We start from the raw sequence: 461,373 nt of genomic DNA, 5'->3' as shown, positions 1-461,373 counted from the left end.
CGGTGATCGCCGCGGCCGACGCGCTCGGCTTCACGGCTTCGGCCGTTTCCCAGCAGATCAAGAAGCTTGAGCGAGCCCTTGACGCCCCGGTGCTCGAACGTCAGGGCCGGGGCGTTCGCCTGACCGAGCGCGGCCGCCTGCTGGTCGCGGAGGGCGGCCCGCTGCTGCGCGAGCTGGAACGGGTGACAACGCTTGTCGAGTCCCCCGTGCTGGCCAAGCGCAGGCTGAGGGTCATCGCGTTCTCCACGGCGATGCGCGGGCTGGTCGCCCCGGCGCTGGCCCTCTACCAAGCCAGCGGGGCCCGGCACGCACCGCTGGAAACCCAGCTGCGCAGCGTCGAGCCGGAGGCCGCGGTGCAACAGATCGCGCAAGGGGATGCCGACCTGGCAGTGGTGCACAACTGGAGTTCGATCCCGCTGGCCACTCCCGCGGGCGTGCGCGCCCAGCCCCTCGGCTTCGACGAGGCAGACGTCGTGCTCCCGGCGAACCACCGGCTGGCCTCCCAACCCGCCCTCGACCGCGGCGAGCTCGTCGACGAGCCCTGGGCGGCAACCCCGGCCGGGGCCATCTGCCACGAGGCGCTCATGCGGCTCTTCGCGGACCTGGGCGTGGTGCCGCGCGTGGTGGCCGAGGACCCGGAGTTCGCGACGCTCGTTGCACTGGCCTCCGCCGGGGTGGCGGTTGCACTGGTCCCCCGGCTTGGCCGCGGCCCGCTGGATGCCTCGGTGGTGGCCCGCCCGCTGCGCGACGTGCCGCAACGGCGCATCATCCAGGTGATCTGCCGCGATTCAATGGCCAACTCGCCGGCCGTCACCGAGCTCACCGGGCTCCTGCGCGACGTGTTCGACCGGACCGAGGGCCTGGTCGGCGGGCAGGAAGCCGGCGGGCCGGGCACGGTTCAGCAGGTTTAGCGCGGCACCACGAAGTTGGTCACCCGCATGTCGCGGCCGTCGATCTCGGCCCACGGCTTTTCCGTTTCCATGACCGTGAGGCCCAGCGTCGGGTAGTTCATGGCGAGCTCGTAGACGGCTTCCTCGTCCGAGTCGACGCTTGCCAGCCGCATGGCCAGCTCCTGCAGGACCGGCTGGTGTCCGATCACCATGAGCGTGGTGACGGTTTCCGGCGTTTCGTTGATGATCGCGCAAAGCCTTGCGGCCGAGGCGCCGTAGACGCGTGAATCCAGGTACGGGGTCGGGGCCTTGTCGCCCAGCTCGGAGATCACCCAGGCGCAGGTCGAGCGCGTGCGCAGGGCGTCGGAGGTGACGATGAAGTCCGGCACCACGTCGTTCTCGCGCAGCCAGGCACCGGCCGCCGGCGCCTCGCGGTTTCCGCGCGCGGCCAGCGGACGGTCGTGGTCTCCCACGCCCATGGGGTAGTCGCTCTTGGCGTGGCGCAGCAACACGAGGCGTTTCAGGTGGTGGTCACTCATGTACCCAGCTTAGGCCGGTTAAACGCCGTTGGGGGCGTCGCATCAACGGATGCGACGCCCCCAACGGGATGGAACCTGGAACTAGATGGTGTATTCCGGGGCGGCCCAGACGACGACCTCGGGGTGCTCGTAGAAGCGGTAGCCCTGGCCGCGCACGGTGCGCACGGTGTTGGCAAGGCGGCCCAGCTTCGAGCGCAGGCGACGGATGTGCACGTCGATGGTGCGCTCGTTGGGGACCTCTTCGGCGTTGCGCCACAGGTTGGTAAGCAGCTCGTCGCGGCCCACGGTGCGGGTGCCGTTTTCAACGAGGTAGTTCAGCAGCTCGAATTCCTTGAACGTGAGGTTCAGGGTCTCGCCGTCGAGGTGGACCTCGCGGCGGGACAGGTCGATCAGCACGCCGGAGGGGCGCGGTGCTGCCGGACGGGCGTCGGCGCGCGGGCGTCGGTTGACCGTGGGGTCACCCAGCGCGTGGCGGACGACGTCAATGTTCTCGCCCTGGGCGCTGGCCGGGGCCAGTGCAACGGCCGCGTGGGTCTGCGCCTCCGGGGAGAGCGTGGCCAGGAAGGCGCGAACCTGGGTGGCCAGCTTGCCCAGGGAGGTTCCCTGCGCCTGCGCCACCGATTCGTCCAGGCCGACGTACAGCACGAAGCCGCGGGCGGTGGTGTCGTTGGCTACAGGCTGCGGACCCGGGGTGCCGTTCGGGGCAACGATCGGGGTTGGAGCGGTCATCGGTCGAGTCTCATGGGCAGCTGGCACCGCATGGAGCTGGCGATAGCCGGCCGGGGCGTAGCCGCCGGGAGTCGTCGTGCGCTGCGCTGCTGCGGCGCGGGACTGGGCGTTGCGGATGGAGACATGGACGTATCCGGACGTAACCGACATGCTGCTTTACCTCTAACTCGTGTGAATGCCACGGAATGGCGCGAATGCTTAGGTGTCCCCAAACCGCCGGTGCGGAATCGGGACCGATGCGAGTTTCACTGAGCGTCGAAATAGGTTCGACACTCAGCTGGGCATTCGACAACAGCACTGGAGGTGAGTGATCACCACGCCTCCGCGGAGGCCCTGGGTTGCTGTTGCTGCGCTATTCACAATGTTCAGTTTCCTCGTAATAAACGGAACCCGCAAGTAACAAACTTCGATTCCGTCCACATGTTGAGACAAACCGTACCGAAAGTGACCATCATCACATTGCACAGATATGCAATAGCTAAGCCGTACACGGCACGGTATGCCCGGTCTTTTACAAATTCATGTGCAGAGTGATCAATCAAGCGTATAACCCTGCAATCGTGGGCAGTCTTACACCCGGAAAAGAATCCATACAACGGGCAATTCAACCGCCCGGTTTAGAAACGCCGCGCACGCCCCGTACGGCAGGCAATAAGCTGTAGTCGACACGGTTCACAGGCCGCTCACAGAGTCATCACAGTCGCGACCTACACCCCGGATGGAGAGTAGAAACATGCCAGCCTCACGCTTTTCTCCCACCCAGTTGCCCCGCCTCACCCACCCGGACGGAACCCCCATCCGCGTCCTGGTGGTTGACGACGAACCATCGCTTGCCGAACTGGTCTCCATGGGCACACGCATGCTCGGCTGGGAAGCAACAGTTGCCCACGACGGGCCAAGCGCCGTCGAAGCGGCACGCGCCTCCACCCCGGACGTCTTGGTGCTGGACTGGATGCTGCCCGGTTTCGAGGGCCCGGAGGTTCTGCGCAAGGTCCGCATGTTCCTTCCCGAGGTGCCGGTGCTCTTCCTGACCGCCAAGGATGCCGTCGAGGACCGCATCGAGGGGCTCGGCATCGGGGCCGACGACTACGTGGCAAAGCCCTTCAGCCTCGAGGAAGTCCTGCTGCGGCTGCACAAGCTGGTTGAACGCTCCGGCGCCAGCGCCGCCGACACCGCCGAACTCGTCGTGGGCGACCTGGTGCTCAACACCGATTCGCACGACGTCACCCGTGCCGGTGTTCCCATCAGCCTGACCGCCACGGAATTCGACCTGCTTTCCTACCTGATGCTCAATGCGCGCCGGGTGGTTTCCAAAGCCCAGATCCTGGACAACGTGTGGCACTACGACTTCGGCGGCCAGGCCAACATCGTGGAGCTGTACATCTCGTACCTCCGCAAGAAGATCGAGGCCGACTGGCCCCCGATGATCCACACGGTGCGCGGCGCCGGATACATGCTTAAGCCCGCACAATGAGCAACCACGCACGGCCCCGCCTGACGCAGCCGGCGGAACCCGCACCGGAGAAGGATTCCGTCGGCCTCCCGGCCGCAGGCACTACCGAGGCTCCTCCTGCTGCTCCGGCCGATCCCCCGACGTTGCCCAGCACCGCGTCCGCACCCGACGAGACCGGCAAGGATCTCCCCCGTGCGAATCCGCAGGGGGTGCACCCACTGTCCGGGCGCTTCGGCCACCTCACGCTGCAGCGCCAGCTCTTGTTGGCTCTCATTGGATCCCTCGCGATGATTTGCGCGGTGATCGGCCTGCTCATCAACGCCGGCATGCGCCAGACCCTGTCCAGCCAACTCAACGAACAGCTCAACAACGCGGCCGACCGTGCCCAGGCTTACTCCCGCTCGCAGGGCCACCCGGCGAATCCGGCGCCCCTTTTTGCGCCCGGCCAGGCCTCTGGAACCCTCAACGCCAAAATCGTCTCCGGCTACCTGTTCGCCGCCGGCGTGCTGGACGAGAAAACCGGCGAGCGCAAGGACCTCGTTGACGCGGACACGCTACCGCTTTCCCAGCTCGTGGTCGGCGCGCCTCCCGTTGTCAGGCACCTGAGCATCGGCGACTACCTGCTGACTGCCCAGCTCGATCCGGCAAACGGCGGCGTCCTGATCACCGGCCTCCCCTTGGAGCCAAACGAACGAACCATCGCATCCCTGACGTGGCTGACCGTGATCATCTCGGTTGCCGGGTTGGCCGCCACCGGGCTGATCGGCTCGATCATCATCCGCCGCTCGATGGCCCCGCTCAAGCGCGTCTCCGCCGTGGCTTCCTCGGTGGCCAATGCCGAACTCGATTCCGGCACAGTGGCCCTGGAAGTGCGGGTAGCGCCGGAGGACTCCATTCCCGGCACCGAATCCGGCGATGTCGGCAACGCGCTCAACGCACTGCTGGACAATGTGGCAACCGCCTTTGCCGCCCGCGAACAGTCGGAGGAACAGATGCGCCAGTTCGTGGCTGACGCTTCCCACGAGTTGCGCACCCCGCTCTCGGCCATCCGCGGCTACACCGAGCTGATCAGCGCAACCGAGCATTTCAGCGAGGACGGCCAGCGCTCGCTGAACCGCGTGCTGGAGCAAAGCACCAGAATGAGCTCGCTGGTTGAGAACCTGTTGCTGCTGGCCCGACTGGATGAGAAACACCAGCTCAAGAAGGCTCCGGTGAACCTGGGTCAGCTGGCTTCGGAGATCACCGAGGACTTCCGCATCACCACCCCCGACCACCACTGGGTCACCCGGGTGCCGGAAACCCCGGTCGTGGTCTCGGCCGACGCCAGCTCGCTGCGCAGGGTCATCACCAATCTGCTGGCCAACGCCCGCAAGCACACCTCGGCGGGAAACACCGTCACGGTGGCACTGGACATCGACTCCGCCGCCCATGAGGCAGTGCTTCAGGTCGAGGACACCGGGGAGGGCATCGACGCAGCGTTCCTGCCCCACGTCTTCAAGCGCTTCACCCGCGCCGATTCCGCACGGTCCGGGGCAGACGGCACCACCGGACTGGGCCTGCCCATCGCGCAAGCCATTGCGGAGGCCCACGGCGGCACCATTTCCGTTGCTTCGAAGCCCGGCCAGACGGTCTTCACCGTACGTCTGCCATTACCCTCCGAAGTTCCGCCCAAGCCAGCGAAATCCACCAAGCCGTCCAAGTCCTAGCCTCCGCCGGGCGCAGGTAAATCGCGGGATACGCCGCTGTGGGAACTAGAATCCGGTCATGCCCGTAATTTTCCTGCCGATGACCCCGGCCGATACCGAGGACGTCATAGCGTTCCTCACCTCAAACAGGTTTCCTTTCCATGTCCAGGCTGCGCCAGAAGCCCAATCCGTGCGGTCTGGCGTCGAAAATGGCAGGTTCTGGAATGCGGACACCCAGGGGTACTGGGTTCTCGTGGATGGCCAGCGCCTCGGCATCGTCGCGCTTGAGGATCTGCAGGAAAGCTCCCCGCTGTTCGACCTGCGCCTGGCTGAAACGCATCGCGGTAAGGGCCTTGGTGTGGAAGTCGTCCGTGGGCTCTGCGATCTCGTCTTCACCACGATGCCCGGTGTCCTGCGCTTTGAGGGGCAAACCCGCGAAGACAACGTAGCGATGCGCAAGACCTTCTTGCGGTGCGGTTTCCTCAAGGAAGCCCATTACCGTCTGGGATGGCCGACCGAAGACGGTGGGCATGTCGCCTCCACTGCCTACGCGATCCTGCGCCAAGACTGGCAGCACGGAACCGTGACCACGTTCGACTGGGAAGAGATCGACATCCAACCGTCCTGATCCTGCATCCGGCTTAAACACCGTGGCGCCCGTTCCCACCCCCAGCTCGGGGAATCAGGAACGGACGCCACGGTCCAAAAACTGCGGGGCTAGTGTGCCACGCCGTACAGGCGGTCGCCGGCGTCGCCGAGGCCCGGAACGATGTAGGAGTTCTCGTCCAGCTTCTCGTCCAGGGAAGCGAGCACCAGATGCACCTTGTCGTTGTCGCCGTAGGCTTCCTCCAGGCGGGCCAGGCCCTCCGGGGCGGCGATCAGGCAGATGCACGTGACATCCTCAGCACCGCGGTCGAAGAGGAACTTGATCGACTCGATCAGCGTGCCGCCGGTGGCAAGCATCGGGTCGAGTACGAACACCTGGCGGCCGGTCAGGTCCGACGGGAGGCGCTCGGCGTAGGTGATGATGTCGAGGGTTTCCTCGTTGCGGGCCATGCCCAGGAAGCCGACCTCCGCGGTCGGAACCAGACGGGTCATTCCCTCGAGCATGCCCAGGCCGGCGCGCAGGATCGGCACCACCAACGGGGTCGGCTTGGCGAAGGCGATGCCCGTGGTCACTGCCACCGGGGTCTCGATCTGGACCTGGACGGTCTTGACCTCGCGCGTTGCCTCATAGGCCAGCAGGGTCACCAACTCGTCGGTCAGCTGCCGGAATACCGGCGACGGGGTGTTCTTGTCTCGAAGGACCGATACCTTATGGGCCACCAACGGGTGGTCAATTACCTGTACGCGCATGAAGCAAAATCTACCAGTCTGATCTGGGAAAAATCCTGTTTTCACCGCTCCAATCGCCGTGATTCCCGCCATTGACCGCCACGTCGGCCGAGCGGACAATGGGCACCAGACCGGGCCGGTCATGACCCGGACAAAACCCGAAGCAGGCATCATGGACACCACCCACCCGCTTCCGGCATCCGCACTGCGGTCGCTGTCGGCATCACTGCACGGCATGCTCATCACCGGTGCCGACCCCGAATACGGCGAGGCCCGTAGCGTTTGGAACGCCATGATCGACAGGCACCCCATCCTCGTGGTCCGCGCCGCCGACGTCGCGGACGTCTGTCTCGCGCTGGCCTTCGCACGGGACCATCGGCTGCCGTTGGCGATCCGTGCCGGCGGGCACAACGTGGCCGGCTTCGGCACCGTCGAGCACGGGCTGGTGCTGGACCTGCGCGCCCTCAACACCGTGCACGTGGACCCCGCTGGGCAACAGGTGAGGACCGGCGGCGGCACGCTGCTCGGCGAACTCGACCGGGCAACAAGCGTCCACGGGCTCGCGGTTCCCGTCGGCGTCATATCGCAGACCGGCGTGGCAGGGCTGTGCCTCGGAGGCGGCCTCGGATGGCTCACCCGGCCCCACGGGCTTACCGTGGACAACCTCCTCGCTGCCGACCTTGTCACGGCCGAGGGCGAAGTGCTCCACACCGATGCCTCCACCAACCCCGAGCTGCTCTGGGGGCTCACCGGCGGGGGCGGCAACTTCGGCGTCGTCACCGACTTCACGTTCAAGGCCCACCCGCTGCCGGAAACCCTCTACTCCGGGAACCTGATTTACCGGGTGGAGCACTGGAAACAGGCACTTCGCGCTCTGCGTGATTGGGCGCTGGCGCTGCCCGACCCGATGACCGTCATCGTCAGCGTGCTGGTGCCGCCCGCCGACTGGGACCTGGGCACCAAGAGCATCCTCGTCGTCGGGTTCCTCTGGGCCGACCCCGACCATGCTGCCGGTGTAGCCTGCGTGGAGGATTTCACCGCCAAGGCGCCCCCGGATGAGCAGGAGGTCTCTCCCGCGTCATGGCCCGCATGGCAATCGTCCATGGACGCGCTGTTCCCCAAAGGCGTGCGCGCCTACTGGAAGAACTCCGCGTTCGACGCCCTGTCCGACGATGCCATCGAGGTGCTCGTCGCCCACGCAACGCAACTCGACTGGCCTGGCACGGCCTTCGACATCCACGTCATGGGCGGCGCCATGGGCCGGGTCCCCCTCGGCGCCACGGCTTTTCCGGACCGGTCCTCCCCGTTCTGGCTCAACATCTACGGGTTCTGGAACGACTCGAACCGAGACGCCCACCATGTGGCCTTCATCCGCGGGTTCCACCGCGAGATGCAACGCTTCTCCAGCGGCGGGGAATACACGAATTTTTCGAGCAGCGACGATCACTTTCCCCGCGGGTTCGACGCACTGGGCGTGTTCGGCGAGGAAAAGCTTGCCCGGCTCACGGCGCTCAAGGACCGCTACGACCCGAACAACCTCCTGCGCTTGAACCACAACATCGTCCCGCCCCGCGCGGAGGGGTGAAACCACCCTCATCCAAGTACCGGCGCTCCAACCCTTGGGTGCCTGCTCCCGGCGGGCTGCGCTTCGGCGTGCGGCCAAACTAGACTTGGCCGAGTGATTCCTGAACTACCCAGCCACCGCGACCTCATGGGCCTGGCCCTGGACGAGGCGCGTGCCGCCCTCGCCACCGGAGACGTCCCCATTGGCGCCCTCATCCTGGGCCCCGACGGGCAGGTCCTTGCCACCGGACGCAACGAGCGCGAGGCCCACGGGGATCCCACCGCCCATGCGGAAGTGATCGCGATCCGCGCCGCCGCCGATGCACTGCGTGCCGCGGGAAACGACGATGGCTGGCGGCTCGAGGACTGCACGCTGGTTGTCACTCTGGAGCCCTGTGCCATGTGCGCCGGGGCGATCGTGCTCGCCCGCATCCCCAAGGTCATCTTCGGCGCCTGGGACGAGAAAGCCGGTGCTGTCGGCTCGGTGTTCGACATCCTGCGCGAGCCGCGGCTCAACCACTGGGTCGAGGTCTACCCCGGTGTTCGGGAAGAAGAATGCGCCAAGCTACTTACTGATTTCTTTCGCGCCAAGCGGTAGGCCCGAGCCGGCCCGGCAAGTAGTGATCAGCCCGCCGGCAGCCGATTCGGCTCAACCTCGACGGCCAGGTACCTGAACTGCCCAAGCCCCTCGACGGGCGGGGCATAGTCGTCCCATCGCAGGTCGTAGTTCCCTTGCAGGGTCCGCGTCTTGTCGTGATCGATCCGGCCCGCCCAGGCCCGGATGTCATTCAGCGTCGTGCCCTCGTGCAGCCGGAATTCCTGATCCTGGCTTGCCTGGCCCGTCCGCGCGGACTCACTCCACAGCGCCCGCGCGTTGGAAATCAGAAGCGCCAGGCCGTTGCCTGCTGGACTTGCCTGACAGAACCTTTCAAGGCGGGAAATGTCGTGTACGAACCCATGGCGGAGCAAGTCGTCCGCGCCCTGCCCGCGGAGGTTGAATTCCTCGCCTCTGAGATCCTTCCCTTGCCCCGCAGTCGGATAGAACTTGAACTCGACTGCTGTGCTCCCTGCATGCGTGAAACAGAGCATGTCCAGGACTTCCCTGGCCTCACCGACGCCCTGTTGCCTCATCTCCATGCGGACCTTTACCCGTGGATCAAGCTTCCATATCGCTCGACCGAATGCGTGCTGCAAGTCGCCTTCGGAATGAAACACCTGACGTTCCTCGGACAGCTGCCGCATCACGGACTGCAAGGGAATTCTTCCTGCAATCAACATATTTCAGGCCCCTATTCGGTTACCGGGCTATGCACCCTGAGAGCTCATTTACTCCGCAACTTATCCAAAGCGGCGATGTTCTTCAAGCGTGACTTTGGCGAATCCAAGCTAAACGACCTGAAGTCCCCCAAGTCCTCTCCGATCCATGCCTGAACCTCGGCAATGCGTTTCAGAACCTTCTCGCTCGCCGGCTCGAACGTCCACCATGCGATTCGTTCATTTTCCGGATCGTATTGCCACAATCCGATGATTCTTCCGCGGTCCACGATCGGATGGTCGGACAAATCGGCTGCCAAGGCGGATCCGCCCATCCCCGTGACGGCGGCCCGACCCACGGCGTCGAAAGCGTCGATCGAGTTCCGGCGAAGCAGCATCAGGGAATCCGACCCGGCCAGCAATTGCACATCTTCATCGGCTGGCACTTTGAACGCGGCCATCAAGGACACGTCTTCCGGCATCATCCACAGCATTTCGTCGCCGGCGGTCTTCACCTCAACCGCATCGATCGCGTCCAGCGCGGCCTTGGTCTGCGCAACGGTAAACGCCGTAAACCAACGGATCTGTCCCGTCGTCGCCCCTCCGGTCCATCCCAGGAATCTCTCCACCATCCGCGACCGCACCACATCGTCGCTCTCCCCCGTGGCCGGAAGCTCCCACGCCACGTACGAGTAGCGCTGTTGGTCCAAGCGGCCGTTCACCGGGACCCGTCGGATTCGTCCGTCCGCCTGCAGCAACCCCAGCGCCGCGGGCAAGGTCGTTGTGGCGCCCTTCTTCTTGCCTTCCTCACCCATGTTGCGAACCTGGTCACCCAGCACGTCCTTGAGCTCGCGAGGGTCCATCGGCGGCTCACCGGACGCCTTGGCACGCTGCAGGACTTCCATCACGGAGTCGGCCAGCCGTTCAATTTCTTCCCGGTCGACTCCCAAACGCAGGAGAACCTTCACTGCGGCTTCCGCAGACGCTCCGCCCAGCTGCAATCCCCATGCGAAATCGGCAGCAGGCAAAACGTAGGTACACCCGCGTGCCGTGGGCAATTCATGGATTTCCTGCGTAGCCACCAACCGATCGGCGGCTTCCCTCCTGATGCCGGCCCTGGCAAAGAGCGTCAGGTAGGTATTGGCGCCGCCAATGGAACGGGCCCACCCCACACGATCCAGCACGCTTGCGGCATCCGATCCCGTGAGCGTTCCGTCAAGACCCTGTCGGTGCCACGACCACGCGCGGAGGAACTCCGGTGTGAGCTGTGCGACGGGAATTTGCGGTATTTCGGTCATCGGCATCATGGCTACATTCTGCCCCGAAGACCCCTCGTTTTTGTTGTACGCCATTCTTCCGATAGAGTGTTCAGGTCTGGTGACGTGTCCGAGCGGCCGAAGGTGCAACACTCGAAATGTTGTGTACGGTAACCCCGTACCGAGGGTTCAAATCCCTCCGTCACCGCCAGTTTGAAGGGTTCCAACTCCGCAATGAGTTGGAACCCTTCAGTCGTTTAAGCGTCAGATTCAGCAACGGGCCCTGAATCCGGGTCACCTTTCAAGACTTGGTAGTGAAGATGCGCGACCCCATTCGGGAAAGCGCGCTGACCCAACAGGGCCAGATTCAATCGAATGTCATGCGGCAAGGCTCGTTTGCCTCCTCCGACAACCACCGGAGACACGAAGAAATGAATCTCGTCGACCAGCCCGGATTTCAGTGCCTGACCGGCAAGTTCTGCGCCACCCACGGAGAGGTCGGCGGTGGCCTCGGTTTTCATTCTTTCGACTGCTAGCGGATCAAAGGTCGATTCAATCCTCGTTCGCTTGCTGCCAGCTTCCCGCAAGGTTCTGGAGTAGACGATTTTCTCCGCATCGTGCCAAATCGTGGCGTAGTCTTCGATGAACGGCGGCAGGTCCTTTTGCCCGTAGAGCGGCTCCCAGAAGGTCATGACCTCGTAGAGCTTCCGGCCCATCAGTTGCGTTCGGATACCCCGTTCGAGGTCGTTGATAAAGGAATGAACCTCAGAGTCGGGCATACTCCAATCGAAGTTGCCCTCGGCATCGGCTATGTAGCCGTCAAGCGAGGTGATCGCAGTGTAAAAGAGCTTGGCCATGGGACCTTCTTCGTTTGGGTCGGGTCAACAATTACTCAAAGATCGAGGCACACCCCGGGCCGTCAGGGGTTCCTTGGCAGTTTTCTGCGACAAGTACTTTCTTGGTTCGCCAAACGCTCATGGTCATCGATGCGCTCGGCACATTGGCCACTCCTGGGATTGGGGTCCATGGCCCACCTTCGGTGGAAAACTCTCCACGGAATCTCGTCGTGAGATCCACTCCAAAGTCACCGGTTTCCTTATAGACATGGCTGGATGATGTCGGCGCATCAAATCCGCGATTAGATTGCGGTTCGCCGGGGAAGTTCAGGGTGCGGGATGAACCGTCGCCGTAAGACCACGAATACGAAGTCGGGATGGCGCGCACTCGCACATCTTGGTCAAAGATCACGATGTCGAAATTCTGGTTTTCTGAATCTGCATACATGTGCGCGTGGCCATTTCGAAGGGAAAAACTATCAGGCTGACTAATGATCGTCGAAGCCAAAATCGGAAGCTCGCGGAATCGTTCTGGGGTTACTTTCGCAATATCTTGCTCGGCGCCTGGAATGTCGATAGCCGGTTCGACTGTGCAGTATGAACTCGTTCCTACCAATTGACCTTTGCGTGGCCCATTAATCGCATAAATCATGCGAATGAGCGGGTAGCTCCCGTCACTACATGGAGGATCTGGGTTTGCATCGCATCCGAGATAGCCCATTAGTCCAGGCTCACATTGGCGGTAGTACTCGACTTTGTATCGTAATTTCGGACCGTACGAAACTTGCTTTGATTTCGACGGAGTGTGGAAGTAGCTAGGGCCAGGTACCTGAATCTGTTGTCCACATTGCGATTCATATGTATGCCCACTGTTTCCTCCGAAGTACATCTCGTCAGCGCACGGAGGAACGTCAGCAATTGCAGGTTTCACGCTGCTTTGCATTAGTGATGCTGCAATAAATAACAGCGCCAAAGCCGTCGTAAGGCGAGTCACGTCCGCTATTTCCCGTCTGGATCGATGAATTCGACGTCCGCGACTTTCCATCCATCAGCAAAGATCATTTGAAGCGTCCCCGCCGCTGGGTTCGTCAGAGCCGGAATTTTCCCCTGCAGCTCACCCGACGGAAGATAGATAAGAGTTTTATCGCGTAAGAACGTAAATCCCGAAACTCCGCCGCTATCAACCTCTTTGGCAAAGTTAACTTTCAGCGTAGTCTTACCGCCTACATGCCAGCTTCCTTTGCCGCGATTCCTATCGCCAGGGTCGATTAACTGCTTGGCACACAGGTAACACGAATGCTCGGTTACGGACTTGATTGGTTTCGTATCGTAGGTCAACACCGTGTAATCGACTAGCTCGAAGTAGTACTTCGTGAATGCAACGATGCCTTCCTCTGATTTCTTCTTTGCAGCTTCCGGCATTTTCGGAACGGGCCAGTTCTGCGCTGGCCCCTTCGAACTTGCCGGAACCGGTTTTGGAGTTGGTTTGGCAGTCGGAGTAGACGATGTGCTCGGCGTGCTGATCGATGCTGTCGGCGGTGAACTGGATGGTTCGGCAGGGCCTGCCGAAGCTGTGCAGCCAGCTGTTCCCATCACGAATGCACCCGCGCATAAGGCGATGATGACGCTTTTGGTTTTGCCAATCATGCCGGGCCTACAATTCACGTCGGAGTCATTTGATCGACATCCTAGACCCGAACCGAACACCGCGGGAATGCTTATCCACAAGCAGATTTGCCGCGTGCTGAAATCTTGGGTCGACTAGTGATTCACTCAGCAATTAGAAGACTATTGATCAACTAGGCGGTTCTTCCGTTGGCCAGCCATTCCTCGAACAGGGTCGGGTCTTTCGCTACACCGATTCCCGGCAGCAGCCCGCCGTTCAAGACCTTGATTCCTGGCACCGGGACGGGAATCACCCGGGGATGTGGTCCGCCGTTGTGGACCACGGCATTGTTGCGTGCGACCAACCGCGCCAATTTCGCCAGGTCTCGAGGCTCGGGCCCCGCCAGTTCAACGCCGGCAGGGGCATCGACGCCCAGTTCCACAACGGAAACAACCAATCGCGCGACGGCATCGGCGGCCACGGGTTGGCTCATCATGCGCGGCACCACCGCAATCGGACCGACACGCATCTGGTCGATGAGTGTCTCCGCAAGTTCAAACCACTGTGTTGTGCGGACGATCGTGGTTGGGATCCGGGCGTTTTGGTATCGTGCTTCCTGCGCAGCCTTGCCGCGGTAGTAGCCCATGCGCCTGTTGATTTCGGGGTTGCGCGCGTTCACGATCGACACGCACACGAGATGCGCCACGCGGGCGTCCTCGGCTGCCCGGATCACGTTTCGGGCGGTCGTCTCGTAGAAATCGACGCAGACGCCGGCCTTCATAGAGACGATGTTCAGGCAATCGACCACCGCGTCGGCACCCGCGAACGAGTCTGCCAACCCGGTTCCGGCGTACGCGTCGATACCCGTTGACCGACTGGCCGCAACGACCTCATGCCCCGCGAGTTCCAGAAGTCGGACGACGCGGGCACCCATCGTTCCATTTCCGCCAAGCACAACGACCTTCATGCCCTGAGACTACCCGTGAGCCAAGCCCGATTCGAGGGCAACGGCCGCTTTTGTCGTTGACGGCCAGCCGGGTAGGCCGGAAGGTATATCTAGAGCACGATCCAGTGCGCGAATCGGCGGTTCCTCAGCACCACAAAATGATGCAACACCATGACGACCGCCGCCCAGGCGCCGCCGACCAGCAACCCTTCAAGAACGTCCGTCAGCCAATGGTGCCCCAGGTAGATTCGGCTCCACCCGACGCCCAAGACGAAGGCCCCCAGGGCAACCAGACTCAAGATGCGGGCGAGGCGGCTTCGCAGGACCAGGAAAAGCAGGTAGCCGACGACCCCGAGAATCGCGGTGGCATTCAGCGTGTGGCCGCTGGGGAAGGCATACGATCCGGGCACGGGCTCGACGGCATGGGCCAGCGGCGGGCGCGCGCGGGCGGTCAGGTTCTTCAGCAGCACGGTCAGCGCAACCGAGCCGGCCGCGGTGATCCCGATCAGCAGAACCGGCCAGTAGCTGCAGGTCCGCCAGCACAGCAGCCCGGCGGCAACGAGCGCGATCGCCGTCATGCCCCAGGTGTCGCCGAGCGTCGAAAAGGACCACGCAGCATTCGTGGCGAAAGGTGTTCGGTGCGCGACCATCCACTCAAGCGTCGGAACGTCCCAAGTCCCCAGGCCTTCGCCCATCCGCGCCGAAACCCACAGGCGCCGGGCAACGCCGAAGAGACCCAGCACCACGGCAAGGACAAGGAAGATGACGGAACCGGCGCTTGGAGCACGTCCGGATCCGCGGCGTCTGTGGGCGTTCATGCTTATCAGCGTATCTTCCGGACCTGTCGCCGGCCCGAAGCTCGCTGGGAGGACGCCCGGATACGGCGGCGGGCGGTGCATGCGGGAAGATGGATGCATGACAATCCGCGTGCTGGCCATCGGCAAGAAACACGAGTCCTGGGTGACCGAGGGCATCGACCGCTACGAGAAGCGCATGAAAAAGCCCTTCGACGTGAAGTGGCAGCTGCTGCCTCATTCCTCCCGCGAGGGCGACGCCGCGCGCACCGAGGAATCCGAGCGCATCCTGGCCAAGGTCGACGCGAAGGACTTCCTGATCCTGCTCGACGAGCGCGGCAAGAACATCGACTCCCCCGCGCTGGCCAAGACGCTGCAGCGCCCGCTGGACACCTCGCGCAACATCACCGTGGTGATCGGCGGGGCCTACGGCGTCGACGACTCGGTGCACAACCGCGCCGACTTCATCTGGAGCCTGTCCAAGCTGGTCTTCCCGCACCAGCTGGTGCGCCTGATCCTCACCGAGCAGCTCTACCGGGCCCAGGAAATCGCCGGCGGCGGCAAGTACCACCACGTCTAAACGAACACGTCAGTGACGCCGCGGGGCATTTTGGCGGCGCTGGCGCTTAAGCTGGGAACCGATGGCCAAGCAACCTGATCCGCGAGCGGTCCTCGACCGGTTCACGCCCGCCACGCGGGCCTGGTTCGAGGGAGCCTTTGCCGCGCCGACGCCCGCCCAGATCGGCGCGTGGGACGCGATTTCCACCGGGCGGCACGCCCTGGTCATCGCCCCGACGGGATCGGGCAAGACGCTCTCCGCGTTCCTCTGGGCGCTGGATTCCTTTGCGCGCGCCGCCACCGAAATCACGGCGCCCGCGCTGCCCGGGCTGGAGGTCGGCGGCCAGACCGAGACCCGCCCGAAAGCCAGCGGCACCCATTCCGCCGGAACCAGGGTGCTCTACATTTCACCGCTGAAGGCCTTGGGCGTCGACGTCGAGCGCAACCTGCGCGCCCCGCTGGTGGGCATCAAGGCCACCGCCGCGCACCTGGGGCTCGCGGTGCCGCAGGTGTCCGTGGGCGTGCGTTCCGGCGACACCCCGGCCAACGAGCGCCGCAAGCTGGTCACCAACCCGCCGGACATCCTGATCACCACCCCCGAGTCGCTCTACCTGATGCTGACCTCACGGGCCAGGGAATCGCTGGCCGGAGTGCACACCGTGATCCTCGACGAGGTGCATGCGGTGGCGGGCACCAAGCGCGGGGCGCACCTGGCGCTGTCCCTGGAGCGGCTGGACGCGCTGCTGGCCGCCCCGGTGCAGCGCATCGGGCTCTCGGCGACCGTGGAACCGCGCGAGGAGGTGGCGCGCTTTGTGGGCGGCGGCGCCCCGGTGTCCGTGATCGCCCCGCCGATCACCAAGACCTGGGACCTGAGCGTGCGGGTTCCCGTGGAGGACATGACGGACCTGCCGGCAGCGGCGGCCGCGCACGACCTGGGCCCGGGTTCCGGGCTGGCCCCGCAGGCGAGCATCTGGCCGCACGTCGAGGAACAGATCGTCGACCTGATCGAGGCGAACCGCTCGACGATCGTGTTCGCGAACTCGCGCAGGCTGGCCGAGCGGCTGACCGGCAGGCTGAACGAGATCCACGAATCCCGCGTGACGGGTGTCGACGCCGAATCCGGCTTTGCCCCGAACGGGATCGGCTCCACCGGCGCGGAGATGACCGCGGGAACCCCGGCCAAGCGCATCCAGCCGGGCAGCGGCATGCCCGCCGCGATGATGGCGCAGGCCGGCATGGTCTCCGGGGCCGGTGACGCCGAGGGCGGTGGAATTGTCCCGCTGGCCCGGGCCCACCACGGGTCGGTCTCCAAGGAGACCCGCGCCCAGATCGAGGACGACCTGAAGACCGGCGTGCTGCGCGCCGTGGTGGCCACCAGCTCCCTGGAACTGGGCATCGACATGGGGCTGGTGGACCTGGTGGTGCAGGTCGAGTCGCCGCCCTCGGTCGCCTCCGGGCTGCAGCGCGTGGGCCGCGCCGGGCACCAGGTCGGCGAGACCTCGATCGGCACCTTCTTCCCCAAGCACCGCGCCGACCTGCTCTCCACCGCGCTGACCGTCTCCCGCATGCGGAAGGGGAAGATCGAGAAGCTGCACATCCCCGCCAACCCGCTGGACGTGCTGGCCCAGCAGACGCTGGCCGCCTGCGCGCTGGAGGACCTGGACGTGGAGGCCTGGTTCGACACCGTGCGCCGGGCCGCCCCCTACGCCTCGCTGCCGCGCGCCGCGTTCACCGCGACGCTGGAGATGCTCGCCGGCAAGTACCCGTCCGACGAATTTGCCCAGCTGCGCCCGCGCATCGTCTGGGACCGGGACACCGGCACGCTCACCGGGCGCCCCGGCGCCCAGCGCCTGGCCGTCATCAGCGGCGGCACCATCCCGGACCGCGGGCTCTTCGGCGTGTACCTGGTGGGCTCGGAGGAGAACTCCGGGGCCAAGGGCGGGCGCCGGGTGGGCGAGCTCGACGAGGAAATGGTCTACGAGTCCCGGGTCGGGGACGTGTTTGCGCTCGGGGCCACCAGCTGGAAGATCGAGGACATCACCCACGACCGGGTGCTGGTCTCCCCCGCGTTCGGCCAGCCGGGCAAGCTGCCGTTCTGGAAGGGCGACACCCAGGGCCGGCCCGTGGAGCTCGGCGCGGCGCTGGGCAGGTTCACCGCCGAGCTGGTGAAGCTGCCCCGGCCGGAGGCCTTCGGGCGGCTCGGCGCGATCGGGCTTGACGACTTCGCCGCCGGCAACCTGCTGAACTACCTGGACGCGCAGGCGGAGGCGACCTCCGTGGTGCCCGGCGACAAGACCATGGTGGTCGAGCGCTTCGTCGACGAGCTCGGCGACTGGCGCGTCATCCTGCACTCCCCCTTCGGCCTGCCGGTGCACGCACCCTGGGCGCTGGCCGTCGGTGCCCGGCTGCACGAACGCTACGGGCTGGACGGCTCCGCGATGGCTGCCGACGACGGGATCGTGCTGCGCGTTCCGGCCATGGACGACGAGCCGCCGGGGGCCGAGCTCTTCGCGTTCGAGCCCGACGAGATCGAGGACCTGGTCACCGCGCAGGTGGGCAACTCCGCGCTCTTCGCCTCCCGCTTCCGCGAATGCGCGGCCCGCGCCCTGCTGCTGCCGCGCACCAATCCCGCCAAGCGCACCCCGCTGTGGCAGCAGCGCCAACGCAGCGCGCAGCTGCTGGACGTCGCCCGCAAGTACCCGGATTTCCCGATCATCCTGGAGACCGTCCGCGAGTGCCTCAACGACGTCTACGACCTGCCGTCGCTGAAGAACCTGCTGGGGCTCATGGGCTCGCGCGGCATCTCCGTGCGCGAGGTGCAGACCCGGCTGCCCTCGCCCTTCGCCCAATCGCTGCTCTTCGGCTACGTGGCGCAGTTCCTCTACGAGGGGGATTCGCCGCTGGCCGAGCGCCGCGCCGCCGCCCTGAGCCTGGATCCGGCGCTGCTGAACGAGCTGCTGGGCCGCACCGAGCTGCGCGAGCTGCTGGACGCGCAGGTCATCCTGCGCACCGAGGCCGAGCTGCAGCGCCTGGCCCCCGGCCGGCAGCTGGCCGGGATGGAGGGCGCGGCGGACCTGCTGCGCATGCTCGGCCCGCTGGGCCTCGAGGCCGTCGCCGCCCGCCTGCGCGACGAGACCGGGCCCGATGGGACGGGGCACGACCGGGCCGAGCCGGATTCCGACGCCGCCAGCCAGGCCCATCTGTCCCTGGTAGAAACGCACTTGCAGGCCCTGGTCCGCGCCAACCGGGCGCTGGAGGTGCGGCTCGGCGGCGGCACCGTCTTCGCCGCCATCGAGGACGCACCGCGGCTGCGCGACGGCCTGGGCGTGCCCCTGCCGCACGGGGTGCCGCTGGCCTTCATCGACCCCGTCGAGGACCCGGTCGGCGACCTCGTTTCACGCTTCGCCCGGACCCACGGGCCCTTCACCGCGGCGGATGTCGCGACCTCGCTGGGGCTGGGCGTCGCCGTGGCCAAGGCCGCGCTGGACCGGCTGGTGGCCGAGAACCGGGTCATGACCGGGGCGTTCAGGCCCGCCGAGCTGCTGGCGGAGGACGCCGCCGGCTTCCGTTCCACGCAGCTCGAGTACTGCGAGTCCGGCGTGCTGCGGATGATCCGCAGCCGCTCGCTCGCGGCCCTGCGCGCCGAGGTCGAGCCCGTCGACCAGCCGACGTTCGCCAGGTTCCTGCCGGCCTGGCAGGGCATCGGCCAGGGGCTTTCCGGCGTAGACGGGGTGCTGGCCGTGGTCGAGCAGCTGGCCGGGGTGCCCGTCCCGGCGTCCGCCGTCGAATCCTTCGTGCTGCCGGTGCGCGTGCGCAACTACGCCCCGGGCATGCTCGACGAGCTGATGAGCGCCGGCGAGGTGCTGGTCTCCGGGGCCGGGGCGCTGGCCGGAACCGACGGCTGGGTCGCGCTGCACACCGCGGAAAACGCGCCGCTGAGCCTGCCGCAGCCGGACCGCGAACACCTCGGGGCGCTCGCCCGCAGGCTGCTGGTGGTGCTGGATGCCGGCGGGGCCTACTTTGTGCCGCAGCTGGCCCGGCTGGTGGCCGCGGTGCCGGATCCCGCGGCCGCCGCTTCCGACGGCGGTCTTGTCGCGGCCGGAACCGAGCCGCGCACGGATGAAGTTCTCGAGGCCCTGTGGGAGCTGTTCTGGGCTGGCGCAGTCTCCCCCGACACGCTCGCGCCGATCCGTGGGCTGCTCTCCGGTGGCAAGTCCGCCCACCGGGCACCTGCGCTGGCGCCTCGGGCACGCACGGCACGGCTCGGGCGGATGGCCATGCTGCGGCAGGGGCACGCCGGGTTCGAGGCCCCGGGCACCGGCGATACCTCCGTCATGCGCCTGCAGGGGCGCGAGCTGGGCCCTCGTTCCGGGTTCGGCAGTGTCCCGGAGTCGGGCACCGGCCGCTGGGCGGCGCTGCCGCACCCCGTCGGGGACCCGACCATCAGGGCGCACGCGAGCGCCGAGTTCCTGCTCGAACGCTACGGCGTGGTGACGCGGGGATCGGCCGCCGCCGAATCCGTGCCCGGCGGCTTCGGCCAGCTCTACCGGGTGCTCGGCCGGCTGGAGGAGGCCGGCCATGCCCGCCGGGGCTACTTCGTTGAAAGGCTCGGGGCCGCGCAGTTCTCCACCTCCCCGACGATCGACAGGCTGCGCACCTTCGTGCGCGATGCGGGGACGGAGGCTTCCCCGCCCTCGGCCTTGGCCCTGGCGGCCACCGACCCGGCCAACCCCTACGGTGCCGCACTGGCCTGGCCGCAGGCGCCCGGAGGACACCGCCCGGGGCGCAAGGCCGGGGCCATCGTGGTGTTGCTGGACGGTCGTTTGGCCCTGTACGTGGAGCGCGGAGGCAAGACCGTACTCGATTTCCAGGGGGCCGTCACTGCGGAAAACATGCTCGACGCCGCGGCCGTCGAGCTCGTTGCGGCCCTGCGCCGGGCCGGCATCGAGAAACTTGCGATTCTCAAGGTCAACGGCGAACCGGTCTCCGAGTCACCCTGGGCCGCCGCGTTACGCCGCGCTGGGTTCTATTCCACCCCAAGTGGTTTGCGCTTTAGAAGCTAACTTCCGGTGAATTTCCCCCACCCGTGGGAATCTCGGGCTAGTCTAGTGACCAGGGTCACTCGACTATGGGGGTCGGGTGCCCGACTAGGCGATTGGTGGTAAAGACAATGCCCGAAGGGGATACGGTTTTTCGCACGGCACGTCGATTGGAAGCCGCGCTGGCCGGCAGGCGGTTGAGTGTGAGCGACTTCCGGGTTCCGGAACACGCGACACTCTCCATAGTGGACTGGATGGTCGAGTCCGTGGTTTCACGAGGCAAGCATCTACTCATCCGCGTCAGGCCGCCGGCAAAGGTCGCGGCACCGCCGCTGAGCATCCACTCGCACCTGCTCATGGACGGGCACTGGGATGTCTACGCAACCGGCGAGCGCTGGCGCACCCCCGCATTCAAGGCCCGCGCGGTGCTTGGGAATCAGGCCTTCACCGCGGTCGGCTTCGACCTGGGGTTCCTGCACGTGCTGCGAACCGCCGACGAGGTCGAGGTCATCGGACACCTCGGACCCGACCCGCTGGGCCACTCGTGGGATCCGGAGGAGGCGGTGCGCCGCCTGTTGAGCAACCCCGAGCGGCCCATCGGCCTGGCATTGCTGGACCAACGGCTGATCAGCGGACTGGGCAACATCTACCGCTCGGAACTGCTCTTCGTCACGCGGGTGCACCCGCGGACCCCGGTGGGCGCGGTTGAGGACCTGGGCCACCTGGTGGACATCGCCCACCGGCTGCTGCACGCCAACAAGGACCGTGCCCGCCGGGTGACAACCGGCACCGACGGCATGAACCCCTACTGGGTGTACGACAGGGAGGGCCTTCCATGCATGCGCTGCGGCGGCTTGCTGCACAAGGATTCGCTCGCCGAATCCCCGCGCAGTGCCGAACGTGACGTGTATTTCTGCCCGGACTGCCAGAACGTCTACATTCCAACGAGTGAAACAGCGCATTAACGCATCACAGGTCCGTGGAGGACGTGGCCCGGCGGCTCCGATGCAGGCCCGGGCTGCGTTGGCCCGCGGCCGGACCCCTCGGCGGAAGCATGACACACTGGATTCCATGGCCATGCTCTCCCCCCTGCCCGTGCGCAACGGCGTCAACGCAACCCGGCTCCGCATCCCCTCCGCGGGGGACTGGGAGACGGTCTGCGACTACATGCTGCACCGGTTCGGGCACGTGGACGAGGCCGGCATCGTGCGCCGTTTCGAAACCGGCGAGGTGGTGGGCCTGGGCGGGGTGCCGCTTGAGCTGTCCACACCACTGGGCGCGCACGAATTCATTTGGTACTACCGGAACCTTCCCGTCGAGGAGGAAATCCCGTTCACCGAGTCGGTGCTGCACCACGACGAGCACCTGCTGGTCATCGACAAGCCACACTTCCTGCCCACCACCCCCGGCGGGCGCTTCATCCAGCAATCCGCGCTGGTTCGCCTGCGCAACCGGGTGGGCAACCCGGACTTGATACCCATGCACCGGCTAGACCGGGCGACCGCCGGCGTGCTGCTCTTCTCCACCAACCCGGACACCCGCGGCGACTACCAGACCCTCTTCGAGCGCCGCGAAATCTCCAAGACCTACGAGGCCGTCAGTGCCCTGGAGGACGTGGACGGACGCCCGGCGGGCGAGGTCATGGGCGTCGGCGGGCTCGGCGGGCGCGCGGAGGACCGCAGCGGCAACTTCGTCCCCGGTGCCGCGGGCCCGGGCAACAGCCTCCTGGATTCCGCGGGGCTTGAGGCTGCGCTGGAAAACCTTCCGCTGGTCTACCGGAACCGCATGAGCAAGATCAAGGGCCAGTTGCGCTCACTGGTTGAAGCCGGGGAACCGAACGCCGAATCGCTGGTCGAGCTGCTGGGCGTCGGGTCCTCCGCCGGCAACTTCGAGGGGCTGAAGGTCGCGAAGTTCCGGTTGAGCCCGCACTCGGGGAAGACCCACCAGCTGCGCGTGCACCTTGCGGCGCTGGGTCTGGGCATCCTGAACGACCCGTTCTACCCGACACTGCTGGACCTGGCGCCGGATGACTACACCCGGCCGCTGCAGCTGCTGGCCCGATCCATCTCCTTTGTCGATCCGATCAGCGGGGAACCCGTCACCTACACCTCCCGGCTTGAGCTCTCCGAGTCCCCGACGGCGCAGGCTCCGGGTGCGCCCGGGGTGGACCTGGGCTAGGGCCGGGCCCTGGGATGCCCGCCGGCATGGAATCAGCACTCGGGGATCTGCTTGATTCCTTGCTGGCCGGCGGTGAATTCTTCTACCCGGTGCTTTTCATCCTGGTGGCCATCGACGCACTGGTCCCCCCGATTCCCAGCGAGGTGCTGGCCATGGGCACCGGACCGATGGCCGAGGCGGGGCTGCTGAATCCGGTGACAGCTATTGCCGTCACCGCCGGCGCCTGTTTCGCCGGGGATGTTGCACTCTATGCGCTGTTCAAACACGGCGGGCGGTTCCTGACGCGCTACAGGTGGGGCCGCTGGCTGCACCGGAACATGACACGCCTGATGCTCAAGCTCGGAACCGGTGGCACCTACGCGTCGTTGCTGGGCATGCGGTTCCTGCCCGGCGGGCGCAGCGCCTCCATGGCGGCGGCCGGAATCGCCCGCATTACATGGCGTGTTTTTGCGCCCCTGGCGGCGGTCGGAGCCGTTCTGTGGGCGATCTGGATGCTGCTGCTGGGACGTCTGAGTGCCAATGTCACGGGATTTCCTGTCTGGGGTTCCACCATCGTGGGCATGATTTTCGGTACGCTGGTCGGAATCGTACTGGCCGGGGCGCTGGCCATGTATAGGCGACGAAGGGGCTGAACATGAGCACATCGGACACCCACACCACGGCCGCGTCCGCGGCCCTGGCCCGTCTTCGAAACGCCGCGTCCGAATCCGAAAACGGGTCGACGGACCCCGGCATCGCCGACGGTTCCGGGCTGGCTACAGCTGCCAAGGCCTCGCCGGCGCAACATGCTCCTGCGGTACCGCCTGCACCCAGCACCAACCTGCCGCCCACGGAGCAAGTCTCGGAGCGCATCGGCCACCCCGTACCGCGCCACCACGAGAAAGATCCGCAGGACCTCGACGAACTCCTGCACCCCGCACACCCGCAACCCCGCTCAGGGTCGCCCTTCAGGCACATGGACGGGGAAGCCGGGTCCGGCGCCGATCCAGCTGCCCCGAAAAAAGCCACGGCCCGGGCGGCAGCAATCCCGCCCAAGCCATCCACCGCCCCAAAACCTCCTGCCGCCCCGCTTGGCACCGCTGCCCCTTCGATGCCCGCCACCCCGGCCGGCGCGAGCGAGCCGGCGGCGGTTTCCGGAGGTTTCCCGACGGTCAACAACTGGCTGGATTCCCTGCCGGAACCCGAGTGGCAGCGGATCGGCGACAAGATCTACGCATCCCCCGCACGGTTCAAGGCCAGGCTTGTACGGGCAAGGGCCGAACGCGCGCGGGCGGTCGAGGCGCGCGAACGGACCAGGCTGATGGACGCCGCCCATGCAGAGGCCCTGGCCGAGGCAGCCCAACGCGCCGAAGCCGAACATGCAGCCCGTTTCCGAGCCGAGCAGGAACTCGCCGAACGGCAGCTCCTCGAGGAGGAACGCCAAGAGCGGCTCCTGGAGCAACATCGGCTTGAACAACAGCGTCTGGAACAGCAGCGCGTCGCCCCGATCCCGGACCCCAACACGATGGCGCTGCCCGCCGCGGCACAGCCGGCGCCAACCCGGGTGCCGGCGAGCGCCGACGAGCTTGCCGCCTTGGTGGCCAGCGCCAAGGCGGCAATCGACCGACAACAGGCCCTTGCCGAACCCCTCTACGTCGCCCCGTACACCCTGCCCGACACCGCTCCCGACCCGGAAGCCACGGCACAGGACAAGATCCGGCGCACGCTCTTCACGATTGCCGCCGCCATCATGGTCGTTGCCTCGATCCTCGGCACTGGAGCACTGGTGTCCGGGTCGGTTACCGGCCACGACACACTGCTGTCACTGGCCCCCGTTGCCTACACCTTGGTGCCGGTGATTTCTTTCTGGGCGCTGGCGGCATCGTTGTTTGCGTGGCATCCCTCCCAGATCTCCGCGGTGCGCCAGCGCGCCGTGGGCCGCACCTTCCCGACGGCACTGGCCGCTTCCGCGCTTTGGCTGGTGTCGGTGAACGCGGGATCCCTTTTCCTTGCCTTCGGCGCGGCGACCCTGACCGCGGGGTTGTTGCTGGTGACGGTGCGTGAACTGAACAGCCACACGGCCCGGAACACCACGGAACGCATGCTCACCGACGCCCCCGCGGGCCTGATGGCCGGCTTCTTCCTGGTGGTCTCCGCCGCGGCGTTTGCCGAGCTCTTGCACTCCTGGAACGTGTTCGTGTTCCCGGACGTCTTTGCCAGTCTGATCGTGCTCGGCCTGGGCTATGTCGCCATAGGCATGTCCCGGACCGAACGCGGGCGCATCGAACTGGCCGCGGGCTTCGCCTGGGGCATGCTCTGGCTGCTGGCGCCCCGGCTGGTCGGCCCCGACCGGTCCGTCTGGGTTGCGGTGTTGGCCGCCGTGGCGGGATTCGTGGTGCTCGTGGCCACGGAAAACCGCCGCTACCAGATCAACCATGCCGAGCGCCGGGCGGCCCGCGGCAAACGCACGGTGTACTGAAGCCCAGGAGCTCCAAGGCACGGCGCCTAGCGCCGCAGCACCACCCAGCGGCCCTTGACCCGGCGCAACACCACGAGCTTTTCGCTCACGGCAACGCCCTCCACCGCCGCGCGCATCAGCGCCGCGGATTCGATGCCGCGGGCGTCGGGTTGCCCGTCGTCCTCCACCGTGTAGCGCACGGTGATGCGCGGGACCCCGGCGATCACATCGAGTTGGTTCGCATCCACGTGGTGGCGTTCGGCCAGCGCCGCCACGGCCGTGTCCATGACGGCTTCCGGGGCATGTCCCGGGCGCAGGCCCATGATGTTCAGTTGTGCACGGTATGAAGGCATGTCACCCAGCCTAATGCGTGGGGCCGGCCCGGGACCGGATCGCCAAAGGTGGCAGACTGGATCCATGAGTGCACCAACAGATTTCGCCCTGTGGCGACGCATGCGCAACGAGGGACTGGCCGTTGAATTCGGCTGGTTGACCCTGAGCAGCTACCAGTGGCTGCCCGGCACGCCCGGGCACCTGGATTTGCTGCCCGGCCTCTGGAGCGCAGACGCCGACGGCGCCCGTGCCGTGTTTGCCCCCGGGGACGGTGTCACCGACACCGACGGACTGCCGCTGTCCGGCACGCAGGAGAAGCAGCTGGACGAGGACGAGTCGATCCACTTCGTGCGCGTCGGCGACGTCCTGGTCGAACTCGGCGTGCGCGACGGGCGGTACATGGTCCGCACCCGCAACCGCAGCCACCCCACGCTGCGCGAGTTCACCGGCGTGCCGGTCTTTGAGTACGACCCGGCGTTCCGCGTAGGGGGTCGCTTCACCGCGTTCGATTCCCCGCGTACGGTGCCGATCGGCAGCTTCCGCGAGGATGCGAACTTCACCGCCGAGCTGGTGGGCGAGGTTGAATTCGAGCTGGCCGGGCGGACCCACCGCCTTGCGGCGACCCAAAACGACAACGGTTCGCTGGTGCTGACCTTTGGCGATGCCACCAACGGCGTGAGCACCGCCGGCTGGCGCTTTGTCGGCGTCCCGGCCCCGGCTGCGGATGGTTCCGTCACCATCGATTTCAACCGCACCCTGAACTACCCGATGGCATTCTCGCCGTACGCCGTGTGCCCGGCGCCCGCCGCGGGAAACCGCCTGGACGTCCCGGTCACCGCAGGGGAACAGCTGCCGAAGTAACTGTTTTCGGTCGGATCCGCGGAGGGCCTGCGGCGTGATCGCCGCAGGCCCTCCGCCGTCGAACCGTCGTCCTACTTCGGCCCCATGCGGATGGCGCCATCGAGCCGGATGGTTTCGCCGTTGAGCATTTGGTTGGCCACGATGTGGGAAACCAGTGCCGCGTACTCCTCGGGCTTGCCCAAGCGGGCCGGATGCGGCACCTGTGCGCCGAGCGAGGCCTGTGCCTCGGCGGAAAGCGAGGCCATCATCGGGGTCTCGAAGATGCCCGGGGCGATGGTCATGACGCGGATGTAATGGCGGGCCAGTTCGCGGGCCAGCGGAAGCGTCATCGCGGCGACCGCACCCTTGGAAGCGGAGTACGCGGGCTGGCCGATCTGGCCGTCAAAGGCGGCAACCGAGGCGGTGTTGATGATGACTCCTCGCTCCGGCGTGCCCGTGGCGGCATCGGTGACGGTGTCCTGGGACGCCATCGCCTCGGCTGCAAGCCGGACCACGTTGAAGGTGCCGGTCAGGTTGATCGCGATGACCTTCTCGAAGTTCGCGAGCGGCAGCACGCCCTCGCGCCCCAGCACCTTGCCCGGGGTGGCGACGCCGGCACAGTTGACGACCACGCGCAGCGGGCCGAATTCCAGTGCCGCCGCGATGGCCGCGCGGACGTCGTCCTCGTTGGTGACGTCCGCCGCCACGAAGCGGGCCCGCTCCCCCAACGCCGCAGCGGTTTCCGCACCCTTGGATGAGGGGAGATCCAGCAACACCACCGATGCCCCCGCAGCGTGGAGGGCGCGGGCTGTTGCGGCACCCAGGCCGGAAGCCCCACCGGTGACAAGCGCTACGGAATCGGTGATCTGCATGAATCCTCCATCGTGAAAGTGTTCCGGCTCGGTGCCGGCCGGTGTCCCGGCGCATCCTTTTGAGTTAGCGGGTGTTAACTCATGCCAGCGTAGACCGGGAACGGCCGGGGCAAAAGGGTCTTGAATCCCGGGTGGACCGGCCGGAGCCGGTCCCGGGGAGCTCCATGAACACCCATGGGGAAAACGGATAGGCAAGCCCTCGGTCGAGAATCTAGAAGATACCTTGGCCTGCATCCAGCTTGGCAATGAATTCAGCGATTTTCCTCCGCCTGGTTTCCTCGCGTTTGACGGTGTGAAGCCGGTAGTAGATCGCGAAGCGTTCGCTGCCGCCCAGGGTTGCCAGCTTTTCCTGTGCAGCGGGATGCCCTTCCAGCGCCGCCACAAAGTCCTCGGGCAATTGAGCGTCCTTTTGCCCCGAGTAGGCACTGTCCCAGCGGCCGTCGGCCTTGGCGGCCTCCACGGCTGCGATTCCCGGGGACGCCATGAGTCCCGCATCGGTCAGCCGGGCGATGGTCTCCACGTTCTTGGCCGACCATTTGCTCTTAGTGGTTCGAGGCGTGAACCTGTTGCTGAAGCTTTCCTCGTCGCGGCTGTTGCGTCGACCGTCGATCCAGCCGAAACACAGCGCCTGGTCGACGGCCTGCGCGTAGGTCAGCTCGGTGACGCTGCCGCCCTTCTTGTGGAGCACCAGCTGCACGCCGGGGTGTGAAGCATGGTTCTCGTTCAGCCAGGACCGCCACGCGTCCTCGTCTGGTACCAGGAGTTCTTCAAGATCTATCGCCATGGAAACCATCCCATCACACCGCGGGCCCGGAACGGCGGGAACGCCACTTCAAACCTTGGCAGGCGATCCCGGGCCGTGTTGCTAGCATCCCAAGTAAGGCAACGAACCAGGATCATTCCGTTCCTTGGTTTCGGAACCCGCATTTGTCGCGAAAAACCCCGCCGATTTCCTGGAGGAACACCAATGTTGCGTGTCAGGCCGATTCTGCACACACCCCACACCACCGAATGGGCCGCGCTGTTCACCGCACTGGGTCTTGGTGAAATCCGGGTCGCGGGCAACGATCTTTCCACCGGTCTTGGCATTCCCGGGGGCCGGTGTTTTGCCGCGGGTTCCGGGCGCATCCTGCTATCCGAGTCGGACACGTTCGGAATCCAGCTGGGATTCGAGGTGCGTGACGTCCAGAAATTTGCGCAGTGGACCATCAGTGACGGAACACCGGTGCTCCTGCGAGCGGAAGGGGCCGATGGCGGTGCGGTGGAAGTTGCGGAAATCGTTGCGCCCGACGGGGTCTCCTTCGGCGCCCGCCCGGTCGACCCCTCGATCACCGCCGGAACGCCGGAGGCACCCGGCCTGCAGCAGCACGGCTTGGCCGTCGTGGCGCGCTGGGGCACGCCCGATGCCCCCGGGGCAATTTCCACGCTGGCAAACATCGGCGCTAAACCCGAGGCCGACGAAACCGGGGGCCGAGCGAGGTACCGGGCCAAGCATGGCGGCTACGTAGAGGTCCGCGAAAACCACGAGCCCGCGGTCGATTTCCTCCTCGAATGCACGGGTGCCGTTTCGGTCGTGGAAGAACGGCTGGTCCAGGCCGGATACGACGTGCTGGTCCTCGACCAGGGCCCGCACGCGGGCCTTTCGGTGCGCCATCCCGACTCCGGGCGGCTGCAGGTCACCTGCACTGGCGCCCCGGGGAATAGCGTTCCCGGCGAACCGGTTGGATCCTGACATGAGCAAGCTTTTTGCCCGGGCAACCCTGGGCACTCCGGACGGAACCGGACTGGAACTGCGCAACCGCGCGGTACTGGCACCGATGTGCCAGTACTCGATCACCAAGCGCGACGGGGTGCCGCATGCATGGCAGATGACCCACCTGGGGGCCAGGGCAGCCGGCGGGTTCGGGCTGGTGTACACCGAGGCCACGGCAGTCACCGCGCAGGGGCGCATCAGCGACCAGGACACCGGCATCTGGAACGACGAACAGGCCGCAGCGTGGGCGCCGATCGTCGAATTCATCCACAGCCAGGGGGCCGCCGCCGGGATCCAGCTGGCCCATGCGGGAGGCAAGGCCTCCACCTACGCCTGGCTGCCGGGCCACACGGCCGCAGGGCAACGCGGGAACCTGCGTCCCCGGGACGGAGGCTGGGAAACCATCGGCCCGTCCGCCACGGACGTGCTGGGGCTGGCCCCGGCGACGGCCATGACGCAGGAGCAGATCGACGCGTCGGTCGCGGACTGGGCCTCCGCCGCCCGTCTGGCGGACGCCGCGGGGTTCGACGTCGTGCAGATCCACGCGGCCCACGGCTACCTGATCCACCAGTTCCTCTCCCCCTTGACCAACACGCGTACGGACTCCTACGGCGGCGGCTACGACAACCGGACGCGCTACGCACGCGAGGTTATCGCCGCGGTGCGCGAGGCGTGGCCGGCACACAAGCCGCTGGCGATCAGGCTGTCCGGCGATGACTGGGTCGAGGGAGGCTGGCGCATCGCCGACACGACACGTTTCGCCGCCGAGGTCTACGAGTTGGGCGTCACCGCCTTCGACCTCTCCAGCGCCGGGATCGGCGCCTATCACGGGCCCAGCGGACCGGGCTTCCAGGTGTCGCTGGCCGCGGCGGTCAAGGCCGCAGTGCCCGGCGCGTTCGTCACAGCGGTCGGCATGATCACCGAACCGGCCCAGGCCGAACAGGTCCTGGTGACGGGGGCGGCCGACGGGGTGTCGATCGGCCGGGCGGCGTTGAAGAACCCGAACTGGCCGGCGATCGCGGCCGCCGAACTCGGCGAACCGCACGAGAACATCCCGTTCCCCGCCCAGTACTGGCGCGCCAACTGGTAGCCGGCCGCTGGTAACGGGCCCGGCCCGCCGACCCAAAAACGTCCGGGCGCGCACCCCCTGTGGAGTGCGCGCCCGGACGTTTTGGTGCGTTGGGTGCCTGCTAGCCGTTCAGGTCCTTGCCCGCGGATTCGGGCAGCTTGTAGGCGGTGACGGCGCTGGTCAACAGCAGGACCATGGCGTAGATCGAGAAGGCCATGGCGCCGGCCGGCCCGAACCAGGCGGCGAAGCCTGCCTGCAGGAAGGCCGCGGTGCCGCCGAAGGCCGCGACGCAGATGGCGTACGGGATGGCCACGCCGACGGTGCGGATCGCGGTCGGGAACAGCTCGGCGTAGACGGCCGGGACGATCGAGGCGGATGCGGCGATGAAGATGAGCATGACCGACATCGAGATGAACAGTTGCCAGGCCTCGCCGCGTACGAACGACGCCATCGGGATCTGCAGGGCGGCGGCGCCGACGCAGGAGATGATCAGGACCGGGCGGCGGCCGATGCGGTCGGAAAGCTTGCCCCAGAACGGCAGCGCGATCATGAAGACGATGTTCGCGGCGACGCCGGTCCACAGCGCCGCGGCCGGATCCATCTTCAGGGTGGAGATGGCGTAGGCGGGGGTGGAGATCGACCAGATGTAGTAGACCACGGTCAGGCCGACGGTCAGGCCGATGACCTGCAACGCCTTGCGCCAGTTGGAGACGATCTGCGAGAACACCGAGGGGCCGCGGGTGCCCAGCTCGGCCTTGGCGGCCTTCTGCTCCTCGAACTGCTTGGTCTCCTTCAGGCGCGAACGCATGATCAGGGTGTACAGGCCCATCAGGGCGCCGATGGCGAACGGGATGCGCCAGCCGAAGCCCGCCATCTGTTCCTTGCTCAGCGTCATGGTCAGGATGGCGCCGAGCAGGGTGCCGACGACGATGCCTGCGGTGCCGGAGAAGTAGATCAGCGTGGAGTACAGGCCGCGCTTGGGGGCCGGTGCCATCTCGGCCAGGTAGGTCTGTGCGCTGGGCATCTCGCCGCCGTGCGCCAGGCCCTGCAGCAGGCGGGCCACCAGCAGGATCAGCGAGGCGGCCGCGCCGATGGACTCGTACGTCGGGGTGATGGCGATGATCAGCGAGCCCACCGAGGCCAGTGCCACCGCGAAGGTCATGGCGGCCTTGCGGCCGACCTTGTCACCGATCAGGCCGAAGACCAGTCCTCCGAAGGGGCGCGCCACGAAACCGACCGCGAAGATCGCCATGGTGGCCAGGAACGCCGAGGTCGCATCCGCCTTGGAGAAGAGCTGGCCGGAGATGAAGGAGGCGAACGTTGCGTAGATGGCCCAGTCGAACCATTCCACGGCGTTGCCGGCCCCGATGCCCATCAGGGTCTTGGCCTTGGATTGCGGGCGTCCGCCGTGCGGGCCGGCGGGAAGCGTGTCGGACTCGGTGGCCGGGGAGGTTTTCTCGGTGATGCTCATGGTGTCTGGTTCCTTCGGTGCGGGCGTGGGAGACATGGGCGCGGGTTAGTTTGCCGCGGATGCACGAAGTGCTTGAAGCCGGCTGACGGCCAGGTGCGTGTAGAGCGCGGTGCCGCTGGAGAGCACCGAGTCATCGAACCTGGCATAGGGCGAGTGGTTGTACTCGGCCGTGGCCAGGTCGGCGCCGGGGGTCAGCGCGGAGAGGAAGAGGAAGGAACCCGGAACCTCGTTCAGGACGCGGGAGAAGTCCTCGCTGCCGGCCAGCGGATCGCGCATGGCCTTGTAGCCGGTTGCATCAAAGAGTTCCTCGACCACGTTGCGTGCGAAGAGCGTCTCCGACTCGTTGTTGATGGTGGTGGGGTACTCCGTCTGGTAGTTGACGGTGACCTCGAGGCCGTGGGCCCGGGCGATGCTCTGCAGCAGCTGCGGAACCGAGGACTGGAGCTTCTCGTGGGCCTCGTTGCTGAAGGAGCGGATGGTCGCCTCGAAGTATGCGGTGTCCGGGATGATGTTGCGCACCGTGCCGGCACGCAGCACGCCCACGGAGATGACCACCGGGTCGAAGATGTTGAACTGCCGGGTGACCATGGTCTGCAGTGCGGTGACCATTTCCGCGGCGGCGGTGACCGGGTCCTTGGCGGCGAAGGGGGCCGAGCCATGCCCGCCGGCGCCGTGCACCGTGACGAACAGGCCGTCGCTGGCGCTCATGATCGGGCCGCTCTTGGCGGTGAACACGCCGGTTTCCTCCATGGCACTCATGACGTGCAGGCCGAAGGCGGCATCGACCTTCTTGCCCGAGGCCTCCAGCACGCCTTCGCGCACCATGTACGAGGCGCCGTCGTAGCCCTCCTCGCCGGGCTGGAACATCAGGACGACGTCCCCGGCCAGCGATTCGCGGCGTTCGGCCAACAGCGTTGCGGCACCGGCAAGCATGGAGGTGTGCAGGTCGTGCCCGCAGCCGTGCATGGTGTCGCCGGTCTGCGAGGCGTACTCGACGCCCGACTTTTCCTGCAGCGGCAATCCGTCCATGTCGCCGCGCAACAGCACCGCGGGGCGCTCGCCGACCGGAAGGTCGGCCGCGGCGCCGCCGCGCAGGACGGCGGTGACCGAGGTCAGGTCCTTGCCCAGGCTGATTTCGTAACCCAGCGGCTCCAGCCATTCCAGCACCCGTTCCTGGGTGCCGGGCAGCTGCAGCCCAACCTCGGGCGCCCGGTGCAGCGCGTGGCGCAGCGCCGTGATCTCCGGCGCCAGCTCCTGCGCGTCCTGGAGGATTGAGGTTGATGAGTTGCTCATGCCGGGGTCACTTCCTGTAGTTCGGTGATTTCGATTCATATTTCGTGATCCGTATCACTTTCGATAGTGAGGCATGTGCAGGATGATGGGATAAAATTCGATAAAAATTGCGCGAAGCATGCCAAAAACCGCGATCTTGTGCACGCGACTCTGGGAGCTGAATGTGGAATTACCCGTCGAAGACCTTCAACTGGTCCATGCGCTCCAGATCGCGCCGCGCGCCAGCTGGGCAGAGTTGGGTGCCGTACTGGGCCGACACCCCGCCACGGTCTCCGCGCGGTGGAACAAATTGCGCGAGGACCGCATGGCCTGGGTGCTGGGCCACCTGGGCGGGTTTCCCGAACAGCATTGCACCGCCTTTGTCGAGGTGCTGGTGAACCCGGAACTCATCGAGCAGGCCACCATAGACCTCTGCGCCATTTCGCAGGTGCTCACGGTTGACGATGCGAGCAGCACAGCCGATTTCCGACTCACCTGCCTCGCCGCAGACTGGCTCACCATGGCCCGTGAGGTGTTGCCGCAGATCCGCAATGCCACCGGGGTCCAGCGCATCAAGGTGTCGCTGTGCACCAGGCTCTTCGCCACGGGCAACATCTGGCGACTGGACGTGCTCTCCCCCGCGCAAAAGGCATCCCTGCAAAGGCTTAGCCAGCCTCCCACGGCCCAGCCGACCATCATCCCGGATACGTTCTGGCCGATGCTGCACGTGCTGATGCGTGACGGGCGCGCCACCGCCACGGAAATCGCCCAGGCCACCGGCCAGCACCCATCCACGACCGGCCGCGCGTTGAAGACGGCGCTGGAAACGGGCATGGTGACGCTGCGCTGCGAACTGGCCAGCCACTACACCGGCTACCCGCTGACCGTCCAGTGGTTCGCCCGTGTTCCTGCGGGTTCCGAGGACGCGGTGGCGGCATTCCTGACGGAGCATCGCACGCTGCGCCTGTGCGCCTCGACTACCGGGGCCGCGAACTTCACCTTCACGATGCAGCTGCGCACGCCCGCCGACGTCGCCGACATCGAAGCCCGGCTTGCGGCCCGCGTGCCCGGGGTTGTCATCGTCGAATCGTGCGTCGGCGTCCGCTCGTTCAAGCGCATGGGATGGATGCTGGATTCGGAGGGACGGCCGACCGGCGAGGTCGTCGTCTGACCGGCCCGGCGCCAGCGGCCCGGATTGGGACTTAACGCACCGATGCCCCCGGCCGGCGACGGTCAGGGGCATCGGGGCAGGCGGCAGGCGCCCAGATTTGGCTAGTGTGCGTGCGCCTTCTCGGAGAGTTCCTCGGCGGGGGCCTTGGACAAGAACGTTGCAACGACAACCATGCCGACAGCGCAGATCGCGGCGACGGTGAAGCCCGCGGAGAACCCGGAGATCTGTGCGGAGATCGGGTCGGTCCCGCCCGCGGCACCCGCGGAAATACGCGAGGCCAGCACGCCGACCAGCAGCGCGGTGCCCGCGGCGCCGCCCAGCTGCTGGAGGGTGCTGAGCACGGCCGAACCGTGCGAGTGCAGCGAGTGCGGCAACGGGTTCAGCGCGGTGGTGAACGCCGGGGTGAAGATCAGCGCGAGGGACAGCGACATGGTCAGGTGCAGGCCGATGATCACGGGGATCGGGGTCTCGGCGCCGAGCAGGCGTGAGTACCCGAAGAGCACCAGTGCCAGGATGACGGAGCCGGGGATGACCAGCGGGCGCGGTCCGACCTTGTCATAGGCGCGTCCCACGAACGGGGCCAGCAGGCCCATGAGCAGGCCGCCGGGCAGCAGCATCAGGCCGGTGGCCAGCGTGTCCAGGCCGCGCACGTTCTGCAGGTACATCGGCAGCAGGATGATGACGCCGAACAGCGCCACCATGGCCAGCACCATCAACACCAGCGAGAGCGTGAACGGGCGGTAGGTGAACGGGCGCATGTCCAGCAGCGCGTGGTCCTTGCGCTGCAGCTTCAGCTGCAGCATCACGAACGTCACCAGCGCCAGCACCGCAACCACCAACACGGCCAGCGTCGTTGCGTCGAGGCCGCTGGAGGAAAGCTTGCTCAGCCCGTAGACCAGGCCGCCGAAGGCCGGGACGGAAAGGAGGATCGAGGGGATCGACAACGGCGTGCCAGAGGCCTCGGCGTTCTTGTTCAGGCGCGGGGCACCGATGATCAGGGCGGCGATCGCGATCGGCGCGACGATCAGGAACATGAAGCGCCAGTTCAGGAACTGCAGGATCAACCCGGAGATCGTCGGGCCGATGGCCGGGGCCACGGAGATCACGATCGACACGTTGCCCATGATCACGCCGCGGCGGTGGGCCGGCACCAGGTCAAGGATGGTGGTCATCAGCAGCGGCATCATGATCGCGGTGCCGGAAGCCTGGATCACGCGGGCACCGAGCAGCATTCCGAAGCTCGGGGACGCCGCGGCAAGCAGGGTGCCGGCGGAGAACAGCCCCATGGCCAGCAGGAAAACCCCGCGGGTGCTGAAGCGTTGCAGCAGGAAACCGGTGGCCGGGATGACAACGGCCATGGTGAGCATGAAGATCGTGGCCAGCCACTGGATGGCGTCCTCGCTGACCTTGAATTCGTGCATCAGCACGGGCAAGGCCACGTTCATGATCGTCTCGTTGAGGATCACGATGAAGGCGGAAATGATCAGCACCGTAATGGTGGCCAGGTCCTTGGGATTGAGCCGGGTATTGGTCTCGGTCACGAAGTGTGGCCTCTTCCATGAAGTGTTTGGTTTTTGGTGAACATCTGAGTCTAGCGTTCGAGACCGCCATTTCATTCCCGGGGAAGGGTTAACTCTTGGCACCCCGCTGGACAACACGGCGACTCCAAGATCGCCATTGCGCCACCCATGCGCCAAGATGGAGAACATGAACGTACGCACTCCGGATCCATACCCCGGCTGGTTGTCAGACGAAGACCTCTATGAGGCTCGTGCCCGCCTACCGATGCTCTACGTCGAGGCGATCCCGGTCCGGCTGGATCCCCTCGGCTACGTCACCGAAATCGGCCTGCTGCTGACCGCGGATCCGGAGGGCCGGATGCTGCGCACCTTCGTCTCTGGCCGGGTCGTGTACCGCGAGACGATTCGCGCGGCGCTCATCCGCCACATCGAAAAGGACCTGGGTCCGATGGCCATGCCGCAGCTGCCGCCAAGCCCCGCCCCCTTCACCGTTGCCGAGTACTTCCCGTCCCCCTCGGAGACCGGACTGACCGACGAGCGCCAGCATGCCGTGGCGATGGCCTACATCGTGCCGATGCGCGGCGAATGCTCGCCGCGCCAGGACGCGCTCGAGCTGACCTGGCTGACCCCGGAAGAAGCGCTGAGCCCGAACATCCAGGAAGAGTTCGCCGGCGGCCGCGGGAACCTGGTGCGCCAGGCCCTCGCCCACGTGGGCTACATCCGCTAGACATCCGGCTTCGCTGTGCGGCGCCTGTACCAGGTGCCGCACAGCGAACCCAGCAGCACCACCGCGATGCCAACGACGGCGCCGATCACGGTCTCCAGCACGCGGTCGTACAACAGCTTGGTGCTCAGCCCCGTGCCGATCGAGGCTCCCATCAGGGCCAGCGGGGTCACGAAGATCTGGGCAATGAAGTAGTTCCGGGCGATGAACAGCTCGGCGCACACCTGCAGCAACCCGATCAGGACCAGCAGCACCCACACCGGCGGCTGGAACGCGATGATGGCGGCCATCAGCACAATGCCCGTGAGCGTGCCGAGCACGCGGTGGATTCCCCTGCGTACCCGGTGCCGGGTGGTGTGCCCGACCAGCGGCACCACCGCGGCGACCATGGCCCAATAGCTGTGCCCGGTGAGGAGCGTCGGCGCCAGCAGGTTGGCGATGCTGCCGGCCAAACCCGCGGCAATCACATAGAAGAATGCCTCCCACCAGATGGCCGTGCGCACGCTCTTGGACAGGGTCGGCAGGCGCGTGCGCACTCCCCAGCCCTTGGAACCGGGAAACAGGATGCCGGAAAAACCGATCACGATGGCCAGAAGCACCGCAACCAGCGCGGCGCCCAAAGACTGGGCCACCGGCGGCTGGGTTGGCATCGAGGCGATCGCGGCGAAGGCGAAGATATGGAAGAGCGACCCGCCGGGGCGCAGTTGCAGCAGGCCGGCGGCCACCGCACAGACGCCGGAGACCACCGTGGTCAGCGCGACGATCGTCCATGCCCCGCGCCCCGGATCCGCATGGTCCACCAGGTAGGTGGAGCACAGCGCTGCCAGCAGGATCACGGCGAGGAACAGCGCTCCCGCCTTGGACTGGGCAACCAGCCGGTTCGCGTAGCCCGGCACGCGGCCATAGACGCCGGTGAAGGCGCCGAAGACCACGAACGGCACCAGGTCCAGCCGGCCCATCGCCAGCAGCGCCAAGAGCGGGACGAACACGCCGATGCCCGTGCGCAGTGCAATCCAATGGTCGTCCCGTGCCGGGCCTAGCGTCAGCAGTCCCCCGAATTTTTCGCTCATCTGGGCAACTCCGCTTCCATTCACCGGCTCACATGGATCCGCTTCCATTTTCCGATTTCCAACGGTACGCCCGGAACCGGGAATCTCCGCACGACTGTGACCCGGCAGATGCTGTGGAGTGAGCCAACGCACCAGCTGGTTTCCCGGTTCCATCGAAGTCAAACACCGTCCGGCAAAAGTTCCGGATGCATCTGCCTGGCGGCTTGGCTTCGGTCAGTGGTAGGCATTGTCCACACGCCCGTCCGCGCTAGACTCAATCAACCTTCCGACGTCTGGTTTCGGTCAGGGAAACAACCGCTTGGGGGTGCGCGGTGGGATACAAGCTTCAAAAGGCAGACTTCTTTTCCGAGTCCGCGGTGTACGGGCTGGTCGTCGTTTCGACCATGCTCCTCGTCACCAACCGATACGAGGCCACCTCGCACGAGGTCTTCGTCAAGGTCCTGGGGACGGTCGTGGTCTTCTGGCTCGCGCATGCCTTCTCCATGGCGGTCTCCCGTATGGGTATGGTGGCCGACACCAAGTCCCCTTTCAGGGAGTCCCTCCGTTATGCCTCCGTCCATTCCCTGGGCCTGCTCATTGCCGCGGTGGTTCCGTTGGCGATAGTGCTGCTGGGCGTGGTGGACCTGATCAGTGACGACACAGCCGTGTGGATCGCGCTCTGGGTGGATGCGGCCCTGCTGGGACTTCTCGGCTTTTTCGCATCTGCCGCATGGACCCGCAAGACGTCGCTGCGTCTCAGGGTGGGGACCGGGACGGCTTTGCTGGGCGTGTGCATCGTCTTGCTCAAGGCATTCATTCACTAGGGCCGCCCACAGCCGCGTGCACCGGGCGGCCGGAACGCGGCGGAAGGCACGGAGGATCAAGTGGCTTGGACACAACGTACGGCAACTGCGGCGCTGGTCGCCGTGGCACTCACCGGGTGTTCCGCCAGCTCAGATCGCGGCGAATCGATACCGGATTCCTGCGACGGAGGAGGGGGCGTTGCCACACCCAAAACGGCGATGGAGATCCTGCTTGTAGCCGCAAGCCAGTCCGATGCCGCCTTGGCGTGCACCGTGACCACGGGCACCCCGGAGGGCAAGGACCTGGGGCGGGAGCTTGAGAAGCTGCGCATCGCGGCCCGCGAGCAGGGAATCACCGCGGAAAACGTCCGGATGGTGAAGATCGGGGAAGTCGAGCTGGAGACCGGAAGCTATACGCTAAGCGGCGGACCGGTCAACGATCTTGAACCACTGACCTTCCAGATCATCCAGCTGAAGGACACCGGCTACCGCGTCTTTTTCCCCGTCCCTGAGAAGTTTGACCTGTGAGGCCTGTTTGCCGCGATCCGCCGACGCCCCGCTGAATCGATTGTGCGGCAGCGAACGACGCATGCAAAAGGCCTGAACAACCGACGGTGAGCCACCGCACGTCCGGTTTTTCCGCCTATCGCCTGAGCATGCGGCACACTAGATAGGTGCCCCACGATTCATTTGACCCCACAGCGTCCCATCCACGCCAGACCGATTTCTCCTTCGAGGTCGGGACCCGGCTGACCAACCCCGACGGCTCGAAGGCGCTCGGGCGCACCGGTGTCATCAAGACCCCGCACGGTGAGATCAAGACCCCCGCATTCATTGCCGTGGGCACCAAGGCCACGGTCAAGGCGATCCTTCCGGAAGCCGTCGCTGAGCTCGGCGCCCAGGCCGTGCTCGCCAACGCCTACCACCTGTACCTGCAGCCGGGTTCCGACCTGCTCGACGCCGCCGGCGGCCTGGGCAAGTTCATGAACTGGTCCGGCCCCACCTTCACCGACTCGGGCGGATTCCAGGTCATGAGCCTGGGCTCGGGCTTCAAGAAGGTCATCGACATGAACCTGGTGGACCAGTCCGGGCCGGACGACGCGGTCGCCCCGGGCAAGGAACGCCTGGCAAACGTGGACGAGGACGGGGTCTGGTTCAAGAGCCACCTCGACGGCACCAAGCACCGCTTCTCCCCCGAGATCTCCATGAAGGTCCAGCACGAGATCGGCGCGGACATCATGTTCGCGTTCGACGAGCTGACCACCCTGCAGAACTCCCGCGGCTACCAGGTCGAATCCCTCGAACGCACCCGCCGATGGGCCGAGCGCTGCGTCCGCGAGCACTTCAACCTCACCGACGACCGCGTCGGCAAGGAATACCAGGCGCTCTTCGGCGTCATCCAGGGCGCCCAGTACGAGGACCTGCGCCGCAAGGCCTGCCAGGACCTCGGCGCCATGGCCTTCGACGGCTTCGGCATCGGCGGCGCGCTGGAGAAGGAAAACCTGGGCACCATCGTGGGCTGGTGCGCCGAGGAACTTCCGGAAAACAAGCCGCGCCACCTGCTGGGCATTTCCGAGCCCGACGACATCTTCACGGCCATCGAAAACGGTGCTGACACCTTCGACTGCGTCTCCCCCACCCGGGTGGCCCGCAACTCGGCGTTCTACACCCCGCACGGCCGCTTCAACCTCTCGGGCAGCCGCTACAAGCGGGACTTCACCCCGCTCTCCGAGGACTGCGGCTGCTACACCTGCCAGAACTACACCCGCGCCTACATCCAGCACATGTTCAAGTCGAAGGAGATCCTCAGCCACACGCTGATCTCCATCCACAACGAACACTTTGTGGTGAAGATGGTCGACGACGCGCGCCAGGCCATCGAGGACGGCACCTTCCACGAGATGAAGGCCGACGTCATGACCCAGTACTACGCCGGCAAGCCGGACCCGCAGGGCCTCCCGGTTCTGGTCACCACGGCTTAACCGCCTCACGAGGGCAGGGGATGCCGCGTCGGCAAACCGACGCGGCATCCCCTGCCCTCGTATCTTGATGCGGCTCCCGGTCCGGGCAAGCGTGGCTTGCTACTGCACCGGCGAACGCGTCGCCTCAGTCAGCGGGCGCGCGGACGATCCCGCCAGGCCGCCGTGGACCACAGCGCCGCCGCAACCAGCAAGGGTTGAAAGAACAGCCGGACCAGGCGTTTGGTGTCGGTGTCCAGGCCGAACGCCTCACGGGCGTGCACCCACTGCGCAATGTTGCCCGGAAACACGGCAATGAAGAACAAGGCAACCACCCAGCCCACGGGGATGCGCCGTTTGGCCAGCAGGATCAACGCCGCTCCCAGGGAAATTTCAATGATTCCGGAGGCCACAACCACCGCGTCGCCGTTGAGCGGGACAAAGGCAGGTACTTGCGCCAGGAATTCTTCCCGGGCAAAGGTCAGGTGGCCGATCCCGGCCCCGACGAGGAGCCCGCCCATGGCGATTCGAGCGCCCGAGCGCCCGCGTGAGGTCGGCGCCTGGGCTTGAAGGAACCGGGCAAGGAACCCTTTGGACGGATCAGTCATCTGATACGAGCACCGTGACTTCGATGTTGCCGCGGGTGGCGTTCGAGTATGGGCAGACAAGGTGCGCAGCATCGGCGAGTTCCTGGGCCTCTTCGTGCGGCATGTCCGGAATGACCACTTCGAGCACGACCGCCAACTGGTAGCCTCCCTCTCCGTTGCTTCCGATCGTGACGCGTCCACCCACACTCGAGTTCTCGACCTTGGTTTTCCGGCTGCGGGCAACTGCGTGCAGCGCCGAGTGGAAGCATGCGGCGAATCCCGCGGCGAACAGCTGCTCGGGGTTGGTTCCGGTGCCCGATCCACCCAACTCCCTGGGAGGCGTCATGGCGAGATCGATGCTTCCGTCCGAGGTTGCGACGCGGCCCTCGCGACCCTGGCCGGTGGAGAGCGCTTCGGCTGTGTAGATGGCGTTCATGATTTGTTCCTTTCGAGGGTCGTGAATGCGGCCCATGTTCTTGATGGTGAAACGCTGCGGGAGTTTGCCCGCGCCCGATATCTAGCTGTTGCCCTTGCCGAGTTGGCTCATCGCTGCTGTGAGCTTTTGCAAGGTGTCGATGAGCTCTCGGGCCGATGCCGCGTCCGGAAGGCCCGTGGCGCACGCAATGCTCATGGGGACGTGCCCCAGTTCCTTTCGGAGCTCACTGGCCCGCTGGGTCGGCACGATAGTGACCACCCGGTTGTCTTCATGGACTCGCTTGCGTTCGATCAGGAGTTTCGCCTCCATGCGTCGAAGCAGTGGCGAAAGGGTTCCCGAATCAAGCTGAAGCAGCTCACCAAGCTCGTTCACCGATTTGTCCCCTTCCGACCAGAGGACCACCAGGACCAGATACTGGGGATAGGTCAAGCCCCACGGAGCCAACAACTCCGCGTATGCCCTCGTGGTGGCACGCGTGGCCGAGTACAACGAGAAGCAGACCATTTCATCGACAATTGACATGCTTAACATGGTTGCACACAACTCGGTTGTGCACAACATATATTCTCGAAGTCGCTGTCTTCTCGATGCGCGCGACATCGCACACCTCACGATTTAGAAGGGAAAATTCAAACCGCAGCCAGTTCTCGACCCGCATGAAGCGCGTGGGTGTCCGGTGGCGATCTTCGCCCACGCATTGGCCACGGCACCTGCATCCCAGGCGTCGGAGACCGTCGATCCGCCGTGGTCAGGGCCGGCAATCCGGACCCGCGGGAACCCTAATCCCCTGATGCGGAGGGACGGCGCCGAAGCACCAGGTACAGCCCCAGTGCCACGCAAACAAGGTAGGTAAGGCCCACCGCGATCCATCCCGCGGCGAACCCGCCGGGCGAGCCGATCAGGGCGCCCATGCCAAGCGGCCCGATCGTGAACCCGCCAAACAACCCCGCCGACACCCACCCCGTGGCCGAGCTCATCGAGGCCGCCGGGACACTGCGCAGCAGGCTGGCCATCAGTACCACGGAGACCCCCAGGGCCGAGGCGCCGTGCAACGCGACGGCCAGCCACAGCAGCGGGGCGTAGCCCGTCGCCCCTGCGGCCAGGAACGTCCCGGCACCACAGGTGGCCATGATGGCCAGGAGCAACAGCAGCTTGGGCGCGGAAACCCCTCGACTCATCATCCGGCCCCAGCCCACCCGGGCGCTGACCCCGATGGCTCCGGCCGCGGCGGCGGTGAGCCCGCCAAGCACCAGTGAGAAGCCCAGTTCGCGCACGGCAAAGAGTGGCAGGTACACGTTTGTCGCCTGCACTCCCACGCCGTTCACGAACCCGAAGATGGCCAGGGCAAAAACAACAAAGCGGGTGCTCGGCGCCGGTCTCGAGGATGCGCCCGCGTCAACCCGTTGGGTCGGGCGGGTTTCGACGGGCAACAGCGGATATGTGGAGATCACCCGGACGGCGACGACTCCCAGCAGTGCGGCAACCAGGGCGCCGACCGCACTGGCCCCGTGCCAGCCGATCCACGCGGCCAGTACCGGGAAAGCGAGGCTTGCCACCAATTGGCTGGCCTGCACGCCGGACTGCTTCACCCCGGTCCACCCGATCCGGTAGTCGACCGGCACGCGTTCGGCCAGGATCCTGTTTGTCACCCCGTTGGGAAATGACTGGGCGAATCCCGCAACGGCCGAGGCCACCAGCAACAGAACGTATCCGCCGGGGATCGCCGCAAACACCATGGCCAGTGCGGCAAGGCCAAACACCACCAGCAAGAGGGTCTTGTCCGGTTGCCCGTCGGTGAACCTGGCAAAGACCGCATTTCCGATCGCGGCACACGCAAAGCACACGGTGGCCAGAAGCCCGAACTGCGCTTCACTGATGCCCAATTCGGAAATGACGAGGTCGCTCGTGGCGCTCAAACCGTAGCTCAGGAGCGGGGCGATACCCACCGCCGACAGAAGGATCGCCAAGAGGCTCAGTGGCGGGCGCTCGGCGCGGGTCTCCATGGCGGTCCTTCCGGATCAAGCAGGATGGGAGCCCGGGGCAATCCCGGACCGCTCTCCAGTTTTGCACGGGTGGCCCGAAGCCCGGCGGTCGGTGTCGCCTGTATGAACCGGTAGGCTCCCGCAGCCGCCTAGGAGATCCGCCCATCGAGGCCATGGGCCTTGGAGTTCACCGAAACAGAAGTTCCGACACCCCAAGCGATGGCCGCCACCACTGCGGCGATCACCAGTAGCGTGGGCGGCAGCGGATTTAGGAAGAGCCCCGCGACCAGTGCGATCACGGCAACAACCATGACATCGTAGCCGTAGGCGAAGTGCTGGATCATGGGACCCGTTGCCTGGCCCAGTGCCGCCAGCAACATCACCGAGCCCCAATCCAGAGCCGGCCGGTACGCCAGGCGCACTGCCCCGGCGGCCAACCCCGCGCCGGCAAGTGCACCCAAGACAAGCAGCATCACCAGCGAAGCCGCCTCGGCGGAAACTGCCCAGGCAAGGAACGCCGCAAGGACAATGCCCCAGGGAACCAACAACATGGCTGCCACCGCCGCATGGGCCTGCCGCATGGCGCTGCGTCCCAACGGAATGATCGATTCGAGCGACGGCACGTCGGCTGCCTGGGCGGCCGCCGTGGAGGCAGCCTTCGCCGCCACGCATGAACCGACGACCACTAGGGTTCCCAGGACCAGCGGATGGCCGCCCTGTACGGCAAAGATTCCGGCTGCGGGAACTCCCCACCCTGCCAGGAGCCCCCGCCAGACCTTCGGTGCGCGCAGCAAGACCAAGGCTTCGGCCCGGACCAGCGCCGAATACGGGCCGCGCGCGCGGGATGCCGGAAGCATGCGTGAAAAGGCATCTCCTCCGCGGCGGCGGATGCGCTCCTGTCGGGCAACGCTACGGCGGGTTTCGCCGCCACCCGCCTGATCGATTGCGACCGACAGGGATTTGTCATCCAAAAGTGCCAGGGCTGCACCTGCATACGCACTTGCGGCGCCCCGGGAAACCAATTCACGGCTTGGAATGCGTTGCAGGTGCCGTCGCGACCCCTTGAATGTCCCAGCAACGACAGCCAACATGAGCACTGGAATCCACCACGCACCATCCTGCGCGGCCGCGGGAACGGTGGATGGCAGCACCGCCCAGAATCCTGCCATGGAGCCGGTTCCGGTGAGGCGCAACAGCACATCGGCAGCGTACGCGATGACAACCGCCATGCAGGCTGTGTTCAGCGCGATGCGGAAGTGCCGTCCCCAGCCTCGGGTTTGCGCCAAGACCGCCAGCAATGAAAGCAACACAAAGAGCAGGCCCAGGCTGAGCGCGCCCAGCAGCACCCCTGCGAAGTTTCCTCGCGAGAGACCGCCCAGCACCGTGCCGTATCCGATCGGCAGCCACAAGAGCATGCCGTAGATGCAGGTGGCAACCAGGCGTTGGCGCAGCAGCCGTGCAAGGAAAGGCATCCGATCCACCGGCAGGCTTAGCCACCAATACCCCTGCGCCCGGTCCACCGCGACCGGTCCCAGCCGGGAAATCAGCGAAAGCGCCGCGAGCAGTCCCAGCATTACGAGCGCGGACGCGGCGGATTCACCGGGGACCACACCGATTCCGTTGCGGATGACACCGTTTTGGACGTCTTCCCTCAGAGAAGCGGAAAATGCGTGTGCAATGCCTGCCGCGTAGGCGAAGGCAATAGCGGCGGCGAGCAGAGAAATGTATGCATCCCCCATGCGTTCCCAGAAGTTCTCCCGGCGAACCTTCTTTTCCGCGACGCGATTGCGTTTCCACGGGTCGAAGTCGACTGGCAGGTTGCCGGGCACGGCAAGGGGTTCGCTGCCGGACGTGGCGATGAGGTCAGGCATGTGCGATCGCCGCCGCACCTTCGGCGACGGTGGATGGAACGATGCTCCCGTCGGAAATCACCAGGACGGAGTCGGCCACCGTCGAGAGGAATTCTGCGTCGTGGGTAACCACCAGCAGCGCGGTCCCTGCGTCCACCCGCCGGCGAAGACGTGAGGCCAACGCGGCACGCATCGTCGGGTCCAGGCGCTGTTCCGGTTCATCGAGAACCAGAAGCTGGCAGGGCCGCAACAAGGCGGCGGCCAGGAGCAGTCGCCGTCGTTGGCCTGAGGAAAGGCGTTGCGGAAGTTCGGTTCTGGCAGCAGCAAGGTTAAAGAACTCGAGCTCCCTGTCAACCGCGGCCTGCGGGTCGACCACGGAGTGTCCGCCGGCGATGAGTTGCAGGTGTTCCTCGACGCTGAGTGAGGGGAAGAAGGCGTCCTCGTCGAGGACCACCGAGACTGCTTTGCGATAGATGAAACTGGAATCGTCGGTGAACGAACCCAGGATGAACGATTCTCCGCTCACCGGCTCCTGATAGCCAACGAGGGTTCGCAGCAGCGTTGATTTTCCGGCAGCGTTGAAGCCGACGATGCCCAACGACTGGCCCGGCTCGACCAACAAGTCGATGGGTCCGCACACGTCCTGATGGCCGTATCCAGCTACGAGGCCGGTGGCCCTGAGCAGGTCTCGCGAGGTGCTGTCCATGATTCGACGGTACCCGCAGGTCACAATCGAACCCTTCAGCACTTTGGATGATTTTCTTCGTTTCCATCCTGCGTTAAGGCGGCAACGCAAAGGGCGGCAGCGTTAAGGCGGCAACGCAAAGGGCGGCAGCCCGCTCACCAGTGCTGTGAGTGCGCTGCCGCCCGAACGGGTTCCCTGCCGCCTTATGCGGTTGCGGGCTCCTGCTCCGCCAGCGAGTAGCTTGGCTCGCGGCGCTTGAACCACCGGATGACGAATGCGGTCACGGGAACAAACGCGAATTCCACTGCCGTCTTGTAGAGGAATCCGACCAGCACGTAGTTGATGAACGTGGGTGCGTCGGCGATCCCGATGACTGATGCCGCGATGGAGCAGAAGATCAGGGTGTCGGCGAACTCGCCCACGCCCGTCGAGCCCATCAACCGGCCGACGAGGCCGCGTTCGCCGAATCGCTCCTTCATTTTGACCAGGACCAGGGAATTCAACGTCTGGCCCACCAGGAAGCCCAGCAGCGAGGCCAAGACGATGAGCCAGATCGGGCCGAGCGTGCGCTCAAGCGCTTCCTGCCCGTCGTACCACTCGGCCGCCGGCAGCTCGATCATGATCCAGAAGCAGAGCGTGGAGAATGCCGCCAGCACGAAGGTCGTGATGATCGCCCGGCGTGCGATCTTGAATCCGTAGACCTCGGAGATGACGTCACCCAGGATGTAGGCCAGCGGGAAGAGGAAGAACCCGCCGTCGGTGACGATCGGGCCAAAGGTGACGCCCTTGGCCGCACCGATGTTGGAAAGTATGACAACCACCGCCATCAAGGCCAGCACGGTGGAGAAGTAGGGGCTTCCTGCTGCCGCGAAAACAGCGCGCGAAGCCTTTGGACGTTGTGAAAGTGAGGCGGAGATTTCGCCCATGGTTATACCCAATCGAAGAAGTGGTTCGCCAAGTCACTCCCGGGCAGCATTCTTCCCGCGATTCGAACAGGTTTCGGCGGGTCGATTGCGGGCCACTGTGGAGCACTCGCTGTATTAGCACTTGAGGTTCAAGTATCCCACGGCGTTTTTCCGGGTCAATTGCGCTTTTCCGACCGCTGCACGCAATTTTGGTCACGCTTACCCCGCCAAAGTGTGACCTGCGCCACGAAATCCGCATATTGAACATGTTCAAAAACGACTATGATGGTCTGCATGCCTAATGAATCAAGGGGTCACGTGGCGCACCAAACCGCAAAGGGCGCCGAAACTCGCCAATTGTTGCTAAACACCGCCCTCCGACTCTTCGCTGAAGACGGCTTTTCCGGAACCACGATGCGCGCCATTGCAAGGGAATCGGGCCTTTCGCTGGGAAACGCCTACTACTACTTTGATTCCAAGGATGAGATCGTCCACGAGCTCTATCGGGGCCTTGCCGAACAGCATCGAGCGGCCACCTGGCCGCTGTTGGTCGAAGGCAATAACCTTGAGACAAATGTGCGCCTGGCCCTGGAAAAGAACCTCGAAATCCTGGCTCCGTTTCACGAGTTTGGACCTTCGTTTATTCGCACGGCGTTTTCCGGGCCGCAGGGGGATCCCGGCGACATCCACCGGGCGCAGGAGCTCGGCTTGTGGCGCCAGGTCGTCACTGCCTCCAGGCCGCTGCCGCCGCTGGCCATCAGGCAGGACCTTCCCCAATTGCTGTGGCTTATCCAGCGCGGCATTTTCCTCTTCTGGGCCCACGACTCTTCCCCCGGCGCAAAACGAAGCTTCAGGCTCGTGAAAAACGTGGCGCCGGTGGTCGCCAGGTTGACGGTCCTGTCCCGCATGCCGGTGGTCCGGACGATCCTCGACGACGTCCTTTCGCTGGTGCGAACGGCGAACTGACTCCGGAGACCCCACCCAGCGGCAACAGCATCGAGACCTGAAGGCGTGGTCACGTCTCTCCACGCCTTCAGGCATGAGGCGTAGAGTCGAACTTGAAGTCAGGCGAGGGAAACCACAATCCGGCTCAACGCGATGCGGTTCGTCTCATCACCTTCACTGGCTTCCAGGTTTCAGCAGATACATGAGGAGACAACAAATGCCATCCGAACCCAAGAATCTTCCAAGCTGGGTCCGCGAGCTTGCGCCGCTCAAGGATCGCACCATCACCAACGACTACTCCTCCGAGCTGCACAGCGTCGGCACCGCAAACGGCGACTTCGAGGTGCTGCGCTGGTGGCCGGCCCGAGACGAGGTGCCTTCCCTCAACAATCTGATGTCGGAACGGGCTCAGGGGCGCGCCGCGCAGCTGACTTTACTTGGAACGCCCGATGAAACCGTCGTCGGCGAGCTGGCAACCCATGGGTGGAGCGTCAAGGGACACCATGTCCTTTTGGCTGCAACCACCGATGACGTGGAACAAGTGGCAAGCCTCCCGGAGACTGCCACGCTTTTCGAGGCGCCCATGGACGACTACGACGTCGTGGAAATTGCGGATTTCGATGCACCGGCGGGACGCGGTCGCATCCGCTTTGCCGAGGGCTTCGCACTGTTGAGTGAGCCCGAAATCATGTCCGCCAGCAATGCCGAACAATTCCGCTCCGCAATCATCGCCAATCTGGCAGCTTCGGCCTCGAGGCAGGGCCTGCCATGGCTGTTCATGGTCGCGGAAGCCGACAATTCCGCGGGAACCCGTGGCCTTCGCGGCCCTGGCTGGTCAAACGCAACCTTGATCACCACCTTTACGCGCAACTAAACCCATTTTCCCTCCCGGAAACCCTCGGCACGGACTTCACCGAACTCCACCGAGGCCTTTGATATGCCCCGGGCAAGGTGAGGCCCTCAACCTGGCATGTCGGCCTGGAACTGCGCGCAGGCACCGCGGGCATCGTCGACCTCTCCGATGAAGGCGGCGCCCTCCAACCGCCCTAAACTAGAAAACATGACTTCTGCCTCCAACGGGATTCGTCCCGCCATTACTTTGACCATCGCAGGCTCCGAGGCCACCGGCGGCGCCGGTGCGCAGGCCGACCTCAAGACCTTCCAGGAATTGGGCACCTACGGCATCACCGCCTTGACGTGCATCGTGTCATTCGATCCGAAGGACAACTGGAACCACCGCTTCGTTCCGGTGGAAACCCAGGTCATCGCCGACCAGCTCGAGGCAATCCAGACCTGCTACGCAGAGGACCTCAAGACAGTAAAGCTCGGCATGATGGGCTCCCCCGCCACCATCAACACCGTGGCCGCAGCCCTGCGCAACCAGGAATGGGACAACATCGTTTTGGATCCCGTACTGATCTGCAAGGGCCAGGAACCCGGCCACGCGCTGGACACCGATGAAGCGCTCAAGGCCAACCTGCTGCCGCTGGCAACCTTCGTCACCCCCAACCACTTCGAGGCGGAATCGCTCTCGGGCATCACCATCAACAACGTTGACGACCTGACCGCCGCGGCAAAGAAGATCCACGAGCTCTCGGGGGCCGCAGTCCTGGCCAAGGGCGGCGTCCGCCTGTCCGGCAGCGAAGCAGTGGATGTCTACTACGACGGCGAAACCCTGGAGGTGCTCTCCGCACCCAAGGTCGGCGAAGTTGCCGTATCGGGCGCCGGTTGCTCGCTTGCAGCGGCAATCACCGCCGAACTGGCCAAGGGCGCAACCCCGCTTGAGGCTGCACGCAATGCCAAGGCGTTTGTCACCGAAGGCATCAAGAACCGTGTTTCCTCGGCGGCGCCGTTCGACGCCCTGTGGCAGGGTGGCGCGCGCTAGACCCCAGCCATAACCTGCAACCCAGCAGGCTAAACCGCGGCATCCAAACGGTGGCCTCATTCATTGAATGAGGCCACCGTTTGGCATTCCCCCAACACGCGATGTCGCATGCGGATTTGCCCTCGCGTTCGGCGCCCTTGCCCGGTACCGCACACGAGGGCAGCCCCGCGCTGAAGACCCGTTCCCCCAAGGAACACGTCTTCGCAGCAGACATTACTAATCAAGCCCGACGTTTTGATCATCGGTCCCGTCAAACGGAGGACCGCATGTGTACAAAAGTACATATTTTGACACGTTCTCAAACAACTCCTTGAGATATGGGCTGGCTCACATAGTATTTCGCTTGTGACTTGCACGCTCTTTGGCTGCACATCCCACTCATCACTCCCACTGAATTCAAGGAGAACTATGATCAACCCGCGTCGCGCCAAACTCGCGCGGACGATCTTGGCTTCGGCCACCGGGCTAGCCCTGGCCGTCACCATGTCAGTCCCGTCCCTTGCGACACCACCCGTCGTTGACCCGCCTCCGGGCGGTGACGCCCCTTCGCTTGGCGGTCTTGCATCCAAAGACCTGAAATCCCTCAAGGTCGCGGGATCCTTGAAGAAGGCTCAGGGGGACGTTTCGGTCTTCGTCCAGTTCGAAGGCGAAGGCGCCTTCGCAGCCACCCAGCCCGCGGCTGCCGCGGCCTCCGGAAGCGCGCTGGTCAAGGACCCTGCCAAGGTCAAGAAGATCCGCGACGGAATCAAGGCCCAGGGCAGGACGGCGGCCAAGGCGGCCGACGCAAAGGTCATCTACACGACCACCAACGCGATTCCCGGCGTGGCGCTGCATGGCGACGCCGATGCGTTGCGTGCATTGTCCGCGCGCAGCGACGTCAAGAAGATCACGGCGATCGTTCCCAAGACCCCGGACAACAAGAACTCTGATCTTGACACCAAGGTCGTCGAGGCATGGAGCGCCCTGAAGCAGACGGGCAAGGGCGTGACCATTGCCGTGCTCGACACGGGCATCGACTACACCCACGCATCATTCGGCGGTCCCGGCACCCTCGAGGCATACGAAGAGGCACAGTCCTCCACCTCGTTGCCGGCCAAGGACTCCGGGCTCTACGACACCGACAAGTTCATTGGCGGATGGGACCTCGTCGGCGACGACTACAACGCCGACCCGCGTTCCCCGGGATACCAGCCGGTTCCCAAGCCGGACTCAAACCCGCTGGACTGCTCCTCCGCGGGACACGGCTCCCACGTGGCCGGCACGGCCGCCGGATATGGCGTCGACGGCGACGGCAGCACCTATGAAGGGGACTTCACCAAGCTCACCAGCGAGGACGTCTCCTCCATGCGCATCGGCCCGGGCAGCGCCCCCGAGGCCGCCCTGGTCGGCATCCGCGTCTTCGGTTGCGCAGGCTCCTCCGACGTGGTCGGCCAGGCTCTCGACTACGTGCTCGACCCCAACAACGACGGCAACTTCGATGACCGGGCCCAGATCATCAACATGTCACTGGGCTCCGACCAGTCCCCCGCAGACGACCCGGAAACCGACATCGTCAACGCGCTGGCCAAGCTCGGCATCCTCTCGGTCGTTTCCTCGGGCAATGCCGGGGACATCACCGACATCGGCGGGGCGCCGGGCAATGCCCGTTCCGCGCTCACCGTCGCCAACTCGGTGGGTTCCAAGGCCACCCTGGACGGCATCAGCATCGGCGCACCGTCCGACCTCGCTGGCGTTTCGGCAGGACAGTACTCCTCGAACTTCAAGTACGCCACCGCCGATCCGGCCAAGCTGACCGGCCAGGTCGTCATGGGCCCGACTGACAACCAGTTCGGTTGCAACGCGTTTGCCCCCGGTTCGCTGGCCGGCAAGTGGGTGTGGCTGAAGTGGAGCGAAAACCTTGCCTTCCCGTGCGGTTCCGCCGTCAGGTTCAACAACGCACAGGCCGCGGGCGCCACCGGTGTCATCCTCGACTCCGAGGTTTCGGTCTTCGAGGCCGGCATCGGCGGCAACGCGACCATCCCGGGCGCCCAGTTCACCCAGGAAAACTCGGATGCCTTGCGTCCGGCCGCCGAGGCCGGAACCTTGAGCGTCTCCCTTGATCCGGCAATGATCGGCACTGCCTCGGTCGATTCGGGCCTCGGCAACACGCTGAACTCGTCCTCCTCCCGCGGCGTCCACGGTTCCGAAGGAATCGTCAAGCCTGATGTCGCAGCCCCCGGCACCTCGATTGGTTCCGTCGGCGTCGGCAGCGGCAGCGGCGCATCCGTGAAGTCGGGAACCTCGATGGCAGCCCCGCACGCAGCGGGCATCGCCGCCCTGGTTGCGGCCAGCGGCAAGTACACCCCCTACCAGATCAAGTCGATCGTGATGAACACCGCCTCGGCCGACGTCTTGGCACCCAACGGCAAGGCCTACGGCCCCAACCGCGTGGGTTCGGGACGCGTCATCGCCTCGGCGGCGCTGGACACCCCCGCCTACGCCTTCGCCTCCGACGCCCCCGATCTGACCTCCGTGGTCTTCGGTGTCATCGAACTGGACAAGAAGAAGTACAAGGCTTCCAAGTCCATCACCGTGGTCAACAAGTCCTCCAAGACCCAGACCTACAACGTGAAGTACGTTCCCTCCACCGAGATCCCGGGTGCCAGCTACTCGTTGAGCGACCGAAGCGTGACGCTCAGGGCAGGCAAGAGCACCAAGGTCAAGGTCACCCTGAACATCGACGCCAGGAAGTACGCCAAGACCCTGGACCCGACAATGGACCGCACCCAGCTGGGTGTGCCGCGTGCCTGGGTGAGCGACGTTTCCGGCCGTGTGGAGCTGAGCGGTTCCTCGGTCCCGACCTTGCGCGTTCCGGTCCACGCGGCGCCCAAGCTGGCCTCCGACATGGAGGTCGATGACTCGATCGAGTTCAAGAAGGGCGCCACCACCGCCAAGGTTGAACTCGAAGGCGACGACATCCGTGCAGGCCAGGGCGACACCCAGGTGGTTTCGCTGGTTTCGGCCTTCGAATTCGGCGCTTCGTCCCCGCGCCAGGGCAAGATCCTTGACTCGACCCCGGGCGGACGCGAAATGGATCTGCAGTACGTTGGCGCGGCTTCCACGGCCCCGACCACCGGAGCCGCAGACGGCTTGCTGAACTTCGGCGTCAGCACCTGGGGCAACTGGGCGCACCTCGCCGGCGGCACCGAGGTCGACATCGAAATCGACACCAACGGCGACGGCGTGGCCGACTTCCTGACGTTCAACACCACCGCCGAGGACCTGGACCTGGACGTCGTTGCAACGTACGACATGCGCACCTTCAAGCAGGTCGACATGCAGCTGCTCAACGGCCTGCCGGGAAGCGTCGACAGCAACACGTTCGACACCAACGCCGCGACCTTCCCGGTATCGCTCAAGGCACTGGGCCTGAACGGGACCAGCGCGCCGATCAAGTACCGCGTGGCCACGTACTCGCAGTACAACACCGACGAGTCCGGCCAGAACGTGCCGGTGGACGGGACCAACTGGATCAGCTTTGATGCAATTGCCCCGACCCTGTCCTTCGCGGGAGCGGGCACCGTGTTCGCTGACCTGGACAACACCACGTTGACCGCACAATTGAAGGCCGGCACCAAGGCGACGCAGGCACTGTTCCTGCACCTCCACAATGCCACCGGAAACCTGAGCGGCAAGAACAAGAACGCCACGGGAGACCGTGCCGAGGTTGTGAAGGTGGAAATCAGCACCAAGAAATAGGTCCCCGGGGATCTAGCCGTACCGGGTGAAAACCCGCATCGGCGACCCGAATGCGGCGCGGCCGGATTCGCGGCGGAGTGATTTCCGCGGCGGAACCGCCCGCGCCGTTGGTGTTCCGCCCGGCGGTATCCGCAAAGCCGCGGCGCACCCGTAGGCTGGGGCGCATGGAAGAGTCGCGCGCGTTGGAGGATCTTCTCGCCCTGCTGCCCAGCGGGTCGGTCGCCGCCTACCGCGGCCCCGAGGAGCCGTTCGGGAACATCAGCCACAGCGGATCCACCGAACCCCTTCCGGTGTACAGCGTGACAAAGATGTTCATCGCCGCGGGCGTCCTGCGGGCCATGGACGCAGGTGTCCTGAAACTTTCCGATTCGTTGGCCTCGCGCCTCGAGGGTGCGCCGGCCGGGTGCACCATCCGCGAGGTCCTGCACCACACCGCGGGGCTGGGCAACTACACGGCCCACCCCGACTACGTCCGGGCCGTCGCCGAAGTGCCGGGAGAACCCTGGTCCTTGGACCGCATCGCCGCTGTCAGCGCCCCCGGATCGCGGGGCCGTTTCGAGTACAGCAATACCGGCTTTTGGTACTTGGGGGCCATGCTCGAACAGGTCTCGGGAATGGCACTGGGCCAATACCTTCACCGGGAGGTGTTCGAACCGGCGAACATGATGGACACCCGTTATCCCGAGCTTGAAACCTCGATCACGCCCAGCGGCTATTCCACGTTGTGGGCCGGCCCCGCGGGGGCATCGTTCTCCACGCCCGCCGACCTCCTGCGCTTCCAGCAGTTTGTCCTCGGCGTCGAATCCTATTGGTCGCCGCCGTTGGGCGCCGCGGCAACCGAGGAATTCTTCGCCTCGGTTCCGGTGCCGCCCCAGGATCCCTGGCGGGTTCCGCGCTACGGTGCCGGGGTCATGACGGATCCGGCCCTGGGAATCTGGGGGCACGGCGGCTCAGGTCCCGGGTACCGCAGCGCGGTCTTCAGCCGATTCGGCAACCGGGCTACTGCCGCAATAATCTGCCCTGGGGCCGGGTCATTCGAGGCAGAGGAAACACTGGTGAATCTTCTGGGACGGAGGGGAGTGAAGACGCTGACGTTCGCGCCGGATTGCGGCATGAAGTGGCCGTTCTGGGGCGAGGACCGGGTCTTGGAGCTGGAACCCTACGAATTGGGACTGAGTCAGGAACTGATCTCAAGGATCCGGACATGGATGGATGACTGGGACCGGCACTTCCACCATGAAAACGGGTGGGCCGATGAGGCCACCCGTGTGGCGTCGCGCCTCGAACGGCTAGCTATCCAGGATGCCATCCGGGCCGAAGCCGGCGACTACTTGGATGTTGTCGACGATGTCTTCTTCGACTAGCCGGCGGCCTTGGTTTTCAGGACCGTCAGTGCCGCCTGGTCGATTTGCTTGGCGAATTCCGGATCCTTCATGGCTTTCTTGGCCAAGGCGTCGGCCATTGTCGCGGTCTTGCCGGAGTCCACGCACAGCAGCATGGTGCCTCCCGCTTCGAAGAAGCGCAACGCACGCTCACCCAACCCCCACGGCGAAAGCTGGTTTGCCTCGCACACATCGTCGGACACGACGATGCCCTCGAACCCGAGGTCGCTTCGGAGCATGTCCCTCATGATGGTCTCGGAAAACGGGGCGATGTTCTCGGCGTCGATTTTGGAGTAGTACGCGTTCGAGACCATGACCCATTGGTTCCCCGCCTGGATGGCGTTCCGGAACGGCTGCAGGTAGTCGTCTTGGCGCGTCGTTTTCGTGTCGGTCACGTTGGAGGCGACATCGGTATTCTTGGTGACCCTCCCCAGTCCCGGAAAGTGCTTGACGACCGGATCCACGCCGGCCGCCAGCATGCCCTCGGAAAATGCCATGGACGAGGCCGAAACCGCTTGCGGGGTGAACCCGAATTGCCTGCCGAAGTGGCCAATGGGCCCGTTCGAGGGGGCGAACTCGGCGCTAGGAACGGTGTCGGCAACCGGTGCCAGGTTGACGTTGATGCCTGCGCCGGCCAATTCCTTGCCCCACGTCGTTGCCTTGGCCTTCAACTCGGAAGGGGCCCAGGTTCCCTGGACCTTGGCCGCGGGCATCGAATCGAACCCGCTGCCCTTGAGAACCTGGACGAGGCCACCTTCTTGGTCCGTGGCAACGTACGGGGCAACCGCAACGTCTTGGGACTTGGCAATTGTCTTTTTCACGCGGTCGACTTCAGCCTTGGTGGCCTCGAGGCCATCGGTGCTGCGGCCTTTCAGGAACACGTTTCCGAGGGAGTGTTCGGCGATGATGTCTCGGTCTTGCGCGCTGCTTCCGGTGGCCGGAAACCCCGTCATCAGGACTTGGCCGATTTTCTCCTCGAGGCTCATCCGCGCCAACAAGGCCTGCGCGTTGCCGGACTCCTGCGCGTTGCCGGACTCCTGCGTTTCGCCGGCGCCGGATTCCGACGCGGGCTTGCTGGATCCCGTTGGTGCGGGCGGCTGGCTTCCGGGCTCGGGAGCCAGGGTTTGTCCGGGCGTCGAAGCCGGGCTCGAAGCCTGTTCCGGGGGCGTGCTGGACGTGCAACCCGATATCAAGAGACACGGGATGGCCAACAACAGCATCACTCCGTATTTTTTTGAAACCGCCTTGCTCAAACTCATCACTGCCCGTCTTCCATTTGCGTCCGTCGTGTTCCAGACTGCCAGATATTTGGTTGGGGCGTTTCCCTTCTGATTGGGCCCAGGCCCTGACAGTCGAGCCTGTGGGCATTGCATTCGAAACTGTCAGCGTGTGCGTCTAGTCTTGGCACAACACGAGCGGAGGAAACGACATTGGTTGATAATTCCTTGGATTGCTTGGCCATAGGCCTTCGATCGATCACCATGGCCGCCAACCCGCAGACCCCCGCCACTCCTGCCGGCCCCGCTGCGCCACCCGACCCATGGACCATGCCCTCGCGTGGCATCGAGTGGTGCGATTGCGGGGAACATCACGACCTGGACAGGGACACCGTGTTGTCCTTCGCGGAGGACGTTGTCGAAGATCGCCAGTGGATGACCCACGACGAAGTCATCGACACTGCCATGGACCTGTGGAACTACATTGCCGTGTGCGAGTTTTTCCTGATGGCCATCCGCGCTTCGACGGTATCCGTCAACGGTGAACCCGCACCGCGGTATCCCTTCGAGCGCGGCCTGGAAATCGTCGCCTATTTCTCCAAGACCTGGCAGGGGTGCCCGGAAGAAATCTGCCGCACGGTTCGTGACCGCGAGGGCTAGGCCCTGACCACGGGCAGTTCGGCCCATTCGGTGGTGAATTTCGGCGACGAGTATTCACGCTTCATCGACCATTTCGGTTCCACGGCGAGCCCTCCCGAACCCAGTCCTATGGCCTTGTCGCCGAATTTCGCCTTGACCGCACCCAGCACATCGCCAACGTGTTTTTCGGAGACCTCGTCCTCGAAAATGCCGAAGGCTTCCTGTCCCGGGTCCGGCTGGAGACCGGAGAGCACGACCCCGCCGCGCACATAGGAAGCGCCTGGGAGCATGATGTCACGCATTGCCGCGCTTGCCAGCCGGGTGAGCAGGATGGGGTCCTGGGTCGGCCTGGGTAGTTTGAGCGTCACCGAAGGGAATGAGGCCTCGCCCGCGGCAAATCGGCTGGTTCCGGCCGTCACGGTGAGAAGCGTCGCCCACAACCCGTCGCCCATGAGGCGGGACGCGCCGCGTTGGGCGTAAATGGACATGACTTCCTGCATGGCATCCAGGGTGGTCACCGGGCTTGAGAACGACCGCGAATACATGATCTGTTGCTTGTCCGCGCGTTCCTCATGGTGGGCGATGCAGGGGGTGCCGTTGAGCTCGAGCACCGTGCGCTGCAGGACCACGGAGAACTTCTTGCGGATATCCGTGACATCGGCGCGCTTCAAGTCGGCGATGCTGGTGATGCCCAGGCCGGCCAGCTTGGTGCCCGTCTTTCCGCCCACTCCCCACAGATCCGTCACGGGAACCCTGGACTGGATCCGCTCGATCAGGTCCGGGTCCATGGAGTCCATCGAACAAACCCCGTTCAAGTGGGCGTTGTGTTTTGCCACGTGGTTGGCGAACTTGGCCAGCGTCTTGGTCGGGGCGACACCCACGCACACCGGCACTCCAACGCTGCGGCCCACGGTGGCCCGGATGCGTGTGGCCAGTTCCCCGAGTTGGTCCGGGGTTCCCTGCACCCCGAGGAACGACTCGTCGATGGAGTAGACCTCCTGCCAGGTGCCGAAGCGCGAGAGCACCTCCATGACGCGGGCGCTCATGTCGCCATAGAGCTCGTAATTGCTGGACCGGGCAACCATGCCGTGGCTGCGCATGAACTGCTTCACCTGGAAGAACGGCGCACCGGTGGTGATGCCCAGGTCCTTGGCTTCCTGCGAGCGCGCGACCACGCAACCGTCGTTGTTGGAAAGCACGACGACGGGACGCCCCACGAGTTTCGGGTCAAAGACGCGTTCGCAGGACACGTAGAAGTTGTTGACATCGATCAGCGCGATGCGTTCGGCGCTCACGGCTGCGGCGCTCCGGCGCCGGCCAGGGGCTTGAACGGGTTCTTCATCGGGCTGCTTCTTGATCGCGTGCGGGTATGCCTCCAGACTAGTCGACCGTCACCATGATTTGGTCGGTCGCGCGTTGGGGCGGCCGGCATCCGGACCGGCCGCCCAGTCCCTAGATGTTTTCGGCCACCGGCACCGCGAACTGCGCGTTGTAGAGCTCGAAGTACGCGCCCTGGGCCGCGAGCAGCTCCGTGTGGTTTCCCTGTTCGACGATCCGCCCGGCGTCCATGACCAGGATCAGGTCCGCGTCGCGGATCGTGGAGAGCCGGTGGGCGATCACGAAGCTGGTGCGGTCGCTGCGCAACGCCGCCATGGCCTTTTGCACCAGGACCTCGGTGCGGGTGTCGACCGAGCTCGTCGCCTCGTCCAGGATGAGCACGCTCGGCCTGGCCAGGAAGGCCCGGGCGATCGTGATCAGCTGTTTCTCGCCGGCGCTCACGTTCTCGGCCGCGTCCGTCAGCAACGTGTCGTAGCCGTCGGGCAGCGAGCGGACGAACCTGTCCACGTAGGTGGCGGTTGCCGCGTCGATGACCTCCTCCTCCGTGGCGTCCGGGCGCCCGTAGGCGATGTTCTCGCGGATCGTGCCGCTGAACAGCCAGGTGTCCTGCAGGACCATGCCCATCCTGCCGCGCAGGTCGTCCCTGGCCATCTGTGCGATGTCGACGCCGTCCAGGGTGATGCGGCCGGAATCGAGCTCGTAGAACCTCATCATGAGGTTCACCAGCGTCGTCTTGCCGGCGCCGGTGGGGCCCACGATCGCGATGGTGTGCCCGGGCCGCGCCGTGAGGGAGACGTTCTCGATCAGCGGCTTGTCCGGGGCGTAGCGGAAGCAGACGTCCTCGAAGACCAGCTTGCCGTCGGTGGCCCCGGGGCTCTGCGCCGGGTCGCTGTCCCGGGTCTGCTCGTCGGCCTCGAGGAGCTCGAAGACGCGCTCGGCGGAGGCGACGCCCGACTGGATCAGGTTGGCCATGCTGCCCAGCTGGGCCAGGGGCTGGGTGAACTGGCGGGAGTACTGCAGGAAGGCCTGCACGTCGCCCAGCCGCATCGAGCCGGTGGCCACCTGCATGCCGCCGACCACGGCAATGGCGACGTAGATGAGGTTCCCGACGAACATCATCGAGGGCTGGATGATGCCGGAGACGAACTGGGCGCCGAAGCTCGCGCGGTACAGCTCGCTGTTCTTGGCGTCGAACACCGCCCTGACCTCCCGCTGGCGGCCGAAGACCTTCACCAGCGAGTGCCCGGTGTAGTTCTCCTCGATGTCCGCGTTCAGCTCGCCGGTGTGTTTCCACTGGGCGACGAAGAGCTTCTGCGAGCGCTTGGCGACGACGGCCGTGATGAGGATGGTCAGCGGGATCGTCACCACCGCGATCACCGTCAGCAGCGGCGAGACGATGAGCATCATGGTGACCACGCCGACGACGGTGAGCAGCGAGGTCACCATCTGGCTGAAGGTCTGTTGCAGGCTTTGGGAGACGTTGTCGATGTCGTTGGTGACGCGGCTGAGCAGCTCGCCGCGCTGCATCCTGTCGTAGTAGCCAAGCGGCAGCCGGTTGATCTTCGCCTCGACGTCCTCGCGCAGGCTGTACATGGTGCGCTGGACGACCTCGTTGAGCACGTAGGCCTGCAGCCAGCCGAAGATCGAGGAGAGCATGTAGAGCGCCAGCACCACCAGCAGGATCCGGCCCAGGGCCTGCAGGTCGATCCCGATCCCCGGGGTCAGGTGCATGCCGCTGAGCAGGTCGGCCTCCGGGTTCCGCCCCGCCGCCCGCAGCCCCTCGATGACCTGCTCCTGGGTGGCCCCGGCGGGCAGCCGCTGGGAGATGGCGCCCTCGAAGATCAGGTTGGTTCCCTGGCCCAGCAGCTTGGGTCCCAGCACGCTGAACCCGACGCTCGCGATGCTCAGCAGGAGCATGCCGGCCAGGCCGAGCCGGTGCGGCTTCAGCCGCCCGGCCAGCTTCCGGGCCGAGGGCATGAAGTTCAGCGCCTTCTCCGCCGGCAGCGACGGCCCGAACCGGGGGCCGCGGCCTGGGCCGGGCATGGGCCGCGGGGGCGTGTTCCGGGTCTGCGAGTCGCTCATGCCGCTTCCTCCGCCGTGAGCTGGGATTCGACGATCTCGGCGTAGGTCTCCGAGGTCTTGAGCAGGTCGGCGTGGGTCCCGCGGCCCACGACCCTGCCGCGGTCGAGCACGATGATCTGGTCCGCGTCGATGATGGTCGCCACCCGCTGGGCCACGATGATCTTGGTGGCGCGGCTCCGGTGCTTCTTCAGCGCGATGCGCAGCCGGGCATCGGTGGCGCTGTCCAGCGCGGAGAACGAGTCGTCGAAGATGTAGATCTCCGGCTGCTTCACCAGGGCCCGGGCGATGGCCAGGCGCTGCCGCTGGCCGCCGGAGACGTTGGTGCCGCCCTGGGAGATCTTGGCCTCCAGCCCGCCCTCCATCTCCCGCACGAAGTCCCTGCCCTGGGCGATCCCCAGGGCCTCCCACAGCTCCTTGTCGGTGGCGTCCGGCTTGCCGTAGCGCAGGTTGCTGGCCACCGTCCCGGCGAACAGGTACGGCTTTTGCGGGACCAGCCCGATCCGGCTCCACAGCAGGTCCGGGTCCAGCCGGGCGACGTCGACCCCGTCCACCAGCACCGATCCGCCGGTCGCGTCGAAGAGCCGGGGCAGCAGGTTCACCAGCGTGGTCTTGCCCGCGCCGGTGCTGCCGATGATCGCGGTGGTCTGCCCCTCCCGCACGGTGAACTCGAGGTCCCGCAGCACGGGCTGCTCGGCCCCGGGATAGCAGAAGGTGACCTCCTTGAATTCGACGCTGCCCGTGCCCTCCAGGGTCGTCACCCCGTCCTCGGGCATCTTCACCGAGGACTCGGTGTCCAGCACCTCGCCGATGCGGTCGGCGCTCACCGCGGCGCGCGGCAGCATCACGCCCATGAACGTGGCCATCATGACGGCCATCAGGATCTGCAGCAGGTAGCTGAGGTAGGCGACCAGCGCGCCGACCTCCATGGCGCCGGATTCCACGCGCAGCCCGCCGAACCAGATCACCGCGACGCTCGAGACGTTCAGCACCATCATGACGATCGGGAACATCAGCGCAAAGAGCCGCCCGGCGCCGAGCGACACGTCCGTCAGTTCCGCGTTTGCCGTGGCGAACCGCTTGGTTTCCAGGTCCTCGCGCACGAAGGCGCGGATCACCCGGATGCCCGTGAGCTGCTCGCGCAGCACCTTGTTGACCACGTCGATCCGCTTCTGCATGAGGCGGAAGAGCGGGACCATGCGCGTGATGACCAGGCCGATCGAGACCAGCAGCACCGGGATGCTCACGGCCATCAGCCAGGAGAGCCCCGCGTCCTGCTGCATCGCCATGATGACGCCGCCGACCGCGAGGATGGGCGCCGAGACGAAGAGCGTGCAGGTCATCAGGACCACCATCTGGACCTGCTGCACGTCGTTGGTGGTGCGCGTGATCAGCGAGGGCGCGCCGAACTTGGAGACCTCGTGCTCGGAAAAGTCGCTGACCCGGTGGAAGATCGCCCCGCGCAGGTCCCGGCCCAGGGACATGGCGGTCTTGGCGCCGAAGTAGACGGCGGCGATCGCGCAGCCGATCTGCACCAGCGTGATGGCAAGCATGGTCCCGCCGACGGCCATGATGTGGCCGACGTCGCCCTTGGCCACGCCGTTGTCGATGATGTCCGCGACGAGGCTGGGCAGGTAGAGCGAGGCGATGGATTGCGCGCCCTGGAACAGCCCGACGGCCACCAGCCATTTCCAGTAGGGCTTCAAATGGCGGCGGAGAATTTGCAACAGCATAATTTTCCTAGTTCTCGGTTTCGGATGGTGGCCTTGTTTCGCGGGGAGGCGTTTGGAGCGGAGGCCGGGCGCCGGCGATCCCGTAGAGGACGATGCCGGCGAGCTCCTCGGCGCCGTAGGTCTCGCCCCCGTTGAGGCGGGGCAGCGACGAGGAGAAGGCAAGCATCCGCAGGACCTGCCACACGCGGTCGGGGTCGCAGTTGAGCCGACCCAGGTCGGGCTCCAGCAGCCCGTGGAAGACCCGAATGAAATCGTCCTGGGATTTGCTCGTCGACGGCTTCTGGTACTTGTCGAACATCGCCATGAACCGGAAGGCTTCGCGGAACCGCTCCTGCAGCAGCCCGAGGGCCCTGAGCACCTTGTCCTCGAGCGGCAGCGCCGGGTCGATCCCGCCCAGCTCGCGCAGCAACGGGGCCGGGTCCAGCTGCTTGTCGACGGCGGCCTGGATCAGCGAGGCCTTGTCCCCGAAGGCCTTGTAGACGGTCCCCTCGGAGATCCCCGCCGCCTCGGCGATCTGGCGGGAGGTCACGGCCGGGCCGAATTCCAGAAACAGCGGCATGACCGCCTCGACGATCATCGCCTTCCGTTCCCCGGGGGCCAGTGCGGCCGCCCGTGAGGGCCTCGTTCCGTGGATGGATCGTGGATCCGACATACACCGAAAGTAACTGAGTGAGCGCTCACTCACAATGGGCCGGCGACGGGAAAATCAGGCAATTTCCCGGCCGGCGTCCCGGACGAATCGCCGGCCCGGTTCCCCGCGACCGGATGCTCCGCGAGGGCCACGGTTCCGGCGTCCCCGTCCACGGTGACCATGTCCCCCGTGCGGATCCGGCGGGTCGCCACCCCGGTGCCCAGCACGGCGGGGATGCCGTATTCCCGGGCCACGATCGAGCTGTGGCTCAAGGGTCCCCCGACATCGGTGACCACGGCCGCGGCCATGGCAAAGAGCGGCGTCCAGGCCGGGGTCGTCATCCGGGCCACCAACACCTCCCCGGGCCGCATCGAGGCGAAGTCCTCCGGGCCGGCCAGCACCCGCGCCGGGGCGCGCACCGTCCCGAGGCTGGCCCCCACGCCCTTGATCATGTCCCCGGTCTGGGTCTGCAGGCCGGCGGGCATCATCCCGGCCAGCGCCCTGTCCGCCCAGCGGGCGACCGGAAGCATCTGCGGGGCATCGGCCCGGCGTTGGGCCTTCCACAGGGCCTTGCGCTCGGCCACCGCACCTGCCCGCACGGGGCCGGGCGCACCGGTGATCCGGACCGGCCCGTTCCCGTCCTCCGGGCCGGCCGGGGCAGGGTTGGCCAGCCCGAACCCGATGGCCGCCCGCAGCTCGGAACCACGCAGCCAGAAAACGCCCTCGGCCGCACCCACGACCCCGGCCGCCCTCAGCCGCTCCCCCAGTTCCAGCAGCATGGCCCGCAGCAGTGGCCAGGCCAGTCCGATGTCGGAGAGCGCGTCCTCGCGCATCGGCGCCGCCTTCTGCGCCCAGGCCAGCAGGCGCCCGAAGGTCCGTGCCCTGCGCCCCGCCAGGCGCCCGGTGATCCGTGCGGTGTTTTCCTCGCGGCGTTGCGCCGAATTGCTCTGGCGTTCGTGCGGGTTCCCTCCCTCGCCGCCCAGGTTGAATTTCAGGGTTTCCAGCAACTGGGCGGGGACATCGGCCGGCACCGGGGTGGCGAAGTCGAGGTTGTAGACCGCATGCCCGTAGCGGTGCAGGTGGGTCCGGAAGCGCTCCAGGAACTCGGCGTGGTCGGCTTCGGGCGCCGGCCCACCAGCGTGTGGCGCGCCAGGCTCCAGCACCTCGGTGGCGAGGGCCGCACTGTCCGTGGCCAGCAGGCGGTCGGCGAGCCCCGGGCGCTCGCGGGCCCATGCGGCGAGGTCGTACAGCGAGTACTCGGCCAAGATGGGTTCGCTGTCGAAGCCCAGCAGGAAGGTGTCGGCGGCCGGATCCCCGGGGGCCTTGACCAGCTTGTCGTAGAACGCCCGGAAGGCGATCTCGCTGGCCGCGGCCACCGGCACCACGGACTGGACGGCGGTGTAGTAGCGGGTTCCGGCATCGAGCAGTTCGACGGCCGCCGCCAGCAGCTCGTCCCCGGGCAGCGACTTCCAGTCCCGCCGCTCCCAGGCATCGATGACCGCGCGGTACGCGGGGTGGGACGCGTTTTTCCAGCCCTCCAGCCCCATCCCGGCCCGCGCACGGCCCAGCCTGGCCACGGCGACCGGGGACAGCGCGAACACACGCAGGAACCCGGAGTTCCGGTAATAGTAGTAGGCGTAGCCGTTGACCGTCGGCAACCCCACGTCGCCCTCGCGCATGACGTTCCGGCCGAAGGCCGTGGACATCAGTGCGCCCAGGGAGGCGGTCACCGAGGGGTCGATGAGGTCGGCGAAGAGCGGAGTCAGCGGGTCGGGCAGCTGTTCCACGATGCTGGCGCGGAAGTACAGGCCGTGCCGGTAGGGAAGCGGCCAGGTCTCGGGCACGGCGGCCCCGGGGTCGGGCAGCGCGGTGACGGGGCGGGCCTGGAGGATGCGGAACACACCACCGGACCTGGCCCACTCGATGTCCTGCGGGACCCCGAAGTGACGGGCGATCCTGAGCCCCAGGGTGGCCAGGCGTTGCGCCTCCCCGGTGTCGAGCACGGCCTTGTTGCGCAGGTCTTCGGGCACCGGTGTTTGGCCGGTGCGGGTCCCGGCGGTCACCGTCATGGTGTCCTTGGAGGCGACACTGCTGGAGAGCACCTTCAGGGTTCCGGCATCGACGACGACGTCGTCCGTGCTCACCAGGCCCCCAACCACCGATTCGCCCAGTCCCCAGGCCGCCCCGATGACGATCTCGCCCCGGTTGCCGGTGGCGGGGTTGGCGGTGAACATGACACCTGCGGCATCGGAGTCGACCATTTCCTGGATGACCACGGCCAGTGCGACGTCCCGCGGCGCGATGCCCGCCCGGGCCCGGTAGGAGATGGCCCGCTCTGTCCACAGCGAGGCCCAGCATTCGCGCACGGCGTCGAGCAGGTCATCGGCCCCGACGACGTTCAGGTAGGTTTCCTGCTGCCCGGCGAAGCTGGCTTCTGCCAGGTCCTCGGCGGTGGCGGAGGACCTGACCGCGACCGGCACGCCGGCCCCGGTTCCGGCACCCATGAGCCTGTAGGATTCGCGCAGTTCCCGGGCCATCTCCTCGGGGATCAGCCCGGCAGTGAACAGCGCGGCAATGGCGCGGGAGGCCTCTGCGCCTTCCTCCGGCGGGGCGGCGGCCAGCTCCAGGATCCGGTCCTCCAGCCGGTTGGCGGCAACGAACGCCCGGTATGCATCGGTGGTGAGCACGCAGCCGTTCGGCACGGGAAAACCGGCGGCGACAAGTTCTCCGAGGTTCGCGGCCTTCCCTCCGGCAAGGTCGATGTCGGTTGCCCCGATGGTGTCCAGTCCCCTGATGTAGCGCATCCCGCATGCCCCTTTCGCGTTCCTCCGGCGTGCCGCTGCCATCCCGTGCGGCTGCTTGTAGTCTTGCACCGGGCTTGCACCGGGGCTAGGCAAGGAGGACTGGATCCGGGGATTGCCTGGTTGCGTGCGAGGGGTCGCCGGGACGTGTCCGGGCATCGTGACGTGGGCATTGGCCGACCTGGTTCGGAGGGCGGCGCAGGCGGCGAGCTACGGCACCAGACCTGGCACGGCAAGGACCCGTTCGTAGTGCTCCACGGTCGGGAACGGCGAATAGAAATCGTGCAGCAGTGTGCGCCACTCCTGGTATTCGGCGGAGCCCCGAAAACCTTCCGTGTGGTCTTCCAGCGTTCGCCATTCAACCAGCAGCAGGTACGTGGACGGGCTTTCGATGGAGCGCGACAGCGTGAGGCACTGGAACCCGGGCATGGACGAGATGATCGATTTCGCCGTGCCGAAGGCAACCTCGAACTCGCCCTCCATTCCGGGCTTGACTGCGAGCAATGCGTGTTCAGTGATCATTCGGCAATTCTGCCCCGGCGTTGCGTCTGGCGGAAACCACAAGCGGAATCGCCGACGTGCGGTGGCATTTGGTGCGGGTCGGGGGCACCGCTCAGTAGGTGCGGTTCCGGATCGCCTCGAGCTGCTCGCGAACCCGGACAGGTTCGTCGGCGAGCGGGAAGTTCCCAAGGTCGAGCACGCCGTCCAGGTTCCCCCGCGGATCGGGCTGCAAGGCCGCGAACACCTGTCCCAGGTCGGACTGTGCAGGGCCTTTTCCGGCAACAAGTTCGAAGGTCTTGCGGGCCGCCGCCGGCGAGCTGAGGCTCGCGACCAGGACCTCAGCGATCTGCCGGCGGGCGATGACCCCGTCGCTGGCATCGCCGGCACGACGCCGGTCGCCCTGCAGCATGACGATACGGTGTTGGTCGGCATCGTTGTAGTCGAACCATCCCGGCCGGACGATGGTGTAGACGTTGCCGCTGGCACGCACGACCCGCTCCGCGCGCCGTTTCCAGTCGTGCGCGCCCGAGGCCCTGTTGTAGCCGCCGTCGTGGACGGTGACGCCGATTGCCGTCATCAGGGCGATGCGCACCGGGCGCCCGGCCAGGGCCAGGAGAACGTTGTGCACGCCGCCATAGTCGACGGCCTCCGTGACGCTCGGACCGCCGCCATGGGATCCGTGGGCAAAGACGACAGCGTCGGTTCCTTCAACGACCCCGGCCAGGGATTCGACGTCGGTCAGGTCGCCATTGGCCAGATCGGTGCCGGCGGGAAGCGCCGCGGCCCTCGCTTGGTCGCGCACGAGAGCGCGAACCTTGAAGCCATGTGCCAGCGCTTCCGAGACGACCAGCCTGCCGATGCTTCCCGTCGCCCCGACGACCAGGACGGTCCGGATGGGTTCAGACATGTTGTTTCCTTTCGCTGCTGGAAATATCGCGGGCCGAAGCCGGCGCGGGTCATGCCTCGGGAATCACGCGCCCGAATCCCTCGGACGTGATCATTTCGGGTTCGGGTCCACCGCGCACGCCCGTGTCGAGCGCATCGATGGCGGCGAGCTCGTCGGGCGCCAGCTCGAAGTCGAACACGTTGAAGTTCTCGGCAATGCGCTCCGGCCGCGTGGACTTCGGGATGGCCGAGCGCCCCTGCTGCAGGTGCCAGCGGAGCATGACCTGGGCGGCCGACTTGCCGTGCTTTTCCGCGATCCGGAACAGGGTCTCGTCCTGGAGGGTGCTCTTTTCGCCGTCCCGGTAGAACGTGATGCCGCCGATGGGCGACCACGCCTGGGTGAGGATGCCGTGGGCGTCATCGAAGGCAACGACGTCGCGTTGCTGGAAGTAGGGGTGCATCTCGATCTGGTTGACGGCTGGGACCACCTCCGTGGCCTCAAGCAAGCGCGTGAGGTGCTCGACCATGAAGTTGCTGACCCCGATGGCGCGGACCTTGCCGTCCGTGTACAGCTTCTCCAGCGCCTTGTATGCGGCGATGGTCCGCTCGAAGGACGTGGGAACCGCCTGGTGCAGGATCAGCAGGTCGATCTGCTCGATGCCCAGCTTCGCGGAGGACTTCTCGAAGGCATGAAGGGTTTCGTCGAACCCGTAATCGGTGACCCAGACCTTCGTCTCGACAAAGACGCCGTCGCGGGACACCCCCGATTCGCGGATTCCCTGCCCCACCTCGCGTTCGTTGAGATATGCGGCTGCGGTGTCGATGTGCCGGTATCCGATGCGCAGCGCTTCGGCCACGGCGGCAGTGGTCTCCTCTGGAGGTGTTTGGAAGACGCCGAGGCCCAGGGCGGGCATGGTGACACCGTTGTTCAAGATTAGGTTCGTGGTTGTCATGTCGGCAACGCTACGCGTTTGCCGGCGGAGGTGGGAGGCCCTGCTATTACCTGTTGTTCCGGACCCTCCCACGCGGGGCTGCGCGATCCGGCGTGATCGGTGGCTGCGCTGAGGCACCTTCAGCAAAGCAAGCCACGACGACCGTTACGACCAGCGTTTCCAATAGGCATCGGCTCCCTGCAGCCATCGGCGACGACGAATCCGCTCCCCCACCACGGGATAGCTATTCGCTTTTCCTGGCAAGTCCGTCGAATCTCCTGCATCCCCTCCATCGAAACTTAGGAAGATCATCAGTGCAATTGCGGGTATGGAGGCGAAGCTGATCAGCGTGAGGACCACCCCGTATTTTCGGCCGGGTGGTTGCAGGTTCCTTTGGCGTAGCCGGAAACCGCCAAGCCAGGTGCCGAGCGAGACTCCGCGGGCATAAAGCACAAAATTGCTTGTCAAGGTTGCCAGTATCAGGAGCACGGCAAGCGGGACCTGGTGTCCGGGCGCGAGAAAGAGCACGGCGATGGCAGGTGCCCAAACCAGAAGCGTATCGACAACAAGCGCGAAGATGAGTGACGGCCAGTTCACGACCTTCTCCTTGGGGATTTCCACAAGCCGATTCTTCCACGCGACTTCTGGCACACCGATAGACGCCGCAGCATCTCACGCCGGATGAAAACCCGGCCGTGTCGGAAGCTGGAGCTGGTCCCCTAAATTGGCTTGCCCCAGGGGTAGTCCACCCACGGCCCGAGGCCCTCCTCCGGGCATGCATTCTCCGCGCCTTTTCGTACGACATTCGCATCCGCAGGATAGCTCCCGCTTTGAAGGACACCACCCTGTTTGACGTCAGACTCTTCCCGCCCGTCGGCGAATCGTGCGTCGTACCGGAAACGGCGTATAGGGCGTTTGAGCCATCGGGACTGTGTCCAGTAGGCAGTGGCCCGGAAGGCGACCGGGAGTTGGGATTCCATGTCAACATCCTGTCAGTGCCGGATCATCCGCACCAAGGACGTCGCCGGCGACGAAGGTCTACCGATTACCGAAAAGCTCTTAATTGACGTGATGCAGGCACCGGGTGACAACGCCCCAGATGCTCGTTTCCTCAAGGATGGAACCGGCTTCGGCCGCCGATTCTTCGTCGCTGCAAAGCACCATGGACCCTTGGTGAAGGACCAGACGACGGATGACGAGATCGCCCTCCTGCACCGCGATGACGACGGACCCGTCCTTGGGAGTCAACGAACGGTCGACGATGACCTCGTCCCCGTGGGCGATGCCTGCCGAGGCCATGGAGTTCCCCGAGACGCGCATCAGAAATGTCGAGGTTCGGTCGCGAATCAGCAACCGGTTCAGGTCGATTCCGCCGTTGTAATAGTCGCGGGCCGGGGACGGAAATCCCATTGCCTCGACGGCACCGACTGGCCCTTGCGACTCGGGGCCGGGCGTGGGAGGTTGCGGCAGATTGATCCCGAACACCGCGCACACCTCCTAGAACAAAGATTCGGCCATCAGCCTAGCAGTGCGGGCACTGCGGCGTTATCCCTCGGAGTCAGCGCCGGGCGCTCTCCGTTGAGCTCAGGGGCTTCTCATCCGCCACGGCGCCGGTGCCGTTGGTCCTGCGGATCGCTGCACACAGCCACCAAACCATGAGCAGTGCGCCAACGAGCAACGTCCACACCCAGGACGGCACCACCGAGTCAAGCCATCGGCCCGAGTTTTCCAGGAACGAGATCCAGCTGGAAGGAAGCAGCTCGGGATTGGATGCCATGCCATTGGTGAAGATCATGAGCCAGCCCACCGCGATGGTCACCGCCCCGATGAGCAGCGAGGTGGTGTGGAATTCCAGCGGTCCGACGGAGAACCTGCGGCCGCGCATCCAGCGCACGGATCCGTGCCCGGTCTTGCGAATCAGCAAGGCGATGAGCAGGATCGGGATGACCATTCCCACCCCGTAAAGCCCCAGCAGCAGGCCACCGCGGGCGGGGCTTGCGGAGGTCAGCGCGAGCGTCAGGATGGCGCCGAGCACCGGCCCGGTGCAGAACCCCGCCACGCCGGAAACCGCGCCCAGCGCAAAGGTCCCGACCAATGATCCGGCCGCCGGCGCGGGCCTGCCACCCGGAATGAACCGGGAGAAATCGAACCCGCCGCCCAATGCGGTGACCAGACCCAAAACGATCAGCACCCATCCGGCTCCGGTCAGCAGGACACCGCGGTCGATGCTCAGCGTTCCACCCAGCCAGCCCAGACCCAGCCCCAACGGCACCAAGGTGATGAGCAGCCCGGCAAGAAAGACGGTTCCGAGGCTCAGCAGCTTTGCACGCGACGCGGCAATGTTGGCGAAGAAGGCAGGCAGCAGCAGTGCATTGCAGGGGCTGAACACCCCCAGCATTCCGCCGATGACGGCGTAGGCGAACCCGACTTCCATGCGCGTTGGACCTTCCGCTTAGCCGGCGAGCTCGGCGTCGATGGCCTGGACGAAGACCTCGAGCGGCTGGGCTCCGACGACCGGGGTTCCGTTGATGATGAACGTCGGGGTCCCCGTGACGCCAAGGTCTTTGGCCTCGTCGTGGTTCTTCTGGACCAGCGCGGAGGTTTCCTCGGACGCGGCATCGGCCACCAGTTGCTTGTGGTCCACGCCGATCTTCCCGGCGAGTTCCTTCACGCCGGCCGCAGAGAAGTCCGCATTCTTGGCGGTGGCCCCCTCGGCAAAGATAGCGTCGTGGAATTCCTGGTACTTGCCCTGTTTGCCTGCGGCAACGGCTAGTTCGGCGCTCTGGCGGGAGTTTTCGCCGAAGAACATGATGTCCCGGTACTCGATGCGGAGCTTGCCGGCGTCGACGTACTGCTGCACGATCGTGGGCAGGGAATCGGAGGCCCACTTGGCGCAGTAGCCGCACTGGAAATCCGAGTAGGTGACCATGGTGACGGGTGCGTCGATGGCGCCGACGGCGGTCGGGTCGTTGGCCTCACGGCGTTCGACGTTGATCTTCTGCTGCGCGGCCTCGGTGTTCGGCGCGCTTTCGGTGGCCTGCGCGGTGGGTGCCGGCACGGCGGCCACCGAGTCCCCCGGGGTGGGGATCTGCATCCCGATGATGATGCCGATCAGCAATGCCACGGGGATCGGCATGATCCAGAACCAGGGCAGCTTGGGCTTGGCCGGTGTTTGGGTTGCTTCTGACATGAGGGAGACGCAGGGTCCTTCCATCGGGGGCGTTCCTCACCGAGGTGTCAGGCTACGCAAGTATCCAGGCGCTCCAACGTCCGCGGCAGGGGTTTACCTAGAAACGTATCGGAGCCACGGACACAAGGTGAAATCGCGACCCGCGGATGCCCAGCGGAAACGGAGGCCCACCGGACGGCAGCCCGTTGGCACGGCCGTCGAATTCGGGTTCTTACAGGTCGGCCCTGATTTTGTGGATCACAGTCAAGCCGCGGCCCGTCTCTGCGTCGATGCCCGCCCGATCGTTTCGCGTCCCCAGATATTTGAAAGGGTGCCTCACGCCTTGGCGTTGGGGGCGCCGTCCGGCGCATGGTGGGAGCGGTAATGCAGGGCGCGAATCTGGTCGACAAGTTCCTCCGCCGGGCCGTCGACCACGATGCCCGGCACAACCACGCCCACGGGCAATGGCGCCACCGGCGCGGGCTCGATGCCCCATTCCCGCAGCCAGTCATCGAGCATGGCGCCCGAGGCGACAAACACGATCCTGCCCAGGCCCGCCCAGCCATGCGCCCCCGCACACATGGGGCAATGCTCCCCCGAGGTGTAGACGGTGCAGGCGGCTCGCTGCTCGGCGGTGAGGTTCCGGAACGCCCATTGCGCGATGGCCAGCTCCGGGTGGGCGGTGCCGTCCCCGGACACCACCTGGTTGTGGCCCTCGAACAACACCGTCCCGGCCTCGTCGACGAGGATCGATCCGAACGGCTCGTCCGCCGCTTCCAGCGCCTGCCCGGCCAATTCGATGCAGCGCCGCAGGTAATCCAAATCGATCTGGTTCATTCCCATCGCCCCATCATCCATCGACAATTGCCGGTTGACCAAGCAGTTCCTACGCCGGAAATGCCCGGGTGGATCCGCCGGAACCGTGTGCCCGCCGGGCGGCGAATGCGCGGACGGCACAATCGGCGTAGGCTCAGGGGTAGGGCGAAAGGTTAATAATGAGCCAATCCGAGTACTTTGAAGAACAGTTGAGCAAGGTGGAGGACGATTCCATCGCCGAACTCACTGCACTATGTCGCAAGTTGCAGGAACAGCAGCCCGGTTCGCGGGTCCCGCTGATCGATCCGATACACGACGTGGATGAGGCTCGGGTCATTTCCCTGCAAATCGCGCCGGGTCCCGGATCATCCTCGGGCTTCCTCTCCCTGCGCAACGACGATCCGACAGCCGCCCGACTTGCGTCGGTCTATGAGGCAGCCGGGCTGGAACCGCGCTACGGCATCCCGTGGAACGTGTTCCCGTGGGAACTGCCCGACGGCGGAACCAAGCTGACCCCGGACCAGGTCAAGGCCGGGATCCGCCCACTCAAGGAACTGATGCGCATTGCGTACCGGACCTCCGCGATCGTGGCGCACGGCACCGAGGCCAAGCGCCTGGTGCAGGCCTGGATCAAGGCAGGTGGCCAGCAGGTCATCAACCAGCGCGGCATCAAGATCTACGAGGTGCGTTCCACCGCGGACCGCGCATTCCTGGGATCGGCCGAAAAGCAGCAGGTCTGGTTCGATGAAATGGTCGCCGCCTACACCGACGCCATGGCGCGCGCCGGACTGCGACCCACCGAGAAGTGAAGGTCCTGATCCTCGGTGCCGGAGACCTCGGCACGGAGGCAGGGCTTCGCTTGGTCGCTGCCGGACACGAGGTGACAGCTTGGCGCCGACGCGCCGAGTTACTGCCAGCTTCCTTCATTGCGGTGTCCGCCGACCTGGGTGATTCCGAGCGGGCGCTTCCGGCCATCGACCCGGACACCGAACTGGTCATCTTCACCCCCGCGGCGCCCGAGCGCAGCCTCGAGGCGTACCGTCGCACCTATTTGTCGGCGGCGCAGCGCGTCATTTCGGCGCTGGAACGCGATCACGTACACCCCCGGCGCTTCCTCATGGTCTCGTCCACCGCCGTCTACGGCGATGCCGCCGGCGGCCTGGTCGACGAGGGCACCCCCATCGATCCGCGCACCGAAACCGCGCAGGTGCTTGCCGCAACCGAGGACCTGGTGCTGAAGCAGGCCGGGACGCCGATCGTCCTGCGCCTCGCCGGAATCTACGGGCCCGGCCGCAACCACCTGATCAACCAGGTCAGGGACGGCAAGGCACGCACGGCAGGACGCGTGGTGTGGACCAACAGGATCCACCGCGACGACGCCGCGGCCGCGATCGTGCATCTGGGAACCATGGAAAAGACCCCCGAACAGCTGTATCTTGGCGTCGACCATGAACCTGTGGATCTTGCCGACGTGCAGGGATTCCTGGCCGAGCGCATGGGCGTTGCGCCTCCTTCGGCGGGCGAAGCCGCGGTGAACCGCGGAGGGGACCGGCGGCTGTCCAACGAGCGGCTGCTGGCCAGCGGTTTCGAATTCGCATTCCCGACCTACCGCGAGGGCTACGCCGGCGTGCTGGCGGGCGAGGGCGTCCGGCATCCCTAGCCGCCGACACCCTCTGGGAACGCAAAGAGGTGCATTCCAACCGGGCTCCGGCCCGGCTGGAATGCACCTTCGTTTGGATCGCGGCTAGTTGTTGACGTAGCCGTTCGGGTTAAGCACGTACTTCGTTGCCGCTCCGGCATCGAACTCGGCGTAGCCGCGCGGCGCGTCAAGCAACGAGATCGCCTTGGCGTTGACCGCCTTGGCGATCTGGATCTTGTCGTGCAGGATCGCCATCATCAGCTGGCGGTTGTACTTCATGACCGGGCACTGGCCCGTCGTGAAGGACAGCGACTTGGCCCAACCCGTGCCGAGGCTCAACGACAGGCTGCCGCGCTTTGCGGCATCGTCGACGGCCCCCGGGTCGCCCGTGACATAAAGCCCCGGGATGCCCAGTGCGCCGCCCGCCGCGGTGACGTCCATCAGCGAGTTCAGCACCGTGGCCGGTGCTTCCTGGGCCCCCGTGCCGTGTCCGTGGCCGCGCGCCTCGAACCCGACGGCGTCGATGCCGCAGTCGACTTCCCGCACTCCGAGGAGCTGCTCGATCTGGTCCGCCGGATCGCCGTTGCCCACGTTGATGGTCTCGCAACCGAAGCTGCGGGCCTGGGCCAGGCGTTCCTCGTTCAGGTCGCCGACGATGACCACCGCGGCGCCCAACAGCTGGGCACCAGCTGCCGCGGCCAGTCCGACGGGGCCCGCACCTGCAACGTAGACCGTGGAACCCACGGTCACGCCGGCGCTCACGGCCCCGTGGAAGCCGGTGGGCAGGATGTCGGAAAGCATGGTCAGGTCCATGATCTTTTCCAACGCCTGGTCCCGGTCCGGGAACTTCAACAGGTTCCAGTCGGCGTACGGGACCAAAACGTACTCGGCCTGGCCTCCGACCCAACCGCCCATGTCCACGTACCCGTAGGCACTTCCGGGGCGATCCGGGTTGACGTTCAGGCAGATGCCCGTCTTTCTTTCCTTGCAGTTCCGGCAGCGGCCGCAGGAAATGTTAAAGGGAACCGAGCAGATGTCACCGACCTTGATGAACTCGACGTCCGGGCCGACCTCGATGACCTCGCCGGTGATTTCGTGCCCGAGGACCAGGTCCGAGGGCGCCGTGGTGCGACCGCGAACCATGTGCTGGTCCGAGCCGCAGATGTTGGTGGTGACAGTTCGCAGGATGACCCCGTGCGGGACCTTCCTGCCAATGTTGGCCGGGTTTACACCCGGTCCATCTTGTAGTTCGAAGGTGGGAAACGGGGTATCGATGACCTCGACGATTCCAGGCCCCTTGTACGCAACAGCTTTGTTACCTGACATGAGTTTTCCTTCCTGTGACCAAAAGGCCGGGGCAAGCGCCTCGACCTCCCGACAGGCTATCGACGAATATGGCGATTTGCCATAGTTAATCGCACCATATGTTGGTAATCGCAACTTTTAAGGAAAAGTTCGCACAAAAGATAACCCCGGCATCAGGTGCGGGGTGAATCCGCACCTGATGCCGGGGTTATCAGGAAACTCTGCTGGAGGCTAGAAACCCTTGCGCAGCGGGTTGAAGTGACGAGCCACTGCGGGCTTGTCTTTGCCCACGATGCCTGCGGCAAGCAGCTTGCCGGTCAGCGGGCCGAGGGCCACGCCCCACATGCCATGTCCGCCGCCGACGTGGACGCGCGGGGACTTGGTGGCACCGATCAGCGGCAGGCCGTCGGCGGTGCAGGGGCGTCCGCCAACCCACTCTTCCTTGCGGTTTTCCCAGTTGATGCCCTTGTAGACCGGGGTCGCCGCGGCCACGATGGCCTCGATGCGCTTGGGCTCCAGGGCGTGGTTCGCGTCGCGGAACTCCATGGTGCCGGCGATGCGGAAACGGTCCCCGAGCGGGGTGCAGGCCACGCGCTGGGTCGGGAAGTAGATCGGGTGGGTCGGCATGACCTCGGGCTGCACGGTGAACGAGTAGCCGCGGCCAGCCTGGACCACGATGTTCACGCCGAACTTCTTGGTCATGTCGTTCAGCCAGGCGCCGGTTGCCATCACCACGTGGTCGGCGGTGATCGAACGGCCCTCGGAACCGATGACGGTGACCGAGCTGCCGTTGTCGCGGATGTCGGTGACGTTGAACGCGCCAACGATATCGCCGCCGCGGGCGATGACCGACTCCGCCAGGGACTCCATGTACTTCGGCGGGTTCAGGAAGCGCTGGTTCTTGATCGCCACGCCGGCCGCAACACTGTCCGACAGGGTCGGTTCCATCGCACGCAGCTCGTCGCCGGTGAGCAGGTCAAACTCGACGTTGCCGCCGGTCTTGTGGATCATGTCGAATTCGTGGAGCAGGCCGTCGCGGTCCTTCAGCGACTTGAAGCCGGTGAGGAACGGGTTGGCAGGCTTGGTCTTCTCGACCACGCCGGGGCCCGCATTGGTGCCTTCGGCAATCTCGTCGAAGGCGTCCAGGCCGGTGGTGCCGATCTCCGAGTAGATCCGCATGGCTTCCTGCCACTTCTTCGGGGTGCTGTGCCAAGCGAAGCCCACCAAGAAGCGAAGCAGCTTCGGATCGGCCTTCAGCGGAATGTACAGCGGGGAGGCCGGATCGAACATCATCTTCAGGCCGTTGGTAAAGACCGCAGGCTCAGCGATCGGAAGGGTCAGCGCAGGGGTCAACCATCCGGCATTGCCCCATGAGGCACCGGAAGCGACGCCGCCGCGGTCAACGACCGTGACCTTGACGCCCTCTTCCTGCAGGTACCAGGCAGCCGAAAGGCCGACGAACCCGGCGCCGACGATTACAACATGCTCAGGCGTCGTTGCGCTGGCCATGATTCACACTCCGATTCAAGAAATCTTTAACAGTTGACCTCAACTTTGACGCTGAAATGCGCGTGAAGCAACGGCATTTCGCATTTCATCGGTGATGCAAGCCACAAAGAACCAGGGGTTGCATTAAGTGCGGTAGTTATGAAGATTTTCAGCATTTTATGCGGACGTGCTTCGAGTCGACCATACTTCAAGCCGCCGCGACCACTTTGGGTTTTCTTGTCCCTCGATTGCGCAGGCCTTTTCCGCAACAGCAGTGACGCTCCGGGGAAGCCGACATCCAAACGAAGCCTCCCGGGGACGACAACGGTAGTCCGCGGCATGGTCGGCCCGGGGTCGGGCGCAGCCCTTTGTCGTCGAGGCACTTGAATCCGGCAGGCGACGGGTGCAACAAAACAAGGCAAGCCTGTCGCCACAATCGCGGTTTCAGCTTTGAGGTGCGATCCTGCCTGTTTTGACGCGTCGCGTGGGCGGACCCACCTAGACTGTTTTCATGACTTCCGCTTTCCCGACGCTTGCTTCGAGCACCCTTATTGCCGAACTTGTGGGCGCGACGAGCATGGAGCGGGGATCGGAGTACGCCAGCACCGGCCGGGTCCTGGACACCACGTGGATACCGCCGATGAGCATCGTCCGCGGCAGCGTGGTCGGGTCCGGAAACAAGATCTACCGCACGGCGATCCACTCCCAGGTGCGCAACGGATACCTCTACCCCCAACACGGCATTTGCACCTGCCCGGTCGCAAACAACTGCAAGCACGCTGCGGCCGTCCTGCTGGCCTTCATGTGGGAAGAGTCCAACTTCGAAGAGGCCGACACCCGGGCGCCATGGGAACGCTCGCTGCTGGCGCTGATGGGCGCCGAGGAACCCGGCAGCGAAAAGAAGCAAACACGCACCCTCGGCGTGCAGCTTGAACTGCGCCCCAAGGCCAGCCCCCGCTACTATGCCAGCGCCGTCGAGAAGATCAATTCCGGGGAAATCCCGCACACCTCGAAGCTTGAACTCACGATGCGCCCGGTCCAGCTGAACGAAAAGGGCCGTTGGGTCTCCGGAAACCTCACCTGGCAGCACTTCAGGTACACCAGAAGCGGCGAGGTTCCGACGCTCCCGTTCGACAACGAGTACGACGCCATCCAGGTCGAGTGGTTTTGCACCCTGCTGCAGCTCAATTCCTTCGCGGCATGGAACGGCTCGCACCTGCTCACCAGCGACTTCCTGAGCCCGATGGTGTGGAACCACCTTGCCCAGGCGCCCGCGCTGGGCATCGAATTCCGCGCTCTGTCGGCCAAGTCGCTCGTCACGGTGCATGACGCGGTGAATGTCCGTGCCGACGTCGCCTCCGAAGGAAAGAAACTTCGGCTTCGGCCCCTTATCGACGAAACTCCTGCCGACTTCGACACCGACTTCGCCGGGACGATCTCGGACCACGGGGTCTATTGGTGGGACAGCGCCAGCACCCTCAAGAACGCCAACATCCACCTGGCACCCACCAAGGAACGCCTGTCCCCGCTCATCACCGGCCTGCTGCGCTCGGACAAGAAGATCACGATCCCCGCCAACGGGCGGGCGAATTTCGAGCGGGAATACCTGCCCAAGATCGCCAGGGCCACTCCCCTGGTCTCGTCGGACCACTCGATATCGGTTCCGGCCTCCGTGCTCCCCACGATGGTCCTGAAGCTCACGCACCTTGCCGGCGACGAGGGTCACGCCCGGAAGTCGAAGAAGGACAAGGTCGGCGCACCCGGCGTGAAGCTGTTATGGGGTTACGACTACGCGGGAACGTTCGTGCCCATGGGGCATTCGCCCGCCGGCTCCGTCGAACCCGACCGCAGGGCGGAGACTTCCCTGCAGCGCGGGGTCGCCGCGGCCTTGGCCGACTTCCCCGAGGCGTTCGCGGTGCTGTTCCCCGGCCCGAAACCCGCCGGGGAAACCGGTGCGAACACCACAGTCCTGACCGGTGTCCCGGCCGCCAGGTTCGTTTCGCTGGCCTTGCCGCTCCTCGAACGGCTTCCCTCCCTGGAGATCATCGTGGAGGGCACCGCCACCGAGTTCGAGGAACTCACCGCCGACCCGCTGATCACCGTTTCGGCCCAAAACACCGAAACCAACGACTGGTTCGATCTGGGCGTTGAGGTGCAGATCGACGGGAACAAGGTCCCCTTCACCGAGCTTTTCCAGGCGCTCGCGCACAACGAGAAGCACCTCATGCTGCCCAACGGGAAGTACTTCGAGCTCGACCGGCCGGAATACGAGCAACTTCGCCGGCTCATCGAGGAAGCCCGTTCGCTGTCCGATGCGCACGGTGAGGATACCGTCCGCATTTCGAAGCACCAGGCTTCCCTGTGGGAAGACCTGAAGGAACTGGCAACGAACGCCGAGGCCACCGCGGAATGGAAAACCTCCGCCGGGTCCCTGGCCAACATCTCCTCCGTCGAGCACGCCCCGGTGCCCGCGGGCATCGACGCCACCCTCCGCCCCTACCAACGCGAGGGGTTCGAGTGGCTCTCGTTCCTCTTCGACCACTCGCTCGGCGGCGTGCTGGCCGATGACATGGGCCTGGGAAAAACCCTGCAGACCCTTGCGCTGATCCAGCATGCCAAGGACCGCCACGACGCCTCGGCCGGCAAGATGCCCCCGTTCCTGGTTGTTGCGCCCACCTCCGTCGTTTCAAACTGGGCGGCCGAGGCCAAGCGTTTCGCCCCCGGCCTCAAAGCCGTCTACCTCACCGAGACCATCAAGCGCGGCGGCGTCCCGGTCCATGAAATTGCCGACCAGGTCGATATCGTCGTCACTTCCTACGGCTTGTTCCGCATCGACCAGGACGAGTACCGCCAGACCAAGTTCTCCGGGCTGGTCCTGGATGAAGCCCAGTTCGTGAAAAACCCCGCCACGCAAGCCGCCAAACAGGCCCGTGACTTCCCCACCAGCTTCAAGCTGGCCATCACCGGCACGCCGATGGAAAACAACCTTTCCGAGCTGTGGTCCATGTTCGCCATCGCCGCTCCGGGGCTTTTCGCAACGCTCAAGCGCTTCGACGAGACCTACCGCAAGCCCATCGAGAAGGATGGCGACGCCGAAGCCCTCACGCGTCTGCGCAGGCGCATCCGTCCGCTGATGCTTCGCCGGACCAAGGAACTGGTCGCCACCGACCTGCCCGAAAAACAGGAGCAGGTCCTGGAGCTGGAGCTCAGCCCCAAGCACCGAACCATCTACCAGCGCCACTTGCAGCGTGAACGGCAGAAGGTGCTGGGCATGCTCGAAGACATGGACAAGAACCGTTTTGCCGTGTTCTCGTCGCTCACCAAGCTGCGCCAGCTGTCGCTCGATGCGTCGTTGGTCGACGACCAATATCATTCGGTGCCCAGCAGCAAGCTCGAGGCCCTGCTGGAACAGCTCGAGGACCTCACTTCCGAGGGCCACAACGCGTTGGTCTTCAGCCAGTTCACCTCGTTCCTTGGCAAGGCGAGCACGATGCTCACCGAAGCCGGGATCGAACACGCCTACTTGGACGGTTCAACCACCAACCGCGGCAAGGTCATCGAGTCCTTCACCTCAGGCAAGGTCCAGGTGTTCCTGATTTCCCTCAAGGCCGGCGGCTTCGGGCTGAACCTCACGCAGGCCGACTACTGCTTCCTCATGGATCCGTGGTGGAACCCCGCCTCGGAGAACCAAGCCGTCGACCGCGCCCATCGCATTGGGCAGAAACGCAATGTCATGGTCTATCGCATGGTCTCCAAGAACACCATCGAGGAGAAGGTCATGGCGCTGAAGGAAAAGAAGGCCAAGCTCTTCACCGCGGTGCTGGACGACGACGCTGCGTTCGCCTCGGCGATCAGTGCCGATGACGTCCGCTCGCTCTTTGAGGAGTAACGCCACGCCAGCAACGTGTCCCGGCACAACGATGCGGCCGCCGGTCGCCACAATAGTCATTAGCATTCAGAACCCTGCCGATCCCGAGGAAGCCACGTCATGTCGAAATCCAAGTCCAAGTCCCCCGCTGCCAAGTCGCGTAGCGGACACCCGGCACGTCGCACCAGCGACGGGGCTTCCGTCTTCGAGCAGCCGGTCCGCAATGCCATGGCGCGATACGCCGCGCAGCTGCGTGCGTTCTTCAACGAACGCCACACCGCCGCCGATACCGAAGCCGGCATCGAAGGCCTGGTTACCCTGCTAACGGTGCACTCGCGCCTTCGCAACCAGGTGTCCGTGACTGAGCTGGAACACGATGCCTTGGCCATCCAGTTCGGCGACCTGCGCGCCATCGGCGAGGATGTTGCCATTGCATGCGCCAGCATCCTCAAGGAATTTGTCTTGTTCCTGGCCGAGACCGGCCTGTGGAGCGGAACGGTTGAAGAGTTCAGGGCCGTTTTCGAATTGATTTCCGCACAGAGCGGCGAGTCGCCCATTGTGGTTCCCGAACTCGACGAGGCGACTGCCGACGAAAAATGGTCTAAGCTGCCGATGGTCTCCACGGCCAGGCAGCTCCTTGCTTGGGTCGGCGAGGGCAGGGCGGTGCAGCCAAACGGCCTGCTCTTGGAATCGGAGTTGGTTTCTGCGGCCGCAGCCATCGGCATCGATGTCGTTCTTGATGCCGACGCCCAGCCGGAATCGTTCCGCTGGATTCCGGAGGCCGGGACGGCAGTGGGCTCACTGGCTCACCTTCCCAAGCTCGGCGCCTACTGGGACGCGCTGCTGCGGGCCGGCATGCTTACCAAGCAGGATGACAAGGCCGTGCCTACGCCGGTGGTGGCGGAAGCGCTCGCAGCCGATTCCGGGTTCAGCGCCCGCGGCATCAAGGACATCATCGCGGAGGGCATCTACGCCCACGTACTGCTCAACGCCATCGGCCCGGAAAACGATCACACCATCACCCAGATGGCGGCGGCCCTGATGAGCAAGGCAGGCTCCAACAACCCGCCGCGCACCGAAGTCGCCTTCCAGGTTCCGACCGTCGACGATCTTGAACCCGAGCAGGCCCACCTGCAGCCGCTCTTTGAAAAAACAATCCCCGGCGCCGAGGCGATCCTGCGCGCCCTGGAATCCGAGGGCATGGTCCGGATCGGCAAGCACCTGCGCGTGCCGCGCGTGCTGCGTGCTCCGCTTGAACGCGCGCTGACACGCGTTGCCGAAGAGGTCCTCGGCTAAATTTCGTTGCCAATGCAATGAGGCCACGATCGCTTTCAAGCAATCGTGGCCTCATTGCATTTCGGCTTCTGTTTCGAAGCCGCAGGCAACCTAGATGCTGCTGGTTGCGATGTCTGCGCCGAGACGCGGCAGGCGGTCGAACCAAGGGTTTTCGCCCGGGGTGCCGACGTTGACGATCAGGAACGAGTGGTGGGCCTTGCCAGCGTTTACCACGGTGTCCACACCGGCCGGGTTGAAGCCGCCCATCGGGCCGGCGTGCAGGCCTGCAGCGCGAACAGCCATGATGAAGTACCCGGCCTGCATCCAGGCGTTGTTCTTGGCGATTTCGGCTCGCATGACTGCGTCCTCATCGAACATGGCCTTGCGCTCCGGCGCGTGCGGGAAGAACTCCGAGAACTTTTCGTGCCAGTCGGCGTCGTAGCTGAGGACGGCAAGCGCGGGGGCGGACAGCGACTTGGCGCGGTTGCCTTCCATCATGTGCGCCACGACAGCCTCGCGGGCTTCCTGGCTCTTGACCCAGGTGATGCGCAGCGGCTGGTTGTTCATCATGGTCGGGCCCATCTTGGTGAGCTCGTAGATGGTCTCCAGCGCTTCATCGGAAACTGCTTCGTCGGAGAAGGTGTTTGCCGTGCGACCCTCGAGGAAAAGCTTGTCGGCGGTTTCGCTGTCAATCGCCAGGTTCGAGTAAATGGATTCGGTGGTTTCCAGGCTCACGGAAAATCTCCTTGTGATTCGTTTGGGGTTGTCCTTAGTTGAACCTGTACAACCGCCCGAATCATTCCCGATCACTCGTGTGATGCCGATCACCGCGGCCCACCTGGGAGCCCGCCCGTTAAAGTCATCAGCACGCCTGACGACGCCGTGGGCTGCTGCACTTGGGGTTGCAGCAACCCGGGGAATCATTCGCAAAAGTACTGCTTGGGGGAAAGTACTTTTGCGTATCCCTGGGGTGCGAACCAGCTTGGGGGAATGGTTCGCAGTATGGCGTCGTCTGGCGTGCTGGATAAAAAGTCTTTGGAACGCCACTCGCAAAACGTTCTTCAGACTTCCTGTGACCAACCGTTCCGTCGATCTACAAATAACTTTATAGACGTCGCCGAGGTTGCACATTGGACTTTTGACTATAGTTACTGAGGTTGCCTCAGTTATTTATAGTGCCCTCGGTCACTTCGCCGAGTCGCGCTCGCTCTGTATCGATAATGGATGCCGGCAACTCAGCCCGAACAACCCAGTCGCCATGGTGCCATCGAGCGGATAGTGTTCCGCCAAACGCGGCCATGCGGTCGATCATTCCAGCGATTCCAGAGCTGTGCTCGCTCCGCACAAAACCCCGGATGTCGAGGTCCTTCGGCAGCTTATTGGCCACTTCCAGCCACACTCGATCCCCGACAACAACCGCTTCAATTCGGCATGGGGCATCATGATCCGCATGCTTGACGATATTCGTCGTCGATTCCTGCAGAACCCGATAGAGCGCAGCCTGCGCCGACTGCGGCAAGCCTGACAATCGTGGATCCACTGCGGTCTTGGTTGGATGCCCGAGGTCAACGAGACGTTCCGCAAAGACTTCGACACCGATGAGTATTTCCAGGCTGCTCGCAGCGTTTCCGGCAGCGTCCACGAGAGAGCCTTCAACGCGCGTTGCAGAACCGTCTGTGCGCAGGACATTGAGCATGACGCGCAAGTCCTGCAGCGCTTCCTTCGAGGTCGCACCAATTACCTTGAGCGCTGCCTGAGCGACAGCCGGGTCCCCCGAAAATTCGGCAGCCTTGGCCTGCATGGAAATCACCGTAATATCGTGGGCGACAATGTCATGAAGGTCGCGCGCGATGGCTTTTCGTTCGGCCTCAACGGCCTCTTGCTGTTTGCGTCGAAGTTCAGCAATGCGGTTTCTGTCCGTTTCGCGTTGTTCCTGCACCCTTTTGGCGAACAAAGCAATCGAATACGCCAGCGCCAGAAGTGGGACCAGAAGGATCAGGAATCCCACGTCATAGGAACGAACAATGACGATCGAGATAACCCAGAGCAGCGTCACGCCAAAATACCTCAGCGAAAATTTGCGTGACTGGGTAAGAGCCACCAACGCGATGAGGAGCGGAACCACCAAGAGTGAAAAAAGATACGCTCCAAAGACAACGCTGAGGCCCATGGCAATGACTGAGACTATGACCGCGTAGGAAGTTCTTACCCAAAGCAGCCCCAGAGAAAGCACAAAGAACGCACTGACTAATGTTGTTGTGGCTGCCGTGTGAAACTTGTCAGGTGTCGAGGCACCTAAAAGGGTGACAATGTCAGTTCCCAACAAAAAAGCCGCAAGAGCACAAGAAATTAAGAGAATCTTTCGGCCCAGAAGGGAAGGCGCTTGCGCACTATCATCGCTCACGGGCAAAGAAAAAGGTCGTTTCACGACCCTATTGTCGCCGAAATCGGGGCCCACTGTTCGTGGGCCCCGATTTCGAAGGAAACTTTTTAGCGGCACAGTGCGCCGAGATTACGGCAAACCCAATCGTTGAATGCCTCGGACGCACCGTAGGTAACAACGGTCGTTCCGGAACCGCCTTGTGAAATCGGAGCGGAAACCACCAGGCGCGAATCTTGTACCGAGGCAGCTTGCGCGGGAATGGCTGCCGAGAACAACAAGGCAGCGGACATGGATACAGAAGCGAGTATGCGAGTTTTGCGAGTCATAGGCCCCATTCTCCCAGCAAACCATCCGATGTCCATAGGTACTTTTGTACACATTTTAAACTCGCAACGTGCCTTGATAACCGATGTTTCGAAACCTCACTACACTCAAGAATGTGACGGATATACAAGTTCTAGTTGTCGACAACGAACCATTGATGCGGCAGGCCATCCGGATCATTCTCGACGCAGCTCCAGGATTCCATTGGATGGGTGAAGCCACCAATGGAATTGAAGCCGTAAACTTCTGTGCCGGAAATACGCCAGATGTCATTCTCATGGATATGCAAATGCCGCGAATGAACGGTGTGGAAGCAACGGAAATAATCACCACGAATTACCCTGGCATCGGCGTACTGGCGATTACCGCTTTTTCCTCCGAGGAATACCTTGTCCCTGCCCTGCGAGCCGGCGCCGCCGGCTACATGGTCAAGGATTCAGAACCCGCCGAACTTCTTGCCGCCGTCAAGGCCGTATTTGATGGCAGCGCAGCCATTTCTCCGTCGGTCTCGCATGACCTCATCAAGGCAATCCGCGAAGCGCATGAGGTAAAGCCATCCACACCGGGAGGAATGGCTCCCATCGCATTGTCCGAACGCGAGCTGGAGGTCCTCCGCCTGCTTGCTCGCGGAAGAAACAATCCGGAAATCGCGGCAGAACTTCATGTTGCCGAAACCACGGTCAAGGCACATCTCAGTCGAATCATGGCTAAATTCGGGGTACGCGACCGAGTACAGACGCTGATTCGGGCAACTCAATTCGGCCTGGTTGAACTGAGCATGGACTAGGTACCAGGAGTCCCCGTTCCAATCGGCGTGGACTTTGGAGCGTAAGGGCCCCATCGTGCTCGAAAACGCTTTCTCTACTCTAACGGCTTCAAGTTGAGGCTGGGGCAAACAAATCAGTCACCGGGCTCTTCGCCATTGCATCAACCATCAGAGCGGGCTTTCTGGATATCCCGACGGGTCGCGAACGGACATCGGCGCGGAAGTATCCGTAAAGCTTCTCTCCTTCTTGATCCTTTTTGCCAACATTCCCTCGCCCTCGATGTGCCCACATTTTCGGGCACTGACGCCCCTGCCGCGACACGGCCACTCCCCTTGGCTTCGCCAGCGCCGGCAGACTTGGCTCCCGATCGACACGTGGCCAAACCTTACTTTGAAACCCCTGGCGGAGTACCTTCAAACCAAATCATTCTGCCAAACATATTGATTAGCCATTTTGCAAATTTGGTGGGCTAAACCACTTTACTTGGAGGTCGCCCCCTCGAATCGTTTAGGCTCAGCAAATGACAACGGAACAGAAAACGGAAAGTTCATCGCCCCGCGTCCACCGGTGGGTATTTTGGCCCGCCGCCCTGATCATTATCGTTTTTGTCGCATTCGCCATGATCGTGCCGGATACCGCGGAGGCACTTTTCGCCTCGATTCAGTCGAAGATCATTGGATACTTCAATTGGTATTACGTACTCATTGCCACGTTCTTTGTTGGATTCAGCCTCTGGTTGGGCTTCGGTAAGTTCGGTGACATCAAGCTCGGCAAGGACGAGGACGAACCCGAGTTTTCACTGGGGTCGTGGTTTGCCCTGCTCTTCGCCGCAGGCATGGGCATCGGGCTGGTTTTCTACGGCGTAAGTGAGCCGCTAAGCCACTTCGCGTCACCGAAACCAGGCGTTACCGGGACCCCCGCGGAGCTTGCCCAGCAAGCGCAAGCACAGACCTTCCTCCACTGGGGAGTCCATGCATGGTCGATCTACGTGGTGATCGGGTTGGCCTTGGCCTACGCCATCCACCGCAGAGGCCGCCCGATCTCCATTCGGTGGACCCTCGAACCACTTTTGGGCCGCAAGGTCCATGGCGGACTCGGCAATGCCATCGACGTCATCGCGCTCGTTGGCACCATTTTCGGCGTTGCCACATCGCTTGGCTTTGGCGTCTTGCAGATCAGCGCCGGGCTCCAAAGCGCCGGGCTGATTCAGGAATCGACGCTGCTCGACCTCGTGATCATCGCTGTAGTCACCGCCATGGTGCTTTTTTCCGTGCTCTCCGGCGTCGGCAAGGGCATGAAGTGGCTCTCGAACACCAACCTCATCCTGGCCGGGGTTTTCGTCTTGTTCATACTTGTTGTCGGACCGAGCCAGTTCCTGTTGCGCAACATCGTCCAGTCCACCGGCAATTACCTGCAGAACTTCTTCGCCATGTCGTTCAATGTCAGTGCCTTCACCGGTGAGGCGGGCGAGGCCTGGCAAGGCACCTGGACGACCTTCTACTGGGGTTGGTGGATGTCGTGGGCACCATTCGTGGGCATCTTCATCGCGCGTATTTCGCGTGGACGCACCGTCCGCCAGTTCGTTGCCGGCGTCATCTTGGTCCCAACGGCGGTCACGGTCCTGTGGTTCTCCGTTCTGGGAGGAACCGCCATCTACGGCCAGCTGCAGGGCACCGGAAACCTCATCGGGCCGGATGGGACGGTCGATACCGCGGGCGCGCTCTTTGGCATGCTTGACCAGCTGCCTGCAGGCGCGGTGCTGACCGTCGGGGCAATCATCATGATCGTGATCTTCTTTGTCACCTCGGCGGACTCCGGCGCACTGGTCATGGGCATGATCGCCACCGGTGGCGAAGTCGAGCCCAAGAACTGGATCCGGATCTTCTTCACGCTCACCACGTCCCTGCTGGCGGCATCGCTCCTGCTGTCCGGCGGACTGGAGGCATTGAAGACCGCGGCGATCATCATCGCGTTGCCCTTCAGCGTCGTCCTGGTCCTGATTTGTTGGGCCACATACCGAGCGTTCTCCCGCGAGGTTCGCGTCTACGAAAAGGCGCGGAGAATGGCGTTCGTCGATCACATCGGCGACTTCTACGGGCTAGAGGTTGAAGCGGCAAACCAGGAATCGCAATTGCTGGATCTGCGGAAGTTCACCGCCAGATTGCGGCGGGCGGTTCCCTCGGCCCAGCGGCAACACGGGCCGATGAGCCGCGTGAAGAGCGCTCCCCCAGCCGAATCGCCGGTGGACGAAACCAAACGCGAGTAGAACGTCTGCCTCCCCGAGCGCGGAATCACGGGTTGAGGGTCGCCATCGCCCGATGACGCCCCTCAACCCGCGGAACGGGCTACTTCTTCAGGCTCACCTGGTCCACAGTCCAGAAGGCGCTGTTGGTACCGGTGTAGCGGAAGGAGAGCTTGGCTTTCTTGGCCTTCTTGGGAACCTCGATGCCGATGCTCTCGACGCCGTTGAAGTTCTTCTCGTAGGACTTCACCAGGACGGGCTCCCCGCCGTCGAAGCTGACAAACACCTCGCCGCTCTGCGGTCCATCGATCCGGTAGTTCGAGGCGAAGCTCAGCGTTGCAGTCTTGCCGCCACGCACCTTGTAGCTCGGGCTAATCAACGTCGAATCGAACTGTCCGGCTGCATGTGCTTTGTCGTCCCATTCATCGGAATCGGCCACGGCAAAGACATTGCGGTTGTGCACGCTGGTTTCCCGGCCCTGGTTCAGGTCGACGTTGGTCCAGAACTCGTCGGTGGCGAACGACCAGCCCTGCCATTCGGTCACGCCACCGGCAGGCATGGCCGAATTGTCGATCGACCAGCCGTTCGGTGCCGTCGTGGTCCACCCCGTGGTCGTCGGGCCCGGCTTCGTTTCATCGACGCCGGTCTTGAGATGCGGGCGCAACGAATCGAAGTCGTCGGCCTTGATGGTTCCGACTGCCTGGCCGTCCAGCTGCCATTCGTCTTCGATGCGAACGCCCTGGTGCTTCAAGACCGTGGGGGCGATATCGGAGATCTTGACGTCGTGGCGCACGGAGCCGGCCTCGATGCCCTTGCCCTGGGCGATCACGAAGGTCGCGCGTTCGCCGGTGCTGCTGCCGCCATGACCACCACCGGGAGTGTGGCCGTGATCGGCGGTGATGACAACCAGCCAGTCCTCGCTCTTCTTGGCCTTGCGCTCATCGACTGCCGCAAGGATCTGCCCGATCTGCGCATCGGCCGTCGTGTGGGCCTTGGCGTACGCTGCCGAGGAGCTTCCGCTGCTGTGGCCGGCACCGTCGATCTCGTCGAGGTGCACGAAGGTGCTGTCCGGGTTGCCGTTCTTCAGGTAGTCAACGGTCTTGGCGGTGGTGCCCGCATCGTTCCCGCCGGCAATACGCAGGTCGGTCTTCTCCCCGAAGACCTTCTGCGGGATCGGGGACCAGGTGCCGACCACCAGGGTCGAGCTCTGGGCGCGCGCAGTTTCCAGGCGGGTGAGGTAGTCCGGGTACTGAGCGTAGTTCGGGTTGGAGAACGAGTTGTCCGGGACCTTGTGCTTGTCCGGCCAGACACCCGTGGCAATCGTCGACCAGCCGGCACCGGAGACCGTGGGGGCCATCGGGTTGGCGTACAGGTTCGACTTCGCAAGCATGCCGTTCTTGACCAATGCGGCCAGGTTCGGGGTGTTCGCCTCGTTGATCTGCGCCGCCGCGGCGCCGTCCAGACCGATGACGAGCGTCTTTTTCTTGCTTACGCCAGATGGAAGTCCTTTGTAATTCTCCGTGGATTTCTTGGCTTCAACGGGAGCCTGGGGTGCGGTTGGCATGGCCATGGCGGCGGTGGGAGCAACTACGGCCAGTGCCAGCACGGTTGCTGCAACAGAGGTACGGATTCGTGGCGAAGAATGCACGGTATTTTCCTTGGGTGATCAGAAAGGAGCGGTCATTTTCGGGTTTTCCCGAACGAACGCGACCATCTTCTCTGCCCATTCGGGCACGGTTCAATGCCAACATGCGCTTGTTCAGACAACGTTCACACTTGACCGTGATCCGACCGCTTTGGCCATCGGAAATACATGAAAAGTTTGGCTGATTTGGTCGGGAGCACCCCTTGGGCTTGTGTATATTCGCCGGAATTACCGAGTCGATCTACGACTTTGTGAAACCGGGCCGCTGTATAGACAGCCGCACGAATCTGTAGCAAATGCCAACGGCAAACATGATCAGGCCGCCGACAACGGCGGCGGCGGGAAGCGTGGTCACCAGCACGGCGCAACCGATGGCGCCGGCAATACCCAGCCACCGCGGGCTCTGTCTTTCGCTCGCCGGTTGCCTGACGGCCGAAAGGTTTGCAATCAGGTAGTAGACCAAGACCCCGAAGGATGAGAAACCGATCGCCGTGGTCAAATCCGAAAACACGACGAGCACCACGACTGCCGCGCCCACCGTCAGTTCGGCTCGGTGCGGCGTCGAAAAACGCGGATGGACGGCGGCCAGCGCATGCGGCAGGTCGTGTTCCCGAGCCATGGCCATGGCCGTCCGCCCGATACCGGCAACGAGTGCGAGCAAAGCCCCCAGTGAAGCCAGTGCCGCCGCAATCTGCACCAGCGGCAACGCCCACGACTGGCCCAACGCCGCGGCAAGTGGTTTGTTGGTCGCAGCGATTCCCCCGGCACCCAGGCTATGCAGCAGCACCAGCGCCACAACGGCATAGACAACCACAACAATCCCGAGGCTCAACCCGATGGCTCGGGGTATTGTCTTGGCGGGGTTCTGCACTTCTTCGCCCAGGGTCGCAATACGTGCATATCCCGCGAAGGCAAAGAAGAGCAGCCCGGCACCCTGGAGGATCCCTGACAAACCCGGATTCCCGCCCGCGACGGCCGTCGAACCCTCTTGGGTGCCGCCGAGGATCGCGATCACGACAATCGCCAGGAGTGCGAGCACCGTCATCACGATCAGTCTTGCGGCTGCCGCCGTTCGGGTGACCCCCAGGTAGTTGACCCCGACAAGCAGCGCAACGGCCGCCACGGCGACTGGTTTGACCCAGGATTCGGGCACCGCATAGGTGGCAAAGGTCAGCGCCATGGCGGCCGCCGAGGCCGTCTTGCCCACCACGAACCCCCAGCCCGCGATGAATCCGGGCCACGGGCCCAGCACTTCCCGGCCATAGGCGTAGGTTCCCCCGGAGGTGGGGTAGCGCGCCGCCAATTGGGCGCTGGAACGGGCATTCGCGTACGCCAGTGCCGCCGCCAAGAGCAGTGACACCAACAGGGCGGACCCTGCCGAGGCGGCCGCCGGCGTGAATGCGGAAAACAGCCCGGCGCCGATCATGGATCCCAGACCGATCATGACGGCGTCCTGTGTGCCCAGCCGTCGCTGCAGCCCGGAACTCACTTTTTCTCCACCCAATTCAGCATCAACAATCATTACCACTGAAAGGTTAACGGCCGGTGGATTCCGCCGCTACGGCGCCGCCGCATCAACGGCAATCAGCATTCGACGGTTCCTAGACGAGCATCGGGTTGCCCAAGGACGGAACCAGCGACTCGACGGCCGCTGCCACCCGGAAGGCCATTGCTTCGGCAAACGGATGCCCGACAACCTGCACCCCCGTGGGCACCCCGTCGGCGGACAAGCCGCTGGGAACCGAAAGCACCGGGCAGCGGTTGGCCACGTTGAAGGGGCTGGTCATGTGCGCCTCCCAGTAGTGGCCCAAATGGCGTCCGGCGGCGTCGATCCCGTTGAGATAATCCCCGTCAGCGGCCAGCGACGACACGGCCGAGGTTGGGCAAAGCAGAGCGTCGATCCCCGTCATGGCCGCAGCCAGTTCGGCCTGCAGCGCTGCATCCAGGCCCAGGGAATCCACCAGTGTGTTCCGCTTGGCGGCGGCCGCGGCATCCGCCATGAAACGCGTGGTGTAGGCAGCCAGCCGGCCCTCGGTTCCGGCGGTCTCCACGGCCATGGCCGGTCCCAGGATATGCCCGAAGTGGGCAAAGGTGGTTTCCGTGATCCGCTCAGTGGTCCATGGCAGGTCCACGGGGACGACGGTCGCGCCGGCCGCTTCCAGCGAGCGGGCCACCGCCAGGGTGTTCTCGCGGATCTCGGGGGCCACCGGGTAATCGCCGAGGGTGAGCGAAAGCCCGATGCGCAACCCCTCGACGGATCCGCCTGCCAGCGGGTTGCTCCCGTTTTCACCCCACGAGCCGTGGTCCACTGCGTGGCGGCCGGACATGACCGAGGCCAGCAGTGCCGTGTCGGCAACGGTTCTGCCCATCGGGCCGTCCCCGCGGTACCAGTCCGCGGCAAGCGCCGAGAATCCGGGAATCCTGCCGTAGGGCGCCTTGTAGCCCACGGTTCCGGTGAACCCCGCGGGGATGCGCGTGGATCCGGCGATGTCGGAGGCGGTGGCCAGGGTGGCGAAGCCGGCGGCCAGCGCGGCGCCGGACCCGCCGGAGGATCCGCCCGGGGACGCCTGAAGGTTCCACGGGTTTCGGGTGGTCCCCCACATGGGCGAGTGCGTGGTGGTTGCGCAGCTGAATTCGGGGCTGGTGGTGCGGGCGTGGATGATCCCGCCCGCCAGCTTCAGCCTTTCCACCACCGGGTGGTCGGCCGCCGCGATGCGGCCACGGTGGGCTGCCAGCCCCTGTTCGAGCGTCAGCCCGGCAATTCCGTGCTTTTCCTTGGTGGCCACGGTGAGTCCCAGCAGCGCGGGAACCGGACCTCCGTCCCTGGCCAGGCGCACGTATTCGTCGGCGGCTACGGCCGCCCTCTGGCGGGCCGTGTCGAAGAGCGTCTCGGTGAAGGCATTGATCCCGGTGTCCCTGTCCCCGTTGTGGGCCTCGATGCGTTCGATCTGCGCTTCCAGGATCTCCACCGGAGAAAACTCCAGGGCGCGGAATCCCGCCAGTGCCTCGGTTGCGGACAGGTGGGCCAGCGAGTCCACGGCCGTGCTTGCGCCCGGGTTCATGCCGCGCCTGCCTTTGCGGGTTCCTGCCCGTTGGAAGGCGCCCCGGCCAAGGCCCCGTTGACCATTTCCCAGGCGACCTCGCCTAGCGCCCGCACGCCTGCCACCATGTCGGCGTCGGTCGTGAATTCTCGTTCGCAGTGGCTGACCCCGTCCACCGAGGGGATGAACATCATGACCGTGGGCACGATCCGGTTCATCGCCACCGAGTCGTGTCCCGCCATGGTGCGGATCCTGCGCACGCCCAGGCCAAGGTTCGCCGCGACCTTCTCCGTCAGCGCCAGCCCCTCTTCCGGGTAGTACTGGATCCCGCGGACGTCGAAGTCGTTGACGTTGATGCGGATGTCGTGGTCCTTGGCGATCTGCGCGATGTCGGCCAGCAGCGAAGCCCTCGCCTCGGCGACGATCTCCGGCGACGCCGAGCGGAGGTCTGCCACCAGGTGGACGCGGCGCGCCACCACGATCGGCGAGTTCGGTTCCAGGGTCAGCCGGCCCACCGAGGAGACCAGGGCCTCGTCGGCAAATTTCGCCGTGACGTCGTGGACCAGGAGCACCACCTTTGAGGCCGCCACCAGGGCGTCGTGGCGGTCGGCCATGGCCGTGGCCCCGGTGTGGGACTGCTCCCCCAGCACTTCGATGTCCAGCTTCTGGGTGTACCAGGAATAGTCCACGGCACCGAGCGTGATGCCCTCGCGTTCCAGGATCCGGCCCTGCTCGATGTGGATCTCGGCGTAGCCCGCCAGCTCCGGGCGCTCGTCGCTGCCCAGGTAGCCGATCGCTTCCAGCGCCTCGGCGACGGTGGTGCCTGCCAGGTCCTTGACCGCGAGCATCTTGTCCTGCTCCATGAGCCCGGCAAAGACCGAGGAACCCATGATGGAGGGGGCGAAGCGCCCGCCTTCCTCGTTGAACCAGTTCACCACCGCCAGGTTGAACTCCGGGACGGCGCCCTCGGCAGCCACGCGCTCGGCCACGCGCTCGGCGGCGTGCAGCCCCGCCAGCACGCCGTAGGCCCCGTCGAAGCGCCCGCCGAGCGGCTGGGAGTCCAGGTGGGAGCCGAGCAGGATGTACGGGGCGCCGGGAACCAGGTCGATCAACGCGAACATGTTCCCGATCCCGTCGACGCGCACCTCCCAGCCGCGTTCCCTGGCGAATCCGGCGAACCAGTCGCGGCTGAGCTTGTCCTCGGGTGTCGCGGCCTGGCGCTCGACGCCGTTGTTGTCCGTGGCCCCGAAGGTGGCTACGTGGTGGAAGTCGGTGAGGAAAGTCTTGTCGCTCATGGCGGTGGTGCTCCTAGCGGTGGTTCAGGGATTCGTGCGGGTGGTGCGTGTTTGGCTAGCCGACGCGGCGGCGGGTTTCCGGGACCTTGGTGAGGGTCAGCAGCAGGAAAACGATCACGGCGGCCGCCGCCATGTAGTAGCCGGGGGCCGCGCTCAGGCCCGTTTGCGACACCAGGAAGGTGCCGATGAACGGGGCCGATCCGCCGAAGATCGCATAGGCGACGTTGTAGCTGATCGCGGCGGAGGTGAATCGTGTGCGGGTGGTGAAGATTTCCACGAAGAACGTGTACGCGCCGCCGCCGTAGATGCACATCGGGATGACAAAGAGCAGCTGGCCGGCGATCGCCAGCGGCAGCGAACCGCTGGTGACAAGCATGAAGCAGGGGATGGCCATCAGCGCCAGGGCCGCGGAGCCGGCGACGAGCATCGGCTTGCGCCCGAACTTGTCGCCGATCATCCCGCCGATGGGCAGCAGCAAGGCGTAGAGGAGCATGGCCGCGGCGTTGGCCAGCAGCGAGTGCTCGCGGCTGAGCTTGCCGGTGGTCTGGACGTAGGAGACGAAGTATCCGGAGAGGAAGTAGAAGCCCATGGCGGTCAGCCCCATCACGAAGATGACCTGCAGCATGCGGACCTTGTTCTCGGCGAACGCTTCGCGGAGCGGGCTGTATTCCTTGGTTTGCTCCTTGGCCAGAACCGCCTTGAAGGCGTCCGACTCCTCGGTCTTGGCGCGGATCCAGAGCCCGAAGAGGGCCATGGGCAGCGCGATGAGGAACGGGATGCGCCAGCCCCAGGACATGAATGCCTCGGAGGACATGGAGCTCGAGAGCGCCAGGATCAGCGCACCGCCGAAGACCGAGGGCAGCGCCGTTGCCGCCAGGGTGATGTTCAGCCAGAAACCGCGCTTGTTGATGGGTGCATGTTCAAATACGAACGCAGGGGCGCCGACCGATTCCCCGCCTGCGGAGAATCCCTGGATCATGCGGCAGAGCACCAGCATCACCGGTGCCATCGCGCCGATGGTCGCGTGGGTGGGCAGCAACCCGATCGTCGCGGTGGCTGCACCGATGGAAAGCAGTGTGATGAACAAGACCTTGCGGCGCCCGATCTTGTCGCCCAAGGCGCCGAAGAACAATCCACCCAGCGGGCGGACCAGGAAGGCCACGCCGAAGGTGGCGAACGTGGCCAGCAGGCCTGCCAGGGGGCTGGTGCCCGGGAAGAATAGTTGGGACAGAACGACCGCGGAAAGCCCGTAAAGGGTGAAGTCGTAGAATTCGATGAACTGGCCGATGCTGCCACCGGCCAGAACCCGCTTCTGCATGCCCGAGGCGGGCTTGTGGCCTTCAATCGTCGTTGGTTGCGCGCCTTGCTGTTCGGTCTTGGTTTGCATCGTCGCTCCTGAATCTGCGGTACCGGAGGGGGGTCTCCGGTGCGATCTCTAAGGTTCCTGCATCCATCCTCGTGACCGCAGTCACATTGTTCCAACGGAGAATTTCGGTTACCCCGATCGACAAAATCGATCGAAGATCAACGCACCACCCGGCACGGGTCAGCCTCCGTGCCCGTAGAGCTTCTCGCAGATTTGTTCAAAGGCCAGCGACTTCTTCGTGGGCTTGGCCCCCACGGGACGAACCAGCGAGACCTCGATCGGCGGAAGGTCTTCGATAATGCGCAACGGCACCACGGAACCCCCGGCATACGTGGAATCGTGGAGCAGGCGCTGGTTCAGCAGAGAAAACCCCTGTCCGCGGGCCACATACGAACGGACCGTCTCGTAGCCAGACACCTTGTGCCTGACCGCAGGGCTGATGCCGACGCGTTTGAACATGTCGAGGTAGTATTCCCGCGTGTGCATCATGTTCAGCAGGATGAACGGCTCGCTGGCAAAGTCCAACAGGCTGACCGGTTCTCCGGGCGTGGCCGCACGCGGGTGCTCCGCCGACACCAACACATGCGGAGGGACCCGTTCCAGAACGCGGCGATCGAACTCGGGCCCCACCCCAAGGTCGTACATCAGCGCCAGTTCGCAGACGCCGTCCAGCAATGCCTGGCGAAGCGATTCCTGGTCACCCTCGTGGAAGCTGACTTTCACATTCGGGTAGGCAGCCTCGAATGCCTGCAGGATCACGGGGGCTTTGAATGGAGCCAGGGGCAAGTAGATGCCCACCACAAGCTCGCCGGCCAGGGCTTCCCCCTCGTCCCGCACCGACTGGTAGAGCAGTTCGGCGTCCTCGAGGAACGCCTGAGAGCCAAGAAGCAATCGTTTGCCGGCCGGCGTCAGCCGCAACCCCTTGCTGGAGAGGCGGGTGAAGAGCGAGGCCCCCAATTCCTGCTCAAGGCGGCTCAGCGCCGAAGAGAGGGTGGACTGGGTGACATTGAGCTCGGCGGCGGCCGCAGTCATGTTCTCCAGCTTGGCCACGGCCCCGAAATATCTCAGCTGCACCAGCGTGAACGATTTGGTCATGAGTGAATTATTGCGTGTCCCGCGCCACACCCCGGCGTTCCAAGTCTTCGGGACATCGGCTTCGGCACAGCAGCCGATGTGCCGGGCCGGCGATGGCCCCGGTTCCCGGGTCGCAGCAGGAGGCCGGTTCGCACCCCGACCGAAGGATTCTTGGCACCCCGCGGGCCGGAATCGGGACCGCCAGGCCTTAGATCCCGGCATGGATCCGCCCCCAGCCATTGATGCGCCGAGGACGAAACGCCAAGACACGCCATCGGCAGGTCCGTCCAAAAGCGTGAAAATCCACTGCACCCTGTTCCATCTGCAACCTCGTGCCAGTACGCTCTAGGCAACACCGGCCGGGCTTCAATGACGGGCTGGCCCGCTACGTTCAACCCGTGGAATGCCAATGTCGGACAAAGATCCCGAATCCGCAAAAAACCAATCAGCCCGAGATCATTTGTCGAGTGGGCACCTATCCGATGCCGTCATCTCAATCGATGACATCCGCATCAGACGCGAGCTACCCCGGGTTCTCGGTGCATTTGAGAAATGGTGCGCACAGGAGAATCTGGAAATCCAGAAAGATCTGCTCAGGTCATCAATAACGAATTTTCTTCGGCGGTACGCAGCCGTCAACGGCGACCGAAAACTCACAGCCCTGAACCTGTACCCATTTGCCACCGCGATCGACGACTTCATGTTCTCGAAGAAACCCGGTGATTTTCGGGACATGTCGAGGGTAGTCGGAGCCTATCTTCGTTTTCTCAGCGCCACGGGCGCGTGGAGCGGAACCAGCGAAGAGTTTCGCCGGACCAAGAGCTACTTCGACCGCCTCCTGATTCCCGACCCTGGCCCGCGCTATTCCGGCATCCCGGAACTCCAAGCCGCGCTGATCAAGATTCCCCGGCTCACCGACCACCAAGCCTTGTCAGAGATCGAAGAACTCAAGCTAACCTCGAGGATGCGGTCGTTCTTGATGTGGTTTGGCGACAAACGGGAGACAACCTCCACCAGGGTCTTGCACCGCAAATACATCCAGGAAGCCGCCGCGAGCCTGGAGGTCGTTGCCGTGGACGATGCCGTGACATCGTCCACCTGTCCACGCCCCCAAAACGGACCGGTCGTATTCAAGAATGCGAACCATGTTGCGCGGCTCAAACTGTATTGGGATGCACTGGTGGGTGCCGAGCTCATCCGCTTGACGCCGACGCGGGCCTATCCCACCGAACGCTGTGGAAGGTTCCTTGCGGGAAACCCTCTTGATGTCATCGCCGCCGTGCGGACCGTGGCGCGGCACATGTACCGGTCCGTGGCGGAGGAAACCCAAGACCGCGATACCACGATGGAGTTGGGCTACCTCACCCGCTACTTCCTGCTCGAGGCCGGCGTCGAACCCCTGAGTGTAGAGATACTCAGGCACCCGGTACGCGGTCTCGACGATGCGGATCCACGTGGAGATCCCCAGGTCATTGCCATGGCTTGGCGGCGGCTGGAGAGCCTCCGCGATGAAGGTCTGGTTGCCATCGGGAACAAGCTTTCGGTTCCACCCGTCTTGCTCAAGCCGCTGGTGCTCGAACTGGCCAAACCATCGGCCGTCGCATTCGAATTTGATGCTTCCGACGACACGGAAGACGACTACACCTGAATCCTCCGGCGGCTTTCCAACACGTGTTTGGGGATTCCCCCTGACAATGCCCCGGGGAAGACGCGTTGCGCAGCCGTTCCGTGCTCCGCGGTCCGTGGAATCCCCGGCGCGTTCGATTGGGTAGGGTCACGTCATCGGCGCAATGGAGACGATTTTCGGACAATGACGCCAACGGTGCCATAGGGTAGGGAACATGGTTCAGTGGATAGCCGATGTGCTCGGCCCCGGGTTCGAACAGCACACACTGCTTCTGCCCGGCGGCGACGAGGCGACCTTGGTTCGCTGCACCGATGCCCCGACGGCGCCGGTGCATCAATTCCAAAGCATCGATGTGCTTTACATCCATGGCTGGTCGGACTATTTCTTCCAACAAGACCTCGCCAAGTTTTGGACATCGCGCGGGGCCAGGTTCTTCGCACTCGACTTGCGGCGCTACGGGCGCAGCCTGCGTCCCGGGCAGATCCCCGGATTCATCACCGATCTCGCCGACTACGGGGAGGAAATCGATGCAGCATTGCACGTCATGGGCCAGGATGCCGGTGGTGGGGAAAACAACAGGGAGCTTGTCCTGCTGGGGCATTCAACCGGCGGACTGACCGCAAGCCTGTGGGCAGGCAATAATCCGGGACGCGTCAGCGCCTTGGTATTGAACAGCCCCTGGCTCGAGTTCCAGGCCAGTGGCATAGTCCGGTCAGCCGTTGCCCCGTGGCTGGCCGCCGGTTCCCGGATCAATCCCACGCGCCCCTTGCCGACCATCGATCCCGGGATCTACACCCGAGCCGTATCCACCGCCTTTGGCGGCGAGTGGGACTATGACTTGGCATGGCGTCCCGAACAGGGTTTCGCACTAACCCCTGGGTTCCTCAACGCGGTGTTCACCGCACAGGCCCGGGTGGCCCGCGGGCTGAACCTGGACTGCCCGGCCTTGGTGATGCTTTCGCAAAAGAGCTACCTCCAGCCGCGCTGGAGCGAGAACGCCAAAACCGCAGACGTGGCACTCAATGTCCAAGCGGTCGCGGCACGCGCCGTGGACCTTGGCCGGGAGGTTTGCATCCGCCGCATCGACGGGGCATTCCACGACATCTTCCTCTCCCCGAGGGGCATCCGCGACGTCGCCTACTCGACCATGGGCAGGTGGACGCAGGACACGCTGGATTCAACGCGCCGCGATTTGTGGAGCGATCTATCCGTCTCCCAGACAGCCGGGGGCTGACCCGGCAGGGTGGGGTTAACCCCACCCTGCCGGGTCGGGATGTCCCCTGCAGCAGGCGGCGGCATGCCGGGCAGACGCCGGTCCTCCGGCCGCGAAAGAATTGGGGCAAGACAAAGCAGCCCAGCGAAAGATTACAGGCCATGCCCCAGACGACATCCCGACGGAACCGGACCGACTTCCGGCGCCGGCTCGGGCGCGACCTCGCCTACAACCTGTCGGCACTGTTCACCGGCATCATTGCCTTCACGCTGGCCGTCTCCCTGTTCTCCCTGGGCATCTCCACCGTCATCATCTACCTCGGCGTTTTCATCCTGCTTGGTGCCCTGTACACCGCCACGTTCTTCGCCGATGCCGAGCGGCGGATTGCCGCGTGGGCCACGGGCCAGCTGCCGCCGACCTATTACAGGCGCCCCACCGCGGGCTCGGCCATGCTCCGCATGTTCGACCCGCTGCGCGACGGCCAACGCTGGAAGGACCTGATCCACGCCGTGGTCTCTTTCCCCGTGCGGGTGTTGGCGTTTTCGGTGACCATCAGCTGGATCGCCACTGCCCTGGGCGGAATCACCCAATGGATGTGGGAGCGCTACTTGCCTGAGCCCAGCGTTGGACTGTCGGACATCCTCGGCATCGACCCGGGTTACCGCGTGTGGATCCAGGTCGGACTGGGCTTGGCCTTCCTGATCACGCTGCCGCCGGTCTCCCGTGGTTTGGCGCTTTTGCAGCGCTCCCTGGCGGTCGGTTTGTTGACCAACGAACGGCAAGCGATGCGCGAGGAAACCGACCGGCTCGCCACCTCCCGCAGTTCGGTGATCGCCGCCGAGGCCGACACGTTGCGCAAGATCGAGCGCGACATCCACGACGGCCCGCAGCAACGCATGGTCCGTATGAATATGGACCTCGAGGCCGCCAAACGCCGGCTCGACCCACAGGATGCCGCAACCAAGGAGTTGCTCGACTCCGCCCTCGAGCAATCCCGCGGTGCATTGGCCGAATTGCGGGCTTTGTCCCGCAGCATCGCTCCGCCGGTGTTGGTGGACCGCGGCCTTGTGTCCGCCCTTGATGCGGCGGCTGCCCGGTCCCCGATCCCCGTGATCGTCGAGGCCACGGACCAGGCGCACAGCAGGTTTGCGGCAGCCATCGAACAGGCAGCCTATTTTGCCGGCGTCGAATCACTGACCAACGCCGCAAAGCACTCCGGTGCCGCGGCGTGCCGGCTGCGGTTGGATGTCGCCGAAGACCACTTGGTTCTTCAGGTCCACGACGACGGCGTCGGCGGAGCCCACCTAGGCAAGGGCACCGGGTTGGCGGGGCTGGCCGATCGCTTGGCTGGTGTTGACGGCACGCTCACCGTGGATTCCCCCGAGAACGCGGGCACCGTCGTCTCCGTTTCCATCCCCTTGAGAACAGGTGGCTAGGCGGTCTTCACGGGCGGTGCCGATAAGCTGGATTTCGTGCGCATCGTTATAGCCGAAGATTCAGTCCTGCTCCGTGAAGGTTTGGTGCGATTGCTGCGCGAAGGTGGTGCCGAGGTCCTCGCCGCCGTCGCCAACAAGGACGAATTACTTGAAGCGGTCGATGAGTTTTCACCCGACGTCGTACTGACCGATGTGCGCATGCCACCCGGTTTCAGCGACGAGGGCTTGCGTGCCGCACAACAGATCCGCAGTAAATACCCGCGCATCGGCATTCTGGTGCTGTCCCAATACGTCGAGCTCACCTACGCCACCGACTTGTTGGCCGGCGCTTCGGCGCCCGGGGCCGGCGGACTTGGCTACCTGCTCAAAGACCGCATTGCCCGGCTCGAGGAAATGATGGATGCCTTGGAACGGATCCAGGCCGGCGGGGTCGTGCTGGATCCGGAGGTTGTCGCTGCCGCGTTCAGCAAGCCGCGAACCGACCCGTTGGCCGCGCTCACGCCGCGGGAACGCGAGGTCCTAGAACTTATGGCCGAGGGCCGCACGAATGCCGCCATTGCGGCAACATTGTTCTTGTCGGCCGGCGCCGTGGAAAAGAACATATCCTCGATTTTCACAAAGATGGATCTTGCACCCAGCCAGGACGACCACCGTCGTGTGCTGGCGGTTCTGGCTTGGATGAAGGCCTAGGCCGGAGGCTGCCGGATTCTGATGGGCAACATGTAATCGAACATGTCCAATCTGCGGCACCCTACGGTGCCGCATGACGGGGTGGTGCCGCCCAAGGAACGGCACCACCCCGATGCATCCAGCTTTAGAAAGGCCAGTTGTTGTAAGTCGTGACCTGGCCGAAGCCACCAGCCTGCTGGTTGGTCTGGTCGGCCGTTACGCCGCCGAGGAATACGCCGCCTGCCAGAACCATCGTTGCAAGCGCTGCGCCTATGAGCTTCTTCAAGGGAACTCCATTTCTGTCGATAATGTGGGCACCTTCGAGGCTTCGCCCGTTCCACCGACACTTCATTACGTCGGCCACCCCAAAATCAAATCCTAGCTCCCACCTGAATATATGGGGCGTTAATCACAAAAATGAATCAAGATTTCTCGGATTTTATGCACTCCCCGAACCGGCAGAAAGAGGCCGAGGCCGGACGTAACCGTTTCAATTACAGCACCGCAACGCCAGTACATAGACCATAATTGAACAATGCACTCCCGCTCACTAGAAGCCGAAGCGTTCCGTTGCGAGGCACTCTTCCGAAAGGCCCGGCTAGCCGAGGACCAGCACCTGATTGCCGGTGCCGCCGCAGCCTGTGCCCGCGCCTATGCGGCAATGGGCGAGACGTCGAAAGAATGGGATTTCATCTACATACTCGGTCAATCCGAAATTCTATCCGGGGCATACAGCGCGGCTTTGCGAACCTCAGAGCTCCTTTTGGATTCGCCCATTTCAGATTCGAACCCCGATTTGAAGGCCAGGGCGCTGCTCATGCGGGCATCCGCGCTGCGCAACAAATCCCAGCATGTACCCGCGATCGCCGCTGCCCGTGACGCGCTGACCACGCTGAACACAATCGACGGCCATTTAGACATCCATGCCGAGGCCTACCAAGGGCTCATCGCCAGCCTCGTGGAAGCCGGGATGACCGATGATGCGTGGAGCCTCAGGGAAGATTTGAAAGCGATCCTTGATCGCATCAGTAATTCCAAAGTCGCCAGCAGCGGATACTGGACATTGGGCAATCTTGCTCTGGCCCACGGACGGCACGCAGAGGGACTGGATTACCACGACCGAGCGAGCGAACTGCTGGCACCGACCAACGACATGCATGCATGGGCGCGATTCAACAAGGCAACCGCCGATGTGCAGCTACAGGCCGGGATCGCCAACGATCAAACCCTCCACTGCATTGACCGAGCCCAGCTGGCCTACGACATCATCGGGGGCAGCGAGCCTGAATTGATGGGCTTGGCAGTCACACGGGCGCGCTGGAGCCTGGCCGCAGGCGAACCCCTAAAGGCCTCGGAAGTCTTGCAGGAAGCATTCGGCTCAGCGTCGGGCGACGACGACTCCGAGCACATTTCGGCGCACCTGCTCTGGGCACAAATCCTCACGGAGCTGGGCCGCGAGGTCGAAGCCCAACATGAACGCGACAAGGCGATCCGCCTGCAGGTCTTGGCCGAGCAAGGCCGAAACTGACACCGCCAGGCAGCACGATTCAGCAATGTTCCACATGCCGCAGCAGGGACGGCACGTCGTGCAGGTCCCGTCCCCACGGCTTGACCCACACCACGGTGGCCGTGACGTGGGGTCAGTGAAGTTGGCTCAAAATGTGATGTTGACTACACTGGTTCAATGCATTCATTCCTAGGGGGTAGGAAATTTTGACGGTAGAAGTTGCGGAGGTTCGTGCCACTCCTGCGGTCGGAGCGCGATCATGCGAGGCGGTCCCCACTGTCTCCGGTGAGAACGGAGAGTTTCAACTGGGAACGCAAAAACCATCCAAGTCGATGTCGCCCGCCGATTTCAATGCGTCGCGGCGCAGGATCGACCGGCGACGCACCGGCCGCACGGATGTCTACTTGGGTTGCGTGGCGGGCCATGCCGTAACTGTTTCCCACCAGCTGGCAAGCCATTCGGAGTCCGCCACGGAGAATGTCGGTTGGTCCACACCATGGAACCAAGACGCCCGACTCATCGAATCCGACCCTCGCCGCCGCTGCCATCGACGGAGGTATGCAGGTGTCTAAAAGCGAATTTTCAGGGACAGTCATCGATGGGGCAAACTGGGAGGCTTCCGCGACCCGTCACGGTAGCCCGCTTTGCCTGTGGACTTGGTCCGGGCCCCAAGCCCGGATGGCATTCTTCGAGGATCACATCCTCGAAATCTACTTCCCACCCGGGACCATGCTGGCCCTGTCGACGTTGGAAGAAATGTCGGAATACTACGAGGAACGGACCAACGAGGTTTACCCGCATCTCCTCATCGATATTTCGGGTCTCGATGACGTTGAGGCCGACGTTCCGCCGTACTTCAACGGCCTGATCCGAAACTTGCGGGTTGCCATGTTGGGTTCAGGACCGGCCGACCGGGTCCTGGCCCGTTTCTTCATGCGCAAGCTGGATGGCGGCCGCACCTGCGCCTACTTCGAACAGGGGAGCGACGCCGTGGAGTTCGTGCTGCGAAGTGCCTAACCAATTTCCCACGGAGGGCGTCGACCCCCGCATTGAACAGATCGTGGCGGCCATCCTGAAGATCGCCGACATGGACTTCGACACCGGACTGCGCCCCGGCCCGCGTCGTGATGAGATCGATGCGATCATCATGGGCATCAACGCCATGTCCGCCGAACTCAAACTGACCTACACGACGCTTGACCGCCGGGTGGAGGTCCGGACGAGCATGCTGGAAAAGGCCCGCGACCAGATGGAGCTGCTGGCGTACACCGATCCGCTGACCCAACTGGCGAATCGTTCGGCGCTGATGCGCGACATCGAAATCGCACTGCAGGATTTGGAGGACGGCGGCCCGGCTCCAATCCTGTTGCTCCTCGATCTGGATGCGTTCAAGAGCATCAACGACACCCACGGCCACGCCGTCGGAGACCAAGTCCTCCGCCAGCTTTCCACCAGGCTTCGTTCCGGTATCCGGTCACAGGACCTGATTGCCCGGCTGGGAGGCGACGAGTTTGCCGTGCTTCTTCGTTCCCAGGATCACGGGGCCTTCGAACTGGGGCAACGGATCGTCAGCAGCGTGAACGAGCAAATGGTCGTGGATGGAATCAGCCTTGCGCCCGGTGCAAGTTTGGGTATCGCGGTGGCGGCTGCCGGGTACGATGCCGACCGTCTACTGCTCGAGGCGGACACTGCCATGTACACCGCCAAGCAGTCCCGCACGTCCAAGGTCCACGAATTCGAGCCCTACATGCTCTTTGAGCGGCAGCAGAAGGCCGCCATGGTTGCGGACCTGCGCATGGCCCTGGGCACCGACCAAATCCTTCCGTACTATCAGTCGTTGGTGTCGCTGCAGGACGAAACCATCCTCGGTGCCGAGTTGCTGGTTCGGTGGGAGCGTCCCGAATTCGGGTTGACTCCTCCCGGCGAATTCCTCGCGGTCGCCGAGGAAGCCGGCATGATGGGCGCCATCACGGAACAGCTGTTGGATGAGGCATTGAAGGACCTCAGCCGCTGGCGCGCACTCGGGTTGGTCGATGGGGACTTCACGGTTCATCTCAATGTGAGCTCGCGGGAACTTCATCTACTAGGCTTCCCCGACATCATTCGCGACGCGCTTCGCCGCCACGGGTTGCCGGCCTCCACCTTGGCCCTGGAAATCACCGAGGACAAGCTCATGACGGGCGACAGGCTGCACAAGTACACCCTGTTGGCCCTGCGGCAGATGGGGGTGGAGGTGTACATCGACGACTTCGGGACGGGTTATTCCTCCATCAGCTACCTGCGCCAGTTGCCGGTAGCTGGCGTGAAGATCGACAAATCACTTGTCGACGATGCGGACACCGACCCCCAACAGGAGAAACTGCTGATGGCGGTCTCGTACCTGATCGAAGCGTGCGAGCTGGCGTGTGTGGTGGAAGGCGTGGAAACCCGCGGGCAAGCCGACAAGCTTCGTGACATGGGCTTCGAGTGCGCCCAGGGATACCTCTTCGGCAAGCCGATGGGCAACGCGGATTTCACGGCCCTGTTGTCCACCCAACCGCCAGGCAAGGATCGGGACTTGGCTCGCTCTTCGGCGGAACGGGGTCGCAGCGCCGGCTAGATGTCCGCGTCCGGATAGATGCTGCGTGTTTCCGTGCGTCGGTTCCTGCCGTGGACCCAGTCGGAGGGGTAGATCTTCGGCAGGATCTTGGAAACCGACAGCGCCGCATACATCAGGGTGTTGATGGCGACGAAGGTTGCCCAGACGGCAAACCACCCGCTGTGCAGCAGGGATTCGGGAAGAACCAAACCCGTGGGTAGAACCAGTCTCATGCTGCGTCCACTTTCACTTCGGTTTTTGCTTCGTGCTGCAGGTGCGTCCATGCTGCGCGGCGGCCCACGGCACTGTCGATGATGCCCTTGACGTAAACCACGTTCAGGTACATGTCGAAGCAGAGCTCGGGGATCAGCAGGGCAGCCAGCAATCGGGCCCGCCACCCGCCCTTCCATACCGTGATCAAGCGTTCAAGGGTGAACACCGCACCGAGTCCCAGCCAGAACGGGAACCAGATCCAGCTGTCCAACGCCAGCGCCATGACAAGCAGCAGCGCCAGGTAGGAGAAGAGTGCAATGACGCCGTATCCGATGCCCAGTTGCTGCGCCCAGTAGCGCAGGGTCTGCGGGGTCATGCCATAGGCACCAAGGTTTTCCAGGGCGCCTCGCTGCCAACGCAGGCGCTGGTTCCACAGCGTGCGCCAGGTCGGCATCAGCTCCGTGACCACTGTGCATTCCGAAGGGGAGACGGTCAAAGCGCCAAGCGATTTCAGCGCAATTGTCAGCTCGTTGTCCTCGGTCAGGGCCGCGGTGTCGTAGACGTCGCCGGGGATTCCCGGCAGCGCGCTTCCCCTGTTGGCGGCCACTTCCCGCAGGGCAACCGGCCTGAACAACGAGGCGGTACCCGTCAGGACGAACACCCGGCCGCGGCGGCGCTTCAGCTCGCGTGAATACCTGATGTACTCGTTGCGCTGGAACTGCCCGATCAGTCCGTGGCCGGGTTCGCCGTAGAACAGGCCTCCGACGGCCATCAGCGCCCGGTCGTTGGCGAAGCGTGAAGCTGCCGCCTCCAGGAAGCCGTCATCAAGCTGGGTGTCCGCATCCATGATCATGACAATGTCGTTGTCGCCCTGGAAGGGAAGAATTCTCGACAGCACCTGGTTCAAGGCCCCGGCCTTCTTCTTGGAGTTGCCAACGCTTGGCATGACTTCAATACCGCGCTCTGCGGCGATGCGCTCAGTGTCGTCGGTGCAGTTGTCGGCCACCACGATCACTCGATCGGGTGGGTGCGACTGTGAAAACAGCGAGTCAAGCGTACCCGGAAGCGAGGCTTCCTCGTTGTGCGCCGGAAGCAGCACGGTGATCGTGATGGGACCGGCAAATACGCCGCGGGTCTTGTTCATGATCAGCTTGGGTGCCAGCGGGGTTATCGTCACGTCGCCGGAGCGCCGATAGCGCGTGGCGATTCGACGCTCGACAACGGCGATGCCGGCCGCCAGCAACAGCGCCAACGCGATGGCCGTGTACATGATGGCTTGGTCGGGGGCTTGGGAATCGTAGAGGATGCTCCACAAACCAAAAAGCCTGCCCCGGGAGGTGATGCCCTCTTCGACGTGCATTTTGGTTGCAACGGCAAACATCAACAGGGCCGCGGCCACAACAACCGCCAAGGCGATGATGACACCTGCCCAGCGACTGAAATTCGACTTGTTCACGCGTGGAATCCTAGTGGAAACCCGCGTGCTTTCTCCTCCGTGTCTCCGACTTTGACCACTGTGTATTCGATATGTGACGGGGGAAGTCACCCGTGTCCATTTCATGGGCAACAATCCGCGCGGGTATCCGCGTTGATCGAGCGACAATGCACCGGGGAATCCTGGGCCGTGGGCGGGCCGGAGGCTCGCGCCCAAGGCCCGTTCGAGCCCAACTTTCCCCGACCGCGGTGAATGCGCGTCTCCCGGCCGCGGGTCGGGCGGCGCCATGTTTCTGCGATGTTCTGTCGTAGATTGGGTCCATGAGCGCAATCGAGGAATCGTTTTCCATGGCCGTCGGCGACACAGCGGTTTCCGCTGTTTTCGCCAACCCGGCCGGATCCGTCGCAACCGTCGTCGTGGCACACGGGGCGGGCGCCGGCATGGACCATCCATTCCTCACTGGGTTCACCGGGGCCCTGAACGAACGCGGCATTGCCACGATGCGCTTCAATTTTCCCTACAGCGAGGCGGGAAAGAAGTTTCCCGATCGGCCGCCGGTTGCGATTGCCACCTGGAACGTTGCCATGGATGCCGCGAGGCAGCGGGCCGCCGGACAACCGGTCTTCGCCGCGGGAAAGTCGTTCGGCGGGCGCATGGCTTCCATGGCGGTGGCCGAGGGCATGGAAACCGCCGGACTTGTCTTCCTGGGCTACCCGCTGCATGCGCCGGGAAAGCCCGAAAAGCTCCGCGACGGGCACCTTTACGGGCTCGACGTGCCCATGCTCTTCCTGCAGGGAACCCGGGACCCGTTTGCGCTGCCGGGCGAGTTGGAGCCGGTGGTTGAGCGCATCGGCGCCAACACCGTCCTGAGGTGGTTTGAAGGCGGGGACCATTCCTTCAAGGTGGCCCGGTCGAAACGCACACCCGAAGAGGACGGTGCCGCGCTGGCCGACTCCGTGGTGGAGTTCGTCCTTGCCAGCAGCTGAGCGATCGGCGGGGCGAACCACCTAGAGCATCGGCACGACCAGGTCCCGGACCTGCTTGCGCAGGATCTTGCCGAGCATCGAGCGCGGCAGGTCGTCGACGGCCACGATCCGCTTGGGAACCTTGTAGCCGGCGAGCGCTCCGCGGCAGTGTTCGCGCAGGGCGGCCTCGTCCAGGGTTGCGCCGGGCTCGAGTTCCACGGCGGCGACCACCATTTCCCCGCCGTTTTCCAGGATCCTGCCCACGGCCGCTGCGTCCCTCACGTCCGGGTGCTGGCGAAGCACCGATTCGACCTCGGTCGGCGAGACATTGAATCCGCCGGTGATGATCAGCTCCTTGGCCCGGTCCACGATCGTCGCGAATCCGTCGGCGTCCACCGTCACCACGTCCCCGGTGCGCAGCCAGCCACCGGGAAGCAGCACCGCGTCGGTTTCCTCGGGGTTGTTCCAGTAGCCCATGAACACCTGCGGCCCCTTGACCAACAGTTCGCCGGGCTCGCCCTGGGCGACCTCGGTTTCCGGGTTGCCCAACTTCACGACCTTGACCAGGGTGGAGGGGAACGGCAGGCCGATGGTTCCGGGCTTCCGGGTCGTGTGCAGGGGGTTGCCCAGGGCCACGGGCGAGGTTTCGGTCATCCCGTAGCCCTCCACCAGCGGTCCCCCGGCGACCGACTCCCACAACTGCGCGACCTCCACCGGCAGGTTCATGGCGCCGGAGATGCAGTACTTGGCCGAGCGCAGCGAAACGCCCTTTTCCCGGGCGGCGAGGACCGTGCGCTCGTAGACCGGCGGCACGGCGCTGAAGATCGTCACGGGGGATTTCTTCATGGCGGCCAGGATCAGGTCGGGATCGAACTTCGGGAAGAGGACGAGCAGTCCCTGTTTCCGCACGCCGAAGGTCAGGTACATGGTCATGCCGAACGCGTGGAACATCGGCAGGACCGCGTAGAAGATCTCCTTGCGCGGCCGGGCCCCCGGCATCCAGGCTTCGCCCTGCAGTGCGTTCGAGTGCAGGTTGAAGTGGCTGAGCATCGCGCCCTTGGGCCGCCCGGCGGTTCCCGAGGTGTACTGGATGACAGCCAGGTCGTGGACGTCGGGGTGGGGATGGCTGGCATCGAGCGTCCCCCCTCCCAACAGTTCCTTCCAGGGCGTGGTTCCCGGAGCCGGTGCGGTCAGCGCCTTCTTGGTGGTCCGCAATGGCTTCACGGGCAGGTGCAGGGCCAGCCGCTTGACGGCGGGGAACTCATCCAGAAGGTTTACGGAGACCACGTGGCCGGGCTGGATTTCCTCGGGGAATTCCTTGATTGCCGCCGCGGTCCTGTCCCAGACGATCGCCACCCGCGCCTGGTGGTCCTCGAATTGGCCGGCCAGCTCGCGGGCCGTGTAGAGCGGGTTGTGTTCGACGACCACGGCGCCAAGGCGCAGGATCGCATAGAACGCCACGACGTGTTGGGGGCAGTTCGGCAGGATCAGGGCCACCCTGTCCCCCGCCTTGACGCCCAGCAAGCGCAGGCCTTCCGCGGCTTGGGACACCTGCGTGCCCAGCTCCGAGTAGCTGGTGCGGCGGCCGAAGAATTCCGTGGCCGGGCTGTCGCCGGCCTCCGCGACGGCGCGCCCAAACATCCTGGTCAAGGCTTCGGAGGGGAGATCAATCTGCGCTGGAACACCCGGCTGGTAGTTCTTCACCCAGGGCTGCGTCTCATTGGTCTCCATCCCCCAATCATTCCACCGTTCCAGGTGGTGACCCTGCCCCGAGACGCGGTTTCACTCTCGGCCCGCGTCCGGCGAGGCCCCTGTGTTTCGAGGCGAATACGTGGCCTTGCGCCGCGTGACGGCATTGGTTCGCACCTCGGGAGATCCGGGGTGCGTTTCCCCGATTCGCCCCCGACGGGTCCAGATGCGCGGGATTTCGGGGACAAATGGCAAGAATTAGTCCAAATTTTCGAACCACCATGGCCTTAATCATGCACAATGGGAACGTGACGACGCACAAGGCCGGTCCCATCCAAGATCAGCTGCCACTTTCGGATGCGGACGCCCCCGTGGAAGGGCATGCGCTTCCGGGCCGGGAGCTGGATGAACTGCGGGCCGAAAACGCCCGGCTCCGGCGGCTGCTGGAGATCGGCGAGCATGAGTCGCGGGCCGCGCGCGAGGCCCAACCCGAACTCGCGCTTCACGCCGACGGCCCGGTGACAAGCCGCTCCCCCGCAGAAACGAAGGTCGCCTTCTACCAGTCGCTTTTCCGCGCCCGCACCGACATCTATGCACTGCGCTGGGAAAACGCCAGGGCCGGAAGCTCGGGCTGGGTGCCCGCCGTCGCCGGGGGCTGGCGCAAGTGGATGGACCGGGAGAGCGCCGACTACCTGCGCTTGACCCCCTCCGCCGTCGAAGCCCACCTGCGCGGTTCCGAGCACCTTGGCCTGTACCCGCTGACCAACAACGACGGCTGCTACTTTGTCGCGGCCGACTTCGACGGCGCCGCGGCCCTGCTCGACGCCCTGGCCTACACCAAGGCGGCCCGCCACTTCCAGATCCCCGCGGCCCTGGAGATTTCCCAGTCCGGGCGCGGGGCACACGTCTGGATCTTCTTCACCGGGGAGGTCCCGGCGACCGATGCCCGGGCGTTGGCCAGCGGGTTGCTCACCGAGGCCATGAACATCCGCGGGTCCATGTCGTTGAAGTCCTACGACAGGCTTTTCCCGTCCCAGGACCGCCACACCGGCAAGGGCATGGGCAACCTCATTGCAGCTCCGCTCAACGGAAAGCGCCGGCAGCACGGGGCCACGCTTTTCCTGGACACCGGCACGCTGGAACCCTATGCGGACCAGTGGGCCTATCTCTCGACGCTGGGCAGGGTGAGCCCGGCCGAGCTCGGCCGGATGATCCGCAGGCTTCCGGCCCCCGTCACCGGCGCGAAGACCCGCTTCCGGGCGCCCACCGCGACGAAGATCGTGCCCCGGACCGCCGCGCTTGTCCATGCGGAGATCGGCTCCCGCATCACGGTGCGCGCGGACGACCTGGGCCCGGCCATGGTCAGCGCGTTGAAACACGCGGCATCCCTGCCCAACCCGATGTTCTACGAGAAGCAACGGCAGGGCCGCTCCACCTGGGACACCCCGCGCTTCCTCACCAGCTACGACGAAACCCTCGAAGGCGACCTGATCCTGCCGCGCGGGGTGCGCCCCCTGCTGGAGGAACTGGTGCACAGCGCGGGCAGCACGCTGCAGCTTGAGGACCACAGGGACCGGGGTACCGCCCAGGATTTCACGTTCGCCGGGGAGCTGCGCGACGGCCAGCGCCAAGCGGTCGCACACGCCCTGGAGCACGATCTTTCGCTCATTGTCGCCGCCCCGGGCTCCGGGAAAACCGTCATGGCGCTGGCCGTGGCCGCGGCACGCAACACCAGCACGCTGATCCTGGTGGACCGGAAGGCGCTGGCCGACCAGTGGCGCGCCCAGGTGCTTGCCCTTTTGGGCGTCAAGGCCGGACAGCTGGGAGGCGGGCGCAACAGGCTGCGCGGCGCCATCGACGTGGCGCTGCTTCCCACACTGGCGCGCAAGAAGGACGTGGCCCAGTTGTGCTCCGGGTATGGGCAGGTCATCGTCGATGAGTGCCACCACGTTCCGGCCGCCGCCTTCACGCAGGTCATGAACCAGATCCCCGCTGCCCGCTGGCTCGGCCTGACCGCCACGCCGTATCGCCGGGACGGGCTGGAGGAACTCATCTTCCACCAGCTGGGCACGCAGACCCACGAATTCACCAAGGCACGGCCCGGCCAGCTGCCCGATGCCGTGGAACAGGCTCCCGCCCCGGCCCTGGAGCTGCGGCTTCACGAAACCGCCTACGCCTATGCGGGTGACGCCGTTGCCGGGGAACCCGGCGGACTGCATGAAATCTACAGGGACCTCATGGACGATCCCGGGCGATCGGCACAAATCGTTGACGACGTGTGCGCGGCGTACGCCGGCGGGGCCAAGGCGCTGGTGCTTTCCACGTGGAAACGCCACCTGGATTTGCTGGCCGCCGGCCTGCGGGTGCGCGGCATCGAACCGGTGATCCTGACCGGAGCGCTGAAGGGCAGGGAGCGGACGGCGGCGGTTGCCGCAATCGAGGCCACGGCCGCGGAGTCGCCCATTGTGGTGCTGGGAACCGGCTCGCTCATCGGCGAGGGGTTCGACGCCCCGGCCCTGGACACGCTATTCCTTGCCGCGCCCATATCCTTCAAGGGCAGGCTGGTCCAGTACGTGGGCAGGGTGACGCGCAGCCATCCGGGCAAGGAGGTTGCGGTGGTGCACGACTACCACGACGTCCTCACCCCGGTGCTTGCATCCTCGTGGTCCAAGCGCCGGGCCGGCTACGCGGACATGGGATTCACGCTGCCCAGGGCCAAGTAGTTTCACGCCCCGGCAGCACGCCGCAGTCCGCATCACAATGAAAGGCGCCGCAATCGATGACTCGATCGCGACGCCCGCACCGGTCCACCCGGTCACATCTGGACTTTGGGAACTAGTTCCAGATGTCATCCCCGCGCAGGGAAGCATCGGCTCCACCGTCGGCGTAGATGGTCTGGCCGGTAACGTGTGTGTTCTCCGCGCTGGTCAACCAGGCCAACAGGCGGGCCAGGACGATTGGCTCCGAGTGGTAATTCAGCGGCATGGGAACATGCTTGTCGGTCAGTTCGCGCCCCTCCGGGGTGGAGAGCAGCTCGGTCGTCATGGCCGAGAGCACCGTGCCCGGGGCAATGGCGTTCAACGGGATGTTGGCACCGGCCCAGGTGTCGGTGATGGATTCCCGGCGAACCCAGCGGGAGAGCGCACGCTTGCTGGAGGGGTAGTTCAGGTAGGCGGGACCAGGGCCCGCATCGACAAGCGCCGCACCGATCTTCACCGCACCCACTTCGTCGCCCGCCAACAGGGCATCGACAAGCTCGGAAGAGTTCGGCTGCAGCGAAGCCATGGAGCTGACAACCGCCGCGCGCGGGGCCGCGCTCCTGGCCAGCGCCGGGGCGAGATGCTCCAGGAATTCGGTGACGCCGAAGTAGTTCACCTTGACGGTCAGCGGGGACGGGGCGGAGATCCCGGCACTGGCAATCACCGCGTCCACCGTGCCACCCGCCAGCTCGAGGGCCTTTTCCGCGGCAGCAACGCGCCCTTCGGGCGTGCTCAGGTCGGCTTCGACCTCGGCCCCGCGCAGGTCAACGCCGATGACGTTTTCGCCGCGCTCGCGCAGCAATTGCGCCGCGGCCGCACCGATTCCCGAGCCTGCTCCGGTGATGATGTACGTACGGGTCACGAGGTGTCTCCTTCGCTGTCATCCCTGACGGGACGGCGGTGGGTTGTTCCGGCGGACAGCGAGTCCCCGGCCTGACCGGGAATCACACTTACTGTCCTTGCGACACCATATCATTTTTACTGTCGAGACGACAGCATGTTGAGGCGCGGTCCACTCCAAGGGCGCCAGGGCCCCCTCCGAGACCGCCGTCAGGGATTGACCAGCGACTCCCCGTTGACGCTGCGCACCGCCCACGGCCCCTCGTCGTCGTCCAGCAATGAGACCGAGCCGTTGAGGATCGTGTCGAACGGGCGTCCGGCGAGTGCGGAAAGCGTGTAGCGGATGATGGTTCCGTGGCACACGATGGCCACGTTCCTGCCGGGGAGATCCGCCGCGATCAGCTCGATCGCCTTGCGCCCGCGGGCCACCACCGAGTCGAGGGCTTCGATGCCGCCGCCGTTCTTGTTCGGCCACAGTACCTCCCACTCCTCGTCGCGCATGCCCTCGGCCTGGCCGTAGTCGCGTTCGATGAGTTCGTCGTAGCTCCGGCCCAGCTCGATGCCCAGTCCGTCGGAGATGATCTCGGCCGTCTCGCGCGCCCGGGACAGCGGGGAGCTGACGATCGCGTCCCAGTGCCCCGCGCCGAGCACCGCCACCGCGTCGCGTGCCTGCTGCCTTCCCACGTCGTTAAGCGGGATGTCGCTGGAGCCTTGCAGTCGGCCTTCGGCGTTCCAGTCGGTCTGGCCGTGGCGGATGAATCCTAGTTTCATGGGTTCATTCTCTGCCCGCGGGTCCCCCGGCCGCTACTTCGCGACGCCGCGCGAACGACCCGGCGTCGAGGGCCACCACGGAACCTGTCGCGGTGTCCGCCCGGAAACGGCGATCCCACCGGCGGTCCCCGGCTTCCACCGCGCAATGGACGATCGCTTCGCCGCGTTCCACGTCCTCTGACGTGATCGTGTAGGTGGGAGTGAAATACAGGGTCTGGCCTCCGGCCTCCACTTGTGCGACGGGGAAGTCGGCAGCCAGGTCCCCGTCGAAGTTCGCCTCCAGCTGCGCCTTGACCGTTTCAATTCCGCTATTCCTGAAACGCCCGGTGAAGGCCAGGATGTCCCCGGCGCGCAGTCCCGGGGCGGCGGGCCCGTAGTTCGCGTCCTGGGCCTCGCGGGTGCCAAGGATCTGGTCCCCGTCCCCGTAGCCCTGCCCGATTTCCTTCCACGTGTGCACGCCCCACTGGGCGGGCTCCGCGGAAATGACATGGGATTCCCCGACGCTGATCCAGCGTGCGGGGCGGCCGGGTGTGATCGAGCGCAGCACCATGGAAAAGTCCCCGCCGTCGTCGTCGAGGTACGTCTCGGCCTCGGCCTGCAGCAATGCAGGCGTCAGGGCTTCCGCATCCAGCCTGGCGAAGACGATTTCGCTGTAGCCGTTGGCCTCGTAGAGCACGCCGAGCGATCCGTCGGCGAGCACGGCGCCGGTGGAATACGCGCTGGAACCGGGGCAGATCGTCGCCACCGGGCGCCAGCCGGCGCCCTCGTCGCGGGAGATGCTGAGCACCGTGTTGCGGCGCAGGTCGGCGTCCCTGTTGTTGGTGGCCAGCAGCGCGCCGGGGCCGGCGCCCGTTTCCGGAAGCCTGAAGATGCTTCCGTTGTCGCTGGGGTCCGGCAGGCTCGGCACCGGAACCAGCGGCCCGTAGCTGTGTCCGCCGTCCGTGGACAGCGCCTGCAGCCTGGCGCCGCGGGCGCGCGAGTTCAGCAGCACGCGTCCGCCGGAGAGCTCGACGACCTTGTTTTCGTTGGCCTCGGTGGCCGTCGGTTCACCCAGCGCCCAGCTTTCGCCGTGGTCGTCTGAGTAGGCGGAGGCCGCGCGGATCTCTCCATGCAGCAGGATGACCATTTGCTGGATCAGCCGCCCCGCCCACGGGCCTTCTTGCAGTTGGATCCCGGCGCCGGCAGCGGCGAAGAGGCCGGTGATGCCGGCGCGCTTGAGCTGCGCGGTGATGCGGCGGTGGCTCCAGCTCAGGCCGTCGTCGTCCGAGAGGGAGATGTCCACGTGCTGCACCGCGTCCTCGGGCTCGAGGCCCTCGACGGCCTCGAAGAACCCGGCATGGGTGCCCGCCGCGTGGAAGCAGAAGATCCGCCCGGTGGCGCGGTCCACCAGCAGGCTCGGATCCCCGAAGCCTTGCAACCCGGTGCCTGTGCGGATCTCCCGCTGCTCTTCCCAGCTCAGTCCGTTGTCGAGGCTGCGTCGCAGCAGGAGGTCGATGGTGTTGGGCAGGTCGTCGAGGTTCGGTCGGCCGTCGTAGGCGGCCAGGACGGTCCCCCGGATGGAAACCGCCAGCGCGGGGATCCGGTATTGGCGGTGGCCGCCGACGCCGCGTGCGGCGAGAACCTGATGGGAGAATCCTTCGGAAGCATTGGGCATCCCCCACATCTACCCGTGTTTGGCTGGCGGGCCAAGTTGGTTCGGCTTGGTTACGGGCCATTGACGTGGGCCATCCATCAGAGGACGTGGCCCAGTGCCGCGCCGCTGGCTATTCTCCGTGCCACAGTGGCAGAGGAACCAACCCACTGTTTCTTCCGGCCCCATCCAGAAGGTGACCAAGACGCTTGTAGTAGCGGATTACCGCCTGCCGAGAGATCACGGTGCTTCCCGGAGCGCGAGTTGCCAGCTCCCGCTCGTGGCCTTGGACTTCCAGATAGTCGCGGACCCACAACGTCACTACCAGGTTTTGGGCGCCCAAAACTTGTGCGCTGAGGCGGCAACTTGGCAGTTCCGAGAAATACCGGCCCACCGCGTCAACATGGATGGCGGGAACGTTGAGGACGAGCGTGACCTCCCGCATGCCTTGTTGAAAGTCCATGGACGTATCGCACCTGAGCGCCATGTAGCCGGCGGCGAGGAAGCGTTCCAGCCTCCGTCTGGCCGTCTGTGGCGAGACCATGCAAGCGGCACCCATTTCCGCCCAAGTGGCCCTTCCATCGCGGGCTAGTTCCTCCAGCAAGAGCGCATCGAGCCCGTCTGGTTGAAACTCGGGCGGCGGCGGCTGAGCGCTGGCGGCAATGAGCTGCGCGCGCCCGGGTTCCAGGGTGCCGCTGCGCCAGTCGGCGGCCTGCCTGTATAGCTTGGTGATGAAGACGATCTCTCTTTGGGTGACCCCCGGCAAATCAGCAAATGCGCCCGTGAGAATATCCATCAGGGCTTCATGACTCGACGCAAAGCAATCGATGAACAGATCGTGCGATCCCGACACCAGGGATACCGTGCCGAAAGCCGGTTCTGCGCAGAGGCGGCTGACAATGGCCTCGAGCTCAGCGGGCACTGATGACACATAAATGAACGCCGACCACCCCACGCTGGGGTATCGCGGCCCCGGAGCGGGAGTGATCCAGGCCAGCCCTTGCTCCGAGAGGGCGTTCCAGTGACGGGCAACGGTGGGAGCGGAAAGACCGAGCACATCGGCGACCCTGGACCAGTCAGCGCGGGGATTGACCTGCAATGCATTGACGATTTCGAGGTCAAGTTCTGAGATCATGGTCGATTCTTACATATTGATCATCTATCTGGTGATTTCAAACAGTTTGGAAGGGCAACGCGGACGCAAAGATAGCGTTGTGACTCGCGCCACTCGGGCGCAAGCGTCCCAAACCATAAGGAATCGCATGGTAAACAAGACAGCGCCACCGGTCACGGCGGCCATTGCGCGACGAACCATCTTGGGCATGATCGTGGCGATGGCCCTGATCGAATCGCTCAGCGGCGTCACCCAGGGATACTTGAATCCCATCCTGCCCGCGCTCGGGCCCGTTTTTTCGATCGACGATCCGACGATCAACGGCATCTTCCTGATCTCAAATGTCAGCTTTGCCGTGCTCACGCCGATTATCTCGCGGCTCGGCGACAGCTATGGATACCGGCTCGTGCTTCGTTGGTCGACAGGCGTTGTCACGCTGGGGGTGCTCCTGATGGCCCTGTGGCCGTCTCTGTGGACAGTGACGGTGGGCGTTGTCATGCTCACCTGCGTCGTTGGGTTCATCCCGCTCATGATGGGCATTTTAAGAGTCACCAGCCCGGGACATACCCGCACGGGAGTCAGCGTCATGATCGGCGTGCTGATGATCATGGTTGGCGCGGGCGGTCTGCTGGCCGGCATTGTCGGCGTCACCGACCCCACTCTGGGTTTCTGGGTAGCGGTCCCGTTTGCCGTAGCGGCACTGGTGTGCTCCTTCCTACTGCCCGATGCCGGGACACCCACGAGGGAGGGGCTCGCCGTCACACCGCTGCTGGCTTGTTCATTGGGGCTGATTGGCTTTGTGGTCGCACTTTCGATGGGCCCGGATTGGGGCTGGTGGGACGTACGGACCATCGGTTGCGGATTACTGGGGCTAGCGTTGCTGGCGGCCTGGGCCGTGCTTGACAGCCGGAACCCGGGTGTCGGAAAGAGGTTCATGGACCTGCGCATGCTCGCGAACCCGCGGATCCGCGCCGTATCGCTGGCCACGTTCTTCTTCGGCTTCGCGTCCATTAGCTACTTCGGCACGAACGGGATCTTCTTGCACGCGAACCCGGACAAGGCGGGTTACGGATTCGCTCTTAGTCCGTTCATGATTGCCATCGTCCTTGCCGTGGCATCGGTGTTCTCGCTGATCTCCTCGCTGTCGACCGCACCGCTACTGAGGATTTTCGGCGAACGTGCGACCCTGGTCTTCGCCGGCCTCCTGCTGGCAGGCGGCTTCGCGGTCATGGCCGTGGCACATGCTTCCTTTGTGGCGTACTGTGTCGGGTTTGCGATGTTCAACCTCAGCTTGGGGATGTACCAGGCGGCAACTCGATCGCTCTCGGTTGAGGGTGTGCCGCTGGAGGAGACCTCTACCGCGGCCGGCCTCAACGAGCTGGCGCTCTCAGTGGGCATTGCGGTTGGTGCGGCCGTGGTGAAAATGATTTCATCGACGTTCGCCGTCTCTGGTCGCATTAGCGAGGGTGGCCTCATCGCAATCTGGGGAGCATTGGCCGTTGCCGCACTGGTCGCAGCGGCAGCCTCCGCCAGCTATCCCAAGCGCAAGGCCTCCGGGGTCCTGGCATGAGCGCATCTGTCCCGCCAACCGATTTTCCCCGGACGCCGGAAGCGATCCCGGCCTTGGACTCCGAGATCGAGGGCAGAGTGGCAGCAGCCTTGGAGCACTGGCAATCCGATGTTCTTGGCCTGAGCCATGCGATACATGCCGATCCCGAGCCCAGCGGGGAAGAGTTTCGTGCCGCGGACCGGGTCTCCACGCTGCTGAAGAAGGCCGGCTTCACTTTCGATGCGGTCCAGCCCGACTTGCCGGCCTCTTTCAGTGCGCGGTTCGGGTCCGGGGAGCTGGTGGTGGCGCTCTGCGTCGAATACGATGCCCTGCCGTTCATTGGACACGCCTGTGGGCACAACGTGAACGCGGCCTCCGCCGTGGGTGCTGCCCTGGGTCTGGCGGCCGTGGCCGCGGAGCTTGGCATCACCGTCAAAGTGCTGGGCACGCCGGCCGAGGAGACCACCGGCGGCAAGGTGGACCTGATCAACGAAGGATTCTTCGCCGATGTTTCAATGGCGATGATGGCCCATGCCGGTTCCGAGGACGTGGTGGGTGGCAGCTCATTGGCCGTGTGCATGTGGGACGTGCTCTACGAGGGCCGTCCCTCGCACGCCGCAGCAGCACCGGAGGAGGGCATCAACGCACTGGATGCATTGGTTGTAGCGCAAACCGCCGTCGCCCTGGCGAGGCAGCAGCTTCCACCGGGGTCCATTGTGTCGCTGATTGTTACGGAGGGCGGAAGCGCGGTCAACGTCATCCCCGAACGTGCCCGGGCCAGCGTGGAAATGCGATCGCCCAGCATGGCCAGCTTGGGCATCATCGAGGGACGGATTCGGCATTGCCTGGAGGCCGGTGCACATGCCAGCGGCAGCTCCCTCACGATCACCCCCACAGGCCACCCCTTCGTGGAGCTGCGGCAGGACCCTTTCCTGTCCGAGGCCTACCGCAAGTCGATGGCCGCCCGGGGGCGGGACGTCCGTTTCAGCACGGAACCGGTGGCGTCCACCGACATGGGCAACGTCTCCCATTTGGTGCCAAGCATTCACCCCTTGCTGGGGTACGACGTGGGCGGCGCCGTCCATCACACGGCAGAGTTTGCCCGCCACGGGGTGTCGGTCTCCGCAAACAGGGCGGTGCTCGACGGCGCATTCGGCCTGGCCATGGCCGCCAGCGCGGCGGCAGCCGATCCCCGGCAACGAGAACGGCTGCTCAGCAACACCCACGGTTGATCCGGCCACCCTCCGGATCAAAACCGGGCGCCTGGACTAAACGCCGTTGGCGGTCTCGAGGTTTTCGTTGATGATAGCCGGCATTAAGCACACCGGTTTGGCGCTGAATGCCTCGCTCGGGGACACGGCCTCATGGGTCGCCACGGTCCACGTTTCCAGGGCAGGACCGCCGGCACACATACGCAGGCAGCAACCGGAAGCCCATGGGCACGATGCGCTCGCCGCCGAAGCCATCCGCCTAAAGCCCGGTGGGGGGGGGGGGGGGGGGGGGGGGGGGGGGGGGGGGGGGCGCGGCCCCCGCGCGCCCCCCCCCCCCCCCCCCCCCCCCCCCCGCCGTCGTTCCGGACGGCGATCTAGCGCAGCGGGTTGAAGTGCCGCATCACGGCCGGGACCGATTCCCCGGTGATCGACGCGGCAAGCATCTTGCCGGTCAGCGGGCCCAGCGCCACGCCCCACATGCCGTGCCCGCCGGCGACGTGCACGCGGGAGGATCGGGTGGCTCCGATCAGCGGCAGCCCGTCGGTGGTGCAGGGGCGGGATCCGACCCATTCCTCCTGGCGGTCCTCCCAGTTGATGCCCGTGAACAGCGGGGAGGCGGCGGCGACGATCGCCTCGATGCGCTTGGGCTCCAGCGGGTGGTCGGCATCGCGGAACTCCATGGTGCCGGCAACGCGGAACCTGTCGCCCAGCGGGGTGCAGGCCACGCGCTGTGCCGGGAAGTAGATCGGGTGGGTCGGCATGACCTCCGGAACCACGGTGAAGGAGTAGCCGCGACCGGCCTGGACCACGCGCTTGACGCCGAACTTCCGGGCGAGCTTGCCCAGCCAGGCGCCGGAGGCGATGACCACCGAGTCTGCGTGCTGGATCCTGCCCTGCGTATCCACCACCTCGACGCCGTGGTCGTGTTCGCGGATGTCGACCACGTCGAAGCCGGTGACGATGTCGGCGCCGCGCGCCAGCACGGAATCGGCGAGCGAATCCATGAACTTGGGCGGGTTGATGAAGCGCTGGTCGTGGATCTGCACGCCGGCCTTGACCCCGTCGCCGAGCGTCGGTTCCAGGGCGCGGATATCGTCGGCACCCAGCAGGTCGAACTCGACCTTGCCGCCGGAGGCCCGGATGCCCTCGAACTCGTGCAGCAGCGCGTCGCGGTCCTTGAGGTTCTTGAAGCCCGTGAGGAACGGTTCGGCGGGCTTCGTCTTCTCGCTCATGCCGGTGGACAGTGCCACCGAGCCGGCTCCCGCATCCGCGCCCCATGCGTTGGCCTCCGCCGAGCTGCGGGCGACCGTAGTGGTCGTGCTGCCCTCGGCGAGTTCGTCGAAGGCGTCAAGGCCCGTGGCGCCGATCTCGCTGAAGACGGCCATGGCCTCGCGCCACTTCCCGGGCGTGCAGTGCCGGGCGAACCCGAGCAGGAAGCGGATCAGTGAGGGCTTGGCCGAGAGCGGGATGTAGAGCGGCGAGGCCGGATCGAACATCGTCTTGAGCCCGTAGGTCAACACCGACGGCTCGCTCAGCGGAAGCGTGAGGGCCGGGGTGAGCCAGCCGGCGTTGCCCCAGGAGGAACCGGCGGCCACGCCCTCGCGGTCCACGACCGTGACCTTGACGCCGTGTTCCTGGAGGTACCAGGCGGTGGAAAGCCCCACCATGCCGGCACCGATGACGACCACGTGCTCCGGGGTCTGCGTATTGACCATTTCTCGCTCCAATCCGAATTGTTGGTGACGGCGAATCGCGCACGTCCTGGTGCGCGGTCCGCCGGAAAATCTTGGGGGTGGCCGCAACGGGGCCGGCCCGGTCCCACTAAGCCAGGCCGGCCCCGTCACGAGTCTTGAAGGAAGGCTGCGCCGGTTTAGACGTAGTCCTTGTACTTGTCCAGGTGGCGGACCGGGGTGGAGAGCGCGTCGCGGCGGAACGGGTCGCCCAGTTCTCGGGTGCACATGATCTCGATGACGGTGGTCTTTCCGTCGATCATCTGGTTGTTCAGCGCCTCCTTGAGGGCGGCGCCGACGTTCTCCAGCTTGTCCACGACGATGCCCTCGGCACCCATGCTGCGGGCCATCTCGGCGAAGGATTCGCCGTTGTCCAGCTCGCCGGCGATGAAGCGGCGGTTGTAGAACTCGACCTGGTTCTTCTTCTCGGCACCCCACTGGCGGTTGCGGAAGACGACCGCGGTGACCGGGATGTCGTGGCGGACGGCCGTGAGGACCTCGCCCATGCTCATGGCCCAGGCGCCGTCGCCGGCGTAGGCGATGGCCGGGCGGTGCGGGGCCGCGGCCTTGGCGCCGATCATGGTCGGCAGCGCGTAGCCGCAGTTGCCGAACGACATCGGGGCGAAGAAGCTGCGCGGCTTCTCGAAGCGCAGGTAGCTGTGGGCCACCGAGTTGATGTTTCCGATGTCGGTGGAGATCATGACGTCTTCCGGCATCGCCTTTTCCAGCTCGCGCAGCACCTGGCGCGGGTGCAGCCAGTTGCCTTCCTCGCCCTCGGCCTCGGCGATCACGTCCAGCGAGTATTCGTCCTGCTCGTGGGTCCACTCGGAGAGCTCCTGCTCCCAGGCTTCCTTTTCGGCCTTGATGTTTGCTGCGCGTTCGGCCTTGGTCGCATCCGATGCCAGTTCGATGCCCTCGAGGCGCTTGGAGAGTTCGATGGCAACGGCCTTGGCGTCGCCGGTGATGCCCACGGAGATCTTCTTAACCAGGCCGAGCTTGGTGTGGTCCGCATCGATCTGGATGATCTTGGCTTCGGTGGGCCAGTAGGCCTGGCCGTACTGCGGCAGGGTGCCGAACGGGCCGAGGCGGGTGCCGAGGGCGACCACGACGTCGGCCTCCGAGATCAGCTTCATGCCGGCCTTGGATCCCTGGTAGCCCAGCGGACCCGCCCAAAGCGGGTGGCTGGCCGGGAAGGAGTCGTTGTGCTGGTAGCTGTTGACAACCGGTGCGCCGAGGCGCTCGGCCAGGGCCTTGCACTCCTCCACGCCGTCTGCCATGACCACGCCGCCGCCGGAAACGATGACCGGGTTCTTGGCGGTCTTCAGCAGTTCGATGGCCTCGTCGAGGGACTTGGTGCCGCCGGCACCGCGGTCAACGCGGCGCGGGGCCGGGATCTCGGTGATGGATTCGCCGTAGAAGTAGTCGCGCGGGATGTTCAGCTGGGTCGGGCCGTTTTCGCTCATGGCGCGGTCGAAGCAGCGTGCGGTGAATTCGGCCATGCGGTTCGGGTGGGTCACGTGGCCCTGGTACTTGGTGAACTCCTGGAACATCGGGAGCTGGTTGGCTTCCTGGAAGCCGCCCAGGCCGATGGTGTTGGTTCCCGCCTCCGGGGTGATGATGACGACCGGGCTGTGTGCCCAGTAGGCGGCGGCGATGCCGGTGACGCAGTTGGAGATGCCGGGGCCGTTCTGGCCGATGACCACGCCGTGGCGGCCGGAGGCACGTGCATAGCCGTCGGCCATGTGTGCCGCGCCCTGCTCGTGGACCACCGGGACCAGGCGGATGCCGGCCGGGGCGAAGATGTCCATGGCGTCCATGAACGCGGAGCCCATGATGCCGAAGATGTCGGTGACGTCGTTGGACACCAGGGTCTCAACGAAGGCCTCCGACGACGTCATCTTCTGGGCGCCCTTGGTTACTTCGCGGGAAGCGGCCTTTTCTGTCATTACAACTCTCCTTCACGATATCGAGACACTCCAACCATGCAATGTCTCAAAAAATGGTTCGTTTTGTTCCCAAAAGCGGGATTGATGACAAAACTATGCGACCCAAATCACATCCGTCAACCCCCTGTTCCATTTATTCTTCTCACTGATACGATTTAATGAAACTTCGCACATCGGCAGATCGGACCAATCATGGAAAACCTCACGGAACCGGAACTCGGACCCGCGGGTGCCGTTGAAGGGGAAACCCCGGCCCTGCGGCTGTTCGCATTGCTCGAGCTGATCACCACCCGCGACCAGCTCTTTACGTTGCAGTCGCTGGTGGACCAGACTGGCCTGCCCAAGCCGACCCTGCACCGCATGCTGCAGCAGCTGGAGGGCGCCAACCTGCTGACCCGGCAGAGCGACGGCCGGCACTATGGAACGGGCTCGCGCATGCGGCGCATGGCCGAGGACGTGCTGCTGAACGACACCCGCTACGGAACCCGCCACGCGATCCTGCGCCGGCTGGTCGACGAGATCGGCGAAAGCTGCAACATCACGGCTCTGTCCGGCAACGAGGTCATCTATCTTGACCGTGTGGAAACCGATGAGCCGATTCGCGTCCACCTGGGCCCGGGTTCGCGCGTGCCGGTGCACTGCTCGGCCAGCGGCAAGATGATCCTGTCCCAGTTCGGCCCCACGCAGCGCGAACGCGTGCTGGCCACCGGGGAATTGCAGCGCTTCACCGCCCACACGCTCACCGACACCGCCGAGATCGAGGCCGAACTCGGCCAGATCCGCCTGCACGGCTACGCGCTGGACCGCCAGGAATTCCTGGACGGTCTGGTCTGCCTGGCCGTCCTGGTCCCGAATTCCTCGGGGCGCTCGAACCTTTGCGTGGCGGTGCAGGCGCCGATGATGCGCAAGAGCACCGACGACCTGATCAAGCTGCTGCCGGCCCTGCGGCTGGCCGCGGAAAGCATCGCCCGCCTCGAGGACCACGCGGACCTGGGTTCCCCGGAATCCGAACCCATCGCGGTCGGGTGGTGAGGAAATGAACGAGCTGCAGGCGCCCGGCCAGATCCTCGTTTCGGTGCGCGAGGTCTTCGGGATCGACAGCGACCTGCGCGTCGCCAAGTTCATCGAACGCACCGAGCACGTCCCGACCATCGATCCCGCCTACCGCTTCAACCGCGACACCACCCTGGCCATCCTGGCCGGCTTCACGCACAACAGCCGTGTCATGGTCCAGGGGTTGCACGGCACCGGGAAATCCACCCACATCGAACAGGTCGCGGCACGGCTGAACTGGCCCGCGATGCGCGTGAACCTGGACGGGCACATCAGCCGGCTGGACCTGGTCGGCAAGGACACCGTGGTCGTCCGGGACGGCCAACCCGAAACCCGGTTCCAGGAGGGCGTGGTGCCCTGGGCGATGGTCCAGCCCATGGCCCTGATCTTCGACGAGTACGACGCCGGGCGCCCCGACGTGATGTTCGTGATCCAGCGCCTGCTCGAGCGCGAGGGCAGCTTCACGCTGACCGATCAGAACCGGGTCATCCACCCGCACCCCCATTTCAGGCTCTTCGCCACCTCCAACACCGTGGGCCTGGGCAACCTCAACGGCATGTACCACGGGGTGCAGCGGCTGAACCATGCCCAGCTGGACCGCTGGAACATCGTCGCGTCGCTGAACTACCTGCCACTCGAGGACGAGGCGCAGATCGTCGCCGCCCGCGTCCCGGCGCTTGCCGATGCCAAGGGCATGGAGCTGATCCGTTCCATGGTGCAGGTCGCCACGCTGACCCGCGACGGCTTTGCCGCCGGCGACATCTCCACCCTCATGTCCCCGCGCACGGTGATCACCTGGGCGGAGAACATCTCGATCTTCCGCGACCCGGGCCTGGCTTTCCGGCTTTCCTTCGTCAACAAGTGCGACGAGGCCGAACGCTTCACCATTTCCGAGTACTACCAGCGGTGCTTCGCCTCCGAGCTCGACGAGTCGTACGCACTCGTCCCGGCCGGGGTCTAGACACATGGGTGCCGCGGGCGCGAAGCTTGCCTCCGAGCGCCGGACCCAGGAAATCCGGCAGCTGTGTGCGGCCAGCCTGCGCGCCCTGGGCCGGGATCCCCGGCTGGACCTGCTCGGCCGGCACGTCTACCGCGGGGCAAACATCCTGGCACTGAACGCGCCGCACCTCTACCCGCCGACGGAGACCTCGTCCTTTGAATCGTTCAGGGGCGCCAGCGACGGCATGGCCCTGCGCGTACTGCACTCGGACGCGGCAATGCACCGCGCCGCCATGCCCGATACCCCCGGCGCCAGGTTGGTGTTCGAGGTCCTCGAGCAGTTCCGCTGCGAATCCCTCGCCGACCTTCCCGGTGTGCTCGCCAACCTTCGCCTGCGCCACGAAACCTGGTCCAAGGAATACCTGGCCTCCGGCCTCACCGAAACCGCGCTCGGCATGCTCATCTACACGATCATCCAGGTCACCCGCTCACGGATCACCGGCGAACCCGTCGTCGAGGAATCCGAGGACATGATCGAATCCACCCGGGCCAATCTCGCCGGTTCGCTGGGTCACCTGCTTCCGCCCCTACGCCGACACCGGGACAACCAGCGGGCCTTCGCCGCCGCCGCGTTGGAGGTTGCCGAATTGGTGGCCCAGAACGTCGAGGCACTGGAATCCCGGCAGAAACCTAAGCCCAAGGCGAAAGACGCGAAGGCCAAGGAATCGGCGTTCGACCTGCTGTTGGACGTCGAGAACGAGGCATCCGAAATCGGCACCGCGGCATCCGGCACCAGCGCCGCGCTCTCAGGAGCCGCTCAGGGCTACACCGTTTTCACCCGGGCCTACGACAAGGAACTCCAGACAGCCTCTCTGGTGCGCAAGGAATTGCTGCAGGGATACCGTGAACGCGTCTCCGAACGCGTGCACACCGAAGCCGTCAACGTGCAGCTACTGGCCAAGCGCCTGCAGGCGCTGCTCTGCGTGCCGGAGGAATCCGGCTTCGACTCGGGCGCGGAGGAGGGAATGCTGGACGGCTCCCGGCTGACCCAATTGGTGGCCTCCCCCGTCGAACGCCGGCTCTTCAAGACCCGCCGACTCGAACCCAGGGCCGCCGCAACGCTTTCATTCCTGGTGGACTGCTCGGGCTCCATGAAGCAACACGCCGAGGGGCTCGCCGCCTTCCTCGACGTCTTGGTGCGCTCACTCGAGCGCATCGAGGTCCCCTGCGAGGTTCTGGGATACACCACCTGGGCGTGGAACGGCGGGCGGGCGCTGAAGGACTGGCGACGCTCCGGCGCACCGGAAAACCCCGGCCGCCTCAACGAGCTGAACCACCTGGTCTTCAAGGACGCCGAAACCTCATGGCGCACCGGCCGCGACGGCCTGGCCGCCATGCTGAAACAAACCCTTTACCGGGAGGGTGTCGACGGCGAGGCCGTCCGCTGGGCCGCATCCCGGTTGGCCGGTCGCGAGGAGGAACGCAAGATCCTCATCGTCATCTCCGACGGCAGCCCCGCCGACGGGGCCACGGCCAACGCAAACGACGAACACTACCTGCAGCACGACCTCACCCAGGTGGTGCGGGGCATCGAGGCATCCGGGGAAATCGGTATCGCCGGCCTGGGGCTGGGCCTGGACATGAGCCCGTACTTCAGGCGCAACCTGATCCTCGACAAGGAACGTCTGGGCGGCTCGGAATCCGTCCGCGACTTGCTGGCGCTGCTGGAACGATCACTGCGCTTGGCTCGCTGAGCCGACCACTGCCGATCCGGGCCGGATTCCGGCCACGGACCCCTGACCGGTCAGGCGTCGCGAGTGGATGGTTTCGCCGCAGGTCGCTGCCCGGCGCCAAGCACCGCAATCGACAGCCCGAGCAGGCCCGCGGTGGACAGGAGCCACAGTCCCATCCCGCCGATGTCGCCGGCGGCCCCCTCGATACTGCCCATGTCGAGCAACATGGCACTGGCAATGACGGAAAGCACCGCAAGGACCATCATTCCGGGGAACAGGAACCGCCTGGCACCGGCGGCACGGCTACGCCCCCGATTTCGTTCCGTCCTGCCCTGTGCGGCGGGCACGGCCAGCGCAAGCACCAGGGCCGCCACGTGGCCCGGCACGTACAGGCCGTCAACACGTGGAAGCAGCACACCACAAGCAAGGGCCAGGAACGCAATTACCGCCGGAACTGCCCCCATCGTGGAACCCCTTTCACCCGTGCCCGAACATTCGGCGCCCACCCCCGCCGTTGTTCGGGACCCGAGCCGAAGCCATGGCACCCGTAGCGCGTGGTGGTGAGAGCCTAACAGCGCCTCCCGCCGAAAAACCCCAAGCCGCCCGGGGTCTGTCGACTTCCCGCAGCGCCCCTGCGGTGCACCGCGCAAGCATCCGGCCGCCCCAACGCAAAAACGCGTGGTGTGCCGGGGCGGCGACACCTGTCGCTGTCCCGGCACACCACACCGCAGGTTTGGCTGGTGGCCTATACCGTTGCCCGGCGGCTCGCGGACTTGAGCTCGCTGCCCTCGGGGCGCGGGGCTCCCAGCACCAGGATGTCGACCTGTTCGTCGGTCAGGGTCCTGTTGTGCTTGCGTCGCATCAGGAAGAACACGACCCCCAGCAGCGACCAGACGGCCAGTGCCAGCATGGATTCCTTGCCCAGCGCGCCCGGGGAACCGGGGATCAGCAACAGGCCCATGAAGACCAGGGACGTCACCGCGCCAAGCGCACTAAGCACCTTCTTGGAGGTCGAGTTCGTGCCTTCCAGGGTGCCCTCGCGGGCCGGGGCCCCGGTGGTGCGGAAGAGGCGGAACGCGCACAGGCAGGTGTAGAGGTAGGCGACGGTCACGCCGACGGCCGACATGTCTACCACCCAGGTCAGTGCCGCGCGGCCGAACCACGGGCTGATTAGGCAGACCGCGCCCACGAAGATGATGCCGATGTACGGGGTCTTGTACTTCGGGTGCAGCCGGGCGAACATCTTCGGGACCATCTGCGCGCGGCCCATGCCCAGCAGGATGCGGCTGGCGGAGACGTAGAAGCCGTTCAGGCCGGTGCTGACGCCCATGGTGATGCCGATGGTCAGCAAGAGCATGCCCGCTCCGCCCATCACGCCGGTCAGCGCGTCGGCGGTGCCCCATGCGGATTCACCGGCAACGAGCGCTTCCCAGGGCGCGGCCATGGCGACGGCCGCGAGCATTGCCGCGTACAGCAGGGCGGCCGCGAGCAGCGCCAGGACGATCAACCGCATGGCCTTGGACGGCGGGAAATCGAATTCCTCGGCGGCCTGCGGCACGTTGTCGAAGCCGATGAAGGCCCAGGGGGCGATGGCCACGATTGCCGCAATGGCCGCAATCGGGTTCACGCCCTTGGGGAAGGCCGGCATCGCGTTGGAGAAGACGACCTGCGGGCTGGCAATGACGGCCATCAGGATGCAGGCCACGGCAACGAGCATGATGACGCAGGCAATGAACTGGATCTGGCCCGAAAGCGCGGTGCCGCGGATGTTCAGGTAGGCAAAGACCGCCAGCGCCACCATGGAGATGAGGACCTCCACCAGGTACACGTCCCAGCCGGCCACCGAGTACAGGTAGCCCTGCTGGACCACGTCCGGCATGAGCTTCCTGAAGAGCAGCGCCAGTGCCGAGGCGTTCAGCGCCACGATGCAGGTGTAGCCCAGGGTCAGGTACCAACCGCAGAAGAAGGCGTGGGTCCGCCCGAAGCCGACCAGTGCGAATGCCAGCTCGCCGCCGGAGACCGGGAAAGACTTGATGAGGAATCCGTAGCTGACGGCGATGAGCACCATGAGTGCGCCGCCGATCATGAAGCCCGAGATGGCTCCGGCGGGACCGCCCATGGCCAGCCAGTCGGTGGGGAGGATGAAGGCACCCCAACCCACGGCGGAACCCAGGGCGATGGCCCAGACCCAGCGGGCCTTGAGGGTCTTTTCCATGCGTTCGGGCTGGTCTTCTCCGGCACCGGACAGGCTCGTGGCCATGGGGGTTGCCACCGGCTTATCTGTTGTCGTTTTCATTGAAACCTCGTTGCTCGAAGGGACGGCGACAGTGCCGTCGCTTGTGATATCAGGTCCTTGGGGAACCGTTCTGGGTCACGATTTCTGGGATTGCATCATGCTGATGAGTGAAACGTTGACGATGTCCGCGACACACGCTCCGCGGGACAGGTCGTTGATGGGTGCAGCCAATCCCTGCAGGATCGGGCCGTATGCTTCCGCTCCGGCCAGGCGCTGGGTGATCTTGTACCCGATGTTGCCCGCCGCCAGGTTGGGGAAGATGAACACGTTGGCGTGTCCGGCCACGGTCGACTGCGGGGCCTTGGACGCGGCGACGGACTCGAGAAGGGCCGCGTCGAATTGGAGTTCGCCGTCGACCTTGAGATCCGGGTGCCGGGTGCGGGCCAGAGCCGTTGCCTCACGTACCGCTGAAATGGTCTCGTGTTCGGCGCTACCCGCGGTGGAGAAGGACAGCATGGCCACGGCAGGTTCCTCGCCGGTGAGGGTGGCGAAGGTGCCGGCCGTCGCGGCCGCGATGTCCGCCAGCTGCCCGGCATCCGGTTCGGGGATGACCGCGCAGTCGCCGTATCCCACATAGCGGCCGTCGGCCAGCCGCATCAGGAAGGACGAGGAAACCGTTCCGGCCCCCGGTGCCGTGCCCACCAGCCGCAGGGCGGCGCGCAGCACGTCGGCCGTGGGCCGGGTTGCCCCGGCCACCGCCGCGTCGGCCATCCCGGCCGGGACCGCGGCGACGGCCAGGAACAGCGGATCGTCCATCCAGCCGGCGGTCTTGTCCGGACCCAGCGCCTCGCACTTCTTGGCCACGTGAGCGCCGGCGGGGCTGTCGCGCAGTTCCGCCGGCCCCATCACGGTGGTGGCCGCGGTGAGTTCAATGCCGTGTTGCCGTGCAATGGCCGTCACTTCATCGATCTCGCCGACAAGAATGGTTTCCACCCCGAACCCGTTCAGGATGGCCGCAGCCTCCACTGCCCGGCGGTCTTCGCCGTCGGCCAGCACGATGCGGCCCCGGGCGCCGTGCGCGCTGCCGGCAAGAAAGCGTGCCAGCATGTTTTCGTCGACGCCCGCGGGCCTCACCGGTGCAATGGTCATCGGAATTATTTCCTTATCCCCGTGCCTTAGACCGACGCCAAGGACGCGGGGGCCTTGAGGAAGCTGTCGGCCGCGCTCATCACGTGGTCGACCTTGGTCAGCAGGTCGTCCAGCACGTCCTGGTCCGCGACCAGCGGCGGCGAGAGCACCAGCATGGTGGCACCGCGGTTGTCCGGGCGGGTGATGAGGTTGACCTCGCGCATGGCCTTCGGCATGACCTGGGTGAGCAGGGCCTTGGATTCCTCGGGGCTCAGCTCGCGGCCGGACTCGCGGTCGCCCGTGAGTTCAATGGCGTAGAAGAATCCGGCTCCGCGGTACTCCTTGATGCTGGAGTGCGCGGAAACGATCCGGTCTAGGCCGTTCTGGAAGTACGGCTCGAGGCTGCGCACGTTGCCCACGACGTTCTCTTCCTTCAGCGCCGTGAGGTTGGCGACGGCCACCGCGGTGGAGACCGGGTGCCCGCCCCAGGTCGCGCCGTGGGTAAAGATGCCGGCCAGCGGGGAGGCGAGCATGGCGTCCGCCAGCGGCTTGCGGATGATCACGCCGCCCAGCGGCGCGTAGCCGGAGGTGGAGCCCTTGGCAAAGGTGATCAGGTCGGGGACCACATCGTACTTGATGCTGCCAAACCACTCGCCCAGGCGTCCGAACCCGGTGATGACCTCGTCGGCGATCAGCAGGATGCCGTGCTCGTCGCAGATCGAGCGCAGTTCCTGCCAGTAGCCCACCGGCGGCACCAGGGCGCCGCGGGAGTTCTGCACCGGCTCGGCGAAGAGCGCGGCGATGGTGTGCGCGCCCTCGCGGGCGATGACCTCGCGGATGGCCTTGATCGAGGGGAGGTCCGCCGCGGTGCCGCCCTCCGGGATGACCTCGCCCAGGGTGTTCGGCACGTGGAAGACGCCCGGCATCAGGGTGCCGAAGGCCTCCTTGTAGGCCGGGATGCCGGTGACGGCCAGGGCGCCGAGGGTGGTGCCGTGGTAGGCCATGTTGCGGGCGATGATCTTGGTGCGCTCCGGCTGGCCCTCGCCGCGGTGGTACTGGCGGGCGAACTTGATGGCAGATTCGACGGCCTCGGATCCGGAGTTCACGAAGAACACGACGTCCAGGTCGCCGGGGGCAAGGTCCGCGATCGCGGTGGCCGCGTCGACGGCCGCCGGGTGGGCCGAACCCCAGTTGGTCCAGTAGGCCAGCTTGGACATCTGCTCGTACGCGGCCTTCGGGATGTCCTGGCGACCGTGGCCGATGTTGGCGCAGAAGAGTCCGGCCAGGCCATCGAGGAACTTGTTGCCGTCTTCGTCGAAGAGGTAGCTTCCCTCGCCCCTGACGATGATCGGCAGGTTCGGGTCGTTCCACACCTGACCGGCAGTGAAGTGTGGGTAGAGATGCCGCTGTGCACGGTTGCGGATATCTGAGTTGGTCACGAGACCCCTCCATTCAAAGTTTTCCAGACAGGCCCTCCGGCCGCCGGGGCCGGGGTCCTCGCCAACCCGATCAGTCGGTGTGGTGCATATCACTCTGCCCCCTGCCTGGGTCCCCTTCCAGACCCAATTTGCCACGGGTTTTTAGGTACCAGATACCTACCTACAGGTAGATCCGGGGCACCCTGGACCCAACCCGCGTGAGAATCTCATACGGGATGGTTCCCGATGCCTCGGCCCACGCCTCGACGTGCGGTTCCCCGTCGTCCCCGGGACCGAACAGCACGGCCCTGTCGCCCGGAACCACGTCGTCGTCGGCCACGTCGATGACAAACTGGTCCATGCAGACGCGGCCCAGCACCCGGTAGCGGCCCCCTGCGACCTGCACGGGCCCGAGCGAGCTGGCGCTGCGGAAGACGCCGTCCGCGTAGCCGAGCGGCACCACGGCAAGCGTCGTTTCCGTTTCGGTCCGTTCGGTGTGCCCGTAGGAAATTCCGGCGCCGGCCGGCGCGCGCTTGGTCTGCACGATCGCCGCGCAGAGCGTCATGGCAGGGCGCAGCGCCGGGGAACCGCCGCGCAGCTCCTCGGGCAGCGGGTTCACCCCGTACACGGCGATGCCGGTGCGGACCATGTCGAAATGCGCCGCGGGGGTGGCCAGCGTCGCCGCGGAGTTGGCGATGTGGCACAGTTCCGGATCCAGTCCCATGCCCCGGGCGATGCCGATGGCCTCGGTGAACACCTCGAGCTGCGCCGCCACCGAGGGGTGGTCGGGCTCGTCGGCGCAGGCCAGGTGGGACCAGATGCCCACCGCGCGGATCTTCCCCGCCCGCTCGAGCCGAAGCGCCGCGGCGCACAGCCCGGGCCAGTCCGCAAGGGTGGATCCTCCCCGCCACATTCCCGTGTCGATCTTCAGGTGGATGCGCGGAACCCTTCCGGCATCCTCGCCGGCTGCCGCGATTTCCTCCAGCTGGTCCACCGAGTAGGCGGCAAGGTCGATGTCCAGCGCGATCGCCTCGGCGTAGGGCGATCCCGGGGCCGCCAGCCATGAAAAGAGCGGGGCGGTGATTCCGGCCCCGCGCACGGCGAAGGCCTCCTCAAGGACCGCGGTCCCCAGGTAGTCCGCTCCCCCGTCCAGCGCGGCCCGCGCGGCCTGGACGATTCCGTGGCCGTAGCCGTCGGCCTTGAGCACCGCCAGCAGCTTGGCCCCGGAGGCAACCCCGCGCAACGCCCGGACATTGGCGGTGATGGCCGAGGCATCGATGAGCGCCGCACGCTGGGGCAGCGGCGCGGTTTCCGCACCCCGCTGCCGACCGATGGTGCCGGGGACTGGTCCAGACTGGTTCATGACGACTCCTTTGTCGATTTTCGTGTTGTCGATGCTTGCTCGTTGTCGATGATTGTCGACCGCAATTAGTGAAAAGGGGCGTGGCAACAGGCCGCACTCCACGCACTGTTACAACTGTTCTCCAGTTCGGACGTCGCGGCACAGGCCCAGTTGGGACCCGATTATTCGGGTCCAGGCTCCGCGCCCGCCCGTCCTATGCGGAAAGGCCTGCCAGCACGCGGCCCAGTTCCCTGATGCCGGGCCGGATTGCCTCGAGCTTGATGGCGGCAAAACCCAGGCGGAAGTAGTTCCGGTTCGAGTCCGGGTCGTCAAAGAAGACGTCCCCGCGCTCGATGACGATGCCCGCCTTGAGCGCCTCGGCCGCCAGCTGGACGCAGTCCAGCCCCTCTGGGCCGCGGACCCAGATGCTCACGCCTCCCGGCGGGCAATGGATCTCCCAGGGCACGAATTCCGCCAGCGCCTCGGTGAGCACCTGCCACTTGCGCTGCAGCTGGGTCCTGCGGCGGGAAATGGTGCGGTAGTACTGGCCGGATTCGATAAGCAGCGCCATGGCCCGCTGCGGGTGGCCGGGAATGTGGCGGATCTTGTACCGCCGCTGGTTGCGCAGCTCGGCAATGAGTTCGGCGTCGGCGACCATGTAGCCCATGCGCAGGCCGGGGGCCAGGAACTTGGTGAAGGAACCCAGGTAGATCACGTGTTCGGAGTCGGGCAGCGCCTTCAACGCCGGCGTCGGCTTGCCGCGGTACCTGAACTCGCTGTCGTAGTCGTCCTCGATGACCAACGCGCCGGCGTTCCGTGCGCGCGCAAGGATCTGCCGTCGGCGCGCGCCCGACAGCGTGACGTTGGTCGGGCTGTGGTGGCTGGGCGTCAGGTAGAGAAGGTCGATCCCGTCGAGGTGTTCCGGCGGCACCAGGCCGTGGTCGTCCACCGGCAGCGGGCGAAGCGTCGCCCCCGCCCTGACAAAGGTGTGCCTGGCGTCGACGTATCCGGGGTTCTCGACCCCGACGCACGTGTCCGCGCCCATCATCGTCTGCGCCAACAGGTCCAGGCCCTGTTGCGAACCCGCGGTGATCAGGATGTTTTCGGGATTCGCGTGGATTCCGCGCGTGGGCAGCACCCGCTTGCACAGCGTCTCCACCAGGTAGGGGTCGTCCTCGTCCACCGAGTCGCGCAGCGAATAGAAGAGGTGCGGCGGATCCAGCGAGTCGCGCAACGCACGCGACCAGCCCAAACGGGGGAAGTCGCGCTCGTCGACCTGGCCCGCCACAAACGGGTAGGGGTAGCTGGCCCAGTCCCGCACCTTGGTGATTTCCGGCATGTCCTCGTCAAGCCGCGGGCGGATGTGCCGCGACCAGTCCACCGCCGAGCCGGCCGCCGGTGCCGCCTCCCCGCTGGGTTGGCGCTTGCCGATCATTTGGGTGTTGATGAAGTAGCCGCGCCGGGAATGGGATTCGATCATGCCGGAGGCCAGGAGCTCCTGGTAGGCGGCGTTTACCGTGTTCCTCGACAGCCCCAGTTCGCGGGACAGTTCCCGGGAGGAGGGCAGCGGCAGGTTGGGAACCAGGCTGCCGGAGAGGATCTGGTGTTCCAACGCCTGGCGGAGCTGCCGGTACAGGGGGCCGGCGGAGTCGGAGGAAACGGCGATGGGGGCCTTGACCTCCGCGTAGAAGGCAGGAGGGAAGTGCTGGGAGTCGGGTGTCATGTGTATTTTCGCGCCGGCCTAGATGTGGGCCAGGCTGGCGGCAGCCGGCACCGGCACGTGGAATCGGGGAACAACCACCATGGGCACGGGCAGTGCCCGAAGCATCTTGTTGGCCGTGGAACCCAGGAGAATCCGGCTTCGGGCCGCCAGGCGGCTGGAGCCGATCATGACGATCTCGGACTCGTCCCAGTCGAGGCCCTCGATCGCCGTCTCGATGGACCGCCCCTGGGCGACATCCGCGGTCACGACGGTCCGGCTTGCCACGCCTTCGACGGCCCGGTCCAGCGCCTGCCGCGCGTGGGTCCGCGCCCAATCCGCGCCCCTGCCCCTGTGGGCGTCGGAATCCAGGGCCACCAGGGATATCAGCCGCAATGGCACGTGGCGGATTGCCGCGGAATCCACTGCGACCTCCAGCACGGATTCCGCGCCGGTGCGGGTGCCCAGCGCGCAGGTGATGCGGGTGATTTCCCGCGGCGGAAGGTACCCGGAGGGCGCCAGGGCCACCGGCACGGGAGAAGAATGCAGTAGGGCGTTGGCGGTGCTTCCCACGGTGAAACGCCGGAAAGGGCCGGTGCTGGCCGCCCCGACGACCACCAGGTCCGCCTTGAACTCGGCCACCGTCCCGAGGAGTCCCTCGGCCATCGAATCCGCGAACCTGATGTGCGTTCGCGCCGTCATCGTGGAGGGGATCAGCGCCAATGCGCGGTCCATCCACTTCTGCGCGGACTGCAGCTGGAAGTCCTGGTAGACGCGCTCGGGGCCGGAAAGTGCGTCCCCGGGCGAGGCCCCGCGAATGATGTGGACAAGCTCGATTTCGGCATGCACCGGGGCAGCCAATGACTTGGCAAGGACAAGCGCCAGGGAAATTGCTTCACGCCCGCGCTTGTCCTCGGTGCACCCGACTACATACTTCATTCCGTGGGCCTTTCTTGGGGAAAGTGGCTTGCCGTTTTCCGACCGGGCGAAACGAGCCGCCCACCATACCTATCAGTCTTCCAAGGCTATACACGAACGGCGCCACTCATGTGACGTGGGGCACTAGCGCTCCTGGGCGTGGGCGGAAAGGAATGAATAGACCTCGGTTTCGTCCACGCCGGGAAAGGCACCCTGCGGCATCGCCGCGAGCAGGTGGGTTTGCGCCCTGGCGCTCGGCCAGGCGTAGCCGGCCCATTCCTTCTGCAGGTCCAGCGGCGGACGGCGGCAACATGACTCGTCCGGGCAGGTCGAGCTGGAGCGCTCGGTGGTGTCGCGGCCCCTGAACCATTTCACGTGCACATAGGGGACGCCGATGCTCAGTGAGAACTTTCCGGCGGTGGAGCGCTCGGTGCGCGCGGTGCACCAGAAAGTGCCCGCGGTGGTGTCGGTGTACTGGTTGTAGGCGCTGAACTGGTCCGCCACGTCAAAGACTTCGCGGCTGGTCCAGTACCTGCACACGGACTGTCCCTCGATGGCCCCGATGTGGTCCATGGGGAAGTTGACGCCGTCGTTTTCGTAGGCCTTGTGGATGATGCCCGACTCGTGGACCTTCTGGAAGTGCACGGAAATACCGAGGTGCTCGGTCGCCAGGTTGGTGAACCTGTGCGCGGCCGTTTCATAGGAAACGGAGAAGGCATCGCGGATGTCCTCAACCGCCAGTTCGCGGGCACTCTTGGCCTTTTGCAGGAAGTCGACGGTTGCCTTTTCCGGCATCATCAACGAAGCCGCGAAATAGTTGGTCGCAACGCGCTGGCGCAGGAAATCGGAGTAGTCCTGCGGCGCCTCATGACCCAGGACGCGGTGGCCGAAGGCCTGCAGCAGCACCGAACGCGTCGAATGCTCGGAGCGCTGGGACTGGGTCAGGTAGACGCGCATGTTCTTGAGGTCGGTCACCGACCGGGTGGAGTGCGGCAGATCCGAGACGTTGTGCAACGAGAAACCCAGGTGCGTGGCGATATCGGTGATCTGGTGGTGCGACAGCGGGCCGGAGGCGTGACCGATGGCCTTGAGCACCTTGGCCGCTTCCTTTTCGATCTCCGGGTAGTAGTTGTTGCGCTCGCGCATTTCCCCGCGAAGCTCCACGTTGGCGCGGCGGGCCTCCTCCGGCGTTGCGGACTGCTCATTGAGCCGTCGCTCAAGTTCACCCTGCAACCCGACCAGGGATTCGAGCACGTCCATGGGCAGCCGGGAGGAAATGCGCACCTTGGGCAGCCCGAGCGACTGGTAGAGCGGCCCGCGCTGGGCGCGCTCGAGTTCGATCTCCAGTGCCGCACGCTTGGTCGGCGGTTCGGCCCCCAGCAATTCGTCCAGCCCGACCCCGAAGATGCCGGCCAGCGTTTTGAGCATGCTGAGCTTGGGTTCGCGCTTGCCGTTCTCCATCAAGGACAGCTGGCTGGGTGCCGTTCCGACAGCCTCTGAGAGATCGTCCAATGTCATCGACTTGGCCTTGCGCAGGTGGCGAATCCGTCGCCCAAGGGAGATGACGTCCAGCTCTTCGGCGTCCTCGACCGACAGCGCGGACTTCTGCGGTCCTGAAGGTCGGTTCCATGTGGGGGTGCTCACTTTTTCAGGGTACGCGAAGAAGCAAATTACTTTCCATCATGTGACACCATTTCTCGTTCGCAGAAGTGTTTCGTATGCGCTTTCGGGAAAGGAAACCGCGTTCCGCCCGCCCCGGCCCGAAACTGCCAGCCGGATTCAATGCTCCGCTCTGGCTCGCGAATCTAGAATTGAGGTACGGCACGAAGGACCGGTGATTAGCATGAAAAACACCCATTCCCGCACAGAAAATCCCTCAGGACACATCTCCCGGATGGGTCCCGCGGCACTGCATGGATCGGCGTCCAGCCCCGGTCTTCCAAACCTGGCCGGCGCCCAAAATCCAGGCCCGGGAACCGGACACGTGCTTTACGGCGAAGACGGCCGACTGCCAGACGCCGCGGCGGATCCGTGGGAGCTCGAGGGCCACCTAGGATCCAGAAGCGGGATCCGCGGTTTCCTTAGGCGGGTACTGAGACGCTGAACGGATCGAATCATGACCAGCTTGATAAACCGGCACTTACCGACTTGGTGACGGGCATCGGTTGCGAGACCAAGCGGGGCCCCTCCCAGACAAGGTTGTCGCCCCAGCTCGATAAGCTCGTGACATGATCGATTTCAACAATTCCTCCGTCTTCAAGCTCAACCCGTGCAACCCCGGTGACGTTGCAGGCGAAATCATTCCCCTCTTCGTGCAGGGCGAAGAGCTACTCGCGGCGTTCAAGGGCGTGCGTGACTACGTGGTCTTCACGAACAAGCGGCTCATCGCGGTGAATGTCCAGGGCATGACCGGCAAGAAGCGCGACTACACGTCGTTGCCCTACTCAAAGGTCCAGTCGTTCTCCGTGGAGACCGCCGGAACCTTTGACCTCGACGCCGAGCTGGACCTGTGGTTCAGCGGCTTGGGCAAGGTGCGCCTCGAATTCAAGGGAAGGGTCGATGTCCGCGCGCTCTCGCAGCTCATCGCCTCCTACGTCCTCTGACGCGCCAGGTCACGGCCTGACGGAAGCAGTCCCCCGAGCTTTGTTCTCGGAGAAGTAATTCTCCAGTTCAAAGACGTACCGGCATTCCCGTCGTGTCCGCGCTCGAACCTCAGGGCGTTCCACGTGAAGACCCGCAGCCCTGCCGCCGCAGCCAGCCGCAAAGGATCGCAGTGGCTGACGCCGTACCAACAGCAGCACCGCGGTTATGAGGATGCCCGAGAAGATCATGATGGAGTTTCTGGAGGCAAGACGTCGGGCCGCACCCTTTTGGGTGCGGCCCGACGTCTTGCCTCGTTGGTTCGTGCTGGCGGCTACTTCGAGACCGGCTCCCGGAGCTTCGGCTCCTCGACACCATGGCCGGCGTTGAACGCAGCGGCGCTCTTGCGCTCCTCAATGACCTTTGCCTCGTGCAGGGCACGCAACGCTGCGTGCTGCGGGCGGCGGCGAAGCAGCATGTACCCGATGCCCAGTGCAACGAACCAAATCGGGGTGAAGAGCAGGGCCATCAAGGTGTCGGCCTGTGTGGTGAGCGCCCAGAGGATGAAGCCGAAGAAGGCCAGGACCACGTATGGCATGAACGTTCCGCCGGGCATCTTGAACTTGCTGTCCGCGTGCAGCTGCGGGCGACGCTTGCGGTATACCAGGTAGCTGATCAGGATGATCGACCAGACGAACATGAAGCACAGCGCCGAGACCGTGGTGACCAGGGTGAAGGCCTCCGCCACCGAACCCTCGGCGTAGAGCAGCGCCACTCCGGCAAGCAGGAACATGCAGGAGAACAGCAGCGCGTTGCGCGGAACCTTGGTCCGGGAGAGCTTCGCGAAGGCCTTGGGGGCGTCGCCCTCCTCGGCCAGTCCGTGGACCATGCGGGAAGTCGAGTAGATACCGGAGTTTGCGCTGGAGGTTGCCGAGGTGAGCACCACGAAGTTCACGATGCCGGCGGCACCGGCCAGACCCGCCAGAGCAAACATGGCCACGAACGGGGATTCCTCGGCGCTGAAAAGGTTCCACGGCTGGACGGCCATGAGGATGACCAACGCACCCACGTAGAAGAAGAGGATGCGGACCGGGATGGAGTTGATGGCACGCGGCAGGGTCTTCTCCGGGTCCTTGGTCTCGGCTGCGGTGGTGCCGACCAGCTCGATGCCGACGAACGCGAACACCGCGATCTGGAAGCCGGCGACGAAGCCCATGAAACCCGTCGGGAACATCCCGCCGTCGCTCCAGAGGTTCGTGAAGGAGGCCGTGACGCCGTTGTGTTCGAAGCCCGTGATGACCATGACCAGGCCGATGACGATCAGCGCGCCGATGGCGACGATCTTGACCAAGGCGAACCAGAACTCGGTTTCGCCGAAGTTCTTCACGCTCGGCAGGTTAAGTGCCACCAGCAACAGGATGCAGGCCACGGCCGGGATCCACAGCGGCAAGTCCTTCCACCAGTACGCCACATAGTGGGAGATCGCCACGACGTCGGCGATGCCGGTTACCACCCAGCAGAACCAGTAGGTCCAGCCGGTGAAGAATGCCGCCCACGGGCCAAGAATGTCCCCGGCGAAGTCGGAGAAGTTCTTGTAGTTGGTGTTGCTCAACAGCAACTCGCCCATCGCGCGCATCACGAAGAAGAGCATGAAGCCGATGATCATGTAAACGAAGATCACCGAGGGTCCGGCGACCGAGATGGTCTTGCCCGAGCCCATGAACAGGCCGGTGCCAATGGCCCCGCCGATCGCGATCAGTTGGATGTGGCGGTTGGAGAGCCCTCGCTCGAGGTGGGGCGTGGAACTGTTGTTGCTCATGCTGCTGCCTTCCAGGTGGGTGCTGGTGCTTCGGTGGCGTGCCATGGACGATTCCCTAGCGGTGGTCGCCGACGGGGGGCTGGGTTCTGAATCGAGTCCGCCGCGTTGTTCTCCGAGGCAACCATTCCCATGCCGTTGCGCTTGCAGGAGAGACCCAGGGCGGGGCGCGCAGCAAACTCCGGATCCAGCAGAGCGGGATCTCGGAGCAGGATGGCGGGCGCGCCGATGGTCAACCGGGCATTGGCTTGGGTGGGTAGCATCTTGGAGGAACTCCCGAATCGCGCGCGGACGATGCCGCGCTGTTCTTGGATCCTCCCCAATCTGTTTACTTACCTGAGAGTTTCCATCCCAACCCGCATTGGGTGGGACTTGCTCCTTCGGTGAGCACGGATTCCACCGTGCTGCTTTCCAGATTCGCCTCTTCGTGGCGGTACGGGGGCCTGAGAGTTTCCTGGGGAGGAATTGCTCCTACGGCGCCCGTCCATGGCTCGAACGGGTCTCTCCCGCCACGTGTCGACAGCGATTTGTTTGTGACTGCAGTCACAATTTACGCTCAGTGGGCACATGGCGCAACTCGAGACGCATATTGTGTAGCAGGAGCCGAACGGCACTCCGCTGACATGGAACGAAATGCATTGCACTGGCGTCACATTCGCCGTTCCGGGCTGGATATGACGCTAACCGAGCAAATATCCCATTTCCCGAATCCTGCCCCCACGCGTCCTTCTCACTCGAGACCGGCTCACCGAGACTGCGAAACAATCCATCGCAAACCCGCAGTGGCGAACATGCATCGAATCGACCGACTTGTTCGTTGGACCTAATAGAGAACCCATCGAGTCAATCAACGGAGCCCCTTGCACTCTTCCCATGCGGAACCCAATGCGGGAGTCACCACGGACCCGCAAACCGAGCACGTCGATGCCCGATCGGATGTTGCGCTGGGCCGCCGGACCATTGTGTTGCTGGGCATCGACGGTGCAGGCAAGACCACGGCCGCGACCGCCCTCGTTGCCGGGATCCGGGCCAGAGGCATTCGAGCCCAGTTACTGCGCAATCCGGCCGGTCGGCGATGGATGTCCCGCGTGGCAGCACGATTCGGCACCGCGTTGCCACCGGTCTGGGCCAATCGGCTGGAATCCGTGGTGCGATCCGTTAACGTCCTCCTCGCCCATGCCCGCGCCGCAGTGTTTCCCGGCGCCACCGTGATGGACCGGCACATGGCGTGCCAGCTGGTCTTGCGCTCGGTCCGCGGCTTGCCGCGCGGCCGTCTTCTGCCATGGCTCATGGCCCGACTTCCGCGTCCCGATGCCGTCATCTTGATCGACGTTCCCGCCGAAGTCGCTCATGCCCGGATCATTGCGCGCGGGGAAGACAGCGAAACGCTGTCCTATTTGGTCTCGGCACGTGAGGCATATCTGGAGATCGCCGAGTCCAAGGGCTGGCATGTCATCGACGGCTCCGACACGCCGGAAAACGTCGCCCTCAATACCCTGCAGGCCGCTTCGCGCAACGCCTGAGACGTGGGACAGCCGGACTCCCGGCACTGGCTCATGACAACGCCTCTGACCGACGCGTGAGCGCGACGGACCCATGCCCGCCCGCCGCAGTCATCCTCAATTGCCGCACCGACTTGGAAATGTGCAGATCAGGGATTCTTCAGCCCTGAGAAATATCCCCCGTTTCTTCGGTTGATTCCGGAACCGTCCTACTCATTTTCAGTTTCCTCGGTGGAATTCATGCATGAGTGACCGCATTTTTCGAATACGCGAAGAACTGCAAATCTTTCCGCCAATTGACCCTAGAAAGCATTGGCAAAGTGCGGAAATGTAGTTCTCACGCAGAAAGAACGCCGGAACAACCCACCAGGTTCGACAAAGAAGTTGATCCCGGACCGGCACCGGCAACCAGCAAGGAGAAGGCAATGACCGAGCAGAATTCGACCGAGAACCGCATCGCAGCAATCGAACAGGATTGGGCAACCAACCCCCGCTGGAACGGCGTTACTCGTGATTACTCGGCAGCAGATGTTGTGAAGCTGCAGGGCTCCGTACAGGAAGAGCACACGCTGGCAAAGCGTGGTTCCGAGAAGCTTTGGAAGCAGCTCACCGAGGAAGCCCCGAGCGGTGGATACACCAACGCACTTGGTGCACTGACCGGAAACCAGGCAGTACAGCAGGTCAAGGCCGGCCTCCGCGCCATCTACCTTTCCGGCTGGCAGGTCGCGGCCGATGCAAACCTTTCGGGCCAGACCTACCCGGACCAGTCGCTCTACCCGGCCAACTCGGTTCCGCAGGTTGTCCGCCGAATCAACAACGCACTGCTCCGTGCAGACCAGATCGAGCACGCAGAAGGCATCAAGACCGTTGAGGATTGGCTCGTGCCGATCGTGGCCGACGCAGAAGCCGGCTTCGGCGGCCCGCTGAATGCCTACGAACTGATGAAGTCGATGATCTCCTCCGGCGCCTCGGGCGTTCACTGGGAAGACCAGCTCGCATCGGAAAAGAAGTGCGGCCACCTCGGTGGCAAGGTCCTGATCCCGACCCAGCAGCACGTTCGCACCCTGAACGCAGCCCGCCTGGCAGCCGACGTCGCGGGCACCCCGTCCGTCGTCATCGCCCGCACCGACGCCGAGGCAGCAACCCTGATCACCTCCGACGTCGACGACCGCGACAAGCCGTTCATCACCGGCGAGCGCACCGCCGAAGGCTTCTACAAGGTCCGCAACGGCATCGAGCCATGCATCGCCCGTGCCAAGGCCTACGCTCCGTACTCTGACCTCATCTGGATGGAAACCGGAACCCCGGACCTGGAGCTTGCCCGCAAGTTCGCCGAGGCAGTCAAGAAGGACTTCCCGGACCAGATGCTCTCCTACAACTGCTCCCCTTCCTTCAACTGGAAGAAGCACCTGGACGATGCAACCATCGCCAAGTTCCAGCGCGAACTCGGCGCCATGGGCTTCACCTTCCAGTTCATCACCCTCGCTGGCTTCCACGCCCTGAACCACTCGATGTTCGATCTCGCCCACGGCTACGCCCGTGAAGGCATGAGCGCATACGTCGAGCTCCAGGAAGCGGAATTCGCCTCCGAGGCACGCGGCTACACCGCAACCAAGCACCAGCGCGAAGTGGGCACCGGTTACTTCGACGACATCGCCACCGTTCTCAACCCGAACGCATCCACCCTGGCTTTGGTGGGATCCACCGAAGCCGGCCAGTTCCACTAAACGCACCGCGGCGGTTTCCGCTTCAGTGTCCTGTGGGGCCGGTTGAACACAGCCGGCCCCACAGGGTTACACGCTTTTCCCGCAGTACCCAGGCAAACCGCCACCCATAATTCTTGATTTTCGAAGGAGTCCAGCCATGAACGATCCCATCACCCTGAACGGTATTACTTTGGTCGCTGCGCCGGTTCGCCGGCAGGAAGAGGTACTCACCCCTCAGGCGCTGGACTTCCTCGCCCAGCTCCACAAGGCATTCGACGGCCGTCGTGCCGAACTGATGCAGACCCGCCAGCTGAACCGCGCCCGGATCGCCAACGGCGCCGATCCGAAGTTCCGCCCGGAGACCAAGTCGATCCGCGAGGACAGCACCTGGCAGGTCGCCCCCATCGCCCCGGGCCTTGAGGACCGCCGCGTTGAGATCACCGGCCCGACCGACCGCAAGATGACCATCAACGCCCTGAACTCCGGCGCCAAGGTCTGGCTCGCCGACATGGAGGACTCCTCCACCCCGAGCTGGTCCAACGTCATCAACGGCCAGCTGAACCTGCGCTCCGTGCTGGACCGCAACATCGACTTCACCTCCCCGGAGGGCAAGGAGTACAAGCTCACCGGCGAGAAGCTCACCGACCTGCCGACCATCGTTGTCCGCCCCCGAGGCTGGCACCTGCCGGAAAAGAACCTGCTGGTTGCCGGAAAGCCGATGTCCGGCGCACTGGTCGACTTCGGCCTGTACTTCTACCACAACGCCCAGCGCCTGATCTCGCAGGGCCGCGGCCCGTACTTCTACCTGCCGAAGATCGAAAACCACCTCGAGGCCCGCCTCTGGAACGACGTCTTCGTTCTGGCACAGGACCTGGTGGGCATCCCGCAGGGCACCATCCGCGCCACCGTGCTGATCGAAACCATCACCGCTGCCTTCGAGATGGAGGAAATCCTCTTCGAACTGCGCGACCACGCAGCTGGCCTGAACGCCGGCCGGTGGGACTACATCTTCTCCATCATCAAGAACTTCCGTTCCCGCGGCCCGCGCTTCGTCCTTCCGGACCGCGCGCTGGTGACCATGACCGCACCGTTCATGCGCTCCTACACCGAGCAGCTGGTCCGTGCATGCCACCGTCGCGGAGCGATGGCCATCGGCGGCATGGCCGCATTCATCCCCAACCGCAAGGACCAGGCCATCAACACCGTGGCCTTCGAGAAGGTCCGCGCCGACAAGACCCGCGAGGCCAACGACGGCTTCGACGGTTCGTGGGTTGCACACCCGGACCTGGTTCCGGTGGCCCGCGAGGTCTTCGACGCCGTCCTGGGCGACAATCCGAACCAGCGCGACCGCACCCGTGAAGACGTCACCCCGGACGACAAGGAACTGCTGAACGTTGCAGGCACCGAAGGCAAGATCACCGAGGCCGGCATCCGCAACAACATCGAGGTCGGTATCCGCTACATGGAGGCATGGCTGCGCGGCAACGGCGCCGTTGCCATCCACAACCTCATGGAGGATGCCGCCACCGCGGAGATCTCGCGTTCGCAGATCTGGCAGTGGATCCAGCAGGCAGCCATCACCGACGAAGGCGAACTGATCTCCCGCAGCTGGGTGGAGGACCTGACCGAGGAGGAATTCGAGAAGCTCTCCCGCTTCGAGGGCGACCGTTTTGATGAAGCACGCGAGATCTTCGAGGCATGCGCCCTGCGTGAGGACTTCCCGACCTTCCTCACCGTCCAGGCCTACAACCGCTACCTGCGCGAAGCCAAGGCACTTGAGAAGGTAAGCGCCTAACCAGATCTTTGGTGGCGGGGTGGAGGGGCAAGCGCAACGACGCGACCACCCCTCCGATCCCGCCACCAAGACAAAACTTCACAAACTTCGATGGTCCCCACTGGCAGAGCTGCTAATTGCGGGGACTTTCGTTCTTAATCAGCCTTTTGGAACCCGTCAAATCGCACACCGTCGAACGCCATAGTTCGCGATTCTCAGTGAATAAATGAGTTCATGATTTGAATGAAACAATGTGTGCCATGCTCGCTCGCAAACGCTTGCTACCTATTTCATTTACTCGGCCATCCAGGAGCACCCCGTGGAAGATCTGCAAGCAGACAACTCGACCGACGACCATATTCTCAACAGGGTTTGCAGGCATTGCAGCGTTCAAAGCAGCAGCTCCGGTGCTTTCTGCCCCAACTGTGGAAAGTCTTTCGAAAAAAAGAGCTCACGCAACGCTAAGCTACTTTGGCTCGGAATAGCCGGAATTTCGGTTGCGATCATCGCGGCCGGAAGTTTCTACGTCTCCCAACAGGCCGCTGCCAAGAAAGTTGCCGAAGAAAAATTGGCGGCTCAAGTCGCTGCCGCTTCCTCAGCCGCGGCGAGTTCCTCCGCAGCTGTTGCAGCTGCTCAATCAAAAGCATCGGCTGAATCATCCGCGGCTGCGGCATCAGCCGATGCCGAGCGGGCGCTTCGCAAAATCTATGTTGGGGAATTGGAAGCCAGTATAAAAAAGGACGCCAAGGGCCGGGTAAACAAAGGCTCGCTTGACGGACCCATCAAACGAGTAAGTTGCACGCCAACTGGCGGCGGTTCGATGGACGACCTTACAAGCCTGACGACGACCTTTGAATGCATCGCAGTCAACGAGACCAACAACGACGGCACCGAAAGCGGATACGTATTTACGTCCACAATGAATTGGGACGAGTCAACTTACAGTTGGCATCTCGGTCGCTAGCCGCGACCAACGAGGCGAACTTTTCTCGGCACAACGGCCCCGCCCACAGAATCCTTCAAGGCGTTCAACCCACTCCGAGATCGAGCTTCCACAGACCGAGACGTTGACGTTTGCCACGGGGATAAACGACGCTACGGAGATCCGGCACAGGCACACGAAAGGGCAGGGCCCGAGTTGCATGGATTGCAACCCGGGCCCTGCCCTTGTTTGGTGTTTAGCGGGCTCCCGTCCTGAAGTTCCAAGACTTGGCAGACAGCTTGTTGGAACCGGAGTCCTTGATGCTGCTGGACACCTTCACCGTGTAGCGGGTGTTGGCCTTCAGCTTGGACTTCGGATTGATCGTTGCCGTCCGCGTGCTGGCCTTGTAGCTCACCACTGCCGAAACCGTGGATCCGCTCGAGGTAACCAACTTGACGCTGGTTCCGTTGATGCCCGAGACCGCCTCACTGAACTGCACCGCGATGTTGCCGCTCCGCGCGATGTTCGTGGCATTGGCCCCCGGCGTCAGCCGCGCGACCGTTGGCGAGGCATCGGTGGTGAAGTTCCACGTCGTTGCCGCCAGACGGTTGCCGCCTGCATCCGTGATGCCGTTGGACAACCGAACCGTGTAACGGGTGCCGGCTGCCAGGGTGGCACTGGGATTCAACGTTGCGGTGCGGGTCGTCGCGTTGTAGCTGACGGTTGCCGGCACATTGGTGAGGCCCAACAGGCCGGTGGTCAGCCGCACGCTGGTTCCGTTGACACCCGTGACGGGTTCATCGAAGGTAACCGTGACGTTGCCGCCCCGTGCGACGTTCGTCGCGTTGGATGCCGGCGTCCGTCCGGAGATGGTCGGCGCAGCGTCGGTGGTGAAGCTCCAGCTGGTGGCAGCCAGTGCGTTACCGCCGTTGTCCCTGATGCCGTTGGTCAGCAACACCGTGTAACGGGTGCCGGTGGCCAGGTTGAGGAGCGGGTTCAGTGTCGCGGTCCGGGTGGTCGCGTTGTAGCTCACCGTTGCCAGAACCCCTACGCCGTTCGAGCTGGTCAACCGCATGGTCGTGAGGTTGGCTCCCGTTACGGGTTCGCTGAACGTTGCCGTGACGTTGGTGCCGACCGCGACGTTCGTCGCGTTGGACGCCGGCGTCCGACCTGTGACGGTCGGGGCCGGATCAACGGGTGCCGCAGCCGTGGTGAACGACCATTCGGTGGCAGCCAACGTGGTTCCGTCGACACCGGCAATGCCGTTGGTCAGCTTCACCGTGTAACGGGTGTTGAAGGCCAGGTTGGCAGTCGGGTTCAGCGTTGCCGTCCCGTTGGAGTAGGTGACTGCCGCGGCAGTGGTGCCGCCGGCCGGGTTGGTCAGCGCCATGGTGCCGGCACCGACTCCCGTCACCGCTTCACTGAAGGTTGCAGTGACATCGGTGCCGACTGCGACATTCGTTGCGTTCGCGGCCGGCGTCCTTCCGGTCACCGTCGGGGCAACCCCGGCAGTGGTGAAGGACCAGGTGGTGGTCGCGAGCTTGTTGCCGTTGGCATCGCCGATCGTGTTGGCCAGCGTCACCGTGTAGCGGGTGTTGGTGGCCAGGTTCGCGGTCGGATTCAGCGTTGCCGTGCGGGTTGCCTCGTCGTAGGTGACGGCTGCAGCAATGCTGGTGCCGGCCTGATTCGTCAACGTCACCGAGGTTCCGTCGATGCCCGTGACGGCTTCGCTGAACGTTGCGGTGGCGTTGGCATCGGCTGCGACGTCCGTGGCGTCGGCTGCGGGGTTTTGCCCCGTCACCGTTGGTGCCACGGTGTCGTTGAGTTCAACGGTCGTATCGGTGAACTTCAGCTTTTCCACGTTGGTGATGCGGTCGGTTCCGTCGTCGCCGGTGCCGCCGGTGTGGGCGACCGTGGTGACACCGTCGGGCGCGGTGGTGATGGTGTACTCGGACCTGGCACCGGAGAAGTTCGCGGTGTCGACGTCGGTTGCACCCGGGGTGGAGAGGATCTCCCGCACGATGGCGACCTTGCCCGGATCGACCTTGCCCGCCATGATGTCCGCCTGCAGGTCCTTCAAGGTGTTGACCGTCCGGGTTTCGGTGGCCGGGTCGTTGACGTCCGTGCGGACGCTCAACCTGACGTTGAGCCACTTGTCGCCGTCGATGATGTCGTCGGCTCCGTTGCCCCAGATCTGGTCGCTGCCGGATCCGCCGATGATGATGTCGCCGGCGCCGAACTCGGTGGCGCCTTCAGGCAGCAGGCCGGCCAGGCCGTTGATGCGCTTGATGCCCTCGGCATCGAGCACGTTCGTCAGGCCCGGTACGCCGACCTCGTCCTCGCCCGGGTTGGCCGGGACCGTGTCCTCGCCGCGCAGGATGTCGTCCTTGTTCCAGCCGGAGAGGCCTTCGACCAGCAGGAACCGGTCCTTGAGTGCGTTCGGGCCTTCCACGACCAGCATGCGCATGTCGGAGTCGCCGCGCTCCACCGACCGGGCGTGGGTGACCCAGTCGAAGCCGTAGACGCCGTGGTTGCGTTCGATGCCGGGGCCGGCGACCATGATGTCGTCGCCGCCCTCCGCGTCGTAGTCGTCCTCGCCGCTGTCGCCGATCAGGACGTCATGGCCGGGGTTGTTGATGTCGTCGAAGAACGGTGCGCCGGAATCGCCCTGGAGCAGGTCGTTGGAGTTGCCGCCTTCCTGCCAGTCGTCGCCGCCGCCGCCGAACACGGTGTCCGGTCCGTCGCCGGAGAGCACCAGGTCGTTGCCTTCACCGAGGAAGTGCTCGTTGCCGTTTAGGCCGCCGTTGGCAAAGTCGTCGCCGTCGCCCGTCATGGTGATGTCCAGGCCGGGGCCGGCGTCGATTGCGTCGTTGCCGGGACCGCCCTTGAGCACGTCGTCGCCGAACGAGTCGGTGATGATGTCGTTGCCGTCGCCGCCAAGCACGGTGTCCGCACCGTCGTTGCCTTCGATGACGTCGTCGCCCTCGTTGCCCCAGACGGTGTCGTTGTCGATGCCGCCCCAGACCTTGTCTTTGCCCGCGGTGCCGTTGTAGGTCGACTGGGCGTTGAGGCCCGGGCGGTCAACGGTGTTCGAGACGCGGTAGCGGATGGTGCCGTCGGCCATGCGCATCAGCAGCGCGCCCTCGTCACAGACGGAGGCCGGGTCGTCGGCGACGGCGTTGCTGCCCGCGGCAGTCGTGAGGTTGCCGAGCTCGAATTCGCAGTCGGCGACGGCGAAGACGTCTGCCTTCAGTGCCGCTGCGTCGGTGTTGCGCATGATCAGCTCGGCCAAGGAGTTGCCTTCGAGCTGGGTGCGCAGGTTCAGGCCCGAGGTACGGGAAAGGTAGTACAACCGGTCCCCGTCCTGCAGGTCCGTCATCTGGCGTTCGAAGATGTAGTTGAAGGTGGATCCAAGCAGGCCGCCGAACAAGTTCTGCGATTCCGCCAGGCCGCCGACCCACAGGTCGATTCCGTCGACGCCGGTCTTTGACGCGCCTTCCGTGGTTTCCCAGGCACCCGCGCTGTTGACGAAGTCATAGGCATCGGCAGGCGTGCCCGCGTCGGTCGGCTTCATGTCGAAGAGCACCTGTGCCGCGGCGCGCTTGGCGTCGATGGTTGTGGCGTCCTTGATGGTGGGGTGGGTTCCGTAGGCTGCCATGAAGTTGACCACCGAATCGGGGTGCTTCATGCCCTGGCCGAAGTCGACCCAGCTGCTGTACGGCTTCAGCGAGGCTTCGCCGCTGGCGCGGTAGATCTCCTTGCGGAAGTTGTTGAGCGACGGAACGCCGGTGTCGCGGCCTCGGGCGATGTTCAGCGTGGCCAGGTCAAGCGGCAGGCCAAGCACGTTGTTGCGCAGGGTGTCGGTGACGAACTCGTCCAGTTCCGCGCCGACCTGGTCGGACATGCCCATGGCGATGGCGCCTGCGGCCTTTTCCGGGGTCAGGGTTCCCGCGCTGCTGGAGTAGTAGGCGGCCGGGTTCAGGAACGCGTCAAGCAGCGGAAGGCCGATGTCGGTTCCCGCGTTTGTCTTCCTGTCCACGGTGTCGGTCAGCATCGAGTGTCCGAAGCGGTAGGTCGCGTGCGCGAACTCCGCCTTGATGGCCGGGTTGATGCCGGTGTCCGACTGGGTGAACACGTTGAACGGATTGATGCCCGGCTGGATCTTGCGGGCAAAATCCTCGAAGACGATGTGCTGGTATTCCATCTCGGTCACGAAGCGTGCCGCCTGGAAGATGCGTTCACCGTTCCATTCGCCGGAGGGGAGCTTCCATTCGTTGAGGTCCAGGTTCAGCGAGGTCACCAGGTCCTTCATGTAGCCGGTGAGCCGGTTGTGCTCGGAGTGGAAGACCTGGTGGATTGCCGTCAGGCCGATGTTTTCGTTGACTCGGCCGTCGCCTGCCACGAAGTGGATGTCGAGCATCTCGTTGTCGTAGGTTCCGGCAGTCATGGGTGACGTCGGCGTCCCGGCGGTGTCGTCCGCATCCGGGGTCAGCGGCGCGCCGGTCTGTCCGTTGAACGGGTTCGCGTTGTGGGCGATGTCGTCCAGGAAGGCGATGCCGATGCGCTGGACGTTTGCCGGCGGGGCAACGGGTGCGCCCAGGTTGCCCTCAACCAGCGTCTGGTCGGTGGTCACGTACTGGGGCAGGCCGTTGGGTCCGCGCAGGAACCTGCCGTACTGGTCGGTGGCCAGCATCGGGATGTCCGCGATGTCCTTGTCCGAAAGCTGCAGGCCAAGCAAGGTTGCGGCCTGGGTCTTGATGCCCGCCCAGGTCGCCATGCCGCCGGTTGCGCCTTCGATCATCCTGCCGGTGGAAACCGGCTTGCCGTCAACAGCCTTGTACTCGCGCAGGAACACCTGCTGCGAGGAGTGAGAACCGTAGGTTTGGCTCTGATCGACCCATGGCGAGTCGGTGTTCGTGGCATCCTGCACGTCGTCCGGCGTACCAAGTAGGCCGTCGGGGCCGGGCTGGTTTTCCGCGCGGTTCAGGATCATGAAGCGCTGGCTGGCCGGGACCTTGCCCTCCACCACCAGCGGGTCGTCTGCGGCCAACGGGACCATGACAATGTTCTTGGTCTTCTTCGTGAAGTCGACGCCGTGGTCGAAGAACTGGCCGAACAACGCGAACATGCCGTTGTACGGTGGCGAGAGGCCGAAGTCGGTGGTGATGTTCGGGATATCAAGGGTTTCGCCCTTGGGGACGCACTTTTCCGGTAGGCCCTCGGCGTTACAGGGAACGGCCGTGGGACCGTCGTTGACGGTGCGATGGGCCTTGCCCGCGGCGGCAATTGCCGCAGGGTTTGAGGGGGTCTGGTCAACGATGACGTTGCTGATGAACCGGGGTTCTGCATCGCTCAAGCTGGTATTGACCGATTGGTACGAACCTTCGCCGGCGGGCGTTCCGTTGGGGTTGATCTTGGTTGCCGTCCGCCACTGGGCCGGAGCCAGGCGCGGCATGGCAAGGCTGGCCGCCCCGAAGTGCCCCTGGTCGGGAACGAGGTTGTTCTCGGTGCCATCAACCGCGCGCAGCCCGTAGGGCAGCAGCGCGTTTGCGATTTGGTTGGGACCCGATCCCACCAAAGGCTGGCCTGCCACGGGGTTGCCCTCGGCATCTTCCTTGGTGGCGTGGTTCTCGGCGATCTTGATCTGCTTCAGGATGAAACGCATGTCCCCTGCGTTGAGCGTCAGTCCCTGACCGACGGGTGCGGCCCCTGCAGCCGGGGCCCCCACGACCGGCAAGATGCCGGCCCCCAACAAGATTGCGGTCAATCCCGCGACAAGTTTTCGCGGCGGGGACGGATGTCCCCTTTGCGCTTTTCTTGTCCCGTCATGGCGATTGCGATGCACAGCATGTGTAGACATGGCGTCTCCCCCAGTAAATTGAATTGCGTAATTGCGTGAGTGCCCACAGCATCTGCCCGCCACCTTGGAAAAACCTTGCCCGTGTCCCGGCCGCCCCAAGTTTCTTCATGTCCCCCACCAACCGGCTCCGACTTGCACATCGGTAAATGCTTCGGGCGGCACCGCGACCATCCGCAACCCGACGGAGGGTGCCGCAACCACCGGGATCTCGCATTCGCAGCACGGGCTGTCAGCACGGGGACAGCGACCCAACCAGCGCCCCCTTGTCGCCAATCGCACAGCCGCCGCGGCAGCGTTTGCGTCAACCCGCCTGCCTCGCAGGTCAATAATGGAAAGCGGGCCCCTGCCGGGGAGCCCCGCACGTACCGAAGAAACGCAAGGAGCCAGGTGAGCACACAACACAATCCGCCAACGAAGCTTTTCACCCGGGATTTTGTGCTCGCCGCCGTCGTCAACCTCTTCATCTCCATGGTCTTCTTCCTGCTGATGACCTCGATGGCGCTTTATGCCGTTGACCGTTTCCAGGCCTCCGACAGCGCGGCGGGACTTGCTTCCAGCGCCTTCATCATCGGTTCTGTCGCGGCACGGCTCATTGCCGGGAAGTTGTTGGCTCTTTGCGGGCGAAAGCCGCTGCTGATCGTTTCCCTTGCCGTATTCGTGCTGGTTTCCGTGCTGTACATACCGGCCGACTCGCTCTGGCTGCTGCTGCTCCTGCGGTTTATCCACGGCATGGCCTTCGGCGCGGGCAATACGGCACTGGCAACCGCAGTCCAGGCGCTCATCCCTCCGGCGCGGCGCAGCGAAGGTACCGGATACTTCGGTCTTTCGAGCACGCTGTCCACGGCCGCCGGCCCGTTGCTTGCCGTGGTCTTGGCGTCCAGCGGCAATTACTCCGCCGTGTTCTTCTTCTGCGCGGTATCATCGGTGGTTGCGTTGCTGATCGGGATCCTGCTGCGCCTGCCTGAACCCGTCAAGGTCGCGGGGCACCCGGCCCACGGCCCCCACCGCGGAAGTTTCCTGCGATCGATCATCAGTCCTGCGGCGCTGCCCGTCTCGCTGGTGATCCTCGTGTGCGGATTGGCCTATTCGGGGATCATTTCGTTCCTGGCCCCGTTCCTGCTTTCCCGTTCGATGCCGGCCGCCGCCAGCTGGTTCTTCCTGCTCTATGCGGTCACGGTGCTGCTCTCCAGGCTCTTTGCCGGGCGGATCCAGGACCGACATGGTGACAACGCGATCATGTACCCCCTGTTGGTGGTCTTTGCCCTCGGCATGGCCATGTTGGCGCTTGAACCCAGCACTCTCACGGTGGCTCTCGCAGCGCTGCTCACCGGCTTGGGATTCGGGGCACTGATGCCCTGCGCCCAGGCAATCGCGGTGTCCGCAGTGTCGCCTGCCGACATGGGCGTGGCCACCTCCACGTTCTTCCTCATGCTTGATCTGGGCGTCGGCTTCGGCCCGGTCGTCCTCGGCATGGCCATTCCGCTCCTGGGTTACACCGGAATGTTCGGCATCCTTGCCGCGCTTGCCGCACTCGGGATCGGACTGTACTTCCTGGTCCACGGCCGACGCCGCTCCGGCGCAACCGCGCCTGCCGTCTAACGGCTCCGGCCACGACCAGCGGACAGGGCAACGGTCCTGACGACCGCTATCAACGCCGTCCAATACTCCTGCCGGCGGATCGACCGGCAGGAGAACCACAGCATTGCGAGCTTCGCGCAAGTCCGCACGGATTCCGCGTGTAAATGCGCCAGAAACCAACAATCATGCGGAAAGTGATCCGCACCACCGAATAATGTTTGAGTCGGGTCACAGACTTACCATGGGATAAGCCCCTTCCACCCAAAGGTTTACTTTCGTGCCCCAATTTGCCCAGGCGCTAGCCCGCGGACTCAACGTCCGCCACGTCCGATTCATGGCCCTAGGTTCGGCCATCGGAACCGGCCTGTTCTACGGTTCGGCAGCGGCCATCCAGGCCGCCGGACCAGCAGTACTCTTGGCCTACATGATCGGCGGCGCAGCCGTCTTCATGGTGATGCGCGCCCTGGGCGAGATGGCCGTGCGCCATCCGGTTTCCGGCTCATTCGGGCAGTATGCCTCGAAGTACCTTGGCCCTTTTGCGGGATTCATCACCGGCTGGACCTTCGCCTTCGAAATGGCGATCGTCGCCATCGCGGATGTCACCGCCTTCGGCATCTACATGGGGTTCTGGTTCCCCGACGTGCCCCGGTGGATCTGGATCCTGGCGATCATCTTCTTCATCGCCGCGCTGAACACCATGAAGGTCAAGGTGTTCGGAGAAACCGAATTCTGGCTTTCCCTCATCAAGGTTTCGGCGATCATCGCGATGATCGCCGGCGGCATCCTGATCGTGGTCTTCGGCTTTGGCCTCCCCGCCGAAGCCAACCCGGGCATCGGCACGATGCTTGCTGCCGGAGGGTTCTTCCCCAACGGCTTCTGGGGCCTGCTGGCCTCCTTCTCGATCGTGATGTTCGCCTTCGGCGGCATTGAAACCATCGGCATCACCGCGGGTGAGGCGGAGAACCCGAAGAAGGTCGTCCCCGCCGCAATCAACACCGTGCCGGTGCGCATCCTGCTCTTCTACGTGTGCACGCTGGGCATCCTCATGATGATCTACCCGTGGAACGAGATCGGCACCGAAGGAAGTCCCTTCGTGCAGATCTTCGACAACCTGGGTATTCCGGCAGCGGCACATATCCTCAATGCCGTCGTCATCACGGCCGCGATCTCAGCGATCAACTCCGACATCTTTGGCGCCGGCCGCATGATGTTCGGTCTGGCCCAGCAGGGCCACGCCCCGGCGTCCTTCGCCAAGATCTCCCGCAACGGCGTTCCGTGGATGACGGTGCTGGTCATGGGCATCGTGCTGTTGGTCGGCGTACTTCTCAATGCCGTGATGCCCGAGTCGCTCTTCCTGATCATCGCCTCGATCGCGACCTTCGCAACCGTGTGGGTATGGGTCATGATCCTGCTTTCACACATTGCAATGAAGCGCGCCATTGCCCGCGAGAACCTGCAGGCCTCCGAGTTCCCCTCCCCCATGTGGCCGGCCGCGTCCTACGCAGCGCTGGCGTTCATGGGCTTTGTGATCGTGCTGCTCGGCATCATCCCGGAAACCAGAGTCGCTTTGATCGTTGGCACGGTCTGGATCGGGCTTCTCTTCATCGCCTACAAGCTTTGGGTCCGAGGCAAGGGCCACGAGCGTGCCGAACTGGTTGATGAAACCGGGCGCGAGTATGTCCCCGGAGAAATTCGCTAGTCGCCCACCTTGGCGACGGCGATGCCGCCACTGCCCACCGGCGGTGGCGGCATCGCTAGTTTGTGCGCGTTTTCAGGGATTCTGCAATATAGTCCCCGAGGGGAATATATGGTTTCCACCGCGTCCCATGGACCGGCCCCCATTGGTTGTTGCCCTTCACACACGTGGGAATACACTTCGACCATGGGCCGTTGACCAGAATATGACTGAAACCCGCCTCAGCGTTGACATTTTTTCCGATATCGCTTGCCCATGGTGCTTCATTGGCAAGCGCCGCTTTGAAAAGGCCGTTGAGGCATTGCCCTTCGGCGAGAAGATCGATGTGAAATGGCATGCCTTCCAGCTGGATCCGTCCCTTCCGGACCACTACGAGGGAAGCGAACTCGACTACCTGGTCAAGGCCAAGGGAATGCCGGCAGATCAGGTCGCGGGAATGCTTCAGCACGTGACGGGTCAGGCGGCGGCAGAAGGTTTGAAGTACGACTTCGACGCCCTGCGCCCTGCTAACTCCTTCACCGCACTTCGGCTTCTTGCATTGGCCAAGGACCGCAACATGGGTGACGCCATGAAGGAAGCCCTGCTTTCGGCCCACTTTGAAAAGGGGCTGGACACCGGCGACAAGGAAACCCTTCAGCGCATCGCCGAGCAAGTGGGGCTCAATGCCGACGAAGCGGCAGAAGTCCTGGCTGGCGACAAGTACGCAGCCGAGGTCCGCGCCGACGGAACTCGAGCACGCGAAATGGGCGTCAGCGGTGTTCCGTTCTTTGTTCTGGACAACAAGTACGGAATTTCAGGCGCCCAGCCATCCGAAGTATTCGAACAGGCACTGAGCCAGGTCTGGAAGGAAATCGGCGGCAGCGAGTTGCAGATGATGGCCACGCCTTCGAGCGACGGAGAGACCTGCGGCCCCGAAGGCTGCAACTAACCCTTAGTCCTTAGCTGACTTCGACGGTTCCGGCTTGGCCGGAGCCGTCGTTTTCTTTTTGCTGTTGCAGCCAAGCTGACCGGGCTGGGTGTTTACCTTCGGCTCCTTGACCAGTTTTTTGTATTTGGTGCCGATGACCAAGTCAACCGTCTTGCCCTTCCGTTTCGGGTCGAACACATAGGTCAAACCGGCAATATGGCGCTGCACCGTCATCGCTTGCGCATACCCGTCGGGGCCCGAGATCACGGCCCCAACAACATTGACCTTGGACATCCGGGCGTTACCCACTTCGCCTACCTTGAAACCCCGCTGCTCAAGTTTTTTGGCGGAAGCGCCGGCGAGCCCGGCAATCTGTGTTCCATTCATGACGTTGATCGTCATTTTGGAAGGGTCAACATAGTCGAATTGATCGCGTGGGCACGCGGTATTCGGTGCAACCGGGGCTTCGGCCACCGGCTTGGGTTCGAGTGCATCAATGACAATGACCCTGGTATTTACCAAGTAGGCAAAAACCAATGCCGCAGCAAGCAACAAGACCGTCATGGAGAGAATAATGCCGTGACGTATGATTCGATGCCGCTTTGTCTTGGGATCGGCGCTGAACTCCGGGCGTGCCAACTCGTCTTCGGAGACGATGTGGTGCCCATGCCATTCATTCGGATTCGAATCACGCGCCATTGCCGTTTAGTCCTCGATCACCAATACGCGGGCATGCAGGATTGAACGCTGGTGCAACGCGGTTCGCACGGCACGGTGGAGTCCGTCCTCGAGATATCTGGTGCCCCGCCATTGAACAACGTGCGGAAAGAGGTCACCAAAGAACGTTGAATCTTCGGCCAGCAGCGCAGCCAAATCCAAGGTGCTCTTGGTGGTCACCAATTCATCCAGGCGAACTTGCATGGGAGGCACGGCTGCCCAGTCCTTGGGCGTCACGTAGCCATGGTCCGGGTAGGGGCGGGAATCGCCGACAGATTTGAAGATCACTTGACCAGCTTAGGAAACTTCTGCAGATAAGTGGCTAGATTCGGCCAATAATAATTCGAGTCGTTTGTTTTCTACGTAATTTCAAAGCTCCCGTCAAGGGTTCCGACGCATGGATTCACACTACGGAACCTGAGGTAACGCAAGCTGTCACATTCAAGCAAACCGGGTGCATTCTTGTGTCATGAGTACAGTTCTTACCTCGGTTCCGGTCCTGGATATGTCATCTGCCCGTCACACCGACGGAAGCTTCAATGAAGATTTCATTGAAGGTCTACGCGACGCCGCACACAACGTCGGCTTCTTCCAGATCACCGGATTTGGTGCGGCCCCGGGAACTTCCCAAAAGTTGCTGGACACCATTGCTGAATTCTTTGCGCGGCCGGTCGAAGAAAAACTGGAGTTGGACAACCGTACTTCGGCGCAATTCCGCGGTTACACGCGGCTGGGCGCAGAAATCACCCGCGGTCGTGCCGATTCGCGGGAACAGATCGATTTCGGGCCAGAACTGGAGCCGTTGCCGGAGGTGCCTGCAGACAAGCCCTACCTGAAATTGCAGGGCCCAAACCAGTGGCCTGCCGCGTTTCCCCAGCTCAAAACGGTGGCAATGGAATGGTCGGAACTGATGCAGAAGGTTGGTGCCGAATTGCTGGCCGCCCTCGCAGTGGGATTGGGGCTGCCCGAGGATTACTTTGCCCAGGCTTTTACCCCCGACCCCGCCTGGATGGGCAAGCTTGTGCACTACGTCGGCGGCGGTATCGTTCCCGCTGCGGGCACCCAAGGCGTCGGAGCCCACGCCGACTACGGATTCATCACGCTGCTGCTTCAGGACTCGGTGGGAGGTCTTGAAGTCCAGCCCTACGGCCAGGAAGAATGGATCTCCGTCAAGCCGATCGAGGGAGCACTTGTCGTGAATCTCGGCGAGATGCTGGAGGTCGCAACCAACGGCTACTTGATGGCCACCATCCACCGTGTCACTGCGCCACCGGCCGGAGTCGATCGTTACTCCGTTCCCTTCTTCTATTCCCCGCGTTTGGATTCGGTCATCGACCCCGTTCCGTTGCAGCCCCGGCTCGCGGCACAGGCACGCGGAGTATCTGACGACCCGGAAAATCCAATGCTGGCTTCGTACGGTGCCAACGTGCTCAAGGGCTGGCTACGTGCGCATCCGCAAACGGCGAAGGCTCACTACCCGGATCTGGTGAAGTAGCGTCGACACATGGTTTGGGTGCCCTGGTAACTTCTTCGGGGCACCCAACCACCATGACATGCATCCCAATAACCAAGGCTTCATGAGGCCTCCGGCGCTGCCCATGGCCAACCGTTTCCCATTTCAGTCACTATGATTTAGACCATGACCGCTACGAAACCAGTCGATCGATCGCGCCAGGAATCAACCGGCGTGCTAAACCGCATCGGACTGAAAGTAACTGGCGGCACGCCTTTCTCGGACCTACCCGTACGGCGCAAGGTCGCACTTTCACAGCTGCCGATGTTCATCGCTGTGCTCTTCGCCTGCACCTTTGCATTGTTCTCCAACGCACAGGCAATCTACGGTGACCGCCTGTTCACCGTCGGCGTCATCATGGTGCTGCTGAATACCGTCGCCGCATTTGTGGTGCCGTGGCAGAAGTTCCGCTTGGAATTCACGTATCTGGCCATCCCCGCTGCAGGAATGATCGCAGCGCCCCTCATAGCAATGGGCGCCTACTATTGGCTCAGCGGGTTGGTGCTCCTCATCGCCTTTCCCATTTTTTGGTTTGCCTGGTCCGGCGTCGCGCCGCGGTTGACGTTGCTGCTTTCATTTGTGCTTCCGCTGGCGACAACTATGCTTCAGCTTTGGCACAACAACATACCGTTCACCACGATGAACGTGGTTCGCCCCTTGCTCATGCCGTTGGTAATTTTGGCCCTCGCCAGCACCACCGTGATCGTCGAATACAACACATCGCTCAAGAATCGTATGCTTCGCGAATCGTTGGCCACGAGCCGACGCCAGACACACCTGCTCAATGCCGTCCTCAACGCCGCGAATGTGGGCGTCGTGGTTGTCGACCGAGACGGAAACGACGTGTTGATGAATGACATTCAACGGTTCCAGCATCGCCACGCAATCCCCCCGGAATTTCCGGACCCAACCGAGGACAAGCTCCTGGTGCGGGCGGTTTCCCCGAGTTTTGAAGCCAGCCCCGAACTCATGCCGAGCGATCACCGGCCAGTAGTGCGAGCCATCCGCCAAGAGGAATTCACCGATGAATTGATTGCGCTGGGACCGCTTCATGATCCGATCTACAGCTCCACCTCGGCACGGTCACTTTTTGACGATTCGGGCGCCTACGACGGTGCGGTGATCATGTTCAAGAACGTCACACCCATGATTGAGGCGTCGAAAACCAAGGATAGGTTCCTGGCAAATGTCAGCCATGAGTTGCGTACGCCGTTGACGTCGATCCTGGGTTACCTCGATCTGCTCGAGGACGAGATACAGATGACATCCGGGACCAAAAAATCGCTGGATGTCATCTCAAGGAACACCAATCGGCTCCTGAGTTTGGTCAATGACCTGCTGACTGTGGCGGCTGGGCGCCACCAGGTCAGTGTTTCCGAAATGGATTTCGGAGCAGTTGTCCAGGCCCGCCTTGAATCGATGGCACCGCGTGCCGCCGCTGCCGGCATCGAACTGATTCAAGGGGCGTTGTGCCATGAACAGGTTCTCGGCGACTCGTTGCGTCTGGGGCAGGTTGTGGACAACCTTGTTTCCAATTCAATCAAGTACACCGACCGGGGTGGGTCGGTGACAGTGGAAATGGATTGCACCGAAGATGAAATTTGCCTCCACGTCATCGATACGGGGCGCGGAATCTCCGAGGCAGATCTCAAGCAACTATTCGTCAGGTTTTTCCGAAGCAACGACGCACAGCTGTCCGGTTTGCCCGGAGTCGGATTGGGCTTGGCCATTACGCGCGAGCTGGTCATGGCCCACGGCGGAACCATCAGCGCGGAAAGCGAAATCGGCCGTGGGACAACGATGACCGTGAGGATGCCGCGCAAGTCCGTGAATCCTGAGGCACCTGCCTCCGCTTTCGTGCGCCAGCCGACAACAGAAAACCGAATTTAACTAGCGATGCGGGTTAATGATCCCCAAGATCCCTAACCCGCGTCGCTATGAACCGTTATTCGCTCGCGCCCCCAAGACGCTAGCGAAGATTTTTTGGCTCACTTCGGTTCACTCAATGTGCCCGACTCCCCCATCCAGTCGGTTTCCCGCTGTACTTGCTTAGCTATGACTATTCCGTGTCAGTATCAAGTTCTCCATCAGAGTGAGGACAACTTTTCCGCAATGATGGCGCAGGTTCGTATTGGCAATTCTTGAGGTTGTCTTGAGGGTTTCCATGGGAGGATCATGAGCTTGGGCATTCATGATGGACACCATGACGATGCCATTGAGTTCACTAGATTCTGTGGTGTGTACACAGACCCTAGATAAGCTCACTGAAGATCTGGGCCGTGACTGCACATCTAGATTTGTTGCGCAGTTCTGTTCCATGTGGCCGACGCGTCTCAATCGCCTTGAAGAGGCCTTGGGCAGCCGCAACAGCGATGCCGGGCAAGATGCAGCATTGTCACTGAAATCAGGTGCCGCAATGGTAGGAGCCAGGGAACTGGCGGAGCTTGCGGAATGGTTGCACGGCGCGTTTCGGGACGATCTTGAAGATGTGCAGCGCAAACTGATAGCCATGGTTCGCGAAGTCGGCCGCCGCTCAATTCAAGAGCTTTCGACAATGAAAATTGGCTAACGCCCCAAATCACGGAACCCGCAGATGCGGTTAACGCTTCGCGGCTGATCGGTAGCCGACACCTCGAACCGTTTCAATCCAGCGTGGCTCCTGGGTCGAGTCACCCAACTTACGGCGCAGATTTCCCAGGTGAACTTCGACGGATCGTTCGTCGGCCGACGACACGTAAGTCCCTGAATCCGAATCTTCGTCACGCAGCCGCCGAACCAGCTCCGTCTTGGTGCGGATGCGCCCCTTGGAACCCAACAGCACGTCCAGCAGTGTGAACTCCGTTGGCGTGATGTTTTTTGCTTCGCCATCCACCTCAACCGTGTAAGTCGATGGATTGAGCACCAGCCCATTCAGCGAACGAACAAACTCGTCCTCGGCGCGGTCCAGCTGCGTAGCTGACTGGGGTTCCGCGAGAACCGCAGTCGTATCGTTCTTGGCCAGTGCATGGCTACTGCGTCGACGCATGATGGCATCGACGCGGGCACGGAGCTCACGCGGCTTGAAGGGCTTTGTTACGTACTCGTCTGCTCCGGCTTCCAAGCCCAGGATCGTATCGATCTCGTCGGATCGGGCGGTCAGCATGACGATGTGGGCATCGGAAATGGTCCGAATCCTGCGTGCCGTTTCGAACCCATCGATGTCCGGAAGACCCAGGTCCAGCGTCACCAGATCGGGGCGATGGGATTCCACCAGTTCGACGCCTTTCACTCCGGAGTCCGTGGAGTGAACGTTGAATCCCGACTGCAGCAGGACCACTTCGAGCAGTCCTCGAATGTCCTCGTCGTCCTCAACGACGACTGCAACACGGCGATCGCTCATCACATGTACCTTTCCCGGAGTCGATACACCATCTAGGGACGGCGCAGGCTTTCCGCCAGTCTATTGAAATTTGCCCCTTTGAACATAAAACCGAACACTAGTGAGTCGTAGATCTCACTGAAAGTTTCATTAAAACGCTTCCCCACAAGGCGTTTGATGCGCCCGCATCAATGGCCGCACAGCGGTTATCGACCTTTTCCCGCTCGGCGGATCGGTGCGTCTTGCCGAAATCCCGTGAACTACGGGAAAGTTGGGACGCCTGATGACACCAAATACCATTGACATGGCACCACCCTGACATCATTCTGGTGTCATGGATTTGACCCGGTTTGTGAACGACCTACAGCAGCATCTCGCGATCGCCGCCGCGGCAGGCGGCCCCGAAGCCCAAGAGCTGGCTTCGCGCCTCCTGGCTCCATTGAACGCGGCGACAAGGCTGGTACTTCTCGAGTCCCTGTCCGCGGCGGCCAGCGAGATCACCCGCGAGATGGCTCCCGGTGGCGTTGACATCAGATTGCGCGGGCAGGACCCCGAATTTGTTGTGACGCTGCCTGAGCATGAGTCGCTGTTCACCGACTCGCCGTTGCAAGATACACGACCGGTTCCGGGTAACGACGTTTCCCCACAAGCGATGGGCGACGACGGCGGGGTCACTCGGACGACGTTGCGCCTGCCGGAGCCGTTGAAACTCCGCGTGGAGGCGGCCGCAGGCGGCGAAGGCATGTCCGTCAATTCGTGGCTTATCAAGGTCGTTTCCTCCGCGCTCGAACCACAATCACGCCGAAGCCCGCGTCGCGACTCGTCGGCCGGGCAAAGCCTGACCGGCTGGGTGCAATAAAACCGGCGTCTCCGGATCTTTGCCCGAAACCCGCAGAACTTCACATTCAAGGACATCCAATGCCGACATTCCCAACACCAACAGCCATCACAGTGCGCAGCGGCCTGAGCGTCATCTCCGATGTCCGATTGGTTGCCAGTGAACGAACAGACACGGTCGTGACAATCCGTCCGCGCGATGCAGCCAAGTCCGGCGACCAGAAAACGGCCGAGGCAATCACCGTCGACTTCGAAGACGGAAAGCTGACGCTGTCATCGCCAAGCCGCCGCCGGTCCATGTCCCTGTTCGGCGTCTCGGGGGCGGCCGAAGTTGAAATCCTGGTTCCCTCCGGCTCCCATTTTGAGTCTGCCTCCCCACTCGGCGAGGTCTTTGTCTCCGGCCCCGTAGGGATTTGCAGCGTCAAGACCGCCATGGGGTCCATCCGGCTTGAATCAGCCCGCCAAGCCGACCTCAAGACTTCCTTCGGTGACATCACGGCCGCATCGGTGGCGGGTGCAACCTCCGTTGCCAGCAGTTCTGGAACCATCAGGCTAGGCAGCTTGGGCGCCCAGGCCGAGGTCTCCTGTTCCAACGGAAACATTTCGATCGATCGCGCCGGCGGGCCACTGCGAGTCAAGACCGCCAACGGAGACGTCAACATCAAGCAATCCACGGATGACGTTGCCGTCAAGAACTCACACGGCAACATCCACGTCGAGGAGGCAGTTTCCGGAACGCTCACCCTGCAAACGGCCACCGGAGGCATCAGCGTGGGGGTACCCGCGGGCACCGTCGCGTGGATCGACCTGAATTCCCAGCACGGCCGCGTCAGGAGCTCGCTGCCCCAATCACCCGATGCAAGTTCCGCCGCCGACCCTCTCCGGATCCATGCCCGCACCACCTGGGGCGATATCTACATTGAACGCAGCATCCCGGCAAGCATTTGAGGAGAACCACAGGAATAGATCACGAAAGCAGGCAGAACCGGGAAGTCTGGTCCGATATCCAGGGCTCCGACTTCGGCCGTTCGAAGTTAAAACGAAATCGGCCTTGACCTGATTTCTCAAGTCAAGACCGATACCGTATCCGCGGAGGATGGGGGATTTGAACCCCCGAGGGCGTGAACCCAACACGCGTTCCAGGCGTGCGCCATAGGCCGCTAGGCGAATCCTCCAGCTTGCCCTATTCGGGCAGGTTCCAGCATAGCGGACATTTCCGGAGACGACGAATCGAGATTCCCCGCCTCCCTCACAGGCGTCGATTCCCGGGAAGCTCCCCGGCCTCGAATAACCCCCGGAGAGCGTCGCCAACGTTTTCCACAACCCCCGCAGTCGACGACCCCCGGCCCGCTCCCCATGCTGCAATGAAACATGGGAAAACTCGCCGCTCATCAGATGAACATGGAGCCGGAGAGGGCCGGGATACCGCCGGCCGGATCGCGCCCTTTCTGTGGCAGCGATGGCACATGGATCGCAGGCGTCGAGAGGTTCCTGGCCACCGAACCACTGCAAATTGCAGTTACCAAGGTCACATCCAGATCCGGCCCGAGCACGCCCGCCGAAGGTCTGGACCAGCTGCGGCAAATCAGCCAAATACGTTCAATGCTCGATGGCCTTGAAGCGTTGCTGCTGGCGGACACCAGTGAAATGGTCCAGCGCGGACTGTCCACTCCCCTATCGGAGGAAAACCCGACGCTCTTTGACTACAAACGGGAAATTGAAGACCACGGCTATCCCATGTCCCGGATGGACCAAGACCTGAACCGATCATCCTTCGTGGCCGAGGCGGCCATGGTCACCAGAACTTCCGAAAGATCCACCTTCAACCGCCTGGCCACGGCCGAAGGCCTGCGCTATATCCACGATCAATCCCTCTTCGAGCTTTGCCGCGGGAGCATCACTGGCCGCACGGCCAGCACCCTGGTCCGGCAAACCCAGGGAATCCCGGCAAACACCGCCAAGCAAATTGAAACTTCGGTGCTGCCCACGGCATTGACCGCATCGGATGCCTCCATGGCACTGCGCATCAAGCGCCAGCGCGAGCGACTGCACCCAGAACCCGCATCCCACAGACGCTCAAGGGCAGAGGGCGGCCGTTCACTGATGTGGTGGCCGGAATCCGACGGGATGGCGGTTCTCCAGGCCTATTTGCCCGCCGAAGACGTCCTGGCGATCTACAACACCGTGAACATCCATGCCGGCCGGCTCATGGACGCCGAGGAAGACCGACACGTCGGGCAGCTGCGTGCCGATGTGTTCCGTGACAGCCTGATCGACGGATGGCCGGGGACCAAGCCAAAGAAGTCGGGTTTGTTTGTGGGCCTGACGATTCCAGCCCTCGAACTGCTGACGAATCCAGAACGCGGCATAGCCGACCTTGAGGGCTACGGCCCCGTCCCGCTGGGTGTCGCGCTGAAACTTGCAGCAAAAGCCCCCTCGCTGAGGCCGATCCTGACCGATCCGTGGACCGGCTCCATCCTGGACTTGGGGCGCAAGCGCTACAAGCCGTCCAAGGCGCTGCGGGATTTCCTACGGATTCGCGACGGGCATTGCCGCTTTCCGGGATGCCGCCGCTCTCCGCAGCTTTCGGAGGTCGACCACATCGACGCCTGGGCCAAGGGAGGTGCAACTTCCCAACAAAATGCCGAGTACCTCTGCAAGCGGCACCAAATCTACAAGCACGTACTGGGCTGGGAAGCCGTACATCTGGGCAACGGCTCGATCCAATGGCGAACACCCCACGGAATCACCCAGCTGGAATTGCCCGATGGCCTGGTCCACCCGCGCCCGCTGAATCCCGAGCCCGAGCCGCAGCAACCCATGCTTCCCGTGGCGGTCATTGACCAGCAGACCCGGCGCCTCTTGGGCTGGGAGGAATCCGAGCCGATCCCCGGTTTCCCCGAAAACGAGCCGGATCCCTGAGCCGATTTAGAACCACGGGCAATCCTCGGGTAGACTTTTTAACGGCCCCTCATGTGGTGTCATCCTGTTGAACTCCCCCAGGACCGGAAGGTAGCAAGGGTAGATGGGCTCTGGCAGGTGCATGAGGGGCTTTTACTGTCTGCCCATAGTTGCGTTTGCTGCTCGAGGGATTGAAAAGGAGTCGTCATGGGTGCTGGACGATTCGCTCCCAGCCCTTCAGGGGAACTACACCTCGGCAACCTCCGCACCGCAATCCTGGCCTGGCTTTTCGCCCGTTCCACGGAACGCGAATTCCTGATGCGTGTTGAAGACCTGGATCGCGCCCGTGCCGGCGCCGAAGAACTCCAACTCGCTGACCTGCGAGCCATAGGCCTTGACTGGGACGGCCCGACCGTCCGCCAAAGCGATCGCATGCCCCTTTACGCCGCGGCAATCGACGACCTGCGTTCCCGCAACCTGCTCTTCGAGTGCTACTGCACCCGGCGCGACATTGCCGAGGCCGGCAGCGCGCCACATGCCGCACCCGGAACCTACCCCGGGACCTGCCGCGATCTCAGCGAATCCGAGCGGGAAGCGAAGCGGAAGACGCGTCCCGCAGCTCTGCGCCTGCGCAGCGAAACCACCGCATTCACCGTCACGGATGTACTGCACGGACAATTCACCGGGGTCGTCGACGACTTTGTGGTGCTGCGCAACGACGGGGTTCCCGCCTACAACATGGCGGTCGTGGTCGACGACGGCGTGCAGGGCATTGACCAAGTGGTGCGCGGGGACGATTTGCTCTCCTCCGCACCGCGGCAGGCGTACCTGGCGGAGCTGCTGGGGTACACCGTGCCGGGCTATGCGCACGTCCCGCTGGCCTTGAATGCCGAGGGCAAAAGGCTGGCCAAACGCGACGGGTCCGTCACACTGGGCCAGCTCGCCGAGCACGGCGTCGGGCCCGGGGAAGCCAGATCCATGATGCTTGCCTCACTGGATCTGCCGACCACGTCCCTTGATGCCGCGCTGGCGGCCTTTGATCCAACACTTCTGCCCACGGAACCGTGGGTCTTCACAACCGATCCGAGTGAGAAGCGCGGGATGCGCTTGGCACCGGAAAACCGATAGGGTGGCCATCGTGAGTACAGCTCTTTACCGTCGCTACCGTCCCGACAATTTCGCGGACGTGATCGGGCAGGAACATGTCACCACACCGCTGATGACGGCCCTGGAAAAGAACCGGGTCAATCATGCCTACCTCTTCTCCGGTCCGCGCGGTTGTGGCAAGACCACGTCCGCCCGCATCCTGGCGCGCTGCCTTAACTGCGCCCAGGGCCCAACGCCGACCCCGTGCGGCACCTGCCCCAGCTGCATCGAGCTGGCCAGCGGCGGCCCGGGCTCCCTTGACGTCATCGAGATCGACGCGGCAAGCCACGGCGGCGTCGACGACGCCCGCGACCTGCGCGAGCGCGCGACGTTCGCCCCGGTGCGCGACCGCTACAAGATCTTCATCATCGACGAGGCCCACATGGTCACCTCGGCCGGCTTCAACGCCCTGCTGAAGATCGTCGAAGAGCCGCCGGAGCACATCAAGTTCATCTTCGCGACGACCGAGCCGGACAAGGTCATCGGCACGATCCGTTCGCGCACCCACCACTACCCGTTCCGGCTGGTTCCGCCCGAACCGCTGATCAAGTACCTCGAGTACCTGTGCACCGCCGAGGGCGTTGCCGTGGCCCCCGGCGTGCTCTCGCTGGTGATCCGCGCCGGCGGCGGCTCGGTGCGAGACTCGCTCTCCGTGCTGGACCAGCTGATCGCGGGCGCCGGACCCGACGGCCTGGACTACGAGCTGGCGGTGTCGCTGCTCGGCTACACGCACGCCTCGCTGCTTGACGACGTCGTCGACGCCCTGGGCGCCGGGGACGCGGCAACCGTGTTCGGTGCCGTGGACCGCGTGGTCCAGACCGGGCACGACCCGCGCCGCTTCGTCGAGGATCTGCTGGAGCGCTTCCGCGACTTGATCATCGTGCGCGCCGTCCCCGAAAACGCCTCGCAGATCATCCGAGGCTTGCCCGAGGACCAGCTGCACCGCATGCAGACCCAGGCCGCGGGGCTTGGCCAGTCCGAGCTCAGCCGCTGGGCCGACGTCACGAACGCCGGGCTGACCGAGATGTCCGGCGCCACCTCGCCGCGACTGCACCTTGAGCTGCTTTGCGCCCGTTTGCTCTTGCCTGCCTCCGATGCCAGCGAGCGCGGATTCAACGCGCGCATGGACCGGGTCGAACGCCGTCTGGCCTACGCCGGGGACGATCTTCCGCCGGCACCGGCAGGGGATGCCGGCTACGCCGGGCACCCCGCCGAATCTTCATCTGGCTACGAGTCGGAAAACCAGGGCCAGGGTGCGGCCGCGGTGCGTGAGGCACTTCGCGCCGCACGCGCCCAAAAGGAGGGTGGCCCCGCCGCCGCCCCGGCTCCGGTTGCGGCGACGACCCCCGAGCCCGTCCAGCAGCCTGCACAGCAGGCCGCCCCGGCACCGCAGGCGGCCCAGGATTCCGCTGAGGCTCCGGCCCCGGTTGCACTCGCGACCCCGGCGCCGGCTTCCATTGCACCCCATGGCTCGGCTCCGGCCGCACCGGCACCGGCAAACGACTCGGAAAACTCGGCCGACTGGGGAGGCACCTGGGGCCCCGTTCCCGACGCGCCGGCCAACCCCGTGACCCAGCCTGTCGCGCCCGCACAAAGCACCCCGGTGAACCCGCCCGCGGATGTGCCGCCGTTCAGCATCCTGCCCGATCGCGCCCCGGAGTCCGAAGAAGGCGCACCGGCACCCGCCGCGGCGCCCGCGCCGATCCAGCAGAACCAGGCCATGGCCGAGTTCACCAAGCGTGCCATGGAGGAAAAGGCCGCGAAGGAACGCGAAGCCCAGGAACGAGCACTCCAGGAACAAGCCGCCCGGGAAAAGGCCGCCGCCGAACAGCGCGCCGCGCAGGAAGCAGCGGCCCGGGAACAGCGTGCCGCCCAGGAGGCAGCCGAGCAGGAACGCGCGGCCCAGCAGCGCGCCGCGCAGCAACAGCAGCAGCGCCAGCAGCAGGCGCCGCCGGTCCAGCAACAGCGTGCTCCGCAGTTCCAGCAGCAACAGGCACCAGCCCAGCAGGCAGCGCCGTCGCAACAGCGCCCGGGACAGCAGGTTCCGGCCCAGCAGGCCAGGCCTTCGCAGCAGCACCCGGGACAGGCCCAACAGCCTCCCGCAACGCAGGTACCCCATGCACAGGGTGCACCCGCGCATGCAGGCGGCGCGGGATCGGTGGAGATGTTCCGCCGCGCATGGCCGGACATCCTTGAGGAGCTGAAGAGCGCCAAGAGGTTCCTCTGGATGACGGTTGCTCCGCATGCCGCCGTCACAGGCTTTGACGGCCGAACACTGACCGTCAGCTTCGCCAACCCGGGCGCGCTTACTGCATTCACCTCACGCCCTGAGCACATCGCAATCCTTGGTCAGAGCATCCAGAAGGTCCTTGGCGTTCAGGTCGAGTTGGCCATCGTTGCGGGAGGGTCCGCACCGGCGGGTGGTTCTGGCCCAAAAGTTGATCGCCGGCCCGAGCCGGCGGTGACCTCGAGTCCAGCTGAATCCGCACCACAGCAGCACACCGCCACTCCCTCTCCCGGTGCATCCGCACCTGCTTCATCGGGTTGGGGAACCCCTCAGCCAGCAGCGCAGGCAGCTGCCCCTGCACCTGCACCTGTTCAGTCCGCCGCGCCCCGGCCTGCCCAGGCTCAGGCTCCGGCCGCGCAGCAACCGGCCCAGCCGCAGGTTGCAGCCTCCGCCGCGCCGTCGTTCGCACAGGAACGACCCGCAGCACCGGCACCAGTCGCGTCAGCGCCTGCCGCGCCGGCACCAGTGGCAGTCGCTCCGGCACCCCGTCCGGCAGCATCCGCGCCGTCGCCCGCGTCCGTGCCCGAGCAAGTCTCGCCGCCCTTCGGCGATGACGACCCGGGGTTCGGACCGGAACCCACCTACGATTCCGAGCCATGGGACGACGCAGGCGGGGACTGGGATGCCTCCTCCGTTCCCGTGCCCGATTGGGATGCGGAGCTCGGCACGGCAACGGCTTCGGCCGAACCGGCCTGGGGCACGGAGTCCGCGGCTCCGGCACCCCGTTCGGCGACGGCATCGCTCCCCCCGATTGCGCCGCCGGCAACCCCCAAGGGCTATGTCGCGCCCGCACCCTCGCTGGGTGCTGCCGATCGCCCGGTCGCCCCGCCACCCGGTGCCTCGGCCGCCACGTGGGGCATGCCGGTTCCCGCACCCGCCGCACCTGCGCCAAGCGCCGGCGCAGCCCCGGTTTCCAACGCACCGGCAGCTGACGGGAAACTCAGCCGCTACCAGCGGCTGATGAACCGCGCCGCGGGTGTTGCCGACGGCGGCAACGCCAGGGTCGCCGCGCAGCAGGTTCCCACGGATCCCACTGCGGGGGCCTGGGGCAACCCCGCGGATGCACCGGATTTCGCGCGTCCGCGGCCAACACCGGATCCGAGCCAGCAGGCTCCGGCACAGCCGACGCCGGTAGAATCGGATGATACGGAATTCGTCCCCAGCGACGACGACATCGCCATCGAGGACTCGTCCCTGCTCGGAGTGCCGGCCATTGAGCGCATCCTCAAGGGCCGGGTCATCGAGGAACGTGATCCCCAGGGCAATGTCATCGAACGCCCGGACAGGATTCGCTAGTCTTCGCGGGCGCTTTCGATAAAGTGTCGCGTCGGACGTATAGTCTCACCCACGGTCAGTTATCGGGAACAGCAAAATTAGGCAGTGTGAACGCAAGTGTACGAAGGCGCAGTCCAGGAACTCATTGATGAGTTGGGCAGGCTTCCGGGGATCGGCCCGAAGTCGGCCCAGCGCATCGCCTTCCACATCCTTGAGGCGGACCCGGAGGACATGAAGCGGCTTTCCGAGGCCATTCGCGTGGTCAAGGAACGTGTGAAGTTCTGCAGCATCTGCTTCAACGTCTCCGAATCCGAGACCTGCGGGATTTGCCGCGACGAACGCCGCAGCGACTCGGTGATCTGCGTGGTCGAGGAGTCCAAGGACGTCATGGCGATCGAACGCACCCGTGCCTTCACCGGGCGTTACCACGTGCTCGGCGGCGCCATCAATCCCATCAACGGGATCGGACCCGAGCAGCTGCACATCCGCGAGCTCATTGCCCGGCTGGGCGACGAGCGCATCACCGAGATCATCCTGGCGACGGACCCGAACCTCGAGGGCGAGGCCACTGCCACGTTCCTGACCCGCACGCTGCGTCCGCTGGGCATCGAGATCACCCGTCTGGCCTCCGGCCTGCCGGTGGGCGGGGACCTGGAATACGCCGACGAGGTCACCCTCGCCCGGGCCATCGAGGGACGCCGTTCCACCGCGGTGAGCGCCCCGGCGGCCCCCCTGGTTCGATCGGCACCTGCGGCGGCCCCGGTTGCCAAGACGCCGACCGCCGAAACCCCTGCCCAGGACACCGTCTCCGCGAGCTAGACCACCGCCGGGCCCCTCGGCATCAGGAAGCCAGGCGATGCGGGTTCCCGAAGCCGACTTCCCTGCCGGGGTGTGCAGCTTGCCCCGCCCGGCATCGCATCCGGGCCCAAACCCCGCATGCGATGCCGGACGACGTGGGCGCCAGCTACCCGCGCAGGCGCTCCATCTTCGGGTCGAAGAGCGGATCCGCGGCAACCGTCGCGGGAATCCGGCGGCCGAAGTACTCGATCTCCACCTGGTCGCCCTCCACGGTGGCGGCCGGCAGCCACGCATAGGCCAGCGGCGTGCGGACCGTGTAGCCGTAGGCGGCCGACGTGACGTAGCCGGCGGGGCTCCCGTCGATGAACACCGGTTCCTTGCCCAGCACCATGGAGGTCCCGTCGTTGACGGTCAGGCAGCGCAGGGCACGGTCGGAGGGCTTGTTGCGCAGCGCATCCACCGCGTCGGCCCCCACGAACCCCGTCTTGTCTTTGGCGATGGAGAAGCCCAGGCCCGATTCGAACGGGTGGTGCTCGGGGGTCACGTCGGTGCCCCAGAGCCGGTAGCCCTTCTCCAGACGCAGGGAATTGAATGCCCCGCGGCCCGCGGCAATGATCCCGCTCTCGCGCCCGGCCTCGAAGAGCACGTCCCAAAGCTTCTGTCCGGTCTCGGCGCTGGCGTACAGTTCCCAGCCGAGTTCGCCCACGTAGGACAGGCGCATCGCGGTGACCGGGATCCCTCCGATGACCACCTCGGCGCTGCGGAAGTACTTCAGCGACTCGTTGGAGAAGTCGTCCTCGCTGACCTTGGCCATGACCTCGCGGGCCAGCGGTCCCCACAGCCCGATGCAGCAGGTGGCACCGGTGATGTCACTGACGTGCGCCCACGCTGCCGGGTCGGCCTCGGCCTGCCGGCGCGCCTCAACCGTGAAGTAGTCGAGGTCGATGTTGGAGTTCACGCCCAGCTGGAAGCGTTCCTCGCCCAGCCGCGCGATCGTCACGTCCGAGCGGATCCCCCCGTCCGCATTCAGCAGCAGGCAGTAGGTCACCGCGCCCGGCTTCTTGGCGATGTTGCCGGTGCTCAGTTTCTGCAGCAGGGCCAGGGCCCCGGGCCCGGAGACCTCGAGGCGCTTGAGCGGGGTCATGTCGTACATGGCCACCGCGGTGCGCGTCTTCCAGGCTTCGGCCGCCGAGATCGGGGAATGGAATTTGTTCGACCATTCGTCTCGTTCCGGGGAGCTCCATGCTTCCGGCAGCTCGTCGAGCAGCTCCCGGTTGGCCTCGAACCAGTGCGGGCGCTCCCACGCAGCCGACTCCAGGTAGACGGCACCGAGCTCGTCCTGCCGACGGCGGAAGGGGCTGGAACGCAGGTCCCGGGGCGAGGTGCGCGGCTCCAGCGGGTGGCGGATGTCGTAGATCTCCACGAAGTTCTGCTGGGACGTCTCGCTGACGTACTCCTTGGTGGTTTGCACCGCCTCGAAACGGGTCACCTCGCCCTCGTGCAGGGAGATGGAGGGCTGCCCGTCGATGAGCAGTTCGGCCACGGCCCGGGCGATGCCGGCCGAGTGGGTCACCCAGACGGCCTCGGCCACGTAGAATCCCTCCAGCTGGGGGGCCTGGCCCACCAGCGGGCCGCCGTCGGGGGTGAAGGAGAAGATGCCGTTGAACCCGTCCTCGATAGCCCTCTCGCGCAACGCCGGCAACAGCGCCTTTGTATCCTCCCAGGAGGGCAGGAAGTCCGCCTGCGTGAAGTCCAGCCGCGAGGGCATCTCGTGCTCGGACATCTTGTTGGCCGGCACCTTCGGCAGGGAGTCCAGTTCCACCGGCATCGGGCGGTGGGCGTAGGAGCCGATCCCGATCCGATCCCCGTGCTCGCGGTAGTACAGGTCCTTGTCCTGGTGGCGCAGGATCGGCAGAGAGGCCCCGTTGGGCCCGGCGTTCCGCCCGGCCAGCTCGGGCAGCGCGTCGGTGGTGACGTATTGGTGGGCCAGCGGCAGCAGCGGCACGCGCATCCCGATCATGTCCCCGATGGCAGGACCCCAGAACCCGGCGCAGGAGACCACGATGTCCGCCTCGATCACGGCATCGTCCCCGGTCCGCACCCCGGTGACCTTGCCGCCGTCCTGCTCGATCCCGGTCACGGTCGTGTCCCCCAGGAACCGCACGCCGGCCGCGGTGGATTTCTCGATGAGCAGCTGAACCGCCCGCGCCGCGGACGCCAACCCGTCGGAGGGAACCAGGAAGCCGCCGAGCACCGCTTCCTCATCCAGCAACGGGTGGAGCCGCTTGCATTCGGCAGCATCGACCAGCCGCGATTCGAGCCCCCAGGAGGTGGCGAATCCGTGCCGGCGCTTGAGCTCCTCCAGGCGCTCCGGGGTGGTCGCGATTTCCAGCCCGCCGACCTGGTTGAAGCAGGAGGTGCCGTCCTTTTGCAGCGAGAGCAGTTTCTGGACCGTGTAGCTGGCGAACTCGGTCATCGACTTCGAGGCGTTGGTCTGGAAGACCAGGCCCGGGGCGTGGGAGGTCGATCCGCCGGCCAGATGCAGGGGCCCCTGCTCGATGACGGTGGTGTTGGTCCAGCCGCGGACGGCCAGCTCGTCGGCCAGGTTCGCGCCGACGATGCCGGCCCCGATGATGACGACGCGGGGTGTTTGGTTCATGGAAATGCTCCTTCTCGGTGCTTAGCGGAAGACGACGGTGCGGGTGTTGTTGAGCAGGATGCGGTGCTGGCAATGCCAGGTGATGGCCCGGGCCAGGGCCTGGGCCTCGGCGTCGCGCCCGATCCGTGCCAGGGCTTCGGCATCCGGGACGTGGTCCACCCGGAACACCTCCTGCTCGATGATCGGCCCCTCGTCCAGGGACTCGGTGACGTAGTGCGCGGTGGCCCCGACCATCTTCACGCCGCGGGCGTAGGCCTGGTGGTAGGGTTTGGCGCCCTTGAACCCGGGCAGGAACGAGTGGTGGATGTTGATGGCCCGCCCGTGCAGCGCGGCGGTCAGCTCGTTGGAAAGCACCTGCATGTAGCGGGCCAGCACCACCACGTCGGCCCGGTGCTCGGCGATGACGTCCTGGAGCCGGGCTTCGGCGGCGGGCTTGGTGTCGGCGGTGACCGGGATGTGGATGAACGGCAGCCCGGCGGCCTCGGCCATGGGGCGCAGGTCCTCGTGGTTGGAGACCACTCCGACCAGCTCGGCACCGAGCGTTCCGGTCCGCCAGCGGTAGATCAGGTCGTTGAGGCAGTGCCCGAACTTCGAGACCATGACCAGCACCCGCTGGGCCCGCCCGTCGTGGAAGGCGAAGTCCATGTCGAACTCCCCCGCCAGCTTTCCGAACGCGGCTTCCAGCTGCTCGACGGTTTCCCGCGGGTCCCCGCCGGCCAGAGCCGTGCGCAGGAAGAGCCGGCCGCCGACGTGGTCGTCGAATTGCTGGTGCTCGGCGATGTCGAAGCCGGCATCGTCGAGGAACCCGGTCACGGCCCGCACGATCCCCGGTTTGTCGGGACAGGAGAGGGTGAGGATGAAGCGGACGCTGCGCGGGTGTGTGGCGTCGGCGGTCGCTGCCTGCTCGTGGGTCATGGTGGTCACGTTGGTTTCTCCCTTGGCGCGCTGAAAGGTGGATGGATATTGGTTGATGGTGGCTTGTGGATCGCGGAGGTTCATCGGGCGTCGGATCCCCGGCCCGGACAACGGTCCTCGGAGGCACAGGCGTCGGTGCAGTCGTGCCTGGTCACCAGCTCGAAAGGCACCCCGCCGTGTTCGTCCACGCCGCTGCGGATGGCCCGCTCGACCACCGAGTCGGCCAGCTTCTTCCGCAGTGCCAGCGGATCCCGGCGCAAGTCCTTGACCAGGGCGATGCACAGGATGAACATGACGATGGCGAAGGGCAGCGCGGAGACGATGGTGATGTTTTTCAGGCCGTTGAGCGCCTCGCCGGGGTCGTCCCCTCCGGCAAGCAGCATGATCGCCGCCACGGCTCCGGTGAGCACGCCCCAGAACACGATCACGCGCTTGGAGGGTTCCAGTCGCCCGTTGGTGCTCAGCGAGCCCATGACGATCGAGGCGGAGTCGGCACCGGTGACAAAGAAGATTCCGACCAGCACCATGGTAAGGATGGCCAAGGCCAGAGTGACTCCCGGGGACGTGCCCAGGTGGTGGACCAGGTCGAACATTGCGCCTTGGAAGTCGATGGACGGTTTCCCCTCGACCATGCTCACCATCGAGCCGGTTGCGCCGTTGGAGGCCTCGGCCTTGAGCTGGACGTCGAAGGCTGCACCGCCGAAGATCGAGAACCAGATGACGGACACCAGGGACGGGACCAGCAGGACGCCGGTGACGAACTGGCGGATGGTGCGACCTCGGCTGATCCGGGCGATGAACATGCCCACGAACGGTGCCCAAGAGACCCACCAAGCCCAGTAGAAGATGGTCCAGCCGGACATCCAGGCCCGCACCGACTCGTCGCCGGCCGACTCGGTGCGCGAGGCCATCGAAGGCAGGTCGCGGATGAAGTCGCCGATGGCCGAGGGCACCAGGTTCAGGATCAGCAAGGTGGGACCCAGCACGAAGACAAGTACCGCCAGCAACAGGGCCAGGACCATGTTGATGTTGGAGAGCCACTGGATGCCCCGGGCGATCCCCGAGACGGCCGAGAGCACGAAGCAGACGGTCAGCACCGTGATGACAACGACCAGGACCGGTGAGCCGACCTTGCCGACCCAGCCGTTGAACTCGATTCCGCTGGCAATCTGCATGGCACCGAGCCCCAGCGAGGCGGCGGTCCCAAAGAGCGTGGCGAAGATGGCCAGGATGTTCACGATCTTGCCGGCCGGGCCCTCGACCCGCGGGCCGAACAGGGAGGTGAACGCGGAGGAAATCAGTTGGCGGCGCCCCAGCCTGAAGGTCGAGTAGGCCATCGCGATGCCGACCACCGCAAACATGGCCCAGGGGTGGATGCTCCAGTGGAAGATGGACGTGGCCATGGCCGTCTGGATGGCCTCGGGGGTGCTCCCGTCAACGGTTTCCGGGGGCGGGGACACATAGTGGTAGAGGGGTTCTGCCACCCCGTAGAAAACGAGCCCGATTCCCATGCCGGCGCTGAACATCATGGAGATCCAGGAAATGGTGCGGAACTCCGGTTTTTCCCCGTCCCGTCCCAACGGGATGTTCCCGAACCGGCCCAGGGCCAGCCAGAGCACGAAGATCACGAAGAACGATGCCAGCGAGACAAAAAGCCATCCGGTGTTCTCCGTGACCCAGGACAGTGCCACGTTGGAAGCCTTCGAGAGCGAGGCGGTGTCGGCCAGCCCCCAGATGACGAAGGCCAGCGCGAAGGCCCCGGCAACGCCGAAGGTGACCTTGTCCAGTCCCTCGGGCAGGCGCGGAACCATCCGTGTGGCCTTCCGCGCCGATTCGCTGTCCTTAAGCTCCCGCAGGATCGCGGTGTCAACCGGTGGTTGGGACCCCGGCCCTGCTTCCTCGTCCAGGTTCTCGTCAGGTACGTCCGGCTCTTCGGCCATGGTTTCGTCGGTGTTCACTGCCATGAGGGTCTCCTTTGCATGGGGGATGCGACGTGTGCCTTTGGAGCCGGGTGGAACCGCGGGACTAGTCGGTGCGCCCTCTACGGGGACGCTATCCGGGGTGGATGCCGGCTGGAAGTTTTAGCAGCTGAATGGATGTTCGATCACGATGATGCGGTAATCGACGGTGACGGAGTGGACGAGCGCAAGGAACTTATCCGCGGGCCGCCTCCAAGGTCCACAAATCAAACGTCGAAGCATGTTCCGGCATTCGATCTTGCAGCCCTCCGTCACGTCTTCTGACAGAGAGGCACCCTGGCGTGCAGTCTTTGTGCTTCACTCGTCCAGTCCTTTTCTCTGGTTTGGTCCGGTCACGAATGGGGAGACGATGTTTCGCATTGATCAACAGCAAGCGTCTCGAGCAACAATCGTGGCGTACCTCACATCCGAAAGTCAAGGGTGCATTCCCCGACCAATTGGGAGGACCTCGCCGATTGAGCCAAACGCCCCTGGAGAAATGCCCGCGAAAGTTCCGGCCGGCTCGGTGGCAACACGTGGGACCGATATATCAATCCAACGGCTCTCGCTAGACACCGGGAACAGGCCGAGGCCATGCCGGGCGGTGCATTTGCGCGGACATTCTTCGCGGCCCCGGCCGAGGCAGGCACACTTGGGACGGTTGCCACCGAGCGAATCCGGGCCCGGCAATCTCCCGCATCAACGCCGGTGAACCGGATTGGGTTGACTCCACCGGCCCCGCCTTCATTTCCGGACATGACCGGATCCGCAGGACGAAAGCAGTGGCGAGCTGGTCAAAGACCCGCTAGGCATTCCCCCGGTGCCGGGGTACGCGGATTCCGGGTCCGGCGCCTCCCAGGAGGAAGCCGCACCGAATGCTGAAGAACGTCGGCATGGCGCCCTCGGGGGCTTGCGGAACTCGCCTAAGCAGTGCCGCCGCGTTGCATTGCCGCCAAAACCCCGAGCCCATGCTTACTCGGTGTCACAGATCGTCCCCCAGCCGTTCGATGAGGATTCGCTTGGCCTTGGTCTGCAGGATATCGAGGGATTCCTTGACAAGCAGCGAATCCAAGCTGCCCCGGCGTACGGCTGCAACGATTCTGCGCGAGGGCTTCCCCTGTCCGGATATGCGCAATCGAGTCACGTTTTCAGCGCTCCCCAGGGGCGCCAATCTAGGCAGCAGACCCACACCCATTCCCGCACCGACGAAGGCAATTTGGGTTTCCCACTCGATGGCCTCATGGGCGACTCGCGGGGTCACGCCGACTGCTGTGAACGCCGCCGTGAACAGGGCGTGATAGGTCGACCCGGGAGCTTCCGTGATCCACGGTTCCGCCGCCAATTCCTCCAGCGTCACCGTCTCACGCGATGCCAGCCGATGGTCGGATGGAAGGATCACGTCCAGGGGGTCATGCAGCAGCGTTGTCTGCTCGAAACGCGGGTCTTCGTCTGCAAGGGTCTCGGACTGCATCGCCACAATGACAGCCAGGTCGATTCGCTCGGCAACCAACAGGTCGAAGCATCGGGCCGGATCGGCCTCGAGCACCTGCACTTCCAGCAAGGGGCGCGATGAACGCAGGGCCGCGGCCAGTGGCGCGAGCAGCTGCGCGGCCGCAGTGGAAAAGCCGCCGAGTCCAAAATGGGATTGCACCTGGTCGCCAGCCTCCAGCGCAGCGGCACGCAGTCGCTCCCATTCCGTGAACAGCACGTCCGAGCCCGTCACGAGATATCGGCCGGTGGCCGTCAAGCGCACGCCACGACCATCCTTCGCCAGCAGCTGCATCCCAAGGGACCGCTGCAGTTCCCGCAGCTGCGCGGAGACAGCCGATGGCGAATAGCCCGTGAGCTCCGCGGTTGCCCCGACGGTACCGCATCGCGCAAACACCCTAAGTGTCGTCAGCCGTGGATCGATCATGCGCCTATTCTGCACTATTATCGCCAAAATCTTGCGCTTTTATTGCAGATCGCGGATCCCTAACCTCAATGAGTAAGCCGATTTCAACAGCAGTAGTGACGACGATCACCCCCGTGGTCCCCGGCTCCGCCTGCCCACCCATTCCTCCGAGGAGTAACCACATGTCTGCTTCAGTGAACGTGCCCCTGTCTTCACGCGGCAAACTCGCCTCGTCGTTGCCTGCAGAGCAGCTGGCCGAGATCGCCGAGTTGTTCGACTATCGGCGCGAAGGCTATTCCCTCGACGCGCCGTTCTATACGGATCCGGCGGTCTTCAAGATCGACATGCAGGCCATTTTCGGCCGGCATTGGGTCTTCGCCGCAAGCGTTGCAGAACTCCCCGAGCCAGGCGACTACGTGACCGTCGACTACGGCCCCTATTCCTTGATCGTCTTGCGCAATGACGATGGCGGCGTCAATGTCCTGCACAACGTGTGCCGCCACCGCGGCGCGCGGGTCTTGACCGAATCCACCGGGACCACGGGCAACCTGGTGTGCGGCTACCACTCCTGGACCTACTCGCCCAACGGCGACCTGATCCACGCGTCCGCACCCGGTGAAACCAAATTCGACAAGGGCTGCTTCGGTCTCAAGCGCGCCCACAGCCGCGTGTACGCCGGACTCATCTTCGTCTGCGTTGCGGAGGAACCGCCGGCCGATTTCGATGAAACCGCAAAGATCTTCGAGCCTTACCTCGAACCCCATGACCTGTCCAAAACGAAGATTGCCTACCAGCAGAACATCATCGAAGAGGGCAACTGGAAGCTCGTCATGGAAAACAACCGTGAGTGCTACCACTGCGACGGCCACCCGGAGCTCGCCTGTTCCCTCTTTCCCACCTGGGGGCTGACGGAGGGCCTCATCCCACCGCATCTCGAAGAGGTGTGGGCTCGCAACAAGGAAGCGGAGGCTTCGCTCGAAGAACGTTGCCGGCGCTACGGCCTTCCCTATGAAGTCGTCGAGGAGCTCGACACCCGCGTGGCGGGCATCCGCATCTCGCGCGAGCCCCTCGATGGCGAGGGCGAATCGTTCTCGGCCGACGGACACAGGCTGTCCAAGAAGCTGCTCGGGGACTTGCGCGATTTCCGCCTCGGGCGCTGCTCCATGCACCTGCAGCCCAACAGCTGGTTCCATTTCCTCGGCGACCACGTCATCACGTTCGCCGTGTTCCCCATCAATGAGCACCAGACACTCGTGCGCACCACTTGGCTGGTGGCAGACGACGCCGTCGAAGGTGACGACTATGACCTCGAGAAGCTCACCCACACGTGGAAGCAGACCAACCTGCAGGACAAGGCGTTCGTTGAGCTTTGCCAGACCGGTGCGAACAGCCCGGCCTACGAACCCGGCCCCTACATGAAGAGCGAATACCAGGTCGAGGCATTCATCAATTGGTACGTGCAGCGCGTGCAGGAGCACTTGGCATGATCGAGAGCATGGCGCTCACCGCAGTTCCGGAGGCGCAGCGCATCAGCGGCCTGGAAATGCCGTGGAACAGGGTGCTGGGCAGCACCGAGGGGCCTGCCGGCGCCGCACGCGCCCTGGGTCCCTGGCACCCGCAGGAGTTCATGGCCGAGTGCGTCGAAACCGTTCCCGAGGCCGGCGGCATGATGACCTTCGTGTTCCGCCGCACCGACGGCGCTCCCCTGGCATTCCGGCCGGGCCAGTACCTCAACATCGCATTTCCGGTGAACGGCGAGGACCACGACCCGGTGGACCGCAGCTACTCGCTGTCCAGTTCGCCCACCCAACCGTGGACCTTCAGCGTCACTGTCAAGCGCGATCCCGCCGGTCTGGTCTCGCCGTGGGTGCACGAAAACGTCAGGCCCGGCACGGTGCTGGACATGCTCGGACCGGTCGGCGCCTTCCACCTGCCAGATGCCGACAGGCGGGCCCGCTACCTCCTGCTGGCCGCGGGCGCCGGCATCACCCCCATCATGTCCATGCTGCGAACCATCCATTCCCTGCCGGGACATGCCGACGTCGTGGTGCTCTACCACGGAGCCGAACCCCGGGGCTTCGCTTTCCACCAGGAGCTGGCCTACATCGCAGCCGTCGATTCGCGCGTCAAGGTCTTCTACTCGCTCGGAGACCGCAGCGCGCCCGGGGATTGGGAGGGTCTTTTCGGGCGCCTGAGCGCAGCAATGATCGATGAGGTGGCACCCGATGCCAACGGACGCCAGGTCTACGCCTGCGGCCCCGAGGGCTACCTGAACACAGCGACCGCGCTCCTGAACGAGGTCGGGGTCGACGACACCTCAATCCACATTGAGTTCTTCTCCGGCGACCGCCAGACGATCCTGGAGTACGAGGCCGAGATCGCGCTGGCCGGGGAAATCGCCGAAGAGATCGCCGAGGAAATCGCGGTCTCCGCCGAGGAGCACTACGCGGGCCAGCCCGCGGCGCTCGGACTCTACGAACCGGGCTACGACGCCGACGGAACCCTGGAAGCCGCGGGGCTGCCACTCGAAACGGCCGACCCGAGCTCTCCCTGCCCCGAAGCCCCCGGCGTCGAATCGGGCACGGTTCCGGAGGCCGGTTCCCCCGACGCCTCGACGTTCGACACCGTGGGCACCGGAAGCCTCACCCTGTCCTTCATGCGCACCGGCCTCAACGTGCGCATCAATCCCGAGGAACGGATCCTCGGCGCGGCCAAGCGGGCAGGGGTGAGGATTGGCGCGAACTGCCAGGAAGGCATGTGCGGCTCATGCAAGATCGTCAAGCTCTCCGGGGACGTGGAGATGAACCACCAGGGAGGGATCCGTGCACGGGAGATCGAAGCCGGCAAGTTCCTGCCGTGCTGCTCGACTGCGCGGACCGACCTGGTGATCGATGCATGACCAGGGCAGACCGCGCAGGTTTCGGCACTTGCACAACAACGCCCAAGGCAAACGGTGTTGCGATCAAAGGCTGGATGCGGGCGTCGCTAACCTGCGGTGTAACCCAATGAAGCGCTGACCTGCAGTCCGGCCCGCTTGAGCCCCTCAATCAGGCCGGGCATCGTTTCGGGGTCGAAGCGGAACGTCGGTCCGGAGATGCTGATGGCCCCGACAACGATGGCAAGATGGTTGCGCACCGGCACCGCCACGGAGTTGATGCCCAGCTCGAACTCCTCACGGGCCTGCGCATAGCCGTTCTTCGCAACCTGCAGGAGTTCCTTTTCCAGCGCCGCACGGGTTTGCAGGGTGTTGATCGTGCGCTGCGGAAGCCCGGTGAGCGTCAGGATCCGGCCCCGCTCGTCGGCGCCCAGGGCCGCGAGCAGGACCTTGCCGCTGGAGGTGGCATGCAGCGGGGTCAGGCTCCCGAGCCAGTCGTGGGTCGCCAGGTTGGAGGGGCCCATGGCCTGATCCACGTTCACCGCGTACGTCTCGCGCAAGACGGCGAGGTTGACCGTTTCCCGGTATTCCTCGGCGAGCGCCTCGATGACCGGGCGCGCCATTCCGACCAGCGAGAGCCTGCCCGGAATGGTGCTGGCCAGGCGCAGGATGGTGAAGCCGAGCTCGTACTTGCCGCGGTTGGTGTTTTGCTGGACCATGCCCCGGGCCAGCAGCGAACCGAGCAGCCTGGACGCCGTCGACTTGTGGATACCCAGTTCCTCCGCCACTTCCCCGACTCCGGAGCTACCGTGCCGGCCGAGGATTTCCAGGATCGCGAGGGCTCGGTCCACCGACTGGACACCACCGGGGGCAGCATCCTCGTCATCCGCATCCGGAACCGCTGGTTCTTCCTTTGCCATGGCTTCCATCCCTTCGAAGGTTCCTTACAGTAAGCTACACGGCGACCAGCCTATGCGCGGTCCGGCAACGCCCCTACTGGCCCGGCCTTTTCGGAAGACGTCCTGCATGCCCGCGCCGGCAGGACACGCCCGCCGGCCCGCGGCCATGCCTTCCCGGAGGACCGATGTCAGGCGATGCGGGTTCCCGACGCCAGCTTCCCGGCGGGGGTATGCAGCTTGCGCCGTCCCGCCACCAGAAGCCCGGCGGCCAACAGCAGCTGCAGGCCCAGGCCCAGCGGCCACAGCGGTGTCGCATTCGCGGGCGACGCCTCGGGACTCTTGACCCCGTTGATGCACGGGGTGAAAGTCATCTGCCCGGCCTGCGACATGCGCACGGTCTCGCTGATTCCGCCCATCGGCCCCATCGTGTCGAAGGACTGGCTGCTCGGGTCCGGTGCCGGACGCGGCGCCGCGTCGGCCACCACCACAAACGGGTTGGCCGCCAGCAGCCAGGTGATGCGCTCGGTGGCGTAGGTCGTCTGGGGGTAGAGCGCCGTCCCGCAGGTGTAGTTGTTCTCGTCCCACGCGACGGATCCGTCCCCGTTGGAGTACTCGTCGGGCCAGACTTGCTCGGAAACCATGACGTCGGTCTTGACCAGTTCCATGCTCAGGCCAAAGCCGATCAACGTTCCGAGGCCCAGCATGGCCACCAGGAGGTAGGAGATGAGCACCGCGAACAGGGTCCGGTTGGCCAGGGCCGAGACGCCGACCCCGATCGCGCAGACAACCGCCAGTTCCAGGGCCAGCATGCCCAGGAGCACGGGAACACCCGGCGGGTACACGTCCCCGTAGGTCATGGCCCAGCCGATCAGCGGAATCGTCACCACCAGGAATCCCAGGGAAGCGATCCATGCGGCAAGCCACTTGCCGATCAGCAATTGCCCCGGCGTGAGCAGGGTGTTTTGCAGGATGGCAAGGGTGCCGTTGGCCCTGTCGCCGGTGATGGAGTTCGAGCTCAGGGCCGGGGCAATGAGCATTCCGAAGAACAGGACAAACGCGACGACCAGCTCGAACATCACCTGGCCCGCGCCGAAGCCCTCGGACCCGACGCTGACCGCGGCCAGTGCCACGACGCCGGCGATCACCAGGAACCAGATCGCGAGCATGATGTACCAGCCGCGGCTCCTCACGCGCTGGAGGATCTCCAGCTTGAAGATCGTTCCGATCCCGGCAAGGTAGCCCAGGGTCGAGGTCGTTTCTGGCGGGCGCTGCGTGACGGGGGCGCTCATTGCGCTCCTTCCTCAAGGCTCAGGTAGGTCTCTTCAAGCAGTCCGGAGGACGGGGCGAAGGCGGTGACGGGAACACCCGCCGTGACAAGTGCGTTCAGCAGTGCCGCAGCCTCGGCTTCTCCGGCGAGCCGGGTTTTGGCGTTGCCGCGGGGCGAGTCGAGATCGTGTTGGTAGGAGGCCTCGACCTGGTTTTCCTCGAGGACCCTGCGCAGTGCCGGGACATCGAGGCTTGCGATGGTGTAGCCGCGGGTCTGTGCCCCGGCCTCGGCGAGGGTTTGGCTGCGCACGGTGTGCCCCTTGGAGATGAACACCGCGGCGTCCGCCATTTCATCAAGCTCCGCCAGCACGTGGGAGCTGATCACCACGGTCTTCCCGCCGTCGGCCAGCTGCCTGAGCAACAACCTCAGCTGGACCCGGGCTCCCGGGTCCAGGCCGCTGGCCGGCTCGTCAAGCAACAACACCGCGGGGTCGTTGATCAGTGCGCGGGCCAGCGAGAGCCTTTGCGCCTGGCCGCGCGAAAACACCCGGGCAGGGGTGTCGGCCAGGTCGCCAAGGCTTACCAGCTCAAGCAATTCCGCCGCACGCACCGCCGCGCGCTTCTTGTCCATGCCGTAGAGCGCCGCGACGGTGGTGAGGATTTCCCGGCCGGTCAGCGATTCCCAGACGCCCAGGGTGTCCGGCATCCAGCCGAGCACAGCGCGCACCGCGCGCGGGTTCGTCGCCGGATCGAGGCCGGCAACGGAGATCGAACCGCTGTCGGGGCGCAACAAGGAAGCGAGCATCAACAGGAGCGTGGTCTTGCCGGACCCGTTGGGGCCGATCAGCGCCGTGACCTCGCCGGGCTCCGCCCGGAAATCGATGTTCTCGACGGCCTTCACCGGTCCGAACGAGCGGGCCAGGCCGGTGGCGACAATGCCGCCCGCGCGGGTGTTTTTGCGTTCCAGCACCCCGCCGGGACTTGGGACTTCGGATTCCATGAGCTGCTACTTCCCCGATTCAAGACGCGAACATTGCCCCCAACCCTACGCACCGGGCCCAGTCACGTCCCGTTTGACGGGGTTCCGTTATCGAATTGACGTATTGGCTCCTTCCGGGTGCCGGACTGCCAAAAAGGTGACCCGCGCGACATTCGACCAAGCAATCAGACCAGCGAGCGGGTCGAATATGACCCATCGTGGTCATCTAATGCCGTGGCCGTGCGCCACAATGGCTAAAATGAATCCAACGCCGCCCCTGCGGCGTTCTTCCCAGATTTGAGAAACCCCCACCATGGAGTGTGCTGACGCATGAGCCTGATTGTCCAGAAATTCGGCGGATCGTCCGTTTCGGATGCCGAAGGCATCAAACGTGTTGCCCGTCGGATTATTGACACCAAGTCCGCCGGCCACGAAGTCGTCGTCGTCGTCTCCGCCATGGGTGACACCACCGATGAGCTGCTCGACCTTGCCAACCAGCTGACCGACGAGGCGCCGGCACGCGAAATGGACATGCTCCTTTCCGCCGGCGAACGCATTTCCATGGCCCTGCTGGCGATGGCCATCGACGGCCTGGGCGCCAAGGCCGCGTCGTTCACCGGCTCCCAGGCGGGTGTCATGACCGATTCCATCCACGGCAAGGCACGCGTCATCGAGGTTTCCCCGCAGCGCGTGCGCCGCGCCATCGACCGCGGCTACGTGGCGATTGTCGCCGGGTTCCAGGGCATGAGCAAGGAATCCAACGACGTGACCACCATGGGTCGCGGCGGATCCGACACCACGGCGGTGGCGCTGGCAGCGGCCCTGGGTGCCGACGTCTGCGAAATCTACACGGACGTCGATGGCATCTACACCGCAGATCCGCGCGTGGTCTCGACCGCCCGCAAGATCGACACGATTTCCAGCGAGGAAATGCTGGAAATGGCGGCCTCCGGCGCCAAGATCCTACACCTGCGCTGCGTTGAATATGCACGTCGCTTTGGGGTTCCATTGCATGTACGCTCATCCTTCAGCAGCAACGAAGGAACCTGGGTCCTTCCCAGCCCCGACGACCAAATCAAGATTCAAGAAGGAGAACCCTTGGAACAGCCCATCATCTCCGGTGTCGCCCACGACCGCTCCGAAGCCAAGGTCACCATTGTTGGCGTTCCGGACATTCCGGGCAAGGCGGCCCAGATTTTCGGTGTGATCGCCGGTGCCCATGCGAACATCGACATGATCGTGCAGAACGTCTCGACCTCCGGTTCGGGACGCACCGACATTTCCTTCACCCTTCCCATGGTCGACGGCAAGGACGTGCTGGATGCCCTGCGCGGCGCGCAGGAAGACATCGGCTTCGAGGACATCTCCTACAACGAGAACGTCGGCAAGCTGTCGCTGATCGGCGCCGGCATGCGCTCGAACCCGGGCGTTTCCTACACCTTCTTCGAGGCCCTGCACCAGGCCGGCGTGAACGTCGACATGATCTCCACCTCGGAAATCCGCATCTCGATCGTCACCGATGCCAACAAGCTGGACACCGCGGTTCGCGCCATCCACGCGGCATTCGACCTGGATTCCGATGACGAGGCAACCGTGTACGGCGGCACCGGCCGCTAGGCCAAACAGCATCGCCGCAGTGGTCGGCGGCTTGCGGACCGATGGTTCGCAGGCCGCCGACCACTGCATTTAAGGCTTTGGCTCCCGCCCGGCGATAATGGGAGGATGCAATCCCCCACCTTGGTCTGGCTGTCCGAAGAGCAGTGGCTGCCCTTGGCAACCGCCCACGCGGAATGTTCCAAGCGATTCGGGGAACCGTTCACCGCGCGGCGCATGAAGCGCGAGAAGCACCCCATCGAGGACTTCCTCTTCACCTACTACACGCAAAAACCCGGGCAGCTCTACCGCTGGCACCCGGGCCCCGGCGTGGTACTCGGCGGCGAGCGGGCGCGGGAGCGTGCCGACTGGAAGTTCTACCGCGAGGTGCTCCACGAGGGCAGCGGGGAGCGCGGCTACACCGTCGACGTCGAGTCGTTTGCCGAGGCGCGCCTCGAGGCGGTCCGGTTTGCGCGGATCATCCTTGCCGGCACCGTGCAACGCCCGGGGAACTTCGCCTGCTTCGGCCTGCACGAGTGGGCCATGGCCTACAAGTCGGAGCAGAACGGCATCCGGCACGAATACCTGCCGCTGCGCCTGGGCGCCGAGGGAACCGACGCGGTGGTCGAGGAACACAAGATCCGCTGCACGCACTTCGACGCATTCCGGTTCTACACCCCGGAGGCCGTGCCGCTGAACGACCTGCAGCCAACCCGCGAGACCCAGCGCAACCTGGAACAGCCCGGCTGCCTGCACGCCAACATGGACCTGTACAAGTGGGCGTACAAGCTCACCCCGGCGGTGCCGAGCGAGCTGGTGATGGACTGCTTCGAGCTTGCGTGGGACATCCGCACCATGGACATGAAGGCCTCCCCGTACGACCTCCTGGAATGGGGGCACGAGCCGATCCGCATCGAGACTCCAGCGGGCAAGGCCGAGTACGTGCGCCGGCAGAAGGACTTCGCGGACCGGGCGCAGGAATTGCGCGGCAGGTTGCTGGCCCTTGCCCAGGCGCTGCCGCTGGAACAGACTTAGCACACGGGCCCCAACGTCCCGGTTGACTAGGGAGAGCGAGAAACCAGAATGAGTCCCCGCATGCGGATCCCCGTAACGGCAACGCTGTTCGCGGCCGTGGTCCTGTTGGCCGGTTGCGGCGGCAACGGCGGGGGGCCAGGCCAGTCATCGGCCCCGCCGACCACGTCGCCGTCCGCCCCGGTCGCCACCGTCGATTTGGACGTCGTGGTCCGCGCCGACGGCAAGACGACCAGCGCCGAGTATTCCCTGCAGTGCGCGGGGGCGACGGCACTTGAAACCAGCAAGCACCCACGCGCGGCCGAGGCCTGCGAACTGCTGGCCAAGCACCCGCAGGTCCTGGACCCGGCACCCGCCAACCAGATGTGCACGGAGCAATACGGCGGCCCGGCCACCGCAAGCGTCACCGGGACCGTTGACGGCAAGGCCGTGGCCCGGGAGTTCGACCTGAAAAACGGCTGCGGCATTTCCGCGTGGGGCGACGCGCTGCCCCTGCTGGTGGAGCAGCCCACCGGAAACTGACATCCCGGGCCGCGGCACCGGCCGGAGGTTCTAGCCCTGGACCAGGTAGCGGTGCTCGGGCCGCCCGCGGCTGCCGTAGGTCAGCTCCAGGCGCAGCGAACCCGCCTGGACCAGGGTCGCCAGGTAGCGCTGGGCCGTGGCCCGGGAGATGCCCACTGCGGTGGCCACCTGCATGACGGTTGCCGGCTCGCCGGTGGCGGCCACCGCGGCAAGCACGGCCTGCTCGGTGGGGGTCGGCACGGCGGTTCCCGCGTCGTCCCCGGCCAGCAGCGTGCGCTGCGCCCGGTCGATCGCCCCCTGGTCCAGCACGGTCGCCGAGTCCAGTTGCCTGCGGTAGCGGGCGTATGAGCGCAGCCTTGCGGCCAGCAGCTTGGGGTCGAACGGCTTGACCAGGTAGCCCAGGGCGCCGCGCCGGATGGCTGTGCGCACGGCGTCGGCCTCGGTGGCCGCGGAGAGCACAAACGCGTCGACGTCCAAGGTGGCCAGCAGGTCCAGGCCCGAGCCCTGCGGCAGGTACACGTCCAGCAGCAACAGGTCGGGCTTTTCCTCGGCCACGACCCGTGGAACCATGCGGGCGTCGTGGACCGGCGTCAGGGCGGTGAACCCCGGGACCTCGTCCACGTAGCTGGCGTGCAGGGCGGCGACCCTGAAGTCGTCGTCAACCACCAGGACCCGCAGGTCGTTGGTCGGATTCATGGGGATCATGGCCTTTCGGGGGTCGCTGGTTCGTTGGTCGTTGGTTCGGTTGTGAGCACACCGGGCAGCCGGGCGGCGAACACCGCGCCGGCGGGCGGTGCTTCGTCAGTCTCGTCGCCGGGCATCTGCCGGTCGCCGTCGGCCGGGTGCGTTCGGCCCGGGTCGGCAATCCACACATCGCCGCCGTGGGTCCGGGCCAACCGGCGGATCAGCGGCAGGCCCACGCCGTGGCCGTGTTCCTGGTCCGGGTTGCCGGACCTGGAGCTCACGCCCTCGGCAAAGACGTCCATCCCGGCCGGCACCCCGGCCCCGGAATCGGCAACCGCGATGTGCAGGGTGTTTCCCTCGCCGAGCAGGTCGACCTCCACCCAGCGCGGGGCGGGGCCTTCCACCGCGGCACTCAGGGCGTTGTCGATGAGGTTGCCCAGCACCGCGATGGCGTCCTGGGCATCGTTGAGCCGCCCGTACAGCGCGCTTTCCTCGCCGACGCGCAGCACCACGCCGCGCTCGTGGGCGCTGACCCCCTTGGCGCCGAGGAACGCGCGCAGGTAGGTGTCGTCGATGGCCTCGAGGTTCTGCACGGGTTCGCGCACCGGGCCGGATTCGATCACCTCGCCCAGGTACTCCTGGGCCTCCGCGGTGTTGCCGTTGTGCAGCAGGCCGGAAATGGTGTGCAACCGGTTGGCGAATTCGTGGCGCTGGGCACGCAGGGCGCCCGCCATGGTTTCCACGGCGTCCAGCCGGGAACCGAGGGTTTCGATGGTGGTGACATCGCGCAGCAGCACCACCTTGCCCAGGTCGTGGTTTTCGCGGAGCACCGGATGCACGGTTGCCACCAGCGCCGACTTGTCGGTTTCCAGGCGGAGCGTGACGGGCTCCCCCGCGTCGATGGCGCCGACCAACGCCGGCGGCAGCCCCGCCTCCGCGTAGGGCTGGCCCACGATGTCGGCCGACTCGTGGCGGTGCGGAAGGCCCAGCATGAGGCGGGCCGCCTTGTTCCGCACGCTGATGCGCCCGTCCCGGCCGATGCCGATCACCCCGTCCTCCACGCCGTAGAGCACGGCGTCCTGGTCGCGGAGCAGCTGCGCCATTTCCGCGGGCTCCAGTCCCAGGGTCTGGGCCTTGAGCCGGCGCACTGTCACCCGCCCGGCAACGATCGCCAGGGCGGCGGCAAGCGCCGCAAAGAGCAGGATCCAGGAGACGGAGGTCAGCAGCGCCCCGGTCAGCGAGTCGGTGACCACACCCACCGAGACCTGCCCGACGACCTGGTCGGAACCGGGGGCATAGACCGGGACCTTGGCCCGCACCGAGTCGCCCAGCGAGCCGCGTTCACGCAAGACCGCCTCGATGCCCCTCAGCGCCACCGGGTCGGTCGATGCAGGCTTGCCGATTTCATCGGGGTGCGGGTGGGCCAGCCGCAGCCCGCGGTCCTCGACGATCGACACGAAGTCGGCCCCGGCGCGGCCGCGCACGTCGTCGGCGAGTTGCTGCAGCGGCCCGGTGCGCAATTCCTCCAGGTCGAGGGTCTCCAGCGCCGAGTAGCGCGCCACCTCCTCGCGCACCTGCCCGGTGGCCGCGACGGAGCGGGCGATGGCCAGCGAGGCGATCTCCGCCCGCTCGAACACCCTGTTGTAGCTCACGATGATCGTCGCGACCGTGACCACCACGATCAGCAGGCCGAGCACCGCGAACTGCAGGGTCATGATGCGGGCGGCAAAACCGCGGCCTGGCTTTGTTGCTGGGGACATGCACCAAGTCTAGAACCTGCGGTGAGCTTTATGAGCAAAAAGGTTTTTAGGGGAAGAAGACCGCTTTGTGCGCACAACAGAACCAACGTGATCTGGCACACGTAGCGTTGTGGGTCACAGCCTGTCACCGTTCGCAGCACTGCACCCGGCACGGCTCCCACCCACACACCTCACCCCAAGGAGATCCCCCATGCTGGTAGCACTCGGGTTCCTGATGGTCGCCACGTTCATGGCGCTCATCATGACCAAGCGCATGACCCCGTTGCTGGCGCTGATCATCGTGCCCACCATCTTCGGCCTCTTCGCCGGGGCGGGCCTCGGCATCGGCGACATGGTGATGGACGCGGTGAAGTCGATGTCCGGAACCGCCGCGCTGCTCATGTTCGCCATCATGTACTTCGGCATCATGATCGACGTGGGACTCTTCGACAAGCTGGTCGACGGCATCCTGAAGCTGGTCGGCAACGACCCTGCCAAGGTCGTCATCGGCACCGCGCTGCTCACCGGCCTGATCTCCCTGGACGGCGACGGGTCGACCACGTTCATCGTGGTCACCGCCGCATTGCTGCCGATCTACCAGCGCCTGGGCATGAGCCCGGTGGTGCTGACCTGTGTGGCCGGCCTGACCAACGGCACGCTGAACATCGTCCCGTGGGGCGGCCCGACGGCCCGCGCCGCCGCCGCGTTGCACGTCGACGCCTCCGAGGTGTTCGTCCCGATGCTTCCGGCGCTGGGTGCCGGCCTGGTCGCGGTCTTCGCCTTCGCCTGGGCCATGGGCATCTCCGAACGCAAGCGCCTTCAGCGCGAGGATCCGCTGCGCTGGGGCACGGGCTCGACCCTGAACATCACCGGCGGCACTCCCAAGTCCCCGGCATCGCGCATCGCCAACGGCACCCCGACGGTTGGCGGCCGCGGCACCGCGCTGATGGAGCAGGTTGCGGTGCTGGGCGACGGCACCGAAACCGCCACCATGAACGGCACCGTGCTGGACCCGACCCGCGAGACCCTGCGCCCCAAGCTGTTCATCTTCAACCTGGCGATGACCGTTAGCATCATGGTGCTGCTGATCCTGGACCTGGTCCCGCTGTCCTACCTCTTTATGGTCGGCACCGCCGTGGCCCTGCTGGTGAACTTCCCGAAGATCTCCGACCAGGCCAAGATGATCGCCTCCCACGCATCCTCGGTCATCGCCGTGGTCTCCATGGTGCTGGCCGCCGCGGTGCTCACCGGTGTGCTCTCCGGAACCGGCATGGTCGAGGCCATGAGCGCCTGGCTGGTCGACGTCATCCCCGCCTCCATGGGCCCGCTGCTGGCGATCCTCACCGGGCTGATCTCCATCCCCGCAACGTTCTTCATGAGCAACGACGCCTTCTACTTCGGCATCCTGCCGGTGCTCACCGAGGCCGGCGCCCACTACGGCATCCCCGCCGTGGACATGGCCCGCGCCTCGATCACCGGCCAGCCGGTGCACATGCAGTCCCCGCTGGTCCCGGCCATCCTGCTGCTGGTTTCGCTGGCCAAGGTCGACCTGGGCGAGCACCACAAGAAGGTCCTCTGGCGAGCACTGATCGTTTCGCTGGTCATGCTCACCGTGGGCGTGGTGACCGGAGCCATCGGCATCGGCTAACCACCGCACCACGCATCAACGTTCGCCGCGCCTGCCTCCACGGCCGCCCGTTCCTTTTCTGGAACCGGGTGGCCGCGGATGCGGGCGCGGTTTCGTTGGGTGTGGCTTCGGCTAGGCGTACTGATCGGACACGTTGATCAATCGTGAAAAGGGCGGCAACTTCGCTGATCGGCCAACCATCATCGACGGCGAGGCGGGCGACCTTTGGCCGGTGGAGCGTTGTGAGAGCAGCGTTCGGGTGGGTCGTGAATTCCCTCGGAGACGGAAAGGGGCCAGCCGGATTCGGCCGGCCCCTTCAGGTCGAGCGTGCAGTTCAGTTGGTTCGACAAGCCTCTGACTGGATGATCTTGGCGAGGTCGCGGGGACTGCTCCACATGGGCCAATGGCCCGTCGGGAGGTCAATGACATCGAGGTTTTGAAGGTTCGCGACTTCGGTGAACATGGGATGGCCGGTTTGGGCCAGCTCCAACACCTGCGCACCAGGGATTGAGCAACAGACCAAGGTCGTCCGGACCTTGCGGCGGGCGTCGTCGGTGAGCTCGATGGGCTGGCGAAGCACGGGGCCGGGCTCAGGGACGGCCCGGGCCCGAAACCGCTCGAGAACCTCTGCGCTCAGGCCTTCGAGGCTCGCCTGCTGTGCAAGGACGTCGAAGGGCGGCAGCGGAAGCTCCTCCAACTCCTCCGGGAGGTCTGGGGCGAAGACAGTTCCCGTCGCCACAGGGCCGGAATCGACCCACACTACCCGGTGGACTAGCTCGGGGTATCGGTCCATGACGAGGCTGACGGGAGCGTTGGCCCCGCTGTGGGCGACGAGAATTGCAGGCTGATTACCGTGTTGAGTCATGACGCCCAGGATTGCTTCAGCCTGGGCGTCGAGGGTTTTAGTCGCACGCTCAGGATCGTGCGCGTCGAGACCGGGCAGTGTCATCGCGATGGCACGAGGGTGGTCGGTTTTCAGGTGTTCAAGAACTTCATCCCAGGCCCAAGCGCCCAGCCAGTGGCCGGCGATGAGAATGATGGTCGGACTGCTCGCAGTGGTTGTCATGCCACAACTCTCGCAGGCCCTACGGACAATGGTGTGTCACTATTTATGTCATGAATTTGCCTGGGTCTGAGCAGTGAAGCGAGCAGAACGGCTCCATGCCCTATCAGAGATGTTGCGCCGCAGCGGCGCGCGGGGAGTCTCCGCCGAACGGTTGGCGAGAGAGTTCGAGGTGTCCGTGCGGACCATCAAGAGAGACCTCGATGCGCTGGAGAACAGCGGCGCGCCCCTATGGTCGCGCCCAGGTCCGGGTGGTGGCTACGGATTGGCTGTCGGCGCGTCCCTGCCACCCGTCAGCCTGTCTCCGGCGCAGGCTGTGGCGCTCATGGCGGCTGTGTCAGCTGCGCCCGATGCCCCCTACGCCGATCTGGCAGCAGCCGGTGTCAAGAAGATCCTGGACGTCCTCGATCCCGGAACCCGAGCAAGAGCCGACGAGCTGGCCCTCCGTGTGTGGGTCAACGCGCTTCCCTCGTCCTCGCGCGCGACCAAGTCGGCGCTGGAGGAGGCGATGGCCGAGCAGCGCGTCATCCGCATTCGATACACCTCGAGAGACGGGACCACGACCACCCGTGACGTCGAGCCCGTGCTGTTCGCCTCCACGAACGGCCAGTGGTACTTGGTTGGATGGTGCCGGATGCGCGACGCAATACGATGGTTTACCGTTTCGCGCATCGAGCAGGCCACCGTAACCAAGACCGCCTGCAGCGGCCACACCATCCACGAAGTCGGAGAACCCCCAGCGAACGCCAGACCGGTACACGGTCGTGACGAGTGAGCCACTCAATCAACCTCTCCGGTCGGTACAGCTAGGTGCCGAGGGGCTCCGTCGGCACCGGAGGTTCAAACCACCGGGCCAGCTCGGCCGTCGCCCTGGCCAGGTCCTTCTCGGCATCCGAGCCCGCGGCGATGAGCACGAGTTCGGATTCGTCCCCGAAAGCCCACGGGCCGCCGGGGACGAGTTCGATGCCGGAGGAACTGAACTGCAGCACCGTGGCCCGGTCCGGTGCGGAGCCCAGGCGCACGATCCCCTTGGCCCGGACCAGCAGGGACGCGACGGCTTCCAGCGCGCGCACCAGCCCCGCGCGGTCGATCGGCGCGCGGCTGTGCAGCCGCGCGCTGCGGTGCAGGTTCTCCGCCGAGGGAAGGCCGGAATCCGGCGCCTCGCTGTTGGCCGCGTTGTTCCCGGCGCCGCCGAACCCGCGACCGGGCGCCAACGCACCGGCCAGGGCAACGTCGATTTCCTCCCAGCGCCCGGGGCCACGCCGGGTATGCAGCACGGGGACACCGGGATTGGCTCCTTCAAGCACCTCGCGGGCCGCGGCCGACTGCGTGGGGCTCGCAGCGTCGCCCTTGGTGAGCAGGACCAGGTCGGCCACCTTCAGCTGCGCCGTGACGGTGTCACCGACATAGCGATCCCCGGCGAGCCGGCCCAGCGCGCCGGCGTCGGCGCAGACCAGCACTCCCCCGGCACTGAACCCGGGATACCCCATCCAGCCGGCGAGCTTGCCCGGTTCACCCACGCCGCTGACCTCGACCACCACCGCGTCCAGGTCGTCCCGGCGCGCCAGCCGCGGCAGCAGCTCGCCGAGCCCGTCGCTCAGGCTGCAGCAGATGCACCCGTTGACCAGCTCGATGGTGTCCCCGTCCGCCGAGCGAATGAGCTTGGCGTCGATGTTGACCTCGCCGAAGTCGTTGACGACCACCGCGATCCGTTGGCCGGCCTGGGCGAGCAGGTCGTTGATGAGGGTGGTCTTGCCCGCCCCCAGGTAGCCGCCGACGATGGTCAGGGGTACCGGCATCAGTCCGCCGATGCCAGGGCGCCGCGCTTGGCATCCTGGTGGCGGCCGCCAAGCATGGTGCCGGCCACGCGGATCCCGCCGATCTCCTCCGGCGCCACCTCGTAGGGGTCTTGCTCGAGGATCGCCAGGTCCGCCCGTTTCCCGGCCTCGATCGACCCGACCTCGCCGTCCATTTTCAACATGTAGGCGGCGCCCAGGGTGACGGCGTGCAGCGCTTCCCCGACGGTGAGGCGTTCGTGCTCGCCCAGGATCCGCCCCGAGGGGGTCAACCTGGTGATGGCGTGCTTCATGGTCTTCAGCGGGCTCAGTTCGGTCACCGGGGCGTCGCAGTGCAGCGAGATCGGGACGCCGGCGTTGAGCGCCGAGCGGGTCGCATCCATCCGGGAGGCGCGGTCCCAGCCCAGGATCCTGTCGGCGTGCTGGTCGCCCCAGTACCAAAGGTGGTTGGAGAAGATGTTCGCGCAGGCGCCCAACGCGGCGGCGCGGCGGTACTGCGCCTGGGTGGTCAGCTGGGAGTGGGTCATGGTGTGCCGGTGGTCGGGCCGCGGGTACTTGGTGAGCACCGATTCAAGCGTGTCCAGGAAGAGCGCGCTGGCCTGGTCGCCGTTGCAGTGCACGTGGATGAGCAGCCCCGCCCGGTGGAAGGCGGCGAAGGCCGCCTCGAATTCCTCCGGCGTGGTGTTCCAGATGCCGTTGGGCTGGTCCCCCAGGTAGCCGGGGGCCAGCAACCGCGCGGTGAACCCCTGGATCGAGCCGTCCAGCATGAGCTTGACGTTCCCGAAGCGCAGCTTCGAGTGACCCAGCCGCTTCACCGCGGCCAGCGCCTCGGCCGTCGTCTCGGGAAGCGACCCGGTGCCCAGCCCCATGCCGAACTGGAAGACGTTCAGCCGGACCGGGAAGTCCTCGTCCACGGTGTCCGCGTACGCCGCCCGCCCCTCCTCGGTGAGCAGCCCCATGGAGCCGAGGTCGGTGATGGTGGTGACTCCCTGGTTCACCGCGTCCTGCGCAAAGTTCTTCAGGGTGCGCGGCGAGAGTGCGAGCAGCCCGCCGCCGAACAGCTCGTGGACCAGTCCCATGGCCGCGAACTCGCGCAGCTCGCCGTTCGGCGTGCCGTCGGCGTACTTTTCCACACCCTCGGTGGTCGTGGAGGCGTCGATCCCGGCCATGGCCAGCACCGCCGAATTCACGACCGCAACGTGGCCGTTGGCGTGGTTGACCTGGATCGGCCGGGTGGCGGTGACGGTGTCGAGTTCGCGGACCAGGATGCTGCTGTCGGGGAAGTAGATGTTGTCCATCCCCCATGCGCGCAGCGGTTCCAGCGGGTCCGCGAGTGCCGCCTCGGCCTCGCGCAGGCGTTCCAGGATGGCCTCGGTGCTGGTGCATCCGGGCCACGGGTTCCCGTCGGGGTCGGTGCGGTCGAAGTAGCCGACGTAGACCTGGCCGTCCCACATCCCGCCGGAGCCTGCATGGGCGTGCGCCTCGACGAACCCCGGAACGATCACCATGTCCGCGTAGCGTTCGTCGATCACGGTGTTCGGGTAGACGCCGAGTTCCTCGACGGTTCCGACGGCGCGGACGAGCCCGTCCCGCACGGCCACGGCCCGGGCCACGGGCCGCGAGGGGTCCATGGTCCGCACGATCCTGGCCGGGTAGATGACGGTTTGGCTGTTCATGGGCTCTCCTGGGTCGTCGTCAAGATTGGCGGGGTTTCCGCGCTGCCGTTCGGGTGCGGGCCGACACCCACACCTGAACGGTAGCGCGGAGGGGGCATGCTTAGCGCGCCGACGTGCTGAGCTCTTCCTCGGCATGTGGTGTTGCGGGGCGCGACCTGGCCGATTCCGGGGCCCTCTCCGTGCGCATGAACAACAGCGAGATGATGCACAGGCCCAGCACCACGATGCAGATGACCCACACCGCTTGGTAGGAGGCGATCGACGCGCCGCCGCCCGGCCCGATCGCTGACGCCAGGATGACGCCGAAGACCGCGCCGCCGACGGCGCCGCCCAGGGTCTTGAGCGAGTTGTAGATGCCGGCTGCGATTCCCGTCTGGTCCGCCGGGGACAGCTCGGCCACCAGCGACGGGAGGGCGCCCAGCAGCAGGCCGAATCCCAGGCCGGTGAGGCACTGGTAGGCCAGCACCATCGCAAAGACATCGTGGAAGAGCACCAGCAGCAGATTCGCGGTCGCCCCCATCGACACGCCCAGCAGCAGCACCCCCCGCATGCCGATTCCGCGGGCGACGTAGGCGAAGACGCCGGCTGCGATGCAGCTCATCAACGTGATTCCGGCGCTCAGGAGGGAGATCATGCCCGGCGCCAGGGCGAAGCCGAAGCCCACCACCTCCGGCTTTGCGGCCAGGAAGGTCGTGCCGATGGTCTGGGTTCCGAGCATCACCGTGCCGAAGAGGAAGGCCGTGAGGTACGGCGGCCACATCAGGCGCGAGCAGACCAGCTTGAGGTCGATGGCCGGGCAGGCGGTCCTGGATTCCCAGAACACCCAGGCCACGGTGATGGCCACGCAGAGCAGCAGGAGCAGGATCACCTGCGGGGAGGAAATCCCGTACGTCTTGATCCCGCTCAGGCCCAGCAGCAGCGTCACCATCGAGGCGCCGAGTCCCAGGAAGCCCACGTAGTCAACTGTCGAGGCGGACCTGACCGTCGATTCGGGGACCAGGAAGAAGACCACCAGCACGCAGAGCGCGGTGACGGCGGCCGGCACCAGCAGCACCATGGTGAAGTTCCAGTTCAGCCCGGCGATGACACCGGAGGCCAGCATGCCGACGATCACGCCGATGGTCAGGAAGGAAATCAGCAGGCCGACCGACTTGCGGGCGCCCTCCCCGGAGATGCGGTCGTGGACCATGGCGATTTCCAGCGGCAGCCACACCGAGAGCGGACCTGTGAGGATGCGCCCGATGAGCACCAACGCGTAGTTCTGCGAGAACGCCACGAAACAGACGCCGACCAGCACCGCGAGCACGGCGACCCTGAGCATCTTCCGGTGGCCGAAGATGTCGCCGAGCTTGGCCAGCACCGGGATGCAGACGGCCGAGGAAAGCGTCCACAGCGTCACGAACCAGGTGATGTCGGCATCGGTGATCTCCAGCCGCTTGGTCAGCGAACCGTACAGGGGGATGTAGAAGCCCTGGACGAATCCGCTGGTGAATTCCACGAAAATCAGGAATCCGACGATGGCGCTCATTTTCAGCGGGATTCCGGGGGCCACCCGTACGCTGGGGGCTGAAGTGCGAGGCATAGGTTTCTCCCTGGGGCTTTCCCACGTTGCTCGGGCACTGTGGGGGCGGATCGGGCCGCGGGACTCCCGAGGGGGTCGGCACCGGCCATGACGCCATGGTTGTCATTGGGTGGAAATTGCGTGTTCACATATGTCGCCGGCGCAAGGCACCCGCACGGGAAATCTCCCGCCCGCGGGCCGAGCGCCACCACACCGCCTCGGCGAGCACGCTTGGCGCGTGTTTCACCGGAAAACCGAGGTTTTGCATTTTGAGAACTGTACTCTCGTTTCACGTTTCCGCGTGGTGCAAGTCACTATGCCAGACCCGTCCATGTCCATCAAAGTACCAGTTTGCAGGCATTTTTCAGGGTCCAGGCGGGCGCGCCGTTCGCGTCACGCGGAGTCCCCGTTAACACCGCCGTCATGTGGGTGTGAAAAAATCGAGACTCGGGAAAGGGGCTAAAACGTGGAATTTTTGCTGTTGTTGGTTGGCCTGCTGTTCGGAACGGTGCTCGTCGCGGGTCTTGGCGAGCGAATACGGCTGCCCTACCCGATCTTGATGCTCGTGTTTTCCGCCGGGGCGGCGTTCCTGCCCTTCATTCCGGAAGTCCACATCAACCCCGAGCTCATCCTTCCGCTCTTCCTGCCGCCGCTGCTCTACGCGGCCGCCCAGCGAAGCTCCTGGTCGATCTTCCGCCTGCGCTGGCGTTCGCTGGTGCTGCTGGCGGTCCTGCTGGTGGTTGTGACAACCGTGGTGGCCGCCGGCGCGGCCTGGTTCATCGCCCCGGCGCTGAGCCTGCCGATGGCCATCGCGCTGGGCGCGATCGTTGCCCCGCCGGACCCGGTGGCCGTCGAGGCCATCGCCAGCAAGGTCAAGATGCGGCGCAGGCTCATCACCGTGCTGCAGACCGAGGGCCTGTTCAACGACGCGATGGCGATCGTGATCTTCCAGGCCGCGGTCTCCGCGGCCCTCAGCGGCGGCGAGGTCGGCTGGGAAGTCGTTCCGAAGTTCCTGATCGGAGCCGCGGGGGCCGTGGTGCTGGGCCTGGCCATGGCCTGGGTCGTCGGCACGCTCAACCGCTTCGTGCCCAACCTCGTGGCCCGTTCGGCCGCCACGCTCGTGGCACCCTACGCCGTCTACCTCCTGGCCGAAGAGGTCCACTTCTCGGGCGTCGTCGCGGTGGTTGTCACCGCCCTGGAACTGGGGCGCCGCGCTCGGCCACAGGACTCCGAGGAACGCCTGACCCGCACCGCTTTCTGGGAGGTCGTGGAGCTGCTGACCACCGGCGTCGCCTTCGGGTTGGTGGGCATCGAGATGCGTTACATCATCCAGGACGAGGGCCGGAACCTGTTCACGTTCATCCCCGGCATCGCGGCGATCTGCATCGCCGTCATCCTGGTGCGGTTCCTCTGGATGATGGCGATGTTCAAGATGGGCGGGACCGAACGCAAGAACCACACGCCGGGCTCGCTCAAGGAGGTCCTGGTCCTCACCTGGTGCGGCATGCGGGGGCTGGCGACGCTGGCCCTGGCGCTCGCGCTCCCGACCACGATGGCCAACGGCGAGCCGCTGGAAGGGCGCAACTTCGTGGTCGCCACGGCCGCCGCCGTGTTGGTCGCCACCCTGGTGGTCCCGGGACTGACGCTGCCGGCCCTGATGCGTGCGCTCAAGCTGCCCAACGACCACGCCGCGGAGGAACGCACCCAGCGCTCGCTGGCCCGCCGGGCGGAAAAGGTCGCGTTGGAAACCATGAAACGCTCCCAGGCCGCGGCCGCGCTGCCGCAGAAGCGCCGCGACGCGCTGGCCCGCCGCATGTCCTCGCTGCACACCATCCTGGAGGCCGACTTCGAGGAGGACCCGGAAAAGATGCTGCGCCTGAAGCAGGTGCTCACCATCATGGATGACGTGCAGCGCGAGGCGCTGGACGCGGCCCGCGAGGAAATGCTGAAGGCCCGCAACGAGCCGGGCAACGACCCCGAACTGGTGGACCGCGTGTTGCGCCGGCTGGACCTGCGCACCGTCACGCTGGACCACTGACGGAAAGCGGCGGATTGCTGGAGGAACCCGCCACGCGGCGGGTTCCCCACCCGCAATCGGCCGCGGGTGGCGGTCGCGGCATCCGGCCGCCTTTGCAAACATTGAACCAGGCCGCACTGTCGCGGTGACCCGACCACTGGAGGTCCGCCATGCCCAGCTACACCGCCCCGCCGTTCGATCCCGAACTAGACGCCGCCCTCGGCCTTGTCGCCAGGGCAGTCCCTTCCACCATCACTCCCGAGATGATCCCCCTCATGCGGCAGATGCCAGCCGACCCGACGCTCGATGACCAGGTCGCCGCCGTCGGGGCCGTGCATGAGGAACGCACCATCCCCGGCCACGACGGCGCCGAGATCGTCGTCTCGATCTACCGCCGTCCCGGCCAGGAAACCGCGGGCCCCGGGATTTACCACATCCACGGCGGCGGCATGGTGATCGGCAACCGCTTCTCCGGCGTGCAAGCCTTCCTCCCCTACGTCGCCAGCCACGGCGCCGTGATCGTGAGCGTCGAGTACCGGCTCGCCCCCGAGTTCCCCGACCCGGTGCCGGTCGAGGACTGCTACGCGGGCCTCGTCTGGACGGCCGAAAACGCCGCGGAGCTCGGCATCGACCCGGCCAGGATCGTCGTCGGCGGCGCATCCGCCGGCGGCGGCCTGTCTGCGGGCGTCACACTGCTGGCCCGCGACCGGCAGGGGCCTGCCCTGCGCGCCTCGCTGCTCATTTACCCGATGCTCGACGACCGCAACGACACCGTCTCCTCCCACCAGTTCCAGGGCATCGGCGTCTGGGACCGCACCAGCAACTTCACCGGGTGGAACGCACTCCTCGGCGACCGCCGGGGCACCGGCGACGTGTCGATCTACGCCGCCCCGGCGCGCGCCGAGGACCTCTCCGGCCTTCCCCCGACCTTCATCGACGTGGGCAGCGCGGAGGTGTTCCGCGACGAGTGCGTCGCCTACGCCTCGAACATCTGGGCCGTCGGCGGCAACGCCGAGCTGCATGTCTGGCCCGGCGGCTTCCATGGGTTCGACGGCTTCGCCCCGCAGGCCCAGGTCTCGCTCGCCATGGTCGACACCCGCAACCGCTGGCTCACCCGCATGCTCGAGGCCTGACACTCGCCCCGAACTCTTTTTGACGGCTGCCATATGCTCAACTGGATTTGACGGTCAGCAATTCGTCCCAGTGCGCGGTGGAACGCTGGGACATCATCTCCCGCTTCTTCGCCCACCGCGGCCCGGTTTTAAAACCCGCCAGGCCAAGGCCCGCCGCGCCGGCCCCATGGCATTGCCTGATCCGCTGGATCTGGACCGATTTCCTTTGCATCGTGCCGCTTCAAGAACGGATCGATCGTGGGCGGCGTCCTCACGGGACGTAGGCCGGTCACCACAATCCCGACCCTGGCGTACTTCATCCAATCCACGATCCGCGGCAGCAGCTCCATGGCCGCACGGGAGAGCAGCAAGGGGATCGGAAGTCGGACCCGACAGCGCATCGGTGACGGCGGGGCCATGGGGCCGGTTGGCATTGAAATGGCCCGTCATCGCCCGGGCCGTCAGCACTCGTGCCTGCCGGTTGGGCTGGTGCAACCGGGCCGAAGCCTGCTGGGCGCACCGCAACCATGCCGTCATATCGTGAGGGGTCAAGTTCACGGGACTTCCGACCAATCGCCGATAACGGCACATCTGACAACCCTCTACTCGGCACAGCCTGCAGAATTTTACGGTTAGCATCCGGAAGCGCTTCGATCAATCTCTCAACAACGAAACCTGGTTCGAGCAAGGTAACGTGATTCGACCTTGAATGCTCGTCATACGTTCGCCACTCACGATTCAGACAAGCCAAGTGCTGGAGAATGGTTGGTGAAACCCGTCAGTACGAACTACCACTGGCGCTTCCTGCAGGTGACAGGCTGAGGGGTGACAACGAACTTTGGTTTGCAGGGTGGCAGGAGCCTCCGCCTGACACACGTGCGTTTCGACTACGAGGCGTAGCCCGTCGACGGGTACTGGCAGGGCCTCCCGCCCGCGTGACGGAAAGCCTATGGTTGGAAACATGGGAGATGACGTGCGTGCAGACATTCGTGAGTTCCTGGGTTCCCGGCGTGCCAGGGTCACCCCGGAACTGGCGGGCCTGCCCGCGTACGGCGGCAACCGCCGCGTCCCCGGGCTGCGGCGCGAGGAAGTCGCAATGCTTGCCGGCGTCTCCGTCGACTACTACGTGCGCCTGGAACGCGGCAACCTGGCTGGCGCCTCGGAAAGCGTCCTGGATGCAATCGCCCGGACCCTTCGGCTCGACGAGGCCGAGCGCGAATACCTCTTCGAGCTGGCCCGCGCTGCAGGCCCGGCACGCAAGAAGCGCAGCCCCACATTGGTTGTGCGCCCCGAGGTGCAGCAGGTGCTCGACGCCATGACGGACGCCCCTGCCTGGGTGCGCAACGGCCGGCACGACATCCTGGCCGCCAACCGAATGGGCAGGGCCCTCTACCTTCCGGTGTTCGAGGACCCTCGCCGTCCCGTGAACACCACCCGGTTCACCTACCTCAACCCCGCGGCTCGCACGTTTTGGCGCGACTACGACCAGGTCGCCAACGACGCGGCGGCGATGCTGCGCCTCGAGGCAGGCCGCAACCCGCACGATCCGCAGTTGATCCGACTGGTCGGCGAGCTGTCGACGCAGAGCGAGCTCTTCAGGGAACGCTGGGCATCACGGGACGTCGTCTTCCACCGCAGCGGGCTCAAGCGGCTGCACCACCCCGTCGTCGGCGACCTCGACCTGAACTACCAGTCGATGGAACTGCCCAGCGAACCCGGTCTGGTCATGAACGTGTACACGGCGCCTGAGGGCTCTCCCACGGCCGACGCCCTGCGGATGCTGGCATCCTGGGCCGCCACCCATGACAATCCGGCCCTCGCCGACCCGTCGTTGGCCGGCCGCGGCCACAAACAGTAAGAAGTATCCGGCAAGAAAAGGTGCCCGGTGCCGATCCTGATGGATCGGCACCGGGCACTCGCGTGTGTACTGCGCGATGGGGTCAGCGTCCTGCGGGGTACTCGTCGTCGGTGAGCTTTTCGCCCCACACGGTTTCGGGTTCGTCGCCGTCTTCCGGCGCTTCCCACAGGGCCAGATGGCACATGAAGTTGTCTGCCGTGGCGCCGTGCCAGTGCCACTCCCCCGGCGGGGTGTAGACCGTGTCGCCGGGGTGCAGCTCGATCAGTTCCTCGCCCCGCGACTGCACGTAGCCCAGGCCCTCAGTGACGTGCAGCGTCTGGCCGACCGCATGCTTGTGCCACGCGGTGTGGGCGCCGGGGGTGAACCGCACTAGGTTGAGTCTGGTCAGGGAGGGCCGCTGGCCGGAGTAGTAGGCGTTGAAGTAGACGTCCCCGGTAAACCACTCACCGGGCCCCTTGACGGTGGGGGTCTTGGGTTGTTTCTGCGTGCTCATGGCTGTTCTCCAATGCTTGTTTTTTGCTTGCTTGTGTTTTGTCGGCTTGGGTTTCGTTTTCCCGCGCGTTCGGCGGGCAGGATGAGGGCCAGACAGGCCACCAGGCACAGCCCCAGCAAGACGCTTCCGACGGTCAGCGCCGCGGAAACCTGGCCGGAAAGCAGCGCTTCCGGTGTCTCGGCGGCGTCCACGGTGGTCGACGCGAGCACCAGAATGCCCAGCCCGAGCGACATCCCGACCTGGTGGAACGCGTTGACCAGGCCTGAGGCCGCGCCCGCGTCCCCTGCCGCGATGCCGGAAAGACCCGCGGAGGTCAGCGGCGCAAAGACCAAGCCCTGGCCGGCGCCGATGCAGATCATGGGCAGCGCCACCCCCAGCAGGTAGTCGGCGTCCGGCGCCACCCGGCTCAGCCAGGCCATGCCGGCCAGGGTCAGCACCACGCCGCCGATCAGCGGCACGGCCAGTCCCACGCGCCGGGTGATGCGCGGGATCAGCAGGGCCACGGCGAAGTTCACCACGGTCATGGGCAGGAACCCGGCTCCGGCCTGCAGCGGGGTGAAGCCCAGCACCTCCTGGAGGTACTGAGTGGTGAAGAAGAAGAACCCGATCATCGCGCCCATGTAGAGCATGCGTCCCAGGTAGCCGCCGGTGCGGGCCCGGCTGGCGAACAGGTGCAGGGGCATGATCGGCTGCGCGGTGCGCGATTCGTTGAGGACCAGCACCGCGATCAGCAGGACCCCGGCGGCCAGGGAGCCCAGGGTGGCCGGCGAGCGCCAGCCCGCCTGCGCCGCGTGGATGAACGCGAACACCAGGGCGCCCAGGCCCAGGGTGGCGCACAGCGCACCGATGAGGTCGAACCGGCCGCGGGCCCGCACGGACTCCGGCAGGTAGCGCGGAGCCAGCAGGATCATCGCCAGGCCGATCGGCACGTTGATGAAAAACCCGGCGCGCCAGGAGATCCACTGCGTGAACGCCCCGCCCACCAGCAGGCCCAGGCTTGCGCCGATCCCCGCCGTGGCCCCGTACAGCGCGATCGCGCGCGAGCGCTCGCGTCCGGCCGGGAAGCTGGCGGTGATCAGCGACAGGGAGGACGGCGCCACGATCGCGGCGCCGACCCCCTGCAGGGCGCGGGCGGCGATCATCCACCATCCCTCCTGCGCCAGACCGACCAGCAGGGAGGCGACGGAGAAGACGATGAGCCCGGCCACGAAGACCCGACGCCGGCCCAGCAGGTCTCCGGCACGCGCGCCGAGCAGCAGCAGTCCCCCGAACACCAGCGTGTAGGCGTCCTGCACCCAGGACAGCTGGACCGCGCCCAGCCCCAGGTCCGCCTTGATGCTCGGGAGCGCCGTGAAGATCACCGAGTTGTCCAGCAGGACCATGAAGTAGCTGAGCAGGATGATGGCCAGGATCGCTGTCGTGCGCGGCGGTGTGCTTGCTTCCGTCTCGAGGTCCTGCCGCTTTGTGTCCATCAGAAGGTCACGAGCACTTTCAGGGCCTCGCGATTGTTCATGGCCCGGTAGCCGGTAGGCACGCCGTCGATTCCCACGGATCGGTCAAAGACCCTGCCGGGGTTGATCTCGCCGTTGAGCACCTGTTGGATCGCGGGCTCCATGTACGCGCGCACCGGTGCGGGCCCGCCGGTCAGCGTGGCGTTCTTGCCGAACAGCGATCCGAACCCGACCGGGGCTTCCTCGTACTGCGGCACCCCCACGCGGGAGATCACGCCACCGGGCCGCACCACGCCATATGCCTGCTCGTAGGCGGGCATGTGCCCCACGGCCTCGAGCACCACGTGGCTGCCCTCGCCGCCGGTCAGCTCCATGACCTTGGCGATGCCCTCCTCCCCGCGCTCGGCGACCACGTCGGTGGCCCCGAACTCGATGCCCAGGTCCGTGCGGCTGGCGTGGCGGCCCATCAGGATGATGCGCTCGGCGCCGAGCTGCCGCGCGGCGAGGACGGCGGAGAGGCCCACGGCCCCGTCGCCGATCACCGTGACAGTCTTTCCCGCCGACACCCGGCCCATGTGGGCCGCGTGGTAGCCGGTCAGGTACACGTCGGAGAGCGTGAGCAGCGACGGAAGCAGCTCGCTGGACTCGTCGATCCCCGGCACCACCACCAGGCTGCCGTCGGCCTGCGGGATGCGGGCGAGTTCGGCCTGCAGTCCCCCGACCTCGGGGTTGCCGTAAAAGCCGCCGTGCAGGCAGGAAGTCTGGAAGCCCTCGCGGCAGAACACGCACGTGTTGTCCTGGAACGCGAAGGGGGCGATCACGAAGTCGCCCTTCTTCAGCGTCGAGACGGCGGATCCCGTTTCCTCGACGACGCCGATCATCTCGTGGCCCATCGGGCGCCCGGCCCCGGACTGCGGCATGGAATGGTACGGGTGGAGGTCCGATCCGCACACGCAGGAACGGACCGCGCGCACGATCGCGTCGGTCGGGTGCTTGATGACCGGGTCGGGCACGTTCTCGATGCGTACATCGCCCGCGCCGTACATGTAGGTGGCTTTCATGGAGGGGTCCTCGGATTCTGGGATCGGTCGGCCGCGGGCGGTTTTCCCCCGCGGCATTTCCCATTACATCCGTTTCCGTTCAAAGGAGGCAGTGCCTATCGGGACAGGTATTCGGAGAACCCCCTAGGTCCGGTGCGCTAGCCAGACCCCGGGAAACCGGTTAAGAATAAGCAAGCTGGTGAAGCTTGATCTCCCGCATCTCCCTCCGGGTCCTCGTGCCCGGACGATCCGATCGTTCAGGGACCATTTGCCAACGCCGCAAGCGGTTCGGGGCCGGAGTCCATGCGTTCAAGAACCTCGCAAAATTAGTGATGAGGTATGAGAAACGGGTTTTCCGACCACTCAAAGGACACCCAAAACCACCCCCGCAGGAACTGCGGATGTCCCCCCTGTCGCACCGCTCAGCGGCGATTTCAATCCTGCGGTTTTCCACGACGATTACCAGGATCCACTATGAGTGTCGATTGAAGACAAGGTCCGGCCAGATCCAGCGCCCCGTTTGATGGGTTTTCGGCTATGAGACTTTCAAGGATTGATGCTCGTCGGCCGTTTGGGCGGGCTCGTTCCATTGCGGGCTTTTGGCTTTGTCGATCTGCTCCATGGACAGCCCGTGTTCCAAAGCGGTCTGCACGATTGTGTCCAGTACCTCGGTTCGTTCCCGGAGGAGTACCCGCGCAGAGGCCACGTCTTCAGCTGCTGCTCGGATCAGGTCCAGCTGGTTCATCGTTCTTTTCCTTCAATGGTTGGATGTTCGGGACGTACGACATTGCATCTTCTGTAAGGTCGATGCCGTCGTCGGGAATGCAGTTGGCTTCGCCCCCACCGTGGTTCGATTTGCAGATCTTGGTAAGTGGCGGATGTCGCCTTCGATGCGTCCTGCCGTCTCGGAAACATCTATACGTTGACCGTGGCATAGTGCCACGGCGACCCCGAGGGTCTCTTGGAACAGTCGTCGCTCTGCCCCTCACGCTGACCGACCTAGCTCGATGTACGGCTCTCAACGCCCAGGCTTGGATGCGTTGACCAAGGGTTCCCAAATCACTAGAGACTCATTACTTGCCGGCGGTATCTTGCCCGCACACGAACCGGCTCCAGGGACTATGCCCGATCCGATTCATCCACGTTCACCGGGTTCAACTTCGGGCGTGCTCGGTGGCATCCTGGACTCGTTGAGGTACGTGCATCCACTATGAATTTCGCAGGGATATGATCAGTTCCCTCTTCCGATGCTTCGAGGACCCGGTGAGTCCAAACTCCTTGGCCCGCACCTTGATCTCGGGAACGGTCCAGTCCACGTAGCCTCTGGCTTCGCCACCTCGAATGGTCACAGCCCGGCGGCCACCACGGACCACCGCGTTGGCAATACGGTCCGACTTCTGCGTCGAGTTCCTCTCCTCCCGCAGCGTCTCGTAGAGCTCTTCGTCCTTGATCTGCGGATTGTCTTGCTCTGCCATCCGTGGTCCGGTGCCCTCCAACATTTGGGTTCTCCAATCAACCGGGTGGTGTAGCAAAGATGGCCCTGCACCAGCCATTCCAACCGCCTTTTGGACGAGACGAACGTATTCTCAGGTGAACGGCCTGCGTCCGATGGACCATTTGCCGTGGCATCAGTACTGTGCAGCACCGCCATCCCGAGTATCTCTTTCGTCCTGGATGTTTCGGGGTGCTTCCGGTCGCTCGGGGTCGATGGTGCTGTTTTGCCGTGAATCGGCAGCATCTGAGGGATGACGCTCACTGATATCGGTCTCCGGATCAAGCGACTCAGCCTTATTGGCTTGTTCCTGAGCCCGCGTTCGGGCGGCCTGTGCCTCTTCAGCTTGGTTGCGCGCCTCCTCACGGAGGCGCTCCGCGTCAACCTCGGCCTGCTGCGCTTCGGCTGTCGAACGCGCAGCGTTGGCTTCACGTTCTCGGGCGTTGAGTTCATCGGCGGCCGCCGACTGGCGGAGCTTCTCTGCTCGCTCGCGGTCCTTCGCATGCTTCCAGCGCCGGCCAAAGAAAAGTGCCAGGCCGAGAACCAGCAAAATGGCAACGATTACTACGACGGTCAAGGTTGTCTGGCCTGAATCCATGATCTTAGCCCTCTTTTGAATGGGAATAGCCGGGATGGGGAATCAGTAACGCGCGAAGCCAGAACGGCAACTACGCCTGCGGTTCGCACGCGGCCTTACACTTCAATTGGATGCCTCCGTGCAAGAACCACGGGCCCCTGACAATTACGTCGGTTGCCGAACAGTTCCCTACTTTCGCGCAATGATTCCTAATTCTTAGCCGCCACCGGGGCGACCAGCTCGGGTTGCTGCTAATTCGTTGCCAGTCGCGGCAACGGCTTGTTTTCCTTCATTGCAAAGAATGAAGGTTCCTCCTCGACACGAGAAGTTTCGGCGGGTGGGGCCACGACCTGCTACGGCGCAAACCCTGGCTCCAACCAGATTCTTGATTCCAGCCGCGGCGTCGGTGACCACACCTGCAGAAATCTTCTGGCTATGCGCTCCGGTGGCCCGACATCGATCGCATGATGAACATGACCGCGGAGATGATGAGGCACACAATGCCCACCCAGAGCAAGAACTGGAGGGACTGGACGAAGCCGCCAGTGAACAGCAGAATGACGGCCACAACAGCAATAATGATGGGCAGCATGACGAACACCTTTCTGGTGAATGCGTGAATTGTCGTCACCCACATGGTAGCTCCGTTGGCAGTAGGCATCCGTAGCAATTTCCCATTTTTGCAGGAATCACGTTCCTTGGGCTCGGACCCAATAGCGATTTTCCCAACTAGAATCCGGCACAAGAAGCGCAGGGCAGTCGGCCTCCTCCGTGGGCTATTGAATACCTTGTTTTCGTGTCACATCATGAGTAAGCGCAATACGAGCACCACCCGAAACGTCTTTCTTTCTCATAGGAATCCTCCGAGAACATGCCCATCAACGCTCCACATTTCACCACGACTAGACACGGCCCAAGCCCGCTATCGCCACCTCGAAACGACTACCCAAACTCCTTCGCCCAAATGCACGGAACCTATCCAACCTGCGATCTGTGCGCAACAGACGACTATCTGGTTTATGAGCGCGTCCGTGCGATCAGGAAGCCCACCGATGGCGGGCCGAGCTTGTGGGATGTCGACTGTTGGTGCGGCAAGTGCGAAACGTTCTACGGTTTCCGGACAACCCACCCACCAAGGTATCCCCACTGAGTCCTCGAGAGAACGAGCCCCCTCGGCGGCACAAGGCCGATCTATCACCCATAGACTCCCAATCCCACGCGTTCACCGCACGACCATCGTTCGCGATCGCCTGATGCTCCAAGGATCCATCGGCACGATTCCCATGCTCGAGGGAACCGGAGCCAAGCCGCTTCCAAAGAATCCGAACTCGCCAAGCGAAAGCAGGTACACGCCATGCGTACCTTTGGCATGGAGGAAGAGTTTTTCATCATCAGTCCGCTCACCGGGTTGCCCTGCGCACCGCCGGCCTCGGCACGGGCCGAGCTGCTGGCACTCACGGCGGGTGGCACCACCACCGTCGGCGAATTCCTCGCCTGCCAGGTGGAGAGCAACAGCCCGGTCTTCACAGACCGCACCGAGGCCCTCGCCACGGTGCGAAACTACCGGAAGGCCTTATCGCAAACGACGATCGATCTGGGCCTCCGGGTGGTTGCGCTGGGCACTCCCCCGCGCATCCCCGACGCCCCGGCCGTCGTGAGTTCAACCGACAGGTACCGTGCCATCACGTCTCTGTGCGAGGGAATCGCCACCGATCATTACCTCTCCGGCCTACACGTGCACGCGGGCATCGAAGACCAAGAATCCGGCGTCATCGCACTGAACGAGCTGCGCCGCTGGCTCCCGGTATTGACCGCCTGCGGGTCCAACTCGCCCTACTGGCGCGGAAGCGACTCCGGCTTCGCCTCCTGGAGAAACATCCACTACCGTCGCTGGGCCATCCAGGGCATCCCGCCCCACTTCATTGACCTGCCGGACTACCAACGGCGGATGCAGTTCATGCTCGACTCCGACGTCGTGCTGGATTCCGGGCACATCAGTTGGGGCGCGCGGCTCTCAACGAACTACCCCACCGTGGAGGTCCGGATAGCCGATGCCCAGATGAGTGCCTCAAACGCCGTCCTGCTCGCCCTGATCGTTAGGTCGCTGGTTGACACCAGCCTCAACGGAGCACCCCCGGCCGTCCCCCCGTTGTCGGATTCCTTAGACCTCGCCCAGTGGCAGGCGGCCAAGTTCGGGCTGCACGGCAACCACTTCGATCCCCTGGACGGGCGGAAAACCTCGGCGTTTAACATGCTGCGCAGTCTGATGGACTACATCCAGCACGCTTTGAAGCAGAACGGGGACTCCGACTACGTCTCCGAGGGCCTGACCCGGCTCATCCGCCAAGGAACTGGAGCCGACATCCAACGGAACCGCTTCCATTTGGGAGGATTCAACGCCGTGCTGGACGAAGCCGCGGCCGTCATCGCAAACTAGAAATCCACGCAGCTGATTTCGAGTCCTCCGGCCGCGCCAGCACCAACCGATTTGGGTATGGACAGCCTGCGAGACGAACTCAATCATGCCGTTTCCGGCGTCAATAACATTTGGTTCCTGCTCTTCAGCCGGCGGGCTGACTGCGGTGTAACGCCATTGTTCGAGTGCCGCGCCAACTCTCGCACGTGCGCCGAACAAAGAAACATTCGTCCTGATTTACGGAATTTTGTATCAAACTTCTCCGCATTTGGGAGAGTATTGGGACTATGCCGAAAATTCGAGTTTCCGAAGCAGCACGCTTTCTGGGGGTCAGCGACGACACCATACGCCGGTGGACGGAGAACGGGACCCTGGAACCACACAAGGACAGCTCCGGCCGGCTTGCCGTCGACGGGTTGGAACTGGCGCACCTTGCACGCAAGCAAGCCCAGCACCCGGACGACCCGGCGCAGGTGGTCTCCTCGGCCCGCAACCGCTTCGTCGGCCTGGTCACGGGCATCACCGCCGACACGGTCATGGCCCAGGTCGAGCTTCAGTGCGGCCCGTTCCGGGTCGTTTCGCTGATGAGCAGCGAAGCCGTCCGGGAGCTGGGTCTTGAACTCGGCTCCATCGCCACGGCCGTCGTCAAGGCAACCACCGTCATCATTGAAACCCCGCAGGGAAAGAGCATCGTATGAGAAACCTTCGCAAGAACATCGCGACCGCCGTCGCCGCAGGAGCCTTGATCGCCGGACTCGCAGGATGCTCGCCGGACACCACCGGAAGCCCGTCCCCGAGCGCTTCGGGATCAAGCGCATCGACCGGCCTGTCCGGATCGATCACCGTGTTCGCGGCGGCCTCGCTGAAGTCCACATTTACCGAGTTGGCAACCGACTTCGAAGCCAAGCACCCCGGCACCAAGGTCACGCTGAGCTTCGCCGGGTCCTCGGACCTGGTCACCCAAATCACCCAGGGCGCCCCGGCCGACGTCTTTGCCTCGGCCGACACGAAGAACATGACCAAGCTCGCCGACGCGAAACTGGTCGGCGGCACGCCGGTGGATTTCGCGACCAACGTCCTTGAAATCGCCGTTCCTCCATCCAACCCCGCCTCGATCGCTTCCTTCGCCGACCTGGCCAAGCCGGGCGTCAAGGTCGTCATTTGCGCCCCGCAGGTTCCCTGCGGCGCAGCGACAAAAACCGTCGAGGAAGCCTCGGGCACGGCGTTGAAGCCGGTCAGCGAGGAAGCCTCCGTCACCGACGTGCTGGGGAAGGTGACTTCCGGCGAGGCCGATGCCGGCCTGGTGTACGTCACCGACGTCAAGGGCGCCGGTGACAAGGTCAAGGGCATCGCCTTCCCGGAATCCGCAAAGGCCGTGAACACCTACCCGATCGCCACCGTCGAGACCAGCAAGAACAAGGAACTCGCCGCGGCCTTCATCGACACGGTGACGGGCAGCGAAGGAAAGAAGGTCCTGACCGATGCCGGATTCGGCACTCCGTAAGGGCCTTGTCCACCGACGTGGCGGCACCGGATACACCGCGGTGCCGCCATGGGTCTATGCCATCGCGACTGCGGGGGCCGTGTTTGTCATGCTCCCGCTCGTCGCGATGGTGGCCAAGGTCAACTGGTCCCAGTTCATCCCGCTGATCACCTCGGAGTCGTCGCTGACGGCGCTCGGGCTGAGCCTGCGCACCTCGGCGGCCAGCACCGCCCTGTGCATCGTCCTCGGCGTTCCGCTGGCGCTGGTGCTTGCCCGCGGGAACTTCCCGGGCCAGCGGCTGCTGCGCGCCTTCATCCTGCTGCCCCTGGTCCTGCCACCCGTGGTCGGAGGCATCGCGCTGCTCTACACCTTCGGCCGCCAGGGCCTGCTCGGCAAAAGCCTTGAACTGGCCGGAATCCAGATCGCCTTCTCCACCACGGCCGTCGTCATGGCCCAGACCTTCGTCGCGCTGCCCTTTCTTGTCGTGAGCCTCGAGGGCGCCCTGCGCACCGCGGGCAGCCAGTACGAGGCCGTCGCCGCGACCCTGGGCGCCCGCCCCACTACGGTCCTGCGCCGGGTGACGCTCCCGCTGGTCCTCCCCGGGCTAGCCTCCGGCGCCGTGCTCTCCTTCGCCCGCAGCCTGGGCGAGTTCGGGGCGACGCTGACCTTCGCGGGCAGCCTGCAGGGAGTCACCCGGACCCTGCCGCTGGAAATCTACCTCCAGCGCGAGTCCGATGCCGACGCCGCCGTGGCGCTGTCCCTGGTCCTGGTTGCGGTCGCGGCCGCGGTCGTCGGCCTTGCCTACCGCAGCCCGCGCAAGAACGTGGCATTCATGCAGGCGGCACCATGACCTTCCGGTTCGAAGCCACGCTCGAGGCCCGAAATTTCGATGTCTCGCTGGCACTCGGCCCCGGGGAGACCCTCGCGGTCCTGGGTCCCAACGGCGCTGGCAAATCCACGCTCCTGTCCATCATCGCCGGCCTGCTCCGCCCGGATTCCGGAAGGGCAGCCATCGGGGACCGAACCCTGTTCGACCTCGCCGCGCCAAAGCCGCACTGGGAACCCCCGCATTCCCGGGGAACCGCGCTCCTGGCACAGGAACCCCTCCTGTTCCCCCACCTCAGCGTCCTCGAAAACGTGGCATTCGGCCCGCGCAGCAAGGGCGAAACGCCAACTGAATCACGGAAAACGGCTTCCGGCTGGCTGGCCGCGACCAACACCGATTCCCTCGCAAAGCGGCGCCCCGGCGAGCTCTCCGGCGGCCAGGCCCAGCGGGTTGCCGTTGCCCGGGCCCTCGCCGCCGGGCCCGACCTGTTGCTCCTGGACGAGCCGATGGCGGCCCTGGACATCCACGCCGCCCCGCAGATGCGGCGGCTGCTCAAACGCGTGCTGGAAAACCGCAACGCCATCATCATCACCCACGACATCCTGGACGCCCTGATGCTCGCCGACCACGTGGTCGTCATGGAGAACGGCCACGTCACCGAGGCGGGCCCCACCCGGGAGGTCCTCAACCGGCCCCGCAGCCGGTTTGCCGCAGGGCTCGCCGGGCTGAACGTCATCCCGGGAACGGTCACCGCCGAGGGGCTCAGCACTCCCTACGGAGAGGTCTCGGGCACCAGCGAGGGACCGCTTGTCCACGGCGAATCGGCGACTGCCGCCTTCCCGCCGTCGGCGGTCTCCGTGTTCCTGTCTCCCCCGCACGGCAGCCCGCGAAACACCTTCGAGGCGACCATCACCGACCTCGAACCACACGGCCACCACATCCGTGTCCGGGCCGGCGACCTGTCTGCCGACATCACGCCGGCGGCCATGGCCGACCTCGCGCTCGAACCCGGAACCCGGGCATACTTCGTGGTCAAGGCCACCGCCGTCACCATCTACGCGGCCTGAACTGGGAGCCCTTCGAACGGGCACAGTGTGCCATTGATAAACCCCGGACGAGACGCCATGATCGAGAGATGGTCACGCTCGATTCCTGACCGGTCGCTGCGGTCGGCGGTTCCCGACGCAGCCTCAACAGGATCGAAAAGTGCTGGGCAATCCGGAGGAGAAGCAATGAGTGCGGCATCCAACAGTGAACGGATCGAAGGCGAACCCATGTCGCTCTGGGTTGCCACCGGCGGCTCCACCGAATACCCCGGCCTGCGCGGGGACGTGGAGGTGGACATCGCGGTGATCGGCGGCGGCATCGCCGGGCTGACCGCCGCACTGGCGCTGAAGCGGGCCGGCCAGACCGTGGCGGTGCTCGAGACCGCCCGGGTGGGAACCGGGGTCACCGGCCACACCACCGGCAAGGTCACCTCCCTGCAGCGCCTCGCCTACACGGAACTGCGCGACCACCACGGCACCGACACCGCCCGCGCCTACGGTCAGGCCAACGAGGCCGCGCTGCGCCATGTCGCGGACGTGGTGGCCACCGAAGGCATCGACTGCGACTTTCGCCGCGTCGCGAACTACACCTACGCCGAATCCGACGAAGCCCTTGCACGCGTGCGCGCCGAGGCCGACCTTGCCGCGGAACTCGGCCTTCCCGCCACGTTCACCACCGAGGTGCCGCTGCCGTTCCAGGTCAAGGGCGCCGTCCGCTTCGACGACCAGGCGCAGCTGCATGCGGTGAAGTACCTCCAGGGCCTCGCCCGGGCTGTCGACGGGGATGGCAGCTTCGTCTTTGAGAGGGCACACGCGCGGGGTATCCGGGAAGGCTCCCCCTGCATTGTCGACCTCGAGGACGGCAGCGTCCGGGCCCGCGATGTCATTGTCGCCACGAATGTCCCCTTCGGCGACCATGGCCTGTTCGACTGCCGGTCCCGTCCGCACCGTTCCTATCTGGTCGCGGGCCTCGTGGACACCCCTCCGCTGGATGCCACGTTCATCAGTGTCGACGAACCGATGCGCTCCATCCTGACGGTCGCCATTGACGGCAAGAGTTACGTGCTCGCCGGCGGCGAAGGCCACCCCGCCTCCGAGGCCGGCGACACCGCCGAGCGGTACCGCAGGCTGGCCGCCTTCGCCCGCGACCGACTCGGCGTTGAAGGGGTCGCCTACCGGTGGTCGACGCAGGACGGCATCCCTGTCGACGGCCTGCCCTACGTCGGGCGCATGTCCCCCGAGGCCAAGCACGTCTACGTGATCACGGGGCTGCGCAAATGGGGGCTGACCAACGGAACCGCCGCGGCCCTGATCCTTGCGGACACCCTCTCCGGCCGGGAAAACCCGTGGGCCGCGGTGTTCGACAGCAACCGCACAACCCCGGCAGCCAACGCGAATCAGCCGGTTGAGGAGAGTACCGAGGCCGTCTCGGCAACCCCCGAGCGCGTGGATTTGGCCCCCGGCGACGGTGCCGTCATCGGGGTCGACGGCGATAGCACCGCCGTTTACAAGGACGAGGAAGGAAACGTCCACGCCGTCTCGGCAGTTTGCACGCACCTTGGCTGCATCGTGGATTTCAACCCCGCCGACGTCACGTGGGACTGCCCCTGCCATGGCTCCCGCTTCGCCATCGACGGCAGTGTCATCCAGGGCCCGGCCGTCATCGCCCTCCCGCCCAGGCCGGTACCTTGAGCTGGCGTTGCTGACCGGTCCGTGCTCGTAGACCAAGCCCGTGATTAGGCAGGGCCGGAACCGTATCCGTCGATCGGGCGAGTTCGGCTTTCCTTGGGAGACACGTCCTAGTTTTTCCCGCCGTCCAGCGGCGAATACACGCGCAGCTTCCCGCGCTGCACGCTGAACTCCGCCGTCCTGACACCCGTCCGCGGTTCACCGTCCACGGCCAGGACAAGTGGTTCGCCAACCGCCTCGATGCGGAGCCGGGACGCCTCGCTCAGGTGCGTGACCTTGGTGGAGGCAATGGTGCCCGTGAGTACGGCCCACAGCAGTCGGAGCCGGGCGAAGGGATCATCGGCGGTGACGATGCGGATGTCCAGCACCCCGTCGTCGAGTACCGGCCGCGCGAGGGGAGCCATATCCCGCGGGTAGTAACGACCCCGGCCCAGATACAGAATCCACAGCTTGTGCCGCACTCCGTCGATTGTCAGGGTTGTGGGCGAATCCAGGGCGAAGGTGCGCAGGCCCGCCACCAGTCCGGCCAAAGGTTTCCCCAACGCCGGCTGGAGCCGTTCGCGGCGCCGGACCAGGTTGGGATAGACCCCGATGCTTGCCGTGTTGAGCATGGTGAGTTCGAGTGTTTCGCCGGCACCCACGATGCCGCGCCCCACCGAGATGAGCCCAAGATCCGAGGAGACAGCTGACCCCGCCGAGGTCGCCGCCGCGGCATCCGCGAGGGTGGCCACACCGGCGTCGCGGGCGAAGTGGTTCAGCGTGCCACCAGGCAGGACCAACAGTGGCAGGGACTGTCCGACGGCGGCCGCGGCGGCGGTCCCCACGGTGCCGTCGCCTCCCCATACCCCCAGGGCCCTGGTTCCGGGCCGGACGGCGGCCTCCTGGATCTCGGCGGCGATGTCGCCGCCCTCCGCGATTTCGAAAATATGCGCCTTGGGGAAGGTTTCCCGAAGCAGCTCAACGGTCTCCGGCAAGTAGGAGCCGCCCAGTGCGTTGACTGCGATGCTCAGCCCCTCGCCGCCGTTGATGGCGGGCGCTTCGGCCGCCGTGCGGCAGGTGGGCGGGGCCGCCTGCCGCTCCGGCCACCAATGTCGCGTCAGCAATGCCGCTCCGACGCCGATAGCGGAGCCGAACAACACGTCCGAGGGCCAATGGGCCCCCGTATGGACCCTGGAATAGGCCACTCCCGCAGCGACCGGGACAAGTGCGACGCCAAGGGCCGGCGACACCATCCCGACACCCAGGGTGAAGGCCGCCGCAGAGGCCGAATGCCCCGAAGGCAAGGAGGAGCTGGTGGGCTGCGGATGCACAAAGCGGAAGATCGGAAGATCCCCGGGCACTGGCCGCGCCCGAGGGAGCAGGGTCTTGAAGACCAGGTTGGTGACGGCCGAGGCGGCTCCGAGCGCCAGAAGCCCGTGCACGGCGGCCCGGCGTGGATCGCCGCGAACCATGGCGAATCCGCCGGCGATGGCGAACCAGAGCTTGCCTTTGGTGGCCGCCGCGGAGAGGGCGCTGAAGAACGCATCCTGCGGACCGGACGGCTGCCGCGAGACGGCACGGACAAGGAAACGGTCGAATGTTGCCACCCGGCCCGGCCCCTTACGCAGCATGCCTTGCATTCACCCACCGTAGGGCAATTGTCCTGTTTGCGTCTGCACTGAGGTCGATGTTTCCTTCGACATCATCGCGCCGTCGGTCGTTGCGAGGAATTGGCGGCACGCGTCCGCGTCCATCCTGAAACGGACGCACTGTGGGCATTGACCCACCTGGCGGTGGCGACAGAACCCGCCGAGCTCGGCGCGTTGGCTAAGGCGATTGCAGTTTGCGGCAGACTCCCAACGAATAATTCACATCGTCGGAGCCTTCCTATGGCGCGTTTGGCTATTTGACTGCCAATTGCTTGCTCGTAGAATAACTGGTCGTTGCGAAGCCGGGTTTTGACGCACGTACCCGGACCGAAATTTTCTTGTAGCGGTCAAATTTGCTGGGCTTGTACGTCGATTTGGTGCTACCAGCAATGGTCTTGCCGTTGCGCAGCCACTGGTATTTCAGCGTTGAGCCGGTTGTCCAACCACTCGTTTTTGCCGTGACCTTGCTGCCGACCTTGCTGGTGCCAGTGATCGCGACTTTTCCGCGAGTCATGATCCCGGTGGCAACAGTTGCGCTGGCAGAGGTCTTGGTAGTTGTCGTGAAACCAGGTTTGGTCGAGGTGACCCTTACCGACACCTTTTTACCTCGGTCGGCGGCTACGAGGGCATAGGTTGGTTTAGTGGCGCTTGTGATTGCTTTGCCGTCGCGCAGCCACTGGTATTTCAGCGTTGAGCCGGATGTCCAACCACTCGTTTTTGCCGTGACCTTGCTGCCGACCTTGCTGGTGCCAGTGATCGCGACTTTCCCGGTGTTCATGTTCCCGGTGGCAACAGTTGCGCTGGCAGAGGTCTTGGTTGCTGCATTGAAACCAGGTTTGGTCGAGGTGACCCTTACCGACACCTTTTTACCTTGTTCACCAGCTACGAGGGCAAAAGTTGATCCTGTGGCGCCCGTGATCTCTTTGCCGTCGCGTAGCCATTGGTAAGTGAGCTTGGAATCCGAAATCCAACCGCTGGGTTTGGCAACCAAAGTCTTTCCCACAGCGAAGGTGCCATCCAACGTGAGCTGGCCGGCGGATTGACTGCCAAGGACAGGTACAACTCCGGCAGAAACTGCCGTGGGTATTGTGGCCATGCTATGCCAATGCGCGAACACCTGAACCGTGATCGTTGTGCCAGCGTCGGCTGGAACTACCTCGTAGTCAGGAAAGACCTCCATGTCGATCGGCGTCCCATTGCGAAGCCATTGATAGGTGTGAGTATCAGGCGCTCCTGACCACGTTCCCGGATCGGCTGTGAGTGTTTTTCCGACGGCAGCCGTTCCGCTGATGTTTGGAAGACTTTGGTGAAGTGTGCCAGGAGCCATGATTGAAGTTACTTCCGGTTCACTCGCGGCAAGATAGCCCGTAGGCAGCCGGAAACTCAGCCAGGCCCGGACTTGTTTCCCTGCACTTGCAGGAAACGGAAGGTAGTCCCCGTTGGCTAAACGATGTTGCTCGCCGCTATAGCTCATACGAATTTCGCTCCACGGCAGTGCGAAGGGGAGCTCTGGGTTTGGGGTGAAAGTTGCCTTGAGTGGTTTGCCCACAGTCGGCTGTGAATCAAAAGTCATTTTGCCCAGATCAACCTCGACCCCCTGCAAATAACCACTGTATTCACGGCGAACAAGCGTGTGCCCATCCGGCCAGGTCGCTGTCGCGGTTAACTCCAGATTCCCTCCGTACCAAGAGGCAGGGGCGAATATCTCGGGGCCTTTTCCGACGTCAATAAAATCCCTGTAAATTTCACGGCGCCAAGCGAGCTCAACCTTCGCGCCGGGTGCGTTGATTGATCCTGTGAAGGTCCGTCCAACAATGCGTTCGCCGGTGATGGTGGGGACATTGTCGATTGGATGCTCAGGGTCATCGACCTTGAAGTGGGGCAGCCCTACGGAAACGTGGTTTCCCTTGGCATCCTCGAGGACAAGGCTGGTATTGCGGTCGTAATCCCCATAGGGGGCATCTTCCAGGACGCGAAACTGGACCTGGAAGCTTGTTACACCGTCGTCATCTGTAGACAGGCTGCCGGGGACTATCTGGCCATCATGCAACTCTTTGGTGGTTTCATAGGACCAAGCGAAGCTCTGAAACGGAGCCAACCACCTGATGTACCGCTGATCCGGGATCGGGTTCTCATCCCGGAATCTAACCGTGTATGTTCCGGTTTCGCCAGGCTTGAGGACGGTCTTATCGAGGGTGAGGTCAACAAGTTCCGGGGCTTCATTGTCATCAACCGACAGGTTTGAGGCGTTGGACGGAACCGCCGGAATGAACAGGAGCCCGATGACCAGGAGGATGCCCAAGAATCGCCGGAAAACTGTTCGCATGTTTGATCCATCTGTCGGAGCGTAAATGACGCGGAGTGAGTGTTTCCAAAATTATATCTTGGGGCCCGAGATGAATAGTCAGAATCCCGTGTTTCCCGTCATTCCATAAACAACTCCATAAACAAACTGCGTCAAATGGTCGGGACCGATCGGGTTCAGTGCTGTTTGGGACCGCTCTCAGGAAGTCGGCCTACTCAGGTGTGTCGTTGCGCCGGAGTCCCGGTGCCGTCCACGGCAGGTCCTCTCTAATACGCCATATCGTGGCACTGTCGGCGGGCGTGGGCGATGCCCACCAACCGTGAATTGCGACACCGCGCAATCGATCCCAGCCAACGCTTCGGATCAACGCGAATCCAGATCCGCTCATGCGGTTAGTTCTTGGGAAACTGCAAGATCATCGAACACCCGGCAAAGAAAAGTTCGGTTCGGAACCCTCGAACTGTCGAGGATTTCGAACCGAACGAATCCATCTGGCCCTGCGCCCGCCAACCACGAAGCAGGCAAACCACATGCCGAAGACTAGTTGGTGAACTCCGTCAGCACGATCTTGCCGCCGGCATGCCCCGTCATGCTTTCGCCGAATGCCGCAGCTGCTTCCTGCATCGGGTACCTGGAGACGACATTGATCTTGAGCTTGCCGTCATCCACCAGCGCACTGAGTCGGTCCAGCGCCTTCCCGTCGGGGCGAACCCAGATGAAGTGGCCGCCGTGGCCCGTGACCGACCCATCGGCGATGGAGGCATGCGAACCGGATTCCTTGAGCACGGCAAGGGTGGCTTCAAGCGCCCCTCCGTGGAAGTCCGCAACGGCATCGACGCCCTCGGGTGCCAGGGCACGAACGCGCTCGACCAATCCCTCGCCGTAGGTCACCGGTTCGGCGCCGAGCGCGGCCAGGGTTTCGTGGTTCTTCTCGGAACCCGTCGCCAGGACGCGCACCCCTGCAACCACGCCGATCTGGATGGCCGCCTGGCCCACGCCGCCGGATCCGTTGTGGATCAGCAGGGTCTGGCCCGGCTCAAGATCCAAGGCATCCAGGGCGCGCTGGGCGGTGCCGCCGGTCAGCGGAAGCGCTGCGGCTTCCTCCCAGGACAGGGATTCAGGCTTGTGCGCAACAGTGGAGGCGGGCAGCACCATGTACTCGGCGAACGAGCCGAAGTGCACGCTGTCGCGGCGGCCGTAGGCGTAGACCTCGTCGCCAACCTTGAACTCCGGGGTGTCGAAGCCGACAGCCTCGACGACGCCGGCAACGTCCCATCCCGGGATGACCGGGAAGGTGACGTCCATGATCTGGTCGAGGTATCCGCCCATGACCTTCCAGTCCACCGGGTTCACGCCCGCGGCCTTGACTCGGATCAGCACGCTGCCGGGCCCGACCTTGGGACGGGGAAGCTCGAGCTGCTCCAGCTTCTCGACGCCTCCGTAGCTCGCGTAGGCCATGGCTTTCATCGTCTGTTCACTCATCGTGGCGACCTCTTTCGGGGTGGGAAATTGGGGGCGGAGCATTGGCAGCTCCATTTGTACCAACCAGTACAGAACCCAAATTATTCGCGAGTGAGACCTATTCCACAGCGTCCAGGTAGTACCAGCGTCCGCCCTCGCGCACGAATTCGCTGACCTCGTGCTGGTACTCGCGCTGACCAAGCAGCCCGTAGCGGGCGCGGAACTCCACGACGCCGGTCTGGTCGAAGGGGCCGCCGGCCTCGGTGCGAACGATTTCCAGGTTCTTCCACACGATCGCCTCGTCAAGATCGAGCTCGGCGGGGCGGGTGCTCGAATGCCAGGTCGCAAGCAGGTAATCCGGAAGCATCAGGGCGAAGGCGCTGTAGCGCGAACGCATCAGCTCAACTGCGGTCGCGGGCCACGCCGGCGCCTGCGGATCCGAATAACCGAGGTGATATCGACCACAGCAGGAACCGTAGATTTCACCCGAATTGCATGGGCAGCGTTCATCTTTATCCATTTAAACAGCTTATGCGCACACCGATCCGCAGATACCCGCCGGTAGCTATCACGGGGAAACATCACGCCGCCAACTGCCCGAATCAGCGGACCCAAGGCTTGCCGGTAGACTTAGTGAGCAAGCTCGCGGAGCGCCGACACCTTGGCGTGAGACGGCATCTCCGCAGCGTCAAACCACCCTTCGCGCACAGGAGAACCCGGATGCCCCGGATCGTTGTTGATGTTATGCCCAAGCCCGAGATTCTTGACCCGCAGGGCAAGGCCATCGTCGGAGCACTGCCCCGTCTTGGCTTCACCGCCTTTAGCGAAGTCCGTCAGGGCAAGCGGTTCGAACTGACCGTCGACGGCGAGGTGACCGAGGAAATCTTGGCACAGGCCCGCACCGCGGCCGAAACCCTCCTCTCGAACCCGGTCATCGAAGACGTAGTCAACGTCGAGGTTGTCGCAGACTAATGAGTGCAACCGAACTCCCCTTGATCGGCGACTACTCGACGCCGAGCACCGAGCTGAATGGCGCCCGCATCGGCGTCATCACGTTCCCTGGAACCCTTGATGACCGCGACGCAGCTCGCGCCATCCGGTTGACCGGGGCCGAGGCAGTGTCCCTGTGGCACGCCGACCACGACCTGCAGAACGTCGACGCAGTCGTCATCCCGGGTGGCTTCTCCTACGGCGACTACCTGCGCGCCGGCGCCATCGCCCGCTTCGCACCGATGATGAGCAACATCATCGACGCCGCGAACTCCGATGCCAAGCTGCCCGTTCTGGGCATTTGCAACGGCTTCCAGATCCTGACCGAATCGCACCTGCTGCCGGGCTCCATGGTGAAGAACGACCACCTGAAGTTCCTCTGCCGCGACCAGGTCCTGCGCGTGGAAAACAACACCACCGCCTGGACCAACCAGTACGCCAAGGGTGAGGAAATCACCATCGTGCTGAAGAACCAGGACGGCCAGTACGTCGCCGACGAGAAGACCCTCGACGCCCTCGAGGCCGAGGGCCGCGTGGCCTTCAGCTACGTCGGCTGGAACCCGAACGGTTCCCGCCGCAACATCGCCGGCATCACCAATGCCGCGGGCAACGTGGTGGGCCTCATGCCGCACCCGGAGCACGCAGTGGAGGCCGGATTCGGCCCCGACCACACCGGAACCGACGGACTTGGGTTCTTCACCTCCGTCCTGACCCACCTTGTTGGAGGCCAGAAGTGAGCGTCGAAGAGCAGAAGAAGTTCAACATGGACACCGTGGCCAACGCCGCCGCGACCCCTGACACCGAACTTCCGTGGGCCGAGCTCGGCCTGAAGCAGAACGAATTCGAAGAGGTCGTCAAGGTCCTGGGCCGCCGCCCGACCGCCGCCGAACTCGCCATGTACTCGGTCATGTGGTCCGAGCACTGCTCCTACAAGTCCTCGAAGAACCACCTGCGCCAGTTCGGCGACAAGGTGACCGAGGAAATGAAGAAGGACATGCTCGTTGGCATCGGCGAAAACGCCGGCGTGACCAACCTGGGCGACGGCTGGGCCGTCACCTTCAAGATCGAATCGCACAACTCCCCGACGATGATCGAGCCGTACCAGGGTGCGGCCACCGGCATCGGCGGCATCGTGCGCGACATCATCTCCATGGGCGCCCGCCCGGTAGCCGTGATGGACCCGTTGCGCTTCGGCGCGATCGACCACCCGGACACCGCGCGCGTCATCCACGGTGCCGTTGCCGGCATCGGCGGCTACGGCAACTCGTTGGGCCTGCCGAACATCGGCGGCGAAATGGTCTTCGACTCCGTCTACCAGGGCAACCCGCTGGTGAACGCGCTTGCAGTGGGCGTCATGCGCCACGAGGACATCCGCCTGGCCAACGCGTCGGGCAAGGGCAACAAGGTCGTGCTCTTCGGCGCACGCACCGGCGGCGACGGCATCGGCGGCGCCTCCATCCTGTCCTCGGAGACCTTCGACGACACCAAGCCTTCCAAGCGCCCGGCCGTCCAGGTGGGCGACCCGTTCGCGGAGAAGGTGCTCATCGAGTGCTGCCTCGAGCTGTTCAAGGGTTCCCTCGTCGAGGGCATCCAGGACCTCGGCGCCGCCGGCATCTCCTGCGCCACCTCGGAGCTTGCCTCCAACGGCGACGGCGGCATGGAGGTCGAACTGACCTCCGTCCTGCTGCGCGATCCCTCGCTGACCCCGGGCGAGATCCTGATGTCCGAGTCCCAGGAACGCATGATGGCCGTTGTCTCCCCGGAGAACATCGAAGCCTTCGAGGCGACCATGGACAAGTGGGCCGTGGAGTACTCCTGGCTGGGCGAGGTCACCGACACCGGCCGCCTGATCATCAAGTGGGACGGCGAAGTCATTGTCGACGTCGACCCGCGCACCGTGGCACACGACGGACCGCTCTACGACCGTCCGTACGCCCGCCCGGAATGGCAGGACGCCCTGCAGGCCGACACCTTCAAGTCCTCGGAGGCCGGCGCCAACCTGCCGACCACCGGCGACGAGCTGAAGGCCGCCCTGGTCGAGCTGATGGCCTCCCCGAACATGTGCGACAAGTCCTGGATCACCAACCAGTACGACCGCTACGTGGGCGGCAACACCGCGCTGGCCGCCCCGGACGACGCCGGCGTGATCCGCGTTGACGAGAAGACCGGCCTGGGCGTGGCCCTGGCCACCGACGCCAACGGCCGCTACACCTTCCTGGATCCGTACCACGGCGCGCAGCTGGCCCTCTCCGAGGCCTACCGCAACGTCGCCACCTCCGGCGCCGTGCCGATGGCCGTCTCCGACTGCCTGAACTTCGGCTCCCCCGAGGATTCCGACGTCATGTGGCAGCTCGCGGAGGCCATTCGCGGCCTCTCCGACGCCTGCATGGAACTCGGCGTCCCGGTCACCGGCGGCAACGTGTCCCTGTACAACCAGACCGGCGACACTCCGATCCACCCGACCCCCGTGGTCGCGATGCTCGGCAAGCTGGACGACGTGGCCCGCCGCACCCCTTCGGGCTGGCGCGCGGACGCGGATGGCCAGGCCATCTACCTGCTGGGCACCACGTTCGACGAGCTGGACGGTTCGGAATTCGCGAACATCCGCGGACACCTCGGCGGCCTGCCGCCGAAGGTCGACCTCGCAGCGGAGAAGACCCTGGGTGCGATCCTGATCAACGCCTCGCGCGATGGCATGATCGACTCCGCCCACGACGTCTCCGAGGGCGGCATCGGCGCGGCACTGGCCGAAATGGCCCTGCGCTACAACGTCGGCGCCCGCGTGGCCCTGGACGACCTGTGCGCACGTGACGGCGTCGACGCCTTCACCGCGCTGTTCTCCGAGTCGCAGGCCCGCGCCATCGTCGCGGTTCCGCGTTCCGAAGAGGTTCGCTTCAACGACATGGCCACCGCACGCAACTTCCCCGTGGTCCGCCTCGGTGTCGTTGACGCCTCGGCCACCTCGCTGGAAATCCAGGGTCAGTTCGACCTGGACCTCGCCGAGTTGCGCGAAGCGCACGAGGCAACCCTGCCGAAGTACTTCGGCTAAGCCAGTCTGACGAAGCGGGCCCCGGAAGGATTTTTCCTTCCGGGGCCCGCTTCCGTTAAGCGCCGATTCGTCCGGTCGCGGGTGTTTCAGCGGACGTCGGACACGCCCGTGTAGGTTGCGTAGCTGGCGTCGCCGGTGCGCTCGTAGGTCAGCAGCGCGAGCCCGCCCGGGGTGGTGGTGCTGCCCGTCAGCCGCAGCCCGGCGGCGGATCCGCCCTCCGGGAAGAGCCGGCGGCCGTGGCCCAGCACCACGGGCGCAACCACGAGCCGCATTTCATCGATCAGCCCCGCGGCCAGCAACGAGCCGGCGAGCCTGGCGCTTCCGTGGATCTGGAGTTCCCGGCCGGGCATCGCCTTGAGTTCGGCGACCTGCGCGGCAACGTCCCCGGAGAGGATTGTCGTCGGGTTCCAGCTGCCGTGCTCCAGCGTGTGCGAGGCGACGTACTTCGGAAGGCCGTTCATCAGCGCGGTGAAGGGATCGTCGGCATCGGTGATTTGCGGCCAGTCCCTCGCGAAGGCCTCGTAGGTGCGGCGGCCGAGCAGGAGCCCGTCGGCCTGCCCCAGCCACTGCGCGGCCTGGTCGATGAATGCCGCATCCATGTGCGGAACCAGCCACCCGCCCTGGGTGAATCCGTCGCTGGTGTCCTCCTCCGGGGATCCCGGGCCCTGCGATACGCCGTCAAGGCTCACGAACTCCGTCAATGTCAGCTTCATGGGTGTCTGTTCTTCCTCGTCGGGTGCTCACGTCCTGCGGCAAAGCTACCCGAGCCTGAAACCCTGCTCAAGGGGATGTCCCTGCAGGCGGCGGGCCGTGCGGCAGAATGTTTACTTGTGTAGGCAAAACGCCTGCAGGACGAGGGAGCGCGCATGTTCGAGGTCATGAAGAAGATTCCCTTGTGGGTGCGCCCTTTCCTGGGGCTGGCCTTGGTGGTTCTCGGCGCCGTCCTGGCACTGAACTCCTCGGCATCGATCAGGGTGTTTGTGCTCGCGGTGTCCGTGGGGCTGGTCGTCGTGGGCATCGCCCGGGTCATCGAGGCGTTCGGCAACGATGCGGACCACGGGGCTGATCGCGGCGCGGGCCGCGATGTATTGGACCGATGGATCAACGGCATCAGCGGCGCACTCCTCGTCGGGACGGGCGTCGCAGCGCTGGCATGGCGCGGAGCCACCCTTCCGATGTTGGCCCTGGCCGTTGCGCTGCTCCTGGTTCTCTCCGGCGCGGCCTCGCTGGTCTCGCTGTTCAGGTCCGCGAACACCAGCCGCACCTATTCCTTGCTCGGCGGGCTGGCCTCGATCGCAACCGGCGCCCTGGTGCTGGCCTGGCCCAAGCTGACGGTGTGGGCCTTCGGGGTGTTCCTCGGCGGCTGGCTGGTCTTCACGGGCCTGCGCCTGGTCCTCAACTTCTTTGCCCGCGGCAAGGAAAGTTCCCCCACACCGACGAAGCGCAAACTACTCGGCTTCGGCAAGGTCGCCGGTTCCGCGTTGGCCCTGCTCGTGGCCGTTGCCATGGTGCTGGTGACGTCCTTCATCCACGCCGGCGATCCGCGCCTGGTCCCCGACGCGTTCTACACTCCGCCCACCGACCTGCCGTCCGAACCGGGCCAGTTGCTGCGGGTCGAGCCGCTCGCGCAGGGCGTGCCGGAGAACGCGAGCGCCTGGCGGATCCTCTACACGACCACCCATCCCGACGGTTCCCCCGCGGTGGCCTCCGGTTCCGTCGTGGTGCCCGCCGACCGCGGACCCGGGGCACTTCCCGTGGTGTCGATGGCCCACGGCACCAAGGGCATCATTCCGGGCTGCGCGCCATCGTTGTCTTCCGTGCCGTACTCCGACGGCCCGGCCGCCGCCCTGCGCGAGCTGATCGGCCAGGGCTGGGCCGGGGTCATGACCGACTACGTCGGGCTGGGCACCGAGGGGCCGCACCCTTACCTGGTGGGCCCGGCCGAGGCACGAAACGTCCTGGATGCGTTCCGCGCGGCCCGGCAGCTCGGGGAATTCACGTTGCGCAACGACACCGTCATCTGGGGCCATTCGCAGGGCGGCCACGGGGCGTTGTGGAGCGCGGCCATCGCCAAGGACTACGCCCCGGAGATCAAGGTCCTGGGCGTGGCGGCACTCGCACCGGCCACCAACCTGGTGGAGCTGGCGCTCGGCGTGAAGGACGCGGCCGCCGGCAAGGTGGTCTCCTCCTACATCGCCGAATCGTGGAACGACGTCTTTCCCGCGCTCGACGTGGCAAGCCAGATCACCCCCGGCTACGCCAGGTCCGCCCGGCGCATCGGCGAGCTGTGCTTCGACGGGCGGGACGCCCTGGCCGCCGTCATCGGCGGGACCCAGCTCTTCGACGCGGTGATTCCCGAATCCGCCCTGAACGGCCCGCTGGGCGCGAAGCTCCGGGAGAACTCCGTGAACCAAAACATCGACTACCCGCTCTTTGTGGGCCAGGGATTGGCCGACCAGCTGGTGCTTCCCGGGATGCAGCGCGATTGGGTCGCCGAACGCTGCGCCGCCGGGCAGCACATGGAGTACCGCGAATACGAGGGCCTGGACCACATGCCGTTGGTGGGGGACGATTCGGCATTGATCCCGGACTTGGTCGCGTGGGCCAACGACCGGCTCGAGGGCAAGGCGCCGGTCAACACCTGCACCTGAGCCAACGCCCTCAGCCGGCGGTGGCTGCCAACTCGCGTGCGGCCGCAACGTACCGCTTGGTGGCGAACCGCTGGGCGGCTTCAGTCGCCGGGGAGACCAGCCGGTAGAACCGGTTGGCGTGCTTGGAGGCTGCCTTGATTTCCAGATACACGGATCCGTCCTCGTCCAGCACCGCGGCAAAGGACTCCTCCCCCGTTTCGGGGTGCCCGGCCAGCGTTCCGTAGGCAAAGCCGGATCGGGTGGCCTCGTCGATCAGCCGTACCACGCGGCAGGGCGCGGTGATGCGCGCCGGACCGATCCCGAAACCCAGCTCGACGCGGCTCCCGAGCTGGACGCGCGGGGTGTCGGGCCGCGTGCGCAGGCCCGATCGCTCATGCAGTTGCCAGGTCAGGATGCCCTCGGCCAGCGCGTCGAAGGCGGCGTGCCCCTCCCCCACCCGTTCGCGCAGGTGCAGTTGGCTGTAGCCCTCGGGTACCTCGTCGCGCTCGGTCATGCCGGTTTCGGGGTAGCTCAGGTCGCTGAGCACCCCGAGCCTGAACAGGCGGCGCCGGGCGGCAAGCTCGGCGGGGCCCTTCTTGGCCAGCGTGACTCCGGCGACCCCCGGGGCCGCCTTGCCGCCGAGCCGGCTGGGCAGCGGGACGGGGCCGATCGCGGCGCGTTCGAGCCCCAGCATCCTGCGGTGGCTTTCGGGCAGGGTGTCGACCACCGCGGCAAAAAGCAGCTTGTAGCCGGGCAGGATCATCGGGTCCAGCGGCGGGTTCTTCAGGAAGGAGACGACCTCGGCCACCCGGGGCCCGCCGGCAAGTTCGCCGCGCGCCTCGTACCCGGCGATGGCCGCCTTGAGTTCGGCCTCGCTCCGCGGCGGGTTTTTCACGCCCATGAGTTCGCCGGCGACCGCCCACTCGCGCACGTACGCATCGGCACCCTGCGGCACCGGCCCGGCAAACGCCTCGTGGCTGCGCAGGAAGGCGTCGGCAAAGGCGATGTGGACCCAGGCGGCGAGGTCGGCGTCGTTGGCCGAATAGGCCTTCTCCTCGCCCGAGTCGGTGGTGTACCTGCCGGCCACCGGGACGTGGCGCCGCTGCACCCACCGGCAGGCGGCCCGGGCGGCCTGGGTGTCGCCGTAGGTGAGCGTGAAGATCCACCGGATGGTGCCGGCCAGCCTGGCCAGCGGATCGCTTTGGTAGTTCGAGTGTTCGGCCACTCCGGCCAACGCCCCGGGGTGCAGCGCCTGGGTCAGCAGGGCGCGGATGCCCGCGGCCATCGGGCTCATGCCGCCGTGGACCACCCACACCGCCGAATCATGGGCAAAGTAGCCCGCGTCGTCCCCGCGGTCCAGTTCACGCTCCCATGCGGGATCGTAGGTTTCCTGCGCGGAAAAGGTCTGGTGCAGCTTGCGCCTCAGTGGCTCGAACATGCCGGCTGCTAGTCGATCTGCAATTCGCCCATGTCGCCCCAGGAATCGCCCTCTACCTTGCGGGAGACGATCTTCGGGGTGGACACGAGTGCGGGACGCATGGCTTCCAGCCCGGCCTTGAAGTGTTCGGAGTTCACGTGGGTTCCGGCGGCCTCGTCGTCAAGGAACGCCTCGACGAGCACGAACTCGCTGGGGTCCTCGATGCTGCGGGACCAGTCGAACCAGAGGTTTCCGGCCTCGGCGCGGGTGGCCTGGGTGAACGGGGTGGTCAGTTCGATGAACTGCTCGGTGTATTCGGGCTTGGTCTTGAATTTCACGACAATGAAGTACATGCCTCCAAGCCTACCGATCGCGCGTTATCCGCGCTCGACGAGTCCCTTCCAGCCGAGCGCCTCGCGCTCGGCGCGCGGCAGCGAGGCGACCACCAGGTCGTAGGAGTCCTCGATCAGATCCCGCATCATCTCGGCGTCGAGGCCGGGAGTGACGGTGTTCCAGTGCTTTTTGTTCATGTGGTACCCGGGCGTGATCTGCGGGTTTGCGTTCCGCAGCTGCTCGGCAAGCGCGGGGTCGCACTTCAGGTTCAACGACACGACGCCGGACCGGAGCATGAGCAGCCCAAACATCTTGGCCTTGGACCGGTCCCTGCCCGCGACCTTGTAGACCGCCGCCTCCTCGCCGAAGGGGAAGTCCTCGTAGGCGCCCGGCATGTCCAGGCAAAGGGTGCGCCACAGTTCGTATTCCACGTTCCCATCCTAGCCACGCGATCGCATGCCCGGCGCCCGACAGGGGCGTTAACCCAACAACCGGCATGAGCCTCGAGGGGGTGAGGCCCATGCCGGTTGGGTGGAAGTCCGCGGCAGGACTTTTATGGGGTTGCCGGCCGCGGACTGGCTTTGTTAGTGGCTAGTTTCCTTCGCCCTTGCGTCGGCGGGCCGCAACCACGAGGCCCACCCCGAGGAGCATGACCAGCGCACCGCCACCAACGATCCACAGCGTGGCGTTGGAGGCACCGGTCTTGGCCAAGGGGGCCGCCTGCTTGCGCGGCGGTACCTGCGTTTCCTTGCCCGGAAGCGTCGGATCCTCGGTCGCCGTGCCCGGGGTCTCCGGGATCTCGACTTCCTGGCCCGGCAGATCCGGTTTCGGTTCCTCGACGACCGGCGGTTCCGGCAGCTTGTGGTACTCCGGGGTCGGGTGCGTGGTGACCGACGGCGGCACGTCCCCGTTGCCGCTGGCCACGTTCACCAGGATCCGGTCCCACATCTCCGCGTTGACGGTGATCGCGTAGGTGAGGGTCTTGCTCTCCCCCACGGCCAGGTCGCCCACGGTCCAGACCAACTTGCTGCCCTCGGTGACAACCTCGCCCCCGGAGGCCTTCAGGCTTCCCTCGTTCAGGGTCGCCGACTGCTGCCAGCCGGACATCTCATCGGTGACAATCGCGCCGGTGTAGACGAACTCGCCGGTGTTCCGCACCGTCACGGTGTAGGTGATCTCCTCGCCCGGCCACACGGTCTCGCCGCTGGCCGGATCGGAGGTCTTCACCACCGAGTAGCTGCGCGGGTTCTTCACCGGGGTCGTGCAGTCGCGCGACTCGGTGGTTGAACCGTTGTGCTTCAGCGTTGCCTCGTTGAGGAATCCGCGGTCGTGCGGGGTTTCCTCGGACTCGCAGGTGGCGGCGGCCGAACCGATGGCGCCTTCCTCCGGGGCGACCTTTACGGTGACCGCGTAGGTCTCGCTGGAGCGCGCCTCAAGGATGCGCCCCTCGGCCATGGCCTCGGACTTCTCGATGCCCGGGGTTTCCCAGGCGCCCTTCACGTCGGTGTCCTTCAGCTCCCAGGAAGCCTCCGTGACGTTCAGGCCCTTGCCGAATCGCAGGGTGTCGGTGAGGTCGTAGCGGGTCGCCACGTCCGAGTCGTTGTTCACCACGACGGTGTATCCAACAACCCAGGTGCCGTCCGGGTTCTCCGTGGCGCCGGTTGCCGTCTTGACGACGTTGGCCTCGGGCTCCGGGATGTCGAGGCAGTCCTCATCGGTGATGGACTCGTTGCCGCTGGTCAGCGTGCCCGAGTTGAGCAGGCCCTTGCCGCCCTCGGTGCCCTCGGCACCGCACGTGCGCTCGCCCTTGGCGATGTCGGCGCCAAGCGACACGTTGAGCGTCACCGTGTAGGTGTGGGTTGCCCCGGCGTCGAGTGCGACCTGGTTGGCGACCTGGTCGGTCCCCGAGTCCTTGCCGTTCCAGCCGGTGTTGGCCGTTCCGTCGGTGGACACCACCTGGCGATCGTTGATCGTCACACCGCCGGCGAACAGCGGGGTGTCGGTCAGCGAGTAGTTCACGACCTGGCCCTTGGTGCCCGGGTTGGTGACGACCAGGTCGTAGCGTGCATCCCAGGTGCCGTCCCAGTTTCCGTCGGCGTCGTTGTGCTGGACCAATTCCTTGGCCTGCTTGTCGAACGTCGGCGCAACCGGGGTGGCGCAGGCTTCGGCGTCGGTTTTCTCGCCGTTGGCGTTGATGGCCGCCGAGTTCAGGAAGCCGGTGCCGTCTTCGCCCTCGGCCAGGTCGCAGTTGCCTGCTTCCGAACCAACGACATCCGCGGCAACCGTGGCATTGACGCTCACCGCGTAGGTGTCGACAGCCTTGGCGCCAATCAGCTTGTTGGTAGCCAGTACCTCGGTGTAATTCGGGGTTTCAAGATCCCAGTCATCCCCGTCGCCATCGACCGGGCCGTCCCACGAAGCCGAGTTGACCTTGATCCCGCCGCCGAAGCGCAGGGTGTCTTCCAGCGAGTAGCGGCCCAGCAGCGAGGCATCGCCCGTCACAACGACGTTGTAGGTGATGTTCCAGCTGCCGTCGGCGGCCTGCGAGGTTCCCGTGACGGTCTTTTCAACCGTGGGGGCACCGACCTGGATGCAGGCCTTGACGGTTTCCGAGGCGGTCTTTTCCGCCTCCGGGATCGTGGCGGTGTTGGTGTAGGTGTTGCAGGTTCCGTTCTCCGCCAATTCGTCGTCGTTCTTGAACGTCAACGAATAGGTGAACTCGGTGGCAGTGCCCTCCGCGTTCCAGGTGGCGGTGCCCAACAGCTCGGGCTCCGCATCGGCCACTGCCTTGTCGTCAAAGACCTGGACCTCGTGGTACTTCGAGCCCTGCTGTTCGTAGTCGACTGCGGCGGTTGCCACGGCTTCGACCTTGGTGCCGGCAACGTTCTTCCAGCTGGCCGTTGCCGTGTTCAGGCCTTCGTAGTCCCCGTTTTCCGGGATTCCGCCACAGGTGTAGGGCAGGACGACGGCCTTGTCGCCCACGGAGCCGGCCGGGACCAGGACCTGCAGGCCCTTGGCCTCCGGGTCGATGTCCTTGGCGTCGATTTCGCAGGTGAGGCCCTTGATGTCGACGTCGTCGGCAACGGTCGCGGTGATGCCGCCGGCCGCGAACTCGTTCGGGTTGGTCAGCGTGATGATGCCGGTCAACGAGTGTTTGGAGTCCTTGTGGCCGTCGGGAGTCGCGGTGACCGTGTAGTCGAAGGCGGCTTCACCGTCCAGGCCGATCTCGACCTTGGTGGGGTCGTTTGCCTTCTTGGCCAGCTTCCACAGGTACTCGCGGTCGAAGGACGCCTCGGCGGTCTTGGCAATGCCCAGACCTGCCTTGGCACAGACCTCTACATCGGCCGTGGCCGTGTTGTTGTCGTCGGCACCGGCCTCTTCCTTGAGCACCGCGGTGTTGGTGAAGGAGGTGCACTTGCCGGCTACGCCCGAAAGCTCGGCCTGGTAGGTGAACTCCTTTGCGGATTCTCCCAGGGTTGCCGTGCCGAGTTCCTTTTCGGTGCCCGGAACCGTCTTGTCGTCGACGATGGTTACCGTGTCATCGATGCTCTTGGTTTGCTTGAACTCGATGTCGGCGGCGAAGTCCGCGGTGCGGGGCTTGCCGTCCACGCCGGTCCACGCGATGGTGGCGGTGTTCTTCTTGCCTTCGTAGTCGGCGGCGTCGACACCTTCCGGCAGGTCGCAGTCGTAGCCGACCGTGGCCTTGCCCGGAACGACGTTTCCGTCGACCACGGTGGCTGCGGGAACGAGGACATCCTGTCCGCCGCCGGCCACGACGCACACGGCGCCGGGGATCTCGGCAACGTCTGCAACGTTGACCTTCATCTCGCCCTGTTGGTTCGGGTTGAACACGTCGATCGAGCCGGACATGGTCCAGTCCTGGTCCCTGTGGCCATCCTGGGTGGCGGTTACCGTGTAGTCGGCAACGGCCTTGCCGTTTTCGTCGACGGTGAAGGAAGTCTTGCCGGCTTCCTTGGCAACCTTCCAGTCGTAGTCACGGGTGAACTGCGCGTCGACGGTCTTGACCACGGTCAGGCCCTTTTCGACGCAAACCTCGATGGCGGCCGAGGACTCGTTGCCCTCCGGGTGGTTCTTGTCCCCGTCGATCGTGGCGGTGTTGGTGAAGGTGGCGCATTTGCCTGCAGTGCCCGCCCACTCAACGTCGTAGGTGAAGGTCTTGGGCGATTCGGACAACGTCACGGTGCCAAGCACGTGGTTGTTATCCGTGTATTTGTCATCGGCCACGGTGATCTCGGCGTCGGTCTCAGCGGCCAGCGCGAAGTCAAACGACTTCACTGCGCTGCTTGCGGTGCGGCCGTTGCCCCAGGTGGCGGTTGCCATGTTGCTCTGGTCGTTGTAATCGGCCTCGGCAACACCGGATGCCACATCGCACTCATAGGTGAGGACTTTGCTCGTACCGGCCGGAATCAGGACCTGGAAGCCTTCGGCCTCGTCGGAGTCCGTTCCCGCGATCGTGCAGGTCACGCCTTCAAGGCTCAGCGTCTTGCCGATGGTTGCATTGATCTCGCCGAACTTGTTCGGGTTGGCCACGGTGATTTTTCCACCGAGCTTCCAGTTCGAATCGGTGTGACCGGCCTGGGTAGCGGTCACCTTGTAACCGGCGGTGACGGTGCCTTCGCCGTCGACGTTGAAGGAAGACTTGTCGGCTTCCTTCTCAATCGACCAGTCGTGGTCCCGGTCAAAGGCGGCCTTGGCGTCCATCTCGAGGATCAGCGGCTTCTCGACGCAGAGTGTGACGGTTTCGCTGTCGCGGCCGGTTTCTCCATCGGCGGAGGTGAACTTCGCGGTGTTGGCGTAGTCGGTGCACTTTCCTGCTTCGCCCGGCCAGGTCTTGGTGTACTCGAACTTCTTCGGTGCCTGAGCGGCAGTGACGACGTTTCCGCCCTCGAGGCCAGCGAGGTCGAAGTGATCGTCAACAACGGTTACCGACCCGTCGGTCACCTTCGGTGAAACCTTGGCGAAGTCGAAGGCCTTGGAGCCCGTAGCCTTGCCCGTGGTGCCGAAGTAGCTGGTCGAGTTCCACGTTGCGGTAGCGGTATTGGTGCCCGAGGTAGCGGCCGTGGTTTTAGACGGCATGGCACACGCGTAGTTGAACGTCGTTGCGCCGGTTGGAATCGAGACCGGGCCGGTAACGGCCGAACCGCCGGTGGTCTTGATGGCACACACTGCGTCCGGCAGGTTGTCGGCAAGTGTTACGCCGTTGATGGCAACCGCGTTTGGGTTCTCTACCGTGATCGAGCCCGAAACCTTGAAGTTGCTGTCAACGGGCTTCCCGGCCTTGACCTCCACGCCGTAGTTGAACTCGACGTTGCCTGTCGCGGAATTAACAGTCTTCTGTGCGGGATCAACAGTCTTGTCGATGGTCCAGTCATAGTCGCGGTCGAACGTGGCGTCCACGGTCTTGGAGACCGACAGGTCCTGATATGCAGTCCTGGTATTGGTGAAGGTACAGGTGACGTTGTCGCCGATCTTCACGTCAACGCTCGGGTTCCTCAGGTCGATGCCTGGAAGCGTGGTTGAGCCGTTGACACAGGTGAGGTTGGTCAGGTCGTAACCAGCCGGACCCGTGGACTCGGAGAGCTTGTAGGTGCCCGAAACAACAGACTTGGATGATCCGGTTTCTACGTTCTCCATGTTCGTGGTTCCGCCGGACTTGATGGCGGAAAGCTTCCAGTCCTTGGCTGCGGCGCCGTTGCTACCCTTGTTGTCGACCTTCTTGACAAGGGTCAGCGTTGCATCACAATCAATCCGGTTGGTAATGGTTGCAACGTTTTCTCCAAGTTTCAGCTGCACGCCAAGACCGGCACCCGTCAGTTCTTCGGACTGCCCGTCCCTGAACTTGATGGCTGAACCCTTGGCAACACAGCGGTCACCTGCGTCATAGGTCTCGTTGATATTGACGGCTGCGCCCTGCGCGTATCCGCCCACGACCTGCCCAAAAATCGGCTGTCCGGTTTTCGGAACCGGGTTCAGCTTGGGAGAAGCCGTGGCACCGAGGTTTGCAGCATCAGCCGCCGTCGCCGTTTTGCCGTTGATTATCCAAGTCTTATTGACCTGTAGCGATACAGATTGCTCCTGGTTGATGACTGTACAGCTAACGGCCGATCCACGTTCGACAGTCACGTTGAACCCTGTAGCACCCTGGTTGGATGCTTGGATGTTTTTGCCGGTGGCATTGTCAACGCAGACAGCGTTGCTGCCGTTCTGCTGCTCAAGTACGAAGCCTGGCTTCTGATCCTCGGAGAAGTTCACCAACCGACCATTACCCGCGTCCAATCCACCAATGGCGAAGTTGGCAGTTCCGTCTGTCTTCGTGACGGCAGAAGAAGGCGACACGGCCGAAGTAGTCGATCCGAATTTCCATCCGCTCGCCGGCTTCAGCGAGCCGTCAATACCTCGAACTTGCTTGACTACTGTGACAGTTCCCTTGCAGTTCGAGAGTGCGATCTCCTTGAGCTTGGCGGCAAGATCCGAGTAGTTCTTGATCTTGAAGTAGTCGACGTTTTCGGTGTTTCCCGAAACCTGCTTCAGGTTGTCTACCGACAAGCCGCTTCCTACACCTAGACCCATGACAAATGCGCCGCCTGCTTTGAGCGAATTTGCCGATTTCACTGCAGTGGTCAGGTCTTTGGTGTCGAACGCGGATCCAAAGTCACTGTTTGAAGAGCCCGACTTGGGTTCTCCATACGCGGTGGGGTTGCCATCGGTGATGAACAGAACAATGTCGTAGCCTGCAGGAATCTGGCCAAGTCCGCGGTCCCAGTTCGTTCCGCCGTTTTCCCTCAAAGGCCGTTTGAGTCCAGAAATCGCGTTCTTGACGGTAGTAGCGTCTGCAGACGTAGATACGGATGTGCTGGCCAAACTTGAATTGACCCTGTCTGGTGCAAACGTCGCGAAGGAATAAACACCCACAGAGGACGGGGTACCGGTCAAGGCCGTGACCAACGCGTTGGCTGCGCTTTTCGACGAGTCGATGTCCGAGTCCGTCAGCGAATTGGAGAGGTCAAGAACCACCGCGATATTCAATCCGCACTTGTTTGGCAAGCTGGGGTTCGGCCGCGGATCGTCGGCAGCTGCCAAAGCAACACGCGACTGGGCCGCGGTCATTGGTGCATCCTGGGCAACGCCGCCAGACGTTTCCGCCTGCTTTTCCGTCGCCCCAGATTTCTTGGACGCTGCGGAGGCTTTGGCCACCCCAGCTTTGTCCTTCTTTGCCTTGCCGGACCCTGCGGCCGCGTCGGATTCCTCGACAGCGTCGCGCAGTTGCTGCTCGACGCCGGAGTCCTGGTTGTTGACGGGTGCTGCGACAGCGGGATTGAAACCACCGCCGCCGAACATCATGGTTGCAACGAGAGCAGTCGTCGCGGTGGCGCCCACGGCTGAACGGACAACACCGTTTTTCCAGATTGCGCCCAAGAATGAGTCACGCGGAGATGCGCGACGTCCTCGTTGCTTACGTGTGGCTTGATCCCCAGATTTGGCGAACACGATTTAAACCCCAATTATCCCAAGGGGCGCGGCAAACACACAACAACCACTGTTTTAGCGGACCGGTCCCACCCAGCCCGCATAGCGTCGTCCAAACCCCAAGTCCGGACGTCCCCCAGTATTTATTTGGTCCCCAGCACCCAATCAATGTTTCATTTGCAACTGACAGCATAACCGGAAAATTCAAAAACCTTCCACTGCGTTACTTTTAGACACTGAGGTCAGCCCAAATAATCATAGGTTTCGGTGTTCGATGATGGGGCAGTTATCCATCACGACGTCCAGCCCGGCCAATCTGGCCCTGGCAGCGGCATCCTCGTCGATGACGCCCAACTGCAGCCAGACCGCGGAAGCGCCAATGGCAATGGCCTGGTCGACAACGGCCCCGACTTTCTGAGAATTCACGAAGCAATCCACCACGTCAACGTGTCCCGGAATCTCACCCAGGGTTTTGTATCCGGTCGCCCCCAAAACGCTATCGCCACGCAGTGAGACGGGGATGATTTCCATGCTCAATCGTGACTGCAGAAAATGCGCAACTCGCGGCGCCACACGCAACGGATTGTTACTCAAACCGACGACGGCCCAACGGGCAGGCGTGGTCAACAGCCGACGAACTACGTCGGGGTCGTTCTCATGCCGTTCACTGCCGTTGCTACTCATACGGGATACCTTACAACTGGGCTCCGGGCCTTTGGCCGCAAAACCACCTGACCGCTTAAACAGCGGCCCGAGACGAATGAAGGACTCGTCCCGGGCTGCTGAAGCTCATTTCCTGCGGCAACGGGGCCTAGATATCCCAGACCTTGCGGTCCGCCGCGGGATCGCGGTCCCACGGAGTGGGCAATACACCGCCAATGTAGTTCTTGAACCAGTTGCGTACCTCGTCCGAATGGTAGGCCTTTTCCAGGGCCTTCCCCTTCTCGGTTTCGCTGAAGCCCGGCTTGGCGGCCACCAGGCAGATGAACGGCAGCGCTTCTGCGTCCTTTTCAAAAAGCAGGGCGTCTTCAGGCTTCAGACCCAGCTCGGCTCCCAGACGTGCGAAGAGGAATCCGGCGTCAACATCGGGCAAGGTTTTGGACAACGACTGCTGGTCGACCTCGACGAAAGTGATTTTCTTGGGGTTTTCCAAAATGTCGTTTTGCGAAAGGTGAATGACGCTTTTGCCTTCGGCAACCTTCAGGACACCCGCTTTGGCCAGCATTGCCAAGGCACGTCCGTTGTTGGACGGGTCGACCGGAATCGCGATCTTGGCGCCAACCGGCAGGTCATCGATGGACTTGTGCTTCTGCGAATAGACGCCGCCCGGTGAACCGTACATGTAGAACGCCGGCTCAACGTCCAGGTTCTTGTCCTTGGTGAACTGGGCAAGGTAGGACGCGTGCTGGAAGTAGTTGGCGTCGAATTCGCCGTTGGCCACCGCAAAGTTCGGCTGCACGATGTCGGTGACGTACTTGACCTCGACCTTCCACCCGTCGGCTTCCAGGGCCTTCTGCGCGAGCTTTGTCGGCTCCTGGTAGGGGGCCGACTCGGTGACGATCAACTTGATGGTCTTGTCGTTTCCGCTGGAGGTTGCCTGGCCGGTCAGGCCGCAACCGGTCAGTGCCGCCAGTCCGGCCAGGGCACCGAGACCCAACGATCCCCTGATAAAGGTGCGACGTTCCATGCTTCATGCTCCCTAGCTAGACGGGGCCGTTTCCTGCCCCCGTGAAAATGATTGTTGTTGCTGCGGTGGATCTCTTAGATGTTCCAAGCCTTAAGGTCGGCTGCCGGGTCGCGGTCCCACGGCGTGGGCAAGGCGCCGCCAAGGTATCCCTTGAACCATTCCTTGACCTCGTCGGAGTGGTAGGCGGCCTCAAGGGCCTTGCCCTTTTCGGTTTCAGCGAAGCCGGGCTTGGCGGCAACGAGGTTGATGAACGGCAAGGCATCCTCTTCCTTTTCGAAGAGCAACGCGTCCGACGGCTTCAACCCGATTTCGGCACCGAGACGGATAAACAGGAATCCCGCATCGACATCCGGCAGGGTCTTGGACAGCGACTGCTGGTCGACCTCGACGAAGCTGAAGTTCTTTGGGTTCTCGATGATGTCGTCCTGCGAGAGGTGGATCAGGCTCTTGCCCTTGGCGAGCTTGAGCAGTCCCGCCGATTCCAACAGGGCAAGGGCACGGCCGTTGTTGGACGGATCCACGGGAATCGCGATCTTTGCGCCCGCTGGCAGCTCCTTGATGTCCTTGTACTTGGTTGAGTACACGCCGGCCGGGGAACCGTACATGTAGAACGCCGTTTCCACGTCCAGGTCCTTGTCGGTGGTGAATTGCTCGAGGTACGCGGCGTGCTGGAAGTAGTTGGCGTCGAATTCGCCGTTTGCAACGGCAAAGTTCGGCTGCACGATGTCGGTAACGTACTTGACGTCTACCTTCCACCCCTGGGATTCAAGAATCTTCTGGGCGATCTTGGTCGGCTCCTGGGTGGGTGCGGATTCCGTGACGATCAGTTTGATGGTCTTGTTGTCCGCGGCGCCGGCGGTGCCCCCGGTCAGGCCGCAGGCCGTCAACGAGACGATGGCGGCCAGGCTGATGGCTCCGGCAAGGAATTTACGGCGTTGCATGTTTTCTCCTGAAAATGGGCGCAATGTACCAAGGCACCCTGCGTGATGTGTTGTATTCGGCAGCCGTCCAACCGGACGGATGGTTGGCTGCTAGTTGGTTGCGGCCTTGGCGTCCCCGATGGCGTTCAGGCCCTCGGGCAAGGTGCCATTGATGAAGTAGTCTCCGATGGAGCGCGCACGGAATGAAATCGGGTTGTGGGTGGCCACTGTCTGGGCATTGCGCCAGTGCCGGTCCAGGCCCTTTGAGGTGCTGGTCGCCGAGGCGCCACCGGTCTCGAAGAGTTGCTGCGCCGCGGAAATGGCAAGCTCCGGAACTGCGACCTGGGCCTGCTCGACTGCGAGTTCGGCGAGGTGGCCTTCAAGGGTCGTCGCCCTGTTTCCGTCGGCGTCTGCCTCCTGCGCCAGTCCCTTCTCCAAGGCCTCGTCCAGTGAGCGGGCCGCGGCCAAGACAATGGCTTCGGCGGAAAATGCCTTGGTTGCGATCCGGCCGACGGTTTCCTGGATCAGCGGATCCTCGCGGAACGGCAGGCCGGAGCCCGTGTTGAAGGTGCGCGCACGCTTGGCCACGGACTTCGCCGCGTCATCGCGTGCGGCCCGCGCGATGCCTGCCAGCACGGAGAGCAGCACCAGCTGGAAGAACGCCGCCTCATGCGTGGCCTCGGCCCCACCGGCGACCCGGTCAAAAATGTTCTCGTTGGGGACGATGACATTCTCGAATGTGGTGGTTCCGGTACCGGTCAAGCGCTGGCCAAAGCCGTCCCAGTCGTCGACGATGTTGACTCCCGCGGCCTTGGTGTCGACGACGGCAAAGAAGCGCCCGTCTTCACCGGCCAGGCCGGCCGAAACCCGGGTGTAATCGGAGAAGATGGTGCCGGTTGTGTAGTACTTTTCGCCGTTCAGCACCCAGTCTTCACCGTCCCGAGCCAGGACGGTGTTCAGCCTCCCCAAGGCGTTGCCCCCGCGTTCGGTCGAGGCGTTTCCAACGGTTTTTCCCGCGGCCGCAAGCTCATACCAGCGTCGGGCAACCGAGGCTTCCTGCCACTGAAGGGATTCGACGAAACCGAAGTGGGAACGGTACAGGTGGGCGACGTTGGAATCCGCTGCCGCCAAGTCGATCAGCAACCGCGTGAATGTTTCAACGCTGACGCCCGCTCCGCCAAACTCCACCGGCACGCGGAGCGCGCTGAACCCTGCCTCGTTGAGCCAGGCAACCTGCTCGAAGGGGAGGATCCGCGCGAAGTCGCGTTCACGGGAACCTTCCGCAATGCGTTCGAAGATTTCGGCGTAGCGCTCACGCTGGCTTGCGTAGTCGGAAGCAAAAACTTCGGGGGCGTTCAATGTAGTCGTCATGATTGCTGCCTCTCAGGAAAGTACGGGGAGCACGGGGCGGTTTTCGCCGGCCGCCGAATGCTCGGTGAATGCCCCACGGAATGCCGCCGCGGGGTGCGACGCTTCGAGCGTCGCCGAACGGCCGAAGACCTTTTCGCGCAGGGTTCCCGGGGCGTATTCGGTCTGGGCGAGGCAGCGGGCACGCAGCTCGGGAATCACGCCTTCGATGAAGTCGGTGTAGGAGCCGGGAAGGATCTGGTTGATGATGTTGATGCCGTCGGTGCCGGCGTCCTGCCAGATCTCAAGCTGGTCAACGATTTGCTCAGGCGTGCCGGAGATTTGCATCGCCTTGGCTCGGTAGCGGGCTAGGTCGCCGATGGTCGGGTTGCCGCCGGGAACCGAGTCCCGGATGGCTTCGAGCACGCCCTTGCCGCCCTCGGTGTCAACGTCGCCGAGCGGGGTATCCAGCGGCACTCCGCCCAAGTCGATCCCCAGTCCGCCACCAATGTGGGCGACGACCGCGTCCAGGTCCAGGTATTCGTCGTACTCTGCCTGCTTGCGGGCCACTTCGGCTTCGGTGCTGCCCACCACGAAGGAAAGCCCGGCAAAGATCTTCACGTCGCCGGCCTCGCGGCCCGCATCCACCGCAAGTTGGCGGATGATCCCGGAGTTCTTGCGGACGTTTTCCGGGTTCGGGGCGAACAGGAACGTTGCCTCCGCGTTGGCCGCGGCAAAGGCCTTGCCGCGCGGGGAGCTGCCGGCCTGGAAGAGGAACGGAGTGCGCTGCGGGCTTGGCGAAGACAAGTGCGGCCCGTCAATCGAGTAGCGTTCGCCGCGGTGGTAGATCTTGTTCACCAAGGCCGGGTCGGCGTGGATTCCCTTGATCTTGTCAGCCAGGAGAGCCCCGTCTTCCCAGGATCCTTCCCACAGCTTGAAGGCGGCCTCGACGTATTCCTCGGCCCAGTCATAGCGGTCGGCGTGCGCCGTTAGCCCGTCGGCGCCGAAGTTGCGATGCGAATTTTCCAGGATGCTGGTGACGATGTTCCAGGCCACGCGCCCGTTGCTCAGGTGGTCAAGCGTGGAGAGCTGGCGGGCCAGCTGGAACGGGTCGGACTGGATCACCGAGGACGTGAATGCCAACCCGATCTCGTCGGTCACGGCCGACAGCGCCGAGGCCAGAACCAAGGGATCGTTGGAGGGAACCTGCAGACCGCGCTTGATGTGCGATGCCCATCCCCCGTCGTGGTCCCCGTAGAGTCCCACGACATCGGCCAGGAAGATCGTGTCGAAGCGTGCTGCCTCGAGCTCCTTGGCCAGGTCCGTCCAAAGCTTGAGCTCGTTGAAGCGGTGCTGCTGGGCCTCGGGATGGCGCCATTGCCCGCCAAGGATGTGGCTGGTGGTGTTCATCAGGAAGGCGCTCAGCAACAGGCGCGGACGTTTGGAATTGCTCATGAGGGGGCTCCAGGGGTATCCGGGGTGGGAAAGACTAGTGGCGCTTGTCCAGGCGTGCGGCAAGCCGGGTGCCGGAGATCTGGACCAACTGGACCATCAGGATCATCAGGACGATGGCGACGATCATCATGCCCGTTTCATACCTGTAGTAGCCGTAGCGGATGGCGAAGTCGCCGATTCCGCCGCCACCGACCAACCCGGCCATGGCCGAGTAGCTGATGAAGCTCACGGTCATGATGGTGATCGACCCGATGAGCGCCGGGCGACCCTCAACAAGCAGCACGTCCCGGACGATTTGTCCGCGGGTGGCACCCATGGCGCGGGCGGCCTCGACCACGCCGCTACCCAGCTGGGTCAGGTTCTGCTCGACGAATCGGGCGAAGTACGGGATGGCGTTGATCGTCAGCGGGACGATCACCGCGGCTGTGCCGATGGTTGTTCCCACCACGAATCGCGTGAACGGAATGATCGCAATCAGCAGGATCAGGAACGGGAACGAACGCATGGTGTTCACCAGCCCGTCAACGATCCGGTGGATTCGCAGGCGCGGACGCAGGCCGTTCGGCGACATCGAGTAAAGCCAGATTCCCAGCGGGGTTCCAAGCAGAATCGCAATGGGGATCGATACCAGGAGCATGGCCAGGGTCTGGCCGATGGCCAGAGCGATTTCCGGCCACAGCTCGATGACGCGGTTGAGGTCAAAGGCCGCGGCGCCGCTGCCGTTGGTGGAGGACGCCAGGACGTTGATGCCAAATGCAAGATTAGACATAGGACTCCTCCTTCAAGGATTCGGTTTCGGTTGCCGCGGGTGCGGGTGCCGTGGTTGGCTTTCGGTCCAGCGAAATTTCATCGGAGATCAGGTAGCGGCCGATTGCGGTGGCCGGAGTGAACGCAGGGTTCTTCAGCGAGGCAATGTCGAATTGCTCCACCAGCGCCCCGTCTTCCATGACCGCGACGTTGTCCGCAATGGCCTTCACGACGTTCATTTCGTGGGTCACGATGACCGTGGTGATGCCCAACTGGGCGTTGATGTCGGAAAGGTACTGGAGCACCGAGGCCGTGGTCCGCGGGTCAACGGCGGAAGTCGGTTCATCGCACAGAAGCACCTTCGGCTCCGTGGCCAGTGCGCGGGCAATCGCCACGCGCTGTTTTTGGCCTCCGGAAAGTTGTCCGGGGTAGGCGGTCGTCTTGTCCGCCAGGTCCACGATGGCCAGGGCTTCCAGCGCCCGGCGCCGGCGGTTCTTCTTGGGGACACCGGCAAACTTGAGGCTGAGTTCGACGTTCTCAACGGCATTGCGGTTGTTCAAGAGGTTGAAGTGCTGGAAAATCATGCCGATGTGGTGGCGCGCCTGACGCAGTTCTTCATCGTTGAGCGCGGTGAGGTCCGTGCCGTCGACGATGATTTGCCCGCTGGTGGGGCGCTCGAGCAGGTTGATGTTGCGCAGCAGGGTCGACTTGCCTGCACCGGAAAAACCAATGATTCCCTGGATCGAGCCTCGCGGGATCTCCAGCGAAACGTTATCCACGGCAACAAAGGGGTTACCCGCTGACGGGAATACTGTTGACACGTTCTTGATGTTGATCATGTCCAACTCCTCTCGGTTTACCCGAGGGACGCCAACGGCACGACCGATCGGCCAGCCGCCCACGGGAGGGCGACGGGTGGACCGGAACAGAGTTGGCTATCTCCATCGGTCCTGGCGGTAGCACCGGCCCCTACGCATAGGGGTGGTTGCTGCGGCGTCAACGAGCCAGGTCTCTCAGCCGCTCTGGATGGTGTCGTTCCTTTCAAGCGATTTGCCGGGAAGGAACTGTTCAAGTGTGTCGCAGATTCTTCGATACGACCAACAAATGTGACCATTTCGTGAAACAAACGAACGACAACCCCCGCCTTCGACCGGTTTCCTCGTCAAGAAATGTCATAAAACCGATTGTGACGCAGGTATTTCATTCCGCCTTGCGCCTCGCCCGCGTCATGTTGATAATCCACCCAAAGCCGCACAACATTGGGTCTTGGCAGTGAACGGTCGACTGACATGATGCAATGTTTCGATTGAGCCTCCCGCCCGGCGATAGCGCCTCGTGGCATGATCGCCACATGGAGACCACACGCTCACGACGTACCCGGCACCGCCAGCTGCGCCTTATCGGCATGGTTGTCTGCGGCGGCCTTGCAGCGTCGCTGACCGGGCTTCTTGGTGCCTGGCTGTATGCGCCCGCGGTGGGGTGGGGTGTCGCTGCGCTGGTCTACAACCTCTCGGTTTGGTTGACCATCGCCCCCATGGACCATGTCCGCACCGCCGCCCACGCCCAGGAAGAAGACCCCGGCCGCAGCACCTCGGACCTCTTGATCCTTTTGGCCGCGGTGGGGTCGTTGGCCGCAGTTGGTTTGGTGATGTTGGGCAGCAAGAACGTCGATGGAAACGCGCGTTTCCTGCTGGCGCTTCTGGCCTTGACCTGCACGGGAATGTCGTGGCTGCTCGTGCACACGCTGTTCACGCTGCGCTACGCGGTGATTTACTACGAGGGGCTCCCCGGTGGGATCGACTTCAACCAGAAGGAACCGCCGCAATACACCGATATCGCCTACATGGCGTTCAGCATGGGCATGACATATCAGGTGTCGGACACAAACATCACCACGCGTGAGATGCGTTCGACAGCGCTGCGACACAGCCTGCTGGCGTTTGTGTTTGGCACGGGGATCCTGGCGACGACCATCAACTTGGTCGTCAGCCTGGCCCCCTGACCGGCGCCCAGGCAGAGCGTCCAGGCCTTGCAGGACACTGCTGGGTTTGCACGGACGGGGATCCCGGCATGGCCGGGATCCCCGTCGGGAACTCAGTTGGCTGCAGCGGCCGTAGCGACCCCGTCCGGCCGGCGGGGCAGGGCCCCTAGACTACTTTTGCGCCGGCGAGCCGGTAGTTTGCAGCCTTGTGCGAATCCTGGACCCGGTCGCCCTTGCCGAACAGCTTGTTGCGCAGCGTGCCCTCGACGTACTCGCTTTGGTATGCTCCGCGGGCCTGAAGCTCCGGAACCACGAACTCGACGACGTCTTCGAACGTGCCGGGGGTGATGGCGTAGGCGAGGTTGAAGCCGTCGACGTCGGTTTCCTCGACCCACTCGATGAGCTTTTCCGCCACCTCGGCCCCGGAACCGACGGTGATCGGGCCGAAGCCGCCAACGCCCACCCATTCTGCAAGCTGGCGGATGGTCCAAGGGTTTCCGTCGTCGCCGCTGGCCTTCTGGAACGTGGCAACGGAGGACTGGATGGCGTTTGACTTCACGTTGTCGCCGATGACGTCGTCCGGACCGTACGTGGACAGGTCGACGCCCATCCAGCCGGAAATCAGGGCCAGGGCGCCGTCGATGTCGGCGTAGGACTTGTAGTCCTCGAACTTCGCCTCGGCGCTGGCGTTGTCGGGGCCGGTGACGATGGTCTGCATGGCGTAGATGCGCACGTCGTAGCGGCCACGGCCCGCGGCCTCGGCGGCGTCGCGGATCTTGGTGACGGTTGCCTTGAGGATTTCCTTGGTCGGCGAGGTCACGAAGACGGCTTCAGCGTTTTCCGAGGCGAACTTCAGGCCGCGCGGAGACGCGCCCGCCTGGAACACCACGGGGGTGCGCTGTGGGCTCGGCTCGGTGATCGCGATGCCGGGAACCTTGAAGTACTTGCCCTCGTGCTTGATCTCATGGACCTTGGTCGGGTCGGTGAAGATGCCGCGCTCGACATCGCGCACCACTGCGTCCTCTTCCCACGAGCCCTCAAGAAGCTTGTAGACGACCTCCATGTACTCGTCGGCGTGGTTGTAGCGCTCGTCGTGTTCCAGCTGGTCTTCCTGGCCCATGTTGCGTGCCGCGGAGGGCAGGTAGCCGGTGACGACGTTCCAGCCGACGCGTCCCTTGGTCAGGTGGTCAAGCGTGGCCAGGCGACGGGCGAACGGGTACGGGTGCTCGTAGGCGGTGCCGGCCGTGACGCCGAAGCCCAGGTGTTCGGTCACCGCGGCCATGGCGGAGACGAGCATCATGGGGTCGTTGACGGGAACCTGGGTTCCGGCGCGCAAGGGCACCTCGTTGGAGCCGCCGAAGACGTCGTAGGTGCCCAGCACGTCGGCGATGAAGATGCCGTCGAATTTTCCCTTTTCAAGGGTCTTGGCAAGATCGGTCCAGTAGGACAAGTCCTTGTAGCGTGCGGACTGGTCCTTCGGGTGCTTCCACAGTCCGGGCGACTGGTGACCAACGCAGTTCATGTCGAAGGCATTGAAACGGATCTGGCGTTGTGCGGGAGTCGTGCTCATGATGTTCCTTTGCGGGGGTGTGGGAAATCGCGGGTCGCCGAGGCAAACCCTGTCAGGGAAAGTCGTCTGTACCGAAAGTCGGCTAGTAGCCGGCTGTTGCGGTGGTTGAGCCAAGGTCGCCGACGGCGTTGAGGCGCTTGGGAGCGGTTCCGTTTACCTCGTAGTCGCCAACGATGCGTGCCTTGTAGATAGCGGGGTTGTGGGTGGCGACGGTACGCGCGTTGCGCCAGTGCCTGTCCAGGTTGCAGCCCTTGGCCGTTGCCGAGGCTCCCAGCCCGTCAAAGAGCTTGGTCGCGGCCGAAAGAACCAGCGGCTGGACGATCGTCTGCGCCCGGTCTGCGGCAAGTTCACACACCGCAAATCGCTCGGCCGGGCTGAGCGAATCATCGGCAAGTGCGACCTCGACCTCTGCAACCGCGGACAACACAATGGAATCCGTGGCGAAGGCGGTCGCCGAGATTTCACCGACCAGCTGCAAGACCTGTGGTTCGTTTCGGATCGGGACCCCGGTTCCGGTGCTGAAGGTGCGGGTTCGCGCCTGCACCGCGGATCGGACGTCGTTCAGCGATGCGCGGGTGATTCCCGCCTGCACGGCAAGCAGAACCAGCTGGAAAATCGCGGATTCCGGGTCATTGAGCTGCTGTTCCTCCGGCAGCAGGGTGTCGACGGGAACATCCTGGAACGTCGTGGACCCCGTTCCGGTGAGCTGTTGGCCGAACCCGTCCCAGTCGTCGTAGATCTTGACGCCGGAGCGCTGCGTGGAAACCAGTGCGATCTGGCGGCCGGCGAGCTTCGGGTGGGAGGCCGCCACTGCGACCCAGTCCGCGTAGATGGTGCCGGTGCAATAGTATTTTTCACCGGTCACGAACCAGTGTTCCCCGCGCTGCTCGAGCGTGGTGTTGAGCGATCCCAGGGGGTTTCCGCCGCGTTCGGTGTAGGCGTTGCCGACGATCTGGCCGGCGGCGATTCTTTCGGTCCAGCGGCTGCGCACGGCGGGGTCCCGCAGCGTGAGTGCAGATTCGACAAACGCGATGTGTGCACGCCACAGGTGCGCCACCTGCGAATCCGCCTCGGCAAGTTCAATGAGCAGGCGGAAAAGGTCGCTCAAGCTCGCCCCGTACCCGCCCTCGCTGACCGGGATCCGCAGTGCGCCGAAACGTTCGCGGTTGAGCCAGCCGACCTGCTCGTAAGGGAGCGTCCGCGTGGCATCGCGATCGCTGGCTCCTTCCGCGATCCGGGCAAACACCGGGCGGAAGACCGCGGCCAGTTCGTCGTAGTGCCCGTTGCTCGGAACACCCGGCGTCAGCTTGAGCAGGTGTCGAGCCGGCGCATTGCTTGCCAGCGCTTCCAGCGAGACTGACCCAAAAATGTTGGGGTCGGTTTCGACATCGAAGGTGTGAAGGGGGGACTCAGCAGCCATGATCGGTTCTCCATCGACTCTGGCGTGAGCACCTACCGCCCAATTAAGGGGAGGGGTTGCTGCGGCGTCATTGAGCCAGATCTCTCGGCCGCTCTGGATGGTTGTTGTTCATATTTCTACAAGGTTACGTAGCGCCCCGCAAATGACTGGCGTCACATTTGTACTTTTCCGCCGCCCACTTGAACCCCTTGTACCGATAGGGATTCAAAGCTAGCCTAGGCGAAACAAGCAGGTGAGAACGCCTTATCTTGTCCTGCTGGTCACCATGATCCGTCACGCTACTTCAGCGCCGAAAGGACATCCGGTCGGTCTTGTTGGTTACTCCACGTTGCTGCAGCTCTCGTCGCACCCGACCTCCATGTCGCCGCGGAATGCACCGGCCAACCGGTCGCAATCACGAGTTACCTTTCCGGGGCCGCGCGGTCGCGGCTCCCGCGGCCCTTCGGCTTCGCGCATCCTCTTTATCCTGCTCGACGAGATCCCAGGCCTGCCCGCATTGCACCCTCCGTTGCGATCCATGCGCTTCCGGCGCGCGCCCCGGCCGTCCACGACGGATCCACATCCAGCGCAGCATCCCGAAATGTCCGGTGTTCAACCCCGATCGAGAGGACTCCTCATGCCGCTGTACGACTTCCGATGCCCCGAAGGAACGGTCTTTGAATCCGCCTTTCCCATGGCAACGGTGCCCGACTCCACGGCCTGCCCCGAGTGCCGGCAACAGGCCCGGCGCCAGATGAGTTCGCCCCGCCTTTCAATCGCCAGCACCGCCGAATTCAAGCTCATTGATTCGACGAAACGCAGCGCGCACGAACCGGAAGTGGTCACGGGCCGCACCGGGGCGGCGAAACAGGCAACCCGCTACACCCACAACCCGTTGCACCAAAAGCTTCCGCGCCCCTGACCGGACGCGGGATCCCCGCCCAAGTACGACATCGTTTAAGGAGAAGCACCATGCCAGAAGTGATATTTCCGCTCGATTCGACCAAGAAGTTCGAGGATCAGGAGAAGCTCGGCCACAACCGTTGGCACCCGGAAATTCCGCCGGTCGCCACGGTCAAGGCCGGCGACGTCTTCCGCGTCGATTGCCGCGAGTGGTTTGACGGAGCCATCAAGAACGACGACTCCGCACAGGACATCCTCGATGCACCGCTGCTGACCGTCCACAAGCTTTCCGGCCCGTTCGCGGTGGAGGGTGCCAAGCCGGGCGACCTCCTGGTCGTCGACATCCTTGATGTGGGACCCATTCCGCAGGAGGACAGCGGGCCGCTGGCCGGCCAGGGTTGGGGCTACACCGGCATCTTCTCCAGGAACAACGGCGGCGGCTTCCTGACCGACCAGTTCCCCGACGCCTACAAGGCAATTTGGGACTTCACGGGCCAGGTCGCCACGTCCCGGCACGTGCCGGAAGTGTCCTTCGAGGGCCTCATCCACCCGGGCCTGATGGGCACCGCCCCGTCGGCGGCGCTGTTGGCCAAGTGGAACAAGCGGGAGGGCGATCTCATTGCCACCGACCCCCACCGCGTCCCGCCGCTGGCGCTTCCGCCGGAGGGCGAGCACGCCGTGCTGGGCGGGGTTCCGGCCAGCGAGTGGGGCCGGGTCGGTGCCGAGGCGGCCCGCACCGCACCGCCTCGCGAAAACGGCGGAAACCAGGACATCAAGAACCTTTCCAAGGGTTCGCGGATCTTCTATCCGGTCTTCGTCGACGGAGCGAACCTGTCACTGGGCGACCTGCACTTCTCGCAGGGCGACGGCGAAATCACGTTCTGCGGAGCGATCGAAATGGGCGGCTTCATCGACCTGCGGGTGGACATCATCCGTGGCGGCATGGACACGTACGGGGTTTCGGAGAATGCCATCTTCATGCCGGGCCGCGTCGATCCGCAGTTCAGTGAATGGATCGCGTTCTCGGGCACCTCGGTCACCCTCGACGGCGAACAGCGCTACCTGGACTCGCACCTGTCCTACCAGCGCGCATGCCTCCACGCGATCGACTACCTCACCAAGTTCGGCTACTCCCGCGAGCAGGCCTACCTGCTCCTGGGCGCGGCCCCGATCGAGGGCCGGCTCTCGGGCGTCGTGGACATCCCGAACTCCTGCTCAACCGTCTACCTGCCCACCGCAATGTTCAACTTCGACGTCAGGCCGTCGGCGAGCGGGCCGCACCAGATCAACCCGGGAATGGGGGCCCCCAGGGCCGAAAACGGGTAGCTGGTTCAGCCCGTTCCTACGATGCGAAAGGGCGCCCGCACTTCCCCGCGGGCGCCCTTCCGCATTGCGCAACAAACGGCGAATTGATGCAGATTATTCGACAAGGCCTCCCACTAGGCAGGTTACTTCGAACATTCCGTCACGTTACGCCCGGTTTGGCCATGTGTCGTCCGATCGTCTTTCATTGACTTAGTAACCATCCCGAGCGGCCGAGAGATCTGGCTCTATGACGCCGCAGCAACCACCTCCTTGAGGCCCGGTGCTACCGCCAGGACCGATGGAGAGATCATGACGTCAATCCCTGCTGTCCCGACCGCGCCCGAAAACAACGGGACGCACGACAAACGAATCCGCGCCAAGGGATCTTGGCAAGGAAAGATGCGCACCGCCGTCGACATCCGCGACTTCTCGTTCGACATCGATGAGCCGGTCCGCATCGGCGGCACCGACACCGCACCCACTCCCATGGAATTCGTTGCCGGCGCGGTCAACGGCTGCGTGAGCGTGGTCGTCGAGCAGGTCGCCAAGGAACTGGGCATCGAATTCACCGCCCTGGAGACCTACTCGATCGCCACCCAGGACACCCGCGGCTTCGCGGGCACCGCCGACGTTTCCCCGTTCTTCCACTCCTACCGGCTGGAAATCCACGTCGAAACGGCGCTGGACGATTCGGACAAGCAGCAGGAGTGGACAACCCAGGTCCACCGACGCTGCCCCGCCATCAACCTGGTGCAGGCTGCCGGGGTAGAACTCGATATCCACTGGGTATTTTCCACCCACGTCGCCCCCGACGATGCCGAAGATTCCTGCAACATCGCGCTGGGATACACTCCGCGAAAAACCACCATTGACTCCCTGAAAGGTGTATCCGCATGAGCGCCGCCGGAACCTGGACCGTAGGCTTGGCCTTGTCCTACACGATCTTGCTGATCGTCGGAGGACGCCTGTCGCAACGCCGCAGCTCGCTGGGCAAGACCGGCGGATTCTTCGTCGGCGGCCGCACGTTCAGCCCGTGGACCGTTGCCTTCTGCATCACCGGGCTGTTTTCCGGTTCCTCCTACATCGCCATCATGGAGCTGAGCTACCGCACCGGCATCTCGGCGCTTTGGTACGGCGTGGCGGAGACCGTGCAGATCCTGCTCATCGCCCTGCTGCTGGTCAAGCCGCTGCGCGAGAAGCTGGTCGTGACGGTCACCGGCATCATCGGCGACAGGTTCGGGCGGCTCGCCAAGGGCATCGCCGGCGTCATCACGGCATTCACCTTCCCGATGTGGTCGGTGGCCACGACGATCGCCTTCGCCTCGGCGCTCACCGCATTCACCGGGTTGAGCCTGCACCTGGCTGTCATCGTCACGGCGTTGCTGCTGCTCGTCTTCCTCTGGAGCGGCGGCATGCGATCGGTTGCCTTCAACCAGACCATGAATTGCATCGTTTTCGTCGGCATGCTGGCGGTGGGCGCCTACGCGGTGCTGGCCAAGCCGGGGCTCTCCGGACTGCAGAACTTCGCCGAAACGAACCCGCAGATGTTCGACCCGGGAAATGCCGGGATCTCGCTCATCGTCGCCTGGTTCGGCACCTTCATCGTCAACGTCCCGCTGGCACAGGCCGCATTCCAGATGACCATGTCCTGCCGCACCCCCGCGGACGGGCAAAAGGGCCTCTACACGGCTGCTGCCTTCGGCATTCCGTTCATCATCATCGGCGCCCTGATCGGCACCTCGGCCGCGGTTGTCATCCCGTCGCAGAAGCTGGCCCTGGTCGCCATCCCGCACTACATCGAGCAGGTCCTGCCGGCCCCGCTGGTCGGCGTCTTCTTCCTGGGCGTCTGGGCATGCGCCATGGGCTGGGCCGGCCCGTGCCAGTTCTCCGGCTCCACGTCCCTGGGCCGCGATGTCGGCAGCGCCATCAACCCCAAGGCGACCGAGGCGCAACTGGTCCGATACACCCAGTGGTCGCTGGTGGCGTTGACCGCGCTGATGATCATCTTCAGCATCCTGCGCACCGAGCAGTCCGCCTGGTGGAACATCCTCGCCTGGACGCTGCGCAACGGCGCCACCCTGGCTCCGGTCCTGGCCGTATTCTTCTGGCCGCTGGCAACCCGCACCGCCGTGTACTCCTCGATGGTCGCCGGCTTCAGCGCGGGCATTGTGTGGAACCAGCTGGCAGGCTGGTCCGCCACGGCGTTCTTCCTCGGCACCCACCCGGTATGGGTAGGCATGCTGGCGAACGTGACCACCCTGGTCCTGGTCACCCTGGCTACCTCCCGCTGGCGCATGAGCACCGACCCGGTGCGGCTGCGCCGGGCCGTCAAGTTCGGTCTCGGCGCACTTGCGGCGCTTGCGGCCCTCACGCTCAGCGCTGGCTGGCTGGCTGGCTACGGACTCATCGGGATGGCCCTGTTCATCGTCGTCCTGTGCTCCGCCCTGACGGTGTTCTTCGGCACCGAATCCCGCGAAACGGCCCCGGACACCACCGGATCCGACGCCACCGGCTCGGACACAGCCGCGGAGCGACCGCCGGCCAAGCGCGCTCCCCAGCACGCGGCCTAGGCGGCGACCCCGCCTCCGCAAAAAACCACCCACCCATTACGAGCGGCCGAGAGACCTGGCTCTGTGACGCCGCAGCAACCACCCCCTGCGGGGGCCGGTGCTACAGCCAGAATCAATGGAGAAGAAAATGACCGTAACGCTTTCCCCCGCAACCACCGATCTGCTCAGCCCCGGCCTCCACCACGAAGACGGGTGGACCGAAGACGAGCGCCTGACCTTCTGGGACGCAGCGGCCCGGCGCCTCGATTGGGCCGAGGAATGGCACACCATCCACAGCAGCACCGGCGTGAACCGGGAGGCCCGGCGCGGCCCCAAACTCCGCTGGTTCGACGGCGGGAAACTCAACGCCGCCTACAACTGCGTGGACCGCCACGTCGAGGCCGGGCGCGGCGACAAGGTGGCCCTGCACTTCGAGGGCGAGCCCGGCGACACCACGACCGTCACCTACAAGGACCTGCAGGACCGCGTCTCGCAGGCCGCCAACGCCCTGGTCGTGCTGGGCATCGGCAAGGGCGACCGCGTGGTCATCTACCTGCCGGTCCTGGTCGAGACCGTCGTCATCACCCTGGCGTGCGCCCGCATCGGCGCGGTGCACTCCCTGGTCTTCGGCGGCTTCTCTTCCGAGGCGCTGCGATTCCGGGTCGAGGACACCGGCGCGAAGCTCCTGGTCACCACGGACGGGCAGTTCCGGCGCGGCGCGGCGGTTCCCGTGAAGGGCAACGCCGACGCCGCGGTGGCCGGGGTGGACAGCATCGAGCACGTGCTGGTGCTGCGCCGCACCGGGTCCGGGATCGCCTGGACGCAGGGCCGGGACGTCTGGTGGCACGACGTCGTCGACACCGCGAGCACCGAGCACTCCCCCGAGGCCTTCGACGCGGAAACCCCGCTGTTCATCATGTACACCTCCGGCACCACCGGACAGCCCAAGGGCCTGGTCCACACCACCGGCGGCTACCTGACACAGGCCTCCTGGAGCCACAGGTTCCTCTTCTCCCACCCGGACCCGGCGCAGCGCGACGCCGACGTCCACTGGTGCACCGCGGACCTGGCCTGGGTCACCGCGCACACCTACGAGATCTACGGGCCGCTGTCCAACGGCGTCACCCAGGTGATCTACGAGGGCGTCCCCAACGCCCCGCACCCCGGGCGCCACTTCGAGATCATCGAGCGCTACGGGGTCACCAGCTACTACACGGCGCCCACGCTGGTGCGCTCGCTGATGGGCTGGTTCCCGGACGGGATCCCGGCGGACTACGACCTCTCCTCCATCCGGCTTGCCGGAACCGTCGGCGAGGCCGTGAACCCGGAGGCCTGGCGCTGGCTGCGCGGCCAGGTCGGCCGCGACACCCCCGCCGGCATCCCGATGGTCGACACCTGGTGGCAGTCCGAGACCGGATCGACGATCCTTTCCCCGCGCCAGGACGACACCGCGTTCAAGCCCGGCTGCGGCACCCGGGCGCTGCCCGGGGTTTCGGTCGGCATCGTCGACGAGCAGGGCGCGGGCGTGGAGCCGAACGTGCAGGGCAACATCGTGCTGACCAAGACCGGCCCGGCCATGGCCCGCACCGTGTGGGGAAACCCGGAGCGCTACTACACCTCCTACTGGGAAAAGTACGCCGAGCAGGGCTGGTTCCTGGCAGGCGACGGCGCACGCTTCGACGACGACGGGGACATCTGGATCCTCGGGCGCACCGACGACGTGATCAACATTTCCGGGCACCGGCTTTCCACCATCGAGATCGAGTCCGCGCTTGTCACCCACCCGGCCGTGGTTGAGGCGGGGGTATGCCCCACTGCCGACGCAAAGACCGGGCACGCGGCAACGGCCTTCGTGGTGCCCTTCGACAAGAGCCTCGTCGGGACCTCGTTGCCCTACGAGGCGCTGGCCAGGCAGCAGTCGCTCCTTGCGGAGCTGCGCAACCACGTTGCCCGTCAGATCGGCCCGATCGCCAAGCCGCGCGACATCGTCTTCGTGCCCGACGTGCCCAAGACCCGATCGGGCAAGATCATGCGGCGGCTGCTGACCCAGCTCTTCGAGGGAAGCACCCTCGGGGACACCACCAGCCTGCAAAACGAACCCTGCATCGCGCAGATCAAGGAGATCTGCGAGGGCTGACCTGCCGGTGCCGGGGCACGACCGCCCCGGCACCCCGCCCGGACCGCTGGCTCTTTCCGGCCCCTCGCACATATACTGTCCAAAAGACAGCATATTGTTCCCCGGGAGGATAGCCATGACTTTTGAGAACCAGGTCGCGCTCGTGACGGCCGCCGGTGCCGGAATCGGCCGTGCCATCGCCCTGCGCCTTGCCGCCGACGGCGCAGCCGTTGTCGTCTCGGACGTCAACGACGGGGCCGGCGCGGAAACCGTTGCCCTCATCGAGGCCGCCGGCGGGCGCGCCGTCTACAAGCACGCAAACGTCGCCGACGCGGCAGAGGTCGGGTCGCTGGTGCCCTTTGCCGTCGAATCGTTCGGCCGGCTGGACATGGCGGTCAACAACGCCGGAATCGGCGCCATGCCCAAGCCGATCCAGGACGTCGGGGTCGAGGAATGGGACCGCGTCATCAACGTGACCCTGCGCGGCACCTTCCTGGCCATGCAGTCGCAGGTTTCGCACTTCACGGCCCAGGGCCGTGGCTCGATCGTCAACATCGCCTCGCTCGCAGGCATCAGCGCCACCCCGCAGCTGACCCCGTACGGCGCCGCAAAGCACGGCGTCGTCTCGCTGACCCGCAGCGTTGCCAAGGAAAACGCGGCCCTGGGCATCCGCGTCAACGCGGTGGCCCCCGGCGCCATCGAGACCGCCGCACTCGCTTCCTTGCCGGTCGAGGCCAAGGACGGCTACGCCGCGGAGATCCCCATGAAGCGACTCGGCCAGCCGGAGGAGATCGCCAACGCGACCGCATTCCTCCTCTCGGAGCAGGCCAGCTTCATCACCGGCGTCGTTTTGCCCGTCGACGGCGGGACCGAGGCCTAAGTCCATGGAAAACGCCCCCGAAAATTCCGCACTGATCAACATGCTGCAAAGCATCATGTCCCAATGGACATCCCCCGACTTCATGACGGCCGTCGCCGCCCGCGAGGGTGTCCACCTGGATCCCGCGTCGATTGTCGCCGTGACGATCCTGGGCTCCTACGGGCCGCAGCGACCGTCGGCGCTGGCCGCCCGCATGGTCACCGGGGCATCAAACATCTCCAAGATCGCCGCCCGCCTGCAGGAGGCCGGCCTGGTGGAAAAACTGGCGGACCCCAAGGATTCCAGGGCGTCACGGCTTGCCCTGACCGCCGCCGGAACGGACACCGCCGCAGCCTTGGTACGCTCGGGAAATTCGCTGGCCACCGACCTGGTCGGCGAATGGTCTGCCGGGGATCGCGACGACCTGCTGCGCCTGCTGACCCGCTTTGAGGTCGAGACCAAGCGCATGGCCGCGGAATTCAGGCAAGATCGCCCCTAGCGCGAAATGACCACATAGGCCATGGCGCCCTCGTGGCTCACGGAGACGTTGCCGATCCCGGCATCCAGCGCCGACTCGTAGAGCTCGCCCGGTGTGCGGATTTCGGCAATGTCCCCGTGGGACTTGAGCAGCTTCAGGTAGGCGTTGGACCGGGCCGAACCCCGGACGAGCGAGGCCAGATACAGGGTCCCGTGATCCCGGAGCTGCGCACCCAGCCCGGCGAAGACCTTTCCGAGATCCGGGACCAGGTGCAACAGGCCCAGGCCCAAAACGGTTTCGAAGCGCCGCCCGTCGGTCGGCGAAAGCATGTCCCGACACTCGAGGGTGATGCGTCCCGGCACTTCCCCGCCGGCGGCCCGGCGAATTGAATCGCCGGCGACCTCAAGCATCGGCGCGCTCAGGTCCACAAGTGTCGTGGGGCGCCGGCTGGCAACATGCAGGAGCGCCGTGGCCCTGGCCGTCCCCACGGCCACCTCGAGCAGCGGGCCGTCGCCCGAGCCGATGGCCCTCGCCGCAAAGGCCGCGTACTGGTCCGGGCGGGTGCCCCAGAAGACCCTGTTGTAGGTCGGGGACCCAAGCATTGCGTCATAGGCCCGCGCCCGGCGCGCATAGAATCCGCGGTCGCCAAAGAAGTTTTCGCTCACCCCACCATCGTGCGGCCGGGGGCAGTGATCGCGCTAGTGCGTGGGGGCTGCGGCATGGCGCCGCAGCAAGGGGATATCGACCTCGAGAATCTGCCCGTTGCGCATGATCGGCGTCTTGCGTCCCGGAACCAGCGCATCGACGGTCAGCCGGATCAGCGTTCCATGGGCAACCACGATGATGCGCTTGCCTTCGTGGCGCTCCAGCAGGTCGCAGAGCGCCCGGATGCCTCGCGCGGCCACGGCTTCCTCTGGTTCCGCCGAGCGCAGCAGCACGTCGATTTCCTCGCGCGGCAGGTCATAGACCACGCGTCCCTCGGCGTTTCCGTAGTGACGCTCCCGGAGTCCGTCGATTTTTTCGGTCAGGGCCAGGCCAAGGTTCTGCCCAATGAGTTCCGCGGTTTCCGCCGCACGGCCCAGGGTCGACGACGCAAGGACATCCCAGCTCGAGCCGGCCAATTCCTGGCCCGCGACATGGGCCTGTTCGCGGCCCACATCGTTCAACGGAATATCCGTTTGGCCCTGGAGACGGCCCTCGGCATTCCAGGCTGTTTCTCCGTGACGGACCAAAACCAACGTTGCACTCATGCCCACAAGCCTAGCCCGGCATAATCCCGGCCATCGGGGCGGCGCAGATTCTTCGATTTTCGTCTCAGCATTCGCAACCTAAGCTCACAATCTTTGGCTGTTGGTCGATTTCTTGCCACAATGGATCAACACCCCATCCCGAGCGGCCGAGAGATCTGGTTCCATGACGCCGCAGCAACCTTTCACACTCCGGTGAACAAGGTGCTACCGCCAGAAACGATGGAGAGCGCGTAAGCAATCTTCGGTGCTGAACCCCTAGAGGGTCCTTGCGGACCCTGTCCTGGGCGAACCGGCACCGCATTGACCCGGGAGAAGCACCACCCCAGCCCCACAGGCGAGGGCCGTCCGTACCCCGGGCGGCCGTTGCCACATACGCAAGGAGTCAGCCACCCTCATGGCCGAACATCAATTTGGATTCCGCACGCGCGCACTGCATGCCGGCGGCACCCCGGATGCCGAGCACGGTTCCCGTGCCGTCCCGATCTACCAGACCACCTCGTTTGTCTTCAAGGACTCCGACGATGCCGCGAACCTCTTCGCGCTGCAGAAGTACGGAAACATCTACTCGCGCATCGGCAACCCGACGGTTGCGGCCTTCGAGGAACGTATCGCCTCGCTCGAGGGCGGCATCGGCGCCGTCGCCACCGGCTCCGGCATGGCGGCCGAATTCATCACCTTCGCGGCGCTGGCAGGCGCGGGCGACCACATCGTTGCCTCCTCCAAGCTCTACGGCGGAACCATCACCCAGCTCGACGTGACCCTGCGCCGCTTCGGCGTCGAGACCACGTTCGTCGATTCCACCGACCCTGCCGAATTCGCCGCGGCGATCCGCGAGAACACCAAGGCCGTCTACACCGAGGTCGTCGCGAACCCGTCCGGCGACATCGCCGATCTCAAGGGCCTGGCCGAGGTTGCCCACGCCGCCGGCCTGCCGCTGGTCGTCGACTCCACGCTGACTCCCCCGTACCTGTTGCGCCCCATCGAGCACGGCGCCGACATCGTGATCCACTCGGCCACCAAGTTCCTCGGCGGCCACGGCACCACCCTCGGCGGCGTCGTCGTCGAAGCCGGTACGTTCAACTGGGGCAACGGCAAGTTCCCGTCCATGACCGAACCCGTGGCCTCCTACGGCAACGTCTCGTGGTGGGACAACTTCGGCGAGTACGGCTTCCTGACCAAGCTGCGCAGCGAGCAGCTGCGCGACATCGGACCGGCGCTTCCGGCCCAGTCCGCGTTCCAGCTCCTGCAGGGCGTCGAGACCCTGCCGCAGCGCATGGATTCGCACCTGGCCAACGCCAAGGCCGTGGCCGAATGGCTGGATAACGACCCGCGCATTTCCTACGTGAACTACGCAGGCCTGCCGTCCCACCCGCACCACGAGCGCGCCAAGGAACTACTCCCGCTGGGTGTCGGTTCGGTCTTCAGCTTCGGCATCAACGGCGGCCGTGCCGCCGGCACCGCCTTCATCGAGGCGCTGCAGCTTGCCAGCCACCTGGCCAACATCGGCGACGTGCGCACCTTGGTGCTGCACCCGGCCTCCACCACCCACCAGCAGCTCACCGCCGACCAGCTGGTCGCGGCGGGCGTGCCGGAGGACCTGATCCGCTTCTCCGTGGGACTCGAGGACCTCGAAGACATCCTCTGGGACCTGGACCAGGCCCTGACCGCCTCCCAGCAGGTGCTCGACGCACCCGCCGAGGAAGTTTACGACGGGGCCGCGTGCTCCATCGACGCGGCACGCGCCGCCGCCACGACGGGAGCCAAGTAATGACCGCCACCGAAGCCCGCACCTGGGTCGGCCCGAACGCCACCGAACGCCTGGACATCCTGCGGAACACCAAGTCGATTGCGCTGGTCGGAGCCTCCAACAAGCCGTCGCGCGCGTCCTACTTCGTGGCGACCTACCTGCTGTCCAGCTCCAAGTACAAGGTCTACTTCGTGAACCCGGTGCTCGACGAGATCCTGGGCCAGCCGGTCTACAAGTCGCTTGCCGACCTGCCGGAGACCCCGGACATGGTCGAGGTCTTCCGCAAGCACGACGACCTGCCCGGCGTGCTTGACGAGTCGATCGCCGTCGGGGCGAAGACCCTCTGGCTGCAGCTTGGTTCCTGGCACGAGGAGGTCGCGGCCAAGGCCGAGGCCAACGGCCTGGACGTGGTCATGGACCGCTGCGTGAAGATCGAGCACGCCCGCTTCCACGGCGGCCTGCGCCTGGCAGGCTTCAACACCGGCGTGATTTCTTCCAAGCGCCAGCTGCTGGCATAGCCGGCAACTGCTTCTTTTAGGGGTGTGCCCGGCCAATGCGGCCGGGCACACCCCTAAACATTTAATCCTGGGCAAGTCCCGGAAGGTCCTCGCGGGCCATCATCGTGGTGAGGTGCCACAACCTGCGGTCACTCCCATCGTCGGCGTTGCGCAGGCTTTCCCGCTTGGCTTCTCCAACGACGTCCATGATCCGGTTCTCAAGAACCTTCACCTCATCGGCATTCAGCATCAGGTTTGAAAGGTCAAGCACACCCCGCATGTCCGGCTCGTTCCCCGTGGCATACGCGTTGCCCCAATCCAGGACCGCTTGAAGCTGGCGCACCAGCTCCTGACCCTGCTGCCCCACATACGTCTTCAAGACCAGGGCATCGTCGGCCGAGCTGGGCGCCTCCGGACTTCCAACGCTGAATCGCCCCCGCACCGCTCTCCAGACTCGATCCCGACGATCACGTGCCAGCTCCGGAGCTTCTTCGACGATTCCTGCCGAGGCCAGCACCCGGAGGTGAAAGCTCAGGGAATTGGCCGGGACATCAAGTCGCTCGGCCAAATCAGTGGCGCGTGCAGAGTCCGTCGCCGAGAGCGTCGCGACAATGCGGCGGCGCAGGGGATTCGCCATGGCCTTGAGCATTGAAGAGGTCATGGTGATGGTTGTTTCTTCGGTGGAATTCCGTTCCTTTGGATCCATGCCACCAGTGTACAGATTCCACAAATTTAGTTGCGCAAATTCTATTGCGCAACTAAATTTGCGGGTTTACTCTTGGGTGCATGACCACCAAAACCAGCGCGAAGAACAGCACGAGGACCACAACCCCGGCCCCCGCACTGTGGCGCAACCGGAACTACCTGCTCTGGCTCGGTTCGGACACCGGCTCGGCCCTCGGAATCGCATTGCACTCCTTTGCGGTTCCACTCATAGCCTTGGTCGCAACCAACTCCCCGGCACAGGCCGGCATCATCGGCGCGGCCGGGATGCTCGGCAGAATGCTCGCCACGTTGCCCGGCGGCGTCCTGGCTGACCGGCACAACCGCCGCCGGCTCATGTTGATCGGCGGCATGTCCGGCACTTCAATCGGGCTCGGCCTTGTTGCCGTCGCCGCCACCGGACACCTGACCTTTTGGAGCCTGCTCACCCTTCACCTGCTGATGTCCGTGCGCAACGGGCTGTTCGGATCGGCATCCGATGCGGCACTCAAGGACCTGCTGCCGGAAACCCAGCTAGGCTCGGCCCTCGCCGCCAACCAGGGCCGAGATGCAGTGGTTTCCCTGGCCGGCGGCCCACTCGGGGGCATCCTGCTCGCGGTCTCGCAAACCGTGGCCTTGGCCGCCGTCGCAGCGATTCACGCCACGGCAACGCTGTTCGCCAAGTTCATGGTCCTGCCGACACACATCCGGGAAGCGGATGCCGTCGCAACGAACCGGCAGGAACTTGCCGGGCGGACCGGTTGGGCTCACGGCTTCGCCGAGGAAAGCGGTGAAGGCCTGAAGTGGTTGTGGCGGCGAAAGGACCTGCGTGCGATCCTTCTGGTTTCCGTCATCATCAACCTTGGAACCAACGCCTCCATCACGTCGGTCATTTTCGCGCTTCAACGCCGCGGTGAATCGGCGGCGACCATCGGCTGGGTGTCGGCGGCGATCGGCGCGGGCATGCTCTTGGGCAGCCTGGTCGCCCCCGCGCTGATCAGGCGGATTCCCAGCGGTGCCCTCACCTGCACCGGGCTGTTCCTGGCGATCGCGGCCCTCTGGGTCTTGCCGTTCGTTGAACAGACCGCAGCCCTTTGCGTTGTCCTGGCCGTTGCGCTTTTCGGGGCACCGGCAATCAACGCCGGCATTGGCGGCTATTTCATGGCGGCCGTTCCCACCGAGCTTTTGGGCCGGGCCACCAGTGCCTCCGCCCTGATGAGCATGGCAGCACTGCCCCTGGCCCCGCTGATCGCGGGGTTCGGTTTCCCGCTCTTGGGGTGGACCGGACTGCTGGCATCCTGCGCTTCCATCGCGGCGCTGGCAGGAATCATTGCACTCGCAAACAAGCCGCTGCGCACGCTCCCCGGCCCCGGAGGGTGGGCGGCACGCGCAGCGGCCTACAAGCAAGCTTCGTCCGTCTAGCTAGATCGAACGGAACGCCCTACCAACCGGACTCTTCGTCATCGTCGTCGGCTTCGGAAACGCCAAGATCGGGCTGCTGGTTCCCATCGAACTGGGCCCATGCCTCGGTGAATTCAAGGATGTCCTCGAGCGCTTCCTCGTGGTCATCGTCCAAGAGCTCCAGCGCGTCGCTTGAGTCCAGGATGCTGGCGATGGCCTTTGCCGGATGCTCCTCGAAGTAATCCGACGGCGAGTAGTCGGCGTTGAACGTCAGGTTCTTGCTCTGCTCGTACAGGTCAATGAAGGCCGCAACAACGGCAGGAACCCGGGACAGTTCCAGTCCGGTGAGCGCGTCGTTGTAAGCACGACTGGTCACCTCTGCCCATTCCTCGATGATCTCTTCGCTCATTTGCGTTTCGGGATTGCCCACTTCTCTACCTTGCCTAGTTGAAGCTACTTTCGGCATCAATGATAAATGGCATACGCGCGGCCGTACATCTCGATGTCGTCTGAAATTGGGTGTTTTTACGGGCACACCAGGGTTCCGCCGCGGAACGACAAAGGCCGGCCGCCGGGACCCACCCCAACGACCGACCCCTGAAGTTCGATTTCCTAGAGGCGCCGGTTCTCGAGCACCGGAAGGAACTCGCGCACCTCGTCGATGCGGCGGCGCGTGACCTCGGTGGTCACCAGTCCCTCGGCGTCGTCATCCAGGAAAACGACGGGCACGCCCATCGGATCCAGGATCGCCGAGTGCCCGATGGTGTGGCTGGAACTGGTTCCCGCGGCGGCGACCCACACGGTGTTTTCGATGGCACGGGCCTTGAGCAGGGTTTCCCAGTGCTCGATCTTGTGCTCGCCCTTGAACCAGGCGGCCGCCACCAGCAGGACGTCGGCCCCGTTGACCGCCAGGCGTCGGGACAGCTCCGGGAAGCGCAGGTCGTAACAGGTCAGGACACCGACCTTGAGTCCGCCGATCTCAAAGATCGGCAGCGCTTCCACCGGACCGGCGGTGATGGCCGTGGACTCCTGGTAGGAGAAGGCGTCGTAAAGGTGGATCTTGCGGTAGGTCCCCAGGATCCGGCCGTCCTCGGCGACGGCGGCCAGGGTGTTGTAGGGGCGTTCATCGCCGCTTTCCTCGTAGCCTCCGGCCACGATGGCGATCTTGTGCTCGGCGGCGATGAAGGAAAGCTGCTGCACGAACGCGGTCCAGTGCCCGGCGATGGCTTTGTCCAGGCCGCCTTCGACCTTGGACACGGCAAGCATTGCCTCCTCGGGGAACAGCACCAGGCCCGCGCCCTCGTCCTTGGCCCGCGCGGCGAGCCGCGCCATGGTCCCCAAATTCTCGGTGATTGACCCCGTGGGCGCAAACTGTCCGACACTCACCTTCATGACGATTCCCTTCGTTGCCAACGTTCTGGATTCCAGCCTAGCGATGATCGTCCATTTGGTGGATTCGCGATCGGCCATGTCAGCCGTACCGTATGGAATGTGACGACAAAACGCGAGAACAAGTGGTTGGCGCTGGTGGTTTTGGCCGGCGCATTGGCAATGATCGTGCTCGATGGAACGATCGTCGGGGTTTCGCTGCCCAGCATGATCCAGGCCCTCGGCATGGACCTGGCATCGGCCCAATGGGTCAATTCGCTCTACTCGGTGGTGCTCGCCGCATTGCTGATGACGGCGGGGCGCCTCGGAGACCGGGTCGGCCGGCGCAGGCTGCTGGCCATCGGAGTGGCCATCTTCGTGGCCGGCAGCCTCGCCGCGGCCCTCGCCACCGACGCGACGACGCTCATCGCCGCCCGCGCCCTGCAGGGTGTCGGCGGGGCCGCGGTCCTGCCCTCGACGCTCTCCAGCGTCAATTCCATCTTCCGCGGCAAGGAACGTGCGGCCGCCTTCGGCGTGTGGGGAGCCGTCATGTCCGGCGCCGCTGCCCTGGGCCCGCTGTTGGGCGGCGCATTCACCACGTACCTGGACTGGCGCTGGATCTTCTGGGTGAACCTGCCGCTGGGGCTGTTGGTCCTCGTGGGGATCTGGCGCGTCGTCCCCGAAACCACCACCGGGCACCGCGAGCACGGGACGGACGTCGGCGGCGTCCTGCTCAGCGCGCTCGGGTTCGGGCTGTTGGTCTTTGTCCTGATCGAGGGGCCGAGCTGGGGCTGGCTGGTGCCGCGGACAGCCGTCGACCTGGGCCCGTTGCACTGGGGCGCGGATGCCCCGGTCTCGCCGATTCCGATCCTCGGGGCGGTCGCCGTGGTCGCGCTGGTTGCCTTCATCCGGTGGGAGTCGCGGCGCGCCCGGCAGCTCAAGAGCACGCTGCTGGATGTCTCGCTTTTCTCCCACGCGACGTTTTCCTGGGGCAACGCCACGGCCACGATGGTGGCCATGGGCGAGTTCGGGCTGCTGCTGGTGCTGCCGCTGTACCTGATCAACGTGCTGGACACCGATGCCATGGGCGCCGGGCTCATCCTGGCCGGCATGGCCGCCGGAGCCTTCCTGTCCGGGGCCATGGCCAGGCACCTGGCGGCTTCCATGGGCGCCGACCGGGTGGTGGTCCTGGGGCTGGGGCTGGAGATCGCGGGCGTCGCGGGTCTGGCCTGGGTCATCGGCGCCGGGGCCCCGATGCTCCCGCTGGTCCTGCTTCTGGTGGTCTACGGCTTGGGACTGGGACTGGCCTCGGCGCAGCTGACCAGCACGGTCCTGCGCGACATCCCGCCGGAGGCCTCAGGACAGGGCTCGGCAACGCAAAGCACCCTGCGCCAGCTTGGGTCCGGGTTCGGCACGGCCATCGCCGGCAGCGTGTTGGCCGTGGCGACAACCCACGCGGCCACCGTCTCCCTCTCAGCCCTGGACCTTCCGGGGCTCGACGCGGCGGTCTGGGCCCGGCGGCTCAGCGATTCCGCGGGCGGCCTCATTCCGCAGGTGCTGCACGGCAACGCGGGGGCGGCCTTCGGTGAGCATAAGGAGCAGGTCGCCGGGGCCCTGGGCGATGCCTTCACCAGTGGCGTCCAGGCGGCCATGGTTGCCGCGGTGGTCTGCCTGGCCATCGGATGGATCGGCTCGCTTCAGGTCAGCCGTGCGGCACGGGCCGTCCCGATCCCGGAGGAAGCTCGGGCGCTGGCGCCCGAACGGGATGCCGGACGGGGCTAGAACCCCGGAACACGCAGCGAGGGCGTGGCCCGCGCCGGAGAGCGGTTGCTCATCCAGGCCCGTGCCACGCCCTCGCGTGTGCGGTTATTGCTAGTCGTTGATCAGATCGTGGCGGACGATGGTCTGCTCGCGATCCGGCCCAACACCGATGGCGGAGAAACGGGTCCCGCTCATTGCTTCAAGCGCCAGCACGTAGTTGCGTGCATTTTCCGGAAGGTCTTCCATGGTACGTGCCGTGGAAATGTCCTCGGTCCAGCCGGGGAAGTACTCGAAGATCGGCTTCGCGTGGTGGAAGTCGGTCTGCGTCATCGGCATTTCGTCGTGGCGCACGCCGTCGACCTCGTAGGCCACGCACACCGGGATCTTCTCGATGTTGGTGAGCACGTCGAGCTTGGTGACGAAGTAGTCGGTGAAGCCGTTCACGCGCGAGGCGTGGCGGGCCAACACGGCGTCGTACCAGCCGCAGCGGCGCGGACGGCCGGTGTTGACACCGAATTCGCCGCCGGTCTTCTGCAGGTACATGCCCATGTCGTCAAAGAGCTCGGTCGGGAACGGGCCTGCGCCCACGCGGGTGGTGTAGGCCTTGATGATGCCCACGGAACGCGTGATGCGGGTCGGGCCGATGCCCGAGCCCACCGACGCGCCGCCGGCGGTCGGGTTCGACGAGGTGACGAACGGGTAGGTGCCGTGGTCGACGTCCAGGAACGTGGCCTGGCCGCCCTCCATGAGCACCACCTTGCCGGCATCCAGCGCGTTGTTCAGTTCCAGCGTGGCGTCGATGACCATCGGGCGCAGGCGCTCGGCGAAGGACAGGAAGTACTCGACGATCTCGTCGACCTCGACGCCGCGGCGGTTGTAGACCTTGACCAGCAGCTGGTTCTTCTGGAGCAGCGAGCCCTCGACCTTCTGGCGCAGGATGGACTCGTCAAAGACGTCCTGCACGCGGATGCCCAGGCGTCCGATCTTGTCCATGTAGGCCGGGCCGATGCCGCGACCGGTGGTGCCGATGGCACGCTTGCCCAGGAAGCGTTCGGTGACCTTGTCCATGGTCTGGTGGTACGGGGCCACCAGGTGTGCGTTTGCGGAAACACGCAGCTTTGAGGTGTCGGCCCCGCGGGCCTGCAGTCCCTCAATTTCCTCGAAGAGAGCCTCGAGGTTTACAACGCAGCCGTTTCCGATAATCGGGATGGCGTTTGGCGAAAGAATGCCGGCGGGCAGGAGCTTGAGCTCATACTTTTCACCGCCGACGACGACCGTATGGCCGGCGTTGTTGCCACCGTTTGGCTTCACAACGTAGTCAACCTGGCCACCCAAAAGGTCTGTGGCCTTACCCTTGCCCTCGTCGCCCCACTGGGCTCCGACGATCACGATTGCTGGCATGGGATCCTCCCCCTTGCTCGATTCAGCGCGGCCGGCACATAATGCCGGGTCCCGGCGGTGCCGGGCGCAGAAATGCCCCTCGCTCTTCCACTGTCCACGCATGGATCAGGAAGAACAGTAAGGGGCTCTTACGTCACGAGTTTACCCGAAGAACGAACGTCGAGTGGATTTATGGCGGCTAGGAGTCGGTTTCAGGCTCGCTCGCCGCAGATAATGCGGCCTGGGCCAGCTGCTCCCATCGTTCCATCGAACTTTCGGGAACCGCCACCCAATCACGGAACGGCCGACCCTGGCCCGAGGGGTCAAAAAGCTCCGCACCGGGGCACTCCATCCCCTGCGACATGGCTTTGCTGTCGCGGCCGACCTTGAACGCCATCCGGTCCTCTTGCAGGCATGCGATGGCCTTGGACTCGAACTTCAAGGCGTCCTTGCCGAACATCTTTCCCGGCGTCACCCCTTCGCCGAGCAGGGTGCGGGCAATCCGCTGGTACTCGGCCATGGCCTCGGGTGTTGGAAATTGCATACTCATGACCCCATCAAACCCCGCTTTGGTCGTTTCGTCGAGGGATCAAGACCGCGTCTTTTCCTCGGCGGTGTTTTGCCATGGGTTTTCCCTAGGCATCAGGTGAGGCAGTGCGTGCCCTGCGCTTCTCCCGCAGCCACCAAAACGGCAGCAGGAACGTTCCCAGTGCACTGATCAGCCAAACCAACAGCGTGCCCAGGACCCATGTTCTCGTGCCCGACAGTGTCAAGCCTCCCGGGAAAAGCTGGGCGATGAAAAGCGCCAATGCCGTGGCGATCAACCCGACCCCGCCCAGGAATGCCGAGGCGTAGCGTCTGGCCATGGTCGCCACGAAGGGCGCGATGACAGACTGCACCACCGTGAAAACCAAGACCGCAACGATGAAGCCGGAAGCATGAATGTTGAACCCGTCCAGGATCCAGCTCGTCACCAGCAGGCCCAGGGCCGACGAGACTATGAAAATGGCCAGTCGAATCAGGAAACGAATCATGGATCCGAGTGTACGGCCAGCACTGTGACTTGGGGCGGTACAGCGGAAACAAGTTATTTCCGATGCCGCCCTAGACTGGATCCCATGGCCCTGACCCGTGAACAACTCATCGACACCGCAGTGGACGTGCTTTCCAAGTTCGGCCTGGCCGACCTCTCGATGCGCAGGCTCGCCCGGGAACTCGAGGTGCAGGTCGGGGCCCTGTACTGGCACGTGAAATCCAAGCAGGAGCTGCTGGTGGATGTGGCGGCGAAATTGCTCGGGTCCGTGCCGCAGCCGGCGACCCCGGTTCCGGCGATGGCGCCGTTGGCCATCGCCTCGTTGCTGCAGCAATTGCGCACCGCGTTGATCACGGTTCCGGACTCGGCCGAGGTGATCCAGCTGGCGCAGTCCATGCGCCCGGATGCGTTGGCCCCGCTGGCCTGGCTGTTGGAGTTTCTGCAGCTGGTCGGGATCCCCCGGGAGCAGGCGCTGTTCGCCAGGCACCTGCTGCTCAACCACCTCCTCGGCTCCATCGCCGCGCACCAGGAGTCCCAGGCACTGGCCGGAACGCCGGAGGTGGAGGGAAACACCGTGGAGCTGGGCCCGGAGGCCTTCGAGTACGGTGTCCGCGTGATCCTGCAGGGGCTTTCCCTCGAGCACGCTGCGGCGGCCGGGGCCTAATCCCCCAGACGGCCCCCTGAGGCTTCCAGGTAGCAGGCCCCGCACAGCGACTCGTACCAAACGTCGTCCCCGTCGATCGCCACCTGGTCCCCGTCGAAGATGATCTTGTCGCCGACCCTGCGCGTGTTGAACACGGCCTTGCGCCCGCAGCGGCAGATGGTCTTGAGCTCTTCGAGCGAATGCGCGATTTCCAGCAGGCGCCGCGAGCCGGGAAACGCATGGGTGCGGAAGTCCGAGCGTATGCCGTAGGCAAGCACCGGGACGTTGTCGATGACCGCGATGCGGAACAGGTCATCGACCTGGCTTGCCGTCAGGAACTGCGCCTCGTCGACCAGCAGGCAGGCCACCGGCGGGGCGTCGACGTGCTGCAGGATCGCGTCGGGGTCGTCCCCCGCGGCGTGGGCGGCGAAAAGCCCGCGCACATCGGCCTCCGGCGGGATCAGGAAATCGACGTCCCTGTCCATGCCCAGACGCGAAACGATGCCGGAATCGCCCTTGGTGTCGATGCCCGGCTTGGCCAGCAGCACCCGCTGGCCGCGCTCCTCGTAGTTGAACGCGGTCTGCAACAAGCCGGTCGACTTCCCCGAATTCATTGCACCATAGCGGAAATACAGCTTCGCCACATCGTTCCTTTCGTGTTGGGCATCGTGCACGATTCTATGCGCTGGCGCCCGCACCGGCTTCACGGCAACTGCCTGCGGGCACGGCAATACCCGGTGCCGGGGAAGCCCACTCAAGGACTTTCCCAACACCGGGCATCGCCGGATCCAGCCGGCCGAGGGTCTGCCGTGCGCTACGCCGGGTCGCCCACGGGCAGCGACTCGGGGGCCTCTTCCTCGTCGGCTTCTTCGGCCCCGTCGGCGGGGACCATGCGCTTGCGCATCACGAAGTAGAGCACCGCGACGACCAGGGCGAAGGGAACCCCGAAGATCAACGTCATGGTGAATTCCTTGGTGAACAGGGTGGTGATGAGCAGGGCCGCCATCAGCAGGGCGCCAACCAGCGAGCCCAGCGGGTAGAACGGCAGCTTGTACTTCAGCTTTTCGCCGCTGCGCTGGTGGGCGCGGCGGAAGAACAGGTGCGTCACGAAGATCAGCATCCAGGTGGCCATGGCGCCGAACATCGACAGCGCCATCATCACGGTGAACCCTGTTTCCGGGTTGGCCGCGTAGATCAGGGTGGCGATGGCGATTCCGCCGGCGGAAAGCAGCAGCGCGTTGACCGGGGCGCCGTTCTTGCGGACCTTGCCGAAGATGCGCGGGGCCTGCCCACCGCGGGAGAGCGAGAACATCATGCGGGTGGAGATGTAGAGCTGGGAGTTCATGGCGGACAGTGCCGCGATGATGACCACGAAGTTCAGGATGGAGTCGGCGTACGGGATGCCGATGACCTGCATGACCGTGACGAACGGGCTGCCGCCCTCGAGGATCTTGCTCACCGGGGCGATCGCCAGGATCAGCGACAGGGTCAGGATGTAGAAGAGGAAGAGTCGCACCAGGGTGACCTTGAAGGCCTTCTTGACAGCGACCTCGGGGTCCTTGGCCTCGCCGGCCGCCACGGCGATCATCTCGATGCTCAGGTAGGAGAAGATCGCCAGGATGACCGCGAACCAGACGCCCTTGGCGCCTCCCATGAAGAAGCCGCCCTCTGCCTGGTAGTTGTGGAACCCGAAGTCCGGGTTGGATCCGCCGAATACCAGCACCGCCGCGACGAGGATGAACGCGACGATGGCGAAGACCTTGGTGGCGGAGAACCAGTACTCGAGGGTGCCGAAGGCCTTGACGTTGAACATGTTCACGCCGATGAGCAGTGCCGAGAAGCCCAGGACCCAGACGATCGGGGGAACCCCCGGGAACCACATTTGCATGTAGTCGCCGACGGCGGTGACCTCTGTGCCGACGGCCAGCACGATGCAGGACCAGTACAGGTACTTGATCATGAACCCGGCGAAGGGGTTGATGTAGTGCTCGGCGAAGGCGCCGAAGGATCCCGTGGTCGCGTGGGCGACCGTCATTTCGGACAGGGCTCCCATCAGCAGCACGGCAATGAGACCGCCGATGGCGTAGCTGATGATGACGCTCGGGCCCGCGAAGGAGATGGCGAACTTGCTGCCCAGGAAGAGGCCCGTGCCGATGGCCCCGCCCAGGGCGATCATGCTCAATTGCCGGGATGTCAGCTGCCGGGACAGGCCGGCTTCTCTTTTTTTGATGCTATCCAGTGACGAACTCATGAGTGACCTCGGATGGTGGGAGTGAGTATTGCAGAAAGGTTTTTGGGTATGGCGATTCCTGTGGATGGCCGCCGGGTGTTCCCGGCGGCCATCCATTGGGTTGTTGTTGAGCGGCCTAGCGAGTCCTAGGTGACGGCGTTGCGGGACTTGTAGGCAGGGACATCCCAGGCCCGCGTTTCAAGAATGTCGCGCAGGATTTCCACCGCGTCCCAGATGTCGGTGTAGGACAGGTAGAGCGGGGTGATGCCGAAGCGCAGGACCTCCGGCTCGCGGTAGTCGCCGATGACGCCGCGGCCGATCAGCGCCTGGATGATCGCGTAGCCCTCGGGGTGGCGGAAGCTGACGTGGCTGCCGCGTTCCGCGTGGTTTTCCGGGGTGATCAGTTCCAGGCCGAATTCGCCGCAGCGTTCCCGGACCAGCTCAATGAAGAGGTCGGTGAGCGCCAGTGACTTCGCACGCACCTGGTCCATGTCGGCCTCGAGCGAGACATCGAGCCCGCATTCGACCATGGCCATGGAGGTGATCGGCTGGGTTCCGCAGAGGAAGCGGCGCACGTCGTTGGCGGCCGTGTAGCTGTCGGCCATCTCGAACGGTGCGGCGTGGGACCACCAACCGGTCAGCGGCTGCCAGAAGCGCCCCTGGTGGCGGGCATTGACCCAGATAAAGGCAGGGGAACCCGGGCCGCCGTTGAGGTACTTGTAGGTGCAGCCCACGGCGTAGTCGGCGTTGGCACCGTTCAGGTCCACCGGAACAGCGCCGGCCGCGTGCGCGAGGTCCCAGATGACCAAGGCCCCAGCGGCGTGGGCCGCGGCGGTCACCTCGTTCATGTTCCACATGGCACCGGTTCGGTAGTTCACGTGCGAAAGCGCCAAGACGGCGACCGAATCGTCGAGGGCCTCTGCCAGACTGAGGTTTTCGTCGATCAGGCGGACTTCATAGTGTTCGCCGGTTTCGGCCTTGACCGAGTTCAGGAAATCGCTGATGCCCTCGGCAATGTAGATGTCGGTCGGGAAGTTGTCGCGTTCGGTGAGGATGACGCGGCGTCCCGGGGCATCCTGCTGCTGGATGCGCACGGCGGAAGCAAGTGCCTTGAAGAGGTTCAGGCTCGTGGTGTCGGTGACGACGGTTTCGCCGTCGTTGCCGCCAATGAGCTTCGAGACCTTGTCGCCCAATCGGGACGGCAGATCGAACCAACCGGCGGTGTTCCAGGAGCGGATCAGCCCGTGCGCCCATTCGTTGTTGATGACATCGGCTGCGCGCTCGGCTGCGCCCAGCGGGAGCGGGCCCAGTGAGTTGCCGTCAAGGTAGATCAACCCCTCGGGCAGCGAGAATCGCTCGCGGAAACGGGCCAGGCTGTCCTTGTTGTCGGCCGCCTGCAAGCTTGCACGGTCGGTTCGAAGGGTGGGGGTGCTCATGGAATTTGTTGCCTTTCTTGACGTATCGAGAGAGCGTGAAGCAATCCGCAAACCCTCAATGCCTGATGGCCAATCATAGAATTATTCATCGAGCGGTTGGTAGTCTAGTGAATAAATGCTCAGATTCTGAGGAGAATTTCGTGCTCAATTCGGGAAGCATCAAGAACCACCACCGGCAACAGAATACGGTTCGGCTCGACGACGCCGATCTGATCATCCTTCAAGAGCTCAGCAAGGATGCCCGGACCCCCAACAACCTGCTGGCCTCCCGGGCGGGGATCGCTGCGTCGACGTGCTTGGGTCGCGTCCGGGCACTACAGGACGCTGGTGTCATTCGAGGCTTCCACGCGGACATCGACCCCCGGCTACTGGGATTGCAGATAACAGCAATGGTGTCGGTCATGGTTCGTCCCGACGCGCGGAACGAAATGCTGGAATCCGCCAGGGTCCTGCAGGCACTTCCGGAGGTGCAGGACGTCTTTGTTCTGGGCGGAACGCCAGACATCCTTGTCCACGTCATCTGCCAGTCGGTTGAAGCCTTGCGGGATTTCGTGGCGCAGCACCTAGGCGCCAAGGCGGCGTTCGCCTCAACTCAAACGAATCTGGTTTTCGAGCACCTGTCCCCCGCAGGGTGACGGCGTCGCAACCGAACCAGAGCGCCTCGGCTTAGGGCGCGGCCTCCGCGTAGATTCGCAGCGCCTTCAGGGTTCCGGATTCCGAATCGGCAATCGCTGCGAGTAGCTCGCCGACCTCATCCTCGAGTTCGGCCGCGGCGTCAACACTCACCAAGAGTCGAACCGTAGTTTGCCCCGGTCCTTCCGAAAGCTCGTAGCTGTAAAGAACTCTGATGTCCCCGCTGCCAGTCGCCAGCGTGATGGATTGCCCATCCTGCAACTCGGTGATGACGAGCTGGCGTTCATGCTCCCCGGAGCGGTAATCAAGTACCGTCCCAGGGGTCGTTGTGAGCTGTTCAGCCTCCATCGAGTCAACACCGGGCATCCATTTCGGTGCGGCCACCCAATCCGTGAGCAAGAACCAGACCCGTGTGACGGGAACGTGAATCGACTCCTGAACATCCAAAGCCTGAAAACGTGTCATGGCCGAATCGTGCCACGAAGCGACCGGGAATGAAACGCTTAGGGGAAACGAGAATTCGGCCTCAGGCACACGCGATGGATCAGTCGACAGGATCCATCGTCAACGATTCATTCTGCTTGTCAATTAGGACCAACCCAGCTGGCTTTACGGACGAACAATCGCCACGGTTTGTGCCACTAGCGATCTAATCACCATCGAAACCCGCGAGGTATCCACGAAAGCCTCGCCTTCCATAGATTCCGATGGGCAAACGCCCGCAAATCATTGAGTAAGGAATAGTACTTTTCGGTCTCTTCCGCATCCGGGGACCCATCAGGCTTTTGCACGTAGCTGACGAGAAGCCCGTCAGCATGCGCGGTGAATGAATCCAACATGGCCTTGCAAATTTTGTACAGGTGCTCCTGCGTAACACCGTCCTCCAGCTTACGCGTGGCTTCCTCGCAAATCTGTGCAATTTGCCGTTGATGCATTCCGTCGACGTACTGCGCAAACCCGCGCATCTGCCGGGCCGTGTTCTCGAACGAATTGCTGCCTACTTGATCGGCCATTTTGCTGTTGTCTCGCCTTGCTTCCGCGACTCAGGTACGTAAATTTGCAGGCAAACAGGCAACGGCACCAGCAACAATGCCCCGCGGCCGGTCCCTCTCCGTCGGGTGAGCGCCGCAACCCCCTGCATTCAGCACCGATTCGCCCACGGCGGTCTCGCTACCGGGCAACGACCGGCGTCAGCCTGACGTTTCTTCAGTGGAAACCGCGAAAGAACCGAGAAATTCCTTTTCCACGAAGATTCGAGCGGGCGAACTTTCGAAGATCGTGAATGAGACTGAAGTATCTCTCATTGGCGGGTTCATCGGGAGAACCATCAAGGTTAGTTAAATATCGGTCACTGATACTCATTGGACCTGCTCTGAGTGACACCAACACTTCTGCAGAAATCTCCCTCAACCGGTCAAGAGTGGCGCCGTCATCAAGCTCGCGCGCAAAATCCTCGTAGGCTGCGGCAGCCTCTGGCAGTCCTACCTGATAAAGCTGGTTCGCAAACGAGAGCATCTTGGAGGAAATATCCTCTGGTAAATTTCTTTCTACTTGAGGTGTCATTAGTCCAGTATCACTACTCTATGCGGAACGGATTTCATGCGGACAACGTCCTCCAGTCAGCAATCGTCGGCGAGCTAAACCACGTCAACTGCGGGTCCGCTAGGCCCTTCCGATGGAAGTAGTGCGCAGCAATCAACGCTTTCTCCAGCGTCGCAGTCTCCCAGGACGCATGCGACATGACCATGTGCCCGATCTTCACGTCGGCTTGCCCGGGATCGCTTCCCGGAGAAGTCAGCATGCTCCACTGGTCTTCCTTCGAGGATTCGGCCGAGAAGCAAACGACCAGCGCGCCCTCCGCATTTCCGGCGACAGTCAAACAGGCCTCACCGCGCGTTGCACTCACCAGCGTGCGCCTGTCACCGTCCAACGACCGAATCTTGGCAGCCAGGGCTGCCTCCGAGAACCCGCCCTCGCGGAAGGTCTTCCGGCCCACGCGCCACTCCAAGGAATCGCTCCCTTCTTGACCGGAGAGCTTCGACGCCGGTGCTCCACGCCCCTGACGCCGATCCCACTCAGAGCGCAGCATCGAACCTAAAACCCACCCAACAAACGTGCAGAGGAACCACGTTAGAAAGACCGGGGAAAAATTGGGCACGAACCTGGAAATGACATAAGGTGCCAGAAGAAGCGCTGCAAACAATGTAAACGGCGCCCCGAAAGCGATGAATGCCAAGATCGCTGCAAGGAATATAGAGCCAAGAACGGTTCCAAACAGAAGCATCATGTCCTGTTGGCCGCCAACAAGGGGCCCGACGATTGCGATGGCAAGCACAATCGGAACGAGTATGCACCTCGCGATAACATCCGACCGGCTCAATGGCGGATATTTCCATGCCTTTTCCTGCTTATTCGCTACCAAAAGAACTCCAACTTAGATCTAGTCCCGCACCCATTTACCGTCGCCGGAAGCGACAAAGCCCACGATTGCGGTGGTTTTCAGTTGGTCGATACGCCGCGCGTGCCCGCAATTCGTCGAACAACCCCCGAAGCAGAACCGATGAGCTAAATGACGTCCTCAACGAACAGCGACTGCCACTTGTACAGGCCCCCGTCGTACTCCCTGAGAACCGTTCGCTTGAGTTCACCCTGAAACTCTGGTCCCAAGAGCGGCTCAATGAGTTCCGGGCTGTTGTTCACGCGCTTCGTCCACTCTGGCCGCTGCTGCCCCGGAGGAGTGCATTCGACCTCCATGAACCGATGCTCGTCGCCTTGCAGCCCAGTAAGCCAACGCTGACGGATCTTCGGCAAGTTAAGGGTATGCGCCCACGCCCACGCATGATCGTCTTCTGGGATCCGCTCATAGACGGCTTCCAGAACGTTGGCGTCAATGCCATGCAGGCTACCCAGACGCTCGAGGGTAAACGCATGCCTCCGAGGCACCGCGACCTCCTCAAGACAAACCGTTCGGGCCAATGAATCCAACGCGGAACGGGGGTCCCCGCACCGATCAACGAATAAACATGAACCAGCGAGTCCCCGGCAACTATCTCCCGAAACCATTCGGCAAGCCACTGGACATCCAGCAGGGCACGCCGGGCCTCGGCGCCCTCGACCGGCCAGTACTGCCCATCGTCATCTGGCGTGGATGCCACCCACCCGCCAACTCGCGAACCTTCGCCACTTCTGGCCCAGCGCGCCCGATCAGCGCGTGCGACAAGTCGGCGGGCCTCCCGGGCATCCATTCGCGGCTCGTTCGTCAGCAAAACCGATGGCCATGACGTTTCGCTCATCAACCGGATCGGGCTCTGATCACGCACACGGAACGCCGGAATCATCGCTCCGGCGGGAGTGGCCTCCACTTCGTAGATACGCCCCCTCAGTATGTTGGAGGGACCATTGTTGACCCGACGAACCCTGTATCGGGGAACCGCTTCACGGGACGACGGCGTTTTCTCAGGCAATCCGATCATGACATGGTCCTAAGGTCGACGCTGGGTTGGAATTCTTGAAGAGTCGACGGGTATCTCCCAATTTCCAGGTGCTCAAGTTGGTAGAACGCGTGGCACAGCCTCGCCGGACCCCGCCAACTTCAACTCATCTGGCTCAGGACGGCAGGGGACGCCGGTCAAAGACCTCAGGGGACGTTAGCCACGTGAACTTCGGGTCGGCTCCCCCTGTCGCCGCAAAATGCCGTGCAGCAGCCACCGCAGACGCTGCGTCCGTGCACTCCTCAAATGAAAACGATCCCTTGAGATCGCCGATCACGACATCCGACCGGCCGGAATCCGTCCCTGGCGTCGTCAAGAAACTCCACAGGTCTTCACTCCTCGTGTCCGGGGAAAAATAGACAACCATTGCGCCGCGGGCATCGCCGCAGAAATCCATCCGCGCAGTGCCTCGCAACGCGCTGACCACGGACTGCTTGGAACCGTCGAGGGCACCGATCCGCTGTTCAAGGGTGGCTGCGGTTCCGGCGCCCTCCTCGAATTGCTTGCGGCCTACCTGCCACTGGACACGCAGCCCCAACCCGTCCGCGCTTGGCTGGGCACCGGTTCCCTTGCGGTCTGTGAGATAGCGGAAGTGGGCGCCAACAATCGAGCCTGCTATGGAGCTGAGCAACAATGTCGGCAGCCCAGCCACGAGTTCGTTCCGGCTGGAAGCCAGCAAACCCACCGCAGCCAGGAATCCCAACACCAAGACCGCCCGCGCAGCATTCGGAGGCAGGACGAAGAACGTGACGGTTCCGAAGACGAGCCCCACGCCAACTGCTGCCAAGGCAATGGGCAAGACTCCGGGCCCCGCGGTTCCCAACGTCAGCGCAACGGCAGCCACGGGGCCAAGCACAGCGACACCCCATTGGACCATGTCTGCACCCTTTGCGTAGCGGGGCTTTTGTGAAGCTTTCCCGGCCATTTTCCTATCCACCTGTTCCTTGTTCGACAAGCCAACGTGTCATATCGGCACCCGATCCGACGCCCGCGCCGACACCTGCGGAGGACCACAAGGCATGGCCGTTGGCTCCCGAGAATGCGCCGCTCAGCGTGCTGGGCTGGAAGTATGGCATCTGGCGCAACGTAGTCATCTGGGTCGGTCCGCCAGGCAGTTGCGTGAATGCTCCGCCCGTCGCAGCGCCCCAGCCAAGATCCGCCAGAGTTAGTTCCTTGCCAGAGACGAGATTATCAACGGTAGTTCCCGACATGCCTCCGCTGGCCCCGACCGCGATCGTCGACAAGCGTGCAGTAACGCTCGTGGCCGTGGAACCCGTGAGCTTCGCGATCGATCCCCCGGCAGGCCCGGCCAGCCCTCCGATTGCTCCAGCCACGCCGCCACCGAGCATGGCACCGGCAAATTCTCGCGGGTTCCTGATTTGGAAGTCGTTCTTTGCCAAATACACGAATCCGCCACCGGCCGAGCCGACGCCTGCGTTCACGCCAACATTGACAGCCAGGCTTCCGGCAATCCGTGCGGCCGGTGTAGCCGCGGAGAAAGCAGTCTTGCCCAGCATGGCTGCACCACCGCCAACACCGCCAAGTACTGCCACGCCTGCCGTTTGCACCCAGTTGACCTTCCCGGTCGTCGCTTTCTGGATGATGGCGTCAGCACCACCGGCGATTAGCGCCATCCCCAGGGGACCGCCGACACCGGTAGCCATCAATATGCCACCGCCGACAACCATCGCACCACCGGCGAAGTACTCCCAGTTCTCAGCCAAGAAGTCCCCGGCCGCGGCAAACGCGCCGTTGTTGCCGTCGCGGTAGGCCTGCAGATCCGCCTCGGAGACGGGGCTCAAACCCAGCGGATCAATCGCATGCAACGGATCATTGCCTGCATACGAATACGGGTTGCCCGCCCAACCGGCACCCACCACAGGATCCAGCGGATCAACCGACAGGAACCCACGCGTCAACGGGTCATACGCGCGGGCACCAAACCAGTCCAGCCCGGCAACCTGCACACCACCGGACGCGCTGACGGACAACCCGGCGGGCAACCCCGCAACCGCACCGGCAGACATGCCCCACGGGCTACCCGCATCAGTCGTGTGGCCGCTGCGCCAGCCGGCGTTCAACACCGTCCCGCCCACGGCGGTCATGCCACCGGGCAATGCCGCCACGGACTTCCCGCCCAGGGCCAACACGCGCGGGGCGACCTCGGCCGAATCCCACCAGACCTCGGCGCCGTTGACATCTCCCAGCTCACCGAGGGCGTCAACCCACAGCTCGCTGCGCGATGCGGCCCCGGCGGAACCCTCCGAGACGACAGCACTCAGCCAGCCCCGGTCCGACCACTCGAAGTTCCGGACCGAACCGTCTGCATCCTCAACGGCGGTCCGTCGGCCCAACCCGTCATACCCGTACGTGGTGGTCCCTACATTGTCTGTGCGCGAGCGCAGCTGGCCGGCTGCATCGTAGGCAAACTCGGTTGCCACGCCCTCGATGGACTCTGCCACCAGGCGACCCGCGAGGTCGTAACGCCATTGCGAGGCCTCGGCGTCGCCGCGAACCGCGCGCTCCAGCTGGCACGCCGAATCATAGGCAAAGCGGGTTTCGGTGCCGTTGGCAAGGATCGCGGCAATGCGCCCGTCCTCGTCGCGGCGAATCACCGTCTCGTCCACGCCGTCGACGGTCGTCGTCGTGTGGCGCACCAGGGCGCCCTCGGCGTAATCCCAGCTCTGCACCGTGTCGCTGGCGACGGCGCCGGCAAGCCGTCCGGCGGCATCGTGCTCGTAGGCAATGCGCCCGAAGACCGGGTGGTCGACGGTGACAACCCGCCCGGCGGCATCGCGTCCGAATTCGGTGCGCACGCCCAGCGGATCGACTACCGCGGTGCGGTTCCCGTCCGCGTCGTACTCCCACGACGGGCCAACCCCGTTGCGCAGCCGCTGCACCATCTGCCCGCGGCGGTTGAAGCGCAAGAGGTGCTCGACCTCGACGCCGTCGGCCCGCGTGTGGTCCGCGACCAGCATGGTCCGCGAACGGGCGTCCCGGGACATGTGCATCAGCACACGCCCGTTGACCACCAGGGAGGTCTGGCGGCCCGCCTCGTCATAGGTCCATTCGCTGCGGCGGCCCTCCGGGTCGCACTGCCACAGCTGACGGCCGGCCTCGTCATAGCCCGCGGTGGTGGTCCGGCCCAGCGGATCGGTTTCCGCGATGACCTGGTCGGCGTCGTTGTAGGCCCGGCGCGTGGTGGCGCCCAGCGGATCGGTGATGCTGGTGACCCGCCCCCGGGCGTCGTAGCCGTAGCGGGTCTTCCCGCCCAGTCCGTTGACGGCCTCGACCAGCTGGCCCGCCGCGTCGTAGCGGAAGCTCCGCCGTCCGAAGGACGGGTCCTTGGCGCGCACCATCCGCCCGGCCAGATCGTACTCGTAGCTGGAGGTGCCGCGCCCTGGGGTGTACCGGGAGACGACCCGGCCGACGGCGTCGTACTGCACGCGCTCGGTTTCGCCGCCCGGGAAGACGCGGGCGATGACGCGGGACTCGGCGTCGTATTCGAGCGTGGTGCGCGCCCCCGAAGGATCCGTGCTTGCGGCCGGCCGGCCCGCGGCGTCGAACTCGAAGTGCGTGGTGGCCCCGCCCGGGGAACGGCGTTCGACGACCCGGCCAGCGGCATCGCGGCGCAGCAGGGTCAGCCCGCCCTCGGCGTCGACCAATTCCACCGGGCGTCCGCACCTGTCATAGGTGACCAGCTCGGTGCTGCCGTCGACCCGCTCCGTCGCCACGGGGCGGCCGAACTCGTCGAAGCGCATGCTGCTGCGGTCAAAGGCGTCCTGCACCGTGGCGGTTCCGGCCGCGGCGTCGGCCGAGTAGTCCTGGCGCACGCCGGTGGGGTCCATTGTCCCGGTGAGCTCGCCGTTGCTGCCGTATTCGCGCTGCCAGGAGTGCCCGGCCGGATCCGTGATCCGGGTCAGCCGCGAGAGTGCGTCGTGCGCGAAACGCCATTGGGCGCCGTCCGGAAGCTCGATTCCCGCCAGGTTGCCGAAGTCGTCGAGCGTGCGCGTCACGGCGCGGCCCAGCGGGTCGACGGTGCCGGCGAGCTGGCCGTGGGAGCCGTAGTTCATCTCGGTGCGCGCGCCCAGCGGGTCGGTGACCACGGCCAGGGCGCCGCCGGGTGCGTACTCGAACTTCCACAGGGCGCCGTCGGCATCCCGGCGGGAGCGCAGCTGTCCGGCGCCGTCGTAGATGTAGGTGGTGCGGGCGCCGCCCGGGGACACGGCCGCGGTGACCCGCCCGGCGTCGTCGCGCTCCAGGGTCGCGGTGTTGCCCAGGGCGTTGGTGATGGTGACCAGGTCGCCGAAGGAATCGTAGCCGAAGCGGACGCGCACGCCGACGGGGTCGACGACCTCGGTGAGCCGGCAGTCCTGCCACTTGAGTTCGGTGCGCCCGCCCTCGGGATCGATGATGAGCGAGGGGTTCCGCGACGCGTCGTCGGCGTATTCGTACTGCACGACCCCGCCGGACTCGGTCACCACGGTCACCGGACGGTCGGCGTCGTCATAGCCGTAGCTGATGTCCGCGCCGGCGGGGGTCACCGTGCGGATCTTGCGTCCTCGCTGGTCGTAGGCGTGGACCGTGACGGCGCCGTCGCGTTCGGTGACGGAGACCAGGTTGCCGTGCCTGTCGTAGCTCATGTTCTGCCGGTTGTCGTCGGCGTCGACGACCCCGACCAGACGGCCCTTGGCGTCGGCAACCCAGGTGTTGGAGCGGGTTCCGTCCTGGTCGGAGATCACCGTCAGGCGGTTCGGAAGGTAGGCGAAGCGGGTGACCCGGCCGAAGGCCGAGACCTGCGTGTGCACCCGGCGGTGGTCGTCGTAGGTGTTGACTGCCTCGTTGACGCCCGCAGCGTCGGTGACCAGATTGATCAGGCCGTCGTCGTTCCAGCCGTAGCTGCGAACCCCGCCGGGTCCTGCCGCGGAAACCAGCTGACCGCGCTCGTCGTACCCGAACTCGACGCGGCGTCCGTCCGAGGCAGCGAGGACCACGATCCGCTCCCCCGACCATTCGGCACGCACCCGGCGGCCATATTCGTGGATCAGCTCGGCGACGGCACCGTCGGCATCCCTGCGGACGGATACCGCCGTGCCGGGTCCGGTGTCCGTCGAGAGCCAGGTTCCCGCCGGGGTGAAGACCCAGCGGGAACCGGCGTTGTCGCTCGCCACCAAGACCTCGGACAAAGCGGAAGCATTCTCGCCCGTCTCGTCGCTTGGGCCGGAGCCGGCCGGGGTCTCGCGGTTCAGCCAGAAGTTTTCGCCGTCGGCACGGTCCCAGCCGGCGCCGAGCCGCGGGAACCGCACGTGGCGCCCGTCGGCCAGGACGAGGGAAGCGCCCTCGTCGTCGAGCTCCAGGCGTGTTTCGAACACCGAGGCCCAGCCCGGACCGAAGGCGCCCACGCGCTCGTCCATGGAGTTGTAGGTGCGGGCGGCCGACAGCGACGACGCGGCACCGGCAAAGCCAAGGTCAACCTCCGTTTCCAGGAAGTTTCCGGTGGAGGTGTTCACCGGGTCGTTCGAGTATCCGGTGGTTGGAGGCGCCCCAAGGGTCTGCGGCAGGTCGATGGTGAGGTCCTGACGCTCCGCGCCGATTCCCTGCGAGGCAAGCGCCGCGAGCAACGCCGCGTCCGAGACCTGGGAGACGTTCCCTTCGCCGCCCGCAGCAGCAAAGGCGTTGGCGATGGTCATTGCCCAGGAGACATCCTGGTCGTTGGCGGTCAGCCACCTTTCGAATCCGGTCACCACGCCGTCGGCACCGAGCGATCCATGGGTGCATCGTGCCGCGAAGTCTGCGAGGTTTCCGCGCAAGGCGCCGGGTTTGCCGGAGAGTTCCGCATTCAGGGTTGCCGAGCCGGTGGCGAAGGACCGCAAGTCGCTGGGGCGCGCCGCCGATACGCCACCGCCGCCACCGCCGCTGCCGGGGGGCGGGGTCTGCCGTACCCCCGAACGCGGTGCGGCGGTTTCGACCCGCACCTCGGCCGCAGGTGGGCCAACGGGGGGATCCTCGGCGCCGATGAACCAGTCAACCGCGCTATCGAGCCAGTTCGCTTTGCGTTCGTCCCGGCGCTGCTTCCATTCCCTGGCCAGCCGGCGCCGTTCGTTTTCCTTGCGGGCTTCCTCCTTCAGCCTGCGGGCACCGGTGGCAACCTCGCGCAACCTGTCCGAAAGCTCCAGTGCGTCGGCCGACGCCACCCGGGCATTGTCCGCGAAGAGCTGCGAGAAGCGCCCCTTGAATTCGGTTCCCGCCGTCGCGACGAATGACGACCGCGATCCCGTCTGCGCCTCGATGGCCAACGCCGCAGCGGTGAACGCCGAAATCAGGACATCCGCAGTCCCGTCGTCGAACGTAACATCGTGCTGAAAGGCTCCCAGATCGGTCACGCGTGTATCTCCCTCATCAACCGCGGGGACCTGTCGATCCTCGCAAAAAGCCATCCGAGGACCCAGAAGGCCTCGGAACAAACAAAATCGCCCCCGTCGTCAGACCGGCGCCACGCCGGCGACAACGGGGGCGGTTCAGGACAAGATTAGTTTCCGCCGCCCGCGGAGAAGATGTTCTGCGAAATCTGGTTCAACTGGGTACGCAGCTGCTCCAACTCGGTCCGTGCCTTGTCCAGCGCAACCTTGGTCTCGGGCCAGGTCGCACCGCGGAACTGGGCAGCCAGCGGGCCATCCCAAACGTTGGGGTCGGACAGGACACGGCCCTGGGCATCAAGCTGGCTGATCTGATCGGTGAAGCCACCGTTGATGATCGCCTGCATCTGCTGAATAGCCGTCTTCGCCTGCTCCGTTGATAAAACACGAGACATGAAAAATCCTCCAGGAATCTTGATATGGCCCCCGCGCTAACGCACTCCCGAGGGACTCGAACCGAATAACCCTAACAAGATGACTAGGCCCACACCAAGATCCCGCGAAAGACATTTCGGCGCGGCGCCCGCGGGTCGCGTCGTACGTTGAACCTTATCCAAAAAGACAAACCAACGGTTGTTTTTCAATTCGCGAGTGGCTCCCCCTATTATTCAAAGGGATATTTGAACATGACAGGGGAATCAGTGGCCAGCACGCGCTCACGCCAGCACAACGCAGTTCGACGGACGCGGAGTCCGCATTTAACCCGCACCGCAGGCGTGATCCTCGCAGTTGCCGCACTGGCGCTCACGACGTCGTGCACGAATGACCCCAAGGGAATCGGGGCGCCCTCGCGCGTCCTTCAATCGGTCAACGTGTCGCTTGCATCCGACGGTGCGATCGCCACTGTCAACGGGACCGCCATCTCGGTGGATGATGCAACGGGGAACTCCTCCAGCGTCGACACCGCCTATGAACCGGACAAGGTGGCCAACGACCTCCCCGTCCGCGTGAGCACGCAATACCGCACGGCGGAGAAGACCGGCTCGAACCTCGATGATCTGGCCGGCTACAACGGCAGGGTCGAAATCGAGCTGACCGTCGAAAACCTCACCGTGTCCTCGCAGGACCTGACCTTCGACGTGGCGGGGCAGTCGCGCACGGCGCCAACCCTCGTGGGCGCACCCATGAGCATCGCAGCCTCCACTGTCCTCCCCAACGTCGCACCCAGCCGGATCGTCGCCGAATCGGACGATGAAACCGCCGGCACCAACGGCATCATCAGCGCCTCGCCCGAGGGCGAGACCATCATCCAGTGGGCCACGCTCCTGGCACCCCCGAGCTCTGCGGCCAGCACCACGCTTCGGCTCGTCGCCGACGTCACCGACTTCGCCACCCCGCGGATCGACCTCGCGGTGCAGCCCGGGATGTCCACCGACCTTTCCGTGGATGGCGTCCTGGACTCGGCATTCAACACCAGCCCGACCTCGGAGCTTGCGCTCCAGCGCCGAACCATCGACCTCATTGCCGACGTCAACGACGTGCTTGGCCGCGCCGGCGCCACCATCACCGACGTACGCACCAACCTCGAGAGCACCTCGAAGACCCTCGGCGTCAGCACCGCCGCGCACCTGAAGGAAAGCACCGACTCGCTCGCCGGAACCATGTCGGGCCTGAAGGACCAGCTCGGGTCGCTCAAGACCGACCTGGACGCCACGGTATCGGGCACCGAATCGACCACCATCGCGCAGTTGAGCCAAACCGTCGGCACCGTCGACGCCATGCTCGGCGACACCAAGGCGGCCCCGCCGCGTCCGGTGCTCAACGGCAGCGGCTGCTCCACGGTTGTCGCTCCGTCGGACAAGTCCTCCACCGTCTATTCGAGCCTGGTGCTCATGTCGGCCCAGCTCGACGGGTTTGCCCAGTCGACGGCAAGCTGCCGCGATGAGGTGGCCGAGTCACTGAAGCGCACCGTCGGCCCCGAGAAGCCGACCGCGGAAACCTGCACCGAGCCCTCGATGACTTGCGCGTTCTACGCCTCCTCGGTTTCCGTTGTCGGAGCGCTCGTCAGCCTCGTCCAGCAGGGCGACGAACTGGTCGCCGCACTGGAACCGGAGATTCTCGCCGGCGCGCTGGCGCGTCACCGGGACATCTCCAGCGGAATCGACGAGTTGGCAGCCAAGCTGGACGAGCTGGACAAGACCGCGTCAGCGGACGACGTCAACAAGGCAATCGGCGCGCTTCGGGATTCGATAGCTGAAGCCGAGACCCCGCTGGCAAGCCTGCGCGAAGAGATCGACACGACCCTGGAGGATTTGCAGGCCAACTTCGATTCGATCCACGGGCTAGCCGCCAAAAACAGCAAGAAGATCGGCGACAAGGACACCCGCGGATCCCTGGCCAAGCAGAACGCCAAGCTTGCCGACGACCTGTGCAAACTCGTCGAAGACCAGAAAATTGAGCTCAAGGACGCCGAGAAGGTCCTCCGCTACATGACCGATGTTCCGTGCGTCATCGACGAAGAAACCGAACCGGCCGAAGTCTCCCTGTCACTTGGGGAATTCCCCGCACCGATGGACGAGCGCCTGCAGGACCAGGGGGCAGCCTGGGACGAGGTGGCGTCCCTCGCGGACATCTCCATCCCCGACGCCCCGGTGCACGCGGCCATCGAGGATGCCGAAGCGAGCCTGAAGACGATCGGTGAAAAGGTCGATGACCTGGAAGACGCAGTGAAGGGCGGCAACGGCAACGTCGGCAAGGGCATCGCCGAACTCAAGGCCCTGGCAGCGACCGCCCAAAAGAACCGCGACGAAATGGGTGAGGGGCTTCTGGCCCTCGAGAAGCAGCAGGGCGACCTCGAGGCAGGCATCAAGGATGCGCTGCGTGGCACCACCGCGGCGGCGGCCGCGGACATTACCGCCCTCATCGACAGCCAGATCCGGGTGGTAGCCGATCAGGCTACCCAGGGCACAAGCGCCGTGGTCGATTCCTTCGACCGCTCCGTCGCCGGCCTGGCCACCACGGCAGCGGACGTGGCCGACGGGGCCAAGGAAACCGTGGACGCCCAGCACAAGGCACTTGCCAAGGAGGGCGACGCGCTGGCCTCCACGATCAGCGCACAGACGGCGACCTCCCTTGAGGGGATCGAGCAGAGCACCTCCGCCTCGACCCGCGATGTCAAGGGCGCCTCGACCCTGCTGGCGGCGGACCTCAACAAGGTCATGCTCGACCTCGGGGACCGCAGGGTGAACGGTTCGGGCCTGCTCGGCTCGATGGCCACCAGCGCCGCCAAGGCCGACACCGCCGACTACCAGCTGGCGCTGGCCACTCAAAACGCGCAGGGCTACGCGAACATCCGCGCCGAGGACGTTGCCGGGATCCTGCAGCGCCAGGCGCAGTTCAAGGCCTCGCTCGAGGCCGCAACCACCCTGCCGAGCTTCCACCTCGAGGTCCCCTCCGGGGCCGCGTCGCAGACGCTCTACGCCTTCCGGATCGGAGCCCAGAAGTGAACCGCCGCAAGGCCATGACCCTGGGCGCGGGTGCCGTCGTCGCGATCGCTGCAATCATCGCGCTGGTCGTCTTCGTCGTGCGTCCCGGCGCGCCCACGCCGACCGACCCGGTGGCAACCACCATCCCGGTGGCGCTGTCCGCCAAGGACGTTCCCGCCGACACGCTCATCGGGGTCGTGCTGACGCTCGGCGCGGAAACCGGCGACGGCGCGCAATGGAAGGACGCGGCGCAGGGCGCCGCCGTCGCCGAACGCCGCTTTGACATGGGCGGAACGCCGATCGCCATCGCCACGCGCAACGACAAGGGCACCGTCGACGGCGCCCGCGCGGCCGTGGAGGAGCTCATCGAGGAAGGCGTCGCGGGAATCGTCGTGGCAACCGACGGCAAGCACGTCCGCGGCGCCCTCGAGGCAGCGACCGACGCGGGCATACCGCTGATCCTGCCCTACCTCTCCGGAGACCTCGAGACCGATGCCAAGGCCTGGCGCATCGCGCCGACCCCCGCCCAGGTGTCCACCGCGCTCACCGCCGCGCTCGCGCAGTCCGAGCGGACCCTGTTGATCGATGCCGGCGGCGGCTCCCCCTCGGGCGTCCGCGTCGCTTCCACCCTGGAAGTCGCCCCGGGCGGAGACGCCGCGGCAGTTGCCACGGAGGCCGCCCGCCTCACCGGCACGCCGTCCACCAAGGACGGGAAGCCGGCGAAGCCCGTGAAGAACCCCGCCGACTCGATACTGCTCAGCGGCACCGCCTGGCAGCAGGGGGTCGTGGTCCAGGCACTGCAATCGGCCAACGTCACGGTTCCCATCGTGTTGACCCCCGGGGCGACAAGCCCCGCGTTCGCGGGTTCCCTGCAGAAGGCCGGCGGCACGCTTTCGGGCAGGCTGCTCACCGTGGGCGCCGACACCGGCGACGCGGTGGCCCTGCGCTCAGACGCCTCGGGCCGCGGAATGTCGGCATTCCTGGCCGGGCTCCGCGTGCTCGCCAGCGATCCGCAGGCCCAGAACCTCACCGGCGACAGGGATTTCGCGGCCGTGGCGGGGTCCGCCGATTCGCGCAGCCATGATGCAATAGTGGCACTGGTGCGCGCCGCATCCGCGGCGGGCAGCAACGACCCGAAGCTGGTGGGCGCCGCGCTCGAAAACCTGAAGGTCGGCCCCGCCGACGGGATCGCCGGCCCCGTGCTGGACTTCTCCAGACGCGAGGCGCTGACCGGCGAGCCGGTCCAGCTGAACACCTCGGTGCAGGACCTCGGGTTGCGACCGGCCACCGAAAGCAAGGCCGGCGTCTCCACAACGGCCATCTGGTTCGCGGGAAACCCGTCCAGCTGACCTTGGCCTTCACCGGCCACGCGCGCCGCGCGAACTTCGACGAAAGGAGCGCGCGGTGCGCGTGCTGATCCAGCTGGGCGACCAGCGATTTGACCGGGAGATCGAAAGCCACGCTCCCGCCACGACGCTCGGCCAGCTGCTAGCCGCCGCCGGCGCCCCGCTGCCCGCGCCCGGAACCACCCTGTACGTCGACGAGACCGCCGCGCAGGCCGACACCCCGCTGGGCGAGCTGCTGTTGCTGGAGGGAAGCAGCATTTCGCTGGCCCCCGTGGAGCCGCCGCACGCGCTCCTGCAGTGGAGCGTCACGGTCTCCGGCGGCCTCGAGGCCGGGGCGGTCCACCCGATACCCGCCCACCGGCCGCTGGTCATCGGCCGCTCGCCCCAGGCCGACGTGGTGCTTCGCACCGAAAGCGCCTCCTGGAACCATGCGAGCATCGAGCTTGAGGGCGAGGGCATCCGGGTCCGCGACGCGCAATCCACCAACGGCACGATGCTCGACGGGGTTCCCGCCGACGCGGACGGAACCTTTGTCACGGTCGCCGGCACCCTGGTGATCGGCGGGACCACGCTGCTGGTGCGGCCGTTCGTGCCCGAGAGCCGCGCGCCGAAGCCCGGGTCGCTGAACAACCTCACCCCGGCGGGAACCGCCCCCTTCAACAGGCCGCCGCGTCCCGGGCGGCCGCCGGCCGCGGATCCCGTGGGAGCCCCGACGCGCAAGGACGTCCCCCCGGCCTCCAAGTTCAGCTTCATCACGGTGCTGGCCCCGCTGGTGCTCGCCGGCGCCATGGTGATGATCCTGGGCGACGCCCGCTTTGCCATGTTTGCCGCGCTGAGCCCGGTGATGGCCATCGGCATGTGGTTCGAGCAGAAGCACCGGCGCGCCAGGAACCTCAAGGAGGAGGAGGCCCGCTTCGAGTCGGCGATCGACGATTTCGCCGCCGACGTCGCGGCGGCCGCCGCGGCCGAGGTCGACCGCCGGCGCACCGAGATCCCCGACCCCGCCACGGTCCTGCGCCGGGCCGCGATGCCCACCACCCTGCTGTGGCAGCGGAGGGCCGGCACCGAGGGGTTCCTGGCGCTCAATGCGGGAGTCGGCGACGTGCCGTGGCGCCCGGAACTGGACGACCGGGCCGGCACGGTCCTGGACCCCCGGGTGCGCGAGGTGCTCGACGCGAGCGTGCTGCCCGCGGCCCCCGTACTCGTGGACCTGGGCAATGCGGGGGTGGTGGGCATCGTCGGGAACCGGGAAGCCGCCCTGGCGGTGGCCCGCAGCCTGGTCGCCCAGGCGACGGTGCACGCCGGACCTGCCGACCTCACCCTGGGTGTCTTCTGCGATTCCGGGCGGGCCGCCGAGTGGGCGTGGACCTCCTGGCTGCCGCACACCCGGCAGCCGGGTTCGAGCACCGGGGAACGCTGGGTCTCCGACGACCGGACCCGCAGTTCCTCGATGCTGCGGACCCTGCGCGAGAACATCGACGGGCACCCGACCCCGGCGGTGCTCCTGGTGCTCGACTCGGAGGTCCTCACCGAGGGCCGTGACGCACCGGCGCGCGCACTGCTGGGCCACGGACGGACGCCGGAGGGCAGCTCGGCGCACCATGCGATCCAGCGCGTCGGGGTCTCCGGCATCGTCATCGCCGGCTCCGAGGAGCAGCTTCCGGCCTCCTGCACCACGGTGATCCACCTCGGCGAGGACGCCGCCGCAACCGTGCACGAACCGGGCGACCTCTCGCACGTGGATGACGTGGTGGTGGCCGGGATCGGCCCGGGCCTTGCCGAACGCTGCGCCATGGACCTGGCCCGCTTCGAGGACCCGGAGCTCACCGTGCCCGGAGCGGCCCTGCCGCCGCTGGTCAGGCTCCCGGAACTGCTGGGCCTCGGCACGCCCGACGGTCAGTCGATCCGCTCGCTGTGGTCCTCCGCCCGGGGTTTCTCCACCCCGATCGGCACCTCCGAGTCCGGCCCGCTGGCCCTGGACCTGGTCGCCGACGGCCCGCACGGCCTGGTCGGCGGCACCACGGGTTCGGGCAAGAGCGAGTTCCTGCGCTCCCTGGTCGCCGGCCTCGCGGCACGCAACGACCCGACCCGGCTGAACTTCATCCTCATCGACTTCAAGGGCGGCGCCGCGTTCCAGGCCTGCGAACGCCTGCCGCACACCATCGGCACCATCTCCAACCTCGACGAACAGCTCGCCGACCGGGCCCTGCGCTCGCTCGAGGCGGAGATGCAGCGCCGCCAGCGGGTCTTTGCCGCGGCGGGCGAGGACATCGACAACCTCGACGCCTACCTGGCCACCAACCCGGCCGAACCCATGCCGCGTCTGCTGCTGGTGGTGGACGAGTTCGCGATGCTCGCCAAGGACTTCCCCGAGGTGCTCTCCTCCCTGGTCTCCGTCGCCGCGGTGGGCCGCACGCTCGGGGTGCACATGATCCTGGCGACCCAGCGCCCGGCCGGCGTCGTGAACGACGACATCCTGGCCAACACCAACCTGCGGGTGGCGCTGCGCGTGCAGAGCCGCGACGATTCCTCCAACGTGATCGGGGTGCCGGCCGCCGCGGGAATCGGCCGCGCCCAGACCGGACGCGCCTTCATCAAGCTGGGCCAGGACGACATCACCCCGGTGCAGACGGCGCTCGTCACGGGCCGCGCCTCCCACCAGGAGGCCAGCGCGCTGGAACTGCTGGAGATCGGCCCGCTGGGCATGCCCGTGCAGCGCCGCCGCGCGGCACGCGGACCCGAATCGGATGTCAGCGACCTGGACCTGCTCATCGACGCCATCCGCGAGGCCCACGCGGATGCCGGATTCGGCGCCCCGCGGCGCATCTGGCCGGAGGCCCTCGGTGCGCGCGTGGAGCTCGCCGGCTTCGCAGCGGAGGCCGGCGCCGGCGCGGAAACCCCCGCGGCCGCCGGCCAGCCAAGCACCGGACAGCCCAGCGTCGGGCAACCCAGCGTCGGCGGCGTGCATGGAAGCACCATCCAGGTGGCGCTGGCCGACGAGCCCGAGCTGCAGCGGCAATCCGCCGCCGGCTGGGACCTGGCGCAGGGAAACCTCATGCTGCTGGGCATCGCCGGAAGCGGCACCAGCACCACGCTCGCCTCGATCGCGCTGGCCATCACGGCGGAAACCAGCCCCGACGAGCTCGACCTGCTGGTGCTGGACCTGGGCTCGCGCGCCCTCGCCCCGCTCGCGGACCTGCCGCACACCCTCGCCTACGTCGGCTCCGGCGCGGGGGCGGCCGAGCAGCAGGCCAGGTTCCTGCGGCACCTGCGCACCGAGCTGGACACGCGACGCGCCGATCCGGCGGCCAGACGTCCGACCCTGGTGTTGATCGACGGCCTGGCCACGCTGCGCGACGAGTTCCAGGACTACGACGGCCTGGCCCTGCTCGATGCCCTTTACCGGGCCTACGCGGACGGCCCGGCCCTGAACCTCTGGTTCGCCGTGTCCACCACCCGCGCCAAGGCGGTGCCCTCCGCCATGGACGAGGTCACCACGCAGAAGTGGCTCTACCGGCTGGCCGACCCCTACGACTACTCGGCGCTGGGGGTCCGCGGGCAGAACATCCCCGCGCCGGTGCCGGGCCGGTGCGTCGACGCCGGAAGCCTGCGGCAGATGCACATCGCCTCCGCGGCCACGGACCTGCCCGCCGCGGTGGGCCGCGTCGCGGCGCGCTGGCCGCTGGGCGCCGAAAAGGCGGCAGCCATCGGGCGCCTGCCCGAGGACCTCTCTGTGCGCGAGGTCGGGGCGGTTGCCGCGCTGGGCGCCGAGCCGTGGCACCTTCCCGTGGGCCTGCGCGAGGAGGACCTGGCCCCGGCGCTGCTGGAGGTCTACGAGGGCGAGCACGTGCTCATCGCCGGGCCCGCCCGCAGCGGAAAATCGACGCTGCTACTGGCGCTGATCGAGTCCCTGCGCGCGGCCTCGGCGGCGGGGAGCCCCGTGGCCATCTGGGGCGCCTGCGACAGGCGTTCGCCGCTGGCCGGCGCGGACCTCGACCGGGTGGCGGTCGGCCCCGAGGACCTGCCGACCCTGCTGGCCGGCATCAGGCTGGAACGCGGCCCCGTGGTGCTGCTGGTCGACGATGCCGAACGCTTCGAGGACACCGACCAGGCCCTGGCCGGCCTGCTGGCCTCCGGAAACGGCCAGCTGCGCGTCATCGCCGCCGGGCGCTCCGCGGACCTGCGCGGCCTGTACGCGCACTGGACCAAGACCGTGCGCAAGTCCCGCTGCGGCGTGCTGCTGCAACCCGATGTCGACTACGACGGGGAACTGCTGGGCATCACGTTGCCGCGCCGAGCACCCGTGGCCGTCACCCCGGGCCGCGGCTACCTGTGCGTCGGCGGCGCGGGCTCCTTTGTGCAGACCATGAGCCCGGAGACCGTGCCCGCCAAGTAGCGGGCTGCCGTGCCACGGCGCCGACCGATGTCGCAGCTACCCGCGGGTGGTGATGCCAAACGGCTCGCTGGCCAGGTCGGTGAAGTTCCCGACCACCGCACGCAGGACGCAGCTCGGGGCCACGGCAAGCGCCGTCACCACGAGCCCGTCGGAGGAGACGGCCAAGCCGCCGGAACACCCGTCGGAGAACCGGACGCCCTTCTCGCCCCCGGCAATGGCGGTCAGCATTTCGGAGGGCTTGCCGGTCGCGGGGCTCTTGTAGAGCGGGCCCAGCACGTCCGGGCCGCTGGGCCAGACCGGAACCAGCGTGACGGGCAGAGCCGTCTGGCTCACCGTGCGGGCGGGGGTCCGGACCTGGATCCCGCGCAGCCGCTGCACCGGGTAGGCGGCACCCTCGACGCTGTCGTCCGCGGTGGCCGCGGTTGTCGCCGCGGCGGCGGCATCGAGCCACTCCTCGAGGGCGTTCTCCCCCGCCAGTGCCACGGGGATCGTTGCGCCGATCTCGATGCTTCCCTGCGCCGGGATGCGGACGCCGTCGACGCTCCAGCCGCAGTTCGCCGACACGCCCGAAAGGCTGGGCTTGTTTCGCGTGGCCGTCGCATTCTCCCAGGTCACCGGCGGGCAAGCCGGGGAACCCGCGGCGCCGGGGAGCACCTCGAGGAACGGTCCGCGCAGGGGCGCCTTCTGGGCCGAGTACGTGATGGTGAGCTTCACTTCGCGGGCCGCCGCGTCGTAGCGCGCCGCGCGGCTGACCGACAGGCCGCTGGGCAGCGGGACGTCCTGCTGGCTGGCGGCGGCGTCCGCCGCCTGCTGACCCGCGGCCGGGGCACCCTGGGGTAGCGTCAGGACGATTCCGGCCACCATGCCGACCACCAGGACAATCCCCACGGCGCCCAGGGCCACGACCCTCTTGGTCAACCAGGCCGGCCACCTGCTCGCGGTCTTTTCCGGCGCTGCGGATTCCGCCGGGCGGGCGGACTCGCGGCGGGGCATCGGCCGCACGATGGTGCGCGAGCCCGCCGGGCCCAGCTCGGGTTGCGGCGATTCCGTGGCCACGGCAACCACCGTCGGCCCGGAATCCTGCTCCGCCGGCGCTCCGCGCAGCACCGTTGCCGGGCGGTCCACAGCCTGGAAATCGTCGGGGTCCAAGGCACGCACCAGCGCCGGAAGGTCGGAGTATTCCCGGGCCAGCCTGCGGAACTGCGCGGCCGCCTGCGCGGCTCCGGGCCGTTCCCGCGGGTTCTTGGACAACGTCTTCTCGAGCGCCGACCAGAGCTCCCCGGGCAGGTCCAGCCGTGGCGGAAGCGTTGTCACGTGGCGGTAGGCAAGCGTGAAGTCCGTGCCGGCTCCGGCAAACGGCGTCCGTCCGGCGATCAGCTCGTACAGCATGATGCCCGTGGCGTAGATGTCCGCCGCAGGGCCGACCTCGCCCTGGCTGAGCAGTTCGGGCGGCATGTACTGCGGGGTGCCCACCATTCCCGTGGTGTGTCTGGTCCTTTCCCCGATCACGGAGGCGATCCCGAAGTCGGAGACCTTCACTGCGCCGTGGAGTCCGGGGCGCCACGGCTCGGCCAGCAGCACGTTGTCCGGCTTGATGTCCCGGTGCGTGGTCGATTCGGCATGGGCGCTGGCCAGCGCGTCGAGCACCTCGGCGCAGAGCGCCAGCGCCTCGCCCGGGGCAAGCGTCAACCGGGATTCAAGCAGGTCGCGCACCGATCCGCCGGGCACGTAGTCCATGAGGATCGCGAGCCTGTCGCCCTCGACGACGAGGTCCCTGACCGCGACGATGTTCGGATGCCGCAGGGCAAGCAACACCGAGCGCTCCCTCACGAAGCGTTCGACGAGGGTGGGATCCTGCGCGTGTTCGGGGCGAAGCAACTTGGCTGCGAGGTCCGGCCCGCCGGAGGCCGAGCTGACCCGCCAAACCTCGCCGACGGCACCGGAACCGATCGGTTCCTCGAGACGGTAGGAGGCGCCGAGCGCATCACCGGACTGCACGTGTGCCATTGTTTTCCTTTGCTCCTACGACGCGATAACGGCCGTCGACAGCGTCCCTCCGTGGGCGACGGGGAGGTGCACGGACCTCCGCCAGTTTAGTCGAGCCGATTGAGCTTCACCCACTCGCCGACCCGCGTCCGCGGTGTCGGCCACCGGCCCGGTCGGCGGCTGCGCGGAAACCGATTGCCTCTTAAACCAAAGGTGTCCGTGCAAACCCGAAGTTTGCACGGACACCTTCATGGCTTTGCCGGCGAAAGGCTACTCGGCTTCGATGGCGGCAACCGCCAAGGGATCCGAGTCGTTGAGGAAACGACCGATGCGGTCGACTTCCTCGGTTTCGCCGATGGCGGCCGCTGCACGCTGCAGGGCGTACAGCGAGCGCAGGAAGCCGCGGTTGGGTACGTGGCGCCAAGGCACCGGACCCTGTCCGCGCCACCCGGACTTGCGCAAGGCGTCGAGCCCACGGTGGTAGCCAACGCGCGAGTACGCGTAGGACTCGACATAGCGACCCTCCGCGTGCGCCTCGTCGGCCAACAGGGCCCAGCCCAGCGAGGAAGCCGGGAAGGCAGCGGCGATGTCCACTGCCTCGTCGCCGGCGGCCAGGCGTTCGTTGACCTCTACCTCTTCGGGCAGCAGGGTTTCCGGGATGCCCAGCAGGTTTGCTCCAAGATCGGCCATGGTTACTTCAGGCTCTTTCCGGCGGAACCCAGCTGCACGGCGGCAGCGGCGATGCGGGCAGCCATCGACTCTTCGGCCTTGGCACCCCAGACGCGCGGGTCGTAGGTCTTCTTATTGCCGATTTCGCCGTCGATCTTCAGCACGCCGTCGTAGTTGGCGAGCATGTGGCCGGCCACCGGGCGGGTGAAGGCGTACTGGGTGTCGGTGTCGATGTTCATCTTGATGACGCCGTAGGCAACCGCGTCGGCGATTTCCTGGTCGGTGGAACCCGAGCCGCCGTGGAAGACCAGGTCGAACGGGTTGGCCTTGCCAAGCTTGGCGCCGACCTGCTCCTGGATGTCCTTGAGGATCTCCGGGCGCAGCTTCACGTTGCCCGGCTTGTACACGCCGTGCACGTTGCCGAAGGTCAGCGCGGTGATGTAGCGGCCGTTCTCGCCGGAGCCGAGAGCGGCAACGGTGGCAAGTGCGTCTTCAACGGTCGAGTACAGCTTGTCGTTGATGGCGTTCTCTACGCCGTCCTCTTCGCCGCCGACAGCGCCGATTTCGACCTCGAGGATCTGCTTTGCGGCAGCGGTGCGCGGCAGCAGCTCGGCTGCGATGCGCAGGTTTTCTTCAAGGGTTTCGGCGGAGCCGTCCCACATGTGGGAGTTGAAGAACGGATTGCGGCCGGCGGCGACCTCTGCCTCGGAGGCAGCAAGCAGCGGGAGCACGAAGTCATCGAGCTTGTCTGCCGGGCAGTGGTCGGTGTGCAGGGCGATGTTCACGTCGTAGCTCTTGGCGACTTCGCGCGCGAAGGCTGCGAAGGCCAGCGAACCGGTGACCATGTTCTTGATCGAGGCTCCCGACCAGTAGGCTGCGCCACCGGTTGAGACCTGAATGATTCCGTCGGATCCTGCTTCCGCGAAGCCGCGGATGGCGGCATTCAGGGTCTGCGACGACGTCACGTTGACAGCCGGGAAGGCGTATCCGCCAGCCTTGGCAGAGTCAATCATGGCGTTGTACTGTTCCGGGGTTGCGATGGGCATACTGACTCCTGTGTAGATAAGGAATTGTGGGGAGTAGACCTCGTTGGCTACACCCATCCTATCGACACGTGACGTTGATCGCTTACGACATGACGGGTTGCACCCCGTCATGTCGTAAGCGAGGCCATCGCCGCGAAGCAGCCGGGGCCGGCCCTAGCCGCCCGTCGACTCGTTGGCCTTGGCTTCGGGCGTGTCCGATTTGTCCGAAAGCGCTGCGGCTTCCGCATCCGTGTCGGGAGCCTTGCCTGCGGATTCCGAGTCGTTCGGAACCGCGGGCTTGGTGTCCGGTTCGACAACAGCCTCGGCCGGCTTCTCGGCTGGCTTCTCGGCCGGCGGCGGGCTGGCCGGAGGTTCCGGCGCAGTTTCCTTCTCCGGAGGCGCCGGAGAAGTTGAAGCCGGTGGCGTGGTCGGTGGCTTTGGCGGGGACGGCTTGGTGTCCGGCGTCTGCGTTGGAGCCGTCGGAGCCGTCGGAGGCTTCGTGGGTTCCGTCGGCTTGGTGCTGGGCTTAGGCGTCGGAACCGGAGTCGGTTTGGTGCTGGGCTTGGGCGTCGGGACCGGAGTCGGCTTGGTGACGGGCTTCTTGTCCGGCTTCTCCGCAGGCTTCTTGTTAGGAGTCTTCACGTGGTCTTTCACCGGAGGTTTTGGCTTGGATCCGGCGTCCGGCGCAGCGTCATGAGGTTTCTTGGAAGGCTTATGCACGACGGGCTCCGGAGGCAAGTCGATTTCCAGGTCGTGCCCGGTCTCGATTCCGTAGTGAGGTGCGCCGGAATTGCGGATCGGCTCGGCAGTGATCCTCGTATCGCGCGAGTCAAACAATGGATTGGGCTGCCCCGGAATGCCGGGCAGGAAAATTCGGGGATCGTTCCACTGGCCGTTCACGATGACTTCAAAGTGCACGTGGCAACCCGTGGAGTTCCCGGTTGTTCCGCTCAACGCAATGATCTGGCCTTGCTTGACCTGGTCGCCGACTTGGGCGATCAACCTCGAGTTGTGGCTGTAGCCGGTCCTCACGGAATTTCCGTGGTCTATGGTCACTCGCATGCCAGAGTGGCCCGCCCATGAGGATTGAACGACGGTGCCGTCCGCCGCCGCATAAACCGGTGATCCGCATGGGATCGCATAGTCCTGGCCAACATGGACCTGGGTGCCGGCTCCAGTTGGGTTGTGGCGCCACCCGTACGGGCTGGTGATGTGCCTGGAGGTAACCGGGTGGATCAACTGGATCTGCCCGGGCAGCACGCCCCGCACACCCAGACGTTGTCCCGCCAGCATGAAGTTGCTTTGCCTGCCTGCCTCGAGGCCCAGGTTCGACGCGGAACGGTCGATCGCGGTTCCCGCGCCTTGCGCCGCAGCCATTCCACGATCCGATCCGGTGCTCGTGAACTCCAGCGATTCCCAGCTGACGGCGTCGACATCGCTAAGCAGCGAAACGCTCACCGGTTGAACATATACGGCCGGTGCAACCACCTTGCTCGAGGCGGCTCCGGCATCCAACGGCTCATCCGCCAAACCCATTCCGGGGGCCCCCGAAAGCGTCACCGCTGCGGTAACAACAAGGCCCAGGACCGAAACCCTGGAAAGCCGATTTTTTTCATGGCCCTTCGGGCGAATACCCCGGCCACGATTGACTTGGTGCTTCTTCACGATGAACTCCCCAATCCTCATGTGAAAATGGCATGCTCAATTGCAACGCAAAACTGAGGATGGACCACCAGTCGGAACCAGCCATTAGATCCAGTTACCCCAAGAACTGAACACTTAGGCATCACCGTAGCCGACGTGCGCGGATGAGAAAATAGCCGACCGGCCACTCTTTTGCGAATTGCCGAAAGAACAAGGTTTTCCCAAGCTTTAGCTGACTTTTTGGTTGAATACGTGGCGGCGGATCCAGGCATGCATGGCGATGCCAGCGGCAGAGGCCGCGTTGATGGAACGGGTGGAGCCAAATTGTTCAATGGACAGCGTGGCCTCGGCCGACTGGTGGACTTCCTCGCTGAGACCCGGGCCCTCCTGCCCGAAGACAAGCACGCAATTGCGCGGCAATTCGTAGGTTTCAAGCTGCACGGAATCCGGGAAGATGTCGATCCCGATGATCGCCAGCTCTTCCTCCTTGGCCCAGGCCACGAAGTCTTCAACGGTGGGGTGGTGGCGGACGTGCTGGTATCGGTCGGTCACCATGGCGCCCCGGCGATTCCAGCGGCGGCGCCCGATGATGTGGACTTCCTTGGCCAGGAAGGCGTTGGCCGTGCGCACCACGGTGCCGATGTTCATGTCGTGCTGCCAGTTCTCGATGGCAATGTGGAAGTCGTGGCGGCGCTCATCCAAGTCGGCGATGATCGCGTCCATGGTCCAGTACCGGTACTTGTCGGCGACGTTTCGACGGTCTCCCGTTTCCAGAAGTTCATGGTCGTAGTGCTCTTCGGTCGGCCACGCGCCCTCCCAAGGGCCAACGCCCACTTCGGGGCGCTCCTCGAATTCGGGAGCGGTTTCGACGGGTACGGATGCGTTCGTTTCAGCGGCAGGAGTCACCACTCAAGGGTAGTCGTTCGCCTCCAGCCCTCCGCATCGCCCAAGTGAGACGGACGCCAAGGTTCCCCCCCTGCCGCCGGGACACTCGGGCGTCATGCCATCAGTGGGAGTTTTCCATCCCGTGGTGGCAAACTGACGACAGCACCAAAATTGCGCCGGACACCCGCCCGGCCACGGCACCCGGAGGATCCATGCCCATCATCGACAACGCGATCTACGTGAAGGGGAAACGGGTCATCCATCCACCGGACTTGAGCTCAACCTTCGAATCGATGAAGGAAACCGGCGGAATGGGATGGCTCGGCCTGTACCGGCCGAACGCCCAGGAAATGCACGAGGTCGCAGAAGAGCTGGGCCTCCATGAACTTGCCGTCGAGGACACCCTCGCCGGACACCAACGTCCGAAGCTTGACCACTACGGCGACCACCTCTTCGTCGTGTTGCGTCCCGCACGCTATCTCGACGACGTTGAAAAGGTGGAATTCGGGGAGCTTCACGTATACGTCGGGGCCGATTTCGTCGTGACCGTCAGGCACGCCGAGTCACCCAAGATCGGGGAGGTCCGCAAACGAATGGAAGAGGAACGGGAGCTCCTGGCCATGGGGCCCGAAGCCGTCCTCTACGCGGTGATCGACCAGGTGGTCGATGAGTATGAACCCGTTGCCGCGGGCCTGAGCCTTGACATCGACGAGATCGAGGAACAGTTGTTTTCCGGCGAGGACAACGTTTCCCGGCGCATCTACGAACTTTCCCGTGAAGTCATTGAGTTCCAGCGGGCAGTCGCCCCGCTCGATTCGGTGATCGAGCGTCTGCGCAAGGACATCAAGCTCACGGACATTGAACCCGAGGATGCCTTGGAACTGGACAGGAAATTCATCGATGTGCAGGACCACGCCATTCGTTTGGCCGAACGCGTCGCATCCTTCAGGGCCCTGCTGGCCAACGCGCTCTCACTTTCCTCCACACTCGCTTCCCAGCGGGCCACGGAAGCAGGGGTAACTCAGAACGAACAAATGAAAAAAATATCGTCCTGGGCCGCGATCCTGTTCGCACCGAGTTTGATTGGCAGCATTTACGGGATGAACTTCAGCCATATGCCTGAATTGCACGTCCTGTGGGGTTATCCCGCCGCTTTGGGCCTCATGGTGGCGTTAAGCGTGAGCCTGTTCGTTGTTTTCAAGAAAAACAACTGGTTGTGACGTATCCGCTTCACCACGCCGTTTGAACCTGAAAGACTTATCACCTCAGGTATTCCCCGAAAGGACCCCTAAAGTGCCAACGCATGAACCACGCACCGTGAATGACATCAACTGCTGGCTCACGGATATGGATGGGGTGCTGGTGCACGAAAACCAGGCCATCCCGGGAGCCGCCAAAATGATCGGGCATTGGGTCGCCACCGGCAAGCGATTCCTGGTCCTGACCAACAACTCGATCTACACCCCGCGCGACCTTCGAGCGCGGCTGCTGTCTTCGGGGCTGGACGTTCCGGAGAAGAACATCTGGACCTCTGCCATGGCGACCGCGGAATTCCTGCGCCGCCAGCGTCCGGGAGGCCGGGCCTTCGTGATCGGCGAGGCCGGACTGACCACCGCGCTGCATGATGCGGGCTTCATCCTGACCGATCAGGAACCCGATTACGTGGTGCTGGGTGAAACCCGCACCTACTCCTTCGAAGCGATCACCAAGGCGATTCGCCTGATCAGCGACGGGGCCCGGTTCATCACGACCAACCCGGACGCCACGGGGCCGTCCCCCGAAGGATTGCTGCCGGCCACCGGTGCCGTGGCGGCGCTGATTACGCAGGCGACCTCGCGCGTTCCCTACGTGGTGGGCAAGCCCAACCCGATGATGTTCCGCTCGGCGTTGAACCGCATCGATGCGCATTCGGAAACCACCGCCATGATCGGCGACCGCATGGACACCGACATCATCGCGGGCATGGAGGCCGGCCTTCTGACCGTTTTGGTGCACACCGGAATCACCCAGCCGGAAGACGTTGCGTCATTCCCGTTCCGCGCGGACCTGGAATACCCGTCCGTGGCCGAAATCCACGCCGAGCTGATCCAGGGCACCAACGAAGACGGTTCCGGGATCGTCGCGGGTTCCAACGAAGACTAGGGAAGTCCCCTCGGATTCAATTACCAAATGAGTGGAGGGCCGGGAATTCCCCGGCCCTCCACTCATTTCCTTCTTAGCGCATGGATGCGCGGTAACCCCTGGCCTCGGCTGCCGACCTGCTTGCAAAGCACTCTTCCGGGTTTGTCCGGTCGTAGAAGGCGCCGCTCGGCACGTGGTAGATCATGCTGCTGGCGTTGCCCTTGATCGGATAGCCCGCGGGGCAGTTCCAGTTCGAGTCGCTGTAGACCCAGCTGGGCTTCTTCTTGGTCTTGACTAGCAAGTCCTGGCTCTTTACCGAGGTCTTGGTGGCCTTGCTTCCGGGCACCGTGTACTTGACGGTCGTGGTGACCTTGTATTTGCCGGCCTTCAACGCAACCGACTTCTTGTTCTTGGCAATAGTCTTCTTGCCTTGCTTGACCGTGAGCACCTGGGAGGTGATCTTGGTGCTCCGCTTCTTCTTGACTACCGGCTTGATGGTTGCCTTGGCGCCGGTCTTAACGGACTTGTTCGGGATCGTCTTGATCGTGACCGGTCCCACCACCTTCGTCGCGGCGCTGACCGCCACGGTGGCTACGGCTGTCGGCTGTGGCGAAGCGGTTGCGGCGACGCTGCCGACCAGCACGAGTGATGAAGCTGCGATTAGTGCGGCCAGGCCGCGCCCCCATGAAGTCTTCAAGGTTCTCCCATTTCGAATAATTGATAGCGAAATTACAAGCTATCATCGCAGGCTTCCCTCTGCGCCATGTGACCGGGTTGTGTCGGCGCTCTCGATGACGTTCCTGGGCCTGCCTCAACTCACCAGTTCCAGCTGGTCCGCAACCACGCGGCCGTCGTGGATGACGGTGCGGTCGTTCCCGCGGTCCATCACCGCGCTGGTCACGGTCTCACCCGCCAGCAGCACCAAGTCAGCGCGGTCCCCCACACGGAATCCCGGCCTATCGGCTGTTGATTCAAGTCGGACCAGGGCGCGGTCCATGATCGTGGCGCCGCCCCAGGTCGCAATGGCCGCGGCGTGTTCGATCAGTTCGTCCTGCCGCAGCCCGTGGGTGAAGGCCAGCTGCCAGGTGCGCGAGAGCAGGTCGCAATCCCCGTAGGGGCTCCAGTAGTCGCGCTGGCCGTCCTCGCCCAGCCCCACGCGGATGCCCGCCCTGGTCATGGCGGCCAGGTTGAACTGCTTCCCGGAGGTCGCCGGGGCGACCGTTGCCCACGAAATGTCCAGTGCGCTCATCCCCTCCATGACCCGGTCGGTCGCGGCGTCGGAGACGTTGCCCAGCTCGTAGGCGTGCGAGAGCGTGACCCGCCCCTCCATGCCCAGGGCCCGGGTGCGTTCCATGATCAGTTCGGTGCTGAAGTGCGCCAGGTGGCCGGGCTCGTGCAGGTGGATGTCGATATCCGCCTGGTATTTTTCGGCCAGCCCGAACACGATGTCCAGGTGCCTGACCGGGTCCCGGTCCAGCTGGCACGGATCGATACCGCCCATGACGGTGGCACCCAGCTTCAGGGACTCTTCCAGGTACTGGACCGCGCCGGGTTCGAGCAGCAACCCGGCCTGCGGGAAGGCCATGATCTGGACGTCGGCACTTCCGGCGAACTTTTCCTTGGCTGCCAACACCGCCTCGAACTTCTCAAGCTTGCAGTCGGCGTCGATCTGGGCGTAGCTGCGCACCCGCGTGGTGCCGTGGGCAATCATGCGCTCCAGCGTCCCCGCCACGCGTTCCGGCAACGGGGTTTCGGCGTCCCGCCAGTTGTTGCGGTCGTTGAGCATCATGCCCCAAACGCCCGGCGCCCCGGTGTGTTCCCGGAACGGCAGCCCGATCCGGGTGGAATCAAGGTGGACGTGAACATCGGAGAACGAAGGCAGCCCCAGGCGTCCACGGCCATCGACGTCTCCGTTTACGGCGAGCGCCGGAACATGTGGAGTGATGCGGCTGATGAGGCCGTCGGTAATCCGGATGTCCACCGGGGCCTGGCCCCATGGCCGTACGTTGGTGATTAGCACTGTGCATTCCCTTGTCTCGTCAGCAAACCCGATGTTTGGTGGCGAACAGACACCGCAGCCCCCTCGATGGACGATGCCATGGAGCACGCGCGGGTGCGTGATCGCACTCCCTTGTCGCGTATTGTTTCCCAACTCTTCCATGCTGACATGGCCTAAGACAATGCTCGAAGAAGGGTCTCCTGCTTGCCGGGGCTCCCCGCGTCAGTCGTTAAAAACGAAAAACGCATGTTGGTCTCTTCGCCCCCATAGCGAGAGACCAACACACGTCGTACTTCGGTGACAGGCTCGCCGAATGTCCTTGCCCGGCGAGCCATGGGCGTTTTTAGGCGGGGCAATCCTCGTTGGCCGGAGCAACCTTGGCCGCGACGGCCGCCGCACGCCGTTCGCGGATGTCGTAGACGATGCTGGCGTGAACCGCGTCGGTGAGCTTGTAGCGGGATATCACCAGGACCGCGAGGCCCGACATGACCAGCGGGATGGCACCGGCGGCGATCTGGATTCCCAGGATCGCTTGGTCCGACTGGACGGCCGCGGCTCCGTTGTAGCCGCCCCACGCCAGGGCGTAGGCAGCCAACGCGCCGCCGAGTGCCTGGCCGGCCTTGCGGGTGAAGGAGAACAAGGCGTAAACGATGCCCTCGGTGCGGATGCCGGTTTTCCATTCGCCGTACTCGACGGTGTCGGCCTCAAGCGCCCAAATCACGATGCTGACACCCGACAGGCCGAGGTTCACGATGCTGACGCCAACCACCGCCAGCATGCCTGCGCCGGCGGGGGCCAGAAGCACGACCAAACCGCCGAGCATCATCACGCCACCGAACGCCATGTACACGGTGCGCTTGCCGATCCGGCGCACCAGTCGCGGCATCAATGCGCTGAGCACCAAGGCCAGCAGCAGCTGGATGCCGGAAGCCGCGGCGTAGAGCCCGACGTTGCCCATGACATCGCGGAAGTAGTACAGCTGAACCGTGCTCAGGGTCATCGAGCCGGCGAGCAGGACCAGCGAGCTGATGCAGAGCATCAACAGCGGAACATTTCCCTTGAGCGTGGCAATGCTCTGCTTCAGCGAAACCTGGGCCACGTCGCGCTGGACCTGTTCCTTGGCGGTGAAGGCGCAGAACATGTACAGGGCGAAGCCCGCCACAAGGAACACCACCGTCAGGGTCGTGAAGATCGGCTGGAGGTCCGTGTCGTTCTTCAGCATCGGGGCCACCACCATGCCCAGGACGGCACCGATCAGAAAGGCGCCGATGGTGCGCGCGCTGCCAAGCTTCGCGCGCTCCGTTGGATCCTGGGTCATGGCACCGGCCAGCGATCCGTAGGGGATGTTCACCAGGGAATAGGCCAATCCCAGGGCCGCGTAGGAAAGGTATGCGTAGATCAGCGTTGCGTTGGCGCTCCAGCCGCCCGGCACGTGGAAGACCGCGAAGGTCAAGAGCAGAAGCGGCAGCGAACCAATCATGATGAACGGGCGGAACTTGCCCCAGCGCTTGGAGTAGGTCTTGTCGACCATGCGGCCGGCAAAGACGTCGGCGAACGCGTCAAAGATCCTCACGACCAGCAGCAAGGTCCCGGCCGCGGCGGCCGAAATGCCCGCCACGTCCGTGTAATACACCAACAGGAACATGGTTGCCGTGGTGAAGGCCAGATTGTTGGCGGCGTCGCCGGCACCGTAACCGACGATGCTGATTTTCTTCAGTGGTTTCATGATGGCTCCTAAGCCGTTTGCGTGTGCCGCAGGGCGCACGCCTGCTCGGTGATGGGAGCGCTCGCCAACAAGAGGTGGGCAGTACTCCGTGAAGTTCCTTGCGACGGGCTATGCCCGCAGCGACTGGGCCAGCTCTCGATCCAGTGCTCGCGCATTCTTGCTCCAGCGCTCACGCAGGACGAAGGCGGCCGCCTTCGGCTTGCGGTCGCGGGTGAAGACGCCCTTCTTGTTGCCGTCCACGCGCATGATGCCCACCGAGGTCTGGAAGTCCGCAAAGTTCCAGACGTGTTCCCCGACCATGGATTCCACCCGGTCAAAGACCCGGTGGTACATCTTCAGGAAATCGGACTGGTATTCCTCGCTCCACGGCGCGGAACTCAGGGAGTGGTTTCCCGCCATGGTGTCCGCACCGTATTCGGTCATGATCATCGGCTTGCCGTGCTTGGCTTCCCAGGCAAGCAATTCAGCCTCGAGCGCCTGTTCGGCGGCCGCAAGGTCACCGGTCTGCAGGTACCAGCCGTAGTAGCGGTTGAGCATGAGCACGTCGAAGAGGTCGTCGATGGTGCTCTTGTCGGGGGTATCGAACATGACGTTGACGTAGCCGATGGGGCGGGTCGGGTCCAGCTCGCGGGCCAGCGTCGCCAGCGGCTCGAAGTAGGCGCGGGCGCCCTCCTCCTGCGCGTTGGGTTCGTTGGCGATCGACCAGATGGCCACCGACGGGCGGTTCTTGTCGCGGCGGATCAGTTCCTCGATGGCCTGGCGGTGGTTGGCCGCGGTGGCCTCATCGACCGCACCCTCGGCGTAGGTCTTGGTGGGTCCGGAGCCAAAGACCGCGCCGAACATGTTATTCAGTCCCACGGCCGCGGTCTCGTTGATGACCACCAGTCCGTGGCGGTCGGCGTAGTCCATGACCTCTTCGGCGTAGGGGTAGTGCGAGGTGCGGAAGGAGTTGGCCCCGGTCCAGGCCAGCAAGTTGAAGTCGGCGACCATCATGGTGTTGTTGTGGGCCTTGCCGATGGTGATGTGGTCCTCATGCATGCCGAACCCGGTGAACTTGAACGGTTCCCCGTTGATCAGGAAGCGGTTGCCGTCCACGGCGACGGTGCGCACGCCGAAGTTCTCCGTGTAGGAGTCGACGAGTACGCCCTCACGGTGGATCTCCACCAGGAATCGGTACAGGTAACCGGCACCGGGCTTCCACAGTGTGACTTCCGGGATGTCCAGGCGACCGGAGCGGCCGGTGCCCGCGGCAACCTCGTTGCCGTCGACGTCCAGGACCTTGATGCTTACCTCTTCGGTGCCGGTGGCACCGGCCAGCTCGAGGGTGTAGTCGACGGTTCCGGTGGCGCCGGCGAAGTCGGTCACGATGGTGAGGTCGTCGAGGGTGGTCGCGGGGGTCGAGTACAGCCACAGGCTGCGGTGCAGGCCGGCGTAGTTGTAGAAGTCGTGCAGGTACGTCTGCTTGTCTCGCCCGTTGGCGCCGGCCTCGACCTTGCCCGGGGGAATCGTCGCGTGGGTGAGCGTGTTGTTGACGGCGATGGTCAGGCGGAAGGTTTCGCCCGCGCTCACCAGGTCGGTGATGTCGGCGCCGAACGGCATGTAGCCGCCAACGTGGGTGGCGACCAAGGTGTCGTTGACGTAGACGTTGCCCTCATGGGTGGCCGAGTCAAGGCGCAGGTGGACACGTTCGCCGGCGAACCCGCGGGGCACGCGGACCTCTCGCTGGTACCAAACCCAGCCCACGTGGTCGCGGATTTCCGGTTCGGTGAACACGTCGTTGTAGCTTCCCGGAACACCCATTTCCAGGTCGTTGGAAAGTCGGGCAGCGAACCACTTCTCTGCATGGCCGCTACCCTCGTGGTCGACCCGGAAGGCGTAGAGGCCATCCAGGTTGACCAATTCGCGGGTCGGGGAATTCTGCGGCTTAAGCATCGTTGCTTCCTTGCAATTGAGGGGAGAAAGTGAGCTGGGCTACACCGAGCATGGGATTGAGTCTAGGAATGCGCAGATGCAGTAGCAATCAATTGCCATATGTTGCACTGGCCCCCCGCAACTATTCGTCACACGGCCCGTTACACCCTCATCGGCAGCCATGGATGCGGGGACGGGCGGTCGGCGCTTGTTGCCCAGTCAAGGCAACGATTCCGGGTCCCCGGCACCGGGGACGGCCGTTAAATGCTTCACGCCGGCACCCCCAAGGGTGCCGGCGTGAAGCGCGGAACACTAGACCCGGGCTTCGAACTTGCCCTCGGTGACGATCCGGGAGTTCAGTTCGGCCAGGAACTGGTCTTCATCGAAGTCGAGTCCGACCTCGGCCCCCGTCCAGCTGGAGAGGTGGATGGCGTTGGCCAGGCGCACCCCGTTGATGCCGTCGGCACCGGGCGCCAGCAGTTCGGTGCCGTTGAGGATGTGCTGGGCGAAGTTTTCCAGTACGCCCGCGTGCTGGGTGCCCCATTCCGAGGGGAACTCGATGGTTTCCTTCTCGTAGTAGTCCTCAGGGTTCAGGCTGCCCGTGAAAAGCTTGAACACGTCCTCCATGCCCATGGAGTCGCTCAGCTCGCGCTCGGGCTTCTTCAGGCGCGTGACGGTCGCGGTCTTGCTGTCTTCGACAACGATCTTGCCTTGGTCGCCCAGGATCTCGAAGCGGTCGGTGCCGGTGAGGTCGTGGGTCGCGGTGATGAAGGTTCCGGTGACGCCGTCGCCGAAGTCGGCCACGGCCGTGACCTCGTCCTCGACGGCGATGTCGCGGCGGAAACCGTAGGAAACCTTGGCGTATACGGACTTCGGCACGCCGCAGATCCACTGCCACAGGTCCAGCTGGTGCGGTGCCTGGTTGACCAGCACGCCGCCACCTTCCCCGCCCCAGGTCGCGCGCCATTCCGACTGGTTGTAGTAGCCCTGCGGACGCCACCAAGTGGTGATGATCCAGTTGGAGCGGCGGATCGCACCGATCTCGCCGTTCTCCACGATCTCCTTCAGACGCTGGTACAGCGGGTTGTTGCGCTGGTTGAACATGATGGCGAATGCGACCTGCGGATTTGCCGCGGCAACCTCCAGCAGCTCGTTGACCTGGCCGGTGTAGACGCCTGCGGGCTTCTCGACCATGACGTTGACGCCCGCGTTGATGGCGTCGATGCCCATCTGCGGGTGCAGGTAGTGCGGAACGCAGGTGACGACTGCATCGACGGTGCCGCTGGCGAGCATTTCCTCGTGGGTCTCGAACACCGGGGTGCCGGGATAGGTCTCGGCGGCGAACGCCCGGCGGGCCGGGTCGACGTCGGCGATCGAGCCGATGCTCATGGACGGCACCATGCCGTCGGCAATGAACTTGGCGTACATGCCGCCCTGGGCGCCGAGGCCGATGATTCCCAGGCGGATGGTCTTGTTTTCAGACATTCGTGTATCTTCCTTACGTTGCCGGTTAGGCGGAAATGGTCGAGGAGTTTTCGGCGGCGAAGAGCTCGCCGAAGCCGAGGCTTGTGAGGTTGTCGTGGGAGGTCTGCAGGGCTTCCCAGACCGTGCGGCCATAGAGTTCGTCCTGCTCCACCAGCAGGTATTCGGCGCCGGAGGCAATGGCCGTCGGAATGATCGAGGCGAAGTCGAGGTTGCCCTCGCCGACCTCGGCGAACTGGACGACGTTCTTGAACTCGGCCATGAAGCCGGGGAAGTCACCGGCCTCCAGCAGGCCCATGGCCGAAGCCGGCATCTGGCCGATGCGGTAGTCCTTCAGGTGCACCATGGCGGTCTTGCCCGCGTACTTTTCCAGGGTGCGGACAGGATCCAGGCCGCCGCGCTGGACCCAGTGCACGTCGATTTCCATGCCCATGGCCTGGGAGTTCTCGGCGATGATGTCGAGCATGTGCTTGCCCTCGAACTTCGCGAACTCGATGTGGTGGTTGTGGTAGTAGAGCTTCAACCCCTGCTCAGCGAGACGCTCGGCGTAGCCGTTGGCGGTCTTGGCGAATTCCACCACCGCATCGATCGAGGACATGGCGCCGAAGGGCAGCATGCCGATGCGCAGCAACTTGGCGTCCAGGCGCTTGGCGTCATCGACAATCTTGTCGAAGTTCGCGGCCAGCGAGTCCCCCGGCATGCCCTTCGGGGTTTCCATCGCGACCGAGAGCGCCGCGATGTCCATACCCAGTTCGCTGCGCGAGCGATCCAGCTCGGCAACGTTTTCCGCGGTCATCGGGATCTGCGAGATTTCGACGGCGTTGTAGCCGATGTCGCTGACCTTGCGCAGCGTCTCGAACGCCCCGACCTCAGCGAAGCTGTCCTTGAGCATCATTGCCTGTACGCCGATTGTGGCCATTGGGTGTTCCTCCGTTGGTTGTTGGACCCGGGCCGGGTCCGGTGTTCGATGGGGGTTTCGCTTGCCTCAGGAGGCGAGCGCCCCGGCCTGCTCGTGTTGTTGCCGATGGGTTTCCAGCAGGCGATGGCGATCTGCCCGGCGCTGTTCCTGACGATCCGGATCGGGGACAGGGGACGCCAGCAACAACCGCTGCGTGTACGGGTGCTCGGGGGTCCGAGTCACCACGTCTGCAGGGCCTTGCTCGACGATCTCGCCGTGGTACATCACGGCCACGCGGTGGCTGATATGCCGGACGACGTCAAGGTCGTGGGAGACGAAGAGGTAGGAGACACCGGTGTCCTTCTGGATCTGCAGGAACAGATCCAGCACGCGGGCCTGCGTGGTGAGGTCCAGGGCGCTGACGGGCTCGTCGCACACGATCAGCTTGGGCGAGAGAGCCAGGGCGCGGGCGATGGCCACGCGCTGGCGCTGCCCGCCGCTGAACTCGCGCGGCAGCCGGTGGATGGCGTCTGCGGGCAGGTTGACCTGGTCCAGCAGCTCCTTCACGCGTTTGCGGGCGGCGGCCGGCTCCATGCCCTGCACGCTGAGAGGCTCGGAGAGGATGTCGCCGATCTCCAGCGCCGGGTTCAGCGAGGTGTACGGGTCCTGGAAGACGACTTGGAGGTCGCGACTCAGGGCACGGCGTTCCTTGCGGGTGGCATGGCCGATGTCCTTGCCCTCCAGCATGATCTTGCCCGCCGTGACCGGGGCAAGCCCCAGCACGGCACGGCCCAGGGTGGTCTTGCCGGAACCGGACTCCCCCACCAGGCCGAGGGTTTCACCGCGGCCGATCGAGATGTTGATGTCGGTCAGCGCGCGGAAGGACTTGCCCCGGAAACGCTGGCTTGGGTACTCCACCACCAGGTCTTGGACGCTGAGCAGTGGTGCTTCGGATGTTGCGGTCATGGCGTGGGGACCTTTTCTGCGGACGGGACGAGCATGCTCATCGGTTCCTTGTTCTCCAGCATCGAAGACAGCAGGATCTTGGTGTACTCCTGCGTCGGGGTGCGCAGGATCTCCCGCACCGGGCCCTCCTCGACGAGTCTGCCGTTCTGCATGACCGCGACACGGTCGCAGAGGTCGGCGACGACGCCGAAGTTGTGGGTCACCATGATGACCCCGATGTCCAGCCGGTCGCGCAGCTCCCGCAGCAGGTCAAGGATCTCGGCCTGCACCGTCACGTCCAACGCGGTGGTCGGCTCGTCGGCGATCAGCAGGTCGGGTTCGCAGCTGATGGCTCCGGCGATCAGCACGCGCTGGGCCATGCCGCCGGAGACCTCGTGCGGATAGGCGGCAAAGGTGCGCTCCGGGTTGACGATGCCCACGTCTCGCAACAGCTTCAGCGCCCGCTTCTTGGCTTCGACCTTGGATATCCCCAGGATCCGCACCATCGGGGTGACCAGCTGGTACCCGATGGTGAAGGCCGGATCCAGGTTGCTCATCGGCTCCTGCGGGATGTAGGAGATGCGCTTGCCGCGCAGCTTGGTCAGGCGCATCTGGTCGACCGTCGCGTCCCCCGGGGCAACGGTGTAGTTGCCGTCGAACTGGATGGACCCGGCCACGATCCGCGCGGTGTCGGGCAGCAGACCCAGGATGGAGAACGCGGTCTGCGACTTGCCGGACCCCGATTCGCCCACGATGCCCAGGATCTCGCCGCGGTCCACGTGGAAGGAGACGTCGTCGACGACCTTCTTGACGGACCCGTCGGCCTGCGGGTAGCCGACCCCCAGGTTGGTGACCTTGATGAGGTGGTGTTCGGTTCCGGCATCCACCGCCGCAACGTTCTTGCGGTTGGTGCGCACCGGGGTTCCCGGTTGCCCTGGCTTCGGGGCCTTGGGGACACGGCGGGCCTTGATCTTCTCGCCGTCCTCGAGTGCGTCACGGATGGCGTTGCCCAGCAGCACCAGTCCGCCGATGGTCAGGGCCATGGCGAAGGCCGGCCAGAACAGCAGGGTCGGCTTGAGGTAGACGTTCTTGAATCCCTCGCTGAGCATCACGCCCCAGGTGGCCTTCGACGGATCGCCCAGGCCCAGGAACTCAAGCGCCGACTGGATGGCAATGGCGACACCCGCAATGGCCGCGGTCTGGATGATGATGGGCGCGCGGACCACCGAGAAGATGTGCCTGGCCATGATGCGGCCGTCCGACAGGCCGGAGACCCGTGCGGCGTCAACGTACAGTTCGTTGCGCACCGACTGCACGGCGGATCGGGTCAGCCGGAAGTAGGACGGGGAGAGCAGCACGCCGAAGGCGATCATTGCCACCCACACCGAGGGACCGAAGGCCGCACGGATGGTCAACAGCACGATCAGCCCGGGAAGGCTCATCAGGATGCCGACGACCCAGTTCGAGACGCTTTCGAAGAGCCCCGCGTAGTATCCGGCGATCAGGCCCGCGGGCAGGCCGATGGCGATGGCCACGACCGCGCACAGCAGCGCCGAGAGCAGCGTGAGTTGGCCGCCGAAGAGGAGCCTGCTCCAGACGTCGCGCCCGGCACTGTCGGTGCCCATGATGTTCACGCTGTCCGGTGCGGCCAGCGTCTTGGCGATGTTGGCGTAGTTCTGGTCGAACGGTGCCAGCATCGGGGCCAGTGCCGTGAGCAGCACGACGGCCAGCAGGATGGCGATGGCGATGATGCCCATCGGGTTCTTGAACAGCCGGCGCAGCACCGTCGAGCGGACCACCGTGCCGCTTTGGCCCGTGGGTGCCGCTGCCACCGGGGCCGCCGGGGCAACCAGGGCCAGTTCCTCCGCGGTCTTGACGGATTCACTCATGAGACACGCACCTTCGGGTTGAGCCAGCCGTTGAGGATGTCGACCAGCAGGTTCACGATGATCACCACGACGACCGTGTACATGACCACGCCCATCACCACGGGCAGGTCCGACTGCCCGGTTGCCGTGACCGCGAGCGGGCCCATGCCGGGCAGAGCGAAGATCTGCTCGATGATGACCACGCCGCCGAGCATGCCGATCAACTGCAGGCTCAGAACTGTCAGGCCGGCCGGGGCCGCACTGCGCAGCACGTGCTTGAAGAGGATTTCCCTCTCACCGATGCCGCGGCTGCGCAGGGTGCGGACGTAGTCCTTCTCCAGCTGCTTGATGACGGCGCTGCGGATCTGCTGCGCGCCGCCGGTGACCCCGTTGATCAACAGTGCGATGACCGGAAGGGTCATCGAGTAGACCCAGGCTGCGGGGCCCGATCCGGGAGAGATGGTGCTGGTGGCCGGAAAGAGCCCCGCCTGGATTGCCAGGAAAGTGACCAGAATAATGCCAATGACAAACCCCGGGATCGAATCGCCGATCACGGCGCCGACCTGGACCAACCTATCGACCCAGCCCCGCTTCACCGCGGCCAGCACCCCGACCAGGGCCGCGATGATCGCAATGAGGATCATCGCGGAGAACACCATGGTCATGGTGACCGGGATGCGGGTGGCCAACGAGTTGGCCACGGGCTCCGAAGTGAACCAGGAGGCGCCGAGGTCCCCGCGCAGGGCGTTCCCCAGCCAGCTGAAGTAGCGCAGCACCAGGGGCTGGTCGAGTCCGAGCTCCTGCTCCTTGAGCGCCACCTGCTCGGCACTGGCCGCATCGCCAAGGATGTTTCTGGCGATGGACCCGCTGGAGACATACAGCAGGACGAATGTCAGGACAGACACGGCGAACAGCACCACCGCTCCGCTGCCCAGTCGTTTGGCAATAAACGTGATCACGATGGCCCTACTTGGCCGGCGAGTAGTTGTAGATCGACGGGACGGCCTGCTGGGTCTGCGGAACCACGTCGACCTTGGCGTTGTGGTAGTACATCTGGTTGACGCGGAACAGCGGGGCGAACCAGGCGTTCTCCACGACGTACTTGTTGACCTTCTGCGCCAGTTCAGGTGCTTGCTCCCCGCCGTTGCGCACCGCGTCGATGTCGGCCTGCAGGTCCGCAGACGTGTTCTTGAACGGGTTGTAGAGCGCCTGGGTGGAGACGATCTGGTCGATGGCCACCGTCGGCTGGCCCTGGAAAAGCGAGAAGTACATGGTGCTGTACTTCTGGGCGGCAATGTCGCTGGTGAAGGTGTTGGTCAGCGCGGCACCGATGTTCAGGGTGATGCCCACGTCGGCGAGCTGCTGCTTGACGACGGAGATCTGGGTCTGGAAATCGGGAATGCCGGGGACCTCGATCGTCAGGCCGTTCTCGTAGCCTGCCTCCTTGAGCAGGGCCTTGGCCTTGGCCGGGTCGTAGGAGTAATAGTTCTCCAGTTCCTCGGTCCAGGCGCCACTGGCCTTGCCGAACGGCTGGGAGGTCGGGGTGCCCTGGCCGAGCAGGACCTGGTCAAGGATGGTCTTGCGGTCGAAGGCGTAGTTGATGGCCTGGCGGACCCTGACGTCCTTCAGTGCCGGGTTTGCCTTGCCATCGCGGTCGAAGAGGATCAGGCCCTGCCAGTCGACCTCGTTGGGGGCGAGGATCATCTTGGCGCCCTCGGCCTGCTTGCCGGTCTTGGGATCCAGGAGCGTGGCGTCGATCTGGCCGGAGACCAGGGCGTTGGTGCGTGCGGTCGGGTCGGTCAGGACCTTCAGCGTCAGCTTCTGGTACTTCTGCAGGTCCTTGTTCCAGTAGCCCTCGCGGGCGGTGAACACTGCCTGGGAGTCCTTCACGGTGGCGGCCTTGTCCATGACGTACGGGCCGGATCCGACGGGCTCGGTCTTGATGCCCTCGGTGCCGAGCGCCTTCGGGCTGCCCATGAGGCCGGCGGCCTGGCTCAGGAAGTACTCGAGTGCCGGATCCGCCGTCTTGAGCTCGATGTCGATGGTGTCCGCGTCAACGACCTTGACGTCCTTGACGGACTTGAGCTGGGCCATCTGCGGGCCGTTGGCCTCGCGGAAGTGGTCGAGGTTGGCCTTTGCGGCGTCGGCGTCGAAGACCGCGCCGTCGCTGAACGTCACGCCCTCACGAAGATCTACGGTGAGCTTGGTGTTCTCCGCGTTGTACTTCCACTCCGTGGCCAGCATGGGGCTGAGCTTGCCGTCCGGTTCGCGCAGGATCAGCGAATCGTAGGCCGCCTGGTAGGGCTGGAGAAGGTGGCCGACGTGCGCCTGGGCCGGATCCCACGAGCGTACATCTTGGAGAGTGCCGAGGGTCAGCGCGGTGGAAGCCGCCTGCGGTGCGGTGCCGGTGGCTCCGGCACCGCCGCTGCAGGCCGTAAGCATGAGCGCCGTGCCGATGGCGGCCGCAGTGGCTGCCGATTTGGGACCAAACTTCATGGTGGGGCTCCTCTGAGTCCAAGTTCTGATGCGAGGTGGATTTAGTGGCGTGCGCCACATCTCGATTCAGCTTAGGTAGCCACCCATGGGGTGGCCATCGGTTGCCATAAGTTTCACTGGACCTGCCACGATCCGCTTGATGGCGCGGCAAAAACCCCGCCCGGCCATGCCGCGCGGGGTTTTGCCGACCCGGCCTCACGCGGTGAGTGCGGGATCGAATGCGCTCTGGGAATAGATGCCCTTGACGATGCGCAGGGACTTTTCGGCCTCGAGGGCGTCGATCCAGAAGGGCTCCGGGTCATCGAGGGTTGCGTAGAAATCCGCTATGAGCAGGCCGTGGGAGGCGCCCCAGTAGTCGCGGCCGCCAGCGTCCCCGGCGGCCTCCCTGACGACCTCGACGGTGCCGTCGGCGTGGGTGATCGTCAGGTCCCCGCGCAGCGACAGGCTGGCCTTCTCGGTGACCACGTCAAGGGTGATCGGCGCGTTTTCGGCATTGGCCAAGGTCGCATAGAAAACGCTGGCCGCGCCGCCGGCATGGGTGGCCGCGAACTCGGCGGTGTCCTCGACCTCGATCACCCCACCCAGGGAGCGGTTCGAGGCGCTGCCGCTGACCGATTCCACCTCGCCGACCAGCCATTGCAGCAGGTCGACGGTGTGGATGGCCTGGTTCATCATCAACCCGCCACCGCCCTCGGCCCAGGTGCCGCGCCACGGGCGGTCCCGGTAGTAGTCGGCGGTCCGGTGCCACATCACGGTGGCCGAGGCGCCGCGGACGGCGCCCAGAGTGCCGCCGTCGAGCAGCGAGCGCAGGGCCCGCGACGTCGCGTTGTAGCGGTTCTGGAAGCAGACCCCGAGCTTGGCGTCGCTGCGCCGAGCCGCCTCAACCAGCCGGCGTCCCTCCTCGAGGGTGTGCGCCAACGGCTTTTCGACGATGACGTTGATGCCCCGGTCGAGCGCCTCGATGGCCATGGCGGCATGCTGGTCGTGCGGGGTGCAGATGTGGACCACGTCGGGCCGCTGCGCCTCCAGCAGTTCCCTGTAGTCGACATATCCCGGAACCCCGTGCGCATCCGTTGCGGCCCGCAGGCGGCCGGCATCGGTGTCACTGACGCCCACCAGCTCGACGTCCATTCCCTTCAGCGCGCCGAAGTGGACGCTGGACACGTCTCCGCATCCGATGACTGCGGCTCTTCTCATGGATGGGTCCTCCGGGTTCATGAAAGTGGGGTGGCTTGGGGCTGGGTGTTACCGGCCGGCGGGGACGAAGCCGACGCCGTTTTTGGTCGCCAGCGTCGCGAAGGCACGGGCCGCTTCCCCGAAGGCCACGGGGCCGGAGAATCCACCCAGGTGGTGGGCCTCGGCAAGGTGCGGTTCAAGGGAGGCGAAGCCGGTGTAGCCGTCTGTGGCCAGGGCCGCGATGGTCTCGTCAAGCTCGCCGTCGCCCTGTCCGGAGGGAACCACGGTGCCGGTTGCCGCGATGGCATCCTTGACCTGGAAGTACTCAAGGTAGGGGCGCAGCATGGCGTAGCCGTCGGTGAACGGCTTGTTGCCCACCTGCACGAAGTTGGCGTTGTCCCAGGCCACGCGCAGCGCCGGGGAATCCACGCCCTGCACGATGTCCAGCACTCGTTCGGGGGTGTCGCCGTAGATGTCCTTTTCGTTTTCGTGCACCAGGATCACCCCGGCGGCCTGTGCCTCGGCGGCGAGTGCCGCCATCCGCTCGATGACAGCGTCGCGGATGTCGTCCTGGCTCTGGTCCTCGCCGCGGTAGAAGGAGAAGACGCGGACGTAGGGGGCATCCAGGGCCTTGGCGACCTTGATGATGTGGCGCAGGCGCTCAACCTCGTGCTCGACGGGAAGGGACACGTCGACCTTGCCGATGGGAGAGGCCACGGCCGAGACCTTCATGCCCTTGTCCGCGAGGATCGCGGCCAGCTTGGCCGTCGTCTCGTCGTCGAAATCGGCGACGTTGACGCCCCATGCGGAGCGGACCTCGATGTGGTGCGCGCCCAGGGCGAGCAGCACGGTGGCCTGAACCGATGGATCGGGGTCGATCTCATCACCGAAACCGGACAGCACCCAGGTGGCTGCGGGGGTTGTCGTTTCCGGGGAAAGCTCGGTGGTTGTTGCGGTCATGTCCTGACTGCCTTTCGTGGATTTTCGCGGGGAAAGTGTGTGGTGATGCCAGCGACCCCGCACCCATGGATTCGGGTGCGAGGTCGGCAACAGGGATCAGGCCGCGGGCAGGCCCGCCAGCCATGCAGAGGCCTGCCCGGTGAGGCTCTCCGGGTTGGCGGCGATGTCCAGCACCACCGCGGCCTCGTCGGAACCCAGCGGTTCGAGCGTGGCCAGCTGCGATTCGAGCAGGCCCACCGGCATGAAGTGCCCCGGGCGGGCACCCATGCGTTCGGCCAGCAGCTCGGGCGCCCCGTGCAGGTGAACGAAAAGCGTTCCGGGCGCTTCGGCACGGATCAGGTCCCGGTAGCTGCGCTTGAGCGCCGAGCAGGCAATAATCATCGACCCCTGGCCGGGAGAACCAAGCCGTTGGCCGATTTCGCGCAGCCACGGTTCACGGTCCTGGTCGTTGAGCGGGTGGCCGGCCGCCATCTTGTCGATGTTGGACTTCGGGTGCAGGGAATCCCCGTCAAGGAACACCGCGCCCTCCGATTCGGCCAGCAGCTCGCCGACCGTGGACTTGCCGCATCCGGAGACACCCATGATGACGATCTTGCGCGCAGTTCCGGCGCCTTCTTTGACTGCGGAGCGGCTTGTCGGCTCCAGAGTGGGCGCACTCACCAGTCGTGGACCGTTCCGTCAACCAGGCGGTTGTAGGGCAGGTAGGCCTGCTGGTACGGGTAGGACAGTGCGGCTTCCTCGTTGAATTCGACGCCCAGGCCAGGATTGTCGCCCGGGTGCAGGTAGCCGTCCTTGAACGACATCGACTGTTCGAAGACGGTGTTGGTGGCGTCCGAGTGCTGCATGTACTCCTGGATGCCGAAGTTGTGGATGGACAGGCCCACGTGCAACTGGGCTGCGAAGCCCACCGGGGAAATGTCGGTGGGGCCGTGGAATCCGGACTTCACCTGGTACTGGGCGGCATAGTCCATGACCTTCTTCAGCGGCGAGATGCCGCCGAAGTGGGTGGACGCGGCGCGCACGTAGTCGATGAGCTGTTCCTTGATCAGCGACTGGAAGTCGTAGACCGTGTTGAAGACCTCGCCGATGGCGATCGGGGTGGTGGTGTGCTGGCGGACCAGGCGCAGCGCCTCCTGGTTTTCGCCGGGGGTGCAGTCCTCGAGCCAGTACAGGTCATAGGGCTCAAGCGACTTGCCGAGCTTGGCTGCCTGGATCGGGGTCATGCGGTGGTGGCCGTCGTGCAGCAGCGGGATCTCGGGGCCGAATTCGTTGCGCACCGCCTCGAAGACGGTCGGCAGGTGGCGCAGGTAGGCGCGGGTGTCCCAGTCTTCTTCCTGGGGGAAGGCGCCGCGGCCGGCCGGTTCGTAGTCGTAGCGTTCGCCGGAGGCCTGGGTCTGGGCGGCGACGCCGTAGACGGCCTTGATGCCCGGGACGGCGGTCTGCACGCGGATGGACTGGTAGCCGAGTTCCAGGTGTTCGCGGATCGAGTCGAAGAGCTGCTCGGTGTCGGTGCCCGAGGCGTGGCCGTAGGCGCGCAGGCCGTGGCGCGAGGCGCCGCCCAGCAGCTGGTAGACCGGCATGTTCGCGGCCTTGCCCTTGATGTCCCAGAGGGCCATGTCCACCGCGGCGATGGCCGCCATGGTGATCGGGCCGCGACGCCAGTACGAGGAACGGTAGAGGAACTGCCAGGTGTCCTCGATGCGGTGCGCGTCCTTGCCGATCAGCAGCTGGGCGACGTGGTCCCGGAGGTAGGAGGCCACCGCGAGTTCGCGGCCGTTCACGGTGGCGTCGCCGATGCCGACGAGACCGGATTCGGTGGTGACCTTCAGGGTGACAAAGTTGCGTGACGGGCTGGTCACAAATACTTCTGCCTTGACGATTTTCATGGCTGCCTTTCAGATAAAGCGGTACGGCTGCGTATTGACGAGCCGGGGAGTGGAAGATTTTTAGGCGTTGAATTGCCCGCGCAGGGCATGGACCGTGGCAACCAGGGACGTGTCGTCCCCGAGCCCGGTCTCGAGCACATCCAACAGTGCCGAGGTCTGCTGCGGGGAGCCGGGCCGGATCGCGGGATCGGCCAGGATCTTTTCCAGGGCTCCGGCGTTCGCGTCGGCGACCGGGGTGCCGGCGGGGTGTTGCGCGGTCAGCTGGTCGCACCATGCGGCCACCAGCCGCAAGGCCGCCTGTCCGTCGCGTCCGGCGGCCGCTTCGGCACGGAACACCGGCAGCGCGCGGGCCGCAAGCTTGATGGAACCATCCGTCGCGATCTGCGCCAGGAAGTGGGCGATGCGCGGGTTTTCGAAGCGTTCGCGCAAGGCCCCGCGGTATTCGGGGACCTTGAGCTCGGGTTCGCCCAGGTGTGCCGACGCGGCATCCCAGAACTCCTCGACCCAACCGGAGACGGCCTGGTCGGCCAGCGCTTCGGCAACCGTGGTGTGTCCGCGCAGCTGTCCGGCGAAGGACATCAGCGTGTGGGCGCCGTTGAGCAGCCAGAGCTTGCGTCGTTCGAAGGCCTCGAGGTCGTCAACGAATTGGGCCCCGGCCTTTTCCCAGGCCGGACGCCCGGCCGGGAAGTCACCCGAAAGGACCCAGGAGGAGAAGGGCTCGGTGACCACCGGGGAGACATCGCGGAATCCCGTTTCGGCGGCGACGGTGTCGCGGTCCACCTGCGTGGTCCGCGGGGTGATCCTGTCGATGGAGGTGTCGACAAAGGAAATGTTTGTTTCGATCCAGCGCGCAAGCATCACGTCGACCGCCTCGGCAAAACCAAGGATGCCGGCGCGGGTCACCGCACCGTTCCCGGGAAGGTTGTCGCAGGAGACGACGGCCAGCGGCCATCCGTCCGCTGAGCGCCGCGCAGCCAGGCCGACCACGAGGCGTGCCGCGGTGGTCGACAGGGCCAGGTTCTTGATTTCGGCCAGGTTCTTCGCAAAGACCCCGGCGTCGTAGCTCGCCCGCAGGATCTCCAGGTCGGCGGACACCTGCTCGTCGGCGAGGTTCAGCGTCGGCTCGGCGCTGCCCGGGGCCAACTTGTAGCCGGCCTCGGTGATGGTCAGCGTGACGATCGCAGTTGACGGGCTGGCCAGGGCGGCAATCAGGGCCGCGGTGTCGGCGCCGTCGTGGGCGGCCACGATGGAGTCGATGACCTCGAAGCTGTCGCCGTCGGCGCCGCGTTCGATGAGGGTGAACAGCCCGTCCTGGGCTGCGAGTTCGGTGGCTGCGGTGGCGCTGCGGCCGGTGAAGGCGGCGATCCCCCAAGCATCGCCGGCCTTGGCCGTGTACCAGGCCTGGTGGGCGCGGTGGAAGGCGCCCAGCCCGATGTGCACGATCTTGGCCTCGGCGGCGGGTGCGGGGTGGGTGGTGCGGTTCAGTTCGCGGATGGCCACGGTTTCGATGCTCACAGCTTGAACGCCCTTCGTGGTGCACCGTCGACGACATCCACGATGATTTCGTGGGCGCGATCCTCGGTGATGCGGTGTTCGGCCACCAAGCGGGCCAGGAAGGATGCCTCGATGCGGCGCGACGCGTCGTGCCGGGCGGGGATGGAGCAGAACGCGCGGGTGTCGTCGATGAAACCGGAGGAACGGGAGAAGCCGGCGGTTTCGGTGACCGCTGAGCGGAAACGCATCATGGCATCGGGGGCATCGAGGAACCACCAAGGGGCGCCGATGTACACGGAGGGGAAGAATCCGGCCAGCGGGGCGATCTCGCGGGAGAACACCGTCTCGTCGATGGTGAACGGGATGAAGTGGAAGCCCTTGGCGGTGCCGAAGTCCTCGAGCAGCGGCTGCAGGCCGGTGGAGAAGTCGACGGAGAAGGGGATGTCGTGCCCGGTGTCCGGGCCGAACTTCTTCAGCGTGGAGCTGTGCGTGTTGCGGTGCACGCCCGGGTGCATGGTCATGACCAGGCCGTCCTCGACCGCCATGGCAGCCTGCTGATACATCATGTGCGCCTCGAAGGCGTAACCCTCGGCCATGGTTGCGGTGCCGGCGATGCCCTTCTCGAAGAGGCTTGCGGCCTCGCCGCGCGAGAGCCGGAGCGTTGCCGCGGAGTGCGAGCCGTGGTCCGAGGACACGGCACCGTGCTCGACGAAGTAGCGGCGGCGGTTGGCCATGGCGCGCAGGTAGCCGTCGTAGCCGGTGGCCCCGTCGCCCGCGGTCTGGATCAGCGCGTCGGCCTTCTGTGCGAAGCCGGCGCCCCAGAATTTGATGTAGGCGTCCGGGCGGAAGGTCGGCAGCACCCGGGAGGCGAAGGTCGGGTCCGCTGCCAGCGCGCGGTGTGCGTCCAGGGGGTCCAGCGGGTCGTCGGTGGTGGCAAGCACCTCGATGTTGAAGGAGTCCATCAGGGCCCGCGGGCGGAAGCCGGGCTCGTCGATCTTGGCCTGAAGCGTCTTGAAGGTCACCTCCGCGGTTGCCTCGCTGATGTCCAGGTCGTCGAGGCCGAAGACGTCGACGAATTCCTGGCGCAGCCAGTACCCGGAGGCGGTGCCGTCGAAGAGGTCCCAGTTCCTGCAGAAGGTCTTCCAGGCGTCCAGCGCGGTGACCTCGCTGGTGCCGCCCACCCGGAGCTGTTCCAGGGGAACGCCGTTGGCGTGCAGCAGCCGGGTCACGTAGTGGTCCGGGCTCAGCAGCAGGGCCGTCGGGTCGGGGAACGGGGTGTCGTTGGCGATCATCGCCGCGTCGACATGGCCGTGCGGCGAGATGATCGGCAGCGATTCGACGTCCGCATGCAGCTCGCGGGCGATCTGGCGTACGGCTGGGTCGGCTGGCAGCAACCGATCCGGATGATTGGCGATGGATGAAGGCATGCTTACATACTGGACAGCGCCCATGCCACCGGCAACAAGTTGCCATGAGTTGCCTCGCCAGCCCACGGCGGACACCCGGCACTGGGGCGCATCTCCCCATTCCGAATGGTTCCGTTTGGCAGGACTACAGGGAAATTCCGTCTTGCCGTTGATCCCTACCCAGGTAGGGCTGGATGGTGCCGATGATCCCCGAACCAACAAGCAGGAAGGCCGCCCCTTCAATGGGCATCGTCGGCCGCCACCGGGCCGGGATATCCCGCGGCGGGTCCTACCGGAGCATTTCGGGGCTTGGAAGGCCGTGGGACACGGCAACGCCGCTACGCCACCGAGGCACGTGGACAGGGGTCTGCCGGCCATGCTCGGGCACCCCGAGGTAAGGGGCATGTTCAACTGATAGGGGTTCACGGATTCCTCAGTAAACCGCGGTGAACGTTTCCTCGGGTGCTGCCTTGATCCATTGAATCCGCCGACCCAACAAGCAGGCTCTGGTTAAACAACGTGGTGCCAGGCTCGACGAGGTCGTGAGCCCGGCACCAGATTGCAGGGTGGTCGGTTTCCTCCTGCGCTACCGCACAGGGGCACCGGGGCCGAGCGGAATACCCAGCGCCCACCATGCGAGGAACAAACCAAGCCACACGACGAACATGATCAACGCACACGGCAACGTGAACGAGATCAGCGTGCCAATGCCCGCCTTCTTGTTCAGCGTCTGGAGGTAGCCCACGCAGAGAACGAAGCTGGTGCTCATCGGGGTGATGGAATTGGTGCACGAATCGGCGATGCGGTACAGCGCCATCGTGGTGGCAGGATTCGTCCCGAGCAGCATCATCATCGGGACGATGACCGGTGCCACCAGTGCCCACAGGGCCTGGCCTGAAGTGATCAACAGGTTGAGGACCGCGATGCACACCACAACGATCAGGAACAGGCCCACACTGTTGATCCCCAGGCCCTGGATGGCATCGGAACCGACCACCGCCACCACGGTGCTGATCTTCGTGAACTTAAACAACGCCAGGAACTGGGACACGGCAAAGAACAGGACGATCAGCGGCGCAATCGAACGAACGCCATCGGCCATGAAGCGGGGGATATCGGAGGCGGAGTCAAGTTGCCGTGAACCGGCGGCGAAGGCCGTGCCCAGAACCAGAAAGAACAACGACAGGAAGAACGCGATACCGTCCAGGAACGGGGATTCTAGGAACTCGCCGCCCTCGCCGCGCAACGGTGATCCCGCGGGAATGACGGCCGCGGCCAGCAGCGTGAGGAATGCCACCGCCGAGAGTCCGGTGGTGCGCAGTCCACGGCGTTCCTGCTGGTCGGAGAGCAGGGCGCTGGGACCCATGGCGGGCATTGCCGCCGTGTCGACCTGCTGGGTGTCGACCACCAGGGTGTGCTCGCGCTTCTTCAGGATCAGCTCGGTGACCAGGGTGACCGTAACCGCCAACACGATGGCGGAGACCGTGGTGAAGTACATGTTGTCTGTGGCTCGGACGGTGACGTTCTGATCGATGATGTGGGCGGCTTCGGTGGCTACCTGCGCGAAGACCACATCGCCGGGGGCGATCAGCGGATTGGCGTCCCCGGCGGCATTGATCGAGACGAAGGCCACGATCATGCCCAGCATCGGCGAGCGTCCCACGGCCTTGAACGCCACGGCGCCCAGCGGAATCAACACCACGTAGGCGGAGTCGGAGAGGAACTTCGATAGCGCGCCGCCCAGTGCCACGGCGAACACCACGGAGCGCGGCGACACATTGCTGAGCGCACGCCGGGCGATGACTTCGAAGAGTCCGGACCTGTCTGCCACCGCGACGCCCAGCATCACGATCAGCACCGTGCCCAGCGGCCCAAAGGTGACGAAGGATTCCTCCGCGCCGGTCAGCAGGGAGCGGATGGCCTCGACACTCAACGCGTTGTTGACCCCGACAGTCTCTCCCGACGCAGGATCCGTGACGTGCACCCCGGCGCTGGACAATATCCAGCTGGCCACGGCAAGCACGCCGAAGAGGATCCAGAACAGCCAGAACGGATGCGGCAGTGCGTTTCCTGCCCGTTCCACTCCGGCAAGCAAACGGAGCCCTAGCGACTCACTGCGTCCTCCGATTTTGGTGATGGTCATGGATCCTCCAGTAGCGCGGTAGCCCTGAGTCATGAAGTGCTCAGAGGCGTGGGAATCGAAAACCCCACCGGTGATTTGTATTACATGCGCCGCAATGCCGGGAGATGATTATCCAATTTCCGACAATCGTTCCTGAAATTGCGGCGAGGATTTGGCAACCATCCTCCGGGGCGCCTAAGGCCAACTTGGTCAGGGCGCGGCAATGCCCCGGACTGTTTGCCGTCTTTCGGAAGCACCCGGTTGGTGGGCGGAGGTCATCTGGTCAGCGTGGCCAGCAGGTCCGGGCCCATCCTGAGCACCGTGGCGGTGTCGATGCGGTGGTAGACCAGCTTTCCGTGGCGGTCCGAGACCACCAGGCCCGCTTCGCGCAGCACCCGCAGGGATCGGGAGACCTGTGCTGCGGGCTGACCGAGCCTGACCGCAAGTTCGGAGGTCGTCATGGGCTCGGCCGAGATGTGCCGGAACAGCTCCAACCGGGAATCGGCGCTGAGCGCGCTGAGCCTGTCACGCATCTGCTGGATCTGCAGGAGTTCCTCCTGCCGGGTCTGCGCCGGAAAATGGACGATGACCGGGTACCCGGCATTGTCCTTGACCGTGAGGTGGTTGCCGATCCAACGCGAGGGGACCAGCAGCAGCTCGCGCTGGGACATCTTCACCCGGCGTTGCTGGAGCTTGTCGAAACGGACCTCGGAGGTTCCGAGGAACGCCTTGGCCGTGACGCTGAGCGAGGCGATCGTCGCGATGGGGTCGGCTCGGTTCAGCCTGCCTGCGAGCTGGGCTGCGGCACGGCCGATGGTGAGGGCGAGATCCTCCCATTCCTTCCTGAAGAACGAACTCCAGCAATCCGAGCAAAATCCGATGATCCTCCGCCTGAACTTCTCCGGGTCCTCGAGCAGTTGTTCGGCCAGCTCGAAGCGGCCCAAGGATCGCGACCGGCACGTGTCCAGGAACTCCCGACGGATTTTTTCATCATGCAGAAGTTCCAATGCGGCCGGGAGGTCCTTGCTGAAGCCTCGAATGGCTTCGGCCGCCATGGAGACGAACTCCTCGAGCGGCAGGGCTGCCACGCCAGCGAGTTCGCGGTCAAAGGTCTGGTTTGATTCGGTGCCCACCGGAAAGAAGAAGCGTGCGCGGAACCGCGCCCACAGGGGCGAGAGCGCGTTGAACTCCGCGATCATCCGTTCATCCAGATTCCGCGCGATGGCTTGGACCTCATCGGACGATTCGAAATGGTGGTCCGGCTCGGCCCATACGTGGAGAACCGCCATCAGCTCGGCCAGCGGGGAAACCGATACCCGCAGGTTGTTGGTGTCGAATCCGGCAAATTGAAGTGCAATGGCCATGAGTCCTCCTCTGCCGTGCCGAACGTGTTGCGAACAATTGGCTCAATTCCGCCAATTGTCGCACGGGGCGCCGGTTCACTGGCTAACTTCTCATGGTGGAAAGCTCCGCCAGCGCAACTGGGAGTAATACCGGGAAGCGAAAAACTGAGGAATGAGGTCGCAGTTGACTAGTTACATCGACGAGAGGTCCTTGCTGTCTGAGGACGCGGGCCATCCGCAGGAATTCATGGTGGCGATGAGTGATGGATGCAGGCTTGCCACCGACGTATACCTGGGTGGCAGTCCCGAACAGCCCCGGCCTGTGATGTTGGAGCGCACACCCTATGGGAAGCGTTCAAGCCGGGATTCAGACCAGTCAACGCATGACCAGCCAGTACCGCTGCCGTCCGAGATCGCCGACTTTTTCGTCCGACGAGGCTTTATCGTGATCCGTCAGGACTGCCGCGGCCGAGGTAACTCGGAGGGCGAATTCGTCAAATACCTCAATGAGGGACAGGACGGGGCAGACACGATCGCCTGGATCAAAGCCCAGCCCTGGTGTGACGGGCGTGTGCTGATGAATGGGGTTTCCTACTCGGCCCATGTGCAAACGGCTGCGGCGGCCTTGGCCCCCTCCGGCCTGGCTGCCATGTTCATGGACTCGGGCGGATTCTCCTCGGCCTATGAGGTGGGCATGCGCATGGGCGGAGCCTTCGAACTCAAGCAGGCAACCTGGGCTTTTCGCCATGCGGTGCGAAGTCCGGCAGCGGCAGGCGATCCCGTTATCGCTTCCGGGCTGGCCGCGCTGAACGTGGCGGACTGGTTCCACCAGACGCCGTGGCGGCGGGGCAGCTCACCTTTGAGCCTGGCCCCCGATTATGAAGGCTACCTGCTGGAGCAGTGGGCCCATGAGAACTTCGACGACTACTGGGCACAGCCTGCAATCTATGCCCGCGGCTCCTACGACAAGTTTCCCGATGTGCCAAGCTTCCACATCTCCAGCTGGTACGACCCCTACATTGCCTCGGCCATCGAGAATTTTCAGCAGCTCGGAGATCGCAAGTCCAGTCCGTCTTACCTGCTGTTGGGCCCCTGGACCCATGGGAAACGCTGCCAGAGCTACGCAGGCGACGTCGACTTTGGCCCGGCGGCATATCTTGACGGCAATCTTGCTCCGTCTTATCTGGACTTTAGGGCTGATTGGATGGACGAGGTCCTGGGACGGGACACAGGTGCCGTACAACGGGCCCCTGTCACCTATTTCCTGATGGGTGGCGGCAGCGGCAAGGCCACGGCCCAGGGCCGGCTGGATCATGGCGGCCACTGGGAACACGCGGCCTCGTGGCCTCCGGAAAACGCGCAAAAGGTCACCCTGTACTGCTCGCCCGAGGGAGCTCTGCTTCCCGAACCGGTCGCACAGGACACCTCTATCACCTACGCCTTTGACCCGAACAACCCGGTTCCCACCATCGGTGGCCAGGTCACCAGCGGCGAACCGGTCATGCGCGGCGGGGCCTACGACCAGGTGCCCAGTGACGAAATCTTCGGAGCCAGCCAGCCGCATCTACCGCTCAGTGCCCGGCCCGACGTTCTGGTGTTCCGCACCCAGCCCCTGCAGGAGCAAGTGAGCATCGCAGGTGAAGTGACCGCGGAGATCTTCCTCTCTTCCTCGGCCAAGGACACCGACCTGACCATCAAGCTGATCGACGAGTACCCGCCGGGCCATGACTTCCCTCAGGGTTTTGCCATGAATCTCACCGAAGGAATCCAGCGGGTGCGTTATCGCAATTCCTTCACCGAACCTGAATCAATGGAGCCCCACCGGGTATACCGCGTCACGGTCTCGGCACCTGCGACCGCAAATCTCTTTGCCGTAGGCCATCGGATCCGCCTTGACGTTTCATCGAGCAATTTTCCGCGCTTTGACGTGAACTCAAATACCGGCGGGACGATTGCCACCGACAGGATCAAGATCGTGGCCGAAAATACCGTGCACATGTCGGGTGACCATCCGACATCGCTCGCCCTGCACGTTGTGTCCAGCTAGGGACATGAAGTGTCGGGCCGTGAGTTTCGGCGGCGCCGGAACCACCGTTTCATAAGCGTGTGCCGCCATTAAATCGAATCGTGGGTCGCCTGGCCCACACCCGCCCGGGAATCCCGGGCGGGTGTGGGCCGGTGCCACCTATAAACGAGGAGGTTCCCGCTATGTATCAACGTACTTTCGTGGGCATGGATGCCCACGCCCACTCTTCGCGCCCTTGAATACGCTTGCATTCAGTGGCGTCCACTCATCATTCGTGAGGAAAAAAATGTCTCGGAATCAAGAAAACAGCCCAGGCCAGGCGGACGTCATCGTGGTCGGCGGGGGAAACGCGGGATTCACCGCGGCCCACGCGGCGGCCGTCCGCGGCCGCTCGGTCATCCTGCTGGAAAAAGGCAAGCGGGACATGGCTGGCGGCAACAGCTTCTACACCGCCGGCGCAACCCGCATCGTCCACGACGGCCTGGACGACCTGAAGGGCCTGGTCGAATCCGACGACCGACACGATCGCACGCTTGTGCCCGCCTACAGCGCCGAGGAATACGCCGCCGACCTCGCCAAGGTCACCGAGGGCCGCAACGACCCCGAACTGACCGAGGTCTTGATCTCCGAAAGCCAGTCGACCCTGCGCTGGCTCAACGACCTGGGCCTGAAATACCGCCTGATGTACGAGCGCCAGGCCTACGAACGCGCGGACGGATCGTTCCTCTTCTGGGGCGGGCTGCATGTCGGAAACGTCGGCGGCGGCGAAGGCCTGATCGCAGACCACACCCGGGTGGCCAACAAGCTGGGCATCGACGTCCGCTACGGGCACGCGGCCACCGAACTGATCGTCGAAAGCGGCAAGGTCGTGGGCGTCGTTGTCTCAACCGATGAGGGAAGCCAGGAAATCCGCTCCGAATCAGTGGTCCTCACGGCCGGCGGATTCGAGGCCGACGCCAACTGGCGCCGCGAGCACCTGGGCGAGGGCTGGGAAAACGCGAAGGTCCGCGGCACGCCCTACAACACCGGTGACATGATCGCCGCCGCCCTGGCCATCGGCGCCACCAAGGGCGGGGACTGGGGCACCTGCCACTCCGTGCAGTGGGATGCCTTCACCGCACAGAACGAAAGCAACCGCGAACTCACCAACCGGCTGACCCGCCAGAGCTACCCGCTGGGCGTCATCGTCAACACCGAGGGCAAGCGTTTCCTCGACGAGGGAGCTGACTTCCGCAACTACACCTATGCAAAGTACGGCAAGGAAATCCTCAAGCAGCCAGGCTCGGTGGCCTACCAGATCTTTGACGCAAGCCTGCGCCCGATGCTCCGCGAAGAGGAATACGACATGCCGGGCATCTCCGTTGAGAGCGCCGACACCATCGACGAACTGGCGGCAAAGATCGGCATCGATCCGCAGGGGCTGGCCACGACCATCGACGCCTTCAACGACTCGATCGACCGCGAAAAGGCGTTCGACCCGACCGTCAAGGACGGCCGCAAGGCCGCCACCGAACCGGTGAAAAGCAACTGGGCGGCCCCGCTGGAAACCGGCCCGTTCTACGCCTACGGTGTCACCTGCGGAATCACCTTCACCTTCGGCGGCATCAAGTCCGACACCCACGGCCGAGTGCTGAACGGCGACGGCGCGCACATCGGCGGGCTCTACGTTGCCGGCGAAATGCTTGGCGGCCTCTTCAGCACCAACTACCCGGGTGGAACGGGCCTTGCCGCGGGCTGCGTCTTCGGCCGGCGTGCCGGTTCGCTCGCGTAGAACTCCGGTCCGCGTCCGGCTTGCTCTCATCGACCTGCCGCTCGGCGGCGGTCTTGCTGGCGGTTGTCATCTGGCGCGCTGCGATGACCGCATGGGGAGACACGTCCTAGGCGCGGGGGCGGCCCGTCGATCCCCGCACCGCGAGCCGGGTCGGCAGCACCACGGGGCGGTCGGGCACCGCGGCGGTTCCCTTGGCGATGGCCAGCAGGTTGCGCACGGCCGTGGCACCCAGCGCGTGCAGGGGAGCCGCCACGCTGGTGAGCCCCGGGACCACCAGTCGGGCGTCGCTTGAATTGTCGAAGCCCACGACGCTGATGTCCCCCGGGACGTCGAATCCGCTCGCCTGGGCCTGGCGCATGAAGCCGATGGCCAGCTGGTCGTTGTAGGCGAGCACCGCCGTCGACCGCGTCGCCAGCACCTGGTCGGCGATCGCGACGCCGCCGGCCATGTTGGGAACGCCCGGTTCGAAGAGCGTCACCTTCACGCCGAGTTCGGCTCCGATTTCCTTCAGCGAGCGCCAGCGCATGCCGTGCGCCCAGGACGCCTCGGGTCCCGCCAGGTAGGCGATGTCCCGGTGCCCCAGTTCGCACAGGTGCTCCACCGCGCGGCGGACGCCGCGCAGGTTGTCCGTCACCACGCTTGCCACGCCGTTGACGCCGCGGTTCATCACGAGCGTCGGTTTTTGCTTGGCCATGGAACGGATCGCCGCGTCGGACATGCGTGAGCTGCTCAGCACGATCCCGTCCACGATGTCCATGGCCCGTTCGATGGCCTCGCGCTCGATGATTCCCGATTCCCGGGAGTGGGCCAGCAGCATGGTGTAGTCGTTCTTGGCCGCTTCCTCCTCGGCGCCGCGGATCATCTCGAAGTACACGGGGTTGGAGATGTCGGCAACCACCAGGGCGATGATTCCATGCCGCTTCCGGCCTTCCTCGAGCGGGCGGCGCATTTCAACCGAGCGGTAGCCCAGCTCCTTGGCGACCAGACGGATCCTCTCCGCGGTGGCGAAGCTGACCCGGCCGGGACGCGCGAAGGACCTCGACACCGTCGATGCCGAGACGCCCGCAACACGGGCTACATCGTAGATAGTGACGGACTGCTTTTCATCCTCGGTTGATCCCATCTTTCCAGTGTCGGACCCCACACCATGTTTTGCGAAGTCCGCGGCAACTCTTGGCAACAAATGCCATCAAACCCGTAAATGTGCATCCCGTGGTCGTGCCCGCCGCGGGCCTGCCCTCTTGCCTTGGTGCTTGCCGCTAGGGCTGCGGGTGCTCGGGGTGCAACGGCGAATGCGGTGCACTCATCTGGTGCAGCAACCGGTGCACACCCGGGTGGGTGAGGGTCCAGCGGCGGTAGCGGCCGTCGGCCCGCACCTCCACGACCCCGGCCTTGTGCAGGACGGCCAGCGCCTGGGTCACGGTGTTCGCGCCCAGGGAGGTTGCCGCGGCCAGCTGGCTCACCGAGGAGTCCGGGGCAGCGTGCATGGCGATCAGGATCTTCATCCGGGTCGCATCGGCGCACAGGGCAAAGACGTCGATCCACTCGGGCATCGATACCTCGGACTGGGCGACGGCCTCGGCCCCGATCTTGCTGTGTTCGGATTCGGGCATTTCCCCCATCCCCTCAAGTAGTTCCCGGGTTCACCGGCGTGGCACGCCACCGTCGTCATATGTCTGTCCGGACAGATGTACAGTAGGAGCATCTCCCCCGGACCACCGTTCCCCGAAAGGACCGACGACCGCCGTGCGCAATTTTCGACATGCCATCCCGCTCGTAATGCTCACTTCAATGTTACTTGCCTTGACGGCCTGCGCACCGGCGTCACCCACCCCCGCGAACGATGCCGCGGCCTCGGATTCCCTGGCCCTGCTGACCGCGGCGCTGCCGGAAACCTTGAATCCGTTGGCGGGTTTCGACAGCAACGGCACGGGCAAGGTCAACGAATCCCTCTTCACGTTGCGTGGCCCCTCGGACAAGTTGCCGCGGATTGTTCCCCTTCTGGCGGCGGCCGAACCGGAGCTCTCCGCGGACGCACGCACGTGGAAGGTGAGGCTGCGGGAGAACATCAGGTTCAGCGACGGCTCGGCGTTCGACGCCGACGACGTGGTCGCCAGCTACCGGGCCATCCTGGATCCGGCGAGCGCCTCGCCGATTTCCGGAACGCTCTCCAACTTGGAGAGCGTGAAGGCGCTGGACAGACACACCGTCGAGTTCGGGCTGCGCGAGTCCCAGGTCTCCTTCAAGACGGCGCTGCTCATCGGCATCGCGCCCTCCGAATCGATCGCCGAGCACCAGCTCGTCGAGGAATCGACGTTGAACCGCACCCCGATCGGCACCGGGCCCTACGTGGTGGACTCCTTCACTGCCTCGCGCCTGGTGCTCGCCGCCAACCCCGGTTTCCGCGACGGGGAACCTGCAGTCAAGAAGGTCACCTACGAGGCCGCCCCGGACGACAACGCCCGCGCCCAGCGCATGGCGGGCGGAGGATTCGACGGCACGGTGCTGCCGCCCCGACTGGCCGCCACCTTTGGCGCCAACCCCGACTTCGAGCTGGCCAGGGCGACCAGCGCGGATTGGCGCGGGCTGTCCCTGCCCGCGGACAACCCGCTGACCAACGACCCCGCGGTGCGACTGGCGCTGAATCTCGGCGTCGACCGGAAGGCCCTGATCGACGGGGTGCTTGCCGGTGCCGGACGGCCCGCCTACACCTTTGTTCCCGCCGAATACGGTGAAGCGTACGAACCCGGGGCCACCTTTGCCTACGACCCGGCGCGGGCCGCCGATCTCCTGACGCAGGCCCGCTGGCTGGCCGGACCCGACTCCATGCGCTCGAAGGACGGCAAGCCGGCGGCGTTCACGCTCATGTACAACCCCGGCGACCTACTGCGCCGGGACCTGTCCCTGGCGTTCTCCGCGCAGATGCAGCAGCTGGGCATCGACGTGGGCGTGGAGGCCGCCACCTTCGACCAGGCCGAACCGCGGATCGGCACCGACGCCCTGATGCTCGGCGGCGGGGACACGCCGTACGACGTGGACACCCAGCTCTACAAGATGCTGCATTCCTCCTATCCCGCGGCCGGGGCGTACTACGACAACCCCGGCAGTTTCGCGGACCCCGCCATGGACCAGGCACTGGAGGCCGGCCGGACCTCATCGGATCCGGCGAAGCGCGCCGCCGCCTACCGCGCGGTGCAACGCCTCTACGTCGCCGATCCCTCCATGGTGCTGTTGGCGTTCATCGACCACACGTACGTGCAGCGAACCTCCACGAGCCGGGCATGGCAAGGCACCGGCACGCTGCTTGAACCGCACGACCACGGCACCGCGTGGGGTCCCTGGGTGAAGATCGGGCAGTGGGTTCCGCGCCCGTGAGCCCGTCCGCAACCCGGGAAGCAACGAGCCGCCTTCCGGCACGGCGCTCCCGCATCCCCGAGGCCTGGGCACTGATCTGGCGCCGCACGCTCGTGGCCGTGCCCGCCACGATGGGCGTCACCGCTGCGGTGTTCTGGCTCGCGTCGATCGCCCCTTTCAACCCGCTGGCCGCCTACCTCGGCTCCCGCTACGAGCAGGCCACCCCCGCCGAGCGGGCGGTGCTGGCGCAGGAGCTGGGGCTCAACGACGCCTGGTACGCGGTGTGGGCGCGCTGGTTCACCGACGCTCTGGGCGGGGACTGGGGCATCTCGCGGCTGTACGGCCAGCCCGTGGCCGAGGTCGTTGCCGAACGGCTGCCCTTCACGGCCCTCCTCACCGGCCTTGGCCTACTCGCAGCCGTGGCCCTCTCCATGGCGCTGGCCCTCGCGGCCGGCCGCCGCCCCGGCGGGGTCCTCGACCGGTTGGCCCTGGTGCTGGTCCACGTCGCCCAGGCGGTGCCGCCCTTTGTGCTGGGGTTGGTGGCCATCGCCGTCTTCGCTCTGGGCCTGGGCCTGCCGGCCGGCGGCGCCGCGGCGGGCGGCAGCGATCCCACCGCGCGGTCCTTGGCCGTGCACCTGGTCCTTCCGGTGGGCGTGCTGGCGTTGACCCAGTTGCCCTGGCTGGTGCTGAACCTGCGCGCCTCGGTGCTCGAGGCCCTGGGCTCGGACGCGGTGCTGGCCGCACGCGGCCGCGGTCTTCGTGAATCCACGATCCTGCGGGCGCACGTGCTGCCCGTGGCGTTGTTTCCCTTCATGACCGTGATCGGGTCCAGGATGGGCGAGCTGGTCACCGGCGCCCTGCTGGTGGAGGCCGTGTTCTCCTGGCCCGGGTTGGCCTCCGCGACGATCTCCTCGGCCGTGGCCGGGGACTTCCCGCTGCTGGCGGCCGTCACCGCATTGACCTGCGCCGCGGTTTTTGCCGGGTCGATGCTGGCGGATGTCTCCTACGTGCTTGCGGATCCGCGGGTGCGCGATGTCTAGGCCAAAGCTGCTGCCCCTGGTTTTGCTGGCGATTGCGGTGCTCTACGCGATTCTGGTGCCGTGGCTGCAACCCCTGGATCCGCGCGCCGTCGACCTGGCCCAGGTGCTGCAGCCGCCCTCCGCCGCTTACCCCTTCGGCACCGACCAGTTGGGCAGGGACGTGTGGATCCGGGCCGCCCAGGCGCTGCGTCTTTCCCTGCTGCTGGCGTTGCTCGCCTCGCTCTTCTCCACGGTGCTGGGCGTGGGCGTGGGAATGCTTGCGGCATGGCGCGGCGGTTGGGTGGATCGAGTGGCGATGCGCCTGGTGGACACCACCAACGCGTTGCCGCACCTGCTGCTTGCGGTGGTCATCGTGGCGCTCTGGCACGGACAGTGGTGGGCCATCGTGCTTTCGATCGCCCTGACGCACTGGACCCAGGTGGCCCGCATCGTGCGCTCGCGGTTGGTCAGCGAACGCGGTTCCGACTACGTGGCGCTGGCCAGGGCCTCCGGCGCCGGCACCCGGGCCGTCTGGTTCACCCACCTGCTCCCGGCGGTGGCCCCGCAGGCCGCCATCGCGCTGGTGCTGCAGATGCCGCACGCGATCTGGCACGAAAGCGCGCTCTCCTTCCTGGGTGTCGGGTTGCCGCCGGAGTCCGCGTCCCTGGGGCTTTTGTTGGAGAACGCCCGCGGCGGCCTGCTGTCCGGGGCCTGGTGGCTTCTGGCGTTTCCGGCCGGGATGCTGATGCTGGTCAGCTGGTCCACCGCTTCCCTGGTTGACGTCGCGCAGGTCCCGAAGTTCCGCACCTTCGGCTTCCGGCGAGCCCGGCCGAATCCGGGCGCCCCGGTTCCAACTCTCCCCGGCGCCGCCGCCTCGGTGGGTTCGGCCGCGCTGGAGACCACGGACCTGGATTTGTGGCTCCCGGACGTCGATGCGAGCGCAACCAAGTCCCCTGCCCGCATGCAGGTCCTGCACGGCATCGGGTACCGGGCGCAGGTCGGATGCATCAACGTCATCCTGGGAAGCTCCGGGGCCGGCAAGACCCTGCTGCTGCGCACGCTCTCCGGGCTGCTCCCCGCCGGGGCGGAACAGCGCGGCAGCGTCCTGGTCGACGGGCGGGCCATGGATTCCAAGGGGTTGGCCGCCGCACGCGGAACCATGCTGGCCTACGTCCCGGGCTCCGCCGGAACCGCGCTGAACCCCGTGCGGACCGTCGCGGCCCAAATGCGCGAAACCCTCAGGGCCGCGGGCCGGACGGCGTACCCCGCCCGGGTGAATGCGGCACTGGCCGAGGTGGACCTGGATCCCGGCCTGGCGCAACGCCACGCCCACGAGCTTTCCGGCGGCCAGGCCCAACGCGTGCTCTTGGCCCTGGGGTTGGCCACCGGCGCAAGCATCCTGCTCATCGACGAGCCGACCTCCGCGCTGGACCTGGCCACGGTGAACGTCATCGAGAAGGTCCTGCGGGAGCAGGCCGCGACCGGGCGCACCGTCGTCATGGTCACCCACGACATCGGGCTGGCGCGGCGCCTTGCCGACCGGGTGGCGGTGGTGGAGGCGGGCCGGATCGTTGAGGCCGGCCCGGCGGAGGCCGTGTTCGGAGCACCCACGCACGAATTCACCCAAAACCTTCTGGGGGCCGGCGCATGAGCCACGGGCCCGGACTCCGGATTGAAGACATCGCGTTCAGCCACCCGCCGGCCAATCCGCGCGGCCGCGACAGGGCAGGCACCACACGGTTGCTGGACGGGGTTTCGCTGAACGTGCCGGCGGGGGAACTGGTGGCGCTTAACGCGCCCTCGGGTGCCGGGAAATCAACCCTGCTGCGCATCGCGGCGTTCATGCTTCCCGCGGCGTCGGGAACCGTTGTCATCAACGGCACCGGATTCGGGCCCGGGGACCGGGTTCCGGCGGCGACCCGCCGGGACATCGGGGTGGTGCTCCAGTCCCCGCGCGCGGCGGCGGACCCGCGGCTGCGGCTCGATGCCCTGATCTGCTCGCCGCTGTCCTTCCGCGACGGTTTCATCCGCCCGCGGCCCAAGCGCCATGCGGGGAGGTTGGCCGAGCTCGCCGAGCTGGTGCAGTTGGACCCCTGGCTGCTGCGGCGCTTCCCGCACCAGGTTTCCGACGGCCAGCTGCAGCGCGCCATGGTGGCGCGCGCGCTGGCGCTGGACCCCTCGGTGCTCATCTGCGACGAACCCACCGCCCAGTTGGATGCGCGCACCACCAGGGCCGTCCTTGACGTGTTGGCCGGGCGCGCCGCCGCGGGGGCAGCGGTCCTGCTGGCATCCCACGACCGCGCCGCCGCGGCGAGGGTCGCCACCTCCGAGGTGTCGCTGGGCGACATCAATGCGGCGGCCGGCGCCGCCTGAGCGCCCGCCGCGAAAACCACCGGCGGAAACCCGACGTATGGATCCGGCCCTATTGCTTGCGCAGGTTCAGCGGCTTCTGGTCGCGCAGGTGGTGGCGCAGGTCGTCGATGACGGCCATCAGGACCGCGTTGATGGACTCGGTGGAGTTCGACAGCGCACGCACCGCCACCCCGGGGCCCGGCAACAGGCTCAGCCCGAGGTGCACGTGGCGCCCGCCGTCCCCCGCCACCCGGTACGCGAGCTCGCGCAGCCGCTCGACGTCCGCCTGGCCGAGCCGCGCGTCGACGGCCAGCAGCATTCCCACGTGGGTGTAGTCCTGCAGGAAGAGCAGCGAGTCCAGGGAGTCCTCCCCGGGGCGCACCAACAGGTTGTCGAGCACCGCAAGCCGCCCGTCGACGCTGACCTCGGTCCGCAGGCGCACCTGGTCGTAGCGGAAGAGCTTCCCGTCGGGGCTCCAGCCCGGGGTGAGCACCTCGCACAGCAGCAGGCTGGCCTCCGGGTGCATGTCGATCCGCGTGTACTGCCGGTAGTCGGCGCCGCGGTAGGCGATCAGCTGGTCCGGCACGTACTCCAGCACCGCGCCGGCCCCCAGCCGCACCACCATGTCCTGGCGCACGTGGCAGTCCGGGGTCTTGTAGACCTTGGTCGCCGACTGCGTGGTCAGCAGCAGGCTGGCGTTCTCCCGGACCTCGACCTCGATGCCGTAGCGGTCCCCGCCCAGGTATCCCCCACCCGGGTTCACGATCGTGTAGCAGACCTGTGCCGTGTCATCGAGGTAGTGCGGCCTCAGGATGCGCAGGGCACCCTGGTGGTACTGGCCGGTGGCGATGCCGCGCCCCGCCCGGTTCGCCACCGTGAGGCGCAGCTCGCCCACGAGCTTTTCGCCGGCGAAGGGCGAGGGGCCGAGGCCCGGAACGGAGAATGCCGTCGGCACGGTTTTCCCTAGCCCAGGTCAAGCATGAGCACCTCATGCTTGAGCCAGTCGATGACCTGGTCCAGACCCTCGTCCGTCTTGAGGTTCGTGAAGCAGAACGGGCGGTCCCCGCGGAATTCCTTGGAGTCCCGCTCCATGACCGACAGGTCGGCGCCCACGTAGGGCGCCAGGTCGGTCTTGTTGATGATGAACAGGTCCGACTTGATCATGCCCTGGCCGGCCTTGCGCGGGATCTTCTCCCCCTGGGCCACGTCGATGATGTACACGGAGAAGTCAACGAGTTCCGGGGAGAACGTGGCGGAGAGGTTGTCTCCGCCGGATTCGACGAAGATGATCTGCAGGTCCGGGTGCTTGGCCTTGAGCTCCTCGATCGCCGCGGAGTTCATCGAGGTGTCCTCGCGGATGGCGGTGTGCGGGCAGCCGCCGGTCTCGATGCCGACGATGCGGTCCAGCGGCAGCACCCCGTTGGCCGCCAGGATCTTGGCGTCCTCGATCGTGTAGATGTCGTTGGTGATCGCTGCCATCGAGATCTCCCCGTCCAGGCGGCGGGTGATGCGCTCGATGAGCTGGGTCTTGCCGGCGCCCACGGGGCCGCCGATTCCGATGCAGATGGGTTCCATGTTGACTCCTTGTGTCGAGTGTCGGTGTCGTGTGTCGATGCGCCGCGTTGCTGTCCGGTTTTCCGCCGAGGGGCGAAGGTCAGGACATGAACATGCGGGCGCGTAGGTGTTCGTGGCGCATCTGCGCGATTTCCAGGCCGGGGGCCGCGGCGCCCAGGTCTTCCTCGCCGAGGCCGAAGATCGTTTCCACGGCGTCCAGCACCGGGGCGTGCATGGCCCGCAGCACCCGCTGGCCCGCGTCCTGCCCGATCGGGATGCCGCGAATCGCGTTTTGCGTCATCGAGGTGATGGTGGAAAAGAGGTACCCGGCTATGGTGTCGGCGCAGGGCGCGCCGGCCCCCCGCGCGCAGAGCGCGAAGGCGATGCCGGGGTGCCCGGAGCACAGCCCGGCCGCCACCTGGTCCCGGTAGTCCTCGATGTCCTCGGTGGGGAACACGCTGGTGGCCACGTGCAGCATGCGGGCGCCCATCTTGACCCCGGCCTCGCGGATCTGCCGGGGCACCGCGGCGGCGTGCACCAGCTGGTCCACGCGGCGCACGGCCGCACCGTCCGCCGCCTCGTAGGCCAGGCGCACGGCCAGCCCGTCGGTGTAGCAGAGCGACTGGGCCAGGAACTTCTCCAGCCAGCGGGTGAAGCTGGCCTCGTCGTGCACCTGGCGCGTCGAGAGGTAGCTTTCGAGCCCCATCGAGTGGCTGAAGGCACCGGTCGGCAGCGCCGAGTCGGTCAGCTGCATCAGCGTGAGCAGGTGGCCCGCGGCCGGGGTCCTAGTGGGTGTGTTCGGCATGGCGGAACGGCACCGGCATCACACGCTCTTGGCGCTGGTGGGGCGTGCCGTGGTGCAACAGGTAGTCCTCGACGGTGTGGTCGTACTGCACCACCATGACCTCGGCGGCATAGTCCGAGCTTGCGTCGAAGAACTGGGCCTGAAGGTGCCGGTTGCCCAGCGCGTGGGCCACCTGTCCCATCTCGAAGATGCTGGTCGGGGCGATCACCAAGACGTCGGTGGGCAGCACCGAGATCGTGATGATTTCCTTCTCGTTGCGCAACAGGATGTCCCCGTCGCGCAGGTCCGGCCCGGGCGCCAGGCGGATGCCCAGCTCGCGGCCGTGGTCGGTGGTGACGCGCTGGATGCGCTTGACCAGGGCCGAGCTCGGGAGCACCACTTTTTCCTCGTGGAGCTTCTCCAGCTCCTGAACAGGGATGTCGCGCTTGTTGCCGACGATCTGTTCGATGATCATTGAACTCCTTGTGGAAATGCAGGGTTTGGAAGAGGAAGTGGTTAGAAGAGGAAGTAGCGCTGTGCCATGGGCAGCACGGTCGAGGGCTCGCAGGTTGCGTGGACCCCGTCGACCATGACCTTGTAGGTCTGCGGGTCAACCTGGATGTCCGGGGTTTCGCCGTTGAACTTCAGGTCGGCCTTGGTGAGCGAGCGGATCCCGTGCACCGGACGGATCACCTTGCGAAGGCGCAGCCGCTCGGGGACGCCCTCCTCGATGGCGGCCTGTGACAGGAAGGTGATGGAGGAGGAATGCACCGCGGTGCCCAGGGCGCCGAAGTTGGTGCGCAGGGTGCGCGGCTGCGGGGTGGGGATGGACGCGTTCGCGTCACCCATGATCGATTGGACGATCAGTCCGCCCTTGATCACCATTTCCGGCTTCACGCCGAAGAAGGCGGGGTCCCAGAGCACCAGGTCGGCGAACTTGCCTTCCTCGATGCTTCCGACGGAGTCCGCGATGCCGTGGGCGATCGCCGGGTTGATCGTGTACTTGGAGATGTAGCGCTTCAGGCGGAAGTTGTCCCCGATTTCCGGGTCTTCCGGCAGCTTGCCGCGCTGGCGCTTCATGGAGTCCGCGACCTGCCAGGTGCGCAGCACCGTCTCGCCGACGCGGCCCATGGCCTGCGAGTCGGAAGAGGTCATGGAGAACACGCCCATGTCATGCAGGACGTCCTCCGCCGCGATGGTCTCGGCGCGGATGCGCGAGTCGGCGAACGCGACGTCTTCGGGGATGTCGGCGTTGAGGTGGTGGGCCACCATGAGCATGTCCAGGTGCTCGTCCACGGTGTTGACCGTGTACGGCAGGGTGGGGTTGGTGGAGGCCGGGAGCACGTTGGGCAGGGCAGCGAGGCGGATGATGTCCGGCGCGTGGCCGCCGCCTGCGCCCTCGGTGTGGAAGGTGTGGATGACCCGGCCGCCGATGGCCTGGATGGTGTCCTCCACGAAGCCGCATTCGTTCAGCGTGTCCGAGTGGATGGCGATCTGGATGTCGAACTCGTCGGCGATCTTCAGCGACTCGTCGATCGAGGAATGGGTTGCTCCCCAGTCCTCGTGGATCTTCAGGCCGATCGCGCCGGCGCGGATCTGCTCGGCGAGCGGTCCACGCGAGCTGGCGTGGCCCTTGCCGAGGAATCCGATGTTGATGGGCAGGTTCTCCACTGCCTGCAGCATCCGGGAAATGTGCCAGGGGCCGGGCGTCACGGTGGTGGCCTTGGACGCGTCCGAGGGGCCGGCGCCGCCGCCGATCATGGTGGTGACGCCGGAGGCCAGTGCCACGGGGATCTGGTCCGGGCTCACGAAGTGCACGTGCGTGTCGATGGCGCCGGCCGTGAGGATCTTGTGTTCGCCGGCGATGATGTCCGTGGCGGCGCCGATGGTGATGTTCACCCCGTCGGTGATGTCCGGGTTGCCGGCCTTGCCGATGCGGAAGATGTGGCCGTCGCGCAGGGCGACGTCGGCCTTGTAGATGCCGGTGTAGTCCAGCACGACCACGTTGGTGATCACCGTGTCGGGGATGTCCTGGTCGCGGGTGAGCTGGCCGTTTTGGCCCATGCCGTCGCGGATGACCTTGCCGCCGCCGAAGACGACCTCGTCGCCGTAGTTGGTGTGGTCGTGCTCGATTTCCAGGAAGAGGTCGGTGTCGGCCAGGCGAATGGCGTCGCCGGTGGTGGGCCCGTACATTTCCGCATAGTGCTTGCGGCTCAGTTCGAAGCTCACTTGGCGTCCTCCGCTTCCGGGTTGTCGTTCGTGGTTTCGTCATCGGCCTGCTCTGCGGCCTCGGCCGCCGCCTTGTTGACGTCGGCGGGATGCGGTGGAAGCGATTCGTCGACCGGGTCCACGCCGAATTCGGTGTGGAACCCGACGCTTTCACCGCCGAGGTTCGGCAGGTCGATGTCGTAGTCGTCCACCAAGTCGGACTCCGTCACCGGGTTGATGCCGGCGGTTCCGCCGATGGCTTCGGTCTCCACCACTGGAATGGTTTCGCCCAGCGGGCCGTTGACCCGGTTCTGGAATCCGTAGACATGGCGTCGGCCGGCGAACTCCACGAGGTGGACCGTGCGTGCGTCGCCGGGCTCGAATCGCACCGCCGTGCCGGCGGGGATGTCCAGTCGGAATCCTCGTGCCGCGACGCGATCCAGGTCCAGATCGGTGTTGACTTCGGCAAAGTGGTAGTGCGAGCCAACCTGGACGGGTCGGTCGCCATGGTTCACGAGGTTGAGAATTCGGGTTTCAAGCTCACCGTTGCAGACAACGGGCTCGTCACGCAGGATGTATTCTCCCGGTTTCATTTTTCTCTCCTCGTTAACGAATGGGGTTGTGGACCGTGACGAGTTTCGTTCCATCCGGGAAGGTTGCTTCCACCTGGATGTCGGGGACCATGTCGGGGACGCCTTCCATGACCTGTTCCCGGGTGAGGACGGTCGTGCCGAAGCTCATCAGTTCCGCGACGGTACGTCCGTCGCGAGCTCCCTCGATGAGTTCGAAGGTAATGATTGCCACCGCTTCAGGGTGGTTGAGCAGCAGTCCGCGGGCCTGGCGCCTGCGCGCGAGATCCGCGGCGACAACCACCATGAGTTTTTCGTGCTCACGCGGGGTCAAATGCATCGAGGGCTCCTGGTCTACACAGTTATTGAATAGTGCACCACCCGTTATCTACAACCGGTCACTGAAGGCCGGGAGGTCCGTGGATAGGGCAAGGATAGCAGAGGAAAAGCTCCAACAGTCAACCAATCAATCCGCGCATTGTCAGGTTTCAAATGGCCCACAATTTCCGCGCTGGCACGGGGAAACGCAATGGGCGCGCACCGACGGTTTCCACCAACCGTTCGACAATTGCAGGCGGCGTGGCCGGAACGATTCCGTGGCCAGGTGTTCGTCAAAACTTCCGGGCAATCGCAGCGGGATCCGCGGCGCCCCTCCAGCACCACCTGCGCGGCTGCCTCCCAAAAAGGAAAGGACCCCGGAGCGGTCGGACTCAATGAGTCCGACCGCTCCGGGGTCCCGCGCCGGGTGGCCCATGTCGGCCTTGTCCGAATGCGCCGGGGCGCAGGCCTTAGAGGCCCAGTTCTTCCTTGCCGAAGATGTAGAGGTACGGCACGCCGGCCTCTTCTTCGATGCGTTCCTTGGATCCGGTGTCGCGGTCGACGATCACTGCAACGGCAACGACGTTGCCGCCGGCCTTGCGCACGCCTTCGACGGCGGTCAGCGCCGAGCCGCCCGTGGTCGAGGTGTCTTCGAGGACCACGACGTTGCGCCCGGTTACCTCCGGGCCCTCGACCTGGCGGCCCATGCCGTAGGACTTCTGTGCCTTGCGGACCACGAACGCGTCGATGGCGCGGCCGGCCTGGCCCGCGGCGTGCATCAGAGCGGTGCCCACCGGGTCGGCGCCCATGGTCAGGCCGCCGGCATTGGTGAATTCGATGCCTGCTTCGTCGAGCATTTCCAGCATGACGGAGCCCACCAGCGGTGCGGCCTCGTGGTGCAGCGTGATGCGGCGAAGGTCAATGTAGTAGTCGGCTTCCTTGCCGGAGGACAGGATCACCTTGCCGTGTACTACGGCGAGTTCCTTAACGAGTTCAAGCAAGCGGGCGCGAGCGGCAGTGTTGGTCATGGCTTCAATTCTAGTTTGCGGGTGCAGGTGCTTGCATCCTGCCGCGGCCGCACACCGCGTCGGGGCACGTCACCCGATTCTTCGGGAGCCGGACACCGATCCGGAAACTGGCTACAGACAGGCGAGCGGTTGCGGGGCTAGGCTGAGCTCATGAACGATCTTCGTCCCTTGGGTTACTGGCTCAAATTGGTTGACTCGCTCATTTCTGAGCAGTTCGCCGACTCCCTCGACGAGCATGGCGTCACGCGCCGACAATGGCAATTGCTCAACGTGCTGTCCCGGGGCCCCGCCACCGGCGGGGAACTCACCGCGGCGCTTTCCCCGTTCTTCGGGGAGGCCCAGGCCGAAGACGAACCCACGAGCCCCTCGGAGCACCTGGCCGAGCTGGTGGAATCCGGCTGGGTTTCCGAACAGGGCCACACCTTTGCGTTGACCGAGCGCGGCGCGGTGTCCCTGGATCGCCTGACGGAGATCGTCGACGGGATGCGCGAGGAATCAAGCGCCGGCATCAGCGCCGAAGACTACGCAACCACCGTGCGCTCCCTGCAGCGGATGGCAACAAACCTCGGCTGGGACCCGAACAATCCCCCGGCCGACGCCTGAAAAACGGCTTCCCGAATCCGATTGGGCCGTGTTGCCGATAGTTCTGCCGCACCCGAAACCAGACACGCTAGGCTAGGTGAATGCGCGAATTACAGGCCCTGATCATCCAGGAAATGGGCGTCAAGCCCGAAATCGACCCGGCGGCAGAGGTGCGTGCCCGCATCGATTTCCTCAAGGAATACCTGCTTGCCACCGGCACCAAGGGTTTTGTCCTGGGCATTTCCGGCGGACTGGATTCAACGCTCGCCGGGCGCCTGGCCCAGCTTGCCGTCGAAGAGCTGCGCGCCTCGGGCGAAAGCGCCAAGTTCGTTGCCGCGCGACTGCCCTACGGCAAGCAACTCGATGAAGCCGACGCGCAGGCCGCCATGGATTTCGTGGCCGCGGACTTCGAGCGCACGCTGAACGTGCAGGCCGGTGTCGAGGGGCTCGAGGATGCGTTCCTTGCCGCGACGGGCGCGCCGATTTCGGATTTCAACAAGGGCAACATCAAGGCGCGCATGCGCATGATTGCCCAGTACGCATTGGCCGGGGAAGAGAACCTGCTGGTGATCGGGACCGACCACGGGGCCGAATCCGTCACCGGGTTCTTCACGAAATTCGGCGACGGCGGGGCAGACATCCTCCCGCTCTTTGGGCTGAACAAGCGCCAGAACCGCGAACTGCTGCGCCACCTCGGATCTCCGCGACAGCTGTGGGAAAAGGTTCCTACGGCGGACCTGCTCGACGGGCGGCCGCTGCGCACCGACGAGGACGAGCTGGGCATCACTTACAAGGACATCGACGACTACCTTGAGGGCCGCGAAATCCCGGAGGACGCCGCCAGGAACCTGGAAGGCAAGTTCATGCGTTCGCGGCACAAGCGAACCACGCCCGTCACCATCTTCGATTCGTGGTGGAAGGTCCAGGCCGTCTCGAATCACGCCTAGGCTAGATGCGTGGAAAACTTGGAAAACGCAGTGGCTCCCGCGACTTCGCCGGACGAAACCGGGCAAACGCCGGAACCGGTTTATCCCGTTCCGACCGGGGAACTGGTTCAGCCGATCATCCTGTTGGTGGATCGTGAGGATCCGTGCGCCGAAGACCGTGGAATCGCGGTTGCCGCACTTGCCTCGGTCGGAGCGCTGCTTGCGAATCCACGCCACCCGTACTGGAAGCCCTGGGCCCAGGGGGCATTTGCCAAGAGCGTCCGCCGGGCGGACGCCAAGATGTTCGCGAAGGTCGCCGGCGAATTCCCCGACCATGCATTGGCCGAGATCGGGGACGCCAAGGCCATGGGCTTTGCCCCGATGCAGGCGGATTCATTGCCAAAGCGCCTGGCCAAGCTGCAGGTTTCGGGGACGATGCTCCCTGCGGGCGGCACCGGCGAACCAACCAGCGTGCGGATCGCCCTCAATGATTCGCTGGGCATGAGCACCGGAAAGGCCGCGGCCCAGGCCGCCCATGCACTTTTCGCCTGGGTGCTGGAGGGAGAACCGCGCGACGTCGACCGGTGGCGTGGCGACGGCTGCCGCTTGTCGGTCGAGCGCCTGGGCGCAACGGAATTCCGGCGCCAGGCCCGCGAGGCAAAGGGCCCGGTGATCCACGATGCGGGCCGAACCGAGATCGATCCCGGATCGGCCACGGCATTCGTGAAGATCGGCTAGACGAAGGCGGAAACCCCGGTCACGGCCCTGCCGACGATCAATGAGTTGATTTCGTAGGTCCCCTCATAGGTGTAGAGGATTTCGACGTCGCCGAACAGCTTGGCCATTTCGTGATCGCTGGTGACCCCGTTGCCGCCCAGCAGCGCGCGGCCCCTGGCCGCCGATTCCCGAGCCAGCCTGGTGGTGGTCGACTTGGCCATCGCAGCTTGGACCATCTCCAGCTGGCCATTGTCCTGCAGGCGGGCCACGTCCACCATCAGGGAAAGGCTGGCCATGGCATTGCCCAGGATTTCCGCCAGCGGCAGCTGCACCAGCTGGAACTCGGCGATTTGCCGGCCGAACTGCTCGCGTGCCAGCGCATAATCCCTGGCGATATCGAAGATTCCCAGTTGGACACCGGCGGCCTGCCAGCCAACCCATGCCCGTGAATGCATCAGCAGCTCGTTTGCCTTGGCAAAGCTTGTTGCACCGGGGAGCCTGTTGGCCTCAGGCACGCGGACGGAATCCAATTCAATGTCGGCGTTCTGCATGATGCGCAGGCCGATCTTGTTGCCGATCTTGGTTGCGGAAAAACCCGGGCGGTCCGATTCGACGATGAATGCCTTGATCTGGCCGTCCGCGGTATCCCGCGCCCAGACCAGCGCGAAGTCGGCGATGGTGCCCGACCCGATCCACCGCTTGGAACCGCTGATCACCCATTCCCCGCCCTCACGGGTTGCAGTGGTTGACAGCCCACCGGCGACGTCCGAGCCGTGGCCGGGCTCGGTGAGCGCAAAAGCGCCAAGTGCCGTGAAATTCGCGAGCTTGGGAAGCCACCTTGCCTTCTGCGCCTCCGACCCGAAATCGTTGATCATGCCGACGATCAGTTCGTTGTGGATGCCAACCAGCGCCGAGAGCGAGACGTCCGCGCGTGCCGCCTCGACGTAGACCAGGCCCTTGAACAGGTCGCTGCTTCCGTCGGTCTGGATGCCGCCGAGCCCGAAGGCGGCCATTTCCGGCAACAGGTGGTGCGGGAATTCCTCGCGGTTCCAATATCCGACGCTTTCCGGGCGCACCCTGTTCTGGAGAAAGGCGCGGATTCCCTCGAGCCGTTCGCGCTCGGACTCCCCCAGCAGTTGCCAGGTGCGCATCAGGTCCGCCTCGGGGTAGGGCAACGGGCGGGTGCGGATCATGTCGATGCCGCCTACGTCATGGCCGTGTTCAACGCTCAAAGGCACGGTGGGACTCCCTTGTTTGTGTCCTGTTCGGAGGTTGCCGAGGCGCCCTTCCAAACGCTTGGATATCCAAGTATATTTGCGAGTGACGTGAATCACTAGGGCTTCCTACTAATTGCTTTCCGTGCGAAAGGCAGCAATGACAATTACCGAAGACTTCCGCGCCGCACGCGACCAGCTACTTGGGTTGCGCACCAACTACGAGCAGGCCCGCACGGAATTCCGTTGGCCCAGTTTCACCGAGTTCAACTTCGGCCTCGACTGGTTTGATGCGGTCGCCGCCGATCCGGCACGGGCCGACACCAACGCACTCGTCATCGTCGAAAAAGACGGAAGCTCAACGCGGCGGACCTGGGCCGAACTCTCCGCGCGTTCGAACCAGCTCGCCAACTGGATGCGGTCGATCGGCATGGCCCGCGGCGAGAAAATCATCGTCATGCTCGGAAACCGCGTGGAGCTGTGGGAAATCATGCTGGCCGGAATCAAGCTGGGCATGGTCATGATTCCCACCACCACGCAGATGGCCCGATCGGACCTGCAGGACCGGGTCGACCGCGGAGACGCCCGCTGGGTCTTTGCCGGGGCATCGGATGCGGCGAAATTCGACGACGTCGCGGGCGACTTCCGGATCGTGCACGTCGACGGGGGCGCCCCGGAAGCCGGGTTCAACTTCCCCGACAGCCACCGGGCGGCCGTCGAGTTCACCCCCGGGGCACCCACACTGGCCGACGAAACCCTGCTGCTGTACTTCACCTCAGGGACCACCTCAAAGGCCAAGCTCGTCGAGCACACCCACACCTCCTACCCGGTCGGGCACCTGAGCACCATGTTCTGGATCGGGCTGGAACCCGGCGACGTGCACCTCAATGTCGCCTCCCCGGGATGGGCCAAGCATGCCTGGAGCAACTTCTTCGCCCCGTGGATCGCCGAGGCAACGGTCTTCCTCTACAACTACGACCGCTTCGATGCCAGGGCACTCATGGCCCAGATGGATGCCGAGTCCGTCACCAGCTTCTGCGCCCCTCCCACCGTGTGGCGAATGCTCATCCAGGCCGACCTGACCGCCCTGAAGAACCCGCCCGCCAAGCTGGTTTCGGCGGGAGAGCCGCTGAACTCAGAGGTCATCGACCAGGTCCACCGCGCCTGGGGGCAGACGATCCGCGACGGGTTCGGCCAGACCGAGTCCACCGTCCAGACGGCCAACCCGCCCGGCCTGCCCATCAAGATCGGCGCCATGGGCAGGCCGATGCCCGGCTACGACGTGGTCCTGGTGGACGCGAACACCGGCGAGGAAGGGAACGAAGGCGAAATATGCCTGCGCCTGGATCCGCGCCCGCTGGGACTCCTGAAGTCCTACTACGGCGACCCGGAAAAGACCGCCGACGCCTTCAGGGGCGGTTACTATCACACCGGCGACATGGCGGAAAAGGACGAACAGGGAATCATCACCTACGTGGGCCGCGGGGACGACGTCTTCAAGTCCAGCGACTACCGGCTGAGCCCGTTCGAGCTGGAATCGGTGCTCATCCAGCACCCGGCGGTGGCCGAGGCGGCGGTCGTCCCGTCCCCGGATCCATTGAAGCTCTCGGTGCCCAAGGCCTTCGTGGTGACGGCCGAGGGCTACGAACCGTCCGCCGACCTGGCCGAAAGCATCCTGCGCCACTGCAGGGAACACCTGGCGCCGTTCAAACGGATCCGCCGGCTCGAGTTTGCGCAGCTTCCCAAGACGATTTCCGGCAAGATCCGCCGCGTGGAATTGCGTCGCAGCGAGGAAGCGCGGCACGGGGCCGACTCACCGGAAGACTTCCCGGGGATCGAGTACGACGAAAGCGACTTCCCGTCACTAAAGTCCTAGCCGCAATCTGTTTCGATAAACTTGGGCAACACTTTCACCCCGGAGGGAACATGAGCCAGCCGTTACCGCGCGACCCCATCCTGGACGCCCAGCTCAACTGGGAACGTCGCGGGTGGGGCGACGTCGCAGAACCCATGGCGGCGATCACCGCGCTGATGCGCACGCAACAGATCATCCTGCAGCGCGCCGAAGTGGTGCTCAGGCCCTTCGGGCTGACGTTCGCCCGCTACGAGCTATTGGCCCTGCTGAGCTTTGCCAGGGACGGCTCGCTGGCCATGAACAAGGCCAGCGCATTGCTCCAGGTCCATGCGACGTCGGTGACCAACGCGGTGGACCGGCTGGAAAGCGCCGGGCTCGTGGCCCGCACCAAGCACCCCACCGACAAGCGCACCACGCTGATCGCCCTGTCGGACAAGGGCCGGGAGCTGGCCGCCGCGGCCACCGAGGAACTCAACGGCCGCGTCTTTGCCGACTCCGGATTCTCGGACCGGGACATCGGAACGCTGATCCGCATCTTCGCGAAGTTCCGCCGCGACGCGGGCGACTTCGGCCAGCCCGGGGAAACCGCCGAGGCCTAGTCCCTGCAGCCGCAGACGCCCCCATTCCGCTTCCACGCCGCGGCCCAGACCCGCATCCACACAACTCAGCGACGCAATTCGACGCGCCGAGAAACACCACATCCACCACCTTCCGTGATGGTGCTCACATACTTTTACATAGGACATCCCATGTCGTATGTCCTGATCGAATCAGCCCCAAGATGATTCTGTGTGAAAGGAATCCGCACACCATGACACATTCCACCCATCGTTCGCGCGCGTCCCGGAAGGCCGCCTGGCTCGGCTCGCTGGCCGCGCTCAGCCTGATCGTCCCGGTGTCGACCGCCGGCGCGGCGTTTGCCTCGACGGCCATCCCCGGCGCCGACCCCACGGCCGCCCCGGGAAGCTTCGCCGAGCAGAACCTCGCCGCCGATCGCACCGCAAACAATTGGTTCTACCGCATCCCCGCACTCGCCCACCTGGGCGACGGCGTGGTGCTGTCGTCCTGGGACGCGCGTCCCGGCGGCGCCGGCGATGCCCCGAACCCCAACACCATCGTGCAGCGTCGCAGCACCGACAACGGCAAGACCTGGGGCCCGATGACCACCATCGCCGCGGGCCACATCGCCGACGCCAGCGGGCCCAAGTACGGCTACTCCGACCCCAGCTACGTGGTCGATGCCGAGTCCGGCAAGGTCTTCAACTTCTTCGTCTACTCGAAGGACCAGGGCTTCCACGGCAGCGCCTGGGGCAACGACGACGCCAACCGCCAGGTCATCAGCGCCGCGGTCGTCGAATCGACCGACGGCGGCCTCGCCTGGAGCGAACCGCGGCTGATCACCGACGTCGCGAAGCCGGGCTCCGGCTCCACGCCCACCGTCGGCGCCGTGCGCAGCATGTTCGCCACCTCGGGCCAGGGCATCCAGCTCACCCGCGGCGCCCACGCGGGCCGACTCATCCAGCAATACACGGGCGACGTGCAGCTGGCCAACGGCTCGCGCACCTACCAGTCCTACTCCGTGTACTCGGATGACCACGGGGCCACGTGGCAGCGCGGCCAGTTCACCGGCAGCGCCATGGACGAGAACAAGGTCGTGGAACTCTCCGACGGACGCGTCATGCTCAACTCCCGCGATTCGGGCAACGGCGGCTACCGCAAGGTCGCCATCTCCAGCAACGGCGGCGAAAGCTACTCGGAGGTCAAGCAGGACATGAACCTGCCCGATCCCACCAACAACGCCCACATCACCCAGTTGGTCCCGGGTGCCGCGGCCGGCAGCAAGGACGCCAAGAAGCTGCTCTACACCGGCGCCAACTCGCAGACCGGACGCGAAAACGTCTCGGCCCGCGTCTCCTGCGACGACGGCGCCAGCTGGCCCGGCCTGCGCACCATCCGCCACGGCTTCTCCGCCTACTCCTCGTCCACGGCCCTGGCCGACGGCAAGTTCGGCGTGCTCTACGAGGGCAACTACACCGACTCCATGCCGTTCGCATCCTTCGACGAAGAATGGCTGAACTACGTCTGCGCGCCGCAATCCTCCAAGGACTTCGCCGCCGACGCCGGTGCCGTGCACAAGCTCTCGGTGACCATCACCAACCAGGAAGACACCGCGCTGAACGGCGCGCTCACGCTGGCCGCCAGCCAGAAGTTCGCCTCCAACACCGTCGACATCGCCAACCTGCCGGCCGGCGAATCCCGCACCGTCGAACTCGACGTCAAGGTTCCCGTCACGGCCAACGGCAAGTACCTGCTGCAGACGATCTTCACCGCGGCCGACGGCACCACCGCCCAGGGCAACCTGCGCGCCACCATCGCCGGCAAGGAAGTCACGGGCATCGAGGTCTCGGGCAACCGCACCGACACCGCCCGCGACCTGGCCGCCAACCCGTACGCCGCGGGAGACCTGCTGCCGTACGCCTTCAAGGTCACCAGCGCCTCGAACATCAACCAGTGGGTGGTGCCCACCGAGGGCAACTTCGCGCCGTTCGCCGCCAAGCCCGTCGGCGAGGCCAGCCCCGCCGGCAACTGCCGCTACGGCAACCTGGGCGCCGGAACCTCCTACACCTGCTCCACGCCGCGCCACACCGTGACCGCCGCCGAGGTGGCCGACGGCTTCTTCGTCCCCACCACCAAGTGGACGGTCGGCCGCATCAACGCCAACTACGACGTGGTCAACAGCTACGACATCACGGGCGACGAGGTCGACGTGCTGGCACGCGCACCCCGGCTCGAGGCAACGGCCGGAACCCCGTCCCTGCAGGATGTCGATGCCGACTCCTATGCCTCCGTCGGCGACGTCGTGACCCACGTGGTCACCCTGAGGAACGCCGGCAATGTCCGGCTGACCGACGTTTCCGACGCCGAGCTCATCGCCGGCGAACTGGCCGTGGGCTCGTCCGCCGACTACACGGTCAAGCACACCATCACGGCCGACGACCTGGCCGCGGGCACGCTGGCCGGGCGTTCGATCGCGTTCAGCGCCGCCAACGGCGCCACCGCCGTCGAGGCATCGGCCGCACTCGGCGAGTTCAAGCTCCCGGTCGCCCCCGAAGAAACCGCAACCAGCGCCCCGGCCAAGGCCGTGCTCTCGCACAACAACGGGGGCGCCAACGGCCCGACCGACGGCGACTACGAGGTCACCATGGACCTGCGCTCTGGCAGCAACGCAACCAGCTTCACGCTGTTCGAAAACGGCGTGGAGATCGCCACCCGGAAACTCGCCGCCAACACCCCTGCCGCCCAAACTGCAACGGTCGAGGTTTCCGGCAAGCCCGCCGGCACCTACCGCTACCGCGCGGTGCTGGCCAACGCGGCGGGATCCACCAAGACCGCCACGCTGGTCGTGAAGGTCAGGTAGCCACAACACACGCAGCAAAACGAAGCCAGGTGCCGCAGGAGTTCCGACTTCCTGCGGCACCTGGCTCCATGCGTCCGGCTGCCTGTTCCGCCTCCATGAATGCCGGATCGGTGTTGGGCCCGGAATCCGCAGGAATCAACCGGCATCGTCGGCCACTCCCCCGCGCGGGGACCCCGCCGTCCACGCCGTGTGCGGCGGTCGCTCTCCGGCGCGTGATCCGGTCAACTCGTTGCCGCCCCGGCGCCAAACGGCACGGTTCCGGTCAGCTGCAGGGGTGAGAGGGCCAGCGATAGTTCCTCTTCGCTGAGCAACCCCCGCTCCAGCACCAACTCGGTCAGGCTCCGGCTTCCCAGCAATGCTTCCTTGGCCAGGGCCGCCGAACTGGCGTAACCCAGCAGCGGCGTCAGCCCGGTGACCACCGAGAGCGACGTGGACATGGTCCGCTGCAAGAACGCCTCGTTGGCTTCGATGCCGGTGACGCAGTGTTCCCGCAGCATCTTGCAGGCACGGGTCAGCCATTCGGTGGACTCCATCAGGGCATCCACCATGACCGGTTCAAAGGCGTTGAGCTGCAGCTGGCCCGCCTCCACCGCCATGGTGACCGTCATGTCGGCCCCGATGATGCGGAAGGCCACCTGGTTGACGGCCTCGGGAATCACCGGGTTCACCTTGCCTGGCATGATCGACGATCCCGCCTGGCGGGCGGGCAGGACAATCTCGCCGAACCCGCTCTGCGGCCCGGAGGAGAGCAGCCGAAGGTCGTTGCAGATCTTGGAAAGCTTCACTGCCGCACGCTTGAGCAATCCCGAGAGCAGCAGGAAAACGCCGGTGTCCGACGTGGCCTCAACCATGTTTGCAGCCGGCTTCAGGTCCAAGCCGGTGATGTCCGCCAGCTCGTCCACGACGGTTGCGCGATAGTGGAGCGGGGCGGTGATCCCGGTCCCGATCGCGGTGGCACCCAGGTTGACTTCGCCCAGATGGGGGCGCATTTCGGCCAGCCTGGCGGAGTCTTCACGCAGGGTTTCGGCAAAGGCCCCGAACTCCTGCCCCAGGGTCATCGGGACGGCATCCTGGAGCTGGGTGCGCCCGACCTTGAGGATCCCGGAGAACTCCATGCCCTTCGCCGCGAAGGCGTCGATGAGCAGCGAGTGCTCGGCGATCAGGACATCCAGTGAACGCCGCAGGGCGATCTTCACGGCGGTCGGGTAGGTGTCGTTCGTGCTCTGGCTTCGGTTCACGTGGTCGATGGGATCCAAGGCGGCGTAGTCGCCGCGTTCCCTGCCCATGAGTTCGAGTGCGCGGTTGGCAATCACCTCGTTGGCATTCATGTTGGTGCTGGTGCCGGCCCCGCCCTGGATCCGGTCGACGACGAACTGGTCGTCCAGCTCCCCGTTCATGACGGCAAGCGCGGCTTCCTGGATCCTGGCCGAGCGCTCCGGGTCCAGCAGGCCGGCCGACTCGTTGGCCCGGGCCGCGGCCATCTTGACGGCACCCAGGGCCCACACCAGTTCCCGCAGGCTGCCGATCGGACGCCCGCTCAGCGGGAAGTTGTTGACGGCCCGCAGGGTGCTGATCCCCCAGTATGCGGAGCACGGCACCTGGGCCGAGCCCAGGGAGTCGGTTTCGGTGCGGGTCCGGGCACCCGAGGTGTCCGTCATTTCCATGGTTCTGCTCCCTGCTCGGTGGTGGCGTGGGGTTCATCCCCGGCGGTGGCCGAGAAATAGTCAAGGGCCGTCAAGGCGAGCGCCGCGGCACCGTCATGAATGGCCCGCGCGGCCGCATCCCCGACGCAATGCTCGGCAAAGGCCTTCTGGTGGTTGGACGCCGGGTAGCAGCCCAGGCCGATGTACGGGTGGATGGCGGGCACCAGCTGGGAGACATTGCCCATGTCGGTCGAGGCCCTGTTCATGGTGGCGTGTTCGGCGGGGGCATCGAAGCGGCGGCCCAGCGATTCGGCATGCCGGACATAGAGTGCAAGCGCGCGGGCGTCGGTGCGGAACTCGGAGTAGGGCTCGGATTCGGGTTCCCATTCGAGCTCGGCACCGGTGGCCAGTGCGCCGGCCTGGAAGCACCTGTGGACTTTCTCTTCCAGGACGCCCAGTTCCTGCAGCGTCTCGGCGCGGACGTACCAACGCCCCTGCGTGTGTTCCGGGATCGCATTGGGGGCTTCTCCGCCATGGGTCTGGATGCCGTGGACCCGCGTGCCGCTCCCGAGCTGCTGGCGCAGGAGACCGAGAGCGACCTGTGCAACCACAAAGGCGTCGTTGGCGTTGATGCCCTGTTCGGGGTAGGCGGCAGCGTGCGCCGCCTTGCCCCGGTATGACACCTTGTGGTGCCCGACCGCGAAGGGCCGGGCCTGCGCGGAATCGACCGGACCGGGATGCGCCATGAGGGCCAGGCCCAGTCCGACGAACGCCCCCTTCTTGATCATTTCGATCTTCCCGCCGCCGCCCTCCTCCGCGGGGGTCCCGTACACCTCGATGGTCAGGTCCAGTTCGTCGGCGAATCCTGCCAGTGCCACCGCGGCGCCGCACGAGATGGCCGTGATCAGGTTGTGTCCGCAGGCATGGCCCAAGCCGGGGAGCGCATCGTATTCGGCGCAAAATCCGATGCGGCGCGTGCCGCTGCCCGCAACGGCACGCAGGGCGGTGGGAAACCCGAGGTAGCCGCGTTCGACGGTGAATCCGGCCGATTCAAGGTACTCGGCCGTCCAGGCCGCGGCTCGGTGTTCCTGCCACCCGAGCTCGGGGTGTGCGTGGATGGATTCCGACAACTCGATGAGTCCGGCCATGCCTGCCCGGACGCCGTCCAGGATCCGCGCCCGATGCGTGGAAGCAGCTGCGGCGGCTTCGCCGACGGGGGTGCCCGTGGCCTGGCTAGTCATGGGAGAGCACCGCCGTCGCGTCGATTTCCACGAGCCATTCGGGGCGGGCCAGCGCGGTGACGACCAGGCCGGTGGAGACCGGGAAGACGCCCTTGAGCCAGCGGCCCATCGTCCGGTACACGGTTTCGCGGTAGCGCGGGTCGATGAGGTAGACGGTCACCTTGACGATGTCCTCCATGGTTCCTCCGACTTCCTCGAGCAGCATCTTGATGTTGGCCATGGCCTTTTCGGTCTGCGCCTCCACGTCGCCGATGCCCACCGATTCGCGGGTGTCCAGGTCCTGTCCGATCTGTCCGCGCAGGTACACGACCCCGCCGGCAACGACCGCCTGGCAGAGGTCGTTGTCCAGGTTCTGCTCGGGGTAGGTGTCCTTCGTGTTGAAGGTCCGGATGCGGGTGTGTTTCATTTTCCTGCCGCCTTTCCGGCCATCGGGCCGCGGGACCCGGCCGGGTCCGGCGGGGACGCCGGGTGCGCCGCCGGCCCCGTGGCCTGCCCGCCGTTGGCGCACGCCTTGCGCCCGGCCCGGATCGATACCCGGCATTCATCACCACTGCGAAACACAAAAACCACCTTCCGGACGTTCCCGTCCGCCACTCATGGGGCGGGCCCCACCCGCCGGATGTCCTTCAGGTGGGTGGGGCCCGTTTCTATTGATCGTGCGCGAACACGCGATTCCGGTTTCCCGGTTCGGCGCCGCCTATTGGTCCCCGGGAACCCCGTAGCTCGGCGCCAGGTCCGGGTCGATGGCCCGGGTCCGGTAGGCCTCCTTTTCGGGTGCCCACCGCTCCCACAGCCGTGCCAGCTCGGCGATGGGGTCCTCGTCGTCCCAGTCCACCCGCAGGTCGGTGGGCGCCCAGTCGTGGCGATCCACCACCACCAGGCCGGCCGAGTGCACCGGGCCCTCCTCGCCGCCGGCGGCCTGCCCGGCGGCCAGGCCGTCAAGCAGCCGGCGCTCGAAGGACTCGGCGGTGGAGTTCTGGTAACCGTCCATGATGGCCTGGGGCACCTGCTCGTCGCTGAGCAGGTTTCCGGCCGCGACCGCGCCGTCCTGTTCCACGGTGCGGTGGGTTCCCAGGGTTCCCGCCCCCGAGAACGTCGCGGTGTTTCCGCGGGCATCGACCACCGAAAGCTGGCGGAAGTCGATGTGGTCGGCGCTGCCGGTGACCCGGGCCAACGCCTCGACGGCATCGACGCCGGAGGCCAGCTCGGCCAGGATCTTGGCACCGAGGCCGGGGTCCGTGACGTTCTGGGAAGCGACCCCGCCGATTCCGGCCCGCAAATGGACGCAGCGCGCCGCAACCGCCGGGCTGGAGGAGGTGACAACCATGCCGAAAGCACCGGTCCGGGGATCTTTGGCGACAAGTGAAAATGTCATTTCCGTTTCTTCTCCTTGGCGTTGAGGGGTTGGATGCTCAGGCGGCTCATTTCGAGGCCACCTTCCCGTCCATCTGGCTGCGGTTCGCGGTCCCCAGCACCTGGCCGCCGAGCACGTTCTCGGACAGGCCGGCGGCCTTCCGGACCAGGTCCAACGGACCGTCGAAGTCGAAGTTCCGGTAGATGGCGCCGAGCTGCGCGAACGGCGGGGACTGCGCGAACAGCTGGAAGGTGAGCCGGTGCCCGGCATAGTCGCTGTTGAGCAGGTCGCGGGCGAAGGCCAACAGCTTGCGCCGGTCGTCGGCAATCCAGTTCTCGTTGACGTTGTAGTACTTTTCCATCCAGTCCTTGGTGTCCGGGTGGGAGAACGCCCCGGAATCCGGGGTGATGCAGATCTGCCCGCCGCACAGTTCCCGGGCGATGTGCATCATGGCCGGCAGCTGCGACAGCGCGGTGACCCGCCCGGTGTACAGCAGCGACTGGTTGGGCATCAGCAGTCCGCCGGGGCTCGGCTCGGCCATCGCGATCGACGCAGTCAGGTGCGCATTGATGTTTTCGCGGTAGCAAGCCAGCTGGGCCAGCTTTTCCTGGACGGCCTGCTGCTTCTCCAAACCCGTCTGCTTCACATTCCACAACGCCGCCCCGATCATCAGATCGGCCAGGTGCTGGGTGCGCTGCACGAACGGGAACGCCGAATAGCGGTGCAGCGTGGAACGGATGAAGGACGCCGCCTTGGTGTGGCGGTAGAAGAGCACGTTCTCCCAGGGAATCTCAACGTTGTCGAAGATCACCAGCGACTCGACCTCGTCCACCGAGTTCGACAACGGATAGTCCGCCGCCGAGGCGCGGCCGGCGAATCCGGTGCGGGAGATGAACTTCAGCCCCGGGCTGCCCAGGTCGGCGATGAATCCCACCGCGTACTCGGAGAGCTCGCTGTTGCCCCAGTTGGCGATGGTCGGCTTGGTGAACGCCTGGTTCGCATAGGCGGCCGCCGTCTCGTACTTGGCCCCACGAACCACGATCCCGTTGTCGGTCTCCTTGACCACATGCAGGAGCATGTCCGGGTCTTGGTCCTGCGGCGCCTTGGAACGGTCCCCCTTCGGGTCGGTGTTCGCCGAAATATGGAATGTGTCGGCGGATATCGAGTGCTGGATGTGCCGACGGATATTCTCCGAGAAACGCGGGTCCACCTCGTTAAGCACGTCCTGGCCGTCGAAGAGCGACCACATCTCGCCGATCGTCTCATCGCCCACGCGGGTGACCACGCCACCGGATTCGCGCTGCACCGCATCGACCGCACGGCGTTTGTCCCACCAGTCTTCCTGGGTTCGCGGCAGCCGGTTCCCGATCGCGTTCAGCTCTCCGGATTCCCCGTCCGCATACGTCATCACCGCCTGCGTCGATTCGTCGTGCGCCATGTCGTAAATCCGTGCCCGCCGATCAACGATCGGCTTGAACATCGGATGCGTCGTGACGTCCTTGACCTGCTCGCCATCGACATAGACCTTGCGTCCATCCCGGATCGAATCCCGGTATTCCTCACCACTGCGAAGCACAACAGCCACCTTCCAATCGTTGAAAAAGAGTTTTAGCGGACCGGGCCGGAGCCCGGGTAGTCATCGAACTGGGACGGGGGTACCGGGAGCGGCTTGCCGTACGTGCGGGCATGGTAGGTCAGCGGTTCCCCGGGCTGTCCGCCGGCATGGAGCACATTGCCGAAGTAGATGAAATGCGAACCGCATTCCACGACCTGACGCACGCTGCAGTCGAAAATGGCCAGGGCGTCCTCAACAGCCGGGCTCCCGGAGGGGAGGCTGACCCACTTTCCGCAGGTGAAGTCCCAGCGTTCCTTGCCCGGCCAGGGCCGGCCTGCGAACGTGTCTGCGACGTGGTCGTGCTGGACTCCCAGGACCGACACCGAGAAGACGCCGTGGCGGGCAATGGCCTCGTTCAGGGGACTCTTCCTGTGCACGCAGACCAGCAAGCTTTCGGGGTCGGCTGAGACCGAGCACATGGCACTCACCGTCTGGGCCAAACGGCCCGCGGGCCCATCGGTACCGACAACGGTGACGCCTGTTGCCGTGCGTCCCATGGCCTCGACAAAGAGCGTGCGCAGATCCTTCTGCCCGACAGCCTCTCCCGCGGCACTGTCCACCATGCTGGCGTCAGTTGATGCAGCCATCTTCTGCCTCCTGGTTCATCCGGCGTTCGCCGGTACGTTCGCTAATACGAACCAGTCTGTGAGACAGCACTCAATAGAACAATCAGATTCTTCAGTCTCTATCCATCGGTAAAACAGAAACCAAGTCAGGACTCCAAGTAGCCCCCGCCCTTCCAGGCACTGAGCTGCTGGCATAGCTCCTCGACAAAGGCCCGCGCACGCCGGGTGGGCCGCGCCCTGGTCAGCCGGGAGGTGGCGATCTCCAGGGGGCTGATGTCTTCGGCCAGCTCACACACGGAGAACACCTTGCCTTCGTAGCTCATGGAGATGTCGGTGCGCTGGCTCAGGATCGAGTACCCCAGTCCCCTGGCCACCATGGCCCTGACCATTTCGAAGCTGGTCGTCCTGAACCTGACGCTGGGCTCAAGTCCGGCATGCTGGAAAAGCGACAGGAAATACTCCCCTCCCGGGGGCAAGTCGAAGAGGATCAGCGATTCGGTGGCCAACTCGTGCAGGCTCACCTTGCGCCGGTCGGCCAGGCGATGCTCCGGAGGCAACAGGACATAGGGCGCCGAGGCATACACGCGCCGAAGCGTGAATTCATCGGGATGACGCATCTCTTGGATGTCATAGTTGTACACAATCGCCAGGTCGATGGCCCCGCTGCGCAGCGCGTCGGCGAGCGCGGATTGCGACCCTTCAATGAACGAAAGGTCCACCAGGGGGTTCTTCCGAAGGAATCCGTCAATGACCCGCGGAAGCAGGACCGGGGCGAGGGTTGAGTAGCAGCCAATGCGCAGCCGCCCGGAGAGAGAGTCCACATTCGCGCGGGCTGTTTCGCGCATTTCCTCCACGCCGGCAAGCACTCGTCGGCCGTCAGCAAGCGCTTCGCGCCCCGCGGCGGTGAGCGTCATGCCCCGCGGATGGCGCACGAAGAGCTGCGCGCCCAGGGCTTGCTCCAGGTCGGTCAGCGCGGTGGAGACTGCGGACTGGCTGAGGAAAAGCTTGGCCGCCGCACCCGTGACGCTGCCCGCTTCAGCAGCGGCCATCAGGTATTCGATTTGCTTCAGGGTAATGTCCGCCATCTGTTTTTCCGATACCTTTCCCCGTTTTCATGTGATTTACAACACCCTACGCGGTAGCGCATAGTCGTCTCAATGCCCGCGGAAGCCCGCACGGCCAATCACCAGTTGGAGGAGTATCCATGACCACGCCGACGACCGAGTCAACTTCCGAAGATGTTTCAGCGAGGAACCTCGAATTGCTCAGCGAGGTCCTTGCCATCGATTCCACGTGGGGCCGCGAAACGCCGCTGGCCGAATACATGGCCGACAAGATGCGCCAGTGGGGAGTCGACGACGTGCAACTGGTGGAGTCCATGCCGGGTCGCTACTCCGTGGGCGGTCGCATCCGGGGCACCGGCGGCGGGAAGTCGATCCTTTTCAACGGCCACCTGGACACCTACGAGGTATCCCCCGATTGGACCAAGGAGCCCTTCGCGGCCACCGTCGAGGACGGCCGCATCTACGGTGCCGGCATCGCCGACATGAAGGCCGCCACCACCGCCGGCCTGGCGGTCATGCGCGACATCGCCACCTCGGGCCGACGCCCGATGGGCGACGTGGTCTTCCACGGAGTCTCCTGCCACTTCGAAGGCGGCGTGGGCACCCGTTCGCTCCTCGAGGCCGGGTTCACCGCCGACGCCGGCATCTGCGGGGAACCCACCGACAACACCATCGGCACCGTCCACCGCGGAGCCGCCTACTTGAAGGTCACCACGCACGGAAAGCAGGCCCACACCTCGGCCAAGGAGCTGGGGCTCAACGCCATCGAGACGATGGAACCGGTCCTGGCCGGCATGCGCCGCTTCGAAGGCGAGATGCCCTACGAGCCGCACCCGGAACTGCCCGGCGGCCCGAACCTGAACATCGGGACCATCCGTGGCGGCACCAAGCACAACCAGGTGCCCGACCGTTGCGAAATGACCTGTGACATCCGTTTGCTCCCCAGCCAGGACCCCTACGACGTACGCGACCGCGCCGAACGCATGATCGAGGACCTGGCCCTCGAGGATCCGCGGATCAAGGCCACCGTCGAGTTCAGCGAACACTGGCTCACCGGCCCCCGGCTCCCCTACGAAATCGACCCGGAGAGCCCCATCGCGCGTTCCGTCGCCGACGCGGTGAGCAGCATCGGCTCAACCCCCGCCTTCCGCGGCATCCCCTTCTGGACCGACATGGTGCCGCTGGCCCAGGCCGGAATCCCTGCCATCAACATCGGCCCGGGCACCCCTCCCTACAGCTGGGCCGATGAATGGGTCGAACAGTCCAAGTACGACGAGATCATCGCCATCTATTCGGCGCTGGCACACCAGTGGTGCAACCAGCCCCGCTGATCCACCCCCACCCGTTCCTTCCACACACTCGACAAAGCAATCTTGAGGAGATCATCATGGGCAAGACCTTGCGCACCACTCTCGCCGCCGGAACCGCACTGGCAGCCCTTGCGCTCAGCGCCTGCGGCAGCACCACCCCGGCCACCAACGCCGTCGATAACGCAGCCCCCAAGGTTGCCACCAACGTGGCCGGCACGCTGACGATCGGAACCGACCTGACCTATCCGCCGTACGACACCCTGGAGAACGGGAAGCCCGCGGGGTTCGATGTCGAGCTCATGAATGCCCTCGCCGGCAAGCTCGGCGTCAAGGCCAACTTCGTGGACACCCGCTTCGCGCAGATCGTGGCCGGCATCAAGGCCGACCGCTACGACGCAATCGCCTCCACGCTCTACGTCTCGGCGGCACGGGCCAAGGAAGTGGACTTCGTCCCGTACTTCCAGACGGGCAACTCCATCATCAGCCGCGCCGACGGTCCGGCCTACGTCGCGGCGCAGGACCTGTGCGGCAAGTCGGTCGGCGTGGTCACGGCAACCGTGATCGCAAGCATCATGCCGAAGGAGGAATCCGATCTCTGCAAGAAGAACGGAAAGGGCCCCATCACCGTCAAGGAGTTCCCGACCGATCCGGAGGCCACGCAGGCACTGCTCTCCGGCCAGGTCGATGCGCAAATGACCGACGGTGCCGTGGCCAAGGTCGCCGTGGACAAGACCAGCGGCCGCCTGAAGCTGACGAGCACGGAACTGATCTACCCCATTGCCGTCGGAATCGGTGTCCAGAAGGGCGACGCGCAGTTGCAGGAGGCCCTGGAAGGCGCCCTCAAGGAACTCCAGGCCGATGGCAGCTACGACGCATTGCTGGCGAAGTACAACCTTGAGCCGGTCGATCCGACCGTACTCAAGGAATCCCTGAACCGGAAGTAAGGGGGAACCGCCATGAAATTCGATTGGTCCTACACCTTCTCCCTCTTCCTGGACCCCGACCTCTGGAAGGGCGCCGGAATCGTCGTCGCCCTGGCGGTGCTGGCCTGGGCCATCGCCAACGTGGCGGGCATCCTGCTGGCGCTGATGCGCGAATCCCGGACCCGGTCGCTGAACGTGCTGGCCGGACTCTACATCTGGCTCTTCAGGAGCCTGCCGCTATTGGTGCTGCTGGTCTTCGCCTACAACATCCCCCAGGTGTTCCCCGCCTCCCAGGTGATTCTCGGTTCATCCTTCAACGCGGCCCTGATCGCCATGATCCTGCACGAAGCCGCCTACATGGCCGAAATCCACCGCGGCGGGTTGCTCTCGGTGGGCCCGGACCAGCGCGAAGCGGCCAAGGCACTGGGCCTGCGCTACGGACAGTTCCAGCGCCGGATCGTGCTCCCGCAGGCCTTCCGCATCGCGCTCCCCTCGCTGGGAAACGAGTTCGTTTCGATCCTGAAGCTGACGTCGTTGGCCTCGGTGATCTCGCTCCCCGAGATCCTGCTGGTCGGCCAGCGCCTCTACACGCAGAACTTCCTCGTCCTGGAAACCCTCACCGCGGTGGCCGCCTTCTACGTCCTGCTCGTGACCATCTTCGACCAGCTGCGCGGGATCCTTGAGCGCCGCCTTGACGTCACCCGCCGCCACACGGCGTTGGAGAACGTCTCCTCCGACCTGCCGGGCCGTGTCGAGCGGGTTCGCGAACCCCACCCGCACGTCGGCGAGAAGATCGTCGAGGCACGGTCGGTGACCAAGACGTTCGGGGAGAACCAGGTGCTCAAGGGAGTGGACCTGGACGTCCACAAGGGCGAGGTCGTCGTGGTCATCGGGCCCTCGGGGTCCGGCAAGACGACCCTGGTCCGCACCTTGAACCACCTCGAACCGCACGATGGCGGCGTGGTGACGGTCAACGGGGAAACGGTTGGCTACCGCCAGACCGCCGACGGCCGGTCCGTGCCGCGCAGCGATGCGGCCATGGCCGCACAGCGCTCAAACATCGGCATGGTCTTCCAACGCTTCAACCTCTTCCCGCACCTGTCGGTGCTGGAGAACGTCACGCTGGCACCGCAGCAGACCGGGCTCATGGGGAGCGCGGAAGCCAACGAGTACGGGCGCGATCTGCTGGCGCGGGTCGGCCTGGCGCAGCATGCCTCCAAGTATCCGCACCAGCTCTCGGGCGGCCAGCAGCAGCGCGTCGCCATTGCCCGGGCACTGGCCATGAAGCCCTCGGTGATGCTCTTCGACGAGCCCACCAGCGCCCTGGATCCGGAGCTCGTCGCCGAGGTCCTGGAGGTCATCGCCGACCTGGCCAATGAGGGGATGACGATGGTCATCGTGACCCACGAAATGAAGCTGGCCCGCGATGTCGCCGACTGGGTCGTGTTCATGGAAGATGGCCATGTCGTCGATGCCGGTTCACCGGATCGCATCTTCGGGGCCGACGGCAACGAACGAATCCAGCGCTTCGTGCGGCACGTGTCGAACGCGGTCTGACCCCACGGACAGGCGAATCACCGACACGCGAATCACCGACAGGCAGGGTCCCCGGCGTCCGGGGACCCTGCCTGTCATTTTTGTGCCTGTCCCCGGAGCGGCGGCGGACCGGGCCTAGGCCGAGACGAGCTCGGAGGCGCCCAGCACGCCGTCGCGCATGGTGGCGACCTGGTCGGTGAGCGAGATGAATTCGGTGTCGTGGGTGACCATCACGGTGGCCACGGCGAACTCCCGGGTGACCTCGGCCAGCAGGCGCACGATCGATTCGCTGCGTTCGTGGTCGAGGGCGGCCGTCGGCTCGTCGACCAGTAGCACCTTGGGCTGGCCCATCAGCGCACGGGCGATGTTCACGCGCTGGCGCTGTCCGCCGGAGAGCTGGTGCGGGCGCTTCTTGGCGCTGTCGGCGAGCCCGACCACGTCAAGCAGTTCCAGCGCGCGGGCCTTGGCCGCCTTCAGCGGCTTGCCGCGCAGGTGGTCGGAGATCATGAGCTGCTCGGCGGAGGTGAGCGAGGCCAACAGGTTGGGCTGCTGGAAAATGATGCCGACCTTGTCGCGGCGCAGCGTGGTCATTTCCTTGTCGTTCAGGTCGCTGGCGGTGGTGCCGTCGATGATCACCAGCCCGTGGGTGGGACGGATGAGCGTCGCGGCGGCCGCCAGCAGCGAGGACTTGCCGGAGCCCGACGGGCCGATGAGCGAGAGCATCTCGCCCGCGCCGACCGCGAGGTTCACGGAGTCCAGCGCCTTGATGGTTTCCTGGCCGTCCGGGTACTCGAGTGTCACGTCGATCAACTGCAGGGCCTTGGCGCCGGCGCCGGTTCCGGTGGTGGCGGTGTCGCTGGGGTAGGAGGTCATGGTGCGCTGTGTCCTTTCAGACGGGCAGAAATGGGGAGGGCCCTGGGGCCGGGGAGGAGTCGCGGAGATCAGTTTCCGCCGAGGGCGATGAGTGCATCGACCTTGGTCACGCGGGAGACGGCGAGCGCTGCACCGGCCAGGCCCAGCAGGACGACGCCGACGATCGGCACCAGCGTGGTGGCGGGGCTGATCATGAACGGCGCGGCCTTGGCGGCGAAGCTGCCGCCGATGAATCCGATGCCGCCGCCGACGCCCGCGCCCAGCAGCAGCACGATGCCGGCCTGGGTCATGGCGTCGCGGAGCACGTAGTTCCCGGAGGCACCCAGGGCCTTGAGCACCGCGATGTCGCGGGTGCGCTGCACGGTCCAGACCGTCAGGAAGGCCACGATCACCAGGGCGGAGATGCCGTAGAGGAAGGCCTGCATCATCAGCAGCGATCCGTTTTCGCTCTTGTAGGAGCCCAGTGCGGCGAAGGAGCCTGTGCGGGTGGTGCTCACGGTGTTGGCAGCGGCGTTTGCGGCGTCCTGGTCGACCGTTGCGCCCGGTTCGTTGGTCACGGCGATGACGGTGCCGACCTGGGTGGTTTCACCCAGGTGGGCGAGCTTGGCCCAGGAGTCCAGCGACGTGTACACGACCGAGGTGTGCGAGTACCAGGCATCCGCGGCGATCCCGCTGACCTTGAGGTCGACGCCGGCCATGGAAACGGTGTCGCCGACCTTCAGGGACAGGTCCTTGGCCACGGATTCGCCGATGACGGCGTCGCCCTCGGCCACCGGAAGCGGCGCCAGTGCGCTGCCCGCCGGAACACCGAAGACGGCCACGTTGGTGGTTCCGGAGCTGGTGTCGGAGCCGGCGGCACCGCCCTGGAAGCGGGTCTGGCTGATGCCCAGCGGCTCGGCCGAGGCCACGCCCGGCTGCTTCTTCCAGGCGTCGACCTGCGCGTCGGTCACCTGACTTTCGGTGAAGGAGGCCTTGGGGGCGTTGCCCGTGGCCGCGCCGAAGGCGACGTTGTCGACCAGCTGGTTCGCGGAGCCCAGGTTCTTCAGCGCCGAGGTGGACTGGTCGCCGAGGCCGGCGGTCAACCCCGAAAGCATGACGAGCAGGAGGGAGATGAGGGCGACGACCCCGCCCATGAGGGCAAAGCGGCCCTTGGCGAAGCGGATGTCACGGATGGCAAGAAACACGGGGAGAGTTTCACTTTCGGTGGATGATCGGGGCTCCTGCCACAGGCACGATCCCCCTTCTTATCTCCCATCCTCCGTTTTGGGACTCCCCCGCACATCAACCATTTGGTCGATTGGCGTCAACTATTCCGGTTGGTCCCCGCGCACCCAGGACACGTAGCGCCGCAGCGACCGTTCCACGATGGCGTGTGCATCGGCGGGCAGTTCCCCGAACCCAGAATACAGGCGGTCGAACCCCAGGGGCAGCACCGTATCCAGGATGCGTTGGATGGCCCGTTCCGGCAGCGGAATGTTGTTCACGTAGCTGCGCATGGAGTTGGCGGATTGCCTGTCCGCCCCGACCGCGATCGTGTCCCCGGTGAGCAGCACCCCCTTGCCGGCATGTCCCGCGGGCCAGTGGAGCACGCTGCTTCCCGCAAAGTGCCCGCCGCACTGGTACATCACCAGCCCCGGCAACAATTCGATTTCGCCTTCCCAGAGGCGGATCACCTCATCCGGTCTGCGTATCCATTCCCTGTCCGTGCGTGCCACGTAGACGGGCACCCGCCCGAAGCGGTGGCTGTACTGGATCGAGGACCCGGTGAGGTGCGGGTGGCTCGAGGCGATGGCGGCGATCCCCCCGAGTTCCTGGATGCGCCGGGCGCCGGCCTCGTCGATGAATCCCGGTGGCTCGAAAAGCACGTTGCCGTGGGGCGTGCGGACCAGCAGGCCTCGCTGGCCGATGCCCAGTTCCGGTTCCGTGGTGACGGAGTAAAGGTCGGGTTCCAGTTCCGCGACCACCAGGTGGTAGCCGTGTGACTCGAGTTCGTCCCGGGTGGTCCAGGACTGGCCGCTTTTGGGCAGGAACTGGCGTTCGTCGCTGCAGATGGCGCAGCTTTCCGGCGGGCTCGGCGAGTCCGCGTGCTCGATGGCACAGGTGGAACAGCTGAAGATGGTCACGGGGATCCGTTTCTGTCGGTTTGCGGGCGGTCAGCCACATCCTACAAACCTCTACAATGCTTGAGGTCAAGCCGCACCCCGGCGCGCGCGCCACAATTGCTGACACCGGGGGTGCGACTTGGCCCTTTGCAGCGGGTCTAACCCTCCGAACGCTCCCTGATGTCGGTGATGATGCCGGAGAAATCCCGCCCGGCGCCGCCCTCGTCGGCGAACTTCCGGTAGATCTGCGCGGCCAGCGGGCCAAGCTGGGCCGCGACGCCCGCATGTTCCACCGCGTTGAGCGCCAGCCCGAGGTCCTTGGCCATGAGCGCCCCGGCGAAGCCGGGGGTGTAGTCGCGGTTGGCCGGGGAGGTCGGAACCGGTCCGGGGACCGGGCAGTTGGTGGTCACCGACCAGCACTGTCCCGAGGCCGTGGAGATCACGTCGAAGAGGGCCTGGTGGCTCAGGCCGAGTTTCTCGCCGAGCACGAACGCCTCCGCGGCCCCGATCATGGAGATTCCCAGCAGCATGTTGTTGCAGACCTTGGCCGCCTGCCCCGCGCCGTGCCCGCCGCAATGGACGAGCTTCCTGCCCATGACCTCAAGCAGCGGCATGATGTGGGGAAGGTCCGTCTCCTCGGCGCCGATCATGAACGTCAGGGTCCCTGCCTCGGCGCCGACCACGCCGCCGGACACCGGGGCGTCGGCGGAGCGGTGCCCGGCGGCCAGTGCGATTTCCGCGGCCTCGCGGGCCTGGGCCACGTCGATCGTCGAGCAATCCAGGAACATGGTGTTTGCCGGTGCGCTTTCCAGCAGCCCGGGTCCGCCGACCCCGCGGTAGGCATCCAGCAGGATCTCCCCGGACGGGAACATCGTCAGCACGATGTCGGCCCCGGTGACGGCCTCGACGGCCGTGTCAACGCACGGAACCCCGGCGCCGCGTGCGGCCTCCACGGCCGCGGGAACCACGTCGAAACCGACGACGTCGAAACCCGCCTTGATGAGGTTGACGGCCATCGGCTCGCCCATGTGGCCGAGGCCCAGGAATGCGATGCGGCCGGAGTCCGAGGGGCTTGTCTCTGTCATGATGTCCTCCACTTTCAATCGATCGCGTCGCTGAGGGCGCTTGGGCCGAGCTTCAATTCACGTTCGCCGAGCGGCGCAAAGAACCCCGCGACAAGGTCGTCGCCGACCTCCGCCGGCGTTGCCGGTTGCCACGCCGGCGCGTAGTCCTTGTCGATCACCTGGGCCCGAATCCCCTCGGGGAAATCCGCGGATTCCAGGAAGCGCAGGCCGACACGGTATTCCTGCTCGAGCGCGGCCTCCAGCGAGCCCAGCCCGCCGGCACGGCGCAACGACTCGAGGGTGACGGCCAGGGCCGTGGGCGACTTCCCGGCCAGGGTGTCGGCCGTCCGTGCCGCATCGAGGTTTCCCTCCGCGGCCAACTCCCGCAGCCGGGCCACGATGTCCCGGACCCGCGGCCTGCCGTAGGCGTCATCCAACCAGGGCCGCCAGTCTTCCAGCTCAGATTCCGGCACGGGCCGGGTGAAGGCCGGAAGCGCCCGGTCGACGGGGGTGGTTTCGAGGGCCTCGAACAGCTCCGCGGAGCTGTTCGAATCGATGAGGTGCTCCGCCAGCCCCAGGTAGATGGCCTCGGCCGGGCCCAGGTGGGCGCCGGTGAGCGCCGCATGGACGCCGCTTTGGCCGGGCGCCCGGGAGAGCAGGTAGGTTCCCCCGACGTCGGGGACAAAGCCGATCGTCGTTTCCGGCATGCCGCTGCGGGTCCGCTCGGTGACCAGGCGGTGGCTGCCGTGGGCCGAGATCCCCACGCCCCCGCCGAGCACCAGCCCGTCCATGTACGCGATGTAGGGCTTGGGGTAGGAATTGATCAGCGCGTTGAGCCGGTACTCGGCCTCCCAGAATCCGGCGGTTTCGCCGCCGCCGGCAAGCAGGTCGCGGTAGATGGCGACGATGTCCCCGCCGGCGCACAGCCCGCGCTCCCCCGCGCCGCGCACCAGCACCTGGGACACCGACGGGTCTGTCGCCCAGGCCGCGAGCCGCTCGAGCATGGCGTCGACCATGGTCCTGTTCAGGGCGTTCACCGCGCGGGGCCGGTTCAGCGTGACAATGCCCAGGCTGCCGCGCACCTCGAAGATGACTTCAGGTTCGGTCATGGGATCGGTCAGCTTCCGGCCGGCATGATGAAGCTGGCGCCCTCGCGGATGCCCGAGGGCCAGCGCGTCGTGACGGTCTTGGTCTTGGTGTAGAAACGGAATGCGTCGGCGCCGTGCTGGTTCAGGTCCCCGAAGCCGGAGGCCTTCCAGCCGCCGAAGGTGTAGTAGGCGATGGGAACGGGAATGGGGACGTTGACCCCGACCATGCCGACCTGCACCCGCGAGGTGAAGTTCTGAGCGGTGTCGCCGTCGCGGGTGAAGATCGAGACGCCGTTGCCGTACTCGTGCTCGGAGGGGAGCCGCAGCGCCTCCTCGTAGTCCTTGGCCCGGACCACACACAGCACGGGGCCGAAGATTTCCTCCTTGTAGATGCGCATGTCGTCCGTGACGTGGTCGAACAGGGTCGGGCCGACCCAGTAGCCGCCCTCGTGGCCCGGCACGCTCAGCCCGCGGCCATCGACCAGCAGTGAGGCGCCCTCGTCCACGCCCGCCTGGATGTAGCTCTCGATGCGTTCCTTGGCGCTTTGCGCCACGACCGGGCCGAAGTCGGCGTTTTTGTCCATGCCGTCGCCCACCTTCAGGTGTGCGATGCGTTCGGTGAGCTTGGCAACCAGGGCGTCCGCGGTTTCGTCGCCGACCGGGATGGCCACCGAGATCGCCATGCAGCGTTCGCCCGCGGACCCGTAGCCCGCGCCCATCAGGGCGTCGGCGACCATCTCCAGGTCGGCGTCGGGCATGATGACCATGTGGTTCTTGGCCCCGCCGAAGCACTGGGCGCGCTTGCCGTTGGCCGCCGCGGTGGCGTAGATGCTCTGGGCAATGGGCGTGGATCCCACGAAGCCGATGGCCTTGACGCGCGGGTCTTCCAGCAGCGCGTCGACGGCTTCCTTGTCGCCGTTGACGACGTTGAAGATGCCGTCGGGCAGGCCCGCCTCGGTGAAGAGCTCGGCCAGGCGCAACGGTACGGAGGGGTCGCGCTCGGATGGCTTGAGGATGAAGGCGTTGCCGGCGGCGATGGCCGGCCCCGCCTTCCACAGCGGGATCATCGCCGGGAAGTTGAACGGGGTGATCCCGGCAACCACGCCGAGCGGCTGGCGCATGGAATGAATGTCGATGCCGGCGCCGGCGCTGTCGGAGAATTCGCCCTTGAGCAGGTGCGGGGCGGCCGCGCAGAACTCGACGACCTCGAGCCCTCGCTGGATGTCGCCCTTGGAATCGGCGAAGGTCTTGCCGTGTTCGCTGGTGAGCAGGGCGGCGAGCTCGTCCATGTTTTCGTAGACCAGGTCCACGAACTTGTTCAGGATGCGGGCCCGGCGCTGCGGATTGGTGGCCCCCCATTCGACCTGCGCGGCCTCGGCCACCGAGATCGCATGGTGCACCTCCTGCGCGGAGGCGAGGGGAAGCCGCGACTGCACGGCACCGATCGACGGGTTGTAAACGTCCGAGAAACGCCCCGAGGCACCGGTTACGTGGGCACCGCCCACGTAATGAGTAAGTTCACGGGTCATGAGGTTGTTGCTCCTTCGCAAAACTCCTAGCCACAGCCGCGCCTTGTGATGCGCGCCACTCGATAACCAAAAATGTACTCGGACTTCCTACTAAATTGCTAGGTGTTGCCCACCGGTTACGCGTCCCCGCCCGCGGCACTTCGGATCCGGGGAACCGACCGCACGGCAAAGCCGGGCGCGGGAATCGGCTGCGCAAACCTGACCGCCGGAGCCAGAGTTGATAGGTTGGGGAGGTGAAGATTGCTACTTGGAACGTGAATTCCCTTCGTGCCCGCGCCGACCGTGTCGAGGACTGGCTCCGCCGCTCCGACGTCGATGTCCTCGCCATCCAGGAAACCAAATGCAAGGACGAGAATTTCCCGTGGGAATTGTTCGAGAACAACGACTACGAGGTCGCCCACTTCGGCCTTAGCCAGTGGAACGGCGTGGCCATCGCATCCCGGGTAGGCCTCGACGACGTGCAGCGCACCTTCACCGACCAGCCGGCCTTCGGCAAGGGCGGCAAGGATCCCGTCCAGGAGGCCCGCGCCATCGCCGCGACCTGCGGCGGGGTGCGCATCTGGAGCCTCTACGTCCCGAACGGCCGCGCCCTGGAGGACGAACACATGCCCTACAAGCTGGAGTGGCTCGACACCCTGAACAAGCAAGCCGCCGGCTGGATCGCCGAGAATCCGGAGGCCCAGGTCGCCCTGATGGGCGACTGGAACATCGCCCCGCGCGACGAGGACGTCTGGGACATCGACTTCTTCCGCGACAACAACATGACCCACGTTTCGGCCCCGGAACGCGCCGCCTTCGAGGCGTTCATCGAGACCGGATTCACGGACGTGGTGCGCCCGTACACCGACACGCCCAAGACCTACACCTACTGGGACTACACCCAGCTGCGTTTCCCCAAGAACGAGGGCATGCGCATCGACTTCACCCTTGCCTCCCCCGCCCTGGCCGCGCGGGTTACCGGTGCGAGCATCGACCGCGAGGAACGCAAGGGCAAGGGCGCGTCGGACCACACCCCCGTCATTGTGGAGCTGGACTAGGAATGCACCGGGCCAATGGGGAAAACAGACGGGCTCTTCCGCCGACCTCATACCTGCGCGTCTTCGAACCGCTGAGCGCATTCTCCGACGAAGACCAGCTGCTGATCACCGGCGCCCGGCACGGCGACCGCGAAACGCTGGAGGATGAAACGGCCGCCGATGCGCTCAAGCGACTCACCCGGCAGCTTTCCGACCCCTTTCCGCACCAGCATCACGAGGTGTTCCGCAAGCTGAGCATCACCGGCTGGGACGGGGCACCGCACACGCTGTATTGCCCCGACCAGCTGGCAACCCGGGCCGTCCTGGCGTCGGAACAGCTCGACGGCTCGATGCGCCCGCAACTGCTCGAGCTGCTGGTGCCCAACGCGGCGCGCGCTGCGAACGCGCTGCGCATTGACGAGCAGCAATTCACGGACGACCTTGCGCACCTCCACACCCGCACGGCCACCTGGGGCATCCCCTTCGGCTGGTTTGTCCTGGTGCACGAGGACGACGAATACGAGGTCGTCGAGGACGAGGACGAGCTGCTGTCCAGCAGGATCTACACGCCGCTGCACCAGGCCCTGAACCGGGCGCGCTACGCGGCGGCGACACTCGCGATCCACGCCCCGGAGATGGACCTGCTCGACGAGCTCACCGCCCTGAGCGAATGGCTGATGCTCTTCGACAAGGATTCAATGGTCGAGCTCGACTACGGCCGCATCGCGGCACTGGTCTGGCCCGACGATTCCCCCCACGACCTGCGCCTGGGCATCGAGTCCCTGGCCGACTCCGACATGGCCGGCGCCGCGGCCGCCTACCGCCGGCTTTCGAACCGCTGGCTTGCGGTGCGGCAACTCGCGCGCGCGAACTAGGACCCGGCGACCCTTCCGCCGGGCAGACCGCCCACATTGGTAGGCTCGAAGCGTGTCATTGATTCCAGCGGTCCTCCTCTTTGCCCTGTATTTCTACCTGCGTCGCAAGGACCGGCGGATGCTGCGCAACGGGGTGGTGCTGGTTGCCGCCTGCTATTTCGCCCTGACCGCCCTCAGCAATCTCGTGGCCGCATGGATCCCGGGATTCTCGTTGGTATTCCTGGTGCTGCTGGCCCTGGTCCCGCTGGCAATCCTGGTGCTGGCAGCGACGTTGATCCGCAACGGCATGGTGATGATGCGCTCGGAAGGCCGCAGCCTGGGCAATCTGATGTCGTTCGCCCTGGGGATCCTGCTGATCGCGCTGCCCGCTTTCGCCGCGGTCCTGGTCTTCAGCATGAACGCCTGGGCGATCGGGCTGGCCGCCCTGCTCTTCTTCCTGTGCAGCTATTTCGGCGTGGTCTTTGTCATTTTCCTTTCCTACGCCGTCGCCTACGGCCGGATGCCGGGCCTGCAAAAACCGGCGGCGGTCGTGGTGCTGGGTTCACGCCTGATCGACGGCCAGGTCCCGCCGTTGCTGCGCAGTCGGCTGGACCGCGCCGTCGAGATTTACGGGTCGACCACGCCGCGGCCGGTGATGATTCCCTCCGGCGGCCAGGGGCACGACGAATCCCGCGCGGAGGGCACGGCCATGGCCGAATACCTGCGCGGGGCCGGAGTCGACCCCGCCGACATACTGGTCGAGGACAAGGCCGTGAACACCGAGGAAAACCTGCGGTTGTCATCCGACCTGTTTGCCGCATCGGGCCGTTCCGGGGCACTCGTTGCCGTAACGAACAACTACCACGTGCTGCGCGCCGCGCTCTTGGCCCGGAGCCTGAAACTGGATGCGGAAGTGGTCGGCGCCCCGACCGCCAGGTACTACCTTCCGAGCGCGTTCCTGCGCGAATTCGTTGCGGTGCTGGTGGAGCACAAATGGCTGCACCTGTTCCTCTGCATCCCCTTTGTCGGCTTCACCGCCATCCTCATCACGGCCATGCTGGCCCAGGGCTAAGCCGCCGGTCCCTCCCCGGCCGAAGGTCAGCGGTCACTGGACGCGGTCGCTGCGGGCAAACCGCGATCTTGCCCCGGCCGCCAGGTAGACGACGACCGGACCCCGGGCCCCCATCAACTCCTGGGCCGCCCGCGTCGCGTCGACGATTTCATGGCCCAGCCGCCCCGGTTCCACGCCCTTGCGCGGCTGCACCTTGATTTTCAGGCCGGGAACGGGGGCCCGCTCCCAGACGCTCACGCTGATGGAAACGACGTCGACGCGGCGGCCCAGCATGGCACGAATCGTCTGTTCCACCGCCTCGCCCGAGATTTCCACCCGCCCGGGCATCGGCTCGTCGTCGAAGTAGGCACTCACGTATTCACTGGTGCGCCCCCGCCCCTGGACTGATATCCACCAGATCATGAGCAGGATGACCACTATCAACAGTGCTGCCACGATGATCCACAGCCAGGATTCCTTCTGGCCCGGAAGCGTGGTGGCCAGCAGGATCTGCCGACCACTGCCGTACACGGCGTCGGCCAGACCTCGCCATCCGCGGGCGTAGTCGGGCACCCCGGCGATGAGCAGCAGATGGATGCCAAGGGCAAGCAACAACACGCCAAAGATCCCGAGCAGGATCCGGTTAAGCAGCCGCGGCGTCTGGTTCATTGTCCGATCACCCCGCTTTCGGCAACCCGCACCGCGATACGGGGCATCGGCTCCACGGCATTGATGCGCAATTCATCCTCCAGGCCCGCCACGATCATCGAGGGACCCAAAGGCGTCCCGGACGTCGGTCGCACTTGCACGTCGATTTGTTCGCGATTGACCACCACCAAGACCTGGCCCGGGCCAACCGCGGCCTCCAGACGGGCCCTGCGCGCCAACGCCGCGGCAAGAACCTGGTCGTCCATAACCAGCACTGCATCCTCGCACCGCATTGAGTGCTTCGCCAGGCGGCCCCGCCTGAATGCATGTGCGATGAAAAGAACTCCCAACAGGGTGATTGCCAGCCCTGCCGACGCCAAGACGACTGGATCCACGTTTCCGGGCAGTGTCGCGATCCAAATCCACCAGGTTTCGGGCATGGCCAGAAGAGGCACCTGGCCAATGGCCTTGAGGGTTGCTTCGAATAGCGCGTAGATGCAAACCAGGATGATCAGTCCGGCAAGCACGATTGCCGCCGGCGAACGACCACTGGTCAGTTCCCGTTCGCGGATTTCTTCAAGTTCTTCAGTGGTCATGGAGATTCCTTGGTGTGCGCAGTCACCACTCCGGTGATGCGAACGTCCACCCTGCTCACCATGGCTCCGGTCAGTTCCGTGAATTTTTCGCCCAGCACCGTACGTTGCGCCCGCACCCTGTCCAATAGCGAACCGGTCGGCCGGCCCGCGCCGCCCGCGACGGGCAAGGGCAAGTTGATGCCCAACGCCAAGAAGCCAGCGTCATCCCTCATGAAAACCCGAACCACATAAGGGTCAACGCCGAACAGGTCGCCCGCGACGGCCCTGGCGGTACTGTTCAATGCCTGCGCGCTCACCCTTGTGTAGCCGGGCCGCGGTTGCGCGCCTTGGCTCGGCATTGCCTCTTCGACCGGGACATTCATGACGACGATCGCCGACCGGTGAGCGCGTCCCTCAGCGCACGAATATCCACGCGCCCTTCCAAGACGCGCGCAACAAGCGCACCGACAACCATAAACAACGCCATGAGCAGGAACCCGCCAAAGCCAAATGAAAGTGCCGCCCACGCCAGAATTGCTCCTAGAAGAGCACCAATGACTGTCGTTTTCATTCCTTTTCTCCCCGTCGTGGCTCATTTTGCCTGGCAGTGCGCTCGTCCGGAACCGGGATGTGCACGTCACCAATCTCGATGTTCACTTCAATGACCTGCAGCCCGGTAAGTTCCTGCACTGCAACGAAAACCGCCTCGCGAACCCTCGAGGCCAGTTCGTGCAGTGGAACGCCGAAGCTAGCGGTAAGTACAATATCGATGGCTACCTGCGTTGTTCCGACTTCCACGCTGACCCCGTGGGCCGGTTCGTAGGTTGCGCCGACGGCACCGCGGATCGCGCCCAGCGCACGAGAAGTTCCAAGCCCCAACGCATGCACACCAGGAATGTCGCGGGCGGCTCCTGCCGCGACCTTGGCGATCGCCAAGTCCGTCAGCTTGGTCGTTCCGCCAGCTTCCGCTGTCTGGGCACCCCGCAGCGGAAGTTCGTGGTCGAGTGGTTCAACCATGTTTGCGCTCCTCACGGTCATCCGGTTACTTGTCCCCAGACTACAACCGAATATGACTTGCGTCTCAAGGCGAGGGCGTGGAAAGGGAAAGTCCCATCGACACATATATATAGGAGTAAAAATGGGATGCGGCGCGGTGGCTGCCGGAAGGCCGCCCTGAGGCCGACGCGGAATCGATTTCCGGCGCAACCCTCCCGTGGCCGGCCAATCGAACGTCGCGGAACTCGGATCGGAATTCCCGAGTAGTTTGTTAAAGCAAAAACCCCCTTGTTTCCAAGGGGGTTTTAGATGGTGGCTCCGACCGGCGTCGATCCGGTGACCTTTCGATTTTCAGTCGAACGCTCTACCAACTGAGCTACAGAGCCTGGCATCATCAGGCTAGATGATCACCCGATCTTCCGGCGAACCAGAAAACCAAAGCGACCCTGACGGGACTTGAACCCGCGACCTCCGCCGTGACAGGGCGGCGCGCTAACCAACTGCGCTACAGGGCCTTACTTGCGAAGTCTCCCTCGCTCACAAGACAAGAACTCTACCAGAGCTTTTCGCTCTTGTAAAATCCGCATTTCATGCGTACCCCCAACGGGATTCGAACCCGTGCCGCTGCCGTGAAAGGGCAGTGTCCTAGGCCGCTAGACGATGGGGGCCAGGAACCTCTGCGTTGAATTTCTCCGCCGCAGTGGACTCCAATAACTATAGAGGTAAAAATCCGATCGCGCAAAACGAGCGTTCCCCGCGGGTCCAAAATCCACAAAAACCCCGAAAACTCAAGGGTTTTCACGTCGATTGATTCCGCGGACGCACCCCAGAGCCTACGGATAGAGTTCAATTCATGGCTTTCGAAATGACTGATGACGAATTTGAACGGCTCGCAGAAAGGGCCCTGGACGAGATTCCGGCCAACCTTTTGGCCCTGATGGACAACGTCGTCATTTTTATCGAGGATTCCTACACCCCGATGCCCGGCGGGGCCCCGGACACCAAATTGCTGGGGCTCTACGAGGGAACCTCACTGACGGAACGGGATGGAGGATGGGGAGCCGGGGCCCTTCCGGATCGGATCACCATTTACAAGGACGCGATCCTGGAGATCTGCTCATCCGAAAAGCAGGTTGTCGAAGAAGTGGGAATCACGGTGGTCCATGAAATCGCCCACCACTTCGGAATCGACGATCAGCGCCTCCATGAGCTCGGCTGGGGCTAAAGCGCATCAAATCCAAAAAATAATTTTGTGATCCGCGCCCCACCGGATGAATTCGCACGTAACCCCACATGAAACCGTGATTTCCAAATGCCATCAGGTCACGAAAAGGTCACGAAAATTGCGTCCGTCGTGACCATTTCGAGATTTAAGCCTCGACAAGACTTTGATCGATCCTGCATGATCGTTATGCATTCGTTGCATTAGCCACCCCACCACTCCTACTTCTTGGGGAAGTAGCACAGCCCGTGACCAAGAACGATCGGCGACTCGGCAGGACCGTCCTGCAGCAGGGTTCGCCCGGCCACGATTCCAAAACCTGGTTGTGTTGCAAGGCAGTTAGGGAAATCCATGTCTATCCTTCGACAAATGGTCATTGCGACCAGCACCGCACTTGTAGCAAGTTCCGTCCTCGCATCCGCCGCAACAGCGGCCCCGACAGCAACACCTTCCGCGTCGCCGACAGAAAATTCGATCGATTCGGCGACGAACACGGAACTGATCGAAAACATCGCCGCAAGCTTGGCTGTTGCCTCAATTTCGCCGGCCAAGTCCGCAAAATCTCTGGACTCCCAAATTCTCCGGGTTGATCTTGCACTTCAGGACGCCGAGGCCGCCGCACTTGAAGCGGCAGGAAACGTTCTTGTTGCCGATGAAGAGGCCGCGAAGGCCTCATCCAACACCGCCTCGTTGGCCGGCACCTCGATTTCCAAGTTCGCTACCAGTTCAGCCGAACTTGATCGCCAAAAGGTCGCGGCCCTATCCGCCACGGCACAGTCGCTTTACGCGCAGGCCAATAGGCAGCTGGGAGCCAAGCGCACGGAACTGGTGGCCGCCTCAGCAAGGGCCCGCAACACATCCGTGGCCGTTGAAACCACCCGCCTGAATAAGGAATCGGAAAGCCGCGGCGAAGCCGAACTGATGGCTGCGCTGGTGGAATCCGAAAAGACGGTTGCCGATCCCGTCAATGACCCAAGCATCGACCCGGAAACCCTTGACAAGGTCGCGATGTCGACCGGCGCTCTGGGCACGGCCTCCATCGCCGGAGCAACCGTCAAGCTCCCAACCGTGATTTCCCGCGCAAAGCGCATCGACACTTCGATCAGCTGGGCCAAAAAGGTGGCGGGCAACAACAAGTACAGGTACCGCTACGGCGCAACCGGTCCGACCTACTTCGATTGCTCCGGTTACACCGGCAAGGCGTTCTCCGCCGCCGGCAAGAAGCTACAGCGCACCTCGGGCGCGCAGTACAAAGCAGCACCCAAGAAAGTCAAGCTCTCAAAGATGCAGAAGGGTGACCTGGTCTTCTGGAGCTCCAACGGCGGCCGTTCCTTCTACCATGTGGCCCTCTACGTTGGCGGCGGAAAGATCGCCCATGCACGCAACCCGAGCGCCGGCATTTCTGTAACCAACTTGAACTACGCAGGAATGCGAAACATCTACAAGTACGCGGGACGCTACTAAGAAGTTCTCCCATATATCTCTGCCGCAATTCCGTTTGGCAGATCGAAGGCCGCGCTGGTTCCGGATCATCCGAGTCAGCGCGGCCTTCGCGTTCTCCTAAAGGTGCCCAAATTACTATGTCCAAACCTCGGATAATTACATCGTTGTAATTGCTGTTACCTGTGAGACTGATGTTGCCAGTGGGAATAGATATCCCATATGGTGCTAAAGGAAGCAGCGATCAGGCCGCATTTTCGGGCCGTTTTTCCCGCGTATGTCGGGAGATTCTTCAGTGGATCGCCGCGGTAAGGAACACACGGCATGGTTTTCCGGGAAACCTTGGGCGTGGCCGCCTGCGCAATCGCGTTGACTGTCACCTGCCTCACTGGTGCAAGTCCAGCTACAGCGGCAACGACTTCGCCCCTGAGCAGCATCGTTCTTCCGTTGGAACCGAGCGCGGCCGAAGCGCACCTGCCGACACAAGCCCAGTTGAATGCCGCCAAGTCCGATCCCGAGCAGCTCCAAGCCCTGGTGAACCAGCTTGAGGCAACCATTGAGCAAGAACGCTCGAAGCTCGTAAACGCCGAGGCACAGGCACTCGACGCACAAGATGGCCTGCTCGCCGCCGATGAATTGCTTGAGGAACGCGCCCGGACCGCCAAGGAAGCCCGCTCCGAAGCCGAGAAGGCCACGGAGTACCTCGCCTCAAGCAAGAAGAACGTGGGCGCGCTTGCCTCCGACCTCTACCGCAACGGCGGAATTAACCCCGGAGTGGTCAACCTGCTCGACAGCGATGCCGACAGTGACGTCCTCTACAAGGCATCGACCATGGGCGCCTTGACCGCAAACCGTGCGCGCACCGTAAGCACCGCGGAGGAAGCCGTCGCCCTGTGGAAGGCATGGCAGGACTATGCAGATGCTGCGGAAACTGCCGCGAACGAGGCCACTGCGGCCCAGCTGGCCGCAGCAAGCAAGGCATCCTCCACGATGTCCAGCTACGAGGCTTCGATTGCACCGCAGGAAAAGCTCCGCTCCGAGCTCATCGGCCAGCTGGCATTCCTGCGGGGTGTCGATGCCAAGGAAGAGGCTGCGCGAATCGAGGCCAAGGAGGCCGCAGCCGAGGCAGCGCGTCTGCAGGAGCTGATCGACAACACCCCGTCGACTCCTCCTGCCTCGGATAAGTCCAGCGAACCTGCAGATATCAAGCCCTTGGCAATACCGCCAAAGGTTCCCACGGAACAATCGCAGGGCAATTCGCTGGTTCCCAAGCCGTCAAAGCCCAAGCCGCCCGAGAACATAGCCGTTGTCCCCGAACCGGAAGAGCCTCCGGTGAAGCCCGAACCGACTCCGGAAGCGCCGGAGCCGACGCCCACACCGGAAAAGCCAAAACCGACCCCGGAAAAACCAAAGCCAAAGCCGGAAAAGCCGAAACCAACGCCCACACCGGAAAAGCCAAAGCCAACCCCGACGCCGACTCCGACCCCGAAACCAGAGAAGCCCAAGCCGCCGGTAGATGAGGCGGTTCCTCCTTCGTCGAACAGTTTCAACGCTGCGATTTCCTGGGCGCACATGATCGCAAACGACGATTCCAAGGGTTACAGGTTGGGAGCGGTCGGGCCGGACCTCTACGATTGCTCGAGCTACACGGGTGCCGCCTTCGCAAAATCCGGCGTTTACCTGCCCCGGACCTCGTCGCAACAGTATGCCGCCGCGCCCAAGAAGGTGCCGTTGAGCCAGCTTCGCCGCGGCGACCTCGTGTTCTCATCGAGCAACGGCGGAAGCTCGTTCTACCATGTGGCCATCTACCTCGGGGATGGCCAGGTCATCCACGCGCGCAACCCGAACAGCGGAATTTCGGTGACCCCCTTGTCGTGGGTCAACAACCTGCATCCGTACGCAGGCCGATACTAGGCGACCCGCCACCGGCTCTCGGAGTTAAGTGAAGTCGGCTGCACCGGAATTTTCCGGTGCAGCCGACTTCACTTTTTCCTGGCTTTTGTTTGGCCCGTCAGGCCCCCGAGCCGCCGACCCCGTGAGGTCTACTTCCCGTTGGCCCTGTCTTCGAACTGCTGGCGGGTTTCCAGGCGGGGGTCTTTCCCGTCCGGAACGACCATCACCGGGCCCTTCGAGTGGTGCAGAACGCCTTGGCTGGTGGAGCCCAGCAGCATGCCGGCGAATCCGCCTCGGCCACGCGAACCGGTCACCAGCAATCGCGCGGTCTGCGACTCGCGAATCAGCACCTCAACCGGAGAGCCCTCGATGACGTCGGTCTCGATCTTGAGGTCGGGGAAGTAGCTTTGCAGCCAGGCCTTGCCGATGTTCATTTGGTGGCGCACATCCGCAGTGACGGCCTCTTGGTCGACCGTCGCAGGCATCCAGGCCAAGGCGCCGCTGACCGGAGCCAAGGCGCAAACAATGCGCATGGACAACCCGCGGGCAGCGGCCATTTCGGCCGCGACCAACACGGCCAGTCGGGCGCGGTCGGAACCGTCCACGCCCACGACAATCCTGTCCTGGATTTCAGGATCGTCTTCGGGGCGTTTTGCAACACAGACTGGCACAACCACCGTTGGGCACTTGGCATGGGCCGGGAGCGCGCTGGAGACCGATCCGAGCAGGCGCCCGACAAATCCGCCGCGGCCGCGCGTACCGACCACAATGAGTTCGGCTTGGCGGCTCAGGTCCAGCAGGACACCCGAGGGATCCCCCGATTCGATGTATGTACGAACCGTCAGGCCTTCCTCGGTGACGGTTGCCCGGGCCTGGCGAACCACTTCTTCCGCACCATTGCGGATCAGCTGGTCGTCCAATGTGGCATAACCGGCATCCATGGAGGAGGCAGCAAATACCGGGATCGTGTACGCGGTGACGATGTTCAAAACGCTGCCACGCCGCTTGGCTTCCTTGGCCGCCCACTTGAGTGCGCACAGGCCCTGATCCGAACCGTCGACACCAACGACGATTCCTTCGATGGCCTCGGTGTCTTCTTGAGGCACAGATTTTTCGCTCATCGTCTTCACTCCTACGTGTCACGGTCTGAGGCAACGCGGGTTTTCCCGTACGGGGCCCGTATCTCCTATTGTTCACCACAGTGTGACGTGGGTCTATCCGCGATTAGGTGTGGCGCAATTACCACGAGAACTTTCGCCTAAAGGCGTAAAATCGAACTATAATTCCCCCATGCCCAAACAGGATCACTCCCTCTCAAACAAGACGGACGTCTCACGTCTTGATCGATACTTCAAAGTCACCGAGCGTGGCTCCAACTACTCGCGAGAAATCCGTGGCGGCTTTGCCACGTTCTTCGCCATGAGCTACATCGTGGTCCTCAACCCGCTCATCCTGGCGGGTGCCGACGCCAACGGCGACGAGCTCGGTTTCTCCCGCGTGGCCGCCGTGACTGCCCTGGTGGCAGGCATCATGACCATCCTGATGGGTGCCTGGGCCCGTCATCCGTTCGCCATGGCAACCGGCCTCGGAGTCAACGCGTTCGTGGCGATCACCGTTGCAACAAACCCGTCACTCACTTGGCCTGACGTCATGGGCCTTGTCGTGATTTCCGGTATCACCATGCTGATTCTGGTGTTGACCGGATTCCGAACGGCAGTCTTCAACGCCGTTCCGGCAAGCCTCAAGACGGCAATCGTGGTGGGCATCGGCATGTTCATCGCGCTGATCGGCCTGGTAAACGCCGGGTTCGTACGACGCATTCCGGATGCCGCCGGCACCACCGTCCCGGTGGGCCTGGGCTTCGACGGCACGCTGGCCGGCTGGCCGATCCTGGTGTTCGTTTTTGGCTTGCTGCTCACCATCGCCCTGGTGGTTCGCAAGGTCAAGGGAGCGATCCTCATCGGCATCGTCGCCTCGGCGATCCTGGCAAACATCCTTGAGGTTGTCTTCAAGATCGGTCCGTCCTTCGACGCCGCCACCGGAAACGTCAATCCCCAGGGCTGGTCGCTGGTCGTCCCGTCGCTGCCCGAGTGGGCGGCTCCCGACCTTTCCCTGCTGGGTCAGGTCAACGTCTTCGGCGCCTTCGAGCACCTCGGCGTGACGGCGGCCCTGCTACTGGCCTTCGTCATTCTGCTCTCGATCTTCTTCGACGCCATGGGCACCATGGTGGGCCTGGCCAACGAGGCCGGCACCGTTGACAAGGACGGCAACATCCCGGACGTGGACAAGGTCCTGCTGGTGGACGCCCTGGGCGCCATCGTCGGCGGCGGCGCATCGGCGTCCTCCAACCAGATCTACGTCGAGTCCGGCGCGGGCATCGGCGAGGGCGCACGCACCGGCCTGGCCTCGATCGTGACCGGCCTGCTGTTCATCGCGGCGATGTTCCTGACCCCGCTGATCTACCTGGTGCCGTTCGAGGCGGTCGCCCCGGCCCTGGTGGTCGTCGGTTTCATGATGATCTCCCAGGTCGGCAAGATCGACTGGAACGACTGGGGCGTGGCCATTCCGTCGTTCCTTACCTTCATCCTGATGCCGTTCACCTACTCGATCGCCAACGGCATCGGCGCCGGCTTCATCGCCTTCGTCTTCATCCGCGCGATCCAGGGTCGCGCCCGCGAGGTGCACCCGCTGATGTGGGCCGTCGCCGGGGCGTTCCTGCTCTTCTTCGGCATCGGCGTCATCGAACAGGCCATAGGCATGTAGCCTCTTCAAAACCCGGGAAGCCGGGGAACACCGCAAGGTGTTCCCCGGCTTCTGCCGTCTGGGAACGCGTTCCGGGAACCGGAACCCGGCCTAGCCGCGCACGCGCAGCTTCCACAGCGAAGTGATTTCCGACGAGCGTTCGGCGTGGAACGGGTCGCTGGTGTCCGCGCTGCGGCCGTGGGTCGGGACGGTCTCCGAGCGCCCGGCGACTTCCAGCCCCGCGGCGTCAATCCAGCCCAGCAGCTCCTCGCGGCTGCGCAGGCCGAGGCGTTCGGCCAGGTCGGAGATGACAAGCCAGCCCTCGCCTCCGGGGCTCAGGTGGCCGGGCAGCCCGTTGAGGAATTCGCGCAGCATGCGCGACTTGGGGTCGTAGACCGCGTAGTCCAGCAGCGTCTGCGGCGTGCCGGGCAGCCACGGCGGGTTGCAGACCACCAGCGAGGCACGCCCTTCCGGAAACATGTCGCACACGATCGCCGTGGCCCTGTCAGCCAGGCCCAGCTCCGCAAAGGTCGCGCCGGCGCAGGCGACTGCGCGTTCCTGCGAGTCGGTGCCGATCACCTCGGCCACCCCGCGCTTGGCCAGGATCGCCGCCAGCACGCCGGTTCCGGTGCCGATGTCGAAGGCGCGGTCCGTGCCGGGCAGTTCCGCCTCCGCCACCAGGTCCAGGTACTCCCCGCGCACCGGGGCGAAGGTGCCGTAGTGCGGGTGGATCTTTGCCCCGAGCGCCGGCACGTGCAGGCCGGTGGACCGCCACTGCTGGGCGCCGATGGCGCCGAGCAGTTCCTGCAGGGTGACAAGCGTCGGCTCCCCGACCTCGCCGAAGGCGTTCACCCAGGCCTCGGCCACGTCCGGGGCCCGGCGCAGCGCCACGGCGGGCCCGGGCTCGACGGGGACCAGAAGCATCGAAAGCATGCGGGAGCGCTGCGTGCGGGCCTGCCGGTACTTGTAGAAGCGTTCGGCGGTGGTCGCCGCCGCGGCCTTGCGCTTGGGCTTGCCCGCATCGGGCGCGCGGCGTCCCATGGCGCTGAGCAGCTGGCGGGCGTTGTGGTAGTCGCCGGTCCAGAGCATTCCGACGCCCTGCGCGGCCATCCTGTGGGCCTCGTCGGCCGTGAGGGTGTCATCGACAGGGACGATGCGCGCCGGCGGCTTGGCCCCGTTGGAGGAGGACCAGAGCGCGGTCCGGGTTTGGCCGTCCTGTTCCCAGGAAACAAGTGTTGGTGTGTTCATGGGGTTCGGGGGTGCTCCTGCTGTTGAAAAATCTGCCCTGCGTCCGAACCCCGCGGAATCCTCTCGCGGATCCGCCGGACCGGCCGGCCGCGTCGAACAGGAATGTTCGACGCACTCCAAGCCTATAGGGGGCGCGGGGCCCGGACACCTCCGCCGGCGATCACGGTCGCGGCGCATGCGCCCTAGATGGCGGTTGCGTGGCGGGCGAAGGCCCGGACCGTGGCATCCTCCCAGTGCTGGGCCGGAACCCCGCCGCCGAGCAGTTCCCGGGTGAAATCGGGGCCCGTCGGGATCGGTGCGTTGGATCCGGCGATGATGACGTTGCCGTAGCGCCGGCCCTTGAGCATGGGCGGGTCGGCGATGATCGCCACGTACTTGAAGACGGAGCCGATGGTTGCGGCCTCGCGCTTGGCGTTGTCCAGCGCCGGGGTGTCACCGCAATTGACGATGTAGAGGCCGTCGGTGTCCAGCACCCGGGCCGCGTGCGCCGTGAACTCCAGCGTTGTCAGGTCCTTGGGCGTCTGGTCCCCGGCGAACACGTCACGGATGACCAGGTCGCGGGTGGCGTCGGTCAGGCTCCGCAGCACTTCCCCGGCCTCCCCCACGCGCAACCGCAGCAACGGGGAGCGCGGCAGGTCGAACCAGGCTCGCACCAGTTCCGCGAGTTTTCCGTCGAGTTCCACCACCACCTGGCGCGCGTTCGGGTAGGTCGCCGCGGCCCAGCGGGCCATCGAGCAGGCGCCCCCGCCCAGGTGCAGCGCCCGCAGCTTGGACTCGTTCCCGTCGAAGGCCGCCGGTGCGAAGCGCGAGCGAATCAGCGCGGCGATCCAGCGCATGTACTCGAAGTCCAGGCGTTCGGGTGCGGCGAGGTCCACGTGGGATGACGGGACGCCGTTGACCTTGAGGATCCAGCCCTCGGGCGAATAGTGGTCGCGTTCCAGCGTGGCCGTGCCGGTGTCGATCGGGTAGTTTCCCTCGATCGGTCCGGTGTCGGCGGCCTCGTTGCCGGCCGGTTGCTCTGCCGTGTTTTTGGTCGTGTTTTTGGTATTCTTGCCGCGGCCCTTAGCCACGGTTGGCGCCCCGGCGGACCATGCGGATTTCGTTCAGGCCGGCCCAGGCGTCAGCGAGCGCCTCGATGCGGCCGTCGGCGGCAAAGCCGTGCTTGGCGTAGAACGCCTGGGCGCGGGGGTTGTCTTCCAGCACCCAGAGCACGGCGTCTCGACCGGTGAGCACGGTTTCGAGGAGCTTTTCACCGATGCCGGTGCCGTGGTGCTCGGCCAGGACGTAGAGCACCTGCAGTTCGATGCCCACTCCGGTGTCCGAATCGTCATCGGCCACAGGGCCGCCGCCGGCGACGCCGATGACGTTGGACTGCCCGTCGGTGGCAATCCAGAGTTCGGCACCCTGCGCCAATCCGCGGGCCCACCAGTCCGCTTCCATTTCCAGGCGCGCCTCGGCATCGGAAAAGAAGGATTCGGGGCGCTGTTCCTTGTAGGCTTCGCGCCAGGACTGGAGCTTCATGCCCAGGGTTGCTTTGATGTCCTCGGGGGTGGCAAGGCGGATCTCGTAGGTCTCGGTAGTCACGCTGCAAGCCTATGTGTATTTGCCGCAACCGGCCCAACGCGGCACGTTGGGCCGCCAATCGCTGCTTCAGCGCACCACGGCCAGGGCGAAACCGTCCCAGCCCTTGACTCCCACCGTCTGCAAGGCCGTGGCATCCAGTCGGGGATTGCTGCCCAGCATGTCGATCCCGTCGCGGACTCCCTTGAGCATGCGGCCGGCCTCGTCCACGGGTTCCCCGGGACGCAGCACCCCGCCTTCGCGCACCACGTTGTCCACCACGATGACGCTGCCGGGATGGCCCAGGGTGATGGCGGACTGGATGTAGTGCGCGTTGTTTTCCTTGTCGGCATCGATGAAGATCAGGTCAAAGGGTTCCCCGCCCTCGGCCAGCAGCGCGTCGAGGGTATCGAGTGCGGCCCCGATCCGGATGTCCACGCGGTCTTCAACCCCGGCCGCGGCAAGGTTGTCCGCGGCGACCCTGGCGTGCAGGGGTTCGAACTCGCAGGTCACCACGTGCCCGTCGGCACCCACGCCGCGGGCCAGCCAGGTGGTTGAGTAGCCGCCGAGGGTCCCGATTTCCAGGACGCGCTTGGCCGAGGCAATTTGGGCCAGCAGCATCAGGAATTTTCCCTGGACTTCGCTGACTTCAATGCGGGGCAGTCCCGCCTCGTGCGCCCGCCGGCGTGCGGCATCCATTTCGGGCTCCGGGTCAAGGAGCTTCTCAACGAAATACGCATCTACCTCGGCTGGCGTGACCGGCTCGGCTGAACTGTCCATGGGAGCTACTCCTGCGCGTCAAGAGCCCTTTCCAGGCGCTCGATTTTTCCTGTCAATTCCCCGCTGTAGCCGGGGCGGATATCCGCCTTGAGCACGAGGGAAACCCGCGACCCGTAGGCCGCGACGGCCTCCGTCGCCCGCTTGATGACGTCCATGACCTCATCCCATTCCCCTTCGATTTCGGTGAACATCGAGGAGGTGGAGTTCGGGAGTCCCGAATCACGGACGACCTTGACGGCCGCGGCCACTGCGTCGTGGACCGAACCGTCCGCGTTGTCGGTACTGGGGGCAAGAGAGAAGGCAACGATCATGGTTCAACTGTGCCACTGCGCACCCCGCATGTCACGGCGGCCCGTCAGAATGACGCACGCCGCCCTTCGCGGATTCGGCCATGTCGCGGGTGCCCCGGGATCTGTCTGCTCCATAGGATGATGGCCATGACACAACGCATAATTCGTTGGGCCGTCGTGCCGGTGCTGTTGCTTGCACTCACGGGATGCACCCAGCTGACCAACGCGGACGGGTTCACTCCCACGCCGGTTCCCACAACGGCGCCAACTCCGTCCGACAGCGGGTGGCAAGAAACCTCTGTCGAAAATCTCTTCGGCATTCCCGAAGAGGCCCCCGAAGCGTTCACCAAGGAATCGTTGCCCGATCCTGCGGGCCTTGCCCCCGAAGGGATCGCCAATGCGGTTTCGCTGGGCGATCTTGATGCCACCAAGACAAAACGCTCCCTGCGATTGCCAAAGCCGGTCGAAAGCGGCACGCTCACGGTTCAATTTGTATGTGTCGACGGGGAAATCTACATCGGCAGTGACGAACTCGGCGGCATGGGCATCCCCTGTGACGGGGTATCACAGGCGTTTGCATTTTCGATCGATGAGGCCACCAGGTCATTGAAAATCGATCTGACAGTTTCCCGCGGAACCTCGTACTCCGCGGCCGCCTACCAAGAACCGGACGCCCGGACCATCATCGACTAGCCATGTTGAGCCGGCCGGCTTCCGCGCTTAGCCCCAGCCGAGCAATCGCAACAACGCAGCGGCGGCGGCGCCGGCGATCACGACCACCAGGAACGGCGCGCGCAGAAGCAATGCAATGCCCGCGGCGACCAGTGCCCCGATCCGCGCATCAAACTCCACGCTGCCGCCACTGGCCACGGCGTTCACCGTCGTGAGCGAGGCCAACAGCCCGATGGTCAGCGCGCCCGCGGCCCGCGTCATTTTTTCGTTCTCCAGCAGCTTCTCGGGAACCAGGAAACCGAGCATCTTGATCCCGTAGGCCGCGGCGCAGCCGGCAAGGATCCACCACCACAACTCGTTCACGGTGCATTCCCTTCGCTGGCGTGCGGTTCGACGTCGGGTTCCAGGCCCTCGTCCGAAGGACCCCTGCCGAAGTAACCCCAGACGCCCGCGATGACCGCGGCAACCAGTATGGGCACGCCCGGCGGCACCAGGGGAACCACAAGGATCGTTGCCAGTGCACATACCGAGGCGATGGCGATGGGTTCGGCCGACTTCAGCCGCGGCCACAGCAGGCCCAGGAACGCCGCGACGGCAGCCCCGTCAAGCCCCCACGTCTTGGGATCTCCCAGCGCATCGCCGAGGAGCGCACCCACGATGGTAAAGATATTCCACATCACGTATATGCCCAGGCCGGCAACCCAGAATCCGCGCTTTTGCTCCGCTGGATCGGCCTGCCCCGCGGCCGTGGCCACCGATTCATCGATGGTCACATGCGCCGCAACAAGCCTGCGCCAACCGCGGGGCTTGATCATCGACTTGATCTGCATGCCGTACACGGCGTTGCGCACCCCGAGCAGTGTTGCAGCGCCAAAAGCCGCGCCGGGAGCACCGCCCCCGGCAACAACACCAATGAAGGCGAACTGCGAACCGCCGGTGAACATCAGCAGGCTCAAGGCGGATACCTGCCAAACACTGAGCCCCGCGGCAACGCCCAATGCGCCATAGGAAATGGCGTAGAGGCCCGTGGCGACGGCGATGGACAGGCCTACCTTGGTCGCAGGGGTCATTTTGGGAAGCACAGACCAAGCTTAGCCATGGAAAACGGGTTTTCATTAGGCGCGGGCGCAACACCAGGGAGTTCACCGGTCATAGACTGGAAAACCGAAGCCTGTACCGGATACGCCCCAAGACGAAGGAAAACCAATGCTTGAAGGAACGATTGTGGTTGTCCCTGCGAAACCGACCGGGTGGTCCCTGATCCTCCGCGGCGCACTTGCCGTGGTTTTTGCCCTGGTCATTCTTGCATGGGCAGACATCACCGTCGCCGCGACGGTCTTTGTCTTCGGACTTTTCACGCTCTTGGACGGGGCACTGAGCCTTGGCCTGTGGTTCGCATCGAGCAAGGGCAGCAAGAACCCGTGGTTGCTTGCCCTGGGCATCGTATCCATCGCTGCCGGCCTAGTTGCGATGATCTGGCCCAACAAGACCGCAATCATTGTTGTACTGATCATCGGCTGGTGGGCCTTGGCCCTCGGGGTTCTCCAGCTGGTTTCGGCGCTGGCCGCCCGCAAGGTGTTCCCGTTCTGGTGGGTGGGGCTGATCAGCGGCGGCATCACCCTCGCACTGGGGTTGTGGCTGGTGATTGCGCCTGGCACGGGCATCTTGGCGATGCTCGTGGTCATTGCGACATTCCTGATCCTTGCCGGTCTCGCGATGTTGTTCGAGGGCTTCAAGACCCTTCGCTCGGCTTCAGCCTAGACACCGGAGGGAGCCGGCGAGCCCGGCTCCCACCGGAACTTCGCCGGATCTTAGGCGTGGAGAGCTTCGTAGCGGACCTTGAGCGCCCCGCGCTTGACCTTCGCCTCGAGGATCTTGCCGTCCTTGAGGCAGGACAGGTCCCTGACGTGGGTGCCGCCGCACGGTTCCGCGTTTACGCCGGCAATGGCGACGGTCCGGACCCCCTGAGAATCCGTCGCGGTGGAGACGCTTGCCGACGTTGCGATGAGCTTGTCGAGCTCCGCCTGGAGTTCCTTGACGGCAACCGCCCGGGTCTCCGGGGTTGAGAAGTCCGCGGTGAGGCTTTCGGGGCGGAAATCAAGCCGGGCCTGTCCCGGGAAATGGCTGTGTCCGCTGTGTTCCCAGCTGCGCGCCTCGCCGATAAAGCCGACAAGGTGTCCGGCGGTGTGCAACGCCGCGTGCAGAAGCCTGGTGTCGGGATCCACCGCCGAGGTTACGGTTGCACCCACCGGAAGCGCGCCGGCGCCGCCCAGGATCACCAGCCCGTCCTCGTTGCGCGAGACGTTCACCTCAAGGCCGTTTACGGTGCCGGTGTCTTCGAGCTGCCCGCCGCCTCGCGGGTGGAAAATGTTCGGGCTCAGGGCAATCCACGGCGCACCCTCGGGGTCCGTTCCGTTGGCGATGACCCGCGCCTCGGATTCAAAGAGGTAGGTGTCTTGGTAATAGGCGTTTATTTGTTGATCCACGCGGCGATTCTACGCGTTCGGGCGGACCAAGATTTACTGACCCGCTGCATGTTCAGGAAAGTCCCAGATGCGACTTGATGAACGCCGGAACATTGCTGGTCAGTTGCTTGACCCCGAGGTTGACAAGGAAGGTCGCGTCCTCCGGATCGTCGACGGTCCAGACCCGGAAAGTCGCGCCCCGGCGCATCCATGCCTCAACGAGCGATGGATGCTTGCGCACATAGGCCACGCCGGGTCCGGCCAGCTGGGGAACGCCCGAATCCAGCAGCTCTACGCCCTGGGTCATTGCCTGTGCCAGGACCGCGGCGACGCCGGCACGATCGGTTTCACCCGCGAGCACCAGTTCGTCGATCCACTCCTCGTCCACTTCGGTGACCAGTTGGCACACGTGCCGAGCGGGAATTCGCTCCAGCAGGTAACGCACGGACCCGGGGTCGAAACTCATGAACGTGACATAGATTTTTCCGACCATGGAGTCCTCGGCGTTCCATCCCAGGTCCGCGAGTTCGGCCAGTGTTGCATCCTCGAGCCTCCGCCCGAAAGGGCTTGGATGCTTGATCTCCACGGCCAATCCAACGGCCCGGTCAGACTTCTGCATGAGCAGCACTAGTTCCCGCAGAGTGACAAGCTGTTCGTTGATCGCCCCGAATTCCGCTGGAATCGAGGGGTTCTTCCAGGACGAGAAATCCAGGTTGCGCAGTTGGTCCAGCGATTTTTCGCCGACCCTGCCGGTGGAATTTGAGGTTCGGTCGACGGTGGGGTCGTGGTGGCAGACCACGAATCCGTCGGAACTCAGGTGCACGTCGCATTCGATTCCGTCGGCCCCGTCGAGCAGCGCCTGCATGTAGGCCGCCCGGGTGTTTTCGGCATAGGCCTTCGATGATCCGCGATGGGCATAGACGAGGGTGCGCATGGGGTTCACGCTACAACCTGCTCCCGGTGGGCGCGTACCCGGCCGCGCCCACCGGCTCGTGAACTATCGTGGAATCCTGTTCCATCCATCTTTCAGGCGCGGGAGCCACGTCCAATGTCAACTACCCGACCGTCCCTTGCAGCGGAAAACAATGCGGCCAAGGCCGCGTCGCTGCGCTACATGAAACGGCTGGCCACTGGGCTTCTCATCGTCATGGCAGTCATCTTTGCCGTGGCCTTCGCGTTCCAGCACCGGTACCCGTGGTTGGAGTATGTGCGCGCCGCCGCCGAGGGTGGAATGGTCGGCGCCTTGGCCGACTGGTTCGCCGTCACCGCCCTGTTCCGCCACCCCATGGGCTTGAAGATTCCCCACACGGCAATCATTGAACGCAAGAAGGACCAGATCGGCGAAAGCCTTGGCGAATTCGTCCAGGAGAATTTCCTGTCGAGGGAGGTCGTCGACGTCAAGCTGCAGCAGCTTGACGTGGCAGGCAGCGTCGGCCGTTGGTTGGAGAAGGAAAAATCGGCCACGCGGGTTGCCCAAGAAGCGGCAACCGTGATCGGTGCGGTTCTTGAAGTGCTTGATGACAGGGACGTCCTGATCCTGATTGAATCCCTTGCCAAAAAACATATGCTCGCCCCGGAATGGTCGTCCACCTTGGGGCGAATCATGCAGCGTGTCATCGAGGACGGGCACCACAAACCCGCCATCGACTTGCTGGCAGAGCGCGCGGAAAGGTGGGTTGCGGTCAACCGCGGGATGATAATTTCCACCGTGTCGCAGCATTCTCCGTCGTGGGTTCCCTCGCTGGTGGATGCGTTGCTCGGCGAAAAGATCCACCGGGAACTGACCAAGTTCGTTGCGGGGGTCCGCTCCAATCCGACCCATCCCATGCGTTTGAGCATCGATGCCTGGCTCAAGAGCTTCGCCACGGACATGCAAAACGACCCGTTGATGGTCGAGAAGGTCGAAGCGCTGAAGCATTCGCTTTTGGGAGATCCGCAGCTGCGCGAGTTGGCGGCGACGAGCTGGTCCTCGGTCAAGGCCGCCCTGGTGGATGCGATGAACAACCCCGAATCCGAATTGCGCAGGTCAATGGTTGCCGGGATCCGCGACCTCGGCCGAAGGCTCAGTGGGGACGAACAGCTTGCGGCCAAGGTGAACCTGTGGGTTTCCAACGCGGCAGGCTACGTCATCGACAACTACCGCGGACAGATCACGTCGCTGATCACCGATACGGTGGCACGCTGGGACGGCAAGGAAACCAGCGACAAGATCGAGCTGCAGGTCGGCAGGGACCTGCAATTCATCCGTATCAACGGCACCGTCGTCGGATCGCTGGCCGGACTGGCTATTTTCAGCTTGGCCAACGCCCTACTGCGCTAAATCGGGATACTTTCAGCCGGCGCTGTTGCGGCGCGCCCGTTCGGCTTCGATCTTCGCCTCGACCTCCGACGCGGCATCCATTTCGGCGTTTGTTGCCCGGACTGCCATATCGGTGGATGTGGATTTTGCCCCGGACTCGGCCAGTAGCTGGCCGGGAATCGTGGTGGGCAACGACCCGAACGCGAGACCCGCGGCCTCAACCACCCGTTTGCCGAGGTAGCGGTTGCCCACCCCGCCGATGGCCGCACCAATTCCGAAAGGAACGATGCGGCCCAGCATCGAGGCCCCCTGGGTTGCCAGCATCTTCTTCAGGAAGGTTTTTTGCATGGCTCCCTGCATGGTGCTCCACAGGCTGGCGGGCTTATTGGCGCCAAACATGGCGGCCCACCCCTTGATGGGGCCCGCACCGCGCCCGGCAGCTTGGTGGGTCAGCGCCGAAATCATGGAACTGCCCTCGTCGCCCAGCAGGATCGCCATGACAAGCAAGCGCGCCTTGTCGGGGTTCTCTGTGGTGATTCCGTGGAGTTCGGCCAGCGACTGCCCGTAGAGAGCACTCGCTTCAAGGAACCCCACTGTCGCTGCGGCAGAAAAACCCAAGGCGGCGGCGGTTCCCACCACAGGGAGTGCCGCGGTGGCGCCTACGGCCGCGCCAGAACCCGTGATTGCCAACAGATAGTCGCGTTCCACCAGCTTTGCGAGTTGCGCCGCGGTGTAGTCGGGGTGCCTGCGGCGCAATCGGCGCAGATAGGCCAGGACGAGCGGCCGCTGGACGCCCACGGCCTTCATGATGGCACCCTGGATTCCCGCCACGGGTTTGCCGTCGGGGCCAATAACGCTGGAGGTAATCGGGTTCTTTTTCATTCTGGGATCAACTCTAGGGGCAGCAGTGCCTTGCGGGCACGGGTGTTATTCGCAGGGCGAAAGCGAGGAAAGCCTGCGGGCATCCCCGCCGCCCACCGTTCGCGTCCAATTGTTGCCAATCGACGGGCACCCCTTGCAAGAATGCGATTGGTGGCCGCTCCGCTGAGGGCCATTGACCTGGCTTCGCCCATCAAACGACGGATTCCTGTCGCCTTAGGCGCCAACAGGGCGGGGGTTGGCTGTCATCCGACACCCAACCCCCGCCCAGTTCGATCAGCTGAAACCTATGCGGCCTGTGCAGCCTTTTGGGCCTCGATGGAAACGTTCTTCCTGACGGCCGCACGCATTGCCACGAAAAGCAGCACGATGGCGACGGTGAGGGCGATGTGCCCCAGGCCCGCGGTTCCTGCGAACGCCGCAGAACTCGCGTCGGCACCAACAACGACCATGGTTCCCTTCACCAGCATCATGCCGCCGGTCAACGCGACCCCCACGGTCCACAGCCAGTAGAACCAGGTGAAGGCGCGGGGTGCGATGGAGGAAATACTGAAGACCTTCTCAAGCGCCATGATGACCAGCAGGAAAATGAATCCCAGGATCAAGAGGTGCGTGTGCACCAGCGGAAGCTGGGATGCCGAGCGGTCCACAAAGTCATGGCTCTTTGTCAGTTCGCGGTAGTAGAGGCCGGAGAGAACCCCGGTGATCCCGAAGGCAAAAGCCGTGTAAAACATGCGCATCATCTTGGTGACACTCCCGTTCGGTGGCGCCCGACAGGATGAACAAACAACGGGTTGGGCTCTCGGGCCTCAAGCACAACCGTCTCACCCTCCACCTTGCCGCGGAACGACGGACGGCGAATCAACCATCCGGTTGATTGTTCGCTCGAATCGACCAATGCCCGCCGCCTACCGCAGGTAGTGCCTGAGGAAACTCGCCACGTCCCTGTTCTCGTCGGCCCCGAATCCATGCCCCATGCCCGGGTAGCGGCGTGCCGTCAAGGCAGTGTTCCGCTCCAGCCAGTCGCGGGTAAAGTCCACCGCGTCGACGTTGATCACCACGTCCTGCGGATCGCGACCCCAGAAGAACGGGACGCCCCTACCCGGGGCAGGCTCGCTGTCGGTGAGGTTCAACAGCTCGTTGGACAGCACAAACCCGCTGAGCCCGACGATCGACCTGTACGTCCCCGGGCGAAGCCTGTGCAGCGTGGTTGCCATGGCCATCCCCTGGGAATGGCCCAGCAGGCTGATCGAGCGGTAGCCGATTGCGTACCTGTCCTGCCAGTCGAAAACCCGCTGGGCGGCGGAAACCACTTCGGCGAAATCGTTTGCCAGGAAGTAGTCCAGCAGGAACCAGCCCCGGTCTCCCCCGACATCCAACGGCCCGCGGAGTGCGGCGCCGGTAACGCCGGCGGGAAGCGCGGAAAACCACGGCAGCATGCGCTCGGGGTTCGACCCGTAACCGTGCAGCAGGATCACCAGGTCGGTGTTGCCCCGCTGGTCGGCTTCACGGGAATAGATCGCCTCGTCCATGCACCCAGCGTAACCGCTTGCTTCACTTCGCCATTTCGAACCGGGGATGCTGTAAGTTGAGGTCAACCCGTGGTGACGGGGGTCACTTGCGCGTGGTTGCCTAAGGAGAAAGTTCGTGTTCAACGCAAAACCAGCAGGGAACCGGGCCGGCGAGCTGGCCGCGGCCGTCCGCTTCGCGGCGTACGACGAGGCACTGGCCGAGGCCAACCTCGTCTCGCGTCCGGTGGGGCTGCTGGACCTAGAACATTTCGAGGCCAATGCCAAGGACCTGGTGCAGCGCGCCACGGGCAAGCCGATCCGCGTCGCTTCCAAGTCGCTGCGCATCCGCCGCGCCCTCGAGCACACCCTGGGAAAGCCCGGCTTCGCCGGCGTCCTGGCGTTCACCCTCCCCGAGGCAATCTGGCTTGCCGAATCCGGAACCGGCGACGTGGTGGTGGGATATCCGTGTGCCGACGCCTCGGCGCTTCGGGCCCTGACGGCCAGCGACACCGCGCGCGAGAACGTCACGCTCATGGTCGACGACATCGAACAGCTCGACCTGCTGGCGCGGGTGGCACCCGGCCACCCGACGGTCCGCGTCGCCATCGACATGGACGCCTCCTACCGGCCGGTCCGCGGCGTCGCCATCGGCGCCGCCCGCTCCCCCTTGCGCAACGCCGCGGATGTCACCAAGCTCGCCGTCCGGATCCTGCGGCGCAAGAACCTCCGGCTGGTCGGGCTCATGGCCTACGAGGGCCAGATCGCCGGCGTGGGCAACGGCGAACCGGGGGCCAGGGGTTCGGCGGTGCGCGCCATGCAGCGGGCGTCGGCTGCCGACATCCTCACCCGCCGCGCAGAGGCCGTCGCCGCGCTGGGGACGCTCGTGGACCTCGAATTCGTCAATGGCGGCGGCACGGGCTCCCTGGAATCGACGGCCCGGGAAGCCGCGGTGACGGAGGTGGCCGCCGGCTCGGGGCTCGTCGGTCCCGGGCTTTTCGACGGCTACCGGCATTTCCGGCCGAAACCGGCCCTCTACTTCGGCATGAACGTGGTCAGGCGCCCCGATCCGACCACCGTCACGGTGCTCGGGGGCGGCTGGGTTGCCTCGGGCCCGGCCGGCCAGGACCGTTTGCCCATCCCGGCATGGCCGCTTGGCATGAAGTACCGCGGTTCCGAGGGGCCGGGCGAAGTGCAGACGCCCCTGGTTGGCGAGGCCGCCCGCGATCTGGAGCTTGGCGACACCGTGTACTTCCGGCACGCCAAGGCCGGCGAGGTTGCCGAGCGGCTCATGGAAATCGCCGTGTATTCCCAGGGGCACATCGTTGATTCCTGGCCGACCTACCGGGCAGAGGGGAAGGCCTTCCTGTGAAGAATCCACGCATTCCGGGACTGTCGAAATCCGGGACCTGGCGAAACTGGGCATCAAGCGCGATGGCCACCCCCGAAATCGTTGCCATGCCGCGGGACGAAGACGAACTCACCGCCGCCATGGGCGCCGCCATCGACGCCGGGTCCACCCTGAAGGTGGTTGGCGGCGCGCACTCGTTCACGCCCCTCGCGGCAACCAGAGGGACCCTGCTCTCGCTGGATCACTTCAGCGGCATCGTCCGCGTCGACCCGATCACCAACCAGGTCCGTTTTCGCGCGGGAACCAGGCTGCGCGACATCGGGCGGCTCCTGGAGCCCTACGGCCTGGCCCTGGCCAACATGGGCGACATCGACCACCAGTCGCTGGCCGGCGCGATCAACACCTCGACCCACGGAACGGGCCTTGCCTTCACCGGCTTCTCCGGGGCCGTCACCGCCCTGCGGATCATCCTGCCGGACGGCGGGGCACGCGAGTGCTCCCCCGCCTCCAATCCCGGGCTTTTCCAGGCCGCCCGCGTTGGCCTGGGCGCCCTGGGCGTGCTCACGGAGATCACGCTCCAATGCGTGCCCCGCTTCAAGCTACACGCCCGCGAGGAACCCGAGCCGCTTGCCGGGATGCTCGAATCCTTTGTCGACCGCGTGGTGTTGAGCGACCACCTGGAGTTCTACTGGTTCCCCTACACGGATACGGCCCTGGCCAAGACCAACACGCGCCTGCCCGATGACGCGCCGCTGGACCCCGTGCCGTGGCATGGCCGACTCATCAGCGACGAGCTGATGGGCAACGCGGCATTCGCCGCGCTGTGCCAGGTGGGCGCGAAGATCCCCGCAACCGTGCCGCCGATCAACCGGCTCGCGGCCAGGGCGCTGGCCGTTCGCAGCTACACCGACCAGTCCGAGCGGGTCTTCGTCGCTCCCCGCCGCGTGCGCTTCCGCGAAATGGAGTACTCGGTGGAACTGGCCGCGCTGCCCGAGGTGTTCGCGGCCGTCCGCACGGCCCTCGAGGCCCACCCGCAGAGGATTTCATTCCCGCTGGAAGTTCGGGCCACCGGCGCCGACGACACCTGGCTGGGCACCGCCTCGGGCAGGCAAAGCGCCTACATCGCCGTGCACCGCTACGCGGGCGAACCCTCGCGGGAATTCTTCGAGGCGATCGAGCAGGTCTTCGTGCACTACGGCGGGCGGCCCCACTGGGGCAAGCTGCACACCCGGGATTCGGCATACCTCGCCTCCGCCTATCCGCACTTCGACGAATTCCTGGCCCAGCGCGACGCCTCGGACCCGCAGGGGGCCATGCTCAACGAGCATTTGCGGCACATCCTGGGGCGCTGAGGGGGAAGTGCGACAACGCGGAGTGCGGGCGGCCCGAATTCGCGCCAACGGCGCCGAACGACCCATACTGGGCGCATGAGAATCGATTCGCTGGACGTGTCTTTGATCGAGTTGCTCACCGACGAACCCGGCCTCGGGGTCATGGAGTGCTCCAAGCGGCTCGGCGTTGCCCGCGGCACGGTGCAGAACCGCTTGAACCGGCTCCACGAGTCCGGGGTCATCACCCGCATTGCACCGCACATCGACCCCACGTCCATGGGGTACCCGGTGACCGCCTTCTGCTCGCTGAGGATCCAGCAGAGGCGCGGGCAGGTCGGGGTCGCCGCGGAGCTGGCCAAGATCCCCGAGATCCTGGAAATGCACACCGTGTCCGGCTCGAGCGACATGCTGGTGAAGATCGTGGCCCGTTCGACCAAGGACCTGCAGCGGGTGCTGGACGCGATTTCGGTGACCGAGGGAATGAGCAGGTCCTCGTCCTCGATCGTGCTGGAAACGCACTTTGAAAACCGGACCCTTCCGCTGGCCTGGGAGGCAGTCAGGCAGAACGCCGGGGACGACGAGGAGGCGCCAACCGCCCCGCGTGAACCCTCCCCCCGCAATGGCGGTAGGCTAAGTTCGGCTACGAAAAATACTGGGCACAATGCCTAGCATTTAGCTGCCATCGCTACTCTTCGTGTACATCCTGTATGGTCTTTCGCTGGGCAGTTGACCGGCGGACACCAGCTTCGTAGTTTATGTGAGGCGCGTCACCGATGACGCGCCCCCGGTAAATTCCACGGAGGCACGATGACAATCGCCCAGCGCACTTCACTCCAAGCGATCCCCGCGTACAAGCAGGGGGCCACCCCCGGCGAGCACGAGCAGGCGTTCAAGCTCTCGTCGAACGAGAACCCGTTCCCGCCGCTGGCCGCAGTCACGACCGCCCTGGCCACCGAACTGGGAAGCATCAATGCCTACCCCAACGCAGCGGCCCCCGAATTGGTCGGCATGCTGGCCGAACGCTTTGGCGTGGACCCGGGCACCATCGCCCTGGGCGCCGGATCCGTGGAGGTCGCCGGACAGCTGATCCACGCGACGACCAACCCCGGCGACGAAGTCATGTTCGCCTGGCGCTCCTTCGAGGCGTACCCCATCCTGACCCACGTCGCCGGGGCGACCCCCGTGATGGTTCCGCTGGACGCCGCGGGCGCCCACGACCTCGAGGCCATGGCCGCGGCGATCACCGACCGCACCTCGCTGATCTTCATCTGCAACCCCAACAACCCGACCGGCACCGTGGTGGATTCCGCCGCCGTCGACGCCTTCATGGCCAAGGTCCCGGCCCGCGTGCTGGTCGTCATCGACGAGGCCTACGTGCACTTCAACGTGCACGGCGACTCCGCGATCGGCCTGGACTTCTTCCGCCGCTACCCCAACGTCGCGGTGCTGCACACCTTCTCCAAGGCCTACGGCCTGGCGGGGCTGCGCATCGGATACGCCATCGCCCCCGCCGCCGTGGCCGAGGACCTGCGCAAGACCGCGGTCCCGTTCGGCGTGACGGCCCTGGCCCAGCGCGCCGCGGTGCTGAGCCTGGAAAACGAACCCGAACTGCAGGTGCGCATCGACACGCTGATCGACGAGCGCACCAAGCTGGTTGCGGCCCTTCGCGCGGCGGGCGTGGAGCTCGAGGATTCGCACGCGAACTTCATCTGGCTCAACACCGGCGAGCGGACGGCCGCGGTCGACGCCTCGCTGCGCGCGGCGGGCATCTGGGCCCGCGCCTTCGCCGGCGAGGGGATCCGCATTTCCATCGGATCGGTGCAGGCCAACGCGCTGATCGCCACCGCCGTCATCGCCGCATTGCAGGAGTCCCCCGCGCATGTCTAACAGCACCACCACGGGTTCCGGCAGCAACCTCACCACCCGGCAGATCACCATGATGGGCATCGGCGGCGCCATCGGCGCCGGCCTGTTCATCGGCTCGGGGCAGGCGGTCGCGGTGGCCGGGCCCAGCGTCATCCTGGCCTTTGCACTGGCCGGCTTCCTGGTCATCCTGATCATGAACATGCTCGGCGAGATGGCGGCGGCCAACCCGTCGTCCGGCTCGTTTTCCGTCTACGCCACCAAGGCGCTGGGCCCGAACGCCGGCGCGGTGATCGGCTGGCTGTACTGGATCCAGGCGGTCATCGTCATTTCGGCTGAGGCCACCGGGGCCGCGGCGATCATCGGCGGCTGGATCCCCGGGGTTTCGCAGGGAACCTGGTCGCTGATCTTCGTGGGGCTGCTGACGGCCATCAACCTGGCCCACGTCTCCAAGTTCGGCCAGTTCGAATTCTGGTTCTCCTTCATGAAGGTCGCGGCGATCATCGTGTTCCTCGCCGTCGGCGCTGCCCTGGTCCTCGGCCTGGTGCCGGGCGTCGAGGCCAAGGGCCTGAGCAACCTCGTGGCCCACGGCGGGTTCATGCCCACCGGCATCGTGGGCCTGTGCGCGGGCTTGCTGATGGTCGTCTTCGCCTTCGGCGGCATCGAGATCGTTGCCATCGCCGCGGCGGAAAGCAACGACCCGCGCAGGAGCATCCGCAAGGCCGTCCGCGGCGTGCTGGTGCGCGTGCTGGTCTTCTACATCGGTTCGGCGCTGGTCATGGTCGCGGTCCTTCCGTGGGATTCGCCGGAGCTTGCCGCGGGCCCATTCGTCGCCGTGCTTGGCGCCGCGCACATCCCGTGGATCGACACGATCATGGCGCTCGTGGTCGTCGTTGCCCTGCTTTCCGCGATGAACGCCAACATATATGCCGCATCTCGCATGCTCCTCTCACTCTCCGAGCGCAAGCTTGCCCCGCGCGTCGTGATGGTGCGGAACAAGAACAAGACGCCGTACATCGCCGTGCTCGGCTCGGTGGTCCTGTGCATCGTGGCGGTTGTCATGAACTACCTGGCACCCGACCTGGTCATGCCGATGCTGCTCAACGCGGTGGGTTCCACCCTGCTGGTCACTTGGGGCTTCATCGCGGTGTCGCAGCTGGTGCTGCGCCGGCGCGCAGACAGGGACCCGAGCATTGTGCTTCCGGTACGTATGCCCGGATTCCCATACTTGTCGATCCTGGCGCTGGCCATGCTCGCGGGCATCGTGGTGTTGTCGCTCTTCGACCCGGCCAGCCGCACCCAGCTGATCGCCACCGCCGGATTGATCCTCGCCATTGCCGTGCTCAACGCCCTGGCCCAGCGCCGGCGCAAAAGGCTCGGCGGCGGCGACCCGGCGTCCGGCGACGGCCTGCCTGCCGGCGAGGCCTCCGCACCCGCGGAGGCGGGACAGCGCGCCTGACACAGCAGGCACCGCAGCCAACGCCGGAGGGGCGGCCGAACCGGCCGCCCCTCCGGCGTTTCACGGCCGCATCCACCCGGATGCGGGACGCCTACCCGGGCATGTCCAGCTTGACCCAGACAAGCCGGTGGTCGCTGCTCGGCGGGGGCCACCCCTCGACCAGCTCCGAGCCGCTCTGGCCGGGCCCGGGCCAGTAAACACCGGCGTCGCTCACCTTCAGCGAGGCCGAGGGCAGCACATAGTCGACGCGCATGATGCCGTCGGTCCCGCGGCCGAAGTCGGCGGTGCTCAGGGCGGGCAGGGGGTCAACAAGCAGCGGGTTTTTCCGCAGTGCGTTGATCGACGACGGGTCCGAGTCGCCGGCGGCGGGATCCGAATTCAGGTCGCCCACCACCACGAACTTGCTTCCGGGCTTCAGCGGTCCGCGCACGCCCGCGTCGTCGTAGATGTACGCGGCAGCCTTCCCCCCGCCGATGTAGTCGTTGACGAGCCGGATCTCGTCGTGGTTGCGGCGCTTGTTGCGCTGCTCCGGGCCGTCGAAGACCGGGGGCGTGGGGTGCGCGGCGATAATGTGGATGGTCTCCTTCCCGACCTTCACGGGAACGTCCCACATCGACTTGCTGGGCAGCCGCAGCACGCCCTGCACCACCTTGTCGTAGTACGTGGCCGGCAGCTGCGAGTGGGGCATGTCCTTCCAAAGGAATTCCTGGAAGGTCCGGACGTTTGCCGTGTCGATGGGGTACCTCGAATAGAGCACCATGGCGAACTGGCCCTCGAAGTCGCCGTAGCCAAATGCGTCGGCCGCGCCGCCCACGACGCCGTCCCCGTCCAGGTCTGCGCCGCTGGGAATCCCGGTGTTGGACGGCGCCAGGTAGACGTAGGGGTAGTCGATGGCGGCCTGGCCGCGCTGGGAAACCGAGAGGTAGTTCTTCTTGAACAGCCCGGCCGCGTTGCCCGCGGCGTCGTAGTCGAATTCGTTGAGCAGCAGGATGTCGGGTGCGTTGCGTTGCACGATTTCCGCCACCGCCTGCGCCTGGGGGTCGTCGGGGCTGGACAGGTCCTGCTTCAGCTGCCCCTCGCTGCCTCGGTTCAGCGAGGCGTTGAAGGTGGCAACGCGCAGGCCCTGTTCGGGGGTCTCGACCGACTCGGGGTATGGCACTGGCATGGTGGATCCCTGGCTCACGTGGGTTGTCTTCGCTGCGGGGATGGGTTGCGCCTGGACCGGAGCAAGCCCGATTGCCGCCGTCGCGGTGAGGGTTGCCGCGCCAAGCGCCAGCAGGTTCAGGTATCGCACCATCCAACAGTAGGCCCCCAACCTACCTTTGGGTAGGTCCCTTTCGGTGCCGGCCAAAAGTTTTCACGTGAAACAAAAAGGCGTCCGGGCCAGTGCAAATACATGCACCGACGCGGACGCCCCTCCCCCCAAGAAATCGTCCGCTAGCCGCGGGCCAGGGCGGCCTTGCGGTTGGCCTCGAGCACTTCCTCCATGTAGGGGGCCCGGACCGCCGGGCTGATGCGGCAGTCCACGAGGAACACGCCGTTCGCACCCTCCGCCACCCACTGGCGCAATGCGGCGAAGTCTTCCAGCGAGCGGACCTTGGTGCTCCGGGCGCCGAGGCCGCGGGCCACCGCGGCGAAATCGACCTCGGGAATCAGCATCGGTTCCTCGTGCAGGCCGATCGAGCCGTACTGGTGCACCTCGGCCCCGTAGCCGGCATCGTTGTAGACCACGATCACGCCGCTGCGCACCGAGCGGACCACGGATTCCAGGTCCGCGAGGCACATCAGGAAGCCGCCGTCGCCGGAGGCAAGCACCACGGTGTCCCCCTCAGCGGCCGCGGCACCCGCGCCGACGGCGGAGGCCAGGCCCATGCCGATGCTCTGGTAAGCGGTGCCGACGAGGTTCAGCGCCTGCGGGCCCGGGATGTCCCAGTACATGGGCCCCCAGCCGATGAAGTGCCCGCCGTCCTGGACCACCAGGCGACGCTCCGGAAGGATCGAGTTGAGCGTCCGGGCCACAGAGCGCGGGTCCAGCAACCCGTCGGATGCGGTTTCGTCGCCCGGGGCGTGCTCGTTGGTCTTTCCGAGTCGGTCGCCGACCTGTCCGAGCCAGGACCCTTCAGCGCTCCGTTCCCCGACCATGCCGACCAGCGCCGCGGCAACCGAGGCTGCGTCGGCTCGGATGAACGCGTCGACTCGCGGGTTGGTTGCCGTCGGCGCAATGTCCACCTGGATGACCTGCGCCGAATCGTTGAAGAGGTCCCCGAAGCGCGTGGTGAACTGGTTCAGCCTTGCGCCAAGCACCAGGACGGTGTCGGCCTCGTGGATCAGTGCCGCGGTCTCCTCGGAGGAGAAGCCGCCGGTGATGCCCAGGTCGCCGTGGCGGGAGGACAAAAGGTTTGCGGCCAGCACGGTGCTGGAGCTCAAGGCTCCGAGCTTGTCGGCGAGCGCGCCGATTGCCGCTGCCGCGTTGGACAGGCGCGCCCCGCGCCCGTAGAGGACCAGCGGGCGCTTGGCCGTGCTCAGTGCCGTTGCGGCCTGGGCCAGCAATTCCGGTGCGGCCACCGGGTATCCCGGATCCAGGTTGAAGTCGGCGAGCGTCAATTCCGGCTCGTCGGCCGCTTCGTCTGCCACGATGTCGTAGGGCAGGGAGATGACCACGGGTACGCGTTCGCGCAGTGCATGTGCCACGGCCGCAAGCGTGATCGCCACGGGGTTCTTCGCGTCAACGACAAAGGTCTTGGCGCCGACCGCGTCGTTGATTGCCGTCTGGTCCACGTCCCAGGGGCGGGCACCCGTGGTTGGCTGGTCGCCCGTCACCAGGATCATCGGGATCTCGGCCGCAGCGGCTTCGGCCAGCGGCGTGACGGCGTTCGTGAAGCCCGCACCGTAGGTGGTCGTGGCAACTGCGGGCTTGCCGGTGACCCGGAAGTAGGCGTCGGCGGCGGTGACTGCGGCCGATTCGTGGCGAACCGCGGTGAAGCGGAATCCGGTGCGAACCGAGGCGTCGAGGAAGTGTGCGTTTCCATTACCCATGACCCCGAAGATTTCGGTGGTGCAGGTTAAAAGGGCGCGGGAAACCGCGGCGGAAATCGTAGGCATTTTTGGGACTCTCGAATGTAGCAAACAACTGTGATGGCCATATTCGTCTTCGGGCAATGAACCCGGATCTCGCCCATTTTTAGAGCGACGGCAGAAACTTCAGATGTGTTTCGCCTGACCCGTTAACGATAGTGGGAAGAATGTGCGCCACGCAACATTTGGCGCTGCAGGTGCCCCGTCGGCCCCGTCAGCGGGGCCGCTTGCCCCGGTTCTCCATTCCGGGCCTTCCGTCGTTTTCCGCTCGGCTCGGCCAAGCGGTCGGCGCATCGGGCCCAAGGAAAAATCCCCGTTCCAGTGCGGGAATCGGGGATTGCTTCGTGCGGCAAAACGGGAGAAAAACAATCCCCTCCATTTCCAATTTATAACGCACCGGGGGTCTTGCCGCAAGGCCCCCGGTGGGGCGCATAATCGATGTTCGGATCCGTGCGCTTCGCCCCGCGCACAGCGAGAACCAACCCATTCCACGAGGCCTCCCCGGCCCCGTCTCCGGCCTAGTCCGGCCTCTTCACGCGCCCCATATCGATATCGGAGATGATGCCATGACCCAGGTCAACACCGCTGCGTTCAACCTCCCCGCCCGCTTGGCCGCCAAGGCCGACCCGACGCTGATCGCCCGCGACGAGCAGCACTTCGCCGCGATCACCCGGAGCCTGGAACTGCAGATCGCCGACCTTGCCCGGCACCTCGATACCCACCGCAGGGCACCGGGAGGCAAGGGCCAGGAGGGAGTGGAGCGTGACGCCGAAATCCGCCGGATCAGTTCCAGGCTGAGGCTTCTGCAGCGCTACGGCATGGACCTCTGCCTTGGCCGGTTTGTCGCGACCGACGACCCGGAGCCCGTGTACATCGGGCGGATCGGCCTGACCGACAGCGACGGCCGCAGGCTTCTTGTCGATTGGCGGGCACCCGCCGCGGAGCCGTTCTTCGCCGCAACCCACGCCAACACCATGGGCCTGGCAAGCCGGCGGCGGTACCGCTGGACCCGCGGCCGGGTCGGCGACTACTGGGACGAGGTCTTCACCCCGGAGGGGCTGGAATCAAACGCCGCGCTCGACGACCAGTCGGCGTTCATCGCCAGCCTCGGCGGCAGCCGGTCGCCCAAGATGCGCGACGTGGTCGGCACCATCCAGGCCGACCAGGACGCGATCATCCGCGCCGGGTCACGCGGGGCCCTGGTTGTCGACGGAGGCCCCGGCACCGGCAAGACGGTCGTGGCACTGCACCGCGCCGCCTACCTGCTGTACTCCGACCCGCGGCTCGGCGAGCGCCGGGGTTCGGTGCTGTTCGTCGGCCCGCACCAGCCCTACCTCGCCTACGTCGCGGACGTGCTGCCGAGCCTTGGCGAGGAGGGGGTGCAGACCTGCACCCTGCGGAACCTGGTCGCCGAGGGAAACGCCGCCGCCACCGAATCCGACCCGGAGGTCGCCCGGCTGAAGTCCCTGGCCGCCATGGTGAAGGCCATCGAACCGGCCGTGGCCATGTACGAGCAGCCGCCCGCCGAGGGCCTGCTGGTGGAAACCCCATGGGCGGAACTGTGGCTGGGTCCGGCCGATTGGGCCGACGCGTTCGGGGCCGCGGAGCCCGGCACCCCGCACAACGAGGCCCGCGACCAGGTCTGGGAGGAGCTGCTGTCGATCCTGGCCCGCAAGCTTGCCGACGAGGACGAGTCCGGTGACGACCGGGACGACTGGACGGACGTCGAGGACGGAGGCGTTCCCTCCGGGCTGCTGCGCCGCGTCCTGCTGCAGAACACGGAACTCGCAGGGGTCTTCAACAGGGCTTGGCCGCTGTTCGACGCCACGATCCTTGTCGCGAACCTTTTCTCCGTACCCGGATACCTGCACGCGTGCGCCCCCTGGCTCACCGACGGGGAGGTCCGCCTGTTGCAGCGCCCGGACCCCCGGGCCTGGACCGAGTCCGACCTGCCGTTGCTGGACGCGGCAAGGCAACGCCTCGGCGACCCGCAGGCGTCCCGGCGCAGGGAGGTGCACCGGGCTGCCGTCGCCGCCGAGCGGGAACAGATGGCCCGGGTCGTCGACGAGCTGATCGCGGCGGACGACGACGGAACCGGTCTGGTGACAATGCTGCGCCAGGCGGACCTGCAGCCGGTCATCATCGACGAGGACGCGCTGGCGGAGAACGACCCGGACCTGCTGGCCGGACCGTTTGCGCACGTCGTCGTGGACGAGGCGCAGGAACTGACCGACGCCCAGTGGCACATGCTGCTGAGCCGATGCCCGTCGCGGAGCTTCACCGTCGTCGGGGACAGGGCCCAGGCCCGGCACGGGTTCACCGAGACGTGGGAGGAGCGCCTGGAACGCGTCGGGTTCCGCGACGTTTCCCAGGCTTCCCTGAACATCAACTACCGCACGCCGGTGGAGGTCATGGCGGAGGCGGAACCTGTCATCCGGGCCACCCTGCCCGACGCCAACGTGCCGACCTCGGTACGCAGCAGCGGCATTCCGGTCGTCCACGCGGAGGCATCGGAGTTGGGTTCGATCCTGGAACGGTGGTTGGCCGGAAACGAGGACGGCATTGCCTGTGTCATCGGGGATCCCGCGTTCGCATCGACCCCGCGCATCAGGTCGCTGACCCCTGAACTTGCCAAGGGACTCGAGTACGACTTAGTTGTCCTCGTAAACCCGGAGGAATTCGGGACCGGCATCGAGGGGGCCGTCGACCGGTATGTGTCGATGACCCGCGCCACCCAAAGGCTGGTGATCCTCACGGGCAGCCGGTGAGCGGGGCCGCCGGCACGACGTCGGTGAATCCCCGGAAACAGAAAACCCCCGCTCCCACAAGGGGAACGGGGGTGTATCTGTGCGCCCTGCGGGGGTCGAACCCGCGACCAATGGATTAAAAGTCCAGTGCTCTACCAACTGAGCTAAAGGCGCATGGCACAAGGCCAAGACCTATATTAGCGGATAATCGGGCAGGTTTCCGACAACCTTGGTAAATTCATGAAGTGTTTGAATACATCAGGTTTGCCGTTGTCATCCTTGCGATGGTCCTTGCAACGACGGCCCTGTTGGCTCGTGCGGGCATCGGGCTCGGTGCACTTCCGCTGGTGGCGATCCTTCGCGCCGGGGTGCAACTGGCCGCCATCACCCTGTTGCTGCGCGGGGTCGAGTCGGTCCCGTGGACGGCAGCGCTTTTTGTCGTCCTCATGCTTTCGACGGCCTCGTTCACCACGGCCCGGCGAGCGGCAGCCCTCCCGCTCGGTGCACGCGCAGGCGTCGCGGGAACCGTCTGCGGGGCCCTGCTGTCCCTCGCCGTCATCCTCGGAACCGGGCTTGTCGATTTGGAGGCCCAATCGGTCATTGCCGTTGCCGGCATCGTCATTGGCGGATGTATGACCGCCTCGACAATGGCACTGCGCCACTACCTGATGAACGTGCGTGCACAGTGCGGCGAGGTCGAAGGCTGGCTCGCTCTCGGTGCCCGGCCCCGCAAATCCACCCAAACCGCGCGGCGCATGGCCGTACGCGAAGCACTGATCCCGAACCTCGACCAAACCAAGTCAACGGGACTTGTCACGTTGCCCGGCGCCTTCGTCGGCGCCCTCTTCGGCGGCGCCCCCGCGTTGGAGGCAGCCCAGTTCCAGCTGGTGGTGCTCGCAGGCCTGGCCCTGGGCGGAACCGTGACGGCATTGGTCGCCACCTACATCGCAGCCGGGTCGTCCCGCTTGCCGCTCGATGAGCAAGCATCCAGCTGAACAGAGTATCCTCAAGGCCATGAAGGGCCACCCAGCAACAACTCCCCCGGCAACCACGTTCCGTCACCACAAACCCAAACCTTTCGCCCCCATGGACTTTGATCCATTCGAGGGCGGGGCTGATCCTGCACGGATTTCCGAGGCGGCTCACCTGACCGCCCAGGCGTTGGTGCGCGCCGGAAAGGTCAACGCGGATCCCCAGGTGCGTGAACGGCTCGTGACCCTCGCCGAGCACGAAGGGCTGGAGATCGTTGCCGAGCTCTGGTCCAAGACCCCGGCACGTTCGCTGCCCGGCGCACTCTGGCGGCTCTACGCGATTCGCGCCGCGACGTTGGGCAATGCCGAGGCCATGGCCTCCTTCTTCGCCGCGGGCGCCCCCAAGGCCGAGGTCGCCCGTGCCATTGCCGGTGCCGCCGAGCCCCCGGGCGCAGAGGAACTGCGCGAGATGACCAGTTCGATCCTCACCGGAGCCTTCGAGGGCGACTTCGACGTGGCACTGGAACGCACCGCAGCCTACTGCCGGGTCATTGCCCTGGGGCAGGCCGAGCAGGCGGATGCCGCAGAGCTTGCCCACGAGTCGCGCGCCTCGGTGATGACGCGCAGGGCCCACTCGCTTCTGAAGACCGCCGAGGACCTGGAAGCCTGCGCTGAGTTGTGGCGACGCGGGGAACTCGACTGAGAGCTCCTTCACGCTGAGCGCGTATCGGACCCTTCCGTGTTGACAGCAGGGGTCCGATACGAGAAAAATTGACTTATGGTGCCGGACCGCGGCAGCCCCGGGCTCCAACTTTCAGCCGCTACGAGCGGCCTTCCGCCGAGAGGCGCTCCCGGTTCGGCACCACTAAACTTCCCCCATTCGGGCTCCAGGATCCCTGCCCCGGGCAGACCCTTACTTACGAAGCCAAGCTTGTTAACCTTAGCCCCGTAAACTGGGCACGACCTGTTTCCATACATTCGCACCCGGTGGTACTTCGTGAAGTTTAGATTTTTCCCCTCGGATACGCGTGGCCTCGAGCTGTTGCGCGAGCTGGCCACCGAAGTCCACCAATGCGTCGGCATTCTTTCCGAAATGCTGGGATCCGACGACGACCGCGAACAGCACCTGGACGCGCTGAACGCCTCCGAAGTGAAAACCACGGATCTGCACTACGCGGTGCTCACCCACCTTCGTACCAGCTACGTGAACCCGCTGCCGCGCGAGGACATCTACACCTTTTCCCGGTTGCTGCACGAAGCCGTCGAACAGCTCAGTGGCGCCGGAGACCTCATCGCGCATCTGGGAAGCCGACAGCTCTCCAACCGGGCAGCGGAGCAGCTCGAACTCATCGGCCGCCAGGCGGAGCTCACCACCGAGGCGTTGGGCAACCTGCAGCGCATGGACGACCTCGAAGACCTATGGCTTGAACTGGTCAGGATTTCCAAGCGCGCCCATCGCACGCACCGCACCTGGGTCGGGGAAATCGGGGAGCTGAGCAAGGCCGGCACCATCATCCGGCACCGGTCGGTGGCCGAGCAATTCCTTGCCTCGGTGCAATCGTTGCGCGCCGTGGCCGACCACTTGGGACGCGTCCTGGTCAAGGAATCCTGATCCCGACGATGACTGGCGAATCCCTCATGATGTTCCTGGTGCTTGCGTGCACCTGCGGCTTCGCGTTCCTCAACGGGTTCCGCGACGCCTCGAATTCCGTTGCGGCGGCCGTCCGCACCAGGGCATTGACCCCCACCTATGCGGTGTTGGTCGCGGCGTTTTTCACCTTTGTCGGCACCATGCTCTCCACGAGTTTCGGCGTCTACCTGATTTCCGCAGTTGAACTCAACGTTCCGGCCGGAACGCCTGGGCTGGCACTGCTGTTGGCGGCGCTCCTGGCCGCCGGGGCGTGGGGAATCCTCTGTTGGTGGCGGGGGCTTCCCGTTTCCTCAACCCACGCGTTGATCTCTGCGCTGGCCGGGGCCAGCGGCGCCTCGGCGATCCTGGGCAACGACGGGGTGCACGATGCGCTGCGCATGCTCCTCGGCGGCGTGCTGATCCCACTGGTCCTCACCCCGCTGGTCGCCTATGCCTTTTCGTACCTACTGGTTGTTCCGGCCACCTGGCTGGTGCGGCATTCGAGCGCCGCTGACGTCAACGGGGTCTCGCGCGCCGGCCAGGCCGTCGCGGCCTGCGCCGTGGCGCTGGGGCACGGCATCCAGGACGGTCAGCGCACCGGAGCCATGCTCACCTTGACCCTGGTGACCGCGCATGCGGCCCAACCCGGGTCGATCATGCTCGGCACGCAGTTGCTTGGTGCCACGTTCCTGGCGGCCGGCGTGCTGTTCGGCGGCTGGCGCATCGCCCACACCATCGCCTACCGGCTGGTGAGCCTGGATCCGCTGCGCGGAATGATCGCCCAGTCCGTGTCCGCGAGCATGCTGTTCCTTGGCGCCATGGTCTTCCACCTGCCGCTGTCCACCACGCAGGCGGTCACCAGCTCCATCGTGGGAGCCGGCGCCAACCAGCGCTTTGAATCGGTGATCTGGCGGCACGTGAACCGCGTGGCGCGGCACTGGGTGGCGACCCCCGTGGTCTGCGCGTTGCTGGCCGGGGTCCTGTTCCTGGCCATGAACCCGCTGCTCGGCTGACACAGAGTTCTGCCCAGCGCCACCGACCAACGGCGGCGTGCCCTAATTGCTTTCCGGGTCTTCCGACGGTTCGCCGGACTGTTCGCCCGACGGTGCCGTCTGCTTGGCCGATTCCTTGGGCGTTTTTGATCCCCCGGGTTCCGGGACGCCCGGGATGGGGCTTGGCGTTGGCGTGGTACCTTCGCTGCCCTTGGCATCTGTGGCCTTCACTTCCTCGGGCTCGAGGGTCGGTACCGTCGGCATGGTGGTCGGCAGGATGGCCTCTTTTTGCTTCGGCGTCTCCGGAATGCACTCGTTCAGCAACGGCTGGACGGTGGCGAATGGCAGGGGAGCTTGGACACGCCCAAGCTTGGTTCCGTCGGTTTCATACGGGTCCGCCTCGGTGACATCCAGCGGGAAGATGTTCCACCCCTCGCCCGCGGAGACGAACCTGTTCGTCACGCCGTAGATCTCTTCGCCACGTTCCTGGTTGTAGTACGAGGAATACTCATCGTCGAACGGGCTGACCGAGAGTTTCCTGCCATCCTGATTGAACAGCTGTACATTGCGCAGCGGCTTGCCGGAGCAGTCGTAGGCGAAAACATTCGACACGTTGTCCCCGTCAAGGGAGACGCCCTCCTGAACCGGGGAAACCGCGGATGCGTAGTCGTACAATTGGCCGGAGAGCGCGCGATTGACCGAGTCAAAGGAGATGACCGTGAGCGGCAACAGCAACAGCGCCGCAACAACGCTCGCGGTGGCCTTGAAAGCCGTGCCAATCTGGCCAGTGCCAAGCCAACGCCCACGACCCCATTGGACGCTCACGGTGATCAGAGCAACCCACAGGACGAACTCGAAGAAGCTGCGGGGGAAGAACGGCCATTCCTGCTTCAGCAGAACAACGAGCAGGCCAAAAACGATCCAACCGCGCAGCACCCACCACACGGGGCGCAGGGCAGTCAGAAAATCGATCAGCGAGGCCGTGGAAGGATGACGTCGCAGGGCCGCCACTGTTTCACGTGCCTTGAATGCCAGCGACCGCCGCAAGGGAACCGCAGCAGGAATCGGCGGCTTGGCGGCAAGGCCGGCAGATGCACGCAGCTCGGCCGCGTAGGCAACCGGGTCGCCGAGCTCCTCGCCGCCCTCGGCCAGGCGTTCGGTCAGGTCCGCTTCGAGACCCTCGGTGAGCTCCTCGACGTCTAGTGCGGGAAGGTCGGACAGCTGGGCACGTACGGAGCGTGCGAACTCGCCGACGGTGTTCTGGTGGTTCGTGTTCATCAGTTGGATCCGTTCCGGCTCGCGGCGGCTGCCGATGGTGGTTGTTGGTTGATCAATGCGGAGAACACCGCGGCAAACTCGTTCCAGGTTTCCCGCTGCTCATCGAGCATGGCGAGCCCCTCCGCCTTGATCGCGTAGTACTTGCGGTTGGGACCCCCCTCGGAGGGCACCACGTACGTTGAGAGCGCCCCCGCGGCGTAGAGCCGGCGCAGCGTCCCGTACACCGAGGCATCGCCGATCTCCGCTATTCCCGCGGCGCGCAGGCGCCTGACTATGTCGTAGCCGTAGCCGTCCTCTTCTCGGACCACGGCCAATACCGCGACGTCCAGCACTCCCTTGAGCAATTGCGTGGTGTCCACCAGGCACTCCCTTCTCCGCACACCACAGTATTACGCTTTGCACAGTAGTGCGCATATTGCGGCAGTTGGTCTTGGCGTGTCGCGCGGTTCGGTGCCGCCCGCGCAGCCCCGTAGACACCCGTTAAATACGGCAGCGGCGGGGCACGACGCGAAATTTCCGCGCGATGCCCCGCCGCTGTGATCCCCTCCAGGATCCCCGGAAGATCCCCCTTCCGGTACCGCCCCCGGTCCTTGGACCCGGGGCGAAGCTTTACTGTTGTGCTGCCTCGGGGTTATCCGAAGCGGCCCGAGACGTAGTCCTCAGTGGCCTTGACCGACGGGTTGGAGAAGATCGTCGCGGTGTCCGCGTACTCGATCAGCTTGCCCGGCTTGCCGGTTCCGGCGATGTTGAAGAACGCGGTCTTGTCGCTCACGCGTGCGGCCTGCTGCATGTTGTGCGTCACGATCACCACGGTGAATTCGCTCTTGAGCTCGTTGATCAGGTCCTCGATGGCCAGGGTGGAGATCGGGTCCAGGGCCGAGCACGGCTCGTCCATCAGGATCACCTGCGGCTTCACCGCAATGGTGCGGGCGATGCACAGGCGCTGCTGCTGTCCGCCGGAGAGGCCCGATCCGGGCTTGTCCAGGCGGTCCTTGACCTCGTTCCAAAGGTTGGCGCCGCGCAGCGACTTCTCCACGAGGTCATCCGCGTCGGAACGGGAAATCTTCTTGCCGTTGAGCTTCACGCCGGCGAGCACGTTGTCCTTGATGGACATGGTCGGGAACGGGTTCGGGCGCTGGAAGACCATGCCGATCTGGCTGCGCACGGTCACCGGGTCGACGCCGTTTTCGTAGAGGTTGTCGCCGTCCAGCAGCACCTCGCCCTCGACGCGGCCGCCGGGGATGACCTCGTGCATGCGGTTCAGCGTGCGCAGGAAGGTGGACTTGCCGCAGCCGGACGGGCCGATGAAGGCAGTCACCGACTTGGCTTCGATTTCGATGTTCACGTCTTCAACCGCGAGGAACTTGGAGTAGTAGACGTTGAGGTCTTTGACGTCGATGCGCTTGGACATTTTGGTTTTTCCTTAGAAAGTTTGTGTGTGTCGGGTCCGGAGCGGGGTGCTCAACGGCCCTTCTTGGGGGCGAACAGTCCGGCAACCAGCCGGGCGCCCAGGTTCAGCACCATGACCATGGCGATCAGCAGCAGGGCCGCAGCCCAGGCGCGCTGGATCGACGGGTCGACGTTCGTCGGGGAGGTCGGCGCGAGGATCTGGTAGTAGATGAAGGTCGGCAGCGTGGCCATCCAGTTGGCGAACACGTTCGTGTTGATGTTGTTGGCCAGGCCGGCCGTCACCAGGATCGGTGCCGTCTCGCCGATGACGCGGGCGATGGCCAGGGTGACGCCGGAGGCGATGCCGGAGATCGCGGTGGGGATGACCACCTTCACCACGGTGCGCCATTTGCGCACGCCCAGCGCGTAGGCAGCCTCGCGCAGCTCGTTCGGGACGATCTTGAGCATTTCCTCGGTGGAGCGGACCACCGTGGGGATCATCAGCACGCTCAACGCGACGGCCGCTACGATGCCCATGCGGGCGGTCGGGCCCAGGAGCACCGCGAAGAGCGCGGTGGCGAACAGGCCGGCGACGATCGACGGGATGCCAGTCATCACGTCCACGAAGAAGGTGATGGCGCGGGCCAGAGGGCCGTTCTTGCCGTATTCGACAAGGTAGATGGCGGTCAGCATGCCGACCGGCACGGAGATGACCGTGGCCCACAGGGTGATCAGCAGGGTGCCGATGACCGCATGGTAGGCACCACCCAGCACCGGGGTGCCGTTCTCGACGCTGGCGTTGTCGACGGCGCCGGTGATCCCGTTCATGGAGTGAAACAGGAAGTGCATGTTGATGCCCGGCAGGCCCTTTTGCAGCACCGTGAACAGCACGCTTGCCAGCGGGACCAGCGCCAGCAGGAACGCGCCGTAGACCAGGTAGGTGGCCAGGGCGTTCTTGCCGCGGCGCGGGCCTTCGACCGCGGTGGTGATGACGGCTGCGGCGATCACGAAGATGACGGCGGTGTAGATTGCCAGCGACGCGACCGAGAACCCGGTGAGCGTGGAGGCGGCGGCGCCGAGCACCAGCGAGCCGGCGGCGATGGCCGGAACCGCGAAGCGCGGCAGCTGCCCCTTGGCCAGCGAGTTGCGCTTGCGCGCCAGGGGCGCCTTGGGCGCCTGGCCCGGCGCGCCGGGAACGGTGTTCTTGGTCTGCTTGGTTGTGGTGGCACTCATCAGTTCGCTCCCGAGAATTCCTTGTGGCGGGCGATGATGGCCCGGGCAATCAGGTTGACCACCAGCGTGATGACGAAGAGCACCAGGCCGGCGGCGATAAGTTCGGAAAGTCGCAGGCCGAAGGCCTCAGGGAAGTTCAGGGCGATTTCCGCGGCAATGGTCTGGTTGCCGGACTTGATGAGCGAGGGAATCAGCGCGCCGGTGGAGAGCACCAGCGCCACGGCCATCGTCTCGCCCAGCGCGCGGCCCAGGCCCAGCATGACTGCCGAGACGATGCCGGGGCGGGCGAAGGGCAGCACCGACATGGTGACCATTTCCCAGCGGGTGGCGCCCAGGGCGAGCGCGGCTTCCTCATGGAGCTTGGGGGTCTGCAGGAAGATCTCGCGGCTCAGCGAGGTGATGATCGGAAGGATCATCACGGCAAGCACGATGCCGGCGGTGAGGATGGTCTTGCCTGTCTGCGAGGCCGGGCCCGCGAAGATCGGGATGAAGCCCAGGTTCTCGGCGAGCCACTGGTAGGCCGGCACGAGCGCCGGGGCCAGCACCAGGTAGCCCCAGGCGCCGTAGATGACCGACGGGATCGCTGCCAGCAGGTCGATCACGTAGCCCAGGCCCGCGGCCAGCTTGCGCGGCGCGTAGTGAGAGATGAACAGCGCGACCGCGATGCCCACCGGGGTGGCAATCAGCAGGGCGATGCCGGCGGCGATCACGGTGCCGATGACGATCGGGAAGATGTAGCTGCCGAAGCCTTCGCCGCCGGTGATCAGCGCCGGGTTGGCGGTGAAGGTCGGCAGCGCCTGGATGAACAGGAACAGCGCCACAGCGAAAAGGGTGACGAGGATGAGGATGCCCGCGCCGAGCGCGGCGCCGGAGAAGATCTTGTCTCCGGCCTGCCCGTTGGATCCTTGGCGCCGTAGCGCGTTGGTGGTCATGAGGGTGAGCCTTCAAAGGTTGTGCAGGCGGATACGGGGATCGGGTGGCCGCTTGCGATGGGATTCTTGGAGGGGTGGAAATTCGGGGCCACGCCGCCGGATGCCGTCACTTCGGCATCCGGCGGCGGGGGCAAGGCCTGGCTAGGAGCCGACCTTGATGGCTTCAACCGACTTGATGGCGGCTTCGCTCATCTTGCTGGAGAGCGGGGCGCTGCCCGAGGAGGTTGCAGCTTCCTTCTGGCCGGCCTCGGAGAGGACGTACTTGCCGAAGCTCTTGACCAGGTCCACGGTGGCCTGATCCTTGTAGCTGGAGCAGAAGATGTGGTACGAAACCAGGATGATCGGGTAGGTGCCCGATTCGGTGGAGTCGCGCTTCAGGTCCAAAGCGATGTCCTGCGCGCCGCGGCCGGTGACCGGGGTTGCGGCTTCGACGGCCTTGGCTGCGGCGTCGGCCGAGATCTTGGTGTATTCCTTGCCGACCTTCACGTTGGCGGTGCCAAGCTTGCCCACGGCCGAGTGGTCGGCGTAGGTGATGGCGCCGACGGTGCCGGTGGTGGTTGCGACAACGCCGGAGGTGCCCTTGGCGTTTTCGCTGGCCAGGTCTGCGGGCCAGTCGCCGCTGACGTCGTAGGTCCAGACGTCCTTGGCGGCCTGCGACAGGTAGTCGACGAAGTTCTCGGTCGTGCCGGACTCGTCATTGCGGTGCACCACGGTGATTGCGGTGTCCGGAAGTTCCACGCCCGGGTTCGCCGCGGCGATGGCCGGGTCGTTCCACTTGGTGATCTCCAGCTTGAAGATCTTGGCGATGGTCGTCGCGTCCATGTTCAGCGACTCGATGCCCGGCAGGTTGAAGGCCACGGCGATCGGGGAAACGTAGGCCGGAACGTCGAATGCGCCCTCGGGGCCGCAGACGCTCTTGGAGGCTTCGATCTCTTCGGTTGCCAGGTAGGCGTCCGAACCGGCAAACTGCGCGCCGCCGGCCAGGAAGGCCTTGCGTCCGGCGCCGGATCCGTCCGGGGAGTACTGGACCATGGTGCCGGCGTTGGCGGCTTCGAAGCCGGCCTTCCAGGCTTCCATGGCCGACTTCTGCGAGGAAGCACCGCTACCGGTGAGCGTTCCGGAAACCGCACCGGCGGTTGCTCCTCCGGTGGAGGCGCTGGTTCCTGCCGTGGCGGTCGGGCTGTCCGAACCACACGCGGTCAGTGCCAGGGCGGCTACGGTAAGGACAGCAGCCGCGCTGCCAATGCGATTGAGCTTCACGAATTTTCCTCTTTCAAATACCTGTCAATGATGGTCCGAATCGTCGTGGTTCGCACCCGTCGATGCACGCGCTGGCACATCGCTTCAATACGAAGTTAGGCCCCGCAGGTAACCAGAGGTTGCGACGAAGGTGAACGGAGGGTGAACAACCCAGGGATAGTTCAGTGATTCGGGTCACTCCCGCCGCGCGAACCGCGGAACTACGGGCCGTGACAGACTGGGGGCATGGGCGTGAAAACTTCGATTGCCACCGGTTGGGGCTTTATCAAGCGTCGCAACCTCGTCGGTATGCGCAGGGCGCGAAGCTCCATGCCGAAAATCATCCAAATGACCCTGTGCGCGATCCTGGCCTACTGGATAGCCGAACGCGTACTGGGGCACGAGGGCCCCATCTTTGCCGCGACCAGCGGCCTGCTCGCGCTGGGCTTCGGCGCCCAGACCACGGTGCGGCGCACCATGGAGGTAGCGATCGGCTGCACGCTCGGCGTGGCCGTCGGCGACCTGCTCCTCACCTTCCTGGGAACCGGCCTCTGGCAGGCCGCCACCGTCCTGTTCCTTTCCCTGACGATCGCCCGCTTCCTGGACTCGGGACCCATCTTCACCACCCAGCTGGGCCTGCAGTCCCTGCTTGTCGTCCTGCTGCCCATCGGCGAGGCCGGTCCGTTCGCCAGGTCGCTGGACGCCGTGGTGGGCTCGGCCTGCGCCCTGTTGATCCTGATGATCCTGCCGCGCGATCCCCGGCGGACACCGATGGCGGACCTCGGCAAGCTCCTCGGCGAACTGTCCGGCGTGCTCCAAGAATGCGGGCGCGCGGTCAGCAACTCCGATTCCACGCTGGCCTTCCACGCCCTGATCCGTGCCCGCGCCACCCAACCGCTCATGGACGCCCTGCCCGGCGCGCTCGACCTGGCCCGGGAGGTCGCCACCCTGGCCCCCGCACACCGGCGGCACCGATCGGACATCGGCAGGCTCGTGGTGACCGCCGAGAAGACGGACCTGGCGGTGAGGAACTCCCGGGTCCTGGCCCGCCGGCTCACCACCGTGATCGACAACGCGGCGTTGAGCGACAGGGGCGTGGAGACGGTTGCCGGCCTGCTGACCGAGCTCTCCGAGGCTGTCGATGCGCTGGGCCACGCGGTCCTTGAGCCCACGGAATCGGGATACTCGCGCGCCATTTCGCGGGCCAAGCGCGAGCTGTCCGATTGCGCGGCCCGGCTGGACCCCAAGTCCCTGCACGTCAGCGGGATGCAGGGAGAAGGCATGGTGTTGCTGCTGCGGCCCCTGGTCGTGGACCTGCTCGAGGCCACGGGAACCCTGCACGAGGATGCGGTGGCGCTGCTCCCCCGCCTCTAGCGAACGGCACGCCTCGCTTGCGCAAACTGTCGGCGCAAGGCACTAGCATCGAGCACATGGCAAAGAGCGCACGCACCAAATCCACTCCGTCCTACCGCTGCGCGGAATGTGGCTGGAGCACGGTCAAGTGGGTGGGCCGCTGCGGCGAATGCCAGGCGTGGGGCACCGTTGAGGAAATGGGAGCCGTCAGCGCCAAGACCACCGTCGCCACCACCATCGCCAGCCCCGCCCAGCCCATCGGCGACATCGACGCCTCGGCCGCCTCCTACCGGCCCTCCGGGGTGGACGAGCTCGACCGGGTCCTGGGCGGAGGTTTCGTGCCCGGCGCCGTGATCCTCCTGGCGGGAGAACCCGGCGTGGGCAAGTCGACCCTCCTGCTCGATGTCGCGGCCCGCGCCGCCCGCGGCAACCGCAAGGTCCTGTACATCACCGGCGAGGAATCGGCCGCACAGGTCAAGGTCCGCGCCGAACGCATCGACGCGATTGCCGAAACGCTCTTCCTGACCGCCGAGACCGACCTGGGCATTGCCCTGGGCCAGATCGAGAAGATCGACCCGGAACTGCTGATCGTCGACTCCGTGCAGACGCTGGCATCGGGCGAGGTCGACGGCACGGCCGGCGGCATCTCCCAGGTCCGCGAGGTAGCGGCCTCCATCATCAACGCGGCCAAGCGCCGGAACATGACCACCGTGCTGGTCGGCCACGTGACCAAGGAAGGCTCGATTGCCGGGCCCCGGCTGCTGGAGCACCTGGTCGATGTGGTGTGCCAGTTCGACGGCGAACGCCATTCCCGCCTGCGCCTGCTGCGGGCCCTGAAAAACCGTTACGGCCCCACCGACGAGGTGGGCTGCTTCGACCTGACAGAAACCGGCATCCACGGGCTGGCCGATCCCTCCGGCCTGTTTGTCACCCGGACCAAGGACCCGGTCCCGGGCACCTGCATCACCGTAACCCTCGAGGGTCGGCGCCCCCTGGTTGCCGAAGTCCAGACGCTGCTCTCCCGCGCGGTGGGCGCGATCCCCCGCCGGGCCACCAGCGGCCTGGACGCGGCCCGCACCCAAATGATCCTTGCCGTGCTGCAATCGCGGGCAAAGATGGAGCTCGGCGGACTGGATTCCTACGTGGCAACCGTCGGCGGGGTCAAGCTCAGCGAGCCGGCAACCGACCTGGCCACGGCGCTTGCGTTGGCTTCCTCGATGCACAACCATCCGTTGCCACCGCAGTTCGTCGCTTTCGGCGAGGTCGGTCTGGCCGGGGAGGTTCGCCCGGTACCGGAAATCGGCAGGCGCATCATCGAGGCCGAACGCCTCGGGTTCCGGTACGCGATGGTTCCGGACTCGCCCCAGCCACCCAAGAACATCCCGGATTCCATCAGGGTCTTCACCGTCTCCTCGGTGCACGAAGCCCTCAACATCGCCTTTGAGCAACGGGTCAAAAACTAGATTTTTGGACACATTGGTAACAAAGCGGTACCGATACCGGGCATTAGCGTTCATTTCCGCATTCACCACCACAGACATGGCCATACCATTGTAATAATCCCCCGGAAGGAAATGGCCATGTCCAAAAGCCCCGAAGATGCACTGCGCACCACCCTGGCGCGGGTTGCCCCGGGCACGGAGTTGCGAGATGGCCTTGAACGCATCCTGCGCGGCCGGACCGGCGCGCTCATCGTCCTGGGCCACGACAAGGTCGTCGATGCGATCTGTTCCGGCGGATTCGATATCAACATCAACTTCACCCCCACCAGCCTTCGCGAACTGGCCAAGATGGATGGGGCAATCGTCTGCGACAAGGACGGCTCACACATCCTTCGCGCAGGCGTCCAGCTGGTCCCGGATCACAGCATTCCCACCCAGGAATCGGGCACCCGCCACCGCACGGCCGAACGCGTTGCCATCCAAACGGGATTCCCCGTGGTCTCCGTATCCCAGTCGATGCACATCATTGCGCTTTACGTCCAGGGCATTCGATACGTCTTGGAAGGCTCCGAGCCGGTACTGGCCCGCGGCAACCAGGCCCTGGCAACGCTCGAACGCTACCGTTCACGCCTTGACCAGGTCACCAATGCGCTCTCGGCGGCCGAGATCGAGGCAGTGGTAACCGTCCGGGACGTTGCGGCGATGCTGCAACGGCAGGAAATGGTTCGGCGCATTTCCGAGGAAATCGCCCAGTACGTTCTTGAGCTCGGAGCCGATGGCCGTCTCCTCGCCCTGCAGCTCGACGAGCTATCCGCCGGGCTCGGACCCGGCTCGGACCTTCTTCTGAAGGACTACTCGTCCCTGGGCAAGGAAGAGCTCGACATCGAGGCTGCCCTGCGCAAATTGCAGCACCTGGACAGCACCGACCTCATCGATCTGGGAAAGATCGCCACGATTCTTGGAGTCACGCCCGGAATCGATTCGCTGGAGGCGGTCGTCGCCCCCAAGGGATACCGCTTGCTCGCCGGCATCAAGTCAGTTCCGCGGGCGGTCGCCGATCGCCTGGTCACAAGCTTCGGCGGCCTGCAACGCCTGATGGCCGCCAACATCGAAGATCTCATGGCGGTTGACGGCATCGGCGAGCAGCGCGCACGCACGGTGCGCGAGGGGCTTTCCCGGATTGCGGAGTCCTCGTTGCTGGACCGCTTCATCTAGCAGCCGCTTCAGGCGCATGCCTGCGGACGGCCTCCGGACTATTTCAGTTCGAAGCCGGCCTTCTCGCTTGTGATGTTCCCGAGTTTTGCGGTGAACCCGTACCAGCCGGGGCGCGGCTTGGCGTTGACGATCTTGCAACCGGGAGCGCTGCGCACCCGTTCCCAAGTGAACCGCGCACTTTCACTGCCACCCGGCTTCATGGTGATGTCGATGTCGCTGGGATCCGCCAGGCAATCGGCTGTTGAAAAGATCCTGTCGGTGCCGCTCATGACGGTAAATTCCTGCTGGCTTGTACCGACATTCACAACGCACTCGGACTTGCCAATGTTCTTGATGGTCATGACGAGCACCGGGTTCTGCGAGGGCCCGTGCGTTGCCTGTGCGGTAGTAGCCAAGACGCTGACGTCACCTTCGGCGCACACCGCGGGTCCGGCGCTTGGCTCCGGCGCGGGGGCGCTGCTTTCCGGCGCCGTCGGGGTGTTGCTCGGCGCCGCGGCCTGCGCTGGATTGCCATCCGCCGCCTTCGGGCGCAGCGACGAGGCAATGGCGATTCCCGCCCACACCAGAAGCACGATCACCAGGAGCCCGGCGATCAGCGCCGCCAGACGACGGCGGCGATACACCTTTGGGGACGGGCGAGTGGAACGGACCTGCTTTTCTGCCATACCTCAAGGCTACGAAGCCATCGCGTTTCGCCACGGCTCCCACGCCGCCCGTTAGAGTAATGTTGTCCCATTTAACTTTCCCGAGGTTCCACGTGCCACACCCGCAATTACCGTTGCTCCACCAGCACATCGCAGACTGGTACTCCACGCATGCCAGGACCCTGCCCTGGCGGGAAGAATCGGCGAGCGCCTGGGGCGTCATGGTCTCCGAATTCATGCTGCAGCAGACCCCCGTGGTCCGGGTCCTGCCGGTCTGGGAGGCATGGATGGAACGCTGGCCGACGCCGGCGGACCTTGCCGCCGAACCGGTGTCGGAGGCCGTCCGCGCCTGGGGCCGGTTGGGCTACCCGCGCCGCGCCCTGCGCCTGCATGCCGCGGCGGTCGTGATTACCGAGCAGCACGGCGGGCAGGTTCCCGGGACCGAAGCGGAACTGCTCGCCCTGCCGGGGGTGGGCACCTACACGGCGGCCGCAATCGCCTGCTTCGCCTTTGGCGTGCCCACGGTGGTCGTTGACACGAACATCCGCCGGGTCCACGCGCGCTTGGTCAGCGGCAAGGCCCTGCCCGAGCAGAACCAGAATGCCGCGGAGCTGGCCCTGGCCGCCCGGCTCATGCCGGAATCGGACCCGGAGAATGCCGCCGGGGTTGCGCTGGCAAACACGTGGAACATCGGTGTCATGGAACTCGGCGCCCTGGTCTGCACCGCGCGTTCGCCGCGCTGCGAGGACTGCCCTGTCATCGACCAATGCGCGTGGATCGCGGCAGGCCGACCGGAACCGCACTATGTTCCCAAGGGCCAGCCATGGCACGGAACCGACCGCCAGGTCCGCGGCGCGATGATGGCCGTGCTGCGCCACTCGCCGGATCCGGTGAACCGCGACGACTTGCTCGGGGCGCCAGACCTGGCAGCCCTGGCAGCCCTGGCAAGCGAACCGCGGATCGCTGTCTCCGCCCGGCAGGGAGACCCCGCCCATGAGGCATGGGTGACCCTGCATGCGCTCCCCGCCCTCGCCGAACAGCGCGAACGGGCACTTGATTCGTTGTTGGCCGACGGGCTCGCACAGCAAGGTGCAACCGGCATCAGCCTGCCGCACTAGATGACGGGCACCGGAGCACGACTCCCAAGCACGTCACTCCCAAGCGGGAGCGAACCACAAACCATTGGGGGCTTGGATCCTACGCTCCCCCTTGCCGGGCCGTCCGGCGCAGGGAAACGAAATCGGTGCTGCGGCGCCCCAGCACAGCGGCAATGCCTTCGACCGCTTCGGGGTCACCGAGACTAGCCACCATGGACTGGGCTTCCCGGTCCATCTGTTCCTCCAGTGGAAGAATGGGAGCGGTACGGCACAGGTCGAGGATCCGGCCGGTGGCGCGTTCCGGGCCTTGTGCCAATTGGCGGCCCATTTCGATGGCAGCGGCCTCCGCACGGCCGGGCTCCGTCAGGGTGGTGACAACGCCGAGTGCGTTCATCCGCTCCGCGGAGACGCGCTCCCCGGTCAGGCAAATCTGGGTCAGCAGCTGGCGCGGCACGGATTCGGCAAGCAGCGCGGTCAGCCCGCCGTCGGGAGTCAACCCCGCCTTGACGTAGGAAGCAGCGAAGAAGGCATTGCGGGCAGCCACCATAAGGTCCCCGGAAAGTGCCAGCGACATGCCCGCTCCGGCGGCCCCGCCTTCCACCGCGGTGATGACGGGCTTCGGGCTTCTCCTGATCTCCCGGATGAGCCCATGCAGCAATTCGAGCCGCGCGCGGCGGGCTTCGGGGGTTATCTCCCTAGTGGCGGCAAGCTGGTTGAGGTTGCCGCCGGAGGAAAAGAAATCCCCTGCACCCGCAATGACCACTGCACCCACGGCAGGGTCGCCGGTTGCCCCGGCCAGCGCTTCGCTGGCCGCCCGGAAGAACTCGGGTCCGATCGAATTGCGCGTGGCGGGGTTGTTGATTGTCAGTACCAAGACCGCGCCTTCGGTGCGGGTCAATATAACATCGGTGGTCATGGGGCCGATTCCTGTCCAAAGTTTGTGTAACGGAGCTGATGGAACTACTCGTCCGCACTCAGTGCTGCGGTGCCGCATGGCGGGGCCGGGCGTACACACTACGTGCTGCGTTGCCGGCGGTACGGTCGCGGGCCGGCGGGCACCGCACGGCCTTGGTTCGATGGTCATGGCCCGGGCAACCAAGCTGCCCCAGCAGGCATGCGGCCTGCAGGCGGGCCGACGCACTGGTGGGGATGCCCACGTCGCAGGCCGCGGCCCGTCGTTCCCTTCTTGCATCGAAAACACCAGCACCGGGCGCAACTCCACCGCTACGGTGCCCGGAGCCACACCCTGCAAACGCGACTGTAACACCGGGCGCGTCAAAGGGGCAGGAATCCAAGTCGGATCCCGCCGCCCATCGTGGGAGGCAAGAGGTCCGTGTAGTCCTGTTGCCACCCTCAAACCGTATGCCAAGCGCGACGAAGCCAGAGCACGGGATCTTGTGCCCTGACTTCGTCGCGATTCTATTGCGTTCCCCGGCCGGCGGGGACCACTGCTTATCGGGCTGCGGTTTGCAGCGACTGCTTGCGGGTGAACGCCGAGATTCCGGTGATGTCGCGACCCACGATCAGTGCCTGCATGGAATCGGTGCCCTCGTAGGTGGAGACGACTTCCATGTCGGTCAGGTGGCGTGCCACGTGGTTCTCCAGCAGCATGCCGTTGCCGGCCATCATGTCGCGGGCCTCCCGGCACATGGCCAAGGCCTTGCGCGAGGTCGTCATCTTGATCAAGGAAGCCATCGGCGCGGTCAGCTCGTCGCGCTCCTGCAGCTCCGCCATGCGGGTGCACATCAGCTGCATGCTGGTCAGGTCCGAAAGCATCGTGGCCAGCTTCTCCTGGACCAGCTGGTAGCTGCCGATGGGCGCCCCGAACTGCTCGCGCTGCAGCGCGTACTTGGCCGCCATCTCGAAGGCCGCCATGCCATGGCCCACGGCCTCCCACGAGGCGCCGCCGCGGGTCGCCTTCAACACGCGGTTGACACCGTCAAAGGATTCGCAGTTTTCCAGGCGGTTCTCGGTCGGGATACGCAGGTTCTCAATGACGATGTCAGCCTGCAGGATGGCACGCTTGCCGATCTTGCCAACGATCGGCGTTGGGTTGTAGCCAGCCGGGTACTCACCCGAGGCCTGGCGTTCCACGATGAAGGCCTTCACGTTTCCGTCGGCCTCGTCGCGGGCGAACACCACAATGACGTCCGCTTCGTGGCCGTTGCCGATCCAGCGCTTGTGGCCATTCAGCACCCAGGTGTTGCCTTCGAGACGCGCCGAGGTTTCCAGGGACACCGAGTCCGAACCGTGGAGCGGCTCGGTCAGTGCGAACGCACCGGTCTTTTCAAGGCGTGCCATGGCCGGCAGCCAGCGCTGGCGCTGTTCCTCGTTGCCCAGCATGTAGATCGAGCCCATGCACAGGTTCGAGTGCACACCCAGGAAGGTGTTGACCGAACCGTCGATGCGGCCCATTTCGCGGGCCACGATTCCTGCCGCCTGGCGGGAGAAGCCGGGGCAGTCGTAGCCCTTGATGAAGGTGCCGATGATTCCAAGATCGCGGAGACCCGGAATGACCTCGCGCGGAAATTCTGCGCGTTCCCAGTAATCGTTGATGATTGGTTCAATGCTTGTCTGGCCAAAGGCACGTACCCGGTCGCGGAGCGCCCGGTCGGCATCGGTGAGATCCGCATCAAGCAAGAAATAGTCCGGGTGGTCAATAACCGAGGTCATGGTCCATACTTTCTTTTCGTTTCCATCGGGATAAGTAGTTACCCGGAAGCCTCAACGGCAAGGGCACCAACGGCAGGAACAGGAGAGGCGGCATGCCTATCAAAACCCGCCGCCCCATACCCCGGGCGTCGGTAACGCCCTGGGCCCTTTCACCCACGGAGAGTTGCCGCAGTGTAGTGCAGACCACACTAACAAGCGTGACGGCCACACGGAACGAGGCCGGCAGCCCCCGGACCGGCATTGGAGCAAGCCCCTGAACGCAACCCTTGACACATCTTGATCCGGCACGAAGGTCACCGGTGGCAGCCTCGCAAGACGCAAAATTCCGCATGATATCCACGAATTATCGTCTCGGGTTCCACTCGGTCCCGTCGTTTCCAGCAGCCCGGATTGACGGTGCGCAGGCCCCGGCACGGGCCTTGGCCCGAGCGCTTCAGCCAATCACCGTGATAGGTGCGGCCCCATGCCCTGAGGAAGGCTCTCTTCGTGCACGGTCGGTTCAGCCGGCATTGGCAGGCCCGTACTTAAATAACGCACGCCACCCCGGCGCCAGCCAACAGCGCATCACCGCCAGTTTCAACGCTCACTGGCTCACGCCCCGGCCGCAGCGCCGGGGCGTAGGCGACTCCACCTATCGCGGCTATAGCGGGCAAAAGCTACCGGACGAGAGTCTTGTTGGGCTAGCGTCCTGCCTGTGAGCGTTCTCTACTTGGTCCGGCACGGACAAGCATCTTTCGGCACCGAGGACTATGACCGCCTGTCGCCCCGCGGCAAGGACCAGAGTCAGTCCCTCGGCACCTTCCTGATGCGGGCCGGGACCACCCCGACCAGCATCACCAGCGGCGACATGAAGCGCCAGCGCCAGACGGCCCAGGGGCTCATCGAGGCCGCCGGCTGGGACACGAAGCTCGACATCGACCCGGGCTGGGACGAATTCAACGCCTCCGCGGTAATCGGCGCCTATCCCACGGACGACCCGAGCGCCAAGAGCGATTCACGGGCCTTCCAGCGCCTGCTCGAAAAGGCCTCAACCCGCTGGGCATCCGGCGACCACGACGCCGACTACCTCGAAACGTTCACCGCATTCACCGACCGGGTCGACGGCGCCCTCGACAGGGCCGTCGACGGGCTCGGATCCGGGCAGAGCGCGGTCGTGGTCTCGAGCTCCGGCGTCATCGCCTGGGCCGCGGCCCGGCTGCTGAACGGCGGATTCGAGCAATGGCTCGCGCTGAACCGGGTCACCGTGAATTCCGGCGTCACCAAGATCGTCTCCGGCGCCTCCGGGAAGACGATGGTGACGTTCAACGACCACGGCCACCTTCCCAGCTCCTGGATCACCTACCGCTAGGGCGGCCAGGGAACAAGCTTTCACTTCACCCCCGACACAAGGAACAGGTTTCACCATGACTGAACAAAAGCGCACGGCAATCGTCACCGGTGCCGGACGAGGCATCGGCGCCGACATTGCGCGCCGCCTTGCTTCCGACGGATTCAACGTCGCGGCGATCGACCTCGACCAGAAGGGCCTCGACGCCCTCACCAGCGACCTGCGCGCCCAGGGCCACTCGGCCATCGGCATCGTCGCCGACATCTCCGACGAGGCAGCGGTCGACGCGGCCGTCGCCCGCACCGCAGACGAACTGGGTGCACCCACCGTCGTGGTCAACAATGCAGGCATCATCCGTGACAACCTGCTCTTCAAGATGTCGGTCTCAGACTGGGACCTGGTCATGAACGTGCACCTGCGCGGCTCCTTCCTGATGGCGCGCGCCGCCCAGAAGCACATGGTCGAGGCCAAGTGGGGGCGCATCGTGAACCTCTCGAGCACCTCGGCGCTGGGCAACCGCGGCCAGGCCAACTACTCGGCCGCCAAGGCCGGCATGCAGGGCTTCACCAAGACCCTTGCCCTGGAGCTTGGCCCGTTCGGCGTCACGGCCAACGCGATCGCCCCGGGCTTCATCGAAACCGACATGACGGCCTCCACCGCCGAGCGCATGGGCATCACCTTCGAGGAGTTCACGGCCAAGGCCGCCGCCGCGATCCCGGTGCGCCGCACCGGGAAGCCCGCGGACATCGCCAATGCCGTGTCCTTCTTCGCCTCCGAGAACGCCGGGTTCGTTTCCGGCCAGGTGCTGTACGTGGCGGGTGGCCCGAAGGCATGAGGATCTTCAACGGCATCGACGACTTCGCACAGCTTGTGGGTGAGGAAATCGGCGTCACCGAATGGCGCACCATCACCCAGGAAGACATCGACGCGTTCGCCAAGGTGACCAACGACCACCAGTGGATCCACGTCGACACCGAGCGTGCCGCCACCGGCCCGTTCGGCACCACGCTGGTCCACGGCTACCTGACGCTCTCGCTGGTCTCCGGATTCATGTTCAACACGTACCGCATCGACGGGCTGTCCATGGGCGTAAACTACGGATCAAACAAGGTCCGCTACCCGGCCCCAGTTTTGGTCGGCTCGCGCGTGCGCGGCCGGGTCAAACTGGTGTCCGTCGAGCGCGAGGACAAGTGGGCCCAGTCGACCGTCCAGGTCACCGTCGAGCAGGAATTCAACGGGGAAGCGAAGAAGCCCGGCTGTGTCGCCGAGGTCGTCTCCCGGCTCTACGAGGCCCCTGCCGCTTAGTCCACGGCAGGATCGCTCGCCCCTCGCTGCCCCGCATACTCCGTAGAACCCTCTTCCCGAAGGAGAACCACCATGCCCAGAGCAGCCATCGTCGCCACCGCCCGCACCCCGATCGGCAAGGCGCACCGCGGGGCCTTCAACAACACCTCGGCACCTGAGCTGGCCGGGCATGCGATTGCCGCGGCACTGGCCAAGACCGGAATCGACCCGTCGCTGGTGGAGGACGTCGTCATGGGTGCGGCCGTGCAACAGGGCACGCAAAGCTTCAACGTCGCCCGCCAGGGCGCGCTGCGCGCCGGCCTGCCGGTGACGGTTCCCGGGCAGACCATCGACAGGCAGTGCTCCTCCGGCCTGATGGCGGTCGCCACGGCGGCCAAGCAGATCCTTTTCGATTCCATGGATGTGGCAATCGGCGGCGGCGTCGAATCCATTTCGCTGGTGCAGAACGAGCACTACAACAAGTACCGGATCCGTGATTCCTGGCTCGAGGCCAACATCCCCGGCACCTACCTGCCGATGTTGCGCACCGCCGAGCTCGTGGCCGAACGCTATGGCGTCAGCCGCGAGGCGCAGGATGCGATGGCTGCGGCGTCCCAGCAGCGGGCCGCAAGCGCCCAGGCGAGCGGCAGGTTCGACGACGAGATCGCGCCGATCTGGGTGACGACGCTGAAGACCGACAAGGATAGCGGCGAAGTCAGCGAAACCGAGCAACTCGTCTCCCAGGATGAGGGCGTGCGCGCCGGAACCACGTTCGAAACGCTCTCGGGCCTCCGCACGGTCCTGAAGCCCGGTGAATTCACGGCGAATCCCACCGTGACGGCGGGCAACGCCTCGCAGCTGTCCGACGGGGCCTCGGCGAACGTCCTGATGAACAGCGACTACGCCGCGTCCCTGGGCCTGGCTCCGCTTGGCTACTACTGCGGCATCGCCGTGACCGGGTGCGAACCCGACGAGATGGGGATCGGTCCCGTCACGGCCATCCCCCGGCTCCTGAAGAACCACGGGCTCACCGTTGACGACATCGGGATCTGGGAACTGAACGAGGCCTTCGCCTCCCAGGCGGTCTACTGCCGGGACTTCCTGGGGATCGACCCGGAGAAGATGAATGTCAACGGCGGCGCGATCGCCCTGGGGCACCCGTACGGGATGACGGGATCGCGGGCCGTGGGCAGCGCGCTGCTCGAGGCCCGGCGCCGCGATGCGCAGTTCGTGGTGGTTTCGATGTGTGTGGGCGGCGGCATGGGAGCCGCGGGCCTCTTCGAGGTCGCGCGCTAAGCGGGCTCGCCAAACACCGCGGAAACGACTGCGGGCGGTTCCCCCGGGCATCATACCGGGGGAACCGCCCGCAGTCGTTTTCAACCCGCTATTGCAGCGGGGAGAACTCCGCCGGGGCCAGCCGCTTCACCAACGTGGAGAGCGGTGCCGGGCAGTCGGCCGGACGCGTGGCCCCGGCCCCGGCGGCCGCGACGGCCCGCGCGCGGTGTTCCTCGTCGGGGTGCGCCCAGATCTGGACGATCCCGTTGGTCTGCCCGAACTCCAGGCGCCCGGCCAGCACGAGCGAATCATGCTTGCTGCGCTCCTGGATCGCGTTCGACCAGGCATCTCCGGCGGCGCGCAGGTCCGCGACCCTGAAGTAGTCGTAGCGGATCTCAAAGACCGGCCCGACTGCAGCGGGCACCGGTTCCTCGACGAAGTCGAACGGGATGACCAGTTCCACCATCATGCGGTCGACGAATCCGCCCGTTGCCGGCGGCCAGTTCGGGTGTTGGGCGGCGAGCGCGCGCCGCTCGGTGCGCTCGGCCTGGTCCTGGTAGGGCCACACGTGGATCACTTCGCTCTGCGGCTGGTCCGTGGTGCGCCAGAAGCCGGCCAGCTGCGAGAACTCGGCACGGTCGACGTACCCGAAGCCGAACCGCCGCTCGAACTCCGGCACGTTCTCCGAATCCACCTGGTAGGAACGGATTTCGTAAATCATTGGCATTTCCTTCTCGTGTTGGTCGAACGGGTTCTCGGTGTCGGGGCTGCTCAACCGCGAAGGCTCGGCAGCCCGTCCAGCGCGGCGACGCCGGCGCCGGCGCATTCTTCGTCCTGCTCGCCGGTGCCGCCACCCACGCCGCAGGCACCGACCAGGATGCCGTCGCTGAAGATCGGGACGGCGCCCTTGGCGTAGAAGATGTGCCCGCCCTCGGCCTGGGCGATGCCGGACATGATCGGCGAGGCGGCACGCTCGGCAAGCAGGCCGCTGGGCTTGGCGAAGCCGGCGGAGGCGACGGCCTTGCCCTGCGAGCCATAGCCGGCGCCCCAGTGCCCGCCGTCCATCCGCCCGAAGGCGAGGAGCCGGCCGCCGGCGTCACAGACCGAGACGCTGATCCTGATGTCCAATTCCGTGGCCTTGTCGATGGCGCTTGCAATGACGAGGTTTGCCTGTGCGAGGGTGAGTGTCATGACCTGTCTTTCGGGTGGTTTCGGAAAAAGGGGTTTCTGAAGTCGCGGACGGGCTAGGGAATGGCCCGGAACATGGACAGCGAGGCGTTGGAGGTGTGCGGCCTGATCTTCGAGGCCCATTCGCCCTGTGCGGATGCGGCCCTCCACTCCGGGGTCTGCGGCAGGTCCGGGGAATCGACGCGGTAGACCGTTGCGTAGCGCTGCACGCCCGCGTTCGGCCGTTCCAGGACGTAGCGCTGGACGCCCAGGACACCCGGGACCTTGGCGATGAATGGAACGTGCTCGTCGTTGTAGATGCGGTTGAACTCGTCGTCGAGCTCCTCCGGGATGTCCAGCTGGACGAGCCACATGTACTCGGTGTTTTCCTTCACGTGCCTTACCTTTCGACGGCCGCCGTGGCCGCGGGCGCGACGGCCCGGCACTTCGGTGCAGGCCGTTGCCCCGCGTCGGCGGCATTCTTTATGGGTCGCCCGTTGCTGGATGTCCAACGGGCGAGGTCAAGGGGTGATGCTCAACAGGAAGTGTTCAATTGTTTGCGCTCCGGCGCATCCCGCGGTCGGCGCGGGTGCGGGAAGGGTTCAGGACGAGCGGAGCGAGAACACGTTGGCCGGTGCCTCGGCGTAGGCGTGGTCGCGCGGCATGCGGTCTGCCATCGCGAGGGCGTAGGGTGCGCCCTCCAGCAGCTGCTCGAGCAGGCGCCCGTCCAGGTCGAGGCCGGCCCGGCCGGCCGCCGCAAGGCACGCCTCGCGCAGCGCCGGGTCGACGTCCCCCAGGGTTCCCGCGGTCGATGTCGGTTCCTCGACCGGCGGCGCAGCGGCGCCGGCGGCCAGTTCGGGATGCCTCAGGTGCCACCCCGTGGCCATCTGGTACGCGTGGCCGATGCGCAGGACCGTCGCCTCGCCGAATGGCCGGCCGAGGATCTGCATGCCCAGCGGGAGCCCGCCGGAACCGAATCCGTTGGGCAGCGCGAGGACCGGCTGGCCGGTGACGTTGGCGGCGGTGAAGTGGTTGGAATGCTTCCAGAAGGCCAGTGGGTCGTGCGCGGAGAAGGTCGGGGCCTCCCCCGAGCAGATGGTGATGAAGGCGTCGAAGCGCTGGTACAGAGGCTGCATCTCGGCGATGGCGCGCTGGTGTTCGCGCCCGGCCCGGATGAGGTCGTTGGCCGTGAACAGCACGGCCGGCAGCATGCGGCCCAGGATGTCGTCGCCGAAGTGGTCCGGGCGCGCGATCAGCTCCGGCTGGTGCACGTTGAGCACCTCGGTTTCGGCGATAATCGTCTTGATGTCGCCGTAGCTTTGCATCGGCCGGATCCGGCAGTCCTCCAGCGTGGCGCCGAGTTCCTCCAGCACGCCCATGGCAACTTCCATGGCCCGGCGCTCATCAGTGCTTGCCGCGACCTCTTCCTCCCAGTTGTGCCGCAGCACCCCGATCCGCAGGCCGCGCAGGTCCCCGGTTAGGGCGCCGACGTAGTCGGGGATCCCGCGGGCCACGCTGGCGGGGTCCGCCGGGTCGTGGCCCGCGATTTCCTGGAGCAGGATCGCGCAGTCCTTGGCGGTCCGCGCCATGGGGCCGCTGCGGTCGAAGGTGTGCGAGTGGGGAATCACCCCGGAGCGGCCGACCAGCCCGGGGGTCGGCATCAGGCCGGTGATGCCGCAGCGCGATGCGGGAACGCGGATCGAGCCGCCGGTGTCGGTGCCGATGCTTGCCGGCACCATGCCCGCGGCGATCGCCGCGGCCGAGCCGCTCGAGGAGCCTCCCGTGACGCGGGTCGGGTCCCAGGGGTTTCGCGGCGGCGGCCAGGGAAGGTCGAACGACGGTCCGCCATGGGCAAACTCGAAAAGCGCCAGCTTGCCCATCAGCAGTGCGCCGGCATCCTGCAGCTTCCGGGTCACCGCGGCGTCCCGGGCCGGCACGTTGTCCGCCAGCACCCGGGAATGCGCGGTGGTCGGGATGCCCGCGGTGTTGATGCAGTCCTTGAGCGCAAAGGGGATGCCGTGCAGCGGACCCCGGTAGCGGCCGGCCGCGATCTCGTCGGACGCCTTGCGTGCCCCGTCGAGCGCATGCTCGAAGGTCCGGGTGACATACGCCTGAACCTGCCCGTCGACGGCCTCGGCGCGGGCGACCAGCACCTCGACGTACTCGACCGGGGAGAGCCGACGCGAGCCGATGAGCTCCCCCGCTTGCGCCAGTGTCAGTTGGTGGAGCCCGGTGGTTTCAACGGAAGCGGTCATGCGTCAAGCTCCTTGGTGTTCGTTGTGAATCACGGTGCACACCCCCGCCGGCATCGAGGGGTCCCTCCCCGATGCCGGCGTGCACACACCTAAGGGATCTACCTAGGCGAGCGTCAGGCGCAGCGGGACACTGGCAATGCCGCGCAGCGTGTTGTTGTGCTGGCGTCCGATCGGTGCGGCAAGCTCGATGCTCTTCACACGCGGGATCAGCTTCTCCAGCAGGGATGCCGCCTGCAGGCGTGCCGCATGCTGGCCCACGCACTGGTGCATGCCCATGCCGAAGGACAGGTGCCCGGACGGGTCGCGCGAGAGATCGAACTTGTCCGGGTTTTCCCAGCGGCGCGGGTCGCGGTTTGCCGCGGCGAAGCACAGCAGGACGCGGCTCTCGGCGGGGATGGTGGTTCCCCCGAAGTTCACCTCCGTGGTGGTCTTGCGGAAGATCTGCTGCACCGGGGATTCCCAGCGCAACGACTCGTCGAAGGCCACGCGCGCCAACCCCGGGTTGGCGCGCAGCGCCTCCCACTGCTCGGGGTGGGTTGCCAAGGCGTAGAGCAGGCCCGAGATGCCGTAGACAGTTGTGTCAACGCCGGCCGAAAGCAGCGAGCGGGTCAGCAGCGGTGCGTGTTCGTGCAGGATCTCGCCGCGGTCGGCGGCGGCCCAGATGTCAGCGCCGAAGCCCTCGGGCTTCAGGTTCTCGCGCTGGCACTTGGCCGTGGCCCATTCCTGAAGCTCAGCTGCACGGCATTCGCCCTTCTTGACCAGGTCGTTGGTCGGGCCCAGCGAGTTGAACACGTGGTCGGCGTACGGGACCAGGTTCTCGCGGCCCGTCTCGTCGATGCCGGAAGCGTCGGGGAAGAAGTTCACCGGGAAGACCGAGCCGATTTGGCCGTGGCCGTCGATTTCGATCTGCTGGCCGGAGGTGGTGCCCTGCAGGATCTCGTCGATCAGCGTTCCTGCACGTTCCAGGCAGTTGTCCTTCATGGCGCGCAGCGCACGCGAGGAGAGGATTTCCTGGAGCACCTCGCGCGGGGCGTCGTGTTCCGGCGGGTCCATCTGCAGCAGGCCGCGGGCGCGCCACGGCTCGTTGAGGCCTACGCCGGAACCGGAGGAAAGACCCTGCCAGTTGGCCACGGCGCTTGAGAGCTCCGCGTACCCGCCCATGGCGTGGACGTTGTACTTGGACAGGAAGACGACCGGTCCGGCTTCGCGCATGCGTTCCTGGAACGGCACCGGGTTTTCCAGGATTTCCGGGGAGAACGGATCGTCGTCAAGGACGGGGATGGTCCCGTGGTTCACCGGGCATTGGGTGGGGGCAGTCATTGGGGGTATCTCCTAAAGATCCAGGACGAGTTTGTCGGTGATGGAACGCGAGACACAGACAAACATCCGGTCGTTCTTCGCGCGTTCGCCGTCGTTGAGCAGCGAGTCGCGGTGCTCGGGGGTTCCGCGCAGGACTGAGACCTCGCAGGTGCCGCAGACTCCCTCCATGCAGGAGGCAAGCACCGGAACCCCCGCATTGCCCAGGGCCGACAGGACGGTTTCATTGCTGCCGACCGTGACGCACTTCTTGGAGCGGACCAGTTCAAGCTCGAACGGCTCGGTGCGCACCGGTGGCGGCTGGGTGGCCGGCACGAAGCGCTCGAAGCGCACCGCCCACTTGGGCCACTCGGAGGCCGCCCCGGCCACGGCGTTGAGCAGCGGCTCCGGGCCGCAGCAGTACACGCGGCCGTTCTCGATCGGTTCGTTGAGGAAGGAAAGGTTCAGGTGGCCGAGTTCGTCCTGTGGCCAGACGGTGACGCGGTCGCCGTACTGGGCCAGCTCGTCCAGGAAGGCCATCGAGGCGCGCGTCCGGCCGCCGTAGTGCAGGTGCCAGTCGATGCCCAGCTTCTCGGCCGCGGCGATCATGGTCATGATCGGGGTGATCCCGATGCCGCCGGCGATGAATTCGTAGCGGGTGCCCTGGGTGAGCAGGAAGTTGTTGCGCGGGGTGCCCACGGTGATCATGTCACCGACGGCGAGCACGTCGTGGATGTAGTGCGATCCGCCGCGTGAGTTCGGTTCGCGCAGCACGGCGACCTCGTAGGCTTGTGCGTCCCAGCGGTCCCCGCACAGCGAGTAGTGGCGCGAGAGCGCCCCTTGGTCCTCGGTGGGGAGAACGAGTTCGATGTGGGAGCCGGGCGTCCAGTCGGGGACGCGGGCGTTGTTTGGTTCTTCGAGCCTCAGCCGCACGACACCGTCGGCGAGGACGTCTTTCCGCGCCACCCTCAAGGACTGGATTCCCGGGCGGCCGACAGCGGGTTTGGTGGTCGGCGAGGCATCGACCGGGAGCGAAGCGGCTGTAGTAGGCATGGTTCGATCATGCGTGCTGGCGGGTGCTGTAAGCAATCTCACATGACTTATCGAGGTGATAGCCTCGCTGCAGTCGACGTTTGCTTGACAGCGAACCGCGGCTGTTTTTGACGCAAAAACGTCCCCGTGTACCGCGTATGCGGTACACGGGGACGTTGGTCCTGCCGGGGCGTTGGCGCGGGCTTGTTACGGGCCCGCGGGGCCCGGGCTCCATCCGGGCCGTTTGCAACCAGGCCGGCAACGCACCCGGGTTCAGGCAGGTGTGCGATTCACCCTCTGGCTCATGCCTAGGCGCGCGCGAATTCGGGGACGAGCTGCTCGTAGGTGATGTCGCCCTTCTTGACGCTGCCAAAGCGCAGCGCGAGTTCGGACATCTTTTCCACGGTTTCCCGGGGCGCCTTGAACATCGGCTTCAGCTTCGGCTGCACCTCGGAGACGTAGTGCTCCACGTACTCCGTGGCGATCTCCAGCCCCTTGCCGCCAAGTCCGTTGTCGTTGAGCAGCTTGGCCGCTGCTTCCTTGTTTGCCCCGATCCACTTGCTGGCCTCGTCCTGCGCCGCCAACCAGTTCTGGACCACCTCGGGCTGCTTCTGTGCCATCTCTTCGCGCACAGCGATGGCCACAACCGCCTGGTTGCGCATCAAATCGGGCGCACCCGCTTCGGCGAAGTCGAGCAACACCGTTCCGCCGGTTTCCTTGGCAATGAAGCGAGTTGCCGTCCACTGGACGGTGACGTAGGCGTCGATGCGCTTGGCCTTGATGTTCGGGATCCCCTGGGCGGTGGGACCAACGGCCAGCACAGTGACGTCGCCGGGCTTCATGCCCGCCAGCTCAAGGGCCAACCGCAATTGCAGGTCGCCGCCGGCGCCAACGGCAGAGACGCCGATCTTCTTGCCCTTCAGGGAGCGCATCTTCTCCTCGAAGCTTGCATCCGCGGCCGGCCACTGGCTGTTCGGGCCGCCAACAATCCCATAGGTGGTTTCGAGGGTCCGGAAGCCCACCAGCACCGGGCGCTTGCCCTTGGAGCTGTTCGCGTGGGTCGCCATCAACAGGCCGGTATCGGAGGCGTAACCGTCGGCGGCGCCGGCAACCATCAGCTGGAATGCCTGGACACCGCTTTGCGGGGTCACGTGCTTGGGAACCTCGAGCTGGTGCGAGGTGTAGAACTTGTTTTGCAGGTTGATGGTGTCAAGGAAGTACGCATCGCCCGGGAACGCCGCAACGCCGAACTTCTGCATGGCACCGGTCGCCGCAGGCGCCGCGTTGCTCCCGCAGCCTGCCAGCAGCGAGGCAGAGCCAAGCGCTGCGGTGCCCAGGCCGACGTACTTCAGCAGTGATCGGCGCGAGACTCCGTTGTCCAATGCCCGCAGACCGCCAAAAGGCGATCCGCCATTCTTTGACTCAAACATTCATTCTCCTGTGTGGTTGATTCGTGCTTGGTGATAGTGGTTGCTTTGAATGCAAAATCTTGTTGACTCTGGTCCCGGCACGATCCATGGCCGATACTCACGCTGCCTCGCCATCGGCGAGACATTGATGTGCGGCGGGCACCTTGTCACGAAATCCACCCGACTGCTCGGCTTCCCTCGGCGTTGACAGTCCGTCGCAAGATTTCCGGTGTTGCAGGCTCCAGTGGATCCCCGTGGCCAAGTGGTTCTTGGCCAATCCACGGCCTGGATTCACGGTCTGGGCATTTTCCCCGGCGCATTTGGCACCCGGGATCCGCCTCTCGAACAGGAACCGTCGACTCGAACAATTGCGGTTTCGAATGTGGGCTCAAGCGTCTTCGAGATCACCTGCGGGACCAATCCCGCGGATTCGATACCAGTGTCGGAGCCACGCGTCCGGGCTGTTTCAACTGACATGTGGGAGCACCTCACTGTGGGCATCGGATCCGGACGGCGAACTCGAACACCCGGTGTGACCCAAGTCTCTTCAAGGAATGGACCCATTGGAAGCGCAACAACAAGTGCAGGGTGATAGCAGACAGCTATCGACTGTTGAACAGGGAGTGGACACAAAAAATCCCCCGTACCGCGGTGGCGGTACGGGGGATTTTGAACCAGTTAGGCCTTGGCTGCTGCCGCTGCCGCGCGGGCCTCACGGCGGGCGCGCTGGCGCTTGAGCTCGTTGCGGGCCAGGGAGTTCTTGTGGACCTCGTCCGGGCCGTCGGCGAACCGGATGGTGCGCGCATAGGCGAAGGATGAGGCCAGGAAGAAGTCCTGCGAGAGCCCCGCGGCGCCGTGCACCTGGATGGCCTTGTCAAGGATCCACTCCACGGTCGACGGGGTGGCGATCTTGATGGCCTGGATCTCGGTGTGGGCTTCCTTGTTGCCCACGGTGTCCATCAGCCAGGCGGTCTTGAGGACCATCAGGCGCAGCTGCTCGAGCTTGACTCGGGACTCGGCGATCCAGTCGCGGATCACGCCCTGGTCGCTCAGCTTCTTGCCGAATGCCACGCGGTCATCCGCACGTTCGCACATCATGGAGATGGCGCGCTCGGCCATGCCGATGGCACGCATGCAGTGGTGGATGCGTCCGGGGCCCAGACGGGCCTGCGCGATGGCGAAGCCGTCGCCCTCCCCGCCGATGATGTTGGTGACCGGAACGCGGACGTTCTCGAACACCAGCTCGGCGTGGCCGCCGTTGTAGTGGTCCTCGTAGCCGAAGATCTTCATGGCACGCTTGACGGTCAGGCCGGGGGTGTCGCGCGGAACCAGGATCTGGCTTTGCTGGCGGTGGCGCTCGGCGGTGGGGTCGGTCTTGCCCATCACGATGAAGATCTTCGCGTTGGGGTTCATGGCGCCCGTGATGAACCACTTGGAGCCGTTGATCACGTATTCGTCACCGTCACGCACGATCGAGGTCTCGATGTTGGTTGCATCGGAGGATGCGACCTTGGGCTCGGTCATCGCGAAGGCCGAGCGGATCTCGCCGTTGAGCAGCGGCTTGAGCCACTTTTCCTTCTGCTCTTCGGTGCCGAACTGCGCCAGCAGCTCCATGTTTCCGGTGTCCGGGGCCGCGCAGTTCAGTGCGGCCGGGGCCAGCGTGCGGGCGCGTCCGGTGATCTCGGACAGCGCCGCGTACTGCACGTTGGTCAGCCCTGCACCTTCTTCGCCGGGAAGGAAGAGGTTCCACAGCCCGCGGCTGCGGGCCTCGGCACGAAGCTCGTTCAGGATCTTCGACTCGGACCACGCGTACGGGTCCGGCATGCCCTTGAGCTCCTCCGCAAACGCCTCCTCGTTCGGGTACACGTACCCGTACATGAAGTCGACAAGTTCCTTCTTGAGCAGTTCAGTCCGCTCGTCGGTCGAGAAATCCATTTACTTGTACTCCTTCATTGATTCGAGTCCGAGTTCCAGCAGCAAGGGAACCGTGCTGCCGCTATCCTCGAAGCCTTCGCCAACAGTCTGGCGGTTGATGTGTCTGAAGCGGACTCCCTCGGAGATCCCGGCGAGCTTGAAGCAGGCCAGTCCCAGGTGGAATCCGAAGCCGTCCAGCGAGCGTCCGCTCTCGGCTTCGTATTGCGCCATGATCTCCTCCGCGGAGGGGTATCCCGGCGCCAGGGTGACGTCGTAGGTGGCCGGATCCGTGGTTTCACGGCCGGCGACGATCTTGGCGCGGCGCTGGTAGGTCAGCATCAGCGCCAGGTCGAGCAGCGGGTCCCCGAGCGTGGCCATCTCCCAGTCGATGACAGCCGCGGGCAGGTCGTCGGCACCCATCAGCACGTTGTCCAGGCGGAAGTCGCCATGGACGATGCCCGATGCGGACTTCTCCGGAACTGCGGCAACGAGCTTTTCGTACAGCTCGTCGGCGCCGGGGAGTTCGCGGGTGAACGAGGCATCGAGCTGGGTCTTCCAGCGCTTCACCTGACGTCCCAGGAAGCCCTCGGGCCGGCCGAAGTCGCCCAGTCCGGCCTGGGCCGGATCCACGCTGTGCAGCTTCGCCAACGTGCTCACCAGCTCGGTGCCGATGGCCCGCGTGCGGTCCTCGCCGAGCGCCTTGAGTTCATCGGCGTACCTGTAGGGTACGCCCTCGATCCGCTCCATGATGTAGAAGTCGGCGCCCAGCACGTCCTTGTCGCCGCAGTAGGCGACCATCTTGGCGACGGGGACGTTGGTGGTGCTCAGCGCATCCGCCATCTTGTACTCGCGGCGCATGTCGTGGGCCGTGGCCATGATGGTGCCCAGCGGCGGGCGACGCAGGATCCACTGCTGGACCCCGTCGGTGAGCTCGTAGGTCAGGTTCGACTTCCCGCCGGTGATCAGGCTGGCCGAGAGTTCCCCGGCAACCACGCCGGGGAGTTCCTTGGCCAGCCAGTCGGTGACCCGGTCGAGGTCGAGTCCGGTCGGCGAAACTGTATGCGTTGAAATGTCTTGGTCCTCTGCAATGTTCGTCATGTCGCTCATGCCCTCGCGAAGTCAGGAACGAGCTGTTCGTAGGTGATGGCACCCTTCTTGACGCTTCCGAAGCGCAGGGCCAGTTCGGCCATGTGCTCGACGGTTTCCCGCGGCGCCTTGAACATCGGCTGGAGCTTCGGTTCGACCTCGGTCACGTAGTGCTCGATGTATGCCGTGGCGATGTCGGGCGCCTTGCCGCCGAGTCCGCTGGAGTTGAGCAATTCGGCCGCTGCGGCCTTGTTGTTCTTGATCCACTGGCGGGCGTCGTCCTGGGCGGCCAGCCAGTTCTGGACGACCTCCGGGTGCTGCTGCGCCATTTCCTCGCGGACTGCAATCGCGAGCACCGCCTGGTTGCGCATCTTGTCCGGCACGCTCGCCTCGGCGAAGTCGATCACGATCGTTCCGCCGGTCTCCTGGGCGATGAAACGCGTCGACGTCCACTGGACGGTGACGTAGGCGTCGATGCGCCCGGCCTTCAGGTTCGGGATCGCCTGGGCGCTGGGGCCCACGGCAAGCGCCGTGACGTCGTCGTACTTCATTCCGGCCGTCTCAAGGGCAAGCTTCAGCTGCAGGTCGCCGCCCGAGCCGACGCTCGTGACGCCGATCTTCTTGCCCTTCAGCGAGCGGATCTTCTCTTCGAAGCTCGCGTCGGCGCTTGGCCAGGTGACATCCTTGCTGCCGACGATCCCGTAGGTGGTTTCGACGGCACGGAAGCCGACGAGCACCGGACGCTTGCCCTTGGAGCTGTTCGCGTGGGTTGCCATCAGGAGCCCCGTGTCGGCGGCGTACCCGTCAACGGCACCGGCGACCATCAGCTGGAACGACTGGACGCCGCTTTGCGGGCTGACGTGCTTGGGGACCTCGAGCTTGTGGTTCGCGTAGTCCTTGTTGGCAAGGTTGACCGCATCAAAGAAGTAGGCGTCGCCGGGGAACGACGCGACGGAGAACTTCTGGGCCTGGCCGGCCGAGGCGGTGCCTGCGCCGGAACCGCCGCAGCCCGCCAGCAACGGGACCGAGCCAAGTGCCGCAGTGCCAAGGCCGAGGTACTTCAGCATTGAACGTCGCGAGACCCCGTTGTCCAACGTCCGCAGAACGCCCAAGGGCGATCCGCCATTCTGTGACTCAAACATTCATACTCCTGTTTGGTTGATTCGTGCCTGACGGCCTGAGCTGTGCTCGTTTCCGGCCTGGGTACAACGTGGCTAGCTGTCGCTCCCCGCGTGCTCCATGACCACTCGGCCCACCGTCTTGCCATCGGCAAGCCGCTGAAGTCCCGCCGGGACGCCGTCCAAGGTGAACCGTTCGCTGACGAAGGGGCTAATCGCCCCGGAGTCCGCCAGCCTGACCAGTTCCTTGTGGCAGTCGTCGACGGCCGCCGGGTTCTTGGTGTTGTACAGGCCCCAGTGGATGCCGAGGATCGAGTAGTTCTTCACCAGTGCGTGGTTCAACGAAACCTTCTGGATCTCCCCGCCGGCGAAGCCGACGACGATGATCCGGCCCTCGAATGCGATGCACTTGGTCGAGCGCTGGTAGGTCTCTCCGCCGACCGGGTCGTAGATGACGTCCGCGCCCTTGCCGCCGGTGAACACCTTGACCTGCTCGACGAAGTCGTCCTTGCGGCGGTCGATGACCAGGTCCGCGCCGAGCTTCCGGGCGTATTCTGCCTTGGCTTCCCCGCCGACCACGCCGATGACCTTGGCGCCTGCAGCCTTGCCGAGCTGGATGGCTGCGCTGCCCACCCCGCCCGCGGCGGCGTGGACCAGCAGCGTCTCGCCGGGCTGGATCCGGGCCAGCCGGTGCAGGCCGAACCAGCCGGTCTGGTATCCGATGAACAGGCTGGCGGCCTGCGCGTCGTCAAGCGACTCGGGCGCCTGGTGCACCTTGTCCTGGTCCATCAGCGCGTACTCGGCGAAGCCGCCGTGCGGAAGCGTGGTCAGGCCCAGCACCCTGTCGCCCACCGCGGCACGGGTGACGCCCGGGCCTGTGGAAACGACCTCGGCGCAAACCTCGCGACCGGGGGTGAACGGCAGTTCGGGCTTGACCTGGTAGACGCCGCGGCACATCAACACGTCCGGGAAGTTGGCGGCCGAGGCAAGCACGCGCACCACGACCTGGCCTTCGCCCGGTACCGGAACCGCGCGTTCAACAAGCTGCAGGGCATCGACGGGTTCACCGAGTTCGGTGACCGACCATGCCTTCAGGGTGCTGGGGATCGACATGGTTACTCCGACTCGAACTGGATCAGCGCCTGGCCGGGGGCCACGACGTCGCCCTCTGCCACGTCAACCGAAAGCACGGTGCCGGCGTCCTCGGCCGTGACCGGGATTTCCATCTTCATGGCCTCGAGGATCATGAAGACGTCGTCTTCCTCGACCTTGTCGCCCGGGGCCACGAGGATCTTCCACACGTTGGCGCCCATGTCAGCCGCAATTGTCTCTGCCATTTTCATGCACTCCTTTTGGCCAGCTTGGCCTGTTCTTTAAGTCGTATCTGGATGCGCTCCACCAGTCCGGTGTCGTAGCGTCCATCGGTGAATTCCTCGTCGGCGAGGATCTCCTCGAGGAACGGCTGGTTGGTGACCAGGCCCTCGATCTCGAAGTCCTCGCTGGCCTTGATGGCGCGGGCCAGGGCCTCCTCGCGGGTTTCCCCGTACGCGCAGACCTTGGCAACCAGCGAATCGAAGTGCGGGGTGACCTCGGTACCGGCCACGTAGCCGGAATCAACCCGGATACCCGGACCGGTCGGCTCCACCCATGCATCGATGGGGCCGGGGCGCGGGAAGAACTTCTTGGGGTCTTCCGCACAGATGCGCAGTTCGAACGCGTGTCCTCGCTGCACCGGGTTGAAATCTGCGGTGGTGGTGCCCGATGCCGCGATGCTCAGCTGCTGCTCGATCAGGTCCACACCGTGGGTGAGTTCGGTGATCGGGTGCTCAACCTGGATGCGGGTGTTCATTTCCAGGAACACGAAGTCCCCGGTGACGGTGTCGAGCAGGAACTCAACGGTGCCCGCGTTGCGGTAGCCAACGGCGGCCGCGGAGTCGATGGCGCACTGGATCAAGCGGGCGCGGATCTCCGGGTCCAGGTTCGGCGCCGGGGATTCCTCGATCAGCTTCTGGTGGCGGCGCTGGGTCGAGCAGTCGCGCTCGCCAAAGCCGACAATCGTGCCGTCGTCCAGGCCCAGGACCTGGATCTCGATGTGGCGTGCGGACTGCACGAAACGCTCGATGAAGACGCGGTCGGAGCCAAAGCTGCGCTCGGACATCGACTTGGTGCTCTCAAACGCCTTGCGCAGTTCCTCGGCGTCGTAGGCAACGGCCATGCCGATGCCGCCACCGCCGGAGGAGGCCTTGACCATGACCGGGTAGCCGACCTTCTCGGCCTCTGCAACAGCCTCGTCGCCGGTCTTCAGCGCCGCACCCGCGTCGCCGGAAATCGGCACGCCTGCGACTGCAACAGCACGGCGGGACTCGACCTTGTCACCCATGACCTCGATAACCTCGGCCGACGGGCCGACCCAGGTCAACCCGGCGTTGGCAACGTCGCGGGCAAAGCCGGCGTTCTCGGCCAGGAACCCGTAGCCCGGGTGGATTGCGGTGGCGCCGTGTTCCTTGGCGATCGCAATGATCTGGTCCTTGTCCAGGTAGGACTTGACCGGGACCTCGCCCTCGAGCTGGACGGCGTGGTCGGCCTCGGCGACGTACGGGAGGCCCGCATCGACCGGGTGGTAGATGGCGACGGTGCGTACACCGACGCGCTTGGCGGTCCTGATGATGCGTCGTGCGATTTCGCCGCGGTTGGCGATCAGCAGACTATCCGGGAATGAACTCATGATGCGCTCCTTAGAAGCTCGTGGGCCAGGTGCGCAACAGGTGTTCGCCAACACCGTTGGTCCGGGCACGGTAGTGGTCCTTCAGGGCGCCGAGGATGAACTCGCGCGTTTCGGACGGATCGATGACCTGCTCGAAGCCGAAGACCTGGGCGACGTCGTAGGCGGTGGTGCCCTTGTTCATCTCCGCGAGGCGCAGCTCGTACATCTCCGGGTCGGTTTCCTTGTCGATGCCGTGCACCACGGAAACCGCTGAGGTCGGATCCATGAAGCTGACCTCGGAGGACCACCAGCCGGCGGTGGCGTCGGCGGTGCCGCCGCCACCCATGTTGATCAGGGCCTGGCCGTAGTTCTTGCGCATGGTGACGGCGATCTTCGGCACGGTGACCAGCGACAGCGCGTTCATCCAGTTGATGATCTTGCCGGCGACCTTGCTGCGCTCGGCCTCGAGGCCGATCAGGAAGCCAGGCTGGTCAACGAGGTGGATGATCGGGATGTTGTAGGAGTCGCACATCACCAGGAAGCTGGTGGCCTTGTCGCAGGCCTGGCCGTCCAGGGCGCCGCCCTTGAACATCGGGTTGTTGGCGATGATGCCGACCGACTGGCCGCCGATGCGGGCCAGCGAGGTGACCAGGGACTTGCCGTAGCGGGCCTTGATCGGGAACACCGAGCCGGTGTCCGCGATGATCTCGATGACCTTGCGCACGTCGTAGGTCTTGGTGCGTTCCTGGGGAACAATTTCCTTGATTTCCTCGGCGCGTTCGCCGGACCCGTGGGGGATCGGCGCGAGCGGCGGGGTCTCGCCGTTGTGCGAGGGCAGGTAGGAGAGGAAGCGGCGGATCAGTTCGATCGCTTCCTCGTCGGTGTCGGCGACGGCGTCGGCGAAGCCGGTGACCTCCGCGTGCATCTTCCAGCCGCCGAGTTCCTGCGCGTCGACCTGCTGGCCGGTGGCGCGGGCCACCAGGTTGGGGCTGGACACCGCGAGCACCGCGCCCTTGCGGAAGACCGCGAAGTCGGAGGCCATGGTGTGCCAGGCGGCCGAGCCGAAGCAGTAGCCGAAGGCCGCGGATACCCACGGGCTTTCGCGCTGGCGCAGGAAGCGGGTCTTGCCGCTGGCGGAGCCCATGCCGGTACCGCCCATGGCGTCGGGCATGCGCACGCCGGTCGACTCGGACAGGTAGACCAGCGGCTGGCCGGTGCGGACGACCAGTTCCTTGAAGTGGGCCATCTTCTTGTTGCTGATCGGGGACGAGGACGATCCCTTGACGGTGAAGTCGTAGGCGACAACGCTTGCGCGGCGGCCGTCGACCTCGCCGGTGCCGGTGATCTTGCCGTCGGCCGGGGTCTTGTCCCGGTCCGCAGGCACTGCGGAGGTCACGAACAGGCCGGATTCGCGGAAGGTTCCCGGATCCAGCAGCAGGGCGATGCGCTCGCGTGCGTTCAGCTGGCCCTTGTCGCGGCGGGCCTCAAGCTTCCGGGCCCCGCCCATGGCCAGCGCGGCCGCGCGCTTCTTCTCGTGCGCCTGCTCGCGGGTGAGCGGGGCTTCCTCGGCGATGGTCGCGTCGATCTTGACTGCTTCGGTTGTCATCTCTACTGCCTTCCGTCTGCGCCAAGCGACGCCTGGTGGATCTGCTTGCTCTGTTCGAGCACTGCCCGTGAGGCCAGTGCCGCGTCTTCGAAGGCGCCGAAGACGGGGATGCCGATGGACCGCGCACGCTGCGCGTATTCCTTGACCATGTCGCCCGTGCCGGCGCTGCCGTCGGACTTCAGCACCAGGAGCTGGTGGGTGTTTGACTTGGATTCGTCGCGGGCCGCGGCGATCGAGTCGATGATGGTTCCGGTCACGTCGCCGTGGGTGGCCCCGAGGTTGCGCTGGATGATGCCCACGTTCAGGTGGGTGATCAGCACCGCGGGTTCGCTGCCGGCCAGCACGACCTTGAGGATGTCCCCTGCCACGCCGCCGCTCTTGACGGCCAGCGTTCCGGCCGGCACGTCGATCGGGTTGTGGAACCCGTTGCCCGGCGGAACCTCGAGGGATTCCAGCTCGGCAATGACGGATTCCGGGAGCGGCGTGGTGGAGATGCCCTGGCGGTCGAGTGCGTCGGCGCCGAGCACGCTGGCTCCGCCGCCGTTGCCGAACAGGACGGCCTCGTTGCCGTTTGGCTTGACGCCGAGGTCGACGGTCGAGAGCGCGTGAAGCGCCGTTGCGAAGTCGGCGAGGGAATCGACGAGGGTGATTCCGGCCTGGCGGGCGATGGCCGGCCACAGCCGGTGGTTGCCTGCCAGGGCGCCGGTGTGGCTGGTGGCTGCGCGCGAACCGCCGCTGGTGCGTCCGCCTGCCAGCAGGACCACCGGCTTGCGGGTAACGGCGTCGTCGAGCACGTCCAGGACCTCGCGGGCGATGCTGAGGGACTCCAGGTACAGGCCGATGACGCGGACCTCGTCGTTGCCCAGGTGGGAGGAGACGAGTTCGGCGGCGCTGACGTCGGCGCTGTTGCCGATGCTGACGACCGAGTGGAAGTCGATGCCGCTGGAGGCGCCGACGCGCAGGATGTCGACCGACAGCCCGCCGCTCTGCGAGACCACCGCGGTGGTGCCCGGGGTCAGCGGTGCCTCGGGGACGAAGGAGAGCTTCCCGGCCGAGGCGTGGGTGCCCAGGCAGTTCGGGCCGATCAGGCGGATGCCCGCGTCGCGGACCGTCGACACGAGGTTTGCCTCGAGTTCGATGCCCTCCTCGACTTCGCTGAAGCCGCTGGAGACGACCTGTGCGAAGCGCACGCGTCCGGCACCGGCGCCCAGGGCCTCGGCGACGCGTGCCGCCGGCAGTGCCACGAAGGCGTAGTCGATCGGTTCGGCCACTTCGGCCAGCGAGGCAACGGCCGGTAGGCCCTCGATGACGTCGGTGGTCGGGTTGACCGGAATGATGGTGCCGTCGAAGCCGCCGGCAAGGATGTTGCGGATGAAGCGGTTGGCCAGGTTCGGGCGCTTGCCGCTGGCGCCGAGCACCGCGATGCGGCGCGGGGCGAACAGCGGGGTGAAGTCGGTGGCCTTGGCCTGGTTCGCGGTGGCCTGCTTGGCCTCGACCTCTCCGACGACGAAGCGGGCATCGACCGCCACGGCGCGGGTGTCGGAAACGATGACCGGGTTCAGGTCGATTTCCGTGACGTCTTCCGGCAGCGAGGCCAGCAGCCCGGTGGGGCCGGCGAGGCGGGAGATCAGGGCGACCAGCGCGTCGATGTCTGCCTTGACGCCGCCGCGGGCGCCGTTGAGCACCTTCATGCCGCGCAATTCGGCGAGCATGTCGCGGATCTGGTTTTCGGACAGCGGCGCCAGGCCGAAGGCCACGTCTTCGAAGACCTCGACCAGCACGCCGCCCAGGCCGACCATGACGGTCCAGCCCAGCCCGGGGGCGCGCACGGCGCCGACAATGATTTCGTGGCCGGCCGGGACCATTTCCTCGACCAGCAGGCCATCGAGCTCGTGGCCGAAGGAGGCCAGGGATTCGCGCATCTGCAGCGCGACTTCATCGAGCTCGGAGCGGGTGACGCCGACGCGGACTCCGCCGGCGTCGGACTTGTGCACGAGCGTCGTCGAGATCGCCTTGACGACCAATGGCTCGCGCAGGTGGGCCGGAAGTTCCTGGCCCACTTCGATTTCCACGCCCTGGGGGGTATCGATCCCGAATGCCGAGAGCAGGGACTTTCCCTCTGCTTCGGTGAACATGGCCGATTCGCGGTTCTTGGCCTGGGCAATGAACTCGACGATTGTTTCAGAGCCACTCGTCTGGGCTGTATCGACTAACAACTGGGGCACCTCACTGGACGTCGGATCCGGACGGCAAACTATCGCATCCGGTGTGACTTCAGTCTCTCCAGTGATACCTGCGCTGGGAAGCTCGCCAGCGCTGGCAGGGTGATACCACCGCGCTATCGGGACTCCGCGGCCGACGCGCTTTCCGGGGCCGGGCAATCGGCGCCGCGCCCCGGAATCCAGCCCGAAAACGGGCGTTCGAGGGATCCGTGCCACGGAAACCGGAAGCCGAGCGCTGTCCGGGGGCCTTGCAGCGCCGTGGCGCCGCAAGGCCCGTCCATGCGCCAATGTGAAGCGCCCTGCCCGGGTCGCCCCGGGCCCCGCCGCGGCCCCTGCTGGCGCATCGGATCGCGGCGGGAGGGCCTTGCGGCTAGAAGGTCTTGGCCGCTTCCCGCAGGAGGCGCAGGAAGGCCTGCACGGCCGAGGACCGGGCCTCGTCCTTCCGGACGATGGCGGAGGTGCTGGCATGCGCCCATTCGAAGGGAAGCGGCACGAGGGAGACCCCGTTTCCGCTGACGGTCGAATCCAGCAGCGTGTTCGACATGCAGATGCCGACGCCGGCACGCACCATGGCCTGCGACGCCTCCGCATTCGGGGTGGAGTAGACGATCCGCCCCTCGACTCCCTCGAGCAGCCGATCCCAGGCCGCGCGCAGGATGCTCGAGTCCGCGGGGAAGATCAGCGCCTCCCCCTCCAGGTCGGAGGGCTCGAAGTTGTCCTTTTCGGCAAGCCTGTGGCCCTCCGGAACCGCCAGCACCAGCCGGCCCGGGATCAGGTCGATGTGGTGCAGCAGGGTGTCCTCCGCCGGGGCCAGTTCGATGCCGGGCAGGCGGGTGACCAGGCCGACGTCGAACTGTCCGCTGAGGACGCCGCCGACCACCACCTTCGACGGCCCCTCATCGACCTCGAACCGCACGTTGGGGAACTCGGTCAGCAGACGCTTGACGGTCCGGGGAAGGATCGTCTGCGACGCCGCCGGCACGGTTCCGAGCCGCACGGTGCCCAGCTTCAGGCCTCCGATGGCGCTGGCTTCGGCGCGCAGCATTTTCTCTGCGTGGACCGCGGCAACCACGTGCGGCAGGATCCGGTCCGCCGCATAGGTCGGGCGGACCCCCTTGGCGCCGCGGGTCACCAGGATGACGCCCAAATCCTCTTCGAGTCGCTGCACTTGGTTGGTGATCGTCGGCTGGGAAATATCGAGTTCCTTGGCGGCTTGCCGGAACGATCCGGTTCGCAATGCCGCCTCCAGGTAGCGCAACTGCGCAAATCTCATGGCAACCTCTTTCTAACTGGCGCGGCCACAGGCCGCAGGTGGCCCACGTTACCCTGATCACACAGCCGGGCGAGACTTCGTGAAGCTATCGAACCAAATGCTTCCACCCGGTTTCAGCCCAACAGCTCGTCGATCCCCGTCGAGTCCCGGGACAGGGAACCGCCCTCGACCGGGATCGTTGTGCCAGTGATGTAGCCGGCGGCCGGCGAGAGCAGGAACGCGATTGTTGCGGCGATTTCGTACGGCTGGCCCAACCGGCGGAGCATGGGCCGGCCGGCCAGGAACTCTGCATCGTCGCCGCTTCGCTCCTTGGCGACGTATCGCGGCGAAAGGAAGAGCCCGGGCGCCACGGCGTTGACGCGGACGCCGCGCGGCCCGTGTTCGGCCGCCAGCTGCTTGACCCACACCTGCAGCGCGGCCTTGGCCGGGCCGTAGCCGGGGGCCTTCAGCCCGCCGTGCGACCCCACCACGCTGGAGACGTGCACGATCGACCCGTCGCCCACCAGCGGGGCCAGCGCCCGTGCGGCGAGGAAAGCATGGCCGAGGTTCGTCTTGAAGTCCTGCTCCCAGGCGTCCAGCGAGTACCCGGACATCTGGTTGCGGTGCATCTGCCCGATCACGTCGACGTACCCGTTGATCGTCCCGAGCTCCGAGGCGGCGGTGGCCGCGATCAGGTGCATGTCCTCCTCGGTCGTGGCATCGGCCACCAGGAACGGCATTTGCAGCGATTCCGCGACCGCCGCGACGGCATCGGCGTTGATGTCGACGCACAGCATGCGCCCGCCCATCGCGGCGATCGTGCGGCTGATGTGCTCCCCGATCCCGCTGCCGGCTCCCAGGATGACGTAGGCCTTGCCGTCCAGCCTGAACAAGCCCGGGTAGTCGAGGTCGCTGGCCTGGACAGGAACGGTCGGATTCTCGATCTGCATGGGGTGCCCCTTTCGTTAATCGACACCGGCCGGGGCAGCGTTGATGCCTGCCCCGGCCGGTGTCGCACTACGTACGGTCATGGTGGATCCGCTATTGAGTTAGCGCGTCCACTTGGTAACTGCTTTTTGAACGCCGGAGATGGAAAGATCCAGAACCATGGACAACAGGCCCATGGCCAGCAGGATCGCGAAGGTCTCCGAAACCTGGAAGTTGTTGGTCACGACGACCAACCGCTGGCCCAGGCCGGTGTAGGCGCCGACCATCTCGGAAACCACGGCGCCAAGCACCGAGTAGACGGCGCCCAGGCGCAGGCCGCCGATGATCGACGGCAACGCCGAGGGCAGCTCGATCTTGAAGAAGCGCTGCCTGCGCGTCATGCCCAGCGACTTGGTCAGCTGCTTGATGTCGTGGTCGATGCTCTGCAGGGCGCCCATGGTGCTGGTCATCAGGACGAAGAACACGACGCTGAAGGCAACCAGCGCCTTCGGGCCGAAGCCCAGTCCGAACCAGAGGATGAAGATCGGCGCCAGCGCCGGACGCGGCAGGCTGTTCATCAAGGTCAGGAAGGGCCTGGCTGCCACGTGGAGGACCTCGACGCGGGCGAAGACGACACCCGCCAGGATGCCGAGGATGGCACCGGAGACCAGCCCGGCCATGGCACCACTGAACGTCGCGGACACGTCGACCCAGAAGGTCCCGTCGCCCAGCTGCTTGATGAAGGACGTCCCGACATCGCCGGGGGTGGAAACCAGCGTCGGATCCATGATCCCCTGGCCGGTCACGAAGGCCCAGGCGAAGACGAAGGCGGCGAGCACGCCGACCCTCAGGGCCCAGACGCTCAGTTGTCGATTGATGCGCGATCGGCGACGTTCCGCGAGGATCGTGTCGTCGCTGTAGGCCGGGGCGCCGGCGGTGGCGACCACCTTCTCGGCCGTGGAGATCGTTTCCATGTCAAACCTTTCCCTAACGGTATTCGGTGGTGCTGGATTAATTAGGCGTCGCGCGGGGCTCGGACGAGCTTCGAGTCCAGGGGCGACGAGGTGTGCGGGCCACCGGTGACCTGCAGGACGGTTCCGGTGATGAAGCTGGACGCGCCGGAGCACAGGTACAGGCATGCGTCGGCGACTTCCTCCGGCAGGCCCACGCGGCCGAGTGCCAGGAACTCGCCGAAGGACTTCTCGACCTCTTCCGAGGCGAAGCGCGAGGACGGGGTCAGGGTCGCGCCCGGCTCTACGCAGTTGGCGCGCACGCCGCGGTCGGCCCATTCCCAGGACATGGTCTTGGTCAGCGAGGCAAGCCCGGCCTTGGCTGCGGCGTAGGCGCCGCGCATCGGGTGTGCGTAGTTCGCCGAGCCCGAGCCGACGTTGATGATGTTGCCGCCGCCCTGCTTCTCGAAGACCGGGAGGCAGGCGACTGCCGTGTGGAACGCGCCGGTGAGGTTGGTGCCGATCGTCGCGTTCCACGCGTTGGCGGAGAGGTCCTCCAGGCGCGCGGCGAAGTTGCCGCCGGCGTTGTTGATCAGGACGTCGATTCGGCCGAACTCCTCGAGGGCAGCGCTGACCAGCGCGTCGGCGGTCGCAGGTTCCTTGATGTTGCCGGTGACCACGACGGCCTTGCGTCCGAGCGCGCGGATCTCCTCTGCCTTGGCTTCCAAGGTCTCGGCCTTGCGCCCGTGCAGGATCAGGTCCGCGCCGGCCGCGGCGAACTTGTCGGCGAGCGCCTGACCGATGCCGCCTGATGCGCCGGTCACGATGACGACCTGGCCGGTGAAATCGAAGGTGGTCGTACCCACCTTTTTGCTGTTGGTGATGGCTGTGTTCGTCATCTGACGTCCTCCTGGATTGGTGCGCGCCCGGTGTGTGCGGCTGACTCACGCACGGCGGGCCCTCATGGCAATGGTGCGTTTTGAGAAAGCTTCGTTCCATTTGCAACCAAGGGCAATGTTGGAATCGCTATCGAGGCGATAGGCCCGGATTGGCCGACTTTTTCTTGACTCTGCCGCCAAGGTGTTCAACGATTCATTGACAAGTTGGTGACGTGCACCACAACTCAAACCACCCCGGTTTCCCCTTGTTCAAGGCTGTTCCAGCGTGACCAATGACGGCGCCGGCTCAGCAATCGTGAACCACAGCAGACTGCCACAACGGGTCGGCCCCGCAAACTAATGACTGGAGCGACAATGCCCAATTCAACCCTCCGTTCAACCGGCGATAGCGAAACACTGGCCATGGAATCGACGGCCAAGGCGTCCACGGCGAGCGGCGTCTCGGTCGAGTTCCAGAACGTGAACCACAGCTTCCTCCATGGCGATCGGCCGGTGCGGGTGTTGGACAACTTCAATCTCCGCATCGAGCCCTCGGAGTTCGTCAGCATCGTCGGCCCGTCGGGCTGCGGCAAGACGACGGCCCTCGGCATGGTCGGCAACCTCCTGAAGCCTCGCGCGGGCAAGGTCCTCATCGACGGCAAGCCGGTCCGCCCCGGAAGCAACGACGCGGCGTTCCTCTTCGCCCGCGACGCCCTGCTCCCCTGGCGCCGGGTCCGCAGCAACGTGGAACTCGGCATGGAGATCCGCGGCGTGCCTAAGGAGGAGCGCCGCGTGCGCGCCGAGGAATGGCTGCGCAAGGTCCGCCTGCACGAGTTCGCCGATTCCGACGTCCTGCACCTCTCGCAGGGCATGCGGCAGCGCGTTGCCATCGCACGCACCCTGGTGCAGAACCCCAAGGTCCTGCTGATGGACGAACCGTTCGCGGCCCTCGACGCACAGACCCGTGCGATCCAGCAGGAGGAGTTCACCGGCCTGTGGGAGGCAGAGCGCCCCACCGTCATCTTCGTGACACACGATTTGGAGGAAGCCATCCTGCTGAGCGACCGTGTGATTCTGATGGCCAGCCGCCCGGGCCGCATGGTCGTCGACATGAAGATCGAGCTCGAACGCCCGCGACGCCAGGAGATGCGCCGCGATTCCGAACTCTTCAAGTCCTATTTCCACGACATGTCCGATCGACTCCGGAGCGAAGTCGATCTCGCCGAACAGCGCATCCGGGAGGAGAGCAAGAATGGCTAAGACCCTGCAAAAAGTTGCCGGCGCCGAAGGCGCGACCGTGGCCTATCGCCAGTACGGCGAAGGCCCGCGCCTGATCACGGTCCTGCACTCGCTGGCGCTGGACGGATCCTGGTACGCCCCCCTGGCCGAGGCGCTCGGCGACGAGTACCGCCTGCTTGCGCCGGACTTCCGAGGCCACGGGGAAAGCGCGCGCGGCGAAACCGCACCGACGCTGGGCCTCGTTGCCCGCGACATCGCAGCCATGTGGGACGCCGAAGACGTCGAGAGCTCGGTCATCCTGGGCATCTCGCTGGGCGGCATGGTCGCCCAGGCCGTCACCGGCAGCTTCCCCGAGCGCGTCGACGCACAGATCCTGATGGCAACGCGCGGCGCCTACGACGAGGCCGCAACCCGCGGAACCCTGGCACGCGCGGCGGAGGTCCGGGCCCCCAACGGGCTCGAGGACGTCGGAGACGTGACCATGCACCGCTGGTTCGGCGAGAACTCGACCGATGCCTCCAACCCCATGGTGCAGCAGGCCCGCGCACAGTTCCTCGGGGCGGGCGGCAACACGATCGCCGAGTACTTCGAGGCCATGACCACGGTCGGCGACTTCCAGCTGGACTCGCCGCCGCCAACCCTCGTCGTCGCCGGCGACGACGACCGGAGCATCCCCAGCGCGGTCGTCGAACAGCTTGCCGCCTCGATCACCGGGGCCGAGCTGCTCTTTGCCAAGGGCGGCCACCTCGTCGCCTTCGAGAACCCCCACGAGGTCGCCGCAACCGTGCGGCCATTCCTCGACAGCCTTGATTGCTGGACACGCTAACGGCCTTTCGAGCCCGCCGCACCCTCTATAACTGCCTTACGGAGAAGAAATGAACAAGACCCTGGATCGCACCACGACGCAGGTCAGCGAAGAAGAACTTGCCGCCCACCTTGAGTCGGCCCAGGTCCCCGCGCTGATCATGCTGACCGCACACGTCACCGGCGACACCAGCGTGCTGCGCGACGAATGGCGCCCGAACCTTCGGGCCCTGCCGAGCAGCGGCCTGGATGCGGAGACCGAGGCCGCCGCCCGCGCCGTCTGCTTCGAGCTGCTGGCACCGCACCTCGCGACCCAGAACACCTGGGATTCGGTTCCCAGCGAGGAACTCCGCCTGGCCATGAGCACCTGGCTGATGGGCGCTCCCGTCGAGGACGCCCTGGCCATGTCGGAGGTCTCGTTCATCCCGAACAACACCGACCCGCGCCAGCCCGAGTGGAAGCTCGACGAGGTTGCCCCGGGCACCGCCCTGAACGCCGTCGTTATCGGCGCCGGGTTCTCCGGCCTGCTCGCCGGCCTGCGCCTGAAGCAGGCGGGCGTCCCGTTCAAGATCATCGAGAAGAGCCACGACGTCGGCGGCACCTGGTGGGAAAACACCTACCCGGACTGCCGCACCGACGTGCGCAGCCACATCTACACCTACTCCTTCACCCAGCACGACTGGGAGACGCACTTCGGCCGCCAGGACAAGATCCACGGCTACCTGCACCAGTTCGCGGCCGACAACGGCCTGCTTGAGCACATGGTCTACGGCACCGAGGTCACCGCGACCCGCTGGAACGAGGACACCAGCAGCTGGACGCTGGAAACCAAGACCGCCGAGGGCGTCGGTGAAACCATCGAGTCCAAGGTCGTCGTCAGCGCCGTGGGCCAGCTCAACCGCCCTTCGATCCCGAACTTGGAAGGCATCGACACCTTCACGGGGCCGATCGTGCACTCCGCGCAGTGGGACCACAGCATCGACTTCACCGGCAAGAAGGTCGTCGTCGTCGGCACCGGCGCCAGCGCGCTGCAGTTCGCGCCGGCCGTGGCCAAGGTCGCCGAGCAGGTCACCATCTTCCAGCGCAGCGCCCCGTGGCTGCGTTCCACCCCGGTGCTCCGCCAGGAGATCGCGGACGGCGAGCGCTGGCTGCTGAACAACCTGAACCAGTACCGCGCCTACTACCGCTTCTCGATCTTCCTCCCGCGCGTGGTCGGCAACCTGCCGGCCGCCACCGTCGATCCGAGCTTCCCGCCGACCGAGGTCTCGGTTTCCGCGGCCAACGAGGCTCTGCGCAAGGAGCTCACCGAGTACTTGCTGGAGCAGGCCGGCGACGACAAGGAGCTGGCCAAGCAGATCATCCCGAACTACCCGCCGGCCGCCAAGCGCATCATCTGCGACGACGGCACCTGGGTGAAGACGCTCAAGCGCGACAACGTCCGCCTGGTCAGCCAGGGCGTGAACCGCATCGACGAGACCGGCGTGTGGCTCGGCGACGAGCACATCGAGGCCGACGTGATCCTGCTGGGCACCGGCTTCAAGGCCTCGGACTTCCTGCTCCCGATGTCCGTTGCTGGCATCGGCGGCAAGGACCTGCACGAGACCTGGGGCATCGACGCCAGCGCCTACCTGGGCTCCACGCTTCCGGGCTTCCCGAACTTCTTCTGCATGTACGGGCCGAACACCAACACCGTCATCCACGGCAACCTGGTGTTCTTCCTGGAGTGCCAGGCCGTCTACATGATCGATGCGATCAAGACGCTGGCGACCGGCGGCCACAAGTCGATGGACCTGCGCGACGACGTGTTCGCCGAGTACGACAAGGAGATCGTCGCCGAAAGCGCCAAGCGCACCTGGGGCTGGTCCAAGACCCACTCCTGGTACATGAACGCCGAGGGCCGCTCCACCATCATGTGGCCACTGCCGGCCCGGAACTACTTCGAGCGCACCTCCAGCGTGCGCACCGAAGACTACAAGCTCGGCTAATCCCCCATGACTTCCATTACCAGATCCACTTCAACGGAGGCCACCTTGCTCACCGAGACACCCTTGATCACCGAGACGACCGAAGTCGTCGCCAACCTCGAGACCCGCTACCTGTCCGGCGGCCCGACCGACGGCGCCCCCGTCGTCGTCTTCCTGCACGACGGTGCCTGGGGCGGCGCTTCGGATGTGACCTGGGGTGGCATCCTCCCGCTGGCCGCCGAGAAGTTCCGTGTGATCGCACCCGACCTGCTCGGCTACGGCGGGTCGGCCAAGTCGATCCGCCTGGACGTTTCGCCCTTCGCGTTCCGCCTGACCCACCTGTTCTCTTTGCTGGACCACCTGGGCATCACCGAACCGGTGCACCTGGTCGGAAACTCCTTCGGCGGCTCGCTGACCCTGCGCGCACTGACCAACCCGGCGTTGCGCGAGCGCATCGCCTCGGTGACCACCATCGCCGGCACCGGCGGCGCGTGGCGCGGGGCGGACCTGGCCAAGATCGGCGACTTCGACGGCACGCCCGAGCGCCTCGAGGAAATCGTCGGCTACCTGTGCGAACCGTTCGACGGCAAGGACGCCCAGCTCGAGGCCCGCATGCGGTGGGCTGTCGCGCCGGGGCACTTCGCCTCCATGAAGGCCCCGCACACCGCGGTGCCCGAGGCCATGGCGGTCCAGCGTCCGGCGGACCCGTACCCCGGCAACCTGACGGGCGTGAACACCCCGGCCCTGCTGATCGAGGGCAAGGACGACACCCTGTTCGAAAGCGGCTGGAGCGCAAAGCTTCAGGAATTCCTGCCGCAGGCCAAGACCGAGGTCATGGATTCCAAGCACAGCCCGAACATCAGCCAGCCACAGCAGACCTGGGACCTCATCAACGGGTTCCTGACCGAGATCACGAAGGGTGACAACGCATGAGCGCTCCAGCACTGGTAATTTCGGGCGGTTCCTCGGGAATCGGCGAGGGCCTGGTCAACGACCTGCGCAACGACTGGGACATCACCTCGGTCTCCCGCTCCCTGCCGGCCAACCCGCTCGACGGGGTCAACTACGTGGCGGGCGATGTCGCCGGAAACGCACCGGAGGCCGTGCGCGAGTCGCTGGCCGCACAGGGCCGCACCAGCATCCACTCGCTGATCCACTGTGCCGGCGTCGGCTTGTTCGGCAAGTTCCTGGACACCTCCAAGGCCGACTGGGAGCGCGCGCTGCTGCTGAACCTGCACGGCACGCTGAACTTCATCCAGGGAACGGCCGACCTGGTGGAGGACGGCGGACGCATCGTGCTGTACTCCTCGGGCACCGTCTTCAAGGCTCCGGGTGGCACTGCCGCCTACGCCGCATCCAAGGCCGGCATCATCGGCTTTGCCCGCAGCTTCGCCGTGGAGATGGGCGAACGCAACATCACCGTCAACGTGATCGCCCCCGGGCTGGTCATGACGCCGCTCGCCGCCGGCCTCGCCGGCGGCGAGGCCAAGAACATCGAGACCCGCGCCATCAAGCGCGCCTCGGTGGTCGAGGACTACGTCGGCCCGACCCGCTTCTTCCTCTCCGAGGGCTCCGGGTTTGTCACCGGACAGACGCTGGTCGTCGACGGCGGCTCGATCCGCCGCTGATCCCCGCAGCATCCCAGGCCGCCGGCCCGCACCCCTCACGGGGTGTGGGCCGGCGGTTTTTTGGTGCCCGAGCGGGCTCCACGCAAGGCAGCCCGTGCTCCGGCAAACGGCACAGCGCACGAGGCGTGCCACACGAGGCATTCGGCACGAGGAGGAGTGGCGCGCCCGGCGCCTCCGGCCCCTTGGAGGCTTGGCGCATGGGAGTTTGCAACCGCCTGTCCCGGCGACCGCGGGTAAGGACATGGCGGAGCGGCCTTGGTCCGGGGGCCGCAGGCGCCCACAGCGCCGGCTGAGGCGCCGCGCCCGCCGCGGGCGACTTCCGAGCCCGCAGTTGCCGACGCGGGCCCGTCACGGCGGAATGAAGCCCCGGGGCGGCCCACCGCCCCATGTCGGCGGAGTGCCGAACGCCTTGGGGTCCGCCGGGGTTTCCCGGGCAACGCAAAATCCCGGCACGCGCCCCGTTTCGGGTATGCGTGCCGGGATTCGTTTGGAAACGGCCCGTGGCGTCGGCTGCCGGCAGCCGGCGTCGGTTAGGACAGCGGCGGGAAGAGCATCGTCCCGGCGGCGGCAACCACCAGGATCACCAGCGTTGCCAGGGCCGCGAGCACCAGCGAGCGGCTGCCCGAACGCATCAGGCCCTTGATGTGAACGCCGAGTCCGAGCCCGAACATGGCGGCGGCCAGCAGGAAGGTCTGGGCCACCTTGGCGGCGTCGAGCAGCCCCTCCGGCACGAAGCCGGTGGTGCGCAGCAGCATCATGGCAATGAACCCGAGGACGAACAGCGGCACCAGCGGCGGCTTCTTGGCATCCGTGACGTCATGCTTCTTGCGCATGTAGATGCTCACGCCGGCCACGATCGGGGCCAGGGTGACCACGCGGGCCAGCTTGACCGTCACGGCCACGGCGAGGGCGCTGGAGCTGACCGCGCCGCCGGCGGCGACCACCTGGGCCACCTCGTGGGTGGAGGCGCCGATGAACATGCCGATGGCCTCGTCGTTCATGCCCATGAGGGCGCCGAGCGCGGGCACGATCGGGATCATCAGTGTGCCGAAGAGCACCACCAGGCCGATGGCCGTGGCCACCTGGTCCTGCTTGGCCTTGGTCGCTCCCTCGGTGGCCGCCACGGCCGCCGCACCGCAAATGGAGAAGCCGGCGGCGATCAGCAGGCGCTGCGGCAGTTCGATGCCCAGCCACTTGCCGATGAGCAGTGCGGCGCCAAAGGTCACGCCGACGCTGAGCAGCACCACCAGCAGCACCCCCGGGCCCAGGCCGAGGATCTGGGAGAGCGACAGCTGGAGGCCCAGCAGCACGATGCCCGTGCGCAGCAGCTTCTTGGAAGACACCGTCACCCCGGGCATCAGGATCGCCGGGACATTCATCGTGTTGCGCCATATCGCGCCGAGCAGGATGGCAATCAGCAGCGGGCTTGCCCCGGGCAGCAGCTTGGAGGCCGCCAATGCGAGCGCCCCGCCGATGACGCAGGCAAGCAGGCCGGGCAGCAGCCGGCTGAACCCCGAACCGGGGGCCGGGGCCGGCGTCGGCTCCGCTGCCTTCGGGGCGGGAATGCTCCTCGGGGCTTCGAGTGATATGTCTTCTTTTCGCATACTACGACGTTTTCACGCCCGGGCCGTCACGGGTAGGCACAGGCTGGCCATCACGGACATATGATGTTGATATGGATAGCGCTGCGGGACGAATGCCCGGGATCGAACACTGGATACAAATGTCTTCGCTCGCGCTGCTGGTCGGCATCGCCGACCACGGCAGCCTCAGCGCCGGCGCACGCTCCGTGGGCATGGCCCAATCGAACGCCACCCGGGCGGTGAAGACCCTGGAGCGGCGCCTGGGATTCCCGCTGCTTTCCCGTGCGACGACCGGCTCGAAGCTCACCCAGGAGGGAACGCTGGTCGTCGAATGGGCGCGCGAGGCGCTCCAGAGCCTCAACACCCTGTGGACCGGCGCGCAGGCCTTGGCCGCCCCGGCGGACAGGGAATTCACCTTCGCTGCCAGCATGACGGTCGCCGAGCACCTGGCGCCGACCTGGATCGGCCGGCTGCATGAGGTCGATCCGCGCATCAAGACCAAGCTGCGGGTGATGAATTCCAGCGAGGTGATTGCCGCCGTGAACAACCGCGACGTCGCGCTCGGCTTCGTCGAGACCCCGGACGTGCCCCCGCAGCTGTCCGCCGCGACGGTGTGGACCGACGAGCTCGTGCTCATAGCCCCTCCCGGGCACCCCTGGACCGCCCGCAAGGAACCCGTCACCCTGCGGGAACTGGCGGCGACGCATCTGGTGGAGCGGGAAGCCGGATCCGGGACCCGGGCCTTCCTCGATGAGCGCGTCGGCGCGGCCAGGGCAACGCCGATCGTGGAGTTCAACAGCAACTCGGCGATCTGCCAATCGGTCTCGGCCGGCATGGGCCCGGCCGTGCTGAGCCGTCTGGCCGTGGAAGGATCCCTGCGCATGGGCAGCTTCATCCAGGTGCCCCTGCACGAGGGAAACCTGGTCAGGAACCTGCAGGCCATCTGGAGGGGGCCGGCCCCGACGGAAGGGCCGGCGGCAATGCTTCTGGGCATCTGCGCACAGGCGCGGTCCGGCTACTGAGAAGCCGCCGGGAATCGGCGGGCTGGCAGGCTAGAAGCGGACGATCATCCGGGTGTTGCCCAGCGTGTTGGGCTTGACCCGGGCCAGGTCCAGGAACTCGGCCACGCCTTCATCGGTGGAACGCAGCAGCTCGGAATAGACCTCGGGGTCCACGGCGCTTTGCTCTTCCATCACGCTGAAGCCGTGGCGCAGGAAGAAGTCGACCTCGAAGGTCAGGCAGAACACCCGTGCGACGCCAAGTTCACGGGCTTCGGCCAGCAGCCTGTCCAGGATCTGGTGGCCAACTCCCTTGCCGCGCCACGCGCCGTCGGTGGCCAGCGTGCGAACCTCGGCAATGTCCTCCCACATGACGTGCAGGCCGCCGCAGCCGATCACCGCTCCGGCTTCGTCCTCGGCGACGAAGAACTCCTGCAGGTTTTCGTAGTAGGCAACGGCTTCCTTTTCCAGCAGCACCCTGTCCTTGGCCAGCGGCTTGACTAGTTCACGGATGCTTTTCACATCGCTGGTACGGGCGCGCCTGACGGTAAAGGAAGTCATGTTTTTATCCTATGCCCACCGGGGTTGGGTTCCGTGTTTTATGTAGCAGCAGCCCCGGGACACCAGGAAGCCCGCAATCCAAGTTCTCGGATTGCGGGCTTCCTGTTGGTGGTTCGCTTGGCGCTTAGCCCTCGATGGCGACCGGAGCCGGTTCGCCCTCGAGCTGCGGGGTGCCGCCCTCGCCCTTGAAAGTGAAGGTCGCTTCGTCGCCTTCGCCCTCGACGTCGACCTTGATGTGCTGGCCGGAGCTCAGTTCGCCGAAGAGGATCTTCTCCGAGAGCTGGTCCTCGATGTCGCGCTGCATGACGCGGCGCAACGGGCGGGCGCCCATCGACGGGTCGTAGCCACGGGTTGCCAGCAACACGCGAGCCGCGGGGGAAAGCTCGATGGTCATCTTGCGGTCGACCAGGCGCTTCTGCAAGCGGGCGAGGAACAGGTCCACGATTTCCACGATCTCGTCCTGGGTCAGCTGCGGGAAGACCACAACGTCGTCAACACGGTTCAGGAACTCGGGGCGGAAGTGCTGACGCAGCTCTTCCTGCACCTTGGCCTGCATGCGGTTGTAACCGGTGCGGGTGTCGGTGGCCGACTGGAAGCCGGTCATCACACCCTTGGAGATGTCCCGGGTGCCGAGGTTCGTGGTCATGATGATCACGGTGTTCTTGAAGTCGACCACGCGGCCCTGGGAGTCGGTCAAACGGCCGTCCTCCAGGATCTGCAGCAACGAGTTGAACAGGTCGGCGTGGGCCTTCTCGACCTCGTCGAAGAGCACGACGGAGAACGGACGACGGCGGACCTTCTCGGTGAGCTGGCCGCCTTCTTCGTAGCCGACGTATCCCGGAGGTGCACCGAAGAGGCGCGAAACCGTGTGCTTCTCCGAGTACTCGGACATGTCCAAGGTGATCAGCGCATCTTCCTCACCGAAGAGGAATTCCGCGAGGGCCTTGGCCAGCTCGGTCTTGCCGACGCCGGTCGGGCCGGCGAAGATGAACGAGCCGCCGGGGCGGTTCGGATCCTTCAGGCCTGCACGGGTGCGGCGGATTGCCTGGCTGATGGCCTTGATCGCCTGGTCCTGGCCGATGACCCGCTTGTGCAGTTCCTCTTCCATGTTCAGCAGGCGCGTGGACTCTTCCTCGGTCAGCTTGATGACCGGGATGCCGGTGGAGTTGGCCAGGACCTCGGCGATGAGTTCCGCGTCGACCTCTGCGATCTCGTCGAGCTCACCGTTCTTCCAGGCCTTTTCCTTCTCGGCGCGGGCTTCCTGGAGCTTGCCTTCCTTGTCACGCAAGGCTGCAGCACCCTCGAAGTCCTGGGCATCGATCGCCGCTTCCTTCTCCAGACGAACGGTCGAGATTTCCTCGTCCATCATCTTCAGGGCCGGAGGGGCGGTCATGCGGCGGATACGCAGACGCGCACCGGCCTCGTCGATCAGGTCGATCGCCTTGTCCGGGAGGAATCGGTCTGAGATGTAGCGGTGGGCCAGCTGGGCTGCGGCAACCAAGGCGCCATCGGTGATGGAGACGCGGTGGTGCGCCTCGTAGCGGTCGCGCAGGCCGCGCAGGATCTGCGTGGTGTGCTCCACGGAGGGTTCCTTGACCTGGATCGGCTGGAAGCGACGCTCAAGAGCCGCATCCTTCTCGATGTGCTTGCGGTACTCGTCCAGCGTGGTGGCACCGATGGTCTGCAGCTCTCCACGGGCCAGCATCGGCTTGAGGATCGAGGCTGCATCGATTGCGCCTTCGGCGGCACCGGCACCCACGAGGGTGTGGATCTCGTCGATGAACAAAATGATGTCACCACGGGTGCGGATTTCCTTGAGGACCTTCTTCAGGCGTTCCTCGAAGTCGCCGCGGTAGCGGGAACCGGCCACCAGCGAGCCAAGGTCCAGCGTGTAGAGCTGCTTGTCCTTGATGGTTTCGGGGACGTCGCCGCGCACGATCGCCTGGGCCAGGCCCTCGACGACAGCGGTCTTGCCGACGCCGGGCTCACCGATGAGCACCGGGTTGTTCTTGGTACGGCGGGAGAGGACCTGCATGACGCGTTCCATCTCGAACTCGCGGCCGATGACCGGGTCGAGCTTGCCTTCCCGAGCGGCTGCGGTGAGGTTCCGGCCGAACTGGTCCAGCACGGCGGAACCCGCCGGGGTGCCTTCACTCTGGCCGCCCGAGCTTACTCCGGCACCTGCGGTTTCCTTGCCGCCCTGGTACCCGGAGAGCAGCTGGATGACCTGCTGTCGGACGCGGGACAGGTCTGCCCCGAGCTTCACCAGAACCTGGGCGGCAACGCCCTCGCCTTCGCGAATCAGGCCAAGCAGGATGTGCTCGGTTCCGATGTAGTTGTGGCCCAGCTGCAGCGCTTCACGCAGGGAAAGTTCCAGAACCTTCTTGGCACGAGGGGTGAAGGGGATGTGACCGGAAGGAGCCTGCTGGCCCTGACCGATAATCTCTTGGACCTGCTCGCGGACTGCACCAAGGGAGATGTTCAGCGACTCAAGGGCCTTGGCCGCGACTCCCTCGCCCTCATGGATGAGGCCGAGCAAAACGTGCTCGGTTCCGATGTAGTTGTGGTTGAGCATGCGCGCCTCTTCTTGGGCAAGCACGACAACGCGACGGGCACGGTCGGTAAATCTCTCAAACATGCGGCACACTCCTAGCTAACACGTATTTCGATGCTACGCATCAATTTCCCGCTCGTGTGGAATGTTCGCCCAAGGGATAACATTGTTCACCCTCGGCGTTTTCCATAAGCATTAAACGAGCAAGGGGATCGAGCCCGTTTGGACCCAATCCCCTTGCAGACAATCACTTCCCCAAAGGGGCTCCCACTAATAGGAATGTGGCAGCCCTGCGGGCATGACTACTTCGACTTCGAACGAGACTTCTTAGCCATCGCAGCATGGTAGGCGGCAATTACATCTGCCTGCAGACGACCACGGGCGTTGACCTTCACGTTGTTCTCCTTGGCCCAGGCACGAATGGCCGGGGCTTCCTTGGGAGTGAACTGCTTCGACGCACGCGCTACCTTGATGTACGGCTTCAAGGCCTCGCGGAATGCTTCAGCATTCGCTTCGTTTAGATCAATTTCATAGTGTTGCCCACCAATGCCAAAAACGATGGATTCGCTTGCCTCAGAACCGTCAATATCGTCAATCAATGCAATCTGGACCTGACGTGCCATTAGCTACTCCTTGTGTTGATGGGAATACGCATGAACCTAATAACGGATTCAATCCACGCGCTCACTTATATCATAAACACAAGTAAGCATCATCTAACAAGTAGAAATTATGGCATTCAGCTAATTCTCAGACTACGAACTATTTTTGTCTGTTTCATCTGAGTTCGATTTCATTTGTTCGTCGACTTCTGCTTCAGCCAAGCGTTCGGTGCGGTCGACATTTGATACGGCTCGAATAACAAACCAAAATATCAGCGCTACAACTACCGTTGGAAGCAAGGCCTCGATATAAGGCATATTATGCCTCCGGCTTGAGCAACGGGAATAGAATGGTTTCGCGAATTCCGGTGTCTGCAAAGAGCATCACCAGTCGGTCAATACCCAATCCAATGCCGCCCATGGGCGGGGCACCGTACTCAAGCGCACGCAGGAAGTCTTCGTCCAACTGCATGGCTTCGTCATCGCCATCCGCAGCCATCCGCGACTGTTCGGTCAGGCGTTCGCGCTGCACCACCGGGTCGATAAGCTCCGAGAAAGCGGTGCCGCGTTCCATGCCACCAATGATCAAGTCCCAGGCTTCGATGACACCCGGCTTGCTACGGTGTGGGCGGGCCAGCGGCTGCGCTGCCGGCGGGTAATCGTAGACGAATGTCGGATTAATCAAAGTCGGCTCAACAATTTCGCCAAACAATTCCATGACAAGCTTTTGAGATCCCCATTTAGGATCAACCTTTACTTCATGCTTGTCTGCGATTGCGCGCAGGGTTTCAGCATCAGTGTCAGGAGTAATTTCCTGGCCTACCGCTTCGGAGAGGCCCGGGTACACGCTAAGCCATGCCCACTCGCCGTCAAGGTTTACGGTACCCCTGGACGTTTCAAGAACGCGGCCAGCACCGATCGCATCGGCCGCATTGAGGATGATTTCCTTGATGCGATCGGCCATCACGAACTGATCTGCATACGCTTCGTAGCATTCCAACGTGGTAAATTCCGGCGAGTGGGTGGAGTCCACGCCCTCGTTGCGGAAGATGCGTCCCAATTCGAAGACACGGTCGATTCCGCCAACCACCGCGCGCTTGAGGTAGAGCTCGGTTGCGATGCGCAGGGTCATGTGCTGGTCGAAGGCGTTCAGGTGCGTCTCGAACGGACGGGCAGAAGCGCCACCATGAATCAGCTGAAGCATCGGGGTTTCAACTTCAACGTAGCTATGCGAGTGCAGGGTGTCGCGGACCGCGCGGGTGATTGCGGCACGCTTGTAAACCATCTGGCGGGCTTCGTCACGGACAATCAGGTCGGCGTAACGCTGGCGTACGCGGGTTTCCTCGTTGAGCTCTGCGTGCAGGACCGGCAACGGACGCAGGGCCTTGGAAGCCATCTGCCAGTCCGTGGCCATGACGGAAAGTTCGCCGCGGCGCGAAGAAATTACTTCACCGGTGATCAAGACATGGTCACCGAGATCGACCAGCGACTTCCAGTCGGCAAGTTTTTCTTCGCCGACATTGGCCAGGGAAAGCATGGCCTGGAGGCGGGTTCCCGAGCCTTCCGGACCGCCTTCCTGCAAAGTGGCAAAGCAGAGCTTTCCGGTGTTTCGCATGAAGACGATACGCCCGACGATGCCCACCTGAACACCGGTTGCGGTGTCCGGTTCAAGTTCCGGGAAAAGCGCGCGGACTTCTTGAAGCGAGTGAGTGCGTGCGACTCCCACCGGGTATGCTTCTTCGCCGCGTGCCAACAATGCGGCGCGCTTAGCCATGCGTACTTGACGCTGGTCGTTGGGGTCGGTGGTGTTAGCTACGGGGGAAGTTTTTTCGGCAGTCACAATCGTTAATTCTACGTTGCATTTGCTGAGTGTGGGCTGCGAGGTGTCCAGCGACACCACAACGCATGTTTACAACCACTTCCAGGAAATATGAAACACGGAAGAAGGCATTCCTGTGTCGGACGACGGTTCCATCTTGCCCTCTGCCGGCAAGGCAATACCCGAGTCAGCAATGAGCATCTGGACCTATCGACACACCAAAAGGAATATGCGGCTCTTTGCCAGCGGCCTTAAGGTACATCTGGTTGAAATCGGAGCCGATCTTTGGGATGGAATGCAATAGATGATTCCTCCGTTCCGGGGAAAGCTCTCCTTGGAACGGAGGAATCATCGTTGTTCACAAATATTCTGTTGCGAATGGTGCCGGCCAATTACCAGATCTTCACGCGCTCTTCCGGATCAAGCCACATTCCGTCGCCTGGTTTGGTTCCGAATGCTTCATGGAAGGCGTCCATGTTCTTCGGAACCTGGTTACAGCGGAACTCGCCCGGCGAATGGGGATCAGTCGTGATTCGCGTGACCATGGTTTCCGGACGCATCAGGGTACGCCAGCATTCAGCCCAAGAGTAGAAGAATCGCTGATCTCCAGAGAGCCCGTCGACAACTTCATCAAGGTCCACGCCGTTTGCGGCAAGGTCCATCTTGTAGGCGGTGTAGGCGATGCCCAATCCGCCAAGGTCACCGATATTTTCGCCCAAGGTTAGCTTGCCATTGACGTGGTGTTCGGGTGCTTCCGGCGGCACAAGCGCGTCATACTGCTCGACAAGCTTTCCGGTCAGTGCGTCGAAGGCCGCACGGTCCTCGTCGGTCCACCAATTCTTCAACTCACCGGTCCCGTCAAATTGGGATCCCTGGTCATCAAAGCCGTGGCCGATCTCGTGACCGATTACGGCACCGATTGCCCCGTAGTTCGATGCAGCGTCTCGATCTGCGTCAAAGAACGGGAAGCGAAGGATGGCCGCGGGGAACGCGATCTCGTTGAGCAGCGGGTGGTAGTAGGCATTGACGGTCTGCGGGTACATGAACCAAAGTTCGCGATCGACTCCGTCGTCGATCTTCTTTAGCTCGCGCAGGAACTCGAATTCGTTAGAGGCAGCAACGTTGGAAATAACGTCATCTGCAACCGCAGCAATCGAGGAATAATCGATCCATTCATTGGGGTAGCCGATCTTGGAGCGGAACATCGAGAGTTTATCGAGGGCCTTCTCCTTGGTTTCCGGGCTCATCCACTCGAGGCTGGCAATGGAAATCCTGTAAGCGTCAATCAGCTTGGCGACCAACGCCTCCATCTTGTCCTTGCTGCGCTGTGGGAAGTGCTCGGCCACGTACAGCTGGCCAATATCTTCGCCGACGGCTCCTTCCGTAAAGGCAACGCCGCGCTTCCAACGATCACGCAGCTCCTGCACACCGGACAGTTTTGCTGAGTAGAAGGAGAAGTTCTCGTTAACGAAAGCGCTCGACAGGTATGGGGCATTCGAGCGAATCAGTTGGACGGCAAGCCAGTGCTGCCAGGATTCCAATGGAGCATCACGCAAGATCTCTTCAAGGCCGCTGAGGTAGCTGGGCTGCCACACGTCGACCTCGTTGTAGTACTTCTCAGCGATGCCAGCACCCTGCAGCCAATGTTCGAGGGAAGGACCGAGTTCAAGCAGTTGCGTGTTGCTCATCAAGTTGTATCGGGCTTGTGCGTCCCGGCATTTCACGCGGTCCCAGTGGTGCGAAGCAAGCTTGGTTTCCAAGTCGATGACGGCTTGGGCTGCCGCTTCGGTGTCCTTCAGCTCACCCAATGCCATCAAACGGGCGAGGTGCTTCTGGTACTCTCCGCGAATTTCGGCAAACTGCTCCTCGCGGTAGTACGACTCGTCGGGCAATCCGAGGCCACCCTGGGTGAAGGTCAGCAGGTTACGCTCAGGGGCGCCTGCATCCGAGCTCGCGCCAGCCTGGATGAACCCTGATACTCCGCGTCGGTAAAACGAGCCGCTCAGACGTATGAGTTCCTCGATGTTGGTGGTCTCGTAGATTGCTGAGACATCCTCACGGATCGGCTCGACACCCTTTGCTTCGATTCGCGCTTCATCCATGAAGCTCGTGTAGATGTTGGCAATGCGCTCTTTGCGACCGTCGATTTCGCCGGCGGCTTGGAACGTCTCTTCTTGCGCAGCTTCAATGATGGCGCGCACCGCTGCTTCGGAGTCATCGCGCAAGGCCATGAAGGATCCGTAGGTACCTTGATCCGCGGGGATCTGTGCGGTGCTCAGCCAGGAACCGTTGGCATGGCGGTATAGGTCGTCCTGAGGGCGAACGTTCTCATCCCGATGGCTCGTACGAACTGTCGATTCTTCTGCTTCATCGGCTGGAACTAGAGATTTGGCATCCATCATTGTCCTCTTCACATGAGCGGGCTCTTTCCCACGGGTACGGGCTCGAGCGATATGTCCTGGGTCTCAATGATTCACTTTACGCGTCTGAAATAAGAATTTGAGACTATTTTTCCTGGTTACTCCAGCGGTGAACCAACCACTACTTTCATCCCTAACTAGTTATCCACAACTTCTGTGGATAACTAGTTAGGGCGCAGGGTTCCGTCCGAGTCCGCGCCGGGCCGGGGAAGGGGCCCGCGGTGCGGGGAAGGGGCCCGCGGTGCGGGGGCCGGCGTTCCCGCGGACGCGGGGCGGGACCCCCGGTTAAAGACAAAAAAGGGGGGCCCGCGTGCGGGGCCCCCCTTCTGGTCCGGCCCCTGGCGTGTGCCGGGGAACCGGGGTGGTTAAACATCGGAACCCCCAAGCCAGGGGCTTGGGGGTTCCGGGACAGGTTGTCCGGCGGTGTCCTACTCTCCCACACCCTCCCGAGTGCAGTACCATCGGCGCTGTGGGTCTTAGCTTCCGGGTT

Annotated in this window: 382 protein-coding genes, 6 tRNA genes, 1 other RNA gene, 3 pseudogenes and 6 riboswitches (1 of these 398 only partly in view); of the genes and pseudogenes, 155 read left to right on the top strand and 237 right to left on the bottom strand. The window is 65.1% G+C overall.

Going from position 1 to position 461,373, the window contains the following annotated elements; all coding sequences use genetic code 11:
* On the top strand, positions 1-911 hold the 3' portion of the coding sequence (locus ACFY5D_RS14055) for a LysR family transcriptional regulator (protein WP_387530823.1). 52 nt of this gene lie to the left of the window's left edge; the window shows 911 of its 963 coding nt (coding positions 53-963); its start codon lies beyond the left edge, outside the window; the stop codon is at positions 909-911.
* Here ACFY5D_RS14055 and ACFY5D_RS14050 read toward each other — a convergent pair.
* Together ACFY5D_RS14050 and ACFY5D_RS14045 are read right to left on the bottom strand one after the other, a co-directional pair.
* Positions 908-1,429 carry a SixA phosphatase family protein gene (locus ACFY5D_RS14050; protein WP_387530820.1) on the bottom strand — a complete coding sequence of 174 codons (522 nt, stop codon included), beginning with the start codon at positions 1,427-1,429 and terminating at the stop codon, positions 908-910. The two genes, ACFY5D_RS14055 and ACFY5D_RS14050, sit on opposite strands and share 4 nt — an antisense overlap.
* 81 nt (positions 1,430-1,510) lie before the next feature.
* On the bottom strand, positions 1,511-2,308 hold the full coding sequence (locus ACFY5D_RS14045) for a winged helix-turn-helix domain-containing protein (protein ID WP_387530818.1): 798 nt from the start codon (positions 2,306-2,308) through the stop codon (positions 1,511-1,513).
* A gap of 583 nt (positions 2,309-2,891) precedes the next feature.
* Here ACFY5D_RS14045 and ACFY5D_RS14040 point away from each other — a divergent pair.
* From ACFY5D_RS14040 to ACFY5D_RS14030, 3 genes are read left to right on the top strand one after another with little or no spacing between them, the layout of a single operon-like run.
* A complete protein-coding gene (locus tag ACFY5D_RS14040) occupies positions 2,892-3,632 on the top strand; it encodes a response regulator transcription factor (RefSeq protein WP_387530815.1) in 741 nt (246 codons plus the stop codon).
* Entirely contained in the window at positions 3,629-5,317 is a 1,689-nt protein-coding gene (locus ACFY5D_RS14035) for a sensor histidine kinase (RefSeq protein WP_387530812.1), read from the top strand. Before ACFY5D_RS14040 ends, ACFY5D_RS14035 begins: the two co-directional genes overlap by 4 nt.
* A gap of 58 nt (positions 5,318-5,375) precedes the next feature.
* Positions 5,376-5,924: a GNAT family N-acetyltransferase gene (locus tag ACFY5D_RS14030; protein ID WP_387530809.1), complete on the top strand. Its 549-nt coding sequence runs from the start codon at positions 5,376-5,378 to the stop codon at positions 5,922-5,924.
* Positions 5,925-6,013: 89 nt separating this feature from the next.
* Here the strand turns inward: ACFY5D_RS14030 and upp are convergent, their stop codons facing one another.
* On the bottom strand, positions 6,014-6,652 hold the full coding sequence (gene upp / locus ACFY5D_RS14025) for a uracil phosphoribosyltransferase (protein WP_387530806.1): 639 nt from the start codon (positions 6,650-6,652) through the stop codon (positions 6,014-6,016).
* A gap of 121 nt (positions 6,653-6,773) precedes the next feature.
* Between upp and ACFY5D_RS14020 the strand changes: the two genes are divergently transcribed.
* Both ACFY5D_RS14020 and ACFY5D_RS14015 read left to right on the top strand, forming a co-directional pair.
* A complete protein-coding gene (locus tag ACFY5D_RS14020) occupies positions 6,774-8,216 on the top strand; it encodes an FAD-binding oxidoreductase (protein WP_387530803.1) in 1,443 nt (480 codons plus the stop codon).
* Between the two features lie 93 nt (positions 8,217-8,309).
* Positions 8,310-8,792 carry a nucleoside deaminase gene (locus ACFY5D_RS14015; protein WP_387530800.1) on the top strand — a complete coding sequence of 161 codons (483 nt, stop codon included), beginning with the start codon at positions 8,310-8,312 and terminating at the stop codon, positions 8,790-8,792.
* A 26-nt stretch (positions 8,793-8,818) separates the two neighbouring features.
* Here ACFY5D_RS14015 and ACFY5D_RS14010 read toward each other — a convergent pair whose 3' ends face one another.
* Entirely contained in the window at positions 8,819-9,472 is a 654-nt protein-coding gene (locus ACFY5D_RS14010; protein WP_387530798.1) for a hypothetical protein, read from the bottom strand.
* Positions 9,473-9,516: 44 nt separating this feature from the next.
* Positions 9,517-10,857, bottom strand: coding sequence for a DNA glycosylase AlkZ-like family protein (locus ACFY5D_RS14005; RefSeq protein WP_387530795.1), 1,341 nt, complete (start codon positions 10,855-10,857; stop codon positions 9,517-9,519).
* On the opposite strand from ACFY5D_RS14005, the gene ACFY5D_RS14000 reads away from it, so the two are divergent.
* Positions 10,825-10,915 (top strand) — tRNA-Ser (locus ACFY5D_RS14000). The two genes, ACFY5D_RS14005 and ACFY5D_RS14000, sit on opposite strands and share 33 nt — an antisense overlap.
* Positions 10,916-10,961: 46 nt before the next feature.
* Here ACFY5D_RS14000 and ACFY5D_RS13995 read toward each other — a convergent pair.
* The 5 genes from ACFY5D_RS13995 to ACFY5D_RS13975 all read right to left on the bottom strand — a co-directional run bounded on the left by ACFY5D_RS13995 (position 10,962) and on the right by ACFY5D_RS13975 (position 14,910).
* Positions 10,962-11,561 carry a dihydrofolate reductase family protein gene (locus ACFY5D_RS13995; RefSeq protein WP_387530792.1) on the bottom strand — a complete coding sequence of 200 codons (600 nt, stop codon included), beginning with the start codon at positions 11,559-11,561 and terminating at the stop codon, positions 10,962-10,964.
* A gap of 31 nt (positions 11,562-11,592) precedes the next feature.
* The gene (locus ACFY5D_RS13990; protein ID WP_387530790.1) at positions 11,593-12,192 is read right to left on the bottom strand and encodes a hypothetical protein; all 600 of its coding nucleotides are present in this window, start codon (positions 12,190-12,192) and stop codon (positions 11,593-11,595) included.
* Positions 12,193-12,539: 347 nt separating this feature from the next.
* Complete coding sequence (locus tag ACFY5D_RS13985; RefSeq protein ID WP_387530787.1) at positions 12,540-13,187, bottom strand: DUF6318 family protein; 648 nt, start codon at positions 13,185-13,187, stop codon at positions 12,540-12,542.
* A 152-nt stretch (positions 13,188-13,339) separates the two neighbouring features.
* Positions 13,340-14,113 (bottom strand): SDR family oxidoreductase, encoded by a 774-nt coding sequence (locus tag ACFY5D_RS13980; protein WP_387530784.1) that lies wholly within the window; start codon positions 14,111-14,113, stop codon positions 13,340-13,342.
* Between the two features lie 89 nt (positions 14,114-14,202).
* On the bottom strand, positions 14,203-14,910 hold the full coding sequence (locus ACFY5D_RS13975) for a phosphatase PAP2 family protein (protein ID WP_387530781.1): 708 nt from the start codon (positions 14,908-14,910) through the stop codon (positions 14,203-14,205).
* Positions 14,911-15,007: 97 nt separating this feature from the next.
* Here ACFY5D_RS13975 and ACFY5D_RS13970 point away from each other — a divergent pair, with 97 nt between their 5' ends.
* The 6 genes from ACFY5D_RS13970 to ACFY5D_RS13945 all read left to right on the top strand — a co-directional run bounded on the left by ACFY5D_RS13970 (position 15,008) and on the right by ACFY5D_RS13945 (position 25,119).
* Positions 15,008-15,466 (top strand): 23S rRNA (pseudouridine(1915)-N(3))-methyltransferase RlmH, encoded by a 459-nt coding sequence (locus tag ACFY5D_RS13970; RefSeq protein WP_387530778.1) that lies wholly within the window; start codon positions 15,008-15,010, stop codon positions 15,464-15,466.
* A gap of 61 nt (positions 15,467-15,527) precedes the next feature.
* A complete protein-coding gene (locus ACFY5D_RS13965) occupies positions 15,528-20,507 on the top strand; it encodes an ATP-dependent helicase (RefSeq protein WP_387530775.1) in 4,980 nt (1,659 codons plus the stop codon).
* Between the two features lie 65 nt (positions 20,508-20,572).
* The gene (locus ACFY5D_RS13960) at positions 20,573-21,448 is read left to right on the top strand and encodes a DNA-formamidopyrimidine glycosylase family protein (protein ID WP_387530772.1); all 876 of its coding nucleotides are present in this window, start codon (positions 20,573-20,575) and stop codon (positions 21,446-21,448) included.
* Between the two features lie 112 nt (positions 21,449-21,560).
* The gene (locus tag ACFY5D_RS13955; protein ID WP_387531061.1) at positions 21,561-22,661 is read left to right on the top strand and encodes a pseudouridine synthase; all 1,101 of its coding nucleotides are present in this window, start codon (positions 21,561-21,563) and stop codon (positions 22,659-22,661) included.
* Between the two features lie 26 nt (positions 22,662-22,687).
* Positions 22,688-23,293, top strand: coding sequence for a DedA family protein (locus ACFY5D_RS13950; protein ID WP_387530769.1), 606 nt, complete (start codon positions 22,688-22,690; stop codon positions 23,291-23,293).
* Between the two features lie 2 nt (positions 23,294-23,295).
* Positions 23,296-25,119 carry a hypothetical protein gene (locus ACFY5D_RS13945; protein WP_387530766.1) on the top strand — a complete coding sequence of 608 codons (1,824 nt, stop codon included), beginning with the start codon at positions 23,296-23,298 and terminating at the stop codon, positions 25,117-25,119.
* Between the two features lie 26 nt (positions 25,120-25,145).
* Here the strand turns inward: ACFY5D_RS13945 and ACFY5D_RS13940 are convergent, their stop codons facing one another.
* Positions 25,146-25,451: a hypothetical protein gene (locus ACFY5D_RS13940; protein ID WP_387530763.1), complete on the bottom strand. Its 306-nt coding sequence runs from the start codon at positions 25,449-25,451 to the stop codon at positions 25,146-25,148.
* A gap of 64 nt (positions 25,452-25,515) precedes the next feature.
* Between ACFY5D_RS13940 and ACFY5D_RS13935 the strand changes: the two genes are divergently transcribed.
* Entirely contained in the window at positions 25,516-26,292 is a 777-nt protein-coding gene (locus tag ACFY5D_RS13935) for a DUF1684 domain-containing protein (protein ID WP_387530761.1), read from the top strand.
* A 71-nt stretch (positions 26,293-26,363) separates the two neighbouring features.
* On the opposite strand, the gene ACFY5D_RS13930 is transcribed toward ACFY5D_RS13935, so the two are convergent.
* Together ACFY5D_RS13930 and ACFY5D_RS13925 are read right to left on the bottom strand one after the other, a co-directional pair.
* The gene (locus tag ACFY5D_RS13930; protein ID WP_387530758.1) at positions 26,364-27,143 is read right to left on the bottom strand and encodes an SDR family NAD(P)-dependent oxidoreductase; all 780 of its coding nucleotides are present in this window, start codon (positions 27,141-27,143) and stop codon (positions 26,364-26,366) included.
* Between the two features lie 211 nt (positions 27,144-27,354).
* Positions 27,355-27,927 carry a YdeI family protein gene (locus ACFY5D_RS13925; protein ID WP_387530755.1) on the bottom strand — a complete coding sequence of 191 codons (573 nt, stop codon included), beginning with the start codon at positions 27,925-27,927 and terminating at the stop codon, positions 27,355-27,357.
* Positions 27,928-28,110: 183 nt separating this feature from the next.
* Between ACFY5D_RS13925 and ACFY5D_RS13920 the strand changes: the two genes are divergently transcribed.
* Together ACFY5D_RS13920 and ACFY5D_RS13915 are read left to right on the top strand one after the other, a co-directional pair.
* On the top strand, positions 28,111-28,875 hold the full coding sequence (locus ACFY5D_RS13920) for a hypothetical protein (protein ID WP_387530752.1): 765 nt from the start codon (positions 28,111-28,113) through the stop codon (positions 28,873-28,875).
* Position 28,876: 1 nt separating this feature from the next.
* On the top strand, positions 28,877-29,986 hold the full coding sequence (locus ACFY5D_RS13915; protein ID WP_387530749.1) for a tRNA-dihydrouridine synthase: 1,110 nt from the start codon (positions 28,877-28,879) through the stop codon (positions 29,984-29,986).
* A 100-nt stretch (positions 29,987-30,086) separates the two neighbouring features.
* On the opposite strand, the gene ACFY5D_RS13910 is transcribed toward ACFY5D_RS13915, so the two are convergent.
* Both ACFY5D_RS13910 and ACFY5D_RS13905 read right to left on the bottom strand, forming a co-directional pair.
* Positions 30,087-31,340 (bottom strand): MFS transporter, encoded by a 1,254-nt coding sequence (locus ACFY5D_RS13910; RefSeq protein WP_387531058.1) that lies wholly within the window; start codon positions 31,338-31,340, stop codon positions 30,087-30,089.
* A 141-nt stretch (positions 31,341-31,481) separates the two neighbouring features.
* Positions 31,482-32,729 carry a M20 family metallopeptidase gene (locus ACFY5D_RS13905; protein ID WP_387530746.1) on the bottom strand — a complete coding sequence of 416 codons (1,248 nt, stop codon included), beginning with the start codon at positions 32,727-32,729 and terminating at the stop codon, positions 31,482-31,484.
* 118 nt (positions 32,730-32,847) lie between these two features.
* Here ACFY5D_RS13905 and ACFY5D_RS13900 point away from each other — a divergent pair, with 118 nt between their 5' ends.
* Positions 32,848-33,879: an Lrp/AsnC family transcriptional regulator gene (locus ACFY5D_RS13900; protein ID WP_387530743.1), complete on the top strand. Its 1,032-nt coding sequence runs from the start codon at positions 32,848-32,850 to the stop codon at positions 33,877-33,879.
* 101 nt (positions 33,880-33,980) lie between these two features.
* On the opposite strand, the gene ACFY5D_RS13895 is transcribed toward ACFY5D_RS13900, so the two are convergent.
* Complete coding sequence (locus ACFY5D_RS13895) at positions 33,981-35,420, bottom strand: MDR family MFS transporter (RefSeq protein WP_387530741.1); 1,440 nt, start codon at positions 35,418-35,420, stop codon at positions 33,981-33,983.
* 166 nt (positions 35,421-35,586) lie between these two features.
* Between ACFY5D_RS13895 and ACFY5D_RS13890 the strand changes: the two genes are divergently transcribed.
* Positions 35,587-36,126 (top strand): NUDIX hydrolase family protein, encoded by a 540-nt coding sequence (locus ACFY5D_RS13890; RefSeq protein ID WP_387530738.1) that lies wholly within the window; start codon positions 35,587-35,589, stop codon positions 36,124-36,126.
* Here ACFY5D_RS13890 and ACFY5D_RS13885 read toward each other — a convergent pair.
* Positions 36,123-37,193 carry an FUSC family protein gene (locus tag ACFY5D_RS13885; RefSeq protein ID WP_387530735.1) on the bottom strand — a complete coding sequence of 357 codons (1,071 nt, stop codon included), beginning with the start codon at positions 37,191-37,193 and terminating at the stop codon, positions 36,123-36,125. The genes ACFY5D_RS13890 and ACFY5D_RS13885 overlap by 4 nt on opposite strands.
* A 311-nt stretch (positions 37,194-37,504) precedes the next feature.
* On the opposite strand from ACFY5D_RS13885, the gene ACFY5D_RS13880 reads away from it, so the two are divergent.
* From ACFY5D_RS13880 to tgt, 3 genes are all read left to right on the top strand, one after another.
* A complete protein-coding gene (locus ACFY5D_RS13880; protein WP_387530732.1) occupies positions 37,505-37,996 on the top strand; it encodes a hypothetical protein in 492 nt (163 codons plus the stop codon).
* Positions 37,997-38,056: 60 nt separating this feature from the next.
* Positions 38,057-38,503: a hypothetical protein gene (locus ACFY5D_RS13875; RefSeq protein ID WP_387530729.1), complete on the top strand. Its 447-nt coding sequence runs from the start codon at positions 38,057-38,059 to the stop codon at positions 38,501-38,503.
* Between the two features lie 146 nt (positions 38,504-38,649).
* Positions 38,650-39,957, top strand: coding sequence for a tRNA guanosine(34) transglycosylase Tgt (gene tgt / locus ACFY5D_RS13870; protein ID WP_387530726.1), 1,308 nt, complete (start codon positions 38,650-38,652; stop codon positions 39,955-39,957).
* A 128-nt stretch (positions 39,958-40,085) separates the two neighbouring features.
* Here the strand turns inward: tgt and ACFY5D_RS13865 are convergent, their stop codons facing one another.
* The 7 genes from ACFY5D_RS13865 to ACFY5D_RS13835 form a co-directional block, all read right to left on the bottom strand.
* Positions 40,086-40,454, bottom strand: coding sequence for a hypothetical protein (locus tag ACFY5D_RS13865; RefSeq protein ID WP_387531055.1), 369 nt, complete (start codon positions 40,452-40,454; stop codon positions 40,086-40,088).
* A 79-nt stretch (positions 40,455-40,533) separates the two neighbouring features.
* Entirely contained in the window at positions 40,534-40,956 is a 423-nt protein-coding gene (locus tag ACFY5D_RS13860) for an organic hydroperoxide resistance protein (RefSeq protein ID WP_387530723.1), read from the bottom strand.
* A gap of 81 nt (positions 40,957-41,037) precedes the next feature.
* Positions 41,038-41,478: a MarR family winged helix-turn-helix transcriptional regulator gene (locus ACFY5D_RS13855; protein ID WP_387530721.1), complete on the bottom strand. Its 441-nt coding sequence runs from the start codon at positions 41,476-41,478 to the stop codon at positions 41,038-41,040.
* A 257-nt stretch (positions 41,479-41,735) separates the two neighbouring features.
* Positions 41,736-42,959, bottom strand: coding sequence for an MFS transporter (locus tag ACFY5D_RS13850; RefSeq protein ID WP_387530718.1), 1,224 nt, complete (start codon positions 42,957-42,959; stop codon positions 41,736-41,738).
* Between the two features lie 128 nt (positions 42,960-43,087).
* Entirely contained in the window at positions 43,088-44,809 is a 1,722-nt protein-coding gene (locus ACFY5D_RS13845) for a DUF6297 family protein (protein ID WP_387530715.1), read from the bottom strand.
* The gene (locus tag ACFY5D_RS13840; protein ID WP_387530712.1) at positions 44,802-45,494 is read right to left on the bottom strand and encodes an ATP-binding cassette domain-containing protein; all 693 of its coding nucleotides are present in this window, start codon (positions 45,492-45,494) and stop codon (positions 44,802-44,804) included. Before ACFY5D_RS13840 ends, ACFY5D_RS13845 begins: the two co-directional genes overlap by 8 nt.
* A gap of 182 nt (positions 45,495-45,676) precedes the next feature.
* Complete coding sequence (locus ACFY5D_RS13835; protein ID WP_387530709.1) at positions 45,677-46,399, bottom strand: queuosine precursor transporter; 723 nt, start codon at positions 46,397-46,399, stop codon at positions 45,677-45,679.
* Positions 46,400-46,672: 273 nt separating this feature from the next.
* Between ACFY5D_RS13835 and ACFY5D_RS13830 the strand changes: the two genes are divergently transcribed.
* The 5 genes from ACFY5D_RS13830 (at position 46,673) to ACFY5D_RS13810 (ending at position 54,310) form a co-directional block, all read left to right on the top strand.
* Positions 46,673-47,344 carry a TetR/AcrR family transcriptional regulator gene (locus ACFY5D_RS13830; RefSeq protein ID WP_387530707.1) on the top strand — a complete coding sequence of 224 codons (672 nt, stop codon included), beginning with the start codon at positions 46,673-46,675 and terminating at the stop codon, positions 47,342-47,344.
* Positions 47,345-47,540: 196 nt separating this feature from the next.
* Positions 47,541-48,197 carry a hypothetical protein gene (locus ACFY5D_RS13825; RefSeq protein WP_387530704.1) on the top strand — a complete coding sequence of 219 codons (657 nt, stop codon included), beginning with the start codon at positions 47,541-47,543 and terminating at the stop codon, positions 48,195-48,197.
* Between the two features lie 186 nt (positions 48,198-48,383).
* Positions 48,384-49,208, top strand: coding sequence for a bifunctional hydroxymethylpyrimidine kinase/phosphomethylpyrimidine kinase (gene thiD / locus ACFY5D_RS13820; protein WP_387530701.1), 825 nt, complete (start codon positions 48,384-48,386; stop codon positions 49,206-49,208).
* A 408-nt stretch (positions 49,209-49,616) separates the two neighbouring features.
* A complete protein-coding gene (locus tag ACFY5D_RS13815) occupies positions 49,617-52,946 on the top strand; it encodes a S8 family serine peptidase (protein WP_387530698.1) in 3,330 nt (1,109 codons plus the stop codon).
* 164 nt (positions 52,947-53,110) lie between these two features.
* Complete coding sequence (locus ACFY5D_RS13810; protein WP_387530695.1) at positions 53,111-54,310, top strand: serine hydrolase domain-containing protein; 1,200 nt, start codon at positions 53,111-53,113, stop codon at positions 54,308-54,310.
* Here the strand turns inward: ACFY5D_RS13810 and ACFY5D_RS13805 are convergent.
* The gene (locus ACFY5D_RS13805; RefSeq protein ID WP_387530692.1) at positions 54,307-55,587 is read right to left on the bottom strand and encodes a glycoside hydrolase family 3 N-terminal domain-containing protein; all 1,281 of its coding nucleotides are present in this window, start codon (positions 55,585-55,587) and stop codon (positions 54,307-54,309) included. The genes ACFY5D_RS13810 and ACFY5D_RS13805 overlap by 4 nt on opposite strands.
* Before the next feature lie 171 nt (positions 55,588-55,758).
* Between ACFY5D_RS13805 and ACFY5D_RS13800 the strand changes: the two genes are divergently transcribed.
* Positions 55,759-56,205: a hypothetical protein gene (locus ACFY5D_RS13800; RefSeq protein ID WP_387530689.1), complete on the top strand. Its 447-nt coding sequence runs from the start codon at positions 55,759-55,761 to the stop codon at positions 56,203-56,205.
* Here the strand turns inward: ACFY5D_RS13800 and ACFY5D_RS13795 are convergent.
* From ACFY5D_RS13795 to ACFY5D_RS13735, 13 genes are all read right to left on the bottom strand, one after another.
* Entirely contained in the window at positions 56,202-57,479 is a 1,278-nt protein-coding gene (locus tag ACFY5D_RS13795; protein ID WP_387530686.1) for a Y-family DNA polymerase, read from the bottom strand. The genes ACFY5D_RS13800 and ACFY5D_RS13795 overlap by 4 nt on opposite strands.
* A 157-nt stretch (positions 57,480-57,636) precedes the next feature.
* Complete coding sequence (locus ACFY5D_RS13790; protein ID WP_387530683.1) at positions 57,637-59,604, bottom strand: ABC transporter ATP-binding protein; 1,968 nt, start codon at positions 59,602-59,604, stop codon at positions 57,637-57,639.
* Positions 59,601-61,334, bottom strand: coding sequence for an ABC transporter ATP-binding protein (locus tag ACFY5D_RS13785; RefSeq protein WP_387530680.1), 1,734 nt, complete (start codon positions 61,332-61,334; stop codon positions 59,601-59,603). The genes ACFY5D_RS13790 and ACFY5D_RS13785 overlap by 4 nt, the downstream gene beginning before the upstream one ends.
* 7 nt (positions 61,335-61,341) lie before the next feature.
* On the bottom strand, positions 61,342-61,986 hold the full coding sequence (locus ACFY5D_RS13780) for a TetR/AcrR family transcriptional regulator (protein ID WP_387530677.1): 645 nt from the start codon (positions 61,984-61,986) through the stop codon (positions 61,342-61,344).
* A gap of 29 nt (positions 61,987-62,015) precedes the next feature.
* Positions 62,016-64,769, bottom strand: coding sequence for a PEP/pyruvate-binding domain-containing protein (locus ACFY5D_RS13775; protein WP_387530674.1), 2,754 nt, complete (start codon positions 64,767-64,769; stop codon positions 62,016-62,018).
* A gap of 207 nt (positions 64,770-64,976) precedes the next feature.
* The gene (locus ACFY5D_RS13770; RefSeq protein WP_387530671.1) at positions 64,977-65,288 is read right to left on the bottom strand and encodes an antibiotic biosynthesis monooxygenase family protein; all 312 of its coding nucleotides are present in this window, start codon (positions 65,286-65,288) and stop codon (positions 64,977-64,979) included.
* A 91-nt stretch (positions 65,289-65,379) separates the two neighbouring features.
* Positions 65,380-66,174: an SDR family oxidoreductase gene (locus tag ACFY5D_RS13765; protein WP_387530668.1), complete on the bottom strand. Its 795-nt coding sequence runs from the start codon at positions 66,172-66,174 to the stop codon at positions 65,380-65,382.
* 49 nt (positions 66,175-66,223) lie between these two features.
* Positions 66,224-67,105, bottom strand: a complete 882-nt coding sequence (locus ACFY5D_RS13760; RefSeq protein ID WP_387530665.1) for an aldo/keto reductase — start codon at positions 67,103-67,105, stop codon at positions 66,224-66,226.
* Positions 67,106-67,249: 144 nt separating this feature from the next.
* Positions 67,250-67,705: a hypothetical protein gene (locus tag ACFY5D_RS13755; RefSeq protein WP_387530662.1), complete on the bottom strand. Its 456-nt coding sequence runs from the start codon at positions 67,703-67,705 to the stop codon at positions 67,250-67,252.
* Between the two features lie 438 nt (positions 67,706-68,143).
* On the bottom strand, positions 68,144-68,494 hold the full coding sequence (locus ACFY5D_RS13750; RefSeq protein WP_387530659.1) for a LexA family protein: 351 nt from the start codon (positions 68,492-68,494) through the stop codon (positions 68,144-68,146).
* Between the two features lie 148 nt (positions 68,495-68,642).
* Complete coding sequence (locus ACFY5D_RS13745; protein WP_387530656.1) at positions 68,643-69,518, bottom strand: cytochrome c biogenesis CcdA family protein; 876 nt, start codon at positions 69,516-69,518, stop codon at positions 68,643-68,645.
* A gap of 18 nt (positions 69,519-69,536) precedes the next feature.
* Positions 69,537-70,274, bottom strand: coding sequence for a DsbA family protein (locus ACFY5D_RS13740; RefSeq protein ID WP_387530653.1), 738 nt, complete (start codon positions 70,272-70,274; stop codon positions 69,537-69,539).
* 315 nt (positions 70,275-70,589) lie between these two features.
* On the bottom strand, positions 70,590-71,090 hold the full coding sequence (locus ACFY5D_RS13735; protein WP_387530650.1) for a nucleoside deaminase: 501 nt from the start codon (positions 71,088-71,090) through the stop codon (positions 70,590-70,592).
* Between the two features lie 158 nt (positions 71,091-71,248).
* Between ACFY5D_RS13735 and ACFY5D_RS13730 the strand changes: the two genes are divergently transcribed.
* Both ACFY5D_RS13730 and ACFY5D_RS13725 read left to right on the top strand, forming a co-directional pair.
* Entirely contained in the window at positions 71,249-71,878 is a 630-nt protein-coding gene (locus tag ACFY5D_RS13730) for a uracil-DNA glycosylase (RefSeq protein ID WP_387530647.1), read from the top strand.
* Entirely contained in the window at positions 71,875-72,729 is an 855-nt protein-coding gene (locus ACFY5D_RS13725) for an NAD-dependent epimerase/dehydratase family protein (protein WP_387530644.1), read from the top strand. Before ACFY5D_RS13730 ends, ACFY5D_RS13725 begins: the two co-directional genes overlap by 4 nt.
* 84 nt (positions 72,730-72,813) lie before the next feature.
* Here ACFY5D_RS13725 and fdhA read toward each other — a convergent pair whose 3' ends face one another.
* Together fdhA and ACFY5D_RS13715 are read right to left on the bottom strand one after the other, a co-directional pair.
* Positions 72,814-74,034 (bottom strand): formaldehyde dehydrogenase, glutathione-independent, encoded by a 1,221-nt coding sequence (gene fdhA / locus ACFY5D_RS13720; RefSeq protein ID WP_387530641.1) that lies wholly within the window; start codon positions 74,032-74,034, stop codon positions 72,814-72,816.
* A 210-nt stretch (positions 74,035-74,244) separates the two neighbouring features.
* Positions 74,245-75,522, bottom strand: coding sequence for an NAD(P)/FAD-dependent oxidoreductase (locus ACFY5D_RS13715; protein WP_387530638.1), 1,278 nt, complete (start codon positions 75,520-75,522; stop codon positions 74,245-74,247).
* A 490-nt stretch (positions 75,523-76,012) separates the two neighbouring features.
* On the opposite strand from ACFY5D_RS13715, the gene ACFY5D_RS13710 reads away from it, so the two are divergent.
* Complete coding sequence (locus ACFY5D_RS13710; protein WP_387530635.1) at positions 76,013-79,390, top strand: SNF2-related protein; 3,378 nt, start codon at positions 76,013-76,015, stop codon at positions 79,388-79,390.
* Between the two features lie 99 nt (positions 79,391-79,489).
* Positions 79,490-80,665, top strand: coding sequence for a hypothetical protein (locus ACFY5D_RS13705; protein WP_387530632.1), 1,176 nt, complete (start codon positions 79,490-79,492; stop codon positions 80,663-80,665).
* Between the two features lie 90 nt (positions 80,666-80,755).
* Here the strand turns inward: ACFY5D_RS13705 and ACFY5D_RS13700 are convergent, their stop codons facing one another.
* The 3 genes from ACFY5D_RS13700 to ACFY5D_RS13690 form a co-directional block, all read right to left on the bottom strand.
* Positions 80,756-81,379, bottom strand: coding sequence for a malonic semialdehyde reductase (locus ACFY5D_RS13700; RefSeq protein ID WP_387530629.1), 624 nt, complete (start codon positions 81,377-81,379; stop codon positions 80,756-80,758).
* Between the two features lie 427 nt (positions 81,380-81,806).
* Positions 81,807-83,048, bottom strand: coding sequence for a sensor histidine kinase (locus ACFY5D_RS13695; protein WP_387530626.1), 1,242 nt, complete (start codon positions 83,046-83,048; stop codon positions 81,807-81,809).
* A gap of 86 nt (positions 83,049-83,134) precedes the next feature.
* The gene (locus ACFY5D_RS13690) at positions 83,135-83,353 is read right to left on the bottom strand and encodes a hypothetical protein (protein ID WP_387530623.1); all 219 of its coding nucleotides are present in this window, start codon (positions 83,351-83,353) and stop codon (positions 83,135-83,137) included.
* A gap of 113 nt (positions 83,354-83,466) precedes the next feature.
* On the opposite strand from ACFY5D_RS13690, the gene ACFY5D_RS13685 reads away from it, so the two are divergent.
* Together ACFY5D_RS13685 and ACFY5D_RS13680 are read left to right on the top strand one after the other, a co-directional pair.
* A complete protein-coding gene (locus ACFY5D_RS13685; RefSeq protein ID WP_387530620.1) occupies positions 83,467-84,138 on the top strand; it encodes a response regulator in 672 nt (223 codons plus the stop codon).
* A 500-nt stretch (positions 84,139-84,638) separates the two neighbouring features.
* A complete protein-coding gene (locus ACFY5D_RS13680; RefSeq protein WP_387530617.1) occupies positions 84,639-86,384 on the top strand; it encodes a BCCT family transporter in 1,746 nt (581 codons plus the stop codon).
* 79 nt (positions 86,385-86,463) lie between these two features.
* Here the strand turns inward: ACFY5D_RS13680 and ACFY5D_RS13675 are convergent, their stop codons facing one another.
* From ACFY5D_RS13675 to ACFY5D_RS13650, 6 genes are all read right to left on the bottom strand, one after another.
* Entirely contained in the window at positions 86,464-88,008 is a 1,545-nt protein-coding gene (locus ACFY5D_RS13675) for an alkaline phosphatase family protein (RefSeq protein WP_387530614.1), read from the bottom strand.
* A 238-nt stretch (positions 88,009-88,246) separates the two neighbouring features.
* Positions 88,247-89,494, bottom strand: a complete 1,248-nt coding sequence (locus ACFY5D_RS13670) for an APC family permease (RefSeq protein WP_387530611.1) — start codon at positions 89,492-89,494, stop codon at positions 88,247-88,249.
* A 112-nt stretch (positions 89,495-89,606) separates the two neighbouring features.
* Positions 89,607-91,067 (bottom strand): amidase, encoded by a 1,461-nt coding sequence (locus ACFY5D_RS13665; RefSeq protein WP_387530608.1) that lies wholly within the window; start codon positions 91,065-91,067, stop codon positions 89,607-89,609.
* Positions 91,064-92,341 carry a M20 family metallo-hydrolase gene (locus tag ACFY5D_RS13660; protein WP_387530606.1) on the bottom strand — a complete coding sequence of 426 codons (1,278 nt, stop codon included), beginning with the start codon at positions 92,339-92,341 and terminating at the stop codon, positions 91,064-91,066. The genes ACFY5D_RS13665 and ACFY5D_RS13660 overlap by 4 nt, the downstream gene beginning before the upstream one ends.
* A gap of 55 nt (positions 92,342-92,396) precedes the next feature.
* Positions 92,397-93,728: an MFS transporter gene (locus ACFY5D_RS13655; RefSeq protein ID WP_387530604.1), complete on the bottom strand. Its 1,332-nt coding sequence runs from the start codon at positions 93,726-93,728 to the stop codon at positions 92,397-92,399.
* Positions 93,729-93,887: 159 nt separating this feature from the next.
* On the bottom strand, positions 93,888-94,802 hold the full coding sequence (locus ACFY5D_RS13650) for a LysR family transcriptional regulator (RefSeq protein ID WP_387530601.1): 915 nt from the start codon (positions 94,800-94,802) through the stop codon (positions 93,888-93,890).
* 388 nt (positions 94,803-95,190) lie between these two features.
* On the opposite strand from ACFY5D_RS13650, the gene ACFY5D_RS13645 reads away from it, so the two are divergent.
* The 4 genes from ACFY5D_RS13645 to ACFY5D_RS13630 all read left to right on the top strand — a co-directional run bounded on the left by ACFY5D_RS13645 (position 95,191) and on the right by ACFY5D_RS13630 (position 99,747).
* Positions 95,191-96,429, top strand: a complete 1,239-nt coding sequence (locus ACFY5D_RS13645) for a hypothetical protein (RefSeq protein WP_387530599.1) — start codon at positions 95,191-95,193, stop codon at positions 96,427-96,429.
* Between the two features lie 193 nt (positions 96,430-96,622).
* Positions 96,623-97,642 carry an alpha/beta hydrolase gene (locus ACFY5D_RS13640; RefSeq protein WP_387530596.1) on the top strand — a complete coding sequence of 340 codons (1,020 nt, stop codon included), beginning with the start codon at positions 96,623-96,625 and terminating at the stop codon, positions 97,640-97,642.
* A 140-nt stretch (positions 97,643-97,782) separates the two neighbouring features.
* Positions 97,783-99,057 carry a sensor histidine kinase gene (locus tag ACFY5D_RS13635; protein WP_387530593.1) on the top strand — a complete coding sequence of 425 codons (1,275 nt, stop codon included), beginning with the start codon at positions 97,783-97,785 and terminating at the stop codon, positions 99,055-99,057.
* A gap of 36 nt (positions 99,058-99,093) precedes the next feature.
* A complete protein-coding gene (locus tag ACFY5D_RS13630; RefSeq protein ID WP_387530591.1) occupies positions 99,094-99,747 on the top strand; it encodes a response regulator in 654 nt (217 codons plus the stop codon).
* 124 nt (positions 99,748-99,871) lie between these two features.
* Here the strand turns inward: ACFY5D_RS13630 and ACFY5D_RS13625 are convergent, their stop codons facing one another.
* Positions 99,872-100,012 (bottom strand): hypothetical protein, encoded by a 141-nt coding sequence (locus tag ACFY5D_RS13625; protein WP_387530588.1) that lies wholly within the window; start codon positions 100,010-100,012, stop codon positions 99,872-99,874.
* 249 nt (positions 100,013-100,261) lie between these two features.
* Here ACFY5D_RS13625 and ACFY5D_RS13620 point away from each other — a divergent pair, with 249 nt between their 5' ends.
* The 3 genes from ACFY5D_RS13620 to ACFY5D_RS13610 all read left to right on the top strand — a co-directional run bounded on the left by ACFY5D_RS13620 (position 100,262) and on the right by ACFY5D_RS13610 (position 103,832).
* Positions 100,262-101,254, top strand: coding sequence for a hypothetical protein (locus tag ACFY5D_RS13620; protein ID WP_387530585.1), 993 nt, complete (start codon positions 100,262-100,264; stop codon positions 101,252-101,254).
* Between the two features lie 657 nt (positions 101,255-101,911).
* Positions 101,912-102,250 (top strand): hypothetical protein, encoded by a 339-nt coding sequence (locus ACFY5D_RS13615; protein ID WP_387530582.1) that lies wholly within the window; start codon positions 101,912-101,914, stop codon positions 102,248-102,250.
* Positions 102,243-103,832 carry a putative bifunctional diguanylate cyclase/phosphodiesterase gene (locus tag ACFY5D_RS13610; RefSeq protein ID WP_387530580.1) on the top strand — a complete coding sequence of 530 codons (1,590 nt, stop codon included), beginning with the start codon at positions 102,243-102,245 and terminating at the stop codon, positions 103,830-103,832. The genes ACFY5D_RS13615 and ACFY5D_RS13610 overlap by 8 nt, the downstream gene beginning before the upstream one ends.
* Here ACFY5D_RS13610 and ACFY5D_RS13605 read toward each other — a convergent pair.
* Together ACFY5D_RS13605 and ACFY5D_RS13600 are read right to left on the bottom strand one after the other, a co-directional pair.
* Positions 103,829-104,044: a hypothetical protein gene (locus ACFY5D_RS13605; protein WP_387530577.1), complete on the bottom strand. Its 216-nt coding sequence runs from the start codon at positions 104,042-104,044 to the stop codon at positions 103,829-103,831. The two genes, ACFY5D_RS13610 and ACFY5D_RS13605, sit on opposite strands and share 4 nt — an antisense overlap.
* On the bottom strand, positions 104,041-105,480 hold the full coding sequence (locus tag ACFY5D_RS13600; protein WP_387530574.1) for a glycosyltransferase family 2 protein: 1,440 nt from the start codon (positions 105,478-105,480) through the stop codon (positions 104,041-104,043). The genes ACFY5D_RS13605 and ACFY5D_RS13600 overlap by 4 nt, the downstream gene beginning before the upstream one ends.
* Before the next feature lie 299 nt (positions 105,481-105,779).
* Here ACFY5D_RS13600 and ACFY5D_RS13595 point away from each other — a divergent pair, with 299 nt between their 5' ends.
* Positions 105,780-106,445 carry an alpha/beta family hydrolase gene (locus ACFY5D_RS13595; protein WP_387530571.1) on the top strand — a complete coding sequence of 222 codons (666 nt, stop codon included), beginning with the start codon at positions 105,780-105,782 and terminating at the stop codon, positions 106,443-106,445.
* Positions 106,446-106,466: 21 nt separating this feature from the next.
* Here ACFY5D_RS13595 and ACFY5D_RS13590 read toward each other — a convergent pair whose 3' ends face one another.
* Positions 106,467-108,155 carry a long-chain-fatty-acid--CoA ligase gene (locus tag ACFY5D_RS13590; RefSeq protein ID WP_387530568.1) on the bottom strand — a complete coding sequence of 563 codons (1,689 nt, stop codon included), beginning with the start codon at positions 108,153-108,155 and terminating at the stop codon, positions 106,467-106,469.
* Between the two features lie 266 nt (positions 108,156-108,421).
* Between ACFY5D_RS13590 and ACFY5D_RS13585 the strand changes: the two genes are divergently transcribed.
* Positions 108,422-110,836 (top strand): DEAD/DEAH box helicase family protein, encoded by a 2,415-nt coding sequence (locus ACFY5D_RS13585; protein ID WP_387530565.1) that lies wholly within the window; start codon positions 108,422-108,424, stop codon positions 110,834-110,836.
* Between the two features lie 112 nt (positions 110,837-110,948).
* Here ACFY5D_RS13585 and ACFY5D_RS13580 read toward each other — a convergent pair whose 3' ends face one another.
* The 4 genes from ACFY5D_RS13580 to ACFY5D_RS13565 all read right to left on the bottom strand — a co-directional run bounded on the left by ACFY5D_RS13580 (position 110,949) and on the right by ACFY5D_RS13565 (position 115,248).
* Positions 110,949-111,734, bottom strand: a complete 786-nt coding sequence (locus ACFY5D_RS13580) for an SDR family oxidoreductase (RefSeq protein ID WP_387530562.1) — start codon at positions 111,732-111,734, stop codon at positions 110,949-110,951.
* Between the two features lie 188 nt (positions 111,735-111,922).
* Positions 111,923-112,483 (bottom strand): histidine phosphatase family protein, encoded by a 561-nt coding sequence (locus tag ACFY5D_RS13575; protein ID WP_387530559.1) that lies wholly within the window; start codon positions 112,481-112,483, stop codon positions 111,923-111,925.
* 4 nt (positions 112,484-112,487) lie between these two features.
* Complete coding sequence (locus tag ACFY5D_RS13570; RefSeq protein ID WP_387530556.1) at positions 112,488-114,137, bottom strand: exo-alpha-sialidase; 1,650 nt, start codon at positions 114,135-114,137, stop codon at positions 112,488-112,490.
* Between the two features lie 109 nt (positions 114,138-114,246).
* Positions 114,247-115,248, bottom strand: a complete 1,002-nt coding sequence (locus ACFY5D_RS13565) for an AsnC family transcriptional regulator (protein WP_387530553.1) — start codon at positions 115,246-115,248, stop codon at positions 114,247-114,249.
* 127 nt (positions 115,249-115,375) lie between these two features.
* Here ACFY5D_RS13565 and ACFY5D_RS13560 point away from each other — a divergent pair, with 127 nt between their 5' ends.
* Both ACFY5D_RS13560 and ACFY5D_RS13555 read left to right on the top strand, forming a co-directional pair.
* Positions 115,376-116,797 (top strand): MFS transporter, encoded by a 1,422-nt coding sequence (locus ACFY5D_RS13560; protein WP_387530550.1) that lies wholly within the window; start codon positions 115,376-115,378, stop codon positions 116,795-116,797.
* Positions 116,794-118,008 carry a M20 family metallopeptidase gene (locus ACFY5D_RS13555; RefSeq protein ID WP_387530547.1) on the top strand — a complete coding sequence of 405 codons (1,215 nt, stop codon included), beginning with the start codon at positions 116,794-116,796 and terminating at the stop codon, positions 118,006-118,008. Before ACFY5D_RS13560 ends, ACFY5D_RS13555 begins: the two co-directional genes overlap by 4 nt.
* Positions 118,009-118,361: 353 nt before the next feature.
* On the opposite strand, the gene ACFY5D_RS13550 is transcribed toward ACFY5D_RS13555, so the two are convergent.
* A complete protein-coding gene (locus ACFY5D_RS13550; protein WP_387530544.1) occupies positions 118,362-119,702 on the bottom strand; it encodes an NAD(P)/FAD-dependent oxidoreductase in 1,341 nt (446 codons plus the stop codon).
* A 155-nt stretch (positions 119,703-119,857) separates the two neighbouring features.
* On the bottom strand, positions 119,858-121,663 hold the full coding sequence (gene xsc, locus ACFY5D_RS13545; RefSeq protein ID WP_387530541.1) for a sulfoacetaldehyde acetyltransferase: 1,806 nt from the start codon (positions 121,661-121,663) through the stop codon (positions 119,858-119,860).
* A gap of 192 nt (positions 121,664-121,855) precedes the next feature.
* Here xsc and ACFY5D_RS13540 point away from each other — a divergent pair, with 192 nt between their 5' ends.
* From ACFY5D_RS13540 to ACFY5D_RS13530, 3 genes are read left to right on the top strand one after another with little or no spacing between them, the layout of a single operon-like run.
* Positions 121,856-122,695 carry an IclR family transcriptional regulator gene (locus ACFY5D_RS13540; protein WP_387530538.1) on the top strand — a complete coding sequence of 280 codons (840 nt, stop codon included), beginning with the start codon at positions 121,856-121,858 and terminating at the stop codon, positions 122,693-122,695.
* A 4-nt stretch (positions 122,696-122,699) separates the two neighbouring features.
* Positions 122,700-123,677, top strand: coding sequence for an AAA family ATPase (locus ACFY5D_RS13535; RefSeq protein WP_387530535.1), 978 nt, complete (start codon positions 122,700-122,702; stop codon positions 123,675-123,677).
* A gap of 4 nt (positions 123,678-123,681) precedes the next feature.
* Positions 123,682-125,409 carry a cobalt chelatase gene (locus ACFY5D_RS13530; protein WP_387530533.1) on the top strand — a complete coding sequence of 576 codons (1,728 nt, stop codon included), beginning with the start codon at positions 123,682-123,684 and terminating at the stop codon, positions 125,407-125,409.
* 50 nt (positions 125,410-125,459) lie between these two features.
* On the opposite strand, the gene ACFY5D_RS13525 is transcribed toward ACFY5D_RS13530, so the two are convergent.
* The 8 genes from ACFY5D_RS13525 to ACFY5D_RS13490 all read right to left on the bottom strand — a co-directional run bounded on the left by ACFY5D_RS13525 (position 125,460) and on the right by ACFY5D_RS13490 (position 135,800).
* The gene (locus ACFY5D_RS13525) at positions 125,460-125,852 is read right to left on the bottom strand and encodes a hypothetical protein (RefSeq protein ID WP_387530531.1); all 393 of its coding nucleotides are present in this window, start codon (positions 125,850-125,852) and stop codon (positions 125,460-125,462) included.
* A gap of 281 nt (positions 125,853-126,133) precedes the next feature.
* Complete coding sequence (locus ACFY5D_RS13520) at positions 126,134-127,684, bottom strand: APC family permease (RefSeq protein ID WP_387530528.1); 1,551 nt, start codon at positions 127,682-127,684, stop codon at positions 126,134-126,136.
* Between the two features lie 75 nt (positions 127,685-127,759).
* Positions 127,760-128,773: a phosphate acetyltransferase gene (gene pta, locus ACFY5D_RS13515; RefSeq protein WP_387530525.1), complete on the bottom strand. Its 1,014-nt coding sequence runs from the start codon at positions 128,771-128,773 to the stop codon at positions 127,760-127,762.
* Between the two features lie 26 nt (positions 128,774-128,799).
* A complete protein-coding gene (locus ACFY5D_RS13510; protein ID WP_387530522.1) occupies positions 128,800-130,191 on the bottom strand; it encodes an aspartate aminotransferase family protein in 1,392 nt (463 codons plus the stop codon).
* A gap of 160 nt (positions 130,192-130,351) precedes the next feature.
* Positions 130,352-131,533 (bottom strand): alanine racemase, encoded by a 1,182-nt coding sequence (gene alr, locus ACFY5D_RS13505; protein ID WP_387530519.1) that lies wholly within the window; start codon positions 131,531-131,533, stop codon positions 130,352-130,354.
* 193 nt (positions 131,534-131,726) lie between these two features.
* Positions 131,727-133,235 (bottom strand): PLP-dependent aminotransferase family protein, encoded by a 1,509-nt coding sequence (locus tag ACFY5D_RS13500; RefSeq protein WP_387530517.1) that lies wholly within the window; start codon positions 133,233-133,235, stop codon positions 131,727-131,729.
* A gap of 18 nt (positions 133,236-133,253) precedes the next feature.
* The gene (locus ACFY5D_RS13495) at positions 133,254-134,150 is read right to left on the bottom strand and encodes a universal stress protein (RefSeq protein WP_387530514.1); all 897 of its coding nucleotides are present in this window, start codon (positions 134,148-134,150) and stop codon (positions 133,254-133,256) included.
* A gap of 123 nt (positions 134,151-134,273) precedes the next feature.
* Positions 134,274-135,800, bottom strand: coding sequence for a helix-turn-helix domain-containing protein (locus ACFY5D_RS13490; RefSeq protein ID WP_387531052.1), 1,527 nt, complete (start codon positions 135,798-135,800; stop codon positions 134,274-134,276).
* Positions 135,801-136,357: 557 nt separating this feature from the next.
* Here ACFY5D_RS13490 and ACFY5D_RS13485 point away from each other — a divergent pair.
* Positions 136,358-136,732 carry a PH domain-containing protein gene (locus ACFY5D_RS13485; RefSeq protein WP_387530512.1) on the top strand — a complete coding sequence of 125 codons (375 nt, stop codon included), beginning with the start codon at positions 136,358-136,360 and terminating at the stop codon, positions 136,730-136,732.
* 311 nt (positions 136,733-137,043) lie between these two features.
* On the opposite strand, the gene cycA is transcribed toward ACFY5D_RS13485, so the two are convergent.
* Positions 137,044-138,528, bottom strand: coding sequence for a D-serine/D-alanine/glycine transporter (gene cycA / locus ACFY5D_RS13480; protein ID WP_387531050.1), 1,485 nt, complete (start codon positions 138,526-138,528; stop codon positions 137,044-137,046).
* A gap of 418 nt (positions 138,529-138,946) precedes the next feature.
* A riboswitch (glycine riboswitch) is annotated at positions 138,947-139,044 on the bottom strand.
* 341 nt (positions 139,045-139,385) lie between these two features.
* On the opposite strand from cycA, the gene ACFY5D_RS13475 reads away from it, so the two are divergent.
* The 4 genes from ACFY5D_RS13475 (at position 139,386) to ACFY5D_RS13460 (ending at position 144,471) form a co-directional block, all read left to right on the top strand.
* A complete protein-coding gene (locus ACFY5D_RS13475) occupies positions 139,386-140,048 on the top strand; it encodes a dTMP kinase (RefSeq protein WP_387530509.1) in 663 nt (220 codons plus the stop codon).
* A 404-nt stretch (positions 140,049-140,452) separates the two neighbouring features.
* Complete coding sequence (gene aceA, locus ACFY5D_RS13470; RefSeq protein WP_387530507.1) at positions 140,453-141,754, top strand: isocitrate lyase; 1,302 nt, start codon at positions 140,453-140,455, stop codon at positions 141,752-141,754.
* Positions 141,755-141,890: 136 nt separating this feature from the next.
* Positions 141,891-143,528, top strand: a complete 1,638-nt coding sequence (gene aceB, locus ACFY5D_RS13465; protein ID WP_387530504.1) for a malate synthase A — start codon at positions 141,891-141,893, stop codon at positions 143,526-143,528.
* A 298-nt stretch (positions 143,529-143,826) separates the two neighbouring features.
* Positions 143,827-144,471: a hypothetical protein gene (locus tag ACFY5D_RS13460; RefSeq protein ID WP_387530501.1), complete on the top strand. Its 645-nt coding sequence runs from the start codon at positions 143,827-143,829 to the stop codon at positions 144,469-144,471.
* 214 nt (positions 144,472-144,685) lie between these two features.
* Here the strand turns inward: ACFY5D_RS13460 and ACFY5D_RS13455 are convergent, their stop codons facing one another.
* A complete protein-coding gene (locus tag ACFY5D_RS13455; protein ID WP_387530498.1) occupies positions 144,686-150,196 on the bottom strand; it encodes an Ig-like domain-containing protein in 5,511 nt (1,836 codons plus the stop codon).
* A 480-nt stretch (positions 150,197-150,676) separates the two neighbouring features.
* On the opposite strand from ACFY5D_RS13455, the gene ACFY5D_RS13450 reads away from it, so the two are divergent.
* The 3 genes from ACFY5D_RS13450 to ACFY5D_RS13440 all read left to right on the top strand — a co-directional run bounded on the left by ACFY5D_RS13450 (position 150,677) and on the right by ACFY5D_RS13440 (position 154,491).
* Entirely contained in the window at positions 150,677-151,888 is a 1,212-nt protein-coding gene (locus tag ACFY5D_RS13450; protein WP_387530495.1) for an MFS transporter, read from the top strand.
* Positions 151,889-152,201: 313 nt separating this feature from the next.
* Positions 152,202-153,566, top strand: coding sequence for an amino acid permease (locus ACFY5D_RS13445; RefSeq protein WP_387531047.1), 1,365 nt, complete (start codon positions 152,202-152,204; stop codon positions 153,564-153,566).
* Between the two features lie 202 nt (positions 153,567-153,768).
* Positions 153,769-154,491 carry a DsbA family protein gene (locus tag ACFY5D_RS13440; protein ID WP_387530493.1) on the top strand — a complete coding sequence of 241 codons (723 nt, stop codon included), beginning with the start codon at positions 153,769-153,771 and terminating at the stop codon, positions 154,489-154,491.
* A 3-nt stretch (positions 154,492-154,494) separates the two neighbouring features.
* Here the strand turns inward: ACFY5D_RS13440 and ACFY5D_RS13435 are convergent, their stop codons facing one another.
* Both ACFY5D_RS13435 and ACFY5D_RS13430 read right to left on the bottom strand, forming a co-directional pair.
* Positions 154,495-155,169: a LytR C-terminal domain-containing protein gene (locus ACFY5D_RS13435; protein WP_387530490.1), complete on the bottom strand. Its 675-nt coding sequence runs from the start codon at positions 155,167-155,169 to the stop codon at positions 154,495-154,497.
* Positions 155,170-155,175: 6 nt separating this feature from the next.
* Positions 155,176-155,475 (bottom strand): type II toxin-antitoxin system VapB family antitoxin, encoded by a 300-nt coding sequence (locus tag ACFY5D_RS13430; protein WP_387530487.1) that lies wholly within the window; start codon positions 155,473-155,475, stop codon positions 155,176-155,178.
* A gap of 181 nt (positions 155,476-155,656) precedes the next feature.
* On the opposite strand from ACFY5D_RS13430, the gene ACFY5D_RS13425 reads away from it, so the two are divergent.
* From ACFY5D_RS13425 to ACFY5D_RS13415, 3 genes are all read left to right on the top strand, one after another.
* Entirely contained in the window at positions 155,657-156,682 is a 1,026-nt protein-coding gene (locus tag ACFY5D_RS13425; protein WP_387530485.1) for an isopenicillin N synthase family dioxygenase, read from the top strand.
* A gap of 144 nt (positions 156,683-156,826) precedes the next feature.
* Entirely contained in the window at positions 156,827-158,590 is a 1,764-nt protein-coding gene (locus ACFY5D_RS13420) for a sensor histidine kinase (protein WP_387530483.1), read from the top strand.
* Between the two features lie 301 nt (positions 158,591-158,891).
* Complete coding sequence (locus ACFY5D_RS13415) at positions 158,892-159,269, top strand: Hpt domain-containing protein (RefSeq protein ID WP_387530481.1); 378 nt, start codon at positions 158,892-158,894, stop codon at positions 159,267-159,269.
* 30 nt (positions 159,270-159,299) lie between these two features.
* Here ACFY5D_RS13415 and ACFY5D_RS13410 read toward each other — a convergent pair whose 3' ends face one another.
* Positions 159,300-160,079, bottom strand: coding sequence for a response regulator transcription factor (locus tag ACFY5D_RS13410; RefSeq protein ID WP_387530478.1), 780 nt, complete (start codon positions 160,077-160,079; stop codon positions 159,300-159,302).
* Between the two features lie 313 nt (positions 160,080-160,392).
* Between ACFY5D_RS13410 and ACFY5D_RS13405 the strand changes: the two genes are divergently transcribed.
* Positions 160,393-160,917, top strand: a complete 525-nt coding sequence (locus tag ACFY5D_RS13405) for a histidine kinase (RefSeq protein ID WP_387530475.1) — start codon at positions 160,393-160,395, stop codon at positions 160,915-160,917.
* A 59-nt stretch (positions 160,918-160,976) separates the two neighbouring features.
* Positions 160,977-161,843: a DUF4097 domain-containing protein gene (locus tag ACFY5D_RS13400; protein WP_387530473.1), complete on the top strand. Its 867-nt coding sequence runs from the start codon at positions 160,977-160,979 to the stop codon at positions 161,841-161,843.
* A gap of 142 nt (positions 161,844-161,985) precedes the next feature.
* Here the strand turns inward: ACFY5D_RS13400 and ACFY5D_RS13395 are convergent.
* Positions 161,986-162,070 (bottom strand) — tRNA-Ser (locus ACFY5D_RS13395).
* A gap of 427 nt (positions 162,071-162,497) precedes the next feature.
* Between ACFY5D_RS13395 and ACFY5D_RS13390 the strand changes: the two genes are divergently transcribed.
* The 5 genes from ACFY5D_RS13390 (at position 162,498) to recR (ending at position 169,323) form a co-directional block, all read left to right on the top strand.
* Positions 162,498-163,817, top strand: a complete 1,320-nt coding sequence (locus ACFY5D_RS13390) for a DUF222 domain-containing protein (RefSeq protein ID WP_387530470.1) — start codon at positions 162,498-162,500, stop codon at positions 163,815-163,817.
* A 40-nt stretch (positions 163,818-163,857) separates the two neighbouring features.
* An RNA gene (gene ffs / locus ACFY5D_RS13385) (signal recognition particle sRNA small type) lies at positions 163,858-163,954 on the top strand.
* Between the two features lie 49 nt (positions 163,955-164,003).
* Positions 164,004-164,924 (top strand): tRNA glutamyl-Q(34) synthetase GluQRS, encoded by a 921-nt coding sequence (gene gluQRS / locus ACFY5D_RS13380; protein WP_387530467.1) that lies wholly within the window; start codon positions 164,004-164,006, stop codon positions 164,922-164,924.
* Positions 164,925-164,934: 10 nt separating this feature from the next.
* Positions 164,935-168,525 carry a DNA polymerase III subunit gamma and tau gene (locus tag ACFY5D_RS13375; protein WP_387530464.1) on the top strand — a complete coding sequence of 1,197 codons (3,591 nt, stop codon included), beginning with the start codon at positions 164,935-164,937 and terminating at the stop codon, positions 168,523-168,525.
* A gap of 96 nt (positions 168,526-168,621) precedes the next feature.
* Complete coding sequence (gene recR, locus ACFY5D_RS13370) at positions 168,622-169,323, top strand: recombination mediator RecR (protein ID WP_387530461.1); 702 nt, start codon at positions 168,622-168,624, stop codon at positions 169,321-169,323.
* Positions 169,324-169,468: 145 nt separating this feature from the next.
* On the opposite strand, the gene ACFY5D_RS13365 is transcribed toward recR, so the two are convergent.
* The 4 genes from ACFY5D_RS13365 to ACFY5D_RS13350 form a co-directional block, all read right to left on the bottom strand.
* Positions 169,469-171,961, bottom strand: a complete 2,493-nt coding sequence (locus ACFY5D_RS13365; protein WP_387530459.1) for an FAD-dependent oxidoreductase — start codon at positions 171,959-171,961, stop codon at positions 169,469-169,471.
* 21 nt (positions 171,962-171,982) lie between these two features.
* The gene (gene purU / locus ACFY5D_RS13360; RefSeq protein ID WP_387531044.1) at positions 171,983-172,876 is read right to left on the bottom strand and encodes a formyltetrahydrofolate deformylase; all 894 of its coding nucleotides are present in this window, start codon (positions 172,874-172,876) and stop codon (positions 171,983-171,985) included.
* Positions 172,877-172,956: 80 nt separating this feature from the next.
* The gene (locus tag ACFY5D_RS13355; RefSeq protein WP_387530456.1) at positions 172,957-174,840 is read right to left on the bottom strand and encodes a BCCT family transporter; all 1,884 of its coding nucleotides are present in this window, start codon (positions 174,838-174,840) and stop codon (positions 172,957-172,959) included.
* Positions 174,841-175,816: 976 nt separating this feature from the next.
* On the bottom strand, positions 175,817-176,749 hold the full coding sequence (locus ACFY5D_RS13350) for a LysR family transcriptional regulator (RefSeq protein ID WP_387530453.1): 933 nt from the start codon (positions 176,747-176,749) through the stop codon (positions 175,817-175,819).
* Between the two features lie 161 nt (positions 176,750-176,910).
* Between ACFY5D_RS13350 and ACFY5D_RS13345 the strand changes: the two genes are divergently transcribed.
* Together ACFY5D_RS13345 and ACFY5D_RS13340 are read left to right on the top strand one after the other, a co-directional pair.
* Entirely contained in the window at positions 176,911-178,215 is a 1,305-nt protein-coding gene (locus ACFY5D_RS13345) for an SRPBCC family protein (RefSeq protein WP_387530450.1), read from the top strand.
* Complete coding sequence (locus tag ACFY5D_RS13340; RefSeq protein ID WP_387530447.1) at positions 178,212-179,627, top strand: ferredoxin reductase; 1,416 nt, start codon at positions 178,212-178,214, stop codon at positions 179,625-179,627. The genes ACFY5D_RS13345 and ACFY5D_RS13340 overlap by 4 nt, the downstream gene beginning before the upstream one ends.
* 86 nt (positions 179,628-179,713) lie before the next feature.
* Here ACFY5D_RS13340 and ACFY5D_RS13335 read toward each other — a convergent pair whose 3' ends face one another.
* From ACFY5D_RS13335 to ACFY5D_RS13325, 3 genes are all read right to left on the bottom strand, one after another.
* Entirely contained in the window at positions 179,714-180,523 is an 810-nt protein-coding gene (locus ACFY5D_RS13335; protein ID WP_387530444.1) for an IclR family transcriptional regulator, read from the bottom strand.
* Between the two features lie 167 nt (positions 180,524-180,690).
* Positions 180,691-181,791 (bottom strand): ABC transporter permease, encoded by a 1,101-nt coding sequence (locus ACFY5D_RS13330; protein ID WP_387530441.1) that lies wholly within the window; start codon positions 181,789-181,791, stop codon positions 180,691-180,693.
* Complete coding sequence (locus ACFY5D_RS13325) at positions 181,788-182,768, bottom strand: ABC transporter ATP-binding protein (protein ID WP_387530439.1); 981 nt, start codon at positions 182,766-182,768, stop codon at positions 181,788-181,790. The genes ACFY5D_RS13330 and ACFY5D_RS13325 overlap by 4 nt, the downstream gene beginning before the upstream one ends.
* A gap of 309 nt (positions 182,769-183,077) precedes the next feature.
* Here ACFY5D_RS13325 and ACFY5D_RS13320 point away from each other — a divergent pair, with 309 nt between their 5' ends.
* The 3 genes from ACFY5D_RS13320 (at position 183,078) to ACFY5D_RS13310 (ending at position 185,894) form a co-directional block, all read left to right on the top strand.
* On the top strand, positions 183,078-184,364 hold the full coding sequence (locus tag ACFY5D_RS13320; protein ID WP_387530437.1) for an aspartate kinase: 1,287 nt from the start codon (positions 183,078-183,080) through the stop codon (positions 184,362-184,364).
* Positions 184,365-184,469: 105 nt separating this feature from the next.
* The gene (locus ACFY5D_RS13315; RefSeq protein ID WP_387530434.1) at positions 184,470-185,375 is read left to right on the top strand and encodes a 3-methyladenine DNA glycosylase; all 906 of its coding nucleotides are present in this window, start codon (positions 184,470-184,472) and stop codon (positions 185,373-185,375) included.
* A gap of 60 nt (positions 185,376-185,435) precedes the next feature.
* Complete coding sequence (locus tag ACFY5D_RS13310) at positions 185,436-185,894, top strand: SSI family serine proteinase inhibitor (protein ID WP_387530431.1); 459 nt, start codon at positions 185,436-185,438, stop codon at positions 185,892-185,894.
* Positions 185,895-185,924: 30 nt separating this feature from the next.
* Here the strand turns inward: ACFY5D_RS13310 and ACFY5D_RS13305 are convergent, their stop codons facing one another.
* On the bottom strand, positions 185,925-186,590 hold the full coding sequence (locus ACFY5D_RS13305) for a response regulator (RefSeq protein WP_387530428.1): 666 nt from the start codon (positions 186,588-186,590) through the stop codon (positions 185,925-185,927).
* A gap of 5 nt (positions 186,591-186,595) precedes the next feature.
* On the bottom strand, positions 186,596-188,338 hold the full coding sequence (locus tag ACFY5D_RS13300; protein ID WP_387530425.1) for an ATP-binding protein: 1,743 nt from the start codon (positions 188,336-188,338) through the stop codon (positions 186,596-186,598).
* A gap of 190 nt (positions 188,339-188,528) precedes the next feature.
* On the opposite strand from ACFY5D_RS13300, the gene ACFY5D_RS13295 reads away from it, so the two are divergent.
* Positions 188,529-189,965, top strand: a complete 1,437-nt coding sequence (locus ACFY5D_RS13295) for a CitMHS family transporter (protein ID WP_387530422.1) — start codon at positions 188,529-188,531, stop codon at positions 189,963-189,965.
* 139 nt (positions 189,966-190,104) lie between these two features.
* Here the strand turns inward: ACFY5D_RS13295 and ACFY5D_RS13290 are convergent.
* Together ACFY5D_RS13290 and ACFY5D_RS13285 are read right to left on the bottom strand one after the other, a co-directional pair.
* Positions 190,105-190,206, bottom strand: a pseudogene (locus ACFY5D_RS13290) (IS481 family transposase); the annotation flags it as partial.
* Between the two features lie 72 nt (positions 190,207-190,278).
* Entirely contained in the window at positions 190,279-191,010 is a 732-nt protein-coding gene (locus tag ACFY5D_RS13285) for an alpha/beta fold hydrolase (RefSeq protein WP_387530419.1), read from the bottom strand.
* 73 nt (positions 191,011-191,083) lie between these two features.
* Between ACFY5D_RS13285 and ACFY5D_RS13280 the strand changes: the two genes are divergently transcribed.
* Positions 191,084-191,782 carry a helix-turn-helix transcriptional regulator gene (locus tag ACFY5D_RS13280; protein ID WP_387530416.1) on the top strand — a complete coding sequence of 233 codons (699 nt, stop codon included), beginning with the start codon at positions 191,084-191,086 and terminating at the stop codon, positions 191,780-191,782.
* 31 nt (positions 191,783-191,813) lie between these two features.
* On the opposite strand, the gene ACFY5D_RS13275 is transcribed toward ACFY5D_RS13280, so the two are convergent.
* The 3 genes from ACFY5D_RS13275 to ACFY5D_RS13265 form a co-directional block, all read right to left on the bottom strand.
* Positions 191,814-192,806, bottom strand: coding sequence for a CobW family GTP-binding protein (locus ACFY5D_RS13275; protein WP_387530413.1), 993 nt, complete (start codon positions 192,804-192,806; stop codon positions 191,814-191,816).
* Positions 192,806-194,479: an amidohydrolase gene (locus ACFY5D_RS13270; RefSeq protein WP_387530410.1), complete on the bottom strand. Its 1,674-nt coding sequence runs from the start codon at positions 194,477-194,479 to the stop codon at positions 192,806-192,808. Before ACFY5D_RS13270 ends, ACFY5D_RS13275 begins: the two co-directional genes overlap by 1 nt.
* 100 nt (positions 194,480-194,579) lie before the next feature.
* Positions 194,580-196,061 (bottom strand): MFS transporter, encoded by a 1,482-nt coding sequence (locus tag ACFY5D_RS13265; protein WP_387530407.1) that lies wholly within the window; start codon positions 196,059-196,061, stop codon positions 194,580-194,582.
* A gap of 445 nt (positions 196,062-196,506) precedes the next feature.
* Here ACFY5D_RS13265 and ACFY5D_RS13260 point away from each other — a divergent pair, with 445 nt between their 5' ends.
* Positions 196,507-198,078, top strand: coding sequence for a cation:proton antiporter (locus ACFY5D_RS13260; RefSeq protein ID WP_387530404.1), 1,572 nt, complete (start codon positions 196,507-196,509; stop codon positions 198,076-198,078).
* Positions 198,079-198,227: 149 nt separating this feature from the next.
* Positions 198,228-199,190 carry an alpha/beta hydrolase gene (locus tag ACFY5D_RS13255; protein WP_387530402.1) on the top strand — a complete coding sequence of 321 codons (963 nt, stop codon included), beginning with the start codon at positions 198,228-198,230 and terminating at the stop codon, positions 199,188-199,190.
* Between the two features lie 37 nt (positions 199,191-199,227).
* Here ACFY5D_RS13255 and ACFY5D_RS13250 read toward each other — a convergent pair whose 3' ends face one another.
* Entirely contained in the window at positions 199,228-199,401 is a 174-nt protein-coding gene (locus ACFY5D_RS13250) for a DUF4113 domain-containing protein (protein ID WP_387530399.1), read from the bottom strand.
* Positions 199,402-200,130: 729 nt separating this feature from the next.
* Between ACFY5D_RS13250 and ACFY5D_RS13245 the strand changes: the two genes are divergently transcribed.
* Complete coding sequence (locus tag ACFY5D_RS13245) at positions 200,131-201,027, top strand: helix-turn-helix transcriptional regulator (RefSeq protein WP_387530396.1); 897 nt, start codon at positions 200,131-200,133, stop codon at positions 201,025-201,027.
* 82 nt (positions 201,028-201,109) lie between these two features.
* On the opposite strand, the gene ACFY5D_RS13240 is transcribed toward ACFY5D_RS13245, so the two are convergent.
* From ACFY5D_RS13240 to ACFY5D_RS13220, 5 genes are all read right to left on the bottom strand, one after another.
* Positions 201,110-201,520, bottom strand: coding sequence for a cupin domain-containing protein (locus ACFY5D_RS13240; protein ID WP_387530393.1), 411 nt, complete (start codon positions 201,518-201,520; stop codon positions 201,110-201,112).
* Positions 201,517-202,992, bottom strand: coding sequence for an MFS transporter (locus ACFY5D_RS13235; protein ID WP_387530390.1), 1,476 nt, complete (start codon positions 202,990-202,992; stop codon positions 201,517-201,519). The genes ACFY5D_RS13240 and ACFY5D_RS13235 overlap by 4 nt, the downstream gene beginning before the upstream one ends.
* Positions 202,992-204,032, bottom strand: a complete 1,041-nt coding sequence (locus ACFY5D_RS13230; protein ID WP_387530388.1) for a zinc-binding dehydrogenase — start codon at positions 204,030-204,032, stop codon at positions 202,992-202,994. The genes ACFY5D_RS13235 and ACFY5D_RS13230 overlap by 1 nt, the downstream gene beginning before the upstream one ends.
* A gap of 514 nt (positions 204,033-204,546) precedes the next feature.
* Positions 204,547-204,756, bottom strand: a complete 210-nt coding sequence (locus ACFY5D_RS13225) for a hypothetical protein (protein WP_387530385.1) — start codon at positions 204,754-204,756, stop codon at positions 204,547-204,549.
* Between the two features lie 463 nt (positions 204,757-205,219).
* Positions 205,220-205,510: a Rho termination factor gene (locus ACFY5D_RS13220; RefSeq protein WP_387530382.1), complete on the bottom strand. Its 291-nt coding sequence runs from the start codon at positions 205,508-205,510 to the stop codon at positions 205,220-205,222.
* 246 nt (positions 205,511-205,756) lie between these two features.
* Here ACFY5D_RS13220 and ACFY5D_RS13215 point away from each other — a divergent pair, with 246 nt between their 5' ends.
* On the top strand, positions 205,757-206,095 hold the full coding sequence (locus ACFY5D_RS13215) for a hypothetical protein (RefSeq protein ID WP_387530379.1): 339 nt from the start codon (positions 205,757-205,759) through the stop codon (positions 206,093-206,095).
* A gap of 418 nt (positions 206,096-206,513) precedes the next feature.
* On the opposite strand, the gene ACFY5D_RS13210 is transcribed toward ACFY5D_RS13215, so the two are convergent.
* Positions 206,514-206,672 carry a hypothetical protein gene (locus tag ACFY5D_RS13210; RefSeq protein WP_387530376.1) on the bottom strand — a complete coding sequence of 53 codons (159 nt, stop codon included), beginning with the start codon at positions 206,670-206,672 and terminating at the stop codon, positions 206,514-206,516.
* A gap of 762 nt (positions 206,673-207,434) precedes the next feature.
* Between ACFY5D_RS13210 and ACFY5D_RS13205 the strand changes: the two genes are divergently transcribed.
* From ACFY5D_RS13205 to ACFY5D_RS13180, 6 genes are all read left to right on the top strand, one after another.
* On the top strand, positions 207,435-208,517 hold the full coding sequence (locus ACFY5D_RS13205) for a YbdK family carboxylate-amine ligase (RefSeq protein ID WP_387530374.1): 1,083 nt from the start codon (positions 207,435-207,437) through the stop codon (positions 208,515-208,517).
* Positions 208,518-208,783: 266 nt separating this feature from the next.
* The gene (locus ACFY5D_RS13200; RefSeq protein WP_387530371.1) at positions 208,784-209,194 is read left to right on the top strand and encodes a molybdopterin-binding protein; all 411 of its coding nucleotides are present in this window, start codon (positions 208,784-208,786) and stop codon (positions 209,192-209,194) included.
* Positions 209,191-210,000 (top strand): molybdate ABC transporter substrate-binding protein, encoded by an 810-nt coding sequence (modA, locus tag ACFY5D_RS13195; RefSeq protein WP_387530368.1) that lies wholly within the window; start codon positions 209,191-209,193, stop codon positions 209,998-210,000. Before ACFY5D_RS13200 ends, modA begins: the two co-directional genes overlap by 4 nt.
* A complete protein-coding gene (locus ACFY5D_RS13190; RefSeq protein ID WP_387530365.1) occupies positions 209,978-210,829 on the top strand; it encodes an ABC transporter permease in 852 nt (283 codons plus the stop codon). The genes modA and ACFY5D_RS13190 overlap by 23 nt, the downstream gene beginning before the upstream one ends.
* A complete protein-coding gene (locus tag ACFY5D_RS13185; RefSeq protein ID WP_387530362.1) occupies positions 210,826-211,872 on the top strand; it encodes a sulfate/molybdate ABC transporter ATP-binding protein in 1,047 nt (348 codons plus the stop codon). Before ACFY5D_RS13190 ends, ACFY5D_RS13185 begins: the two co-directional genes overlap by 4 nt.
* A 165-nt stretch (positions 211,873-212,037) precedes the next feature.
* Complete coding sequence (locus ACFY5D_RS13180; protein ID WP_387530359.1) at positions 212,038-213,543, top strand: FAD-dependent oxidoreductase; 1,506 nt, start codon at positions 212,038-212,040, stop codon at positions 213,541-213,543.
* Positions 213,544-213,650: 107 nt separating this feature from the next.
* Here ACFY5D_RS13180 and ACFY5D_RS13175 read toward each other — a convergent pair whose 3' ends face one another.
* The 4 genes from ACFY5D_RS13175 to ACFY5D_RS13160 all read right to left on the bottom strand — a co-directional run bounded on the left by ACFY5D_RS13175 (position 213,651) and on the right by ACFY5D_RS13160 (position 219,454).
* Positions 213,651-215,159 carry a bifunctional phosphatase PAP2/diacylglycerol kinase family protein gene (locus tag ACFY5D_RS13175; RefSeq protein WP_387530356.1) on the bottom strand — a complete coding sequence of 503 codons (1,509 nt, stop codon included), beginning with the start codon at positions 215,157-215,159 and terminating at the stop codon, positions 213,651-213,653.
* Positions 215,160-215,421: 262 nt separating this feature from the next.
* Positions 215,422-217,494 carry a hypothetical protein gene (locus ACFY5D_RS13170; protein ID WP_387530353.1) on the bottom strand — a complete coding sequence of 691 codons (2,073 nt, stop codon included), beginning with the start codon at positions 217,492-217,494 and terminating at the stop codon, positions 215,422-215,424.
* Between the two features lie 519 nt (positions 217,495-218,013).
* Complete coding sequence (locus tag ACFY5D_RS13165; RefSeq protein WP_387531041.1) at positions 218,014-218,940, bottom strand: NADP-dependent oxidoreductase; 927 nt, start codon at positions 218,938-218,940, stop codon at positions 218,014-218,016.
* Positions 218,941-219,052: 112 nt separating this feature from the next.
* Positions 219,053-219,454: a YchJ family protein gene (locus ACFY5D_RS13160; protein WP_387530351.1), complete on the bottom strand. Its 402-nt coding sequence runs from the start codon at positions 219,452-219,454 to the stop codon at positions 219,053-219,055.
* Between the two features lie 200 nt (positions 219,455-219,654).
* Between ACFY5D_RS13160 and purS the strand changes: the two genes are divergently transcribed.
* The 3 genes from purS to purL are packed head-to-tail and all read left to right on the top strand — an operon-like array spanning position 219,655 to position 222,973.
* A complete protein-coding gene (gene purS / locus ACFY5D_RS13155; protein WP_210002491.1) occupies positions 219,655-219,906 on the top strand; it encodes a phosphoribosylformylglycinamidine synthase subunit PurS in 252 nt (83 codons plus the stop codon).
* Positions 219,906-220,661, top strand: coding sequence for a phosphoribosylformylglycinamidine synthase subunit PurQ (purQ, locus tag ACFY5D_RS13150; protein WP_387530348.1), 756 nt, complete (start codon positions 219,906-219,908; stop codon positions 220,659-220,661). The genes purS and purQ overlap by 1 nt, the downstream gene beginning before the upstream one ends.
* Before the next feature lie 26 nt (positions 220,662-220,687).
* On the top strand, positions 220,688-222,973 hold the full coding sequence (gene purL / locus ACFY5D_RS13145; protein ID WP_387531038.1) for a phosphoribosylformylglycinamidine synthase subunit PurL: 2,286 nt from the start codon (positions 220,688-220,690) through the stop codon (positions 222,971-222,973).
* Positions 222,974-223,059: 86 nt separating this feature from the next.
* Here the strand turns inward: purL and ACFY5D_RS13140 are convergent, their stop codons facing one another.
* A complete protein-coding gene (locus ACFY5D_RS13140; RefSeq protein WP_387530345.1) occupies positions 223,060-223,686 on the bottom strand; it encodes a dihydrofolate reductase family protein in 627 nt (208 codons plus the stop codon).
* A gap of 165 nt (positions 223,687-223,851) precedes the next feature.
* Between ACFY5D_RS13140 and ACFY5D_RS13135 the strand changes: the two genes are divergently transcribed.
* Positions 223,852-225,624: a lipase family protein gene (locus ACFY5D_RS13135; protein ID WP_387530342.1), complete on the top strand. Its 1,773-nt coding sequence runs from the start codon at positions 223,852-223,854 to the stop codon at positions 225,622-225,624.
* 10 nt (positions 225,625-225,634) lie between these two features.
* Here the strand turns inward: ACFY5D_RS13135 and ACFY5D_RS13130 are convergent, their stop codons facing one another.
* The 11 genes from ACFY5D_RS13130 to ACFY5D_RS13080 form a co-directional block, all read right to left on the bottom strand.
* Entirely contained in the window at positions 225,635-227,041 is a 1,407-nt protein-coding gene (locus tag ACFY5D_RS13130; protein ID WP_387530340.1) for a DUF1990 family protein, read from the bottom strand.
* Positions 227,042-227,049: 8 nt separating this feature from the next.
* Positions 227,050-227,373, bottom strand: a complete 324-nt coding sequence (locus tag ACFY5D_RS13125) for a putative quinol monooxygenase (protein WP_387530337.1) — start codon at positions 227,371-227,373, stop codon at positions 227,050-227,052.
* A gap of 24 nt (positions 227,374-227,397) precedes the next feature.
* A complete protein-coding gene (locus tag ACFY5D_RS13120; protein ID WP_387530334.1) occupies positions 227,398-227,784 on the bottom strand; it encodes an MmcQ/YjbR family DNA-binding protein in 387 nt (128 codons plus the stop codon).
* Between the two features lie 160 nt (positions 227,785-227,944).
* Positions 227,945-234,751 carry an LAETG motif-containing sortase-dependent surface protein gene (locus ACFY5D_RS13115; RefSeq protein ID WP_387530331.1) on the bottom strand — a complete coding sequence of 2,269 codons (6,807 nt, stop codon included), beginning with the start codon at positions 234,749-234,751 and terminating at the stop codon, positions 227,945-227,947.
* Positions 234,752-235,096: 345 nt separating this feature from the next.
* Positions 235,097-235,525 carry a CoA-binding protein gene (locus ACFY5D_RS13110; RefSeq protein WP_387530328.1) on the bottom strand — a complete coding sequence of 143 codons (429 nt, stop codon included), beginning with the start codon at positions 235,523-235,525 and terminating at the stop codon, positions 235,097-235,099.
* 127 nt (positions 235,526-235,652) lie between these two features.
* Entirely contained in the window at positions 235,653-236,528 is an 876-nt protein-coding gene (locus ACFY5D_RS13105) for a MetQ/NlpA family ABC transporter substrate-binding protein (protein ID WP_387530325.1), read from the bottom strand.
* A 74-nt stretch (positions 236,529-236,602) separates the two neighbouring features.
* Positions 236,603-237,469 (bottom strand): MetQ/NlpA family ABC transporter substrate-binding protein, encoded by an 867-nt coding sequence (locus ACFY5D_RS13100; protein ID WP_387530322.1) that lies wholly within the window; start codon positions 237,467-237,469, stop codon positions 236,603-236,605.
* A 90-nt stretch (positions 237,470-237,559) separates the two neighbouring features.
* The gene (locus ACFY5D_RS13095; protein ID WP_387530319.1) at positions 237,560-238,819 is read right to left on the bottom strand and encodes an acyl-CoA dehydrogenase family protein; all 1,260 of its coding nucleotides are present in this window, start codon (positions 238,817-238,819) and stop codon (positions 237,560-237,562) included.
* 12 nt (positions 238,820-238,831) lie between these two features.
* Positions 238,832-240,250, bottom strand: coding sequence for an NtaA/DmoA family FMN-dependent monooxygenase (locus ACFY5D_RS13090; RefSeq protein WP_387530317.1), 1,419 nt, complete (start codon positions 240,248-240,250; stop codon positions 238,832-238,834).
* 34 nt (positions 240,251-240,284) lie between these two features.
* The gene (locus ACFY5D_RS13085) at positions 240,285-241,019 is read right to left on the bottom strand and encodes a methionine ABC transporter permease (protein WP_387530314.1); all 735 of its coding nucleotides are present in this window, start codon (positions 241,017-241,019) and stop codon (positions 240,285-240,287) included.
* The gene (locus ACFY5D_RS13080; protein ID WP_387530311.1) at positions 241,012-241,836 is read right to left on the bottom strand and encodes a methionine ABC transporter ATP-binding protein; all 825 of its coding nucleotides are present in this window, start codon (positions 241,834-241,836) and stop codon (positions 241,012-241,014) included. The genes ACFY5D_RS13085 and ACFY5D_RS13080 overlap by 8 nt, the downstream gene beginning before the upstream one ends.
* Positions 241,837-241,935: 99 nt before the next feature.
* A riboswitch (SAM riboswitch) is annotated at positions 241,936-242,030 on the bottom strand.
* A gap of 318 nt (positions 242,031-242,348) precedes the next feature.
* On the opposite strand from ACFY5D_RS13080, the gene ACFY5D_RS13075 reads away from it, so the two are divergent.
* Positions 242,349-242,999 carry a DUF1345 domain-containing protein gene (locus tag ACFY5D_RS13075; RefSeq protein WP_387530308.1) on the top strand — a complete coding sequence of 217 codons (651 nt, stop codon included), beginning with the start codon at positions 242,349-242,351 and terminating at the stop codon, positions 242,997-242,999.
* A gap of 145 nt (positions 243,000-243,144) precedes the next feature.
* Here ACFY5D_RS13075 and ACFY5D_RS13070 read toward each other — a convergent pair whose 3' ends face one another.
* Together ACFY5D_RS13070 and ACFY5D_RS13065 are read right to left on the bottom strand one after the other, a co-directional pair.
* Positions 243,145-244,548, bottom strand: a complete 1,404-nt coding sequence (locus tag ACFY5D_RS13070) for an LLM class flavin-dependent oxidoreductase (RefSeq protein WP_387530305.1) — start codon at positions 244,546-244,548, stop codon at positions 243,145-243,147.
* 82 nt (positions 244,549-244,630) lie between these two features.
* A complete protein-coding gene (locus ACFY5D_RS13065) occupies positions 244,631-245,968 on the bottom strand; it encodes an acyl-CoA dehydrogenase family protein (protein ID WP_387530302.1) in 1,338 nt (445 codons plus the stop codon).
* A gap of 7 nt (positions 245,969-245,975) precedes the next feature.
* Positions 245,976-246,072, bottom strand: a riboswitch (SAM riboswitch).
* Between the two features lie 512 nt (positions 246,073-246,584).
* Here ACFY5D_RS13065 and ACFY5D_RS13060 point away from each other — a divergent pair.
* The 7 genes from ACFY5D_RS13060 to ACFY5D_RS13030 all read left to right on the top strand — a co-directional run bounded on the left by ACFY5D_RS13060 (position 246,585) and on the right by ACFY5D_RS13030 (position 254,178).
* Positions 246,585-246,869, top strand: a complete 285-nt coding sequence (locus tag ACFY5D_RS13060) for a zinc ribbon domain-containing protein (protein ID WP_387530299.1) — start codon at positions 246,585-246,587, stop codon at positions 246,867-246,869.
* 50 nt (positions 246,870-246,919) lie between these two features.
* Positions 246,920-248,176, top strand: a complete 1,257-nt coding sequence (gene fmdA, locus ACFY5D_RS13055; RefSeq protein ID WP_387530296.1) for a formamidase — start codon at positions 246,920-246,922, stop codon at positions 248,174-248,176.
* A 193-nt stretch (positions 248,177-248,369) separates the two neighbouring features.
* A riboswitch (SAM riboswitch) is annotated at positions 248,370-248,460 on the top strand.
* Between the two features lie 4 nt (positions 248,461-248,464).
* Positions 248,465-249,052 carry an OsmC family protein gene (locus ACFY5D_RS13050; RefSeq protein ID WP_387530294.1) on the top strand — a complete coding sequence of 196 codons (588 nt, stop codon included), beginning with the start codon at positions 248,465-248,467 and terminating at the stop codon, positions 249,050-249,052.
* Positions 249,049-250,725, top strand: coding sequence for a sodium:solute symporter (locus tag ACFY5D_RS13045; RefSeq protein ID WP_387530291.1), 1,677 nt, complete (start codon positions 249,049-249,051; stop codon positions 250,723-250,725). The genes ACFY5D_RS13050 and ACFY5D_RS13045 overlap by 4 nt, the downstream gene beginning before the upstream one ends.
* Positions 250,726-250,755: 30 nt before the next feature.
* A riboswitch (SAM riboswitch) is annotated at positions 250,756-250,847 on the top strand.
* Positions 250,848-250,852: 5 nt separating this feature from the next.
* Positions 250,853-252,841: an acetate--CoA ligase gene (gene acs, locus ACFY5D_RS13040; protein ID WP_387530288.1), complete on the top strand. Its 1,989-nt coding sequence runs from the start codon at positions 250,853-250,855 to the stop codon at positions 252,839-252,841.
* Positions 252,842-252,956: 115 nt separating this feature from the next.
* Positions 252,957-253,700, top strand: a complete 744-nt coding sequence (locus ACFY5D_RS13035; RefSeq protein ID WP_387530285.1) for an SDR family NAD(P)-dependent oxidoreductase — start codon at positions 252,957-252,959, stop codon at positions 253,698-253,700.
* A gap of 4 nt (positions 253,701-253,704) precedes the next feature.
* Complete coding sequence (locus ACFY5D_RS13030) at positions 253,705-254,178, top strand: MarR family winged helix-turn-helix transcriptional regulator (protein WP_387530282.1); 474 nt, start codon at positions 253,705-253,707, stop codon at positions 254,176-254,178.
* Here the strand turns inward: ACFY5D_RS13030 and ACFY5D_RS13025 are convergent.
* Both ACFY5D_RS13025 and ACFY5D_RS13020 read right to left on the bottom strand, forming a co-directional pair.
* A complete protein-coding gene (locus ACFY5D_RS13025) occupies positions 254,175-254,822 on the bottom strand; it encodes a methyltransferase domain-containing protein (protein WP_387530279.1) in 648 nt (215 codons plus the stop codon). The two genes, ACFY5D_RS13030 and ACFY5D_RS13025, sit on opposite strands and share 4 nt — an antisense overlap.
* A 33-nt stretch (positions 254,823-254,855) precedes the next feature.
* Complete coding sequence (locus tag ACFY5D_RS13020) at positions 254,856-255,407, bottom strand: histidine phosphatase family protein (protein WP_387530276.1); 552 nt, start codon at positions 255,405-255,407, stop codon at positions 254,856-254,858.
* A gap of 130 nt (positions 255,408-255,537) precedes the next feature.
* Positions 255,538-255,633: riboswitch (SAM riboswitch) on the top strand.
* A 168-nt stretch (positions 255,634-255,801) separates the two neighbouring features.
* On the opposite strand from ACFY5D_RS13020, the gene ACFY5D_RS13015 reads away from it, so the two are divergent.
* Entirely contained in the window at positions 255,802-257,175 is a 1,374-nt protein-coding gene (locus tag ACFY5D_RS13015) for an O-acetylhomoserine aminocarboxypropyltransferase/cysteine synthase family protein (protein WP_387530274.1), read from the top strand.
* Positions 257,175-257,672 (top strand): CoA-binding protein, encoded by a 498-nt coding sequence (locus ACFY5D_RS13010; RefSeq protein WP_387530271.1) that lies wholly within the window; start codon positions 257,175-257,177, stop codon positions 257,670-257,672. Before ACFY5D_RS13015 ends, ACFY5D_RS13010 begins: the two co-directional genes overlap by 1 nt.
* A gap of 61 nt (positions 257,673-257,733) precedes the next feature.
* Here ACFY5D_RS13010 and ACFY5D_RS13005 read toward each other — a convergent pair whose 3' ends face one another.
* A complete protein-coding gene (locus ACFY5D_RS13005) occupies positions 257,734-258,357 on the bottom strand; it encodes an ArsR/SmtB family transcription factor (RefSeq protein ID WP_387530269.1) in 624 nt (207 codons plus the stop codon).
* Positions 258,358-258,437: 80 nt separating this feature from the next.
* On the opposite strand from ACFY5D_RS13005, the gene ACFY5D_RS13000 reads away from it, so the two are divergent.
* On the top strand, positions 258,438-259,775 hold the full coding sequence (locus ACFY5D_RS13000) for an MFS transporter (protein ID WP_387530266.1): 1,338 nt from the start codon (positions 258,438-258,440) through the stop codon (positions 259,773-259,775).
* Between the two features lie 19 nt (positions 259,776-259,794).
* Here ACFY5D_RS13000 and ACFY5D_RS12995 read toward each other — a convergent pair whose 3' ends face one another.
* Together ACFY5D_RS12995 and ACFY5D_RS12990 are read right to left on the bottom strand one after the other, a co-directional pair.
* Complete coding sequence (locus ACFY5D_RS12995; RefSeq protein WP_387530263.1) at positions 259,795-260,184, bottom strand: hypothetical protein; 390 nt, start codon at positions 260,182-260,184, stop codon at positions 259,795-259,797.
* Between the two features lie 182 nt (positions 260,185-260,366).
* Positions 260,367-261,146 (bottom strand): carbon-nitrogen hydrolase family protein, encoded by a 780-nt coding sequence (locus ACFY5D_RS12990; protein WP_387530262.1) that lies wholly within the window; start codon positions 261,144-261,146, stop codon positions 260,367-260,369.
* Positions 261,147-261,245: 99 nt separating this feature from the next.
* Here ACFY5D_RS12990 and ACFY5D_RS12985 point away from each other — a divergent pair, with 99 nt between their 5' ends.
* On the top strand, positions 261,246-262,904 hold the full coding sequence (locus ACFY5D_RS12985; RefSeq protein WP_387530259.1) for an MFS transporter: 1,659 nt from the start codon (positions 261,246-261,248) through the stop codon (positions 262,902-262,904).
* A 90-nt stretch (positions 262,905-262,994) separates the two neighbouring features.
* Here ACFY5D_RS12985 and ACFY5D_RS12980 read toward each other — a convergent pair whose 3' ends face one another.
* From ACFY5D_RS12980 to ACFY5D_RS12970, 3 genes are all read right to left on the bottom strand, one after another.
* A complete protein-coding gene (locus tag ACFY5D_RS12980; RefSeq protein WP_387530257.1) occupies positions 262,995-264,284 on the bottom strand; it encodes an adenylosuccinate synthase in 1,290 nt (429 codons plus the stop codon).
* Between the two features lie 178 nt (positions 264,285-264,462).
* Positions 264,463-264,783 (bottom strand): hypothetical protein, encoded by a 321-nt coding sequence (locus ACFY5D_RS12975; RefSeq protein WP_387530254.1) that lies wholly within the window; start codon positions 264,781-264,783, stop codon positions 264,463-264,465.
* A gap of 115 nt (positions 264,784-264,898) precedes the next feature.
* Complete coding sequence (locus tag ACFY5D_RS12970) at positions 264,899-265,297, bottom strand: phage holin family protein (protein ID WP_387530252.1); 399 nt, start codon at positions 265,295-265,297, stop codon at positions 264,899-264,901.
* 84 nt (positions 265,298-265,381) lie between these two features.
* On the opposite strand from ACFY5D_RS12970, the gene ACFY5D_RS12965 reads away from it, so the two are divergent.
* Entirely contained in the window at positions 265,382-265,960 is a 579-nt protein-coding gene (locus ACFY5D_RS12965; RefSeq protein ID WP_387530249.1) for a TetR family transcriptional regulator, read from the top strand.
* On the opposite strand, the gene ACFY5D_RS12960 is transcribed toward ACFY5D_RS12965, so the two are convergent.
* The 3 genes from ACFY5D_RS12960 to kynU all read right to left on the bottom strand — a co-directional run bounded on the left by ACFY5D_RS12960 (position 265,957) and on the right by kynU (position 269,605).
* On the bottom strand, positions 265,957-266,583 hold the full coding sequence (locus ACFY5D_RS12960) for a thymidine kinase (protein WP_387530246.1): 627 nt from the start codon (positions 266,581-266,583) through the stop codon (positions 265,957-265,959). The genes ACFY5D_RS12965 and ACFY5D_RS12960 overlap by 4 nt on opposite strands.
* Before the next feature lie 170 nt (positions 266,584-266,753).
* Positions 266,754-268,115 (bottom strand): amino acid permease, encoded by a 1,362-nt coding sequence (locus ACFY5D_RS12955; protein WP_387531035.1) that lies wholly within the window; start codon positions 268,113-268,115, stop codon positions 266,754-266,756.
* A 200-nt stretch (positions 268,116-268,315) separates the two neighbouring features.
* The gene (gene kynU / locus ACFY5D_RS12950) at positions 268,316-269,605 is read right to left on the bottom strand and encodes a kynureninase (protein ID WP_387530243.1); all 1,290 of its coding nucleotides are present in this window, start codon (positions 269,603-269,605) and stop codon (positions 268,316-268,318) included.
* A 140-nt stretch (positions 269,606-269,745) separates the two neighbouring features.
* On the opposite strand from kynU, the gene ACFY5D_RS12945 reads away from it, so the two are divergent.
* Positions 269,746-270,240 (top strand): Lrp/AsnC family transcriptional regulator, encoded by a 495-nt coding sequence (locus ACFY5D_RS12945; protein WP_387530240.1) that lies wholly within the window; start codon positions 269,746-269,748, stop codon positions 270,238-270,240.
* Between the two features lie 31 nt (positions 270,241-270,271).
* Here the strand turns inward: ACFY5D_RS12945 and ACFY5D_RS12940 are convergent, their stop codons facing one another.
* The 8 genes from ACFY5D_RS12940 to ACFY5D_RS12905 all read right to left on the bottom strand — a co-directional run bounded on the left by ACFY5D_RS12940 (position 270,272) and on the right by ACFY5D_RS12905 (position 280,540).
* The gene (locus ACFY5D_RS12940; RefSeq protein WP_387530238.1) at positions 270,272-270,703 is read right to left on the bottom strand and encodes an SRPBCC family protein; all 432 of its coding nucleotides are present in this window, start codon (positions 270,701-270,703) and stop codon (positions 270,272-270,274) included.
* Between the two features lie 188 nt (positions 270,704-270,891).
* Positions 270,892-271,251, bottom strand: a complete 360-nt coding sequence (locus ACFY5D_RS12935; RefSeq protein ID WP_387530235.1) for a hypothetical protein — start codon at positions 271,249-271,251, stop codon at positions 270,892-270,894.
* Between the two features lie 193 nt (positions 271,252-271,444).
* Positions 271,445-271,801 (bottom strand): hypothetical protein, encoded by a 357-nt coding sequence (locus ACFY5D_RS12930; protein ID WP_387530232.1) that lies wholly within the window; start codon positions 271,799-271,801, stop codon positions 271,445-271,447.
* A gap of 34 nt (positions 271,802-271,835) precedes the next feature.
* Positions 271,836-272,573 (bottom strand): hypothetical protein, encoded by a 738-nt coding sequence (locus ACFY5D_RS12925; protein WP_387530229.1) that lies wholly within the window; start codon positions 272,571-272,573, stop codon positions 271,836-271,838.
* Between the two features lie 230 nt (positions 272,574-272,803).
* Positions 272,804-273,181, bottom strand: coding sequence for a hypothetical protein (locus tag ACFY5D_RS12920; RefSeq protein WP_387530226.1), 378 nt, complete (start codon positions 273,179-273,181; stop codon positions 272,804-272,806).
* Positions 273,182-273,844: 663 nt separating this feature from the next.
* Complete coding sequence (locus ACFY5D_RS12915; protein ID WP_387530225.1) at positions 273,845-274,606, bottom strand: hypothetical protein; 762 nt, start codon at positions 274,604-274,606, stop codon at positions 273,845-273,847.
* Between the two features lie 52 nt (positions 274,607-274,658).
* Complete coding sequence (locus tag ACFY5D_RS12910; RefSeq protein ID WP_387530222.1) at positions 274,659-280,112, bottom strand: DUF6531 domain-containing protein; 5,454 nt, start codon at positions 280,110-280,112, stop codon at positions 274,659-274,661.
* A 146-nt stretch (positions 280,113-280,258) separates the two neighbouring features.
* Complete coding sequence (locus ACFY5D_RS12905) at positions 280,259-280,540, bottom strand: pyrophosphorylase (RefSeq protein WP_210002594.1); 282 nt, start codon at positions 280,538-280,540, stop codon at positions 280,259-280,261.
* A 231-nt stretch (positions 280,541-280,771) separates the two neighbouring features.
* On the opposite strand from ACFY5D_RS12905, the gene ACFY5D_RS12900 reads away from it, so the two are divergent.
* From ACFY5D_RS12900 to ACFY5D_RS12890, 3 genes are read left to right on the top strand one after another with little or no spacing between them, the layout of a single operon-like run.
* Positions 280,772-283,591 (top strand): hypothetical protein, encoded by a 2,820-nt coding sequence (locus ACFY5D_RS12900; protein WP_387530219.1) that lies wholly within the window; start codon positions 280,772-280,774, stop codon positions 283,589-283,591.
* Positions 283,588-284,919: an ABC transporter substrate-binding protein gene (locus ACFY5D_RS12895; RefSeq protein ID WP_387530216.1), complete on the top strand. Its 1,332-nt coding sequence runs from the start codon at positions 283,588-283,590 to the stop codon at positions 284,917-284,919. Before ACFY5D_RS12900 ends, ACFY5D_RS12895 begins: the two co-directional genes overlap by 4 nt.
* Positions 284,920-284,974: 55 nt before the next feature.
* Entirely contained in the window at positions 284,975-289,312 is a 4,338-nt protein-coding gene (locus tag ACFY5D_RS12890) for an FtsK/SpoIIIE domain-containing protein (RefSeq protein WP_387530213.1), read from the top strand.
* A gap of 36 nt (positions 289,313-289,348) precedes the next feature.
* Here the strand turns inward: ACFY5D_RS12890 and ACFY5D_RS12885 are convergent, their stop codons facing one another.
* From ACFY5D_RS12885 to ACFY5D_RS12865, 5 genes are all read right to left on the bottom strand, one after another.
* Complete coding sequence (locus ACFY5D_RS12885; RefSeq protein WP_387530210.1) at positions 289,349-291,319, bottom strand: serine/threonine-protein kinase; 1,971 nt, start codon at positions 291,317-291,319, stop codon at positions 289,349-289,351.
* A gap of 249 nt (positions 291,320-291,568) precedes the next feature.
* Positions 291,569-291,988: a DUF3151 domain-containing protein gene (locus ACFY5D_RS12880; RefSeq protein WP_387530207.1), complete on the bottom strand. Its 420-nt coding sequence runs from the start codon at positions 291,986-291,988 to the stop codon at positions 291,569-291,571.
* 2 nt (positions 291,989-291,990) lie between these two features.
* Positions 291,991-293,013, bottom strand: a complete 1,023-nt coding sequence (gene fbaA, locus ACFY5D_RS12875; RefSeq protein ID WP_387530204.1) for a class II fructose-bisphosphate aldolase — start codon at positions 293,011-293,013, stop codon at positions 291,991-291,993.
* A gap of 153 nt (positions 293,014-293,166) precedes the next feature.
* The gene (locus tag ACFY5D_RS12870; RefSeq protein WP_387530202.1) at positions 293,167-294,450 is read right to left on the bottom strand and encodes a M23 family metallopeptidase; all 1,284 of its coding nucleotides are present in this window, start codon (positions 294,448-294,450) and stop codon (positions 293,167-293,169) included.
* Between the two features lie 414 nt (positions 294,451-294,864).
* On the bottom strand, positions 294,865-295,470 hold the full coding sequence (locus ACFY5D_RS12865; RefSeq protein WP_387531032.1) for a TrmH family RNA methyltransferase: 606 nt from the start codon (positions 295,468-295,470) through the stop codon (positions 294,865-294,867).
* A 263-nt stretch (positions 295,471-295,733) separates the two neighbouring features.
* Between ACFY5D_RS12865 and ACFY5D_RS12860 the strand changes: the two genes are divergently transcribed.
* A complete protein-coding gene (locus tag ACFY5D_RS12860) occupies positions 295,734-296,741 on the top strand; it encodes a magnesium and cobalt transport protein CorA (RefSeq protein WP_387530200.1) in 1,008 nt (335 codons plus the stop codon).
* 127 nt (positions 296,742-296,868) lie between these two features.
* On the top strand, positions 296,869-297,663 hold the full coding sequence (locus ACFY5D_RS12855; protein ID WP_387531029.1) for an HAD-IIA family hydrolase: 795 nt from the start codon (positions 296,869-296,871) through the stop codon (positions 297,661-297,663).
* Positions 297,664-297,736: 73 nt separating this feature from the next.
* Here the strand turns inward: ACFY5D_RS12855 and ACFY5D_RS12850 are convergent, their stop codons facing one another.
* The 18 genes from ACFY5D_RS12850 to ACFY5D_RS12765 all read right to left on the bottom strand — a co-directional run bounded on the left by ACFY5D_RS12850 (position 297,737) and on the right by ACFY5D_RS12765 (position 321,375).
* Positions 297,737-298,339 carry a hypothetical protein gene (locus ACFY5D_RS12850; RefSeq protein ID WP_387530197.1) on the bottom strand — a complete coding sequence of 201 codons (603 nt, stop codon included), beginning with the start codon at positions 298,337-298,339 and terminating at the stop codon, positions 297,737-297,739.
* Between the two features lie 114 nt (positions 298,340-298,453).
* Positions 298,454-299,662: an amidohydrolase family protein gene (locus tag ACFY5D_RS12845; protein ID WP_387530195.1), complete on the bottom strand. Its 1,209-nt coding sequence runs from the start codon at positions 299,660-299,662 to the stop codon at positions 298,454-298,456.
* Positions 299,663-299,984: 322 nt separating this feature from the next.
* Positions 299,985-301,367, bottom strand: coding sequence for a glucuronide transporter (gene uidB, locus ACFY5D_RS12840; RefSeq protein ID WP_387530194.1), 1,383 nt, complete (start codon positions 301,365-301,367; stop codon positions 299,985-299,987).
* Positions 301,368-301,475: 108 nt separating this feature from the next.
* The gene (gene uidA / locus ACFY5D_RS12835) at positions 301,476-303,299 is read right to left on the bottom strand and encodes a beta-glucuronidase (RefSeq protein WP_387530191.1); all 1,824 of its coding nucleotides are present in this window, start codon (positions 303,297-303,299) and stop codon (positions 301,476-301,478) included.
* Positions 303,300-303,590: 291 nt separating this feature from the next.
* The gene (locus tag ACFY5D_RS12830) at positions 303,591-304,763 is read right to left on the bottom strand and encodes a Gfo/Idh/MocA family protein (RefSeq protein ID WP_387530188.1); all 1,173 of its coding nucleotides are present in this window, start codon (positions 304,761-304,763) and stop codon (positions 303,591-303,593) included.
* Between the two features lie 25 nt (positions 304,764-304,788).
* The gene (locus tag ACFY5D_RS12825) at positions 304,789-305,679 is read right to left on the bottom strand and encodes a sugar phosphate isomerase/epimerase family protein (protein WP_387530186.1); all 891 of its coding nucleotides are present in this window, start codon (positions 305,677-305,679) and stop codon (positions 304,789-304,791) included.
* 66 nt (positions 305,680-305,745) lie between these two features.
* Positions 305,746-306,624: an ATP-binding cassette domain-containing protein gene (locus ACFY5D_RS12820; protein ID WP_387530183.1), complete on the bottom strand. Its 879-nt coding sequence runs from the start codon at positions 306,622-306,624 to the stop codon at positions 305,746-305,748.
* A complete protein-coding gene (locus ACFY5D_RS12815; RefSeq protein WP_387530180.1) occupies positions 306,621-308,492 on the bottom strand; it encodes a dipeptide/oligopeptide/nickel ABC transporter permease/ATP-binding protein in 1,872 nt (623 codons plus the stop codon). Before ACFY5D_RS12815 ends, ACFY5D_RS12820 begins: the two co-directional genes overlap by 4 nt.
* Positions 308,489-309,430 carry an ABC transporter permease gene (locus ACFY5D_RS12810; protein ID WP_387530177.1) on the bottom strand — a complete coding sequence of 314 codons (942 nt, stop codon included), beginning with the start codon at positions 309,428-309,430 and terminating at the stop codon, positions 308,489-308,491. Before ACFY5D_RS12810 ends, ACFY5D_RS12815 begins: the two co-directional genes overlap by 4 nt.
* Before the next feature lie 7 nt (positions 309,431-309,437).
* A complete protein-coding gene (locus tag ACFY5D_RS12805; RefSeq protein ID WP_387530175.1) occupies positions 309,438-310,967 on the bottom strand; it encodes an ABC transporter substrate-binding protein in 1,530 nt (509 codons plus the stop codon).
* A 195-nt stretch (positions 310,968-311,162) separates the two neighbouring features.
* The gene (locus tag ACFY5D_RS12800; protein WP_387530172.1) at positions 311,163-312,164 is read right to left on the bottom strand and encodes a Gfo/Idh/MocA family protein; all 1,002 of its coding nucleotides are present in this window, start codon (positions 312,162-312,164) and stop codon (positions 311,163-311,165) included.
* 48 nt (positions 312,165-312,212) lie between these two features.
* Positions 312,213-313,103: a sugar phosphate isomerase/epimerase family protein gene (locus tag ACFY5D_RS12795; protein ID WP_387530169.1), complete on the bottom strand. Its 891-nt coding sequence runs from the start codon at positions 313,101-313,103 to the stop codon at positions 312,213-312,215.
* 96 nt (positions 313,104-313,199) lie between these two features.
* Positions 313,200-313,763 (bottom strand): gluconokinase, encoded by a 564-nt coding sequence (locus ACFY5D_RS12790; RefSeq protein WP_387530166.1) that lies wholly within the window; start codon positions 313,761-313,763, stop codon positions 313,200-313,202.
* A complete protein-coding gene (manD, locus tag ACFY5D_RS12785; RefSeq protein ID WP_387530163.1) occupies positions 313,760-314,989 on the bottom strand; it encodes a D-mannonate dehydratase ManD in 1,230 nt (409 codons plus the stop codon). The genes ACFY5D_RS12790 and manD overlap by 4 nt, the downstream gene beginning before the upstream one ends.
* A gap of 60 nt (positions 314,990-315,049) precedes the next feature.
* Positions 315,050-316,504 (bottom strand): mannitol dehydrogenase family protein, encoded by a 1,455-nt coding sequence (locus ACFY5D_RS12780; protein ID WP_387530160.1) that lies wholly within the window; start codon positions 316,502-316,504, stop codon positions 315,050-315,052.
* A complete protein-coding gene (gene uxaC / locus ACFY5D_RS12775; RefSeq protein ID WP_387530158.1) occupies positions 316,501-317,910 on the bottom strand; it encodes a glucuronate isomerase in 1,410 nt (469 codons plus the stop codon). Before uxaC ends, ACFY5D_RS12780 begins: the two co-directional genes overlap by 4 nt.
* 565 nt (positions 317,911-318,475) lie before the next feature.
* Positions 318,476-320,032 (bottom strand): AbgT family transporter, encoded by a 1,557-nt coding sequence (locus ACFY5D_RS12770; RefSeq protein WP_387530155.1) that lies wholly within the window; start codon positions 320,030-320,032, stop codon positions 318,476-318,478.
* 254 nt (positions 320,033-320,286) lie between these two features.
* Positions 320,287-321,375, bottom strand: a complete 1,089-nt coding sequence (locus ACFY5D_RS12765) for a DUF5937 family protein (RefSeq protein ID WP_387530152.1) — start codon at positions 321,373-321,375, stop codon at positions 320,287-320,289.
* Positions 321,376-321,538: 163 nt separating this feature from the next.
* Here ACFY5D_RS12765 and ACFY5D_RS12760 point away from each other — a divergent pair, with 163 nt between their 5' ends.
* Positions 321,539-323,401, top strand: coding sequence for a CocE/NonD family hydrolase (locus ACFY5D_RS12760; protein WP_387530149.1), 1,863 nt, complete (start codon positions 321,539-321,541; stop codon positions 323,399-323,401).
* A gap of 265 nt (positions 323,402-323,666) precedes the next feature.
* The gene (tcuA, locus tag ACFY5D_RS12755; protein ID WP_387530146.1) at positions 323,667-325,151 is read left to right on the top strand and encodes an FAD-dependent tricarballylate dehydrogenase TcuA; all 1,485 of its coding nucleotides are present in this window, start codon (positions 323,667-323,669) and stop codon (positions 325,149-325,151) included.
* Between the two features lie 106 nt (positions 325,152-325,257).
* Here the strand turns inward: tcuA and ACFY5D_RS12750 are convergent, their stop codons facing one another.
* Positions 325,258-326,274, bottom strand: a complete 1,017-nt coding sequence (locus ACFY5D_RS12750) for a LacI family DNA-binding transcriptional regulator (RefSeq protein WP_387530144.1) — start codon at positions 326,272-326,274, stop codon at positions 325,258-325,260.
* Between the two features lie 136 nt (positions 326,275-326,410).
* The gene (locus ACFY5D_RS12745; RefSeq protein WP_387530141.1) at positions 326,411-326,764 is read right to left on the bottom strand and encodes an ArsR/SmtB family transcription factor; all 354 of its coding nucleotides are present in this window, start codon (positions 326,762-326,764) and stop codon (positions 326,411-326,413) included.
* Positions 326,765-326,942: 178 nt separating this feature from the next.
* Between ACFY5D_RS12745 and ACFY5D_RS12740 the strand changes: the two genes are divergently transcribed.
* Genes ACFY5D_RS12740 through ACFY5D_RS12725 form a run of 4 tightly spaced genes read left to right on the top strand, consistent with a single transcriptional unit; the run spans position 326,943 to position 331,897 of the window.
* Entirely contained in the window at positions 326,943-328,526 is a 1,584-nt protein-coding gene (locus ACFY5D_RS12740) for an ABC transporter substrate-binding protein (protein WP_387530138.1), read from the top strand.
* Entirely contained in the window at positions 328,523-329,545 is a 1,023-nt protein-coding gene (locus ACFY5D_RS12735) for an ABC transporter permease (RefSeq protein ID WP_387530135.1), read from the top strand. The genes ACFY5D_RS12740 and ACFY5D_RS12735 overlap by 4 nt, the downstream gene beginning before the upstream one ends.
* Positions 329,538-331,175 (top strand): ABC transporter permease subunit, encoded by a 1,638-nt coding sequence (locus tag ACFY5D_RS12730; RefSeq protein WP_387530132.1) that lies wholly within the window; start codon positions 329,538-329,540, stop codon positions 331,173-331,175. The genes ACFY5D_RS12735 and ACFY5D_RS12730 overlap by 8 nt, the downstream gene beginning before the upstream one ends.
* Entirely contained in the window at positions 331,172-331,897 is a 726-nt protein-coding gene (locus ACFY5D_RS12725; protein ID WP_387530129.1) for an ATP-binding cassette domain-containing protein, read from the top strand. The genes ACFY5D_RS12730 and ACFY5D_RS12725 overlap by 4 nt, the downstream gene beginning before the upstream one ends.
* A 49-nt stretch (positions 331,898-331,946) precedes the next feature.
* Here ACFY5D_RS12725 and ACFY5D_RS12720 read toward each other — a convergent pair whose 3' ends face one another.
* The 8 genes and pseudogenes from ACFY5D_RS12720 to pyrE form a co-directional block, all read right to left on the bottom strand.
* Entirely contained in the window at positions 331,947-332,831 is an 885-nt protein-coding gene (locus tag ACFY5D_RS12720; RefSeq protein ID WP_387530126.1) for an urease accessory protein UreD, read from the bottom strand.
* An 8-nt stretch (positions 332,832-332,839) separates the two neighbouring features.
* The gene (gene ureG / locus ACFY5D_RS12715; RefSeq protein ID WP_387530123.1) at positions 332,840-333,451 is read right to left on the bottom strand and encodes an urease accessory protein UreG; all 612 of its coding nucleotides are present in this window, start codon (positions 333,449-333,451) and stop codon (positions 332,840-332,842) included.
* 79 nt (positions 333,452-333,530) lie between these two features.
* Positions 333,531-334,235 carry an urease accessory protein UreF gene (locus ACFY5D_RS12710; RefSeq protein ID WP_387530120.1) on the bottom strand — a complete coding sequence of 235 codons (705 nt, stop codon included), beginning with the start codon at positions 334,233-334,235 and terminating at the stop codon, positions 333,531-333,533.
* A complete protein-coding gene (gene ureE, locus ACFY5D_RS12705) occupies positions 334,216-334,689 on the bottom strand; it encodes an urease accessory protein UreE (RefSeq protein ID WP_387530117.1) in 474 nt (157 codons plus the stop codon). The genes ACFY5D_RS12710 and ureE overlap by 20 nt, the downstream gene beginning before the upstream one ends.
* A gap of 41 nt (positions 334,690-334,730) precedes the next feature.
* Positions 334,731-336,443 carry an urease subunit alpha gene (gene ureC / locus ACFY5D_RS12700; protein WP_387530114.1) on the bottom strand — a complete coding sequence of 571 codons (1,713 nt, stop codon included), beginning with the start codon at positions 336,441-336,443 and terminating at the stop codon, positions 334,731-334,733.
* A gap of 269 nt (positions 336,444-336,712) precedes the next feature.
* A pseudogene (locus tag ACFY5D_RS12695) lies at positions 336,713-337,015 on the bottom strand (urease subunit beta); the annotation flags it as partial.
* A 13-nt stretch (positions 337,016-337,028) separates the two neighbouring features.
* Entirely contained in the window at positions 337,029-337,331 is a 303-nt protein-coding gene (locus ACFY5D_RS12690) for an urease subunit gamma (RefSeq protein ID WP_387530112.1), read from the bottom strand.
* A gap of 448 nt (positions 337,332-337,779) precedes the next feature.
* The gene (gene pyrE / locus ACFY5D_RS12685) at positions 337,780-338,337 is read right to left on the bottom strand and encodes an orotate phosphoribosyltransferase (RefSeq protein ID WP_387530109.1); all 558 of its coding nucleotides are present in this window, start codon (positions 338,335-338,337) and stop codon (positions 337,780-337,782) included.
* Between the two features lie 150 nt (positions 338,338-338,487).
* Here pyrE and ACFY5D_RS12680 point away from each other — a divergent pair, with 150 nt between their 5' ends.
* From ACFY5D_RS12680 to ACFY5D_RS12670, 3 genes are all read left to right on the top strand, one after another.
* Positions 338,488-338,940, top strand: a complete 453-nt coding sequence (locus tag ACFY5D_RS12680; RefSeq protein WP_387530107.1) for a MarR family winged helix-turn-helix transcriptional regulator — start codon at positions 338,488-338,490, stop codon at positions 338,938-338,940.
* A gap of 80 nt (positions 338,941-339,020) precedes the next feature.
* Complete coding sequence (gene nadE, locus ACFY5D_RS12675) at positions 339,021-339,866, top strand: ammonia-dependent NAD(+) synthetase (protein ID WP_387530104.1); 846 nt, start codon at positions 339,021-339,023, stop codon at positions 339,864-339,866.
* A gap of 9 nt (positions 339,867-339,875) precedes the next feature.
* Positions 339,876-340,583, top strand: a complete 708-nt coding sequence (locus ACFY5D_RS12670) for a peptidyl-tRNA hydrolase (RefSeq protein WP_387530102.1) — start codon at positions 339,876-339,878, stop codon at positions 340,581-340,583.
* On the opposite strand, the gene ACFY5D_RS12665 is transcribed toward ACFY5D_RS12670, so the two are convergent.
* Positions 340,580-341,755, bottom strand: coding sequence for an acyl-CoA dehydrogenase family protein (locus ACFY5D_RS12665; protein WP_387531026.1), 1,176 nt, complete (start codon positions 341,753-341,755; stop codon positions 340,580-340,582). The two genes, ACFY5D_RS12670 and ACFY5D_RS12665, sit on opposite strands and share 4 nt — an antisense overlap.
* Positions 341,756-341,936: 181 nt before the next feature.
* Between ACFY5D_RS12665 and ACFY5D_RS12660 the strand changes: the two genes are divergently transcribed.
* The 3 genes from ACFY5D_RS12660 (at position 341,937) to ACFY5D_RS12650 (ending at position 347,049) form a co-directional block, all read left to right on the top strand.
* A complete protein-coding gene (locus ACFY5D_RS12660) occupies positions 341,937-343,652 on the top strand; it encodes an AMP-binding protein (RefSeq protein WP_387530099.1) in 1,716 nt (571 codons plus the stop codon).
* A 50-nt stretch (positions 343,653-343,702) separates the two neighbouring features.
* On the top strand, positions 343,703-344,230 hold the full coding sequence (locus ACFY5D_RS12655; protein ID WP_387530097.1) for a MarR family winged helix-turn-helix transcriptional regulator: 528 nt from the start codon (positions 343,703-343,705) through the stop codon (positions 344,228-344,230).
* Between the two features lie 212 nt (positions 344,231-344,442).
* Positions 344,443-347,049 (top strand): exo-alpha-sialidase, encoded by a 2,607-nt coding sequence (locus tag ACFY5D_RS12650; RefSeq protein WP_387530094.1) that lies wholly within the window; start codon positions 344,443-344,445, stop codon positions 347,047-347,049.
* A 221-nt stretch (positions 347,050-347,270) separates the two neighbouring features.
* Here ACFY5D_RS12650 and ACFY5D_RS12645 read toward each other — a convergent pair whose 3' ends face one another.
* The 7 genes from ACFY5D_RS12645 to ACFY5D_RS12615 all read right to left on the bottom strand — a co-directional run bounded on the left by ACFY5D_RS12645 (position 347,271) and on the right by ACFY5D_RS12615 (position 354,553).
* Positions 347,271-348,707: an aspartate ammonia-lyase gene (locus ACFY5D_RS12645; protein ID WP_387531024.1), complete on the bottom strand. Its 1,437-nt coding sequence runs from the start codon at positions 348,705-348,707 to the stop codon at positions 347,271-347,273.
* Positions 348,704-349,933 (bottom strand): M20 family metallopeptidase, encoded by a 1,230-nt coding sequence (locus tag ACFY5D_RS12640; protein ID WP_387530091.1) that lies wholly within the window; start codon positions 349,931-349,933, stop codon positions 348,704-348,706. Before ACFY5D_RS12640 ends, ACFY5D_RS12645 begins: the two co-directional genes overlap by 4 nt.
* Positions 349,926-350,339 (bottom strand): RidA family protein, encoded by a 414-nt coding sequence (locus tag ACFY5D_RS12635; protein WP_387530088.1) that lies wholly within the window; start codon positions 350,337-350,339, stop codon positions 349,926-349,928. Before ACFY5D_RS12635 ends, ACFY5D_RS12640 begins: the two co-directional genes overlap by 8 nt.
* A gap of 291 nt (positions 350,340-350,630) precedes the next feature.
* Positions 350,631-351,308, bottom strand: a complete 678-nt coding sequence (locus tag ACFY5D_RS12630; RefSeq protein ID WP_387530085.1) for a DUF1028 domain-containing protein — start codon at positions 351,306-351,308, stop codon at positions 350,631-350,633.
* Positions 351,309-351,354: 46 nt separating this feature from the next.
* Positions 351,355-352,863 carry a 4-hydroxyphenylacetate 3-hydroxylase family protein gene (locus ACFY5D_RS12625; protein WP_387530082.1) on the bottom strand — a complete coding sequence of 503 codons (1,509 nt, stop codon included), beginning with the start codon at positions 352,861-352,863 and terminating at the stop codon, positions 351,355-351,357.
* Positions 352,864-352,895: 32 nt separating this feature from the next.
* Positions 352,896-353,489, bottom strand: coding sequence for a flavin reductase family protein (locus ACFY5D_RS12620; protein ID WP_387530079.1), 594 nt, complete (start codon positions 353,487-353,489; stop codon positions 352,896-352,898).
* 125 nt (positions 353,490-353,614) lie between these two features.
* Positions 353,615-354,553 carry a LysR family transcriptional regulator gene (locus ACFY5D_RS12615; RefSeq protein WP_387530076.1) on the bottom strand — a complete coding sequence of 313 codons (939 nt, stop codon included), beginning with the start codon at positions 354,551-354,553 and terminating at the stop codon, positions 353,615-353,617.
* A 119-nt stretch (positions 354,554-354,672) separates the two neighbouring features.
* On the opposite strand from ACFY5D_RS12615, the gene ACFY5D_RS12610 reads away from it, so the two are divergent.
* The 4 genes and pseudogenes from ACFY5D_RS12610 to ACFY5D_RS12595 all read left to right on the top strand — a co-directional run bounded on the left by ACFY5D_RS12610 (position 354,673) and on the right by ACFY5D_RS12595 (position 358,322).
* Positions 354,673-355,863: a M20 family metallopeptidase gene (locus tag ACFY5D_RS12610; protein WP_387530073.1), complete on the top strand. Its 1,191-nt coding sequence runs from the start codon at positions 354,673-354,675 to the stop codon at positions 355,861-355,863.
* A 56-nt stretch (positions 355,864-355,919) separates the two neighbouring features.
* Positions 355,920-356,786, top strand: a complete 867-nt coding sequence (locus ACFY5D_RS12605; RefSeq protein ID WP_387530071.1) for an ABC transporter substrate-binding protein — start codon at positions 355,920-355,922, stop codon at positions 356,784-356,786.
* 12 nt (positions 356,787-356,798) lie between these two features.
* Positions 356,799-357,449: pseudogene (locus ACFY5D_RS12600) on the top strand (amino acid ABC transporter permease); the annotation flags it as partial.
* 54 nt (positions 357,450-357,503) lie between these two features.
* Positions 357,504-358,322, top strand: a complete 819-nt coding sequence (locus ACFY5D_RS12595) for an amino acid ABC transporter ATP-binding protein (protein ID WP_387531021.1) — start codon at positions 357,504-357,506, stop codon at positions 358,320-358,322.
* 114 nt (positions 358,323-358,436) lie between these two features.
* On the opposite strand, the gene ACFY5D_RS12590 is transcribed toward ACFY5D_RS12595, so the two are convergent.
* The 6 genes from ACFY5D_RS12590 to ACFY5D_RS12565 all read right to left on the bottom strand — a co-directional run bounded on the left by ACFY5D_RS12590 (position 358,437) and on the right by ACFY5D_RS12565 (position 364,957).
* Positions 358,437-359,174, bottom strand: coding sequence for an ABC transporter ATP-binding protein (locus ACFY5D_RS12590; protein ID WP_387530069.1), 738 nt, complete (start codon positions 359,172-359,174; stop codon positions 358,437-358,439).
* A gap of 68 nt (positions 359,175-359,242) precedes the next feature.
* Positions 359,243-360,358, bottom strand: a complete 1,116-nt coding sequence (locus ACFY5D_RS12585) for an ABC transporter permease (protein WP_387530066.1) — start codon at positions 360,356-360,358, stop codon at positions 359,243-359,245.
* A gap of 123 nt (positions 360,359-360,481) precedes the next feature.
* On the bottom strand, positions 360,482-361,297 hold the full coding sequence (locus ACFY5D_RS12580) for a hydrolase (RefSeq protein ID WP_387530063.1): 816 nt from the start codon (positions 361,295-361,297) through the stop codon (positions 360,482-360,484).
* A 137-nt stretch (positions 361,298-361,434) separates the two neighbouring features.
* Positions 361,435-362,361 (bottom strand): 3-hydroxyisobutyrate dehydrogenase, encoded by a 927-nt coding sequence (gene mmsB, locus ACFY5D_RS12575; RefSeq protein ID WP_387530060.1) that lies wholly within the window; start codon positions 362,359-362,361, stop codon positions 361,435-361,437.
* A 14-nt stretch (positions 362,362-362,375) separates the two neighbouring features.
* Complete coding sequence (locus tag ACFY5D_RS12570; RefSeq protein ID WP_387530057.1) at positions 362,376-363,449, bottom strand: enoyl-CoA hydratase/isomerase family protein; 1,074 nt, start codon at positions 363,447-363,449, stop codon at positions 362,376-362,378.
* 8 nt (positions 363,450-363,457) lie between these two features.
* Positions 363,458-364,957, bottom strand: a complete 1,500-nt coding sequence (locus ACFY5D_RS12565; protein ID WP_387530054.1) for a CoA-acylating methylmalonate-semialdehyde dehydrogenase — start codon at positions 364,955-364,957, stop codon at positions 363,458-363,460.
* A 233-nt stretch (positions 364,958-365,190) separates the two neighbouring features.
* Here ACFY5D_RS12565 and ACFY5D_RS12560 point away from each other — a divergent pair, with 233 nt between their 5' ends.
* From ACFY5D_RS12560 to ACFY5D_RS12550, 3 genes are read left to right on the top strand one after another with little or no spacing between them, the layout of a single operon-like run.
* Positions 365,191-365,994, top strand: coding sequence for an exodeoxyribonuclease III (locus ACFY5D_RS12560; protein WP_387530051.1), 804 nt, complete (start codon positions 365,191-365,193; stop codon positions 365,992-365,994).
* Between the two features lie 2 nt (positions 365,995-365,996).
* The gene (locus ACFY5D_RS12555; RefSeq protein WP_387530048.1) at positions 365,997-366,848 is read left to right on the top strand and encodes a hypothetical protein; all 852 of its coding nucleotides are present in this window, start codon (positions 365,997-365,999) and stop codon (positions 366,846-366,848) included.
* A gap of 52 nt (positions 366,849-366,900) precedes the next feature.
* On the top strand, positions 366,901-367,899 hold the full coding sequence (locus ACFY5D_RS12550) for a YdcF family protein (RefSeq protein ID WP_387530045.1): 999 nt from the start codon (positions 366,901-366,903) through the stop codon (positions 367,897-367,899).
* A 33-nt stretch (positions 367,900-367,932) separates the two neighbouring features.
* On the opposite strand, the gene ACFY5D_RS12545 is transcribed toward ACFY5D_RS12550, so the two are convergent.
* From ACFY5D_RS12545 to ACFY5D_RS12510, 8 genes are all read right to left on the bottom strand, one after another.
* Positions 367,933-368,547: a hypothetical protein gene (locus ACFY5D_RS12545; protein ID WP_387530042.1), complete on the bottom strand. Its 615-nt coding sequence runs from the start codon at positions 368,545-368,547 to the stop codon at positions 367,933-367,935.
* The gene (locus ACFY5D_RS12540) at positions 368,544-369,122 is read right to left on the bottom strand and encodes a hypothetical protein (protein ID WP_387530039.1); all 579 of its coding nucleotides are present in this window, start codon (positions 369,120-369,122) and stop codon (positions 368,544-368,546) included. The genes ACFY5D_RS12545 and ACFY5D_RS12540 overlap by 4 nt, the downstream gene beginning before the upstream one ends.
* Positions 369,119-369,484: a hypothetical protein gene (locus ACFY5D_RS12535; protein WP_387530036.1), complete on the bottom strand. Its 366-nt coding sequence runs from the start codon at positions 369,482-369,484 to the stop codon at positions 369,119-369,121. The genes ACFY5D_RS12540 and ACFY5D_RS12535 overlap by 4 nt, the downstream gene beginning before the upstream one ends.
* A complete protein-coding gene (locus ACFY5D_RS12530) occupies positions 369,481-369,672 on the bottom strand; it encodes a DUF2273 domain-containing protein (RefSeq protein ID WP_387530034.1) in 192 nt (63 codons plus the stop codon). The genes ACFY5D_RS12535 and ACFY5D_RS12530 overlap by 4 nt, the downstream gene beginning before the upstream one ends.
* On the bottom strand, positions 369,669-370,118 hold the full coding sequence (locus tag ACFY5D_RS12525; RefSeq protein ID WP_387530031.1) for an Asp23/Gls24 family envelope stress response protein: 450 nt from the start codon (positions 370,116-370,118) through the stop codon (positions 369,669-369,671). The genes ACFY5D_RS12530 and ACFY5D_RS12525 overlap by 4 nt, the downstream gene beginning before the upstream one ends.
* A 289-nt stretch (positions 370,119-370,407) precedes the next feature.
* A tRNA-Phe gene (locus ACFY5D_RS12520) sits at positions 370,408-370,483 on the bottom strand.
* Positions 370,484-370,538: 55 nt separating this feature from the next.
* Positions 370,539-370,612, bottom strand: a tRNA-Asp gene (locus tag ACFY5D_RS12515).
* An 80-nt stretch (positions 370,613-370,692) separates the two neighbouring features.
* Positions 370,693-370,765, bottom strand: a tRNA-Glu gene (locus ACFY5D_RS12510).
* A gap of 185 nt (positions 370,766-370,950) precedes the next feature.
* Between ACFY5D_RS12510 and ACFY5D_RS12505 the strand changes: the two genes are divergently transcribed.
* A complete protein-coding gene (locus ACFY5D_RS12505) occupies positions 370,951-371,322 on the top strand; it encodes a metallopeptidase family protein (RefSeq protein WP_387530028.1) in 372 nt (123 codons plus the stop codon).
* Between the two features lie 218 nt (positions 371,323-371,540).
* Here the strand turns inward: ACFY5D_RS12505 and ACFY5D_RS12500 are convergent, their stop codons facing one another.
* A complete protein-coding gene (locus ACFY5D_RS12500; protein WP_387530025.1) occupies positions 371,541-371,831 on the bottom strand; it encodes a hypothetical protein in 291 nt (96 codons plus the stop codon).
* A 10-nt stretch (positions 371,832-371,841) separates the two neighbouring features.
* Here ACFY5D_RS12500 and ACFY5D_RS12495 point away from each other — a divergent pair, with 10 nt between their 5' ends.
* Positions 371,842-372,783: a C40 family peptidase gene (locus tag ACFY5D_RS12495; RefSeq protein WP_387530022.1), complete on the top strand. Its 942-nt coding sequence runs from the start codon at positions 371,842-371,844 to the stop codon at positions 372,781-372,783.
* A 300-nt stretch (positions 372,784-373,083) separates the two neighbouring features.
* A complete protein-coding gene (locus ACFY5D_RS12490) occupies positions 373,084-374,673 on the top strand; it encodes an NlpC/P60 family protein (protein ID WP_387530020.1) in 1,590 nt (529 codons plus the stop codon).
* Positions 374,674-374,801: 128 nt separating this feature from the next.
* Here the strand turns inward: ACFY5D_RS12490 and ACFY5D_RS12485 are convergent, their stop codons facing one another.
* The gene (locus ACFY5D_RS12485; protein WP_387530018.1) at positions 374,802-375,773 is read right to left on the bottom strand and encodes a universal stress protein; all 972 of its coding nucleotides are present in this window, start codon (positions 375,771-375,773) and stop codon (positions 374,802-374,804) included.
* A gap of 169 nt (positions 375,774-375,942) precedes the next feature.
* Between ACFY5D_RS12485 and ACFY5D_RS12480 the strand changes: the two genes are divergently transcribed.
* The gene (locus ACFY5D_RS12480; protein WP_387530016.1) at positions 375,943-377,415 is read left to right on the top strand and encodes an NCS2 family permease; all 1,473 of its coding nucleotides are present in this window, start codon (positions 375,943-375,945) and stop codon (positions 377,413-377,415) included.
* 90 nt (positions 377,416-377,505) lie between these two features.
* Here the strand turns inward: ACFY5D_RS12480 and ACFY5D_RS12475 are convergent, their stop codons facing one another.
* From ACFY5D_RS12475 to ACFY5D_RS12455, 5 genes are all read right to left on the bottom strand, one after another.
* Positions 377,506-378,642, bottom strand: a complete 1,137-nt coding sequence (locus ACFY5D_RS12475; RefSeq protein ID WP_387530013.1) for a methyltransferase — start codon at positions 378,640-378,642, stop codon at positions 377,506-377,508.
* Between the two features lie 182 nt (positions 378,643-378,824).
* Positions 378,825-379,712: a spermidine synthase gene (locus tag ACFY5D_RS12470; protein WP_387530011.1), complete on the bottom strand. Its 888-nt coding sequence runs from the start codon at positions 379,710-379,712 to the stop codon at positions 378,825-378,827.
* Entirely contained in the window at positions 379,705-380,226 is a 522-nt protein-coding gene (locus ACFY5D_RS12465; RefSeq protein ID WP_387530009.1) for a GNAT family N-acetyltransferase, read from the bottom strand. The genes ACFY5D_RS12470 and ACFY5D_RS12465 overlap by 8 nt, the downstream gene beginning before the upstream one ends.
* A gap of 66 nt (positions 380,227-380,292) precedes the next feature.
* Entirely contained in the window at positions 380,293-380,982 is a 690-nt protein-coding gene (locus ACFY5D_RS12460; protein WP_387530007.1) for an O-methyltransferase, read from the bottom strand.
* A gap of 5 nt (positions 380,983-380,987) precedes the next feature.
* A complete protein-coding gene (locus tag ACFY5D_RS12455) occupies positions 380,988-381,293 on the bottom strand; it encodes a thiamine-binding protein (RefSeq protein ID WP_210002672.1) in 306 nt (101 codons plus the stop codon).
* A 126-nt stretch (positions 381,294-381,419) separates the two neighbouring features.
* On the opposite strand from ACFY5D_RS12455, the gene ACFY5D_RS12450 reads away from it, so the two are divergent.
* Positions 381,420-381,965: a hypothetical protein gene (locus ACFY5D_RS12450; protein WP_387530004.1), complete on the top strand. Its 546-nt coding sequence runs from the start codon at positions 381,420-381,422 to the stop codon at positions 381,963-381,965.
* 27 nt (positions 381,966-381,992) lie between these two features.
* On the opposite strand, the gene ACFY5D_RS12445 is transcribed toward ACFY5D_RS12450, so the two are convergent.
* Positions 381,993-382,307 carry an AzlD domain-containing protein gene (locus tag ACFY5D_RS12445; protein ID WP_387530001.1) on the bottom strand — a complete coding sequence of 105 codons (315 nt, stop codon included), beginning with the start codon at positions 382,305-382,307 and terminating at the stop codon, positions 381,993-381,995.
* Entirely contained in the window at positions 382,304-383,014 is a 711-nt protein-coding gene (locus ACFY5D_RS12440; protein ID WP_387531018.1) for an AzlC family ABC transporter permease, read from the bottom strand. Before ACFY5D_RS12440 ends, ACFY5D_RS12445 begins: the two co-directional genes overlap by 4 nt.
* Positions 383,015-383,150: 136 nt before the next feature.
* Between ACFY5D_RS12440 and ACFY5D_RS12435 the strand changes: the two genes are divergently transcribed.
* Positions 383,151-383,705, top strand: coding sequence for an HdeD family acid-resistance protein (locus ACFY5D_RS12435; protein ID WP_387529999.1), 555 nt, complete (start codon positions 383,151-383,153; stop codon positions 383,703-383,705).
* A 50-nt stretch (positions 383,706-383,755) separates the two neighbouring features.
* On the opposite strand, the gene ACFY5D_RS12430 is transcribed toward ACFY5D_RS12435, so the two are convergent.
* Both ACFY5D_RS12430 and ACFY5D_RS12425 read right to left on the bottom strand, forming a co-directional pair.
* Positions 383,756-384,430 (bottom strand): hypothetical protein, encoded by a 675-nt coding sequence (locus ACFY5D_RS12430; RefSeq protein WP_387529997.1) that lies wholly within the window; start codon positions 384,428-384,430, stop codon positions 383,756-383,758.
* A gap of 52 nt (positions 384,431-384,482) precedes the next feature.
* Positions 384,483-385,343, bottom strand: a complete 861-nt coding sequence (locus tag ACFY5D_RS12425; protein ID WP_387529994.1) for a glycerophosphodiester phosphodiesterase — start codon at positions 385,341-385,343, stop codon at positions 384,483-384,485.
* A 114-nt stretch (positions 385,344-385,457) separates the two neighbouring features.
* Between ACFY5D_RS12425 and ACFY5D_RS12420 the strand changes: the two genes are divergently transcribed.
* A complete protein-coding gene (locus ACFY5D_RS12420) occupies positions 385,458-386,729 on the top strand; it encodes a DUF445 domain-containing protein (protein ID WP_387529992.1) in 1,272 nt (423 codons plus the stop codon).
* A gap of 12 nt (positions 386,730-386,741) precedes the next feature.
* Here the strand turns inward: ACFY5D_RS12420 and ACFY5D_RS12415 are convergent, their stop codons facing one another.
* The 3 genes from ACFY5D_RS12415 to ACFY5D_RS12405 all read right to left on the bottom strand — a co-directional run bounded on the left by ACFY5D_RS12415 (position 386,742) and on the right by ACFY5D_RS12405 (position 389,119).
* On the bottom strand, positions 386,742-387,590 hold the full coding sequence (locus tag ACFY5D_RS12415) for a hypothetical protein (protein ID WP_387529990.1): 849 nt from the start codon (positions 387,588-387,590) through the stop codon (positions 386,742-386,744).
* A gap of 284 nt (positions 387,591-387,874) precedes the next feature.
* Entirely contained in the window at positions 387,875-388,321 is a 447-nt protein-coding gene (locus ACFY5D_RS12410) for a DUF2871 family protein (RefSeq protein WP_387529988.1), read from the bottom strand.
* 174 nt (positions 388,322-388,495) lie between these two features.
* Positions 388,496-389,119 carry an alpha/beta hydrolase gene (locus ACFY5D_RS12405; protein ID WP_387529986.1) on the bottom strand — a complete coding sequence of 208 codons (624 nt, stop codon included), beginning with the start codon at positions 389,117-389,119 and terminating at the stop codon, positions 388,496-388,498.
* Between the two features lie 115 nt (positions 389,120-389,234).
* Between ACFY5D_RS12405 and ACFY5D_RS12400 the strand changes: the two genes are divergently transcribed.
* From ACFY5D_RS12400 to ACFY5D_RS12380, 5 genes are all read left to right on the top strand, one after another.
* Positions 389,235-390,467 carry an alanine racemase gene (locus ACFY5D_RS12400; RefSeq protein WP_387529984.1) on the top strand — a complete coding sequence of 411 codons (1,233 nt, stop codon included), beginning with the start codon at positions 389,235-389,237 and terminating at the stop codon, positions 390,465-390,467.
* On the top strand, positions 390,464-391,798 hold the full coding sequence (locus tag ACFY5D_RS12395) for a D-arabinono-1,4-lactone oxidase (protein WP_387529981.1): 1,335 nt from the start codon (positions 390,464-390,466) through the stop codon (positions 391,796-391,798). The genes ACFY5D_RS12400 and ACFY5D_RS12395 overlap by 4 nt, the downstream gene beginning before the upstream one ends.
* 75 nt (positions 391,799-391,873) lie before the next feature.
* Complete coding sequence (locus ACFY5D_RS12390) at positions 391,874-392,446, top strand: Lrp/AsnC family transcriptional regulator (protein WP_387529978.1); 573 nt, start codon at positions 391,874-391,876, stop codon at positions 392,444-392,446.
* A 138-nt stretch (positions 392,447-392,584) separates the two neighbouring features.
* Positions 392,585-393,664, top strand: a complete 1,080-nt coding sequence (gene hisC, locus ACFY5D_RS12385) for a histidinol-phosphate transaminase (RefSeq protein ID WP_387529975.1) — start codon at positions 392,585-392,587, stop codon at positions 393,662-393,664.
* Positions 393,657-395,099 (top strand): amino acid permease, encoded by a 1,443-nt coding sequence (locus ACFY5D_RS12380; RefSeq protein ID WP_387529972.1) that lies wholly within the window; start codon positions 393,657-393,659, stop codon positions 395,097-395,099. The genes hisC and ACFY5D_RS12380 overlap by 8 nt, the downstream gene beginning before the upstream one ends.
* Positions 395,100-395,190: 91 nt before the next feature.
* On the opposite strand, the gene ACFY5D_RS12375 is transcribed toward ACFY5D_RS12380, so the two are convergent.
* Both ACFY5D_RS12375 and ACFY5D_RS12370 read right to left on the bottom strand, forming a co-directional pair.
* On the bottom strand, positions 395,191-396,396 hold the full coding sequence (locus ACFY5D_RS12375; RefSeq protein ID WP_387529970.1) for an endonuclease/exonuclease/phosphatase family protein: 1,206 nt from the start codon (positions 396,394-396,396) through the stop codon (positions 395,191-395,193).
* Positions 396,397-396,536: 140 nt separating this feature from the next.
* Entirely contained in the window at positions 396,537-398,201 is a 1,665-nt protein-coding gene (locus ACFY5D_RS12370; RefSeq protein ID WP_387529967.1) for a thiamine pyrophosphate-binding protein, read from the bottom strand.
* A gap of 539 nt (positions 398,202-398,740) precedes the next feature.
* Here ACFY5D_RS12370 and helR point away from each other — a divergent pair.
* Positions 398,741-400,942 carry an RNA polymerase recycling motor ATPase HelR gene (gene helR, locus ACFY5D_RS12365; RefSeq protein WP_387529964.1) on the top strand — a complete coding sequence of 734 codons (2,202 nt, stop codon included), beginning with the start codon at positions 398,741-398,743 and terminating at the stop codon, positions 400,940-400,942.
* Between the two features lie 80 nt (positions 400,943-401,022).
* Here helR and ACFY5D_RS12360 read toward each other — a convergent pair.
* Positions 401,023-401,095 (bottom strand) — tRNA-Lys (locus tag ACFY5D_RS12360).
* A 71-nt stretch (positions 401,096-401,166) separates the two neighbouring features.
* On the opposite strand from ACFY5D_RS12360, the gene ACFY5D_RS12355 reads away from it, so the two are divergent.
* The 4 genes from ACFY5D_RS12355 (at position 401,167) to ACFY5D_RS12340 (ending at position 404,535) form a co-directional block, all read left to right on the top strand.
* The gene (locus tag ACFY5D_RS12355; protein ID WP_387529961.1) at positions 401,167-401,916 is read left to right on the top strand and encodes an ABC transporter permease; all 750 of its coding nucleotides are present in this window, start codon (positions 401,167-401,169) and stop codon (positions 401,914-401,916) included.
* 19 nt (positions 401,917-401,935) lie between these two features.
* Positions 401,936-402,595 (top strand): hypothetical protein, encoded by a 660-nt coding sequence (locus ACFY5D_RS12350; RefSeq protein WP_387529958.1) that lies wholly within the window; start codon positions 401,936-401,938, stop codon positions 402,593-402,595.
* A gap of 294 nt (positions 402,596-402,889) precedes the next feature.
* Positions 402,890-403,504, top strand: a complete 615-nt coding sequence (locus tag ACFY5D_RS12345; RefSeq protein ID WP_387529955.1) for a hypothetical protein — start codon at positions 402,890-402,892, stop codon at positions 403,502-403,504.
* Positions 403,505-403,512: 8 nt separating this feature from the next.
* Positions 403,513-404,535, top strand: a complete 1,023-nt coding sequence (locus ACFY5D_RS12340) for an anion permease (RefSeq protein ID WP_387529952.1) — start codon at positions 403,513-403,515, stop codon at positions 404,533-404,535.
* A 42-nt stretch (positions 404,536-404,577) separates the two neighbouring features.
* On the opposite strand, the gene ACFY5D_RS12335 is transcribed toward ACFY5D_RS12340, so the two are convergent.
* From ACFY5D_RS12335 to pstS, 6 genes are all read right to left on the bottom strand, one after another.
* Positions 404,578-405,792 carry a hypothetical protein gene (locus ACFY5D_RS12335; RefSeq protein ID WP_387529949.1) on the bottom strand — a complete coding sequence of 405 codons (1,215 nt, stop codon included), beginning with the start codon at positions 405,790-405,792 and terminating at the stop codon, positions 404,578-404,580.
* On the bottom strand, positions 405,792-406,151 hold the full coding sequence (locus tag ACFY5D_RS12330) for a PadR family transcriptional regulator (RefSeq protein WP_387529946.1): 360 nt from the start codon (positions 406,149-406,151) through the stop codon (positions 405,792-405,794). The genes ACFY5D_RS12335 and ACFY5D_RS12330 overlap by 1 nt, the downstream gene beginning before the upstream one ends.
* A gap of 272 nt (positions 406,152-406,423) precedes the next feature.
* On the bottom strand, positions 406,424-407,203 hold the full coding sequence (pstB, locus tag ACFY5D_RS12325) for a phosphate ABC transporter ATP-binding protein PstB (RefSeq protein WP_387529943.1): 780 nt from the start codon (positions 407,201-407,203) through the stop codon (positions 406,424-406,426).
* A gap of 50 nt (positions 407,204-407,253) precedes the next feature.
* A complete protein-coding gene (gene pstA, locus ACFY5D_RS12320; RefSeq protein WP_387529940.1) occupies positions 407,254-408,414 on the bottom strand; it encodes a phosphate ABC transporter permease PstA in 1,161 nt (386 codons plus the stop codon).
* Complete coding sequence (gene pstC / locus ACFY5D_RS12315; RefSeq protein WP_387529937.1) at positions 408,414-409,346, bottom strand: phosphate ABC transporter permease subunit PstC; 933 nt, start codon at positions 409,344-409,346, stop codon at positions 408,414-408,416. The genes pstA and pstC overlap by 1 nt, the downstream gene beginning before the upstream one ends.
* A gap of 141 nt (positions 409,347-409,487) precedes the next feature.
* Positions 409,488-410,606, bottom strand: coding sequence for a phosphate ABC transporter substrate-binding protein PstS (gene pstS / locus ACFY5D_RS12310; RefSeq protein WP_387529934.1), 1,119 nt, complete (start codon positions 410,604-410,606; stop codon positions 409,488-409,490).
* Positions 410,607-410,831: 225 nt separating this feature from the next.
* On the opposite strand from pstS, the gene ACFY5D_RS12305 reads away from it, so the two are divergent.
* The 3 genes from ACFY5D_RS12305 to disA all read left to right on the top strand — a co-directional run bounded on the left by ACFY5D_RS12305 (position 410,832) and on the right by disA (position 414,595).
* Entirely contained in the window at positions 410,832-411,959 is a 1,128-nt protein-coding gene (locus ACFY5D_RS12305; RefSeq protein WP_387529931.1) for an aromatic acid exporter family protein, read from the top strand.
* A 56-nt stretch (positions 411,960-412,015) separates the two neighbouring features.
* On the top strand, positions 412,016-413,401 hold the full coding sequence (radA, locus tag ACFY5D_RS12300; protein WP_387529928.1) for a DNA repair protein RadA: 1,386 nt from the start codon (positions 412,016-412,018) through the stop codon (positions 413,399-413,401).
* Between the two features lie 117 nt (positions 413,402-413,518).
* Positions 413,519-414,595, top strand: coding sequence for a DNA integrity scanning diadenylate cyclase DisA (gene disA / locus ACFY5D_RS12295; RefSeq protein WP_387529925.1), 1,077 nt, complete (start codon positions 413,519-413,521; stop codon positions 414,593-414,595).
* Positions 414,596-414,633: 38 nt separating this feature from the next.
* Here the strand turns inward: disA and ACFY5D_RS12290 are convergent, their stop codons facing one another.
* Positions 414,634-415,260, bottom strand: coding sequence for a hypothetical protein (locus ACFY5D_RS12290; protein ID WP_387529922.1), 627 nt, complete (start codon positions 415,258-415,260; stop codon positions 414,634-414,636).
* A 59-nt stretch (positions 415,261-415,319) separates the two neighbouring features.
* Here ACFY5D_RS12290 and ACFY5D_RS12285 point away from each other — a divergent pair, with 59 nt between their 5' ends.
* The gene (locus ACFY5D_RS12285) at positions 415,320-416,357 is read left to right on the top strand and encodes an A/G-specific adenine glycosylase (protein WP_387529919.1); all 1,038 of its coding nucleotides are present in this window, start codon (positions 415,320-415,322) and stop codon (positions 416,355-416,357) included.
* A gap of 79 nt (positions 416,358-416,436) precedes the next feature.
* Here the strand turns inward: ACFY5D_RS12285 and ACFY5D_RS12280 are convergent, their stop codons facing one another.
* Both ACFY5D_RS12280 and ACFY5D_RS12275 read right to left on the bottom strand, forming a co-directional pair.
* Positions 416,437-417,252 (bottom strand): oxepin-CoA hydrolase, alternative type, encoded by an 816-nt coding sequence (locus ACFY5D_RS12280; RefSeq protein ID WP_387529916.1) that lies wholly within the window; start codon positions 417,250-417,252, stop codon positions 416,437-416,439.
* 536 nt (positions 417,253-417,788) lie between these two features.
* A complete protein-coding gene (locus ACFY5D_RS12275; protein WP_387529913.1) occupies positions 417,789-419,009 on the bottom strand; it encodes an acyl-CoA dehydrogenase family protein in 1,221 nt (406 codons plus the stop codon).
* 694 nt (positions 419,010-419,703) lie between these two features.
* Here ACFY5D_RS12275 and ACFY5D_RS12270 point away from each other — a divergent pair.
* The 4 genes from ACFY5D_RS12270 (at position 419,704) to ACFY5D_RS12255 (ending at position 422,916) form a co-directional block, all read left to right on the top strand.
* Complete coding sequence (locus ACFY5D_RS12270) at positions 419,704-420,357, top strand: histidine phosphatase family protein (RefSeq protein ID WP_387529911.1); 654 nt, start codon at positions 419,704-419,706, stop codon at positions 420,355-420,357.
* A gap of 55 nt (positions 420,358-420,412) precedes the next feature.
* Positions 420,413-421,171: a 3-oxoacyl-ACP reductase FabG gene (gene fabG / locus ACFY5D_RS12265; protein ID WP_387529908.1), complete on the top strand. Its 759-nt coding sequence runs from the start codon at positions 420,413-420,415 to the stop codon at positions 421,169-421,171.
* Positions 421,168-421,641, top strand: coding sequence for a MaoC family dehydratase (locus tag ACFY5D_RS12260; RefSeq protein WP_387529905.1), 474 nt, complete (start codon positions 421,168-421,170; stop codon positions 421,639-421,641). The genes fabG and ACFY5D_RS12260 overlap by 4 nt, the downstream gene beginning before the upstream one ends.
* Positions 421,642-421,713: 72 nt before the next feature.
* A complete protein-coding gene (locus ACFY5D_RS12255) occupies positions 421,714-422,916 on the top strand; it encodes an acetyl-CoA C-acyltransferase (protein ID WP_387529902.1) in 1,203 nt (400 codons plus the stop codon).
* 88 nt (positions 422,917-423,004) lie between these two features.
* Here the strand turns inward: ACFY5D_RS12255 and ACFY5D_RS12250 are convergent, their stop codons facing one another.
* From ACFY5D_RS12250 to ACFY5D_RS12160, 19 genes are all read right to left on the bottom strand, one after another.
* A complete protein-coding gene (locus ACFY5D_RS12250; RefSeq protein ID WP_387529899.1) occupies positions 423,005-423,616 on the bottom strand; it encodes an NIPSNAP family protein in 612 nt (203 codons plus the stop codon).
* Between the two features lie 50 nt (positions 423,617-423,666).
* The gene (locus ACFY5D_RS12245) at positions 423,667-424,086 is read right to left on the bottom strand and encodes a heme-binding protein (protein ID WP_387529896.1); all 420 of its coding nucleotides are present in this window, start codon (positions 424,084-424,086) and stop codon (positions 423,667-423,669) included.
* Positions 424,087-424,139: 53 nt separating this feature from the next.
* On the bottom strand, positions 424,140-424,457 hold the full coding sequence (locus ACFY5D_RS12240) for an EthD domain-containing protein (protein WP_387529893.1): 318 nt from the start codon (positions 424,455-424,457) through the stop codon (positions 424,140-424,142).
* Between the two features lie 207 nt (positions 424,458-424,664).
* Complete coding sequence (locus tag ACFY5D_RS12235; protein ID WP_387529891.1) at positions 424,665-426,317, bottom strand: amidase; 1,653 nt, start codon at positions 426,315-426,317, stop codon at positions 424,665-424,667.
* A gap of 102 nt (positions 426,318-426,419) precedes the next feature.
* The gene (locus ACFY5D_RS12230) at positions 426,420-427,637 is read right to left on the bottom strand and encodes a cytochrome P450 (protein WP_387529888.1); all 1,218 of its coding nucleotides are present in this window, start codon (positions 427,635-427,637) and stop codon (positions 426,420-426,422) included.
* 12 nt (positions 427,638-427,649) lie between these two features.
* Positions 427,650-428,666: a PDR/VanB family oxidoreductase gene (locus ACFY5D_RS12225; RefSeq protein ID WP_387529885.1), complete on the bottom strand. Its 1,017-nt coding sequence runs from the start codon at positions 428,664-428,666 to the stop codon at positions 427,650-427,652.
* Positions 428,667-428,953: 287 nt separating this feature from the next.
* The gene (locus ACFY5D_RS12220; RefSeq protein WP_387529882.1) at positions 428,954-430,075 is read right to left on the bottom strand and encodes an ABC transporter substrate-binding protein; all 1,122 of its coding nucleotides are present in this window, start codon (positions 430,073-430,075) and stop codon (positions 428,954-428,956) included.
* 657 nt (positions 430,076-430,732) lie between these two features.
* On the bottom strand, positions 430,733-431,989 hold the full coding sequence (locus tag ACFY5D_RS12215; RefSeq protein WP_387529879.1) for an acyl-CoA dehydrogenase family protein: 1,257 nt from the start codon (positions 431,987-431,989) through the stop codon (positions 430,733-430,735).
* A complete protein-coding gene (locus tag ACFY5D_RS12210) occupies positions 431,990-433,066 on the bottom strand; it encodes a phosphotransferase family protein (RefSeq protein ID WP_387529876.1) in 1,077 nt (358 codons plus the stop codon). It lies immediately after the preceding gene.
* A 5-nt stretch (positions 433,067-433,071) separates the two neighbouring features.
* A complete protein-coding gene (locus ACFY5D_RS12205; RefSeq protein ID WP_387529873.1) occupies positions 433,072-434,196 on the bottom strand; it encodes an ABC transporter substrate-binding protein in 1,125 nt (374 codons plus the stop codon).
* A gap of 72 nt (positions 434,197-434,268) precedes the next feature.
* A complete protein-coding gene (locus ACFY5D_RS12200; RefSeq protein ID WP_387529870.1) occupies positions 434,269-435,285 on the bottom strand; it encodes an NADPH:quinone oxidoreductase family protein in 1,017 nt (338 codons plus the stop codon).
* Positions 435,286-435,287: 2 nt separating this feature from the next.
* A complete protein-coding gene (locus ACFY5D_RS12195) occupies positions 435,288-435,509 on the bottom strand; it encodes a biotin/lipoyl-binding carrier protein (RefSeq protein WP_387529867.1) in 222 nt (73 codons plus the stop codon).
* A gap of 2 nt (positions 435,510-435,511) precedes the next feature.
* The gene (locus tag ACFY5D_RS12190; RefSeq protein ID WP_387529865.1) at positions 435,512-436,897 is read right to left on the bottom strand and encodes an acetyl/propionyl/methylcrotonyl-CoA carboxylase subunit alpha; all 1,386 of its coding nucleotides are present in this window, start codon (positions 436,895-436,897) and stop codon (positions 435,512-435,514) included.
* A 10-nt stretch (positions 436,898-436,907) separates the two neighbouring features.
* Complete coding sequence (locus ACFY5D_RS12185; RefSeq protein WP_387529862.1) at positions 436,908-438,482, bottom strand: acyl-CoA carboxylase subunit beta; 1,575 nt, start codon at positions 438,480-438,482, stop codon at positions 436,908-436,910.
* Positions 438,483-438,484: 2 nt separating this feature from the next.
* Positions 438,485-440,698 (bottom strand): acetate--CoA ligase family protein, encoded by a 2,214-nt coding sequence (locus ACFY5D_RS12180; RefSeq protein WP_387529859.1) that lies wholly within the window; start codon positions 440,696-440,698, stop codon positions 438,485-438,487.
* 376 nt (positions 440,699-441,074) lie between these two features.
* A complete protein-coding gene (locus ACFY5D_RS12175) occupies positions 441,075-441,977 on the bottom strand; it encodes a LysR family transcriptional regulator (protein ID WP_387529856.1) in 903 nt (300 codons plus the stop codon).
* A 113-nt stretch (positions 441,978-442,090) separates the two neighbouring features.
* Complete coding sequence (locus ACFY5D_RS12170; protein WP_387529853.1) at positions 442,091-442,906, bottom strand: SDR family NAD(P)-dependent oxidoreductase; 816 nt, start codon at positions 442,904-442,906, stop codon at positions 442,091-442,093.
* A 99-nt stretch (positions 442,907-443,005) separates the two neighbouring features.
* Positions 443,006-443,857, bottom strand: a complete 852-nt coding sequence (locus ACFY5D_RS12165; protein ID WP_387529850.1) for an ABC transporter permease — start codon at positions 443,855-443,857, stop codon at positions 443,006-443,008.
* A 41-nt stretch (positions 443,858-443,898) separates the two neighbouring features.
* The gene (locus ACFY5D_RS12160) at positions 443,899-444,732 is read right to left on the bottom strand and encodes an SDR family NAD(P)-dependent oxidoreductase (protein ID WP_387529847.1); all 834 of its coding nucleotides are present in this window, start codon (positions 444,730-444,732) and stop codon (positions 443,899-443,901) included.
* A 354-nt stretch (positions 444,733-445,086) separates the two neighbouring features.
* Here ACFY5D_RS12160 and ACFY5D_RS12155 point away from each other — a divergent pair, with 354 nt between their 5' ends.
* The 5 genes from ACFY5D_RS12155 to ACFY5D_RS12135 are packed head-to-tail and all read left to right on the top strand — an operon-like array spanning position 445,087 to position 450,346.
* The gene (locus tag ACFY5D_RS12155; protein ID WP_387529844.1) at positions 445,087-445,971 is read left to right on the top strand and encodes an ABC transporter ATP-binding protein; all 885 of its coding nucleotides are present in this window, start codon (positions 445,087-445,089) and stop codon (positions 445,969-445,971) included.
* The gene (locus ACFY5D_RS12150; protein ID WP_387529841.1) at positions 445,964-446,776 is read left to right on the top strand and encodes an alpha/beta fold hydrolase; all 813 of its coding nucleotides are present in this window, start codon (positions 445,964-445,966) and stop codon (positions 446,774-446,776) included. Before ACFY5D_RS12155 ends, ACFY5D_RS12150 begins: the two co-directional genes overlap by 8 nt.
* A gap of 49 nt (positions 446,777-446,825) precedes the next feature.
* A complete protein-coding gene (locus ACFY5D_RS12145) occupies positions 446,826-448,739 on the top strand; it encodes a flavin-containing monooxygenase (RefSeq protein ID WP_387529838.1) in 1,914 nt (637 codons plus the stop codon).
* 6 nt (positions 448,740-448,745) lie between these two features.
* Positions 448,746-449,651: an alpha/beta fold hydrolase gene (locus tag ACFY5D_RS12140; protein ID WP_387529835.1), complete on the top strand. Its 906-nt coding sequence runs from the start codon at positions 448,746-448,748 to the stop codon at positions 449,649-449,651.
* Positions 449,648-450,346, top strand: a complete 699-nt coding sequence (locus tag ACFY5D_RS12135) for an SDR family NAD(P)-dependent oxidoreductase (RefSeq protein WP_387529832.1) — start codon at positions 449,648-449,650, stop codon at positions 450,344-450,346. Before ACFY5D_RS12140 ends, ACFY5D_RS12135 begins: the two co-directional genes overlap by 4 nt.
* 530 nt (positions 450,347-450,876) lie before the next feature.
* Here ACFY5D_RS12135 and ACFY5D_RS12130 read toward each other — a convergent pair.
* Complete coding sequence (locus ACFY5D_RS12130; RefSeq protein ID WP_387529829.1) at positions 450,877-451,950, bottom strand: YeiH family protein; 1,074 nt, start codon at positions 451,948-451,950, stop codon at positions 450,877-450,879.
* A 119-nt stretch (positions 451,951-452,069) separates the two neighbouring features.
* Between ACFY5D_RS12130 and ACFY5D_RS12125 the strand changes: the two genes are divergently transcribed.
* Positions 452,070-452,951: a LysR family transcriptional regulator gene (locus ACFY5D_RS12125; protein WP_387529826.1), complete on the top strand. Its 882-nt coding sequence runs from the start codon at positions 452,070-452,072 to the stop codon at positions 452,949-452,951.
* A gap of 30 nt (positions 452,952-452,981) precedes the next feature.
* Here ACFY5D_RS12125 and ACFY5D_RS12120 read toward each other — a convergent pair whose 3' ends face one another.
* The 5 genes from ACFY5D_RS12120 to ACFY5D_RS12100 all read right to left on the bottom strand — a co-directional run bounded on the left by ACFY5D_RS12120 (position 452,982) and on the right by ACFY5D_RS12100 (position 460,865).
* On the bottom strand, positions 452,982-453,488 hold the full coding sequence (locus ACFY5D_RS12120; RefSeq protein ID WP_387529823.1) for an amino-acid N-acetyltransferase: 507 nt from the start codon (positions 453,486-453,488) through the stop codon (positions 452,982-452,984).
* A gap of 124 nt (positions 453,489-453,612) precedes the next feature.
* On the bottom strand, positions 453,613-456,126 hold the full coding sequence (locus ACFY5D_RS12115; RefSeq protein ID WP_387529819.1) for an ATP-dependent Clp protease ATP-binding subunit: 2,514 nt from the start codon (positions 456,124-456,126) through the stop codon (positions 453,613-453,615).
* Between the two features lie 218 nt (positions 456,127-456,344).
* A complete protein-coding gene (locus tag ACFY5D_RS12110; RefSeq protein WP_210002809.1) occupies positions 456,345-456,665 on the bottom strand; it encodes an Lsr2 family protein in 321 nt (106 codons plus the stop codon).
* Between the two features lie 298 nt (positions 456,666-456,963).
* Entirely contained in the window at positions 456,964-458,484 is a 1,521-nt protein-coding gene (gene lysS / locus ACFY5D_RS12105; protein ID WP_387531015.1) for a lysine--tRNA ligase, read from the bottom strand.
* A gap of 371 nt (positions 458,485-458,855) precedes the next feature.
* Positions 458,856-460,865, bottom strand: a complete 2,010-nt coding sequence (locus ACFY5D_RS12100) for a M13 family metallopeptidase (RefSeq protein ID WP_387529815.1) — start codon at positions 460,863-460,865, stop codon at positions 458,856-458,858.
* Between the last annotated feature and the right edge of the window lie 508 nt (positions 460,866-461,373).

Source organism: Paeniglutamicibacter sp. NPDC012692 (genome assembly GCF_042901625.1).
In the GTDB taxonomy this organism is placed as follows: Bacteria; Actinomycetota; Actinomycetes; order Actinomycetales; family Micrococcaceae; genus Paeniglutamicibacter.
This window is presented reverse-complemented; position numbering and strand designations above follow the sequence as displayed.

Coding starts and splice junctions, on each gene's coding strand:
- ACFY5D_RS13865 (WP_387531055.1), bottom strand. CDS start 40,454: ATGGGCGGGCTCCTCGTCGGGGCCGGGATCGGCCACCTGACCTTTGCC.
- ACFY5D_RS12225 (WP_387529885.1), bottom strand. CDS start 428,666: ATGCCTACTACAGCCGCTTCGCTCCCGGTCGATGCCTCGCCGACCACC.
- ACFY5D_RS13205 (WP_387530374.1), top strand. CDS start 207,435: ATGCGTACCTTTGGCATGGAGGAAGAGTTTTTCATCATCAGTCCGCTC.
- ACFY5D_RS12255 (WP_387529902.1), top strand. CDS start 421,714: ATGCCCAGAGCAGCCATCGTCGCCACCGCCCGCACCCCGATCGGCAAG.
- ACFY5D_RS13640 (WP_387530596.1), top strand. CDS start 96,623: ATGGTTCAGTGGATAGCCGATGTGCTCGGCCCCGGGTTCGAACAGCAC.
- ACFY5D_RS12420 (WP_387529992.1), top strand. CDS start 385,458: ATGTCAACTACCCGACCGTCCCTTGCAGCGGAAAACAATGCGGCCAAG.
- ACFY5D_RS13235 (WP_387530390.1), bottom strand. CDS start 202,992: ATGGACACAAAGCGGCAGGACCTCGAGACGGAAGCAAGCACACCGCCG.
- ACFY5D_RS13615 (WP_387530582.1), top strand. CDS start 101,912: ATGGCATTCTTCGAGGATCACATCCTCGAAATCTACTTCCCACCCGGG.
- nadE (WP_387530104.1), top strand. CDS start 339,021: ATGCGCGAATTACAGGCCCTGATCATCCAGGAAATGGGCGTCAAGCCC.
- ACFY5D_RS13340 (WP_387530447.1), top strand. CDS start 178,212: ATGATCGAGAGCATGGCGCTCACCGCAGTTCCGGAGGCGCAGCGCATC.
- ACFY5D_RS13930 (WP_387530758.1), bottom strand. CDS start 27,143: ATGCAGATCACCGATTCCGTAGCGCTTGTCACCGGTGGGGCTTCCGGC.
- ACFY5D_RS13320 (WP_387530437.1), top strand. CDS start 183,078: ATGAGCCTGATTGTCCAGAAATTCGGCGGATCGTCCGTTTCGGATGCC.
- ACFY5D_RS12815 (WP_387530180.1), bottom strand. CDS start 308,492: ATGAGTGAATCCGTCAAGACCGCGGAGGAACTGGCCCTGGTTGCCCCG.
- purL (WP_387531038.1), top strand. CDS start 220,688: ATGGACACCGTGGCCAACGCCGCCGCGACCCCTGACACCGAACTTCCG.
- kynU (WP_387530243.1), bottom strand. CDS start 269,605: ATGAGCACCCCCACCCTTCGAACCGACCGTGCAAGCTTGCAGGCGGCC.
- ACFY5D_RS13690 (WP_387530623.1), bottom strand. CDS start 83,353: ATGACTCGCAAAACTCGCATACTCGCTTCTGTATCCATGTCCGCTGCC.
- ACFY5D_RS13050 (WP_387530294.1), top strand. CDS start 248,465: ATGACGTCAATCCCTGCTGTCCCGACCGCGCCCGAAAACAACGGGACG.
- ACFY5D_RS12805 (WP_387530175.1), bottom strand. CDS start 310,967: ATGAAGTTTGGTCCCAAATCGGCAGCCACTGCGGCCGCCATCGGCACG.
- ACFY5D_RS13650 (WP_387530601.1), bottom strand. CDS start 94,802: ATGACCAAATCGTTCACGCTGGTGCAGCTGAGATATTTCGGGGCCGTG.
- ACFY5D_RS13780 (WP_387530677.1), bottom strand. CDS start 61,986: ATGTCGGATCCACGATCCATCCACGGAACGAGGCCCTCACGGGCGGCC.
- purQ (WP_387530348.1), top strand. CDS start 219,906: ATGAGTGCAACCGAACTCCCCTTGATCGGCGACTACTCGACGCCGAGC.
- ACFY5D_RS13555 (WP_387530547.1), top strand. CDS start 116,794: ATGAGCGCATCTGTCCCGCCAACCGATTTTCCCCGGACGCCGGAAGCG.
- ACFY5D_RS12220 (WP_387529882.1), bottom strand. CDS start 430,075: ATGTTTGAGTCAAAGAATGGCGGATCGCCTTTTGGCGGTCTGCGGGCA.
- ACFY5D_RS12185 (WP_387529862.1), bottom strand. CDS start 438,482: ATGACAACCGAAGCAGTCAAGATCGACGCGACCATCGCCGAGGAAGCC.
- ACFY5D_RS12710 (WP_387530120.1), bottom strand. CDS start 334,235: ATGCCGAACACACCCACTAGGACCCCGGCCGCGGGCCACCTGCTCACG.
- ACFY5D_RS13885 (WP_387530735.1), bottom strand. CDS start 37,193: ATGAGCGAAAAATTCGGGGGACTGCTGACGCTAGGCCCGGCACGGGAC.
- ACFY5D_RS13815 (WP_387530698.1), top strand. CDS start 49,617: ATGATCAACCCGCGTCGCGCCAAACTCGCGCGGACGATCTTGGCTTCG.
- ACFY5D_RS12650 (WP_387530094.1), top strand. CDS start 344,443: ATGACACATTCCACCCATCGTTCGCGCGCGTCCCGGAAGGCCGCCTGG.
- ACFY5D_RS13365 (WP_387530459.1), bottom strand. CDS start 171,961: ATGAACCAAACACCCCGCGTCGTCATCATCGGGGCCGGCATCGTCGGC.
- purU (WP_387531044.1), bottom strand. CDS start 172,876: ATGACCCACGAGCAGGCAGCGACCGCCGACGCCACACACCCGCGCAGC.
- ACFY5D_RS13530 (WP_387530533.1), top strand. CDS start 123,682: ATGGGTGCCGCGGGCGCGAAGCTTGCCTCCGAGCGCCGGACCCAGGAA.
- ACFY5D_RS12880 (WP_387530207.1), bottom strand. CDS start 291,988: ATGGCCGATCTTGGAGCAAACCTGCTGGGCATCCCGGAAACCCTGCTG.
- ACFY5D_RS12405 (WP_387529986.1), bottom strand. CDS start 389,119: ATGGACGAGGCGATCTATTCCCGTGAAGCCGACCAGCGGGGCAACACC.
- manD (WP_387530163.1), bottom strand. CDS start 314,989: ATGAAAATCGTCAAGGCAGAAGTATTTGTGACCAGCCCGTCACGCAAC.
- ACFY5D_RS13935 (WP_387530761.1), top strand. CDS start 25,516: ATGAGTGCACCAACAGATTTCGCCCTGTGGCGACGCATGCGCAACGAG.
- ACFY5D_RS12350 (WP_387529958.1), top strand. CDS start 401,936: ATGAAGGGCCACCCAGCAACAACTCCCCCGGCAACCACGTTCCGTCAC.
- ureE (WP_387530117.1), bottom strand. CDS start 334,689: ATGATCATCGAACAGATCGTCGGCAACAAGCGCGACATCCCTGTTCAG.
- ACFY5D_RS13830 (WP_387530707.1), top strand. CDS start 46,673: ATGCCTAATGAATCAAGGGGTCACGTGGCGCACCAAACCGCAAAGGGC.
- aceB (WP_387530504.1), top strand. CDS start 141,891: ATGAACGATCCCATCACCCTGAACGGTATTACTTTGGTCGCTGCGCCG.
- gluQRS (WP_387530467.1), top strand. CDS start 164,004: ATGGGTGCTGGACGATTCGCTCCCAGCCCTTCAGGGGAACTACACCTC.
- ACFY5D_RS12770 (WP_387530155.1), bottom strand. CDS start 320,032: ATGACCATCACCAAAATCGGAGGACGCAGTGAGTCGCTAGGGCTCCGT.
- ACFY5D_RS12645 (WP_387531024.1), bottom strand. CDS start 348,707: ATGACGGACACCTCGGGTGCCCGGACCCGCACCGAAACCGACTCCCTG.
- ACFY5D_RS12335 (WP_387529949.1), bottom strand. CDS start 405,792: ATGAACACGAACCACCAGAACACCGTCGGCGAGTTCGCACGCTCCGTA.
- ACFY5D_RS13945 (WP_387530766.1), top strand. CDS start 23,296: ATGAGCACATCGGACACCCACACCACGGCCGCGTCCGCGGCCCTGGCC.
- ACFY5D_RS12150 (WP_387529841.1), top strand. CDS start 445,964: ATGGCTAAGACCCTGCAAAAAGTTGCCGGCGCCGAAGGCGCGACCGTG.
- ACFY5D_RS12435 (WP_387529999.1), top strand. CDS start 383,151: ATGCTTGAAGGAACGATTGTGGTTGTCCCTGCGAAACCGACCGGGTGG.
- ACFY5D_RS13325 (WP_387530439.1), bottom strand. CDS start 182,768: ATGGAATCCGAAGTCCCAAGTCCCGGCGGGGTGCTGGAACGCAAAAAC.
- ACFY5D_RS12975 (WP_387530254.1), bottom strand. CDS start 264,783: ATGGCCGAGTACCAGCGGATTGCCCGCACCCTGCTCGGCGAAGGGGTG.
- ACFY5D_RS12570 (WP_387530057.1), bottom strand. CDS start 363,449: ATGACCGAACCTGAAGTCATCTTCGAGGTGCGCGGCAGCCTGGGCATT.
- ACFY5D_RS12115 (WP_387529819.1), bottom strand. CDS start 456,126: ATGTTTGAGAGATTTACCGACCGTGCCCGTCGCGTTGTCGTGCTTGCC.
- ACFY5D_RS13275 (WP_387530413.1), bottom strand. CDS start 192,806: ATGCCGGTACCCCTGACCATCGTCGGCGGCTACCTGGGGGCGGGCAAG.
- ACFY5D_RS13190 (WP_387530365.1), top strand. CDS start 209,978: ATGCCGGATTCGGCACTCCGTAAGGGCCTTGTCCACCGACGTGGCGGC.
- ACFY5D_RS13200 (WP_387530371.1), top strand. CDS start 208,784: ATGCCGAAAATTCGAGTTTCCGAAGCAGCACGCTTTCTGGGGGTCAGC.
- ACFY5D_RS13745 (WP_387530656.1), bottom strand. CDS start 69,518: ATGGAAGTCGGGTTCGCCTACGCCGTCATCGGCGGAATGCTGGGGGTG.
- ACFY5D_RS12275 (WP_387529913.1), bottom strand. CDS start 419,009: ATGACCTCGGTTATTGACCACCCGGACTATTTCTTGCTTGATGCGGAT.
- ACFY5D_RS12660 (WP_387530099.1), top strand. CDS start 341,937: ATGACAATTACCGAAGACTTCCGCGCCGCACGCGACCAGCTACTTGGG.
- ACFY5D_RS13005 (WP_387530269.1), bottom strand. CDS start 258,357: ATGGATCCAAAGGAACGGAATTCCACCGAAGAAACAACCATCACCATG.
- ACFY5D_RS12690 (WP_387530112.1), bottom strand. CDS start 337,331: ATGCATTTGACCCCGCGTGAGCACGAAAAACTCATGGTGGTTGTCGCC.
- ACFY5D_RS13250 (WP_387530399.1), bottom strand. CDS start 199,401: ATGCAAAGGAAATCGGTCCAGATCCAGCGGATCAGGCAATGCCATGGG.
- ACFY5D_RS12620 (WP_387530079.1), bottom strand. CDS start 353,489: ATGGCTGCATCAACTGACGCCAGCATGGTGGACAGTGCCGCGGGAGAG.
- ACFY5D_RS12245 (WP_387529896.1), bottom strand. CDS start 424,086: ATGACACTCACCCTCGCACAGGCAAACCTCGTCATTGCAAGCGCCATC.
- purS (WP_210002491.1), top strand. CDS start 219,655: ATGCCCCGGATCGTTGTTGATGTTATGCCCAAGCCCGAGATTCTTGAC.
- ACFY5D_RS14040 (WP_387530815.1), top strand. CDS start 2,892: ATGCCAGCCTCACGCTTTTCTCCCACCCAGTTGCCCCGCCTCACCCAC.
- ACFY5D_RS14035 (WP_387530812.1), top strand. CDS start 3,629: ATGAGCAACCACGCACGGCCCCGCCTGACGCAGCCGGCGGAACCCGCA.
- ACFY5D_RS13300 (WP_387530425.1), bottom strand. CDS start 188,338: ATGTCCCCAGCAACAAAGCCAGGCCGCGGTTTTGCCGCCCGCATCATG.
- ACFY5D_RS13835 (WP_387530709.1), bottom strand. CDS start 46,399: ATGGGCGAAATCTCCGCCTCACTTTCACAACGTCCAAAGGCTTCGCGC.
- ACFY5D_RS12305 (WP_387529931.1), top strand. CDS start 410,832: ATGGGCGTGAAAACTTCGATTGCCACCGGTTGGGGCTTTATCAAGCGT.
- ACFY5D_RS12795 (WP_387530169.1), bottom strand. CDS start 313,103: ATGACCGCAACAACCACCGAGCTTTCCCCGGAAACGACAACCCCCGCA.
- pstA (WP_387529940.1), bottom strand. CDS start 408,414: ATGAGTGCCACCACAACCAAGCAGACCAAGAACACCGTTCCCGGCGCG.
- ACFY5D_RS12165 (WP_387529850.1), bottom strand. CDS start 443,857: ATGGAAACGATCTCCACGGCCGAGAAGGTGGTCGCCACCGCCGGCGCC.
- upp (WP_387530806.1), bottom strand. CDS start 6,652: ATGCGCGTACAGGTAATTGACCACCCGTTGGTGGCCCATAAGGTATCG.
- ACFY5D_RS13990 (WP_387530790.1), bottom strand. CDS start 12,192: ATGATTTATGCGATTAATGGGCCACGCAAAGGTCAATTGGTAGGAACG.
- ACFY5D_RS12900 (WP_387530219.1), top strand. CDS start 280,772: ATGACAGGGGAATCAGTGGCCAGCACGCGCTCACGCCAGCACAACGCA.
- ACFY5D_RS13605 (WP_387530577.1), bottom strand. CDS start 104,044: ATGAGACTGGTTCTACCCACGGGTTTGGTTCTTCCCGAATCCCTGCTG.
- ACFY5D_RS13400 (WP_387530473.1), top strand. CDS start 160,977: ATGCCGACATTCCCAACACCAACAGCCATCACAGTGCGCAGCGGCCTG.
- ACFY5D_RS13180 (WP_387530359.1), top strand. CDS start 212,038: ATGAGTGCGGCATCCAACAGTGAACGGATCGAAGGCGAACCCATGTCG.
- ACFY5D_RS13855 (WP_387530721.1), bottom strand. CDS start 41,478: ATGTCAATTGTCGATGAAATGGTCTGCTTCTCGTTGTACTCGGCCACG.
- ACFY5D_RS13305 (WP_387530428.1), bottom strand. CDS start 186,590: ATGAATCCGACCAACGACCTGCGGGTCCTGGTGGTTGACGACGACTTC.
- hisC (WP_387529975.1), top strand. CDS start 392,585: ATGACAATCGCCCAGCGCACTTCACTCCAAGCGATCCCCGCGTACAAG.
- ACFY5D_RS13985 (WP_387530787.1), bottom strand. CDS start 13,187: ATGATTGGCAAAACCAAAAGCGTCATCATCGCCTTATGCGCGGGTGCA.
- tcuA (WP_387530146.1), top strand. CDS start 323,667: ATGTCTCGGAATCAAGAAAACAGCCCAGGCCAGGCGGACGTCATCGTG.
- ACFY5D_RS13425 (WP_387530485.1), top strand. CDS start 155,657: ATGAGTACAGTTCTTACCTCGGTTCCGGTCCTGGATATGTCATCTGCC.
- ACFY5D_RS13070 (WP_387530305.1), bottom strand. CDS start 244,548: ATGAGCACGACTCCCGCACAACGCCAGATCCGTTTCAATGCCTTCGAC.
- ACFY5D_RS14020 (WP_387530803.1), top strand. CDS start 6,774: ATGACCCGGACAAAACCCGAAGCAGGCATCATGGACACCACCCACCCG.
- ACFY5D_RS13900 (WP_387530743.1), top strand. CDS start 32,848: ATGCCAAAAACCGCGATCTTGTGCACGCGACTCTGGGAGCTGAATGTG.
- ACFY5D_RS12100 (WP_387529815.1), bottom strand. CDS start 460,865: ATGATGGATGCCAAATCTCTAGTTCCAGCCGATGAAGCAGAAGAATCG.
- ACFY5D_RS12525 (WP_387530031.1), bottom strand. CDS start 370,118: ATGGTTGAACCACTCGACCACGAACTTCCGCTGCGGGGTGCCCAGACA.
- ACFY5D_RS13440 (WP_387530493.1), top strand. CDS start 153,769: ATGACTGAAACCCGCCTCAGCGTTGACATTTTTTCCGATATCGCTTGC.
- ACFY5D_RS13255 (WP_387530402.1), top strand. CDS start 198,228: ATGCCCAGCTACACCGCCCCGCCGTTCGATCCCGAACTAGACGCCGCC.
- aceA (WP_387530507.1), top strand. CDS start 140,453: ATGACCGAGCAGAATTCGACCGAGAACCGCATCGCAGCAATCGAACAG.
- ACFY5D_RS12590 (WP_387530069.1), bottom strand. CDS start 359,174: ATGACCTCCTACCCCAGCGACACCGCCACCACCGGAACCGGCGCCGGC.
- xsc (WP_387530541.1), bottom strand. CDS start 121,663: ATGACAGAAAAGGCCGCTTCCCGCGAAGTAACCAAGGGCGCCCAGAAG.
- ACFY5D_RS13130 (WP_387530340.1), bottom strand. CDS start 227,041: ATGTTCGAGCCACTGAGGCGCAAGCTGCACCAGACCTTTTCCGCGCAG.
- ACFY5D_RS13085 (WP_387530314.1), bottom strand. CDS start 241,019: ATGTCTAATCTTGCATTTGGCATCAACGTCCTGGCGTCCTCCACCAAC.
- ACFY5D_RS12390 (WP_387529978.1), top strand. CDS start 391,874: ATGAGAATCGATTCGCTGGACGTGTCTTTGATCGAGTTGCTCACCGAC.
- ACFY5D_RS13415 (WP_387530481.1), top strand. CDS start 158,892: ATGATGGACACCATGACGATGCCATTGAGTTCACTAGATTCTGTGGTG.
- ACFY5D_RS13035 (WP_387530285.1), top strand. CDS start 252,957: ATGACTTTTGAGAACCAGGTCGCGCTCGTGACGGCCGCCGGTGCCGGA.
- ACFY5D_RS12540 (WP_387530039.1), bottom strand. CDS start 369,122: ATGACCACTGAAGAACTTGAAGAAATCCGCGAACGGGAACTGACCAGT.
- ACFY5D_RS12215 (WP_387529879.1), bottom strand. CDS start 431,989: ATGGATTTCTCGACCGACGAGCGGACTGAACTGCTCAAGAAGGAACTT.
- ACFY5D_RS13805 (WP_387530692.1), bottom strand. CDS start 55,587: ATGAGTTTGAGCAAGGCGGTTTCAAAAAAATACGGAGTGATGCTGTTG.
- ACFY5D_RS13080 (WP_387530311.1), bottom strand. CDS start 241,836: ATGATCAACATCAAGAACGTGTCAACAGTATTCCCGTCAGCGGGTAAC.
- mmsB (WP_387530060.1), bottom strand. CDS start 362,361: ATGACAGAGACAAGCCCCTCGGACTCCGGCCGCATCGCATTCCTGGGC.
- ACFY5D_RS13535 (WP_387530535.1), top strand. CDS start 122,700: ATGAACGAGCTGCAGGCGCCCGGCCAGATCCTCGTTTCGGTGCGCGAG.
- ACFY5D_RS12155 (WP_387529844.1), top strand. CDS start 445,087: ATGCCCAATTCAACCCTCCGTTCAACCGGCGATAGCGAAACACTGGCC.
- ACFY5D_RS13715 (WP_387530638.1), bottom strand. CDS start 75,522: ATGGCCAGCGCAACGACGCCTGAGCATGTTGTAATCGTCGGCGCCGGG.
- helR (WP_387529964.1), top strand. CDS start 398,741: ATGACCCAGGTCAACACCGCTGCGTTCAACCTCCCCGCCCGCTTGGCC.
- ACFY5D_RS12605 (WP_387530071.1), top strand. CDS start 355,920: ATGGGCAAGACCTTGCGCACCACTCTCGCCGCCGGAACCGCACTGGCA.
- ACFY5D_RS12455 (WP_210002672.1), bottom strand. CDS start 381,293: ATGATCGTTGCCTTCTCTCTTGCCCCCAGTACCGACAACGCGGACGGT.
- fabG (WP_387529908.1), top strand. CDS start 420,413: ATGACTGAACAAAAGCGCACGGCAATCGTCACCGGTGCCGGACGAGGC.
- uidB (WP_387530194.1), bottom strand. CDS start 301,367: ATGAAACCACTGAAGAAAATCAGCATCGTCGGTTACGGTGCCGGCGAC.
- ACFY5D_RS12855 (WP_387531029.1), top strand. CDS start 296,869: ATGGATGGGGTGCTGGTGCACGAAAACCAGGCCATCCCGGGAGCCGCC.
- ACFY5D_RS12980 (WP_387530257.1), bottom strand. CDS start 264,284: ATGCCAGCAATCGTGATCGTCGGAGCCCAGTGGGGCGACGAGGGCAAG.
- ACFY5D_RS12210 (WP_387529876.1), bottom strand. CDS start 433,066: ATGACGAACATTGCAGAGGACCAAGACATTTCAACGCATACAGTTTCG.
- ACFY5D_RS13495 (WP_387530514.1), bottom strand. CDS start 134,150: ATGAAGTATGTAGTCGGGTGCACCGAGGACAAGCGCGGGCGTGAAGCA.
- ACFY5D_RS13445 (WP_387531047.1), top strand. CDS start 152,202: ATGGCCCTAGGTTCGGCCATCGGAACCGGCCTGTTCTACGGTTCGGCA.
- ACFY5D_RS13210 (WP_387530376.1), bottom strand. CDS start 206,672: ATGCTGCCCATCATTATTGCTGTTGTGGCCGTCATTCTGCTGTTCACT.
- ACFY5D_RS13920 (WP_387530752.1), top strand. CDS start 28,111: ATGTTGCGTGTCAGGCCGATTCTGCACACACCCCACACCACCGAATGG.
- ACFY5D_RS13020 (WP_387530276.1), bottom strand. CDS start 255,407: ATGAGTGCAACGTTGGTTTTGGTCCGTCACGGAGAAACAGCCTGGAAT.
- ACFY5D_RS13010 (WP_387530271.1), top strand. CDS start 257,175: ATGACCGCCACCGAAGCCCGCACCTGGGTCGGCCCGAACGCCACCGAA.
- ACFY5D_RS13590 (WP_387530568.1), bottom strand. CDS start 108,155: ATGGAGACCAATGAGACGCAGCCCTGGGTGAAGAACTACCAGCCGGGT.
- ACFY5D_RS13645 (WP_387530599.1), top strand. CDS start 95,191: ATGTCGGACAAAGATCCCGAATCCGCAAAAAACCAATCAGCCCGAGAT.
- ACFY5D_RS13135 (WP_387530342.1), top strand. CDS start 223,852: ATGAAGAAGATTCCCTTGTGGGTGCGCCCTTTCCTGGGGCTGGCCTTG.
- ACFY5D_RS12745 (WP_387530141.1), bottom strand. CDS start 326,764: ATGCCCGAATCCGAACACAGCAAGATCGGGGCCGAGGCCGTCGCCCAG.
- ACFY5D_RS13420 (WP_387530483.1), top strand. CDS start 156,827: ATGACCGCTACGAAACCAGTCGATCGATCGCGCCAGGAATCAACCGGC.
- ACFY5D_RS13575 (WP_387530559.1), bottom strand. CDS start 112,483: ATGAAACTAGGATTCATCCGCCACGGCCAGACCGACTGGAACGCCGAA.
- ACFY5D_RS13565 (WP_387530553.1), bottom strand. CDS start 115,248: ATGATCTCAGAACTTGACCTCGAAATCGTCAATGCATTGCAGGTCAAT.
- ACFY5D_RS12370 (WP_387529967.1), bottom strand. CDS start 398,201: ATGCCTACGATTTCCGCCGCGGTTTCCCGCGCCCTTTTAACCTGCACC.
- ACFY5D_RS12250 (WP_387529899.1), bottom strand. CDS start 423,616: ATGATTTACGAAATCCGTTCCTACCAGGTGGATTCGGAGAACGTGCCG.
- ACFY5D_RS12965 (WP_387530249.1), top strand. CDS start 265,382: ATGGCCCTGACCCGTGAACAACTCATCGACACCGCAGTGGACGTGCTT.
- ACFY5D_RS13105 (WP_387530325.1), bottom strand. CDS start 236,528: ATGGAACGTCGCACCTTTATCAGGGGATCGTTGGGTCTCGGTGCCCTG.
- ACFY5D_RS12830 (WP_387530188.1), bottom strand. CDS start 304,763: ATGTCTGAAAACAAGACCATCCGCCTGGGAATCATCGGCCTCGGCGCC.
- ACFY5D_RS13965 (WP_387530775.1), top strand. CDS start 15,528: ATGGCCAAGCAACCTGATCCGCGAGCGGTCCTCGACCGGTTCACGCCC.
- ACFY5D_RS12630 (WP_387530085.1), bottom strand. CDS start 351,308: ATGACATTTTCACTTGTCGCCAAAGATCCCCGGACCGGTGCTTTCGGC.
- ACFY5D_RS12130 (WP_387529829.1), bottom strand. CDS start 451,950: ATGCGAAAAGAAGACATATCACTCGAAGCCCCGAGGAGCATTCCCGCC.
- fmdA (WP_387530296.1), top strand. CDS start 246,920: ATGCCAGAAGTGATATTTCCGCTCGATTCGACCAAGAAGTTCGAGGAT.
- ACFY5D_RS13560 (WP_387530550.1), top strand. CDS start 115,376: ATGGTAAACAAGACAGCGCCACCGGTCACGGCGGCCATTGCGCGACGA.
- ACFY5D_RS13345 (WP_387530450.1), top strand. CDS start 176,911: ATGTCTGCTTCAGTGAACGTGCCCCTGTCTTCACGCGGCAAACTCGCC.
- ACFY5D_RS13620 (WP_387530585.1), top strand. CDS start 100,262: ATGCACTCCCGCTCACTAGAAGCCGAAGCGTTCCGTTGCGAGGCACTC.
- ACFY5D_RS12135 (WP_387529832.1), top strand. CDS start 449,648: ATGAGCGCTCCAGCACTGGTAATTTCGGGCGGTTCCTCGGGAATCGGC.
- ACFY5D_RS13665 (WP_387530608.1), bottom strand. CDS start 91,067: ATGAACCCGGGCGCAAGCACGGCCGTGGACTCGCTGGCCCACCTGTCC.
- ACFY5D_RS13540 (WP_387530538.1), top strand. CDS start 121,856: ATGGAAAACCTCACGGAACCGGAACTCGGACCCGCGGGTGCCGTTGAA.
- ACFY5D_RS12665 (WP_387531026.1), bottom strand. CDS start 341,755: ATGATCCGCACCCGCCCGTTGCCCTACCCCGAGGCGGACCTGATGCGC.
- ACFY5D_RS13060 (WP_387530299.1), top strand. CDS start 246,585: ATGCCGCTGTACGACTTCCGATGCCCCGAAGGAACGGTCTTTGAATCC.
- ACFY5D_RS13520 (WP_387530528.1), bottom strand. CDS start 127,684: ATGAAAACGACAACAGATAAGCCGGTGGCAACCCCCATGGCCACGAGC.
- ACFY5D_RS12480 (WP_387530016.1), top strand. CDS start 375,943: ATGCCCAAACAGGATCACTCCCTCTCAAACAAGACGGACGTCTCACGT.
- ACFY5D_RS13125 (WP_387530337.1), bottom strand. CDS start 227,373: ATGTACTTCATTGTCGTGAAATTCAAGACCAAGCCCGAATACACCGAG.
- ACFY5D_RS12110 (WP_210002809.1), bottom strand. CDS start 456,665: ATGGCACGTCAGGTCCAGATTGCATTGATTGACGATATTGACGGTTCT.
- ACFY5D_RS12680 (WP_387530107.1), top strand. CDS start 338,488: ATGAACGATCTTCGTCCCTTGGGTTACTGGCTCAAATTGGTTGACTCG.
- ACFY5D_RS12475 (WP_387530013.1), bottom strand. CDS start 378,642: ATGAACACACCAACACTTGTTTCCTGGGAACAGGACGGCCAAACCCGG.
- ACFY5D_RS13265 (WP_387530407.1), bottom strand. CDS start 196,061: ATGCCTCGCACTTCAGCCCCCAGCGTACGGGTGGCCCCCGGAATCCCG.
- ACFY5D_RS13980 (WP_387530784.1), bottom strand. CDS start 14,113: ATGAAGGTCGTTGTGCTTGGCGGAAATGGAACGATGGGTGCCCGCGTC.
- ACFY5D_RS13350 (WP_387530453.1), bottom strand. CDS start 176,749: ATGATCGATCCACGGCTGACGACACTTAGGGTGTTTGCGCGATGCGGT.
- ACFY5D_RS12990 (WP_387530262.1), bottom strand. CDS start 261,146: ATGAAGGTGAGTGTCGGACAGTTTGCGCCCACGGGGTCAATCACCGAG.
- ACFY5D_RS13940 (WP_387530763.1), bottom strand. CDS start 25,451: ATGCCTTCATACCGTGCACAACTGAACATCATGGGCCTGCGCCCGGGA.
- ACFY5D_RS12290 (WP_387529922.1), bottom strand. CDS start 415,260: ATGGCAGAAAAGCAGGTCCGTTCCACTCGCCCGTCCCCAAAGGTGTAT.
- ACFY5D_RS13170 (WP_387530353.1), bottom strand. CDS start 217,494: ATGCGAACAGTTTTCCGGCGATTCTTGGGCATCCTCCTGGTCATCGGG.
- ACFY5D_RS13660 (WP_387530606.1), bottom strand. CDS start 92,341: ATGAGCGACAAGACTTTCCTCACCGACTTCCACCACGTAGCCACCTTC.
- ACFY5D_RS12410 (WP_387529988.1), bottom strand. CDS start 388,321: ATGTTTTACACGGCTTTTGCCTTCGGGATCACCGGGGTTCTCTCCGGC.
- ACFY5D_RS13405 (WP_387530475.1), top strand. CDS start 160,393: ATGGATTTGACCCGGTTTGTGAACGACCTACAGCAGCATCTCGCGATC.
- ACFY5D_RS13710 (WP_387530635.1), top strand. CDS start 76,013: ATGACTTCCGCTTTCCCGACGCTTGCTTCGAGCACCCTTATTGCCGAA.
- ACFY5D_RS14010 (WP_387530798.1), bottom strand. CDS start 9,472: ATGTTGATTGCAGGAAGAATTCCCTTGCAGTCCGTGATGCGGCAGCTG.
- ACFY5D_RS13295 (WP_387530422.1), top strand. CDS start 188,529: ATGCTGGTAGCACTCGGGTTCCTGATGGTCGCCACGTTCATGGCGCTC.
- ureG (WP_387530123.1), bottom strand. CDS start 333,451: ATGGAACCCATCTGCATCGGAATCGGCGGCCCCGTGGGCGCCGGCAAG.
- ACFY5D_RS13765 (WP_387530668.1), bottom strand. CDS start 66,174: ATGTCTGAACCCATCCGGACCGTCCTGGTCGTCGGGGCGACGGGAAGC.
- ACFY5D_RS12170 (WP_387529853.1), bottom strand. CDS start 442,906: ATGCAGATCGAGAATCCGACCGTTCCTGTCCAGGCCAGCGACCTCGAC.
- ACFY5D_RS12750 (WP_387530144.1), bottom strand. CDS start 326,274: ATGGGATCAACCGAGGATGAAAAGCAGTCCGTCACTATCTACGATGTA.
- ACFY5D_RS12415 (WP_387529990.1), bottom strand. CDS start 387,590: ATGAAAAAGAACCCGATTACCTCCAGCGTTATTGGCCCCGACGGCAAA.
- ACFY5D_RS13840 (WP_387530712.1), bottom strand. CDS start 45,494: ATGGACAGCACCTCGCGAGACCTGCTCAGGGCCACCGGCCTCGTAGCT.
- ACFY5D_RS13030 (WP_387530282.1), top strand. CDS start 253,705: ATGGAAAACGCCCCCGAAAATTCCGCACTGATCAACATGCTGCAAAGC.
- ACFY5D_RS12885 (WP_387530210.1), bottom strand. CDS start 291,319: ATGGCACACGTGCAGTCCGGTGATGCGCTCGGCGCCTCCTACCGTCTC.
- ACFY5D_RS13950 (WP_387530769.1), top strand. CDS start 22,688: ATGGAATCAGCACTCGGGGATCTGCTTGATTCCTTGCTGGCCGGCGGT.
- ACFY5D_RS12820 (WP_387530183.1), bottom strand. CDS start 306,624: ATGACCGCAACATCCGAAGCACCACTGCTCAGCGTCCAAGACCTGGTG.
- ACFY5D_RS13760 (WP_387530665.1), bottom strand. CDS start 67,105: ATGACAACCACGAACCTAATCTTGAACAACGGTGTCACCATGCCCGCC.
- ACFY5D_RS13230 (WP_387530388.1), bottom strand. CDS start 204,032: ATGAAAGCCACCTACATGTACGGCGCGGGCGATGTACGCATCGAGAAC.
- ACFY5D_RS12955 (WP_387531035.1), bottom strand. CDS start 268,115: ATGATCGCCCTGGGCGGGGCCATCGGCACGGGCCTCTTCCTGGGCAGC.
- ACFY5D_RS13905 (WP_387530746.1), bottom strand. CDS start 32,729: ATGAGCAACTCATCAACCTCAATCCTCCAGGACGCGCAGGAGCTGGCG.
- ACFY5D_RS12120 (WP_387529823.1), bottom strand. CDS start 453,488: ATGACTTCCTTTACCGTCAGGCGCGCCCGTACCAGCGATGTGAAAAGC.
- ACFY5D_RS12280 (WP_387529916.1), bottom strand. CDS start 417,252: ATGACCACCGATGTTATATTGACCCGCACCGAAGGCGCGGTCTTGGTA.
- ACFY5D_RS13770 (WP_387530671.1), bottom strand. CDS start 65,288: ATGATCACTGAACACGCATTGCTCGCAGTCAAGCCCGGAATGGAGGGC.
- ACFY5D_RS13225 (WP_387530385.1), bottom strand. CDS start 204,756: ATGAACCAGCTGGACCTGATCCGAGCAGCAGCTGAAGACGTGGCCTCT.
- ACFY5D_RS13850 (WP_387530718.1), bottom strand. CDS start 42,959: ATGGAGACCCGCGCCGAGCGCCCGCCACTGAGCCTCTTGGCGATCCTT.
- ACFY5D_RS12505 (WP_387530028.1), top strand. CDS start 370,951: ATGGCTTTCGAAATGACTGATGACGAATTTGAACGGCTCGCAGAAAGG.
- ACFY5D_RS12730 (WP_387530132.1), top strand. CDS start 329,538: ATGTCTAGGCCAAAGCTGCTGCCCCTGGTTTTGCTGGCGATTGCGGTG.
- ACFY5D_RS13220 (WP_387530382.1), bottom strand. CDS start 205,510: ATGTTGGAGGGCACCGGACCACGGATGGCAGAGCAAGACAATCCGCAG.
- ACFY5D_RS12460 (WP_387530007.1), bottom strand. CDS start 380,982: ATGGACAGTTCAGCCGAGCCGGTCACGCCAGCCGAGGTAGATGCGTAT.
- acs (WP_387530288.1), top strand. CDS start 250,853: ATGACCGTAACGCTTTCCCCCGCAACCACCGATCTGCTCAGCCCCGGC.
- ACFY5D_RS13960 (WP_387530772.1), top strand. CDS start 20,573: ATGGGGGTCGGGTGCCCGACTAGGCGATTGGTGGTAAAGACAATGCCC.
- ACFY5D_RS13730 (WP_387530647.1), top strand. CDS start 71,249: ATGAGCCAATCCGAGTACTTTGAAGAACAGTTGAGCAAGGTGGAGGAC.
- ACFY5D_RS12485 (WP_387530018.1), bottom strand. CDS start 375,773: ATGAGCGAAAAATCTGTGCCTCAAGAAGACACCGAGGCCATCGAAGGA.
- ACFY5D_RS12145 (WP_387529838.1), top strand. CDS start 446,826: ATGAACAAGACCCTGGATCGCACCACGACGCAGGTCAGCGAAGAAGAA.
- ACFY5D_RS12860 (WP_387530200.1), top strand. CDS start 295,734: ATGCCCATCATCGACAACGCGATCTACGTGAAGGGGAAACGGGTCATC.
- ACFY5D_RS12450 (WP_387530004.1), top strand. CDS start 381,420: ATGACACAACGCATAATTCGTTGGGCCGTCGTGCCGGTGCTGTTGCTT.
- ACFY5D_RS13000 (WP_387530266.1), top strand. CDS start 258,438: ATGACCACCAAAACCAGCGCGAAGAACAGCACGAGGACCACAACCCCG.
- ACFY5D_RS12375 (WP_387529970.1), bottom strand. CDS start 396,396: ATGGTGCGATACCTGAACCTGCTGGCGCTTGGCGCGGCAACCCTCACC.
- pstB (WP_387529943.1), bottom strand. CDS start 407,203: ATGTCCAAGCGCATCGACGTCAAAGACCTCAACGTCTACTACTCCAAG.
- cycA (WP_387531050.1), bottom strand. CDS start 138,528: ATGAGCAACAACAGTTCCACGCCCCACCTCGAGCGAGGGCTCTCCAAC.
- pta (WP_387530525.1), bottom strand. CDS start 128,773: ATGACCATTGCACCGGTGAGGCCCGCGGGCGTCGACGAAAACATGCTG.
- ACFY5D_RS12635 (WP_387530088.1), bottom strand. CDS start 350,339: ATGAAACACACCCGCATCCGGACCTTCAACACGAAGGACACCTACCCC.
- thiD (WP_387530701.1), top strand. CDS start 48,384: ATGACTTCTGCCTCCAACGGGATTCGTCCCGCCATTACTTTGACCATC.
- ACFY5D_RS13860 (WP_387530723.1), bottom strand. CDS start 40,956: ATGAACGCCATCTACACAGCCGAAGCGCTCTCCACCGGCCAGGGTCGC.
- ACFY5D_RS13240 (WP_387530393.1), bottom strand. CDS start 201,520: ATGAGCACGCAGAAACAACCCAAGACCCCCACCGTCAAGGGGCCCGGT.
- ACFY5D_RS13655 (WP_387530604.1), bottom strand. CDS start 93,728: ATGCAAACCAAGACCGAACAGCAAGGCGCGCAACCAACGACGATTGAA.
- ACFY5D_RS12285 (WP_387529919.1), top strand. CDS start 415,320: ATGTTGTCCCATTTAACTTTCCCGAGGTTCCACGTGCCACACCCGCAA.
- ACFY5D_RS13270 (WP_387530410.1), bottom strand. CDS start 194,479: ATGAACAGCCAAACCGTCATCTACCCGGCCAGGATCGTGCGGACCATG.
- ACFY5D_RS12230 (WP_387529888.1), bottom strand. CDS start 427,637: ATGACTGCCCCCACCCAATGCCCGGTGAACCACGGGACCATCCCCGTC.
- ACFY5D_RS13890 (WP_387530738.1), top strand. CDS start 35,587: ATGAACGTACGCACTCCGGATCCATACCCCGGCTGGTTGTCAGACGAA.
- ACFY5D_RS12440 (WP_387531018.1), bottom strand. CDS start 383,014: ATGACCCCTGCGACCAAGGTAGGCCTGTCCATCGCCGTCGCCACGGGC.
- ACFY5D_RS13410 (WP_387530478.1), bottom strand. CDS start 160,079: ATGAGCGATCGCCGTGTTGCAGTCGTCGTTGAGGACGACGAGGACATT.
- ACFY5D_RS12260 (WP_387529905.1), top strand. CDS start 421,168: ATGAGGATCTTCAACGGCATCGACGACTTCGCACAGCTTGTGGGTGAG.
- ACFY5D_RS13570 (WP_387530556.1), bottom strand. CDS start 114,137: ATGCCCAATGCTTCCGAAGGATTCTCCCATCAGGTTCTCGCCGCACGC.
- ACFY5D_RS13315 (WP_387530434.1), top strand. CDS start 184,470: ATGCAATCCCCCACCTTGGTCTGGCTGTCCGAAGAGCAGTGGCTGCCC.
- ACFY5D_RS13140 (WP_387530345.1), bottom strand. CDS start 223,686: ATGAAGCTGACATTGACGGAGTTCGTGAGCCTTGACGGCGTATCGCAG.
- ACFY5D_RS13810 (WP_387530695.1), top strand. CDS start 53,111: ATGGAAGAGTCGCGCGCGTTGGAGGATCTTCTCGCCCTGCTGCCCAGC.
- modA (WP_387530368.1), top strand. CDS start 209,191: ATGAGAAACCTTCGCAAGAACATCGCGACCGCCGTCGCCGCAGGAGCC.
- ACFY5D_RS13175 (WP_387530356.1), bottom strand. CDS start 215,159: ATGCAAGGCATGCTGCGTAAGGGGCCGGGCCGGGTGGCAACATTCGAC.
- ACFY5D_RS13045 (WP_387530291.1), top strand. CDS start 249,049: ATGAGCGCCGCCGGAACCTGGACCGTAGGCTTGGCCTTGTCCTACACG.
- ACFY5D_RS13285 (WP_387530419.1), bottom strand. CDS start 191,010: ATGACAACCACTGCGAGCAGTCCGACCATCATTCTCATCGCCGGCCAC.
- ACFY5D_RS12500 (WP_387530025.1), bottom strand. CDS start 371,831: ATGTTTTCGATCAGTTCCGTGTTCGTCGCCGAATCGATCGAATTTTCT.
- alr (WP_387530519.1), bottom strand. CDS start 131,533: ATGAACCAGTCTGGACCAGTCCCCGGCACCATCGGTCGGCAGCGGGGT.
- ACFY5D_RS13825 (WP_387530704.1), top strand. CDS start 47,541: ATGCCATCCGAACCCAAGAATCTTCCAAGCTGGGTCCGCGAGCTTGCG.
- radA (WP_387529928.1), top strand. CDS start 412,016: ATGGCAAAGAGCGCACGCACCAAATCCACTCCGTCCTACCGCTGCGCG.
- ACFY5D_RS13680 (WP_387530617.1), top strand. CDS start 84,639: ATGACAACGGAACAGAAAACGGAAAGTTCATCGCCCCGCGTCCACCGG.
- ACFY5D_RS13390 (WP_387530470.1), top strand. CDS start 162,498: ATGCTCGATGGCCTTGAAGCGTTGCTGCTGGCGGACACCAGTGAAATG.
- ACFY5D_RS12535 (WP_387530036.1), bottom strand. CDS start 369,484: ATGAATGTCCCGGTCGAAGAGGCAATGCCGAGCCAAGGCGCGCAACCG.
- ACFY5D_RS13970 (WP_387530778.1), top strand. CDS start 15,008: ATGACAATCCGCGTGCTGGCCATCGGCAAGAAACACGAGTCCTGGGTG.
- ACFY5D_RS12200 (WP_387529870.1), bottom strand. CDS start 435,285: ATGTCGATCCCCAGCACCCTGAAGGCATGGTCGGTCACCGAACTCGGT.
- ACFY5D_RS12740 (WP_387530138.1), top strand. CDS start 326,943: ATGTTACTTGCCTTGACGGCCTGCGCACCGGCGTCACCCACCCCCGCG.
- ACFY5D_RS13595 (WP_387530571.1), top strand. CDS start 105,780: ATGAGCGCAATCGAGGAATCGTTTTCCATGGCCGTCGGCGACACAGCG.
- fdhA (WP_387530641.1), bottom strand. CDS start 74,034: ATGTCAGGTAACAAAGCTGTTGCGTACAAGGGGCCTGGAATCGTCGAG.
- ACFY5D_RS13310 (WP_387530431.1), top strand. CDS start 185,436: ATGCGGATCCCCGTAACGGCAACGCTGTTCGCGGCCGTGGTCCTGTTG.
- ACFY5D_RS13925 (WP_387530755.1), bottom strand. CDS start 27,927: ATGGCGATAGATCTTGAAGAACTCCTGGTACCAGACGAGGACGCGTGG.
- ACFY5D_RS12915 (WP_387530225.1), bottom strand. CDS start 274,606: ATGGTCCAATGGGGTGTCGCTGTGCTTGGCCCCGTGGCTGCCGTTGCG.
- ACFY5D_RS12530 (WP_387530034.1), bottom strand. CDS start 369,672: ATGAAAACGACAGTCATTGGTGCTCTTCTAGGAGCAATTCTGGCGTGG.
- uxaC (WP_387530158.1), bottom strand. CDS start 317,910: ATGCCTTCATCCATCGCCAATCATCCGGATCGGTTGCTGCCAGCCGAC.
- ACFY5D_RS13635 (WP_387530593.1), top strand. CDS start 97,783: ATGCCCCAGACGACATCCCGACGGAACCGGACCGACTTCCGGCGCCGG.
- ACFY5D_RS13785 (WP_387530680.1), bottom strand. CDS start 61,334: ATGCTGTTGCAAATTCTCCGCCGCCATTTGAAGCCCTACTGGAAATGG.
- ACFY5D_RS13215 (WP_387530379.1), top strand. CDS start 205,757: ATGACGCTCACTGATATCGGTCTCCGGATCAAGCGACTCAGCCTTATT.
- ACFY5D_RS12725 (WP_387530129.1), top strand. CDS start 331,172: ATGAGCCACGGGCCCGGACTCCGGATTGAAGACATCGCGTTCAGCCAC.
- ACFY5D_RS14050 (WP_387530820.1), bottom strand. CDS start 1,429: ATGAGTGACCACCACCTGAAACGCCTCGTGTTGCTGCGCCACGCCAAG.
- ACFY5D_RS13485 (WP_387530512.1), top strand. CDS start 136,358: ATGATCGATTTCAACAATTCCTCCGTCTTCAAGCTCAACCCGTGCAAC.
- ACFY5D_RS13915 (WP_387530749.1), top strand. CDS start 28,877: ATGAGCAAGCTTTTTGCCCGGGCAACCCTGGGCACTCCGGACGGAACC.
- ACFY5D_RS13955 (WP_387531061.1), top strand. CDS start 21,561: ATGCTCTCCCCCCTGCCCGTGCGCAACGGCGTCAACGCAACCCGGCTC.
- ACFY5D_RS13790 (WP_387530683.1), bottom strand. CDS start 59,604: ATGAGCGACTCGCAGACCCGGAACACGCCCCCGCGGCCCATGCCCGGC.
- ACFY5D_RS12425 (WP_387529994.1), bottom strand. CDS start 385,343: ATGCGCACCCTCGTCTATGCCCATCGCGGATCATCGAAGGCCTATGCC.
- ACFY5D_RS13335 (WP_387530444.1), bottom strand. CDS start 180,523: ATGGCAAAGGAAGAACCAGCGGTTCCGGATGCGGATGACGAGGATGCT.
- ACFY5D_RS13910 (WP_387531058.1), bottom strand. CDS start 31,340: ATGGGCATCGGGGCCGGCAACGCCGTGGAATGGTTCGACTGGGCCATC.
- ACFY5D_RS13435 (WP_387530490.1), bottom strand. CDS start 155,169: ATGGCGCGTGATTCGAATCCGAATGAATGGCATGGGCACCACATCGTC.
- ACFY5D_RS12765 (WP_387530152.1), bottom strand. CDS start 321,375: ATGGCCATTGCACTTCAATTTGCCGGATTCGACACCAACAACCTGCGG.
- ACFY5D_RS12905 (WP_210002594.1), bottom strand. CDS start 280,540: ATGTCTCGTGTTTTATCAACGGAGCAGGCGAAGACGGCTATTCAGCAG.
- ACFY5D_RS12140 (WP_387529835.1), top strand. CDS start 448,746: ATGACTTCCATTACCAGATCCACTTCAACGGAGGCCACCTTGCTCACC.
- ACFY5D_RS13160 (WP_387530351.1), bottom strand. CDS start 219,454: ATGGATAAAGATGAACGCTGCCCATGCAATTCGGGTGAAATCTACGGT.
- ACFY5D_RS13740 (WP_387530653.1), bottom strand. CDS start 70,274: ATGTCAGAAGCAACCCAAACACCGGCCAAGCCCAAGCTGCCCTGGTTC.
- ACFY5D_RS13845 (WP_387530715.1), bottom strand. CDS start 44,809: ATGCCTGACCTCATCGCCACGTCCGGCAGCGAACCCCTTGCCGTGCCC.
- ACFY5D_RS13110 (WP_387530328.1), bottom strand. CDS start 235,525: ATGAGTAGCAACGGCAGTGAACGGCATGAGAACGACCCCGACGTAGTT.
- ACFY5D_RS13015 (WP_387530274.1), top strand. CDS start 255,802: ATGGCCGAACATCAATTTGGATTCCGCACGCGCGCACTGCATGCCGGC.
- ACFY5D_RS13500 (WP_387530517.1), bottom strand. CDS start 133,235: ATGACACCCGACTCCCAGCACTTCCCTCCTGCCTTCTACGCGGAGGTC.
- ACFY5D_RS12800 (WP_387530172.1), bottom strand. CDS start 312,164: ATGAGAAGAGCCGCAGTCATCGGATGCGGAGACGTGTCCAGCGTCCAC.
- ACFY5D_RS12825 (WP_387530186.1), bottom strand. CDS start 305,679: ATGGCCACAATCGGCGTACAGGCAATGATGCTCAAGGACAGCTTCGCT.
- ACFY5D_RS13245 (WP_387530396.1), top strand. CDS start 200,131: ATGGGAGATGACGTGCGTGCAGACATTCGTGAGTTCCTGGGTTCCCGG.
- ACFY5D_RS13775 (WP_387530674.1), bottom strand. CDS start 64,769: ATGCGCTACATCAGGGGACTGGACACCATCGGGGCAACCGACATCGAC.
- ACFY5D_RS13065 (WP_387530302.1), bottom strand. CDS start 245,968: ATGGCTGCTGAGTCCCCCCTTCACACCTTCGATGTCGAAACCGACCCC.
- ACFY5D_RS13355 (WP_387530456.1), bottom strand. CDS start 174,840: ATGGCAGTGAACACCGACGAAACCATGGCCGAAGAGCCGGACGTACCT.
- ACFY5D_RS12160 (WP_387529847.1), bottom strand. CDS start 444,732: ATGACGAACACAGCCATCACCAACAGCAAAAAGGTGGGTACGACCACC.
- ACFY5D_RS12610 (WP_387530073.1), top strand. CDS start 354,673: ATGACCACGCCGACGACCGAGTCAACTTCCGAAGATGTTTCAGCGAGG.
- ACFY5D_RS13185 (WP_387530362.1), top strand. CDS start 210,826: ATGACCTTCCGGTTCGAAGCCACGCTCGAGGCCCGAAATTTCGATGTC.
- ACFY5D_RS13090 (WP_387530317.1), bottom strand. CDS start 240,250: ATGAGCAATTCCAAACGTCCGCGCCTGTTGCTGAGCGCCTTCCTGATG.
- ACFY5D_RS12935 (WP_387530235.1), bottom strand. CDS start 271,251: ATGGCCGATCAAGTAGGCAGCAATTCGTTCGAGAACACGGCCCGGCAG.
- ACFY5D_RS12490 (WP_387530020.1), top strand. CDS start 373,084: ATGGTTTTCCGGGAAACCTTGGGCGTGGCCGCCTGCGCAATCGCGTTG.
- ACFY5D_RS12205 (WP_387529873.1), bottom strand. CDS start 434,196: ATGTTTGAGTCACAGAATGGCGGATCGCCCTTGGGCGTTCTGCGGACG.
- ACFY5D_RS12640 (WP_387530091.1), bottom strand. CDS start 349,933: ATGACTAGCCAGGCCACGGGCACCCCCGTCGGCGAAGCCGCCGCAGCT.
- ACFY5D_RS13075 (WP_387530308.1), top strand. CDS start 242,349: ATGGAGACCACACGCTCACGACGTACCCGGCACCGCCAGCTGCGCCTT.
- ACFY5D_RS12615 (WP_387530076.1), bottom strand. CDS start 354,553: ATGGCGGACATTACCCTGAAGCAAATCGAATACCTGATGGCCGCTGCT.
- ACFY5D_RS12940 (WP_387530238.1), bottom strand. CDS start 270,703: ATGACACGTTTTCAGGCTTTGGATGTTCAGGAGTCGATTCACGTTCCC.
- ACFY5D_RS12190 (WP_387529865.1), bottom strand. CDS start 436,897: ATGAGTTCATTCCCGGATAGTCTGCTGATCGCCAACCGCGGCGAAATC.
- ACFY5D_RS13705 (WP_387530632.1), top strand. CDS start 79,490: ATGTCGAAATCCAAGTCCAAGTCCCCCGCTGCCAAGTCGCGTAGCGGA.
- ACFY5D_RS12125 (WP_387529826.1), top strand. CDS start 452,070: ATGTCTTCGCTCGCGCTGCTGGTCGGCATCGCCGACCACGGCAGCCTC.
- ACFY5D_RS13995 (WP_387530792.1), bottom strand. CDS start 11,561: ATGGCCAAGCTCTTTTACACTGCGATCACCTCGCTTGACGGCTACATA.
- ACFY5D_RS13165 (WP_387531041.1), bottom strand. CDS start 218,940: ATGAAAGCCATGGCCTACGCGAGCTACGGAGGCGTCGAGAAGCTGGAG.
- ACFY5D_RS12655 (WP_387530097.1), top strand. CDS start 343,703: ATGAGCCAGCCGTTACCGCGCGACCCCATCCTGGACGCCCAGCTCAAC.
- ACFY5D_RS13735 (WP_387530650.1), bottom strand. CDS start 71,090: ATGAACCAGATCGATTTGGATTACCTGCGGCGCTGCATCGAATTGGCC.
- ACFY5D_RS12970 (WP_387530252.1), bottom strand. CDS start 265,297: ATGATTCGTTTCCTGATTCGACTGGCCATTTTCATAGTCTCGTCGGCC.
- ACFY5D_RS12565 (WP_387530054.1), bottom strand. CDS start 364,957: ATGACCCGTGAACTTACTCATTACGTGGGCGGTGCCCACGTAACCGGT.
- ACFY5D_RS12380 (WP_387529972.1), top strand. CDS start 393,657: ATGTCTAACAGCACCACCACGGGTTCCGGCAGCAACCTCACCACCCGG.
- pstC (WP_387529937.1), bottom strand. CDS start 409,346: ATGACCACCAACGCGCTACGGCGCCAAGGATCCAACGGGCAGGCCGGA.
- ACFY5D_RS12175 (WP_387529856.1), bottom strand. CDS start 441,977: ATGAGATTTGCGCAGTTGCGCTACCTGGAGGCGGCATTGCGAACCGGA.
- ACFY5D_RS13095 (WP_387530319.1), bottom strand. CDS start 238,819: ATGACGACTACATTGAACGCCCCCGAAGTTTTTGCTTCCGACTACGCA.
- ACFY5D_RS13525 (WP_387530531.1), bottom strand. CDS start 125,852: ATGGGGGCAGTTCCGGCGGTAATTGCGTTCCTGGCCCTTGCTTGTGGT.
- ACFY5D_RS14030 (WP_387530809.1), top strand. CDS start 5,376: ATGCCCGTAATTTTCCTGCCGATGACCCCGGCCGATACCGAGGACGTC.
- uidA (WP_387530191.1), bottom strand. CDS start 303,299: ATGCTTAAGCCGCAGAATTCCCCGACCCGCGAATTGGTCAACCTGGAT.
- disA (WP_387529925.1), top strand. CDS start 413,519: ATGTCCAAAAGCCCCGAAGATGCACTGCGCACCACCCTGGCGCGGGTT.
- ACFY5D_RS12235 (WP_387529891.1), bottom strand. CDS start 426,317: ATGACCGCTTCCGTTGAAACCACCGGGCTCCACCAACTGACACTGGCG.
- ACFY5D_RS13100 (WP_387530322.1), bottom strand. CDS start 237,469: ATGCAACGCCGTAAATTCCTTGCCGGAGCCATCAGCCTGGCCGCCATC.
- ACFY5D_RS12555 (WP_387530048.1), top strand. CDS start 365,997: ATGCACCGGGCCAATGGGGAAAACAGACGGGCTCTTCCGCCGACCTCA.
- ACFY5D_RS13975 (WP_387530781.1), bottom strand. CDS start 14,910: ATGAACGCCCACAGACGCCGCGGATCCGGACGTGCTCCAAGCGCCGGT.
- ACFY5D_RS13330 (WP_387530441.1), bottom strand. CDS start 181,791: ATGAGCGCCCCCGTCACGCAGCGCCCGCCAGAAACGACCTCGACCCTG.
- ACFY5D_RS13550 (WP_387530544.1), bottom strand. CDS start 119,702: ATGGTCAATACGCAGACCCCGGAGCACGTGGTCGTCATCGGTGCCGGC.
- ACFY5D_RS12930 (WP_387530232.1), bottom strand. CDS start 271,801: ATGACACCTCAAGTAGAAAGAAATTTACCAGAGGATATTTCCTCCAAG.
- ACFY5D_RS13750 (WP_387530659.1), bottom strand. CDS start 68,494: ATGGGATTTCCGTCCCCGGCCCGCGACTATTACAACGGCGGAATCGAC.
- pyrE (WP_387530109.1), bottom strand. CDS start 338,337: ATGACCAACACTGCCGCTCGCGCCCGCTTGCTTGAACTCGTTAAGGAA.
- ACFY5D_RS12195 (WP_387529867.1), bottom strand. CDS start 435,509: ATGGCAGAGACAATTGCGGCTGACATGGGCGCCAACGTGTGGAAGATC.
- fbaA (WP_387530204.1), bottom strand. CDS start 293,013: ATGCCCATCGCAACCCCGGAACAGTACAACGCCATGATTGACTCTGCC.
- ACFY5D_RS12545 (WP_387530042.1), bottom strand. CDS start 368,547: ATGAACCAGACGCCGCGGCTGCTTAACCGGATCCTGCTCGGGATCTTT.
- ACFY5D_RS14045 (WP_387530818.1), bottom strand. CDS start 2,308: ATGTCGGTTACGTCCGGATACGTCCATGTCTCCATCCGCAACGCCCAG.
- ACFY5D_RS12340 (WP_387529952.1), top strand. CDS start 403,513: ATGACTGGCGAATCCCTCATGATGTTCCTGGTGCTTGCGTGCACCTGC.